Here is a 453,342-nt window from a genome sequence, read left to right as displayed (position 1 = left end):
CGGTACGCGACCCAAGCACCGCAGCTCGTCGCCGTCACGACGGTCGCCGCCTCACTCGCATAGCCGCAAGGGGGCCCGCCGCTTGCCGTTGAGCGGCCTCTTTCGCCGCAGCCGGGACGCTTCAATCGCGGGCATCCGGGACGGCCGCACGGCGTGTACCGTGCGCTCCCATGAGTTACGACCTGGCGTTCGTACGGAAAACCGCGGAGCAGTCATGGGATGAGGCACTGCAAGGCGACGACGACGCCTCCGCCGAGCTGCCGGACCATGAGACGTGGTCAGCCATCGTGGCGGACGCAAGGCGGGTACTGGGTGACGTCGCCATGCACCCGAGCGGCGGTTCTTATGCGATGGAGCACGAGCCCAGTGGCATCGAGCTGCACCTCTACTCCAACATCGCGACCATCACAGTGCCGTACTGGTACAAGGGAGCCGATGCCGAGACGGTCGTCCGCGCGATGTATGACCTTGGCCGCATCGTGGAGCGTCATACCGGGCTGACGGGCTATGACGTGCAGACCGAGTCCTCTCTGGAGGAGGCCGCGGCCCACCCGGAACTCGCTATGGCCAACTTCGACGACGTCGCTGCCTCCTTCGCTCGACGCGGGATCAGCAGCCCCAGCAACGACCGCCGACCAGCTGCGTAGTCGCACGCCCCGCCCGCTACCGTCCGTGGCCGGCTTTTGTGGTTCCTTTACGGCTTCGGCGCTTGATCACGTTTCCGGATCTGGCGCCCCTCTGTGTCAGGAGACGGCCAAGAGCGGTGTCATAGAGTGGGTTCTAGCAGGTCCGGGAAGTGGCTTGTCCGAAGTGCCGGCTGTCGGGATTGAGCTGGCCGCGCTGGATTGCAGAGTCGCTCCCGTTTGCCCTCCCGGGCCTGTCCTGGCTCGTTGGGCGTCGGTGACCATGCGCTGGTAGACGACGGTCCTGGCGGTGCGCAGGCCGCGCATCGGTCTGAGCCGGTGCTTGAGCTGGCTGTGATCCGCTTCGATGGGGTTGTTGGCGTACTGCTCGACGTGATGCCACGCCGAGGGAATCAACTCGTCGAGGACCGCGGGGTACACCGGCACGGCGTCAGTGATCACCTCGCTCGGGGTCACCTTCAACGTGGCCAACGCTCTCCGGAAGAACCGGCGGGCCGCGGCGGCGTCCCGGCGGGCCGATACCAACACATCGATGACCTGCCGTGTTGGTCGATCGCCCGGTACACGTACCGCCAGACAGCGGCGACCCTGCGTAGGTCTCATCAACGAACCACCGGTCACCGGGCGCATGCCGGCAGAACAGCGAAGTCGGCCAGCAGCGGCATGAACCGCTGCACCCACCGGAAGATCGTGACGTGGTCGACCTCGACACCCCGCTCGAGGAGCAATTCTTCAACGTCGCGGTAGGACAGGTTGAACCGCAGATACCAGCGCACCGCGACCACGATCACGTCTGGCGGAAACCGGAACCCGACGAACGCAGACCGCGGTGGCGACGGCGGCCGCCGGCTTGGGAGCCTCACTGCCCAAGCCTGCCTCGATCTTGCCGAACGACGAATGCAACAGAGCCCGTCGAGGCCCCCGGCGGCGACCTCGACCCGTTCGTGCCGGCTGGCGATGCGCAGTGGCTGGCCTACCTCGACGACGCCGAGGAGCTCTACCAGAGCGGCCCGGCGTTCGCGGGCCGCGACATCACGTACAAGATGGCGGGCGTCCTGCTCAACGACCTGTTCGCCCAGGCCGAGGCCGAGGCCGAGGCGAACGGGACCAGCGACCGGAGCGCGGTCCTGCGCTTCACGCACGCCGAGGAGGTGGAGCCGCTGGCCGTGCTGCTGCAGCTGCCGGGTAGCACGAAGCCGGCCCGCCCGGACCAGCCGTACACCTACCTCAACAACCCCTGGCGCGGCGCGAACGTGGCCCCGATGGCCGCGAACATCCAGTGGGACCTCTACGCCCGGGGCGACGTCTACCTGGTCCGGATGCTCTACAACGAGCGGGAGACGGCCTTCCCGCCGTCGTGCCGCCCGATCGCCCGGGGCAGCTTCTACTACCGGCTGCGCGAGCTGGAGCGCTGCTTCGGCCGCCGACGCCCATCCGTCGCCGCCCGGCCCGTTCCGGGCGGCCGCCGCGGCCGGTCAGACCGCGGTGCAGGTCACCGCGATCGACTGGCGGCCGGGCGGGGTGTCCTGGGCGCGGACCGGCCTCGACCACGACGTCGTGAGCGTGCCGTCGAACGCGAACGCGGCCCGCAGGCCGAGGTCCGTGATCAGGCAGGCCTGGGTGAACGTCACCGCCCGGCCGTCCAGGTCCGGGCCGCTGGCGGTCAGCTCGACCTCGCCCGGCACCGCCACCTGGCCGGCCAGGAGCGGGGTCTCGTCGGGGGCGGCGACGAGGGTGCCGGGCAGGTTCACCACGGGATAGCGGCGCAGCGTCCACGCCGCGGTCTTCACGTCGTGGATGTCGGCGACCGAGTCGCGCAGGCGGTACAGGCCGTCGCCGTTGCTGAAGCGGCAGTCGCCGCCGGGCTGGGCCGCCACGGTCACGCAGTGGTCGACCATGGCGTTCACGGTCTGCTGGAAGGCCGCGGTGCCGCGGCCGGTGACGGTGACCGTCGCCGCCGGCACGCGGGTCGGGCCGGAGCCGGGCCAGGCGACGATCCGGCTCGGCGCCACCGTCGCCAGGTCGCCGGGGTCGTGGTAGAGGGTGTACATGCCCGGAAACGCCAGGTAGGAGGGGCCGCCGTCCTTGTCCGCGCCGGAGCGGTCGACGCGGACGCCGTTGACCTCGAGGTACCTCACGGGGACGGTCACGAAGTGCAGCTCGGCCAGGGGCTGGTCGATCCGCCACCGGCCGTCGCGCTCGGTCAGCGCGAGCCGGAGTGCCCACCGGTCACCGCCCGGCCACACGTCCGGGCCGCCCGGGGCCGCCGTCAGGTTCACGTCGACTTCGGCGGTCGCGTCGTCGCCGAACCGGTCGGTGCCGCCGACGTCGGCCCGCCAGTCGTCGCCGATCGCGGCCGGGGTGAGCAGGACGCCCGCGGCGCCGTCAGGGCGGGTGGCGCCGGCGACGCTCAGCGCGCGGTCGACGTCCTTCGCGCGGATGGCGGCCAGGTAGTTGCGCACGACGTCGGCGGGGCCCTCGGCGCGGGGCCACACTGCGTACACCACGATCCCGGCGACGACCGCGACGGCCGCCCCCGCCGCCCACAACATCCGCCGCCGATTCACGACGCGATGGTACGCCAGCCCGTCCACATCGGACGCTCGACGGGCGTCAGTATGATGCGGGCGACCGGAAGGGGAACCAGGTGCGCTCGCGACCGGCCCGCGAGCGTCCTCGGAGTTGTGTGGGTGTCGTGAAGGGGCCCGGGCGCCCGACCGCCGGGTCCTATATTGGCCCTCGGTCAGCGCGCCGACGTCGGTTCCGAGGATCGCAGCGAGCGAGCGGCGATGGCCGCGGTACGCGCCCTCGAGGACGACGACGGCACGCGGGGTGGCCACGCGCAGCAGGCCGCTGAGCCTTCCGGCTGTCCGCGCCGGGTCCTGGTCCCACCAGCGCAGGACCTCCTCGACCCCGACGATCAAGCGCTCGGCGTTCCCGCGCTGCGCCCATTCGTCGTGTTTCCACCGCATCGTTCTTCCCATCCCGCAGCCGGACGGCGATACGGCTGCCCCTGCTTGCGCAGGATAGCCAGGGACACCAAGCGGCTCTGTTGCATACGCCGTTCGGCATGATCGAGGCAGGCTTGAACAGTGAGCGGTGTCCGGCGGTGCCGGTACCGGGCCGTGGACCAGAACGGCCAGGTCATCGACGTGCTCGTCTCGGCCCACCGCGACGCCGCCACAGCACGGCGGTTCTTCCGCCGGACGTTGGCGACGTTGAAGGTGAGGCCCACCTAGGTGATCACTGACGCAGCATCGGTGTACCCGGCCGTCCTCGACGAGTTGGTCCCGTCGGCGTGGCACCAAGTCGAACGCCATGCCAACAACCGGATCGAAGCCGCCGAAAGCCGCCTGATGCACCGGCTCAGAGCGATGCGCGGACTCCGCACCGACCGGCTGAGCGTGTCGGCGGTTTCGTCGGTGTGCAGCCGCGTCGCCGCACCCAGTTCACGAGTCCCCGAGGGAGGTACCAGACATGGCGTTCAAGGCCGAGTACATCTGGATCGACGGCACCCATCCGACCGCGAAGCTTCGTTCCAAGACGAAGATCGTCGCCGACGGCGCCGAGCTTCCGCTGTGGAGCTTCGACGGGTCGAGCACCAACCAGGCGCCCGGCGACAAGTCCGACTGTGTGCTGAAGGCGGTGTTCACCTGTCCGGACCCCATCCGTGGCGGGGACGACGTGCTGGTCCTGTGCGAGGTGCTCACCATCGACATGGCGCCGCACCCGACGAACACCCGGGCCGCCTGCGCCGAGATCGCGGCGATGTACGCCGACCAGGAGGCGATCTTCGGCATCGAGCAGGAGTACACGTTCTTCAAGGACGGCCGGCCGTACGGCTTCCCGCCCATTGGCTTCCCCGCTCCGCAGGGCGGGTACTACTGCGGCGTCGGCGCGGACGAGGTCCACGGCCGCGAGATCGTCGAGAAGCACATGGACCTGTGCCTGGCCGCCGGCCTGCACCTGTCCGGCATCAACGCCGAGGTCATGCCCGGCCAGTGGGAGTTCCAGATCGGCCCGGTCGGCGTGCCGCGGGTCGCCGATGAGCTGTGGATCGCCCGCTGGCTGCTGTACCGCATCGCCGAGGACTTCGGTGTCGCCGCCACCCTCGACCCGAAGCCGGTCAAGGGCGACTGGAACGGCGCCGGCGCGCACACCAACTTCTCCACCAACGCGATGCGCGACAACTACGACGCGATCATCATCGCCTGCGAGGCGCTCGGCAAGCGCGTCTCGGAGCACATCGCCGGCTACGGCGCTGAGATCGAGCACCGCCTGACCGGCATGCACGAGACCGCCCCGTGGAACGTCTACAGCTACGGTGTCTCCGACCGGGGCGCCTCGGTCCGCATCCCCTGGCAGGTCAAGGTGGATGGCAAGGGGTACATCGAGGACCGCCGTCCGAACGCGAACTGCGACCCGTACGTGACCACCCGCCTCATCATCGAGACCTGCTGCGGCGCGCTGGCCGGCTGACGTACCGCCAACGGAGGGGTGCTGCGCGAGTGGCGTGCACCCCTTCCACCGGCGTGGACGTACACGAACGGCATGGAGCCCGCGAAGGCGGTCACCGCGTCAGCGACACGCAGCTGGAGGCTCGCCAGAAACTCCGGCCGAGCCTTGCCGAGCCCTCAAGCCCTACCCGATCCAGCGCACGGTTGAAGGGGTCGAACTCGGACTTTCGACACAAAACCCAGCACACATGCTGTATCCGGGGGCCGCGTGTTCGAGCGCAATCGAGCACGCGGCTTCGGCGTATCCGCCGCATGTCCCTGACCGCTCCGGCACAGCGCTGGCGTGGTGGTCGCGATGAGCGTGGGCCCGATTCCCGCTGTCGTCCCTTCGATGCTGCCGCAATCGCGTTCCCCGATTGCGGCCGCCTCGATACGACCCCGCGGACCACTCCCCCTCGCCCGACTCACCCAGCGCCCGGCGGGCACGCTGCGGTTCGGACTGGCGACGATCGGCACGAACGGACGGGTGGCAGACGCCGCCCTGACCCGGGCGCTCGAGTGGACGGACACCACCCGGCTGCACATCCAGGCGTACACGGGCCTGATCGTGGTCGCCGCTGACGAGCACGGCATCTTCCGGCTCAGCCGCCTCGGCCACGTCAAGCTGCCGGCAGCGGCGCGGCACTGGTGCAGGCTGGGTGCGGGCGGCCGGGTGCTGCTGACCGCCGATCCGGTCAACAGCCTGCTCATCGTGCACCCGCCGGTCGTGCTCCAGGAACTTGTCACCGGCCTGCACGCGACGCGCTTCCAGGACGGTGCCGCATGACTGCCGCGTCCGTGTCTGGTCGTGATGCCGAGCTGGACGCTGCTCGGCTGCTGCTGTCCCGGCTTGGGGTGTCGCCGGAGGAACTGCTGCAGTCGCCTGCGGAGCGGCCGGAGGTGCCGACCTTCCGAGAGTATTTGCCGGTCGTCCGTGCCGCTGTGGGGGCGGGACACTGCGGGCGTACAGCAGTTATTGGAACCGCGTCGAAGACCAGTGAGGTGAGCGGCGAATGGACGACGTGAAAGCGTCGGACACTAGCGGGCTGGTCGAGTTCGTGAAGGCCAACCGTGAGCTGCGGCGCAACGCCCGTTCCGGCCGCGGAACGGCGGAGAATCTGATCGCGGCGCTGATGCGTGTACAGCCACGCCGTCGCCGATGGCTACCTTACCAAGGACGAGAACCCGGCCCTGAAGGTCCCGAAACCGCGGCGGCTGCCGAGCACCCGCGGTGCCCTCGCCGATGCGAAGCTCGCCGAACTCAACGCGGCCGCGGCGTCGAGCGGCAACGACCCGGAACTTGACGCCCTGTTGCTGCGGCTGTACACGGAGACGGCGTGCCGGCGGGGCGGGGCGCTGGCATTGCGGCCCGTCGACCTAGACGAGGAGCAGTGCCTGGTCCGATTGCGGGAGAAGGGCGAGACGGAACGCTGGCAGCCGGTCTCTCCAACCCTGATGCAGTACCTGCAGCAGCATGCGCACGAGCGAGGCGCCTCCGGGCGGCGCGACGGGCAACTGCTGCGCTACCGCAACGGAACTCCGGTCACCCGCCGGCGGTACGACCATCTCTCCACGCGCATGGGGGACATCCTGACGTGGGTGGCGACGCAGCAGATCAGCATCCACTGGCTGCGGCACACGACGCTGACGTGGGTCGAGCGGAACTTCGGCTACGCAATTGCCCAGGCGTACGCAGGTCACGCCGAGGGCGGCAGCGACGCCGGCACCACCGTCCGGTACGTGCGAGCCAAGCTCAGTGAGGTCGCCGCGGCACTGGCCGCGCTGACCGGCGAACCGCACCCGATGCAGTAGAAGCGGGTGGTGTGGCCGCTCTCCTGGAGCGGCCACACTCCTGCGGTGGCAACACCCGACACCCCTTGACACCTCGCCTACACGCCTGGCCAGCAGCAGCATGGAACGGCCGTGACCGTGGAGTCCGCGGTCGTCACGCTTTGGGAGCCGTGATTCGCGATGACAGGTGCGCCCGCCGCAGACCGTGTGACCCAGTACCCGCGCGTTCCACGTGGGCTGCCGATGCCAGCCGTTCCGGCGTTGCATTCGACCGGCGATGTCTACTGCGCGATCACGACTGTCGACGGCTCCGGGCGGCTGGCAGATCGTTCGGCGGTTCGCGTGCTGGGTTGGGAACCCGGCGATCGGTTCGACATCGCAGTGCATGCTGGCGGCGCCCGGGCGGTGTCCACGGATGTCGGTCGCCTGCGCGTGGCAGCGAATGGCCATCTCCGGCTCCCCTCCCCAACTCGACATCTCCTAGGTATCGCCTGCGGTGATCGTGTACTGGTCGTGGCCAAGTCCGAGCAGAACGCGTTGCTCGTGTACTCGATGGCGACCGTGACCAACCTGCTTACGCAATTCGAGGCACCCGACAACGCATCGGTTTCGCCGTGAACGGCGGCGCGGCGGCGTGTCGGTGGCCCGGGAGCACGTCCAGGCTCGCCTAGCGGCGGCGCTCGCCGCAGGAGGCCGCATCGTCCATCACTGGAACACCCCGGAGGCATGGACGCTCGCCGACCGTGCCGGCAACCGCGTGTGCCTCTGCGCATGGCCCGACGGCGCCGCTGGGCCTCCGACACCGGAGTCGGGTGAGATCCACCTGGCGCACGAAGGCACGTCCCCGCTGCCGGTATTGAGACTCTGAGCACGGCATTCGGATTTGCCGCGATAAGTTCGCTACGGAGGGCACAGTTGCTTGGTCACCCAACTCCCGGACATGCCGAGCGGTGGATGTGCCGCTGCGTGGTTGTCCGGGCCACGCCGAAACGGCCGTTCGGCTGGGGATCATCACCGGGACCACCGCCTAGCATGCACTTCATGAGCGGGGACTACCGGCTTGGCCTCAAGACGCTGGACGATGAGATCGTTGTCGACCGCCTGCCGGTGCGTGGCGAGCTGCCGTCATGGCTGGCGGGTACATTGATCCGTAATGGTCCGGCGATGTTCGACCATGCCGGCAAGTCCTTCCGGCACTGGTTCGACGGCCAGGCGATGCTGCACCGGTTCGAGTTCACCGGCGGCCCGGACGGCGGCGTGTCGTACGCCAACCGGCTGCTGGACACGCTCAACGTTCAATCGCTGCGCGAGCGGGGCCGCATCGGGTACCAGGAGTTCGCTACCGACCCGTGCGCGTCGCTGTTCGGGCGGTTCTTCACCCGGTTCACCCGTGGCACGTCGGCGAACGGGTGCGTGAACGTGACCGAGGTAAACGGCCGATCCCTTGCGGTCAGTGAGACCAACCTCGCGGTGCAGTTCGAGCCCGAGACACTGGCCACCGTCGGCGTGATCAGGTACGGCCCGGAGGCGTCTGGCCTCGTCACCACCGCGCACCCGCACGCCGCGCCCGGTACCAGGGATCTCGTCAACTACATGCTCAAGTTCGGCCGGCACAGCCGCTACGTGGTGTACCGGCAGGGCCCGGCCGACGCCGCGCCCACTGTGGTCGGTGAGATCCCGGCCGACCTGCCCGGGTACGTGCACAGCTTCGCTATCACCGAGCACCACGTGGTCCTCGCGATCTTTCCCCTGGTGGTCAACCCGCTGTCGTTCCTGCTGCGAAACCGGCCGTTCATCGACAACTACCGGTGGCGGCCGGAGCTGGGCCTGCGCATCGTGGTCCTCGACCTGGTCAGCGGAACGTTGCGCGCCGACTGCCGGGCACCGGCGGCGTTCGCATTCCATCACATCAACGCCTACGAGGACGGCAACGCCATCGTCATGGATCTGTGCGCCTACCCCGACGCCGGCATCGTCGACGTATTCCGACTCGAGCGGCTGCGCGACGGCGAAGTGCTGCCGCCTTGCCGACCGACGCGGTACCACATCGACCCGGACGCCGGCACGGTCGAGGTGGCCACACTCGTCGACCAGACGCTGGACCTGGCCCGGATCAACTACGGCCGCCACAACGGACGCCCCTACCGCTACGCGTACGGGTGTGGCGCCGACCAGGCCACCTCGAACTTCTTCGATCGTCTGGTCAAACTCGACGTCACCGACCGCACCGTCACCGTCTGGCGGGAGGACGGCTGCTTCCCCGGCGAGCCGGTGTTCATCGCCGCGCCCGGCTCGTCCGCTGAAGATGAGGGTGTGGTCCTTTCGGTTGTCCTGGACGCCACGGCCGGCCGCTCGTCGCTGCTGGTTCTCGACGCCCGCTCGTTCACCGAATTGGCCCGCGGCGACGTTCCGCACGCCATCCCTTACGGCTTCCACGGCCAATTCACCCGGGCCCGTCCGACGTAGACTGCCCGGTCGTAGGCCATCACCTGCTCGACCTCAACGACGGCACCTGGTCGAATCCGCGCTCGTGCACCTGCGCCACCACTCGGCACATCGAGGGCCCGGACTCCACGTCACCGATCAAGGCGAGCCGGCTGTGGTAAAGGAAATGACCGCTGTCCGCGCCCGCGGCGATTGCACGCCACCCGCCCCTGCACTGCCGGCTAAAGGTCCGGACCCGGCGTCCGAGCTGCTGCGGCCGAGAGGGCCAGCTGCAGCGGTGCGGCCGGGCAGCGCATCGTCACCCTGTCCAGCAAGGTGGCGTCCGACCCGACCCGGACCGGACCGGCGCGCTGGCCGCGTCAAGCCGACTGCCACCATTTGCGCCGCTGCAATTCCGAAGCGCCATGACGGTGCCAGCAATAGCATTCGAATGGCTGGACGCCCCGCACCGGCAGTGACCAATCCGCCACGCCGCCTCAACCACGTCCATGTGCGGAACACGGGGCTAGCCCCGGCCGTCTCCGCTAGTCCAGGCGCCGCCGCCGCCGTGCACCCCGGCCCCTCGCCGAGGTCGACAGGAGCGCCGGGGCGGCACCGGGCAACCGGGCAACCGGGCACCGGACGCGCTGCGAAACGGTTCGAGAGCGAGTCGGGATTGGCGAATGAAAGTTTCAGCCGGCTGGCCCACGCCCGGCTTCTCGGCGGTCCCGCCAGGTCATGAACCAGGCAGCCCGGCCGCGTCAGCCCGGTGCAGGGCGGTTACCGCGATCGGATCGGCCGCCGAACGTTGACGCCTGTCTCTTGAATGAGCGGGAGCGATGTGGCAGCGTCACCAGACGTGATACGTAATACGTAAGCTGCTTTCGGCGGATCACCCCCGGGCTCCCGGCCGTCGACTGTGAGCGCTCACATCCACATGTGATCGACACCGGACCGCCACCGGTCGACCCGCGCACACCCCGGCCTGGGGTAGTCGATCAGCAAGGCCAACGGCAGCTCAAACCAGCTACGAAGCCCGCATCACGGACCGAGACCCCGCCGGCGGTGGTGGCGGTGAGTCCGGCCGTGTCCTGTCTCGAAGGGTCGTGCCATGTCTTCATCCTCATTCCGGATCAGTCGTCGTCGACTGCTCACGACCGCTGGGATCACCGGGGCCGCCGCGGTCACCGGCTTGTCGCGATTCGGCGTCGCCGAGGCCACCGCCGGTCCGGGCAGCTACACCGCGAGCTGGTCGTCGGTCGATCAACATCCGCCGGCGCCGGAGTGGTTTCAGGACGCCAAGTTCGGCATCTACTACCACTGGGGCGTGTTCAGCGTCCCGGCGTTCTCCAACGAGTGGTACCCGCGCAGCATGTACATCAACGGCTCCGTCGAGAACAACCACCACAAGGCGGTTTACGGCGATCCGTCGGTGTGGCCGTACCACAACTTCATCAACGGCGCCTACGACAAGGCCGGCAACTGGGCGCAGTTCGCCCCGAGGCTGAAGTCCGCGGGCGGCAACTTCGACCCGAACGAGTGGGCTCAGCTGTTCGCTGATGCGGGTGCCAAGTTCGCCGGTCCGGTGGCCGAGCACCACGACGGGTTCTCGATGTGGAACAGCACCGTGAACGAGTGGAACTCGGTGGCCCGTGGGCCAAGGCTCGACCTGGTCGGGCTGCACGCGGCCGCGATCCGGGCCAAGGGCCTGAAGTTCATGGTGTCGCTGCACCACGAGTTCAATTTCGGCGGTTACTACAGCGCCGTGCCGCCCCAGTCCACGACGAGTCTGAAGAAGCTGTACGGCCAGCTCGACGCGGCGACGGAGCAGCAGCTGTGGTACGACAAGCTGCGCGAGGTCATCGACGGCTACCAGCCCGACCTCATCTGGCAGGACGGCGGCCTTTCGGCGATCCCGGAGTCGTACCGGCTGAACTTTCTGTCGTATTACTACAACCGCGCGGTGGCCTGGAACAAGGACGTCGTGGCCACCTACAAGGACGGCTTCAACACCAACGGCGAGGTCTTCGACATCGAGCGCGGCGGGCCGGCCGGCATGCTGAACCCGTACTGGCTGACCGACGACAGCGTCTCGAGCTCGAGCTGGTGTTACACGGTCGGTATCGGCTACTACTCGCTGCCGCAGATGCTGCACTCGCTGATCGACCGGGTCAGCAAGAACGGCAACATGCTGCTCAACATCGCCCCGATGGCCGACGGCACGATCCCCGATGGGCAGCGCACGATCCTGCTAGCCATGGGCGACTACCTCAAACGCTTCGGCGAGTCGATCTACGCGACCCGCGCCTGGACCGTCTTCGGCGAGGGCCCGACCCAGATGGGCGGCGGTTCGTTCTCCGGACCGCAGGCGGGCACCAACCGCGACATCCGATTCACCCGCAGCAAGGACAACACCGTGCTGTACGCCACCGTGCTGGGCTGGCCCGGCAGCACCCTCGACGTCGCGACGCTGAACTCCAACCGGATCAACCTCGGCACCCTGACGTCGGCCCGGCTGCTGAACTCCACCGCCGGCAGCTACGTCGACCTGCCCAGGCCGGCTCAGGACGCGTCCGGCCTGCACATCACGATGCCCTCGTCCGGTGCCCCGTTCAACGCGCCGGCGTACGTGGTGAAGCTGACCTTCTCCGGCCAGATCCCCTCCCTGAACGCCGGCCCGGTCCCGACGGGCTGGTCAAAGATCGCCAACGCGACGACCGGCCTTGTCCTGGACGGCGGCGGCAACGTCGGCTACGGCTCGGTGCTCAAGCAGTGGAACTACGACGGCAGCACCAACCTGCAATGGCAGTTCGTCGACCTCGGCGGCGGCTGGTACCGCATCGTCAACCGCACCAACGGCATGGTCGCCGACAGCTGGGGCGACACCACCAACGGCGCCAACGGCAGGCAAGCCCCCTGGAACGGCGGCAACAACCAGCAATGGCGTCTCAACAACGTCGGCAATGGCCGCTACCAGATCATCAACCGCGGCACCGGCACCGCCCTGGACGGCATGGGCAACAGCACCGCCGGCTCCACCTGCTGCATGTGGGTGCCGAACAACAGCACCAACAACCAGTGGACCATCACGGCGATCTGACCGGGCCTGGATCCGCTCGTGTAGCGCGGCTCACGCCCGCGCTATCGACCCGTGCGGCGCGCGGTCGCCTCGCACCGCGCGCCGCCACCCGCCCCAAGCCGAGACGCCGGGCCTTCCGGAGACTCCGGCGTGTCACGCCTGGAGGCCTCGATGCACCGCAGATGTTCCTCCGCTGGCAGCGCTTGCCGTACCGGCGGGCGTCACCGCGATGAGCCCCCACGTCACGTCGCAGCCGAATCCGTCCGACCCGCGTTGTGCCCGTCAGACCTGGCCCTGAGCGATGGCTGACGCGGACGCCATGCTGTGATCAAAGGGCTTATCGCAGCAGCTCTGGAAGGCGGCGACCCTCACACCGATCCGCGGAAACGCAGCCGGGTGTAGGGCCGGGAGGTGAGACCCTCCGGCTCCTCACCCAGGAGATCGACGGGTGTCGGCGTGTCCGGCTGTGCCGGACACGCCCGCGCCGCAAACTACCGTGTAGCCAGCGCCTCGGTCGGCGCCAGCCGGGCTGCCCGGATCGCCGGGTACAAGCCGGCCACCGCGCCGACCAGCAGCGTGGCCGCAACCCCGCCGCCGCTCGCCCAGGCGGGTACCACCGGTGACCACGACTGGATCGTGGCATACCCGGCGGTGAAGGCGAGGCCGAGTGCCACTCCGCCGATCCCGCCCAGCGCCGACAGCAGCAGCGACTCGGCGAGAAACTGCACCCGGATCTGCCTGCGGGTCGCGCCGAGCGAGCGGCGCAGGCCGATCTCGGCGCGGCGTTCGAGCACCGAGATGACCATCGTGTTCGCCACGCCGACGCCGCCGACGAGCAGGGCCACCGTGCCGAGGCCGAGCAGCAGCCCCGTGAACGCCTTGTTCGTGGCCTGCCGCGCGGTCAGCGCGTCGGACGGGCGGGACACCTTCACTTCGTTGGGCGCCTGCGGGTTGGCGGTCGCGGCAAGCACCTCGCGGACCGCCTCGACCTCGGAGTCCCGGAACCGCGTGTACACGGTCGTCGGATGCCCGTTGACACCACCATCGGCGCCAAACGGCTGATCCGCCTCGCCTCCCCCATCTCCACCAGCCGGGTACGGCTGCGCGTCACCGGCTCCCGCGCCGCACCTGCAGTCGCCGAACTCGGCCTGTACCGCCGGCCCGGCGGCGCCAGCCAGAGCAACGTCATGATCGTCGGTGGCCAGTCCGGCCGCTGCGTCGACATCAACGGCGCCGCCACCACCAACGGCATCCAGGCCCAGCTTTGGGACTGCAACGGCGGCACCAACCAACGCTTCACCTACACCACCGGCAAACAATTGCAGGTGTACGGCAACAAGTGCCTCGACGCCTACGGCCAGGGCACCAGCAACGGCACCGCCGTCGTGACCTGGGACTGCAACGGCGGCACCAACCAGCAATGGAGCCAGCGCACCTGACGCCAGATCGCCGTTGTACGCGGGCGGCCCGACCGGCCGCCCGCCGTCGACCCCGCACATCGGACGCCGACGAGCTGCCTCGCCGCCAACGGCGGCAACACCGTCACCTTCGGCTTCATCGGCAACCAGACCGGCGCCAACCCGCCACCGACATCGTCACCTCAACGGCGCGGTCGGCACCCACGACCTACTCGCCCTGAAGTTCTCCGTGTGGCGAGCAACCTTTCCGGTCTGCCAGACCACTGAAGATCGTCGGGACGACTGGCGTGGTTGAAGGAGAACATTGATATGGCCCCTCTGCATCCGCGTGGCCGGTGGCGCTGTGCGTTCGTGAGCGCCGTGTCGGCGGGCATCCTGGCGGCGGCGGCCGGGTGCGGCCAGCCGACCCAGGCCGGGCACGCCGCGCCCGCGTCCGCCGACAGCATGCAGGCGAGCGTCCCGCCCGGGGCCGAATCCGCAACCGGGGCGCAATCCCCGGCCGGGGCGGCGTCGCCGAGCGCCGCGTCCCGTTCGACCGCCGCGGCGGCACGGCCGTCGGCCACGGGCACCCCGCCGCCGAAGCCGGGCAACGCCCAGCTGGCCGGACGCATCCGACCCGACGTCACGTACCGCGGAAAAGCCACCTTCTACGACGCCGGCGACGGCAACGGCGCCTGCCTCTTCGGCCCCGCCGGCGACCTCATGATCGGGGCGATGAACGAGACCGACTACGAGTCGTCCAAGGCGTGCGGGGCGTACGTGCAGGTGCGCGTGGCCAGTGGGGCCTCGGTCACCGTCCGGATCACCAACCTGTGCCCGCTGCCCTGCGCGCCCGGGCAGATCGACCTGAGCCCGCAGGCGTTCGCCAAGCTCGCCGACCCCAAGCTCGGCGAGGTACCGATCACGTGGAAGCTGCTCAGTCCCGGCATGTCCGATTCGATCTCGATCCGGTACAAGGCCGGGTCCTCCCAATGGTGGTGCGGGATCCAGGTGATCAACCACCGCAATCCGGTGGCGCGGCTGGAGATCCGCAGCGGCGGTGGCTGGCGCCAACTCACCCGTGCCGACTACAACTACTTCCTTTCCCCGAACGGTGACGGGTGTGGCGGCGCGATCAGGGTCACCGACATCTACGGAGAACAGCTGACCGTCAACGGGATCGCCCTGTCGGCGGATGTCATGGAACCGACCCGGGTCCAGTTCGCCCAGCACTGACCCACCCCGCATACCGCGCGGCCGCTGCCGGGCGGCCGCTGCCGGGAGCAGGAACTGCAACCCAACACCCCAACCTGACGATGAACCGGCTGGTCGCCTCGGTACGCTTCACCGGGAAGATCGGCAATGTCGGCGTCTTCGTCCCCAGGACCCCGGCGGCAACGACGATCGCCCAACCGGCGGGCCAGCGCCCACTGACACACCGTTGTGCAACCACCGGCGCAACGCGGATCCCGACAGCCGCTGCCGCAGCCGGTCTTCGCAACTCCGCGACCTGGTACTGCGGATGGCCGCGGAGAACCCGACCGCCTACACCCCGTTGCCGACGTCATCTCGGCGGCTCCGGCCGGAAGGCGTGGATCACGTCCTGTCCGTCCGCGATCACGCTGCACGTCGATTCCGGCATCTCGTTCCAGACGCCCGGCAGGTCGACCAATGGTTCGGAGACGATCAGCCGGGACCCGTCCGATACCAGCCGGAGCGTGGGAATTTCCGGGTGGAGCATGCGCAGGCACCGGGTCTCGGTGCTGTAGAACAGCGACCGGGATTCGTGCCGCGTGGAGTACCGGAACGCCCAGACCGTCGATCCGTCGGACGTGGCGACGGTCATCTGTACCGGGTCCGCGACGTTGTGCCGGCGCGCGACGGCCTCGACCAACCCGACCATGCGGGCCACCGCGCCGGGTGGGTCGTCGCGCAGGCCGAAGGTGAGCGCCAGGAGAAACATCAGCTCGGAGTCGGTGGACCCTTCGATCGCGGGGAAGAACTCGGGGTCGACGGCCAGCATGAGGTCGCGTCTCAACGTGGCGAACCGGGCGATGGAGCCGTTGTGCATCCAGAGCCACCGCTCGTACCGGAACGGGTGGCAGTTGGTCTGCTGGACCGCCGTTCCGGTCGAGGAGCGCACGTGCGCCAGGAACAGCGGCGAGCTGACATGGGCGGCCAGCTCGCGGAGGTTACGGTCGCTCCACGCCGGGCTGACGGACCTAAGCAGCCCGGGGACATCGCCCACGCCGTACCAGCCGACGCCGAACCCGTCGCCGTTGGTGGTGTCCACGCCGAGGCGGGCGTGGCGGCTCTGGTCGATCAGCGAATGTTCCGGCTTGTAGAGCATCTCCTCGAGCAGAAGTGGCGAGCCCGAGTACGCGAGCCACCGACACATCGCCGCCTCCGCCCATCACCGTCCGTACGACACGAGTCTGTCTCGGCACCGCACCGCCCCGTCCCGCCCGGCGGAGGATTCGTGGGATGAGACGGCTGTGGGACGTTGATGCGGTTCGACCCTGTGGATCGCAACGATACGCCGGCGTAGTCCGACCTCGAGAACGTTGATCCGCGAGGCCGGGCGGCCGCTGGTGGTCATCCGCGATCGGTGAGGCGGCCGGCGCCGTGCGCGAACGACACCGACTCCGGGCCGTGGACCGGGGCGGCCTGCCGTTCCAGCCGGCTCAGCGCCCGGCGCAGGTCGCTCAGCAGCAGGCCGGCCAGATCATGGCTGAACCCGTTGCGCACCACGATACGCAGCACCGCCAGGTCGGTGCGGTGCTCGGGGAACGTGTACGCCGGGACGATCCAGCCGCTCTTGCGAAGCTCCAACGAGACGTCGAACACGCTGTACGCGGTGATGTCCTCGCGCAGCGTGACCGCCAGCACCGGCAACTCGTCGCCCCTGGTGAGCACCCGGAACGGCCCCAGTTCGGCGATCTGGTCCGCCAGGGCCTGCGCGACCTCCCGGCTGTAGAGCTGCACCCTGCGATACCCGTCGAAGCCGAGGCGCAGGAAGTTGTAGTACTGCGCGACGACCTGCGAGCCAGGACGGGAGAACGTAAGCGCGAACGTCGGCATCTCGCCACCCAGGTAGTTGACCCGGAACACCAGATCCTCCGGCAATGCGGCGGCGGCGCGCCAGACCACCCAGCCGAGGCCCGGGCAAACGAGGCCGTACTTGTGCCCGGACGCGTTGATCGAGGCGACCCTGGGCAGCCGGAAATCCCAGTCCAGGTCCGGGTCGCAGAACGGCGCGATCATCCCGCCGGACGCCGCGTCGACATGTACGGGGATGTCCCATCCGGTGCGCCCGTGCAACTCGTCCAAGGCGGCGCAGATGTCCGCGACCGGCTCGTAGCTGCCGTCGAACGTGGAACCCAGAATGGCCACCACGCCGATCGTGTTCTCGTCACAGTGCTCCACCGTCGCAGGCCCCGACAGATGGAACCGTTCCCCCTCCATCGGTACCAGCCGAGCTTCCACATCCCAGTAGTTGGCGAACTTCTGCCAGCAGACCTGGGTGTTGATCCCCATGACGATGTTCGGCCGCTCGGTCGGCAGTCCCGCGGCCTGGCGCGCGTGCTGCCAGCGGCGCTTCAAGGCCAGCCCACCGAGCATGCACGCCTCGCTCGAACCGGACGTCGAGCACCCGGGCGCCTGCCCGGCGTCAGGGGCGTGCCAAAGCCCGGCCAGCATCCGCACGCAACGGGTCTCGAGGTCGGCGGTACGCGGGTACTCGTCCCGGTCGATCATGTTCTTGGTGAGGCTTTCGGTCGCCAGCCGAGTCGCCTCAGGCTCCATCCAGGTGGTGACGAACGTGGCGAGATTGAGCCGCGGGTTGCCGTCGAGCAGCAGTTCGTCGTGGACCAACTGGTAGGCGACCTGCGGATCGAGCTCGGTGCGCGGGAACCGGTCCCGCGGGATCCGGACCGGCTCCCTGGTGAACAGCGGGTTCACCGAGAGCTCCGGCCGCGGGGCCTCCCGGTCATACTCGGGGCGTGACGACATGCCCTGACCTCCTGTCCGCTGCTGCGCTCTCGCTTCAGTGCCACGTCGATCGCGTCGCGCAGCGCCCTCGGGTTGTCGTACACACCGACGGCGCCCACATGCGGTGCGCGGCGCGGATACCGTCGTCGTCGTCGCGGCGGTCGCGGTCCGGCCCGAGCAGGTGGTCCATAATCCGGCCGGCACCCATCCCGATGGCCCGGTGGATCGCGTGCGTCGCCGCGTCCCACTTGTACTGCCGCAACGCCTGCCACCACGACACCGTGTGTAGGTAGGTCGTATCGACAAGCCTGCCGTCGAGGTCGTCGAGCAGTCCATTGGTCACGGCGGCGGCCTACCCGCGCACGCGGTGATCATGCCCAGTGCCCGCCTCATCCTGGCGAGAGGGTACGGATCGGCTCGGGCCGGGCCGGGCCGGGCCGGGCCGGGCAACGCTTGCAGGATGTGCGCGTCTTCGTTCCCGCCGATCGAGTCGTACGGGTTCCTGTCCGACTGTCGAAACGACAGCACTCGTCGCGCCCGGCGGAAATGTGGAGTGGCTGTGCCTGCCGCGGCTCGACTCGCCCAGCGTCTTCGGCGCGGTCCTCGATCGGGGCGCCGGGCGGTGAGGGCGTAGGCGGTGTGCCGGCTTCGCCGCCGAGGGTCACCGAGCCTTTGGGCTGGCCGCGGGTTCCGGTGAGGATGCAGTGGGTCAGTGTCCGGGCTGGACGAGTCCGCACTCGTAGGCGAAGACGACGGCCTGGACCCGGTCACGCAGGCCCAGCTTGGCAAGGATGCGGGTGACGTGGGTCTTGACCGTCGGCTCGCTCAGGTAGAGCTCTGCGCCGATCTCGGCGTTGGAGCGACCGCGGGCGATGAGCCCCAGCACCTCAAGTTCGCGCCGGGTCAGCGTCTCGAGCTCGGCCGGCCGGCCGGAGCCCGGCCGCGGGCGCCGGACGTACTCCTCGATCATCCGCCGGGTGATCTCCGATGCCAGCAGTGCCTCGCCCGCGGCGACGGTACGGACGGCCCCGGCCAACTCGCGCGGCGGCGCGCTTTTGAGCAGGAAGCCGCTCGCCCCGGCACGCAGCGCCTGATAGACGTACTCGTCCTCATCGAACGTCGTGAGGATGAGTACGCGCGCCGGGCAGCGGCCGCCGTCGAGTAGGCGGCGCGTCGCCTCGATGCCGTCCAGGCGCGGCATGCGGATGTCCATGAGGATCACGTCGGGCAGTAGCGTAAGCGTCCGGTCGATGGCCTCCGCGCCGTCAGCCGCCTCGCCAACCACCTCGATATCGTCCTGACCGTCCAGAATGGAGCGGAAGCCACCGCGCACGAGGGCCTGGTCGTCGACAAGCAGGACCCGGATCATCGCTGATCCGCCTCGAGCGGCAGCCGCGCCGTCACGGTGAAGCCACCCCCGGGCGCGCCCGCTGTCTCAAGCGAGCCGCCGTAGAGCCCGACCCGTTCGTGCATCCCGATGAGGCCGTGCCCGACCCGGTTCGCATCGGCTCCGCCCGACCCGCCCGTCCGCCCGGCGTCGCGAACACTCACCCGTACGGACTGATCGTCGTAGTACAACCTGACGTGCGCGACGGTCGGCGCCGCGTGCTTGAGCGCGTTGGTGAGCGCCTCCTGCACGACCCGGTAGACGGTCAGATCCACGCCGGGTGGCAGCGGGCGGCCCGGACCCTCCACGGTGAGCTCGACCGGCAGACCGATCTCGGCCATGTGGCCGACCAGTTCGGCCAGGTCCGCCGTGCCCGGCTGCGGCTTGAGTGCGAGCTGAGCCCGTTGCCCGCGCAGCAGGCCGAGCATCCGCCCGAGCTCGCCAACTGCCTGGCGTCCGGTTTCCTGGACTGACTGCAGCGGCGCGCGCGCCTTCTGCGGGTCGCGGTCGAGCAGATCCTCGGCGGCGCCGGCCTGGACCACCATGACGCTGACGCAGTGGGCCACGATGTCGTGCAACTCGCGCGCGATGCGGGCGCGCTCCTCGGCCAGCGCGGCCCGGATCGCCTCCTCGCGCTCGGCCTCGAGTTGCTGGGCCCGGGCGCGGTCGTCGGACTGGCTGCGGGCGCGGGCGCGCAGCACCCGACCGGCGACCAGGCAGGCCGCCACCGGCACCGCTACGAACGGGAAGTTGCCGGCGGTGGCGGACTCCGGGTTGCGCAGGAACACGACGACCAAGCCGGCCACGACCGCCGCCACGCCGATGAAGGCCCGCGCGCGCTCGCTGTGCCGGGCCACCGAATAGGTGGCGACCAGGATCGGCAGGAAGTCGCCCCACAGCGTGACCGTCAGCGGCGTTGCCAGCATCGGGCCGGCGATCGCGACCGCGACGATCACGGCGGTGGCCAGCGGCGTCACCCGGCGCAGCGCCAACACCGATGTCGCCACCAGCGTGGAAGCGACCACGGCCGGCAGCGGGCCGTACGGGGTCGAGTTGTCGAGCTGGAACACGAGATTGACCTGGGCGAAGGCGGCGACCGCAACCGCGAACAGCGCGTCTGGCAGCAGGCCCGCCGGCCGGCGCCGCAGCCAGGCACGCGTCTCCGACTCCACCCGCACCCGCGATCGGCCCCGCGCCTGCGCCTGATCCGGTGCCGTCAACTGCATCACACCCGCAAGTTACCGGCGGGCGCACCTGCGCGGCGTCATCCGCAGGTCGCAATTCCGGCAGCCCTGTTCGCGACCCGGGCACGAGCCGGTGCCGACCCCAGCATGACGACGCCACGGGTCCGACGGGCCAATGCTGAAGGCACGCCGCCGACGGGCGGTACCACTCACAGCGCATGACGCTGCAACCCATGGAGGAGACCATGACCGTGAACGTGACGCGCCTTGCCGGATGGGCGCTCATCGTCGGCACGATCGTCGCGACGGTCGGCTACCTCGCCGCCAATCTGCTCGCGCCGGGCAGCGGCGACGAGGTGTTCCGCTACCAGCTCTGGCCCCTGTTCGAGGGAATCGCGCTGGTCGGGAACGTCATCATCGCGCTGGGGCTGCCGGTGATCCTGACCTTCGCGGGGCGCGCGCCGAGGCTGCACATCGTCGGCTATGTCGGCATATTGGCGGCGCTGGTGATGCTCAACGTCGGCGAGGGCACGACCGAGGCGTTCATCAAGCCGTACCTGGTCGACCACGGCGGCATCCCCGCACAGGGACCGTCGGGCTTCGCGGCCTTCGAGGGTGTCGCGCTCCTGGCGCTGGTCGTCGGCTCGATCTGCCTCGGCGTCGCCGTGCTCAGGGCCCGGACGCTGCCGTGGTGGATCGGTGTCGCGTTGATCGCCTCGTGCCTTGTCGGCGCTGCCGGGCTCCCGGGGGCCTGGTTCCTCCTGCCCGACAGCCTCTTCTTCGCGACGCTGTTCGCGATCGGCACCTTCGCCGTGCGGGGTCGGCCGGAACGTACCCCCACCAGGGTCGAGCAGGCGGCGGTCAGCGCCGCGGGATGATTTGCCCCCCGTTACCTTTCCTTGTCCCCGACCTGGGGATGCCCGGTCGCCTGGCCTGGTATGACTTACCGCCCCTGTCGTGTGCATGATCCGGGGGCTGTTGTCGCCGGGCCGGGTGGCGCCGACGGACCGCTGATAGGGACACGACCACCTGATGTGCGCGGGTAGGTCTCTTCGTAACGTGGCTGCCGCCGGTGTTCGTGTTCGTGAGATCGGGCACCTGTTGATCACGCTGCGAGGCGCCGGCCCAGCCTGAGCCAGGACGTCAGGTCGCTGTCCGTCGCCGTCGACCGTCATGACGAGCGGTGCGACTCGCGCACAAGATGCCGATGAGGCCGAGCGCGTACGCGACGTCCTCTACGGTGTCCGTCGAGGTGTGCGTCCAGGTCTCAGCCCACGCCGGGAAGCCGACGGCTGGCAGCGCAGATCCCCGACGTCTTCGTCACAATCAGCTGGATTGGTCAGATGTCCGCATCTAGCCGATGAGCGCGACGTCCTATGGGACGGCGCGCGTCGGCGCCGCCATCGTCTCCGCGGTGTCGCTGCCGGTCTCTATCAGGTCGTTCGCCGCTCGTAACACACAACTCGCACGAGAAAGGGACCGGTCGTTGACCGGTCCCTTTGGTCTTGTTCTCATGGCTTGCTGCGGCAGCGCCGAAGTACGTTGCGGTAATTCACGTCGCGCCCTTGACCTGCACAAACACCGCGTCATGATCGGACGATGGGCGTCGTACTCCACGTGGGCGGCTGGCGGGTCGAGGAGACCGTCGGCGATCACGACGGCACCGGCGCCCGGACCTGGTTTGAGGCCGTTGACCCGTGGGGCGCTGTCAGCTTCGTGACTGTCGGCGGGCTGCAGCAGCTCCTACACCGGCACGGCCTCGACGTCGGTGACCTGCGGATGGTGCCACCGGACCGGCTCAGCCAGTTCGACGATGGCTGCGAGTAGCCGTTACGGCTGCCCCTGGAACTCGACGCCCATGACAGAGGCAACCTGCTTCGTCCGCACCTCCGGCCCGGCGATCGTTCATTCCCCGAGCGCCATGTATACCGGGTAGATGCCCTTCAGGGTGCCGCCTCCAAATGCCCATCGCTGCTCGACGTCGCTGCCGCTGCGCGAGCTGACCAAGACGCGCCGGCGGCGGTGGCGCTACACCTGGGGTTTGCCCGAAGACGCCTACGACCAACTGGTCGCTGCCGCACAACGCACCGAAGCGCTGGCGCTGGACCTGATCGAAGCCGGCACGGCGTGGCACAGCACCGGCAACCCGCACCTCGCCGCTCCGCTCCCCGGCATCGAGGTGGCCGGACACCAGGCCGAGGTCGAGGCCGAGATCGCGGCTATGCAATCGCCGATGTTCAACGTCGAAGCCCTCTTCGAGGCGCACCGCCAATTCAGCACCGTCTACAACTCCCGCGCTGCCTACGGCGAATACACCGTCCGATCGCTGCCTATGCCGATGCGCGATGTCCTCAATCACATCCCGCACACGGCCAAGACCGCAACGCCAGCCGCCGACGCACAGGACGCGCCAGAGCAGCCGCCGACTGCCGATCACCACCTGGAAGATGCCGCACGACCGGCCTGACCGTTCACGCACCACCACGGTGCCCTGCGGCCGCACCATTTCGCTGGCGCAGGGCACCGCTCGATGCCGCACCCCTGCTCAACACTCCCCGCCGCGAGATGCGCGTCCGCCGCCGAACACCTCACCGTGCAGCGCTGACGCCGCCGGCAATCGTCAGGAGCCCGCAAGGCATCACCTGCGGCGGACCGCTCCTACCCACCAGCATTCCCAGCATTCCGCTTCGCCGCGCCCGGCGGCGCCTCGCCGTGCGTGCCGTTCGTCATGCCTGTGTTCACCCTCCGAACCTCCACGACGCCAGCAGAGGACACCATGAACGACGAGTCCGCCGAAACCGGAACCCGAGCCATGTGCAGCAGCCGAAACACCGACGGGGACACGGCTGCGCCGTTCCGCCGCGACCTGGTGGCTTCCGGCGCGAACCCTGCTCGAGATCTGGGCGTGGGCCACACCATCCGAATGGCAACGCATCGCAACGATCTGCCTGATCGGGGCCGGTGACGTCGCCGCCGCCACCCTGGGCCGTTGACGTTCTCCGCGTTCCGGGCGCCGAGTCAGAACCCGGCGCTCAGGGTCACTTGTACAGTCGGAGCTTGTTAGCACAAGCGTTCTAGCCTGAGGGTGGTCCCTCGAAAGCCATCGGGTCGTTGAGAACGCGGTTGATCCGGATGCGCAATTGGTTGGCTTTGGCCTGTACCTGCAGATTCAACATCATTCGCTCCGAAATAAGGCCATAGATTGGCCTAATCTTGGAATCATCGTCAATCTCGTGCAGTTCGCGCCAAACATCCTCGACTATTGCGGTAACGTTTAGCTCAACCGCTAGCCGTTTGTACTCTTCGTAAGCGGTAAGTAGGTCAACGCTGGGCTGGATAAACGGCTCTCGCCCCAGGACGATATGCAGCGAAGCAACCGCCGCTAGCAGGTATCGCCTTGCCGCGAGGCGCCCAACATACAGGCGTGAGGCAAGCGTGTCGTCCCCCTGCGCACGCATTCGAAGGTGAGTCAAGAGTAGTTCGTCCTCCGCTGCTCGCGCCTGTCGTTCCGCATGTTGCGCAGACGCCTTCGCATTCTTGGCCTGCCGCCCCGCATAGGCGGCGCTAACCGTTGCGATCACCGTGGCGGCCCAGGCGGCGGCTGACACAGAGTCCATAAACCCGATTTTTGCGCACGCGGACAAGCCGGCCACCTTCCCGGCGGGGGGCATGGCTGCCGCAACCAAACCTCAAAGCGTAACGATTGATCAAATCGACGCCTTGGAACCCACCTATATCGGTCCAACGTGGCAGCGAGGCCCGCTGGGGGCGTTCCTAGAGCCCCGATACACGATTGGCTGGGACGTCATTCTTCTGGTGCGAACAGCAGCGAACCGCCGCCGATGCCCGCTGGGCGGACGACGAGTGGTGCGAGCGCGTCGCAGCAGCCCTGTGGCGGTTACCGCGGCCAGGCCGCGCTACCTTGAGGTTCTCGACCGTCCTGGGTACCAACGCGGTCCTGGTCACCGTTAAAAGGCACGGCAACCGTTTGCCATGAACTTGCCAACTCGATCTCTACGCGGTTTCCGCCGGCCCGGAGTCGGTCGCGACCGGCAGGCTTAGCGACGACTTGACGGTGAAGGTAGCGTCGGCCGGCGACGAGCACAGGTACGCACCCTCCTGCGGGGCGAAGGCCAGGTTGAACGTCACTTCCAGCGCCCCCACCCGCGCAGGTGCCGACGGCCCCTGGTCAGCGGCCCGGGCCATCGTGGCGAGCACGGTGCCGATGGCGGCGTGCAGGTCGACCTCCCGTTCCGTCAGCGACGCGGTGCCGTAGCGCCGCGCAGCGATCTGCCGTCCGCCGTCGTGGGACAGCTCGCACGTCTCGATACGGACACGAGCGGGGGTGATGCTGAGCTCCTTGGTTCAGTAGGCGCCGGATCCGCGGATGATGGCGGCCGGGGTGCGCAGCAGGATGCGGACGTCGAGCGCGGCCGACCACGCGGCAACGTATGTCAGGTCGAACTGCACCGACTGCTCCCAGCTCAGGTCCGACCGGCCGTTGATCTGCCAGAGGCCGGTGATGCCGGGCTTGACATGGGTTCGGGCGCTCATTGTCTCGGCGAGCGCTATCCGCTCGGCGGGGGCGTTGAGGTTCTCGCCGTAGACGTCGGGGTCGAGCTCGCGGTAGGCAAAGCGCTGGCCGGTACCGTCCAGCCGGTCCACGGCGGCCGCCAGTAACGGGTCGCGGTCGCCGGTGATGCCGGTGCCGCTGAACAGCACCAGACCCACCCGGCGCGAGCCGGTGCACCGCCGTGTCGAGCACAGCCATGGGCAGGTCGTGCCCGTACCGGCCGCCGCCGTGGCGGTAGGCGCGGCGCTCCGGGTCGATCATGAACGGCGGGTTGGAGACGATGAGGTCGAAGCCGCCGGGCACATCGCCGAGCAGGTCGCTGCGGCGGACCTCGACATTCGCGACGCCGGCCAGCGCGGCGTTGACCCGGGCATAGCGCAACGCAGTCGCGTTGATGTCGACGGCGACCACCTCGCCTGCGGCACGCGCTTGGCCACGGCCACCGCCCCGCTGCCGGTGCCGACGTCGGCGACCCGCCCTGGGGGGGTTGCGCGCCCAGCCAGATGCGCCAGCGCGGCGTCGACGGTGCGTTGGGTGTCCGGGCCGGAGAACACCGCGTCGGGCGCGGCCGGGAACGCCGAGTGTACGAACAACTCGCCGTCGTAGCCGGAGACCCGGATGAGGCTGCGCCAGAGATCGCCGTCGCGGCGCAGCGCGCCCGCCTCATCGAGCAGCGTCACGACGTCGTCGGGCAGCGCGCCGGTGCGGAACGGCCGGCTCCAGCCCAGAACGTCGGTCAGGCTGCGACCGAGCTCGTTGCCTGGCCGGCGGTTGACCCGCTCGTGGGTGGCGGGCGTCACGGTCGTGAACCGGTAGCCGGCCGCCTTGAGCGTCGAACCGAGCCGCAGCAGCGCGGCATCCTGCCGCGGCGGTGCTCCGGTAGTCGAGGTCATACGTTTGAATTTCCCCGGGAATTTCCCGCTTAACCGGTGCGTGGGCGGGACGACTACCTCCCCGCCCGTGATTCGACCATCACACCAAGGGATAGCTGCCGCCGGGCTCACCGTCGACCGGCAGGCCGGCGTCTCATCGGCTTTCCACTCGTACCGCGCGTCAGTCGTTTGGTTCCGCCGGGACGGGGAAGCGGATCGACGTCGGACCGGCCGGTTTGACAGCAATCGTCGCTTTACCGGGGGGACACCACATGTTACAGACGCTGGAGTCGGACAATCAGGCGATCGCCCAGGCCGTACACGACGTCGGTTCGGCGCTGTGGTTCGGCGGCACCGTCATGGGCGTCACCGGCGTGAACAAGTCCGGCAGTGACCTGGAGCAGGGCATCGACCGGATCAGGGTGGCGGAGTCGGCGTGGGGCCGATTCAGCCCGCTGCAGTGGGCCGGCGTGACGGCCACCACGCTGGCCGGGCTGCAACTGACCCGTACCGGTCGCAGGCGAATAGCACTGCAGAAGGGCTTTGGCTCGATCGGGGCGTTGAAGGCCGGGATCACCGTGCTCGGCGCGGCGGCCACGGCGTACTCGGCCTACTGCGGCATGCGGATCGGCCGGGCGGCCGAGCAGGCCGCGGCGAGGGGCGACCGGATCGAGGTGCAGGACGCCACGGTGCCGACCCCGGATACACCACCGGAAATCGCGAAGTGGCAAGGCCGCCAGCGCCTGACGCAGATCGCGGTGCCCGTGCTGGCCGGCGCCAACATCATCTGCGGTTCGTACCTGTCGCAGTCGTACCGTACCGGGCCGACCGTGAAGGGCGTGCTGCGCCGGCTGCTGCCCGACCGCTGGGCGCGGTAAGTACTGCGCCCCTGCTTCCCCAAGGGCACGCCATGGTTCGGTGGGCTCGCCGCCGTCCACCGAACCGGGCGGATGGCGACTCCGCACACCGTGGATATCTGCCGCCCGACGGTCGCCACCACCGGCGTCGTGTTGTTGTGGTCCCATGGGGTAGCTGGCCAAACATGAGGAGCATGCTAAAGCAGGCGGTCTGCAAGGGTTGGTCGCCGGTGCGGCGGTGATGGCGGTCGCGGAGAAGATCGAGCAGCGGCCGCCCGGACTCATACGTGCCAGCTCGGGTCCTGGCCCGGCTCACGGGCCTGCCGGAGCGACCGGAGGAACGGTTGCGAACGCTGAACGTGGCCATGCACTACGGCCAGAGAGCCCTCGTCGGTATAGTGCGCAGCGTCATGGCGCACGCGGGGCTGCGTGGCCCCCTCGCGTCGACGATGTTCACCGCAGTCTGCCTGACCAACGACCAGCTCCTGGAGAACGCGACCGGCGTGGGCGCGCCGCCGCAGTCGTGGCCCCGCCACGAGCTCGCCGTCGATGTGCTCAACCTGTTCGGCGTTGGCCTGGAACGATGTCAGGTCGGGCTCGGGCGGCGTAAAGGATGATCATGCCGACCGCGGCCCCATGTGAGCACGTCGCTGTGCACTGGCGACTCTACCGCCGCAATCGTGACGGACGTGCACTGCATGGTTCCGGCGCTTGCGTGCGAGAGGTCAGTAAGAGGATCCCTGGTTTACTCGTGACGTCCGGCCCAGCCGCGCATTGAAGCCCTCGCAGTGACGCCATGGCGTCTCTGGTACATCAGCAAGTGAGGCCGAGGATGGGGATGTCTATCGAAACCCGTGACGTTGCTGACGGCGCCGTGGTGAGCATCGCCGGGGAGCTGGACGTTTCGGTCGCGGATGCGATCCAGCAGACCCTCGATGCGGCGCTCACGCGCCGCCCGGAGGTGCTGCGGGTCGACCTGGCGAAGGTGCGGTTGCTCGATTCACAGGTGATGGCCGTGCTGTGGCGGACATATAAAGCCGCGGCCGCACAGAACACCGCTTTGGTCCTGTGTAACCCGACCGAGTTTGTCACGCTCGTGTTGGACGTGGCCGGATTGCTCAAAATGCTGCCGGTGGAACGGGATCACGGCGGTGGAACGACCATCGGTTGAGCTGCGCCGACGACTCCGCGACCTGGTACGACGCAACGCCGGCCACCTGCCGGTGGACGTTCTGACACCCCGCGGCGCTTCAGGCAGCCTCGGCGACGGCGCGTTCGAGCTCGTCTCGGGTCATGGTCGAGCGGCCCTTGACGTGCATGTCGGCGGTGCGCTTGGCGAGTTCGGCCTTGGTCATGTCTGCAGATCGTCGCGCGCCGGCTTCGACGATGGTGCGGCCTTCGATTTCCCGGGGCGGGGGCTCGCCGCGGCGCTCGCGCGCGGCATCGACACTGCGGCACAGAACCTCCATGAGGTCGGTTACGTTCGTCGCCTCCGGCGCCTCCTCGGCGTGGGTGATCTCGTTGCCAGTACTGCATCGCCCGGCAGGCCCAGCATCTGCGCGACAACCGGCTGGCCCTCGATATCCTGTCACGCGCGCTCGAGCAGCTTCCGCGCGACGCGACGCCCGGTGCCGCCGCCACGCTCCTCGGCGCGCAAGCGGCGTAGCAGGCTGCGGTCGGCGACGGCCGTATCGCCCTCAACACGGTCGACCGCGCCTTCCAAGCGTTCGGTAACCGCGACGAGACCCGCGAACCGGACTGGCTCCGCTTCTACGACCACGGCGAACTGCTCGCCCAGTACGGCCGCGTATACCGCGACCTCGCTCGGCTCGACCGCCGGCACGGCCCCATCGCCGTCGACCGTTCCCGCGAAGCAATCGCCGCACTGGGGGCGCCCAACGTCCGCAGTACCGTCCTCAACGAAACTGGCCTTGCCAGCGCGCTGTTTCTCGCCGGGGAGCCCGACCAGGCCGTGGTCATCGGCCGTCGGGAATGTTGCCCAGCTTCTTCACGTCAACGTGGACCAGGTCGCCTGGCGCGGCATGTTCGTAGCGGCGGATCGGCTTGGCGGTGGCCCGGTCCAGATGTGCCAGACGGGCGACGCCGGCGCAGCGCAGGATCGCGTGACAGGTCGACGCGGGCACTCCCAGGCGCCAGCCGATCCGGACCGGTCCCAGCCGTTTCGTGCGTCGTAGGTGCAGCACCCGTCGTTCGACCGGCCGCGGTGTGCGCGCCGGGCTGCGATGCGGACGGCTTGACCGGTCACGCATGCCCGCGGCGCCATCCGCCCGGTACGGCCGGCCCACCGTTTCGCGGTCGTCACGGCGACCTGGAAGCGGTCAGCGGCCCGGCGTAGCGGCCAGCCGTCATCGACGACACAACGAGCAAGCCGCAATCGGCCGAGTTCGGTCAACGGGGCGTTAGCGTGGGGCACGAGGACCTCCTGGGTGGTGCGGAACCTTCGACAAGCTCCACCTCACCCGGAGGTCCTCACCTATTGCAGGAACTTCGCACTGTTACCAACGTCCGTGGGCAGAACACCTAGGGCCGGTAGCAATGGCAGAACCGGGGCAGCTGCGCACTCTGGATCACCTTGCGGGACTCTCGGATGCCCACCGGATCGTGGCTCCGCACGACGGGGCCGGCGCGGTGCGCCGAGTCGGCCATGCAGGCGTCGCGATGCCGAGGGCAATGTACGTCGCCAGCCCGATGCGCCTTCTCGGCCGCAGGGTTGTTGCTCGCCCAGTCCCAGCGGTAGCGGGTCTCGGCTGCCGCTCGGCACGAAGGTCAGTTGCGTTCGGCCCTGCGGGGTCCGATGTTGGGCAGGGCCCGGTCGCGTCGTTGTCCGTCTTGCGAACCGGTCCCCGGTAGCGACTGAGGCTGCGAGTGACGGCCGAGAAAATCTGTGCCCAAAGCGCTAGACATCCTGGGCGGGTTCGGTTAACGTTTTCGGGGTTGGCAGCAGAGATCAGCAAAAGACGCAGACGATCAGACCGAGCGTTAAGCAGGGCCCGGATGTTTCGCGGCTCCCTCGGCATAGCGGTGATCCGTGTCACCGCCGCAGTAGGCAAGGGTAAGTGCACGACAAGACCCTGACGTAAGTCCAGGTCAGGGCACATCAGGTGGGCCCGCGGTTAGATCAGGGTTCCGTCTGGAAGAACCGTCCGCCATACGTACGAGGTCATGAAGTCGCGTGGGCTTCGACACCGGCGGGCAGCACGACAGCAGTGCAGATGTGGAAGCAGAGGAAAGGGAGGGCCGAACACCGTTGGATCGCCCACCACCAGCAAGGTACTTCAACGCTGAGGTGGACACCGCAGTCTCCATCGAACGAGAGGTGGTCTCCGGTCACGCTTATGCGATCCTCGCACCCGACGCCGTCACCGACGGTAGGTGCGGATACGAGAACCCGACGTGTCTGTCGGTAAATGGTGTTGTTGACCCGTAAACCCTTGGGCCCCGGTGCTTTCGCGCCGGGGCCCTCGTCATGGAGGTGTGCATGGCCCAACCCGATGACATGTTCGGCGACGAGGACTACCCCGCCTACACGATGGGCCGCGCCGCGGAGATCGTCGGCGCCTCGCAGGACTTCCTGCGCCGCCTCGACGAGGCGAAGCTGTTCACCCCGTTCCGCTCGGCCGGCGGACACCGCCGCTACTCCCGCTACCAGTTGCGCCTCGCCGCCCGGGCCCGGGACATGGTCGACCACGGGACCGCTCTGGAAGCCGCCTGCCGGATCATCATCCTCGAAGACCAACTCGAAGAAGCCCTGCACCACAACGAACACCATCAGCAGCGAACAGACGCCGCCTGAACCGAGCGCCTCCCGGTCCGCCACCACCCGGCGGAGGGACCGTCCGTCGTACCCGCGGCCGGGCTGGCGCCCGAGGACTGATCAACGGCATTGGGTCGTATCGAGCTCCGCAGGAAGCTCGCCGCCCGGTCTGTAGTGGGACTCTGAGCTGGTGAGCGGTTATGAGTGAGCTGGTGAGCGGTTATGAGCCTGATGGGGACCTCAACTGGAGACCGCACGCGGCCCGGCCGACATCGCGACGGTCTCGGCGGCACAGGTTGACCACGAGTGACTCCATTGATCGTGCTACGGCGTCACAGTATGGTGACGGCTCACGATCGTCGTACCCGGCTCCGGCAACTGGAGGTGGCGTCATGATCAACCTGTCCGATCGAATTCCCGCCCACTACTCGCAGCGGGCCCGCACCGAACTGTCGGCAGCCTGGGAGCATCTGTTGACCGCCGCTCAGGACACCGCCCGACAGGTCGCAGACACCTCTCGCGCGCGGGGGTCGGTGGCCCGGGAGCGGGCCGTGCTGGCCCGGCTGGCCCTCCGCGGCGAGTTGCCGACCTCGCGGTGGCGGTGGGCCGCCGGCGGCCTGGCCGCCGGATTGGTCATCGGCGTCGTCGCAGCGACGGCGGTAAACCGGCGGCTACACCCGGCCGGCCCGGATGCAGCCCAGCAGCCGAACGAGCCGCCCTCAGCGGTGTTGGACAAGGCCCGCGCCGCCGCCGCGGCAGTGGGAGAACGGGCCAGCACGGCCGTGCACACCGCTGCGGCAGCCGCCCGGGACGCCGCAGACAAGGCCCGGAACACGGTCACCCGCCGCGAACCAGAAGCCGAATTCCCGCCATCGACCGTGCCCGCCACCGATCGCGACGACTAGCCGGGACCCAAACCGGGAGCCGTCTACGCGTCGACGAGGGTTGCCCGCTACCTGTGTGCCCCGCATCGGCAGCCGTGATGTGCGCTGCGGTCACGGCTGCCGCCACCTACCGTGGTAAGTGACGGGGTGCGACGTCCCGGAGTGTGAGGCCTGCGGCGCAGTATTCCAGCGGTGTGAGCCATCCCCCTTGCATGGAGTCGGCGCGAAGCGGGGCGGGCGCCCCTTCACCCAGCGCATTCATCGAGGAACGGTCGCGCTCATCGAGGTAGTCGCCTACGGTGTGCTTGTGGACGCGGCTTCAGATGTCGTGTGTGGGCGGTGTGGCGGCACCATGGTTGTGGCCACTGAGGCGCCCCATCCATGCGGAGTGTCCGTACAGCATGGCCGCTGCATTGATTGCGGGTTCAGGTCGTGGCGACTGCTCGACGAGCAGCTGGTGCCGTTACCAAACCCTCGGGGCCGCTGGACGATCACGGCTGGCGGCGATGCTCACAGGCTCTACCACGAGGTCACACCGCGACAGCGACTGATCCGCCCCGAGAACGGTTCAGCCCGGCGCGGGGATCGCACACGCCCGTGAAGGTTGTTGTCCCGGACCATGTCGGGTCGATGGCGACCAGGCCCCGTGGCCGCCTCGTTGAATTCGCGGTCCACGCCGCGGTGCCGCCCGGTCCGTACGGATGCTCATCATGCTCGTCACACCCTGTCACGTCCGACTCTCGCGACGACCTGAACTGACGACCTCGGGGCCGCCTCTGCCGGCGGTCGGTACAGGAGAAACCGGCATGGCTGGTGGCGACGACGAGCAGGGCCGTCCGCTCTGCCGTGCGAGACGCTGATCAGCATCGCCGCTCCGCGCAGCGGGCGGACCTTACCGACAGAGTCGAGGATGACAGCGACGTCGACGGAGGAACCGTCGAGCCCTTCTTGCAGATCCGCTACGCTGCGACGGACCCCCGTCGCAGCTCGTCTTATGGGACTCCCGCCGGCCCAACCCACCAACGCGGAAACCGTCAGGTCCAGCAAGCATGGACACTCGCTGCGGCATGAAGCACGAAGGTCGAGAGGTGATCAGCCTCCCGGTAAGCCGGTGTCGGTGCCCGAGTCACTGTTGGGGTCGGCTGGGCCCTTCCAGCGGTACAAGTGCTCGGGCCGGCCGTTGGTGCCGTAGCGCAGGCTCACGGTCGCGGCGCCCTCCTGTTCGAGTGCGGCGAGGTAGCGCTGTGCGGTGGCGCGTGCGATGCCGAGTTCGGTCGCGATCTCGGCGGCGGTGCGTGCTGTCCGCGGCAGGGTGGCGAGCCGTTCTGCCACGAGCCGTGCGGTGACGCCCGACTGGCCTTTGGGCGCGGTTGGGCGGTCGCCGGCGCGCAGCTGGCGCACGGCACGATCGATGTCGTCCTGGCTGAGCTGGCTGCCGGCCGCCGTGGCGAGCGCGGTGCGATAGCGGCTGTACGCGGTGAGGCGATCCACGAACTGCTCGGCCGTGAAGGGCTTCAGGAGGTAGTTGAGCGCTCCGTGCGCGAGGGCTGCGCGCACCGCGGCTGAATCGGATGCTGCCGTGAGCATGATCGTGTCCACGTCGGTCTCGGCGAGTACCGCGAGTCCCGAGTCGTCGGGCAGGTAGGTGTCGAGCAGCATCAGGTCGGGCTGCTCGTCGCCGAGCATCCGGCGGGCGTCGGCCGCGGTCAGGGCCGTCCCGATGACCTGGAAGCCGGGTATGCGGCGGGTGAAGGCGACGTGGACCTTGGCGACCCGGAAGTCGTCCTCCACGACCAGTACGCGGATCATTTGTCGGCCTCCGCCGCGACGGCTAGCACGGCGGGCAGGCGTGCGGCGAAGACGGCGCCGTGGCCGTCGCCGCCGGGCTGAGCCAGCCACACCTCGCCGCCGAGACTGCGGGCCGCCTGCCGGGAGAGGGCCAGGCCGAGCCCTCGGCTGTCGCCGGCTCGGGTTGACACGCCCTGCACGAAGAGGCGGTCCACCACCGACGCGGCGACACCGTCGCCGGAGTCCGCCACACTCAGGTGCAGCGTGTCCCGTTCGGCGGCGAGCACGATCTCCACCGACGCGGGCCGCGCCGCCCCGAGCCGGGCGGCGTCGATCGCGTTGTCCAGCAGGTTTCCCACGATGGTGATCACGTCGACCGGGGCGGTCACGCGTGCGTCCACCCAACTCTCCTCACCGATGTCCAAGCGGACACCCTTCTCCGTGGCGATGGCCATCTTCGCCGCCAGGAACGCCCGCAGGTACGGGTCGCGGATGGCGTCGTGGTCGGTATCGGTCGCGGCGGCTGACGGAGCCGACAACATGTGCAGGTACTCCATCGCCTCGGCGTGGTGCCCGGTTTCGAGCAGTCCGGCGATCAAGTGCAGCCGGTTGGAGAACTCGTGTCGCTGGGCTCGCAGGCTCTCAGTCAGCGCACGGACCGCGTCGAGTTCGTTGGTCAACACCTCGAGATCCGTGCGGTCGCGCAGGGTGAGCACGCGGCCGAGGTTACGCCCGTCGCGGCGTACCTGCCGACGGTTGGCGATCAGCACCCGGTCACCGGCAACGGTGACGAGGTTGTTGGCGTCGCCGGAGCCGGACAGTGCTGAGCGCACACCCGCGGGCAGGTCGATCTCGTCGAGCGGAGCTCCGGCCGCCGGTTCGTTGCCCAGAAGCCGGATGGCTTCTCCGTTGTAGACGGAGATCCGGTCGGCGGCGTCCACGGCGAGCACGCCCTCGCTGATGCCGTGCAGTACCGCCTCCCGCTCCTGCACGAGCTCGGCCAGCTCGTGCGGCTCCAGGCCCAGGGTCAGCCGCCGCAGCCGCCGGGTCAGCATGGCCGTCCCGGCCACGCCGAGGATGAGCGCGCCGCCGGCGAACGGGGCCGCCACACCCACCATCCCCCGCCAGCGCGTGTGGATGTCATCCAGGCTGATACCCACGCTGACGATGCCGACGACGTGACCGCCCAGGTCGCGCAGCGGCACCTTGGCCCGGGCCGAGTCGCCGAGGGTGCCGTGCTGGACGATCACCACCTCCCGCCCGGCCAGCGCCTCGGACGGGTCGGTACTGACCGGGTGCCGGAGCTCGGCGGGGTTCGGGTGCGACAGGCGCACGCCATCACGGTCGGTGACGACGACGAAGAGCACGCCGGTGCTTTGGCGCACGGCCTCCGCTCGTGCCTGGACCACCCCGTCCGGGTCGTACTGGCCGGTGCGCAGGTCGTACCGCGTCGCGGCCGCGACGATGGCCGGGTCGGCCGCGACCGAGCGGGCGACGCCGCGGGCCCGCTCGCCGTACTGCGTGATCAGCTCGCGATCGAGCAGCCAGCCGAACAGCAACAGTCCGATGCCGACCACGATCGTGATCACGATGCTCTGCAGGACGAGTGCCTGACGGGTGAAGCTCATGCGCGGGCGAAGCATGGCACGACGGTACGACGGCGCGCCGCTGACGTCACGATCCGTCGCGAGCAAAACGCGCAGAACCTCCAGAACGTCACTTGCGCGCATAACGACTTCAAGGCTAGGAGCCCTCCGGCGGTTGCCCTACCGTCCTCGCAACACCGGGCGATAACCGTCCCGAAATGGCCCGGCAACATGAGGAGGAGACGTGACCCAACCCGTGATCGAGCTGCGGGGAGCGACCAAGCGCTTCCGCGGCTCGTCCGGCATCATGACGGCCGTCCACGACCTCACCATCAGTATCCGCCCAGGTGAGTTCGTGGCGGTGGTCGGCCCGACCGGGTGCGGCAAGTCCACCACCCTGTCGCTGGTGTCCGGCCTGGAACCCCCGTCCTCGGGCGAGGTTCTGGTGGACGGTGCGCCGGTGCGGGGCATCCCGGCCGGTGTCGGCTACATGTTCCAGCAGGACGCGATCCTGCCGTGGAAGAACGTACTGGACAACGTCGCCGCCGGGCCGCGCTTCCGCGGCGTGCCCAAGGCCCGCGCGCGGGCCGACGCGGCAACGTGGGTCGAGCGGGTCGGCCTTGCCGGTTTCGAAGCGTACTACCCGCACCAGCTCTCCGGCGGTATGCGCAAACGGGTGGCCCTCGCGCAGACCCTCGTCAACGAGCCGAAGATCATCTTGATGGACGAGCCCTTCAGCGCCCTGGACGTGCAGACGCGCGGGTTGATGCAGGACGAGCTGCTGCGGCTGTGGGCCGGGACCGCCGCCGTGATCTTCGTGACCCACGACCTGGAAGAGGCGATCGCGCTCGCCGACCGGGTGATCGTGCTGACCGCCGTGCCCGCCACGGTGAAGGCCGACTTCACGATCAACCTGCCCCGCCCCCGCGACGTCGAGGAGATCCGCCTCACCACGGCATTCCTCGACATCTATCGCGAGATCTGGAACTCCCTGCGCGAAGAGGTGGCCCGAGCCAGGAAGGGGGCAACCCTCAGTGCTGCCTGACACCGAAACACCACAGCGCCCGAAGCAGGCGCGGCTGGCCGACGCCGACCGCGCGGCGATCCGGGCGGCAACCAGGGCGCAACGTCGCCGCCGCGCGCTGGTCTGGGGTGTGCGGACTCTGCTCGTCGTGATCGGCCTGTCGGCGTGGGAGTTCGCTGCCCGATACTGGGTCGACTTCGACGGGAACACCCACTTCAGCAAGCCGCTGGACTGGAAGGAACACGCCCAGCGCTGGGGCATCGACCAGTTCTTCTACTCCCAGCCCTCGCAGATCTGGCAGCGCCTGTACGACTGGTTCACCACCGGGCCGAGCAGCGGCCCGATCTGGGAACACATCGGCGTCACCCTGTGGGAGGCGGCGTCGGGCTTCGTCATCGGCTCGCTCGGCGGGGTGGTCCTCGGCGTCCTGCTGGGGCGGGCCCGCTTCGTCGCCGAGGTGCTCGCGCCCTTCATCAAGGCGGCCAATGCCATCCCGCGGATCGTGCTGGCGTCGCTGTTCGTGATCTGGTTCGGACTCGGTCTGAGCTCGAAGATCGCCACCGCCGTGGTGCTGGTCTTCTTCGCGGTCTTCTTCAACGCCTTCCAGGGCGCCCGCGAGGTGGACCGCAACCTGGTCAACAATGCCCGCATTCTCGGGGCGAGCCGGATGAAGGTCCTCACCTCCATCGTCATCCCGAGCGCCACGTCCTGGATCCTCGCCTCGCTGCACGTCGCCTTCGGCTTTGCGCTGATCGGCGCGGTCGTCGGCGAGGTCATCGGCGCCAAGCGCGGCCTCGGCCTGCTGATCGCCCATTCCCAAGGAACATTCGACGCGGCCGGCATCTACGCCGGAATGATCATCATCACGGTGATCGCACTCGGCGCGGAGTGGCTCCTCACCGCGCTGGAGAAGCGCCTGCTGCGCTGGCGTCCCCCCTCGGCCAGCGAAGCCGTCCAAATTTGACACCCCCCAAAGGAGAGAGCTGACCATGCGACGCGTCTTGAAGGCGTTCCTTGCCGCCAGTATGGCGGTCGGTCTGACCGCCTGCGCCACGGCCAAGCCGCCGGCCGCCCCGAACACCGAAGGTCCGCTGTCGAAGGTCCGGATCGGCGTCGGCGGCATCAACAAAGTGATCTACATGCCGGCCATGCTCACCGAGAGGCTGGACTACTTCAAGGCCGAGGGCCTGGAGGTCGAGCTCTCCGACGAGCAGAACGGCGTCAACCAGGAGAACGAGATGCTCGCCGGCCAGCTCGAGGGGGTGGTCGGGTTCATGGACCACGCCTACACCCTGCAGCTCAAGGGCAAATGCGTCCAGAGCGTCGTGCAGTTCGCCAACACGCCGCTGGAGAAGGTCATGCTGTCGTCGAAAGAGGCGTCGACGGTAAAGACGATGGCAGACCTGAAGGGCAAGAAGGTCGGGTTCACCAGCAAGGGCTCGTCCACCAACGCCCTGATCAACTCGCTGATGGCGAAGGGCGGTGTCAAGGAGAGCGAGTTCACCGGCGTCGCGGCCGGCGCGGGCTCCACGTTCATCGCCTCGATCGAGAACGGCGGCATCACCGCCGGCATTACGACGCCACCCACGTCGACCACGCTGCTGGACAAGAAGACCGCGACCACGCTGGTCGATCTGTCCACGGTGGACAGCACGAAGCAGGCGCTCGGCGGGCTCTACCCGGCAAGCTCGCTGTACATGCCCTGCGAGTGGGTGAAGGCCCACCCGCGGGAGTCGCAGAAACTGGCCAACGCGTTCGTCAAGACGCTGCAGTTCATCGCCGGGCACTCGGCGGACGACATCGCGGCCAAGATGCCGGCAGACTACGCCGGCGGAAACCAGCAGCTGTACGTCGCGTCGATCAAGGAGACCAAGGCCGGGTTCACCACGGACGGGGTGATCGACGCCGACGGCGCCCGCAACGTCGTCGAGGTCCTCGCCGCCGGTAACCCGGATGTCGCGAGCAGCAAGGCCCAGATCGACGTCGCCAAGGGGTACACGACCGAGTTCGTGACCAAGGTGCCCAAGGCCTGACCGACGTCCAGTCAGCACGGATGACCCGCGCCCGCCGTGATGTACCGTCACGGCCGGCGCGGGCACATCGCTGAGGTGGATCTGCCAGCCGGTCGGGTCCGGGCGCCCGGTATCGACCTCGGAGTTAGTGCCCGATTTTGTCTCTCCTCGGTAGCCGGCGAGCGGGAAAGCCGCTGACGACCATCCATAGATCGCCGGGGGGCCGGAATCCAGGTCGTCAACATCAACCCAGGCCTGGATCGGCGGCAACTCCAGTGTGGCGAGCGCCTGATGAACGCGCTCGTCGACGACCAGCCGCGCCGGTGCGCCACCGCCGTGACCGGGGTGCGCTCGGCCAGCAGGACCAGCGCGTGGTACAGCCGCAGCTGGGTCCGCGACTGCGGAAACGTCATGCCCGGGTCCGCCTGGAACAGCCGCGTCAGGGTGCGGCCGCTCGCCCCCACCGCGGCGCCCAGCGCGGCCAGGGCCCGGTCGTCGGTCGGGTCGGCGCGCAGGATCGCGCACACCGCCCGCAGCCGCGGATCGCTGGGCGCCGGCAGGTGCACCGGCTGCTGCGGCGCGGCCCGCAACCGGTCGAGCAGCACGGCCCGCAACCGGCGCCGCGGCGGCGTCTCATCGTGCGGCAAGCGCAGGGCCAACGCGTCTCAGATCCCACAACGCGTCGGCGCCGCCCTGGATCGTCACCCGTCGCCGAGTCCGGCCTTGCGGGCTCGGATGATGGCGTGCCCGCGGTCGGCCACCTGCAGCTTGGTGAAAATGCTCGACACGTAGTTGCGCACGGTGTTCGGGCTCAGCACCAACCTCCGGGCGATGTCGGCGTTGCGATGGCCCCGCGCGATCAGCTCGAGGATCTCGCCCTCGCGCTCGGTCAGTTCCGGGAACTCGGCCGCGGCCACCGTCCGGGCGGGGGTGGCGAAGTATTCCAGTACGCGGGAGGCGATGGAGGGGGCGAAGATCGCCTCGCCTTGGCCGACCGCCCGGATGGCGCGCAGGATGTCGGCCCGGTCGGCGTCTTTGAGAATGTAGCCGCGGGCCCCGGCTCGCATGGCGGTGAAGATCGACGCGTCGTCCTCGAACATGCTCACGATCAGCACCCGTACGGCCGGAGTCGCTGCGAGGATGCGTCGGGTGGCCTCGATCCCACTGCACCCGGGCATCTGGATGTCCATCAGGATCAGGTCGGGCATCAGCGCCGCGGACAGCTCAACCGCCTCGTCGCCGGTACGGGCCTCGCCGACCGCGACCAGATCAGGTGTGGCGGCGAGCAGCGCCAGGATGCCGTCGCGGAACATCGGATGGTCGTCAGCGATCAGCACGCTCAACGATGTCACGGGCCTCCTCCTCATCAGCTGGTAGCGGGATCCGCACCCGCACGGTCGTCCCGGTGGGGCCGCTACGTCCGATGTGGACGGACCCGCCGAGTTCGGCGGCCCGCTCGTTGATGGCGAGCAGTCCGACGCCAGCTGGTCGGGTGGCCGCAATCCCCACCCCGTCATCGCTGATTTCCAGGATGAGGTCGGACTCGCGGGCCATGCGCACCGTGCAGGCGCCGGCACCGGCATGCCGGTCCACGTTGGTCAGCGCCTCGTGAATGATGCGGTAGGCCGCCACCTCCACCGCGGCCGGCAGGGCGGAAAGGTCGCCTTCGACGACGATGGTCGGCCCGGGTGGCCGGCACGCCAGGGCGGCCTCGCGGACGGCACCGACCAGGCCGAGCTCGTCCAGACTCGGGGGGCGTAGTCCGTAGACGAGCCGTCGGACGTCGGCGATGGTGGCGCGGATCTCGTTGCTCAGACGGTTTGCGCCCTCCTGTGCAGCTCGCGGGTCGGTGGGAATCAGGTCGGCCACAATGCCGGCCTTCAGCGCCAGGCCGGCCAACGTGGGGCCGAGTCCGTCGTGCAGGTCCCGTCGAAGGCGTCGCCGCTCCTCCTCCCGCGCGGTGACCAGGCGCTCCCGTGAGCGCTGCAGATCGCCGCCGAGCGCCACCGCGTGCGCCGCTGGTCCGAGGTGGACAGCGAGGTCCTGCAGGAGGCTCACGTCGCGCGGAGTCAACGATTCCCCGGGGCGTCGGGAAGCCACCAGCAACTGGCCGACGACCTCGGACTGGTAGGTCAGCGGCAGCATGACCGGGGCCGGCACCGGGTCCCCGTGCTGGGCCGCCACAACGGCGCCGCCGGCCGCATAGACAACGATCGCGGCGTACGGCAGCTTGAGCGCACCGGCGAACGACTCGACGACGCTGGCCAGCGGTCGGGGGCCCAGCGAGGTGGCAAGGCGCCGCCCCAGCTCGGTCACGACCGCGTACGGCTCGTCGCGCTGCCCGTACGTCACCCGGTTGATGCCGCGCTGCAGCAGGCCGCGCAGCGGCTGGATGACCACGGCCACCACTCCGGTCGCCACCAGCGACATCCATAGCGTCGTTTCGGTGCGCAACGCCCGGCCGAGGTACCCGATGACGAGCACGTACACACCGACGACCGCCGCGGTGAGGGCGGCGTACAACAGGGTCCGGTTGATGACGAGGTCAACATCCCAGAGCCGGAATCTCAGCATGGCCACCGCGATGCCGACCACGATCACGGTGAAGACGAGCTGCCAGGTGAGCGCGCCGTCGAGGTTCTGCACCACCGGCGAGCGCGCCACCCGGGCCGGCAGGGCGAGCATGACCATCTGGTTGGCGGCGACCAGCACGACGCCGCAGGCCAGGCCGAGCAGCACCCACTTGGTCTGCTGACGGGCGGCCGGCGACGAGACCCGTCGGTACCGGTAGACCTGGGCGCCGGTGTCGACAAGCAACAGGCCGAGGCCGCTGAGCTGGAAGACATTGCTGGCCAGGTTCACCTGCCCGGCCAGCCCCAGGGCCACGCCGCCGACCAGGGCAGCCCCGGCCCCGATCACCGCCCAGCGCAGTGGCCGGGGCACGAACCGCCCGGACGGGAAGACCGCGAAGAACACGCCGAATGCGTAGAGCCCGATCGGGGTGGCGAGCTGCCCCATCGACGTCAGCGCCGGGCTGCCGAGCAGCGTCGCCGGGCCGCCGAAGACCACCCACGGCACCGGGCTGACCACGCCGCAGCCGAAGAGGACGAGCATGTACGCGCAGACCAGTGCCATCGAATCGGGCGACGCGCGGTACCGCACGATCAGCGCCACCCCGAAGTAGACGATCGTCGGCACCATCGTCAGCACGATCAACGTGATGATTACTGCTGGCAGTCCAAGATGGACAGTGCGCAGCTCGGCCAGGGCCGCCGGCCCGGCCTGGGACCGGTAGTACTCGGGCATGGCCACCAGGGCACCGAGCACGAGCGCCAGGCCGGCCAGGGCGACGACGACCCAGGCCGGCCGGGCGATCCGTACGATCAACGACGTCATCGGGGCACCTGAGGTGGGGTCCGGTGTGGAGTCCAACGCAGGCATCGTACGCTGAACCACCCCGGACTGCCTCAGATCGCCGGCTGCGGTTGCGGCTGCGATCGCGGGCCGAGCACCCGGGCCGGAGCCAGACCGAGCCAGGCCACGGCGATGCCGAAAGCGACCATGGCGAACGGTACGACGGGCAGTGCGGCCGCGAGTGCGCCGAGGAGCAGCAGCACCAACGGTGGCCGCGCGAGCACGCCGGTCCGGAGCAGGACGATCGCGTAGGCCAACCAGGACAGCCCGAACCAGGCGACGGACCCGAAATAGCCGATCACCAGGATCCCCGGCGGCGTGTTGTCCACGAACCCGGGTGCGACCGCGGCCGCTGCCGGGTCGACAAAGGCCGTACTCCAGGTCAGGCAGGCGAGCAGCATCACGCCGAAACCCGCCGACATAGCCACCGCCAGCCCGCCCCGACCGACCCGGTCGGCCTGCCGGACGTGCAGGTCGGTCAGCGCGAGAGCGAGGGCGAACGCCGCGACCAAACCGATCAGGGCACCGGCCCGGAACGTCGGCGTAACGACGTGCTCACTGAACCGGGCGCCCGGCGACACCTCTTCGAGCACGTCGCTGATGGCGAGGAGAATGCCGGCGGCCACCACCGCGGGCTTGAACGGGGACATGTACCAACCTCCTGACTGGCCGGGCTGTCCGGCCAACTGCCACGGTGCCGGTACCCCTGTCACGTCCGCACCTGACCAAAGTCACGGATACCGTCATGACTGCGCGGGTATGCATGCCGGCGCAGCACGTGGGACGGCTGCACGGCCGATGCGGTCGCGCATGGGCGGCTGTCGACAGCGGTAGCTCGAGTCGGCCGCTCGTGCCATAGGCGATCGCCGCGACATGATGATCGACCGTGTTGCTGCGACTGGCCTACCTGGGCGTGACGAACGCGTTTGCCGTGCTGCGCCTACCGCGCCGGGCATGTCATCGGACGGGCGGATGCGAGTAGCGACCTACTCCTACTCCGCTTCCTCTTGGCGCGGGTCTTCAATCTGCTCGCGAAGGCGTCGCACGATCACCTCCCATTCGGCGGCGTCGGCGTGTCGGCGTGGGGCGGCTTCGAGGCGTTCTTGCACTCCGGGCGACTGGACGTCACCGACGACGAGCTCGCCCCGCTGCTCGCCCTGGCCGGCACGCTACCCACGGTGGTCGACGTCATGCTCGATCGGCCCGCGGTCCTGACCCGCTCGCCGCCACCGCGGCCGCGCTCATCGGCACCTTCGGCGTCAGCGACGAAGCCCTGCTCGGCGTCCTGCTCGGTCGGTCACCGGCCCGCGGGACGCTCCCGTTCGAACTGCCGTCGTCCATGCACGCTGTTACAGCATCCCGAGAAGACGTCCCCAACGACACCGCCGACCCGCTGTTCCCTACGGCCACGGCCTGCACCTCCCCGTTTATCTCCAGCTTGGCGTCATCGTGACGCCTGACATCGTGCCACCGCGTCGTGGACATGTCCGACACCGATCGGTGAGAACAACAGTCCTGACGCGCTCGAGCCGCAATGGCGTGGCCGGTTGCACGTCTCGGCTGGTTAAGCTGTGCGCATGGTGGCCGGGGCGGAGTGCGTCACCGTCCGGTCCGTGCTGTTCGATCTGGCGGTGGCGGGCGGCGTGGCGATGCTGACGGTGCCCTACGTGTACCGTCCGCATGTCCTGTTCGGGGTGGCGATGGCGATCGCCGTGGGCTTCCGTCGCTTTCGCCCGCTGACGGTGATGCTGGTCGTCTCGGCCCTCGCGCTGGGTCATCTGGTGATCCTCGGGCGGCCCGACCCGACCAGCTTCGACATTGCCGTGCTGATCGCGATGTACTCGGTGGTCAAGTACGCGCCGGTGCTGTGGCACGGGTTTGTGGCCGCGGGCATCGTCGCCGTCGGGCTGGTCATCGAGCAGGTCCGGCACCTCACGTTCCGGTGGTGGTACTCGGCCCTGCTGCTGTTCGGCTTCTGCACGGCGGTGTGGCTGGTCGCATACACGTTGCGCACCCGCCGGCGGTATCTGCGCAGTCTTGAGGAGCGGGCGGCGACGGCGGAGCGGGAGCGTGACCACCTGGCGCAGCTGGCTTTGGCCGGCGAGCGGGCGGGGATTGCGCGGGAGCTGCACGACGTTGTCGCCCACACCCTCGCCGTGATGGTCGTGCAGGCCGAGGGGGCCAGGTACGCGCTCGCGGACGACCCGGCCCAGGTCGAGGAGGCGCTGCGGACCATCGCGGCGACGGGCCGGGACGCGGTGGGCGACATGCATCGCATCGTCGGGGTGCTGCGCGGCGACGGGCCGGCGGTCGACCCGGATCGGGGCGTGGCGACGATCGGGCAGGTGCTCGTGCTGGTCGAGCGGGCGCGCTCGACGGGGCTGGCGGTCACGTACGAGAGTGTCGGCGACCCGCCGGACATGTCGGCGGCGGAGGAGCTCACGGTGTTCCGGGTGGTGCAGGAGGCGCTGACGAATGCGATCCGCCATGCCGGCGCGGAGGCCAAGGTGACGATCCGGTTGGAGTACAGTCCGCGGCTGGTGAGGATCAGCGTGATCGACGACGGGGGCGGCCGGCTCTCGAGCTCCCCCGGCGCGGCCGGGCACGGGCTGATCGGGATGCGGGAGCGGATCGCGGTGCACGACGGGCAGTTCAGCGCCGGTCCTCGGTTCGGCGGCGGCTGGCAGGTGGACGCCACGCTGCCGGTGCAGGAGGCGACATGAACGCGGCCAGGACCACGATCCGGGTGATGGTGGTGGACGATCAGCCGCTGGTGCGGGCCGGGTTCCGGATGGTGCTCAAGGCACAGCCGGACATGACGCTCACGGCCGAGGCCGGCGACGGGGCAGAAGCGCTGCGGCTGTTGCAGGGGAAGCCAGCCGACGTGGTGGTGATGGACATCCGGATGCCGGTGATGAACGGCATCGAGGCGACCCGGCGGCTGTGCGCCGGGCCGGGCGGCCCGCGGGTGCTGGTGCTGACCACGTTCGATACGGACGCGGAGGCGTTCGCGGCGCTGCAGGCCGGTGCGAGCGCGTTTCTGCTCAAGACCGGGCCGCCGGAGGAGCTGCTGGCCGCGATCCGGATCGTGGCCGCCGGTGACGCGGTGGTCGCGCCGCGGATGACGCGCCGGCTCCTAGACCGCTTCGCCGGCCAGTTCGCGCCGCCCCGGCCGGCTGGAACGGCGCTGGCCGGGCTGACCGAGCGCGAGCAGGAGGTGCTGCTGCTGGTGGCCCAGGGACTGTCCAACGCCGAGATCGCGGTCCGGCTGCACATCGTCGACACGACGGTCAAGACGCACGTTGGCCGGATCCTGACCAAACTTGACCTACGGGACCGGGTGCAGCTGGTGGTCCTCGCGTACGAGACGGGCATGGTCCGCCCCGGGGCGCCGGGCTGAGCGGAAATGCCGCCCAGCCCGGGTGACGGACTGCCTACGTCTCGGCCATCGCGGCCACGATCGATGCGCTCGCCGCTCGGCGGGCCGGCAGGACCGCGGCCACGATCGCCGCCAGGGCGGCCACGGCGAGCAGCACGATCAGCTGCCCGTACGGAACCCGGATCAGCGGCTGGATGGTGGCGAACATGATCCGGGCGGTCAGCCATCCGTAGGTGACCCCGAACGCGATCCCGACGAGCGCGCCGACCAGCGCCATCAGGCATGCCTCGTACAGCAGGGTGGCCCGCAGCTGGCCCCGGGTCAGCCCGAGCGCGCGGGCGAGCGCGGACTCTCGAGTGCGTTCGAACACCGACAACGACATGGTGTTCATGATCCCGACGAGCGCGATGAGCATGGCGAACGCGAGCAGCGCGGCGACCACCCCGATGAGCTGGTCGACGGTGCCGGTGATCTCGTCGCGCCAGCCGGCGATGCTGTTCACCGCGACGTCCGGGTAGTCGGCCAGGTCGGCTTCGACGGCGTTGCGGGAGGCGTCCGGTTGGACCCCGGCGGCCGCCTTGACGAGCACCATGTCGTCGCCGCCGGTCGGCCGCACGGTGGTGAAGTCGTCCCACGAGATGAGCGTGTCGCCGGTGCGCGCGGTCCCGGCGATCAGCCCCACGACGGTCAGGTCCAGCCGCTTGCCGGCCGAGCTGACCACGGCGATGTGGTCGCCGAGCCGGTGGGTCCGGTTCTCGGGCGCGCCGGTGAACAGGATCGCGGTGCCCGGCCGAAGGTCGTCGAGGGAGCCGGCGGTCATCGGGAAGGTCGCCAGTGTGCGCAGCGCGGCCGGGTCGAAGCTGCCCAGTTGGGTGCGGCTGCCGTTGCTGGTCGCCGTGTCGAGGCGCACCTCGCCGACGGCGCCGAGGAGACGGTCGGCGCGGAGCCTGGCCACGGCGCTGGGCGGCACGCTGACGCCATGCTGGCCGGTGTCGGCCGGTTGCAGGATGAAGTCGACCGGATAGTGCGAGACGAGCTGGGCGGTCGCCGTGGCCTGGATGGTCGCGGTGAGCACGACCGCGCCGGCCATCAGCCCGATGCCGATCATCAGCGCCGCGGTCGTGGCGGCGGTCCGGCCCGGGCTGCGGCGGGCATTCGCGGCGGCGAGCCGGGCCGGGGTACCGAGGATCCGGCCGGGCAGCCAGCCCAGCGCGGCGATCACCGGCCCGACGTACAGCGGCGACAGCAGCACGACCGCCAGGAACGCGACGACCCCACCGGCCACCACTTGCAGCGTGCCGGTCTTCGGATCGGTGCTCTGCTCGCCCCGGACGGTCAGCGCGACACCGGCCGCCGCGGTCAGCACGACCACCACGGTCAGCAGGATCCGATTCCCGCGCGACCCGATCCGCGCCGACGGAACCGCCCGCAAGGCGGCCAGCGGCGACACCCGCCCGGCCCGGACCGCCGGCACGAGCGCGGCGGCGACGGTGACGACCAGGCCGACGACGACGGCGACGACGACCGGGGTAGCCGTGAGCACCAGGGCATGGCTGGGCAGGGCGGCGCCGAGCGCGTTGGCCCCGCTGAACATGCCGTACGCCACCGCGAGGCCCAAGGCGAGTCCGGCGATGCCGCCGACGAGCCCGACCGCGGCGGCCTCGAGCAACACCGAGGCGAGCACCTGGCCGCGCGAACCGCCGATGCAGCGCAGCAGCGCCAGCTCCCGCATCCGCTGGGCGATGAGGATGTTGAAGGTATTCCCGATCACAAACGCCGCCACCACCACGGCGATCCCGGCGAAGATCTGCAGCACCGTCAGGAACGTGTCGACCTCGTGCACGGCATTGGTGGCGATGTCGTGGCGGCGCTCGTCGCCGCTCTGCACCACCGCGTCGGACGGCAGCACCGCCCGGGCCCGGCGGAGCAGGTCAGCCGGGGTGGCGCCGGAGACGGTCGCGACCACCTCACGGTAGCCCCGGGCCCCAGCGATCGCGGCCATGTCCGCCTCGGTGAGCACGATGACCGAGCGGTCGGCGTACTCCTTGGCCGCGCCGAACCCGACCACTCCCACCAGCCGCAGCTCGTGGCGCTGCTGCGCGGTGTCGAGCACGACGATCCGGTCGCCGACGGCGAACCGCAGACGCCGCGCGCTCGCCTCGTCCAGCGCCGCCTCGCCGACCGCGGCCGGGGCCCGGCCGGTGGTCACGTCGTATCCGCGCAGCCCCGGGTCGTCACCCCCCGACATTGCCACGCCCGACTGCCCGAAGTTGGTGACAAGCCGCCCGTTGCGGTCCAGCAGCGGCAGCGGCTCACTCATCCGGCCGATGACGACGCCGATCCCAGCGACCGACCGCAGACGGTCCACTGTGGACGTCGGCAGTACCGGTTCCACCCTGGACTTCTCGCCGCCGTGCGCCGGCGGCGGCTGCACGCTCAGGTCGATGCGCTGCGCCGTCCGCGCGTACTCGTCGTACAGCGCGGCCTTGGCCGTGTCGCCGAACACCAGCGCGCCGGCGACAAAGCCGACACCGAGCACGATCGCCAGCGCAGTCGCGATCATCCGCCAGCGCCGGGCCCGCAGGCCCGCCAGGGTGGTCCGCAACATCTCAGCCCCCCAGCTGCTTGAGCCGGTCCAGCACCGCGTCCGCGGTCGGGCCGGCCAGGTCGGCCGCGACCCGCCCGTCGGCCAGCAGCAGCGCCCGGTCGGCATGCCCGGCCGCGACCGGGTCGTGCGTCACCATGACGACAGTCTGCCCCAGCTCGTGCACGCTGCGGCGCAGCAGGTCCAGCAGCTCGGCGCCGCTGCGCGAGTCCAGGTTGCCGGTCGGCTCGTCGGCGAACACCACCTCCGGCCGGGGCAGCAGCGCCCGCGCGCAGGCGACCCGCTGCTGCTGGCCGCCGGACAGCTGCGACGGCGTGTGACGCAACCGGTCGGCCAGCCCCAGCACCTCCACGATGTGCGCGAACCAGGCTGTGTCGGCCCGGACCCCGGCCAGGTCGAGCGGTAGCCGGATATTCTGCTCGGCGGTCAGCGTCGGCAGCAGGTTGAACGACTGGAACACGAACCCGACGCTCACCCGCCGCAGCCGGGTCAGCGCCCGGTCGGACAGCCCGCCGAGCTCGGTGTCGCCGATGTGTACCGCACCGGCGGTGACGGCGTCGAGGCCGGCCGCGCAATGCATCAGGGTCGATTTGCCCGACCCTGACGGTCCCATGATCGCGGTGAACCGGCCGCGCTCGAACCGGACGCTCACCCCGTCCAACGCCCGGACCTCGGTGTCCCCGGAGCCGTACACCTTCAGCAGATCGGTCGTCCGCACCGCCCACCGGCGCGGCGGATCCTCTGTTGTCAACGTCATGACGCACCCCTCGTGATCAGGCCAATGCCTCCTGACGCTAGGCGCGGGGCGGCCGCCGGACATTGACGCCAAGCACTCATCCGGCCGTACTGCTGAGGTAGTACATCGGCGGCGCCGTACCGCTAGGGTCGGACGTCGCGGCGCGGTGTCAGCGCACCGGTGAGGGCGAGGTAGCCGTCCTCGATGGTCGGCTCGACCGGCCGGGCGCCCTCGGCCGGTGCAGTGCGCGACAGCACGCGGTAGCGGGTCCGGGCACCCTCGGGCAGCGCCGACACGACGGTGGTGCCCGGCGGTGGGTCGGTCGCGGTGACGCTCCATACGACACCGTTCGCGAGAGCGGTCAGCGTCTTGGTGCCGGTGAACCGGAGCCGGCCGGCACCAAGCACGCCGACCTGAGGGCCGGTTTGCGCGATGTCCTCGACGATATGCGTGCTGAGTAGCACGGTCCGTTCGCCTGCGAGCCGGACAGCAGGATGCGGAAGCGGACGCGCCTCCTGGGGGTCGAGCCCGGCGGTCGGCTCGTCGACGATGACAGCCGCGGGTCGCCGAGCAGGGCCTCGGCGATGCCGACGCGGCGGCGCATCCCGCCCGAGTACGTGCGAAGCTTGTCGTCGGCGGGCCGCTGAGATCGACTAGTTCGAGCAGCGCGCCGATGTGGCAGCGACGCTCGGCGGTACGGTCGACGCCCTTGAGTAACGCCAGGTAGTCGAGGAACTCCCGGGCGGTCAGGTCGGGATAGACGCCGAAGTCCTGCGGGAGATATCCCAGTGCGCGCCGCACGGCACGGCGCCCGGCGCGCGTGGACAGCGGGTGCCCGCCGACCTCGACCCGGCCTTCGGTCGGATGCAGCAGTCCGGCCAGCAGGCGCAGCAGCGTCGTCTTGCCGCCCCGTTGGCGCCCAGCAGGCCGAACATGCCGCCCGGGACCTCGAGGTCCAGGCCGTCGAGGGCGCGCTTGCCCCGCCGGTAGCGCATCGTCACGCCGCGCACGGCGATGTCCATCATCGTTGGCTCCTAACGGTTGCGTCGGCGCAATGCGACGGCGGTGAGGACCGCGGCCGCGACGGCGAGCATCAGCGCGATCTGCAGCGCGGCGGTCGCGGGTGAGGGCGCCGGCGGATGGCGTTCCACGCGGCCCGGGGACCGGCCAGGCGAAGCCGACCACGCCGCCGTGCGGTCCGCGATAGCCCAGGAAGACGTCGATGGCGTAGCCGCCGGTGGCCGACAGCACGCTCTCGGCCGGCCCCGGCACGGCCTTCGGCGGCAACAGCCAGCCCAGCCACAGCCACAGCCCGACGAGCAGCACGCGGGACAGCGTCACGGGCAGGACGAGCGGCAGGCACAGCACGACCGCCCCGAGCATCGCCAGCCCCGGCACCAGGACGGTTCCGGCGCCGATCAAGGCCCAGAGCACGGCGGCCGGCGCGCCGTGCATCGCCGCGTAGGCGACGGCGCCGCCGAGGTACAGCAGCCCGATCGGGGCCGCCGCGGCCGGGCAGCTGCCCGCGTACTTGCCGGCGAACCGCGCTCCCCCGCCGGCCGGGCCGGCGTCGAGCACCTCGCCGACCTGCAGGACGGTGTCGCGCGACGCCCGGTCGGAGACGAGGAGGGCGTAGACGACCGGCGGCACGATCACGCACGTGACCGCCACGCGGGCCATCGCCGCGCGCGGGTCGGATTCGCTCCACGCCACGCCGTACCCGCTGATCGTGAACGTCATCGCGGCGCCCAGCGCGGAGGCGATCCACAGCGCGGGGCGGGCCGCTATCCGCAACGCCGGTTGGCGGCACCGGCGTTGGGTAGCCGATCGTGGACGGCCCAGGTTGTGCCGAGTCGCTCCACTCGTTCGTTTTCGGTCCCCAGCTTGGGAGAGCGCGATGAGACGCCTGTCGGCCCGACTGGTGGCGTTGGTGGTCCCTGTGATCCTCGCGCTGCCGGCCTGCGTGGCGTCCACGTCCATCGCTGTCGGCGGCGCCGGTAGGTGCGCGCACACAGGCTGGCCGCAGGTTTCCGGTGTCCGCATCCTGTCCGTGACCGCGGTCGGCCACCCGGGCGGGTTCGCTTACCTGGACGGTGGGACGCGACATGTGGTCACTGGACTTCCGCCCTTCTGCGACGTCAGCGTCGCGCTCACCCACCTGGGGGTTGGCGACCGGGTGGGGTTGCGAGTCTGGCTGCCGCGCAGGAGTTGGAACGGGCGCTTCCAGGCGACCGGAGGCGGTGGGTTCTCCGCCGGCGGATCCGAGCGTGCGCTCGTCCCGGCGGTTCGCGAGGGCTACGCGGTGGCCACGACCGACGCTGGTGCCCGGACCCGCCGCCTGGGGCGGCCGGACTGGGCCCTCAACCGTGACGGAACCGTCAACGAGGCACTGCTGGAGAACTTTGCGCACCGCTCGGTGCACGAGATGAGCGTGATCGGCAAGCAGTTGACGGCCAGCTTCTACGGCCGACCCGCCGCATACTCGTACTGGACCGGCTGCTCGACCGGCGGTCGGCAGGGCCTGATGGAAGCCCAGCGCTACCCCACTGACTTCAACGGCATCCTTGCCGCGGCACCCGCCATCAACTGGGACCGGCTCACCGTCGCCCAGTTCTGGCCGCAGGTGGTCATGAACGAGGCTCACGTGTACCCCACCGCGTGCGAGTTTGACGCCTTCAACCGCGCGGCGGTCGCCGCCTGCGACGGCGACGACGGCGTCACCGATGGCATCGTCAGCCGGCCGGAGCGGTGCGGCTTCGACCCGAACACGCTCGTCGGCAGCAGCGTCGTCTGCCATGGCAGGACCGTGCGCGTCAGCCAGACGGACGCCGACATCGTCCGCAAGATCTGGGACGGTCCCACGAGCACGTCCGGCAGGCAGCTGTGGTACGGCCTGCTGCGCGGCACGCCGTTCACCCCGCTGGCCGCCACCGCGAAGCCCCCGTTCGGGTCCCGGCACGGTGCACCGTTCCCGATCGCCGAGAACTGGATCAGGTACTTCCTCTTGCAGCAGCCTGACTACGCCACTTCAAACATCGACCACGTCGAGTTCGAGCGGCTGGTGCAATGGTCCCGAGCCCGCTACAACGCCGTCATCGGTACCGACAACCCCGACCTGTCCGCGTTCCGCGCCGCCGGCGGCAAACTGATCACCTGGCACGGCCTGGCCGACCGGATCGTCTTCCCGCAGGGGACGATCGACTACCGTCGACGGGTCGAGGGGCACATGGGCGACGCACGGGCCATCGACCGGTTCTATCGCGTCTTCCTCGCCCCGGGCGTGGGCCACTGCTACGGTGGGCACGGACCCGTCCCGACCGATCCGCTCACGGCCCTCACCGCGTGGGTCGAACACGGCCACGCACCCGACACGCTGCCCGCAGCTACGACCGGCACCGGAGGCCGGAAGATCACCACCAGCCTCTGCCGCTACCCGCAGATCACCCACCGCAGCAATGGAACTACCGACGGCGCGGCTGGCGCCGACTGCCGCTGAATGCCTCGCGGCTGCGACCGACGCCCCACGGTATCGATGACCGGCGACGCGTAGGCCACGCCAGCACGGCGACCCACCCAGCCGGATTCAGGCTGGCAGCCTGCGGTCGGCACGAACACCCCGCAGTACACACTCCCGTACGATTTTCCTCGTTGGTGGGACTGTAAAACGAACGGTGTAACTCCTGATCAAGGAGTAGCACCTGATGTCTGATGTGGTGATCGCCGAGGCTGATACTGGCCTGGTGGCGAAGCGGAAGCCGGCCCAGCCGGAGGTGTACGGTGTCGACGAGCCGCTCGTGGCCCAGCTGGTGGAGCAGGCGCGCACTGCTGGGCTGCAGCTGACCGGCGAAGGTGGCCTACACAGGCCGCGCAGACCAGAACCCGATTTACGAGCTCTACAGGCTGCTCGTCGGCATCGGCCAGTAAGGCGGCGGCCGGCGCGACCAGCGTGTTACGCTCGGCGCGCACCGGCGGCCCACAGCGCTTGCCACGCAGCTGTCGCATCAGTCCGAACGCAGGTGGGTTCACGCGCGGACGACGGCTCGTCGGTGCTCTGCGAAGCCTCGCCACAGTCGAGTGCCGCATTCCGCTGTTGCTGTACCGGCGTGGACAGCCGATCCGCCGCCGGTGACGACTGCGACGGCCCCGACCGGAGACATCTGCCATGACGATCGATGCCGACGACGCGCAACTGCGTCGCCACCTTCGCGACGCCGAGGTGCCCGCCCTCCTGATGACGGTGGCGCACCTGACCGGCGACACCTCGATCCTTCGCGACGACCTGCGCCCGCCCGGCTGGCTGTTCCTGCCACAGGGCGGCCTGACCGCCCGGCAGCGGGAGGAGGCCCGAGCGCTCGGGGCCGCGGTGCTGGCCGGGCTGCGAGGGGGAGCGCCGGCACCGGCGCCGGACGCGCCGACGCTGCACCGGATCAGCAGCTGGGCATTGGGCATGGACACGGCGGACCTGGTACCGCTGCTGGCCGAGGAGATCGCGCTGCCCGGCGCCGACCTCAAGGCGCCCGGCTGGAGCCGTGACGACCTGCCTGGCGCACGGGACGTCGAGGTGGCCATCGTGGGCGCCGGGATGAGCGGCCTACTCGCCGCGTATCGGCTCAAGCAGGCCGGCGTGCCGGTCGTCGTCTACGAAAAGAACAGCGACGTCGGCGGCACCTGGTTGGAGAACACCTACCCGGGGTGCCGGGTCGATGTGCCCAGCCACCTGTACAGCTACTCGTTCGCGCGGCGCGCCGACTGGGAGTACCACTTCAGCACCCAGGACGACCTGCTGCGGTACTTCATGGACTTCGCGAAGCAGCACGGCCTGTACGAACACATCTGCTTGGACACCGAGGTGCGCGCTGCCACGTGGGACGAGCCGGCGGGCCGGTGGCGGCTCACCCTGGACGGGCCCGACGGTGAACGCACGGTCACCAGCACCGTGCTGGTGACCGCCGTCGGGCAGCTCAACCGGCCGCACGTGCCCGGCATCCCGGGCCGCGACGAGTTCACCGGCCCGGCGTTCCACTCTGCCCGCTGGGACCACTCGGTTCGGCTCGCCGGACAGCGGGTCGCGGTCGTCGGCACCGGCGCGAGCGCCATCCAGTTCGTCCCCGAGATCGCGAAGACGGCCGGCGAGCTGCGGATCTTCCAGCGTACGCCCCCCTGGCTGCGGCCAACCCCGAACTACCACCAGCCGGTCGCCGACGGGCTGCGCTGGCTGCACGAGCACCTGCCGTACTACTCCGCCTGGTACCGCTTCTGGCTGCTGGCGCCCGGGCTGCACCAAGTGCTGGAGGGCTGGGTCGTCGACCGGGACTACCCGCCGAGCGAGCGGGCGGTCTCGGCGGTCAACGACACCCTCCGCGCGACCCTGACCGGCTACACGAGGGGCCAGCTCGCCGGGCGGCCCGACCTTGAACGGCTGGTGATACCGGCCTACCCGGTCGGCGCCAAGCGGATCCTGCGCGACAACGGCACCTGGATTGCCACGCTGAAGCGCAGCAATGTCCGGCTCGTGAGCGAGCGGATCGAGCGGATCACGCCGGAAGGGATCCGGACCGCGGACGGCGCGGAGCATCCGGCCGACGTCATCATCTACGGCACCGGCTTCGCCGCGTCGCAGTTCCTCGCCCCGATGACGGTCACCGGCCGTGGCGGCATCGACCTGCACCGGTCCTGGAACGGCGACGCCCGCGCGTATCTCGGCCTCACCGTGCCCGGCTTCCCCAACCTCTTCTGCCTCTACGGGCCCAACACCAATCTGGCCGGGCACGGCGGCAGCATCATCTTCCTGTCGGAGTGCGGCGTCACCTACCTGCTCGACGCGGTCCGGCATCTGCTCGATGCGCCGCACCGGGCGGTCGAGGTGCGCCGCGACGTCTGCGACGCCTTCAATGCCGAAGTGGACGCGGCCAATGCAGAGCGCGCCTGGGGCTTCTCGAAGGCCGGCGGTTGGTTCGTCAACCAGGCGGGCCGCTCGGCGCAGAACTGGCCGTTCCCGGCGCAGGAGTACCGGCGGCGCACCCGCCGGTTCGACTCCGCGCAGTACCTGCACCTGCCGTGACGGTCCGGGCGACCTGACCGGCATCGTGCAGGGCGCGGACTCCCTCCGGCAGGATCGGGTGGTACCACTGCCAGACGTGGAACATGTGCGGCCAGTGGTGCAGGATCGCCTGTCCACCGGCGGTGCGGATGCCCTCGACGAGCATCAGGGCGTCGTCGAGCAGCACCTCCTGGCCGCCGACCTGGACCAGCACCGGTGGTAGGCCGGCGAGGTCGCCAAAGATGGGCGAGATCTCGGGATGCCGCCGATCGGCGCTGCCGGCGTACAGCTCAGCCATCGCCAGGAGATCCTCGGTGGCCAGCACCGGGTCCGCCGACGCCAGCTCCTGATGGCTGCGCAACGAGCAGGTCAGGTCCGTCCACGGCGAGAACAGCATCAGCAGGTCCGGTGCTCGGGCCCCGTCGTCGCGCAGGCGCATCGCCACCGACACGGCCAGGCCCGCTCCCGCCGAGTCGCCGGCGATGACGACCGGCCCGGCCGGCGCCACGGCCCGGATCGTCTCCATAGCGGCGACGGCGTCGGCGACGGCCGCGGGGAACGGGTGCTCGGGACCTCTGCGGTAGTCCAGAATCAGGCAGGCGGCCTCGGTGAGGTCCGCCAGCCGGCCCGCCAGGTGCCGATGTGACCGGGCCGATCCCATGCAGTAGAAGCCGCCGTGCAGATAGAGCAGGACGGGCCGGCCTGCGGCGGGGCGACGGATCCAGGTCCCGGACGCCGCCCCGATCGGTACCGCCTCACCGCCGGCCGGCGGCGCCGTGAACACCTCGGCCGCCCGTTCGTACGCGATCCGCCGTTGATCAAGGGCGGCCGGACGGCGCAGCGCCGCGTGCTGCAGCATCTGCCGCACCAGCGCCGCGTTCGCCGACGGTCGATCGGACACGGTCAGGTCGGAGACCGTCAGGTCGGAGTACGTCATCGATGCTATTGCGCCGTGTAGCCGCCGTCGGTGACGAAGTACGACCCGGTGGTGTTGGACGCGCGGTCGGAGGCGAGGAACGCGACCAGCTCGGCGACCTCCTCGGCGCGGCCCAGCCGGCACGTGGGGTGCAGGTAGGCCACGCCGGCGGCGCCCTCCTGGGACAGCATGGGCGCCTGGATGAAGCCCGGTCCGACGCTGTTCACCCGGATCCCGTGCCTGGCGTACTCGAGGGCGGCGCTCTTGGTCATGCCGACGACGCCGTGCTTCGCCGACACGTAGGCCACCGACCGCGCGAATCCGACCGTTCCCATGATCGATGCCATGTTGACGATGCTCCCGCCGCCGTTGTCCAGCATGGCGGGGATCTCCGCCCGCATGGAGTAGAACACGCCGTTGAGGTTGACCGCGATCACGGCGGCCCAGCCGTCGAGGGGGTACTCCCCCGTGAGCGCCCGCGGCCCGCCGACGCCCGCGTTGTTCACCGCGACGTCGAGCCGGCCGAACGTCTCCAATGCGGTGGCGACCATCGCCTCGCACGCGTGCGGGTCGGTCACGTCGACCTGATAGGGCTGGGCCGACTTGCCGATGGCCTCGGCGGCACGTGTCGCCGCGTACAGGTCGAGATCGGCGACGAGGACGCTGGCGCCGCGGCTGGCCAGTAGTCCGGCGCAGGCCTCACCGATGCCCGAGCCCGCGCCCGTGACCAGCGCCACCTTGTCCGCGAAGTCATTCATGCCAGCGCCGCCGTCGCGCGCGCGGCCGGGCGGGCCACGACAGATCCGGCCACCCGGTCCGCCCACTGCTGCCAGTCCTCCAACCCCAGGAACCGACCCAGCTGGCCGAGCTGCGCCGGCGGGTCGTCGACCAGGTCCTCGTACGCCATCGTCAGCAGGTGCCGTGGGCGCGCGTCGGCGATCGCCTGCTCGGCCTGGCCGGCGAGAAACGCGCACAGTCCCCGGTAACGCCTGACGTCCCGGCCGCGTTCGCGGAGCGTCTCGGCGGTCAGGCGGCCGGGCAGGTAGCGCTCCACCTCCGCCGGCACCAGCTGGCCGGGGGTGATCTCGAACGGGTCGACGCCGTACCGGCCGGCGCACTCTACTCGCAGCTGCATGAGCTGGAAGCAGGAGTGCCGGCTCATCGACTCGGCGGTATCCGTCCAGTTCCGGGTCAGATAAACGATCTTCGCGTCCGGGAAGTTCTGCAGCAGGCACGGGGCGATGTTGCTGGAGCCGCCGGACCGCTCGACCCAGCGCCGCCGGCCGGTGAGCGAGGTGAGCAGGTCCAGGAACATCCGGTGGTGCCGCGCCAGCGGCTGGGCCGGAAACCCGGGCACGAGCTCGGCGAGCGTGTCGTAGAGGCCATCCGGGTCGGCCGAGATTTTCGGCAGTGTGGTCGCGAGGATCTGCGGCAGCTCGGTGAGGTTGCCGGCCCAGCGACCGTGCGCCGGGTAGCGCACCTCGGGCGGCGTGAGCCCGATCCTGAACAGGGTGGCGAGCTGCGTGCTGGGGCTGCTCAATGTCAACCAGTACGCCTCGCCGGTGAGCACCTCCGCACCGGCGGTCCACGGCACCCACATGAGGAACTCCTGGACCGACAGGGTGTCGGGCTGCTCGGCGATCAGGTCGGACAGCAGTGTCGATCCGCACCGGCCGGTGTTGATGATGATGGCGTGGTCATGGCTTGCTGGGTCCATCGCAATGTCCTATTGGTCGATGCGTGCCAGTTGGTGATCGTCGCAGTGCTGCCCGCCGGCTTCGCGCAGCCAGGGCAGGATGATGTCGCGGATGTTGTTCGGCTGGTCGACGAGGACGGAGTGCCTTTGGCCGGGCACGGTGACGATTCGTGCCCGCGGAAGCAGCCGGCGTATGTCGGTGGTCGCCTCGTCCACGGCTGACTCGCCGCCGAAGATGCACAGGACCGGGCACCGGATCGCGGCGATGCGCTCCTCCGCCGGCAGCCGGCTGGCCGGCACGTCGCGGGCGAGTGTCGTCGCCGCGAGCACTTCGCCAATGGTCTTGGCCCACCGGCTGGCGCGCTCTCCGCGTCCGGGGTTGTTCCCGGCGAGCGCGTGCTCACGCTGCAGGTAGGCGGCGGCGTTGCCGATCCACCGGGGCACGAGCCTGAGCCAGACCGCGGTGGGCGGCATGGCCTCGATCGTCGCGATGGTGGCGACCCGTTCGGGGTGGCGCGCCGCGTAGCCGAACGCGATCGTGCCGCCGAATGAGTTGCCGAACAGGTGGACCGGGCCGGTGACGTCCAGCGTAGCCAGCAGCGCCGCCAGGTCGTCGACGAAGTCGTCCAGCGCGTAGCCCTCCGGCGGGCGTTGCGTGCGTCCGTGGCCGCGTAGGTCGTACATGACCACGTCGAAACCGGCGGCGGCGAGCGGGTGGGACAGGGTGAGGTACCAGCTGGCCAAGGTGTCCAGGGCCAGACCGTGAATCAGCACGGCGGTCGGGGCGGTGCTCCGCGCGCCGGACGCCGGTTCGGGCGGGGCGAGCTGTTCCACGTGCATGGACAGGCCATTGGCCAGCACCATGCTCATGCTGGCGTACCCACCTTGCCGACGCCGGTGTGCGCGTCGCTCACGCTGCCGAGGCCTGCCTTCGTGTTGCCGGTGCCGGCCTCCGCCTTGTCGAGCGAGGCGGCGACATACTCGACGAGCTGGCCGACCGTCAGGTCCCGCAGCGAGTCAAGGTCGAGGCTGGCCACGAAGTGGGCGAAGTTGACCGTGTCGCCGTACCGGCCCTGCAGGCGGCCGGCGACGGAGACCATGTCGATGCTCTCCATCTCCAGGTCGTCGGAGAATCTGGTCGACATCGTGATCTCGCCGTCGACTCCGGCGTGGTCGCGGACCGCGTGCAGCAGCGCGGCGACCTCGGCAAGGATCGTGGTCCGGTCAGCAGACATGAGATGTCCCTTCTGTTGGTTCGTGGTTGGCGCCGCTACGGCGACCGGTTGGGTGGACGGGCTCTGGTCCCCATGTCCAGCCGACGACGTAGCATCGTGGCGGCAGGCCCTCGGGGTTGGAGACTTCTCGATGGGCGACCAGGTAGATGCGGTCGGCGACCTGCACGGTCAGCGCAGCCGGCGTGGCGGCCACGAGCTTGAACCGCCGGGGGTCGCCGTCCAGGCCGGTGCCATCCGCTTTGGCGGCGGCCTCCTTCGCGGCCCAGAAGCGGGCGAACCATAGGCGCCGGTCTTCGCCGGAGGTCACCTTTGAGTCGAGCAACCGCCGTTCGGCGTCGGACAGCGCGAACGCGATCGTGCTGTCCGCATAGTCGGTGATCTCGGCAACGTCGATGCCGACGCCGGGGGCGTCGATCGGTGCTCCGGGTGTGCGTGGCTTCGCGATCGCGACGGCGACGTCGGCGATGTGGGCGAGTGAGACGTCACAGTCGCGATAGCCACGGCCGGAGCGCGCGCGCACCCGGGGCCGCCCGTTCGGGTCGTTGCTGACCGTCAGCTCGATCGGGTATACGTCGGTGTGGCCGTCGTCCCACAGTCCGAAGCGCACAGCGTCCTTGACCGCGATCCGGCCCAGCAGCCATTGCTTGCGCGCCTTGAGCGGCTGCCGCTCGTACTCGGCGACGCCCTCGGCGCCGAGGATGCCGCGCGCGGCCAGGCCACGGGTGACCAGGTCGGGCCAGCGGTCGAACGCTATGGTCCACCCCTCCGGCTGGCGCACCGACAGTGGATGGCGCCCCGGGAAGCGCTCGGCGGGCCGGATTGCGGGGTGGCTGACGAACGGCCGGTGGACGCATCCGTCGAGCTGCACCCATACCCGGCCGTCGGCGGCGAGCTGCGTGTCGAAGACGAGTTGGGCATCGTCGACCGAGCGCACCCGGACGACGCAGTCGACCGGCGCATCCGGCGCCGGTGCCGGTCCGAAGAACCGTGCACGTCCGATCCCGACCGGCAACGCGATGAACGGCTGCGTCGTGAAGAGCCAGTTGCCCATGAGTTGGGACGCGTTGTCGAGCAGTGCGCCGGGCGGGGTCAGGGCGGTCAGGACGCCGCGGACGTGCATGTCGCCCAGGGCATCGACAGCGGCCAAGCCTTGGAACCGGGGTCCGTGGAACACGATCCGTTCGGCGTACATCTGCTCGGCACTGAAACGCGGTGGCCGTTCCGTGGCCGGGTCGTGTCGCCACACCTCCGGACGCTCGGCCGGGTAATCCGGCGCCACCTCGATCGTGGACCGGGCGTAGGCACCGAAGGTCACCGCGAGCCGGCCGGGTGCGGTGGCCTTGACGGTGATCTCGACGTCCTGTGCCGGCGCGGCGACACACCAGCGGTTGAACCGGGCGTCGTGTACGCCGACCACCCGCATGCCGGGGACCGCCTGCTGGGCGGCGTCCATCATGTGTTGTACGACTGTGGTGGCCGGCACGACGGGCCAGCGGTCCTCCGGATGGGGCCAGTCGTCGGGCTGGGCGAAGAAGCAGTGGTCGTGCAGGTACGGCATCGTGTCGAGGGCGACCCGCAGGACCGTGCGGTGGACATCCGGCGGCAGCGGCCGCGGGGCGTGGCCGGCTCCGCCGCCGGGTACCGGGTCGCCGATGGCCACGCCGTGCGTTGCGCCATCCGCTGCGCCGTCCAGCAGGGATGCGAGCTCGGCGGCGGCGCTCGACCGCCCCGCGAGCTTGCGCAGCGTGGCCAGGGCCGGCGATCGCGGCGCCGGCACCGCGGCATGCGTCCGCACCGCAGGCGCCGCGGCGTGCGTCGCCACGGCGGCCGGCCCCGCGCCCCGATCGCCGGCCGGCTCGGCGGCGCGGGCCGGCATGCCGAGCAGATCCTCGGCTCCCTCGCCGAGGTGGATCAGCGGGACGCCCAGGTCGAGCCGCGTGATCGGGCCGCGGCGGGCGGGTGGCCGGGCGGCGGGCGCCGCGGCCCGTACGGAAGCCGTGCCTCGTGGATACAGAGCCCGCGGATCAGGTGCGGCGCCTTCGACCCACAGTGCCGTGGCGACCCGGCGCAGCTGGTTCAGGCCGGCGCGGTGGGCGACGTTGACGGGCACGGCGAGGTGGTCGCGGCCGCGCAGGTTGTCGTCGATGACCGAGGCCAGCTGCCCGACGCCGACCTGCAGGAACACCCGGAACCCGGCGTCGTACATCGCCTGGACGGTTTCGCGGAACCAGACCGGTTCGAGCATGTGCCGTATGGACATCTCGCGCACGCCGGCCGGATCGCTGGGCGACGGTGCCTTGAGGGTGGCCGACCAGACGGGTACTCGTGCCGGGTGGACCTGCCAGCGGCGCAGCGCGGCGCCGATCGACTCCAGCCCGGAGGCGAACAGCGGGGTGTGGAAGGCGGAGCGGAACGGCAGCTTCTGGCAGACGAGGCCGTCGCCGCGCAGCGCTTCGACCAGCCGGTCGATCTCGCTCTCCGGACCGTTGACGATGCACTGCGTGGGCGCGTTGTCGTGTGAGAGGACCACCCCCTGGTAGCGCTCCAGCCGCGGGATGATCTGCTCGGCCGCGCACCCGACGACGGCGAATGCGCGGCCGGGCACCTCGACCGACGCCGGGTTGAGCGCGGCGATGACCTCGTCGATGGAGGAGACACTGACCTGCCCGCTCGTCACCGCGGCGGTCCACTCCCCGATGCTGTACCCGGCGACCGCGTCCGGGGTGATCCCGATGCGATGCAGGGCGTCGTTGAGCAGCCGGCCCAGCTCGACCAGGCCGCCGCTGTGCCGGCCCAGGTCGGCGGCGGACCACTGCCGGTCGGCCAGGCCGAAGTGTGCCGCAATGTCGGCGGTGCGGGGGCGGAACTCCGCCTCCGGCCCGGGGAACACGAAGGCGAGGCGGCCGGGGGCCGCGCCGGCCAGCAGCGGTGCCGGGCTGAACCAGATGTCACGGGCGCCGCGCCAGGACTGCCCTCTCGCGACGGCGAGACGGGCGGTGGCCAGGCGCTTGGCGTCCGGGTTGACGATGCCGATCCGGCAGCTCTCGGCGCCGGCCTCGACGCGGGCGCCAGCGGCAGGACCGGCCTGCCGGGCCCTGTCGGCGCCACAGGCGCGAACGGTGGTGTCGTCCGCGTCGAGCAGGCGGGCCAGCGCGGCCGGGTCCGGTGCGGCGAGCCACAGCATCTCGTCCGGCTCCTCGACGCCGACCGGCGCGGCGCGCAACGGCACGGGCCCGGTCGTGCCCGTGCCGCCGCGACGGGCCGCCACCGCGTCCGGCGCTTCCTCCAGGATGACGTGGGCGTTGATGCCGCCGAAGCCGAAGGCGTTGACGCCCGCGCGACGCGGTCCCTCGCTCTCCCACGGCCGAGCCGAACCGATCGGGGCGAACCGGGTCCGCGCCAGCTCCGGCCGCGGATCGTCGCAGTGCAGGGTGGGCAGCAGCACGCCGCGGTACACGGCCAGGGCCGCCTTGATCAGCCCCGCGATGCCGGCCGCGGGCATGGCGTGCCCGATCATCGACTTGACCGAGCCGAGCACCGGCTTCGGGCCTCCGGCGTGGGCACCGAACACCTCGGCGATCGTGTCGAGTTCCGCGGCGTCGCCGATCGGCGTGGCGGTCCCGTGCGCCTCCAGCAGGCCCAGCGCGTCCGGCGCGGTGGGGTCGAGGCCGGCGGCCGCCCAGGCCCGCCCGATCGCGAGCGCCTGCCCGGCGGTGGCCGGATTGACCATGCTAGCGGCGCGACCGTCGCTGGACACCCCGCTGCCCCGGATCACCGCATAGATCCGATCGCCGTCGCGCAGCGCGTCGGCCAGTCGCTTGAGTACGACGATTCCGGTGCCCTCGCCCATCAGCAGCCCGTCCGCCGCGCGGTCGAACGGTCGGATCTCGCCGCGCCGGGACAGCGCGCCGAGCTGGCCGAAGACCGACCAGAGGGCGACGTCGTGCACGTGGTGGACACCGCCGGCGAGCACCGCGTCGAGCCGGCCTCTGCTCAGTTCGGAGATCGCGTGATCGACCGCGACCAGCGACGAGGCGCAGGCGGCGTCCAACACGTATGCGGGGCCGCGCAGGTTGAGCCGGTTGGCAACCCTGGACGCGGCGAGATTCGGCACCACCCCGACCGGGCCCTCCGGCTGGTGCTTGCCGAGCCGCTCGTCGAGCCTCTGCCGTACCGCCTCGAGCCGGCTCTCCGGCAGGTCGGGAAGTAGCTCCCGGAGCACCTGGATCACCTGGCTGGGCATCCGGACCCGCTGATTGTGCCGGACCTGGCCCGGGCTGAAGAAGCCGCCCCGGCCGATGATCACACCGACCCGGTCGCCGTCGGGCAGCCGGTCCGCACCACCCGCATCCTCGATGGCAGCCGCAGCCACCCGCAGCGTGATGAGCTGATCCGGGTCGATGTCGGCGATCGAAGCGGGCATGATGCCGAACTGCAGCGGCTCGAACGTGGCCAACTCGTCGACGAACCCGCCGCGCCGGCAGTACACGCGGTCCGGACGGTGCGCCTGCGCCGGGTCGTAGAACTCGGCATCCCACCTGGCCGACGGCACCTCGCTGATCGCGTCGACACCCTCGACCAGATTGCGCCAGTAGCCGTCCAGGTCACCCGCGCCGGGCAGCAACGCCGCCATACCAACGATGGCTGTCTGGTCGCCGTGCAACGCGGTCACCAGCCCGACGCGGTGTAGACGACGGAGGTGATCGCCGGATCACCCCAGGCCAGCTCGCCCAGCAGGCTCAGCGCGCCTTCCTCGGGGTCGATGAGCGCTATGCCGCGCCGGGCATACTCCCGGCTCAGTTCCGCGGTGACCATGCCGCTGTGGCCTTCGACCGGCGCCCATGGTCCCCAGTGGACGGTCAGGCAGCGGTTGCCCGAGCCGGCCGCCCAGCGTGCTCCCATCGCGTCCAGGGCATCGTTGGCGGCGGCGTAGTCGGCCTGGCCGCGGTTGCCGTGCGTCGCCGCGACGCTGCCGAAGAACACCACGAATTTCGGCGTGCCGCTGAGCCCGTCCAGCGCGCCCAGGACGGCCCGGGCGCCCGCCACCTTGGTGTCGAAGACCCGGGCGAACGACTCCGGCTCCTTGTCGGCGATCAGCTTGTCGTCGATCACACCGGCGGCGTACACCAGCCCGTCGATGCGGCCGTACTCGCCATGGATCGCAGTGATGAGCCGGTCGGTCGCCTGTGCGTCGCGGACGTCGAGGCTGTGGTAGCGCACCTGGGCGCCCGCATCGCGCAGCTCCCGCAGGGTGGCCTCGACCTCTCGCCCGGCCAGGATCGCCTGAGCCCGGCGGGCGATCTCCGCCGGCGGGGCGATGCCCTGGCGCGCGAGCGCCGCCCGCAACGCAATTGCGTCCGTGGCCGCCGTGAACGCCGGATCCTCCGGTCCGTCCGGCATCGGGGTCCGGCCGACCAACTCGATGCGGCACCCGGCGGCCGACGCGAGCGCCCGGGCGAACCAGGAGGTGATGCCCCGTGCGCCGCCTACCAGCACCACCACGGCGTTGCGGTCCAGACCGATCGCGCGGGCTTCGGCCGCACCGTCTCCCGCCGGGCCGGCGCCACCGGCCGCGAGCGGCCCGAGGATCGCCGGCACCAGCTCGTACGCGCTGCGCGCGCCACCGCCGCGGTGCACCACCGGGACGTCGTCCTCGGCGAGCAACTCGTCGACGATGTGCTGAGCAAGCCGGTCCGCGGGTTCCGTGGCGTCCACGGCGACCAGCCGCACGGCGGTCGACGGATACTCCCGGGCGATGGTGCGGAACAGGCCGCGCAGCCCGTCCGCGACGGCACCGGCGTTCGCGTCGGCGGCCGCCAGCACGTAGCGCGGCCCGCCGGCCAGGACCTGCTTGATCAACCCGAACACCTCCGGCAGCAGCGGCGCCGGTGCACCTGCCAGCCCGTTGAGCAGGACGAGCCCGTCCACCATGTCGACGCTGCCCGGCTCGGCCACCGTGCCGGTGTGTACGGTCGCCCCGTGCCGGCGCAGCAGCTCGACCACGGGTTCGGCCACCGGACCGGCCCCGGTGACCAGCAGCGTCGCCCCCGCGAGCGCCGCCGCCGGTTGGACCTGCGGATCCGGGACGAGAACAAGGGCGGGAAGCATGCGCGTCGGCGCGACGCCCGGCCGCGCGTCACCGCCGGCCGGTGCCTCGGTTCGATCCTGCGTGGGGATGGACAGCGTCTCCGCCGCCGGTGCCGGCAGCGCGCCGTTCACCCGGGTGGTGAGCCAGCCGACCATGGTGCGCACGGTCCGGGCCTTGACCAGCTCCTCCAGCTGCGAGTCGTCGCCCTCGGCCGAGAGCCCCAGCCGGGCCGCCACGTCCCCGGCCACCTCCGCCCGCTTGATGGAGTCGATGCTGAGGTCGGCCTCCAGGTCCAGATCGAGATCGATCAAGTCGACCGGGTACCCGGTCCGCTCGCTCAGCACCGCCAGCACCGCACCCTGGAAGTCCGACGCGGCCGGCACGGCGACGACAGGTGCCGGCGTGTCGGTCCGGGGAAGGGGTACGCCGGGCGCCGGGCGGACGACGGTGTCCGCGGCCGGTGCCGGCAGCGCGCCGTTCACCCGGGTGGTGAGCCAGCCGACCATGGTGCGCACGGTCCGGGCCTTGACCAGCTCCTCCAGCTGCGAGTCGTCGCCCTCGGCCGACAGCCCCAGCCGGGCCGCCACGTCCCCGGCCACCTCCGCCCGCTTGATGGAGTCGATGCTGAGGTCGGCCTCCAGGTCCAGATCGAGATCGATCAAGTCGACCGGGTACCCGGTCCGCTCGCTCAGCACCGCCAGCACCGCACCCTGGAAGTCGAGCTTCGGTGCCTGCGCCACCAGCGAGGCCGTCGCGCTGCCATTGCTGGACGCGGTGAACACCGGCGCCCGCACGGCGGACACGGGCGGGCCGGCCGGGGCGGGCACGGGCGAGACCGGCCTGTGCGGACTCGCCGCAACCGGTGCCGGCGTCGACGGTGGCGGCGGGGGCAGCGGCGGTGCCGCGACGGTGTCCGCCGGGCCGTATCCATCGCTGATGTCGGTGCCAAGGTAGGCGAGCATGACGTCGCGCTGGGAGGCGATCAGCTCGCGATACGTCCGGAGGAACTCGGCGAGCAGCTCGTCCGGGCCTCGTCGCCCGGCCCGGTTGTCGGGGTCGCCGGCGGCGGGCTTGGTCGTTGCGGTCATAGACAGCTCCTTGATGCGTCGTGGGGGCCTCAACCCGCCGGGGATGCAGTTGCCGTCGCGGTCGCGGACCAGGTGGCCGTCCACCGTCCAGAAGGGACGGTCATCGGGTCCGGTCGGGGCGGCCTCGACGTTGTCGCGGCCGTGGAACAGCCAGCCGCTCTGCACCGGTACGCCGGCGCAGGCCAGTTGCGCCACCGCGGTGAGCACGTCGCGGAGCCCTTCGCCGGTGTTCCGGTCGCACGCGATCGCGAGGTGTGGCCGATCGGTGAGAATGGCCTGCACCAGGCGGGTGAGTACCTGCCCCGGGCCGGTTTCGACGAACGTCCGGACGCCGGCGGCGTACATGGCCTCGATCTGTTCGGCGAACCGAACCGGCGCGCCGACCTGGGCGGCGAGCTCGTCCCGGACCTCCTCGGCCTTCGCGGGGTAGGCCCCGGCGGTGCGGTTCGACCACACGGGGATGGCCGGTGGTGCGAGCGGTTGGTCGGCGAGCACCGCTGCGAAGCGCTCCACGGCGCCGGCAACGACCGGGCTGTGGAAGGCGCAGGCAACGCTGAGACGATGTGTCGTCAGGCCGGCCGCCTGCAACGCGGTGATCGCCGCCTGTACCGCGGCGGTGGGGCCGGAGATCACCTGCTGGGTCGGGGAGTTCTGGTTGGCCAGGACGACCTGGTCGGTAAGGTCGGCGTCGTCGAGGACCGTGGCGATCTGCCTGGCGGTGGCGCTGACCGCGGCCATGGTGCCCGGATCGTCACCGGCGGCGCCGAGGATCGCTTCGGCCCGCCGCCGGCTGAGCTGTAGCAACGTCGGCGGGTCGTAGGCGCCGGCCACGCAGAGCGCGACGAGCTCGCCGTAGCTGTGTCCGGCGACGACGTCCGGACAGATGTCCAGCCGGCGCAGCAGATGGCCGACGGCGAGTCCTTCGATACCGAGCACGGGTTGGGCCACCCGGGTGTCGCGGAGGCGCTGCTGCTGGTCGCGTTCGGTGGTCGCATCGAACGCGGCGGGCGGGAACAGCAGATCCGCGTACTCGGGCCCGAGCTCGAGGTACTCGCGGAGCTCGGGAAAGGCGACGAACAGCTCGGCCAGGGCGCCCGGGCGTTGGCTACCCTGCCCGGGGAACAGGAACGCCAGTTGACCGCTGGCCGTGCCCGGTGGTGGCTGGATCAGCCCCTGCCCGGGGTCGTGCTCGCCGGCGAGCGCGCGGCGCACCAGCTGGTCGAGCTCGGCGACGTCGCGTGCGACGATCGCGACCTGGACGGAGCCGGACCGCGGGTCGGACTGCGCGGCGGCTGTGGCCGCCAAGTCACGCAGCCGCCATGGCCGGCCGTACCGGTCGGTGCCGCGCATCAGGTCGGCGAGTCTGCCGACCGCCTGGTGCGCGGCCGTCCGGTCCCGGCCGCGGAAACAGAACAGCTCGGCCGGCCATTCGTCATGAGCGTGGCGCGGCTCGGGCGTGCGCGGGTCGGCGGCGAGCACCACGTGGTAGTTGGTGCCGCCGAAGCCGAACGCACTGACCCCGGCGATGCGCTGCTCGGCCGGAGCCGGCCAGGGGCGGGCCGAGGTGGAGAACGCGAATGGGCTGGACTGAGCGTCCCAGGCTGGATTCGGACGGGTCAGGTTGATCGTCGGCGGCCTCACCCCGGTGTGCAGCGCCAGCGCGGCTTTGATCACCCCGGCGAGACCGGCGGCGCACTTGGTGTGCCCGATCTGCGACTTGACCGATCCCAGCGCGCAGCTGCCCGGCTGCGCACCGGCCTCGACGAACAGCCGCGTCAACGTCTGTAGCTCGGTGCGGTCACCGACCACCGTGCCGGTGCCGTGCGCCTCGACCAGACCCACCTGCCGCGGCGAGACGCCGCTCTGCGCGTACGCCCGGTCCAGTGCCCGGCGCTGCCCCTCGGCCCGCGGGGCGGTCAGCCCCAGCGCCCGCCCGTCGCTGGCGGCACCCACCCCCTTGATCACCGCGTAGACGCGGTCACCGTCGCGCCGGGCGTCGGCCAGCCGCTTGAGCACGACGCACGCGACCCCCTCGCCCAACGCGATCCCGTCGCCGGTGGCGTCGAACGTGCGGCACCGCCCGGTCGGCGACAGGGCATGCGCCGAGCTGAACATGAGGTAGTCATGGATGCCGTTGTGCAGATCCACCGCGCCGCAGATCATGAGGTCGCTGCCGCCGGTGGTCAGTTCCTTGCAGGCGGCATCCATCGCCGCCAGCGAGGACGCGCAGGCGGCATCCACGGCGAAGTTCGGTCCGCCCAGATCCAGCCGGTTGGCCACCCTCCCCGAGATCACGTTCGTCAGGATGCCGGGAAACGAGTCCTCGGTGACGACGGGCAGCCCGTCCGCCAACTCTGCCGGCACCTCACCCAGGTAGGCGGGCAGGGTCGTGCGTACCACCGTCGCGTTGCTCAGGTCGCTGCCCGCCTCCGCGCCGAACACGACCCCGGTCCGCGAATGGTCGGCCCCGGCCGAGCCGGAGTGGTACCCGGCGTCGGCCAGCGCCCGCCGCGCCACCTCCAGGGCCAGCAGCTGGGCCGGGTCGATGCTGGCCAAGGCCGCCGGCGGGATGCCCAGCCCGATCGCGTCGAACGGCACCGGCGCGATGAAGCCGCCCCACTTCGACACGCTGATCCGGCCCGCCCGCCCCGGCTCCACCTCGGGCGCGTAGTAGATGTCCGGCGCCCAGCGCTGGGCCGGCACCTCGGTGACCGCGTCGCGGGCGCCGAGGATCGTCTGCCAGAAGGCGGGCAGGTCCGGTGAGCCGGGAAAGACGCACGACATGCCGATGATGGCGACATCCAGGGGTGCCGCCGGCTCGGGCTCGGCCGCCGCGGCGTCCGGTCCGAGCATCGCCGTCAGGGCCGCGATCCGTCCGGCGTGGAAGCGCTGCGCCCCCACGGTCACTTCGGCATGCAGGGCGGCCACAGTGGTCTGTGCGTCGCGCAGCACGGCAACCTGGCCCGCCATGAACATTCCCTCGGCGTGCTGGGCCGCCTCGTCCACATCGACCAGCGCGTCGCCCTCCCGCCGTTTGCCCTTGCTGGCGATCCGGAGCCGGCCGACGTTGAGCATCTCCAGCTGCTCCCACACCTGCCGGCCGGCCACCCCCGCCGCGTCCAGCTCCTCGCGCATCCGGTGGAAGTCGTCGACGTACGGCGTGTGCAGGCACCGCGTCACGTGCCCGGGCGCCGTCTCCAGCAGCGCCGTGACCGTCGCCCCCAGCACCTCGCGCTGGAACAGCGGCTGGATCGCCCCGCACTCGACCGCCTCGCGGGTGAACAGGTACGCGGTGCCCATCAACACCCCCACCTGCACGCCGCGACGGGTCAGCGGCCCCGCCATCGCCGCCACCATGGCCGCCGAACGCGCATCGTGGATGCCACCGGCGAAGAACACCTGCACCTGGGCGGCGGTCCCGGGCGGCGCGTCGTCGAGGAACTCCTCCAGCGCCAGCGCCTGCGCCTCCCACAACGGAAAGCTCGTGCGCGGCCCGACATGCCCGCCGCATTCGCCACCCTCGAACACGAACCGCCGCGCGCCGGCCCGCAGGAACTGCCGCAGCAACCCGGGCGACGGTACGTGCAGGAACGCGTTGAGGCCGTCGGCCTCGAGGGCCTTCGCCTGCGCCGGCCGGCCACCCGCGATGATCACGACCGGCGGCCGGACCTCCATCACCGCCGCGAGCTGCGCCGCCCGCACCTCCTCCGGCGCGAAGCCGAGCACGCCCACCCCCCACGGGCGCTGACCCAGCTGCCGCGCGGCCTCCCGCAGCATCCGCCGGGACTGTTCGCCGGTGGCCAGGGCGAGCGCGATGAACGGCAGCGCGCCGTCATCGGCCACCGCGCCCGCGAACCCGGCCACATCACTAACCCGTGTCATCGGACCCTGCGCCACCGGGATCCGCACACCCAACGCCTGCGCCAATGGTGCGTCCGGCGCCAGCACGTCACCCGCCGCGGCGCCCGTGGCCGCAGCCTCGATCGCCGCGCGGATGCCGCGCACCGCCTGCGTCGTACTCCCCCACCGCTGCCGGAACACCGCGGCCATCCAGCCGTCCTGACCGACCGGCAGCAACTCGCCGCTGCCGTCGGATCGGCTGTCGCGGCGCAGGCCCCGGACGCCGTCGCGTAGCACCGTCTCCGAGCCGTCCATCCGTCCGATCACGGCCCGCACGTCCTCTGGCAGATCGGACTCGGGCATCAGCGCCAACTGGCTGTCCAGGACCACGCCGGCCGCCCCGCCGACCACGCACGCGGCGGCGGTACGCGGCCCGATGCCACCCGCCACCCACACCGGCAGACCCAGCGCCTCATCGGCCAGCAGCTGCTGCAGCAACACGAACGAGCTCAGCTCACCGGATCTTCCTCCGGCCTCCGAGCCACGCGCGATCAACCCGTGCGCACCGGCCGCCGCCGCCGCGCGCGCCTCCGCACGACTGTTCACCTCCACCAGCACCCGGTACCGTTCAGCCGCCTCACGCACCGGCCACCCGCCGTCGGCCGGCAAGACCACCAGGGTGACGTTGTCGTTCGCGGCGCGCCGGACGTCGGCCGGCGTGGCGATGCAACCCGCCGGCACCCGCACCCCGATCGGCCCGGCCGACCACGACGCCGCCCTTTCCAGCGCTCGCAGCGTCCTGCGGTCACCTTCGGCCAGGTCGAAGACCCCCAGCGCGCCGCCGGCAACCGCGGCCGCCACGATCCGCGGACCCGGCTCCACCGCCCCACACGGATTGATGGCGATGACCAGATCGTTGCCGCCGAATGCAGTACTCATCAAGCTCCTGTCGATTGGGCCAGTTGTGCAGCAAGCGCTGGGATGACGCAGGTGCACACCGGCCCGACGGCGCAGTCTCGTGCGCCAAGTCCGTTGACTGTTCCGCCAAAAGCTCACGTTTGGCGTGCGCGCCGCCGGCGTCCGTAGCCGGCTCGGCCCGGCGCTTTCCAGCGCGCTGCGGCCGCGGCACATCATTCGTATAACACGGCGGTCGCGTTTGTCCCCGGTTACTCAGAACGGTCTTGCTCTCTTTGCGGATCGTCCTGCCCACGCATCGGCCGTCTGGTACAAACCAGGTTGTAGATACCTTGGGCTGAGACGCGCATAACGCAGGGCGTCCGGTTCGCTGGTGGTCCCAGCCGGACTCGCAACGCTGTGTATGCGGATGTGGCAGGCTTCGCCGCCGCCCAGCCCGGGTTGCGAGCATCGCTGTATTTCGCGGTGCCCCGTCATCCGCACGAAACGGCAGCCGCCCCTGCCCGTCCAGAGATCCCTTGTCTCGACAGCAAGCGTTCTCGACGTCCGCGGCGACTGCCGCCGACGGACCTGTACCTGATGAAAGGAAAAGCATGCACAGGATCAGGTTCATCGCCCGATCTCTGCTCCCCGCCGCCATCCTCGCGGCCATACCGGTGCTCGCTGTCGGCCAAGCGGCCGACGGCGCCGTCAGAACCCAGACGACGAGGGTGTCGTCGGGGCCGGAACTGCTCGCCAAAGCCCAACCGGACGAGTGCTTCGCCGGGATCGGTCAGCCGTACCCGGCCGGGCCGCCGTGCAAGGACGGCAAGCCGAAAGTGAACCAGTCGTACGTGTGGGGCCTGACCAAGACGGGCGACCGGGTCTGGTTCGGAACGGGCGCCAACGTCCAGTGCCTGACCCTGGGTACGAGCCTTTCGCAGACCACGCCGACGCAGAACGACGACTACGTGTGCGAGTACGGCTCCAGCCAGATGAGCAAGAAGGCCGGCAGCCTGGGGGGTTCAGTGGGTGACCTGGCGGCGGGACTGGGTGACTGGCGCGCGCCGAAGGTGTACCTCTACCAGACGTCGTCGCGGAAGCTGACCGACAAAACCGGCGACATCACCAAGGCGTCCAGGGCCGACAACCTGCGCATCAACACGACCGTCGGTATCCGTGCCGCCGGCTCGAACAACGGCGTGGTGCTGCTGGGCGGACCGGGCCTGCTGGGCAGCAACCTCTTCGCCTTCGACAGCGACTCGGGCCGGTACCTCGGGTCGACCAGCCTCAACGCGTACGGCAACATCCGGCACTTCGTCGTGGCCGACGGCGCGCTCTACGTCGGTGTCGGCCTGGGCCCGGAGGGCCAGGGCGGGGGCGCGGTGCTGCGCTTCACCGGCGACAAGTCCAACCCGTTCAAGTACACGGTGGTGGCCAACCTGCCGGCGCAGGTCGCGGACCTCGCCGTGCACCAGGGCCGGATCTTCGTCACCACCTGGCCCAGCGCCGGTGGGTACACCAAGTCGACCGCGGCCGGCGTGTGGATGAGCGCGCGGCTGGCGGACGGCAAGCCCGGCCTGACCAAGGACGACGCCAACACCTGGAAGCAGGTGTGGAACGTGTACCAGTACGAGCCTGACCCCATCGTGGCCAGGACGTACGGTCTCGGCTCACTCGCCTCCTACGGCGGATACCTGTACTGGGGAACCATGCACGTGCCGCTGCAGGCCACCGCGGCAATGGTGAAGCAGTACAAGCCCGCCAACGACCAGCAGGGCGCGCTCGCGGTCAAGAACACGCAGCGCACGGTGAGCATCTTCCGCGCCGGAAGCTTCGACAAGAGCCGCCCGTCGGTCGACCTGTTGTACGGGGCGTCGCAACTGCCCACCTACGACCCGAAGGCGAACAGCGGGTCGGGCGCCTGGAAGCTCGCCTCGACCGGGTACCAGCCCAAGTACGGCGCGGCCGGATTCGGCAACGCCTACAACACCTACACCTGGTCGATGGTGGTCACCGGCGGCTCGCTGTACGTCGGCACCATGGACTGGGGCTACATCAGCAAGTACTCGCCGCCGGCGGCGCTCGGCGGGGTCCGGGCCGCAATGGGCACGCCCGATCCGAAGTCGTACGGTGGCGACCTGTGGGCGTTCGACAGCCCGCAAGGACCGGCCAAGCCGGTGAACACCACCGGACTCGGCAACTACCTCAGTTACGGGGTCCGCAACATGGTGGCGGACGGATCGGCCATCTACCTCGGCATGGCCAACCCGATGAACCTGCGCACCGACAAGGGTGACAACGTGCCCGAGGGCGGTTGGGAGCTGGTCCGGCTCAAGACCACCGCCGGGCACCTCGGCTAGGTCTCGTCCGGTCGCCGGCCGGTCGGCGCAGGTCGCCGACCGGCCGGCGCTCCGGCGAGCAACTGCGAGCTGCCATGAGAGGTGGGAAGTTCATGTTCCGCAGAACCAACACAGCGGCGTCCGTCCGGCGTACCGCGTTGACGGTGGCAGCCGTGAGCGTGTTCATCGTGCTGATCGCCTGCGATGCGGCCCAGCCGTCCGGGCAGGGCACGCCCACGCCGAAGGCTCCGACCAGGTCCGCGGCGGTGACGGCCAAGCCCGGGAGCCCGTCCGTTGCCGCCGGGTCGTCCGACCACAGCATCACCGTCGCCGGCACGAAGCGCACGTTCCGTCTCTACCGGCCGGCCAACCTGTCGATGTCGAAGCCGGTACCGCTGGTGGTCATGCTGCACGGCGCCCTCGGTGACGGCCGCCAGGCGGAGCTGGCGTACGGCTGGAACGCCGAGGCGGACCGTAAAGGGTTCGTGGTCGCATACCCGGACGGGCTCCTGCGATCCTGGGTCGTAAGCGCCGACTGCTGCGGGCCGTCGGCCCACGGCGGCGTCGACGACGTGGCATTCATCCGTGACATGGTGGCCAACGTCTCGAACCAACTGCCGATCGATCCGGCCAGGATCTACGCCACCGGAATATCCAACGGCGGGATGCTCGCCTACCGGTTGGCCTGCGACACCACCACGTTCGCCGCGATCGGGGTGGTGGCCGGCAAGCAGCTCGGGCAATGCCCGGCGCCGGCACCGATCTCCGTGATCCATGTCCACGGCACCGGCGACGATGTGGTGCCGTACGACGGCAAGGCGGGAAAAATGAACAACGACGGCCAAGGACTGATCCCGGTCAAGATCGACGGCGGATCGGTGCCCGACCAGATCGGCAAGTGGCGGACGATCGACCGGTGCGGCGCCCCGCAGACACGGACCGCGGGAGAGGTCACCACGGTGCTGGCGCACTGCCCGGACGGGCGCGACGTCGAGCTCATCACCATCGCCGGCGCCGGCCACCAGTGGCCGGGCGGCACGCCGATGCCGGCGGTGGAGCAACTGCTCGGGCTGCCGCCACCGTCACAGGCGTTGAACGCCACCGACTCGATCTGGCAGTTCTTCAGCACCCACCCGCGCAAGAGGTGAGTCCCGGCCCGTCGCGGTGCCTTGGGGGGCGGAAGGTCGCCCTCCAAGGCACACGGCCTGACCGTGAGCGCCGCACCGACGAGGCCGGCCCTGCTCGGCGGCCGGCCGTCGACCTTGCGCTTGCCGAGAATGCCATCCGGCCTGGTGAGGAGCCTTCTCGCCGAGGATCGCGTGATCTTGATTCTGACGGCCATGGTGGGTGGGGCGATCACCAAAGTGGGGGGTGGCTCACTGGTCCTCGACCACCTGCACCTGGGATGGGGGCTGGCTTGACCCGCTCGGGCAGAATGGCCCGCATGTCGAAGCCGCGCGTCTCCGACCTGGGCATGCTGGTGGATCTCCTGGCCGGCGTCGACACCGGTCGACGAGTGTTCGGTGCGGTCATGCACGACTATCAGCGTGGGCCGGCGCTGAAGGACGCTGAGGTGCGGACGGTTGAGGAGGACCTCGGAATCACCCTGCCGGACGCCTTCCGCGTCTTCGTGACGACGGTCGGCGCGGACGGTGCCGGGCCCTACTACGGACTGCTCGGCATCACGCCGACGGACGAAGTCCACGAGGACAAGCCTGCGCCGCGGCCGGACCGGCCGTTCCCGTGGACGAAGCAGAGCCCCTACACGGAGCCGTGCGCGCCCGGCGGGCACCGGCTCGACGGCACGCTGGTGCTGGCCGACCAGGGTTGCGGCGAGCGGTCGCTCCTGGTCGTCACCGGGCCGGCGGCGGGCACGGTGTGGACGGACCACAGCTCCCACGAGGGTCCGCTGGTGCCCGAGGCGGCCGACTTCCTGACCTGGTACCGGCGTTGGCTGGACCATGCCTTCATGGAGTGGGCGCTCAAGGCCATGCCGATGGTGGTGTGGTCTGCGGCGCTGGCGAGCCCGGCCGGCGGTGCGGAGATCCCGGCCGCGGTACGCGCGCTCGTGCGGCCGTTGTTGGCGGCGAGCAAGGACGCCGAGGCCCAGCTGTCGTTGGGGTATCTCGAACTGCTCGACGGGGCGGACGCCGCGGCGGACGCGGCGTTCATGGCTGCCGCCGACGCCGTGAACCTCGGTCTTGGCCTCGGCCATAGGGTCGACACCATCGAGGCGCAGGCCCGCCTGCACCTCGCGCGGGCCTGCGCGCGGTTCCTGCGCGGTGATCTCGACGCGGCGCTGGCCGAGGTCGACGCCGGGCTCGCCCTGCCGAAGATCTGGGCCAGCACCACGCATGAGTTGCGGATCGCGCGGGAGCGGCTGTTGCGGGACGTGGGCCGGCACGAGGATGCGCTGGTCGAGCTGGATGAGATCACCGCCGGGTCCCACTTCGACCCGGCACCCCATCATCGGCTGGCGCGGATCCACCTGGCCGCCGGGGACATCGCCGCAGCGATCCGCGTCCTGGAACGGGGTGCCCGGTACGACAACGTTCTCAAACGTGTGAGCACGCTGCCGGAGCGCGTCGAGGCGCTGTTCACGCCAGTCATTGCCAGCCTGGGTGCAGGTGAGGCCGCCGACCAGCTCGCGGCCCACGCGGCACAGCTGCGGGGCGGCGGCGTCACGAAGGACGCCAACGGCCGCCTGTGGCACAACCCGCACACCTCTGTCGGGATCTCCGGTTTCGGCTGGCACCCGGATACCGGCGAGCTGAAGGTGTACTACCGCGAGGCCGACACCTTCGAACCCGTCCTGCTCAACGACGTCTCGGCCGAGCAGTGGCAACAACTGATCTCCGGCGAGGAGTCAGTGGGACAGCTGGTGACGCAGATGACCCTCGACCCGGCCCACGCTCCGCCAGTGTAGGAGCGTCGGCCATCCGGCTGCATGCGCCGCGGCACGTCCTCCACAGCGACGACAGCGACTTCGAACCGGCGTTTCTCACGACCGCTTCCCACTGAGCCTACCGCCCGCGGACGGACACATCCCGCTGTCGACGCTGTGGCGGATGCTTCCGGCGGTCACCCAATCATGCCCATCACCCGGCTACGCCGGAATGGTGGGTGGAGATGTTCTCCAGCGAGATCACCGAACTCTTCGAGTGCAACAACGAGCGTTGGGTGGGCCTGCTCGGCTGGGCGGCTGGGCCGGCCGGCCGGCACGGGTTCGCGCGGGTCGTCAGTCCGTCTTGATGCTGTCCAGGACGTTCAGCCGCGCGGCCCGTCGGGCCGGCCACAGTGCCGCCAGCAGACCGACCAGGGCTGCACCGGCAACGTATGCGGCGAATTGTCCGAGCGGGTAGACGGTGGTGAGTCCGGTCATCGCATTCCTGAGCAGCCGGACGCAGGCCCAGGCCAGGAAGCCGCCGACGGCGATGCCCAGCATGGCGCCGAAGGACGCGATCAGGACCGACTCCAGCTTGACCATCCGCTTCACCGCGTTGCGGGAAAGCCCGACCGCTCTCAGCATGCCGATTTCGCGCCTCCGCTCAAGGATCGACATGGCGAGCGTGTTGACGACGCCCAGGGCCGCGATGATCACGGCCATGGCGAGGAGGGCGTACATGGCGTACAGCGTTAGGTTGATCTGTTTGCTGAAGTGGTCCCGCATCTGCTGTTTCGTGCGGACGTTGATCAGCGGATTGTTGCCGGTGGAAGCCTTGAGTGCCTGCTGAAGCGACGCCGTGGCGCCGGTGGCACCTTTGACGAGGACGGTGCTGTAGAACGGTGTGGTCGTGTGTGGGCTCAGCACCGACTCGCTCATCAGTACGGATCCGAGGACCGCGCTGTTGCGGTAGGTCCCGCCGATCGTCAACCGGCTGCCGCTGCCGTCCGGGTAGGTCACCGGGACCGTATCGCCGACGCTCCAGTGGTTGTTGGCCGCGCGGTCCTGGTCCACCAGGATCTGGCCCTGCTGGAGAGTGCCGGTGGAGCCGCTGACCATTGTCGGGGCGATGAGTTGGTCGAAGCTCGTCGCGTCGACGCCGGTGACGGGCAGCTCCTTGCCATCCGTACGGAGCTGCTGGTCGTCCAGCGCGCTGTACGCGGCCACGCCCGGGGTCCTGGCGATCGCGGGCAGCAGCGTCGGCGCGATCGGCAGGCTGAGCAGCGCGCTGACCGCATAGTCGGCCCGCATGTTCTGGGTGACCTGCTCGTCGATCGCGTGGGTGACGGACCCGCCGATGACCGTCAACGCGCTGATCAAGGTGACACCGACGGTGAGTGCCGAGGCGGTTGCGGCGGTACGGCGTGGGTTGCGCACCGCGTTCTGCCGGGCCAAGGTGCCCGAGATCCCGAACAGCCGGGTGTACAGCGGACCGACCAGCGCGATCGCCGGCCGGGACAGCGCGGGGGTGAGCACGAACACGCCGACGAGCGTGCCCACCGCGCCTGCCGCGACCAGCAGGTTTCCGGCCGAGCCGCCCCGGCCGGCCCCCCACAGGACGAGCGTCAGACCGATTCCGGCGAGGGTACCGCCGATGCTGTTGCGCACGACGAGGCTCTTGCGGGTGGCCGGGGTGTCGTCGCTGCGCAGCGCGGCGACCGGGGCCACGCGGGAGGCACGCAGACCGGGCAGCAGCGCCGCCAGGACAGTGACCGTGACCCCGGTGAGCAGGGTAATCAGGACGGTCGCGGGCGAGACGACCAGCGTGCTGGTGGAGATCTGGCTGCCCATGGAGCCGGTGAGGCCCTGGAGTGCGGCACCGATCCCGATGCCCGCGACCAGCCCGGCCGCCGAGGCGGTGATACCCACCAGCAGACCTTCCAGCAGTACCGCGTTGGTGATCTGGCGGCGGGTCGCGCCGATGGCGCGCAGCAGCGCCAGCTCGCGGGTGCGCTGTGCGATCAGCATGGTGAAGGTGTTGGAGATCAGGAAGACGCCGACGAACAGGGCGATCCCGGCGAAGGCCAGCAGCACGTTCCTGACCCCGGACATGCTGCTCCGGGACTGTGCGGCCCGGTCCGCGTCGAGCTGCGCTCCGGTCTTCACCGTGATGTTCCCGCTGTCCGGGACGACCTTCAGGACCTCGCCGCGCAATTCGTCCTGGCTGGTGCCGGACGCGGCGACGACCTGGATGCTGTTGTACCGGCCCGTTTGAAGGTAGAGGCGTTGCGCGGTGGCGGTGTCGAACAGCACGAGCGAGCCGCCCGCTTTGACGTGCGGGTCGTCGGTGGTGAAGATGCCGGTGACCGTCATCTGCAGCACGGGCCCGTTGACGGCCACCCGCACGGTGTTGCCGATCTTGAAGTTGTTGTCGCGCGCGGTCCTGCTGTCGACGGCGATCGTGCCCGCCGAGGTCGGTCCGGTGCCCTGCGCCATCGGGAACTCGGGGTCCTCCCCGTTCGCCGACGGTACCCAGTTGGCGCCCTGGGTGTTGCCGAGGCTACCGATCAGGTCGCCGTGCGGGTCCGAGAGCCCGGCGAAGCCGGTGACGGTGCCACGCACCGAGCGCGTTCCCGGCAGAGCGGCGATCCTCCGCACCGTCGACTCGGTCAGGGGGCTCAGGGCACCGCTGTTGTTTCCGGCCCTGGAGCTCGGGTCCGCAGTGGTGTCGGTGATCTGGACCGAGATCCTCGAGTGGCTGCCGGACATGCTGTCGTCGAGGGACTGGCGGATCGAGTCGGAGAAAATCAGGGTTCCGGCGACGAAGGCGGTGCCGAGGAGCACCGCCAGCATCGTCATCAGCAGGCGGCCCTTGTGGGCCCACACATTACGAAACGCGGTCCGGTACACGGTGTCGGCTCCTCTTCAGTTGGTGCGCGACTGTGTGTCGAGACGCCGCATGCGGTCCAGGACGGTGGCCGCGGTCGGGGCTCGCAGGTCGTCGACGATGTGGCCGTCCGCGAGGAACACCACGCGGTCCGCGTACGAGGCGGCGACCGGGTCGTGGGTGACCATCACCACGGTCTGTCCGAGGTCACGCACGCAGTCGCGGAGGAAGGCGAGGATCTCCGAGCCGGACCGCGAGTCCAGGTTGCCGGTGGGCTCGTCCGCGAAAATGATCTCCGGCTTGGATGCCAGAGCGCGGGCGCAGGCCACACGCTGCTGCTGGCCGCCCGATAGCTGGGATGGACGGTGGCCGAGGCGGTCGGCCAGGCCGACGGTCGCCACCACCCGGTCCAGCCACGCCCGGTCGGGCCCGCGCCCGGCAATCGCCGTGGGGAGCGTGATGTTCTCCAGCGCGGTGAGCGTCGCCAGCAGGTTGAACGACTGGAAGACGAACCCGATCCGATCCCGGCGCACCCTGGTGAGCTGCTTGTCGTTGAGGCGTCCCAGTTCGGTGTCGCCGATCCAGGCCGAGCCCGCGGTTATCGAGTCCAGACCGGCCATGCAGTGCATCAGGGTGGATTTGCCGGAGCCGGACGGACCCATGATGGCGGTGAACTGCCCGCGTGCGAACTCGACACCGACGTTGTTCAGGGCGATGACGCGGGTGTCGCCCTCACCGTAGACCTTGCTGAGACCGACAGCGCTTGCCGCGGCGGTTTGCGGATCGGCGGTCACCCGGGCTTGTGCAGACATCTGGTCTCCTTGACCATGGCGGCGTTCACGTCGCGGTCCACGGTGCCGGGCCGGCAGGTCCGAAGTCATTGCTCCGCAGGCAGATTTCCGCGCTCTGCCCGCGGGCATGCGCCACCGGTGAACGGGCCTGGTGTATGCCTGCGGAGGTATGCCGCGAGGCTGACGGGGCACCGCCCGGAGCGCCGGCTGACCGGGCTCCGGTCGCTTGCTGTCCGGCCGATCATTGGTACTTCCGCTATGCCCGTGGGCATATGCCGTTCGGCGGAGGCCGGACCGTCTGGCAGCGCCCTACGCTGTGGCTATGCACACCGAGCCGCGCCCACCGCTGATCAGACGGCTGCGGCCCGCCCATTGGCTGATCTTGGATTGCCTCATCGCTACCGGAAACGCCGCGATCGCCGGCGCGATGGTGGTGCGGCACCCGTCCGGAACGCCGATGGCGCTGGAACTGGCCGCCGTGACGGTGCTCAGCGTCGCGATGGGGCTGCGCCGCCGGCAGCCGGTGCTCGCGTTGGCGGTGGTGCTCTTGGTGCTGGTGACGCTCGACTTGCCGTACCAAAGTCTGCTGCCGGCGTGGAGCGCCCTCTATCTGGTGGCGGTCACCGGCCGGCGGCGGACCGCGCTAGCCGCCCTCGCTGCCGTGATCGTCGCGCCGGCTCTGGCGGTGGGGGTTTTCGACCGCGGTGTGCTGCTCGGCCTGATCTCCAGCCTGGTCTGGACCACCGGCTACGCGGTCGGGCGGCACCGGGCCTCCGAGCAGGAGCTGCGGCTGTACCAAGCCCGGCAAGTCGAGGCCGAGCTGGAGAAGGCGCGTCGTGGCGTCACCGAGGAGCGGATGCGCATCGCCAGGGAGTTGCACGACGTGGTCGCGCACAGCATGAGCGTGATCACGGTGCAGGCCGGTTTCGGCAACCTCGTGATCGACGACCAGCCGGCCAAGGCCCGGGCCGCACTCAGTGCCATCGAAACCACCAGCCGGGAAGCGCTCGCGGAAATGCGCAGGCTCCTCGGCATGCTGCGCGAGGACGGCCCGGCGGCGCTTGCGCCGGCGCCCGGTCTCGGGGAGCTCGACCATCTGGTGGCGCAGACCGCGAAAGCCGGCGTCAGCGTCGAGGTAAAGATCACCGGCGTGCCTCGGCAGCTGCCGCCCGGGATCGACCTGTCGGCGTTTCGGATCGTGCAGGAGGCGCTCACCAACGTCGTCAAGCACGCCGAGACCGCCAGTTGCCGGGTCGCCATCGCCTACGCGGAGCACGAGCTGTCCATCGAGGTCACCGATGACGGCCGCGGCGGCCCACCGGTCAACGGGCACGGCCACGGCCTCATCGGCATGCGGGAGCGGGTGCACCTCTACGGCGGAACCGTGCAGGCCGCGCCGCTGCCCGGACGGGGATTCCGGGTCGCCGCGTCGCTGCCGGTCGCGAAGGCCGCGGTATGACCATCCGCGTACTTGTCGCCGACGATCAGCACCTCATGCGCGCCGGCCTGCGCGGTATCGTCGACACCGCCGCCGACCTGACCGTCATCGCTGAAGCGAACACTGGCCTGCAGGCGGTCGACCTGGCCCGGCGGGAACGGCCGGACGTCGTCCTGATGGACATCAGGATGCCCGACATGGACGGCCTCGAGGCCACCCGGCTCATCACCGCGTCGACCGACGTGCGGGTGCTCATCCTGACGACCTTCGACCTTGACGACTACGTGTATCAAGCGCTGCGTGGCGGAGCCAGTGGCTTCCTGCTCAAAGACACCCCGCCGGCGGACCTCCTCGCCGCCATCCGGGTCATCGCGTCCGGCGACGCGCTGCTCGCCCCGAGCATCACGCGCCGGCTCATCGCCGAATTCGCCGCCCGCCCCGAGCCGGCCCCACCGGCCGCCGGCTCCGGCACCGCCGGCTCCGGCACCGCTGGCCCCGATCCGCTGGCGTCGATCACGGACCGGGAGCGCCAAGTGCTCGCCCTCGTCGCCGAAGGCCTGTCCAACGCGGAGATCGCCCGGCGGCTGCACATCGCACCCGGCACGGCGAAAACCCACGTCGGCAACCTGCTGACCAAGCTGAACGCCCGCGACCGGGTCCACCTGGTCATTTACGCCTACCGCGCGATGGGCGCGCCTCACCAGGGACAGGTGCCGCGACCGGGCGACTCATCGTGACCGGCTAGGTGAGGTATGCGGTCAGGTGCATTGGCGGCCATTGAGTTGGAAAGCGGCCGGGCGGGTGTTCGTGCCCGAGTACGTCGCCTGGAAACCGAAGCTCACGGTGCCGCCGGCCGGCACTGTCGCGTTCCAGGCCGCGTTGCGGGCCGTCACGGCGGCGCCCGACTGGGTCACCTGGCCGTTCCAGGAGTTCGTGATCTGCTGGTTGCCCGGGAAGGTCCACGTCAGCGTCCAGCCGTTCAGCGCCGCGCCGCGGTTGGTGATCGTCACCGTGGCGGTGAAGCCCGTGTCCCACTGGTTGACATCCCACTGCACCGAGCAGGCCCCGCCGCCGCTGGGAGACGCCGACGCAGAGGCCGACGCAGAGGCCGACGCAGAGGCCGACGCGGAGGCCGACGCGGAAGGAGACGCCGAGCGGGACGCCGAGGGAGACACCGACGCCGACGGGGACGTGGTGGTCGACGGCGGGAAGCGGACCACGCGGTCGTCGGTGGCGGTCGGGGTACCGCGGCCGTCGCGGTTGCTCGTGGTGATCCACAGCCAGCCGTCCGGGCCGACGACGACGGTGCGCAGGCGGCCGTAGGTGCCCTGGAGTTCCGCCGTCGGGGTGCCCACGCCGCCGTTGCCGTTGAGCGGCACCGTCCACAGGCGCCGACCGGCCAGCGCCGCGGCGAAGAGGGTGTTGTTCGCGATGGCGGCGCCGCTGGGCGAGGCCTCCGACGTGCTCCACACCAGCAGCGGGTTGCGGAACCGGGTGTCGTTGCCCATGCCCTCGACCGTCGGCCAGCCGTAGTTTCCGCCGGCCACGATCAGGTTGACCTCGTCCCACGTGTTCTGGCCGAACTCGGTGGCGTAGAGCCGGCCCGCGCTGTCCCACGCCAGGCCCTGCACGTTGCGGTGCCCCAGGCTGTACACCAGCGAGCCGGCGAACGGGTTGCCGCTCGGCGGGACGCCGCCGTCGGGGCGCATGCGCAGGATCTTGCCGTTGAGGCTCTGCACGTTCTGCGCGTTCGCGGTCTGGCCGGCGTCGCCGACACCCGCGTACAACATGCCGTCCGGGCCGAAAGCGATCCGGCCGCCGTTGTGGATACTTGCCTTGGCCAGGCCGCTCAGCACCACCTCTTGCGTCTGCGGGCTGGCCAGCCGGAAGCGCACGATGCGGTTGTCCGCGCTCGCGGTGAAGTACGCGTAGACGTAGCTGTCCTGCGCGTAGGTCGGCGACACGGCGAGGCCGAGCAGCCCGCCCTCGCCGCTCGGCGCCACGCCGGGCACCTGCGCCACCGGTACCGCGGCCGAGCCGGGCCGCAACTGCAGGATCCGGCCGCTCATCCGCTCGGCGACCAGAGCGCTGCCGTCGGGCAGGAAGGCCAGGCCCCACGGCACCTCCAGACCGCTGGCGACGAGGTCGGGCCGGGTGAAGTCGAAGCCGCCGCTCGCCTGGAGGGCGGCGCCGGTCTGGTCCTGCGCGGCCGCCGCGTAGGCGCCGCCGCCGAAGACGAGCACCACGGCCGCGCAGGCGAGAACGAGTCGCGTTCGCATGCCGTTACCCCTTTTGCCGGGGACGTGATCTACATGCGTCAATCTAACGGCCGGTGTGTCCGGGCGCTCGTTTTCACGCTACTTTCACGGCCGGGTGCCCGCGAGCGAGATGCGAAACGGCAGCGGGTCGTTCACGGGCCGGTGCGGAACAGCGACACTGTGAGCGGGTTCTTCTGGTTGCGCCCGCCCATGCAGTGCACCACCTTGTCGGCCCCGGCCGCGACCGGCATCGCCTCCCAGACCCAGCCACCGTTGCCGGTCGGCGTGCGCAGCCGCGAGACCAGCACCGAGACGTCGCACAGCGCCTTGATGTCGGGGCGCTGCTGCAGTTTCGAGTACGACACGCCTACGGCGTCCGGGGGCAGGTACGCGGCGATGTAGGTTTCGGAGCAGTGCGACTCGCCGCAGTCGCGCTGCTCGGCCGTGGCGTTGCCCGCGATGATGACCGGCCCGCCCCAGCAGATCGGGGTGGTCGGGCAGAGCTTGCCCTGGCCGCACGGGACGGAACCGGTCGGCGTGCTCGGCCCGGGCGCGCTGCGGTTGGTGCCCGGGCCGCCCTGCGTGGCGCCGGGCGAGTCACGCGCCGCGCCGGTGTTGCCACCGCCGGCCGGGCGCTGCGCGACGTACCACCAGATGAGCCCGCCGCCGAGCAACGCCACGGCGGCGAGAACCCCGGCGAGGATGCGTACCCGGTTGGATCTTCCCGCGGGGGTACGACGTGCGCCTGCCTCGACCGCACCGCCGTTCGCCGTCGCGCCCGGCCAGTCCGCGGATCGGGGCGCCCAGCCGTCCCCGCCGGGCGGCGCCGGTCGGGGCGGGCCGTCCCCGCCGGGCGGCGCCGGTCGGGGCGGGCCGTCGGCGGCGGGCGGCGCCGGTCGGGGCGGGCCGTCGGCGGCGGGCGGCGCCGGTCGGGGCGGGCCGTCGGCGGCGGCGGCCAGCGCGCCGAACGAGACCGGCAGTTCCGGCTGCTCCGGCACCGCGGGTGCGACGCCCAGCCGCTCGTGCAGCTTGGTCGCCACCAGTGGCATCCGGCTGCTGCCGCCGACGAGGAAGATGCCGGCGAGCTCGTCCGGGCCGATCCGGGCGTCGCGCAGCAGCCGCCGGGTCTCGTCGACCGCCCGGTCGACCAGCGGGCCGGCGACGCGCTGCAGTTCGTCCCGGGTCAGGTGCAGGGCGCCGGCGTCGCCGGGCAGCGGTACCGGCGCGGCCACGGTCCGCGAGAGCATCTCCTTCGCGGACCGTGGCCGCGCCCAGAACGCGCGCCGGTCGCGCAGCGCGGCCGGGTCGGCCGGGTTGCTCAGCCGCGCCCAGAGCGCGGGGTCGCGGGCGTCGACCGCCTGGCCGAGGTGGCCGACGAGCGCCGCGTCCACGTCGAGCCCGCCGAGGTTGTCCAGGCCGCCGGTGCCGAGCACGCGCAGCTCGGCGGGCTCGCGGCGGACCGCCGCCACATCGAGCGTGCCGCTGCCGAAGTCGAACACGACCAGCGAGCGCCCGACCGCCACGTCGAGGGTCTCGGCAGCGGCGAACCGTCGAACAGCAGCACCCGCGGCTGCTGCCCTGCGCGGCGGACCACGGCGACCGTGTGCGAGGTCCCGAAGTCGATGGCGAGCCGGACCGGTGCGTTTTGTACCCGTACGTCGACCACGCGGCAATCTGCCGCGCTGCCGGGCCGGTCGCCCTACCGCCCCGCCCACGCGGTGCAGGCCAAGGCCGGGCCGGCCGCCCGTAGACTGCCGTCATGCCACTTGTCCGTGCGGTCGGGGCCGCCGAGGTCGTCGCCCTGGAGGACGGGGCCGGGCCGTTCTTCAAGCCGCGGGAAGAGGCCTTTCCCGCCGCCACGCGCGAGCAGTGGCACCGCGCCGATGCCTTCGATCCGGCCACCGTCGGGCCGGGCGGGGAGTGGCTGCTGCGGTTTCGCTGCTTCGCGGTGCGCGTGGCCGGGCGGGTGGTGCTCGTGGACGCCGGCATCGGCCCGGCGGACGCTCCGGCCGCCGCGTGGGCACCGGTGCCCGGCCGGCTGCCCGAGGAGCTGGCCGCCGCCGGCATCGCGCCCGCCGACGTCGACACCGTCGTGCTCACCCACCTGCACACCGACCACATCGGGTGGGCCGTCGTGGGGGCCGGAACCGCCTACTTTCCCAACGCCGCGTACCTGCTGCAGCGCGCCGAGCACGACGCCGTGATGTCGATCAACCCGGCACTCCGCGAGCGGCTGCTCGACCCGCTGCGCGCGGCCGGGCGGCTGCGGCTGCTCGACGGCGACACGCCGCTGGCGCCCGGAGTGGCGGCGCTGGCGACCCCGGGTCACACGCCCGGGCACCAGTCGGTGCTGGTCACCGCCGGCGACGAGGCCGTGCTGGTCACCGGCGACCTGCTGGTCCATCCGGTGCAGCTGGTGGCGCCCGGTGTGCCGTACGCGCTGGAGGTGGACCCGGACACGGCCCGCGAGTCGCGGACGGCCCGGCTGCGCGACCTGGCCGACCGGCCCGCGGCCGCCCTGGCGACCTCGCACCTCGGCTCGGCATTCACGGCACTGCCCGGGGAAGGACGCTCCTGAATGTGAAGCGCCGCAAGTGAAGCAGTGCCGTAATGTGTCGGCACGATGCTGGGAGGCGCTGTATGTCCACTGCGGATGGTCCGGACTGGCCCGATGTGACCGACGAGCTCGCCGGCACGCTGGAGCGGCTGCGGAACGAGGACGCGGTCTCGCTGGACGCCGGCGACGCGTTCGTACAGGTCATCCGGTTCAGACGGGGCACAGTGCTGAGCGGGCCGGTGGTGTACGTGCACACCAGCCCCGGCGCGGCGGGCCTGGCCGAGCTGGGCTGGGCGCCTCGCGACGAAGACGAGACCGTCGGCCAGCCGGAGGTGCCGGCGCCGGTGGAGCCGGCCACCGCCCGGCGGCTCGCGAACCTGATCGTGCGGACGCTGCGCGAGGTGCACGGCGTCGCGAACCCGGCCGCGCTGCGGTACAGCTCCTTCAACAACAACGGGTTGCGGGCGCCGCAGCTGCGCACCGTCGCGCCCGAAGACGGCCAGGAGCGGCCCGCCCCCGACCCGGTCACCGTCCTGCCGCCGCCGGCACCGCGTTGGCAGCAGTGGTGCGAGATCCTCGCCGGCGGTCTCGGCGACTGGTCCGCCGCGGCACTGGACCGGCTGGCCGCCGCCCAGGACTGGCAGCCGCAGGATCGGGCGCACACGTTCACCGCCGCCGGCGGTGAGTCGGTCAGCGGCCACACGCGGGACGCGGGGCACTACGGCCACGGCGAGATCAGCTCGTTGACCGTGACGCTGCCGGCCGCGAACACCGGCGTCGTCATGGACTTCCGGCACGCGCTCGCCGGCGCGGTCGCCGCGCTCGGCCACCCGCCGCTGGTCGGCGACACGGGAGACCGGCCGTTCGCGCGCTGGCGCGGCACCGGTACCACCGTGACCCTGGCCGCGCACCTCAGCCCGCGCGGCGACCGGCTACAGCTCGAGGTCGAGCCGACCGAGGCGCGGGAGAACCTCATCCACAACCGCCAGAAGTGGATGATGACCCCCGACGAGTGGAGTCCGGACGAGCTGTGGACCACCCAGCCGGACGTCGAGGACCCGTCGGCGAAGGCCCTGGACGGGATGTTGTTCTACCGCCACTCGCCGTCGGCCACCCTCGACGAGACCCTGGACGAGCTGCGGTCGCTCTTCCGCTCCTGGAGTCACGCGTTGCCGCTGCTGCACCCGTACGCCAGCAGCGCCCGCTGGTGGCTGCGCCGGCCGGGTGGCGACATGATCGCCGAGGGCGCGTTCACGCCGCGCCGGATGACCGCCAAGTTCGGCTGGTCCGACCAGTACGGCACCCCGGTCTCCACCGGCCCGGGCGCCGGCGCCGCCGACGCGCTCGTCGAACGCGTCCGGCAGGCTCTGTCCCAGGCGCAGATCACCGCCCCGGACCAGCTGCGGGCGGCCGCCTGGTCCGGCACCCCCGCCGAACGCCTCGACGCGAGCCGCCTCACGCTGCAGCGCGGCTGACCTTCGCCGTGCGTCGGTCGTTGACTACCCCTGCCCCTGGTTTTATCCTTTTACTATGGAAGTAGATAAAGACGGAGTTTCGCGACTCCAGTTCGTCCTCGACCCGGGCTCCGGGGTGCCCACATACCTGCAGCTCGTCCACCAGGTTGAGCAGGCGATGCGGCTGGATCTGCTGCGTGACGGCGACCGGTTGCCCCGGATCAAGGACGTCGTCGAGGCGCTCGCGATCAACCCCAACACGGTGCAGAAGGCATACCGCGAACTGACCACCCGCGGCCTCGTCACCGCCCAGCAGGGCGTCGGCACATTCGTGCGCGGCGCGCTGCCCGTGGTCGGCCTGGCCGGGCAGGCGGCCCTGCGGCGCCGGCTCGTCGCCTGGGTGCGCTCCGCGCGGGCCGCGGGCCTCGACCACGGCGGCATCAGCGCCCTCGTCGCGAGCGTCCTGCACGAGGACTCCGCGACCGCCGCGGCCGCCGCGGAGTCCCCAGGGCCCGGGCGCGAAGGGACAGGTGCGGCGTGAACGCGGTCGAGACGTTCGGGCTGACCCAGCGCTACGGGCGCACCGTCGCGCTGCGCGAGTGCACCCTCGCCGTCCCCGCCGGTCGCGTCGTGGCGCTGGTCGGGCCCAACGGCGCCGGCAAGACCACGTTGCTGGAGCTCGCGATCGGGCTGCGCCGGCCGACGGCGGGCCGCATCGAGGTGCTCGGCGCGGAGCCTGGTGCCCGCCGCGACCGGGTCGGGTTCGTCGACCAGCACGCCGCCCTGTACCCGTCGTTGACCGTGCGCGAGCTGCTGCGCCTGGGCGAACACCTCAACTCCCGGTGGGACGCCACGGCCGCGTGGGGGCGAATCGAGGCGCTCGGTCTGCCGCCGGAGCGCAGGTTCGGCCGGCTCTCCGGCGGCCAGCAGGCCCAGGTGGCGCTCGCCCTGGCACTGGGCAAACGCCCGGAGCTGCTGCTGCTCGACGAGCCGCTGGCCCGGCTCGACCCCCTGGCCCGCCACGACTTCCTGGCCGCGCTGCTGTCCGTCGTCGCCGAACAGGAGATCTCCGTGCTGTTCTCCTCACACAACCTCGCCGAGTTGGAACGGGCCTGCGACTACCTCGTGGTTCTCGCCGATGGCGCGGTCCAGCTGGCCGGGGACGTCGACGACCTCCTCGAGCACCACCAGCTACTGACCGGGCCGCCGGAGCGCACCGGCGAGGTCACCGCCGCCCACGCCGTCGTGTCACGGGTACAGGCGGCCGCCCAGGCGCACCTGCTCATCCGCACCCGCACTCCGCGGCCGGAGCCCCCGACCGGCTGGCAGCGGCGCCCGGTCACCCTGGACGAACTGGTACTGGCGTACCTGCGCTCCGGCGCGTCCGCGCTGTCCGGCCCGCAGGCACTGGTGACCGGATGAGCCGCCCGCGCACCCTGTGGCCCACGTGGCGGCTGCACCGCACCGCGCTGCTCACGACCGCGGCCGTGCTGCTCGCCCTCGTCGCCATGCTGCTGTTCACCGGGGCCAGGATCCGGCAGTCGTACCGCGAGCTGGGCCTCGACGCCTGCCTCTCCACATGCACCGCGCCGCAACTCAACGCCTTCGCGGAACAGGCGCAGCGCTGGGGCCTGTGGTCGCAGTTCCTGGCCCTGCTGCCCGGGCTGCTCGGCATGTTCGTCGGCGCGCCGCTGCTCGCCCGGGAGTACGAGGCCGGAACGTTCCGCTTCGCCTTCACCCAGGGTGTCACGCCCCGCCGGCTGCTGCTGAGCAAGGTCGCACTGCTCGGCGTCACGCTGCTCGGCGTCACGCTCGCCTTCAGCGCCCTCTTCCACTGGTGGTACACGCCGATCGCCGTCATCAAGGACCGGCTCGCGCCGTGGCCGTACCACGCCGATGGCATCTACCTCGCCGCGGCGACCCTGTTCTGCTTCGCCTTCGGCATGCTCGCCGGCGCGGTACTGCGACGCACCGTCGTGGCCATGTTCGTCACGGGTGCCGTGTGGGTCGCGGTGTTCTTCGCCGACTGGTACGTGCTGCGCCCGCACTTCGCCCCGCCCCTGCTCGCCCGCAGCGCCACCGGCGGCCTCGGGCACGGCGGCCGGCCCTGGGTCGTGGACAGCTGGGTCGTCGACGCCTCGGGCCACCGCCTGTCCGACGCCGACTGGAACGCGATCGTCGCCCTGCACGCCGGGGACCGAACGTGGAACCAGGCGGACTACACGACCTGGATGCTGTACGAACCGGGCTCGCGCTTCTGGTCCTTCCAGGCCATCGACGCGACCTGGCTGACCGCCCTCGCGGCCGCCTTCATCCTGACCACACTCTGGTGGCTTCGCCGCCGGCCCACGTGAGGCGCTCCGTCCACCGCCCACCGCACAGGCAAGCCCGACGAGGCCGAAGGCGGGCTAATCCGGCCTGATCCCGGGCCGGATCAGGCCGCCCTCGTACGCCGCGATCGTCGCCTGGACCCGGTCGCGCACCCCGAGCTTGCCGAGGATGACCGCGACGTGGTCCTTGACCGTCGACGGGCTGATGCCCAGTGCCGTCGCGATCTCGGCGTTGGAAAGCCCACGCGCCACCTGCTGCAGCACCTGCGTCTCGCGCGCGGTCAGCCCGCGCAGGCGCTCGGCGTCGTCCGGGCCGGGGCCGCTGGCGAAGCGGTCGATGAGCCGGCGGGTGACGCCGGGGTCGAGCATCGCCTCGCCGGCGGCGAGGACCCGCACGGCCTCGATGACCCGCTCCGGCTCGGCGTCCTTGAGCAGGAACCCGGCGGCACCGGCGCGCAGCGCCGCGAACACGTACTCGTCGAGCCCGAACGTCGTGAGCATGACGATGCCGACCCGCGGATGCCGCCGGGCGATCAGGGCGGCGGCCGCGAGCCCGTCGGTGCCGGGCATGCGGATGTCCAGGATGGCCACGTCGGGCCGCGCGGAGCCGGCGAGCGCGACAGCCGAGTCGCCGTCGGCGCACTGCCCGACGACCGTGATGTCCGGCTCGGCGTCGAGGATCGCGGCGATGCCGGCGCGCACCACCGCCTGGTCGTCGGCGACGGTCACCCGGATCATCGCAGCGCCTCCGGCAGCCAGACACGGATCGTGGTCCGGTCGGCGTCGAGCGTCACCGAACCGCCGACGGCGTCGGCCAGGCGACGCAACGGCCGCACCACGTCGGCGCCGGCCGGCGGGCGCCGGCGGATCTCCATCCCGATGCCCGTGCCGGCGTAGGACACCGTCACCGTGGCGCCGTCGGTGATGAGCGCCTCGCCCACGCGGTGCGCGGCCACGTCCACCGGCGCCGGCAACGCGCGCGGCACACCGATGTAGCGCAGCGACGACCGGCGCCGCGCCGCCAGATCGGCCAGGGCCGCCACGGCCGGCGGCGGGTCCGGCCGCTCCTGCGGCAGACCCTGCAGCAGTTCCCGCAAGGCGTGCAGGCCGGCGCGGGCCTGCGCCGCGACGTCGTCCAGCCGGCCCGCCTCGGCCGCGGCGACCGCCGACACGGCATGCTCGCGCGCGCTGCGGCGTACACCGTCGGCGATACGGGACCGCTCGGCGCGCGCGGCACCCTCCGCGCGGCGGCGCAGCGCCTGCCGTTCGCCGGCCACAGTGGCGGCCCGCCGCGACCGCCGGGCCGCCACCAGCCTTCCCACGACCCAGGTGGCGGCCAGTGGTACTGCGAGCATGGCCGCCAGCACCGCGCCGGCCGCGAACCGGTCGCCCGTGATGCCCGTCCCGGCACCCAGCGCCGCCCCGCCGACCGCGGCCACCGCGAGCGGTGCGGCGAACCCGGAACGGCTCGCGGGCCGGTAGGCGGCCACCGCGTACACCAGAGCGATCTCTATCCACCAGCACCACAGGAACGTCTCGGCCGGATCGAGCCGCGTCCAGCGCGCGGCGGTGCAGCCCAGCCAGGCGAGCAGGATCGCCAGCGCCGCGGCCAGCGCCGGGCCGGGCGCGAGCCGGCGCCAGGCCAGCGGCAACGCGTGCAGCGTCAGCAGAGCGACGAGCAGCACCGCCGGCCCCGGCGCGGCCAGCAGGTCCGGGTCGTCCCGGTCCGGCAGCAGCACGGCGCCCATCGACAGGCCGAGCGCCAGAACGACCAGTGCCCGGTCCCGCATGGCCGCGCCGGCCACGTTCGTCGCGGGCGGGTCCGGTGCGGCGGCGGGTGGTGCCGGCAGCCGCGCGTGGACCCGCCAGCCCCGTCCGTCGGGCCCGGCCCGGAGGCTTCCGCCAGCCGCCTCGACGCGGGCGCGCAGCCCGTCGAGGCCTCGTCCGGCACCCAGGTCACCGCCGGCGGGAGCGCCGCCGCCGTCGAGCACCTCGACGTCGAGCCAGCCGTCGCCGTCCCCGATCCGTACCGTCACGGCGGCACCCTCGGCGTACCGCATGACGTTGGTCAGTGCCTCGCGAACGATCCGGTACACCAGGCCGGCGGCGGCCGGCGGCGACGCGTTCGCCGTGCGCTCGTACCGTACCGACGGGTGACCGGCGACCAGCTCGTCGACCGCATCCAGATCCTCGAAGGCCTCGTGGTCGGGCTCCGCCATCGCCACGAGCCGGTCCAGGTCCTCGACCGCCTGCCGGCCGGTGTCCACCGCGTGCCCGACCGCCGCCGCCCGCAGCGCCGGATCGCCCAGCCGCAGTGCCGCACCGGCGGACACGACGATCGCGGTCAGGCGGTGCGCGGCCACGTCGTGCAGCTCGGCCGCGAGACGGCGACGCTCCTGCGCGGCCGCGAACGGTGCCAGCCCGGTCGATGCCGCCCGGAACGCCGCGACCGCGTCCCGGTCGGCGTGGACCCGCCGGCGCAGCCGCCCGACCGCCCACACCGTGGCGCCCACGGCGCCGAACAGCAGCGCCGCGCCGGCCGCCGCGCGAATCGAGGCGCCGTGGAAGGCCGTCGCCGCGGCGAGCCCGAGCGCCGCCGTCGTGGCGCCGATCGCCGAGACCGCCGCGGTACGGTGCACCGCCAGCGAGTACGCCGTCAGCACCACCGCGACCGGACCGGCGATCGCCACCGTGGCGAGGTCCGCACCGAACGCCGTGGCGAGGGTGGCGCTCACCAGCGCCGGCCCGGGCCAGCGCCGCCGATGCAGCAGCGCGCCTCCCGCGACCACGCCGACCGCGCACGCTCCGGGCAGCAGCCGGGGGTCGATCCCCGCATCGGACCACAGGGCCGGCAGCGGCCACCACAGCACCTGGGCCGCCAGCACCACCGCCGGCACCCAGACGTCGCGCCATGACGACGCCGGCTCCCCCATGGGCCGAGCCTACGGGAGCCTCGCGGGGGGTGCCGGACCCCGCCGCGAGACGGGGTTGCGACCCGGGTGCGACCATCCGCGGGCACGACGAGACCGCCCGCCCGGCCGATCACGATGATTCCCATGGTTCGTACCTTGCTTCGTCGCGGCGCCGGCGCCGCGCTGCTGGCCATCGCCCTTCCCACCGCGATGGCCACCGGCGCCGCCGCGTTCTTCGCGACCGCCGCCGCCACGGCGTGGATCCCGCTGCTCTGCGCGGCCGGGCTCCTCGTGTTCACGGCCACGGCCTACGTGCTGGCCCGGCCGGGGTTCGCGCTGCTCGGCCTGCGGCACCGGCGGCGTGCGGCGGCGGTGCTCGCGGCCGGCCTGGCCGTCGCGGCCGGCGGGCTCGCCGCCGTGACGGTGTTGCGGCCCGGCCCGCACCCGGCCGCCGCGGCCCCGCCCCCCGCCGTCCGGTTCTGGGAGCTGCCCACCGGATCGCGGATCGCCTACGTCCACGCCGCCGCGGCCGGCACGCCCCGGCCGGCGCCGGTCGTCTTCGTGCACGGCGGCCCCGGCACGCCCGGCGAGGGCATGCCCGAGGCCGGCACGAGGCTCGCGGCCGACGGCTTCGAGGTGTACGCCTACGACCAGCTCGGCGCCGGTCGCTCCACCCGGCTCCCGGACGTGACCGGCTACACCGTCGCCCGCCAGGTCGCCGACCTCGACGCGATCCGCGTGACGCTCGGCGCCGACCAGATCATCCTCATCGGACAGTCGTGGGGCGGCTCGCTGACCGCCCAGTACCTGGTGGCGCACCCGCAGCACGTCGCCCGGGCCGTCTTCACCTCACCGGGTCCGATCTGGCCGGGCGCGTATCCCGACGGCGGAGGCGGCGACCCGTGGGCGCGCCTGACCACCGAGCAGCGTGCGCGCCGCGACGAACTGGTCGGCTCGCCCCGGATCCTCGTGCAGTCGATCCTGCAGGGCATCAACCCGAACGCGGCGCACGCGTTGGTCGGCGACGACGAGGCGGACGCGCTCCTGCACACCATTGCGGTGCTGGGCAAGGACAGTGCGGCCTGCCCGGGCGCGCCGCCCGTGTCGGTGCACGACAACCATCAGGGCTTCTACGTCAACCAGCTCACGGTCGATGACTTCGCGCATGTCCCGGACCCCCGGCCCGCGCTCCGGCAGCTACGAGTGCCGGCGCTCATCATGCGCGGAGAGTGCGACTTCGTGCCGTGGCCGGAGACGTACGAGTACCGGCGCACGCTGCAGCAGTCGACGCTGGTGTACCTGCCGCACACCGGACACGACATCTCGAGCGGGCAGCCGGAGGCATACGTCGCGCTGCTCCGTGCGTTCCTGCGCGAAGAGCCGCTGCCGCTGCCCGCCTACACCTCCGCCGCTCCACCCTCCTGACCTGGGACCGCACCGGATTCAACGTTGCAACCAGCGTGCGACCTGCCCGGCGTTCGCAATCAACCGGTCGTGCTCTCCCGGACGATGAGCGAGAAGTCCGCGGACAGCTCCACGGGCGGGGTGGTGTCGCCGTCCAGCCGGCGCAGCAGGAGATCCACGGCCAGGCGCGCGATCTGGGCCTTGTCGGGGGCGATGGTGGTCAGGCTGGGGGTGGCGTACCGCCCGTCCTCGATGTCGTCGAAGCCGACCAGCGCGATGTCCTGCGGTACCCTCAGCCCACGGCGCAGGATCTCCCGCAGCGCGCCCAGCGCGAGCAGATCGTTGTAGCAGAACACGGCGTCCGGCGGCGCGTCGAGCGCGAGCAGCCCGGCCATGGCCGCGGCCCCGTCGGCGCGGTGGAAGAACTGCACCCCGCGCATGAGCCGCTCCTCGGGGGCCAGCCCGGCGGCGGCGAGCGCCTCGAGGTAGCCGCGGGTGCGCAGCCGGGCCGTCTGGTGCATCTCGTCCGGCTGGTGGCCGATGGCCGCGATCCGCCGCCGGCCGATGCTGGCCAGGTGCTGCGTGGCCAGGCGGGCCGCGGCCACGTTGTCGATGACGACGTGGTCGAGGCTGCGGCCGATTTCCCGCTCGCCGAGCAGCACCACCGGCGTCTTGGACGGCCGGTCGGCCAGGTCCGCCTCGCCCAGGCCGATCGGGCTGAAGATGAGCCCGTCGAACAGGGCGGCCCGGCTGCCGCGGGTGACCAGGTCGCGCTCGCGCTGCGGGTCGCCGTCGGTCTGGTCGATGACGACGGTGTACCCGGAGCGGGCCGCCCGTTCGATGACGGCGCGGGTGAGCTCGGCGAAGTACGGCACGTCGAGCTCCGGCAGCACCAGCGCGATGAGCCCGGAGCGGCCGTTGCGCAGCGTGCGGGCGACGTGGTTGGGCTGGTAGCCCATCTCGTCGAGGAGCTCCTGCACCCGGCGGCGGGTCTCGGTGGAGACCTTGGGCGAGCCGGTGACGACGTTGGAGACCGTACGGATCGACACCCCGGCCCGGGCGGCGACCTCTCGCAGTGTGGCTGACAACGGACTCCCTCGAAGGCGTGGACCCTTGACAGGTTCAACGTTGCACCTCTACGTTTCGGAACACAACGGTGCAACGTTGAAAACGTACGTTAGCAGACACCCCATCCTGCGAAGGATCCTCACCATGACCCGCATTGCCCGTCGGACCTTCCTGCGCGGCGTCGGTGCCGCGGGTGGCGCGCTCGCGTTAGGCGCCTGCGCGCCCGGCGCCGCCACCGACGACAACCCCCTCACCGCCTCCAGCTCCGGTGCCGAACTGGCCGGCGAGATCACCATCTGGGACCGCACCGGCGACCTGTACAAGGTCTTCGACGCCGCCATCGCCTCGTTCACCGCCAGGCACCCCAAGGTCAAGGTGAACCACCAGGCGGTCGACGTGAACGCCAAGCTGCCCTCGACCCTCATCAGCGGCGCCGACGTGCCCGACGGCGCCTTCTACGACGACGCGCTCGTCACCGGCATCGCCCCGCACCTGCACGACCTCACCGACCTCACCGCGCCGTACAAGAAGGACATCGCCCCGGTCAAGCTCGGCGTGGCCACCGTCGACGGCAAGGTCGTCGCCGTGCCGTGGGACCTCGACCCGGGCCTGCTGTTCTACCGCGAGGACGTGCTCCAGGGCGCCGGCGTCGACTCGGCCGGCATCACGACCTACGACCAGCTGCTCGCCGCCGCCCACAAGATCAAGGAGAAGAATCCCGGCGCCCGGCCGATCCACCTGGAGAACGACCAGTTCCTGGCCCAGCTGTGGGTGGACATGTTCGTCAGCCAGCAGGGCGGGGCGATGACCGACGCCGACGGGAAGCTGACGCTGGACTCCGCGCCGTACCGCACCGTGCTGACCTGGCTCGACCGGGTGCGCGGCGAGGGCGTGGGCACCCTGGCCAAGTACACCCAGCCGACCGACCTGGCCACGCTCGAGGACGGCACGCAGTCGCTGGTGCCGTGGGCGCAGTGGTTCTCCTTCGCGCCCCAGTCGCTGCTGAAGACCTCCAGGGGCAAATGGAAGGCGACGCCGCTGCCGGCGTGGACGGCCGGCGGCCCGCGCTCCGGCGTGATGGGCGGCTCGTCGTTCGTGATCCCCGCGAAGGCGAAGAACCCGCAGCTGGCCTGGGCACTGTACGAGCACATGACGTTCAAGTCCGAGGGGTACTCCACGGTGTACGGGGCCAACAGCACCTACCCGGGCGGCCTGAACACCTCGGTACCGTCGTACCTGCCCGCGCTCGACCCGGCCAAGCCGCTCTTCCAGCCGATCGAGGCCATGGGCGGGCAGGACCTGTGGAAGGTCGCCACCGAGGCCGGCCGGTCCATCCCCGGCGGGTACCGCATCCCGGTCTGGTGGGGCAAGGCCGTGGACTACTTCGGGGTCAACCTGCAGAAGCTGCTCGCCGGCCAGATGAGCGTCGACGACGTGCTCAAGCAGTCCGCCGCGGCGATCCAGAAGAACCTGATCGACGCGCAGTGACCACCAAGCGCGACCGGCAGGCGACACAGGCCTCGTCGGCGAAGGCGCAGTCGGCCGGCGGCGGGTCGCGGCGCCGGTCGGCGGTGCCGTACCTGTTCATCGCCCCGTTCCTCGTCATCTTCGCCGCCTTCGGCGTCTACCCGATGGGCTTTGCGCTGCAGCTGTCCTTCACCAACTGGCACGGCGCCGGGGCGCTCAAGTTCACCGGCCTGCGCAACTACAGGTACCTGCTCACGAGCCCGGACTTCTGGGGCTCGCTGGCCAACTCGGGCATCGTGTGGCTGCTCGTCGTGCCGGTCCAGGTGATCGTCGCGCTAGCCGTCGCGGTCGTGCTCATGAACTCCCGGTTCAAGGGCGCGTTCAGCGCGGCGCTCATCGCCCCGTTCGTCACGCCGCTGGTCGCCATGGCCCAGGTGTGGATCATCATGTTCGACACCGACTTCGGCGCGGTGAACCACGTGCTGGGAGCGGTCGGGCTGCCGCCGGTGGGCTGGCTGACCACGGTGGCATGGGCGCGGCCGACGGTCGCACTGCTCGTGCTGTGGCGGACCACCGGCTACGCGGTCGTGCTGCTCATGGCCGGGCTGCAGTCGATCCCGCCGCAGGTGTACGAGGCGGCGAAGCTCGACGGCGCGAGCGCCTGGCGGCAGTTCTGGTCCATCACGCTGCCCCTGGCCATGCGCACCGTCAGCTTCGTCGTCGTGATCGGCACGCTGACCGTGTTCCAGCTCTTCGCCGAGCCCTACGTGCTCACCCGCGGCGCCCCGTTCAACTCGACGCGGACGGCCGGGCTGTACCTGTACAACCACATCACCAACTCCGATCTGGGCCTCGGCGCGGCGAACTCCTTCCTGCTCGTGCTGATGGTCTTCGCGCTGTCACTGGCGTCGGTCCGGCTGCTGCGCCCCCGGGAGGGCACATGATCACGCTCGGCCGCATCGGCCGCTACGGCTTCCTGCTGCTGGTCGCCGCGGTCTCGCTGTTCCCGCTGATGTGGATGGTGCTGTCGGCGTTCAAGCCCGGCGGGGACGTCATCGCCCGCCCCTTCGCGTTCGATTTCGACCAGCTGAGCTGGACGAACTTCCGCGAGATGGTGCACACCATCCCGATCGGCACCGGCCTGCGCAACACGATGATCGTGGTGCTGGTCAAGGGCGCGCTGACCCTGCTGTGCTGCCCGATGGCCGGCTACGCGTTCGCCAAATTCGACTTCGCGTTCAAGCGGGCGCTGTTCGGCACCGTGCTCACCACGCTCATGCTGCCGACCCTCGTGCTGCTCATCCCGCTGCTGCTGGAGATGAGCGAGCTCGGCTGGGTCAACACGTTTCCGGCGCTGATCCTGCCCGGGGCCGTGGACGCGTTCGGGGTGTTCTGGATGCGCCAGATCATCGCCGAGATCCCCGACGAGCTGCTCGACGCGGCCCGCGTCGACGGCGCCGGGGAACTGCGCATCTTCCGCAGCGTCGTGCTGCCGGTCATCCGGCCCGGGCTCGCCGCGCTCGGCGTGCTCACGTTCATCAACGTCTACAACGACTTCGTCTGGCCCGTCGTCGCCGTCAACGACACCGGCCATCAGACCCTGCAGGTCATGCTGTCCGGCCTCGCCCGGGCCGCCGTCGTCGGCCAGCTCGGCGACGCGGCGAGCGCCTGGGGCCAGCTCCTCGCGGCCAGCACCGTGGCCGCGGTGCCGGTCCTCATCGTCTTCGTTCTCCTCCAGCGCCACCTGATCCGCGGGGTCATGGCCGGCAGTGTGAAAGGTTAAGGGGTTTCATCGTGCTTGAGTCCGTTCCGCGTCCGGAGTACCCGCGGCCGCACTTCGACCGCTCGGCCGCCTGGCTGCCGCTCAACGGCGCGTGGGACTTCTCCCGCAACGGCGAGACGTTCGCCGAGACCATCATGGTGCCGTTCCCCTGGGAGCACCCGGCATCCGGGATCGAGGCGCACTGGCTGGGCACCGCATGGTACCGCCGCCGGATCCAGCGTCCGCCGGACTGGGCGGGGCAGCGCACGATCCTGCACTTCGGCGCCGTGCACCACACCGCGACCATCTCGATCGGCGGCACGGTGGTGACCACGCACACGGGCGGCTATCTGCCCTTCGAGGCCGACATCACCGCTTTTCTGGACTCCGACGGCGCGGCCGAGGTCGTGGTCCGCGTCGACGCGCCCGCCGACAAGCGGTTCATCCCGCACGGCAAGCAGCGCAGCCTGCCCCGCGACGACTACGACGGCTGCGCGTTCACTCCTTCCAGCGGCATCTGGCAGAGCGTGTGGCTGGAACCGCGTCCCGCCGCCTTCGTGGAAAGCTTGCAGCTTCGGCCTTCGGTGAACCTGGACGCCATCGAGGCCGTCGCCACGATCGCCGGCGAGGGCACCGTGGTGTTCACTGTGGACGGTGTCTCGGTCGAGGGCCCGGTGGCGACGCTGCCGATCCCGGACCCGCGGCTGTGGAGCCCCGAGGACCCGCACCTCTACGCGGTGACGGCTGTGCTGACGTCGGCCGCCGGCGTCGACACCGTGACCGGGTACACGGGCCTGCGCCGCGTCGAGTGGCACGACGCCGGGCTGCGCCTCAACGGCCGCCCGATCTTCCTGCGCGGCGTGCTCGACCAGGGCTTCTGGCCCGAGGGCGGGCACGCCGCCCCGACCGACGAGGCGCTACGCCGCGACCTCGAGCTCGCCCGCGCGGCCGGCTTCAACCTCGTGCGCAAGCACCTCAAGCTCGAAGACCCGCGCTGGCTGCACTGGGCGGACCGGCTGGGCATCCTCGTGTGGGCCGAGCCGCCGTCGACCGGCCGCTTCACGCCCGAGGCCGTGGCCCCGTTCGAGGACGTGCTCGGCGGGATGGTCGCTCGCGACGGGAACCACCCGAGCATCATCATCTGGGGCGCGTACAACGAGGAGTGGGGCCTGGACTGGGACGTGCCCGGCGACCCGGCCAAGCAGGACGCGGTGCGCCGCGCCTACCGGCTGCTGCGTTCGCTCGACGTCTCACGCCCGGTCATGGACAACTCGGGCTGGGCGCACGTGGAGAGCGACCTGGTGGACTGGCACTACTACGACGACGACGCGGCGTCCTGGGCCCGGGTCACCGACCGGCTCACGAACACCGCCGACGACGGCTTCCCGGTCAAGCTCGGCCCCGACCTCACGGTCCGCAAGGAGATCGCCGCGCCCGGCTTCGACGTCACCGGCAAGCCGTTCCTCAACGGCGAATACGGCGGCGGCTGGACGAGCGTGGAGCGCGGCTGGCACCAGCGGTGGCAGACGCAGGAGCTGCGCCGGCATGCCCGCACCGCCGGATACATCTACACCGAGCTGTACGACATCGAGCACGAGACGGTGGGCGTCTACACATACGACCGGCGCACCAAGGATCTCGGGGGAACGGTGCCGTCCGACGTGCACGCGGAGACGACGCTCATCGTCGACGTCACCCCGCAGTCACCCGGCTGCGACGTCGCCGTTGCTCCGGGCGCCGCGTTGACGCTGCCGGTGCGCATCTCCCACCACGGCTCCGTTGCGGTTTCGGGGACGCTGCACTGGTCGCTTCGATCCGGCGGCGGTACCTCCGGTGCCTCCGTCGAGGCCAAGCCTTTCCTGGTGACCGAGCCCGTCGCGGTGACCGTGACCCCTTCGGCCGCGGTCGACCGCCTCGACCTGTGGCTGACCGACGCGTCGGGCGCCACGCTCGCGCGCGCCTTCGTCGACCTGGCCTCGTAGACCTTCCACCACATCGAGCGTTCCGCCCGGCACGTGAGCGCGTGCCGGGTGGCCTCGTATCTCGCCCGACCGTCTACGGGTGACCAGCGGCCGAGCCGTTCACGGGCGAAAGCCGAGCGGCGAGGAGCAGTGCGTCCAGGGCCGGGGCGTCGAAGCCTTCACCGATGAACGGTGTCGTACCGATGACCAGGACGCCGTCGCCGGCCCTCGCCCCGGCGAGGCGGCGAGCGTTCCGGGCCGGCCGGGCGTGATGGTGTGCCGGACCGGTCCGAGCTGCCAGGTGACGGCGCTACAAGACTTGTTCGTCACGACCGCTGGGTGAGGAGCCGGGCGACGGCCCTGGCCATGAAGGCTTGCAAGGGTTCCGGTTCGCTGTGCTGGTCGGCCGCGACATCGCCGTGAGGTGCATCGCGGAAGGCGGCGACCCCCGCGTGGTGACGGCGCGTGATCTCGCCCAGGAGAGGTTGTCCTGCGTCGAAGCCACGGCCACGTCCGCGAGGTGCTGCGTGTGATGGAGAACCACCAGGTCAAGCGGTTGCCAGTGATCGAAAACCGCCGCCTGGTCGGCATCATCAGTGAGTCGGACCTGGCCCGCAACCTCGACGATCACCGGCTCGCCGAGTTCGTCGAGCGGGTCTACGCGACGTCGTAACCGCGGAGGTTCGATGGTGGCCGGGCCACGCTCCGGCCTGGCCACCACCCTCCGGGCCACGTAGCCGCGGACAGCAATGCCGGAAACCTCCAGGTCGTACGCAGCACGGCAGCTGAGTCCCCGCGACATTCCGCTGTCGTGCCGGAGCCCGTGACGTCGCTACTCTGCGTAAACCTGCTCTGCGTAAACTCGGAATCGTGATCGTGGACCTGTCGCACAAGATCGCCGCCGGAATACTCACCCGCTCGGTTGAAATCGAGTCGCTGGGCCTGCTCGGCAATACCGGCACCTACCTCGACGCGCCGTACCACTACCACTCCGACCGGGCCGACCTCGCACACCTGCCACTCGAACGGCTGGTCAACGTATCGATCACGATCGTGCGTGCCTTCGGCCGAACCTCAGTGACCGCAGCCGACCTCGGCAACCCCGACCTGCTGTGGGGACGCGCTGTCCTGGTGCACACCGGCTGGGCCTATCACTGGGCCACATCCCGCTACCTCGACCTGGACTGCCCGCACCTGGCCGCTGACGCCGTCGACAAACTCGTTGACGCCAACGCCGCGCTCGTCGGCATCGACTCGCTCAGCATCGACGACCCGACCGACCCGAAACGGCCCGCCCACCAGCGGCTGCTCGGCGCCGACATCCCGATCATCGAACACCTAACCAACCTCGAATCAGTACCCGATACCGGGGCCCGCCTGACCGCCCTCCCCGCGCCGGTACGCGCGATGGCGTCGTTCCCTGTGCGCGCCGTCGCGGTCTACAACGGCTAGGTTTTGGGTTTTCCACCCGGGCGGAGCGAGGCGCTGCACGACGCTGCGGCGCATCGAAGCGCATCGCGTACGCCGCGTTATTGTGACTGTGGGACTCCAATTCGTACGGATGGTGGCGATATGCCATGGTTCCATTACTCATAACGGTGCTGCTCCTGGCGATCGCCGGGTTTGCGGCCACTGTCCGGATCGTCCGGCAGTTCGAGCGTGGTCTGATCTTCCGGCTCGGCCGTCTGCAGGACGAGACGCGTGGGCCCGGCATGGTCCTGATCGTGCCCGGGGTGGACCGGCTGCAGAAGGTCAACCTGCAGATCGTCACCATGCCGGTGCCGGCACAGGACGGCATCACCCGGGACAACGTGACCGTCAAAGTCGACGCGGTGGTGTACTTCCGGGTCTTCGACCCGGTCCGGGCCGCCATCAACGTGCAGGACTACATGTTCGCGGTCCTCCAGGTGGCACAGACGTCGTTGCGCTCGATCATCGGCAAGAGCGACCTCGACCAGCTCCTGACCAACCGCGAACGACTGAACCAGGGCCTAGAGGTCATGATCGACAGCCCGGCGATTGAGTGGGGCATCCACATCGACCGCGTGGAAATCAAGGATGTCTCGCTGCCGGAGTCGATGAAACGTTCGATGTCCCGGCAAGCCGAGGCGGAGCGCGAACGGCGCGCGCGGATCATCACCGCGGACGGTGAGCTGCAGGCGTCGCACAAGCTCGCCGACGCCGCGGCCACGATGGCGCGGACACCGACCGCGCTGCAACTGCGGCTGTTGGAGACGGTGGTCGAGGTGGCGGCCGAGAAGAACTCGACGCTGGTCCTGCCGTTCCCAGTCGAACTGCTGCGCTTTCTGGACAGGCCGGAGTCGGCGCGATCCCCGGTCCCGGCATCAGAGACGGAGCATGCCACTGAGTTGTCCGAGTCCCCGCCGCGCGCCAGCCTGCGCGGCCGCGAAAACGGGCAACCCGAGTTTCGACGCCACACACAGCGCAAGTACGTAGAGCGGTAGGGAACGGTTCGACTCGACGAGGTCGGCCGCCGGCGGTCCCGCGGCGCCGCGGCGGCGTTCGCCAGTTCGTCAGTGGACGCCGTGCATCAGTCGGCGGATCAGCGGACTTAGCGCTGCGATGACGACGCCGAGCGCGATTGCGGCGACGCCGAGCACCAGGAAGTACGGCACCTCGTGGGCCGGGTCGTAGCGGGATGCGAGTGCGCCCGCGGCGGCCGTGCCGAGCGGCACGGACAGGACGAACAACGCCACCATCTGGGTCTGGAACGCGGTCGGTGCGAGCTTCGTCGGCGCTGTTGCGTTGTGCGTTGGCAAAATCCATGCAGAGTTGAGCAGTGAGGTCATCGATCCGCTCACGCCCGTGGCTGCCGCCGAAGTCAGCGTTCGCCGGCTTCCGGTTCCCGGCCGAGGTGATCGTCGTCGCGGTTCGGTGGTACCTGCGCTACAGCCTCTCGTACCGCGACGTGGAGGAGCTGCTGGTCGAGCGTGGCGTCGAGGTCGACCACGTCACCGTCTACCGGTGGGTGCAGCGATTCGCACCACTGCTGGCCGACGCCGGCAACGCCCGCAGCACCCCCGCACCTCCTCGGCCAGTCGAGCCGCCGGGACCGCCTGGATCTCGGTGTGGATACGGGCGTTGACCTCCGCGCACCACGCCCGGGCGGCGTCGTTGGCGGCGGCCAGGTCCCCGCCGCAGTCTCCGGCGGGCACCACCAGATCCGACTTCGCGATCCGGACCAGGGCCTCGACCGCGCCCTTGGACTCCGGTCCCTCGCTTCGCAGGAGTCGGGCCGGAACCCGGTAGTGCGCGGCGAACCGCGCGTACTGCGCGGTGGGCACGACCACGTTGGCGACCACCTTTCAGACATCCCATCCGGTCGGCGAGGACCTCGGCTGGCACCCCACCCGTAGCCTCAAAACACTCCGCGAGCAGCCGCAAGGTCGAGTCCAACGTCTCATCACGGGTGAAGCGCACGAACCGCCACCGCGACCACGGCAGCACCGCGGTGAACAGCTTCAACCCGCGGTTCGGGCCCTGGGTGACGGTGCCGTAGTCGATGAGCAGATGTCCACCCGGCTCTGGCGTCCACGGCCGGTAGACCCGCCGGGTCCGCTTCCAGGCGGCTTTCTGCACCGCGACCGCCCGCCGCAACGTGCGCGCCGACCCCGTGTATCCGGCCGCGCGGACCACCGGCAGCAGCCGCTTCGCGGTGATTCCGCCCGTCCGTGTCTTTCACCTTCGCGAAGATCAGATCAGTGAACGGGTCGGCCAGACCCGCCTCCGGTGTCCGCCGCCGACCCGGCCGCTGCCGGGCCGTTCGGCGCTCCAGCACCCGCTTGACCGTCTTGTGGGTCGTGCCACACAAGGCCGCCGCAGCCCGCAGGCTACCGGTCTTCTCGTAGGCGTTGATGATGTCCAACTCCTGCCTCGCAGTCTTCAATAGTGGGGTTCTTCGGGGCTTGCAGACGTGCTGGTTGGCGCCGCAAGTCTCGGCCCCGAAGGACCCCAAAGATCAGCTAATCCCCTGCGAGGTGGGGACTTTCACTGGCCACGAGCGGAGACTTTGCCATGGCCAGGGACATGCGCCGGCGCGGGTGTGAAAGTTTCGACGCCGCCTTCGCTCCGTGAGTTGCGGCTGTTCAGCGCTATCACGCATACGTGCGCACCAGCTGAACCTGGTCAAGGTGGCAGGTCCGGGCAGCGTAGAAACGCGCACTGGCAGCACCGGGGCCGGGCGGCGTCGAGTGGGCCGGCGCCGGGAAGCTGGGTGTCGCCGGGATCGCCGGCGCGACGGCGGCGGTCGATGGGTCCGGAACTGCTGGAGTCGAAGCCGGCGAACGCCCCCCTCGCGCATTGACACTGATCAACGGCTGCCCTTAGGATGCCGCCGAATCGATTCGACAGCCCGCCGATGCCCGCCGCGTCGGTGATGCGGGGCCATTCCGGAAGGTTGCGCCGGGCAACGAACCGACGTCCGTCCTGATCGGACACCGGTGTTGATCGCGGCCGACCCTGCCGATCGTTGACGAGGTCGAGTGGAGGCACGCTTGTGTCGGATTTCGTGACTGACAGCGGGTTTGGCGCATGAGCCTTCCCGGACGTCCCATCAAGCGGAGGCGGCTGCTCGCGACCGCGGCGCTGTCGGCCGGCGCTGCCGCGTTGTCCGACGGGTTGGTGCCCGCACGGGCGGGCGCGGCCGTCCCGGCGCAGGTCACGCTGCCCGAGCGGGGCGTCTACGACACGGCGGCGGCGACTGCGTGGACCGATGGTTTCCTGACAGGCAACGGCGAGTACGGTGCGGTGCTCTACGGTACGCCGACGCTGGAGAAGGTGATCTTCAACTATCACCGGTTCGTGTTGCCGAACGGCTCCCGCGGCGTGCTGCCGCCGGTGAACTCCGGGCAGCTTTCGCGCGCCCGGGACCAGGCCCTGTCCGGAGACTACGGCGGGGCCACGGCCACCTTCGTCAACGGCTGGGCGCTGCGCTGGACGCAGACCTACCACCCCGGCCATGAGCTGCAGATCAGCACGCCGGCGATGACGACGGTCGACAACTACGCCCGGATCACCGACTTCCGCACCGGCGAGGTCAGCCACACCTGGACCGACGGGTCGGGCACCTGGCTGCGCCACGCCTTCGCCTCGCGCGCCGACCGGGTCGTCGTGCATGAGCTGCTGCCGGCCGCCGGGCAGACGCTGGACGCGACCCTGCGCGTCAACACCGCGTTGGACGGCGTACCGGGCAACGTGGGCTACACGGTCTCCGCGACGGTGGCCGGCGGTTCCGGGTACCTGGACGTGCGTGGCACCTACCCGTCCGGCGGCGCGTACGGATTCGAAGGGGTCACCCGCGTCGTGGCCGGCGGTAGCCAGGCGTCGATCACGGTGAACGGTTCGGCCCTCGTGGTGTCCCGGGCGGCCAGGATTCTGCTGCTGACCAAGCTCGACCGGTACGAGACGGCCGGGGACTGGAACGGGCAGCCGTTGCAGGCCGCACTGGCCGCGCTGACCGCCGACTACGCCACGCTGCTGGGCCGGCACGCCCCGCAGCATCAGGCGATGTACGACCGCTCCGGCATCGACCTGGGCGTCTCCGCCGCCGACCGGCAACTGTCCACCAGCCAGCTGGTCGCGCGGCAGAACGCCAACACCTCCGCCATCGACGTCGCGCTGCTGGAGCGCCTGTACGACTCGGGCCGGTACGTGTTCGTCAGCGCCAGTGGGATCCTGCCGCCGCGGCTGACCGGGATCTGGACCGGTACCTGGAACGGGTCCTGGGCCGACGACTTCACCACCGACGCCAACGTCAACCTGCAGGTCGCCGGCGGGAACATCCTCAACCTCGGTGACGCCATGCAGGGGTACCGCACCCTGATCCTCGGGCAGCTCGCCCAGTGGCGGGAGAACGCCCGCCGACTCTACGGCGCCCGCGGCTTCCTGGCCCCGAGCCGCACCGACGGCGAGTACGGCTACATGCTGCATTTCGACACGGGTTTCCCCGGGCACTGCTGGACGGGAGGCGCGGACTGGCTGCTGTACCCGCTGTTGGAGTACTACCAGACGACCGGGGACACGACGTTCCTGCGCAACCAGCTCGGCCCCGCCCTGATCGAGCTCGCCCTGTTCTACGAGGACTTCCTCACCCGTACCGATTCGGCCGGCAAGGTGGTCTTCGTCCCGTCCTTCTCCATGGAGAACCGGCCGGCCAGCACGGGCCAGCTCCTGGCGATCAACGCCACCGGCGACATCATGGCCGGCCGGCACGCGTTGACGGCCGCCGTGGACGCGGCCAACACGCTCGGCCTCGAGCAGGGCAGCGGACAGGGTGTGCAACGCTGGACCGCGCTGCTGGCCAGGCTTCCCGACTATGCCGTCAACGGTGACGGCGCGCTGGCCGAGTGGTCCTGGCGTGGCCTGACCGACAACTACAACCACCGGCACGTACAGCACCTGTACGGTGCCTGGCCGCTGCACGAGATCAACCCGGAGGACCGACCCGATCTGGTCCGCACCGCCCGCCGGGCGCTCGACCTGCGCGGGGACGAGAACCTCTCGGCCCATGGCAGCCTGCACCGCGCCCTGGCCCGGGCCCGGCTCAAGGACGGCGCCGGCGTGTACGGCAACCTGCTGAAAATCCTCGGCCGGAACATGGTGTGGCGGTCCCTGATGACGTCCCACAACCCGAATCTGAGCATTTTCAACGCCGACGCCGCCAACGCCATCCCCGCGGTGCTCGCCGAGGCGCTGGTGTACACCCGGCCGGGCATCCTGGAACTACTGCCCGCGCTGCCCGACCAAATTCCCCGGGGAACGATCACCGGAGTCCGCGGCCGCAACCGCATCCTGATCCAGAGCCTCACCTGGGACACCGGTGCCCACACCACCACCGTCACCGTGACCTCTGCGATCGCACAGGACATCACCCTGATCTGCCGCCGCGGCATCGCCTCCATCAGCACCACCGCCACCGTCGCCGCGTCCCCGCTCGGCAACCACGCGCGCGTCGTCACGCTGCCCGCCGCGACCACGGTCCAGATCACCGTCGGCCTCACCGCGACCACGCCCACCGGAAACTACCGGCTGGTGAACCGCAACAGCGGCAAGGTGCTCGACGTCAACGGCGCGTCGACCGCCGACGGCGCACGCGTCATCCAGTGGACGTGGAGCGGCGCCACCAACCAGCAGTGGACACTGCTGCCCAACTCCGACGGCTCCTACCGCCTTCGCAGCGTCAGCAGCGGCAAGGTGCTGGACAGCCCGGGCGGGTCCAGCCAGGGCGCGGCGCTGGACCAGTGGACCGACAACAACACCGACAACCAGTGGTGGAAGCTCGTCCCCGCCAGCACCAGCGGCTACTACCGGCTCGTCAACGTCCACAACGGATGGTGCGCCGACGTGTCCGGCGCGTCGAGCACCGACGGAGCAAGCGTCATCCAATGGCCGGCCAACACCGGAGCCAACCAGGAATGGCAACTCATCGGCCTGTAGGCCACCCACCCGCAGCTCCACATTCCACACCCGCCCGCCCGACCGTGGAGACACCGTGAAGAGAAGTGCGTTCGTCCTCATCCTCCTGCTGGTGAGCATCGCCGGGCTGGCGGGAACGCCGGCCGCGGTCCATGCCGGCACGAGGGCGCCGAGCGGCCAGCTGAGCGCCTCCAACCCGCGGCAGAAAGTCAACTTCAACCGGGGTTGGACGTTCATCCGTTCGGATGTGACAGCAGCCCAGAATCCCGACTTCGACGACTCGAAGTGGGTCCCGGTCGCGTTGCCCCACGACTTCGACGCCCCGTACGACGTGGGCGGCGCCAACGGCGGGCGGTCCTTCTACGTGGGTGCGGGCTGGTACCGCAAGCACTTCAGCGTCCCGTCGTCCTGGAACGGCAGGCACGTCGAGCTCGAGTTCGAGGGCTCGTTCTCGGTGACCGACGTCTGGGTCAACGGGACGAAGGTCGGTACCCACCGGGGCGGCTACACCGGGTTCACCTTCGACATCACCAGCGCGCTCCGAGCCGGTGACAACGAGATGTCGGTACGGGTGGACAACAGCTGGCGGGCCGACCTCGCGCCCCGGACCGGCGACCACCAGTTCAGCGGCGGGATCTACCGCGACGTGTACGTGAACGTCACCGACAACGTCCACGTCGCGTGGTACGGCACGTTCGTCAGCACGCCCGCGCTGACGAATCCGATCTGGGACACCAGCAACCCCGCCTACTACCGCAGCATCGACCTGTCGCAGTACCCGAGCGACGCGGACCTGCGCGCCAACGTCGCCGCCCGCAGGTCCAACGTGCGGGTGCAGACGGAGGTGCGCAACGACAGCGCCGCGCCGGTCGACGTCTCCGCCCGGCAGGAGGTGCGCCGGCAGGGGTCGGCGACGGTACTGGCGACGTTCGACTCGCCGGCGCGGACGCTCGCCGCGGCGAGCACGACAACGCTCGACGCCGTGAGTGGCTCCCTGTCGAACACCGCCGCCATGCTGCAGGGGCTGGACCTGTGGGCGCCGAACAACCCCGCGCTGTACACCGTGACCACCGCGCTGCTGGTCGGCGGCACGATCGTCGACACGTACGACACGACGTTCGGATTCCGCAGTGCACAGTGGAAGGTGGACGGCTTCTACCTCAACGGGGCCAAGACGCTCCTGGTCGGGGCGGACGCCCATCAGGACCACGGCGGCTGGAGCAACGCGGTCACCAACTCGGGGTTCCAGCGCGACGTGCGCTACATCCGCGAGGCCGGGATGAACTTCATCCGCGGGTCGCACTATCCCCACGACCCGGCCTTCGCCGACGCCACGGACAGCCTCGGCGTGATGTTCTGGTCGGAGACCGACTTCTGGGCGACCGCGACCGCGGGCCGTGAGCCCACCCCGACCGGCAGTCCCAACGACTACCAGGCCGACGGGTACCCGCAGAAGGCCGCCGACCAGCCGGGCTTCGAACAGAGCGCCATGGACACGCTGCGCGACATGATCCGGGTCAACCGCAACCACCCCTCGATCATCAACTGGTCCATGGGCAACGAGGTGTTCTTCACCTCCTCCGCCACCCTCGACAAGGCCAAGGCATTGGCGAGCAAGCTGCGCGACTACTCGCACCAGCTCGACCCGACCCGCAAGGCGGCGCTGGGCGGCGTGCAACGCAACTCGCTCGACCAGCTCTCGGTCTGCGACGTCGCCGGCTACAACGGCGACGGCGGAAAGATCGCCAACACGTGGATGCCGAACGTCGTCTCGGAGTACGGGTCCTACACCTCCGACCGGCCCGGCACCTACGACCCGACGTACGCCGACGTCAAGGACCCGAACGATCCGAGCAGGTTCAAACTCACCACCGGCAGCGCCGGGCTGGCCATCTGGGCCGGCTTCGACCACGGCACCATCATGGACCCGAGCTTCGCCCGCATGGGCATGATCGACTACTATCGGCTGCCGAAGAACCAGTGGTACTGGTACCGGGCCAACAAGGCGAAGTGGTCAGGCACCACCAACCTCGCCGATCCCACTCCCGTCGCCCGGGAACAGTCCACGAGCGCGACCGCGACCGCGATGACGCTGGAGACCGGGCGGTACTCGTCGACGACGGTCACCGACGACGGCATGATCGACACCCAGCTCGTGGTGACGATGCGCAACGCCTCCGGGGCCTGGGTCAACGACACCCGCGCCATCACGCTGAGCGTCACCAGCGGACCCGGCGTCCTGCCCGGCGGTAAGTCGTACACCTTCACCCCCGGCGCCAATGCGTTCGACGGGAAGGCGGCCATCGAGTTCCGCTCCTACTACGCCGGCACGACGACCATCACGGCGAAGTCGGCCGGCCTGCCCGACGCCACCATCACCGTCACCACCACCGACACCATCGGCGCGGCGGGCGAAACAGAACCGGCCAACTTCGACAACGCGGCCCTCTGGCGCTCGCCCACCGGATCCGGCTCGCAGCTCGTCGGCGGCCAGTCCGGCCGATGCGCGGATGTGCCGAACTCGAGCACCACCAACGGGACGCAGGTCCAGTTGTGGGACTGCGGCGGTGGCAGCAACCAGCGCTGGACCCTCACCTCCGGCAAGCAGCTGCAGGTGTACGGCAACAAGTGCCTGGACGCCAACGCCCAGGGCACCAGCAACGGCACCCAGGTAATCATCTGGGACTGCAACAACCAGCCCAACCAGCAATGGAACATCAACGCCAACGGCACCATCACCGGCGTCCAGTCCGGGCTCTGCCTCGACGCCAACGCCGCCGGAACCGCGAACGGCACAAAGATCATCCTCTGGTCGTGCAACGGCGGCGCGAACCAGCAATGGAGCCTCCGGAACTGACCCGGAGGCACCGACCGCGGCCTGACCACATGACCGGCCGCACTACGGATCAGCAGGGTCAGCGGCTCGAGCCCCATCGGCAGCCGGACACAGAAGCCCTGGCCAGCGGAAACGCTGACCAGGGCTTCATGTTTGTCGAAGATCGCGGCGCCCGGGATCCGTGGGTCGTCCGGCCTCCGCCCAACTTTTCGCGGATGTCCGAACGGTTGGGGGCGGCCGGCGGGCTGCTCGATGCGGTGCTGCTTCGTGACGTGCTCGGTGGTGTGTCCGAGTGGGCTGCTCCTGCCGAAAACTTGGTCCGTGCTGGTGGGAGGCGGTGTATGAAGCGCTGTGACCTTGGTCGGGTCTGTTGCTGCGGAGTGCTCGCGGACCCCGTGATCGATGCGGCAGGATGGTCGTTCGTGTTGCTGCGACTGGCGTACCTGGGTGTGACGAACATGTTCGCGGTGCTGCGCCTACTGCCCATGACCAACAGGGGACAAGGACTCGGAGATCCTCGCGCTGCGACATCAGATCATGGTGTTGCAGCGTCAACTGAGCACGCCGAAGGTGCGGTTCGCCCCGGCCGACCGGGCGTTGCTGGCGGCCCTGTCGCACCGGCTCCCGCGTGATGTACTGCACCGGTTGCGGCTGCTGGTGCGCCCCGAGACGGTGCTGCGCTGGCGGCGGTCACCGAGCCGTCGGCCGTCACACCGGCAAACGCAACCGCTCCGCCATGCCCGGCGTCACCCGCGTCCGACGCGGCGAACCGATCCTGGGCTACAGCTACCTGCACAACGCCGTAGACGACCACTCCCGCCAGCGCCGCTGGCAAGCCGCGCTCATCCCGTCGCGTGTGAGCGTCCGACGAAAGCGCCCGCCTCAGTCCCCTTCGGAATCGGGCCGGGGCTCGTTTCGCCGTGTCAGAGGACCGGCCGGACGTAAATCTCGGCGTCGGTCGAGAAGACGACCTTCACCCCGGGCTGGTCCCCGGCGCCCGGCCCGACGACGCGGACCGCGCCCGGCAGCATGACGGCGGCGAGCACATCCCGCATCAGCGTGGAGATCTTCGCCGCTGCGGCGTCCATGCCCTTCGCGCTGGGTTCGACCTTCCCGGCGCCGGCCCGGGCCACGTAGGCGTCGTGGGCGGCTTGCTCTTCCTCGGTGGGTTTCGGGTCGCCGGTCCCGGACCCTTTCGTGATCCGGAACGCGACGGTGCCGTCGTGCGTCTTGACCACCAGGCCGTACAGCCACCGCGCGTTGAGCTCGTGGTAGCTCTTGACCTCGCCTTGGCCGCTGCCGTTGAGCCGGCCGACCAGGGCCTGTTCGAACGTCACCAACTGCATATGCCGCACCCCCGGGCGTCGACGCTATCCGGTGGTCAGCCACAGCGCTGTGCACGCCACCGTGACGGCGGCCACGGCGAGCTCCCGATCCCTCCGGCGCCGAAGCCGGCGGGCAGGCTCGATCGCGACGGTGAGCAGCCCACCGATCGGATAGGTGCGGCCGGGTAGGTCAACCGCCGTCTGGCTCGGTCCGTGAGAACTGGGCCCGGATGTGCGTGACCTCCGGGCCCATGCGCGTCACGTCCCCTTGATCGTTTGTCGGTGAGTTTGGGACCCGCCTAGCAGGAGGTCGCGGCGCTGGACGCGGTCAGGGCGGCGGATCGAACGTTGCTCTGCCGTCGCTACGTTGGGTAGCGGAAGCTCGTGAAGGAACGGCTACCGGAAGCCGATGTGCGTGCACGTGACCATCGGCCTCAGCAGCCTGCGGTACGTGCTCGTCGCCGTCGACTGGTTGGACTGGTCAGGGGCAGACCATTGCAGAATGGCCTACCGCCGCCCCGCCCAGCCCGGCCCGCCGAGACGGCGTCAGTCGATGACAGCGACAACGGCGAGACACCAGGAGTCTGGCCGGTCGACGCCTATGCGGCTCACGCAACGGGTGGACGGACATTGGGGAACAACTCCTCGAACACCTCGATGAGGTCGTCGGCGTTCTCGGAGCGCTGCAGTGCGAATGGACCATGACGGCCCTCGCTGAGCTCGGCGCCGCCGGCGGGCCGAGTGGTCTGGCACTTGCGCAGCGACTGCTACCGCTGGTCGTTGAGGTATACCCCCGGCGCGAACGCCCTCAGCGCTGCGCCGAGCCGCTCGGAGTCCAGCCGCCAGCCCTGCACCGTCTTGCTCACCGGCTCCCGTTGGCCGTGCGGCACGGCAGTGATGACGGGCAGGGACGGGCCTTCCGGTTGGCGGGTCAGGCGCACCGTGCGCATCTCGGGCCAGGGCACGATGGTGGTGGTCGACGCATACTGCATCGGCGATCCGCCGAGCGTGATGCCGTTCTCGTCTACCCGCAGCGCGACCAGCCTGGTGGCCCGGAGGCCAAGGAACGTCAGCACGAGGCCCCCGCCGCCGAAAATGACCAGCTCGACCATCCGCGTGGCGACCGGCAGCGCCACGAAGATCCCGCCGAAGGCGAACGCGACGCAGATGAACAGCAGCCGCGCGTAGCTGGCTGGAAAGCTGTACTTCTCCTGATACGCATCCGTGCTCGCCATGGCGGTGATCGTGCCAGACAACACCAGCCCAAACCCTGGTGGGGTCATGCAGCACACGCCGGCCGGCGGGCCGAGACATCCAACGGGTCGCGTCGAAGCCGATTTCCGAGCGCAGCGTCGCATCGCCGTCGCTGAAGCACCGCCGGAACCGGGAGTTCACCACGCAGCGAGCGCCCCTCGTGCCCACCAAATGTCGCCTCTGCAGCGCTGCGGTTCTCGCGCGTCGGCCGACCGAAGATCGTCACGCTGCGTGGCGCCGTCTTGGCGCCGCTGGTGCGGACTCGTGGCGCCCCTCTGTGTCAAGAGGCCGCCAGAGTTGGTGTTTTAGAGTGGGTCGTGGCGGGTCCGGGAAGTGGCTTGTCCGAAGTGCTGGCTGTCGGGATTGAGCTGGCCGCGCTGGATTGCAGAGTCGCTCCCATGTGCCCTCCCGGGCCTGTCTCAGCGTGTTGAGCGTCGTTGATCATGCGCTGGTAGACCACGTTGGACAGGCGGCGTTTCAGAGCGCGCGTGGCTTCCATCGGGCTCTTGCCCGCGGCGAGCTTCCTGCGGTAGTAGGTGCGGCCTTCGGTGTCGTTGCGCAGTTGGACGATGGCCATGATGTGCAGGACCCGGTTGATGCGCCGGGTGCCGGCTCGGGACAGCCGGTGGCGGCAGTGGTGGTCGCCGGAGGAAGCGTCGATCGGTGCGGTGCCGTTCCAGGACGCGAAGTGGTCCCGGCTGGCGAACCGGCCGACGTCGCCGATATCGCCCAGGAGCCGGGCAGCGCCGGACGGGCCGATGCCGTTGAGCTGCTGCAGCGTGCTGCCGGTCGAGGCGATCAGCTCGGTGAGCTGGGTATTGGCGGTCTTGATCTTCTTGTCGATGACCGCGACTTCGGTGATCAGTTCCGAGGCCAGCTGCCGGCAGGTGCGACCGACGATGTCACGGGGCCGCACCGTGTTGAGCAGGGCCCGGGCCTGCGGCGCGGACAGGAACTGCTTCGCGCCGCCGGGCACGAGCTCGAGCAGCAACTGGTGCAGCCGGCTCAGCACCTCGCTGCGCGCCCGGCCCAACTCGTCGCGGCGGTCGACGAGCACCTGCAACGCGACCGTGACGTCATCCACCACGACCTGCCGCAGGCCGCTGGCCCGTAGCGCGGCGACGGCGATGCAGTGCGCGTCGCCCGGGTCCGTCTTGCGGCCCTGCGACGTGTCGAACAGCCGCGCGCGTGCGGACAACTTGGCGGGCACGTCCAGGACGGTTTCGCCGTCGGCGACCAGACGCTGGGCGATGTGCTGGCCGCCGTTGCAGCCTTCGACGGCCCAGACGCGGTCTTCGTGCTGCCGGCCGAGTCTGAGCATCGCGGTGTAACCGTCACGGTCGGTGCCGAACCGGCCCTGCCCGAGGACCTTCTCCCGCTCGTTGATGATCTCGATGGTGGCGGACCGCTTGTGCGGGTCCATGCCGATGATGACGCGCGCCATACGCTGCTCCCGCTGCAACTCGACGACCGGATGTCGACGGGAGGGCAGCGCATCTTCGAGCTATGCAGACCCCTCTGGAGCCACTCCACGCCGCGGTGACCGGCAGGACGCACGCCACGAGAGAGCCACACCAAACCACAGCGGGCAGCCGATGAGAGAGCGACCCTGCCGATCACCTCGACCCAGCCTGGCCGGGCTGCGGTCGTACCGCCAGTCAACAAGATGCCGATGAGCGCGCAGGTATCCGGCGCCGACGCGGGCGGTCGGTAAACGTCTCGATCGTGAGGTTGAAGATGGCTAGCGTTGGCGAGGTGACTGGGACGCTGCTGTTCATCGTCGGACCGCCAGCCGTGGGGAAGATGACCGTGGGCGAGCAGATCGCCGCCCGGACCGGCCTGCGGCTGTTCCACAACCACATGGCGATTGAGCCGGTGCTTCGGTTCTTCCCGTTCGGTAGTCCGCCGTTCGGGCGGCTGGTTGACCGGTTCCGTCGCGACCTGATCGAAGAGGTGGCGGCCAGCGATCTGCCCGGACTGATCTTCACCTTTGTCTGGGCGTTCGACCTTCCCGACGATGAGTTGGCGGTGGATGGCTTCTCGGAGCCGTTCAGACGGCGCGGCGGCCGGGTCCTCTTCCTTGAGCTCGAGGCCAGTCAGGAGGAACGGCTCCGGCGGAATCGCGGCGTGTCACGCCTGGCGGAGAAGCCGTCCAAGCGGGATGTCGCCTTCTCGGAGCGCAACCTGCTCGAACTGGATCAGCAGTACCGCCTCGGCTCGGGAGGCCGGTTCGACGACCGTACCGACTACCTGCGCATCGACAACACCAGGCGGAATCCCGCTGACGTGGCCGACATGACCATCACACATTTCGGCATCGCTCCGCAGCCGGGCTCGCAGGGCTGCCAGACACAAGACTGAACGAAGGTGCCGCAGCTTCCTGTTCTGCCCACGAGGCGGGTCGGCCGGAAGTCCATCAAGGCAAGATGATCTTGGCATCCGGACATGCCGCTGATCCTGCGCGGCGGCAGGACGGTGAGGCCACAGTGAGTGACGGGAGTGGCGACCGCCGAGGCCTCCTGTCCTGCCGAGTTTCAGTTCGCTCGCTCATGCCTTCTCGAGACCGATGCGGGGCTCCGATCTGATCGGGACGTTGCAGGTGGTGATGGCTGCCGTCCTCTCATCCGTGCTGCGGATCAGCTGTTCAGCGGAGGGGCGACTCGGGTGACGAGGAACTTCGGGGCCATCTCGCAGTAGCTGTCGGTGATCAGTTCGGCGATCTCTGTCCAGTCGGTGTGGTCGCCGAGGATGGCAGCGGCGACGTTGCGGCCCCATGGGGCGCGAAAGAACGGGAAGCCGCGGGCGGTCAGGCCGAGCAGGTCGTCGATCGGTACGCGAAACGTCATCACGGTCGGTGCCTCACCGGCGATCAGATGCTGGGCGTAGAGCGGAAAACGTTCCGGGTCCGGCGTGTAGACGTGGGCGAATGTCCGCCTGCGGATCCGCCAGCGGACGCCGATCCAGGCCGGTTCCTCGTATGTATCGGGCAACCGTCGGCAGATCGGTCGCAGCCGGTCCAAGATTCCCGGTGGCACGTCTCCAGGGCCGGACATAGGCAGACAATAACGGTCGGCAACGGGCCATGGTGCAGCGCTGTCGACGCCTGCACCACCCAGACGGCGAGCTGGACGACGCATCGTCGGGTTCTACGAGGACCTTTGCGCCCGCTACCCGGACTTCCCGCCCTACGACCACCAAGGCCCGTGGATGTCGATCGATGGCTCCCAACGTCGGCATCGACCACGTCAGCATGCTGCTGACTCACGGCCACCGCAGCCAACCTGCGCTGCAACTCGTCGACGAACTCACCCGACGCTATGAGCTGACCATCTACGACCCGCAGGGCGACGAGGTCATCCGGCCCGCGGACGTACCCACACCGATGGACCCGGCAGCCCTGGCGATGATCGAGGAACTACGGCCACCGGACCGGCAGAAATCTTGACCACTCAGTCTCCGTGACCGCGGGCGACTAGCTGATCTTGGCGTCCGCTCATAGCCGCGATCCGCGCAGGCGGTCATCATGGGGCTTGCGCTCAGCAGTAGTCAGAGGCGCAGTACTGCCGGCCGCGCGTCGAGTCGCCCCGTACGTCAAGATCCGTGCCAAGTACTCCCGGAAAGTCGCGAGCGTCTGCGTATCCGCTGCCAGTTCGACGACGATCTCGGCGTCTTCCAGGTGGAGGTCGGCGAGGGCGTCTTCGCCGACGACAACGCGCATACGGTCGCCGTCGATGCTCAATTCGCGAACGCACCCGTATGCGGTTCCGTGGGGCTCGGTGACCAGACAGTAGGTGTCCATGCCCAACTGGATGTCCTGAGCGTCGGGAGGCTCATCGCCGGCTTGGAAGATCAGGGCGCGACCGGTGCCGTCGTCTCGTTCCCCGACGGCGGCGACCATGCAGTACTCGTCATCGACGCCGGCCACACACGCGACGAACTCGATCGGCATGGCGCCGTTCCTATCACAGCTGGGCCGAGGCGCGTACCACGAGATGAGCAGGATATCCGCTATGCCGCGCGGCGTGCGGTGGGCCGATCCCGATGGTGGATGCTGATGCCACGCTGAGTGTGATCCGACGTCTCTACGGTCATCCGTCTACTTTGGCCGGCGTGTCGAGCGGGGAGGGCGCGTGGTGATGATCCGAGTTGCCCGGATCTTCGACGGCGACCGGCTGCACCGTGAGGGCGGTGTGGTGGTCGTGGCCGGGGGCCGGATTACCGAGGTACGTCTCGGCGATCATCCGAGTACCGTAGAAGTGATTGATGGCACGCTGTTGCCCGGCCTCGTCGACTGCCACGTCCACCTGTGTGCCGATGCCGGCCAGGCCGCTCCCGACCGCCTGGCGCAGGCCACGCCGGACGACTTGACCGCCACGATCGAGAACTCACTGCGCGCGCACCTGGAGGCCGGCGTGACCACGGTCCGCGACCTGGGCGACCCTCACAGCGCCGTGCTGAACAGTCGTGCCCGCACCCCGAACGTCATCGCCTCGGGCACGCCGCTGACCATCCCGGGCGGTCATTGCTGGTTCCTCGGCGGCGAGGTCCGCGGCCCGGACGCGGTCCGCCGAGCGGTGCGCGACCGGGTGGCCGAGGGAGCCCGCGTCGTGAAGGTCATGGCCAGCGGCGGCGTGTTTACCCCCGGTACCGACACGGCCGGCACCCAGTTCACCGACGAGGAGCTGGCGGCGGCCGTCGACGAGGCGCATGCGCACGGCCTTCCGGTCACTGCCCACGCCCACGCACACGCCGCCGTCTGGCAGTCGCTGCGCGCCGGTGTAGACGGCATCGAGCACTGCACCTCGGTGACCCGGTCTGGCGCGCACATCGACGGCGAGTTAGCCACCGCACTGGCCGCGGCCGGCGTCGCGGTCTGCCCGACGCTCGGGTCCGATCCTGCCGTTGTCGTACCACCCGAGGTGCTCGCCATGGCCGAGCGCGCCGGTCTCACCCAGGCCATTCTGCAGGACGGGGTGGCCCGGCTCTTCAAGGCCGGCGCGCGGATCGTCGCCGGTTCCGATGCCGGGATCGGCCCGGCCAAGCCACACGGTGTCCTGCCGCGCACCCTCGAGGAATACGTGGCCAGTGGCATGGACCCGGCCTCCGCGCTCGCCGCCGCCACCGTGCAGGCGGCAGATGCCTGCGGTGTACCGGAGCGCAAGGGCCGCATCCGACCCGGCTTCGACGCCGATCTGCTGGTCGTCGAAGGAGATCCGCTCGCCGACATCACCGCCCTGCGCAGGCCGGTGAACGTCTACCTCGGCGGGGAACCGATCACGATCGCCGCGCGGTCCTGACGGCGCGAACACTCGTCCACCGACCTACGGCTCGACCATGAACGGGACAGCCGAAACGCCGCCAAGAGCGGTAGGACGCGCCTGCACTCTGCTGTCGCGACGCGCGCTATCGCGCCCGGTTCCACAACGGTGATGCAGCCAGCGCGTCGAGAACCGCTCGCTCAAGAACCGCAGCCATCGGCCGGTCTGGGGTGACAGCCCATCGTATGTGCAGGTCGGCATGCCGCAAAGCATCTTGGGCCCACGCTGCGGCCCGCTTCGGCCGGCCGGCAAGGAGTTCGTCGAGATGGGCTCGTACGAACGCCGGATCGGCCAGCGCACGATCCAGTACCGCCTCGCCCAGCCCGCTGACGGCAGCCTTGCCACGGCGGTACACGGTGAGCCGACCGCGTAGGCCCTGACCACGGCGTTCACCGGCCATGCCGACGTAGGCGAGTTCACCTCCCGCTCCTTCTCGGGCGAGATACACGCCCGGAAGGCGAGGTGCGCGTAGGGCCGCATCATTGAAGGGCAGCCACGGCGACCACGCTGCCAGGGGCGCGATGATGTCGTCGGCTTGCATCGAATCAGCATGCCGGACGCGGCGAACAGCACCAAGGGGTGCACACATCTGCCGCTGCGTGAGTGCGGCGATCGGCCTGCGTTCGTCACCGACGGTGCGTGGCCAGCGAGGCCGATGCTTCCGATCGTGCCGACGTGAGAGCGACGGCCACGGTGTTGCCCTGCCGTTGCTGACCCGGGCAACTACCGGACCCAGCCTTCTGTGATCATGAGGCTCGTGGCACAGGCTGCTGGGGAGTTCCGTCGTACGGCGACCGTATGGCTGGCTATCGGCGGGTTCTCGAGGCGCGTTCATCACGAACGACCACGGAGCGCTTGCGGCAGTTGGCCGACGATCCCATCCGCCCGGTTCGGCTGTGGGCGGCCCGGAACCCGAGGACGCCACCCGACGCGCTCGACCGGCTGCTGCAGGATCCGGACAGCTGGGTTTAGTGGAACGCGTTGCTGCACCTGGACACCACAGGGACTGCGCTGGAGCGCCTGGCGGATGAGGAAGCAGCGAAACACGGCAGCGGCTGGTTTCATCACCGCAGCCTCATCGCCCACCATCCGAACGCCTCCGCCGCTCTGCGGCACCGTCTCGTGCGCCAGAGCGCGTGCAGTTGCCCAGACCGGTGCGCCGGTGCCACTCCGTTCGGGCAGACCAAACCACGACTCTGACACCCCACCGCGGCCCGCACATGCCGCGGAGGTTGAGGCAGGCTCTACCACGTCCGTCACGCCACGTGACGAGGTCGCGGTGCCAAGCGACGCACTGAACTGGCCGATGTGAGTCCGTAGCCACCTGCTGGGCTCGCATCGACATGGTCACGCGGTGGGACTGCCGTCGGTACGGTTCGCCCATGCGTTCCACTCCTCCACCGTGGCGATCTGAACACCCTCAGGCAGCAGGAACGGCCTCGCTGTCGTGGCGGCTACCGTGAACGGCTCGAAGCCATGATCTGTGAGCATGTGGTGGATGAACTCCGACATGCTCATGTCATATCGGTGCCAAGGTTCGATGCCGTCCTTGCGAGCGACCACCGGCCACGCCGCCGGATCGACCTCCGCGTCGGCGAGCCAGTAGTAGTCACCCTCGGTCTGATCGGAACCCCAGCCGAGCAGACCCGGCTGGCCGGGACCGCCGTACAGGTCGTACGGCGCGTAGAGCCCTGCATACTCCGGATGGCGCCGGTTCCACCGGAAGGAATAGAGCAGGCCGTCCGTCGCCGCCGCCTCACCGCGCGGCTGCAGGAGCCGCAGGAATCCCGAGTAGTAACCGTCACCGAGCAGCGAGCACAGCTCGCGGTAGTCGGGAGGCAGTGTCGTACCCAGTTCGGCCTCGACCGGCGTCCAGTCGATGTCACGCGGCTCCGGTCGCGCGCCGGTCACCTCTATGATCCGCTGCCTCCAAGACATGATCGTCATCATGCCAAATCGTTGGGAGCCGTCCCGAGCGTCCGCTCATGGCCGCTGATAATGCGCGCGCCAGGAGACGGGGAACAGCCTGAGAGTGCCCTGCCGGCCCACGAAGCACTTCTCTGCCGTCTCGTCGCTCCCGCCCGGACTGCGGAACCCGGGTCAGGCATTCGCCTTGCGGGCATCGGCCGCCGCAAGCCCGGCTCGCATCGCCTCCTGCGCCCCGGGCTCCCAAGGCCCGGAGCCAGCCAGGGGGATCTCGGTCATGAACCGGCGCTCGGCTTCCGGGATCAGCGCGACGATGCGATCGGGGACCGTGGCCGCGGTTGCGTAGAGGTTCGGGCCGTCGGCGTAGAACAGGTCGGCGACGACGAGTCGCCCGTCCGCGGCGCGCATGACATTGGCCGGGTTGTTGTCCAGCGGTCCGCACCAGGGCAGCTCTCGCCGGGCTCGTTCGTGGACACGGCGCACGACATCAACGAGATCGGCGACTTCCGGGGCCCGCATGGCGATCGCCCGGTGAAAAGCGAGGGCCTCGTCCTTGGGGACGGGTCGGAGCCACTCCAGCACCTGGAGGTCACCGCCGCCGGTCAGACGACGGTACGCGAACAGTTCCGGGACCTGGCGGGTGTGCACGGCCTCCCGGTACAGCGCCGCGGAATACGGGCCGGTCGGGTCGAACGGGCTGATCCGCGCGGCCGCCGTGCCGTCCGGCGAGCGAAGCGCGATCGCCCAGTCGCCGGCGCCGCACGGGGTCCACCCCGCCGCCAGAAGTGCCTGTTCCGCGTCTCGGTGATCGGCCTGCTGGCCCAGCCGGTCAAGCGCGTCACGATGCGGGCTTGCTTTCTCCGACCTCATGGCATACAGCGTAGGCGACCGTCGGTGACCGCCGCCCACGGCGAGGATCGGGCTCAGCCGTGCGGACGGCGGAACGGCACGCTGCCAGGACGCCGTCCCGCATAGACATCTGGCCTGTGAGCAAGGCCAGAAGGCGCTGGCCGTCGTCATCACCGCCGGGCAGCGCGGCGACAGCCCGCAGTTCACCGCGGTGCTCGAGGCCAACAGCCCCGTCGCGAACACCCAGCCAGACCTCAACGAGCGTGTTTGATATGAGTGTCGGACGGGGTGCCGGCTTCGTCCTGCTTGGACAGTCGATGTACACGTGTGGAACGGCAGCGACGGTATGGAGCGTCATCCGCGACGCTCTATTGTGGACGCGATCCTGTACGTCGTTCGTAGCGGTCGTGCGGGGCGGCACGCGCGGAACTTGGTGAACACGTCTTATCGCGGCCGACCCGCCACCCGCCAACGCCGCTGGCAACTACCGGACCCGCCGACGTAGTCACTATCTCAAACACACGCTCAGACCGAGTTGGGGTCGAGGCGGTCCGTCGGCACCCCGTTGACGTAAGTGCCTGCGCCGTTGCCCATGGAGAAGTCCGGCGGGTCGACGGTCATGAGGTTGAAAAAGACATCCTCCGGTCGTACCTGCAGCTTGTCGTGTAGCTGGTCAACAACAGCCTTGTAGAAAGCGACCTTCTGTTCGGGGCTTGCGACATCGAGGAAGATCAGCTGAATGAAGATGCAGTTTTCGGACCGATAGAGACTGAGGTAGTCGGCGTCGAAGAGAAAGTTTTCGGCCTTGTGCTCGGTAATGGTTTGGAACCGGTCCTCCGGCACACCCAGGCATTCGATCATCTTGTCGTATACGACGTCGGCGATCGTGCGGCGATATTCGGCCGACTTTCCTTCGATGAGGTCGATCCGAGCCAGTGGCATGACATGTCCTTTCCCGAGAGTTGACGCGTCCCGACGGCGGGACACCCATCCCGCCGTCGCCGCGACGATGCCGCGTTTCGCGAATGGTCAGATACCGAACGTTAACAGTTGGCAGCCGCGCGACAGTCATAGTCGCGGAATCTGTCTGGTGCTAACGAGTTGCCATCATGAAGGTAGAGGTCGTCGCAGCCTCCCGACAGAAGCAAAGTCGCAGCCTCCCGGCAGAAGAAATCAGCACAGCGCCGCTGCAGATCTGCATACACGGTTAAAGGCTCGATCGGCGTCAGCCCCGCCGCGACGCCCGGAATGCACGCCACCGGCCTGCGGATCGTCACGACCGCGGCGGGCCAGCACGACCTGGATCAGGACCGAGCCGAGGATCAGCACGGCGAACGCGGCCCACAACCAGGCCCGCTGCCCGCTGACGACGCCCACGTTGAGCAGCACGAAGAAGACGACGAAGGGGCCGCCCACGTCGATCATCGCCTGCACCAGGCGCCTCGGCACGACCCCCTCCAACCGATGCACCCCGCGACGGTAGCTTGTTCGGGGGGCGAGCCGCACAGAACGTCGAATCGGAAACCGTCAACCATTGACGTACGACGTAATCCGCTCGCCGCCGATGACGCCGGGCATCGGCCCTATGGACGAAGGCGGCCGTCCTGAAGATCCAGGGTCGAGCAGGTGGCCGCCGGACCGAGTGCAGCCCGCCAGTCGGGTTCGGTGAACCAGCGCCAGAACATATTCCGCTCCCAGCCGGACCGACCGGCGAAGGAGCCGAACAAGGCGACGTGTAGCTCGTTCTGCACCAGCACGGAGCCGAGATCATCGGTGATGAACGCCGGGCACAGCGCGTCCATCGCCGCAAGGACCGACCGCAGCCCCTCGTCTGCTTCCACCGCGTCGCCCGACCACGGCGGACAAGGGCCTGCTCTCGCGAACCAACTCGATCAGATCAATCCCGGGACCGGCGCGGTCGCCACCTCGTCGGTGAAGACCGCCTGCACCTGGGCCAGGTGGTCGGCCGGCTTGAGGGTGCCCTCGGCGAGCGGCCGGACCTGGGTGGTGACCAGATGCTCGGTACGTGGCGGCAGGTAGGTCCAGTCGGCGTACCCGAAGCGGTCGGCGGCGACGGCCGCAAGACCCTTGCAGTAGTGATTACCGCCGGTCAGCGGGGTGACAGTCCGCAGTTCGTCCCGGTCCTGGAACGGATCAGGGTGTGCCGGGTTGGTGTGGGCCGGCCGCGGACCCGTCCGGATCGGGTCCGGGCGGACAAGGCGTACACCAGCAAGGGCAACCGCAGCTACGCGCGCCGTCGCGGGATCAGGGTGTGCATCCCGAGCAAGGCCGACCAGGACGCTCACCGCAAAGCGAAGGGGTCCAAAGGCGGGCGTCCGCCCGCCTTCGACCCGACCCTCTACCGGCTGCGTCATGCCGTGGAGTGCGGCATCAACCAGCTCAAACAGCATCGCGCCATGGCCACCAGGTACGACAAGCTCGCCGTTCGCTTCGAGGCCACGGTGGCCATCGCGGCCATCAGCCAGTGGCTCCGCGCGTTATGAAACACCGCCTAGAACGACTCGCCCGACCGCGCCCAGAGGGTGCATACGACAGTCGCGCCGACTGCCGATGGTTGGTTTCCGCATCTGCCGCTGGTCGCGCGCTACGCAATGTAACCGGCAACGAGTCAAGCCGCCGCACGTCGCGCCGTAACGGGCACGTCGCCCGACTTAACCGCGGGCGGCGTAGCGGCGCAGCCAGGCGACGTACTCGGCGGAGTAAGGGTCTGCGGCCAGTTCTGCCACCAGCGCGTCCAGTTCCGGCCCGGGCCCTTCCTCGGCCAGGAACGCGGCTCGCAGGGCCGGGTTGTCCGGACCACGGGCCGACAACTCGGCCCGCAGCCGGTCCCGGTCGAGCAGCCCGCGCAGCCGTTCGACCGGCCCGGCGAGCAGCGCCTCGGCCAACAGCGCCCCGGTCGCGGCGGCGGTTGGTTCGGAGGCGGTCCAGCCCATGCTCGGCAGATCGGTCCCGGGCGGCTTGACACGGCTGAACAACAGCCCGTCGGCGGTGGTCGGCAACGCCTTCTCTCGCGACTCGGTGGCGCGGTGGACCTGCGGTGCGACGACGATGGCCGTGTTGACGTGGAAGCGGGTCTGGCTGGGCTGAATGCTCGGGACCGGCTGGAGTTCGATGAGGGCGTGGTCGCCGAGGGCGTTGGTGCGGTACCACGTGTGTGTCCGCCGCCGGAAGCCCTCCGCCGCCAACCGTGCATCGGCGGCGGCGGCGACGTTTTTGAGCGGTGATCTGCGTGCCACGGCCAAACGCTCCCAATGTCGGGTCCTCGTGTCACTGACGCAGGCCTGGGAGTGCGGCGATCGCGCTCCCGGGCCATTCCGTCACTCGCCTCCGGGGTACGCGATGGCGTGCCCGATGAACGCGACAACCATCATGACGCCGGCCAGGATGATCGTGCCGGCCGGGAAGCACTCGGTCGTCTGCCCGCAGATGCCGGGTGGCAGCTGCGAGAGTGGGTTCTGCATCGGATGCCAGAGGTCCCCCGTGGCGGGCTGCTGGCCGAGGGCCGGGGCGATAACCGGTACCGGATCGGCACGCTGCTCCACCACGCGACCATCATTTGTCCCATCGCCCGGCCGCCGACCGGCGACGAGCAGCAGTGCTGGTAGCGGTCGAATCACGATCGCGACTGTCACTCAACATCAACTGCACGGACATGCCGCCGGTCGTGCGTGCCGTCTCCGCCGAGGTTGGATACGCCGGGTAACGGACGTCGGTGCCTGGCCTATGCGCTGAACTGCTTGATGAGAGTGCACTCACGACATAAACTGCCGCTCCTACCACGGCCACGCTTCCGGCAGATGCGGAGCCGAGGACGTCCGTTACGTCACCGGCTTCCTGGGCGGACGGACGACCATACTGCTTCCAGGCCGGGGTCGGTGGCGTACTGCACGTACGGCCGCAACTCGGGAGCGTGCTCCAGGTCGCGACGCAGCGCGCCCAGATGAGCTGACCTCACCGCCAGGAACGGTTGGGCGGCGAGCAGGCCCCGAAGGTCCCCGAACCGCCAGTCCACACCCAACAGCTTCCTGACTCGTACCAGCAGCTGAACGGCATCGACCGGAACGTTGTCCACATAGACGTCGGCGGTTGGCGGCAGCTCCGGCTCCGGGTCGGGTGGCAGGGCGAAGCGGGAATGCAGCCACACCTCGAACACGGGAGCAACAACATCGAGGTCGACTTCGCCGAGACCACCCAGGTCGGCCCAGAACACCGGACCGCCGCCACCGTCGCACCTGAGGAACAATCCCCGATCGCCTTCTTGGCCGATCATGAGATAGCCCGTGAGCCACTCGCCGATCCCGTAGGTCGTGTGGCGCTCCACCAGGGATTCAGGCAGAACATGACCACCCCGTCAGAGACGACGTCATCGGTGATCGACGCCAACCACCGCTGGTAGACGGCATCCGTCCGGGAAAGCAGCTGCTCGACCATCTCCACCGCCCCCTCCTACCCGTCGTCACCCGGCGTGGGCACACCTGCCCCGGCTGGCCCGACCCGACACCCCGGAAGCCACACCGTAGCCCGGCCCCGCTGCATCCTGTCGTCGCGCTCGCTTCCGGATCTGCCGCGGGGTGCGCCGATGCTGTTCATGGCGGCGGCCGCCTTACCGTTGACCGCGCCACGTAGTGCCGACCAACGATTAACCACTCGACATACCAGTTCATGGCGATGCACTCTGCCCGCTGGTGTGCTGGACCTCGTCGTCCTCCCCGCCACGCCGACGCGAACCGCAGGCGCCGAATCGTAGTTCGTCGGCACACCGGTGTTGGCGTTCGTGGGTCGAAAAGGGAGGGATGAGGGTTGGCCGGTCTGAGCATCGTCGTGTGCCTTCCACCGGACTCGGCGGCGGACGTCGTCGCCGCGCTCGACAGGCTGATGGCGCCGTTCGAGGCGTACCAGGGCTTCGCCCCGGAGCGGGACCAGTGGGAACAGTGGTCCATCCGGGGTGGCTCCGACGGCTCCGGGTTCCGGGTCCTGCCGGGTATGGAGGACGATCCGCGCCTCATCCACGATCAGCCCCACGGGGAGCAGGGACCCCAGCCCAGCCTGGCCGATATGTGTGCGGGCGGCCCGAGAGGACTGCTCGACCTGGCCGGCCCTGTCGCCGAAGCGAAGATCGCGGCCGGGCGGCTCTGGGAGCTGTTCCACCAGCTCCGCGACGAAATGCCGGCCGTCCCGCCGCTAGAACACTTCAGGACGCTGCCGGAACACCATGTTCGGTACATGCCAGTCGGCGCAGACCCCAACGACTACCCTCTGGTGCCGAACCACAACCTGACGCCCGCGCTGGAACAGTACCGAGCGCAACCACTGATCCAACGACTCCGCGCCGCACCCTTCTTCACCGCGGGCGTGGTCCACGAGCTCCCGACATGCTGCCGTGGTTCGCGCTGACCCGCGAGGAGTACGTGGCGCAGCGGGCTGAGGATGCGGCGACAACACTGAACATCCGCAGACCGACGTAACTCACGATCGCAGACCGTACCGGAACGTCCGACCGGCCGGCCGGCTCCGAACAGCCCGTTCCACCGGGCACGCGCGTGATCGTGGCGTGGCACGGCGAGGACCCGTCGCGGCAGGTCGTCGACGAACGCCTCGACAAGATCATGGACGACCTGGTCGCCCGCTACCGCGTCGGGTAGCACGGCGATCCTAGAGCCACGGGGTCAGCTCCGCTTCGCCGTCGCGGCGCCCTCGCCCTGTCTCACCGGGCGCCTCACTGGATGACGAGCGTGCGGGTCAGCTTCCGCTCGGCCTCCTCGAAGTTCACCCCGTTCGGGTGGAGGTTCACGGTGAGCCGCTGGCCGCGCGCGCACGTGGCGTCGGAGACGACCCACGGGCTGTTCAGGATCGTCGACTCGTAGGACAGCTTGGCCACCTGGATGACGGTGAACTCCCCTGTCACCGCCAGCTTCCCCGCGGGCCCAGTGATCGTGAACAGCTGCTCGACGGTCCACGACGGCGGCTTGGGCTTGAACTGCCCCTGGTAGCTGTAGTTGGTGCGGATCCGCAGCCAGCAGTGGCCCTGCGGCGCCTGCCCGCGGCCGTCCAGATACGGCACCAGCTCGGCGTCCACGCCTGCGTTGAGCATGACGTCGCTGCCCACGAATCCGACGAAGCCGACCGAGCCCTTCGCCACTGGCTGATACTCGGCGACGGTGCCGCCGGCCTTCGCCGTGCGCAGGTCCAGCGTCTGCGTCTGCCCGGCGTCGGTGACCTCGAGCACTACGCCGGCGCCCCGGTCGACGAGCACGACCAGCAGCTCGCTCGGGTCGAGCACCTCGCGGTCGACGGAGAACGCGCGCCCGCCCAGGCGCAGCATGGTGGAGTCCGGCGCGCCGGATGTCGTTTCCCCGCCGCAGGAGGTGAAGACCGAGTGGACGACGACGAACTCCTTGCCGTCCGGGGCCCGCACCGGATAGTCGAGCTCGCGCAGCGCGGTGCGCAGGTGGATGCCGATCGTGTGGTCCGCGTCGAACTGCGGCATCGCCCCGGTCCGGTCGATCTGCAGACCGTAGTGCGGGCCGCAGATGGCGCCGGTGCCCTGCGGCACCGGCTGCAGCGGCAGGCGGAGCTGGTCGACGGTGAAGCTGCTCTGGACCGTGAAGACCCGCAGCGGCACGACGTCCGGCGCGGCCGGCGATGCGGCGGCCGGCGAGCCGGAGCCGTCCCGCGAGGCGCCGCCGTCCGGCGCGGCGCCGGACCCCGAACCGCACGCGGACAGCCCGAAGAGCACCAGCACGGCCCCGGCCAGGGCACGGTCCCAGCGACGCACGTCGTTTCCTCTCCCCCGTCGCAGGGAGTTGTAGCACATCCGCGCGGCGTCGTGAGGACCCGGAGCCGCGGTATCCGGTCGTGCCGTAGTCCGGGCGCCGCCGACAAGCCCGGGACCAGCCACGACCGTCGCCGACGTCTCGTCAAACCGGCGGCGCCTGCAGCGGAGTCGGGCGTATCACGGCGACCGGCCAACCGCAGTGCAGTCCGGCGATCCCGGCAACCGCGCGGCCGGCGCGTCAGGTTGGCAGCGCGACGAGCGTGAAGTACCGCTTGAGGAACGGCACCAGTGTCTGATACGCCACGATGGTGTCCGGCTGCACGTTGTCGTGCGACAGGATGATCGATCCCTGCCGCACCTGCTGCTTCACCTCGGCGATCACCCGCGCGATGTGGGCGGCGTCGCTGGCGTCGTTCTTGTGGTTCCAGTCCTGCGGGTCGACGTCCCAATAGATCGGGGCCATGCCCATCGACTGTGCCTTCGCCACGAGATCGGCCGTGAAGTTGCCGCCCGGAGCGCGGAAATACTTGATCGGCACGTCGTTGCCGACCGCGGCGTGGATCATCTCGTTGGTGTGCTGGAGGTCCCAGTCGACATAGGTCTCGTCCCGCTGAGCGAGGTCCGTCAGATGCTGCCATGTCCGCCCAACCGCACACCGCAGGACCCCGGATCACGTGTCCCGCAGACCCAATAGCCGCCAACCGGCCGAGCGCCATCAGCGGCTACTTGCGCGCACCCATCGTCACCACGATGACGGCCAGCGCCTTGTCCAGCGGCGCCTCGCCGTGCGGCGGGGTGGTTCCCTGGTCTCCAGCACGACGGTCCGGGGCAGCCGGCTCGTCCAGTCCGCCAGCGTCGCCGGCAGCTGCGACGCGGCGCAGCCGCCCGGGCAGACCTCCACGCCGCTGGGCAGCGGATCGGGATTCGGCGCCGGGGCGCGCCGCGTCGGCGGCCTCCCGTTCGGCGGTCGTCCGGTTGGCCGAGCGCAGGTCGAGGCCGATGTAGACGGCCGCGCCGACGAGCACCGCCGCGGCCACGGCGGCCGAGACGATCAGGATTCGTCACGACCGGCGGCTCCGGCAGCGGGTCGTCGTCGTCGTCCTCGATTACATCCCCGTGAATGTCAGACATGGCGGTGTTGTTACCACAATCCGACCGGCGGTGCCCGCACGAGGATGCGGGCGCCGCCGGGCCGGGATCGTCAGTTGTTGAAGAAGCCGTACACGGTGGCCGGCGCCTCGATCACGGCGTTGCCCGTGGGCTTGGCCGGCACCGTGGCGGAGCCGTACTGAGTCACGGTCAGCTTCAGCTGGTGCGCCTTCTTGTCGCCCGCGGCCGGCACGTCGATGAGCAGTTCGGCGAGGCGCCCCTGCGCGTCGAGGGTCGCGGTGAACGGCACGCTGGCCGCCTTGTTCGCCAGCGCCTTGATGACGTCCTCGTCGGTCATCGGCGAACCCGCACCCTTGGCGAGGTCGAGCGTGCCCTTGTACTTGCGGTCGCCGGCCGCCTGCACCGACTGCGCGCTCTGCAGCAGCGCCTTGAGGTCGAGCATATCGGTCTCGTCGGCCGACAGGCCCAGGCTCTCGGCGTCCTTGACCTTCGAGCGGTCGAGGTGCATCCACGTCTTGCCGTTCCCCTGCGCCACGCCATAGATCTCGGCCATCGCGCCCAGGTCCAGCTTCACGTAGGCGTCCGGCTCGATCAGCAGCACCTCCATCGTGATACTGAAGCCCTGACCGGAGCCGCCGATCTTCAGGTACGCCTGCTTCTTGGGCGTGTCGATCGCGGCCTGCCCGGTGCTGTCCAGGCCGGCGAAGTCCACCGAGTACACGCCCTTCTCGTACTCCGCCAGCGCGCCGGCCAGCACGTCCTTGGGCTCGGGGGCCTTGGAGCTGGCCGCGGCGGCGCCGGGCGTGGCGGCGCCGTCGTTCTTGTCGGCGCAGGCGCCGGCCCCGAAAATCACGGAGGCCGCGACGATCAGCGTCGCGGCCCGTCCGAATGCATGCTTCATTGAGTTGTTCCTCCTTCATTGAGTTCTTCCTCGAAGGGGATTTGGCCAGCAGATCGTACTGCGCCGGCGGGCATCGCCGCCGCCCCGCTGCCGACCCCCCACACCCTGGACGCCGGCGCGGCCCGATTCCTCGGCTACGAGATCACCACGCAGCACAACGGCCTCAGCGACCTGAACGAGGCAATCGAGAACAACTAAGGGATCTCCGGGCCGGCCGCCCGGCGGCTCATCGACGCAGCAGCCCGCGAGCACCACCGCTACGGCGGCATCATCACCACCCACCGCCAAGCCCGAGCCCTGCTCGACGACCCCGGGCTCACCGTCTTCGAGAACAAGCGGGCCTTCCTGCTCTGCAACTACGCCCGCGACAAGGCGCTCTGCCACACCGGCCGAGCCAAGACCGACACCCCGATCCTGGACCGCTGCCAGTCCCACTGCGCCAACATCGCCCGCACCGACCACCATGCCGCCCAAATGCTCCAGCACGCCAAACAGCAACAAGCCCACGCGTGCGCCATCCCGACCCCGCTGGCCGACCGCCTCCGCGCCGAAGCTGACGCGCTCACCGCTCGAGCCCAACAGCACTTCGATGACCGGATCAACGACAGGACAGCCCCATGACGAGCGAGCACATCGACGAACGCAACGCGATCAAGGCCGCAGCCTCCAGGCTCCTGGCAGGCACACCACTTCGGTCGAACGGTGCGCTGACGGTCGTCGCCCTCGCCGACGAGGCCGGCGTCAAGAGGCACGTTCTCACTCGTCGCCACACCGACCTCAAAGGGCGCTGTTGCATTGAGCGATCGTGTTGATCGAGCACCGGAAATTCTTCGCCTCGAGGTCCGCCTGGAGGCTGGCGGTCGCCGGGTAGGACCCCTGCAGCTGTCCGTTATGCGCCGTTTCGTAATCGAGACGGCCAGCATCAAGGAACACGAGCGTGGACCCCTACCGAAGTTCTTGCGGCAGGGAATCTTGACGATGGCTCAATGCAACAGCGCCCTCTGGACCGTGGCTCCCTGGCCTGCATCGTCCGCGGGTAGTTGCGGTCTTGCCTCCGGTGGGACCTCTGGCTCCGGGGGTCGCTGCGCTCCGGTGGGCGGGCATGCTGAGCAAGTTCGTGGGCGCGGAAAGCCGCCCCGCATGGAAACCGGCTCCGGCGCTGACGCGCCGGAGCCGCAAGCCATGCGAGCGGCACACCGCGCCGGGGGATGTGCCAGCAGCGGCGCCGAGCACGGCACAGCCGCCGCCCGGCCTGGCTTATGAGCCCAAGGCTGCGTGCAGATTGGCTGACACTTTCTGGGTCAGGTGGTGCTGCTCACCCAGCACCCGCCGGCAGTCGGTGAGGGCCTGCTCGTACAGCGGGATCGCCCGGCCCAGGTCCCCGGCCGACTTGTAGGCGCCGGCGAGGTTGTTCACCGAGATCAGCGTGGACGGGTGCTCGTCGCCCAGCACCCGCCGCCGATCGGTCAGGGCCTGCTCGAACAGCGGGATCGCCCGGCCCAGGTCCCCGGCCGCCAGGTATGCGCTGGCGAGGTTGTGCACCGAGTCCAGCGTGGACGGGTGCTCGTCGCCCAGCACCCGCCGCCGATCGGCGAGGGCCTGCTCGTGCAGCGGGATCGCGCGGTCCGGATCCCCGGCCGACTGGTAGGCGTTGGCGAGGTTGTGCACCGAGTCCAGCGTGGACGGGTGATCGTCGCCCAGCACCCGCCGACGGTCGGTCAGGGTCTGCTCGAACAGCGGGATCGCCCGGCCCAGGTCCCCGGCCGACTCGTAGGCGCCGGCGAGGTTGTTCACCGAGTCCAGCGTGTCCGGGTGCTCTTCGCCCAGCACCCGCCGCCGATCGGTCAGGGCCTGCTCGAACAGTGGGATCGCCCTGTCCAGGTCCCTGGCCGCCAGGTATGCGCTGGCGAGGTTGTTCACGGAGGTCAGGGTGTCCGGGTGCTCGTCGCTCAGCACTCGCCGCCGATCGGTGAGGGCCTGCTCGAACAGCGGGGTCGCCCGGCCCAGATCCCCGGCCGCCAGGTATGCGTAGGCGAGGTTGTTCACCGAGATCAGCGTGGACGGGTGCTCGTCGCCCAGCACCCGCCGCCGATCGGCGAGGGCCTGCTCGAACAGCGGGGTCGCCCGGCCCAGATCCCCGGCCGACTGGTAGGAGTAGGCGAGGTTGTGCACCGAGTCCAGCGTGTCCGGGTGCTCGTCGCCCAGCACCCGCCGCCGATCGGTGAGGGCCTGCTCGAACAGCGGGATCGCCCGGCCCAGGTCCCCGGCCGACTTGTAGGCGCTGGCGAGGTTGTTCACCGAGATCAGCGTGGACGGGTGCTCGTCGCCCAGCACCCGCCGCTGATCGGTCAGGGCCTGCTCGAACAGCGGGATCGCCCGGCCCAGATCCCCGGCCGATTCGTAGGCGCTGGCGAGGTTGTTCACCGAGATCAGCGTGGACGGGTGCTCGTCGCCCAGCACCCGCCGCTGATCGGTCAGGGCCTGCTCGAACAGCGGGATCGCCCGGCCCAGATCCCCGGCCGACTGGTAGGCGTAGGCGAGGTTGTTCACCGAGATCAGCGTGGACGGGTGCTCGTCGCCCAGCACCCGCCGACAGTCGGCGAGGCCCTGCTCGTGCAGCGGGATCGCCCGGCCCAGGTCCCCGGCCGACTGGTAGGCGCTGGCGAGGTTGTTCACCGAGATCAGCGTGTCCGGGTGCTCATCGCCCAGCACCCGCCGCCGATCGGTCAGGGCCTGCTCGAACAGCGGGATCGCCCGGCCCAGGTCCCCGGCCGACCGGTAGGCGCCGGCGAGGCTGTTCACCGCGGCCAGCGTAGACGGGTGCTCATCGCCCAGCACCCGCCGACAGTCGGCGAGAGCCTGCTCATACAGCGGGATCGCCCGGCCCAGGTCCCCGGCCGACTCGTAGGCGCCGGCGAGGCTGTGCACCGAGATCAGCGTGTCCGGGTGCTCATCGCCCAGCACCCGCCGCCGACCGGTGAGAGCCTGCTCGAACAGCGGGATCGCCCGGCCCAGGTCCCCGGCCGACTCGTAGGCGTAGGCGAGGTTGTTCACCGCGGCCAGCGTGGACGGGTGATCGTCGCCCAGCACCCGCCGACAGTCGGTGAGAGCCTGCTCGAACAGCGGGATCGCCCGGCCCGGATCCCCGGCCGCCCGGTAGGCGTAGGCGAGGTTGTTCACCTCGGTCAGCGTGTCCGGGTCATCGTCGCCCAGCACCCGCCGCCGATCGGTGAGAGCCTGCTCGAACAGCGGGATCGCCCGACCAAGATCCCCGGCCGCCAGGTAGACCCTGGCGAGATTGTGCACCGAGGTCAGCGTTTCCGGGTGATCGTCGCCCACCACCCGCCGGCAGCCGGTCATAACCTGCTCGAACAGCGGGATCGCCCGGCCCAGATCCCCGGCCTCCAGGTAGGCGCCGGCGAGATTGTTCACCGCGATCAGCGTTTCCGGGTGATCGTCGCCCAGCACCCGCCGCCGGTCGGTCAGGGCCTGCTCGTACAGCGGGATCGCCCGGCCCGGATCCCCGTCCGGCACCGCCACCAACGACTCCGACCCAGCCGGCCGCCCTGAACGTTGCCGATCACGCCGCTGCGACCACCAACTCATCGACGCTGAACATTCGTCGCGTCGTCATCCAGCACAGCCGCGACCACCAACCCCACGGCCACGATCCCACCGACCCCAGTGACTATCCCCCGTCGTACTCGCATAACTGCATCATCGACCACACCAGCAGCCATCGACATCCACCGAACCACCACCAGCCGACGACAATCAACCCAGCCGTTCCGGCACGCAACCGCCACAGCCGGCCTCATCGACCTCATCACGCGCGACGAGAACATCCGATGGCTCTTCTCCACTGACATCGACAACACTCAGGGGGGCACGCTTGCCGCCGTGCTCGCGGAGTCGATGACCATCCCGGACGTCGAACGCGAAGCGCTTCAACGTCGGAGCCACGCCGTCATCGGAGCGAGCAGCAAGGGCGAAATCACCGGCACGACACCTACGAAGCCGACTGGATCCGAGGCGACGACAGGCATTGCCGAGTAGGCCTCGAACCCCATTGACTAGGAGCTGCCCCGACTGCACGTACCGCGCCTGGTGACGTGCAGGCGGGCATGCTCGACACGCTGACCGTCTCCGACAAGATCACGGTGGTGGCGGCGTTGGGCGACGCCCATGGTGGCCGGGGACCCGCCGCGCTGCGCAGTCTTCTCGCAGTGCTACAGCGCTCCGTCGACCTGCGGTGCGCCGCACTGCTGGCGCTGGCCAAGCGGGAAGGAGCGGCGGCATCCGACGTGCTTGCCGCCCACCTGACCCAGGTCCCAGCGAGGGTGCGTGACTACGCGGTCATTGCCCTCGCCGGCGTCGGCGACGGCCGGGCCTGGGCCCAGGTCCGCACGATCCTGCGCCGCCAAACGACCGGCCTCCTCCTACCTCTCAGCCCCGGCACCTGACGCCTGGACTCAAACAGTTCGAGGTGTTGGTCACCGTGACGTACCTGGTCCGCCAGATCCGGGCCTCGCCTACGGACCGACTCCCGGAGTTGGCCGGCACCCTCGACGCCGCACGCCCCGCCCACGGAGCGTGGCGATTGTCAGCGATCATCGGTTACCCACCGCGCATGCTCTGCGGCAGAAGCGGGCATGTGACCTTGGTGGCCCGGCGCGCTGATGGTGCCGGCTTCTTCCCGCTGACCCTGCGGTTCCGAGTGCCGGGGTGAGGCGGACGTCGCTATGGACCGAGCGCTGCAGGCCGTTCAGGACGGCGATTGTCGGTGTAGTCCATGCAGAAGTTGATGAACGTGGCCGACAGCGTCGACCGGATCGATAGGCGCGTGCCGGACCAGCAGCCGATACCAGAAGGGGCCAAAGATCAGGTCGATCGCGTGAGTGACATCTACGTCGGGGGCGAGTTCGCCATGGTCAATTGCGCGGGTGAACACGGTGGCCAGGATGTCGCGGCGAGTTTGTACCCAGGCTTGGAACGCCTCGGCGAAGACGGGGTCCAGTTGGGCTTCAGCCATCAGTCCGCGCAGTGCCCGCATGCGGGTGGGGTACTCCGCAACGCCGTACAGCGCGGTGACGAAAGCGGTCAGGTCGCGGGTCAGGTCGCCCGTGTCGGGGGCGGGCATTCGCTCGGCGACGAGGTGTCCGTATGCCTCCATCACTAGGTGCGCCTTGTTCGACCACCACCGGTAGATGGTGCTCTTAGCCACTCCGGATTGAGCGGCGACCCCTTCGACGGTGACGGCGGCGTATCCGCGTTCTTCCAGGATCTGCACGGCTGCGCGCAGTGCGGCGTCGTGCGCGTCCTGGCTACGCACGGGGCCCCCGCCGCGCCGTGGACGGTCAGCGCTGGTTGTCGAAGGGCGCCTGGGCATGGACGTCACCGTAGCAGTCTGTTACGGTCGCGCTAATCGAAACGATACGTAGCGTTTGAATCGGGGTTAGGTGAGTACCGTCGTCATCTCGCACGGCTATGGAGCCGACTACAACAGCGTCTGGTTCCCGTACGCCCGCAAGGCGCTGGAAGCGAAAGGCCACCGCGTCCACATCCCCAACCTGCCGGACAGCAACGCACCGGAACTCGGCCCGTGGCGCGCGGCCCTCCGTAAGCTGACAACCGACACCAACCCGGCCGACACGGTCCTGGTCGGACACAGCGTCGGCGGCATCAATGTCCTGCGCCTGCTACAAGGCCACGACGTCGGCGCCTCCGGCCCCTTCGCCGGCGCAGTCCTGGTGGCAACCCCCGCGCGGATACCGGCCGGGTACGAATCTCTTGCCGGATTCTTCGCGGAGCCATTCGACTGGCCCCGCCTTCGGCGGGCCGCCCGCGAATACCGCATCCTCACCGCCGCGGACGACCCGGTCCTACAGCCGGATCCCGCCCAGCACGTCAAGGAACTCGTCGTCGGATTGCAAGCAACCGCCACCCTCACGGCCACAGGTGCGCACTATGGCGCGACACCCGACGATCACATCGACCTGCCCGAGGCCATACGACTCGTACTCGACTGCCTCCCAGCAGCCCGGTGAGCCGGCATCATGAACACGCCGACGACAAGACGACAGACGACACTAGGGCAATCAACGCCGCGACCGGCTGGAAGACCTGGGTGCTCACCAGCTTCGCCATCTACCCAGTCATCACCACACTCGCGCTCGGCACCTCCCCCGGTTCTGGGCCGCTTACCCTTGCCGGCCAGACTGGCGCTCTTGATCCCCACCACCGTCGCGATCACACAATGCCTACTCATGCCCTACCTACGCCGGCGGCTCGAGCACTGGCTGACCCGGCCTTAACGCGCCCGCGCCCCGGCCGAACAGACACGTCCATGGGCCGACAGCGACCTCTCTCATCGCTGTCGGTCCAGGACCGAACGATCTGAGATTCCCCTACTGGGCATCCGCACATCGGCAGATCAGGATGCTGAGCGGCCGCCGAGTAGCGGCGTTGCCGTTACTCGGCGTTACCGCCAACCGATAACCGGTGATCTGGCCATCCTCCGAGGCTGGAGGGGACCGGACCCGGTCGTGGGTGTCGAGGGCCTGGCTCTGTGCCTCGAGTGTTCGGCCGGTGCGATGAGCCGATCGCCTCGCTCGGCGGGTTCCCTGGGCTGGCGCGGCACCGTTGACCCCAAACATGGCAAGATCACCGGGCGTGCGGCGGGAAATGATCTTCTCGTCGAGGCATGGAATCCGACCGAGGTCAGAAGCCCGGACAACGCTGCTGAAGAGCGGTTCGACCGCCCGCGTCGCCGTCCAAGATCCAGACCAGTCGGCACGGGCCAGCGCTCACCGGCACGGGCCGGTCTGGACCCATCCGAAACAGCCGATCACTTTCGGAACACATCAGGTCCACAGTGGACAAACGAAGAGAGGCGGTTGATCTACGTTTCCGCAGCTCAACCGCCTCTTGATGTTGCGCGCCCGAAGGGACTCGAACCCCTAACCTTCTGATCCGTAGTCAGATGCCTTCGAAAAGTTATAACCCCTGGTAAACACGGGTCCCAGCGTGTCGTTACGGACGGTTTTGTGCTCCGGAAGTGCACATCCGTAGCCGCTGGTCTACGCGAGGCGCGGCGGCGAAGCATCATTCCTGACGGTGATGGCCAAGACAGACGTGCCGGTTCTGTTCGGTTGATGCTCGCGGCGTGCGCGACATCCGATCACCGCAGGAACACATTGCGATCACGGTGGACGCCCGCGCCGGCGGCGAACTGCAGACCGTCGTCGGTGATCGTGGCCCAACGCTCGCCCATGGCAAACCGGACCGCCTGCGCGGCAAGGACCAACCCGCCACGCTGGTCATCCAGGGCTGCGATCTCGGGGCCGGCACGGCGCCTCCGTCGACAACGCGGTCCAATGCCCGCACGGACGGTAGTAGCACAGAACGATGGGCAAGCCGTGGCGGATGCCGTGGCGACGTGCGCGGACCCATCTCCGGGCCAAGCAACCGGAGCGAAGCTACCACCCGGTATTCACCCGAAGGCGCTGTTGCATTGAGCCATCGTCAAGATCCCCTGCGCAAGAACTTCGGTAGGGGTCCACGCTCGTGTTCCTTGATGCTGGCCGTCGCGATAACGAAACGGCGCATAACCGGACAGCTGCAGGGGTGCTACCCGGCGAGCGCCAGCCTCCAGGCGGACCTCGCGGCGAAGAATTTCCGATGCTCGATCAACACGATCGCTCAATGCAACAGCGCCCTGCAGCAGGTGTCCGCGGCGGAGCATCTATGGGTAGGGGTGCTGGCGTCGTCGAGCAGACCCCGTTGCTGGTGCCCGTCGCCCTGGCCGGGTCCGTGCCACGATCAAGGAACGAGGGCCACGAACCCGAGGCCCGTCGTCCGCTCCGCGAGCTCGAGCGCGGCGGCCGGGTCGTCGAGGCCGGCCGCCACCAGCTCGACCGAGGAGAGGTCCAGCAGCCCGGAGCGGACCAGGTTCCAGACCGTGCCGACCGTCGCCTGGTCGCTCATCCAGGAGCCGCGCACGGTGAGCCGGCGGCGCATCAGGTCGCCGTACGGGACGGTGAGTTCCTGCCGTACGCCACCGATGAGCACGAGGGTGCCGCGCCCGCGCAAGGCGTCGTAGGCGGCCATGGTCGCGTCCGCCGTCGGCGTGGCCCCGAGGGCGTCCAGGGCCACGTCCACCGGGCCGATGCCCGCGGCATCCGTCGCCCGGTCGCCGGTCAGCCGGTGTGTGCGCACCCGGAGCCCGAGCCCCGCCAACCGATCGAGGGTTTCCTGGTTGCGCCCCACCGCCGTCACCGAAGCCGCGCCTTCGGCCAGCGCCACCAGGACCGCCGCGCCGCCCAGCTGGCCCGTCGCCCCGATCACGGCGACGTCGCGGCCCGCGAGCGGGCCCGCGGTGTGCAGGCCGGCGGCGGCGATGCAAAGCCACGGCAGGAACGCCAGCCGGGCCGGGTCCGGATAGGTGTCTGCCCCGGGCAGCTTGACGATGGTCTCCTTGGCGCAGAGCGCCCGCTCGGCGAAGACGCCGTTGCGCCAGACCCCGCGCATCCGATCGGTACGCCCGCTGCCGGCGCCGGAGCCGCCCAGGCCGACCCACCCAACCAGGATCTCGTCGCCGTCGCCCGCGTCGAGCAGCGCGGTGTCCACCACGATGTCGCCCGGGGCGACGTGGAATACGTCGGCCGCGACCTCGGTCACGCGCCCGACACAGGAGGGGCCCAGGATCAGGGGCACGGGCAGGGCGCCGCGATTACCGGTCACGACCATTCGTGTGTACCCCGGCAGATGCGCGGCGAGCACCTCCACGATCACGCCACCGCCCTGCAGCGCCGGCGGAGGAATATCGCGGAGCCGCACGCCATCGTCTGGTGAGGCAACAGTCCAAGCACGCATGCGGCAACCCTTTCGCGCCGATAGCCTGGTATCCAGAGCCGGTTTATTCTGGTACTGGAGGTGCTAGGTGAGCACGGAGCTGGGCGCGTTCCTGCGCAGCCGGCGGGAGCGGATCACCCCGGCCGACGCGGGCCTGCCGGCTACCGGGCGCCGCCGCACACCGGGCCTGCGCCGCGAGGAGCTGGCCCTGCTGACCGGGATCAGCGCCACCTGGCTCACTTACCTCGAGCAGGGCCGCGACGTCAACCCGTCCGGCCAGGTGCTCGACGCCCTAGCCCGGGCGCTGCGGCTGACCGATGCCGAGCACGAGCACCTGCGCCGCCTCGCCGGTGCGAGTGCGACGCCGGACCAGGACGACGCTGAGGAGGTCGCGGCCGAGGTTGCGGGTGTACCGGCATTGCTGGGCGACAATCCCGCGTACGTCACCGGCATCTGTTACGACGTCCTGGTGGCGAACGACGCCGCGGCGGAACTGTTCCGCGGCATCGCACCGGGCGGCAACGTCGTGCGCTGGATGCTGACCGAGCCCGCCGCTCGCGAGGTGCTGGTCGACTGGGAGCAGGAGGCGCGCAACCTCCTGGCCCGGCTGCGGGCGATCGCCGGACGGCATCCCGGCCACCCGCGCGTGACCCGGCTCGTGGCCGACCTGACCGAGGCCAGCCCCGAGGTCCGCGCGTGGTGGCCCCGGTACGACATCCAGTTCAGCCACGCCGGCCGCAAGCGGCTCCGGCATCCGCGGCTGGGCACGATCACCGTGTCGCACGCGGCGTTCCACGTCGCCGAACGCCCCGGGCAGACGCTGGTGGTCTATCACCTGCCAACGGCCGGCGCGTAATGTCTCCGCCCCGGCTCGTGCGGACGATCAGGCGTCCAGAGGCAGGCAAACACAGCTCAGCCGGCTGCGGGGCGGGGGAACAGCCGCAGGAACGTCGCCGCCGCGGACGGGTCGCCGCCGACCTCGCCGTCGTCGAGTGCGGCGCCGGTGAAGAGCGCCGCCCGCAGCCGTGACGCTGTAGTGCTGATCGTCGCGTCGGCCTCCGCGGCGCTACGCCGGGCAATGTCCAGCCGCCCGGCGCGCACCACGGCGGTGAGCTCGTCGCCGTCGACCGTGAGGGCGATCGTGAGCTCGCCGTCGTGGCCGGAGTACGTGCTGCGCATCGCCATGACGAGGGCGTCGACGCTGAGCTGCTCGGCGGACGTGAGCGGGCGGCGGCTGCCCCAGTTCGACAGGGCCAGCAGGACCGGGTCCAGCGCCCGGCCCTGCTCGGTCAGCTCGTAGACGGCCGCGCCCACCGGCGGGCCGAGCCGCCGCCGGGCCAGCACGCCGGCGTCCTCGAGCTCACCGAGGCGCTGGGTGAGCACGCTCTGGCTGGCCCCGGGCAGGCCGCGGCGCAGGTCGCTGAAGCGCTTCGGGCCGAGCATCAGCTCGCGCACGATGAGCAGCGCCCAGCGCTCCCCCACCAGGTTGAGCGCGCGGGCGATGCCGCACGGATCGTCGTAGGCGCGTCGCATCCGGCCATCATACGGTACACATCTCGCACTGTCCGGTGCTAGATTCGCACCATGACCACCTACGCCCTGATCCCCGGCGCCGGCGGCGACGCCTGGTACTGGCACCGCGTCCAGCCCATCCTCGAGGCCGCCGGACACCGGGCCGTCGCGGCCGAGATCCCCGGCGACGACCCGGCGGCCGGCTGGGAGGAGTACGCGAAGGCCGTGACCGACGCGATCCCCCCGAGCCCGGGGGACCTGGTGGTCGTCGGGCAGTCAATGGGGGGTTTCACCGCTCCGGTCGTGGCCGAGCGCCTCGGCGCCCGGCACATCGTGCTGCTCAACGCGATGATCCCGCGGCCCGGCGAGACCGGCGGCGCCTGGTGGGACAACGTCGGCCAGGGCGACGCGGCCCGCGCCTACGCCGTCGAACAGGGCCGCGACCCCGACGCCGAGTTCGATCTGCGGACAGCGTTCTTCCACGACGTACCCGAGGACGTCACCGAGCAGGCCATGACCGGCGGCAAGCAGCAGGCCGACACACCGTTCGGCCAGCCCTGGCTGCTGGACGCGTGGCCGGACGTCCCGACCACGGTGCTCGCCGGCGCCGACGACCGCCTGTTCCCCGCGGGCTTCCAGGCGCGGGTGGCCCGCGAGCGGCTGGAACTGCCGGCGACGGTACTGCCGGGCGGGCACCTGATCGCGCTGAGCCGCCCTGACGCCGTGGCCTCCGCGCTACTCGCGGTCTAGCGAAGGCCGTTTTCTTTGACATGTCACCAAAATCGCGACTACGCTCGTTGACATGTCAACGAGGCCGCTCCGGGTGTTGGTTCTGACGTGCAACACCCGGAGGGCCGAAGCGCTTGCCGGACGTGCAGCACAGCTCGGCGTCGAACTCGTACCGGCAAGGCCCACCTCGTCCGCCGTCGACCGGAGTGCGCTCGCCGGCACAGCTGACGGGTTCCTCGCCGTCATGCCGGAGGGCTACTGCGACCTGACGGCGATGTTGCAGCGGGCACTGGACGACGGCGACCGCGAGTGGGCGTGGAAGCCGATCGGCTTCCTCAGCCACGACACCCGCGCCAACCAGCCCACCGAGCAGGTGGCGACCGCCCTGGGCCTGGTGCCGTTGCGCGCCCCGGCCGCGATCCCCACCGGCGAAGCGCGGCACTCGTCCAGCACGGCGGATATCGCCGTGCTGGACGAGCTGGTCCGGGTGGCCCACGCCCTGCGGCCACTGCGCGAACGGACACAGCCGGGCTCGGTTACCGGCCCGGTGCCCGGGTCCTGTACGCGCCGGCTGACCCCCGACGACGCCGCCGAGGTCACCGTGCTGCAACGGTGCTGCTGGGTAGAGGAGGCCATCGCCAACGACACGCTGGCCATCCCGGCACTGCACGAATCGCTCGACGACGTCCGCCGATGGCTGGCGGACTGGCACACGACCGGCCTCTGGCTCGACGGCCGCCTGCTGGGCATGGTCCGCGGCCGCCGCGTCGACGCCGACTGGCACCTCGGCCGGCTCGCCGTCGTACCCGACCTGCGCGGCCACGGCGTCGGCCGGTGGCTGCTGCGCACGGGGGAAGCCGCCGCCGCCCCCGGCTGCCGCCGCGTCGTGCTGTTCACCGGCGCCCAGAGCCTGGCCAACATCGCTCTCTACCGCAGCACCGGATACCGGGCGCTCGAAGCAGGCGAACCGGGAATCGTCAGCCTCGCCAAAGCGCTGCGTCACCACCTGCCGGCCCACGTTCCCGGTCGCACCGGCCACCAGGATGCTCACGTTGCGCGAAGCCACGGCCAATGATGCGGCGGTGTCGCCCAGCAGGATGGACCGGATTTCGGCGCCCGCACATCGAGCATCTGTGCGGTCCTACGCGGATTCCCGATGAGGGTCGAGCGGAAGCCGGGCCGGGGCCACCGGGCCTTCGACACGAACCTTCGTACATGATCGCCGCAGGCTTTGCCTCGGCGATCACTTTGGCGCTGTTGCGTTTGCCGATCGGAGGGCGCGTTTGGGCGAGTGTGTGGCCAGTCGTCAGATGGCGGTGGCGAGCTCGGCGAACGCCGCAGCGACGCGAAGCCCGGGTGGGGCGTCATGGCCGAGTTCGTAGTGGCCACGGCGGAGGGTTCTGCATGAAGGCATGTCCGGCGATGATCGTCTGCGCGGTCCGGTCGGTGCGCAGTCCGCGCATCGGTCTGAGCCGGTGTTTCAGTTGACTGTGGTCGGCTTCGACCCGGTTGTTGGCATGGCGTTCGACGTGGTGCCACGCCGACGGGATCAGCTCGTCGAGGACGCCCGGGTACACCGGTGCCGCGTCGGTGACGACCTCGGCGGGTGTCACCTTCAATGTGGCCAGCGCCAGGTCGAAGAACCGGCGCGCCGCGGCAGCGTCCCGGCGGGTGGAGACGAGGACGTCGATGATTTGGCCATGCTGATCCACGGCCCGATAGACGTACCGCCAGACGCCACCGACCTTGACGTAGGTCTCGTCGACGAACCACCTGTCACCAGGCGAATGCCGGCAGAATCTGGCGACGTCAGCGAGCATCGGCGTGAATCGTTGTACCCACGGAAGATTGTGACGTGGTCGACCTCGACACCGCGCTCGAGCAGCAGTTCCTCGACGTCGCGGTAGGAGAGCCCGTACCGCAGGTACAGCCGGACGGCGACCACGATGACGTCCGGCGGGAACCGGAACGCAGCGAACGCTGACTGCGGCGGAGACCCACCGACGGCATGGAGACTTCACTGCTCAAGCCTGCCTCGATCATGCCGAACGGCGAATGCAACAGAGCCCGAGACGAGCGGCCGTACGGCGCGCCGGGACGCAGGAGGCGGTGTGGCGGCGCAACGCCAACCTCCGCGGCCTCGCGCACCTGCCGATCGCCCTGCACACCACGGGACCGTCGCCATTTCGGTAGGTCCCGTGGTGGTTCCACGTCAGCTGCGCAGCGACCAGCGCTGGTTGGCGCCGCCGTTGCACGTCCAGATCACGAGTTTGGTGCCGTTCGCGGTACCGGCGCCGTAGCCGTCCAGGCACTTGCCCGACTGCACACCGGTGATCGTCCCGTCGGAGTTGACGTTCCACTGCTGGTTCGGCTGGCCGTTGCAGTCCCAGATGATCGCCGCCGTGCCGTCGGCGGTGCTGCGGCCCGACGCGTCCAGGCACTTGTTGCCGTACACCAGCAACTGCTTGTTCGAGGTGTACGTCCAGCGCTGGTTCGCGTTGCCCGTACAGTCGTAGAGCTGTACCTGGGTGCCGTTGGTGGTCGTGCTGTTGGTCACGTCCACACACCGGCCCGACTGACTGCCGACGATCGTGTTACCCGATGAACCGCCGGTGCCGCTGACCGTCCACGTGAACGCGGCCGATCCGGACGCGCCGGTGCCGTCCGTGGCGGTCACGGTGACGAAGAACGACCCGCCCGCGGTCGGGGTGCCGGAGATCAGCCCGGAGGAGCTGATCGACAGCCCGGACGGCAGGCCGGTGGCCGAGTAGGTGAGGGTCTGCCCGGACGCCGAGTCGGTGGCCTGCATCTGGACGCCGCTGATGGCGGTGCCCACGCTGCCGGTCTGGGAACCCGGGTTCGCGACCGTGACCGTGTTGCCCGAGGGTGCGGGCAGGCTGTTGCCGCCCAGTCCGATGGAGACGTTGCCCAGCGCCCGGCTGGTCCGCGCCGCGGCCCCGGTGACCTGGGCGAAGGGCAGCGACGTGGTCGGCGCCGAGGGTCGCTGCACCAGGTACGTACCACCGGCGGTCACCGGCACGCGCAGCGTCGCGGCGCTGGTTGCGGCGACCACGCTCGCCCCGGTGGAGCCGTCGACCACCTCGGCCGACTGACCCGGCCACGGGTTGCGCACGGTCATCGTCTGCGTGCTGCCGGCCCGGATCGCGGCGGTGGCCAGGGTGCCGCCCTCGATCTGGACGTACACCTTGGAACCGCCGTGGATATAGACCGTTCCCGCCACGTCCCAGCCCGACGGCCAGGCCGGGGCGAAGCGCAGGGTGTCGTCGTAGTCGGTGGCGAGCGCCTCGTACAGGGTGGCGGCGACGTTGGAGACGTGTTCGATGTACGGCTCGTCCAGCGAGCCGGGGTTCCAGGCGGCCAGCCCGGATGGGTACACCTGGTAGGACTTCGTGCTGTTCACCAGGTCAACGGCAACCTCGGAGGGCAGACCCAGGCGGGCGGCCTGGACCGAGTCGTAGGTCCAGTCGGGGTTGTTGATGTACTGCCGGTGACTGTAGGTCCGTCGGGCCAGCGCGGTGAGGTCGTGCCCGTTGATCACGGTGTTGTCACCGATCACGCCGAACGGCCACACGGGTTCCAGCCCGAGGTTCTCCACATTGTGCGTCGCCGCCGTCGGTTGGTAGGAGTTGCCGATCACGTCGGTGCCGGAGGCGTCGGCCGACTGGTCGAGCAACTGGCTGTGTGAGGACTGATCGGTGCGTGCGTACGGGCGGATCTGCCCCAGCGCGGTGCGCAGCCGCGAGACCAGCGAGGAGTCGGTGCCCAGCAGGGTCGCCGCGTTGATTGTGGCGGTGAACAGCGCCTGGTCGGCCGCGAGGTCGGTGGTCGGGTCCTGGACGGCCCACTGCGTCTCGTGGGCGTTGTCCACCGAGTGCAGGTATCCGTCGGAGCCGACCGTCTGCCAGGCCAGCAGGAACGTGGCGGTCTTCTGGAGCAGCGGGTAGTACTTCTGCAGGAACGTGAGGTTGCCGGTGTCCTGGTACTGCTGCCAGATCCAGAGCGCGATCTCGGCGCCGCTGGTGATGGTCTCGGCGTTGAAGCTCGGGCTGGAGGCCACCGCGCAGGAGGCGTTGGAGTTGACGCCGCCGCCGTTGTAGTAGCCGTTGCCGTTGAACCGCATCGTCTCCGGCACGCAGGCACCCGGCTTGCCGTTCATGTTGGCGCTGGTCCACGACTCGATGGCGGGCAGGTCGTTGAGGTACATGTCGAAGATCGGCAGGTTCAGCGCGAAGTTGCCGGAGTCGAGGTTGGCCGTGATCTGGCCGCGGAGATTCCACAGCCAGTACCCCGCCGGGTACCACGCCTGATGGTCCTGGTTGAAGTTGTACAGGTCGGCCAGCCCGGCCTGGCTGCCCGGGTACTGGCCGCTGTGCATGATGCCGGCCTCGAAGTACAGATACAGGGTGTTGAGGGTCTCCATGTACTGGGCCGTGCCGTCCGACGAGCTGGCCTCGATCAGGCCGCTGTTGGCCCAGTAGCTGTTCCACCAGGCCGACTGGGACGCCAGCAGGCTCGGCGTCGAGGCGGTGGTGTCGCTGCCGATCACGGCGCTGGCGGTGGTTGTCGCGTTGCCGCCGGTCCACGACGGCGAGGCGACCACGATCCGGTAGGTGCCGTTGCTGTTCGGGTTGAGGCTGACCTGTACCTGCGTCGAGTTGACCACCGAAGCCGTGACGTTCTGCCCCCCGCCGGTGATCGCGGCCATTGCCCCGAAGTTCTGGTTGGAGTGCCCGGACTGCGAGTTGTCCGACCACGCCTGGGCCAGCGAGGCGATCGCGCCGGAGGCCGCGGCCGTCGGCGAGCGGCCGCCCCACAGGTTCAGGTTGGCCGAGATCCGGTTGCCCGGGTTGGCCCCGGTCACGTCGACGATCAGCTCGTCCTTGCCCGCGGGTACCCAGGCCTGCAAGGTCATGCCGCCCCCGGACTCGTGCAGGACGCCGTTGTACAGGTCGAGATAGCCGACGAAGTTCGAGGCCGAGGTCATCGCCGACAGCCCGCCGATGGTCACCTGGCCCGGGGAGAGCCGGTACGGCATGGTGTCGCTGCGGTTGAGCTGCGCGGAGAAGCCGTTGGCGGCCCAGGTCGCGACCCCCAACGAGCCGTTGCCCAGCGGCAGGAACTGCGTCGCGGCGGTGTTGGGCCGGCCGATCACCACGTTCGCCCGCGACACGATGCCGCCGACGTCGGTCGAGAAACCTTCGTTCTGCCAGGCGGTCGTCACCGCGGCGGCGCTCGCCGGCTGGTCGGCGTCCAGCGCCACCGCCAGCACCGGGGCGAGGCCGACGGCGACGATGGCGGCGCTGACTCTCAACAGCTTCGAACGACGGAACACAGTTCCTCCCCGGAAAGGAGCAGGCAGGGCGGGCCGATTGCGGTCAGGCGCGCAGACTCCACTGCTGGTTGGCACCGCCGTTGCACGACCACAGGATGAGCGGCGTGCCGTTGGCCGTGGCTGCGCCGTTGGCGTCCAGACACAGCCCGGACTGCACGCCGGTGATGGTGCCGTTGGAGTTGAGGTTCCACTGCTGGTTGGTCTGGCTGTTGCAGTCGTAGATGATCACCTGAGTGCCGTTGCTGGTGCCCCGGCCGTTGGCGTCCAGGCACTTGGAACCATTGGTGATCTGCTTGCCCGAGGTGTAGGACCAGCGCTGCGGTGCGCCGCCCCAGCAGTCGTAGAGCTGCACCTGCGTGCCGTTGGTGGTGGTGCCGTTGGGCACGTCCACGCACCGGCCGGACTGGCCACCCACGATCTCGACGTTGCTCTGCGGACCATCGGTGCCGCCGGACGAGGTGGCGTAGCCGGCCGCGACGATGTTCGCCTGGACATTGCTCTCGGTGGTGTCGCTCGGGTAGCCGGAGGTCATGACACCCTCGTAGAACGTGCCGGCCGAACCCTTGCTGTTGTCGCCGCCGATGCCGAGGATGATGGCGCCCTCTTTGTGCATGGGGTTGTAACCGGACACGTTCGGCCGGACTCCACTGTAGAAGGTGGACAGGCCGCCGGACTGGGCGTTGCCGCCGCGGATGGCCCACTGGTTGGCGCCGCCCTTGACCATGGCGGTGAGATAGCGGTAGTTCACCGTGGGGTCATTGGCGTTGTAGTGCTGATTGACCCCGGAGAACAGGCCGTTCTCCAGGTCGGCCATGATCCACGGGCCGTTGCCGGCGCCGTAGCCCCACACCTTGATGTTGCCGAAGTAGATGGCCTCCATGTGGCCGTTGCCGGTGTCGTTGCTACTGGTTTCGGCGTTGCCGTAGTCGAAGCAGCAGCCGCCGTTGTAATGCGTGCCGTCGAAGATGGCGTACATGCCCTCGGCGGCGTCGCCGGTGGCGATGCCGTTGGTGTGGTTGTTGCGGTAGCCGGTGCCGGGCGCGACGTAGACGCCATATGCCTTGTGGCCACCGACGATGGTGGGGGCGGCGGTGGCCACGGCCAGGTTGTCGGGGCCGCCGGCGGCGCCACCGCCGGGCGCCTGGGTGAGGTGGTTGCCGCGCCCGGACTGGTCATAGATGATCGTGATGAGGCAGGTGGCACCGGAGCAGAACGAGTCCTGCGCGGACGCGTCGGCGTAGCCGCCCGCGCTGAGCAAGCCGATGTCGCGGGTGGCGTTGTCCGATGAGCGCCGCACCTGGTACAGCGCGCCGCTGTAGCTGGCGTACAACGCGCGGGTGGTGCTGTGGGCCGCCACGCACGGGGTGCCTCCCGCGGCGTACAGGTCACACGGGCCCGACGTGGCCGCCTGGGCGGCGGTCGACGCCACGAGCGGGAGGGTCGTGCCGGCGACGACCGCGGCCACGAAGCTCAGGATCACGACGGCGCGGCGGGCGGACTTCGGTCTGATCTTCACGGGCACCTCCGTTTGGGGCGTGGTTCCGGAGCGTCGACCGCCGCCGGAATGAGAGCGCTAACATTCGCGCCAGGTACCGGTTCTGCCATGCCGGCGCCGAAAACACAAGGGCTCGGCCGCGCACAGGTCACGGCACCCTGAGAGCCGTCCAACCCATCCATGCTGGTCACAGTCGATGTCGGCCGGCCGCGGGTCGAACCGGCCAGGTCGGCGGCTTGCGAAACTTTCTGCGGGCGACACCTCGGACCGGCGGGCGAGCGGGTGATCGACGCCTGCCGCTTGACTGACGCCGCATTGCGGGCCACTCTGAAATCGCCCCCTCGAATCGATTCGAGTGAGCGCTCACACGCACGCGCGCCGCGATCGGCGAGGCCGCGGACAAACCGATGGACCGGGGTTACCCGCGTGCGGTCGACGTTCCGATGGCGCGCGGGCGCCGATGTAGGTCGGGTGGCCGGGCCGGTGGTGTCGGTGTGGCCGGCGTAGGCGCGGTCGGCGGCGGCGGGGTACTCGTAAGGCGCCTCGGCCGGGCGACGGTCGAGGACAGGTGCGGCGCTTGCGCTGCGGTCGTACTCTGCGGCGTCGTGAACTACACACCGTTGGGTATGGCATGTTTGACGGCATCGATGGGCCGGACGGCCGACGCGGAGGCGATGATGACGGCGGCGATCGATTCCGTCGTCGCCGAATATGGGCAGGGCGGTCCGGAATGGGCGTCGGCCCAGTCCGACTTCGGCGAACTGCTGTTCACCGCCGGCGCGGTGGAGCGGGCGATCGACTACTTCCGCCGAGCGGCGGAGGTGCCGGGGCGGGACGACGAAACGCGCAGGGACCAGCTGACGTACCGGACGAATGTGAGTCTTGCCCTGCGCCGCCTCGGCCGGCTCGACGAGGCGGAGGTGGAGCTGCGCAGGGGCCTCGAGGAGCGGCGCGCCTTCTATGGCCGTGAGCATCCGGGATACGCCTTCGGCCTGGAGCCCCTCGCCGGATTGCTGCTGGAGCGCGGTGACGCCCGCCAGGCCGCCACGGTCGCCGGCGAGGCGGTGGACATCCTCCGCCGCACCGAGCACCCTCGCCTCAAGGACGTGCTGGTGATGCGGGCGGTAGCTCTCCACAGAGCGGGCGAAGCGCCGTTCCCCGACTTCGACGAACTGCCGGACGAGACCGTCGAGGAGGTCGCGGAACTCATGATCGGCCAGAACCTTGACCCGGCACTTGTCTCGGCGTTGGCGGAAGCCCTCGGGGCGCGGCTCGGCCCCGATCACCGCGTCACGCTGGAGGCGAGCCGAACCCAGCCGCCTCTTTGTCACATCCGCGGTCGCGGGCCCACTACGACCGCGAACGAGCCGCCGGCAAACGCCATAACGCCGCCCTCATCTGCCTCGCCCGCCGCCGCTGCGACGTCCGCTTCGCGATGCTCCGAGACTGAGTGCCCTACCAGCCCCGCCCAGCTGCCGCTTGACCAAACCCATAGGGACACCCCCACTCGGCAGGTCACCGGGGCGGGCGAACACGCTTAGACAGCAGCCTGTCGACCGCCATCGGGAGCGTGTTCACCCGCCCCTCCGTGGGCCGGGGGCCTTGGATGCCATGACGCCCGCGGTGTTGACATGGGACCGGACCTCATCCGGCTGAATGCTCGGCACCCGATCGATCTCGATGAGGGCGTGGTCGCCCAGGGCGTTGCTGGGACGTCACTCCCGGGCCGGCGTCGGTCAGTCGCCCTAAGTATGCGCAACGGCGTACCTGCCAACCACCGCTGCTGGTGGCCGGCTGCATGCCTGCGGCCGGGACAGTGACCGGTACCGGGGCGGCCACCCGCACGCGAACCCGGATCGGCACCTTGCCCTCTTTCCGGCGGGTGGTCGTGTACGTGATGGCACCCGGGATCGCGCTGCCGTTGACCGTGATCAGTTCTTCGCCGTCCACGACGTTCGGCTTCCTCAGCTTCGGCACGCCTTCGACGCCGACGCTGTCCTGCACGAGCCCGTAGCCCGGCGGTCGACTGCATTGTCGAGTCCGACGTGGTTTGCAGCTGCTCGCCGCGACCGAGCTGACCTGCCGCCGGCCATGGCCTCCCGGTCATGGTCGGCGGCGACGAACGTCAGGCCGCGGTGCGCGTCCACTGCTGGTTGTTGCCGGTACCGCAGGTCCATTGCTGGATGTCGGCGCCGTCGCCGGTGCCGGACTGGTAGACATCGAGGCACTTGCCGCTGTGCCGGGCCACCAGGCGGAAGTAGCTGCCCTGGGCCTGCCACCGCCACTGCTGGTTCGTGCCGGTGCCGCAGGTGTACTGCACGATGTTCGCGCCGTCGGCGGTGGAGGCGGACGCTACGTCGAGACACTTGCCGCTGTTCTGGTTGACGATGCGGAAGTAGTCGCCGCCCGCGTCGTCGAAGCGCCACTTCTGGTTGGCGCCGCCCCACCAGGTCCACTGCTTGACCTCGGCGTTGTTGGCCGTGGACTGCCCCGAGACGTCGATGACCTTGCCGCTGTTGCGGTTGGTGACCCGGTAGTACGAGCCCGATGGTGGCGGCGTCGTGGGGCCGCCGCCGACGGTGTCACCCCACGCGTAGCGGACCTGGTCGGCGCCGGAGGTGTTGCGGACGGTCAGGTGGAGGTCGGTGCCGCTGCCGCTCAGCGCGAACATCGAGTACCAGTCGTGGTCGGGGCTGCTGGTCTTGCCGCCCAGAGCGGGCCAGTAGGTGCCGCCCATCTGGTTGTCCCGCATGACCTGGGCCATGGCGCGGATGTAGCGCACGAAGTTGTCCGTGCTGTTCGCGTCGCCGTAGTTGAGGCCGTTGTCCATGGGCGCGCCGAACTCGGTGGCGACCGCGCGCGCGGCGCAGTTGCCTAGGCGGGTCTGGATGTGGCCGCGGAACTCGTCGTAGGTCATCGCGCCGTAGAAGAACGCATAGTAGTGAAACGACAGCAGCGTGGCGTTGAAGCGGCTGTCATTGCAGACGTCCCGGAGGTCCTGGCTGAAGCCGGTGCCGCCGATGAGCACCCGGCCGGGCGCGGCGGAGGGGTGGGAGCTGAGCCAGTTGGCGGCCACGTCGCGCCACTCGGCCGAACTGTATCCGTGCGGCTCGTTCATCGGCTCGAAGTACACGTTGGCGTTGGAGCCGTACGTGCCCGTGACGGTGGACCACATCGAGTTCCACGCGCCGAGGTTCGTGATCCGGCCGCCCGAGGCGGAGGCGGCGTCCTCCCAGTAGGCGAGGATGACCTTGAACCCGCGCTCCGTGGCGGCGTCGATGGCTCCCCGGTAGGCGTTCCACCAGGTCGTGTTGGACACGGTGTAGGTGTTGACCGGCAGCCGGACGGTGTTGACCCCCATGGTGGCGGCCATGTCGTCGTAGAGAGCGTTGGCCTTGGCCCGCACGGTCGCGTTGCTGTCGGACTGGCTCAGGCCCTGCGGGACGAGCGGGTTCTTGTTGAAGTTGTCGCCGAGCACCGCCCAGTTCATGCCCCTGAACTGGGCGGTGGCGGCATGGGCAGACGGACCGGCCAGGACGACCGAAATGCCGGTGGCGACCAGCACCGTTACCGCGGCCAGCCCGGCGGCCCTCATCCGCGTGCCGATGCTCATGCGTTTCTCCTCTCAGCCGGTGGTCCGGGACCACTACCGGAGGCCGGCGCCGTGCCCGGGCCGGACCCCCGGACATTGAGGCGCCGCTCCCGCCGGCCCGGACGGTGCCCGCCTCGGACCGGAGGCCGTGAACCCCCGGCAACACGTTGATAATCCGGCTTGACCGGCCGCACCATCATTCGAACATATTCGTTCAAAATCATGCACAGACAAACAGCCGGCCACCCTCGCGACACCGGCCACCATCCGAACGACCGCCCAAGGCGGATTCGCGGGCTCTTCGCGAACGGGACGCCCGTTATGCGGGTCATGGCGCTGGGCCTATGAGCGGTGACCCGTCGTTGGCGGATGCGGCGTCCCTCGCGGAGGGAATCACCAAGCCGGGCACGCGCACCGAGCAGTTCGAGGCCCGACGCCTCGCCGAGCGGTTGTGGGAACGCTTCTCCGGTCCGGAACGAGCCATGCTGCGCACCGCTAGACGAGCAACACCGATCGCCAAGAGCAGCCGACGTGCCACGATGGCACGACGATCCTCGCCAAACCCGTTGGCTCCGGACGATGGACTCGCCCACCGCGCATCCCAACGTCCCGTGTCGACAGCCGCTGCGTGCCTCCAACGACGCTACGACCGGCACGGACGGGACAACGTCACCACCGCCTTTCGCGTGATTGCCGCTTCGTCACAAGGGCGGCCACTCGGACGGCCGGACGGACCTGGGCGGCGATCTTGGTTTCCACTGTGGCGCAACGCGCGCACACCATGGCCGGACAGTCACCGGTGGTCGGTGTGGGCTGCCGCGGGCGGCAATGCCGATCGATTGTGGTGGTCGCGACGCCAGCCGGCGTGCATCTCGCGCGGGGTGCGATCGACCCTCGACCCGGCGAGGATGCGGCGGATGGTGCTGGCGCCGACCCGATGGCCGAGACCGACGAGCTCGCCCTGGGTACGCCGCGGGTGTCCATCGGTAAACCGCCCGACCGTACGGGTCCGGCGCGACTATTCGGCAGTGGTAGGCATGCCCGTGGACGGGCGCCGGTGGAAGTTTCACGGCACCGGGCGTGCGGGTCGCCCGCAGACATTCACCGCCGTCTTGACGCGCCTCCCGGGAGAGAGCATCCTGGCGCAACGCGCGTCCGAATCGGTTCGCTTTTGTGCGATCCCGTCCAACCGTGAGTCGTCCTGTCGCACCCCGTCGATCGGTCCAGCTCCGATTGTTAGCGCTCACATAAGGCGCTCTCCGCACAAATGCCGCCCAGGCGTACGAAGGAGACACCCCATGACACTGCACAGACCGCGGTTGCGGCGACTCGCCGCGGCCGGTGCCGCACTCGGGCTGGCCGTCGCTGGCCTGGTCGGCGTCCAGCTCGGCACGGCGGCGCCGGCGAGCGCCGCGACCTCCCAGTTCCACGGCGTGAACTGGGCCGACCCCGACGACAACTTCATCACCCGACCCAACACCCCGGTCGGGTTGTCTACATCGGACAGTTATGCCACCGTCTACGCCAAGGCCACGAACGTCCTCAAGGGATTCAAGGGTCTGGGCGCCAACACCGTACGGTTCGGCATCAACACCTGGACGACCTCGTCGAGCTGGTGGAACAGCCTCGTCGGCGCCTACGACGCGGCTAACGCGCTCGGCATGAACGTCATCATCACGCCGTGGCTGCAGGGCGGCAAGATCAGCGACACCAACGCGTTCAACTCCATGTGGGACACCGTGGTCGCCAAATACGGCGGGAACAGCAACGTCTACTTCGACATGATGAACGAGCCGTACGGCTACAGCGCCAGCGATCTGACCAACACCGAAGCGGCCTGGGTCAACCGCTACTCCAGCATCCCCCGCAGCCGCATGATCCTGCCTGGCCAGTACTCCGACAACAACCTGTGCGCCGTCGGCGGCGACTCCCGGCTGTCCGGCACGCTGCTGTCGCTGCACATCTACAGCATGTTCGGCGACTCCCACTCCACCGAGTCGGGCTGGGTCAGCGACCTGCAGGGCAACCTCTGCGGCTACGGCAGCCGGGCCGTCATCACCGAGTTCGGCGTGCCGATGACCACCGGCGTGAACTACAACGGCCCCCGCGACGGCACCAACAACATCTCCTACCTGTACGCCGTCACGGACACCGCCCGCAGCCAGGGCATCGGCACCGTGTTGTGGACCGGGGTCAAGACGCTCAGCCAGACCCAGGGTCCCGGGCCGTGCGACAACGCCTCCTGCGCCATCACCACCGTCAACGGCAGCGGCACCAACCTCTCGCTGTCGCTGAACAACCAGTCCGGACTGGACCGGCTGCAGTACGGATGGAACCAGACCAACAACTCCGGCGGCAGCGGCGGCCCCGGCGGTGGCACCTCCTTCGCGCTGCGCGGCAACGGCTCGAACCGGTGTCTCGACGTGACCGGGCGCGCCACCGCCAACGGCACCGCCGTGGAGATCTGGGACTGCAACGGCGGCACCAACCAGCAGTGGACGCAGCTGTCCAACGGCGCGCTGCAGGTATACGGCAACAAGTGCCTCGACGTGCCCGGGCACGCCACCGCCACCGGCACCAAGGTGGAGATCTGGGACTGCAACGGCGGCGCCAACCAGCAGTGGACGCTCAACAGCGACGGCACCGTCGTCGGCCGCGAGTCCGGACTGTGCCTGGACGTGACCGGTTCCGGCACCGCCAACGGCACCGCGGTGCAGCTGTGGACCTGCTCTGGCGCGGCCAACCAGAAGTGGACACGCCAGTGAGGGCGGCATCGCGACGGCGCACCGTCGGTGTGTTCGCCGCCGCGGCCGCTCTCGTCGCCGCCGCCGTCGGCATCGTCGTGGGCGCCCCCGGCTCGGCCCTGCCGTCCGCGTACGCCGCGACGGCCGGGTGCGGTCACGCGCCCACCCTGGCCAGCGGCACGCACACGATCAGCAGCAGCGGCCAGAACCGCAGCTACATCTTGCGGGTCCCGGCGAACTACGACAGCAACCACGCGTACCGGCTGATCTTCGGTTTCCACTGGAACGGTGGCACGGCGAACGGCGTCGACTCCGGCGGCACCGACGGTTACAACTGGTCCTATTACGGGCTGCGGCGGCTGTCCGACAACGCCGGCAACGGCACCGTCTTCGTCGCGCCGCAGGGCCTCAACAACGGATGGGCGAACTCCGGCGGCCAGGACGTGACGTTCGTGGACGACATGCTCCGGCAGCTGGAGTCCGGCCTGTGCATCGACACGACCCTGGTGTTCTCCAGCGGATTCAGCTACGGCGGGGCGATGTCCTACGCGCTGGCCTGCGCGCGCCCGACGGTGTTCCGGGCGGTTGCGGTCTACTCGGGTGCCAACCTGAGCGGCTGCGCCGGTGGTACCCAACCGGTGGCGTACATCGGGATGCACGGGCTGCGCGACAACGTCCTCAACATCGCGTCGGGCCGCTCGCTGCGCGACACGTTCGTGCGCAACAACGGTTGCACCCCGCAGAACCCGCCGGAGCCGGCCAGCGGCAGCCTCACCCACGTCGTCACGGCCTACTCCGGATGCCGCGCCGGCTACCCGGTCGTGTGGGCCGCGTTCGACGGCGCCGGTCACGATCCCGGCCCGATCGACGGCTGCACCTGCGACGGCTGGATGACCTGGACCAAGGACCTGGTGTGGAGCTTCTTCACCCAGTTCGGCGGCGGACCGGCACCCAGCACGCCACCGGCCAGCAGCCCACCGCCGGGCGGCCAGCAGAGCGGCGCAATCGTCGGCAACCAGTCGGGCCGCTGTCTGGACATCCCCAACGCCGGCACCGCCAACGGCACCCAGGCCCAGCTGTACGACTGCAACGGCCAGACGAACCAGCATTTCACCTACACGGCCGGCAAGCAGTTGCAGGTGTACGGCAGCAAGTGCCTGGACGCGAACGGTCAGGGCACCAGCAACGGCACGGCGGTCATCATCTGGGACTGTAACGCCCAGGCCAACCAGCAGTGGAACGTCAACGGCAACGGCACCATCACCGGCGTGCAGTCCGGGCTGTGCCTCGACGCCAGCGGGGCCGGCACCGCCAACGGCACGAAGATCATCCTTTGGTCCTGTAACGGCCAGGCCAACCAGCGCTGGAGCCTTCGCTAGCACCCTGCCCGCATATGTTCACCGCCTCGCCGGTCCCCGGAGCGGTCCGGCCCGGCGACCTCCACGCCAGCCGGTAGTTGACGGTCGTGACCTCATGCCGGCTCCGACCTGACAGGAGATCGTTCAGATGGGCGCACAGCCACCCGCAGTCCAACGGTCGGGACGACCACTGAGGCGTACCGTCTCGCTGGCCGCGGTCGTTCTCGCCATGGTCTTGGGGATCGTCACTGTTCGGATCGCGTCAGCGGCGACAGCCGCCGCCCAGGACGCCACGATCGTGGGCGGCCAGTCCGGGCGCTGCCTGGACGTGCCGAACTCCACAACCACCAACGGCACCCAGGTCCAGTTGTTCGACTGTGGCAGCGCGACCGGACAGCGCTGGACGTATTCCGCGAGCAAGCAGCTGACCGTGTACAACGGGAGCAAGTGCCTGGACGCGAACGGGCGGGGCACGTCCAACGGGACCCAGGTGATCATCTGGGACTGCAACGGCCAGACGAACCAGCAGTGGAACTTCAACTCGAACGGAACGATCACCGGGGTGCAGTCCGGGCTGTGCGTGGATGCGTACGGTGCCGGCACGGCCAACGGTACAAAGATCATTCTGTGGTCCTGCAACGGTCAGGGCAACCAGCAGTGGATCGTCTCCGGTGGATCGACGCCCCCACCGTCGAGCAGCCCGCCGGTGAGCAGCAGCCCGCCGCCGCCCGGGAGCCGGCCGTGTGATCTCTATGCGGCCGGCGGAACCCCGTGCATCGCGGCGCACAGCACCACCCGGGCGTTGTTCGCCGCGTACAACGGGCCGCTGTACCAGGTGCAGCGCGCGTCCGACAAGCAGTACCTGGACGTCGGGGTGCAGTCTGCCGGTGGCGTGACCAATGCCGTCGCACAGGACACGTTCTGCGCGAACAGCGCCTGCACGATCACGAAGATCTACGACCAGACGGCCAACCACAACGATCTGCCCGTCTCTTGGGGTGGCCTGTGGAAGGGTCCGGGGCCGAACGGCGCCGACGTGCCTGCGGACGCCAAGGCGCTGCCGGTGACCGTCGGTGGTCAAAAGGCGTACGGCGTCAAGGTCACCTCCGGCGTGGGGTACCGGATCGACAACGCGAAGAATGCGCCGACCGGGTCCCAGCCTGAGGGCATCTACATGGTCACCTCATCGAACTACGTGAACGACCAGTGCTGCTTCGACTACGGCAGCGGCGAGAACTCGCACACTGACACGGGCAACGCGACGATGAACGCGATCGAATGGGGTACCGCGTGCTGGTTCGGCACCTGGGCGAACAACCCGTGCGTTGGCACCGGCCCGTGGGTGGAGGCCGATCTCGAGAACGGCATGTACCACACCAACACCGGCTCCAACAAAGACCCGAACAACTCCGGCGTGCACTTCCCGTTCGTGTCCGCATGGGAGAAGAACAACGGCACCAGCAACTTCACCCTCAAGTACGGCAATGCCACCAGCGGTGGGTTGACCCGGCCATACTCCGGCCCTCTGCCCAACGGGTACTCGCCGATGAAGCTGGACAGTTCCATCCTGCTGGGTACCGGCGGGGACAACAGTCACGCCGGTATCGGCGAGTTCTTCGAGGGCGCGGTCACGGCCGGCTACCCGAACGACACGACCGAGGACGCCGTACAGGCGAGCATCGTCGCCGCCGGATACCACTGACACCGACCGGAACGGCGGCCTGATCGGGGCACCGTCCTCCCGCTCCGGAGGACGGTGCCAGGGTCCCGCGCTCCTCGCACGCAACGACTTTCTTCATGAATTCGATCGGGTTGATGGCGCCGTTCTTGCTGTGGTCGCTGTTGATGTGGATCTCGTAGTGCACGTGGGGTCCGGAGGAGTGGCCGGTGGAGCCACTGATCCCGATCGGCTGCCCGGCCGCCACAGTCAGCCCGGCGGTGACCTTGGATTTCTCCCGCATGTGGCAGTAGCGGGTCATGATCCCGCCGGCGTGCTGCAGTACCGCAGCAAGCGCGACCTGACGGCGGTGTGCCGCCCACCATCGGTGCGGCAGGTGACCAGCTAACAAGTCCTAACAGAATGATCTAGGGACTTCCGTCCTTTGTGGACGATGATCTATAGTGTCGACCGTGCGGAAGGGCGAGCAGCCACCATGGATGGTGCCGGACGGGTTGTGGGAGCGGATCGAGCCGCTGTTGCCCCGGCACCCGCGGCGGTTGCGTAACCCCGGGCGGAAACGGGTGCCGGACCGGCAGGTGCTGTGCGGGATTCTGTTCGTGCTGTACACGGCGATCCCGTGGGAGTTCCTGCCGCAGGAGTTGGGCTTCGGGTCTGGGATGACCTGCTGGCGGCGGCTGGCCGAGTGGCACGAGGCCGGGGTCTGGCAACGTCTGCACGAGCTCCTGCTGGCCGAGCTACGCGCCGCGGACAAGCTCGACTGGTCCAAGGCGGTGATCGACGGCTCGCATGTGCGGGCCCTGAAGGGCGGCCCAAAACCGGACCGAGCCCGGTCGACCGCGCCAAGACCGGCTCGAAACACCACGTCATCACCGACGGCGCGGGCATCCCACTCGCCGTCAGCCTGACCGGCGGCAACCGCCACGACGTCACGCAGCTCCTGCCGTTGATCGACGCCATCCCGCCGATACGTGGCAAACGCGGCCGGCCCCGCCGACGCCCCGACAGCCTGTACGCCGACCGGGCCTACGACTTCGACATCTACCGCGACCGGGTCCGCGATCAGGGCATCACCCCCTACTTCGCCCGCCGCGGCGTCGAGCACGGCTCCGGGCTGGGCGTTCACCGCTGGGTGGTCGAGCAGACGGTCGCGCTGCTGCACTGGTTCCGCCGCCTCCGCATCCGCTGGGAGATCCGCGACGACATCCACGAAGCGTTCATGAGCCTCGCCTGCTCCATCATCTGCTACCGCCGACTCATCAAGTGATCATTCTGTTAGGACTTGTAAATCTGCCGGCGGCCTGACGACCTCGCCGACCGCGACACCGAGCAGCTGCAGGCGATCTTCGGGCGTTGTCCGGAACTGCGTGCCGCAGCCGAGTTGGTGCGGTCGTTCGCCGAGATGCTCACCCGCCTGCGCGGGCAGCGGCTCGGCGCTTGGATCACCACAGGGAAGCAGCGGCACTGCCCGGCATCACGAAGTTCGCCAAGGGCGTCACCGCCGACCTCGACGCCGTGACCGCCGGGCTTACCCTGCCCCTCTACGTTTCCTACGAATCCAACTGGGTCTGCACCCCGGTGGTGCCCAGACGATTGGCGAGCAGGAGCACTTCGGCTCGGGTACCTTTACGCCGCCGGACGGGGCGCACTGCGGCCGGGTCCGCTGGCACCGCTTTGCCGGCGAACCATTCCGACAGCGACTGCGGAGTCAAGACCACGGGCGGCCGCTGCTGGCTGGCCTGATACACGAGCTGGCCGTAGGTCGGGGAGCTGGCTGCGGAACGCAGGGCGCGCAGTTCGGCGGCGAACTCCTCCGGCACCGATCGTTCCGTCATCGCGTGCCCTGCCCGGATCGGTTGTGCCCTCCGGTCCGGATCAGGACCGGACACCTCCTCACAGGCCGTGGCCTACGCATACCCGGACGGTAGCCGATGGCTGCTTGCTACAAACCCCTCGGACCGGCAGACCGGAGGGCACCGAACGACCGACGAGGAGTCCCCTTCGATGCCGACACTCTCCGGACTGATCCACGACGGCGCCGTCCTCACCGGCGCCGCTAGTACCCTGTACACGCTCATCGTCACCACCGCAGCGCTGACCGCGCTGCTCGCCCGCACCCCGGCCCGCCGCCGCGACGCCCAACAGGTCCTCAAGATCCTGCTCCGCCGCCGGGACGGGAATCACGACCATCGAACCTGATGTTCCCCGCGCCGCCCGGCTTCCACGAATGCGCCGTGCCCGACCCGATGCCGGTCGCGGTGGCGACGTTGGGCAGCACGACCGCACGGGCGCGGCCAGCGGCGTAGGTGTGCGGGGCGGCGCCAGTGTCGTGGAGCCGCCTGCTCGACGAACTCACCATCGATGATCATCGCCGTCGAGTCGCAAGATCGACCCTACCCGATGGACGACGCAGTGCTCACACATTGTCGCCCTGGCTTTCCCTTCTGTCCCTCGTGTCCCTGGAATGGCCATTTACCAACATAGATGCCGGGGACACTTTGATCGCGACTGTCCCTGAACCTCAGGAGGGACGGCTGAAACAGAGGGGGTGGGAGCCGCGTCGCGCCCCCTCTGTTCCAGCCGTGGCCGCCATCGTCCAGATCAACACGCGCCGTGCGGAGGATGCACGGAGGCATCGCCCCGACATGCCGGACTCATCGCTGGTCACGCCCAGTTAGACGCATGGGCTGCAGATCCGTCATCAGGCCCGTCCATCGCCTCACGCGCAGCGGCGAGGCCATCGCGGACGGCGGCCGTGTCGGGGTGGTCGTTGCCGAGCACCCGCCGGCGGTCGGGGAGCAGCTGCTCGAACGCCGCGACCGCCTCAGTGACATGACCCGCATCCCGGTAGGCGCCGGCCAGGTTGTTGCGGGCGGCCAGGGTGTCGGGGTGGTCCTCGCCGAATACCCGCCCGCAGTCGGTGAGCAGCTGCTCGAACGCCGCAACCGCCTCGGCGATTTGACCTTGGGATTCGCGGTAGGTTGCCGCGCGGTCGCCGATGTACAACGCGGCAGCGTTGTCGTGGGCGCGGGGCAGGTGGGCCAGCACCGTATCGATGTGCGGCAGCAGTTCGTTCCACCGGGGCCAGCCGGCGACGTTGTGGGACGGATCGTCCGGCAACGCTGCGTAAAGTAGCCGCACGGCTTCGTCCAGGCCGTCCGGTGTTGTCTCGGCGCGGGTAACGGCTTGGACCAGCCGGTGCACGCTCACGGTCCCGTCGCTGCGGCCGATCATGCTGTACGACACCAGCAGGGCAAGCGCGTCGCCGAGGTCGGTGGGGTTGTCGGCCAGTGGTAGCAGCACGTCGTCGGGCAGCGCCTCCGGCGCCAGCCACCCCAGCACTCGCATCACCCGGTCCGCCAGCGCCGACCTGGCCCGGACCGTGTTCATGGTGACGTTCATGGTGACCTGCCAGACCGACGCAACGGTGGGCTGCGCGGCGCCACCCTCCCCACCCTCGGCCGCGTACCGGGCGAACTGCGAGGCCAGCAGCGCCCGATACTCGTCGCAGCCCAGCCCCTCATGCTGGCTGATGTACGCCCCTGCCTGCTCCAAGGCCAGCGGAAGATCACCCAGGTCGGCGGCGAGCCGATCCGCCGCCGCAGCATCCGGCAGCCCGGTCAGCTCCGTGAGTAGTGTGACGCTGGCAGCCCGATCCAGCACGCCGAGGCGCAGCGGGGACAACCGCAGCCGGGCCCACCGCGCCCGGCCCAGATCACGGCGGGTCGTCACCACCACGTGACCCCGCCCCATCACCTGCCCCAGCAAGCTGGCGATGTCCTCGACCCGCTCGACGTTGTCCAGCACCAGCAGCCAGCCCCGGTTCGACTGCAACCAGCCCACCGCCCAAGCCTGCGCATCGGCCAGCGTCGCCACCGGATGCAGCCGACGGGTCAGCGCCGCCAAACCGAGGCCGACATTCTCTACGGTGTCCGCGGTCACCCACCACACCAGCCGATACCGGCCGGCGTACTCCCGCGCGTAGTGCAGCACCAGCTCCGTCTTGCCGATACCGCCCAGACCGTGCACCGCCGCCTGCCCAACCACCACCCCACCCTCATCACCGGACAGCAGGCCGGCCATAGGTGGGCGGCGTTGCCGGATAGCTCGCCGAGAGCTGTGCCCAACGTCGCCCGGTTCTGGGCTGCGAGATTGGGCTGGATCAGCGGGCATGCGAGCTCCTCCACGGCGCGGATCGACTCGTTGAATACCTTGTCCGGGTCGGGATCGCGGCCGTACGCGGCCTGCCAGGCGGTTCGAAGGTGCTCGGCCGCCTGCGCGGGAGCTGCTCGCGCGCTTTCGCTGACGGCCGCGGTCACGGTTGCGTCGATGCGGCGCTCCAGGCCGAGCCGGCCGTCCGTCTGCTTCGCCACCCTCCAGACAGAGTTCGCGGCGGTCAGGATGTCGGCGAGCGGCCACGGGCTCCCCCCATCCGACCCGACCCACGATCGCATCCCCAGGGTTGCGTCGACGGCGTCCAGGATCAGCTCCGGCGGAAGCTGCCACGGCGGGACATCGACGCCGAGGCGCAGCATGATCTGCCGGACCTCCGAGCCGTAGTCGGCGCTGGGCCGCACGACCCGATCGGGTGCAACCCCCACGAGGACCTGCTGGAGCCAGCCCTGCAACGCGTGGTGCAGCTGCGGGGAGACGCCCTCCGCCGGCTCAGCCGGCGCCAGCCCAGCGAGGCGACGGCTCAACGGTGCCCGGTCAGCACTACTCACGGCGCGGAAGCCTACGCGCACGCGGCCAGCAATTCATGGGTGTGATTCCCTTATCCGCCGATGTTGGCCGGCGGGCCCGCGTACGTCTTGACGATGTTCGGTACGTCGGCGGCCGCATCGAGGGTAGAAGCCGTGCGGGTCGAACGCCGAGCCGGACGTGTCGCTCCTGCCGGTGCAGCTCACGAGGATGCTCCCGCTCTGCTTCAGCTGCGCGGTGCTGTCCGGGTAGTACGGGTTGTTGACGTGGTCGAGGTAGCTGTTCTCCAGCACCATCTTGGTCGAGCCGCGGGAGTAGTTGCCGTAGCTGGTGATGTTCTGCAGGTAGTTGTTGTACAAGTGCGCGTAGGCGAGGTTGTCGGCGCCGGGGGTTGCGCTGGGTGGTGTCGTGGATCCAGTTGTGGTGGATCGTGGCGCGGGCCGTGACGTTGTCGGTCCAGCCGATGCCGAAGGTCTTGTTGTGGTTGCCCATCACGTTCCAGGACACGGTGAGGTAGCTGGTGTCCTTGCGGGAGTCGATGTAGCCGTCGTTGATGTTCGTGAACGTGTCGTGGTCGATCCACACGTGATCGGCTTTGTCCATCTGGATGCCGTCGTAGTCGAAGTCCTTGTCGTCGGGGTCGTCCGACGCGACGGCGGTGTCCCCGATCGTCAGGTTGCAGATGATGACGTTGTGCACGCCGGCGCCGAGGAAGAAGCCGCCGTTCTTGATCCGGCCGGACTTGCCAGCGCCGATGATCGTCTTGTTCGACGTCACCGGGATCTCGTAGCCGTAGGTCGGCACCGGGATGGTCGTGCCGACCTTGATGACGTACGCCGAGCTCGACGTGGCGTACTTGAGCAGGTCCGCGTACGTGGTGACGGTGACCGTCGACCGCCTCGCGCCGCCCGTGGTGCCGCCGGTGGAGGCGAACCCGTCGGCCGTGTTCGACCAGGTGCGGCCGCTGCCGCCGATGGTCGGCCCGGAGGTGGCGCCGGACGTCCCGGCCTTGCGCGGCGCGCACGAGCGAGATCGTGTCGTGGACCGGCACGGTCTCACCCTGCGTCACCGTGGTTTCCCTTCACGCTGAGGAAGCTCTAGCGGTGGTTTCCGTCGGCGAGGTGGTGGGCCAGGGCGTACCGCGTGGCCGCGCTGCGGTTGGCGACGCCGATCTTGCGGTAGACGGCGCGCAGGTGCGCGGCCACGGTGCGCTCGCTGACGTGCAGCCGCCGGGCCATCTGCGCGTTGGTGAGGCCCTCGGCGAGGACGCGAAGCACCGCAACCTCCCGCTCGGTGAGCCCGGCGACGGCCGGGACGCGCTTGAGGGCCGAGTGCGACACGATCAGCCGGCCCGGGTCCCGGCAGCGGCTGAGGATGCGCCGGGCTTCGGTGCGCAGGCTGGAGGCGTCCTCCGGGCGGCCGAGCCGCTCGTGGGTCTCGGCCAGGGCGTCGAGCACCTCCGCCTGTTCGATCCGGTACGGGCCGCGCCTGACCAGTTCCAGCGCCCGAAGCAGGCGCGGCTCGGCGGCTTCGGGCCGGCCGTCGGCCAGGTCGAGACGGCCGCCGACGAAGTGCCGCGCGTACGTCAGGCAGTGCTCGTCGAGCTTCTGCCACCGCTCGTCGCGCTCGACCCGGCCGGTCCACTCGCGCGCCGGCTCGAGCTCGCCGCGGGCGTAGTAGACGCGGGCGATGCCGCCCATCGAGTGCACCGCGAGCAGGTGGTCGCCGGACGCCTCGGCCCGGGCCAGGCACCGGCGGAACGCGTGCAGGGCCGCATCGTCGTCATCGAGGCGCATGTCCGCGCAGGCGGCGTGGGAGAGGGCGGCGCCGTACCACACGTCGTCGCGGCCGATCTTCTCGAGCGCGTCGCGGGACAGCCGGCACGCCGCGCCGGTGTCGCCGTCGCAGTAGGCGTGGATCTGGCGTACCAGCGCGGTCTTCGCCTCGACCGAGCCGCGCAACCGCGGATCGTCCCCCGCCGCGCCGGCCGCCTCCTCCAGCCAGCCGAGCGCGTCATCGAGGTCGCTGTTGAACAAAGCGGCCATGGCCCGCGCGACGAGCAACTCGCCGTCGGCGTGCAGGATCGAGTCGCGGATGGCCTCGAACCAGCCGACCACCGTCGAGACGCGCCCGGAGCTGGCGACGCGGAAGTAGTCGTCGCAGATCAGCCGTCTGGTCATGCCCGAGTCACCGGCCGCGACCGCGTGCCGGACTGCGTCGGTGTGCATCCCGACGTCCTGGAACCACTCCGCGGCCCGCCGGTGCAGGGCGGGAACCAGTTCCGGCTCGGTCCGGTCCAGCTCGCGCCGCAGGATGTCGCGCAGCAGGCGCTCGAAGCGAAACCACGTGCCGCGGTTGTCCAGGGCGACGAGGAACAGCTGGTCGCACTCGGCCCGGAGCAGTTGCCCGGCGGCGTCGCCGCTGCCGGTGAGGTGGTCGCACAGCGGAGCGCAGATCCGCTCGAGGATCGAGGTGCGGCGCAGGAAGGTACGCGTCGCGGCGGGCTCGCGGTCGAGCAGCTCGGACATCAGGTAGTCGGCGATGTGGCGGTCCGTGCCCGAGAACGACGCGATGTGCTCGTGGACGTCGTCGCGCCCGCGCAGCGACAGCGCGGCGAGGTGGATGCCGGCGCACCAGCCCTCGGTGCGGTCGTAGAGCAGGTCGACATCGGCGTCCGGCAGCGGGGCGCCCATCTCCCGGGCCAGCAGCCCGGCGGCCTCGGCGCGGGTGAGGCGCATGTCCTTGGGGCCGAGCTCCTGCAACAGGTTGCGGCCGCGCAGCCGGCCGATCCGCCATTCGGCGGGCGGCCGGTGGCGACTGCTGACGATGAGGCTGAGGGTGGGCGGCAGGTGCTGGACGAGGAAGCCGACTGTGCGGTGGATGCGCGGGTCGGTGATCACGTCGTAGTCGTCGATGACCAGCGCGACCGGGTGCGAGAGGGTGGTCAGATCGTTGATCAGCGCCGGCAGCACGTCGTCGAGAACGGTCGTGCCCGGCGCGGCGAGCACCCGGGCTGCGCGCCCGGCCGCCTCGCCGGCCGCGTCCACCAGCGCGGCGAGCACGTACGCCCAGAAGGACAGCACCGAGTTGTCCGCCGGGTCGGCCATGTACCAGCCCCACGGCGCCGGGGCGACGACGGTCCGCGTCAGCAGCGCCAGCAGGGTCGTCTTGCCGCAGCCGACGGGCGCCCCGACGAAGGTGAGCCGGCCGGGGCCGGCGCCGGCCGCCACCCGGCCCACGAGCTCCGGTCGTTCCAGGCAGCCCGGCCACAGCCGCGGCGCCACGAGCTTGTTGCGCAGCAGCGGGGCGTACGTCCCCGGCACGGGCGGCGACCCGGCCAGGGCCTCCCGATGGTCCAGCACAAATACCAGGTACCCGGCCCGGCGCCGGGTAGGCGTTACCGCCTACATGTGCGGGCGAAACGTTCGGCAGTTGTGCCGATGGTGGCCCCCGGGCGCGCCCGTAGCTTCGAGTGCAGTACCTGACCGCTCAACGACGAGAAGCAGGAGACACTCGGATGCGAGTCCTGATGATCGCGCCGCCGGGCGCCGGCAAGGGCACCCAGGGAGCGCTGATCGCCAAGCACTTCTCCATCCCCCACATCGCCTCGGGCGACATCCTTCGCGACCACGTGGCTCGCGACACCGACATCGGCCGGGCCGCCGCCGGCTACCTGGACCGCGGCGAGCTGGTGCCCGACGGGCTGCTGTACGACGCGCTCCGGCGGGTCATGGCGGCCCACGGCCACTACGTTCTGGACGGGATGCCCCGCACCGTCGAACAGGCCCGCGAACTGCGCCGGCTGGCCTCCGAGGCCGGCCCGGAGGCCGGCCCGGACGCTCACGTGGTACTGCACCTGCGCGCCGACGACGAAGAGGTGACCCGGCGCCTACTGGCCCGCGGTGCGCACAGCCGCCGTTCCGACGACACCGAGCCCGTCATCCGAGAGCGGCTGCATCGGTACCACCGGATGACCGCGCCGGTGACCGCCTGGTACAAGTTGCGCGGCATCCTGCTCTCCGTGGACGCGATGCGCCCCGCCCACCTGGTCGGCCGCGAGATCATCGCCGCGCTGGAGGCGCTGCACCCGGCGCCGAAGCTCGCCGTCGATTGAGACAGCGATCCTGACCGGCCGGCGCCGGCCCCGGGGACGGTCCCGGGCGCCGGCGTCGGCGTCCGGTTCACTCCGGCAGGGCGGCGTCCGAACTGGCGGCGTGGCGCGGGATGAACAGCGCCAGCAGGGCGCCCACGACCGCGGCGCCGGCGCAGATGGCGAACAGGGTCACGCAGCGCCCGCTGCCCGCCGTTCGCCACCCTGCCCGCCTACTCCGCTGCGATGCGCCACAGCGATGGGATCTGGCCCCAAATCCGGGGAGTCGTGACGCAGCGCAACGGCCGGTCATGATCTCGCAGTGATCGATGCGAAGCTGATCGAAGTCTTGTTCCCAGGGCTGGCGGCAGTGCGGGTGGTAGCCGTTGTCGAGGACGGCGGCGTGGTGTGGGTCGACGCCCAGGCCAAGGCCCACTCGGGGAACTGCCCAGCGTGCGGAAAGGCGGCCGGCCGGGTCCATGACAGGTATGTGCGGCGGTTGCTGATCTCGCGGTCGGCGGCCGGTCGGTCGTGGTCCGGCTGCTGGTACGCCGGTTCTTGTGCATGATCGTGGCCTGTGCCCGGCGGACGTTCGTCGAGCAGGTACCGGGGCTCACCATCCGGTATGGGCGGATGAGCGTTCTGCTGCGTGGAGTGCTGGAGACAATCGCACGCGCGTTGGCGGGTCGGCCCGGCGCACGGTTGGCGGCGCGGACAGCGATCAAGACCAGTAGATCAACGCTGCTGCGGTTGCTGCGGGCGGTACCTGTGCCCCAGGTCAGGGCCGGCCAACGGGTGTTAGGCGTCGACGACTTCGCGATCCGCCGCGGCGCGACGTACGCAACAATCCTGCTGGACATGGACACGCATCGGCCGATTGACGTGCTGGAAGGCCGTGGTGCTGATACGTTCGCCGACTGGCTGCGTCATCCAGGGGCGGAGATCATCTGCCGGGACCGTGGCGGCAACTACGCCGAGGGCGCCAGGTCGGCAGCTCCAGCGGTGAGGCGCACGTCAGTCTCCACGTAGCAAGGTTATACATCTGACAGGCGTGCTTCGAGCCGACCATCAAGGCCATCAAGCTGACCACCTCGAGCTCGCGCCATCCACAACAAGCTTCTGCGCGAGCGCCCAGAAGCTGGCGCGACCCTTCTCGTCCGCGACGACAACACCGCCGCCCAGATCGCATACGCAAAATGGGCTGGACCACGTTCGGCAAGCTCCAGCCGTATCCCGACTCGCCGAACTGCGACGCGTTACTGCTACCCCTCAGCCCGCAGGCTAGCCCGTCGCGAGAGGCCGCGCCTGGCCGGTCGCCCTCCGCGCTGTCGCGCTGTGCGCCGCTCGCCGCGCGCTACGAGGTGGAGATCCACCGGAAGGCGGACTACAGCAGCGACAGCATCGGCTTCAGCCAGCCGGCCGAACGTCCATCCGTGCACCTTCGGCGTTGAAAGCCTGACCTCGTCGCTGGGGACCGACTTACCGACGGCCACGACACCCGTCCCGTTCCAGATCAGCCTCGCCATCGCCCGCCATCGCTGCGAGCAGCCAGGCTTCCAACGCCTGCAGCGCCCGTCTGCGGAGCTTCACCGTTACCGACTTCGACTCTGCGGGTGCCGAGAAACCCCATCCATGGGTTGTGACCTGCCGGTTCTCGGATATGGCTGAAGTCTGCGAGACGGGGTAGGCCAGGATGGTCCATCGTGCTGCTGCGACTGCCCTACCTGGCGCTCACGAGCGTGTTCACCCTCATACGGCTCACACCAATGACCGATTCGGACAAGAACGTCGAGATTCTGGCGCTACGCCACCAGCTCGCCATCCTGCAGCGCCAGATCGACAAGCCCCGCCTCACCCCGCCCGACCGGGCGTTCCTCGCCACCCTCCTCCACCGGCTACCCGGGCCGAAGCTGCGTCAGTTGCACCTGATCGTCTCCCCCGACACCGTCCTGCGCTGGCACCGCGACCTGCTCCGACGTCACCACGCCAAACAATCCCGGCCGAAACAGCCAGGACGGCCACCCACCATCCGCAGCATCCAGACCCTCGTCCTGCGCCTGGCCCGCGAGCACCCGAGCTGGGCTACCGGCGAGTCCACGGCGAACTGGCCGGCCTCGGCATCAAGGTCGCCGCCTTCACGCCGGCTCGACCGCGAGCTACGTACGCGCATCCATCTTCGAGGTCACGGCCGCGGTGGCCGCCATGACCGGCGAGCAGCACCCGCTCGCCACGTAGCGACCAGGCTGGTGGCGGCCGGGTACGCCGGTCGCCACCAGCCGTCGCCCCGACGGCGTCGCACGCGATGACACGTCCCCGCCTTGCTACAGACCCCGCACGATGAAGAAACCGACGAGCAGCTGCGCGCCGAGCAGCCGCCCCGTGGTGCGGTAGCCGGTGATGCGGACGTCGACCGGCGTGGCGCCCGGTAGTACGCCTTGTGGTCGTCGACGGTGACCGCGACCGTGACCGTGACCGGGTCGAACCCGGCCCCGCGGGCGGTGATGTCGCGCAGGCCCGTGCCCGCCAATACCCGGTCGAACACCTTCACGGCCTGCGTCCCGAGCGAGCCGGCGAAGACGGCGTCGCCACCGGCGGCGTTGGTCCCGGCGACCCGGCCCTGTTTATGGGCGGTGCTGCCGAGGGGCAGGTAGACGTCCTTGTCGAGGAGGCGGTGGTAGGTGTGGACGCAGTCGCCGGCCGCGTAGACGTCGGGCAGGTTGGTGCGCATGCCGCGATCGCGCCCCGCACGCCGAGCGTGGCGCCGGCGTTGGCGGCGAGCTCGATGTCGGGCCGGACCCCGGTGACGACGAGGACGAGGTCGCCGTGGTGGTCGCCGCGATCGGTGCCGACGACAAGCCCGGTCGCGGCCCGCCCGACCGTGAGGACTGTGGTGCCGGTGTGCACGGCGACCCCGCGCTCGCGCAGATGCTCGGCCAGAGGTTCGGCGAGCTGCGGGTCGACGGTCGGCATGACCTGGCTGACCTGTTCCAGGAGGGTGACGGTGAGGCCGCGGGTGGTCAGGGCTTCGGCCATCTCGAGGCCGATGTAGCCGGCCCCGACGATGACCGCGGTGGCGGCCTGGCGGGTGGTGATGGTGTGCAGCCTTCGTGCCCACCGAGCTCACCGTCGAGTACTTCCGCCTCGCCATGTTCGGCATCGACGTCGCCACCAACGCCGATGTGACCGGCGACCGCGTCTCCACCCAACGGATCCGCCAGGCGTAAACGGCCGCGAGGCCATACCAGACCTCCGACTCGAACCGGCGCGAGCGACGAGCCGGTACCGCACGCCACCGTTACGCAGCATCGCCAACGGCGAGCATGGTCAATACCATCGCGGCTACGACGCCGCAGCCGACCAGCCGGTCCTCGACTTCGCCGTCGAGGTGGGCCTCGACCCCGACAGCGCCGCCGAGGCGCTACGCAGCCGCCGATACCGGGCCCGTGTGGCGGCCGACCAGCGTGAGGCACAGCGCCTCGGCGCCCACGGCGCGCCGTTCCTCGTGCTCGACGGCCGCTACGCCATCCCCGGCGCTGTCGGCGCCGATGACCTGCTCTCGGCCAGCGCCAAGGCGTGGGACGAAAGCCACCCGTGCCGCGGCCGCTGCGGGTCGTCGCCGGTGTCGATGGGCACCGCCTGACGACCCGCCACACCCGCTGCTGTGCCCGCCCTGCCTCTGGTGGGTTGAGGATGGTCAGCCGTCGGCGCCGCCGGCGAGGAGCTGGTCGCCCAGCGCCGTCCGGGAGAACAGGACGTGCCGCCCTTCCCGGCGCGAGGCCAGGATTCGAGCGGCGCGTAACGCGTGCAGGTGGACGTTGAGTGTCGGTGCCGAGAGGCTGAGCTGCGCGGACATCTGGGTGGTCGACATGGGCAGGTCGAGCTGCGCCAGAAGGGCTGCTCTGGTACGTCCGAGGATGTCGGCCAGTGCCGAACGGTGCGGTGTCGGGTGCTGCTCCCACAGCCGGCCGAGCCCGCGGGGTGAGTAGGAGACGGTCGGCACGCTCGGATGGGCGGTGAGCACGATGACGTCCGGCCAGGCGAATGCGCAGGGGACGAGCAGCAGGCCGCGGCCGGCTAGGTCGGCATGGCCCTCGTAGTACTTCACCACCCGCAACGTGTCGCGGTCGAAGCTGACCGACGGGTGCAGCGTGCGGAACAGTTGGTTCGCTCCGCCGTCCGCAAGCTCTTCGAGCCGGTGCGCAAGGTCGGCGCGGAGCAGGGCGTGGATGCGCGGCCAGAACGGCGCTATCGCGGCGCCCCAGTAGCGGTCGAGCTCGCGCACGATGGCGGTGAGGCTCTCGGCGGGTGCGTCGGCGAGCCGGTGCAGCAGCCGGATCCGCGCGGCGCGGCCGGGGCCTTGCTGGGCGACGTGGTGCCCGGCGAGATGCCGTAATTGCCTGGCCACCTCGGCCGGGTCCCCGGCGGCGACCTGCGCCAGGGCGGTGGCGAACCCAACCGAACGGCGGTGCGGTGAGGGCACCAGAAAGTCGGGGATGTAGCCCGCCGGGCGCACCAGCGCCGTCAGCAGGTCCATGTCCACCTCGGCCAGGCGCCGCTCGACCCGGCGGCGCCAGGGCGTGTGCAGCTGTGCGCCGGTGTCGGGCCCGGTCAGTGCTCGCAGACTCATCACCGTCTCCCACAACGGCGACGAGGCGAACCTGATCCGGCTGAGGTCCTCAGCCACGAAGTGCAGGTGGAGCACAGTGACAGATTAGGCCATGGCCGAATCGTGGCGACGCTGCGCCGGCCGCTGCGATCCTGATCAGGTGCTGATCCGGCCGCCCGGCCGGGTCCCTGCCGCACCCATGGAGGAGTACTCCGATGTCTGTCAATCCTTGGTCCGACGGCACGGGCTACCGTCGCGCCGCACAGGAACAGTTGCTCGAGGCATATGCCCGCCTCCACCGGTACGGGCCGGAGTTCGGCGGCGACGAGGAAGGCAACCACGGCCTGACGAACCACGGGCCGATGGCGGTCGAGGTGCTGCTTCGCCGCGGTCTCGACGTCGACGTTGAGCGCTGGCTCGACCGCTACGTCGGCCGCCTCGCCGAACTGCCCCGCGCTTGCAACCCGATCGCCGCGGACACCTGGACGCTCGCGCTCGGCGACCACCACCGGCTTCCCGACTGGGCGGTGTGGTTCAGCGGCCAGCTCCGCAACCGGCCGTGGACCGACGTCCTGACCGAATGGTGGCCGAGGTTGTTGCCGGGAATCGTGGCCGGCTCCACCCACGGCGTCATCCGGGTCGGACACGCCGTCCGCGCCCTGCGCTCCGCCGGTACACCGGACGCTCCCGCGCCGGCTCTCGAGGAACTGGCCCACGGCCTGGCTTTCTGGGCCGCGCGGTACCGGTCGCTCCCCGGATTCAGCCGGCCTGCCGGCCGGCTGACCGTGAACGACGCGCTCGACGGCGTTGCGCGCATCGAGACCCAGAGCGGCCTGATCGCCCACCGCCTCGACCGGCTGTCGGCCACCCCCGGCTGGCCGGCGAGCCTCCGCGCCCTTCGGCCGGTGCACACCGCGGACGTACCCGAGCGCCTCGCCGATCTCGTCGACGCCGCGACCCGCGGTTATCTGGTCCGCGGCCACGGTTCCCCGGTGCTGCTGGTCCACGCCGCCACCGCGCCGAACGCCGTACTGCACACGCTGCCGGCGCTCCCGGAGTCGCTCTGGCCGGCGAGCTTCGACGCGGCATGGGCGGCAGCGGCGGCGATCACCGCGACCTACGCTCCGGCCGAGTCGGCGCCACGGTCCGAGGTAACGCCGGCGCCGCGCGACGACGACCCGGTGACCGAAGTCCTGCACCGTGCCGCCGACCACGGCGACGAACACGTCATCAAGTTCACCGACACCGCGGCCGAGGCCTACGGCCGCTCCCACGACCCTGACCTGCTCGCCGCGGCTCTCCGCGCCAGCGAACTCATCGGCCGATGATGACCGTCACCGGCGACCGGACCCGCCAGTTGCGCACTTTTCGGACCGTGAGCGACGGCATATTGCTGCGGGTCACGCGCGGTGCGTTGCCTGCGGCATCCTCGAAAAGGTGATCCCCGACGATCTGCACCCCAGTTGGCGGCACGTGCCCGCCCTCGCCTGGCTTGCCACAGACCGGTTCCAGCCACCGGTGCTGGATGTGCCGGTGCTACGCCGGGCCGGTCAGGTCATGACCTGGCCGGCGTTCCTGCTGGAGTTCAGCCGTGCCGTCGCCGACGGCAACGCCGGCCGATGGGAAGGCCGGGCCGTGATCACGGTGCAGGAACTGCACGCCGAGCAGCACCGGACGTGGCGGACGAAGGCCACGACGGTAGCTTGCGCGCTGGGGATCGGGGCCGTGTACCTCGCACCCACCGCGCTGCTGTACGCCGCCGCCGGGCACTTCGATGACGCCGCCGACGGCTGGGTGGCAGCCGGGCTCCTGCTCGCTGCGGTCGGTGTCCTCAGTGCGCAGATACTTCCGGGATCCGCGCAGGTCCTACCCTCCGCGGTGGCGGGCCTGCAGAGGCAACGGCACCGCGCGCAGGGGTGGGCGCTGCAGCCCTTCGACCGGGTCGCGGAAGCATCCAACCTCGTCGCGGACCCGGCAGACCGGCGCGCCGTCAGCCCCCTGGTCCTTGGCCCCCTGCGCGTCGCCGACCGCGACCAGATCACGGTCCTGGCCCAGCCTCCCACCGCCGCACTCGCCAAGCTCTACGAACGGTTCGGCTTCTCGATCTCCTTGGACCGCTCGCCACGCAACCCGAGGATCACCAGATGCAGGACCTGGCGCAGCACGAGATACCCAAACGACAGGATCATGGCCCCCACCATGCCGCACTGTGCATGGGGATCAGACGCACAAAGGCGCACGTCAGCACCCTTGACCGAGTTGTCGAACGGTACAGGCTGCCGGAGCTCAATGACGGTCAACGAGACGGAAACGGCCTCCCACCTGTACCGGGAGGCCGTTTCCGTGCTGCGCGCCCGAAGGGGCTCGTACCCCTGACCTTCTGATCTACAGCCGAGAGCGCGTCTGGGTTTTCTACGGCGCGGTGCACATCATCGGGCTGCCGGGTCCGCTGACATGCCAGCAGTACATCGAGTCGCCGTCGGCAGGTGGCATCGCCGTGGAGCGGGGCTGCCCCGTGCCGGTCGCCGTCACCATGCCGACAGTCAACGCCAGCAGGGCGGTGACCATCAGTGCCCGCAGTGCCTTGCGCATCGCAATCCTCCTTGGAGTGCCGTTCACGAGTAGGTCGGGCCGAAGCCGGTGCCAGTGGAGACTGTGCAGCGGTAGGTACCGGACTCCCATCGGCACACGTCGGCCTTGCCGTCGGCGTTGAAGTCGGCAAAGCCGAACATCAATTGCGAGGCGACCGGGGCACTGTAGGTGAGGCCGAAGCTGGTGCCGTTCGAGACGGTGCAGGTCCCGGCGTACGTGCCCAAACTTTTGCGGCAGTAGTCGTCCTTTCCGTCGCCGTTGAAGTCCGCCCAGACACCCGAGCCGCCGGTGCCGGCGTCCATCCTGTCCGAGGTGAAGGTGGTGCCGAAGCCGCTGCCCATCGACAGCGTGCACTGCACGGTCGTCGAGGCGTAGTTCACCGAGCCGACGATCCGGCAGTAGTCGGCGTTGCCGTCGCCGTTGACATCGGCCCAGCGACGGCTGTCGTCATAGCCTGGGTCAAGTGCGGTGGACGTGATCGTCGTGCCGAATCCGACGCCGGTGCTGAGCGTGCAGGCCAGATACATGGGCCCGTTACCGACGATGCGGCAGTAGTCGGCCCGGTTGTCGCCATTGACGTCCACCCAGCTGCGGCCCTGGTTGTAGCCGGGGTCGAGGTTGCCGGAGGTGAAGGTGTTGGCGAAGCCGGTGCCGTTGGAGGTCGTACACGAGATCTGGTACGACCACAGGCCCACCACGCGGCAGTAGTCGGCGCGGCCGTCGGCGTTGCCGTCGACCCAGGCCCGTCCCTCGTCGTACCCGGCGTCCACGGCCGCGGAGATATACGTCGAAGCGAAACCGGACCCATTGGAGACGGTGCAGTCCAGCATCTTGTAGCTCCCGCCGATCACCCGGCAGTAGTCGGCCTTCCGATCGCCGTTGAAGTCCGCCCAGGCGCGTCCGGCGCTATACCCGGGGTCGGCCCCGGAAGCCTGGTACTGCATGCCGAACCCGGTGCCGGTGGACACGAGGCACGTCGGAATATCGGCGTTGCTGTAGAGATAGCAGATGTCGGCTTTGCGGTCGCCGTTGAAGTCGACCCAGCCCTGCGAGCCCTGCACCGCCCTGAACCCGGTCATCGTGGCGCTAGCAGGCGTCACGGCGCCGAAGGCGACCGCCGCCACGGTGATGGCGAATATGAGGGTCCGACCCGCGATCCGTATGGGAGCGATGGGAATCACGACCTTTCGGTTTGGGGATGTCCCGACGGTAGAAAGGGGGCTGCGGGCCGGGCATCGGTGTTAACACGTAGGCGAAGTCGGTTAGGCGACTCCCCGAAGCGTCAGCCGCCGAGCCCGATCAGCACGACCGCCACCAGGTCGGGCGGAAACAGGCCCTGGTCTACCACCCCTCGGGGTGGCGCAGAGGCGAGCCGTGAGCCATGCGGATCGTCGACCACGCGAGCGCCTCGACCGGCTTGGTGGAGTCCGGTGGTCAACGCCGTCGATGGTCACGTCGAACCAGCTGATCGTGCCGAACGGCTCGACGGACAGGCCCAACTCCCGGGCGGCGCGCTCGGCACGGGGCGACGACGCCACGCACCGGATTCAGACCACGAACCCTGATTCCGCACCGTGGCCCGACAAACCCCAGACACAGCAGTGAGACTGCAGCGGACCGCTCGTTCGGCGGGCAGGCGCCAGATCGCCAGCCGTTCGTGTGCTTCGATTGAATCGCCGGGTTCAACCCGCTACGCTCAATCGCATGCATCCCTGTTTCATGCAGGGATGCTATGGGTGGGGGTTCATCCCCCCTTCGACACAGATCTTGGTGGAAATTCACCAAGATAGCATCCTTGCAGCATCGCCAGCGGGCACGCCGGCCGACCCGAGCGGGTAAGAACCCGGTCGGGTATCTGCACTCCAGAGCCCTGATCGGGCAACGACAATGACCGGCGGGAGCCGCGGCATCCCGGCCGCAGCCGAGCAGATGATCGCGGCGCTGATGCCCGCTCCGCTCCCCCGCTCCAGGCCGCAACCTCCACCGCTGCCGAGCCTGCCGTTCCCGTGCACCTCGCCCGCGCAGACTCTTCCACAGCTCGACATCGCCCGGCTGGACCAGTCCGGGCGGGTGTCGGCCCGGCTGCTGCTCGAGCAGCTCGGCTGGCGTCCCGGCCAGCGGCTGCGCACCGATGACGCTAATCGGGCGGTTTTGATCTGGCCCGATGACGCAGGTGCCCCGCTGGTCGGCGCCCGCGGCGATCTGACCCTGCCGGCCGCGGTCCGGCAGATGTGCGCCATCGAGACCGGCGGCCTCGTCGTCCTCGCCGCTGACCTCGATCGCGGTCTGCTCGTCGTCCACCCCGCAGAAACTGTGGCGCGGCTCCTCTCGCACCTGCACATCCGACTGATGGCAGACGGCCATGGCCGTTGACCCGGCGAAACTCGCAGCCGCCTGGGCCTGCCTGGCCGAGCTCGGCGTCACCCTCGCCGACCTGCAACACGACGCCCGACCAGCACTGCCGACATTCGACGACTACCTCCCCCAGGTCCTCGCCGCAGCCGGTCCCAGCGCCTTACGCGCCTACCGCAGCTACTGGCAGCGCATGACCAGAGCCTGGGGAAACCAGGCGATCGACAGCGTCACCGCCAGCGACCTGCAGGCGATGCGGCAACACCTCACCGACAGCGCCCAGGCCCGCCGCAACAGCCGCGGCGGCCGCCACGCCGGCGAACTGTTCATCGCCGCCGCGCGAGCGTTCTACAACGGGGCCATCGCCGACGGACTCATCCAGGCCACAGACAGCCCCGCGCACCGGGTCGGCAAGCCACGACGGCTGCCGAGCACCCGACGGGCCCTTACACCTGACGAACTGACCGAGATCAACCTGGTCGCTCGCACCACCGGCAACGACACTGTCCTCGACGCGCTGCTGCTGCACCTGCACACCGAAACCGCCGCCGGCGTGCCGGCGGCTTGGGCCTGCGGCTGCAGGACCTCGACGCCGAACGGGCCTGCTCCTGCTGCGCGAGAAGGGCGGCACCGTCCGCTGGCAACCGATCAGCCTCGACCTCGCCACCAGCCTCGCCCAGCACGCCGCCGTCCGCGGCGCGACCCTGCCCACCGATTCCCTGTTGCGGTACCGCAACGGCAAAGCGCTGACCAGCCGCCGCTACGACCACCTCTGGCACCGCATCGGCGGACACCTCGCCGCTGCGACCCGGCTGCCCGTCCCGTCGGTCGTCCGGGCCATGTGCAACCAGATCTCGCCGCGGCGCCGGCGTCGTCGAAGCGCTGGGCCAGCCAGGCCCGGGCGGCGGCCCCGCCCGTGCTGCCGACCCGCCGCCCGGCGAACGCCGCCCCGGCCAGAGCCGCGACGGCAGCCGCCATCCGCTCGCCGGACACCTGCCCGAGCGCCGCCTGGAGCCGGTCGAGGACGGGCCGGGCGACGGGTGCCGGTGACGGCTGGGTGGGGCGCTCATCCGCAGCAGCCCTGACCGGCGCCGACCGAGTCGGCCTTCGGTGCGCTGCCGCAGCAGGAGGCTTCCGCGGTCGCTTCCGTCAGCGGTATGTGCGTTGGCGGGGCCCTCCGGCTTGTCGCCAGAGGGCCCCGAGGGCGATCACGCGGGACGGCGGCGGCCCAGTCGGAAGCCGCAGGCGACGGTAACGGCGATCGCGAGCGGCAGGTAGCGGAACGGCGCGGGCGAGATCGCGATGACCGATGTCAGGATGAGGAACCAGCCGCTGACGCCGATCAGCTTGGCCCGCAACAGCGCTATCGCGATCAGCGCCCACCCCAGACCCATCACCATGTACGACACCACGAAACCGGCCGTGACGCTGGCAATGCCGTCGCTGACCGCATGCGGATCGACGTGCGCGAGCCCGGGCTGGACGAACACGCTGGACCAATAGCCTCCCGCGACCAGGATCGTGCCCAGCTCCCCGACGATCCAGGCGAGCCGGCCGAAGCCCTGCCGCAGCGGCTCTACCTGCGCCGGAAGAGCGGCCAGCCCCACGGCCATCGCGATCAGCGCAGCCAGCGCGGCGACGTTGGACGCGATGCCCAGGCCGTTCGTCACCATCTTCACCGCGTCACCGCCGGTCGCGGCGGCGGCCACTAACACCAGCACGATCGAAACGGCGGCAATCGGACCGGCGAGCAGCAATGCCGGCCGGCGCGCATCGGTCGCCGGCGCAAGCTCGGCCTGCACGGTCGGTACGTCCAACATTAGAACCTCCTTGAGGGTGGTGTCGTTGGCGACAACCATGGGTCATCCGCCGCCACCGGGACCTCCGTCTCGATGCACCGACCGGGTCGCCGCGGGAACGGGTTCGTCTCATCCGCCAGGAGGATGGAACTCGTCCGTACGAGCGCAGCGGCACCCGCCGCCACCCCGGTACGGTGCGCCAATGCGATCCAAGCGCGCCTGGGTCTACCCCGGCCTCGGCATCCTTGCCGCCTGTCTCGGCGTCGTGCAGCAGCTCGGGTCGCCCGGCGACGAGCACCTCGCCCTGGCCTTGTGCGCATGCCTCATCGGCGGTGGCGCGGTCGCTGTGCTACCGGCCGTACCGTTGGGCGCGCTGGGGGTCCTGCTCGTTCTCGACGCCGGTTACCAGGTCGCGGTCGGCGACCCCCCGTTCGCGACGTTCCTGGCCACGATGATTGCGATGTTCCACCTCGCCCGCAGCGGGACCCGACGCACGATGCTGCTCGGGTACGCCGCAACGCTGGTCGCGCTCATCATCATGGACGTGGTGGTGAGCATCCGTGGCCTGGACAGCCCGGCCGGCGTCATCATTCCGATCGTGTACTTCGGGGCGGCCGGAGGCCTCGGCGGACTCGTCCGGCACACCGCGAACTACGCTCGGATCGCGCGGGAGCGTACCGAGGCGCTCGAACGCGAACAGGCCCACCTCACCGAACTGGCCGCGGCGGCCGAACGCGCACGGATCGCCCGTGAACTGCACGATGTCATCTCACACAGCGTCAGCCTCATGGTGCTGCAGGCCGAAGCCGCCCGTGAAGTGCTCGACACCCAACCGGACCGGACCGCGCAGACCCTTGATGCGATCGGCGATACCGGCCGGCGCGCCATCGGCGACCTGCGCAACCTGCTCGGCGTGCTCCGCTCGAACGACGACGCCGTACCGGCCGACCTGAGCGCGCTGGTCGAACCCGTCCGCCGCACAGGCCTGAACGTCGACCTGATCGAGTCGGGGGAACCGATCCCGATCCCGCTGCGGCCGGCCGTGTACCGCATCGTGCAGGAGGCCCTCACCAACGCCTTGAAACACGCGGCCGCGTCGAAGGTCGTCGTCACCGTCAGACACGACGCAGCCGGCGTGACCCTGGAGGTGCTCGACGACGGTCCCGGCGTGCCAGAGCCGGCCGGCGGCAGCGGCCGAGGCATCGCCGGCATGACCGAACGGGCACAGGCGCTCGGCGGCACCCTGTCCGCCCAGCACCTCACACCGGCCGGATTCCGGGTACTCGCGCAACTGCCGGTGCGGCCATGATCCGCGTACTCATCGCCGACGACCAGGAACTCGTCCGCGCCGGGCTGCGGATGATCCTCGAAGCACAAGCGGACATCGAGGTCGTCGCCGACGTCAGCGACGGCGCGGCGGCCACGCGCGAGGCGATGCACCTATGCCCCGACGTGGCGCTGCTCGACATCCAGATGCCCGGCGGCGACGGCATCGCAGCGGCACGCCAGATCCTCGCCAACCCACGGCTGAACACCCGCGTGGTCATGCTGACCACCTTCGACCTCGACGAATACCTGTACGCCGCGATGGCCGCCGGCGCCAGCGGCTTCCTGCTCAAGTCGTCGCCCCGCGCCCACCTGCTGCACGCAATCCGCACCGCCACCTCAGGAGACGCGCTCCTCGATCCCGTCCTCACCCGACGCCTCATCGAAACGTATGTGAGGCGACCCCCCGCACCATCCGACGCAGCGGCCACACTGACCGCCCGGGAACGCGAAGTGCTGGAGGAGCTGGTCCGGGGCCGCTCCAACGCCGAGATCGGAACGAGGTTGTACCTCGCCGAGACGACGGTCAAGACGCACGTCGCCGCGATCCTGCGCAAACTCGGCCTGCGCGACCGGCTCCAAACCGTCATCTACGGATACGAGCATGGAATCGTCCACCCCGGCGATACGACTCAGCCGCCGGTGTGAGACCAGGCGCTGCTGTCGGTGCCGGCCTCGACGGCCTTCTAATCCGTAGGTTCAGAGTTCGAGTCCCTGGCGGCCCACCACTTGACCTGCGTTTCAACCTGCCTACCGATCCGATGTGGACCGTGGATGCTTGCAGGCTGCTCGTTGCCGCTTACGCCGTTTCGGCCGTTTGACACCGTCTGCGTCGGGTTTGATGCGGTTTCGGGCCGGGTCCAGTCGGAACGGTGGTGGACTGCTGCGCGGGTCGGAGCGATCGGAGCTGGCCGCCGGGACCGACACGCAGGGATGGCCGGGTGGGGCGCGTCACCGCCGGCCATCCCTGGCCCTAGCTGGCGACGGCTATCCGTGACGTCCGCTGCGCCGCGGTTGCCTCGGTACCGTTGCCGCGCCACAGCCGGTGGGCGAATGCGACCAGGACGACGGCGAGTGGCGCGTGCCCGAGGGCGCCGGCGACGCCGCCGCCCGGGGCGCCGAAAGCCGCGATCGCCGCGACGATGAGCAGGATGGACTGCCACAGCGGAACCGCCCGGGTCCGGATCAGCGCCACGGCGAGCACCAGCATCCCCACGTTGAACAGCGGTGCCAGATAGAACGGGATACTGATGAAGGCGTCGTTCGAAGCGAGGTCGAAGACCTTCTGGGCCAGCGTCGCATCGTGCGCGGTCAGCATGCCCATCGTGAACCCGATGATGGAGACGCCGATGGCGAGGCCGGCCGCGCCCACCGCGGCGATTGCCGTTGCTCGGCCGAGGTTCTGGCGGAGGTACGGAGCCGCTTCCGCTATCGGCTGGTGCGCTTGATGGGAAGCCAGCTTGTGAGCACCGGGACCAGGGTGGATACCAGTGGCTCGCCGAAGACGCAGAGTGTCTGTTCCCAGGGATGGCCGAATGTGCCATTGCTCATGTCCTCGGTGAGGAAGGTGTAGTAGTCCCCGTTCGGGAAGACGTCCGTCGGCCACTGCGGATTGGGTTGGCAGGCGAATCGGTGAGGCCAGAAGCGGTAGGTTTGGTGCTGCCAGTCGAGCACTATCAGGCTGGTGCCGGGTTCGAGCACGCGGACCAGCGCGAGCAGGGTGAGGCTGTTGACGGCGTCCGCTCCGGCGGCGAACTGTGGGTGGCCGCTGGCGAAGATGGGGCCGAGGTCGACGGTGACTGACGGTGTGGGCTCTGTAATCGCAGGCCAGGAGTGCATGCTGGGCCGGAAGCCGAATCGCTGGTAGAACGGCGTCCGGTACTCATCGTCGGCGTCCATGGCGATCGGCTCCCAGGCTTGCTGGGCCGGTGGCTCGGATCCGGTGACGCGGTCGTCGGCGCCGTTAAAGATCTTTCGGTATTGAGGTGAGTCGTTGCGGGCTGATCGTGTTGCCGGGTACGAGAATCGGTGGCATGTCGGTCTCTGCACAGCCGGCGGGTCGGCGTGGTGCCGCTCGTCTGGATGTTGATGTGTTGCGGCAGCGCCGGATTCGGGCGGCGGAGTTGTTCGAGGACGGCGCGCGGCAGGCCGATGTGGTGACGCAACTGGGGGTCTCTGCGCAGACCGCGTCGCGGTGGCATCGGGCGTGGCGGGCCGGCGGCCGGGAGGCCCTGACCGGCGCGCAGCGACTGGGGCGTACGCCGCGGCTGTCGGACGAGCAACTGTCCGAAGTGGAGTCGGCACTGCTGGCCGGGCCGAAGGCCAGCGGGTTCGGCACCGACCTGTGGACCCTCGCCCGGGTGGCGGACGTGATCGAACGGGTCACCAGCGTGCGGTACGGGCCGACGCAGACCTGGACAATCCTGCGGCAGCGCCTCGGCTGGACCCGGCAGCGCCCGGCCCGGCGGGCCGTCGAACGGGACGACGCAGCGATCGAAGCGTGGGTCAAGCAGGACTGGCCCAGGATCAAAAGGGGGCCCGGCGACGGGGAGCGTGGATCTGTTTCCAGGACGAGAGCGGCTTCTCGCTCCTGCCCGTAGTCCGCGGCACCTGGGCACCGCGCGGGCAGACACCCGTGTTGCGGCACCGGTTCTCCTGGTCGCGGATGTCCATGGCCGGTGTGCTGGCCTACCGGCCCGACCGCTCCCGGGCCAAGCTGATCTTCCAGACCAAACCCGGCAGCTACAACACCGAAAGCCTCATCACGTTCCTCACCCAGCTGCGCCGGCACCTGCGCGGCAAGCCGATCGTGCTGATCTGGGACGGGCTGTCCGCGCACCGGTCCAAGGACATGAAGGCTTGGCTTGCCACCCAGCAGCACTGGCTGACCGTCGAAGCACTGCCCGGCTACGCCCACGACCTCAACCCCATGGAACTGGTCTGGGGCAACCTCAAAGCCACCGAACTGGCCAACCTGTGCCCCGACATCCTCAACGACGCCGACACCGCCGCCCACACCGGCCTGCACCGCATCGGCAGCAGCTACCAACTGTGCTTCAACTTCCTCGACCACACCGGCCTACGTCTCTGACCATCACTCAAATACCGAAAGATCTTTAATGATGCCGGCCAACTTCTCCTGGATGCCGCGCAGCACCGTGATGGTGTCGCGGTCGGTAAAGCCAGTGTCGGCCGACCAGTCACGCGACCATCCCAAGGTTTCGCTGGCGAATGCCAACTCGGTGGCGAGCAGCAGGCGTCGACAGTCACGGCGCGACATCGGGCTACCAGAGCCGATCGAAGCGGCGAGCCGCTGGACGTCCGATCGCAGTGCCGAACGGTCGTCGAACTCAAGCAGCCGAGCAACCACGTCCCTGTTGCCTTCCGACCGTTCCCACTCCAGCACCCCGAGCCGAAGTAGCTCCCGCTCCAGCGGGGAGAGTCCGTCGAGGTCGACCTGCGCATCCATGTTCACCCGTTGATCATCCAACATTGCGACAGGCCGGCCGTACGAAGATCGGGCCACGCGGGTCAGACTTCCTGATTGGCGATCAGCTTGCCGCGGAGCGTTGCGGCGACTCGGCTGCCGGATTTGGCGGACGTGATGTGGCGATGCCGGTGCGTTCAATCGTGATCGCGGCGGCGGGCGGGTCACGCCGCCACGGCCGTCGGCAGAGGTCAACGTGCGACACTGCCAGCGTAGATCATGATCTAACGCCGGCGGCTCGAGCTCTGCTGGACCACCTCCAGGAGCGATTCCCGGGCTGCCATGTTGCCACCCTCGCACCGGCTCCCGGCCCCATCCGGAGCCGAGTGACCCTGCACATCCTGACCCTGACCCCGAACGATGGCGGCCGGCTCTACGTGACCGCCGGCCTCTGGGACGCCACCCAACACCACGGCCACGGCCTGGAATTCCTGCTGTACGCCCCGACGGCCGACGACGAGGTACACGTCGAAACCCTGACGATGATCGCGTACTACCACGCCACCGGCGGCGACTACGCGCTCGACCACGGCCACACCGTGCCGATCGGGCAGCCCTGGCTCCCCGGGTCCACGTGCGACCACCTCCTCGTCAGTCTGCCGTACCCCTGGGGCCCGAAGCTCGAAACCTGCCCCGTGCCAGGCGGGCATGTCCGCCTGCTGTGGCTGCTGCCCATCACGGAGGCCGAAAAGACGTTCCGGCACAAGCACGACCTCGAGGCCCTTGAACAACGCTTCGAGACCGCCGGTATCAGCCCCACCGACCCGCGCCGGTCGTCGGTTGTGCCCTGAGCGTGGATTCCTCCACGCCGAGGGAAGCACCACGATCTGCTGCGCGGATCTGCCGCCGATCGGGTGCTTCGGCTGACTGAAGATCGTCACGCTCCGCAGGTCGCCCCGTTACGCCGCTCGGGCTCGCCCGGCCTTCGGCCGGCGCACGCTCGCAGCCGATGAGCGCGCACACGGTCATGGCCGCGATCCGCGTGCGGCGCAGGGTGACGAACCGGACCGACGCTGCGCACTCGCAGCTCGACGAGCGGATGTGGCGTCACAGCGTCCGGCCGGCAACACCGTCAGGCGTTCTGTGCAATGTCGGTCGAGAAGGTCAGATCGCGGCCGTTCTCGATGTCGGCGGCGAGGGCATCGAGGCGGGCCTTGGCCAGCCCGTAGGAGTCGGAGCCGAGCAGCTGGTGTAGCGGGGCCTTTCCGTCGGCGGCGACGCTGATGATGGCGGTCGCGGCCTTGACGGGGTCGCCGAGTTGGGTGCCGGGCATCTTCAGGTGGGCGTCGGTCATCTCGCGGATGGCCTCGTAGCCGGCGATCGTGTTCGACGGCAGGCCGAGCGAGGTGGTGCGCAGGAAGTCGGTGCGGGTGTAGCCCGGCTCGACGAGGTGGACGTCGATGCCGAAGCCGGACACCTCGGCGGCGAGCGATTCGGTGAGGCCTTCGAGGGCGTACTTGCCGGCGCAGTAGAGACCCCAGCCGGGGAAGGCGGTCAGGCCGAGGATCGAGGAGATGTTGATGATGTGCCCGCCGCGGCGTTCGCGCATGGCCGGCAGCACCGCGCGCAGCACGTTCCAGACCCCGAAGACTTGTACGTCGAACATCTGCCGGGCCTCGGCGTCGGTGACTTCCTCGACGGCGCCGAGGAAGCCGTACCCGGCGTTGTTCACGACCACGTCGATCGTGCCGAACCGCTGGGTGGCCGCCTCGACGGCCACCGCAACGGCAGCCTCGTCGGTCAGATCGACCTGGGCGGTCATCAACCGGGACCGGTCGACGTCCTGCAGGGCCTCGTCGAGGCGCTGTACCGATCGGGTGGTCGCGGCCACGTTGTCACCGCGGCGCAGCAGCTGGGTGACCAGCTCCAGGCCCAGGCCGCGGGAGGTGCCGGTGACGAACCAGGTGGCGGGGTACGACATGAGGTTCTCCTCGTGGTGGTTGTGTCTCGACGGCTTCCATCGTGCGAGCGGCAGCGCCGGCACGACAGGGCCGGGCCAGCCCAGCGCTACCTGGGAACGCCATGCCTACCCAGCCTCTTTCCGCAGGCCACGACGTCGCGAGACAATCTGTTGCATGGTGAACCTGGCCCTGGGTGAGTTCCTGCGGACCTGCCGGGCGAGCACGACGCCCGAGACGGCCGGGGTCGCACGGCCGGACGCGGCGGCCGGGCGGCGCGTCCGCGGGCTGCGGCGCGAGGAGGTGGCGCAGCTTGCCGGGGTGAGCGTCGACTACTACACCCGGCTCGAGCAGGGTCGCCACAGCACCCCGTCGGACGCGGTCGTCGATGCCCTGGCTCGGGTGTTCCGGCTGGAGCCGGCCGGCCGCGCGCACCTGGCCGACCTGGCCCGGCCCACCCGGCGGCGTGCCACGCAGCAACCGCCACAGCGTGTGCGCCCAGCCATGCGGCAGATGATCGCCTCGATGACTGAGCATCCGGCGCTGATCCTGGGTCGGCGCACCGACGTGCTCGCCGCCAACCCCTTGGCCTGTGCTCTGCTCACCGACTGGACACGGCTGCCGCCCCGCGAGCGCAACTACACGCGGTGGATGTTTCTCGACCCCGATGCGCGCGCCGCGTTCCTCGACTGGCCGGCCGTGGCGGCCGACGTCGCTGGCACCCTGCGCCTGTACGCCGGCCGCAACGCTGACGACACCCGGCTCAGCGAACTGGTCGGCGAGCTCACCATCAAAAGCTCGGAGTTCCGTACGTGGTGGAACAGCCACAAGGTTCACGAGCGCACCCACGGCACCAAGCGCATGACGCACCCCGCCGTCGGGCCGATCACGCTGCGCTACGAGGCCCTCGCGTTGCCCGGCGACGAGGAGCAGACGCTGTTCCTGTACACCGCCGACCCCGGCAGCCCGTCGCAGGACAACCTGCGCCTGCTCGGACTCTGGGCCGATGGCGACCGCCGGCCCACGGCCTGACGCGGCTCGCACACGGCCTGCAGCAAACGCAACGGCAAGCGCCAGCCGCGCACGTCGATGTCACGGATTCCCAGAGCCGGCGTCCGAGGATGCCAAAACAGTGACGTCGGATAACCCGAAAGATCGGTAAGACAGATCGCCCCCCAACACCTCCTCGGGGTCCGAGCCACTTGATCAGCCGAGCACTCATGCCGCTGTGTGCTCGCCATCGGACATCGATAGTCGGTCCCGTGCGGCTGGTAGGTCGGAGTCGGTGCGGGGACCCGGACGGACGTCCTCGATGATGACGGGCATGGACGTGGAAGGTCGGCGTGCCGTGGTTGTGGCGTTGCTGAGGCTGGCCGGCAGCGGCGCCTACCAGGACCGTGCGGATGCCGGCCGGGCCCTGGCGGGTTTTGTGCGGAGATGCCGGAGGCGGTACAGCCGCTGCGGCGGCTCCTGCTTGATGCCGACGACACGTTCGTCACCCTCGTGACCGCGGATGCGCTGCTTCGTCGACGGGACCGGGCCGGTCTGGCGCTGGTCGCGCAAGCGCTGACGGACGCCGACGACAACCATGCAGACTGGATCGTTACCGCCGTCCAGAACGTGTACATGATCTACGCCGGCGAACGTGAGGCCGCGGTGCGGACGTGCGACGCGTTGCTGGAAGAGCCGGATCCAGGCATTCGTCAAGGTGCCGCTCGTCTGTCGGGCACCCTTGCCGCGATCAACCCGGTGCTGTACCCGGTGGACAGCAGTGGAGATTGACGGCGCAGGCTCGCGGCATCCTCATCTGCCGCCGCGGGTGCGCTACCGGTGGATCACCCGGGCCACGGTCGCCGACTCGTCGGGGATGAAGTCGTCGTAGCGGTCCAGCCAGTCGCCCACACCGAAGGCGGCGCGAGCGGCGTCCGCCACCATGGCCGGGGAGCACTGCGTGCGGGTCTTCAGGGTCCGGGCCTCATCCGGGCTCGCCTCGCGGAAGTGGTTGCCGAAGTGGTCCTCGACGAACGTGCCCACCGACGTGATGCTCGCCTTGCAGACCGGCCAGGGTACGTCGGCGCGGACGGGGCGGCGCTCGACGATCGGCCAGTCGCCGTCGACCAGGCAGTCGTCGAAGGTGTTGGCGATGAGCAGGATGTCGGCGGTGTCGACAGCGTCCAGGCTGAGCGCGTCGAAGACCACGACAAGGAGTGCATCGCCGAAGGTCAGGTCGACGTCTTCCTTGGCCGCGACCTGGCCGAAGACCGAGCGGGTGTCATCGAGCGGGATCCGGAAAACGTCGCCCTCCACCGCGACCTGCGTGCGCGGGCCGGGTGCGGGCCGGGCGGGCGGCGGGCCGACCAAGCCGACGTCGAGGTCGACGCCGCGGCGTACCGACGTGGGGTCACCCGCGCCGCCGTAGCGCAGGGTCGCCCGGGCGGGCCGGGTCGGGAACGCCCGCAGCAGCGCCTCGACCGCCGTGTACAGCCGGTCGGCGTCCGGGCCGTCGAGGAACAGCGCGACCTCGTCGCCGCCGAACTCGTTGCCCGAGACCTCACCGGCATCCAGCCCGGCAAGCGCCTCCCGGAGCCGCTCCTGCAGGGCATAGACCGCGGCACGCTCGTCGGCTGCGCCGAACGTGCCACCCGTCAACGTGTAGCGGACAATCACCGCGTCAGACACCCGCCCGCCACCTCCACCGCGCATCCTACGGCCCGGACAGGAACACGCCTCCATACGCAGGTCGCACCGGCGCCGACCCGACGGAGCCACCCGATCAGCCACACCACCCACAGCGCGCCGCCCGCGACAAGACGGACAACCAGCGTGTCCACCGCTGAGTCCAGAGCAGACACGGAACCAAACCGACCACGCGACTCTCGAACCACTCCGACGGTGATCTTGACGTCCGCATCTGCCGCGAGTGTTGCGCGGCGGTAGGACCGGGTCCTTACGATCAGTGACAGGCCCAACGCGTGTTCGCGCCTCTGGGATCAAAAAGTGACCGACTGTTCTGCGCGGTCTCCGGATCGGCTATGGTTCCGATCTTGTGTCGATGCCCTGCATGATCTGCGGTGAGCCTGGCTTGACCACCGGCGACGGGTGCCTGTGCCCCGAGCATAACGGCGGCCCACCGGCTCCGGGCTTAGGCCCGCAACCGCCGCTGATCTGGCATGTATTGACCTGGTTGTTCGTGGCCGTCACCGTTGTCTACTTCGGGCTGCTGGTCGCCGACGTTGCGGCGCTGGTTGCCGCGGACGCGATCCTCGCCGATCCGGCGTCGATCTTCAGCGCGGCGTCCCGGGCCGTGTTCGACCGTGCCGCGCTGCTGGGCACCGTCACGCAGGTCTGGATCTGGGTGTACCTGGCCGGGTTCGTCGCCTGGTCGGCCGGCAACCGGCGCAGCCTGCAGCAGTCCGGCCGTGCCGGCATCCTGGAGCACTGGACCTACACGATCTGGCGGATCGCCCTCGGGCTGGTCGTTGTCCTCGCCCTCGTGCTCGCCAGCCGGCACCTGCCCGGTACCGATGACCCGACGGCGTTCCGGGACGCCTTCATCAGCCGAAGCTACGCGCTGATGGGCTACACGGCCTTACGGATCGTCATGCTGGCGCTGCTGTCGGCGTATGCCATCGTCGTCTGGCGCCGCGTCACCCGCACACCGGACGCATCACACGTCACCGACCAGCCCAACGCCCGCCGTCACGGGCCGGCGGCCGCCGTCGTCGCCGCCGGTCTGGCCGGGATCACGATCGTGACGATCGTCGTGAGCGACCCCGGACGGTCGGCGACCGTACCGCGCGCGGCCGGCACGGCATCGGCAACCCGTGCCGCGGCGACACCGGGTCCGGGCATCCTCCAGCCGACCGGCACCCTGGCGGCGCCCGACGCCATCATCGAGTACCGGAAAGCGGCCGACCAGACACCCGCGACCACGATGCTCACCACACACCCGTTCCCGGGCGTCGAGCATCCGTTCGATGCGTACTACCGCGACCCGGCCGGGCACACCGCCACGATCTGGGGCGGCACAGGCAAGGCGTTCGACCGCGACTTCGACATCGAGGGCCTGGACGCACTCCTGAACAGCCTCGGTCCGCTCGGCGGCATGACCGCGGACCACTTCCGCACCTGCGAGGACCTCGCCCGCACGATCCGGTGCTCACAATTCAACAGCCAGAGCCAGCGCGGTACGACATGCATCTGGGCCGGCCACGGCGCCATCCTGGCGTTCGTCTTCACCGACCTCGACGCTCCGGGCGCCTCAGACATCCTTTGGCCCATGGTCCACGCGGTCATCTTGCTTTGACCAACAGAACACCCGCATCTGCCGCCGCGCCGAGGCAGCTCAGCCCGCCATCCGCTCGATCAGCCAGCTGCGCGCTCATGGCCGCGTTGGTGCGCGCCGGCAGGTCCGACCTCGTGACCGGCTCGGCGTGGCCATGGCTTCCAGCCGTGCCGATGATGGCACGCGGTATCTCGGCTGAGGAAGCTCAAGGCGAACCCGCCACCCGACAGCCACGCTGGCGGGGCCCGATGAATCGGGCCTCCTCTTGAACACGCTCTTTCTGGCGAATCGGTATGTGCCTTCGAAGGGCAACGGGTTCCGGCAACCGCAGCTGGTTGCCGGGACTCGGCGTGTTCGTCGGTCCAACGGCAGTGTCAACGACCTCAAGGAGTCGTTGGCGCCGGAACGAATTTGATGGATTTCACGTCGCTGTTGTAGGCGATCGTTCGCCCGTCCGGCGAGAACGCCGGGTCGGTGACGTTGCGGTCCCCGACCGTGAGCCGTTCGATCCCCCCGCCGGCCACGTTCAGCACCGCCAGGTCGGTGCCGAGAATCCCGGCCAGCACGACCCGCGACCCGTCGGCCGATACCGCCAGGCGACTGGGCGTGACGAGGTCGGGGCCCACCAGCCGGATCGCCATCGTGGCGTTGTCGAGGACGGCGACGCGCCAGTTGAACCGCGACAGCAGCGAGTTTCCGCCTGGTTCGGGCGACGTCGAGACCAGCATCGCCGTCACCCGGCCGTCGGCGCTCGTGGCCGGCCCCACCGCGCGGCCGACGCCGGGGCAGCCCTGTCCACCGGGCGGGCGTGCCTGCGCCCGGTACGCCTCCGACAGCCCCCAGCCACCGTCCGCCGTCGTCACGCGCACGTCGAGCACGCGGACCGCACCGTCGCTGAACGCCGCCACCGAGAAACAATCCCGAACGCCCTGCTCGACGTAGCCACGCGTTCCGCCGGGATCGACCGCGACGTCGAACAGGTCGGGCGCGTCGAACAGCCGGGTACCGCTGCGATCCTGCAGATCGATCGACTCCACCCGCGCTGGACGGTCCGGACAGTCCAGCGCGACTGCGAGCCCGTTGCCGCCGAACGCCCGCACCACGTCCACGGCCGGCTCGTCCTGTGCGCACCGGCCCGGCCACGTCTGCACGAACGCCACGGGCTGCCCGCCCGGCCGCACCCGCCACACCTCGCTGACGCCCCGTTCGCTGAAGTGGTGCGTGAAGTAGACGTACCCGTCGCCGGCCCAGGTCACCGAACCGATGCCCCAGGTGTCCTCCGGTACGAAGTCACACCCTTGAACCAGTGCGGACGTCACCAGCACGGCCGCCGCGACACGCAGCGGCCGCCACCGTGCCAACCAGCGTTCGACCACGCCCGATACCTTATGCCTGACCGCGAAAGTCCAGGCGAGGGTCCAGCGCGGGCGACGGAGTTCGAGCGATACGTGGGTCCGATCGACCGGTTGAGCCGACCGCTCGGATCGTTAGGAAGGGTCGCAGATGGACGCAGCGATCGGCCGTAGGCTCGTGAAGGTCGTACGGCTGGCCTGGCATTGGGCGGCCGAACCCGACGATCTCAGTGTTGGGCCGGTGCATCTTGTGTTCGATGACCGGTCAAGGTCTCTTCCTCGCCGGCCAGAGCGACTGGACCCTCAACCTCGCGGAGACCTGCCCGGGCGATGACAGATGGCTCGACCCCTACGACTACGACGGTGGACGTAGGTTGCCGCGGGACGCCTCGACTGAGCCGCCGTTCGCCTCAGTCAGCGCGAGGCCCCTCACTGAACTGGCGTCGATTCGCAACGAGATCAACGAAGTGATCGGCCTCAGACTGGACTTCGACGGCCAAATACTGACGCTCAAAACGTGGCAGGGAAAGGTCAAAACCTAACCACCGGGGTATCCGCTCATGCCGCCGACGGTCCGCGCCAGCTTTTCCTCACTGGCTACGGACGGTGACCAGCTGGGCCGAGTGCCACGGAGGTTTGTTGATCTGCTTGAGATCAGGCATTTTGTTTATGGCTTGAGGTCTGGGAGTCACCACAGCGACGCCTGATCACGATGCAGGACGATCCGGCGCCGCGCGGCCGCCTCGGCTTGGTCCCGGCTCCACGACTCGGGACCCAACCTGAGCGCCGGCCTTGCCCAGACGTCATAGGAGTCGCCCGCCAGCCAGGCGTTGAACCACTCCTGCAGGGTGAGGTGCAGCTTGCACTGCTCGCACTCGTCCAACCACCACATCTGACCGCTCGGATGCCAGCAGTCCAGCAACGCCCACATGGCACATCCGAAGTCGCAGAAGAACACGACACCAGGCGGTGGCGGTGGACGCTCGCCGGGGCCGGACCCGGCATCCAGTATTTCCAGGTATCCATCGATCATGGGGATGTTCGACGAGCTGTGCCTCAAGCCTCGATCCCGCCGCCGGGCCCGATCCCGCCGTCGGCAAGCTCACGGTAGATCCGGCGGAGCAGCGGGGGTAGCAGATAGCCGATCACCGACTCGGCGTCGCTGATGACCTGCTCGGTGGCCGGCGGAGGCACGGAAACACTCGACCTCAGATCCGTCGGGCGGTCGAGCCAAGTTCCGCACGCAGGAACCGTCCGACGTCCACACTCTTGGGTACGGTCACCGCTTGATCCCTCCTTCGGTACTTTCGTCAGTTCGAAGGATCAAGCGGTACCCGTCTCCATCTCCCCAACCATCGCAAAGGTGGGCGATTCGTACACCACTCCCGTGGACGTAACCTGGGCGGGCATCCTGAGGATCGCAACTACGGCAGGAGCGAGGCTTTCCCTATTCGGCAAATTCCGCCAGTTGCTGTACCCGCACGGGCAGGGTCATCCCGCCTCGCGTCGAGCGACCTCCGTCGATGTCGTGGGATCAGCGGCCGGTGCAGCAGTCATGCCTTTGCGCACGGCTTCCAGCAGCATGGTTCCCTGCGCGGCGAGTGAGGCCACGACGCTGTTGAGCCCCTCGGCCCCGTCCAGCACGGTGAGGTTGGCTCCCTGCAGACCCTCCGCGGCGGCGCGGAGCAGGTCCGGCAACTGCTCGATCATCATCTGATCGAGGGCGATGCGACCCTGCGCGGCGGCGGCCTCCGCGGACAGTTTGGTGGCGTCGGCGTCGGCCCGGGCGAGGGTGACGATCCGTTCCGCCTCCGCCTGGGCAGGGCGGATGACTTCGGCGATGAGCTGGGCCTGGCGTAGCTCGGCGTTTTTCTGCGCGACGAGAGCCTGCTCGGCCAGCACGTGCTGCTGCGCCTGAGCGGCTGCCAGAGGGCCGGCCTGCGCCGCGGTCTGCTGAGCCTGGTCGATCTCGGCCTGGTAGCGGGCCTGGGCGATGGCCGTCTGGCGGGCGTACTCGGCCTGGTTGCGCGTGCTCTCCTGCCGGGCCATCGCGCTGGCCTGGTCCGCGATCGCCTGGGCCACGTTGGCCTCCTGGTTGACCCGGGCCTGGTGCGGGGCCGCGAGAGCCTTGATGTAGCCGACGCCCTTGTCGTGGATGCTGCTGATCTGCAGCGAGTCGATCTCCAGCCCGATGCGGGCCATCTCAGTCTTGCTCGCGTCGACGATCGCGTCGGCGAGGGTCTGCTGCTCGCGGATGATCGCCTCCACCGTCATGCTGCCGATGATGCTGCGTAGGTGCCCGCTGAAGATCCGGCCGACCAGCACCGGCATCTGCGATTGGTCACCCTGGAATCGGCGGGCCGCGGCAGCGATCGACTCGTGGTCATCGCCTACCTTGAACGCGATCACGGCCTGGACGTGCAGGGTCAGACCCTGCTGCGTGTAGCAGTCCTCCTCGACCTCGGCCTCCTGCATGGCCAGGGTCAGCCGGGACGCCTTGGAGAAGATCGGGACGACGAACGTGCCGTGCCCGGTGACGATCTTGAACGGCAGGGCATCGGCTCCGCGCTGCTTCCTGCCGCTGATCAGCAGGGCTTCGTTCGGGGCGGGTACACGGTAACCGAACATCGGGTTGGCCTCTCTCAGCCAGTAGTGGTGTGGTCCGCCGGCATCGGCGGCCACGGTTCGACGTCGACCTGACGCGTGCCGCGGAAGTGGATGACGAGTACCTGGGCGCCAGCCGGCAGCGGCTCGACGGCATAGGCGAGGTAGTGGTGCGGGATGCCCTGGACCACGACACGGATCTCGCCGGGCAGGTCACCCCCACGCACCGCGGTGACCACCAGGCCGACCTTGCCGACCAGCGACTGACCGCGCACAGGCTGCTCCAAACCCCGTGGCCCGCCCTGCACGAACCCCAGAGCGACCACGCATCGTTGACGTGTGCGATCCAGATTGTGCACCCGCCACGCCACTCCGTGTGTCCCCGCGCTCGCACGGATGGCGTGGTGGTGGTCACGTGCCGACGTGGATGCCCAGGCGGCGCTGCAGATCGGGTTCCTACTCCCGGATGATCTCGCGGGTGACGGGGGGTGTCGCCGCGGCCGAGCAGGAAGTAGCGAACCATGTGCACCAGCGGGCTGCCCTCGGCCCACGCGAAGTAGCAGTGCGGCCGCATGCCGGTGGATCGCATAGGGCGAGCAGGATCGAGGCGATGGCGTCGAGCTCGGCCAGGCCGGCTAGGCCGAGGTACCGTGCGGCGTCGACGACGCGGTCCGGCCGGATCTCCGCGTTACCTCGACGGCGAATCCCAAGGCGCCGCTCGTCGCAGCGTTGTAGATACGCAGCAGGTACGAAAGGTAAACACAAGCGCCAAGGCCCGCCGGAGGTCTCCCAAGTGGACCAGGGCTTCATCGGTCATGAACCAAAGTGTGTCCGATGACGCATCGGCCTGTCAGACACGCGCTCATGCCGCGATCCGTAGCCTTGCGCCGACTGCGCCAGGCCGCCTTCGTCACGCGGCATAGTCGGCTACGACAAGTTGAACCTAGCGCAGCGACATCGCTGGCGACTCGACCGCGTTGGGCTCACCGACCGCCATTCCATCCACATGGGTGGGTCTTGAACTCACGAACACAAGAATCGGGCGTCGGCTGGTGCGCCCCGAGCTCGCCGACAAACGGGTCCCGAAGTCGGCTCTGGCGCATATTCCGTGACGCCGACCAGCCGGGCCGTTCGACGGTGCCTCGCGTCCGTAGGCGGACCTGCACAGACTTCGCACTCATCTACCGCTCGGTCGGCGCCGGGGAGATCATTCACGGAATGTGCGCCAGAACCCCGAAGTCACGGACGAAGCCACCACCGCCAGACGGCCCCGCCGTCGTCCGATCGGACGCCACGCAAAACGCCGCAACCGGTGGCCCGAACACCAACACGAACAACGCCAGCCAAAGTCCGGGCCGGCGCCGCAGCAGCAAAGGTGTCCATGGTGGGCAGACGATAGAAGTCGAAGGCGGCACCTCATACGACGCAATCCATGGCCCCGACGACGACCATGCGACGTCAGGCCTTCGGCCAGCCGCGCAGCTGCGCAGCGGTGTGGACCTCGCGCCCGACCTGGTGCCGCTCCTACCGGCGGCCCGAGCAGCCCGGGATCAACTACTCCGCGAGGGCGTCACCATCAGCCGCGACGCCCTCGCCCAGCGGCTCCGACGCGACGGCAACGCCATCCGGAACAACCGCGTATCGGAACTCCTCGCCGCGCTGAAATTCGAAACCCTCCACTCTCCCCGACTGCACTCGTAAGCTCCCAGTGGCTACGACGTACCAATTCGGGCGCCCTTGACAAACGTCGGCAACTTTGCCTGCCGCGCGCCACAGCATGAGCGACAAGCCTCGCCTGGGCCCTTCGCGAGGCCTCCCTGCCCCGGCGCCTGGTCTTCGCGAAGCTGGCCGTGTCTCTGGTGCTGCACGGCCGCGGCACGCCGTAACGCGGCGCGGCCGCGCTCCGCCCTTTATACGGTTGGTATGCGTCGGCGCGAGTCCGGCGCGGCCGACGCAGATGTTCCCCAACAGTTAGGTCAACGGTGTCGAGGTCGGATGAGTCGGGCCGGCGTGTGCCCGCGTCGGTGTGGACCGCTGGGATGCGCGTGCATGACCGGTTCACGCTGCGTGAGCGGATCGGCGCGGGCGGAATGTCGGAGGTGTGGCGGGCCGAGGACGAGGTGCTGGGCCGCGCGGTGGCGGTGAAGATGCTTACCGCCCCGCTGGCCGTGGACCCGCTGCTGCGCGCCGCGACCTGGACGGAGGCGCGCGCCGCGGCCCGCCTGGCCCATCCGCATGTGACCCAGGTGTACGACTACGGCGAGGCCGCGCTGCCGGGCGGCACCACAGTGGCGTATCTGGTGATGGAGCTCGTCGAGGGGCAGAGCCTCGCCGATCGGCTGCGGCAGGGGCCGCTGCCGTGGCCGGAGGCGACCGCGATGGCGGCTGAGGTCGCCACGGCGCTGGCGGCCGCCCATCGCGTCGGCGTGGTGCACCGTGACATCAAGCCCGGCAACGTGATGCTGACCGGCGCGGGCGCCAAGATCCTCGACTTCGGTATCGCCGCGCTGGGCGGAGGCGAGCCGGCCGCCGACGGCGACCGGCTGGTCGGCACCCCCGCTTACGCGGCACCGGAGCGGCTCCAGTCCGGCGCGGCGGCGCCCGAGAGCGACGTCTACGAACTGGGCGTGCTGCTGTACGAGGCGCTGACCGGGCGCCGGCCCGTCAAGGCGCTGACCTGGAAGGAGGCGGCCGAGGCGCACCGGGCGGCGGCCCTGGGGGCACCGGTGCCGCCGCCCGACGTGCCGGGCCTGCCCCGGCAGGTGCGGCGGCTGTGCATGGACTGCATGTCTGCCGATCCGGCCCGCCGGCCGACCGCGGAGGAGGCGGCGCGGGGACTGGCCGCGGCGGCCGGCCGGCGGCCACCGGTCACGACGGCCCTGCCCACCGTCGTGGGCGCCCCGCCGCCGGCAACACACGCCCCGCCGCCGGCGGCGCAGGGCCCGCGGGCCGGCTATGCCGTCGGGTCCGCGCCGCTGCCGCACCCGGCCACCACGGTCGCGCCCCCGGAGCCCGACTTCGATGTCGGGCCGGACACCGAGCCGGGCGGCGCGGCGGGGAGGCGCCTGCCTCGGCCGGTGCTGGGCGCGCTGGTCGGCGCCGTGGTGGTGCTCGGCCTCGCCCTGGCCGTGGTGACCGCGATGCTGCTGTCCCGTCCCGCGGACCAGACCGCCCAGCCGGCCAGGTCCGGCGGGCCCGGTCAGCCGAGCCAGATGACCCAGACGACCCAGGCCGACCCGACGGGGCCGCCCACCACGACGGCGTCCCCGCTGCCGGCCGCCACCACCCCGCAGGAAATCGCGGACCGCATCGAGGCCGCGGTCGCCGACGCGGTCGCCGCGGGCACGATCGACGCCGAGGCGGCGGACAAGCTGCGCGAGAAAGTCGACGACCTGCGCCAGAACGCCGGCCGCGGCAAGGCGCGCAAGTCCGCGCAGGAGCTGCAGCGCACGATCAACCAGCTGCGCGAGGACGGGCAGGTCGCCGAGCAGACGGCGACGCAGCTCACCGGCCTGCTGCGGCCCCTGTTGGGCGGCGACTGAGCGACCGGCGGCGCCCGTGCCCGCCGGTCGCCCTCGGGCGGATCAGCAGAAGAGGCTGAACCAGGAGACGCAGCCGGTCGTCGCGCTCGGGCGTGGCGCTGGCCAGGAGCGGTCCGATCAGCGGACCTGCAGTGCCGGACCCGGCCGCCCAGGCCCGGCAGCTGGGGTCGTGTTGTCGACGGTCAGCGCCTGTGGTGCGGCGGAGCGCCGCGTGCCCGCTTCGGGTAGTCCCCGGCTGCCAGCCGGGAACAGCTGCGCGGCGACGAAATGCACCAGCGGGAGCAGATACACATCCCGAGCCCGACACTTCGGTCAGCCGAGAGCGAGCGGTCGACGCCGCTTGATCAAGTGTCCGCTCACGCCGCGATTCTCGCGCGGTGGCCAACCCGGAGTTCGCACGCTCCGTGGCAGCGGCTCGGCGCCGCCGGCGCACACTCGTAGCCGATATCAGTACAGCCGATCATGTCGTCGCGCCTTCTGTTCTTATCGCTGCCGCCGTGCGTCGTTGGGGAGGCTACGCCTTCAACCACCGTGCCACCTGGATGTGATCGGAGACGGGGCTGGAACCTGTGAGCGCACTGGACTGGATTGACAGATCCGTGCTCAGCGTGGCGGATCGACATGTATCAGGGAGGCAAGCTTCTCCGCAAAGCCATCCTCAATAGGGAGTTGGCGCAGCACGACGCGGACCCAGACCGCGCCCGCGAGCGCATCCACGACCAGCATCGGATCGATCTCGGTAGCCAGTTCGCCGCGTTCTGCAGCCCGCGTGAACATCGCCAGCTCGCTGGTGAGGCGGTCGGCGAAGAAGGCCCGCGCGTATCCGGCCAACTCCGGGTTTTGCGCAGCAGCACCGAGCGCGGGGACCACGAGGGCCGCCGATGGTGGCTCGGTGAGCAGTTCGATCAATGCCCGGACGAGGGCCACCAAATCACCGTGCAAGCTGCCGGTGTCCGGCACCGTGAGCCGCAGCAACGGCGCATCGATCAGTGCTGTGCCCACAAGCGCGGCTTTGGACGGCCACCAGCGATAGATGGTCGTCTTGTTGACGCCGGCGTGCTCGGCGACACCCTCGATCGTGAGCCCTTCGTAGCCGTGTTCGGCAAGTAGGTGCAAGGTCGCGTCAAGGATCTCGGCGGTGCGACGGGGGCCACTTCCCTGAACCATGGTGGGAGTCTACCGTCGTATGCAACGCAACGTTGCGTTGTGTCCCATCCTTCCGAGGAGGCGTCATGGTCCCGACGGTGTTCGTCCACGGCATCCGGCTCAGCGGCAGCATGTGGGGGCCGGTCGCCGCCCTGATCCACGGCCGCACCGTCGCGCCGGATCTGCCCGGCCACGGGGCGCGGCACGCCGAGCCGTTCACCGTCGACGATGCCGTCAACACGATCGTCGCCGCCATCGACAGCGTCGGTGGCCACGCTGTGCTCGTCGGGCACTCGCTCGGCGGTTTCATGGCGATCGCCGCCGCCGGCCGACACCCGGACCGGGTCGCAGCCCTTGTCGCAGGCGGCTGTACCGTGCGGCCACAGGGCGCATTCCGTATCCCGTATCGCCTCATGGCCCGGCTCGCGGCGAGCCGTCCGGGTACCGCAGATCGGCTCACTGTAAGCGGCTTCCGCCGGGCGCTGCCGGCTCCGATCGCCGAGGCAATGGTCGCCGGAGGCGTGCGATGCGCGGTGATGCCTGAGGTGGTAGCAGCAGTGTCCACGTTGGACGTGATCGGGGAGCTTCGTCGCTATCCGGGACCGACGCTGCTGTTCAACGGTGCCCGTGACCCGTTCCGCGCGGACGAACGCAGGTTCTTGGCGGCAGCGGCCAACGCCCACCTCCTGCTCGTGCCACGCCGCGGCCATATCGGTGTGATGGCCGAAGCCGCCACGCTCGCCGGGCTGGTCACCACTGCCGCCGCATTGGCAATGCCGCCAGCGGATTGCGGCCGCGCCATCCGTCCACCGACATCCGACCTTGCCCCATCCAGATAGTCGACCACGCGCACACATCCGCCGCGATCCGGGCGGCCTCCTCGCTGTCCACGCAGGAGCTCGGGTACGACAACGCCGGGCGCCTCACGTCGGTCCAGGACATCGGGAGCGGTTCGTGCACGACCCGGGTGTACGGCTTCAACGCCGGGTACGACCGGATCTCGCTGGCCGCCTATGACCCTGGCACCGGCGGTGTGTGCCAGAGCACGATCGCCGCGACGACCGCCACGTGGTCGTACGACACCGCGGATCGCGTCACGAATGCCGGGTACACCTATGACGTCCTCGGCCGCACCGCCAACGTGCCGGCCGCGGACGGCGGCGGGTCCGGGGCGATCACCGCGGCCTACCACGTCAACGACCTGGTCCGCAGCATCACCCAGGGCAGCCGGACCACGACCTACACGCTGGACACCGAGCTCGACCGCATCCGCTCCTACAGCGACACCGACGGCAGCGTCGTCACCAACCACGTCCATCACTACAGCGGCGACGGCGACAGTCCGGTCTGGACCGACGAGTCCGCAGGCACGTGGACCCGGCCGGTGGCGGGCCTCGGCTCCCTGGCGGCGATGACGACGACGAACGGGACGACGGCCCTCGCGTGGCAACTCGTCGACCTGCACGGCGACGTGGTGGCGACCATCAACGACGGCGACGTGGGCCTGTCGTCGGCCGGCGGCTACACCGAATACGGCGTCGCCCGCAACGCGGCCGACCGCGGTGCGCGGCGCTACGGATGGCTGGGCGCCAACCAGCGGGCGGCGGACGCGCCGGGCGGCCTCGTGCTCATGGGCGTGCGCCTCTACAACCCGAACACCGGCCGGTTCCTCCAGGTCGACCCGGTTGCCGGCGGCGGATGCAACGCCTATGAATACGCCTGCGCCGATCCGGTCAACAAGTTCGACCTAGACGGACGGATCCCGCTGTGGCTGATTCAGCTGGGGCTCGACGGGATGAGCCAGATCCTGACCGGCCCGGTGGCCGCGGCGGCCTGCAGTCCGTTGATGCAGCCGATCTGCGGTGCGCTGATCGGGGCCGCCTCGGGAGCGCTGAGCTTCTACATCATCTACCGGTTGACCAAGGGCAAGAACCCGCCGTGGGGCCAGGTCGCCACCCACGCCCTGACGGCGGGCTTCCTGGGCGCACTCGGGTGCCTCGGCCGTGAGGTGCGGGAGGCCTGGGCGATACTCATCGGCCGGTTCTTCCGGAGGATGGTGGACTTCCTGGCGCCCCGGCTGGCGCGCCTCGGCTGGAGCTTTGCCGTCACCGTCATATCGATGATCGGCGGACTGATGGCCAACCACGGGCCGAAGAAGTCCAACAGCAGCCCGCGGCGCGCGGCCAAGATGCCGCCCGGCATCCGCGGTCACTCCCGGGACCGCGACTAGTACCGTCTGGGAGGCTGACGCGTCGGGCGCCGGCCTCCCGGCGGTCCATTGAGGAGCGATGGTGTCAACTGTGTACCGTGCGCGGCCGTACGTCTGGCTCGGGCCCCTGTTCGCCGGGGTCTCGCTGCTCGTGTTCGGCGTGCTGGCCGGCTACCCCGCTCGTGACCGCTGGGCCATCCTTGCCTTCGAGGGGCCCGTCTGTCTGCTCATCGTGCTCGGGTCGGTGCGGGTGCGGACGGTCGCGACGGACGAGGGGCTCTGGCTGCACCGCACCTTCTCCCGGCGCTTCGTGCCGTGGCGCGCCGTGGAGGAGATCGACACCAAACGCGCAAGCTGGGCCGGCAACGAGCTGATCACCGTGGCGGTTGAGGGCCGGGCGGTCACACTGCCCGGCCCCACGATCGGCGTGTTCGCCCGGCGGTACGGCCGGGCCGTGTTGGCGGAGGTGCGGAGGCTCTGCGAGCAGGGGCGGGGCCGGCCGGTCACGTGATGGTCAGGCTGTATCGTCGGCGGTCCATCGGCTGCTTTACCGGCATGCCACGGCAGTGAGGAGCAGCATGCGGCTCGCGGAGGGTTTGTTGTACCTGGCCTTGGTGAGCGTCGGTGGCGGCCTGTTCGGCTTCGCGGTGGTGTCGGTCGGGCTGCTGCGCCGGCCGACGGCGCAGCGGATGTGGGGCAGGCTCGGCACCCTGCCGAGAGGCCGTTTCGCGGCGTACTTCGGGTTGCTCGGCCTCGCGTGGGCCGGCGCCGTGTGGCTGCTGTGGTTCTTGCGGGGCGAGCGGTACACGGTGCCGCTCGCCGGGATCGCGGTCCTGCTCACCGTCGGCTGGGTCATTGGGATCCTGCGCAACCGGGGAGGAGCTGCGGGGGCCGCATGAGTCAGCGTGAGAGGCAGCGCGATGACGGACGATGCGGCCCCGCCCCCGGCCGCCGGGTGTACCGCTCCCGGCCGATGGTCTGGGTCGGCCCGCTCCTGGTCGGCGCGCTCTGGCTGGCGTTCGCCCCGACGGTCCGCCCGGCGTCGGCCCTGCTGGTGCTCGCGGCGGTGACCGCGCTGCCCTGCCTCGCGCTGCTGCTGATTTCGTGGCGGGCCCGGACGGTCATCGGCCCGGACGGGGTGCGGTTGTATCCCTGGGCGGGCCGCAGCCGGTTCATTGCGTGGTCCGAGGTCGAGGAGGTCGGCATCAGGCCGTACGGCCGGACTCAGGCCGCCGCGATCGTGCTGCGGGCAGGGGGCCGGGACACGGTGGTGCCGGCACCGACACCGAGCCGATACACGACCCGCTACGCCAACCAGGCCGTCGCCGACCTGACCGCGGCATGGCAGGCATCCTGAGCGTGCCCGGGTGACGACTGTACCGTGCGCGGCCGTACGTCTGGCTCGGGCCGCTGTTCGCCGGGGTCTCGCTCCTCGTGTTCGGCGTGCTGGCGGGCTACCCCGCCCGCGACCGCTGGGCCATTCTCGCCTTCGAGGGCCCCATCTGCCTGCTCATCGTGCTGGGGTCGGTGCGGGTGCGGACGGTCGCCACGCCCGAGGGGCTGTGGCTACACCGCACCTTCTCCCGGCGGTTCGTGCCGTGGCGCGCCGTGGAGGCGGTCGGCACCAGGCGCGCGAGCTGGGCCGGCAACCAGCTGATCACCGTTGCCGTCGGCGGCCGGACAGTGCCGCTGCCCGGCCCCACGATCGGCGTGTTCGCCCGGCGCTACGGCCGGTCCGTCCTGGCGGACGTGCGGCGGCGCCGGGAACAGGAGCGGGCCCGGCCGGTCACGTGACGGTCAGGCTGTCGATGTTCGCGCCGTTCGCACCGGTGGTGGTCGCTCGGACCAGGACCTGGCTGCCGGCCGGCAGTGCGGCGGCGAACGACGTGGTGGCCCAGGTGTGCCAGCTGCCCGTCGGGTTGAACGGCAGGGCGGCGTTGACCGTCGTGCCGTTGACCGTGACGGCCAGCGGCCGGCCGGTGGTCACCCCGTTGGCGTAGCGGAACGTCAGGGTCCGGGTGCCCGCGGCCGGCACGGGCACCGTCCACTGGACGAAGGCACCGGTGTTCTCGGTGAAGTCGACGTAGCCCGTGCCGGTGTAGTCCGGGTGGCGGGTGTCGATGACGGCGCCGCTGAGCGTGGCCCGCTCGGCCGGGTAGGCGGTGCCGCCCGTGACGGCCCTTATCATCGCCGCCGCGGCGCCGGAACTCGGCACCTACCTGCCGGTCCTGCACGCCACGCCGGACAGCCTCATCCAGGACTGGTCCGAGCCCGCCGCTGCGGCACCACACGGGCAGCGACCCACGCCGGCCACGACCGAAGCCGGCACAGCGCCGCCGACCCGAGCACCGTCGGCGAGAACGGTGATGACCCCGCGCGTGCGCGGACAACATTGCGCCGTCGGCAGGCGTGGTCCGCCATGCGAACGGATGCCCCCCGCGCGCGGGGAGGTGTGCCGGTACCCATCTCGCGTGTAGAAATCCCATGGATGTCGGCGCCCGCCTCCTGGGAAGACTTCCCCGACCTGATGCCGCTACGGCTGCAGCACGGCCAGAGTCATGTGACCGAGGTTCCCTACGACGAGCGCGGAACCTGATGTTCTCCGTCGACAGACGGCTATTCGATCTGGACGGGCACCTAGGTACACCAGGTCCCCGTCCAACGCCGTGTTCACGGCGACGTTCACCTCAACTCGATCCGGTCCCGGACGATCCGCGAAGTGCCCGCTGTGGCCGGACGCCCTCGACCATCACTACCCGTGGTTCATCTCGGATCCGACTGCCACGCTGCCGCTCGCGGCCGGTTCGGCGCAGCCGGACACGCCGACAACCGTCGATCTACTTTTCAGGTCGAAGTAGCTAGCTGCACCGTGATTCGGCGCGATGTCCGGCAGGGCGGCGCGCCGAAGTCCTTCATGTAACACTCTCGCTGCGTGATCCTACGATCGCGCACCAAGTCCGATATGGACTGAATCACGGGAGGAAAGCATGAAGAGAGTCATCGCGGCGGTGGCCGCGGCCGTCGCCTGCGCGGCGGTACTGGTGCCGGCGAGCCCAGCCGCCGCGGCCACGCCGACCTGCACCGGTTCGGTGCTGAAGGCGACTAAGGGCATCGATCCCTTCACCGGGGAGCAGCTGTACGCGAGCGTGCCCGCGTTCAGCGGCAACGTCGACTGCCACCTGCAATCCGGGGTCGCGAACCCGGCGGTCAAGGTGCTGCAGCGGGATCTGAACGACTGCTACCAAACTGGTCTGACCGTCGACGGGATCTACGGTCCGGCGACCAAGTCGAAGATCGTCAGCATTCAGAATGCGTGGGGCCTGACCGCCGACGGCATCTACGGTCCGGGGACCCGCAAAGTCATGTCCTGGGCCACTCGCAACGACTACAACCAGTTGCGCTGCTACCAGCTGCTCTGATCGCCTGACCCCGCGTCGGCGGCGGCGGTGGGCCGGTTTCTCCACCGGCTCGCCGTCGCCACACGTCATCGTCTCCTGACCTTCCGTCACGTCAAGGTCAGGACTTGATTGCGATCGTCTGCCCGCCTTCGTCCTCGCCTTACCCCTACCGCCAGCGCACACCCTGCACTGGTCAACCTGGCGACGAACATCCCAAGCCCGAGCCCGCCGATCCCACTACCGGCGAAGACTCGAACGCCCAGGCAGCCGGTCAGCCAAGTGACGTTGGAGCGCTAGCCCTGGTCTTTCGCTAGCTGTTGATCAAGCTGGTCTGGTCGTGGGTTGACCTTTTCCGGATAGCTCGGCTAGGCGTGGGCATGGTGCCGGCCCGGCTCTGGCCGGGCTGCTGTCCGTCCACTCTTTCCTGTCGTCGGTGTCACAGCGATGATGTGACCATGATGATGGTCGATCTCGGCGGCTATCGTGTTGCCGCACATGTCCAGCCCGGCAGCGACCCGACTGTCGTCTTTGTTGCCCAGATGGGTACCGCCGGCGCGACGTGGCGACCGGTCATCGACCTACTCACCACTACACCGGCCGTCGTCACCTATGACCGGCCTGGCATCGGAGCCAGCGACGCACGCCCCGAGCCGGGCAAACCGATTCCGTACAGCGCGCCCGCCGCCGAACTCGCCACGATGCTCGACGGCCTCGGCGTCACCGGCCCGCTCCTCCTCGCCGGGCACTCCGTCGGCAGCCTGTTCATCCGCATGTACGCCGCCAACCATCCAGACCGGATTGCCGGTGTCGTTCACGTCGACGGATCGATTCCGGCGCTGCGGTTGTGGCCCGGTGCCCCGGCGTCTGTCGACGGCGACCGTCCCGACTCGTCGCCTGTCGATTCCGTCGCCGGCGAGCGGGAGATGGCGGGTATCGAGACGCCGACGGTGCCGGGTGTCGTGCTGTGTAGAACGCCCGGGCGCTGGGCCGTCGCTCTGCCGGACCCGGCGATCGACGGGCGATGGCAGCAGGCTCAAGCGGATCTTGCCGAGCAGATCGGGGCAACGCTCGTCGTGGCCACCGACGCAGGACATCAGTTGCCGCGGGAGGCGCCGGCGCTTGTTGCGTGGGCGGTCGATGCCGTGGTGCGGGCAGCCCGCGACGGCCGCGACGTTGTAGACCCGCCGCCCTGCTAACAGCGTGAAGGCCAGCCGGCGCGATTCAGCTCGGCAGCCGGGCCAGGATCGCGTCGAGCTTCGCGTTGAGGCTTCCGTCGAGGGTCGCGACCTGCTCGCGGAGTTCCGCAACGGCGGTCTTGACCTCGGCAACGTCGGCCTGGACGAGGCTGATGCCGTAGGCGGTGGCACGCAGCCCGGCCTCAACCTGGGCGTCAAGCCGTTCCGCGGCCTACTGCTCCAGTCGGGCGACGCGCTCCTCGATCGTGGCCATGGCCCTGATGGTAGCCGTCAGCGGGGCACCATGTCGTCGGTGACTTCGAGCGGCGACGCGGCGGACACCCGCACGACCCGGTTGTCGTGCTTGTCCCACACTTCGACTTCGTACAGGTCGAGGTCCTTACGCGGGTCGACGCCGGCGCGGCGCACGGCGGCGATGAGCCACCAGAGCAGGATGCGGTCGGCTTCCAGGATTTGATCAAAGTCGACGCCGCGGGAGAAGCGTTGGATGCGGTCGACGTCGCGGTTGGCAGGACACGGCAACGCCGCGCGTGCTGTACGTCTGGCGGTGGATCGGTTCGCGAATCCCACTCGCGCAATTCGCTCCGCACCCTTGACCTGCGGAAACGCCGAGCGATCATGGCTGCATGGGTCTTGTGCTGCACGCGGGCGGATGGCGAGTCGAAGAAACCGTCGGCGACTTCGACGACACCGGCCGGCGGACCTGGTTCGAGGCTGTCGCCCCCGAGGGCGGCGTCCACTTCGTCACCGTCGGCCAGTTGCAGCAGCTCCTGCACCAGGCACGGCCTCGACATCGGCGACCTGCAAATGGTGCCGCCGGACCGGCTCAGCGAGTTCGACGACGGCTGCGAATGATCAAGGCTTGATGAGCGCCGGGACCACGTGCACGCCAACGTAGATTGCGATCCCGGACACCGGCGCGGCAGCCAGCAACAGCAGACACAGTCGCAGGGTTCGGCGGGTGTCGTCAACAACGCGGGCGATGAGCAGGACGATCGCGAGACGGAAATCCATGCCATACGCGCAGTGACGAGACACACAAGGAACCACAGAACTCGTCGACCTTGCTGACCTGCCGAAACAGCGCAGGGGCCGCCGCGCTCGTGCATCTTTCAGTCACTCACGATGCGCTCATCCGTCGCACGTCGTACGCGGAGAGGTCCGCGCGAACACGCAGGAATCGGGCTCGGTGCCGCCACTGGCCGGCGTCCTCGTCGAACGCCGCATCAACCTCGACCTCGACCACGACGGTCGGCTGCACCGCGATGCACTGCAGGGGCGCCGCTCCCCCAACTGGCCGGACCACGCCGGCGGCAGAGGCTGCGGTCACGGCGTCTGGACGTCGACGCCACGCCGCTGCGCCACATACCGCACCAGGGCCTGGCCGAGCTCGCGGCCGGCCTCCCCGATCGGCATCGTCTGCCCGACGTACCGGAGCCGACCCGCGGCGTCGTACCGGCCGAGGAGTAGCACCCCGGGTGCGGACAGGCTGCCGGTGACGCCGACGACGATCGCCTCGGCCGTCGACCTGGTCTTGACTTTGACCCAGCCGGGCCGGCCCGGCTCGTACCGCCCGTCCGGGTTCTTGGCGATGACGCCTTCGACTCCGGCCGCCTCCAGTCGGCAGCCCACCGGCGCGCCTCGTCCACGTCCGTGGTCTGCGGTCACAGTGGCAGCGGGCTCCGGCGCACTGGCGAGCAACGTCTCGAGCCGAACCCAGCGGGCGCGCAACGACCGAGGTTAGTACGCGCCGCTCCCCCGGACGACGGCCCATGCGGTGCGCAGCAAGATTCTTACATCTAGGACGAAGGTTGCGTTCTCTACGTAGTTGAGGTCGAGCCGCACCGACTCCTGCCAGGACAGCTCCGAGCGGCCGCTGACCTGCCACAGCCCGGTCATGCCCGGCTTGACCAGCAGCCGGCGGCGTACGTCCTCGTCATAGGCGGCGACCTCCGACATCAGCGGCGGGCGGGGGCCGACCATCGACATCGTGCCGTTGATGACGTTGAGCAGCTGCGGCAGCTCGTCCAGCGAGGTGCGGCGCAGGATCGAGCCGACCTTGGTCACGCGCGGGTCCCGCTTCATCTTGAACAGCAGGCCCTCGGTGTGCTGGTTGAGGTGCTCGATGTCCTGCCGCAGCTTGTCCGCATCCTTGACCATGGTGCGGAACTTGAAGCAGGTGAACTCCTTGCCGTTGATCCCCGCACGGCGCTGGCGTAAGAGAGCGGGGCCAGGGCTCTCGGTGGCGATAAGCACACTGACGACAACCATGAACGGCCCTGCGATGAACAGCAACGCCGCAGCTACACAGCGGTCGAAGACCGGCTTCAGGTATGTCCACACAACCGACTTGGGGCGCGGGGGCTTCCGCACCTACTTGCCGACCTTGAGCAGCGCGCAGCTTCGGCGGTCGGGAAGGTTGAACAGCTGGGAGCGACCCTCGATGCTGCCGCTACTACTCAGTTGCGCCGACTCGTCGAAGCGCTGCCGACGTCGCTCGCCACCGAACAGGCGGCAACACAAGACTCCCGGCCGCCGGTCAGGACGTGGCGGCAGTCCTGGGAAGCCCTGCAAGCGGCCGTCTGGACACTGACTCCCCCAGCGGGAGCCGAGCGTAGTGGCGCAGCAGATCGTATCCACCGCGAGTTCAACGCACTCGCGGAACTGTGCGCCGCCGCCATCTCAACGCTCGACGAAGACTGGCCGGCCTACACAGCGCCGGCGATGTTGCTGTGGGGTAATGCCGGCAGCGGCAAGACTCACCTGCTGTGCGACACCGCACGGCTCGCCCTCGACCGCGGTCAGCCAGCGGTGCTGGTGCTCGGCCAACAGCTCGGCGTCGGCAACCCATGGGCCGAAGGTATGAAAGCATCACGACCGTGTTTCTGCTCGTCGGCCTATTCGTGGGGAGCACGCCCGCGTTCGCCGGGAGCTTCACGAACAACTACGACGGTCAGGACTCGTACATTGGCAGCGGCTCGACCACGCTGAACTACTCCAACGGTCACGCCGCGTTCAACGAGAACATCTGGACCGACGCTGGAACGAACGTGGGCTCGCGGCCGAACTGGCCGTACACGATCCGCATGTACGACGTGTCCGGCACGCAGGTGTGGAGCGCCTCGAACCAGACATCCCGCACGTACTACACCGGCAGCAACGCCACGAAGATCGTGATCGTGCCCAATAGCGGCTACGTCGGAGTGGCCGTTAACTGGCACAGGGCGTAAGACCGCCCGGCCAGCGGCTGGCAGATCAACACGTCCCGGCGTCGACCGCGTTTCATTCAGTTTCGTCGACTCGGCGTCCGGGCGGACGTTACGGTGCCCCGTGGTGAGGTGGTTCATCGGCAAGGCGGTCGTGGAGCCGGGTGTGGCGGAACTGGTATTGGGCACCAGTCTGGCGCAGTACGCCGCGGCGGTGGGCGTCCTGGAGGAACCGGTTCAACTGCAGGGGTGTCTGCCCGTGGAGGGCCAGCCAAGCTCGACTGAGCTGGTAGACGCCCCACGACCTGGACAGTGCCGCAGTCAGTCCGATGGCCAGTCCGAAGATCGCCCCTGCCGTGAGGCCGAGGCTCAAGGGGATGTGGTGGGCCATCGCTTGACCGCCGACGACAAAGCCGGCAAGCCCATATCCCACGGCGCCGACGTACCGGAATGCGAACCAGCCGAACAACGCTGACACGAGTCCGGCTGGCAACGCTCGGGCGAGGTGAAAGGGATCCGCGACCGCGCCGAGGTGGGAGTGCGGCTGGCTGACGGAGATCGCGAACGCGTAGAACAGCCCGATCGGCACGGCCACCGACAGCGCGAAAGCGAGCGTTGCGACACGGTCCTGCGCGTAGGTCGTCGCCGGACTGGACGCGCGGTTCGCCTCTGTCGGCACCTCTAGCCAGACGTGCAGTCCCATACCGAACCCGAAGGCCGACGCGAGTATGACCACCGGCCCGGTCTGAAGTGACCAGACCAGCCCGATCACGACGCTGATGGCCACCCCGATCACGAACCGGCTGAGGAACGGCAGCGCAGTGCCCCGGAAACGAACCTCGACTCGCGACGGTCCTGAGCGCGCTCCCCAGCCCTGGGCGGCGCAACCGCCCACTGCGGTGGACAGCCCGTAGACCCAGGCCGCGGAGGGCCCCCTGGCCACGAGGCCGGCGAACGCGAACAGTGCTGCTGTCGGCAGGCTGAAAACAAGTCCTCTCACGGGCCGAGGTATTGCGCGGACCAGGTGCCACCAGGCGAAGTCGCGGGTCTGCAGGTGCCGTAGGTGGCGAGCAAGGAACGTCAGCCATCGTCGGGCCTGATCTGGACCGTGGCTTCGGACCGTCTCGGGGGACAATCCCGGTGGTTGGGGACGTTGGGCGTACACGGCGGGGAGGAACGCGTCGAGTAGATGGCGCTCGATCGTAGCTCGATCGGTGAACCGTTGCGGATCAAGGAGTTCTGTCGGGTCGCTCGCGGAGTCGTGGTAGGTCGTCCGGGCGAGGTCGACCATCAGCGGGGTCGTCAGCGCCCGCGCGAGCGGACCGTCGCGGTGGCCGCGCAGGTGATCGATGACGGGTTGCCAGCGGGTGTCGCCGGGGTGGTGGCGGGCGGTGAGGAAGCTGATGGCGTCGTCGAGTTCGACGGGTTCGATCTCCACCACCGCGGCGCTGGCGAGGATGCCGCCGCGGTGGACTGCGTTCTCGTATTCGTCGGCACGGCAGGTCACCACGAGTGGACGGCCGCCCGCTATCGCCCGGTCGAGGGCATCGATCGCGGCGGCGTGCAGCGCGGGTGGTGTCTCGTCGAGGCCGTCGAGGATCGGCAGTACCCGGCCCTCGGTCACCAGCCGGGTCGCCGCGCTCGGCCCGTACGCGGCCGTGTTGCCGAGGCCCGGGTAGTCCTCCAGCAACCGGTACGCCAGCCAGGTGTGCACGTGCTCACGGTGCGGGTTCCACGACGACAGGGACAGCAGCACCGGTACCGGATCGTGCGGCGCCCGGTCCGCCGACAACCCGAGGGTCAGCAGGATCGCCAGTACCGTCTTGCCCGCTCCCGGCTCGCCGAGGACGACCAGTTGGGGCACCGTCAATGTCGTGAACTTCGCGGCCACGTCGCTGATGTCGCCACTCGGGATCCGTTGCGGTGCCGCGACGGCGACCGGTCGGCCGGTGGCCGCCCACCGCACCTGTAGCGGTGCCGGTCGCCGTACCGACCGCGTCTCTGCTTCGGCCGTCCACTGGACGGTGACCGCCGTGGCCAGGTCCCCCGCCGCCCGGTCGAGCCCCACGGCCGACGACGCGGACGCGACGGTGGCGGGCTCGGCGGCCGGCGGCACGGCCACCAGAGGCTCGGGTGCCGCGAGCACCGGATCGGCCGTCAGCACCTGGTGGTGCAGCCGCCGCAGCTCAGGCCCCGGGTCGACGCCTAGCTCCTCGGCCAGCCGGCGGCGTACCGTCTCGAAGTGGCGCAGCGCCTCGGCCTGCCGACCGCAACGGTACGCGGCCAGCATCAGCTGACCGATCAGGCGCTCGTCGTACGGCTGCCGCTCACCCAGGTCGGTCAACTCGGCCAGCAGCTCCGCGTGCCGGCCCCGGGCCAGCTCCACCTCGTTGCGGTCGATCACCGCGGCCAGCCAGCGCTGGTGCAGCGTGTCCCGCATCTGATCCAGCCATGGGCTGCTGAGGTCCTCGTACGGGTCGCCCCGCCACAGCTGCAGCGCGGCGGTCCACGTCGCGGCCGCCTGGCCGGTGTCCTCGGTGGTACGAGCCTGCTCCACGAGCCGATCGAAGCGGTGCAGGTCCACGGCGTCCGGATCGACCTCCAGCAGGTACCCACCTGAGCTGCGGGTCAGCCGTACCTTCCCGCCGTCGGCGGCCATCCGGTCCAGGACGGCCCTGATGCGGGTCAGGTAACTGTATAGGGCGCTGCGGGCCGAGGCCGGCGGCTGCTCGCCCCACACGCGCTCGACCAGGCTGCCGGCCGAGACGACCCGGTCGGCCTCGGTCAGCAACACCGCCGCGACCGAGCGCTGCCGCCGCTCGCCCAACCCGACCCGCTGACCGCCGCTCCACGCCTCAACCGGTCCCAGCAACCGAAACTCCACCCGCGCCTCCACGACCGAAAGTCCGCCGAGCATCGGCCGGACGCGTACAGCTTCATCGATGCTCGCGATCGGTGCTGTCACTGGTCACCGACTTAACACAAGGTTTTCCTTGGACTTCCTCAACACCGGGCCCAGACGATCAATGCCGTCAGGAGGGTCACGCGGCGGCGCACGCCGCCGTCGTGATGCCCGCAACGGGGCCAAGGTGTCGGCAACGGGTCCGAGCCCCGCGAAGAACCCTCGGCCTTGAGGGACGCGGCGACGGCGCCGGCACATACGCCCGCACCTTCAGTGAAAGGACTCATGGATATGCAAGTAAGGCGACTCGCCGGCCTCCGGCGGCTGCTGATCGTGCCGCTCGCCCTGGCGACGGTGGGGGCCCTCGGCCTGTTCGCGCCGTCCGCCTTCGCCGACGACCCGGCTGATCCCGCCGTGGCGGCCGCCCTGGCCAGGATCAATGACGGCACCTATACGCAGGACGACATCGATCTGATCAAGACGGATCCGGTGCTGGCCGACGAGGTCCCCGACCCCTCGACGAATCTGTCCGCCACGGATGTGTTGGCCGAGGACACCGGCCCGCTCATCACCATCGATTCCACATCGTGCTGGTACGTCACGGTCACCGTCCGGCGGCGTAGCCTTCTCGGCCACACACTGTACAAGTGGCATCACTACGTCGAGTGGTGTGGAACGAGCTCCGGCAAGAAAGTCACCAAGTGGCGGCAGCGTAGCGACTACGTGAGCGACGCGTCGAGCGTCGTCTACGTCCGCGAACTGACCGCGGAATCGCACAGCTCCACGCCGATCTACAACGTCGCGACCTCGTTCCGCGAACGGCACATCGAGTACTGCGTCGCCAAGTACGGCTGCTACACGAGCCACTACCCGCACAGCAAGATCTGGGTCTACTGGTGGGGCGGCTACACCTACACCGCATCCAACGCGTAGACGTCCGACCGGGGCGTCCCCAGAGCCTCGGCACTGTACCAGTTTGAGGTAGTTCGCCCAATTGAACGAGAGCGCGGCGTATGCCGGGTCCGTCGAGCGGCTCGGGGCACTGACCATCCTCGGCGGCATACACCGACTCGGCACGGCCGTTACCTGTCAGGCTGATGCCACGCCACGGCCTAGGGCCGTAAGGTGTGGGCGTGACGGCCGTTGCCGAAGTCGAGCGCGCGCTCGCGGCGGCGCACGCGCGTTTGGCCGAGGCGGTGGCTGCGATGTGCGGCGGCCATGAGCGGTACCTCGGCGACTTCGAGTCCGTCTATCGACGCCGGCTGCTCGAGCTCCACCGCGACGGCGCCAGCCGACTCGTCCCGACCGACGTCACGTTCGCCGGCCTGGTGACCGGCCTGTCCGCCGACCACCCGTGGGCGTTCGCCAGCTACGACGACAACGTGTGGCGCGGCTACGCCCCGGACGGCGCCGCCGGCGTGCCCACTGACCTACGTATCGGCAGCCTCGCGCTGCCCGGCGTGCTCGGGCTGCCCGACGTGCCCGCGCTGGTGCCCCTGGTGGGATCCGGGCACGTCGTCATCTCGGCCGGTCCCGGCGCCCAGGACCTGGCCCGTTCAGTGCTGGAGTCCTTACTCGTGCGGCTCGTGACGGCGACCGCACCCGGTTCCGTCCGTCTTGCCCTCGCAGACCCGCACGGCAACGGGCGGTACCTGGCTGCGTTCCTCCGCCTGCCGGCGCCGCTGCGGTTCGGCGACCGGGTGGCGGCGGACCACGCGGACGTGGATGTGCTGCTGCAGGGCCTGGCCGAGCCGATGACCGCAGCCGACGCGCTGGTCCGGTGCCTGGCCGCGCTCGGGATACCCAACGCCGAGATCCCGGTGGACCTGGACGACTGTGCGTCGCGGTACCGCACCGAGATCGCCGGCCGCCGCATGCTGATCGTGCTGGACAACGCCTCGTCCGTCGAGCAGGTGCGGCCGCTGCTGCCCGGCACCGGCTCCTGCGCGGTACTGGTCACCAGCCGTGATAGCCTCGCCGGCCTCGTCGCCGTGCATGGCGCCCGCCGGCTCGACCTGGAGCTGCTGCCGCACTCCGACGCGATCGCCCTACTCCGGTGCCTGATCGGGGCTCGTGTCGACGCGGCCCCGTCGGCGGCCGCCGTACTCGCGGACCAGTGCGTCCGGCTGCCGCTCGCCCTACGCATCGCCGCCGAACTCGCCGTCTCGCACTCCGCCACACCACTGGCCGACCTTGTCGCCGAGCTGGCGGACCGGCAGCAGCGCCTGGACCTGTTGGACGCCGGCGGCGACCCGCGCGCTGCGGTGGCTGCGGTCTTCTCCTGGTCGTTCCAGCATCTGCCGCCAGCAGCGGCCCGCGCCTTCCCGCTGCTGGGCCTGCATCCCGGCCCTGACCTCGATGTCTACGCAGCGGCCGCCCTCGCCGACACGACCCTGGCGCAGGCACGCCGTATCCTCGGCGTGCTGGCCCGTGCCAACCTCGTGCGTACCACCAACGCCGGCCGGTACGGCATGCACGACCTGTTGCGCGCCTACGCCACCAGCCTGGCCACCGGGGACGCCGCCGACGACGAGCCGCAGAGGTCGCTCGGCCGACTGTTCGACTACTACCTCGCCACGGCGGCGTCCGCGATGGACGTGCTCAACCCCGCCGAAACGCGTCGCCGCCCCCGAATTCCACCGCCCGCTACGCCCACCCCCGAGTTCGCCGATTCGGACATGGCCCGCAAGTGGCTGGACGGCGAGCGGTTCACCCTCGCCTCGGTCACGGCCTACACCGCTGCCCACGGGTGGCCGGACCATACCGTACGGCTGTCCAACACCCTGTTCCGCTATCTCGACAACGGCTACTACACCGATGCGCTAGTCATCCACCGCACGCCAACGGCGTGGCGGAGCGCAACGGCGATCACGTCGCGCAGGCCCAGGCGCTGCTCAATCTCGGCGTGACGGAGGCACGGCTGGCTCGCTATGCAGCGGCGGCCGACCACTTCAGACGATCGATACTGCTGCACCGTCAGGCCGGCGATCTGATCGGAGAGGGCCGGGCGTTGAGCAATCTCGGCAGTGTCGAGCAACGGCTTGGTCGCTACCAGGTGGCCGTCGAGCACAACGAACAGGCTCTGGCGCTGTTCCGAAAAGCCGGCGACGTGATCGGCGAAGCTCGCGCGCTCGACAACCTGGGCTTCACCGAACGACTGCTGGGCCGCTACGAGGAAGCCAGCGCGTACCACGGCCGTGCCTTGGCGCTGTTTCGCGAGGTCGGCGACGTGATCGGCGAAGCCGCCTCACGGGACAACCTCGGCACCGCGCAGCAGCTCCTAGGCCGCTACGAAGCCGCCGAGGAACAGTTCAGTCACACACTTGCGCTGTATCGCGGACTGAACAACCCCCGCGGCCAGGCATGGGCAAAGCACAGCCTCGGCGATCTCCATACCCGCCTGGGCCGGGCCGATGAGGCCGCCGAGCATCACCGGCAGGCCCTGGCCCTCTTCCGTGAGATCGGTGAACGGGACGGCGAGGTGTGGGCGCTCAACGGCCTCGGGCTCGGCACCGCGCAGCAGCTCCTAGGCCGCTACGAAGCCGCCGAGGAACAGTTCAGTCACACACTTGCGCTGTATCGCGGACTGAACAACCCCCGCGGCCAGGCATGGGCAAAGCACAGCCTCGGCGATCTCCATACCCGCCTGGGCCGGGCCGATGAGGCCGCCGAGCATCACCGGCAGGCCCTGGCCCTCTTCCGTGAGATCGGTGAACGGGACGGCGAGGTGTGGGCGCTCAACGGCCTCGGGGAGGCCGTCCACAACGCCGGCCGACCGTCCGAGGCCCTCGTTCACCACCGCAACGCCCTGTCCATCTCGACCGAGACCGGCGCGCGGGACCAGCAGGCCCGAGCCCACCGCGGTCTCGCCCGCGCCCACCACACACTCATCGACACCACCCGTGCACAGGAACACTTTGCAGCGGCTCTCGCCCTCTACACCGATCTCGACATGCCCGAAGCAGACAACGTACGCACAGATCTCGCCGCCCTGGCAGCGCGTAGCCCCTTGACGCGTCCGTCCGGAGCAGCTCCGCTGCGTCGTCCGGTCGCATGACCGCGATCTTGCCGCTGCCGCGATCGACCACGAGCCAGTGCTGCGCGCCGCCGCCGCGATCGCCGATGTCGTATGGCGCGATCAGCCGCTGGGTCATGGCGTGGTCCCGGAACAGCTGCCAGCCGTACGGTTCGGCGTCGACCGCATCAACACCGTCGGTGGCTCTCCCCACCCGTCCGTCCTGATACAAGGCGACGAATTGCGCATCGCCCGGATAGTCCAGAGTCCGCAGCAGTGAAGGCGGCGTGCGCATCGGCAGCTCGATGCCCTCCCCAGGCGGTGGCGTCTCCGGCCAGGACGCCGCCACTACGATCCCGCCGTTGCAGGTCACCGCAGCACCGATCAGATTCGGCGCGTTGCAGGCAGGCTTCGGGGCACGATGCCTCCACCCGCCCCACAAGCGCAGCCCCTTGCCGGTTGCGCCGAGCCCGGTCACTAACATGTAGGTTCTCGGCGAAGTTGGCGGCGCTCAGAGTGGCACTGTTGCATTTGCCGATCGGAGGGCGCGTTCGAGCGAGTGCCGGCCCGGTCTTCAGATGGCGGTGGCGAGTTCGGTGAATGCCGCGGCGACGCGGAGTCCGCGCGGGGCGTCGTGTCCGAGTTCGTAGTGTCCGCGGCGGAGGTTCTGCATGAAGGCGTGCCCGGCGATGATCGTCTGTGCTGTCCGGTCGGTCCGTAAACCGCGCATCGGTCTGAGCCGGTGCTTGAGCTGACTATGGTCGGCCTCGACCCGGTTGTTGGCATGCCGTTCGACGTGATGCCAGGCCCACGGGACCAGTTCATCGAGGACGGCCGGGTACATCGGCGCCGCGTCGGTGACGACTTCGGTGGGTCGCACCTTCAGGGTGTCCATCGCCCGGCGGAAGAACCGGCGTGCCGTGGCGGGGTCGCGGCGGGCGGAGACGAGCACGTCGATGACCTGCCCGTCCTGTTCGACGGCCCGGTAGACGTACCGCCAGACACCGTTGACCTTCACACAGGTCTCGTCCGTGAACCACCTGTCACCGGGTGCATGCCGGCAGAACAGCGAAGATTATTGTGGTGCCGGTCCGATGCCTGACCTACGGCAGAACTGACCCGCTTGGTGTCCTTGCCCGGACGCGTCGGCTGCGGACCGGCACCATAGCCACGAAGCCTTGTGGCGACCGGTCCGGGCGGATGTGACCTGATAGGAACCTGCCGCGAACAGTTGCCCCATCGCTGTTGTGTCCGCCCGTCCCGGCACCTGGTCGCCTGTTCGGAGAAGGGCAACCTATGTCTAGCGTGACCGCCCGCAAACCGGATGTCATCGGCGGGGTCGACTGCCATGCCGACACCCACGAATCCGCCGTCCTCAACGCGCAGGGCCGGTTGCTGGCCACCGCACGGTTCGCGACCACCGTAGAGGGCTACCAGCACCTGCTGGAATGGATGAGCAGCCACGGCCACGTCCTGGAAGTCGGGGTCGAGGGATCGGGTTCCTACGGCGCCGGCCTGACCCGCCACCTACGCGCCGCGGGCATCAAAGTCGTGGAGGTCAACCGCCCGCACCCCCACACTCGCGCCCGGCGAGGCAACAACGATGCCATTGACGCTGAGGCCGCCGCTCGGAAAGTCCTCGCCGGGGAATGCACCGCGGTCCCGAAGGACACGACCGGCATCGTGGAGGCGATCCGCCAGCTGCACCTGGCCCGCGCCAGCGCCGTGCAGGCTCGCACCGCCGCGCTCAACCAACTCGACGACCTTATCGTCACCGCGCCCGCCGACGTGCGCCAAGCACTGACCGCCAAAACGTTGCCCGGTAAAGCCGGCCAGTGCGCCAGATGGCGCCCCGATCGGGCTCGTCTGGCCGAACCCGCACAGGCGGCACGCACAGCGCTGCGTAGCATCGCTCGACGCATCCACGCCCTCGGTGAGAAGATCGCAACACTCGATGCACAACTGTCCACATCGGTCAAACGCGCAGCCCCGAAAACCCTGGCGTTGCTAGGCGTCGGCCCGGTCCACGCCGCTCAGATGCTTATCACCGCCGGCCAGAACATCACCCGCCTGCGCACCGAGACCGCCTTCGCCCACCTGTGCGGTGCAGACCCGATCCCGGCCCCGTCCGGCAAGACCGAACGCCACCGACTCAACCCCGGCGGCGACCGCCACGCCAACCGCACCCTCTACATGATCGCTATCGTTCGGTTGCGATATTGCCAACGCACTCGGGACTACACCACCCGCCGCATCACAGACGGCAAGTCCAAGAAAGAGATCATTCGCTGCCTCAAACGCTACATCTCCCGCGAGATCTACTACACCCTTGTGGCCGACCTACAGAATCTTGCCCCAGCCACTAGACGGTCTATAGGAACGCCCTGGCCACGTCGGCCAGCAGCGGCGTGAACCGCTGCACCCACCGGAACATCGTCACGTGGTCGACCTCGACACCCCGCTCGAGGAGCAACTCTTCAACGTCGCGGTAGGACAGGTTGAACCGCAGATACCAGCGCACCGCGACCACGATCACGTCTGGCGGAAACCGGAACCCGACGAACGCAGACCGCGGTGGCGACGGCGGCCGCCGGCTTGGGAGCCTCACTGCCCAAGCCTGCCTGGATGTTGTCGAGCGACGAATGCAACAGAGCCCGGCAAGTGCCTCGCCGGGCAATCGGCGCGCCTCGGGCCTTCGGCCGACGGCGCGCCGAACCCGGTGGCGCGCAAACCGCGCCACATCGGCAGGAGCTGCAGCGATCCGTCCCGTGCCGCTGCAGCGCGTGTTCCAAACGCAATAACTGGTACCTCGCGTGTCGGACGAGCTACGAGATCGGACGGTCCGTCCCCTACAGCATGTCGGCTGACGCCCGTGCACGGCCGTCGTACCATGCGCCTGTGACCCGGACACAGCGCATCATCCGAGTGACGGTTGTCCTGGGCCTGGTCGTGACGGCAGCGCTGGGATGGAAGCAATACCAGGAGAACAACCGGGAAGCCGAGTTCAAGAACGAGATGGCCCGGCACGGGATGCTCGTGGTCGGCCAAATCTCGCGGCAGAACAGGGTCGGATACGACAACAAGGGCCACCGCATAGGCATACCGGTGGCGGTGGTCAACTACGAGGTCCGTGGTAACCCGTACAGCTTCGAGATGGATTGCAGGGTCGATCCGTGCCCGCTGCCGGTGGCGAAGTCCACCATGAACCTCTGGGTGAACCCGGACGCCCCGAATGCGCTGGTCACGGAGGACGGCTATACGAACCACCGGTTCGACGACACCAGCTACGCCTACCTTCTCGGGGCCGTTGGGGTGCTGCTCATCGGCGCCGGCATCGTCTTCATCCTGGTAGTCACCGACCAGGCGTTCCGGGGCGGCCAGCCCAAAGGTCCCGTGGTGTAGTCCGCGCAGCAGCTCGGCCTGACCGGACGTACTGCTGAGCGCAACCGGACCCAGATCCGCGAGGCGCCTTGGTTCGGGGCCGCCGGTGGGCAACTCGCCGACCCGGCGTTGCTCGGAGCGGCGTCCCGGCTCGATCCGGACATGGTGACGGTGGCGGTCGGCGACGGAATCGGCGTGGCCTGCTATGACGTCTCTCGGCGTCGGTGGCACTCCCGACGCGCTGACAAGGCGGCCGGGTGGCCAAGCCCGGCCGACGAAACCGCCGATTGGCCGACCCTATGCGTCGGAGCGGGCCGGCGTCTTCTGGCTCAGTGCGCAGCGCCAGCCGTCGCCTGCCCGGACGTAGACCTCGGTGATCCATTCATCGGCGGTGTACAGGCTGCCGTCCCAGGTGCCGGCGCTGGTCTTGCGCGCCGTCAGAACGATGGTGTCGCCGGCATGTACCACGTGCTCTGGGCCTACCGAGGTCATGCGGTCGTGCCGCAGACGACCAGAGGCGATCCAGCCGATGATGTCGGACTTGGGGGTCACGCCGTCCGGGCCGACGTAGACCCAGTCGTCGTTCAGAAGGACGCGACCCGTTCCGGGTGGTTGGCAAGCAGCGCTTCGTCCCACCGCGCCGACAGCGCACGAACCTCATCCTCAGCACCCATTGTGTGATCGTATCGACCCGGATCGCGCCACTCCGGTCTCGGCTCCCGTGGCGGAGCCGCCGGCAGCCGACGCACGCACCCCAAGTTGCGGACTCAACTCTGTGTTGCCAGCACTGATCTTGGCGTACGAATCTGGCGCCGATCGCGAGTGCACAGGCGGTGGTTCGGTCACCCCGTGTGATGGACGCCCGCGCCGGCCGGCGCGCTGTCCTGCCGATGAGCGCAAACTGCTCCAGCTGCCGACATGGCCGGTAACGTGCCCATTCAGCAGGAAGGGTCGCCGATGGACGCATTGATCGGTCGTAAGCTCGTGAAGGTCGTGCGGCTGGCCTGGCATTGGGCGGGCGAACCCGACGATCTCAGTGTTGGGCCGGTGCATCTTGTGTTCGATGACGGTCGAGGGCTCTTCCTGGCCGGCCAGAGCGACTGGACCCTCAACCTTGTGCAGACCGACCCGGGCGATGACAGATGGCTTGACCCCTACGACTATGACTACGACGGTGGGCGTTGGTTGCCGCGGGACGCCTCGACTGAGTCGCCGTTCGCCTCAGTCAGCGCAAGGCCCCTCACTGAACTGGCGTCGATTCGCAACGAGGTCAACGAGGTGATCGGCCTCAGGCTGGACTTCGATGGCCACATGCTGACGCTCAAAACGTTGCAGGGAGAGGTCAAAACCTACCTGCCGGAGTATCCGCTCATCAGCGAGTCGGTCGCCGCCGGCGGTGGGTTGTCCTGATCGAGTCGCCTCAGGGCGCCGGTAGACAATGAGTGCCTGCCGATCAGTGTCTGGGTCCGCGACGAGAGTCAGCGGCGCTTGGCAGGCCCGCAGGACGTTCTACATCTCGTCCCGCCTCCGCTGCCGCCCGGGTGGTACGACCCCCTGGCCAACCTGCAAGATCGCCATACGTTTCCCATGCTTGCGCACGTCGATCCCTACGGGAACACCATCTTCAACCGGTCCCAGATGACGACGCTACTGGAGGAACTGGCGAGGCTTGAGCCACAAGTTCGGCCGGCGCCCTGCGCGTGCTGATCGGGACCTACGCTGACAAGCCGCACCGCTACCTCTGGTTCGTCGGCGACTGAGCGACCTCTACCCTCGACACCTACGGCCGAAGGTGCGCCGCCTGACCAGTCCCTGCCCGGCATCTGCCGCCGGGCGCACTCGTCGCGTTTCGGCTCATGCCACGATGTACTCGTCTACTGGTGGCCTGAAGCAACCGGCAACGGGTTGAACTGCCAATCTGTTGCCAGCTGCGCCCAGACTGGCAGCAAGCAGCCCGGCGAACGCAAAGCGGGCCTGCGCCGCAACGACGCAGACCCCGCAACCCCCAATAACGCTCAGCCGCGCCGGCGGCGCACCCGCGGAACCAGCCGCAGCAACGCCATCCCACCCACGATCAACGTCGCCGCCAGGACCAGCTGCCAGCCGATCGACAGCCCCGTGACAGGCAGCACCGCCACTCCGGCGCCAGCTCCGCCGACAACACTCGATTCGTACATCGTTCTCCCTCCTCAGGCGTTGATCCATTCGCGGTCCGCGCCGCGGACCGTCTTCCATGCAGCCAGCCAATACACGCCCGACCGCCATTGCTCATATAGCCACTCCGGCACCAGCAAGGCCGCCAGCAAAACATCACCCGGCCGTCCCCGGCGAACCGTCCAAACGCGCTCCAACAGGAACAGCAGCGTCAGCGGCAGCCAGCGCGGATCGAACGGCAGGCCACCCGTCACCGCAGCAAACACGGCCAGAAACGTCACGTAGGCCGGGCCGAGCAGCGACCCGAAATAGATGCCGGCCTGCCGGAGCCAGTTCCCTGCGGTCCGACGATTCCATCCGTATAGGCGAAGGCTGTCGAGCATGCCTCGCTGCCAGCGAATCCGCTGATCTTTCAGCGCCTGCCATGTCGGCATCGAGTCCGTGAGTGCGGTCGCTTTCGCCGGCGCGACCGGTCGATAGCCGAGAGCCTGCACGGCGAACGTGAGCTCGATGTCCTCGGTCGCAGTGTCGCGGTGGTACAGCTCGCCGGGATACCCGGGCAACCGCCCGTCTGCGCGAGCATCGAGGATGTCCCGTATAAGGCGAACGCTGAACAAAGTGGCAACACCGGACAACACGAGAGCCTTGTCCAGGCGGCGGGCGACCTGCCGGGCGAACCTGGCGTACTCGTTGCGTTGTAGCCTGTCGAGAAGGCTCCGCCCGTCGCGCGAGGTATGGAAACTGGCGCAGGCCGCGCCGACCGGGCGACGCCAGCGGTGTCCGCGGCGAGGCCGAGTGAGCGCACGCACGGCGTGCTGGGTGAAGTCAGGATGCAGAATGCTGTCGGCGTCCGTCACCAGCACGAATTCGTCGTCGTTCAAGCCGGGCAGCAGGTGGCTGACCGCCCAGTTGAGTGCGCCAGCCTTCTTGTGCGGGTTCCGACCGGGGAACTCGCGGACTTCAGCGCCGACGGCCGCGGCAACATCAGCAGTGTTGTCCGTGCAGTTATTCGGGACGACGACGATCCGGTCGATGGGCGGCGACCACTGCCGGCGCAGCGCCTTGATCGTAGCGGCGATGGTGGCGGCCTCGTTGTATGCCGGCACGACCGCGACGATGCGGGCCGAGGGCCGAGTCAAGGACTTCCGCTGTTTCGGGATGGCACTGACGATGACGGTCTGGTCATCGTCCACGCGACCAGTGACGACGGTGGCATCACGATCGATGAGGACGGCGGCTTCGTCGGGCATGGTTAAGCGCACGGCGGGGCCGCCCTCCTGATGCTTGTGCGGGCGGCGCCTCGACAGATCGGGCGGCGCCCGCGAATCCGCGTGCCGGCTTAGCCCGCCTCTTTCACGATGGGTTGATCATGTTGAGGTGACGGCCGGCTGGGTCGGGCTGGTGACCTGGGCAGCTTGGGGTGCCCGATGCTGGGATCGGGTCCTCCGCGGCCCTTTCGGTTGGTGGGACTGACTTCCTGGTTCAGGTGATCGGCCGTGGGAGTGCGGCGATCCGGGTGAAGGCGTCGGCCAGATCTGTTGCCCAGGGCCAGTTTTCGGCGATGCGGAGCCGGGTCCGGCGGCCGCTGCGGGTGACCCGTGCGGCGACGTGCAGGAGCCGGTAGCGCAGCTTCTTCGGTTCGGCGGCGGCCAGTTCGTGGTGCAGCAGCAGGGTTTTGGTCCAGGCGAGGAGGTCGATGGCGGTCAGGGCGAGTTCGAGCCAGGCGGCGTTGATGGCGAAGTCGCGGGAGGGGAAGCGGCCCAGACCGGTCTGTTTGCGCAGCGGATGCGGTCTTCGACCCGGGCGTGGGCGCGGTGACGGGCTTCGCGGTATTGGATCGGGCCGTGCCCGTAGGGGGTGTCGGTGATGACGAGTTGGTGGCGCCAGCCGACGATGTGGTCGAACAGCGACAGTTGGGCGCCGGGGTGAGGCAGTTCGCGGCGGACGATGACGCGGGTGCCGTCGGGGTGGGCGGTGGTGTCGATGAGGTCGGTAATCTCGCAGATCTCGGCGTGGTCGCGCGGGTCGGCGTCCTGGTCGAGGGCCGGGATCCACAGGTCCGGCTCGTCGATGATGCGGGCGAGGACGGCGCGGACGGGTTCGGTGATGGCGAGGCCGACGGAGAAGCGGATGTCCAGGCCCTGGTTGCGTAACGCGCGGATGTGGGCCAGGAACTGGCTGCTGGAGCCGGCGGTGTCGGCGCGGACCAGGATCGGCTGGCCGTGGCGGTGCGGGTCGGGGATCTGGGCCAGGCAGGCGTCGAGGACGGCGATGTGGTCCGCGGCGGTGTTGCTGCCGGCGTTGCCGGGCCGCAGGATGCCGGCGAGGGCCTCATTGGTGTTGTCCAGGAACCCGAAGATCGGGTGATAGCCGAACGTGTGCTTGAACGTCGGCGCGGCCTGCTCCTTCTCCGAATGGCAGATCACCACGCTGGCGTCGATGTCGATGACCAGACCGGGGAGGTCGCGGCCGGCGGCCCGTGCGGCCGGGATCACCCGGCCGGTCTCGGTGGCCTGCGCCCAGGCCAGTTCCCGGGCTTGGGCCCGGGCGGCGCGTAGTGCGGCCAGTTGCGCCTCGCCGGTGCCGGCCAGGACCCGCCACGCGGTCGGGGTCGAGGCGACCGGCCCGAACACGGCCGGCTGCTGACGCAGCACGGCCAGATCGCTGATGCTCTGCCCGCCGTCGGCGAGCATCACCGCCACGTCGACAGCGACGCGACCCGGGTCGTGGCCGGTGTCCCGCCGCCGCAACCCTGTCAGGGCGTCGCTGAACGCCTGGGTCAGACCTGTGGCGTCAGCGAGGTCGGCCAGGAGCCGGGTTCCGGCGTGGGAGACCACGCCGGTGCCGTCTGCAGTGACGGTGAGTTTCGGTCGGGTCCGGGTAACCTGCATCCAGAAAGTGCCTTCCGTACGGGCGTGATGAGACCTTCGACAAGCCTCATTGTCCCAGTTCAGAAGGCACTTTCGCGTTTCACGTCCATCTCGTGGATCACCGATCCTGAAACGCCCGGGCTAGGTTCGCTGCACCAGACACCCTGGCGAAGGTCTCCACGGAAATGTTGACCACCTCCAGCGCCCCCAGTGCGATTCCTACCATCGTCGCAGCGCGTAGGACGCGACGCCGCGCGGCGGAGGCGGATCGGGCGGCAGCAAGCACCACGACCGCGTAGACGCTCAGCAACACCGCCGGCTCGGCCAGGTACACCGCGCTGCCGCGCTGATGCAGGAAGGACGGGTAACCGATCAACCCGCCGCGACAAGGGCCACGTCGACGCCGAGCACGGCCAGAAAAGCGCTGCGCATGCCGCCCATCCTCGACGCCACAGTGCTCAACGGCAACCATGCTGCGCAGTAGCACAAGACGTTGAGTCCTCTCAATGGACCCGCCCACGGGGTGATGGCCCCGCCGACCTCTGGATTCCTGCCGGGTTACAGGAGACGGAACATCGTCGTCGACGTACGTGGCTCGCCAACTAACAAGTCCTAACAGAATGATCACTTGATGAGTCGGCGGTAGCAGATGATGGAGCAGGCGAGGCTCATGAACGCTTCGTGGATGTCGTCGCGGATCTCCCAGCGGATGCGGAGGCGGCGGAACCAGTGCAGCAGCGCGACCGTCTGCTCGACCACCCAGCGGTGAACGCCCAGCCCGGAGCCGTGCTCGACGCCGCGGCGGGCGAAGTAGGGGGTGATGCCCTGATCGCGGACCCGGTCGCGGTAGATGTCGAAGTCGTAGGCCCGGTCGGCGTACAGGCTGTCGGGGCGTCGGCGGGGCCGGCCGCGTTTGCCACGTATCGGCGGGATGGCGTCGATCAACGGCAGGAGCTGCGTGACGTCGTGGCGGTTGCCGCCGGTCAGGCTGACGGCGAGTGGGATGCCCGCGCCGTCGGTGATGACGTGGTGTTTCGAGCCGGTCTTGGCGCGGTCGACCGGGCTCGGTCCGGTTTTGGGCCGCCCTTCAGGGCCCGCACATGCGAGCCGTCGATCACCGCCTTGGACCAGTCGAGCTTGTCCGCGGCGCGTAGCTCGGCCAGCAGGAGCTCGTGCAGACGTTGCCAGACCCCGGCCTCGTGCCACTCGGCCAGCCGCCGCCAGCAGGTCATCCCAGACCCGAAGCCCAACTCCTGCGGCAGGAACTCCCACGGGATCGCCGTGTACAGCACGAACAGAATCCCGCACAGCACCTGCCGGTCCGGCACCCGTTTCCGCCCGGGGTTACGCAACCGCCGCGGGTGCCGGGGCAACAGCGGCTCGATCCGCTCCCACAACCCGTCCGGCACCATCCATGGTGGCTGCTCGCCCTTCCGCACGGTCGACACTATAGATCATCGTCCACAAAGGACGGAAGTCCCTAGATCATTCTGTTAGGACTTGTAAGTCCGGACGCCGCCAAGTCATCGCCACCTTCACCCGGACGCCGCCACCTTGACGCGGACGGGACAGTAGCGCTGTCCGTTCCGGCTGAACCCTGCACACGCCGACACGCTGACCAGCGGCTCGTACCGTGAGTCCGTACGGTCGGAGCCCCGTTGTCCAGACCTACCTTGCGTATTCGAGTTCGGTCGACGGACGCGCGGCCGACCAAACTCCCGAGCCCGGCGCGCAGGGCAAGACACGCCGCCCGTCCGCAACGTAGGTCCGGACAGTCAAGATCAGATGCAAGGTACGACCGTCCGGATGAGTTCAGGCCCCGCCAATCGTCCTTTACGACCTACGAATGGAATTGATAAATTGCCATGTGTCGCTTCCTATCACCGTGCCCCGCACGGTCACCCCGAGAAAGGACGGCACATGAGAATCATCCGCGGCGCACTCGCCGCCACCACCGCTATGCTGGCGGCCCTTACCCTGTGGGCGGCGCCTGCCCACGCCGATATCGCACCGCCCCAGCCCTTCTACGCAGACTCCGCGAACCCCTACTTCGACACCTGCCCCCACGGGATCACCAAAGGAACCCTCCTTTGGAACACGCCTGGGCCCGTCGCGCCCATCGCGGTCAAAGTCAGCGGCGAGGTCGTCGACCGGCCAACCCCCGGCAGCACCACACCGAGCTGCGCCCCCGACGACTACTCCAGCACGGCAATCTTCACCGCGTACAACGGCAGCGCCGTCGTCGGCTACAAGACGGTGACGGTCGACAACGGCGTCAAGCAATTCCAGTTCACCCTCGGCGGCAACAGCACCACCTCGGTCCTGACCAAGCTAACGGTTCAGGTATGCCGGGATCCGGTGCACACCCTGCCGCCAAGTTACTGTGGTAAGACCGTCACATACTCGGGATAACGCACTTCGTCGACGCCGCCGGGGCAGGCTCTCCGCCACGGGACTGTAAAACTAACGGCTCTGGCGCAAAGACGGTGGTGGGTCTGTCCTTAGTGGTCGGTTGCGGTAGGGCACACTCCACGCCGGTGTGCCTCCGATGTGATCAAGGTGTTGTTGCCTCAGCTGTCCTCGCTGTTGATCGATGAGGTGGTGGAGCAAGGATCGACGCTGCTCGTACGGGTCCGCACGCCAGCGGTTGCGGTGGCCTGCCCTCAGTGTGCTCAGCCGACCGAACGTTTGCACGCCTACCACGTACGGCGGCTGGCCGATCTGCCCGCCGCTGGCCGTGGCGTGGTCGTTGAGCTGCGGGTGCGGCGTCTGGTGTGCCAGACCGCCGGTTGTGCGCGACGCACGTTCCGAGAACAGGTACCCGCGCTCGCGCACCGGTGGGCGCGACGCACCCGGCAGCTGACCGCGCTGATCGCGGACCTGGCGGTGGTCGTGGCCGGCAGGGCCGGAGCAGCAGTGCTGTCCCGGCTGGGCGTGCGCGTGTCCAGGAGCACAGTGCTGCGGGTGCTCATGGGCATACCGACCCCGGCTGCGCCAGCACCGGCCGTGCTGAGCGTGGACGATTGCGCTCTGCGCCGGGGCCGCCGGTACGCGACCTTGCTCATCGACGCGGTCACGCACCGCCGCATCGACGTGTTACCGGACCGCAAGGCCGTCACCCTGGCAGCTTGGCTGCGCGAGCATCCCGAGGTCGAGATCGTCTGTCGTGATGGGTCCGCGGCATACGCGGAAGCCATCCGCGACGGGGCACCACAGGCGGTGCGGGTCAGTGACCGCTGGCACCTGTGGAACAACCTCGCCAAGACGGTCGAGAAGACCGTGATCGCACACAGCAGCTGCTGGCACACCGGCCTACCCCGGCAGACCACGGCACTCGATGACCGCACCAAGGCCCGGCACGCCGCCGTGCACGCCCTGCTCGAGCAGGGCATCGGTCTGCTGGAATGCGCCCGCAAGCTGGGCTGGGCGCTCAACACTGTCAAGCGCTATGCCCGCGCCGCCACCGCCGACGAGCTGCGGCGGCCACCGAGGTACCGGCAGACGCTCGTCGATCCGTACCGCGATCACCTGCGCCGGCGGCTCGCCGACGAACCCGACGTCGCGGTGACGCGGCTGCTGGCCGAGATCCGCGACCTGGGCTACACCGGCAGCGCCAACCTGCGGATGTCACGCCGCCAAACGACGCTCGTGTTTCCCTTCGCAGCCAGCCGTCCGTGTTGACGTCCTCCGTGTCCTGAGGCGCCGGCGGGTGGGTATCGCACCGCCACAACGCAGCGGAAAGGCCGTCATCGCTGCCGCAAGTGCTCTGACTTCGTCCTCGGGTGCCCCGGTCGGCAGTGTGGCAACCGCCAGCGTGGTGTCGGCTGTCCCGTTGGCCCAGGTGGCGTGCAGATCCGTTCGTTGCACGTCGATGGCATATCGCGTCATGTTCGTCCCCATACTGCTGTTCGTGATGATCAGTGGCCATTGCTGTCGATGGTGCTGGTCGGATCACCGGGCAGGGAGGTGCCATAAGGTGCCACCTTCGGGCGGCGGTGGTGGCGGCGAAGCGAGCGGGTGCGGTTCGCCGGTGAGTGCGGCGGCGGCGCGGGCCACCTCGCGCAGGTCCGCGCGGACGTAGGTGGCAGTCGTGCCGGCGTCGCTGCGGCGTTGTGGCCGGCGAACGCTTTGGCCGCGTTCAAGTCCATCTCCGCCACCGATCAGGAGCCGTCATGACGACCTTCCGCCGCCCCGGCGACGTCCCCACCCGAGTCTTCGACTGGGGCACCATCAAGTGGCTGGTCACCCCGCACCTCGACGCGGGCGGCGGCCTGACCACCGGTGAGGTGATCATCTACCCGGCCCAGGGCCACGCCCCGCACGTGCACCCGCACGAGGAGGAGGTCATCTACGTGATCTCCGGCGAGGGCGAGCAGACCGTCGGCGACGGGCCCGCGTTCCCGATCCGGGAGGGCGACGCCGTCTACATCCCGGCCAGCGACTGCACTCGACGTACAACACCACCTGGCGCCCGCTGCGCCTGGTGGTCGTCTACACCCCGGGCGGGGCCGAGACCGGCCTCGACGCCCTGCCCGACGCCCGCATCATCGACCCCGGCGTCGCACCGGCCTGGAGCCAGGTCTGCTGAGGCCATCCGGCGGACCGTCCGGCGCGACCGGGCGGTCCGCCGTCCGCATCGGTCACCATCAGACCGCCGCACCTTTGGATGTCCGGCGTTCGGGGTATTGTTAGGCAAGGTGGCGCTAGGTCATGTTGGTGTGACGCTCGGTTCCTGCCGCTTCGACGGGTCTCGCTGATCAACTCAAACCGCGTTGCGACCGCCATTTTCCGCGCATGCAACGACATGAGGAGCATCCCGTGTTCATCGACAAGGCTGAAATCGTCGCCGCCCTGCGGTCCAGAGGGCTGGACGCCCGGGCCGACTGGGTCGACCGGGCACTGCCCGAGTTCGTCGACACCTCCGCGAACGCCGCCCTGCTCCAGACGCTCGGCATCTCCGTGGATCACGTCCCCGCGCAGCAGCACTGACACCGGGCCCGGACCGCCTCGTATTGCGTTCGCGGCCGGGCTGGTGCTACACCGTAGTTAGCACTCACCATCAGCGAGTGCTAACCGAAGGGATTGCATCCCGCAGTGCGGACCGGGTTCGACGGTCATCGCTGGTCGGTCCGTACGGTGCCGAATCCCGGCGCGCTGAACAGAGGACACCGACGATGGCCAAGTTGATCGCATTTGGGGAAGAGGCCCGCCGCGGCCTCGAACGGGGCATGAATCTCCTGGCCGACACGGTCAAGGTAACGCTCGGCCCGCGGGGCCGCAATGTCGTGCTGGACGCCCAGTACGGCGTGCCGACCATCACCAACGACGGCGTGAGCATCGCCCGGCAGATCGATCTTCAGGACCCCTACGAACGGCTCGGCGCCGAGCTGGTCAAGGAGGTCGCCAAGAAGACCGACGACGTCGCCGGCGACGGCACCACCACCGCGACGGTGCTGGCGCAGGCGCTCGTGCGCGAGGGGCTGCGCAACGTCGCCGCCGGCGCCGACCCGATCGCGCTCAAGCGGGGCATCACCTGGGCCGTCGAGGCGGTCACCGATGCGCTGCGTGGTCAGGCGCGGGCGGTGGAGACCCGGGCCCAGATCGCCGCGACCGCCGCGATCTCGGCCGGTGACGCGGCCGTCGGCGAGATGATCGCCGACGCGATGGACCAGGTCGGCAAGGACGGCGTCATCACCGTCGAGGACAGCAACACCTTCGGCCTCGAGCTGGAACTCACCGAGGGAATGCGGTTCGACAAGGGCTACATCTCGCCGTACTTCATGACCGACCCCGAGCGGATGGAAGCCAACCTCGAGGACTGTCACATCCTCGTCGTGGACAGCAAGATCTCCCGGCTGCAGGATCTGCTGCCCGTGCTGGAGACGGTCATCAAGAGCGGCCGGCCGCTGCTGATCGTGGCGGAGGACGTCGACGGTGAGGCCCTCGCCGCCCTCGTCGTCAACAAGGTCCGCGGCACGCTGACGGCGGTCGCGGTCAAGGCCCCCGGGTTCGGCGACCGCCGCAAGGCGATGCTGACCGACGTCGCGATCCTGACCGGCGCCCAGGTGGTCACCGACGAGGTCGGCCTCACCCTCGAGCACGCCGGGCCGGAGGGACTGGGTCACGCCCGGACCGTCGTGGTCACCAAGGACGAGACGACGATCGTCGGCGGAGCCGGTGACCCCGCGCTGCTCGCGGGCCGCATCGGCGAGATCCGCGCCGAGATCGAGCGCAGCGACAGCGACTACGACACCGAGCGGCTCCAGGAGCGGCTCGCCAAGCTGGCCGGCGGCGTGGCGGTCATCAAGGTGGGTGCCGCCACCGAGGTCGAGCTGAAGGAGCGCAAGCACCGGATCGAGGACGCGGTGCGCAACGCCCGGGCCGCCGTCGAGGAAGGCCTGCTGCCGGGTGGCGGCGTGGCACTGGTCAACGCGGCCGCGACCGCGTTCGACAAGCTCGGCGACCTCGTCGGCGACGAGGTGACCGGGGCGAACATCGTCCGGGTCGCCCTCGCCGCGCCGCTGCGGCAGATCTCCGTCAACGCGGGCCTGGAAGGCGGCGTGGTCGTCGAGAACGTCCGCGGGCTCCCCCTCGGCCACGGCCTCGACGCCGAGAGCGGCCGTTACGTCGACATGATCGAGGCGGGCATCGTCGAGCCCGCAAAGGTCACCCGGTGCGCACTGGAGAACGCGGCGTCGATCGCTGCGCTGTTCCTGACCACCGAGGTGCTGGTGGTCGACAAGCCCGACAGCTGAGCCGACCGTTGCCGATCGGAGCGGCCCGCATCAGCCGGCCGCTCCGCCGACGGCGCGCCGGAAGGACCGGGCGACCTCCGCCTCCGCCTCCGCGCGGCCCGCCCAGACACCGCGCTCGGCCTCGACGCTCTTATCCGGTTCAAGGGCCTGGTAGATCTCGAAGAAATGCTGGATCTCCAGCCGGTGGAAGGCCTCGAGGTCCGGCAGGTCCACCAGGTACTCCAGCCGCAGGTCGGCGGAGGGGACGCAGAGCACCTTCGCGTCCGGGCCCTTGGCGTCGCGCATCCGGAATATGCCGAAGGCCCGGCAGCGGATCTGGCAACCGGGGAAGGTCGGCTCGCGCACCAGGACGAGCGCGTCGAGCGGATCGGCGTCCTCCCCCAGGGTGTCCTCGATGAAGCCGTAGTCCTCCGGATACTGGGTGGCCGTGAACAGCGTGCGGTCCAACCGGATCCGGCCGGTGCCGCGGTCCAGCTCGTACTTGTTGCGCGTGCCCTTCGGGCTCTCGACCGTCACGTCGAACTCCATGGGCGTCACACTCCTCGGCCCGACGCTGTCGGCCACCGGGGTCTGGAGCGGCGTGCCCACCCTACGCCACGGCCGGCGTTGCAGTCGGTGCCATGGCGGCGAGGAGCGCGGCCAGGGCGATGGTGGCGAAGCCGACGCGAACGTCGCCGGCGCCGTAGGGCAGCCACAGTACGCCGTCGTGGACGAGGCCGCCGCAGGAGTAGACGACGTTGGGCACGTAGCCGTCGCGCTCGGTCTCGTCGGGGGCGAGGAGCGGGTCGACGAGCTCACCGATGACGAGCTCGGGCTGGTGCAGATCGAGCAGCAGCGCCCCGATGGCATACTGCCGCATCGCGCCGACGCCATGGGTGAGCACGAGCCAGCCGGCGTCGGTCTCGATCGGTGAACCGCAGTTGCCGACCTGGATGAGGTCCCAGCCGCGGGACGGTCCGCGCAGCGGCACCGGCAGGCTCCACCGGCTCTTGCCGTCGAGGGTGATGAGGCCGATGGTCTCGCCGTCGGTGCGGCTCAGCGCCAGGTGCCGGCCGCCGACGGTGCGCGGGAAGAGCGCGATGCCCTTGTTCCGGGCGCCCGGGCCACGCATCGGTGTCATGGTGAAGCGGCGCAGGTCCGTGCTGCTGACCATCCGGGTGGCGATGTCGCGGCCGTCGTAGCCGGTATAGGTGGCCTGGTAGACGGGCTCGGCGGCGGCGTCCCGGAACCGGATGAAGCGGGCGTCCTCCATGCCGTTGCTCTCATCGGGGGTGTTCGGCCAGAGCACCCGCTGGTGCAGCTGGCTGTCGGCGGGGAAGGCGGTCGCGTAGCTGGCAGCGTTGGTCCGGCGCAGCTGTTCGAGGGTGCCCTGCGCGGCCACCCGGGAGTGCAGGGCGGACGGCAGGCGCCCGATGGCCCGCTCCAGGGCCGCCTCGTCGAAGGACGCGGGGAGGGTGTCGAGCACGCCGGCGGAGATCTCGTTGTCGCCGCCCTCGTCGGTCATGCCGGCGGCGAGCAGGTCGCGCCGATGGTTCGCGGTGGTCAGCCGGCCCACCACGAGGGGGCCCGAACGGTCGGTGACGGCCAGGCGGGTGGCGGGACCGACCACGGCGCTGGCGAACCCGACGGACGACAGATGCCCCTCGCCGATCTGGCGGAGGCTGATCGCGACGCGCAGCTGGCCGGCGTCGAGCGCGGACTGGTCCGGATGCTCGACGATCGACGGGTTGCACAGCGCCGCGCCCTCCACCGCGTATTCGTGCGTGAAGTAGGCGCCGACGAGCAGCCGGCCCGCGGGCGACAGCGTGTCGGCGCGGGCGACCCGGTGCCGGACGATCTCATAGTGCTGCCGGAAGGTGTACTCCAGGTCGCGGTGCCGCCGGCCGAACCGGGTGAGGGTCTGGCGCAGCTGCCCGTCGGCCTGCTCGTCGCTGAGGTCCGCGATGCGGTCGACCAGTGCGTGGGTGCGCCGGTCGACCAGCACGGCGTCCTCGCCGGGCATGAACAGTTTGACGATCACCCGTCGCGGGTCCGGGGTCAGCGCCAGGTCGCTGCGCGTCACCAGTGCCGGCCCGTTCACGATCGGGACCCGGCAGTCCGCGCCGCGCGGCCGTGACTCGTGGGCGAGGCGGCAATGAGCTCGGCCGCGAGGGCCTCGTACTGCGCGGCGACGGCGGGCCATCGCAGGGTGGGCGCGCGGGGCCGGGACATCCGGGCGGCCATGGCGGGATCGGTGAGGATCCGCCGGATCGCCTTGGCCAGCGCGGCGGGGTCGCGGTGGGGCACGAGTAGTCCGCGGCCGTCATTGAGCAGTTCCACGGCGTGCGGGAAGATGGTGGCGACGACCGGGACGCCCGCGGCGACCGCCTCGGTGAGCACGCCGGATGTGACCGGCTCGATCGAGTCGTACGGCAGGACCACCACGTCCGCCGACCGGATCAGGCCGCTCAGCGTTTCCTCGTCGTGGTACTCCGCCCGGTAGTCCATGGCGTGCGCGACCCCCAGTTGCGCGCCGAGGCGGTGCAGACCGGCCCGGTACGCCTCGCCGTCGTGCGCGACGACCTTGGGGTGGGTCTGCCCGGCGACGGTGAAGCGCGGCGCCGGATCGAGGTCCTGCAGCATCGCGAGGGCGCGCAGCGCCCATTCGATGCCCTTGCCCGGGCCGAGCAGGCCCCAGGTGAGCAGGTGCGGCCCGGCCCGGCGCGGGGCCGTGGGGTCGGCGGGCTCGGCGCTGCCGTGCGGGATGACCGCGACCTTGCCGGGGTCGACGGCGTAGCCGCGCAGCAGGCGGTCGCGGGCGGTGCCGGTCATCGTGACGACCGCGCCGGCCGCGGCCGCTATGGCCTCCAGCAGCGTTCGCTGTCCGGGAGTCGGGGTGCTTAGGACGGTGTGCAGGACCACGATGCTGGGCACCGTGAGCCGCCGCAGCAACGGCAGGACGTCCCCGCCGTCGCGGCCGGGATAGATACCGAATTCGTGCTGCACGACGGCGACGTCGTAGGTGTTGAGGGCGTTCGCCGCAGCCAGCCAGCCGGCGACGCTATCGGCCGCCCAGGTGTGCACGACGCCTAGTCCGGCCCGCGGGTCGTCGCCGGGGCCGGTGACCCGGACGACCCCGCCCGAACGCCCGGCCGTCGTGAGCTGCGCGGCCAGGGCGCCATTGAAGGAGGCCAGCCAGCAACGGGTCGGCGGATGCGTGCTGAGCAGCCCATATGTGGCAACCATGGATCGTGTCCGTTCATTGCCGGTGGCACTGGAAAGGAGAGGCGGACAGCCGACGAGTCATCGGGCACGCGAGAGACGACGTTCGGCGCGGCCCGTCATCGTCATCGTCAGCGTCAGCGTCAGCGCCGAACGATGACCTGTGCGGCCGGATCGCGCTGCGGGCCGGGCGGTGGCGCGGTGGCGCGGCCGAGGCGCAGCAGCAGGTACGGGTAGCCGACGCAGCCGATCATGATCTGGACGGCCTGCCGCGTGGCGACCACCTCGACGGCCGCGCTCAGGGGCAGGACCGAGACGCCGGCCGCGGTGGCGGTCAGCCAGCCGGCCGAGAGCGCCTCGCCCGCGCGCAGCCAGTCCTCCGGCTCGTCGGTGTGGCCGTAGAGCAGCACGAACGTCGCGCCGCCGGAATCGGCCAGGCCCGCCGGTCCGCCTTCGGTGGAGCGGTCCTCGGGCCCGGCCGGACCACCGGAGGCGATCCGGGCGAGGTCGAGGACCTCGTCGGGGTAGAGCACGTGCAGCGACGTCTCCTCGGCCCGCACCGCGGCGGTGATGGTCTTGAGCTGCGCCGCGGCGATCGGCGCACCGGTGACCGGCGACCGGTCGGTGCGGCGCAGGGGGATGCTGTGCACGAGCGGAGCGGCGTCGGCCGGCTCGGCCGGTGAGCGCTCCTCGAGCCGCAGCGAGGCGAGGCGGTCCGGATCGGCGGGGTCCGGCCGGCGGTTCACCGTGAGCCGCCAGCCCTCCGCCGCCAGCGCGATCCGGGCGTGGTGGAGCGCCGCGCCGCAGCTGATGATCGCCAGGCGGCCGTCGACGTCGACGTTGGCGTTGATGCGGCCGCGGTCGAGGTACAGGGACAGGGTGTTGCCGGTCAGCCGCCACCGCCACGGCCGGCTGTCGAGGATCGAGGGCGCATAGCCGGCCACGTTGGCCGCCGCCACCAGCGCATGCACCACGGCCTGGGCCCCGATCGGGTGGATCGTCGCACCGGTCGGCGCCCCGTCGGCCGGTTTCACGTTGTCCGGACCCGTCGAGTCGTGCCGGCTACCGGGCCTGGGCTTGAACTGGACGACCTGCATGTCGGGCGGACCTCCGGACCGGCGCCGCGGAGCGGCGGGTGCAGGCGAGAAGGAGTAGTCGCCCAGGCCACGCGCGGACGCATCAGAACGGGCCGCAGCCTGAGCCTACGCCAGTTCGGCCCGAGGCCCTGTGACGGACATCGCCTCTGCCGGCCAGAGGCGTGCGGTCGCCGCTGCCGACCCGCCCGAAGCGTCCGATCGTCACTGCCGACCGGCCCGAGACGTGCGATCGCTGCTGCCGACCGGCCCGAGGTGTCCGATTGGTGGTGCCGGCCGGCCCGGGGCCGACCGGCAGCGACGTCAACGGCCGGTGGGCGGGATCAGCGAGGTGTTGGTGGAGGCGTGCTTGGCCTTCTTCGCGGCCCGCTTCTCCTTCAGCGTACTGCCCTGCTTCTTGCGGTCTTCCTTGTGCGCGGACTTGCTCGCCATGGTGACCTTCTCTCATTCGTCGAAGGTGCGGCGTGAGCCCAGCCGGTGGCTGAGCCCGGATCGATGGCCGGCGCGTGCACACCGCCGGACGTACCACCGGGAAGCGTCCTGCATCGGAGCTCAACAGTGGATGCGTCCGTCAGCGAGGTGCGGATCGGCCACCGGGGTCCCGAGCGACTGTGGTCATCGTACGCGCCAAATCAACGGATCGGCCCCCAGCGCGCACTGACCGGGTGCGCCGCCTCAGCTGCGGCGGGGTCGGGCCCGGCGGGCAGGCGGGACCGCCAGCGCTGCAGTACCGACGGTGGCAGGAGGGCGGCGCGGAGGCGGGCCCGGCGGGTGGCGTGCGCGGCCAGGCCGGTGCGGACCGCGCGGATCGCGGCGGGCGGGTCTGTTGCGTTGAGCGTGCCCTGGGCAGGCAGGCTTGCGCGGTGAAGGTCCCGAACCGCCGGCGTCCGTCCTTGCCACCACGGTCGGCGTTTGCCGGGTTCCGGTTCCCGCCGGACGTCATCGTGGTCGCCGTACGGCTGTACCTGCGCTACAGCCTGTCTTACCGCGATGTCGAAGAACTGCTGCTCGAGCGTGGCGTTGAGGTCGATCACGTCACCGTCTTCCGGTGGCTGCAACGGTTCACGCCGCTGCTCGCCGACGCGGCCCGGTGCTGTCGGCATTCGCCCGGCGGCAGGTGGTTCGTCGATGAGACATATGTCAAGGTCAGCGGTATCTGGCGGTACGTGTACCGGGCAGTCGACCCAAACAGCCAGGTCATCGACGTGCTCGTTTCCCCGCCGGGACACTGCAGCGGCCCGCCGGTTCTTCCATCGAATGTTAACCGCCTTGCAGGTCACGCCCAGCGAGGTCGTCACCGACGCGACACCGGTGTACCCAGCCGTGCTCGACGAACTGGTCCCGTCGGCGTGGCACCACGTCGAACGGCATGCCAACAACCGGATCGAAGCCGACCACAGCCAACTGCAGCACCGGCTCAGACCGATGCGCGGGCTACCCACCGACCGGACCGCACAGACGATCATCGCCGGACACGCCTTCATGCAGAACCTCCGCCGCGGACACGACGAACTCGGACTCGACGCCCCGCGCGGGATGCACATCGCTGCGGCGTTCGCCGAGCTCGCCACCGCGATCTGAAGACCGGCCGCACTCGCTCAACGCGCCCTCCGACCGGCAAATGCAACAGCGCCGTGAGACGGCCAGTGGGATGCCGGCGCCCTCGGTCAGGATGTGGTGCTTGGAGCCCGGACGGGCGCGGTCGACCGGGCTCGGACCACTTTTGGGCCGCGGCGAGCAGCGCGGACGTGGGAGGAGTCGATGACCGCCCGGGACCAGTCCAACTTCCCGGCGGTGTGCAGTTCGGCGAGGAGCAGTTCGTGCAACTGTTTCCAGACCCCGGCCCGGTTCCATGCCTCCAGGCGCCGCCAGCACGTCATCCCGGATCCGAACCCGAGTTCCTGGGGCAGGAACTCCCATTGGATGCCGGTGTGCAGTACGAACAGGATCCCGGACAGCACCTTGTGGGGCTCGGAAAGTCGTCGCTGCAGGTCAAGCGGCATAGCGGTACTCGTTGATGACGCCGCCGAGGATGCGGGTACGCGGGAGTCGACGGCTTTCGAGTTCGTGTACGGCGATAGGCTGTTGGTCAGTGGCCGGCGGGAGTTGGTCGCGGGCCCGGTGAGGGCGGTGCTCGTTATAGTGCCGCTCGTAGGTGGCCAGGACGTGCCGGGCGTGGGCCTCGTTCAGGATGAGCACATGGTCCAGGGCCTCGCGCCGGATGCTGCCGATGACCCGCTCGCAGTGGGCGTTCATCCGAGGGGCCTGCGGTGCAGACTTGAGGATCTCCATCTCCTCGTCCTCGAAGACGGCGTCGAAGGACTGGCCGTACTTGCCGTCGCGGTCGCGTAGCAGGAAGCGCAAGGACGGCATGCGCGTGCCGAGGTCGGCGGCCAGGTTCCGGGCCTGTTGTACCGCCCACTCCCGGGTGGGGTGGGCGGTGACGCCGGCGATGTGCAGGCGTCGGGTGCCGTGTTCGAGGAACGCCAGCGCGTAGAGGCGCCTGCCGAGGGCGGTGTCGATATGCAGGAAGTCGACGGCAATGATGCCCTGGGCCTGGTTGGTGAGGAACTGGCGCCAGGTCGGGCCGCTACAGCGTGGGGCCGGGTCGATGCCCGCCGCGTGGAAGATCTCCCAGACCGTGGAGGCGGCGATAGGGTGACCGAGTCGGGCCAGCTCGCCTTGGATCCGCCTGCGCCCCCACTTTGCGTTGTCTCGAGCGAGCTGCAGGATCAGCTTCTTGAGTGCCGCCTTGGTCGGCGGGCGTCCGGTGCGGGCGCGCCGGGCGCTGTAGTCCCACTTGGCGGCGATGAACCTGCGGTGCCAGGCCAGCAGGGTCCCAGGCGTGACCGGGAAGACCTCGCGCCAGCGGCAGCGGGGTATCAGGCCGGAGAGGGCGGCCAGCCAGAACCGGTCCGCGGGCTCGTAGCGGACCGAGCCGGCAATCTGACGGCGTAGCACCGCGTTCTCATGCCGGAGTACAAGCAACTCGGCGTCCTTGGCCGTGTCGCGGCGCAGCAGCACCCCGGGGAAGGACAGCAGCCGGCCGGCCATCGTGTAGAGCATGGAGATGATCACGCGGACATGGTCCCAGCCGAGATCTCTCTGCCATCCCGACCTGCGGCGATGACTTTACGAGCCCCACAGGATGCGTTCGGAGCCGGTTCGTGCGCCATCCGGAGACCCGCTGCGCGGGCAGGCATGTGAGCGATCCCAGCCGATAGACGTGGGTCAGGCGCGGCGGCAGGTGCACCTCGCCGAGGGCGTCGCCCACCGCAGCACGGCAGCCGCCGCGCCTACTCGGCACAGCCGTCGACAAACTACGATGAATGCATATCGCATGCCGGAGAAGCAGGACTCCACATCAACATGGCCCAACTCATCGCCAAAGACGCCAGCAATCGACCACCTCGGCATAGGCCGAGCCATGACCGCGACGGTGCTCAGCGACCAGCGACAGTTCCGCGAGCGACCGCACCGGCCCGTCCGCACACAGCACGGCATCGGCCAGCTCGAACACCGCATCCGCACGCGACGTCAAACAGGCGTAGAGCTCTTGCCGGAACCGTCGCAGCTCCCCGACGCCGCCCCACGAACCGGATCATGCACACTGACCACCAGACAGCTCTTCGTTGTTGATCTCTTCCCTAGACAAGAAGAATGACCAACCAAGAGCTGTCGTCACGATCGACCGGGGCCATCGGTCAGCCCGACGGTTCATGCTCGCCCGACTTCTGCTACTTCGCCGTTCCGCTGCCGGCAGCCCATTCCACGGGCGCCGAGGTGTAATGCTGCAGCAGCTCAACCATCTCCACGACCGGCATCGTCCCCCGTGGCATGGCGACGATGGCGATGGGTGAGCCGTACTTCTTAAAGATCTTTCGGTATTGAGGTGAGTCGTTGCGGGCTGATCGTGTTGCCGGGTACGAGAATCGGTGGCATGTCGGTCTCTGCACAGCCGGCGGGTCGGCGTGGTGCCGCTCGTCTGGATGTTGATGTGTTGCGGCAGCGCCGGATTCGGGCGGCGGAGTTGTTCGAGGACGGCGCGCGGCAGGCCGATGTGGTGACGCAACTGGGGGTCTCTGCGCAGACCGCGTCGCGGTGGCATCGGGCGTGGCGGGCCGGCGGCCGGGAGGCCCTGACCGGCGCGCAGCGACTGGGGCGTACGCCGCGGCTGTCGGACGAGCAACTGTCCGAAGTGGAGTCGGCACTGCTGGCCGGGCCGAAGGCCAGCGGGTTCGGCACCGACCTGTGGACCCTCGCCCGGGTGGCGGACGTGATCGAACGGGTCACCAGCGTGCGGTACGGGCCGACGCAGACCTGGACAATCCTGCGGCAGCGCCTCGGCTGGACCCGGCAGCGCCCGGCCCGGCGGGCCGTCGAACGGGACGACGCAGCGATCGAAGCGTGGGTCAAGCAGGACTGGCCCAGGATCAAAAGGGGGCCCGGCGACGGGGAGCGTGGATCTGTTTCCAGGACGAGAGCGGCTTCTCGCTCCTGCCCGTAGTCCGCGGCACCTGGGCACCGCGCGGGCAGACACCCGTGTTGCGGCACCGGTTCTCCTGGTCGCGGATGTCCATGGCCGGTGTGCTGGCCTACCGGCCCGACCGCTCCCGGGCCAAGCTGATCTTCCAGACCAAACCCGGCAGCTACAACACCGAAAGCCTCATCACGTTCCTCACCCAGCTGCGCCGGCACCTGCGCGGCAAGCCGATCGTGCTGATCTGGGACGGGCTGTCCGCGCACCGGTCCAAGGACATGAAGGCATGGCTGGCCACCCAGCAGCACTGGCTGACCGTCGAAGCACTGCCCGGCTACGCCCACGACCTCAACCCCATGGAACTGGTCTGGGGCAACCTCAAAGCCACCGAACTGGCCAACCTGTGCCCCGACATCCTCAACGACGCCGACACCGCCGCCCACACCGGCCTGCACCGCATCGGCAGCAGCTACCAACTCTGCTTCAACTTCCTCGACCACACCGGCCTACGTCTCTGACCATCACTCAAATACCGAAAGATCTTTAATGTTGCTCCGCATCAGCGCCCGACGCATCGCGCTCAGGTGCGCGAGGTGCCGTTCGGGGTCATCGACGATCAGCGTGACCACTCGGGCCCCGGCGGCTTGCGGCGAACCGGCCATTAAGCTGCCATTCGACAGCGGGCGTACCCGGATCGCTCGGACGTCGGCCCACGATCCGCTCGTGCGCTGTGCGGGTATCTCCCACCCATCGGGCGTGAACCGTGCGGCAACCGGCCGGCGCAGGGCCGGACTGGCCGCGTACAGAATGGTGGCGAGCGCGAGGGTGTAGACCACGGCGAGGACCGTGACCAGGGTCGCGAGTATCGGCGGACTCGAACCGTGCCAGACAAGGACGACGAGCAGCCATAACACCAGCGCCATGGCCAGAAGCATGGCGAGGCTGACCAGGACACGACCGCGCCGCAACGTAACCTCACGCACCCCGGTGCCAGCGGGATCCGCCATCGGGCGAGCCAACGGTTCGGGGACCGGAACCTGGGCGTGGTACGGCACGGTGAACCCGGATTCGGCAGCGGCGCTGACCCACGCCGACTGGCCGGGCGTCGGGGCCAGCGACCCGAGCCGGGCAGCCTCCATCCCGAGCAGGCCGCTGGCGTGCAGCCGCTGGTATCGCCGACCCCAGGTGAGCAGGCCCGCGATTCCGCCGAGGGTCGCGACGAGTATCAGAGCCATGACGACGTCGACAGTCCGTGGCGAGGCCCGTGACGCGACCAGTGCCGCGGCGATCGGGATCAAGACGGCGACCAGCGCCACCGGCACCAACAGGCGTACGATGCGCAGTCGCCTCGCTACCGTCCGGCCGTACCCGGCGGCGGCCCAGGCGACCCCGACGTCCGAGGGCGCGACACCGCGGCTTGCGGCCGCGACGGCGTCCTTCCGGGCCTGCACGCTCAACGCTCGCCAGGCCCGGTCTGCGTGCCGGCCACGCGGAATCTCGAGCTCCACCACCACTCCCCGAGGTAGCTGTCACATCGTTCGGTCTACCGCGGCGACGAACCGCCGCAAGGAGGACCGCAACGTAGGCTAGCCCTAGACAGAGGGATGATCGATCAAGGGCTGCGGCCCTGATCAGCCGGGGTCGATATCACCCGGCCCCCAGGTTAAAGATCAAGTTAGGGCGATGTGGGCAAGCGGCCCAGGAAGTCGGTGACGAAGTCAGCGGGTCAGGCGGCCCTCGGCCGGGGCCTCGCACAGCGCGGTCGCGCTGTCGGGCAAGCCCGCGGCGGCGGTCAGGGCAGGCCCTGGACCGAGCGGCACCAGGACTCTGCCTGATGTACCACGGGCACAAGCCAACTAGCAGTCGGCAAACCACGCCTGGACGTGGAGCGTGTCGTTGTACTGTGGGGCCAGGTCCGCACAGCTGGCCCGGGTCCCAGGTCCCGGGGCCCGGGACCACCAGCCGGGAGCCAGGTAACAGAAACCCGGCCTGTGCCCCACCGAGGATGGCGAGGGTGCTGGCGGACGGGGGCGGTTCAGCCGACCACCAACGCCCCGCACGCCCCCTCGGCAAGGGTCTCCCCTTCGCCGATCTGGTTCGCCGGCCACACTTCGGCGACCAGCTCGTAGGTGCCGGGCGTCAGGCCGGGCGGCACCGTGAACGGCCGGGTCTTGACCGTCCCGCCAACGGCGAGCGACGCCTCGTCGACGTCGCCGTCACCGTTGGCATGGTCGCCGCCCGCGGTGTCGTACAACCCCGCCCCGAGCCCGACGACGATCGGGCCGGCCGCATTGAACCCGTACGTCAGCGTGATCGTCTGACCGGGCCGCGCGCTCGTCGGCGCGCCGCATGCCACGCTGACCACCTTGGGACTGACCGGCGGTGGCGGCATCCTGACCGGCGCCGGGCTTGACGGCATCGCGGACGGCGTCGGGTTCGCAGAGCTCGGCGGACTGGGCGATCGCACCGGCTCGGCGGTCAATGCCGGGGTCGAGCTTGGCGTCGGCTCCGGGAAGGCGTAGACGCCAATCTTGTGGCCGGCCCAGCCCCCGAGGAGGCCGACCGCGACCAGCGCCACCACGATCAGCACGATGAGGTTGATCGACAGTAGAACCTTGCGCCGCCCCATGTTCCAGCCCCGCACGACCAGGAGCGTCACCCCCAGGCCAGCTGCGACCACGACCCCGGACGTGACGAGTAGCTGCAGGCCGCTGTGGACGTAGGAGGAGAGGAACTGGGCGGCGCCGGAGAGCAGGCCGACGGGGCCCCCGACGACGACGATGGCCCGCCGGTCCCGACCGCGTAGCTGTTCCCCTGACTGCGGCTCCGTCATGGCGGTCCTCTCGCTCGGCTACCGGCGAAACGGCCCCAATATCGGCAGATATGTATCCGGACTGTGACCGCGCAACGGCTATTCCTGCAATCCGTGCAGGCTGTGCGCGGCGCACGAACGGTCACGCCTTGTCCAACTCGCGCAGAGCGAGGATGCGCCGCCGGCAAGCGGACCCCTACCGTCGCGGGCGTGCATCGCCATCGTCTGGACGGCGTTGGCGGATGTGGAGCGCCGCTGGCGACGGGGACTTCACCTGTTCGGCGACAACTTCACTCTGAGGTTACGGCCATGGGCCGGCGCGTTCCCGCACGACTCCCGGGCCGAATGCACGGTGTGCGCAGCTGCCGCGGCGTCGTCGGCCTGGATCGCGACCGCGAGAATGACCCGCAGCGCCTTGATGGCTTCCGCCCACCGGGCTGCCTCGAGCGAGACCGCCAGTGTCTCCTCCGCCACCGTAAGGCGCTCGGCTGGCCCGAGTGCGGTCTGCCGGGCTAGCTTGTTTAACAGTTCGGGCCGAAGATAGGTCGTGTATCCAGCGGCGATCTCGTCGGCGGACTCCCATCAACCGTGCGTTGACGGTTGCCGCCAGACTGGCAGGACGCGACGTCACGACGCCAGCCGATACGGCCACGGCGCCGCATCGTGCGGTTCCTGCCCGCGCAGGTACGTAAACTCGCGGTCCGGCTGCTGCCCGCCCGGCACGCCGCATCGCACCGTTCGGAACCGACCCCCCACGGGTCAGGTGGCGAAGAAAAGGGCCAACACGAACCAGCCTCCCGCAACAACCCCGCCGATGATCATCGACAGGGTGAGGCTTGCGCCGACCGCGAACGCGATCACACCTACCACCGCGAATATCCCGGGATACATCAGCAGGCCGACCGGGTTGCTCGCAATGTCACGGATGTTGCTGAACGCGGTCTGGAACATGGTCACAACGATTAGGCCCACGATGATCAGGACGGGCACCCCGATGAGGACTGCCAGCACCCACTGGTGAGCATTCCAGTCCGGCACATCCATCACTGACCCCTACCTCATCGACCGACCTTTAGATCGTGTGGTAGAGCGTGCCCGGAACGAGATCGGTCATCCGGCCGGAATTGATCCCGCCGGATCGGACGATCGGGCCGGTGGATAGCCCGGTCATCACCCCGGCCTCCCCGGCCAGCACCCGCGCCTCTTGCCGCCGTCGCGCCCGGCCAGCCTGAGCCGCGGTCGCCTCACCGCAGCCCGGCCCGGAGTGGATCTCGGCAAACATCGCCACCAACGTGGTCCCGGACTCGCCCGGCGACACCCGCCCGCGCATCGAACCGCCACACAGGCAGTACTTGGCGATCGCCGTCATGCCGCAACACCCGGCTTCAGCACGTAGTCCTTCGGTTCGGCCCGGCTGGCGCCGCGGACGTGACCGGCCACCCAGAATTTGCCCGAGTACTTCCCGAACAGCAGGCCGCGGTTGTATTGCTTCCCGTAGTGGCTGAAGTGCCCACGAACCGGGCTCAGGACTGCCTCGGCCGCGTCGGCCTCCGGCCCGCCTCCTGAACCGCACAGCCGCCGCAGCGACCGCCGGACGTCGGACGTCAGTTCCAGTTCGGGGCGGTGCACGCGGTGACGTGGCAGTCCTCGCAGATGTAGAGGCTGCAGAACCCGTCGCCGTACTCGCGGATGTAGTTGGTCGCCGTGGCGACGTGGAACATCAGCCGGCCGCAGGAGCGGCACGACGGGTTGGAGTACACGCCGATCGGCGGCCCGCCGACGGTGCCGTAGACGTTCGGCGTCGAGTGGATGTGGCTGTTGGAGTAGACCAGCGTGTCGTCGTACGGGCGGAGCACGACGGCGCCCCAGGTGTCCGGGTCGTCGTCGCCGATCCAGGTTCGGTGGCGGACGGACGCCCCGGCCTGGACGGTGATGTCGTACCAGCGGCCGTCCTCGCCGACGGCGCCCGCGACCTCCCAGCCGCCGGCGCTGAGCAGGTGCATGCGCTCGGCGGGCCAGGCGGGGACGCCGGGCAGGGCGGCGGCGCGCAGGGACATGAAGTGCCAGTCGATCAGGGTGGCCGCGGGCTCGCGGACGACCCGGTCCGGCGGGAGGCCGACCGGGTGGTCCGCGGCGAGCAGCTCCGCCAGGTCGGCGACCGGGCGCCGCTCCACGGCCAGGCGGTGCGAGGCGAACCGTTGCTGCGCCGGGCCGGCCGGCGGGACCCAGAAGCCGGCGTCCTCCAGCCCGTGCTTCCCGTCGTGACTGCGCACGAGGTCGGCGACCGCCGCGAGCGCCGGCGCGGTGCCGATCGCGGCCAGGGTCTCCAGGTGCGTCTCCGACCAGCGGTCGCGTATTTTCCGCGCCAGGTGCTCCACGCAGCTGTCCGGCGCGCCGTGCAGCAGCGCGCACCGCGTGTCGAACGTGACCTGGAAACCGTCGAGCAGCTCCAGGATCACCCGCTCCTGATGCGGGCGGAACGCGTCGAGGTGCACGCCGGCGACGTAGGCGAACAAGTCACAGAGGGCGTCGCCCAGCCGCGAATTCCTGGCGGCCGGGCCGAGTAGATCGACCAGGGCCGCGACGTCGGCCGGGGTGTCGACCGGGTACCTCAGGTTGTTGATCGATCTGAATGGCATGCCTGACCCTACTCCCGACGATCCAGGGTGCCGTCGACGCGGCGCCGAACGCGGCCGTGCCCGGGGCGTCGCGCAGCTCGTCCGGCAGCAGCTCCTGTGGTACGTCATCGGCATCGACCGGACCGCATGGATCGACCGTTGTCCGTTGCCACCGAAGATGGTCTGGGAAGAACGCGTTGAGCTGGGTAGATCAGATTCGATGGCGGGACGGGTTGGTCCTGTCGGCGCTGGTGCGGGTCGAGCCTGGCTGGTTTGTCATCGAATCTGGTCCAAAGTTGGGTCGGGCCGCGGGGGCGCGGTCGGATGACTCGGGCGGGCTTCTGGTTCAAGATGGCGGCATTCCCGGGTGGCCGGGTCGATCTCGAAAACGACGTCGTGCGGGTGGGATCGGGCAAGGGCGACGTGTGGATCGAGACCGAGTAGGTGTCGTTGCAGCATCCGGCCGATCATTTCGTGAGAGACGATCAGCGGCCGTTTCGCTGGCTTTCGGCTCACCTGGTGCAGGGCTCTGGCCGCGCGAGGATCGGCGTCGGCGTAGCTTTCGCCGTCGGGGAAGCGCCACTGGTACTTGTCAGCGGCCCGGCGTTGTCGGTCGCCGGGGAACTGTGCGTCGATCTGCTCGTCGATCAGGCCGCTGAACTGGCCGTGGTCGAGTTCGGCCAACTCGTCGACAACCTCGATCTCCAGGCGGAGGGCGTCGCTGATGATGCGGGCCGTCGCGAGTGCTCTGCCGAGCGGGCTGACAAAGATGCCGTCGATTCCTCGGTTCCGCAGGGTCGACGCGTGTCGGTGCGCTTGTGCGAGGCCGTCGGAAGTCAGCGGCGAGTCGAGCCGACCCTGCCGCCGCCGCAGGAGGTTCCATTGGGTTTGACCGTGCCGTGCCAGAAATACGGCGTCCCATGAGTTCACCCGGCCAGCCTGGCTGAAGGTTGCGTGGGCGGACAGCGATTTTCAGCCGGCATCGGCCGGGCTCGCCGGCGCAGCCGTCCTGTTGTCCAGCAACGGAACCAGCCGTGGACGCTTGTGGTGCAACGTCTTGTGCACGCGGGCCACGTCCAACTCTGGCGTCGCGATCCCTTGCCGCCACGCCCGGTTCAGGTAACAGCCGGCTCATCAACGAGCGTCACTCCGGCAGCATCCCGCGCCCCGGAGCACCTTCGATGGCACCACGCCGCCAGTCGAGCAGATTCGTTGGCACACGAGCACCTTCGATGGCACGGGACAACCGTCGTCCGATCGGACCCTGGACCCACCCCACCAGCTGCGAAATCCCCGCCCTGCCAGACCTGACCGGCTCGACGCTCGACGGCAGATCGACATTCGACCCACCGTTCTGAGCGCCACCACCGCCGCAGAGTGGGTCCAAGACTCACGGACACTGATCAAGGGAGTCTGACTCACCTGGGCCCGGAAGTCACGCACATCTGGGCCCCGTTCTCGGTTCTGGCGCGAACTGCGTGATTGATCTTGTTGGCTTTCGGGTGGGTGGGGTTCGCCGACTCGCCGACTTCAATCTATTCCGTGAAGGGCTAGACCTCGTCGACGAAGGTCTGGTCCGCGGGCGATGTACATCGGCCCGCCCTGGTGCGGGAGCTGGCCGAGCGGACCGGCCTGGGCGTGTCCGCGGTCGCGATAGCGTATTGCGGCTACCCGTCGGACGATTCGGGCGAGCGCGGGAGCGAGCTGCTGGAAATGCTCATTGACCCGGCGACCGGGGCGCAGGCCCCGCGGGCCTATAGGGGCGGAGCGGTGGCTGCGCCCGCTGCTCATGGGCGACGACCCCGCCGACCTGTGGACGGCGGGGATCGACGTGGAGCGGGTCACGCAGGCATGGCTGAATCGGGAGACGCGGCCGTGACCGCCAGGACGTCCCAGTTCGCCGCGGCGATGCCGACGATGGCGCGGCCGGGCACGGTGACCACGGTCGGGCTCACGATGCCGCTGCCCGCGCCGGTGCCGGCCATGCCGAACTGGTTGCTGCCCCAGACCAGCAGCGAGCCGTCGGCCCGCACCGCGTAGACGATCGGCGAGTTGTCGTTCTCGACGTCGACGATCGCCGGCTCGCCGGCCGGGCGGGGCAGCTCGGTAGGCACGGCGATGCCGCCCGCGACGCCGAGCGGGGTGAGCTGCTGGTGCGTGTTCTCGCCCCACAGGTACACCCGGCCGTCCGCGGTCAGCGCGGTCATCGCCGCCGAGCCGGCCGAGATGTCCACCGCGCGGCGGTCCGGGCCGAACCCGATGACCGGGCCGGGCACGAACGCCGAGACCGACGAGTACGGCCGGCCGAGGGCGCGCGCCTCGCCGCCGCAGGACAGCACCGCGCCGTCGGCCCGCCGGAACAGGGCGACCCCGCCGGAGACCGCGATCTGCCGGATGTCGGCGAGCCCGGCCACCGGCGTCGCGAACGGCGTCGCGCCCGCGACCGCGCCGTCGCACTTCACCGCTCCCCAGGCGGTGACGGTGCCGTCGGCCATCAGGGCGTACGTCACGTCGGTGCCCGACTCGACGTCCACCGCGCCGGTCAGCGGGGCGCCGGGCGCGGTCAGCACCCGCTCCGGATAGGCCCGGACGGCGGCCGTCGAGCCGTCACCGAGCTGCCGGTTCCCGTTCGGGCCCCAGGCGACCACGGTGCCGTCGGCCAGCACCGCGGCGACGGCGGTCTCCATGTGTACCGAGACGTCGACGACGTCCGTGAGCGTGCCCACGCCGCCGATGCCAAGCACCGGCGCGGCGGAGCGGGTGCTCGCGGCCGTCGAGCCGTTGCCGAGCACGGAGTTGAGGTTCAACCCCCAGGACAGCAGCCGCCCGTCGGCCGTCCGGGCGTAGCCGGCCCGCCCCCCGCTCTGCAGCTGCACGACGCCATCCGGCAACACCGTCCTTTGTGGACTGTTGTACTGCCCGGCCGCGCCGGCCGCGGTCTGGCCGAACTGGTTGGCGCCCCAGCCGTACGCGGCACCCGGCTGCGAGTCCTCGGCCGCGTGACCGGGCGTCGCGCCCAAGGCGACCGACGCGCCGGCCGCGGCGACGAGCAACAGCTTGTACCTCATCATGGTTTTCCACTCCCTGTCTGCGATCTCGGACAAGAGGATCGTGCGGGGCGCGTCTTGGGGGTGGCTTGGATCTCGACCACGGACCGACTTGGAATCCGGTGTCGCCTCGGCGACACCTGCGTCACAACGGTTCCCGGCGCACCGGCCCGCCTCACAACGGCGAGCGCGAGCAGCGCGCTGCCCGCGCGCAGATCGGTCAGGTCGCTCACGTCGTGCTCCTATCCGGCTCGTCAAGCTCCAGGTCGGCGAGGAATCCCTCCATCTGCTGGGCGGTGTGCCGGATGCCAGCCCGCCAGCCCGACGCGAACATCTCGTCGTCGCCGGCCGTCAGGAGCACGACCGGCCCGTGCGCGACGACGTCCTCCCACCGCGGCCAGCTCGGAACGGTGCCGGACGGCTGCCGCCACTCGTGCCGACGGCCGAGCTTCTCCAGTTCGTTGCGCGGGTCGTTGACGACCTGCGGACGGATACCGTCGCCGCCGAGCGCGATCCAGTGCCCGTCCATGACCTCCGACTTGAGCCAGATCATCTGCTGGTGGTAGTCGCCGTAGTTGGTGGCCACGACCGCGGCCCGGTCCTGCGGCTCATCGAACAGACCGAGGAGCTTCGCGGTCATCGCGACCACCCCACGCCGATCGCCTGCGCGACGTCGCCGCCATGGGCGGTCGCCACCGTGCACGGCCAGCCCGACACCCAGCCGTCGCCCCAGCAGGCGGTGCAATGCCACATGTTCGGCTTGCCGAGCCCGTCGAACGCCGGCTGGTGGAACTGCGGCGGCAGCAGACCGCATCCTCCCGTCCGTGGGCACCGTGCGGGTCGTCCGCGCGGTCGACCACCGCGACCGGTTTCTGATCACCGTCACCGGATTCGACGCGCCCGAAATCTGGGACCTCGACCCGCACGAGCTGGCGATCCTGCGCTGCCCGACCGCCCCGACGGACGGGTGGGACTACTACGCCGGCCCTCAGCCGGGTTCGGTCCTGGGCTGCTCCTGCGTCTACCGCCGCGACCGGGGCCAGTGGGCGAAGGCGATCACGCTGCCGACGTGCGCGTGGTGCAACCCGAACGAGGAGGACTGACCATGCGTGTAACCTTCAACCCGGGCGACCTGATCCGCGTGAAGGGACGCGACGAGGAGCTGGCCGTCTACACGGTCACCCGAGGTCGAACCCCGTACATCTGCGTCATCGCCGACGGCAAGCAGCAGTGGTTCCGGCCGGACGACGTGACCGAACACCGCCCCGCCGACCCGATTGCCTGGCAGGTCGGTGACCGGTTCGCGCTGCGGTCCGGTGACGGCCGGGTCGTCCGTCACGGCACCCTGCTGGAGTGGCACGAGCGCGAGCAGCACTGGTTCCTGCGCGTCGACGCCGAACCACACCCGACCGCCGGGCACCAGATGGACGGATTCGAGACCTGGCTCCGCGGAGTCGACATCGTGCCCGTGGAGGCCTAATGGGCAGCCCGGTGACCGCAACCCTCGCCTACGGCTATGACCTCGGCAACGGCGACGACCTCCGCGCCGCCGAGCGTGACGAGTTCGGCGGTCCCGCACCGGCCTGGTTCGACGACGAGGGTCCCGAGTTCGCGGTGCAGTTGTACGACGCCCTTCACGCGGCATCCGGTTTGCCGGCCGATTCACGCTCGTTCCGGCGCGGGATCGCGGCGAAGCGGCACTTCGGGGTCGACGTCGCGTTCTGCGGCACCGACAAGTACGAGGGCTGAGTGCTGATCGCCTCCGGGTCGGAGCGCGAGGCCTGCAACGCCGACGTGCTGCTCCTCGACCCGGCCGAACTCGCCGCGGACCGTCCCGACTGGGACGCCGCCCTCGCCGCCGCGCTGGACGCGCTCGGCATCACCCCGAACCAGGGCGGGCCGGCGTGGCTCGTCTTCCCCTCGTACGCCTGAGGAGACCCCCGTGACACTTCGCCCGTACGCCCTTGCCGGCATCGACCAGGAACTCGCCGAGCTGAACGACAAGCTCGACCACATGGTCGACGCGTACCGCCGCACGGCCGCCGAACGCGGCGACACGCAAACCCTCGCCGACATGGCCGTCACCGCCCACGCGACGTTCGAGCCCGAACTGCTCGGCGAACTCCTCGCCGCCGCGGTCCGCCGGCTGGCGGGCGGCGGTGAACGGTGAGCAACAACCTGACCGCGGACCTCGTCGGCGCCATGTTCACCGCGTCCCGCGACACCACCGACCACCTCATCGCCAACCTGCAGGCGACGATTGCCGACGCCGAGGCGCACCGCCAGGCCGTCGAGCACGCCGTCCGGGACCTCCTCGCCGGCGACCACATGCCGTCCCCGGACGCAATCCGGCGGGCCGTGTTCACGCCGCCGGCCGAGCTCGTCGACCACTACCGGCAGGAGCCGCAGCGATGACCCGGACCTTCACCGACCAGGAGATCCGCAACCTCGCGGGCCGGCTCCGCGCCGCGAACTGCGAGCCGGGAACAGACCGCGACGGCTACGACGCGTCGTACGCAATCGAGCAGCTGCTGCGGGAGCGGGGCGCACTGGCCGCCCAGATGGAGCTGGTCCGCGCGAACGCGGACCCAGGCCTGCTGGCAAAGCTGGACGAGGTGCCGTGGTGACCGACGACGAGAAGATCGCCGCCGCCCTGATCGCCGCCGGTTTCAACCCGCCGCCGTACGTCGGCGAGGACTGGGTCGACCGCGGCGCGACCTGGCTCCCCGAGGGCCACCAGTCGATCGTGCAGATCACGCGCCTGGGCAACACCGTGACCGGCTGGCAGGCGCGGGTCGTCCGCCGCCAGGTCGACGCCGACGGGGACGCCGTCCAATCCAGCTGCGGCGAGGGCGTCATCTCCGTCGCGAACCTGTTCGGCGAGTCCCCGGAGATCTTCAACTACGCAAGGGTGCCGCGATGAGCTACTCCCTGACCCCCGCCGACGTCGACGAGCGCGTCGAGGCGCGCCTGGCCGAGATGCGCGCGGGCCGCCCGACGATCGTCTGCCTGTGCGGCTCAACCCGGTTCTACGACGCGTTCCAGCAGGCGAACTACGACCTGACGATGGCCGGGCAGATCGTGCTGTCGGTCGGGTTCTACCCACACGCCAAGGCCGAGCACGGCCACGGTGAGGGCGTCGGTCACGACTCGGCCGAGAAACTCGCCCTCGACGAGCTCCACAAGCGGAAGATCGACCTCGCCGACTACGTGTACGTCCTGAACGTCGACGGCTATATCGGTGAGTCGACCCGTGGCGAGATCGCCTACGCCGAGGCGCTGGGGCGACCGATTCAGTACCTCGTCGAGACCGAGCCGGTGACGTGAGCGCTGAGACCGCCGAGCGCGACCCACGCCGCCCCAAGTCCGACACCGGCCACCTCGTCAACTGGAAGCTGATCGGGGTCCTGGCCGTCAAGCCGCACAAGCATCTCAACATCGTCGAAGGCGCGCGGTACGGCCTGATGACCGCCGACGGGTTCGACACTGGCAACAACGGTGTCGGCGAGGTGATGCAGGAAGCCCGGACCTTCCAGCACCTGTGCGACCTGGCCGGCATCCCAGAGGGCTGGAACTACAGCGCCCACATCGATGCCCGGGTGTTCCTGTTGCTCGCAGAGGTGCTGAAGCATCGGGCGCGTGCGGACCGGATCGTGGCGTGGCACTCCCGGGAGACCGGGCCCGGCGGCATGGTCGGCGACTACTGCACCGAGTGCGGGCACGTCTGGCCGTGCGACACACGGCGGATGGCCGAGGGCACGTACGCGGACGAGGAGGAAACATTATGAGCGCCGCCATCACCGACGAGATCCTGGCGCGTCTCGCCGACGATCCGCTGCTCGAGCTGCGCATGGCTGTGATCAAGGTGTCGGCCCGGGCGACCGCGGCGCAGGCCCGGACGGCGGAGGAGCGCGACGAGCACGGCCTCACCTATGCACAGCTGGCCGACAACTGGCTGGGCGGCCCGGTCGGCGAGTTCGCCGGCCTGTGGACGCCCGAGGCGGCGTTCGAGGTCGCCGGGTGGCTGGAGTCGGTCGTGAAGCGCCTGGAGCGGCAGCAGCCCGGCGCGGAAGGCCGCGGCGAAGGCCCGGTCGCGCTGGCGGACAAGGCGGCGGCGTTCACGATCGCGCGGGCGCTGCTCGGGAGGACGCCGTGACCCCGGAGCAGGCGAACGCCGTCTTTGACGTCCTCGTCGCGCACGCCGGCGTCTACGAGGAGCAGCGGGACGAGCTCGTCTACCACCTCACCCACGGCTGCGAGGAGTTCCGCTTCATGGGTTCGCTCGGGTTCGGCGGGAAGCTGTACGTGGAGCCGCGCCGGTGGCGGGTGTCCTGCTACCGCGAGGACGAGACGCCGGAGCGGGTCGAGGCGATCCGGGTCACGAACGAGGCGCTGGTTGGGTTGCGCGAGCTACTGGAGTAACAGGTGATTTGAGGGGTCGACGCGGGCCAGCCGCTTCTTTGCGGCTTCAAGCTGATCGAGCTCAGGCATCATCCCGATCATGCCGCCGAGTGGTCCCTTCTTTGCTGCGAAGTACGCCCGTTCGCACCGCCGGACTTCCTCCTCGGCATCCGCAATGATCTTTTCGAGAGGCACCGAGTTCCGACGTGCCCATGCCCCGGTGAGTCCTTGCTGGCTCGGTGGCGGTGCTGAACGGCGGCGGCCTGTAGCGCCGGTGATGGTGGGCCGACCAGCGTCATCCCATTCGATGATCGGCTCGGGCGGCTCGGCGTACTGGCCGTACATGTTGTAACCCCACCGGGCGCCGGCTTTCATCGCTGACTCAACCGCCTCGAACAGCTCCTCCTGAGCCCGGATGCTTTCGCGGCTCGGCTCGCCCAGCGGCGGGACCGGCAGAGTGTCGGGTTCTGCTGGCGTCTCCTCGTCCGGCAGAGCGGCGGCGACCTCGCGAACTTCCGCGGCGACCTCGCGGAGGTCCGCTTGGAGCTCAGCGTTCTGCTTCTGCTCGAACTCGGCTTCAGCGAAGCCGCCGAGGCTGAGGCGAATGAGGTACCGCATTCGGTCATTGATCAGTTCACGGAATGCGAGGTAACCGAGGACAACGACGACAGGCCATACGAGCGTCTTCAGGTAGTCGACGCGTCGATTCGGGTCTGCCTTGAGCAGCGCGACCACGGCGCCGACGACGATCACGGCTGGGACGAGCTTCCAGAATGCCGCGGCCCCGCGGCGCATGAGCGTCCAGAGGCGGCTCAACCTACCCGGCATCCACACAGGGTGGCACAGCGAAGCTCATTCGGATTCGCGCGCCTTCATGCTGCCGCCCTGGCCGCCGGCCGAGCGCCCTTCGGCGATCTGCTGGACGCGGTTGCGATGGAGACCGACGACTTTGCCAATGTCGGCGAAGCTCATGTTCTGGGCCCGCATCTCCAGGACGGCCCGCTGTCGCATCTCGCGGAGTCTGGCCTGGTAGTCGGGGATGGCGGCGAGCCGTCGGCCGATTTCCAGGGCACGTTCGGCGGGGGCGGTGATGCGGGAACGGCAGCCGTGACCGCCGAAAGGACGTCTCGCGAGCACACACCGCGCCTGGACTCGGTGTTTCGACGTCAACGGGTGCCGGCCGCTCTCCGGAGAGCGAGTCGAGAAGTTTCAGCAGCCCGCCACACGGCGGTGAACTCGGGCATGTCCGCGGGCTGCTCAAATCGGTCCCCGAGTTGGGTAGCGTGTTTCTCCCGTAGAGCAGAGCGCAGCAGATCTTCTGCTTCGACGAACACGGCCCACGCTCCAAGAACCTCGTTTGGCGCGGTCAGCCGCAGCCTCGCCGTGATGAGATCGAGGTCCCTGCGGTCGGGTGGAAGGTCGTCGGCGGCCCGGGCGCCGAGGTCGAATATCCGAACCAGGTCCGTCTCGGCGTGCTGGATGTACGCCATGGCGTCGGTGTAGGCAGCGATCGCAAGATCGTGGTTCTTGCTATGGCGGGCGTTCCGCGCGGCGATTCGGCCCTGCAGGAACGGGCCGATCAGGCCGAGCGTTGTGGTAGCGGCGAGGCCGGCGACCGCAACGGTGGTTGTGGCGTCCACAGGGCGGAGCCTACTCGGGAAAAGACTCCCGAATGCCGGCCCGGCACCCCTTCTCGGCGAGCTTGCTGAGCACCTTCTCCAGGTCGGCGCGCCCGTCATCGCCGGACAGGGTGAGCGCAATCAGGTCGTCGTCCTTGACCGGCCTGCCCCGGACGCCAGCGGCGGCCATCGCGGTCTTGAAGAACACCATGCCGACGGAGGAATGGGTGGTCAGCGTCCAGCTTCGGCGCGCGGGGTTGCCCAAGCCCATCTCGTCGAGTTTGCGGTACGCGGTGGCGCGCGGGCGTTGGCTGCGTTCGACGAGGTGGGTAACGGGGACTCCCGCGTCGCGTGCTTCGGCGAAGGTCCGCCATGCCTGGGATTCCCGGTTGTCGACGTCTCTGAACTGCGACTCAACGGCGTCAGCGAGTCGGCGTTGGACGTCGTTTTCGGGGGTCCAGGCGGGTCGGATCACGGTGGCCACTCTATCGGTTCCTGTCTCACATTGACACACGATGGTTACTGACTCATACTGAGACAGTAACGCCGAGCCCGTCAAGTTGGGAGCTGGAAGACCCGGGTGCTCCGCGACGCGTTCCTGCGGCGGTACAGCCTGCGGGAGGAGACGTGACCGCTCCGAACCCGCTCGCCTTCCGGTTCGCCCGCATGCTCGCCGACCCGGCGTTCCGGCAGCGGCTCCACGACGTCGGCTGGTCCAACGGCATGGCCGTCTACCCCGCACTGCCGGGCGAGACGTACGCCGAGGTTCGGGCCCGGATGGAACCGGGCCGGCATCTGCTGGTCGCGGAGAACCCGGAGCAGCCGTTCGGGCTCCGGATGATCGTGTGTGAAGTGGATTCCTGAGCGAGGTCGAGCCGGTTCGGTACTGTCCGGCTCATGACCGAGCCCGGCAAGCGACCGCCCCGCAGACGCCGCGGTGCAACCGTGCTGATCATCGCGATCTGCGCACTGATCCTCGTTGGCGTGGTCGGCGTCGTCGCCGGGGTCATTGCCGGCAAGGGTGAGGACGCTCCCCCGATCCCGGCCCCGACCCCGGCCCTGTCCGCGAGCTTGTCCTCCGACCCATTGGCTGGTCAAACGCTCGTCAATCCCATGATCAGGTACGGCATGCTGGGTCCTCGGTCGGCGCGTGGGGTATTGGCCGGCCCACGTGGCTCGGCAGCTTGGTTTCTGGTGCGACCTCGGCACATCGGATGGACTCCGTCGAAAGGCCGTCAGCACCGGTCAGGTCCGCGCCGGTCAGGTCCGCGCCGGTCAGGTACGCGTCGGTCAGGTACGCCTGGGTCAGGTGCGCGCCGGTCAGGTTCGCGTGGGTCAGGTGCGCGTCGGTCAGGTTTGCGCCGTCCAGGTACGCGCGGGTCAGGTTCGCGTCGGTCAGGTTCGCGCGGGTCAGGTTTGCGAGCATCAGGCCCGCCTCGGTCAGATTCGCGCGGGACTGGTACGCGCCGGTCAGGTTCGCGTCGTCCAGGATCGCGCGGGTCAGGTTCGCGTCTTGCAGGTTCGCGTAGGTCAGGTCCGCGCCGTCCAGGTTCGCGTAGGTCAGGTCCGCGCCCTCCAGGTACGCGTCGGTCAGGTGCGTGTGGGTCAGGTCCGCGCCGGTCAGGTCCGTACCGCCCAGTTCCGCGTGGGTCAGGTGCGCGTCGGCCAGGTCGGCCATGGCCAGTTGCGTGCCGGTGAAATCAATGCGCTGGTTTTGGGATTGCTCGGGATCGGGGCGGTGGGCGAGAACGCTCACGGCGGCGGTAACGTCGAGGTGCGCCTTGGGGTGCGAAACTGGGTTTGCCTTTTGTGCATTGCTGGTGGCGGGTGCGGGGGCGTGGGTGCGGACGAACGCACAGAGCACCTGAATGATGGCTGGTTCGTCGTCTGCGGAGTCGCGCATCAGCCGTTGCAGGGCGTAGATCCCGCCGAGCCGGATACTGACCTTGTCGTCGCCCTCTTGGCCCAGCTGGTCGATCGCCTTGCCGAACCGGTCAGTGACCTGGCCGCGCTCGACAAGCTTCTGCTGATCCAGGTTGGCCTTCTGCTGGCGGTCAGCGTTGAGGTTCGTATAGAACAGGCCTGCCGCGACAAGCAGAACAGAGACAATTCCGGCCAGCGCGGTGAGGGTTTGCGGCAAGTCAGGTCGGATCTCCAGCCGGACGGGTTCGGCTACGCCTTCGAGTCGCAGCCGGCTCAGCGTTGCGTGGCGGTCGAGCGGGGCCGCCCGGTGGATGCGCGGCGGTCGGCTGGTTAACCGCGGGCGACTGCCTACTCGGTCCGGTGGCGCGGGGCGGCGTGGTGCGGCACCGGTAAGCCACCCTTGCCGGGCAGCGGCGAGCCGATCACGAAGGGTGGCCATGCTGTCATTGGATCAGGCGCCTGCCACATCGAGACGCCACCGAAGATGCAGACTCTGCTCGATGATCGTCGGGCCGCAAGAACGATCAGGTCCGATGGCGGATACCAACGGGCGGTGGGCTGGTAGTGGCCAAGTGCCTGCCTCAAACCGACCGCATTCAAGCCCCCGTAGCTCAGCGGACAGCGTGCCTGGCTACGAACCAGGAGGCCGCGAGTTCGATTCTCGCCAGGGGTACGCAACGGGACGTGGCGCAGCTTGGTAGCGCGCCAGGCTGGGGGCCAGGAGGTCGCAGGTTCGAACCCTGTCGTCCCGACTCAACGGGTTGTAGCGCAGCTTGGTAGCGCGCCGCTTTCGGGAAGCGGAGGTCGTCGGTTCGAATCCGGCCTGCCCGACGTTTGGAGGTCCGCGTGAACCTGCTCCGCCGTCGCACCACCTGCCCCGTCGCGGGACACGGCACCCGGTGCGAAGTCGCCGGCGAACGGGACACGCGGTACCCGCGGTCGCTCGAAGAACGGCTCGCGCTCCAGCTAGAGCTCGCCGTCGACGTCGACGGCCCAACTTTGGAGGGTGGCGCCCGGTGGTGGGCAACTGGTCTTGAAAACCAGGCCGGGGTAACGCCCGAGGGTTCGACTCCTTCACCTTCCGCAATGCGCCGTTAGCTCAGCCTGGTAGAGCGGCCGACTCTTAATCGGCGACAGCCGGGGTTCGAGCCCCCTACGGCGTACCAACTCCCGCTAGCTCAATGGACAGAGCACCCGTTTCCTAGGCGGGTCGTCCGCGTTCGAGTCGCGGGCGGGAGGCGTTGCGCGCCGCTAGTCTATTGCGCACGCCACGGCGCGAGTCTTTGCACCCGCGCCGTGGCGGCCGATGACGCCTAGCTGTGGATCTTGATGCAGGCGTGCTCGGGGCGTGTCTTGCCGTTCTCGACGATGGCGCCGCAGACCTTCGTGCCGTTCTTGAAGTCCTTGTCCGGGTACCAGTCGACCCAGACCCGGCCCACGCCGCACTGGCCGTGCTTGACGCCGGAGTCGTAGTGGCGGCCGTTCTTCAACGTGCCCCAGGCCCTGAAGTTGCCGTTGCACGTGTAGTGCGCGATGTCGATCGACACCGAGATGTGGTCGACGTGCAGCTTGCTACCCCAGACCGACGTGCACACCCAGGCCGGCCACGCGCCGATCTGAGAGTTGGTACAGCCCTGAGCGCTCGCGTTGGCGGCCGGTGCGACCACCGCCGTCGCGGCGAACAGGGCCATGAAGATGGCCGCCACGGTGGCGACCCGTCGAAGGATGCGCTGTCTCATCGTCCTGCTCCATTCCGGGGACAGACATTGATGGACTTGACGCGGATCCGCTTGCTGCAGCAGAGGGAACATATCGCCGCGTCGATCTCTTACCCGCCGCCGTCCGATGCTCTTGACGCTTTCTTGACCAAGCGGGGTCCGGGTCGGCGATCGGCGCCGGCCTCGGCGGGCCCTGACCCGGCGCGGCTCCTATCCTTAGCTCAACGGGAGAGCGGCCGGCCTTTAACCGGCGTGTTCGGGGTTCGAGTCCCCGGCGGCGTACTTGCGGGTGTAGTGGGGTGGAACCACGCCGGGCCCATAACCCGGAGGCGCCGTTCGAATCGGACACCCGCCACCAAGCCCTGGTAGCTCATGGGGAAGAGCACTGCGTCGAACACCGCAGGGGTGCCTGGTTCGAGTCCAGGTCGGGGTACGTCTGTGGTACTCGCGACAGGTGGAAACCATTAATAAATAGGTTCGGATTACCTAGAATTGATGTATGAACCACAGGCGGAAATACACGGATGAGCAGATTACGTCGACAATTGCCGCCTCCACAAATATGCGAGGAGTTCTGCGAATCCTTGGTGCCCGCCAGGCCGGAGGTAGCTACCAGAACATCCGGCGGCGTGCCGCAGCTCTCGGGCTGGACTTGAGCCACTTTCCTCGCGGGCTGCATCACGCGAAGGGCCTCACCGGCATCCGGCTCAGGCCGGACCAGATCTTGACCAAGAAGGACCCCGGTCGGCTTGGTCGGACTTCAGCGCGCCAGCTCCGAAGGGCACTCACTGAGGTCGGCGTCCCGTACAGGTGCTGCGCCTGCGGGATTCCGCCGGAGTGGAACGGTCAGCCGCTGACGCTCGATGTGGATCACGTGAACGGCGACTGGAACGACGACCGGCAGGAAAACCTGCGGTTCCTGTGCCCGAATTGCCACTCGCAACAGCCGTCGTCTCGGCCGCCGCGCAAGCAGCAGCCGCAGGCCAGCGCGAAGTTGCGAGGTGTCGATAAGCGGGCGAAACTCACCGCTGAAGACGTCGTCGCGATCCGGCAGTCACCGGTTTCCGCGGAGCAGCTCGCGAAGCTCTACCCAGTCGCACCGCAGACCATCAACAAGATCCGGCGTGGCGTTATCTGGAAAGACGTGCCCGCCATGGCGTAGTAGACGAATTGGAAAAGTCGCCGCTCTTTCAAAGCGGACATTGTGCGGGTTCGACCCCCGTCTGCGTCACCATTCCCTCGTAGCTCAACGGCAGAGCAGGCGGCTGTTAACCGCAAGGTTGTTGGTTCGAATCCAGCCGGGGGAGCGTCAAGCCCGCGTCGCTCAACGGGAGAGCGCCTGCCCTACACGCAGGATGTTGGGGGTTCGACTCCCTCCGTGGGCACTTGTGGTCGTAGCGCAGAGGCAGTCGCGCCGGGTTGTGGCCCCGGAACACGCCGGTTCGAGTCCGGTCGATCACCCCAAGGGAGCGCGCCGAAGTTGGAGAGTCGGGCCGGTCTGTAAAACCGGTGCGTCGCTGAGGCGGTTCGAATCCGCCAGCTCCCACGTGAACCGCAAACAGCAGGGCGACCTCGGCGTAGCGATGGCCATCGCTTACTACACCCGCACGGGGTACGCAGTCTCGGTGCCCCTCACGGACAACACGCGGTACGACCTCATCATCGACGGCGGCGAGCGGCTGCTCCGGGTCCAGGTCAAGACGACCGGGTTCCAACGGCTCGGGCGCCACGAGGTCCGGCTTAACAAGTCCTAACAGAATGATCTAGGGACTTCCGTCCTTTGTGGACGATGATCTATAGTGTCGACCGTGCGGAAGGGCGAGCAGCCACCATGGATGGTGCCGGACGGGTTGTGGGAGCGGATCGAGCCGCTGTTGCCCCGGCACCCGCGGCGGTTGCGTAACCCCGGGCGGAAACGGGTGCCGGACCGGCAGGTGCTGTGCGGGATTCTGTTCGTGCTGTACACGGCGATCCCGTGGGAGTTCCTGCCGCAGGAGTTGGGCTTCGGGTCTGGGATGACCTGCTGGCGGCGGCTGGCCGAGTGGCACGAGGCCGGGGTCTGGCAACGTCTGCACGAGCTCCTGCTGGCCGAGCTACGCGCCGCGGACAAGCTCGACTGGTCCAAGGCGGTGATCGACGGCTCGCATGTGCGGGCCCTGAAGGGCGGCCCAAAACCGGACCGAGCCCGGTCGACCGCGCCAAGACCGGCTCGAAACACCACGTCATCACCGACGGCGCGGGCATCCCACTCGCCGTCAGCCTGACCGGCGGCAACCGCCACGACGTCACGCAGCTCCTGCCGTTGATCGACGCCATCCCGCCGATACGTGGCAAACGCGGCCGGCCCCGCCGACGCCCCGACAGCCTGTACGCCGACCGGGCCTACGACTTCGACATCTACCGCGACCGGGTCCGCGATCAGGGCATCACCCCCTACTTCGCCCGCCGCGGCGTCGAGCACGGCTCCGGGCTGGGCGTTCACCGCTGGGTGGTCGAGCAGACGGTCGCGCTGCTGCACTGGTTCCGCCGCCTCCGCATCCGCTGGGAGATCCGCGACGACATCCACGAAGCGTTCATGAGCCTCGCCTGCTCCATCATCTGCTACCGCCGACTCATCAAGTGATCATTCTGTTAGGACTTGTAAGACGGACGGAGGCAACCAGTCCTGGCAGGGGACGGCGCGATACATCTCAGCCGAACACTGCGACGTGGTGTTCATTACCGCGACGTCACGGCGGTGGAACCGTCTGCGGTCATGCGGGCGCAGCGTCCCGTAGGCGCGGCGCCGTGCGTGGCCGCCGCTGCGGAGAGTCTGCCGTTCGAGGACCAGTCCTTTGACGCCGCGATGGCGGTCAGCACCGTCCATCACTGGCCGGACCCGGTCGCCGGGCTGCGTGAGATGCGGCGTGTGGCCCGCCGCGTGGTGGTGTTCACGTACGACGCCGATGACACCGGCTGGCGTCAGCGGTTCTGGCTCACCCGCGACTACTTACCTGAGTTCGCAGACCTCCTCGTCGGCTGGCCGTCCCTGGCCGACCTGACCCGCGCGATCGGAGGACGCGCGGAGCCAGTGCTCGTCCCGTGGGACTGCGCTGACGGCTTCTTCGAGGCATACTGGCGCCGGCCTGAGGCGTACCTGGACGAACACGTACGCCGCGCGGTTTCGGTATGGACCAGAGTCGGACCGCAGGCTGAGCAACGGGCAGTCAGCACACTCCGCGAAGACCTTTCCTCAGGCCGGTGGGCCGAGCGCAACCGCGCCCTCGTCGCCCTCGACACGGCAGAGCTCGGTCTCCGCTTGCTCGTAGCCTGAACCACCGTGCGCGAGAACGCCGCCAGAAAAGCTGCCCGCCGGGATCACTAGACACTGCCGCGGCGACGCTTGGCCTCCGTGGCGCGGTCCAGCTCATGAGCTGCATGAGGGAGCGACGCGCAGAGCCGGTGCACGCTCATGCCGCAGGTCTCGCGCGGCGGCCGACTCGGCGATCGTCACGGCTCGTAGCGGCGAGTCCGGTGCGTCGAGCCGCAGCGGCGGCGCTCGCCCCGTGCCGATGTGCGCGCACCCGAAGGTGCTTGATATGCAGGGAAGGCATCACGAGTCAGGCGGGCAGTGCTGGCCCGGGCCGGACACGAGGAGGGCATGTGGAGCGCGGCGAGGTTTGGTGGGCGCAGATCGACGGGAAGCGGCCCGTCGTGCTGCTCCAGGGAGGTGCGGGGCCGGATTTCCTAGCCATGCAAATCGTCGAACCGGCCACCCCAGAGCAGAAGCTCGGGCTCGTCCTGATGTCTGGCGAGCAGGCGGTAGACGTCGATGAGCGACGCCGGATCGTCGAGGAGGCCGGACCGGACCCACGAGCCATCGGCATCGAGGTCTTCTTCGGAGCCGAGGAGGGCCTAGCGGAGAGCGGCGTGGTCCGAGTGGCGCTGCCTCAGGACGGGAAGATCTTCTGCACCTGGAGCACGACTGTCAGCGAAGAGTCGCTGATCAAGCGGATCGGCACTCTGACCCCAGCCAAGCAGCACGAGTTGGAAGTCGCCCTTGCGCTCACCGGCCGAGAGTGACCACGTCTGAGCTCAGGGCCGCGCGACGGGGACGACGACCCACGCCGGGGGTGCGATCTCGCGTCGCCACTCTAGCGAGGTCGACGTGGCAAGCCCACAGTCACGTGCGCGGATCTGCCGCTGACCGGGCTTGGATTCCCTGGACGTTACGAGCAGTCAATGGATACTGTCGCTCGGTGGGGCATGCCAGGCGGTACAGCTACGTCGGGCCACCTGAGCTGCGCGCTCGGGCGGTGACCGTGGACGCCGTTGCCGTCGATACGGCTGCTGCCCTCGCGCGATGGCTCGCCGGGCGCGACCGCGGTGAGCTCGCCGAGCCCTTCACGTTCGTCGTGGCGCCCAACGGCGAACTCAGGCTGGCACCCCGTCGCTCCGAACACGTCGCGCTGGCCGGCGGGCACGACGTCCTCGCAGCCGGCGAGATCGCGTTCGCGTCCGCTGTTGCCGACTGGCACATCGTCCAGGTCACCAACCAGTCGACCGGGTACTGCCCTGACCCGGACTCCTGGGCGGCTGTCGGTGAAGCGCTGGACCGTATCGGCCTGCGGCATCCAGGCGACTTCACCGACAAGGTCATATTTCGACGCTGCCCGTCCTGCGGGGAGCGCAACGTCGTGCGGGACAACGACTTCACCTGCGTCCTGTGCGGCAGCGCCCTGCCGGCGCAGTGGAACTTCGCGCCCTGATCGACACCGATCCGCAGCAGTACGACCCTTCCGTCGACCTCACGGCGTCCAGCCCTTCGGGACGAATCACTTGATCAGCTGCGCGGACATGCGCGGTTGTCGCGCAGGACCGCGGACGTGAGCGCATCGCTCGAAACGGGTCGCTGCGGCCGCGATGGTGCATCGATGGTTGGCTGCGCTTGAGGGCTGGTCGCCGAGGAGCTCTCCGGCACCAGAGGCCGCTGAGTTTCGCCGCTGCGGCGTTCGACCGCTTCCGCCAGCCCGAGCCATTGTCCAGCCCGCTCAACCTGGCCGAGCATCAGCAGCGCGTCAGCGCTGCGCACGGCGAACCTGCGCGCCACGGTCTCGAGCCGACGAGTGTGGCCGGCGCATAACGGCCGCTGCAACAGCGCGTACGCGTCGGCGAAGCCAAGCGCAGCGCCGGAGGCGACATCAGCCCATGTGGAATCGGCACGGCCATCGCCAACGAGATCGGCGCACCGTTGTTCCAGCTTCTCAACCTCGACGGTTGCATCGACAGGGTCTATCTCGTCGCGCAAGACCTGGTGGAGTTCGTCGAACGCCGCCCAGCGATCCGGCGACCGCACGCTGGCGGCCGCAACGCGCAGCCGGCCTGCCGCAACGGTGATCCGGCTGCGGCGGCGCACGCGACGGCCTTCGACGACCCGCCGGGTAATGCGCTGGCGGTGTCCCTGGACCCGGGCAAACGCGGCCCGGAGTTCCGGCTCGGCATGCAACGCGATGCCGGCCCGTTCAGCGAACGTTGCACTCGGGGTCCGCAGACCACGCTCGACCATCGCCACGTACTCACGGCTGAAGAACGTCGCGGCGCCGAGTTCGCGTTGACTCCACTGCTGTCGATGCCGCGCTTGCCGCAACTGGTTGCCGAACCAGATGACATCGGCCGTCTGACGCGGGTCAGGTTCGACGAGGCCAGACGGCACGAACATCCTCCTCATCAGACGCGATCCACCTGCGGTAGGCGGGCCTGCACCGACCGGGGTTACCACCTGCGGCGCCCAACCAACGCTAGGAGTGGGCGGCGTGACGGGTCCACGTTGTTGCGGAAAGTTGCAGCAACATAGACCGATCTTGGTCCGGCCGGCACTGAAGACGGGGCATACTCGCCGACTGTGCATCGAGAGTAGATGCTGCTGAACAGGCAGACGCGGAATGTTGACGCGCATAAATGCTGGCGTCAGGCTGGCCAATGTGCGCAACATCGTGCACTCTTCGGGACAGGAGGACCCGTGCGGATTAGGTTGATTGCAGCAGACCCGGAGTCTCAGCCGACGAACTCGCCAACTCTGTACAAGACGGACAGGGGCAGCTGGATCGTGCAGGGCTGGGTTGTGACCGATCCCGAGGTGCTCGCGGAGATGGGCATCCCCGCGAGCGAGAGCTGCGTCGAGATCCCAGACAGGATGATTCCGTTCTTCGCGGAAGGAGACTGATGGCCCGGTTAACCGTTGCCGAGTTCGAGGAGGCGATCAAGCACTTCGACAAGGAGTCGGTGCATCTGGAGATGCGCGACGCGTACGGCACTGAGGTCGAGCTGCCGCACATGGCAGCCTGGGCGGCAGGCGAGCCGGATGACCTCGCATTCATGCAACCCTGGTGCGACGACGTCCGTCGCTTCGTCGCCGAGGGCAAGACGCTGCGCCGGGCACATGTGGTCTCCGAACCGCTGTCGGACTACCAGCGCTGGGCATACACCGTCGTCGGAGCCAGCGAGGACGCCGGCGAGGAACACCGCTGGGTGCCGCGCCGGCTGGTGTCCTCGATCGCGTTCCCAGGCAACGACTTCTGGATGCTGGACCGACGGCTGGTCATCTTCCACCACTACGCCGGCAACGGCCGGAACATCGACTTCACGACCAGCACAGATCCCCACGACATCGAGCTGTGCTCCGCCGCCTTCGAAGCCGTATGGAGCATCGGCATTCCGCACCGCAAGTACCAGCCCGACTGACCCACGTCCGTGTCCAGCACCCAGCAGAAGGCCCGCGAAGCGTTCGGCAACCGTCTCCGGGAGATCCGCCTCGACGCGGGACTCTCGGGACGGCAGCTCGCCGGTATCACCGGCTTCCACTACACCAAGATCTCCCGCGTCGAACACGGCGGCCAGAGCCTCTCCGACGCAGACATCCAATCGTGGTGCGCCGCATGCGGCGCCGACGACCAAGCCACCGACCTCATCGCCCAGATGCGTGCCGTCGACACGCTCTACCGCGACTACCGCCACGCAGCGCGGCGAGGGCTGCGCCACCTTCAGGAACCGTGGGTTTCGCTCTACGAGCGCACCACGCTCTTCCGCGTGCACGAACACTGGATCGTCCCAGGCCTCATCCAGACCGAGGCGTACTCGATGGCCGTCATGGCGCACTGGCGCAACGTGATGGCACTGCCCGAGGACGACACCGACGCAGCAAAGGCGATCCGCATGAACCGCCAACGCATCCTTCGCCTCGGGCAGCGCCGATTCATCTTCCTGCTCGCCGAGCAGGTCCTCTACAGCAGGGTCCCTTCAGCGCCGGCCATGCTGGACCAACTGGACCGTCTCGCGGAGGTCATGCGCCTCCCGCGGGTCTCACTGGGCTTGATCCCCGCCACCAGCGGCCTCGACGGACACAGCCAGACCTCATTCTGGATCTTCGACGAGTCCCTCGTCCAAGTCGAGACCCTGACCACCGGCCTGGACATCACCCGCTCAGAGGAGATCGAGCTCTACACGGCAGCCTTCGAGCGAATGCGCAGGACCGCGGTCTTCGGCCGGAAAGCGAAGGCACTCATCGAGCGAGCCCGCGACGAACTGCTGCAACAGACGACAACCTCATGAACCCTGCTCCCGGCGTTCAGCGAGACGCAGACAGCACGTTACGCATTCCGGCCGACGCCGGCCCGATCGTCGTCGCTCTGCGCTGGGCGGCTTTACCGAAACCGTCCTACCCGGCTGCACCGGGCGCGCTGACGGCGGCCACTGCGGCACGGATCGTCGACACCGCCGGCTGGTCACCCGGCGCGACAGCACCGCAGTGGGTCGTCATCGGTACATCACCGTCGCTGACGTCCTGTTCGCGGCCGGCAGCCAGGATGCCGCGACCGGGCTCCTGGAGCGAGCAGTCGATGCCGCTGCCCGGCTGAGATTACCCCACCAGATCCAGCGCGCACTCCGTGTCGCGCTCCCCCGAAACCCAGCCGTGAAGGCCCCCTCCGCCCTGACGAGCGTCGCCCCGTCGACCACGGTCGAGATCGCCCACGACCCGGCCGACGGCATCGTCGTCGAGTGCGTCCAGGAGGGCTCCCGCCTGCGCATCCGCGTGGTGAGCGAGGGCTACCACCGCGACTGGCAGGTCCAGTTCCCGAAGGGTATCCGCGAGCCGGGCGCCCGCTACGTGGTCTCGTCCGTCCGCGAATCCGCCCGAGGCGGCTTCTACCGAGCCTTCGGCGACATCCGCAAGCTGGTCTGACGCCCGACACCGCGGTGCTGGATGACGGCCGCTTCCTCACCCGAGGGGCGGCCGTCCGCGGGCCGGGCAGGGTCGGTGTCCCACGCCCCGCGCCGGGCGGCAACGTTGTAACGGTCGTACAACTCGGCGACGGAGATGGCGCGCGCCTGGAGGCTCTCGGGATCCATCGTGGCAGCCTATGTCGATCGTCGTTTCCCGGGCCGGGGCCGCCCGCTCCCACGGGCGGCCGCCGCGAACCGCCGGCGGATCAGCCGTTGTAGACGCCGCGCCAGGCGGAGCTGCCCTGCGGCTCGCCGCCGACGTAGTAGGCCGCGCGGATGTGGACGATGTTGCCCTCGGTGAAGTCCTTGTTGCACACGGCCCAACGCGTGGCGTCCGCCGTCAGCTTGTGCACGCAGCTGCCGGTGCGGCTGGGGCCGGCGTAGGTGGTGTACCAGTCGGCCGCGACCGCGTTGCCTTCCGCGGAGCGGTCCTTGACGAAAATCAGGTCGCCGGCGGGCTGGAAGCAGACGACGCCGCCGATGATCTCCTGGCAGCTGGAGTTGGAATCGGGTTCGGCCGTCGTCCACACGGCGTAGTTGGTCTCGGAGCCGTAGTAGGCGGCGTACGCGGCGGCGGGGACGGCCAGCGCCAGCAGCGACCCGGCCGCGGTGGCGGCCGCCAGGAACACTCCGCGAGGTTTGCGCACCGTCATTCTCCTCATCTCGGTTGGACAGTGCCGGAAACTCTCAGCCATCAATTTCGACAGCGAAATGGGCGGCACGCCCTCTTGAGCATTTCTTGAGCCGATGCGTGCGCTTTCGTCAATGTTTGGTCAAGGCCGACCCGCTGGCGCCGACGGGTGCGGCGCGGGCCGTAGCGTGCGTTGCCAATGATCTCCATCGCATCGACCGGAAACGGGGTACACATGATCGCAAGACGCATCAAGGCCGCCGCGCTCGCCGCCTGCGCCGCCGTGCCGCTGGCCCTGCTCGCCACGCCGGGGTCCGCGTCGGCCTCGGGCACCGACTACCTCTGGGCGTACTGGCAGAAGCCCGGCGCCACCTCGTCGGGCGGGTACGGGGTCTTCCACGCGTACGGCGAGATCGTCCAGGTGCAGGATTGGCACGCGGACGGCTGGCGGACCTGGGCGCAGATCCAGAAGCTGCTGCCGGACTCCAACGGGGTCATGCACTGGGTCAACCACAGCACGGCCTGCTGGGACGACACGAGCCACGGGGACACCAGCGGCGGCGGCTTCACGACGTGCAACTACTCGCTGCCCGAGGGCACCGTCGTGCGGGTGCACGTCTGGGCGACCAACAGCGGCACGCACGCCTATGACGAGTACAGCCCGTCCGGCACGGCCTGACGACACCGCGGGGCTGTGCCGTCCGCGGCGGCACGGCCCTACGAACCCGGCGACCGTAGGCGCCGCCCTCCGATGAGGCAACCCGCGGTGTGGGCGCTCGCCAACCGGTCCACCGACCTCGCGCTCGGGCCGACTTGAGCTCGCCTTGGCGAGGTGACGCGCTCACGCGCGACAGCCGGTGGTTCCCGCAGCTGCAGGTGGTGCCCCGGCGCCAGCTGACGTCCGGCTCTGCTTGCCCTCAGGCGCCCGATCTCGCGTACGGTCTGCCTCCTGCCGCGTCAGCAGACCTGCGGACCCGGGCCGACCGGGCGCCACGACTGGCGGCCGACCCGCCAGGCCGAACGGCTACGCCTTCACCCAATCTCCGCAGCCCCTCGAGACGAACGTGTCGGCGGCGGACAGCTTGCTCATCGGCGCCACCGCCCGGTTGGCGACGAGCGCGAACAGCACCCGCTCCATGTTGGTGGTGAACCGCCGTGCGTCGGTGGCCGCGCGCACCGCCGCACCGACCTGCAGGCGCTGCCACAGCCCGTCCAGCAGCCAGGTCGCCCCCATCGTGCGGGCGTCGATGACCTCCAGCGCTGCGGCGCCCGCCTCCGCGGCGGCGGACCAGCCGTCGCCGTCGCCGAAGTGCTTGTTGATCGAGGCGGCCAGCCGGCGCAGGCCGGCCACGTCGACCTGGTCGACCCGGCCGAGGTTCATCAGTACATCCGGCTTGATCCGCCCGTCCACCCGGCGGTTGTGCGCCAGGGCCACGTAACGCACCACGCTGCCGTCCGCGTTGGTTCGCGACGTGAACCGCAGGAACATGACTACGACTCAACCCATCGTTGCCCTGCTAGCACAAGGCGCAATCTTCAGGTCGTGTTACTACACATTCCGGCTCTCAGACCCGTTCCGCAGCCCAGCCCAGACCCCTGACCAGCAACAACTCAAAACCGCTCACGCTCGTGTGCCCACGAACTGCGGAACTCGGGTGAGATAGTGGCGCCGCAACCTTCGTCGCCCTCCGCTCCATTCGCTGAGCAACGCTAGAACCCGACCGCCCGCGCCACGTCGTACACCGACAGGTCGGCGCGCACCCCCACGAACCTGGCCTGGTGCCGCCACCGGCCGGCGTCCTCGTCGAACGCCGCATCCACCTCCACCTCGACCACCACGGTCGGCTGCACGGGGACGTACCGCAGCGGACGCCGCTCCCCCAACTGGCCCGACCAGGCCGCCGGGAGCGGCTGCGGCCACGGCGTGCCCACGTACGACGGGTGGCTCACGCCGCGGCTGGAGATGACGTGGCGGAGCAGTGCCACGCCGCTCAGGGCCGACCACACCTTCGAGTCGACCGGTGAGCTCAGCCTGGTGACGATCAACGACGAGCGCGACCAGAGCCGGCCCGGCTGGAGCGTCTCCGGCCCGCTCGGCGACTTCACCGACGGCGTCTACACGTTCAGCGGCAGCTACCTCGGCTGGGCACCGACGGTCACGACGCAGAACCCGGCCCACGATGTGACCGCCGGTCCGGCCCTGCCCTCCGGCACTCCCCCGGGCCTCGCGGTCGGCAGCGTCCTGGCGACCGCGCCGGCCGCGGGAGGCCTGGGCACCAGCACGCTCGGCGCCACCATCGACCTGAAGATTCCGTCGACAACCCAGCCCGGCTTGTACTCCGCCACGCTGACCGTCACCGCGATCACCACGGCCTGATCCGGGGCTCCCGGCGACCCGGCATACGAGCCCGCGCCTCGACGTACGGGGCGAGCAGGATGAGGACGCTGTGGTCGAGCAGGGGTGTGTTCTTGCCGCGCCGCCGGGCCCAGTAGTCGGTCAGGGCGGGGTCGTCCGGAGACGCCCACTTGTAGGTGAGCTGCCGCAGGTGATGATCCAGGGCCGCGAAGGTCCTGGACGACGCTGCTCCCCGATGGTAGTCCGCCCACCCTCGCACGATCGGGTTGATCTTCGCGAGGACGGCCGCCGCGTTGCTGCCGCGCAGCGCACGGATCTCGGCGGCCAGGCGATGTCTGACCCGCTTGATGGCGGCCTTGCTCAGTCTGGTGATCAGCCTTCCTGCGTGCCGCGGACCGTGACCCTAGGATGACGGTGTACAAGCGCGCCAGCGCCCGGCGGGAGGCTTGAACGTTACGGCTACCTTCACGGTATGCGTAAGCTTCTCGCGGTGCTCTGCGGTGCCACGCTCCTCGTCGCCGGCTGCAACGACGCCAGCGGCACCAGCCAGGCCGGCTCATCGACCTCGCCCTCTGCGGCAGCGTCACCGCCGCCTTCCGTCTCACCTTCGGCGTCGCCGTCCTCGCTGCCCGTCGACCCGGCCGTCGTGGCCAACACCCGACAGGTGTGCGACGAGCTCAAAAGGGTGATGGAAGACCAGACGGTCGCCTTCCTCGCAGCAGTCAGCCGATACGGCAATGCAGCCACCATCACCGACCCGGCGAAGAAGGCAGCCGTCGTCGAGACGGCCAAGAAGAGCTTCACAACCTGGGCGAAGGCGGTCCGCGCGCTGTCCACCAAGGCCAAGGACCCGGCTCTGCGCAAGGTCATCGACGATCAGGCCGCCGCCCTGGACGACACCGCCGCGACGCTTACATCGCTCGACCAACTCACCTCCGCCAGCGGCGGCATGAGCTCCCCGCCTATGCAGGTCGCGGCAAGCGAGACCACAGAGGTTTGCGGCTGACATTCGTCGCCCCGGTGATCTGCTGGCAGCCATCGGATGAGGCCGGGCGTGGACAGGGTCGTGCGCAGCGGTGGTGGTGGTGGTGGTGTCTGGGTTCGTGCGGTGGAGGCGTGGCGGCGCGCCGGGCGCAGATCGACGCTTCGTCGAAGTAGCCGGTCCAGATGTTGCCGGTGTGGTCGGTCATCAATTGTGCGATGCCGTCGCCGGCGTGGAACGCGGTGAGGGTTGTACCGTCGGCGCCGATGATGCGCCCGTTGCGCGGGATCTCGGCGTCGAGTTCGGGGAGTAACGCCACGATGCGGCCATCGGCGTCGATCGTGGAGGCAGCCACCTGCCGGTCCTCACCCAGATCCCCGACCACCACCGGCACGGCACCCCGATCCTGATCCGATCGGACTCCGCCGGCTGCACTCAAGGGCTCCTCGCCCACATCCGCGGTCTGCGCGCCACCGGCGTCGACGCCCGCTTCTCCGTCGGCGTCGCGATCACCGAACCGATCCGCCAGGCGATCCTCACCGCCAAACAGCACCTGCAATGGGTGCCGGCCCTCGACGGCGACGGTGAACCCCGCGACGGCGCCGACATCTGCGAACTGACCGGCCTCGTCCCCGACGACGGCTACCCGCCGGGCACCCGGTTCATCGTCCGCCGCGAGGAACCGCACCCCGGCGCGCAACTCTCCCTGTTCGATACCGTCGAAGGCCTCCGCCATCAGGTGTTCGCCACCGACACACCACCCGGCAACGGGTCAGTGCAGTACCTCGAGGCGCGCCACCGCGGCCACGCCCGCGTCGAAGACCGCATCCGCACCGGCAAGGACACCGGCTTCGGCCGGTTCCCGTCCCGCGTCTTCGCGATCAACCAAGCCTGGCTGCAACTCGCCCTGACCGGCATCGACCTACTCGCCTGGACCCAGATACTCCTCCTCAACGGGGCCCTCGCGACCGCCGAACCGAAGAACCTGCGCTACCGACTCCTGCACGTCGCCGCCAGAATCACCCACACCGCCCGCCAAACCCGGCTCCGAATCGCCGAAACCCGGCCCTGGGCAACAGATCTCACCACCGCGTTCACCCGACTCAACGAGCTACCACGCCCGACCGGCTGACACCCGCACCCGATCACGTCGACATCGCACGGAGGAAACCGGCCAACGCGCCGGAACCTCGGCACGCCCGCGCGGCCCACCAACCCGAGCAAAGATCAAAAAGCCGCTCCCAGTCGCCATGATCGACTGATAACGAAAGAGCGAGGCTAGCCGGTCGAGACGCCGTTTACCAGGCTAGGGACTGGAACGACTGGTACGGATCCTCGCTGGGCGCATGGAAGACCCAGCCGTGGTCCCCCACGATCGTCCTGGAGGGCGTCACGTGCACCCGCAGCGAGACGATAGGCCGCCTCGCCTACGCCGTCTGGGTGGAGGCGCCCGCGGACCTGCGACTGGCCCGTGGGATGGCTAGAGCCACAGCCTTCCCCGGCAAGGAAGCACTGTGGCAGCGGTGGATGCGTGAAGAGGACACCTTCTTCACCGCCGACGACACCCGAAACCGCGCCGACATCATCGTCGATACCTCGATGTTCGGCGTGGCCCTCACATGACGGCCGCGCAGCCGTACATCGGTACCTGAGCTTGATGCCGCCGACCCAGCCCGTGGCTGAGTTCGTCCCGTGTGCGCGGGCACTGTCCTGGCCGTGGACAAGACAAGCGACCCAGTTCTGCTTCAACCCTGGCCCCACGAGGCTCGCGTGATCCACATGCTGCATCGCCATGATCGGGTTCCCTGATCTGCCGCTGGTCGAGCGGTGGAGCATCAACGGTGATCGTCACGCTCACCGGCAGGCCCGCAGCGCATTTCGACGCTGCCGATCCGGGCAGCGATCCCCTCGCCTGCAGGTCCTCACGGCCCATCACGGTCCGGGTTTTCCTCCACGGCGTCCGATTGTGTTGTGAGGAGGTGTGGTCGGAGCCCTTGCGGGCCGGTGAGTGAGGTGTTGGGTGGGAGCCACTCCTCGTCGAGGTCGAAAACGATGTGGAAGCCGTTGTCGCGGTCGGTGGGGCCGAGTGTTTCGCGGGGCGCCACCGGTACGCCATCGATGAACCGTTGCCGGTACGCGACGCCGTCGTCCCACTGGTCGACGGTAACCCACAGGCTGAACGCCGCGGCCCAGCGCACGCCGTAGTGGTGCTCAGTGCGAGGAATGGCGCCGGTGACGAGGTCCTCCGCGTCGAACTGTGGCACGTCGGGGCCGCCGGTCACCGCGATCCGCAACGGGCCCTGACTCAGCCCGCAGCCCGCCGCGCTGCAGGCCCTCGAGGACCGCCACGGGGAGGCGGGGGTCGGTGCGCTCCACCCCGACCCACGAGCGCGGGGACCGGCGGACCGCCCGGGTGAAGTTGTCGGTGAGCAGGATCCTCGCCGAATCGTAGACACCGGGTGCATCCTCGGGCATCCGGATCTGTTGCCAGCGGTGGCGGTCGTGGGGCAGGCCGGCCACCAAGAACACCGCTCGCGCCCCCTCGGCCCAAACGTCGTCACGGACCGTGAGCGCCTGCGCGAAACGGTCCTGCTGCAGGGTGGGCTCATCGAAGGCCAGGCCTGCAGGGAACGCGACCCGCAGGTACGGCGCGAACGAGAAGTCGCGCAGCTCGACAGCGGCGAGGGCGGCCTCCAGCAGGCGCGGGAAGTCGCTCACCCGTGCACAGACCGCAGTGATCAGCGCATCGTGCGGCGTGCCCGGATGCGGCCAGCCGCCGGGCGGCGTGCGGCACGCATGGTCGAAAGCGCGCGGGTGCTCGGCAGCACGGATCAGCCGGGCGAGGACCGCTTCGTCGATCACCAGTGCGGCCCAGGCCCGCTCCTCGGGCCGAGGGCCGTTCATCGCCGCGACGAGCGCCGGCAGATCCACCCGTCCATTGTGCGGCACGGCGCCGCGCCGACCGCCCAGCCGAGGCCGCACATCCACTCCACGCCACTCCACGCCACAGCGGGCGACATCGACGGAACCGGCTAGGTGAACGCCAGCTGGCCCATGCACCGCGGCAGCGTCGGCTTCGTCGTCGTGCTGGAGTCGGCAGGACTGCGGGGATGACAGCCGGCGCCTGTCACCGTGGCCGCCGTTTCCGGGCAGAGGGCGGGCGCACTGCCGCCACCGTCCGCGACCGGTTAGTGGACATGCGGGGGTGCGGCCTCGGACAGCGACCGCTTGACCGGGCGCGCTCAAACAGCCGCCGAGCGCCTCGATCACGTTTCCGCACATGCCGCGGAGGTTGAGGCAGGCTCTACCACGTCCGTCACGCCACGTGACGAGGGCGCGGTGCCAAGCGACGCACTGAACTGCCGATGTGCGAGCCCCGCTGATGCGGCCCGCACGCATTGACAGATGGGACCATCATGACGTCGTGAAGGTTTCGTGGGACGTGAAAAGCCGTGATCTCCCGCTGCCGTCCCGCTCGATCGTCGACGGCTCTGCGCACGCTGCCCCGGTCGCGCTGAACGTCCTCGGCTTCGCCGGCCTGCGGATCGTGCGCGTTCGGGTGCCGCTCACCGCCGAGCAGGCCCGCCGCCTGCGCCCCGTCCACGGGCTCATCGTGGGCGCCGTCGTGCTGAAGGCGGCGATCCTGGTGCTCGTCCTGGCCGGCATAGCCTCCGGTATCGCCGGTCGGGCAGGCGTCCTCTACGACCTCGTCCCCGTGTTCCTCGCCCTGGCAGCGACCAACGTTGTGTACCACGTGGTCCTGATGGCCGCGAGCCCGCGGGTGTACCCGCGGGTCCCGTTCGAGATGTCCGCCAAGCACGGCTGGTCGGGCCGGATTGAGTTGCGCGACGTCGACCCGGACACCGCTGCGGAGTGGCAGCGGCTGAGCGCGGGCGCGGTGCAGGTCTACGAGTAGCGATAGATGGACCGTGTACCGGTCGCCCTCAGCGGAGATGAAGGTGTGCCGCGCATGCGGCACGGGTTGGTGACGGACCGGGCGATCTGCTAGCTGCCCGGCACCCGGGCCCGGCGTCGCCCGGCACCGACTTGATCAGCGCCGGCACCACGCGGACGTCCGGCAGGCGCAGCCATGATCAGATGCCCTGTCATGCCGCCGACAGCGCTCTGCGGCTCGCCAGGCAACGTGACAGTCTGTAGGCGGCCGGACAGACCGGGACCTGCCGGTCGTGCGCACGACCATGGCCGAATACAGCGCGCCTGATGGTGCCAAGACGCTGCTTTGTGTCCATCCCGACGAGATGAACAGCGCCTGATCGGCCTCGGCGCCCTCCGTTTGCCGGCGGGGCGTACGTTGTGCGGCGTGAAGCGCCCCCCAGGCGGGCCCGGGATCTGGTGGTCCCTGCTGCTCGTCATGCTCATGTGCCTGGGCTGTCCCGCCTATTTCGTCTACGGCACCTGGAGTGACCGCAGGGACGAGGCCGCCATGACACCGGTCGCCGCGGCCTACCTGGATGCACTGATCGCCCACGACCAGGCGAAGGGGTACGCGTTGCTCTGCCGCAGCAGCCGGGCGCAGACACCGGTCGAGCGCTGGCACGCCGACCGAAACATGCCGCCTTCCGTCGTCGGGTATCGGATCGTCCAGGCTCGGATAGACCCCGGCAACGAAGCGCCGGACAGCTACTTCGTGGACATCGAACTGCACTACTCCGACGCCACCAACCGGACGATCGCGCTGCCGATGGCGTCGGAGGACGGCGGCTGGAAGGTCTGCACCCAGTCAGGCTACTGAGCCCGTCCGCGGCCACCAGCGGCCGGCGTGCGGATGCCTCGGATGCCTCCTCACATGCTCCGCCACACGTTTGTCACGACCATGCTCGACGCGGGGTCAGCCTCCGCCACGTCCAGATCGCCGCCCGCCACGCCGACCCCCGCACCACCATGCGCTACGACCGAGCCCGCCACCCCAACTACATCCTTGCCGCCTACATGGCCTCCGGAACATGACCAAGACTCACGCCTTTGCCGAATTGAGTGCGCCGGATCTTGCTGACGACCCGTGCTGCTCGCCGCAGGGCAGGTGCTCGTCTCGCCGATCCCGGCAAACAACGTTGCCGGAAACCCTGACGCTGCGGATCTGTCACGTGGCGATTGGGTGGGTTCGGCACGTCATGACTGGACATTCCGGCCGGTTGGATCGCTACGTATGCTCAGTCGAAACGGACGGTTTCGTAGCGGGTTAGTCGGTTGACGAGGGGGAGCGGTAGTGCGGTCACCGTGAGGGCGATGAGTAGCTCGACGAGGAGCGTGAGCAGGTAGTCGCGGCCGGGCGGTGTCCAGACCTGATCGCCGGCTCGGGCGATGGCGGCACCCGCTGCGAGACCGGTCGCGGCTCCGGCGAACAGTGTCGCGACGAGGGGTACTGCTGTCTCCAGTGCGATTGTTGTGCGCAGTTCGGCCGCTCGGACGCCGGTCGCGCGCAGCAGTGCGAACGGTCGGCGCCGTTCGGTGATGCCGGCGACGGCGGCGACGGTGAGGCTGCTGGCGGCGACCACGAGGACGAACAGCAACGCGAGGCGTAGCCCCTGGTCCAGCTCCTGCAGCTGCCGGGTGTCCAGTTCGACCTGGTCCGTGCGGGTGCTGGTGACCGCGCCCGGCAGCGTCGCGGCAACCATGGTGCGGACCTGGTCCTCGGCCGGTCGACCGGTCGTCTCGGCGTAGACGGCGTGCACCGGACCGTCGGCGCTGGTGGGAACCAGTCCGGTCACCCCGTGCAGGCCGGGCGGCGGTAGCCCGGCGAACGACGGGCGGCTCGTGCAGGCCACGTTGAGCACCGTGGCCAGTTGCGGGCAGTCGACGGCGAGCGTGCCGGGCACGGCGCCACTGTGGACGATCACGACCCGCCGGACCGTCGCCGAGTCGGCCGACAGGCGAGCGATGAGCAGAGCGGTCCGGTCGGCCGGCTGCGCTTCGGTGACGACCTCGAGGATGCCGGGCCGCAGCTGCGCACCCTCGAGGCTCTTGGCCCCAGGGTCGTGCGCGACGCCGGTGAACATGCTCGTCACGAACGCGGCGAGCACGACCCCGGCGATCGCGCGGAACGTCGTGCTCGGGTCGGCGGCCATCCGGCGCGCGGCCAGCAACGGCGGGGCGTGCGTGCTGAGCCGCGCCAGCAGCCGGGCGGCGAGCATGCACGCCCATGCCCCGGCCACGACGATCCCGAGCAGGGTCAGCAGGAGGGACGCACCGGCCAGCAGCAGGACTGCCTTACCGTTGACCGAAATCGCATCGGTGGCCCGCAGTACGGCGAGGAGCGCTAAGCCGAGCAGGCCAAGCAGCGGTGTCGTCGCGGGCGGTGACGAACTGGTCCGGCAGCAGCAGGTGCGGGCCGTCGAGACGGTTGCGGAACTCGACAGGGCGGCGCAGCACCTCGTAGTCGATGCCGCCCAGCCGCAGGACGTCCTCGACGTTGCTGGTGCCGCCGGGCACGATGGTGCCGAGCTGGTGCCAGGCGGGCACGCTGCTGTAGAGGGCAGCTTGGCCGCGGCTGGTGTCCAGGCCATGCTGCGGCAGGATCTGCCCGTCGGTCTGCCGGAGCAGGATCTCACCGTTGTCCCAGCTGTCCGGGTCGTTGACCCGGAACCGGCCGTCGCCGAGCGGGACGAGTGTGCCGTCGGCGAGGCGGGTGTCGAAGTCGGCGCGCCGGGCGGCCGCCGCCTGGAGTTGATCGGCCCGTTCGGCGGCGAACGCCGCGTTGACATCGAAGGGTTGCGCGGAGGTCGACATCGGGTGGTACTCCCCTTTCCGGGTATGCGAAACCCGGGCGCCCTGCGGCGTCCCGGGTGTGGTGCTGAACCGGTACGCCGTTGGGCGTGGCGCGAGACCGCAAGCCGAGCGCCGCCACCACGCAGCGGCGGCGCTGCGCGTGGGTCGGCCGTGCGCCGCGCGATGGCCGCGCAGTGAGCCGGGTGCCGACCGGGGACGGACTCGTCTGCGGCGGTCGCCGCGGGGCCGATGTCGCCGGGCGGCGGCATCGGCCGAGGGCCGTGTCTCAGTCCTGAGTCACGGCGGGCAGGGTTGCCGCCAGCGAGGCAGTTTTGGTCGCGGTGCGGAACATGGCCACAGCGTTCTCCGCGACACGGGCGACGCCGTCGGCCCGCTCCTGCGGGGTGAACGGCAGCCGGGCGTGAGGTCCGACACGAAACGCCGGCAGGTTGATGTGCCGGCGGGCGACGATATCTCCGGTCGTCGGGATGTCGTACGCGACGAAGTCGTTGAAGTCGAGCCCGTCGAGGGCCGTCTCCCGGTTGCCGGTGCAGACGACCACCAGATCGTAGGTGCGGCCGTCGATGAGTCCCGCGTCCGGCAACGCGACCGGCTGAGCCTGCCGGGCCGCGACGGTCAGGCGCCGTGTCCCGTACCGGTCGGGCCGCAGGTAGCGACCGATGGCCTGGTACCGGCCACGGATCTCCTTGCGCCACTGCTTGCAGCCCGACGGCAGGCCGAAGCCGTACCAGTCGATGCGCTCCACGCTGTCCAGGGCCGCAGCGGCCATGAGCGGCTGCGGCCCGATGCCCAGCAACGACTCGACGGCGCATTTGGCTGAGTCACCACCGCCGATCACCGCGGCGCGGCGCACGCCACGCAGCGGCGACATGGTGGCCATCCGCTGCATGAACTGGACGAAGGTGAGGATCGTGGTGCCGTTGGCCAGGTCCTGACCCACCGGGTCGCCCAGCCCTCGCGCGTCGATGACCCGCCCGGCGGCCAGCCGGACCCCGCCCGCGATGCCGATGTCGACGCTGCTGGTGTCCCCGGTCACGGCCCGCACGGTGGCGTTGGTCACCACGTCGGCGTACTGCGCCAACGTCAGCCGGATCACGAACGCGAGGTCGGTGTTCGTCTGGTATTCGGCCATGGACACATTCGCCGGTTGGATCGGTGCGCCGGGCAGGTAGTTCAGCGCGGCCCCTCGGTCGCCGGCCAAGCCGATGCCGCCGGCCCGGTTGCGGGAGTTGAGGTAGAACGTCGGCCGGCTGGTCATGGCGAAGACGCCACCGACCCGGTCGCCGCGTTCCAGGACCAACGGTTTCGGGTATCCGTTGCGGACCCGGGTGGCGGCATACACCGCGGCGTGGAATCCGCTGCCGATGATGACCTCACGGTCGCGGCGGCTGGTCCCGAGGATGCCCTGTCGGCGTTGCTCGTTCGACCAGTAGGTGTCCAGGATTTCGTCGGCGTATCCGCGGCCGGCCGGGTCGAGGGCAACGCCGGTCAGCTTCGCCGCCAACGCGGTAGGAAACTCGGACTCGCGTTGCATCATGACCCGCATCCCCTCGGATGCAGCGGTCTGCAACGCGACGGCGTTCAACAGGGACACGATCGGCGCGGATGGTTCGACGGCGTCGGCGAGCGGTGATGACGTGTCAGGCACGGTTGGTTCCTCCCTCAGTCAGGGGTTGACCGGGAGGCCGCGCCGGGCGCCGTACCCCATCCCGGGCAGCCCGGGGATGGCGGCACGCGGCCGGCGCGGTCCCGGAAGGGGTCACAGGGTGGTTGCTGCGGGCTGGCGGCTGCCAGGCCCCGCAGGAGGATCAGCGACTTGCATCGGCGTCGCATGGTGTCGCCGCCGTAAGCGCCGGATCGTCGGCGCGTCGGGCGGCCGGCCGCCGAATGGACGGGGCGGCGAAGGCGTGGCCAACTCAGCCCGGGAGGGCGGTCACCAAGTCGCGGCTGATGCTCTGGGCCAGGCCGGTGCCCAGGCCGAGCCGGGCGGCGATGATGGGCCCCTGCCGAACCGCCTCGAGGGCGGTCAGGAGGTGGCGGCGGCGCCAGCCGGTCAGGGCACCGGTCAGGTCAGCGCCGTGCCGGGTGTGCTGGCGCAGGGCGGTGACGAGCCCGTCGGCTTGTTCGATGCCGTTGTTGGCGCCGCGGGCGGTGTGCGCCCGGACCGGGGCGAGGGCGTCGCCGAGCAGGACCGCGTGGCCGTCACCGACCGGCCAGGCCATCGTCGTGGGCGGGTCGATGTCCAGCACCGGCACCGCCATCCGGGGACCGGTGGCGTGCACCAGGTCGGCCAGGTGCGCCGGCAGGTGCGCGGCGGCGTGCGCGTCGACGTGTGCCCGCGCGGCGGGGTTGACGTGGTGCGGCAGGACGAAGGTTCGCTGCTCGGGTCGGGCACCGAACCAGGTGGTGTACTGCTCGGTGGTGGCGTTGAGAGCGAAGATCCAGTCGCTGCCGGCGGGGACCGGGGCGATGGTGAACTGCAGGCCGGGGCGCGGCTCCCAGCGTTGGAAGTCGGCCAGGTCGGCGGGTCGGGTGGTGGCGGTGCCGCGGTGCGCGACGTACCCGGCGTAGTGCAGCCGCCGGTCGGGGTCCAGCAGCCGCCGGCCGATCGAGGCGCGACCGTCGCAGAACGCGACCAGGTCGGCCCATGCCCGGCGGCCGTCCGTGAAGTGCAGCACCGGCCGGCGGTGCTCGGCGCTGATGCCGGTAACCCGCCGCCCGGCGTGCACCAGACCGTCGGGCAGCCGGCGGGCCAGGGCCTGGTGCAGCAGCGTCCAGGTGGTGAACCGGCCCGGGTACTGCCGCTGCACGAACCGGTCGTCGGCCGGGCCGTAGCCACGGAACTGGGTGATGGTTTCGAAGCCGAACTGCACGTATTCGTGCCGTGCAATGCCGAGGCGGTCCAGCACGTCCAGCGCCGGGTGCTCCAAGGACAGGATCCCGCCGGTCGCGGTGGCCAGGTCCGGGTTGGCCTCGTACACGGCGATCTGCTCGAAGCCGGCCTGCAACAGCAGCAGGGCCAGCACCGGTCCGGTCAGCGAACCGCCGACCACGGCGATGCGCAGCTGCCGCGCACGCAACGGCGGGGCGACGATGGTGTCGGCGGTGGCCGGGTCAGCCGACGGGTCGGCGGCCACTGCGGTGTGGTGCTGCGGGTGGGTCATGACTGGGCTCCTTCGACGGACGATGCGGAGCCCGGACGCGGCCATGGTGGCCGTGCCCGGGCTGGTGCGCGAAGGTGCGCGGTGGTGCAGCGGCCGGGCAACGGCCGTGAACACGTGCAGCTGCGAGCCGGTGACCGCCACCGCGGTGGCGGGGAACCGGCGAGGTGGGTCACCGTCGCTGCGGTGCACCGGTGGATCGGTGACGGGTGCTCAACCGCGCCGCGGCGACTGGGCCGTCAGATGGCGCCCTCGGGGCCGGCATGTTCGGCGGCCGGGACAGGGTGGTGCGGCCGGTGCTGTGCCACCGGGCAACGCGACGGCTCAACCGCCTGCCACGACGCTTCGCCGGACCGCGACGGCCACCGGCGGCAGCAGCAGCCGGTTGGGGGTCGAGACAGGTCAGGTGCTGTGATGGCGGCACCCGGGTCGGCGGCGCCGTCGGCGGTGGTGATGCCAGTCGCTCCTCCCGTGTAGACAGTCGGTGCCACGCCGGTGTCAGGGTGTGGCCTGGGGATGTCAGGAGTTGCGGTGCTCGTGATCGCCGGTCGGCGCGTGCTGCGCCGGGTCGAGGGCGACCACCGGGAACAGCTCGCCGGGCGAGGCGCAGCCCTGCAGGATGCTGCCGGATAGGCGATGAAACACTCGCCGCCGCGGCTGTCGCAGCCGGCGCACTGAACCAGCTGCAGAGTGCGGGGATCGATGAGCAGCGCACCCTCGTCGATGTCGCGGATGGGCCGGATGGCGATCACGACGGCCGGGCCGGTGTAGCCGCCGGTGAGGGCGAGGACGTCGCCGACCGCCACGACCCGGTCACCGAGCCACAGCCGGTTCACGGCAGGTGGTCCTGCCGACGGCCGGCCGCGACGTCGTTGCCGACCTGCTCGACCCACCGGCGCAGCCCGTCGCCGTCGACCAGGTCATGGGGTTCGCCGGTGTGCTGGCGGCGTCGCCGGGACACGCGGACGTGGAACCGGCCGATCGCCAGGATCCGGCCGACCCGGATCAGGTGACCGGCGTAGTCGGTGTCGTCCGGGTGGCCTTCCGTCCGGGCGAGCCGCTCGAGACCACGCTCGATCCGGCCGAAGACGGTAGCCATCGCGCGGGCCTGCTCGGCGCTGCGCACGTCGAACGGGGCGTAGCGCACCAGGATGCCCCAGATTCCGGTGGCCGGCAGGCCGGGGTTCCCGGCCACGTAGGCGGCCACCTCGAGGCCGTAGAACGGGGCGCCGTTGGCAATCCCCCGCTCCCCCGCGGTGATGGCGCGGAGGTCACCGCCGGGCGGGTCGATCACCACGGTGGCGACCAGCCGGGCCTGCCCGTATGCCTCGGTCAGCTGCACGTACCAGGCCAGCGGTGGCTGTCTCGGTGTGGCCACGTCGTCCTCCGCTGCTTTCCGCGCGGTCATCGCCGCTGTCCCAGTTCGGTCACTGCGGCGGCGTGATCGCCGCAGTCGATCGTGCAGCGGCTCGCCGCGGCTGACGTGCAGTGGCGGGCGGCGGGCGGGGCGCCCGACACTGATGGGTGCTGCGCGACGGTGATCATGCGGGCCGGTTCCGGTCGCAGCTGGACGTCGAGCATGAACATCCATCGCCGCTGGCCGCGCAGGACGCTCAGCCGCAGCTCGTCGCGGTGCAGGTCCGGGTCGGCCACGGCGTCGGTGGTCGCGTCGGCCCGCCAGTGCAGCCGCACGACGTCGTCCGGCCGCAGCAGGCTGGTGATCGTCCGCCATACCTCGTGCAGCCCGCACGCGTCGATGACGGTGACCGCGGCGGCGCCGGGCAGGTGGTGTTCATGCCACCGGTGGTCGGTGCCGAAGCCGGCGATGTCGGCGGCCACGCTGATCCGCCGGCGCCGGTCCAGGCGGTCGCCGTCCGGGAACAGCCGCTGCTGACGGGTCGTGTAGATGCGCGGCTCGGTGAACGCGGCGCTGCTCAGGCACGCATCGATGCACGCCCCGGCGCCGCTGGTGTGGAAGATGACGGTGTCCGCGGCCCGCAGCGCATACACGTCGCTGCGGTACAGCAGACCGATCGGGTCGATGGCGCCGGTCGGGTCGTCGTCGGGTTGGAAGTGTCGGTCCTCGGCCATGATGGCTTGCCTCCAGGTGCGGTAGGGGTCGGCCGGCGCGCGTGTGCCGCACTCGCGCACGGCGCCGTGTGGGTCTGGGCGCGGGTTCAGGCGCCGACGGTGACGAGCACGTCGTCGGGGGCCGCCTCGGCCAGCTGCGCGGTGGCCCGCTCGACGTGGTCGAGCAGCGCCTGCGGGCTGGCGGCGGCCGGGTACAGCGAGGCGCCGGTGCGCATGATGACCAGCACGTCGCCGACCACCCGGCGCAGACTGTGGTACATGACGTAGCTCGGCCGGCCGGCCCGCAGCAGCGCAGACTCGACGCGGCCGGGTCGCCGTGCCCCGACGCGGGCGGTGGCCGACCAGACGTCGTGGCGGGCGGCGGCCGCACGGGCGGCGACGGCGCCGGTCGCGGCGATGTCCAGCAGGCGCAGCGGCCCGCCGGCGCAGCGGACCGGGTCGGCGTCGTACGGCGCGGCGAGGAGGGCACGGGTGCCCGGCGAGGTGGGCATGGCCAGCAGCCGCCGCTCGGGCCGCAGGTCGTCGTCGAACAGGCAGCGCAGGGTGGTGGCCCAGTCGGTGATGCCGAGGTGGTCGGCCGGGTACCAGAACGTGACGGTGCGCAGGGTGGTGCCGTTGGGCAGGTTGATGGGCATCGTGATGCACTCCCGTTCCGAGGGGTTGGGTTGTTGGTGCGGCCGGCATCCGGCCGCCTGGGGTTGGTGCCGCGAGTGGTGACGCCAGGGCCACCTGCGCGTGGGTCATCCGCGGAGCTCGCCGCCGGGTCTACGGCCAGGGCCGAGACCACGCACACCGGTCGGCGCCGCAGCTGGACGCATCGGCCGGCTCGCCGTGATGGTCGGCTCGGGGTGGTACCAGTCGAGGGATACGGTGCCGGCTGGCCGCCTGGATCGGCGATGGTGCAAGGCCGCCGCTGCGCCACAGCCGCACGAGCCCCCACGGATACGCCGGGGCCGGTGCGGTCGTGGCCTATTGGCCGGTGGCGGGCGTTGCTGCGCGATGCCGGCTCAGCGTCATGGTCCAGTCGCTGCGGGCGAGCTCGGCAGCCTCGTACGCGCCCAGGCTCTGCAGTTCATCGCTGATCGTCCGGGCCTCGTCGCGGATGGCGGCGGTGCGGGCGAGGTACTCGTCGCGGTGGGCGAGGACCCCGAAGCCGACGAGGGTCAGATCCGCGTTGTGGAGCCGGGCGTTGGCCGCGCGCAGCGACTCGACGCGCGTCATGAGCTCGCTGATCCGCGAGTACTGGGGCAGCGGCCGATACCCACGGCGCAGATCGTGCCAGTCGGGGTGCTGCCGACCGACCGGCGTCGCGGTGGCCGTCCGGTCCCCCCGGTCAGCCGGCGGGGTGCGTCCGGCGGCGGGCCGCACACGGCGTCGCCCGACCGCGACGGCAACCCCGGTACCGGACAACAGGACCGTGACCGTGGTCGCGCCGGCTCGGGAGGCGGCGCGCAGCTGGTCCAGCAGGGGGTGGTCGGCTGGGCTGTCCAACGGCAGCTCGTGTGTCAGCGGGATCGGCTCGACGCGCAGCAGCGTCGCTTGGTCCAGCCAGGAGCTTCCGGGTGGGCATTCCGCGGCGAACGCCGCCCGGCGGTCCAGCGTGCCGGCCTGGTGTGCGGGCGCGGGCTGGCGGTGTGCGGCGTTGCTGACCAGCCAGATGCCGTTGCTGCCGGAGCGCAGCAGCAGCGCAGGCCCCGGATGTGCGGTGCCGGTGTGGTTGGTGTCGGTGACCGCGGCGGCGTGCTCGGCGAGTTGGCAGACGGTGTCGAGGTCGAACGTGAGCCGGGTGGTCGTCATGGTGGTGCGCCTCCTGCAAGGGTCTCGTTGGACGGGTGCGCGATCAACGCCCGCGCGGTGTGGGCGCGTGCGTGGGTGTGCGTTGGATGGTCAGGCGGGGCTGGCCAGGGCGACGAGGTGGGCGTCACGGGGCACCTGGGTCAGGCGGGCGTTGGCGGTGGTGAGGTAGTCCAGGACGTCGGCCAGGCGTTGGCTGCGGGTGGTCAGCCAGCCGCCGGGCTGTGGGGCGAGCCCGTCACCGGGAACCGCGGCCAGCCAGGCCAGGTTGACGTAGGTCCCGTAGCCGGCCTGGAAGGCTTCCAGCGCTGAGGGCGGCAGCGGGATAGCGTGGCCGGGCATGGCGTTGTAGGCCCGCATGGCCAGGACCCGCGGTTGGGACAGGTAGTCGGCTTGCGCCCTGGCGAGGGGGTAGCGGTGCGGGTCGCTCGCGGAGCGGTCGGCGAATGCCCAGAACGGTTGGGCCGGTCGGGTGCCGGCGACGACCTGCTGCCACAGCAGCCATGCGGCGGCGGCGTCGACGGCGGCGCGGGTGCGCATGCCGTGCAGGTCGAGGAGGTTGATGGGGCCGCCTGAGGTCAGGCCGTTCCAGTAGTCGAGGAGCTTGCCGGTGCGGCGGGTGTGGGTGTCGAAATGCGGCAGCACGCCCGTGGTGGCCTGGCCCCGGGCTGTCAGGGTGGCGGTGGCCAGTGCCGCGAGGGCGTCGGGTGGGGTGCCGGCGGGTAGGCAGACGACGGCGGTGGCCATGGTGCGGGTGGGCAGGTGCAGTCGACGGCTGGTGCCGGTGGACGTGGTACCGGAGACGCGCATGACGGTTCCTCCTTGGTCGTGGCGGGGCGTTGGGGCCGCGCGTGGGGCGCGCGGAACCGCGACCCCGGATACGGGGCCGGGCTGCGATGCGCGGGGTACGCGCGGTGATGACCCTTGCCGGGTCGGTCTTCGGGACGTGGCAACCCGGGCGACCGCACAGTGCGGTCGGATCGCGGCGGTGCGCCGCAAGGGCAACGGGTCAGCCCGTGGGCCGGCGGCGTTGCTGGTCGGCAAACAGCCGAGGATGGATCTGTTCGGCTGAGCGCCGAGGATGGTGCGTGCCGGCTTGGCCAGGTGATGGTGCGGTGGAGCATGGTGGGCGTGGTGGCCTGGAGGGTTGGTCGCGGCCGACCGGCCATCGTGGCGGGTGGGCGGGTGCGGTGTCCCTGCCGTGGCGAGCGTGCGCCCGGGTGGTGCAGTGGAGCTTGCGTGGATTCTTGGAAAGAAGCTCTCACCGTAGGACGGCGACCCAACTGGTCCTGATCCTCCAGTGTGGATCACCCTGACGTCTGTGAGCTGGGTGGTTGGGCGCCAGCGGGGTGCAGCTGGTGCTGGCCGGCCACCGGCCAGTTGGGTCGGTTGGCCCGGTTGGGTCGCCGGCCGGTTGCCCGGTGATGCCCGGCCCCGGTGGGCGGTCCGGCGGCGGGTGGCTGGCGTACGCCACGGTTGGTGGGCGCGGCCGGCGGCGGGGGTGCACTGCGGCGGTGGCGGCGGGCGGCCCGCTCGGCGTCGACGGCGTGCTGCCATTGGCTGAAGCGCCGGCCGTGCAGGCGGCGCAGGAAGTGCGGGATGCGGTTGGCGGGGATGCCGACCAGTCGCGGCCCAAGCACGGCGAGCAGGTCCGAGGTTTCCTGCGAGGGCCAGCCGGCCGCGGCGATGGCGTCCTCGTCGGGGAAGACGTCGGCGACCCGGTCGGTGTCGGGGTGCAGGAGATGGTCCTGGGTACCGCCGGAGGAGGAGACCCACCGGAAGTTCGCCGGCAGGTCGGGTTCGACGAGGCGGCGGAACCGTTCGACTTCCTTGGTGTAGGCGTAGCAGGTGACGTCCGGCCGGCTGCGGCAGATCCGCAGCCAGGCGTGCAGGTAGTCGTCGGTGAAGAAGTCGCCGGCGTCGTGGATACGGACCCAGGCGCCGCGGAACGTGCCGGGGGGCGAGCTCGGCGGTCATCGCCGTCTCCCAGCCGGGCAGCTCGTCCAGGACGAAGGCCAGGTTGGCCTGATGCCGGCCGCGGACGACCGGCCACCGGTAGGTGCCGTTGCGGGCGTAGCAGACCTGGGCACAGATCCCGGCGGCCGGGCAGGTGTTGTAGGTGCGGCCGTCGGGAAGCCGGCCGGCCCAGGCCGGCAGGGTCCAGTTCCACACGCCGATCGCTTTCCTCTCGCGGTTCTGGGTCAGCAGCCGCTTCGGATGCGGCACACCGCCCTGCGGTGATGCAGGCCGAGCCGTCGTCATACAGGTTTTCCCCTTGGCGTGGAAGGCGATGGAGGCCGGGAGCGCGACGCGGCAGGCGTGCTCGCCGCGACGGCCGGATGCGTGCGGTCCGGCCGGGCAGTCCCGGCCGGAAACGCGAAACGGCCCCCACACCAGCGCCGGGTAAGGCGTCCGGTGTGGGGGCCGTATGGGTTGGTTGGGTAGGCGTGGCGCGCCGGTTGGGTGCCGTGGAGTCCGTGATCGCGCGGTGCCGGGCAGGCGACGGCTAGCCGGTCGCCAGCCAGTGCGCGGCCCGCTCGCAGCAGCGTTCGTCGGTCTCGATGAGCACCGCGCGGCGGCCCGCCGCGCGGGCGGCGATACCGGTGGAGCCCGACCCGGCGAAGGGATCGATGACCGTGCCGCCCGACGGGCAGGCGTACCGGATGAGCAGATCGAGGACCGCGACCGGCTTCTGGGTGCGGTGGATGCCGGTGCGGTGCGCAGAGCGGGCGTAGACCACGGACCGGGCCAGCCGGGTCTGCCCATAGGGGTAGCCGACCGACCCGATGGGCCCGGTGTGGGTGGGCCGCCGCCGGCGGGCGATGCCGGCGGTGGGCCGTGGTTGGCCGGCGACGTGGGGCACATCGTGGTGGACCGCCGACCAATGGCCGCGGTACCAGTGGGTCATGGTTTCGTGGACGCGCCGGAACCGGTCAGTACAGCGTCACCGTCTCGTCGGTGTAGTACGGCTCAGGTTGGACCGAACGGTCTCCCTGGTGCAGTGGTGTCGGTGAAATCCGTGCGGTGCGCTGCGCGAGCTAGCGGATGCAGCGGTCAGACCGCGGTGGGCGGTGTGTCGTCGCGCAGCAGGTACAGCGGGTCTTCGTCGGGCTGCGGCGGGCCGGGGTGGAAGGGTCCTTCCGCGCCTGGCCGGCCGGGCAGCTCGGCCAGCCGGAGCCGGCGGCGGCCGCCGCCGACCACCGTCCATACCGGCCCGGCCGGGCCGCCGTGTGCGGCGGCGTGGTCGCGGGCCGCCGTGGCGATGAGGACGCCGAGGGTGCCGCCGGCCGGGCCGCTGAGGTGCCGGTGCAGGTTCGCCTCGATGGTGGTGCTGGGCAGCCAGAACAGCACCGGCCACGCGGGACCCTTGTCCTGCAGCGTGCGGTAGCCGGTCAGCTTCTCGGCCCGCGCCGGATGCGACTCGCTGCCGGTGTCGTGCTCCAGGAAGAACGCGACCACGCGCCCGTCCTCAGTCCAGACGCCGTGCGCGTCCGGGCGGGTGTTGTGGTCGACCTTGGCGTAGGTGCGCCCGGCCGACCACCACCGGGTCAGCCGCGCCGTGGGGTGGTGGCGGCTGTGGGCGAGCAGGTCGATGAAGAACTGGTTGACGCCGTCGGCGTGGGCGAGGTGCCCGACCCGGGTCGCCGCGGACGGATGTCCGTCGCGGGTTTCGCGCAGCGCCCGGCTGCTGGGTGCCGGGCGGCCGTGGTACAGCGCGACGTACCGGGCGGAGAGCCGGCCGGGGACCCAGTGCACCGGCAGCCGCCCGGCGCTCGGGTGGACCGGCATGAACCAGTCGATGAACCCGATCTGGCGCAGCACGTTGAGCCGTTTGCGGCAGGTGCGGGGCGAGGTGAACAGGACCGCGGCGATCTGGTCGGTGGTGAGGAAGCGGTGCTGGTCGAGCAGGTGGGCCAGGACGCAGTCGCGGGGTTCCAGACGCCAGGAAACGGCGAGGAGGTCGTCGGGGGTGGTGGACCGGCGGGGGGTAGCCACCGGCCGGGAACGGGTCACCCCCGGTCGGCGGATATCCCCCGTAGGGATATTTCGGGGTTGGCGCGGGTCGTCGGTCACGGGGTCCTGCCAGGGTGGTTGGGTGCCGTTGGGCACGGTTGATCACTGCTGCGGCGGTGCGGGGTTCGCCCGGGGGTCCGCCCGGGGTGCCGGTCTTGGCTCCTGCGCGCTGCGGTCTGTCCGTCTGCGGCGTGGCTGGATGTCGAGGGGTTGCGGTTGCTGGTGTGTCAGTCGGCACGCCGCTGGGCTCGTTTGCCGCGCGGTCGGCGGGCAAGTTGCTCCACGCCGGTCGGCTCGGCGGTGTCGGTGCGGGCGACGGCCTGGCGCAGTGCGGTGGTTTCGCCGAGGATCGGCAGCGGCGGGCGGGTCAGCATGGTAAACGCCGCGGTCTCGCGGTTGGCCACGACGAGCCGGCTGGCTGTGGTGTACGCGTCGAGGTGGGACAGGTCGTGCTCGTCGAGCTCCGGCAGGGTGTGCCGGGCCAGTTGATGCGCGTCCTCCGGGCTGCAGTTGAAGTACACCTTGTTGCGGGCGTTCGCCGAGAGCGCCAGTTGGGTTTCCCGGGGCAGCTGGCTGAGGTTCTGGTGGGCCAGGATCAGCGACAGGTGGTAGCCGCGGGCCTCGGCCAGCATGTCCCCGACCGAGCCGGCCAGGTTCAGCACGTTGTGCGCCTCGTCGATATACACGGAGGCGTCGCGGCGTTGGTCTTCCGGAATGCGGGCGCGGGCGGTGGCGGCCTGCCACACGGAGGCGAGGATGAGGCTGCCCATCAGCTTCGCGGTCTCCTCACCAATCTGGCCTTTGGGTAGGCGGGCGATGAGGATGCCGCCGTCGAGGACCTTGGCCATGTCGAAGCTCGAGGTGGCCACGCCGATGGTGTCGCGGACGAAGTCGCGCAACAAAAAGGCCCGGAGCCTCGCCAGCACTGGGCCGATGACCTGCGCACGCAGGGGTGGTGGAGTGGCCTCGTACCACTCCCAGAAGCCCTTCAAGCCTTCCGGGTCGTCGAGGTCGACGGTGAACGCCGCCCGGAACTGCTTGTCGTTGAGCAACGGCGGCACCAGGGTCAGGGTGGCGTTAGCCTTGCGCATCAAGGTCAGGCACGCCACGCGCAACACGTCGTCGATCCGCGGGCCCCAATGCCGCTGGAAGATCTTGGAGAAGATCGACACGATGTTGTCGACGACGAGGTCGTCGTCGAAGCCGGCGAGGGGGTTGAGGGTGGCGCCGCGGTCCTGGCCCGGGTCGATGAGCACGAGCCGGTCGGCGACGGAGGCGGGCAGCCGGTCCAGGATGTCCTGGGCGAGGTCGCCTTTGGGGTCGATGACGACGACCCCGCGGCGGGCGGTGATGTCGTCGATGACCATGTGGGTCATCTCGGTGGACTTGCCGGAGCCGGTGGCGCCGAGCATGTGGATGTGTTGGCGGGCATCCACGACGCGCAGCGCCACGGCGTGGCCGCCGACCTCGGCCCGGCCGAGGACTTTGGTGCCCCGCCCGCCGGCAGGGACCGTCACGGGTGCGGGGACGGCTTTGGCGCGGGCCCGGTCGAGGCCAGCGACGGCGATGTCGGTGGGCAGCGCGGCCAGGACGGTGAGCTCGCCGGCGGAGAGCAGGAAGCCGCGGGTGAAGCGCCGCTGCGCGAGGACGGCGGCCGGGTGGGCCAGTTTGAGGCGGCGCAGCCGGTTACGGCCGGTGTAGATGCCGTACGCGGAGGCGATGGCGTGGGCGACGGTGACCAGCCGCCGGCGGACCAGCTCGGAGGCTGCCGTCGCCTGGGAGTTGTTATTGCGGCGGCTGCCGCGGCTGGGTTCGACGGCGACCGCGTAGCGGATACCGGTCTGCCACTGGGGCATGAGGGTCTTGTCCAGTCCCGGCCGGGCGTCGTGGTCGCGGATCGGGTCCGCGACCACCGACCGCGCGGACCCGCCCGCGCGTGCGGTGCTCCGGGCAGGGGTGATGAGTTCGGTGAGCAGGTTCAGGCCGCCGCGCAGCCACGCGGCCGGGTCCAGCACACCGCCGGGCGGTCGGCCGGTGCGCAGGGCGGCGGCGGCCCGCCGGGCCTGCTGCACCCGGCGGGGCGCGGCCGGGCGGGCCAAGATCTGCACGCAGGCGCGTTCGCCGCCGGACAGCCCGGCGCCGGCCGCGACGAGGGCCCGGGTGGGGTCGGTGTCGTGGTCGGTCTGCAGGGGGTACCAGGTGGGCAGCGCCGGCGCGAGCGCACCGTCCACCTCGAGGACCCGGTTGTCCTCGGTAGGCACGGGAACCGGGTCGGTGGCCTCGGCGATGGTCGCCGAGGCGCCCGGCCAGGCGGCGCGGGCCGCGGCGGCGACCGGCCCGGCCGGGACGGTGCCGGGCAGCCACACCTGAATGGTGAGGGCCCGGCCGGCCCACCGGTACTCCATCGCCAGGTGTGGGGTGCCGTAGCGGAGGCGCCGCCACCGCGACGGGGCGAGCAGCAGTTCGTACAGGTTGGCCCACCAGGCAGTCGCACCCGCCGGGTCGACCTGCGGCGGCGGGGTGATCAGCACCTGCTGGGCGTGCCGGGTGAGGCGGCGGTGCCGCAGGGGTGCGTACCCGCGCGGTGGTGATGACGGCCGCCACGATGAGCGCGGCAGCCACCACGGCGAGCCACGGCCGGTGCGCGGCCCAGCCGGCGGCGGCCGCGATCAGGTCGAGCAGATGGGAGTGCGGGACGGCGGGGACCATGATGGGGTCCACCGACCGCGATGGTGACGGTGTTGGGGGCATAGCTGCTCCGAGAAAGGGTCCGATGTGGACAGACGATGTCGCCGCGCGCTCGGCGTTACAGGTCGGGGTCGTCGATGAGGTCAGCCAGCCCTACCGGAACCCCCCACAGTTCGGTGAGTGCCAGCTGCGGCCTGAGGGTCTTTGGGCCTGGCCAGGTGCGACACGCGGAGGAGCCGGCGGTGTTTGACAGGCGATCGGGATTTCTGACGGGTTCACGGTATTGACGGCCGGCTGTCGGGTTCGGCGAGCTGGGGTGGTCGTGAGACTGGCCGTGGTCCGGTCGCTGGATGCCCCGCGGCGTTCGGCGACCGGCCAGGAACGTGAGGACTTCGAACAGGAGCTGTTGGATCAGTACCTGCTCGCGGCGGTCGATGGCGGTTGCGCGGATAGTACGGTGGCGCACGACCGGTCGGCGCTGTTCGAGTTTGTCCGGTTCCTGCAGCGTGCAGTGTGGACAGCGCAGCCGCAGGATGCGGACCGGGTTGTTGCCTGTCAGCGCAAGCAGTTGGGGTTGTCCCGGCTGACGGTGCAGCACAAGGGGTGGGCGTTGGGCCATTTCTTCGATTTTCTCCTTGCTGGGGATCAAGGCGAACCGGTTGACCGGGCTGCCTGGTGAAGCAGGTTTGTGGACGAGTTCAACCGGCCGGCACAGGCTGACGACGGAGCGGTGCGGTTGCCTCCCAGCGAGGATGAGGTGGAGGCATGGTTCGCAGCGGGTGGCGGCCGTGGTTGCCGCACGCGCGAAGTTCGCGCCGGCGGCGCGGGCCTATCTGGGGGTGTCGCCGTGGCGTCGAGCGGGCTCAGGATCGTGGATGCCTACCTGCTGGACATCCGGGACTGACGGCGGGATCTGGGCCAGCGCGGCACCGTGCAGGGTGCGGTTCGGCAAGGGCAGGCGTCTGGCCGGGGCCGACGACGCGGATGGTGCCGGCGATCAACCGGGCTGGGATGTGCTGGACTGGCGGATGAGCGACGTACGGCACCAGTTCGTTGCGGACTACGCGTGCGGGGACGGGCCGATGCTGCCCCGGAACGGACACCGGATGGTGTCGCCGGGTGAGTCAGACCCAAGAAACTGTTGACAAGCCGGGGCTACGACAGCCGGGCGGTACAGACAGCGGTGGTGAGGAGAACGCGCCGGCGGTTCGGTGGAGACGCTGATCGCCGAGGTGTGCGCGCATCGCTGCTTCCGAGATAATGACGAGATGCGATCGAATGGTCCTGGCGGCCGGACGCGATGGCCGGTCGCGGCGATCGTTTTCGCCGTCGTGGCTGGCGCTGCAGTCGTGGCGTTGGCCAGGTTCTTCTGGCTGCGGGGGCTGAGCAGATCCGCCGATTGGGCGAACCTTCTCCAGCCGTTCCTGGAGGTCGTCGGGCTCGCCGTACCGGTGCTCGTGTGGCTGATCCGTAGGAGCCGGGCCCCCGATACGTCTGATGCAGAGGCACTGGGGCGCCTGCGTCAAGAGGTTGGCGTCACGTTGTCGCAAGAGATCGCCCGCCGGAATCTGCACCTGCCCCTGCAGCTGCGGTGGGAACCGACCGGCCGTCCGAGGGTCCAGGCTGACCGCGTCCGGGCCGTCGATCACGCGCCGCGCGGCGCGTTGCTGGACGACGACGGCCGGCTGTCCGCCGTCGCGGTGACCGAGGTATTCAACGACGCGAGCGTGCGCCAGCTGGTGATACTGGGCGAGCCGGGAGCTGGCAAGACCACCCTGGCGCTGCTGTATGTCGTGGAGGCGACCGCATCGGCCGGCCCGGGCGATCCCGTACCCGTGCCACTGACCGTGGCGGCGTGGGATCCGGCCGCGCCGGGCGGCATCGAAGCATGGGTCATCGATAGCATTTGCCGGGAGTACCCGCAGGTTATGGAGGGCGACGTCCGGCAACTGCTCCGGCATCACAAGATCGTTCCGGTCCTGGACGGCTTCGACGAGATGCCTGCGGCGCTGCGCGGTGGCGCGCTGGCGCAGTTGAGGGAAGCGGCCGGCACGGGTCTACGCATGATCCTGACATGCCGCGGCGAGGAGTACGCCCGGGTTACGTCCGAGGTCGGCGTCCTGCCCCAAGCGGTCGTGGTGGAGGTCGCGCCGGTCGAGGCCGGCGACGCCATCGCCTACCTGACCGGTCTTGAAGCGGCCGGCAGTACCCGATGGAATCCGGTGATCGCGGCGATGACCGGGGATCCCCAAGGCCCCGTCGCCTCGGCGCTGTCCACCCCACTGATGATCGGCCTGGCGCGGCGTGTGTACGAGCGCCCTGCCAGCGACCCGGCCGAGTTGGCCACCGCAGCAACCGCGGGGGCAGTCAGGAACCAGTTGCTCGCCGGTTTCCTGCCGGCCGCGTTCGGCTCGCAGCAGGAGGCCGACAGGGCCGGCCGATGGCTGGCTTTCCTGGTCGGACATCTGCCGACGCACCCGGGCGACCCTGACCTGCGATGGTGGCGGCTGGGTCTCGCGGTACCGAGGCTCGTCATCACCTCGCTGATCGCCGGGGCGGCGACGGTTCTCGGCGCTTTCGTCGGGGTGATCTCGGCATGGCTGGCCCGGGGCAGCGGATGGCAGGGCGCCGCGACCGGCGCTGTCGTGGGTCTGGCAATCGGTCTGACCGCAGGCAGGAACACCGCGCGAGCGTCGCGCGTGCCGGAGTCCGCTCCCCGCCGGGCGGCGTGGCTGTCGGCAATCGTCAGCGGCCTCACCGACATGCTTTTCGCGGCCGCGACGCTGTCGGCAGTCGGCGCCGCAGTCCTTGTTGGCCTGCGGCTCGTGGCGGCTGCGTCAGCGCTGACGTTCAGCACCACCGTCAACGATGAGGTGGCGAGCCTCATGGCCCGAGACATCAGCACGTCGACGGTGCTCGTGGTACTTCTCGCCGTGGTACCCGCCGTGGTAGCCAACGGGCTCGGCGCCGGACGCGTCGGACTCCCCCGGCGAACTCGCCTGTTGCTGCGCAGGCTTCCGCGGCATCTGCTGATCGGCCTCGGGACGGGGTTATTGATGGGAGCCCCCTGGCTGATCTTGGGCCTGTTGGGCGTCTCCGGACTGGACGAAGGCGTCGGGTACGGCCTGGCAGCGACAACTGCCGGATTTCTGACGGTTACGTTGGGGCTGGGGCGCTGGCTCAGCTCTCCGGTCTCAGAGCCGGAGGGCGGCCACTCGCCGGTGTCGGTCCTGCGCAGCGACCGGAGAGCGCTGCTGACCACCGGGCTCGCCGTCGCGGGAGTGACGGGTGGCACGGTCGCCGGTCTGGGGGGATGGCCCCCGGACCGCGAGACCGTGACGGCCGGCCTCGTCGTGGCCGTCGCCTCGCTGAGTCTGCTCGTTCTCGGCTCCGGCAGCGCATGGGTGTCTTACTCCGTCGCACGCAACTGGCTCGCCATGCGCGGCAAGCTGCCGTGGCGACTGACGACATTCCTCTCCCGTGCACAGGACAGAGGTGTACTGAGGCAGGCCGGGGCCGCCTATCAGGTGCGCCACGACGTGGTCCGTCGATACCTTGCTGAACATTGGCCGGTCGACCGGCGCCGCCGGCCGCAGTCGGCCCGTGCCCAGCCCGCCGGCAACCGGGCGAGGTTTACCGTCTTCGTGGGCTGGCTGCTCGCCGCCGCTGCGGCCGTCTCCATGCTTACGGCACTGCCATTGACGGCCAGTGCCATCGACCCGCGGCCGCCTATCAAGGGGACGATCAAAGGCTACAACGCGGTGTTCAGTCCCGACGGGCGTCTGGTCGTCACCACCCTCGATTCCGAAGGCCACTCGTTGAACTATCAGGACCAGGTGACGGAACTGGCCACTGGTCGAGCCGTCGCCAGAATCGACCACGTCCCGTTCCTCAGTGACCTGTGGTTCAGCCCCGACGGGCGGAGCCTGGCGATTGCCGATGGGCCCTCCGGCTCCGAGAAGATTCAGATGCTGGACACGTCCACCGGCCAGAGGACCGCCGCGCTCGACCCACCAGTCCGACCTGCTCCCGATCTCGGTGGCGGCAGCGGGCTGGTCTTCAGCCCTGACGGCCGCACGGTGGCCATCGCAGATGACGCTGATTCGGTGTGGCTCTACGACACGGCCACCGGCAAAGCGACGGCCACCCTCAGCAACCCGCCGGAGTCGAGCTTCGGGGGTCCCAGCCTCGCGTTCAGTCCGGACGGGCGAACCCTGGCGACCGTCCTGGACCGAGCTCTGCTGACCCAGCAGGCTACGGGGGATGGCCAACAGGCCGGCACGGTACGCCTGTGGGACGTCGCCACCGGCCGTCTCGCCGCCGCATTCGGCAACGGCGACTCGCCGTCCGCCGTCCGGTTCAGTCCGGACGGCGGAACGATCATCACCTACCCCCAGGTGGGGAATGTCGACCTATGGTCCGCTACCGGGGAACACATCGCCACCGTGGATCACGGCTTCCCCTCAATTGTCTCCTTGGGCACCACGCCGTTCAGCGCAGATGGCCGGACCATGGCGGTCGTCGATGTCGATGACCGAGTAGAGCTGTGGGACACCACCACCCGCCGACGGACCGCGATCATCGGCCCGGTCCCTTCCGACTCTGTGGTACAGCTCAGCCCGGACGCGCAGACCCTGGCCGTAATCCCAGGAGACCGGTCGGGCAGAAGCGATCGCGTACCGGGCCCTGGCGTTCCTCGCACCGCCGTCCAGCTGTGGAACGTCTCCACCGATCGAGTCGTCGCCACCCTGGACACCGTGCGGAACACCTCCGGTCTGACCTTCAGTCCCGACAGCCGCACGTTGGCCACCATCGCCGCGGACGATGGCCGGGTACGCCTCTGGCGTACATCCACCGGCCAGCAGACGGCCTTTCTCGACAGGGTTCAGTTGGCCACGTCGATCTGCTTCACCGCCGACGGCCGCACCGTCGCGATTGACGACGGGGCGATCCGGCTGTGGAGTGTGCCGCGGTAGCATCGGCCAGCCACACGGGCCAGCACGGGACAGCGTTCACATCAGACAGGACGGCGCGACCCCTGCGGGGAAAACCGATGTCGCCGAACAGCGTTCCAACGACGACACCATCCACAGTTCGCCGAACCCCGGACAGCCTTTGCACTGATTCCGGTACTCCACACCAGAGCTCCGTCAGAAATCCTCCAGACTTGCGACGAACTCTGGGAAAGTGGCGCAGAGCTGGTGCTCGCGGCTGGAAGCGACGATGGTGAAAGCGACCCGGTGCGAGCCAGCGAGCAGGAGGGCTTCGCCGCGGCCGGCGGCCAGGAGCATGCGGGCCTCGCCGCCGGTGAGCGCGAACGTCTCGGCGATCAGATCGATGGCCTGCGGGGCCTGGCGCATCAGGATCTGGGTGGCGGCGTTGGCGATGACCGCCCGGCCCAGGTCGGAGCCGAGCAGGTCGGCGGCGTCCTGGGTGATGACGGCCACCCCGGCCCGACGTTTGCGGGCGGCCTTGGCCAGACGGTACAGGAACTTCGCGCCTTCACCGTCGCGCAGCAGGGTCCAGGCTTCGTCGACGACGACGAGCCGGCGCGCCTGCAGCGGGCGTCGAGCGCGGTGGTCCGCAGTGACTCCGGGAAGATCGACATCCCGCCAGATCGCGTCCAGCGCGAGGAGCATGCCGGGGGCGCGCAGTTCGTCGGCCAACTGCCGGGTGGACCAGACGACGAGGTGGCCGCGCGGGTGGAAGGTCGTCGGCCCGTCGAACAGTGCCTTGAAGCTGCCCTCGGTCCACGGGGAGAGCCGGGCGGCGAGGGTCTGCGCCCCGGGGACGTCGGTGGTGCGCAGGGTGGCGGCCAGGTCGCGCAGCAGCGGCGCCGGCCGCGTCCACGTGGTGGGGTCGTTGCTGATCCCGGCCTGCGCGTAGGTCGCCATGATGGCCTTGTCCAGGGCCGCCCGTTCCTGCGGCGGGGGCTGCTGGCCCAACAGGACGGCGATGAGGGTGTGCAGGAACAGCGCCGGCCGGGTCAACGCGTCCGGCCGCCGGTCGCCGGCCGGGATGTCCAGGGGGTTGATGCGGATGCCAGGCGCGCCGAGCTGGATGGCGGTGCCGCCGACGGCGTCGCACAGCCGCAGGTACTCGTCCTCGGGATCGATGATGGCGACCTGGACGCCGTCGTACAGCGAGCGCAGCGTCTCCAGCTTCACCAGGTACGACTTGCCGGCCCCGGAACGGGCCAGGACGACGGAGTTGTGGTTGTCGCAGGACCAGCGGTCCCACCACACGACACCGTTGGAGGCGGTGTTGAGCCCGTACAGCACCCCACCGGCCGGGACCCCGTCGCCGGGCAGCGGCGCCGGTAGGTCGGCGCTGGCGAGGGGGAAGGCTGCGGCGAGGGCGTCGGTGTCGAACACCCGCCGCATCCGCAGCGCGTCGACGCCGAGGGGCAGGGTGCTGAGCCAGCCCTGCAGCTGCCGCCAGGTCGCCGGTTGGGTGTCCAGCATGACCGAGGCGGCGGCGGCCCGGACTTCGGCGACCGCCTCCACCAGATCGTCCTCGGCCGGGGCGTGGACGCACAGGTAGTGCCCGACCCGAAACAGCCGGGCGGCGCCGCGGGCGAGGCGGTCGGCGAGGTCGGCGGCGTCTTCGGCGGCGGCGTCGGTGACCGGGTCGCCGAGGCGGCCCTTGTCGAAGTCGAGGCGCCGGTTGGACTCGAGGCGGGCCCGTTGCCGCCGCAGCCGGGTGGCGGCGGTGGCGGCCGGGATCGGTTCGATGTGTTGGACGACATCGATCCGGCCCGGCCACGCCAGGAGGGTGTCCAGCCAGGCCAGGCCGACCTCGGGCGGGTACCCGGTGATGATCAGGACGGCGGTGTAGCCGTCCCCGACCCGCAGCCAGCGGGGGGTGGACTCGACCGCGGCCGGGCCGATGGTCGCAGTCAGCACGGCGGCGTCGTCGCCGTCCGACGAAGCACGGCGCCCCCGGTTGGGGGCGCCGTTGGCGGCGGCTGTGGTGGTCTTCTGCCTGCGTTTCATGCGCCGAGCTCCTCGTGGAGGCTGGGGGCGGTGACCGGGCTGTTGGCGGGTGTGCGCGGCCAGGACGCGTCGGTGTACTGGTAGGGGTCGACCGCGGCGGTCAGGACCGCGGTGGCGGTGCCGCCGTCCAGGACCCGCGTCTGGGCGCCGAGGGTGGCCAGAGTGGTCGCGGTGTGCTCTGCTCGGCGCATCGCCTCGGTGGCGGCGCTACGCTCGCCGGTGGCGGTGTGCGCGACGGTGACGGTGCGCCACAGCGAGTCCCGGCGGGCGGCCACGTCGAGCAGGAAGTCGCTGTAGTCCAGCGCAGCATCGGCGAGGGCCGGGTGGGGCAGGGCCTCGGCGGCGTCGGCGACGCGCATGGCGTGGCTGGTCAGGTCGACGCGCTGGGCGGAGACCACCACCTGCACCGGGCCGGTCAGGGCGTTGAGCCAGCGGGCGTACGAGCCGACCAGGGCGGCCTGCTCGGCGGCGGTGCGCAGGCCGACGTTGACGGTGGTCGCGGCGACCAGCGCGGTCGCGGTGCCGTCGCCGAGGTCGATGACCCCGTTGTCGCCGATGGCGTGCGCCGGCAGCCGCAGCACGGCCGGCGCTGGCCCGTCCGCCTCAACCTGTGGTGCCCACGCCGGCGCGGGCACCACACCGGCGGGGGCGGGCGCGGCTCGGCGGGGTGTGCGCCGGTTGACGATCGCCGCCCACAGCCACGCATCCAGGGGCAGGCCGTCGCGGCGGCCCACGGCGAGGGCCACGGCGACGCCGGCGAGCGGGATGAGCATGATCGCCACGACCGGCAGCGGCAGGAGACTGCCGACGGTGCGCAGGATCAGGTAGCCCAGCGCCGCGGCGGCGGCGATGATGGCGACCTGCCGGGCGGTCAGACCCCAGACGATCCGGTCAGGCGCCTCGATGTCTGCGGGTACCCGGGCATGAACGTCTTCAGCGTCCACAGTGGACTCCTATGGGACAGTGCGTTCGACTGGTGCCGCTCGCGGCGGCTGGAGCGCACCCGGCACGGGGCGACGGTCGATGCCGTCGCCCCGCTTCCGGGTGGTGATGGCGATCAGGTGCGGGTGGGGCGGTGCCACTGGCTGGGGACCCGGCGGCGGGGCACCGGCCGGACCGGCTGCCGGACCGGCTGGGTCTGCGGCATCGCCGTGGCCGGGTTGACCCCGGCCGGAAGCACCGGCCGGGGTCCGGCCGGCGGCGGGGTGGGCACCACACCGGCCGCCCGGATCGGCGGACGCGACGAACGCGCCGGCGCCGGCCCGGACGCCGGTGTGGGCGTCGACCGTTTGGGCGCGCTCCGCCAGGCTGCATCGACGCCGGACGCGACTTGCTGCGTGGTGTACGGCCGGACCGGCCGCCCGGTCGGCCACGCCACACCCACGCGCCCCGGTCCCGCACCGGCCGGCGACGGCAACGAGCGGCCACCAGCACCGCCGCTGCCGGCGCGGCCGCCGGACAGTGCGCCGCCGCCGAGGGTGGAGGGCATCCACGTCCGGCCGCCACCGCCGCGGGATCCGCCGCCCGGACGGCCACCCCGGCCGGCGCCACCGGCACCGGCCGCTGCCCGGCCACCGCCGCGTCGCAGCGGCAGCCGCAGCACGCTGGTCAGCTGCTGGATCAGCACCATCCGCAAGATCATCCCGGCGGCGTTTCGGGCTCCGCCGCTGGCCACGAACCGGCGCATCAGGCCGGGAATCTTGACGACGGCCCACAACAGGCACAGGACGATGAGCAGGTTGCCGGTGCCCGTCGGGTCGTGCGGCAGGCCCAGCTGCGGCGCGTTGGCGTCCGGGTTGAGGAACACCGACAGGGCGGTGTGCAGCGCGAGGGCCTGCAGCACGACCGTGGCGACGGTGGCCAGGATGGAACGCCACCACAGTCGCGCGGCGCCGTCGGTGAACGGGGTGGCGTGGCAGGCCAGCGCGAGCGGGCTGATGCCGACCAGGATGATCAGCACGCCCAGCCGCACGATCCAGGTGATCAGCAGCATCCCGGTCAGCACGGCGACGATCAGGCCGATGATGACGGCGAGCAGCGCGCTGGGCGGGTTGTTCAGCGCATCGAAGGTGATCTGCTGCACCCGGAGCATCGAACTCTGGGAGGTCACGGTGTCGCCGGTGAGCGCCTCGGTCAGCGCGTTGGCGACCTGGACGAGGTTGCGGCAGATCGGGACGGCGAAGTTCGCCGCGATCCAGCCGATCACCAACCGGGGCAGCAGTTCCCCAACGCCGTAGCGGGACTGCACGGTGCCGTTGGTCATCGTCACGATCCCGGCGGTGACGATCGCCAGGATGAAGCAGGCGTTGACCACCATCATCGATTTGCCGGCGACGGCGGTGACCTGCGGCAGCGTGCTGACGTCCGGGGTGGTGAACGCGGTGCCGGACAGCAGTCCCCACAACACGTTGAGGACCGCCAGGACGGCCTCGGCCGCCACGGCGAGCGCTCCGTTGAACAGCGAGGCGACCATATCAGCCGCCCAGGATCTGCTGCAGGATGGTCAGCAGGATCGGCGCGAGGACGGCGAGGGCGTAGCCGATCCCCGCGCTCTTCAGTGAGCCCTTGGCCCGTTCGACCTGGGCGGGGTCGCCGCCGGCCATCAGGTACTGGGCGCCGCCGATCGTCAGGAACAGGGTGGCGACCACGGCGATGATGCTGGTGATGAAGGCGGTGATGTTGCCCACGACCGTGGGCAGGTCGTAGACGGCAAAGGGGATGCTGTCGGCGGCCCACGCCGGGGTGGCAGCGACCAGCAGCGCCGGGACGGCGGTTACGGCGATGGTCACGGTACGCCGGATGATGTTGCGGACGTTGGGATTGCGGTGCATGGGTGCCTCACACCTCCCGCCCCAGCGGGCTGGGGCGTTCGCGTCGAGCGGATGGGAGGCGTCACCGCAGGGGCGGCAGGGGCGAGCCGTGGGAGCCTTGCTTCTGCACGGGGTGCGATGAGCGACGGGTGGTACACACGGCCGTCTGGCCGGCCGGTCCCGGGCACGCCCTGTGGTGGCGCAGGGAACCGCGGGACCCGCGCGGAACTGTCCGCGGGTCGGTGGCGATTCCTTGCCCACCAAGGGCTGCGGTTGGGTACCCAACACAGCACCCGCGCCGACCCGGCCACCCAACCGGCACCCAACCGGCACGCAACTGGCCCAACTGGATCTTCACCCGGGGGCCCGTCGGCGCCGGCCGGTCGTGTCGCGAGGGCGTCAGCCGCGATGCCGGTGGGGCCCGTGTCGGGGCGTAACCGCGTGGTGCGCGCCGTCCGGCGCCCGGCCGCGGGCGCCCAGTACAGCAGCGGGGCGACGGCTCCTCCCGGAGTCGTCGCCCCGCTGGCCTGGCGCGACCGCAGCGATCCTGCGAGCGGCCGGGCCGGGGGCGGGCCGGTGTCAGCCGGTGCCGCCGGTCAGGATCCGATACACGTCGCGGGTCATCTCGTCCCAGTCGACGCTGAGCTCGCGCCCACCGTGCAAGCGCAACGCGCAGGGGTCGGCGACGCCGAGGAACACCCACGCCGCCGGATCCGGGTGCCCACGGCGCAGGACCAGGCTCCAGTGCGGCCCGTGCAGCAGCACCACGACGGGGCGGCCCTGCAGGTCCCGGCCGATCCGCACGGTGCCGGGTGGCGGTGCGGCCGCCACCACCGGAGCCTGCCGGATGAGGTCCTCCACGACCTGCCGGTCGGGCAGGAACAGCAGGCAGCGGCGCGGGTCGTCGAGGTCAAGCCAGATGTCGTCGTCGAGGCTGGGCCCGGCCTTGAGCACGGCGCGGCACTGTTCGGTCAGGGCAGCGGCCAGCTGGTTGGCGCCGCGCCGGCACCCCCGGTGCCGGCGCAGGTAGGCCGGAATCGTGGCGGTGGCCGGTCGCACGACGATGACCGGGAAGGGACCCGGCTGCCCGCGCTGCGGTACCCCGGATGTGGACGCGACGTTGCTCGTGGATGTCGAGGTCATGACGCGTCCCCGCTCGCCGCACCGGCGGCCAGCGACCCACGGCCGTCATCACCGAGGGACGGGTCGATCCGTGACGTCTCGCCGAGGGCCTGCGGGTCAGGGCTGCCGTGCATCAACGCCACCAGGGGAACCCAGTCGAGTTCGCCGGCGCGGATCGCGTCGGCCAGACGTCGTTCGGCCTTGCGCCGCCACGCCGCCGCCAACGGCACGCTGAGGCCGAGTTTGTCGGCCACCGTGCCGAGCGCGACCTGGTCCAGGCGGGTGGCGGCGATCAGCAGGTACTCGTCCGGGTCGATGACCGCCTGGGCCACCGCCCGGGTCAGCACCCAGTCCGGGTGATCCCACGGCTGCTGCGGGGGCATCGACCAGGTGGTCCGCACCCGGATCGCGTCGGACTCCGCTTCCCGGTCCCGGGCGGCCTTGACCGCCCGGGCGCCGGCGTCGATGAGTTTCCCGGCGATGCGGGTGTCGCGCAGGTCGATGCTGCGCAGCCGGTCCACGAACCCGGTCAGCAGTTCGCTGTCGCGGTCGCTGGAGTCCGCGGGCCAGCCTTTGCCGAGGCTGCCGGCCGTGCGGCGCAGCCCCGGCATCGCTATACCGACCGCGGCGATCACCCACGCCGGGCCGTCCCGGCGGGCTCGCACCACCAGTTCCCGCCACACCTCGTCACGCACCGAGCGGGGCGTCGCGTCGTCGATGAGCAGCTTCTTCAACTCGTCGAGGGGCAAGATCCGGTTGGGCAGGCCGGGAAAGGCACGCCCGTCGAAGGCGAGCGGCGCAGGCAGACAGACCAGCAGATCGAACGCGCGCTGCGCGGCGTCGAGGGCGGTGCTCGGCCAGGACCGGCGCTGCGTCCGACGGGCCGGATGGGACTGCGGCGGGGACGCCGGTCGGGACGTTTGCGTGGGCATTCGGGTGCTCCCGTGTCAGACGAGACGCCCGCCCGGCCGCAGGATCGGGCCCAGGTCGAGCGCGGGGACGCCGTCCATGGGCGCACGGCCACCCAACGCGTTGGCCAACCCGCGGACACCCAACCGGATCATGCCGAGGGCAGCCGTGCCCGCCCGCGGTTGGGCGGTTGGGCCCAGCTCAACGCCCCCATCGCCGGGCCGACCCCCGCCGTGCGGCAGGCACTCCATCAGGGCCCGCCCGTTGGGCGCAGCGCTGGATGTCCTCGCAGCTCAGCGAGGTGGGTTGGGTCCGTTAGGCAGGCCCGACCCAACCGGGGCCGCGCGCGGCCGACCACGCCGACGAGCCCCTACAGACGCCGGCCACGACACGCAGCAGAACCAGCGGCGCCACCGCACTGCGGCCCTCACCCCGGGCACCACCCGCGCTCGGCGACGCGCAGCCGCCCCAGGTCCGCGCTGCCGGGCTCGCGAGCTACGCCAGCACGACACCAGCCCGTCCGCCGCGTGGCGCCGCGGTCGTCCCGGCACCCGGTACAGCGGTGAGGTGCCGCTTCCGGTCACCGGTCGTCCCGACCCGGTACCGGTACGGCGGGTCAGCGCAACCGGGCGGTACCGGGGCGCCCGCCATCGGCACGTGTCCCTGCCCGGTGGCGCGGGTGACCGGTGCGGTACGCCGGGCGCTACCGGGTCCGGCGGGAACCGGTCAGGCCGGCGGCGGTCACCGATGCGTCAGGCGAGTACCGGCCGAGGTCCGACTGCTCCGCAGACCCGCCCATCTGCGCCTTCAGCGAGGCACAGCGACGGTCGCGAGGACGGCCGAGCGTGGTGTCCGGCGCCGCGCGGCACGTCGACGCCACCGCCCGCATCGCAGCGCCGACCACGCCGTCTGCCCTGTTCAACACCAGGCGGCTGCAGCGCGGCAGTGCCACGACCGACCCAGGCTGCCGCGTCTGGTCGACCGGCAGCCCACCGCCGAACGGCCGATGACCGGCTGACGGTGGCAACGGAACGTGACCCTTCTCGGGTCGGTGTGACCGCTATCGGGCAGCCGGTTCGATCACCAACCGGTCCGGTACCAACTGCTGCGAACGTGCTGGCGCCCGGTACCGGTGCCGGGCGCACGCCCGGCCACCAGGTGGCATCCGGTACCGGTCACCGGTACCGGGTGGTGCGCGCCGGCACCGGTCCAGGCGCGGGAACCGGTGACCGGGCTCGTGACCGGTACCGGTGCGGGGCGGGGGCCGTCGCAGGTCGTCGACATCGAACGCGGCACCGGTACCGGATGGTGCGCCCGAGCCCGGGTCTCGGGTCGCACCGCTGCTTGTATACGCGCCCCGTGTCGCTGCGCTCGATCAGCCAGCCGCCGACCGGACGGCCGGACTCGGGGTCGATGTCCGCCGCGCACGGGCTGCCGGGCCGCTCGCCATCCAGACCGCCGCGAGCACGGACGCGGCCCAACTGGCCCCACGCCGGTGGGTAGTCCGGGACGCGCCGGAGGTTCGGCGTCTGCGCATCCGGTGCCGTCTGGTTGGGTGCCGCGACCTCACGCAGGTAGGCGGCCCGCACGCCAGTTGGGTGCCCAACCAACGTCCGGCGAACTGGTACCCAACCGGCTGGGCCGGGGTCGCCAGCCCACGCCCAACCGGGTTGGGTGCCGCCACCCTGACACGGTTCGACGGCCGGAGGGCCAGTTGGGTGCCGGTTGGGTGGGCCCGCCCGGGCGAGGGCTGCGGGCAGGGGACCAGTTGGGCCTTGGGTGGGCGTGAACACGAGCCGCCCGGCGCGGGAACCGCACCCGCCCATGACAGACATCCACGACCACGCCGACCGCGACCCCGACGGTCGCGCCCCGAACATCACGCACCACCCCACCACCGCGCACCACCATGACCTGCAAAACCCCGCAGATGCCCCGGTCGCCGCCGGGCCGGCGGGTGACGAGGACGACCCACTGGCATTGTCCAACCTGATCGCCAGCGGCGACATCGACGTCGTCCCCGGTGACCCGCCGGTGCCAATCGCGGTGTGGCGCGTCGCCGACGTCGACGGCGGCTGGGGCCACCGCCGCGCCGACGCGTTGAGCCCACGGCTGGCGGCGCTGCTCGTCGGTGTCCACACCCGTCCCGGCGACACCATCGTGTCGATCGGCGACGACCCGGCCCTCGCCGGCGCCGCCGGCGCCGGCGGCCGCGTCTACCGCAGCGTGACGCACCCGGACCGGCTCGCCGACCTCGAGCACGCCGCCGGCACCGTCGCGTTGATCGTGCTCCCCTGGCCCCCAGCAGCCCGGCCGGACGGGATCCACCGCGACAGCCTGATCGCCATGTTCGCCACCTGCCGGCGGCTGATGGGCCCGGGCGGCTGCACCATCGTCGCCCTGGCCGAGCTGCCGCCGCAGCAGACGTACGCGCAGCACAGCAGCGCGCTCATCCCAGCCGCGCAGCACGCCGGTCTGGGCTGGCTGCAACACATCGTCGCGATCACCGCGCCGATCGTCGGGCACAAGATCACCTGGCGGGCCCGCCCGGCCGACCCGGGGATGCTGCGTGCCGCCGCCCATCTCAAGGTCCACCTGGACCTGTTCGTGTTTGTCGTTCGGGGTGGCCGCCGCGGCTGAACGCACCCCTGCCCAGGCCGCCGGTCCCACCATGATCGGCGGCGGTGTGTCGCCCAGCTGCGGCGACACACCACCGCAGCCGATGCCGTCGGTGATCCTCGTCGGGCAGCGCAGCCTCGCCCAGCAGCGCCGCAGCCGGCACGTGGCCGGTTCCGGGGCGCACCCGGCTCGGATGGCGCCGGACCTGGCCGCCGCCCTCATCGACGACTACACCCAGCCCGGCGACCTGGTCTTCGACCCCCTCGCCGGAACCGGCACCACCCTGGTCGAGGCCATCCACGCCGGGCGCAACGCCCTAGGCATGGAGTACGAGCCCGGCTGGGTGGCCCTCACCCGGGCCAACATCGACCTCGCCCGCCCCCAGGGCGGCACCGGCCATGGCCGGGTCCTGCGCGGCGACGCCACCGCACTACCCCGCGGCGTGCCGACGAGCTCCGCGGCCAGATCAGCCTGGTACTCACCTCCACGCCGTACGGCAAGACCATGCACGGACGGGTCGAGCACCGCCGCGGGCCGCTGACCCGCTTCCACAACATCGAGTTTGTGGGCGAGCGAACGATAGCCCGTGAGCGAGAACGCCTGGAGAAGGTGAGGACGTTCACGGGCCTGCGACGTTGGCGGGACGCACTTGTCGCGCACAATGCCCTGCAAGACGGCCGGTACGGGTGCCCATTGGGGTCCCTGGCCAACGAGGTCTCCGATCAGGACTCGGCCGCACGCAGGAAACTCCACGACCTGTTCATGGGGTGATCGATGGGTGTTCGTGTTGCAGCAGCCGCCCGTACTCCGGTTCTGCCTTGAGGGTGACGATGCGTTCGTCCGGGTCGTCCGTGACGATCGGGAAGACCTTGCCCGCCACCTTGTAGACGTCCAGCTGCTCGGTGAACGGGCGCCCGTGGCTGACCCCGGGCAGCGCCGGTGCCGTGTCGCGCGTTCTGTCCTGGAGCTTTTCGCCGCTGATGGGCATGACGAAGGTCAGGCGCGGCGGCCGTAGGTGCGCGGATCCACGGGCTGCTCGGATTTGGGAAGCCCGCCGACTACGAGACGGTAGGAGTCGATCACGAGCTCCTTCACTAGCTTCTCGTCGATGGTGCCCCCGCCTTCCACCGTGATCCAGTGCCTCTTGTTCATGTGATAGCCGGGGGTAATGTCTGCGTGCTGCTCACGGAGGGCTGCGGCGTCGTCCGGATCAGCTTTCAGGATCACGACGGGGCGCCCCGGCATGTCGGTCATGAGCATGAAGACCTTGCCGCGCACCTTGTAGAGCTCCCATTCGGGGCCGAAACGATGCTCGAGGTCGGCGCCGGGTAGTTCCACAGTGCAGTCGCCCGCGATCTTCTGCAGCTCCTGTCCGTCCAAGGTGATCAACTCCTCTATCAATCCGAGCGCCCTGACCGCCCGGCCAAGGCCCAAAGCGGCGTCTCCGCATGGCCGCCGCGAACGGCGGCGCCCGAACGCCGGCAACAGCGACGGAAGCCGACGGGGGTACAGAGACAGTTACGCGGGCGGCGCGACGCGGGCGGCCAAATCCGAGAACACCGACATGGCGGCATGGCATCCGCACCGGTGACATCAGGTCCCCCGCCACAGCGTGCCGACCTGCTGACGGCTCGTAGGCGGCGGCCGGTCGCGGCCGCAGCCGAACCCGGCATCCCGCCGGACCCGGACCTGCCCGATGATCTACGCCATGGTCATCGGCCACCGACCGGCGCAAGCACCCGAACCGCCACGCACACCAGGCCCATGACCTGCGAATTCACGACGCACGCGGCTCATTTGGGCAGCGTTTGACGGCCCCGACGACGGCCCAGGGACGGCCCAGAAGCCACCCCAGTTCGGAATGCCGATCACTGATCAACGGCAGCCCCAGCCGCACAACACGACGCCCAGGTCCTTCGCGTCAACCTTAACCGCCAGCGACGGGCGGCCATGGGCCGCATCGCCCATCCGGGGACCAGAACGCGGTATAGCGACCCCCAGGCGTAGGACCCCTGGGACGCGTCGGGAGCGGGCTGGCGCCTAGCATCGGAACGAAGAGTCGCGTTAGGCAAGCATCTTGCTTGATGTCGGCGCTGACTCTTCGTTCCGATGCCGATCTCAGCTTTAGTGCGCCACAGTCGTTCCCGATGCCGTGGATGTTTAGACGAAGGTGAACAGCTGGTCGGCTTCGAAGCGCGAAATCGGGGTGGAGTACACCTTCGCCGGGTCGGGGTAGCCGAGGGCCAGTAGCACTGTCGTGGTGTGTCCGGTTTCGCGGATCTTGAACGCCTTGTCGACGCTGGTCGGGTCGAACCCTTCGAGCGGCATGGCCTCGACGCCGAGCTCAGCGGCCGCCATCATGGTCATGCCCAGCGCCATGTAGGTCTGCTTTTCCATCCAGTGGTTCAGGTCCTTGTAGCCGTAGTTGCGCAGGTTGAGGAAGTCGCGGGTCATTGACTGCCACAGCGCGTTCTTTGCCGGGTCGGGGAACCGACCGTCGGCGGTCTCCTTGTTGAACACCTTTTCGAGGTGGCTCTCGGACAGATCTGCCCGGGTGGTGAGGATGATGGCGTGCGACGCCTTCAGGATCTTCTCGCTGTTGTCCTGGAATCGTTCGCCCAGGTTGGCCACGAGGTGCTCTTTGCCTTCGGCCGTGGCGAGTACGTAGAAGTGGTTGGGCTGTATGTTACATGATGTCGGCGTGGACCGTAGAAAACTCAACAGTTGTTGAAGGGTTTCTTCTGAGATGGTCTTACTGGGGTCGAAAGCCCTGGTGAGGTGCTTGTTCATGAGCTTGTCGAGGTTCATGTCAATCTGCCTTCTTCTTGTAATCAGTAGGTGGGAGCAGCGGTTCGTAGGGTTTGGGCTAGTTCTTACCGCGGGCAAGTAGTTCGCCAATGCGCTCGAAGCTGATGCCTGTCGTCGCCGAGGCGAGGTTGCCCGCAACGAGCGCCTTGGTGGCCTGTTCGAGTGCCTCCATCGCGTGGGTGTAGAGCGCTGGACCCAAGCTGATGCGTTTGACCCCGGCCTTCTGTAGTTCAACGACGGTCAGCACCTTGTCCGACGGTGACACGAGGACGTTGACCGGTTTCGGCGCGACCGCGGTGACGATCGCGTCAAGCGCGTCGAGGTCGGGTGGGTACGGGGCGTAGAGCACATCCGCGCCGACCTCAGCGAAGGCCGTCAGACGCCGGATGGTGTCGTCGAGATCGGGCTGCCCCTGGATGAAGTTGTCGGTGCGGCCGGTGACGACGATGCGCCTCTTGGCTGCGTCGACGGCGCAACGTATGCGATTGACTGCCTCGTCGAAGTCGCGGATCGGTTGATCGGGATTGCCCGAGGTGTCCTCAACCCCGATACCGGCCAAACCGAACTCGACGGCGGCTTCGACGGTCGCCGCGACGTCTTCAGGCGAGTCGCCGTAACCGTCCTCGAAGTCTCCGTTGACGGGCAGCCCGGTGAGTCGGCCGAGTAGCCGCGCATGTTCGAGATGCTCGTCGCGGGTGACTTCGTGACATCCGTCGGACCGACCGAGCGTGGCAGCGAGCGCCGCTGACGATGTCGCGATCGCCTCGAAGCCGGCATCGGCCAGCATCAACGCCGAGAGACCGTCCCAGGCGTTCGGCATGACGAGGCCACCGTCGCGGGTGTGCAGCGCCATGAATTTCTCATAGAGTTCGGAGCCCGGCATATCGCATCCTTCCTGAATGATCGTTTGGGGCAGTGAGGGGTTTATCGGGTTGTGTGCGCGGCCTCGACGGGGGTTCCGGCGATCAACCGGGCGTACCGGCCGATTTGACGGCGGGGATGTCGATGTCGGTCTGGTTGACGTTGTTGATGAAGTTGGTGAGCAGGACCTGCACCGCGACCGTGACGATCGCCAAGATCTGCGGGTCGGTGTATCCGGCGCCTCGCACCGCCTCGAGGTCGGCGTCGCTGACCTGTCCGCGGCGCTCCACCACCTGTTGAACGAAGCGAGCGACCGCGGCGCGCTTGGGATCGACCGAGCTCCCGGCGCGGCTGAGGTTGATGTCGTCGCTCGACATACCGCCGAATTCGGACGATACGTATGTGTGCATTGCCAGGCAGTAACTGCAGCCGTTGGCTTGCGACACGGCCAGCGCGATGCTGTGCCGGGTCTTCGCGTCCACAACCCGGTTCAAGGTGCTTTGCAGGGTCGTGACGGCCTCAAGCACGGTCGGGTTCGACGCGATGGTCTTGAACATGTTCGGGACGAAGCCGAGCTGCGCGCCAACGTTGTCGAGGATCCGCTGCGTGCCAGCGGGGACGTCATCTAGAGAGGGAACGTTCAGTCGTGACACAGCGAATCAACCTCCGGTGGATCGCTCAAGCAGCGACGCGACGACGCCTTCGGGTTCAGTGGGGAGTGAATAGGACTCGGACATTTCGGCACCCTGTTCGTGTTGGTTGAACGGTCCGGCCGCAACTGGACGGCCTCGTCCAGTGTAGCTCGGCTCCCCGTTTGTATTGGCAGAACGGCCGGTCTAACTGGACGGATTCGTCCAGTATAGCTCGGATCCCTGTTCGGATTGGCTGAACGGTCCTGCCTAACAGGACGGATTCGTCCAGCATAGCGCGGAGTCGTGCAGCGGGCGCCTGGCAGTGAGGTCGCAGAGGCCGGTGCGCCTGCGGGCGGGGAATGCGTACGATGGCCGATGTGACGCCTCAAGGGACGTCGACGGTTGACCAAACGAGACGAGATCGTCCAGATGTAGCTAGATGTCTGCACACGTCCACGTTCACCTTCACCGGTGCCCCTGCCGCGGCCGCGCCGGGCGCTGATGCCTTGACCTGGTTCGTGCGGCGGTCCTGTCAGTACCATGGCTGTGTGGAGGAGAGCTCGCAGACGGCCGCAGCCGCGCGGTTGACGGCGCGTGGCGCGAAGACGAAGTCTCAAATCGTCACCACTGCCGCCGAGTTGATGCGCGTGCGAGGAGTCGGCGGAACGACTCTGGACGACGTCGTCTCTGCGAGCAACGTCAGTAAATCGCAGCTGTACCGACACTTTGAAGACAAGCCAGCGCTGGTACGGGCAGTGATCGAGCTTGTGGGCGAGCGAACGATAGCCCGTGAGCGAGAACGCCTGGAGAAGGTGAGGACGTTCACGGGCCTGCGACGTTGGCGGGATGCACTTGTCGCGCACAATGCCCTGCAAGACGGCCGGTACGGGTGCCCTTTGGGCTCCCTGGCGAACGAGGTTTCCGATCAGGACTCGGCCGCACGCAGGAAGCTCCACGACCTGTTCATGGCCTGGCAGGAACTCTTCGAAGATCTCCTTCGCCGGTTTCAGCAGGAAGGTGTCATTCCGCGGGACGCCGACGTGGCCCAACTTGCGACGGGGTTCGTGGCGGCTGTCCAGGGCGGCTACCTGTTGGCGCAGACCTCCCGCGACGTCACGCCGATGGCTTCCGCGATCGACATGGCCATAACACATCTAAATCTGCTCGCCCGCGAGCAGGATGAAGCATCGTAGCGGGCATACGCGGGAAGTATGTGTTCGCTCATGCTGTCGTGCCGCCGAGGATCACGGCCGGTGTGCGAGCACGCTGTCCAGAAGGAACTAGACGAGTAAGTCCTAACCGACCCCGGAGTGCGGGTATGGGTGAAGGGTGTTGAAGATCCGTTTGTGACGACAGACCTCAACACCCTTCTGACCGCACTGTACGTGAGGATCGACGGACTGGCTCGGACGGCCACGCAGGACCGGACGGCCACCGAAGTTGTCCGACGCCGAACTGCTCACCCTCGCGGTGGCCCAAGCGCTGCTCGGGATCCGGTCCGAGGCCCGCTGGCTGCGGTTCGTGCCAGGGCGCCTGCCCGGGGCATTTCCGTACCTGCCCGGGCAGTCCGGCTACAACAAGCGGCTACGGGCGGCGTTGCCGCTGCTGAAACGGGCGATCCGGGTGATCGCCGCGGACACCGACCTGTGGCACGACACCACCTGGGTCGTGGACTCAACGCCCGTGGAATGCGGCCGGTCCCGGCCGACGGTACAACGCTCGGACCTGGCCGGGTGGGCCGGCTACGGCTACTGCCTCGCATTCCCGGTTCTTCTGGGGGCTGCGCCTGCATCTGATCTGCACCCCCGCCGGGCTCCCGGTCAGTTGGGCCCTCGCGACCCCGAAGATCGACGAACGGCAGGTCCTGACCGCGGTCCTGGAGCACGACCCGAACCTGATGACCGATCGGCCCGGGCTGCTGATCATCGCCGACAAAGGCTACGTCTCAGCAGAACTGGACCGGTGGCTGGCCGAACACAGCGCCCGCCCACTCCGCCCGTCGTACCGCAACCGCACCCCACGACCCGGCGAACATCTCCTCAAACCGATCCGCCAGCTGATCGAGTCGGTCAACGACACCCTCAAAGGCCAACTCGACCTCGAACTGCACGGCGGACGCAGCATCGAAGGCGTCACCGCCCGCGTCGCCCAGCGTCTCCTCGCCATGACCGCCGCCATCTGGCACAACCGCGCCACCGGCCGACCCAAAACCCGGTCACTGATCGCCTACGACCACTGACCGGGCTTAGGACTTACTCATCTAGTCTAGTGTCCTGAGTCATTGATTCGTTGGTAGATTGACGGTATGGGTGACGGTCGTGGTCCGAAGCTGGCGGTGCTGGCGCTGACCGCTGAGGAGCGGGACGTGTTGCAGGGCTGGGCCCGTCGGGCCAAGACGGCGCAGGCGTTGGCGCTGCGAGCGCGGATCGTGTTGGCGTGCGCGAATGGCTTGTCCAACAGCGAGGTGTCGCGGAAGCTCGGAGCCTCGCTTCCGACGGTCGGCAAGTGGCGCAAGCGGTTCGTCACCCAGCGGCTTGCGGGGTTGCAGGATGAGCCTCGCCCCGGGGCGCCACGGAAGATCACCGACGCGCAGGTCGAAGCGGTCATCGTCAAGACCCTCGAATCTGCACCATCCAATCAGGACAGTCACTGGTCGACCCGGTCGATGGCGCAGGCGACCGGGCTCAATCAGACGGCCGTATCGCGGATCTGGCGAGCGTTCGGGCTCAAGCCACACCTGGTTGACACCTGGAAACTGTCCACCGACCCGTTGTTCATCGACAAGGTCCGCGACGTGGTCGGGTTGTATCTCGACCCGCCGGACAAGGCGATGGTCCTCGCGGTCGACGAGAAGTCCCAGATGCAGGCCCTCGACCGCACCGCGCCGATGCTGCCGATGATGCCGGGTGTGCCCGAGCGCCGCACGCACGACTACGTCCGGCACGGTACGACGAGCCTGTTCGCCGCGTTGGACATCGCCACCGGCAAGGTGATCGGCCAGCATCAGCGCCGGCACCGCCATCAGGAGTTCCTGCGGTTCCTGCGCACCATCGACGCCAACACCCCACCCGAGCTGGACCTGCACCTGGTCTGCGACAACGCCACCCACAAAACCCCGGCGATCCGCACCTGGCTCGCCGCGCACCCCCGCTTCCACCTGCACTTCACCCCGACCTCCGGCAGCTGGCTCAACCTGGTCGAACGCTGGTTCGCCGAACTGACCAACCGCAAGCTACGCCGCTCCACCCACCGCAGCGTCAAAGCCCTCGAAGACGACGTCAACGCCTGGATCGCGGCCTGGAACGACAACCCGAAACCCTTTGTTTGGACCAAAACCGCCGATCAGATCCTCGACAACCTCACCAACTACTGCATCCGGATCAATAAACTTCTAACGACTACACTCGGCCTCGGCAAGGGGATCTTCCCAGTACCGCCGGATCGTCATCAAGGGCCCGCTCGCCTGGCTCACGCACCGCGGTTACCACGTGCCGGCGATCCCGACGTGGGAGCGCAAGGTGCGGGCGGCACTCGTCCGGGCGGCGGCGCTGTTCTACGGTCGCGACGTCGTGTCGCTGCTGTCGGTGCAGCACCCGCGAGCCGCCTTCGTCGCCGCCAGCCTCGGCGCCCGTCAGCGGCGGGAGGCCGGCGAGCCCGCCGAGCCCGCGCCCGCCACAGCCGGCCGCCGCGTATTCGGCATACCGCGCGGGAAGGGCCGGGTGATTGCCCCGCCGCGTGTGCCCCGCCGAGGTACTGACCCGCATTAGCTGACCGGCGACCACATCGCCGGCTCTCGGAGGACTCCGGAGCTTCCCATGAAAGGGCTCTAGGGTCCAGTTTCTTCGTGGCCTCAGCGTCGGTCGTGCAGTCTTCCGTTGAACACGCGGATGATCGGTGGACCGGCACCGATTATCCAGGCCGGTAGAGTTGCCTTTGTGACCAGGTCAGAGAGCGCCGGAGAGGAGTCGAGGCTGACACCTCGCGGCGCGGCGACGAGGCGGCGCATCATCGAGGCCGCGGCCGAGCTCATGTACGTGAAGGGGGTCAGCTCGACCACTCTGGACGAGGTCCGCGCCGCGAGCGGCACGAGCAAATCTCAGCTCTACAACCACTTCGCCGACAAGGAGCAGCTGGTCCGTGCCGTGGTCCTGCTCCGCGCGGAACAGATCATGGAGCGCGAGCATGCTGCGCTTCAACGCCTCAGATCGTTCAACGGTCTGGTTCGGTGGAGGGACGCACTCGTCCAGCGCAACTCACTGCAAAAGGGCGCATACGGCTGCGTCCTCGGCTCGATCGCCGGAGAGGTCTCCGACCAGGACGAGGTCGCCCGCATGGCCCTGGCGGAGACCTTCGACGAGTGGGAAAACCTCATCGAGGCCGGCCTGCGTCGCATGCAGGATGCCAGGACACTCGCTGCCGACGCCGACCCTCGGAAGCTCGCGATCGGGCTGATGGCAGCGCTGCAAGGGGGCTACCTGTTGGCCCAGTCCGCTCATGACGTCACACCCATGGAGATCGCGCTCGACATGGCGCTCGATCATGTCAGGATGTTTCTCTCGGCCTGATAAGTGCAGTGCTCATCCGGCGGAATGCGAGCGAAGACAGTTCCGCGCCGCGTCGAGCGCGGCTTCCAGCGGGGCGATGTCACGGGTTGTTTTCGCCAGCAGCGATCCGCCCTGCAACGCGGCTGTCAACCCCGTCGCCAGTCTGGCCGGATCTGCGTCGACCGCCAGTTCGCCGTTCTCCCGCATTCGGTCGATGCCGGCCGCCAACAACGCCTCCAGTGTGGCGGTCGCGACGGGACGCGCCACTCGAGACCCGGCGCCGTTGCACGCGCAGCTGGCAACATCGGGCGCAGCGGAGGTGCCGAGGATCACTTGCCGGTGCAGGTTGATGACCTCATCGCGCCAGCGCGCCAGGTCATCGAGTGAGTCCAGGCTGCACAGTAGCTCTCCCAAGGCCAAGGCATCGCTGGGCGGGTCAGCGATAGCCCCTACGCGCGAGCGTCCGCCGCGGTCCATCGGTGAACCCTCACGGTGGTGGTCTGTAGCATCCATTCGCAATCTCCGTTTTGGGCTCCCTGACTGTTGTGGACGATGCGGTCCAGCAGATCGTCGGCGTCCAGCCGCCTGGCGAGCGAGGAGAAGTCGACATCTGCCCGGCTGGGCATGCGCTCCGCGCCGTTCGCGAGCCACTCATCGGACTATGTAGTCCAAATCACGCCAGTTGCGTCAACTCCTTGGGCGAGGCCTGGGTGCGCGGCGGCGCGCTTATACGCCCACGTCAAGCTGCATCCTGTGACCCGCTAACGGCGTTTGCGAGCGAAGGCCTCGTTACTCGAGAGCCCCCAGATGGCCCTTGGTGTGGACGAGATAGTCCATGTACGTTGGACTCCTAGCGCGTCTGGACGGCTAGGTTCCACCTGACGATCAAGGGAGGTGCCCGATGAAGGCGATTGTGGTGACAGATGAGGCCGCGGGAACGGCCGGGATGACGCTGGTGGAGCGGCCTGAGCCGGAACCGGCGACAAACGACGTCGTTGTTCAGGTTCATGCGTCGGGATTCACCCCCGGCGAGCTGACGTGGCCCGGAACCTGGACCGATCGCCTCGGCCGCGACCGCACACCGTCGATCCCTGGCCACGAGGTGGCCGGAGTGGTCACCGCGCTCGGCTACGGCACGAAAGGACTGTCGGTGGGACAACGGGTGTTCGGGCTCGCGGACTGGGCTCGCGACGGCACTCTGGCCGAGTACGTGGCGATCGAGGCGCGTAACGTCGCGCCGCTGCCGGGTGATGTCGACTTCACGGTGGGCGCGAGCCTGCCGATCTCGGGTCTGACCGCGTGGCAGGGACTGTTCGTGCACGGCCGCTCCGAGGTGGGCCAGAGCGTTCTCGTGCATGGTGCGGCCGGTGGAGTCGGCTCGATGGTGACGCAACTCGCACGTGAGGCCGGCGCCTACGTCATCGGCACCGGACGTACCGCCGACCGGCAGATCGCACTCGACTTCGGTGCACAGGAGTTCGTCGACCTTGAGAACGACGCGCTGGAAGACGTCGGCGGCGTCGACCTGGTCTTCGACGTGATCGGTGGCGACATTGGCAAGCGGTCTGCGGGTTTGGTTCGAGCTGGCGGAATGCTGGTGACCATCGCCGGCCCGCCCGAAGCGCAGCCCGCGGACGGCCTGGCAGTCGATTTCGTCGTCGAGGCCGATCGCGCGCAGTTGGGTGAGATCGTCCAGCGGGTCCGGGACGGACGACTGCGGGCCAACATCGGCAACATCGCAACCCTCGACGACGCCGTCGCCGCATTCAACCCGACCGAGCGGATCAAGGGGAAGACGATCATCCGCGTTCGCCCCTAAAGGACTCGGCACACCTAAGAAACAAGAACGAGCGTCCTCGGCCGGCGAACGAACTATCAACGAAGGGACACCCCCCATGACCGACCCGACTGATCCAGCCCGATACGCCTTCGAGTACCCCGATGAGGCCGGATACCCCGGTGAGAAGGGCACCCTCAGTCAGGATCAGATCGTCCTCATCGACGAGGTAACCGACGATCCCCACGCTCCCGCGTTCGACTTCGCAGTCGTCAACGACGAGAAAACCGGCATCTACGAGGCCATCGTGGGCGACCGCGAGATTGCCGGCCTGCCATACAACGTCGCCGGCGACGACCGACTCGTGTTGCTGGCCACCTCAGTGCTCCCCGAGTTCCGCAAACAGGGCATCGCCACAGAGCTGATCAGACGCGTCCTCGACGACGTGCGGACGCAAGGCAAGACGGTCACCGTCATGTGCCCGATCGTGCACACCTTCATCGAGCACAACCCCGAGTACGCCGATCTCATCGACCCGAAGCACCCGGGAGTAACCAAAGGCCACCGATGACCTTTGGTACTCCGCACCTGCCGGTGGTCGGCGGGAAGGCGTCGAGGAACGAGCGAAATCGTGACGTTGTAAGTAAGACGGCGCGACGAAATCGACACAAATCGGGTCACGGAGGACACCATTCGGTGCGCCTTCTCGCTTACCGATGTTGCGTGGGTCGCCATTTGGCCTATTCGCGGCCGACCTAATTCAGAACAAGAGAAAGGCACCGCTCGATGCAAAACGTAGCACCAGTGATCAACAAGGTCAGCCGGGACGGGTCGCTGCGGCTGGCCTTCGTATCTGCGGTGGGCTCCCTGGTGGCCGCGTTTGCCGCGGTAGGCTCGACGATCCCGCTTTTCAACATCTACCGGGCCGAGGACGGGTTCACCAACGCCGGCATCGCGATGACCGTCGTCGCCTATTCCGCTGTCACTCTCACCACACTGTTGATGATGGGGCGGCTGTCCAATCATCTCGGCCGCCGGCCCACCTCGATCGCGAGCCTCGGCCTACTTGTGCTGGGCTGTCTGCTGCTGCTGAACGTGCACGACATCGGCATACTGATCGCCGGTCGGCTCCTGATGGGCCTCGGTGCCGGGCTGGCCAGCACCAGCCTTACCTCCTACATCGTCGATGCCGCACCGGCCAGGCCGGCCTGGTTGGCCTCCGTCGCGTCCAGCCAGACGGTCATGCTCGGCCTCGCCGTCGGCGCCATCGCCTCCGGCGCCCTGGTCCAGTTCGGCCCCTGGCCACGCGAGCTCATCTACCTGGTCGCCGTCGGCCTCCTCCTCCTGTCTGCCGCACTCGTCGCTGTCAGCCCGGAGACTGCAACTCCGTCGCCGGGCGCTTGGTTGTCACTGCGACCCCAGGTTCGCGTACCGGCCCCGGTCAGGCATCTGCTCCCCGTCGCGGCAGCGGTGTTCCTCGCCACCTGGGCGACCGGGGCCTTCTATCAGGCCTTCGTGCCAGCGCTCGTCGAAGATCAACTCCACACGCGCAGCCCGCTCGTCCTCGGGCTGGTGTTCGCCGCCTACATGGCCCCCAGCGCTCTGGGCGCTCCCCTCGGCGGCCGGTTCACACCCGCGACAGCCCAACGCCTCGGCATGATCATCTTCCTGGCTGGATGGATCGGCATCATCACAGCAATCGCCACCGGCACACTCGTACTGTTCATCGCCGCAACCATCGTCGCCGGCGCCAGTCAAGGCATCGCCATCAGCGCCGCCACCCGCGGCCTGCTGCACGGCGGCACCCTGGCCGACCGCGCACCGATGTTCAGCATCATCTACCTCATCTGCTACAGCGCGGCCGCCTTCCCCAGCCTCATCTCCGGCCAACTCTCCAACATCTTCTCGCTACCGCAGATCGCCCTCGGATACGGCGCACTTGCCCTCATCGCCACCCTGTTCACTGTCCTCGCTGCACGCCACCCGGACACCGACACGACCGGGAACAGCCAGCCCGGCGAGTAATCATGACGAACCTCACCGTCATCCAGACCCGCGCGCACCTTCCGCCAGTCACCCAACACCGAGTACGCCCGAGCCTCCGTGAACAGCCGCGAATCCATCTCGATTAACGAGCGCCTCCAGCCCGCCTACGCCCCGTACGTCATCCTTCCGCTGTTCGCCCTCGCCAACGCCGGCGTCATGCTGAGCCCCGAGATCCTCGCCGCGGCCGGCTCCACTCTGACGCAGGGCATCGTCATGGGCCTGGTCGTCGGCAAGCTCCTCGGCGTCTTCGGTTCGAGTGAGCTCCTCCGGCGTCTGGGGCTCGGCGAGTTCGGAGCGGGACTCACCCTCGATCGCATCCTCGGCGGTGCAGCGCTGTGCGGGATCGGATTCACCATCTCGCTGTTCATCGTCGACATCACGATCGACGACGAGCTTGCGCAGAACGAAGCGCGAGTGGGTGTGCTCGCGGCATCCGTCATCGCCTTCGTGCTCGCGACGATCATCGTCCGAATCTCGGATGCCGGCATCCTCCGTTCGCCGAGAGCTGCCGTGGCGCACACGTGTCAGGCGGGCTGTCGCACCGCCGTCCCAAGACGATTGTCGATCAGGTACCGCCAGCGTCCATCCGCGCCGCGGCGCGCGACATCGCTTGCCGTGCCTTCGACGTGCACGTGCTTGCCCTCGGGACCTGTGCCATCAATTGACCAGTCCACCACGATCTCGGCGATGTCGCCGGCAACGAACACATGGCGCGCCTTGGCCTCCAGCGGCAGGCCGAGGCTGAGATCGCGCTCGAGTTCGGCAGCGATCTCGGCGCGGTCAGTGACGGTTCGCCCGTCGTCCGGGCCCCGGCGACGCCGGAGCGGTGGGAGCACCAGGTAGGGGCGAGGTGGTCGACGACCGCCGGCAACACGACCCGACACGCCGACTACGGGACGACCTTTAGCTGGCTACATCTTGGCGACGAGCTTGGTCTCCACCAGTTGCTCAGGGAATGCCAGCCTGGTTGCGCCGAGCTACCGCCCGACGATCACGTCCCCGAGTGCTCACGGACGAACTCGGATGATCGTCTTCCCCTTGAGTCGCTCGGTCGGGTTGAGGGCGGCGACGGCATCGTCAAGGGTTGCGACGGTGCCGATGTTCGTCCGCAGCCGTCCGTCCCGCACCCGCTGGACGATCTCACCCAGTTGGACGCGATCGGACTCGACAACGAAGTCGATCGCCAGGCCGTCCGCGGGCCGCGCCTCGGGCGGCCCGACGACGGACACCAGTGTTCCTCCGGCGCGAATCAGGCCTGCGGACCGATTCTGGATGTCGCCGCCGATGACATCGAACACCAGATCGACGCCGCCGACGTCCTCCAGGGCGTCGTTGTCCAGGTCGACGAACTCCTGCGCGCCGAAGTCGAGCGCCTTCTGACGGTCGGCAGCGCGCCCCGTACCGATGACATACGCGCCGGCCTCGCGCGCGAGTTGCGTCACCATCGTCCCGACTGCGCCGGCCGCACCGTGCGCGAGGACAGTCTGCCCCGCCTGAAGGCGGCCGTGCTGGAAGAGCCCTTGCCACGCGGTCAGGCCCGAGATTGGCAGGCTCGCGCCCACCGTGAAGTCGACGTCGCCCGGCAGCGGCGCAAGGTTGCGTGCCTCGACGGCCACATACTCCGCCAGGGTGCCGTCGCGATGCCAGTCCGTGAGGCCGAACACCCGCTGTCCCACCGACAGACCAGTCGTGCCGTACCCGAGAGCGGTCACCGTTCCGGCCATCTCGTGCCCGGGGATCGACGGTGTCCGGTCACGGCCGCGGCGATCGGTCCAGGTCGAGGGCCACGCCATCTCAGTCGGCACGAATCCCGAAGCATGACCCTGAACAACGACGTCGTTGATCGCCGGTTGTGGCTCGGGCCGCTCCACCAGCGTCATCCCGGCCGTTCCCGCAGCCTGGTCCGTCACCACGATCGCTTTCATGGGAATTGCCTCCTCGGGCATTTGTCTCTTTGGTGCATTGATGGACGTGTGTCGATCACGGACGAACACGGATGATCGTCTGCCCGCTGATCCCGCTCGGTCGGGTTGAGGGCGGCGACGGCATCGTCAAGGGTTGCGACGGTGCCGATGTTCGTCCGCAGTCGTCCGTCCCGCACGCGCTGGACGATCTCACCCAGTTGGGTGCGATCGGACTCGACAACGAAGTCGATCGCCAAGCTGTCGGCGGGCCGCGCCTCGGGCGGCCCGCCGATGCTCACCAGTGTTCCTCCGGCCCGGATGAGGCGTGCGGACCGCTGCTGGATGTCGCCGCCGATGACATCGAACACCAGGTCGACGCCGCCGACGTCGTCCAGGGCGTCGTTGTCGAGGTCGACGAAGTCCTGCGCGCCGAAGTCGAGCGCCTTCTGACGGTCGGCAGCGCGTCCGGTGCCGATGACGTAGGCGCCGAACTCACGTGCGAGCTGAGCCACCATCGACCCGACCGAACCGGCCGCGCCGTGCACGAGGACACTCTGCCCCGCCTGAAGACGGCCATGCTCGAACAGCGCTTGCCACGCAGTCAGACCCGGCATCGGCAGGCTCGCGCCCACCGTGAAGTCGACGTCGCCAGGCAGCGGCGCGAGGTTGCGTGCCTCGATCGCCACAAACTCCGCCAGCCCGCCGCCGCGATACGAGTCCGTGAGACCGAACACCCGCTGTCCCACCGACAGCCCCGTCGTGCCATAGCCGGGACCGGTGACCACTCCGGCCAGCTCCTGCCCGGGAATCGTCGGTGTCCGGTCACGGCCGAAGCGGTCAATCCAGGTCGAGGGCCACGTCAGCTCACCCGAGGTGAAACCCGACGCATGAACCTGAACAACGACGTCGTTGATCGCCGGTTCCGGCTCCGGCCGTTCCACCAGGGTCATCCCGGCCGTTCCCGCGGCCTGGTCCGTCACCGCAATCGCCTTCATCAGGCACCTCCCTTCACCCAGTCCCGCCTACACGGCATTTCGGTTCACCAGTGTTAAAGATCTTTCGGTATTTGAGTGATGGTCAGAGACGTAGGCCGGTGTGGTCGAGGAAGTTGAAGCACAGTTGGTAGCTGCTGCCGATGCGGTGCAGGCCGGTGTGGGCGGCGGTGTCGGCGTCGTTGAGGATGTCGGGGCACAGGTTGGCCAGTTCGGTGGCTTTGAGGTTGCCCCAGACCAGTTCCATGGGGTTGAGGTCGTGGGCGTAGCCGGGCAGTGCTTCGACGGTCAGCCAGTGCTGCTGGGTGGCCAGCCATGCCTTCATGTCCTTGGACCGGTGCGCGGACAGCCCGTCCCAGATCAGCACGATCGGCTTGCCGCGCAGGTGCCGGCGCAGCTGGGTGAGGAACGTGATGAGGCTTTCGGTGTTGTAGCTGCCGGGTTTGGTCTGGAAGATCAGCTTGGCCCGGGAGCGGTCGGGCCGGTAGGCCAGCACACCGGCCATGGACATCCGCGACCAGGAGAACCGGTGCCGCAACACGGGTGTCTGCCCGCGCGGTGCCCAGGTGCCGCGGACTACGGGCAGGAGCGAGAAGCCGCTCTCGTCCTGGAAACAGATCCACGCTCCCCGTCGCCGGGCCCCCTTTTGATCCTGGGCCAGTCCTGCTTGACCCACGCTTCGATCGCTGCGTCGTCCCGTTCGACGGCCCGCCGGGCCGGGCGCTGCCGGGTCCAGCCGAGGCGCTGCCGCAGGATTGTCCAGGTCTGCGTCGGCCCGTACCGCACGCTGGTGACCCGTTCGATCACGTCCGCCACCCGGGCGAGGGTCCACAGGTCGGTGCCGAACCCGCTGGCCTTCGGCCCGGCCAGCAGTGCCGACTCCACTTCGGACAGTTGCTCGTCCGACAGCCGCGGCGTACGCCCCAGTCGCTGCGCGCCGGTCAGGGCCTCCCGGCCGCCGGCCCGCCACGCCCGATGCCACCGCGACGCGGTCTGCGCAGAGACCCCCAGTTGCGTCACCACATCGGCCTGCCGCGCGCCGTCCTCGAACAACTCCGCCGCCCGAATCCGGCGCTGCCGCAACACATCAACATCCAGACGAGCGGCACCACGCCGACCCGCCGGCTGTGCAGAGACCGACATGCCACCGATTCTCGTACCCGGCAACACGATCAGCCCGCTACGACTCACCTCAATATCGAAAGATCTTTAATGGCGTTAGCGGCACCAGACCTCAGTGTCCTCCCACGCTGATCGGTAGGGGTTGCGGTGCGAGGGCGTCGTTGCCGAGCGGCGCTTCGAAGCGGCCCAGCACTTCCCCGGGCGTTGGCGTACGTCTGCCGCATCTGCTCCGCCATGGCAGCAAGTCGATGATCGCGTTGTCCGTGTCGGCTCGCGTTGTCCGTGTCGGCTGGCGCGGGCGCGTGGAACTGTGCGTTTCGATGTGCGAACTGTCCGGACACGTCAATCGTGTCACCCACGGTCCGATGGCCCCGCAGACCACACACTCACGGCTACGTGCCCGGTTGGTTTCGTGAGACGCTCACCGGCCCGTTGGAACGCACGCGGCTGTTCGACGCACTACCGGCACCACGATCTGCGATAGAACAGCACCACACCGAAGCTCCCGGCGCGAGCATCCGGAAGGGCGAGCGTCTGACGCCGACTGTCGGTCCGTCGAGCACCGCTGCGGCAGCACCACGACTGCCCAACGCCGCAGCCGTCCTGACAGACAGCGACGCCGACCGCAGGTCAGGCGGCAGGATCGGTCTCGACCAGTGCGCCGAGGTCGACGCCGGTGCACCGCCCGCCGGACACCCCGAACCGCTCGGCCACCTCGGTCTCGGTCACCGGACGCGCGACTCCACTTCCAGCACCGCGCGATACCTGTGTTCCATCATGGTCAACTCCACCAGCGCTCGGCGGACTGTCGCGCATCAGCGCGCGTGAAGTCAACCTGTAACGGATCTTGGAACGACAAGACTGCAGTACACGTGATCTTCGCCACAGGCCGTTGATCTCCGAGAACACCGAGTGATGCTGGCCTCGTGGAGGTGACGCTGCAGCCGGAGGCTGGCGGGTCGAACCGACGTGCTGCGACCTGGCAGCGCACATCTCTGAGCCGGGCCACCATCGCGCGCTTGGCCGGCTTCCTGCTCGGCGCGACGATCACCTCCGGGCATGAACGTGATGGTGGCGGGCACGCTGCCCTCAGCGGTCGCGTCGCGCACGAGAGCGGCCGCGTTGCTGAAGCCGCGGGTCGTCGATGATGCGTGACCAGAGTCTGCGCAGCAGCTGCGCGTGTCGCGGACAGCGTGACAATCGTGCGGTCCAGGTGAGTCCGTCGGGGGCCTGGGGACATTTGGTTGGTACGGAAGGGCTTGCGACTACGGCTTGGGACGCTGGCGCGCCACGCCAGGCTCCACGATCCATGGAGGTCATGTTGACGACCACGAGCATCGATCTGGACACGCTGTCGGTCAACACGATCCGTGGCCTGTGCATGGATGCGGTCCAGCGGGCGGAGTCGGGGCATCCGGGTACGCCGATGGGGATGGCGCCGGTCGCGTACACGCTGTGGCAGCGGTTCCTGCGGTTCGATCCGGCTGATCCGATCTGGCCGAGCCGAGACCGGTTCGTGCTGTCCGAGGGGCACGCCTCGGCGCTGCTCTGGTCGCTGTTGCACCTGAGCGGGGTGCGGGCGGTCGATCCGGATTATGAGGTGCTCGGCCGTCCCTCGGTCACCCTCGAGGACCTCAAGACGTTCCGGCAGCTGGACTCGCGCTGCCCGGGCCACCCCGAATACCGGTGGACCAGCGGGGTCGAGACGACTACCGGGCCGCTCGGTCAAGGCGTGGCGACCTCGGTGGGGATGGCCGTCGCCGGCCAGTGGCTGGCCGCGCGGTACAACCGCGACGGCTTCCGGCTCTTCGACTTCGACGTGTACGCCATCGCCGGGGACGGCGACATGATGGAAGGCATCTCCTCCGAGGCCGCCTCGTTCGCCGGCCACCAGCGGTTGTCGAACCTGTGCTGGATCTACGACTCGAACCGGGTGACCATCGAGGGCCACACCGACCTCGCGTTCACCGAGGACGTGGCCGAGCGGTTCCTGGCGTACGGCTGGAACGTGACGACCGTCGCGGACGCCAACGACCTTGACGCGGTGGAGCGGGCGCTGCACACGTTCCGGGCCGAAGATGAGCGCCCGACGCTGATCGTGGTGCACAGCCACATCGGGTACGGCTCGCCGGTGGAAGATACCGCGCAAGCGCACGGCGAGCCGCTCGGCGCGCAGGCCGTACGGGAGACCAAGCGGTTCCTCGGTCTGCCTGAGGACGTCGACTTCCACGTTCCGGACGAGGTGTACGACGGGTTCGCCCGCGGTATCCGTGCGCGCGGCAGCGCGGCGCGCGACGCGTGGCGGTCGAGGTTCGAGGAGTACCGCAGCAAGTATCCGCAGTTGGCCGACGAGATCGAGCGGATGCAGCGGCGGGAGCTGCCGGACGGCTGGCAGGACGCGCTGCCGGCGGTCCCGGCCGATGCGAAGGGGCTCGCCACCCGCGACTCGTCGGGGCAGGTACTCAACGCGCTGGCGCAGGCGGTGCCCTGGCTGCTGGGCGGATCGGCCGACCTCGCCCCGTCGACCAAGACGCGTCTGACGTTCCCGGGCGCCGGGGACTTCCAGCCCGACGACCGGCTCGGACGCAACTTCCATTTCGGTATCCGCGAGCACGCGGCGGCGGCGATCGCCAACGGGATGGCGCTGACGAAGCTCCGCTCGTACTGGTCGGGCTTTCTGATCTTCTCCGACTACGCCCGGGCCGCGATCCGGCTGTCGGCGTTGATGGAGATCCCGACGGTGCACATCTTCAGCCACGACTCGATCGGGGTCGGCGAGGACGGGCCGACTCATCAGCCCGTTGAGCAGCTCGCCTCGCTGCGGGCCATGCCGGGGCTGCTGGTGTTCCGCCCCGCCGACGCCAACGAGGTGGTCGAGACCTGGCGGGTCGTCGCCGGGCTGCGGCACGAGCCCGCGGCGCTGGTGCTCTCCCGGCAGCCGCTGCCCACCCTGGACCGCAGCAAGCTGGCCGCCGCGGCCGGGGTCGCGCGGGGCGGGTACGTGCTGGCCGACCCGCCGTCCGGCGAACCGGACGTGATTCTGCTGGCCACCGGCTCGGAAGTCGCGCTCGCGCTCACGGCACGCGACGACCTCGCTGCCGACGGGATCGGGGCCCGGGTCGTGAGCATGCCGTGCTGGGAGCTGTTCGACCGGCAGCCGCGGCAGTACCGCCACGAGGTGCTCCCGCCGGCGGTGCGGGCCCGGGTCGCGATCGAACAGGCATCCACGCTCGGCTGGGAACGGTACGTGGGCGACACCGGGGCGGTCGTCGGCATGCATACGTTCGGCGCCTCCGCGCCGCTCAAACAGCTCTTGAGCAAGTTCGGGTTCACGCCCGAACACGTATCGCAGGCCGCCCGTGACCAGGTAGCCGTCAGCACCTGACCGCCACGGCGGCCCGCAGACCACCGAGGAGGCGACATGAAGGCGACCCAGACCCTGCACGAGCACGGACAGAGCCTGTGGCTGGACAACATCACTCGCGGCATGCTCGACGCCGGCCAGATCCAGCACTACATCGACAAGTACGCAGTCACCGGGCTCACCTCGAACCCGTCAATCTTCGACAAGGCCGTCGAGTCCGGCGGCTACGACGACGCGATCCGCGCGAAGGGCACGACCGGGCTCTCCGCCGAGGAGCTGTTCTTCGACCTGGCGATCGAAGACCTGCGGCGGGCCGCGGACGAGTTTCTGCGTGTGCACGAGCAGACCGACGGCGTGGATGGCTGGGTGTCGCTGGAGGTCTCGCCGCTGCTCGCCTACGACACACAGGCGACCATCGAGGCCGCCAAGACGCTGCACGCGCGAGCCGCACGACCCAACCTGCTGATCAAGATTCCCGGTACCGCAGAGGGCCTGCCCGCGATCACCGAGTGCGTCGCGTCCGGCGTACCGGTGAACGTCACGCTGCTGTTCTCGCCCGAGCAGTACGAGGCGGCCGCGGACGCCTACCTGACCGGCGTCGAACGCCGACTCGAGCAGCAGCTCGATCCCGCGGTCGGGTCGGTCGCCTCGGTCTTCATGTCCCGCTGGGACGCCGCCGTCGCCACCCGCGTGCCCGAGGAGCTGAAGGAGCAGCTCGGCCTCGCGGTCGGCCTCGCCACCTACCGGGCGTACCGCCGGCTCATGGACTCCGACCGGGTGCAGCGCGTGCAGAACTCCGGCGGGCGCGTCCAACGGCTGCTGTGGGCCAGCACCAGGACCAAGGACCCCGCGGCCTCCGACACGCTCTACGTGCACGGGCTCGCCGCCCCGTTCACGATCAACACCATGCCCGACGTGACGTTGCAGGCGTTCTACGACCACGGCGAGGTCGGGGAGCCGATGGCCGCCGACGGCGACGACTGCGACGCGATGCTGGCCCGCTTCGGCGACGCCGGCGTCGACGTGGCCGAACTCGCCGCAAAGCTGCAGGCCGACGGAGCGAAGTCGTTCGTCGCCGCCTGGAACGACCTGATCGAACGGATCTCCACACAGCGCGCCGCGGTCACCTGATGCGTGGACAACCCGCCGAGGAAAACGAACTCCGGACCACGACGACCCGGTTATCACACTGGAGGACGGTTCGATGACGGCCATACCCCTGCGGGAGCGCCCTTCGTGGAAGGCGCTGGAAAGCCACTACGCCGAGTTGGGCGAACGGCACCTGCGGGACCTGTTCGCTGAGGACCCGCAACGCGGGGACCGGCTGTGCGCCGAGGCTGCCGGGCTGTACCTCGACTACTCGAAGAATCGCATCACCGACGCGACACTCCAGCTACTGATCCGGCTTGCCCAGGAGTGCCAGCTGGAACAACGCCGGGACATGATGTTCGTCGGCAAGCCGATCAACACCTCCGAGCACCGCTCCGTGCTGCACGTGGCGCTACGGATGCCGAAGGAACGTTCCCTCGTCATCGACGGCGTCGATGTGGTCGCCCGGGTCCATGAGGTACTCGACCGGATGGCGGGCTTCGTACAGCGGGTCCGTTCCGGCCAATGGAAGGGCCACACCGGCAAACCGATCCGTAACATCATCAATGTCGGCATCGGCGGCTCCGACCTCGGCCCGGTGATGGCCTATGAGGCGCTGCGCCACTACACCCGGCGGGACCTGACATTCCGATTCGTGTCTAACGTCGACTCCACCGACTTCTTTGAAGCCACCCGCGACCTGTCCGCGGACGAGACCCTGTTCATCATCTCGTCCAAGACCTTCGGCACCCTGGAGACGCTCACCAACGCGCACTCCGCGCGCGACTGGGTGGTCAGCCAACTCGGCGACGAGGCCGCGATCGCAAAACACTTCGTCGCGGTATCCACCAACGCCGACCGGGTCGCGAAGTTCGGCATCGACACCGCGAACATGTTCGGGTTCTGGGACTGGGTGGGCGGCCGGTACTCGATGGACTCCGCCATCGGTCTGTCCATTATGCTGGCGATCGGCCCGGCGCACTTCGCCGAGATGCTGGCCGGGTTCCACGAGATGGACGAGCACTTCCGCACCACCCCGCTTGCGGCGAACCTTCCGGCACTGATGGGCCTGCTCACCGTGTGGTACGTGAACTTCTTCGGCGCGCAGAGCGTCGGTGTGATGCCGTACGAGCAGTACCTGAAACGGTTCCCGGCGTACCTGCAGCAGCTCACCATGGAGTCCAACGGCAAACACGTCACTCGCGACGGGAATCGAGTCGACTACGACACCGGCCCGGTGTACTGGGGAGAGCCCGGCACGAACGGCCAGCACAGCTTCTACCAACTGATCCACCAGGGCACCCGACTCATCCCGGTCGACCTGATCGGATTCGGCAAGACCCTCAACCCGCTGGGCGACCACCACGACATCCTGTCCTCCAACGTGTTCGCCCAGGCTCAGGCGCTGGCGTTCGGCAAGACCGAAGAACAGGTACGGGCCGAGGGCAGCGCACCGGACGTGGTGCCCCACCGGGTGATGGAGGGCAACCGGCCCACCAACGTGCTCCTGGCCGAGGAACTCACTCCCCGGCTGCTCGGCGCGATGGTCGCACTCTACGAACACAGCGTGTTCACGCAGGGGACAATTTGGGGAGTCGACTCCTTCGACCAGTGGGGGGTCGAGCTCGGCAAGGCACTCGCCCTGCAGATCGTTCCCGAACTGACCAGCGACATCGAACCCGAACTCGGCCACGACTCGTCCACCAACGCGCTGATCCGCCGGTACCGCAGTCTGAAGAGCTGAGCGTGAGGCGCCGCTTGAGGGGGAATCGCAATGACGACGCAGACACCCATGCAGGTCGGCATGGTCGGCCTGGGGCGGATGGGCGCAAACCTGGTCCGCCGACTCATACAGGACGGCCACCGGTGCGTCGGGTACGCCCTCACTGAGAGCACCGTGCAGCAGCTCTCCAACGAGGGCATGACCGGCGCGACCTCGCTCGCGGATCTGGTGGCCAAACTCGACAGGCCGCGCGCGGTCTGGCTGATGGTGCCGGCCGCGGCCGTGCAGTCCACGCTTGACCAGCTGATCACGCTGCTCGACCCGGACGACGTGGTGATCGACGGCGGCAACTCGTACTACCGCGACGACATCACTCGCGCCCGGCAGCTCGCCGAGCACCGGATCCACTATCTGGACTGCGGTACGTCGGGCGGGGTGTGGGGTCTGGAACGCGGCTACTGCCTGATGATCGGCGGCGAGGAGGCGCCGGTCAGGCGGCTCGACCCGATCTTCAAAACCATCGCCCCGGGCCGTGGCAGCGCGGAGCTCACGCCGAACCGGACCCGTGACGGGACCGCCCCCGAGGGGTACCTGCACTGCGGTCCCAGCGGCGCCGGTCACTTCGTGAAGATGGTCCACAACGGCGTCGAGTACGGGATGATGGCCGCCATCGGCGAGGGCCTTTCGATCGTCAGGCACGCGAACGCGGGCAAGACCACCCGTCTCGCCGACGCCGAGACCGCGCCGCTGCGCGACCCGGAGGCCTACCAGTACGACATCGACATCGCCGAGGTCGCCGAGCTGTGGCGGCGTGGGTCCGTCGTCGGATCGTGGCTGGTCGACCTCACCGCCGACGCACTGGCCCGCTCACCCGAGCTGGACGACTTCACTGGGCGGGTGTCGGACTCCGGCGAGGGCCGCTGGACCGTCCAGGCCGCGATCGACGAGAGCGTGCCCGCTCCGGTCATCACCACGGCGCTCGTCGAGCGGTTCGAGTCACGCGGGCTCGGCGAGTTCACCGACAAGGTGCTTTCCGCGATGCGCAGCGAGTTCGGCGGCCACGCGGAAAAGCACGGCTGACGAGAGTCCGACGTGCGGGAAGTTGGGCATGGCGTCCGCGGCCCAGGGCAGATGAGGACTATCCACGGGTTAGTGGTCGTCCATCATCGCCGGACCCGGGCGCCCGCCGACCCGCGACCGGGCGACGGCGGTCAGACCGAGACGTTCGTCGCCGGGCAGATGAGCGACGTCATGCCGCCCGGCTGCGCGCCAGCTCGGGCGGCGAAACGCGACGGTTTACCTGGCCGTATGGACCGGCAGCCCGGCTCGTCAGCCTAGGGCGCGGTCGAGGTTGAACGCGGCGCTGATCAGCGCGAAGTGGGTGAAGGCCTGCGGGAAGTTGCCCTGCTGTTCGCCGGTGCGGCTGATCTGCTCGGCGTACAGGCCCAGATGGTTGGCGTAGGCGAGCATCTTCTCGAAGGCCGGCCGTGCCTCGTCGAGTCGCCCCCGGCGCGGGTGAGCGCCTCGGCGTACCAGAACGAGCAGATCGAGAAGGTGCCCTCCTCCCCACGCAAGCCGTCCGGGCTGGCGAGGGGGTCGTAGCGGTAGACCAGCGAGTCCGAGACCAGCTCTGCGGCGAGCGCGTCGAGGGTGGCCAGCCATTTCGCGTCAGTCGGGGCGATGAACTTGGTCAGGGGCATCATCAGGAGCGCGGCATCGAGGACGTCGTTGTCCTCCTGTTGAACGAACGCCCGCCGGGTGGGCGACCAGCCGCGACGCATGATATGCCGATAGATCGCAATGTGGGATGTTGGCAGGCAGGCCGCGATGGCTTGCCATTCGCATGGCCCGTTCGATCGCGACCCAGCACATCAGCCTCGAGTACAGGAAGTTCTTGCGGCCGCCGCGGGTTTCCCAGATGCCTTCGTCAGGTTGGTCCCAGTGGTCGCAAACCCAGTCCATCAGAGCGGAGACCGCTTCCCAGTGGTCGCTGGAGATCGGCTGTCCCCACTTGTCGTAGAGGTAGACCGAGTCGATCAGCGCTCCGTAGATGTCGAGCTGGAGTTGGTCGGCGGCGGCGTTTCCGATGCGTACCGGGGCGGCGCCGCGGTATCCGTCCAGGTTCGGCAGTTCGCGTTCGGGCAGGTCGATTCGCTCATCGATACCCTACATGATCTGCAGCGGCCCTTCCGCGCCGTCGCCGCGTAGGCCGACGCGCCCGAGCAGGAACCTCATGAAGGGTTCGGCTTCGCGGGTAAAGCCCAGCCGCAGCAACGCGTAGACGCTAGACGCAGAAGGCGGCGTCGCGGATCCACACATACCGGTAGTCCCAGTTGCGCTCGCCGCCGATCCGCTCGGGCAGGCTGGTCGTCGGTGCGGCCACGATCGCGCCGGTCGGGCGCGTAGCTGAGCAGTTTGAGGGTCAATGCCGAGCGGTGCACCGTCTCGCGCCACCGGCCGCGGTAGCGGGAGGCGGACAGCCACCGTCGCCAGAACGCCACCGTTGCGGCGAACTCGTGGTCGGCCTCGGCGTGAACACACCCGCGGGGCGCGATGTCGTCGCCTACCCGGTCGAGCGCGAACACTGCAGACTCGCCCTCGAGGAGCTTGAACGACGCGGTCGCGTCCTGGGCGTCGTGTTCGACCGGCACCGTGGCGGTCGCGGGCCGCCGCCGTCGCAGACGGCTGGCTGTACGCCGTCGGCGACCTCGACGGCCGCAACCTGCTCACCCATATGGGCAAGTATCAGGCCCGGGTGTGCGGCGACGTGATCGCCGCCCGCGCCAAAGGCGAACCCGACGACGCGCCGGGGGTGCGCGACTCCGCCGACGATCGGGGCGCCCCCAGGTCGTGCGGCAGCCGGCGGCCAGCGCGGTGGGGTAGGCCCGTGCGGTGGTACTTGGTGGTGGTGAGCTCGTCGCCATTCGTCTACGGCCGGTCGGCGTTGGTGCCAGGATCGGGGCATGGACCAGGAGCAAGGGTCAAAGATCGGGTACGGCCGTGGTTTCCTCGCCGCGCTGGACCAGAGTGGTGGCAGCACCCCGAAGGCGCTGGCGCAGTACGGGGTGCCGGAGTCGGGCTACGCGACCGAGGACGAGATGTTCGACCACATGCACGCTTTCCGGTCGCGGATCATCACCGCGCCGGCCTTCAACGGCGACCGGATCCTCGGCGCGATCCTGTTCGAGCAGACCATGGACCGCGACGTGGCCGGCACGGCCACCCCCGCCTACCTGTGGGACCGGAAACAGGTCGTACCGTTCGTCAAGGTGGACGAGGGACTCGCCGACGAGACGGATGGCGTACGGCTGATGAAGCCGTTCACCAAGCTGGACGACGTGCTTGCGCGGGCCAACCGCCGCCGCGTGTTCGGCACCAAGATGCGCTCGTTCATCGCCAGGTCCAACTCGGCGGGTGTCGCCGCCGTGCTCGATCAACAGTTCGCCTACGCCGAGCGGATCCTCGACGCCGACCTCATGCCGATCATCGAGCCTGAGGTCGACATCCACAGCGACGAGAAGCAGTCGGCCGAGGAACTGCTGCGGCAGGGCATCCTCGACCGCCTGTCGGCACTGCCGGACGGGCGACAGGTGATGCTTAAGCTGTCCATTCCGACGCAGGACGACTTCTACGCCGAGCTGATCGAGCACCCGAAGATCCTGCGGGTGGTCGCCCTGTCCGGCGGCTACTCCCAGCACGATGCCGACGCCCGGCTGGCTCGCAACCACGGCCTGATCGCCAGCTTCTCGCGAGCGCTGACGGAGGGTCTTCGGTACCAGCAAACCGACGACGAGTTCAACCGGACGCTCGACACCTCCATCGCCGCCATCGACCGCGCCTCGACCACATGAGGGACCGGGACCGACCCGCGTAGCCGGCCACCTCACCGATCGTGCACGATCGGGCGCACGCTCACGGCAAAGCGAGCGCGCGGGCGATCAGCGCATGCCACTGTCCGCGCAAGCCTGCCGGAGCCTGTACCGTTCGAAAACGCGGCTTGGCTACGCTGCCTGGGCATACTCGTTGACGAGTCCATTGAGAACTTTCCGGCGACGGATCCGGACCGTGGCGAGATCAGTAACCGGCGCCTCCAAGGACTCGATAGCTGGAGGGCAAATGCCCCGCCGTTGAGCTGGACGACCGCCGGATCTCCGAACTGCTGGTGCGCGGCCGAGGAGGCCGCAGCCACCGTGTCGTGGTCGTCGCTCACGCCGACAATTTTTGCGATGTCCTCGGTGAGGTCGTCGTAGTCGTTCATCACGGTCGGCCGGAACTGTACGGTCCACGCTTCGCGGTCCACGTGCGGCCCATGCAGGTCGCGGCGATCGGGTGCTCAGGTGCAGCGGCTCGATCAGCACGGACATGCCGCGTGGCGGCCGGCCACTGGTGATCGCGACCAGGATGCCGGCGGCGTGCAACGCGCGTACTGCTTCGATGGCACGGTGGGTGAGCACCTTGTCGCGGGTCACCAGGGTTCCGTCGACGTCGGCGAGCATCAGGCGGATGGGCGGTGTGGTCATGGGCTGTCCGGCAGGTACCAGTGGTGCGGCGCGATGAGCCGGTCGATGGAGTCCGGGCCCCACGATCCCGGCGCGTACGCCTCTACGGGTGGTGGACTGTCCAGCAGCGGCGCGGACACCTCCCAGAGCCGCTCGATGCCGTCGGCGCGGGTGAACAGCGACTGGTCGCCCAGCAGGGCTTCGAGGATGAGTCGCTCGTACCCCGCCAGCGCGTACTGCGTGCAGAACGAGTCGGCGTACCGGAACGTCATGGTCGCCTCGCCGAGTCGCAGGGCGGCGCCGGGCTCCTTGGCCTGGAAACGGGCCGCGATCCAGCCCGGGTCGTCGAACTCGATCACCAGCTTGTTGCTGGGCGTCGCATCGCGCGTATCCCGATCCAGCGGGAACATCCGCAGGGGCGGCTCCTTGAACCCGAGCGTGACCACTTGTCGCTTCTGCCGGAGCGCCTTGCCGGAGCGCAGGTAGAACGGCACCCCTGACCAGCGCCAGTTGTCCACCTCGACGCGCGCGGCGAGAAACGTCTCGGTCTGCGACTGCGGGTCGACGCCGGGCTCGTCGCGGTAGCCGCGGAACTGGCCGCGTACTACCCGGTCGGGGTCCAGCAGTGGCATCGCCTCGAAGACCTTGGTCGTCTCGTCGCGCAGGTGCTTGGCCGTCAGTGACGTGGGCGGCTCCATCGCCACGAACCCCAGCACCTGGAACAGGTGGGTGACGATCATGTCGCGGAACGTGCCGGTCTGTTCGAAGAACGCGGCCCGGCCCTCGATCCCGAGCGTTTCCGGCACATCGATCTGTACATAGCTGATGTGGTCGCGGTTCCAGATCGGTTCGAACAGCCCGTTGGCGAACCGCAGGGCGAGGATGTTGTCGACCGACTCCTTGCCGAGGAAATGGTCGATGCGGAACACCTGGGACTCGTCGAAGGTGGCGTGGATGGTGTCGTTGAGCGCACGTGCCGACGCCAGATCCGTGCCGAACGGCTTCTCGACGATGATCCGGGCGTTTTTGGCGAGATCCGTCTCGGCGAGCATGCCGATCGTGGGCGCGAAGGCGGTCGGCGGCACGGCCAGGTGATACAAACGGCGCGGGTGACCGCCGAGCGCCTTCTCGGCCGCGTCCACCGCGTCGAGCAGCGGTTGCGGCTGCGCCGGCGTCGCGGCGCCGTAGGACAGCGAGTCGGCGAACGCACGCCACTCCTCGTCGGTCGGCTCCACCTTCCCGAACTCGACCACAGCGCGCCTGGCGCGCTCGCGGAACTCGTCGTCGGTCAGCGTGGACCTCGCCGAGCCGACGATGCGATACCTGGTCGGCAGCAGGCCCGCCTTTGCCAGGCGGAACAGCCCGGGGAGTAACTCGCGTCCGGCGAGATCCCCCGTGGCGCCGAACAGCACGATCACGTGATCGTCGCAGGGCGAGCCGTTACCCTCCCACCGCGGCGTAACGGATTCCCTGGTACCGGAGCCGGGCGCTCCGTGCCGAACGCTCATGATTTCTGGTCACTCCAACCGTTCCAGGTGTTACCTGTGTCACCTGGCCGGTACCCGGCTCGGCGGGTAGTACACCGAACACGCGCGACTCGTGGCCGCATCGGGAGACCATGTAGCTGTGAGCATCGAGCGAGAGAAGCAGGCCGCGGCCGAGGCGGCCGCCGAGTATGTGGTCGACGGTATGACGGTCGGCCTTGGTATCGGTTCGACCGTGACGTACCCTGCTGCCGGTACTTGCCCGTCGTCGGCATGCGATCCGGTGCGTCGCGTCGTCACCCCGTACCGAACATGCCGCCCGCGAGTTGGGCCTGTCCGTACAGCCCTTCAGCACGATCAGCCAGCTCGATGTGACCATCGACGGCGCCGACCAGATCGCCCCCGATGGTTGGCTGATCAAGGGTGGGGGCGCGGCGCATACCCGGGAAAAGATCGTCGCCGCCGCGGCCAGCCAGTTCGTGGTCATCGCGGACTCCACCAAGCCGGTCGGGGCGCTGCGTGCGCCGATACCGCTGGAGTTGCTCGCATTCGGCCTGTCCGCCACGCTGCGCCGGCTGCATCCGGTGGCGCTGCGGGACCTGCCGAGGAGCCCGGACGGCGGCGTCATCGCCGACTACCAGGGCCGGTGGGCGATCCGGCCGGGCTTGCGGCTCGCCTGTCTGCGACCCCGGGGCTGGTAGACCATGGCTTGTTTCCGCCCGAACTGGTGACGGTTGTCCTGATCGGGCACGACGATGAGGTCGAGCGCCGCGTGCTGCGGAGCGCAGCCCGCTGAGCGTGGCCGCGGGCCCGAGCCGATCGGCTCAGACGGACGCCGCGCCGTCGGCAAGTACCAGCGAATGTGGGGCCTGGACCCGCCCCGCCGGTATCGACCGGTCACAGGCGAGGAGCTTGGCCAGCGGCGCCTTCTTGTCGGCGCCGGTGACCAGCCAGAGGATCTGGTCGGCGCGGGCGAGAGCCGGATAGGTGAGCGTCATACGGTGGCGGCCCTGGTACGTCCCGGTGATCGCGGCGAGGTGATCGGTCACGTCCAGCACCGGATCGCCGGGTACCAGGGAGGCGGTGTGCCCATCTGGGCCGAGGCCGAGATGAACCAGATCGAAGCGCTTCGGCAGCCGAGCACCATATCGCGCCGCGGCGCCGGTTGGGTCGGGGTCGCTGACCGGCATCTCGATCACCTCGGCCGACGCCTCGCCGAGGCTCTCCCGCAGGTGCCTGAGATTGCGGTCGGGGTCCCCGGCCGGCGCGATGCGCTCATCCACCTGGTACAGCACCACCCGTTCCCATGGCATGTCCTCCTCGGCGAGCCGGCCGAACATCGCCCACGGGGTATGCCCGCCGCTCACGGCGAAGGTGAACCGGCCGTGCCTGGTCACGGCCGCCCGCGCCCGCTCTGCCACGTACCCCGCCGCGCTGCGGGCCACCGCCTCCGGGGTCGGCAGGATCTCGATCTCGTGGCGCATCGTCGTCAGCCCTGCCTTTCCATCGGCCTCTGCGTTGCCATCATGGTTTCCTCCAAGCGGCATCCGACGGGTCCGGCACATGTTCCGGTTCCCCATTCGAACCGGATCTACCGGTAACCACAGAACCATCAAGTCACGTGGGCATCCGTTCAGCCTGGTTGCCGCCTGATCATCACAGGTAGCGTGAGATAGGTGCTCAGCCTGCCCACAGGCGTCCGCGCATGCCTGCTCGATCTCGACGGCGTCCTGACCCCGACGGCGGCGGCGTGGAAGGAGACCGTCGACCAGTTCCTGCGGCGGCGTGCGCAGCGCGGCGGGGAGGCGTTCAGGCCGTTCGACCCGGTATCGGATTATGACGAGTAGGTGGACGGCAAGCCCCGCGGGGACGGCACGCGATCGTTCCTGGCTTCCCGCCGCATTGCCCTGTCGGAGGGCCAACCGGATGACCCGCCCACCGGGAATCGATCCACGGGCTGAGCATGCGCAAGGATGCGGCGTTCTCGCGGCGGCTATGCAGCGGGGCCACGCCATTCGAGGGATCGGTGCGCTATCTGCGGCCGGCGCGCGACGCCGGGCTGCGGCGCACGATGGTGTCGTCGAGCAAGCACTACGCAGAGATCCTGGCGGCTGCCGGCATCGACGACCTCGTCGGGGTCGGGGTCGTCGCCGAGCGGGAGGGGCTGTGCGGCAAGCCGGCCCCCCGACACGTCCCTGTGCGCGGCCCGCGTGCTCGGGGTCGAGCCGGAAGCGGCGGCGGTGTTCGAGGACGCGCTGGCCGGCCGTCGCCGCCGGCCGGACCGGCGGGGTCGGGTACGTCGTGCGTGTCGACCGAGCGAGCCAGGCCGACGAGCTACGTCGTGCCCACGGTGCCGACACCGTGATGCAGGATCTCGCCGAACTGTTGGACCGACCTGAATCGGAGACGAGCGATGATCACACATACGGCGTTTCCGCCCGAGCCGTGGAACATCCGCGAAACCAGTCTTGACCTGGAGGTGCTGGCGCAGTCGGAATCGGTGTTCGCGCTGTCCAACGGCCATGTCGGGCTGCGCGGCAACCTCGATGAGGGCGAGCCGCACGGGCTTCCGGGGACCTATTTGAACTCGGTGTTCGAGTTCCGGCCTCTGCCGTACGCCGAGGCCGGCTACGGCTTTCCCGAAACAGGCCAAACCGTCATCGACGTCACCAACGGCAAGCCGATCCGGCTGCTGGTCGAGGATGAACCGTTCGACGTGCGTTACGGCGAGCTGCGCTCGCACGAGCGGGTGCTGTCGCTGCGCGACGGGGTGCTGCGGAGAACCGCGGACTGGGTCTCTCCGGCGGGTCACCGCATGCAGATCTCCTCGGCCCGGCTAGTGTCGTTCACCCAGCGAGCGACCGCCGCGATCGCGTACGAGGTGCGGCCGGTCGACGGGCCGCTGCACATCGTGCTGCAGTCCGAGCTCGTGGCCAACGAGCAGTTGCCGGCGATGTCGGCCGACCCGCGGGCGGCGGCCGCCCTCGAGGCGCCGCTGCGATCGGAGCAGCACAGCTCGCACGACGCGCACGCACGACTGGTGCACAGCACCCGGGCCAGCGGGCGCCGGGTCGGCGCGGCGATGGACCACGTGGTGGAGTGCCCGGCGGACGTGAGGACGGGTATCGAGTGCTGGCCGGACACCGCCCGGTTGACGCTCACCGCCCGGCTGGCGCAAGGGCAGCCGCTGCGGGTGGTGAAGTTCCTGGCATACGGCTGGTCCAGTCTGCGGTCGGTCCCGGCGATCTCGGCCCAGGTGGAGGCGGCGCTGACGCTGGCGCAGGAGAGCGGCTGGGAGGGCCTGCTGGCCGAGCAGCGGCAGTACCTCGACGACTACTGGGCCCGCGCCGACGTCGACCTCGACGGTGACGCGGAGGTACAGCAGGCCGTCCGGTTCGCCCTGTTCCAGGTCCTGCAGGCCAGCGCCCGGGCCGAGCGCCGGCCGATCCCCGCCAAGGGGCTGACCGGTCCCGGCTATGACGGGCACGCGTTCTGGGACACCGAGTCGTACGTGCTGCCGACGTTGACCTACACCACCCCCCACGCCGCCGCCGACGCGCTGCGATGGCGGCACCTGACGATACCCGCCGCCCGGCAGCAGGCCCGGCAGCTGACACTCGAGGGAGCGGCCTTCGCGTGGCGCACGATCAACGGCGACGAAAGCTCCGGCTACTGGCCGGCCGGCACGGCCGCGCTCCACATCAACGCCGACATCGCCGACGCGGCGATCCGGCTGGTGCAGGCGACCGGCGACGAGGCGTTCGAGCGGGAGGCCGGATTGCCGCTGCTCGTGGAGACCGCCCGGCTGTGGGCCTCGCTCGGCTGCCACCACCCCGACGGCGCTTTCCGGATCGACGGGGTCACCGGCCCCGACGAGTACAGCGCCCTGGCCAACAACAACGTCTACACGAATCTGATGGCGCAGCGGAACCTGCGTGGCGCGGCCGAGGCCGCGAAGCGCCACCCGGACGAGGCGGCCGGTCTGCGGGTGAGCGACGACGAGATCGCCGCCTGGACCCGCGCCGCCGACGCGATGTTCGTGCCCTACGACGACAAGCACGGCGTACATCCACAGGCGGAGCAGTTCACCGACCTCCCGGTGTGGGACTTCGCCAACACCGGCCCCGACCAGTACCCGCTGCTGCTGCACTTCCCATACCTGCAGCTGTACCGCAAGCAGGTGGTCAAGCAGGCCGACCTGGTGATGGCGCTGTACAAGCGCGGCGACGCGTTCACCGCCGACGAGAAGGCCCGCGACTTCGCATACTACGAGCCGCTGACCGTCCGCGACTCGTCGCTGTCGGCCAGCATCCAGGCGGTGATCGCCGCCGAGGTCGGCCATCTCGATCTCGCCTACGACTACCTGGGCGAAGCCGCCCGGATGGACCTTGACGACCTCGAACACAACACGCGCGATGGGCTGCACATCGCATCGCTGGCCGGCGCCTGGATCGCGCTCGTGGCCGGCTTCGGCGGCATGCGCGACAGCGGTGGGTCGCTGACGTTCGCGCCGCGCCTGCCCGGGCCGCTTGCCCGGCTCACCTTCAGCGTGCTGTGGCACGGGCAGCGGCTGTGCGTGAACGTCACCCGCACCGAGGCGACGTACTCGCTGGAGGGTGGCGACCCGGTCGAGCTGGCACACCACGGTGAGACCTTCCGGTTGACGGCCGGCCAGCCGGTCACACAGCCGATCCCATCGGCCGAACCCGGTCCACGACCGAGCCAAGCGCCCGGGCGTGAACCCGTCCGACGCCGGCCCGGCCGCGCGTAGAGAGAGAGGAGCACACCACGGGCGACCGACCGCATCGTTCGTTGAAGCCGGCGCGCCGATGCCCCATGCGATTCATGACAGGTCACGCAGGAGTTCGGTGTCGGTGGTGGCGCTACGCCGTACGACCGACACCTGGCCTCGCTGTTCGAACACGACGAACCGTATCGAGGCGAGGTCGTCGACGCCGTGCTCGCGCAACAGGCCGTACAGGTCCCGGCGGGTCAGGCCGCTGCGGCGAAGCTCGTCGTCGAGTACCTTGCCGTCGGCGACCAGCAGCCGCGGCGGGTGGTCGATCAGCTTGGCGAACAGCGGCCGGTAGCGCAGCCGGGCGGTGATCCGGTGGGCGAGCAGGATCGTGATCAGGGTCGCCGCGCCGGCCAGGTAGCCGGCGTCGTGCGCGTTGGGCACCCGGCCGACGACAGCTCCGGCGGCGACGGCCGCGATGAAGTCGAACGCCGACATCTCGGCCAGGGTCCGGCGTTCACCGATGCGGAAACAGGCCACGGCGGTGGCGTAGAGCAGCAGGGCCTTCACCGCGACCCACCACACGTCGTGGGCAGATCCGAACACTATCGACACGGCCGTCGCTACCCGATCCGAGCCCGGGACAAACGCCGCACGGGAGACTGCAGATAGCTCGGCTGGCCGAGGACGACGGATCCGGCGGGCAGGGCGGTGATCCTGTCGCGAATGCTCGCGCAGATCCGGTCGTGGTCCGGGTCGCTCTTGGCGATGAGTCGTGGTCGGGACCAGCGGGCCTGTTCACGGATGCGCCGGTGCACGGTGCGCAGGCTCAGGGGTGGACGTCCCAGGGGCCGCCAGATCCGGGCGGTGGTCCACGCCTTCGGGTGAGCAGCAGCTGGCGGATCCGTTCGGTGAGTCCTGTGCTGTCAAGCCGGTGCCGGCCGGGAGCGGGGTCGGTCTAGTAGCCCAGCTAGGCCCTCGATATCGCGCCGGGCGATCCATCGCCGCGCGGTACGGGGGTCGTAGTGCAGCTGGTCGGCGATCTCGCCGGCGATCATCGCGCTCGCGGACAGCAAGGAGATTGCCGCGGGCGGCGACCCGCCGTTGCCGGTGAAAGGCGTTGACGAGCTGGTCGTGCTGCTCGCCGGACACGTTGGCGTACACGTGCGCAGGGCGCATGCTGGCGTCGGCCTCGTCGTGGTCTGGTTCTTGGTGTGGTAGCCGAATCCAAACCCCGACGAGGTCAACTCATTGCGACGCCTACCAACCCGGGCGAGTTACGGACACAACTTTCGGTCAGGCGCTAGTGGGCCGCCACAGCGACCTTCTGGGGTCCGGCGTGCAGTGCGATCCGCTGGAAGACCTCGGCCTGGGTCGGGTAGCAGTGGACGGTGTCGGCCAGCGCCGCCATGGGCAGCTGGTTCGTGATTGCCAGCGTGAGCTCGCTGATCATCTCGCCGGCGTGCGCGGCCACGAGCGTCGCTCCGGCGATCGTGCCGCTGTCGCTGCGCGTGTAGATCACCCCGAATCCCTCCTCCTCGCCGTCGATGAACGCCCGCTCCACCTTGGCCAGGTCGAGCCGGTACGCGTCGACGGCGACACCCTCGTCGCGGGCCCGGCGCGGGGTCAGGCCCACCTCGGCCACCTCGGGATCGGTGTAGGTGCAGTGGGGAATGACGAGCTCCCGGGCCGGGCGGTGTGCTCCGTCCAGCGCGTTCGCGATCGAGAGTCGCGCTGTCGCAATGGCCGCGTGCGTGTACTTCTCCGGGAAGGTCGCATCACCGGCGGCGTAGATGTCGGGGTTGCTGGTGCGCAGGTATGCATCGACCTCCACGCCGTCTCTGGCGACGTGTACCCCGGCCGCGTCCAGGTCCAGGTGCTCCACGTTCGCCTTGCGGCCGGTGCCGAGCAGCAGCGCATCGTAGGGCAGCTCGCGTGTCTCGTCGGCGCCCTGCACCAGCAAACGGCCGGCGCCCGCCCGGACCGCCTTGAGTCCCAGATGGACCCTTATCCCCTCCTGCTCGAACCGGCGACGGATGAGCTCACTGACCTCCGGCTCATCATGGGCCAGCAGGGTCCCGGGGTGGCTGACCAGGTCGACCTCGCTGCCGAGCCGGCGGAAGGCCTGAGCCAGCTCGCATCCCAGGGGGCCGCTGCCGATGACGACCAGCCTGGCCGGCAGCTCGGTCAGGGAGAAGACGGTCTCGTTGGTCAGGTAGTCGCCGGCCCGCAGCCCCTCGATGGGGGGCACCACGGGGTCCGATCCGGTGGCGATCACGGCCTTGCGAAATCGCAGCATCCGGCCCTCGACCTCCACGGCGTTCGGCGCGGTGAAGCGCGTGTGCCCGAGGTAGACCTCGACCCCCGCCTGCTCGGCGACCTCGACCGCATCGCCGGAGCTGCTCAGGGAACGCATCCGGCGGACCCGATCCATGACCGTGCCGAAATCGGTTCGGGGTGGGGCGTCGAGGCGAAATCCGAACTCGGCCCCGCGGCTCGCATCGTGTACCGCGCGTGCGCAGCGAATCAGGGCCTTGCTCGGCGTACAGCCGAAATTGACACAGGTACCCCCGGTCAGTCGCTGCTCAGTCATCGCGACGCGGTGCCCACCGGCAGCAGCGGTCGTGGCGGCGGTGAGACCGCCCGGCCCGCCGCCGAGCACCACCAGGTCGTAGTCACCACCTTCGCGGTTGACCCAGTCGGGTGGGTGGCCCTGGCGGATTGTCCGCCGGTTGAAAACGTCGTCGGGGTACAGCTCGATAGTCGTCATGGCGCAGTCTCCGTTCGCCGAGCGTTGCCGTTGCGCACGCCTGTCAGGCGGGCTGTCGCACCGCCGTCCCAAGGCGATTGTCGATCAGGTACCGCCAGTGCCCGTCCGCGCCGCAGCACGCGACATCGCTTGCCGTGCCTTCGACATGCGCGTGCTTGCCGTCGGGACCTGTGCCATCAATTGACCAGTCCACGACGATCTCGGCGATATCGCCGGCGACGAACACGTGGCGCGCCTTCGCCTCCAGCGGCAGACCGAGGCTGAGATCGCGCTCGAGTTCGGCAGCGATCTCGGCGCGATCGGTGACGGTTCGCCCGTCGTCCGCGACGAGCACGGCTCCTTCGTACAAAGTCATCATTTCGCTGACCTTGCCGGAGTTGAATCGCTCAACCAGGGACGGGATGACGCCTTCGGGCCCGGTGGGGAGTGCATGGGACTCGGACATCGCGGTCTCCTGTTCGTGTTGGTTGAACTGCGATGCGTCCAACGCTATTACGCGGCGAATGGCCTGGCTGGAGGAGAATCCGCAGGTCATCATTCATTTCACGCGGTTGAAACGGGGTCCCCGAGTCCTCACGTCCGAATGCGGATGACCGTCTTCCCGTTGATCCGCTCGGTCGGGTTGAGGGCGGCGACGGCACCCTCGAGGGTTGCGATGGTGCCGATGTTCGTCCGCAGCCGTCCGTCCCGCACGCGCTGGACGATCTCGCCCAACTGGGTGCGATCGGACTCGACAACGAAGTCGACCGCGACATCCCCCGCGCCGCCGGCGGCACCCTGCCCGAGGTGTGGCGCTGATCGCTGAATGGCCACCCGACGCTCCCCGAGCCGGTCAAGTATTGGCTATCCAAGCCCGATGCCCGTACTTCGCTGAAGGCTCTGGTTCGTCTTGCGACCCTGCGGTGGCGGGTCGAACACGACTACCTCGAACTAAAGACCGGTCTCGGGATGAGGGTGTGGCGGTATTGCTACCTGCGGCCGTGACCGACAGTAGGACGTTCAGCCTTGTGTCGCGTTGTCGGTGTCGGCGAGGCCGAAGGCGGCGTCGAGGCCGGTGAGGTCGACCGGCTGGCGTAAGTGTTCGGGAACGTAGTCGACCAGTGGGCGCATCGCCGCAAGCGCAACGATGATCTCCCGGCCGACCCTCGAGGCGGGGCGCATCGCGTCTACCGACACCAGGATGCCGCGCTCGGCGTACCACGTGAGGATCGGGTGTGTCACTTGGTGGTACAACTCCAGCCGCTGCCGGATGACGTCCTCGGTGTCGTCGGCGCGGCGCTCGACGACCGCCCGCGCCAACAGCCGTCGCGTCACCTCCTTGTCGTCGGCCGCCAGATGCAGCGCAATGTTCGCGGTCATCTTCAGATCCACGCCGATCACGTACATCGCCCGGGCCTGGGCCAGCGTGCGCGGCACCCCGTCGACCACACACTCGCCGCCAGCCGACTTGGCAGCGATATACCCCTCGCGGACCAAGTCCATCACGATCTCGTCGGGTACCAGCTCCCCACGTTCGAGGTGACTCTGAACGGTCTGGCCGAGCTCCGTCTGCCGGGCGACGTGATCGCGCAGCTTCTCGCCTACCACAATGCAGGGGATGTCGAAATGAGCGGCGATCAGCGCGCCCTGCGTTCCCTTGCCCCCACCGGGGGGCGCGATCATCAGAATCCGCATAACCTCGCCTCCTCGCCCTCTTACCTCCCTCGGTTCAATCGTGCCAAGCCAGCCGCATCGGTGCCAGGCGCCACCGACACCAACCCAGTTCGCCGACTGTCGGTCCGTCGAGCACCGCTGCGGCAGCACCACGACTGCCCAACGCCGCAGCCGTCCTGACAGACAGCGACGCCGACCGCAGGTCAGGCGGCAGGATCGGTCTCAACCAGTGCGCCGAGGTCGCCGTGGGCCTGGACATCGGCGCTGACGCGCAGGTGAGACCGCTGCCCGCGGCCGGTGGACCGGTGCTGTTCGACGTCCTCACGTCGGAACGCGACGGCCTGGATGTGTCCGGCCAGCGGGGGCCTGGCGTTGGACGGTCACGACTCACCGCATGCGCGACTTGCGGCCGCGATCGGTCTGTTGTCCGGCCGCAGTTTGATCGAGACGCGGCGGAACGGGTACGAGGCGGGGCTCATCGCGGAATGGCTGCGATAGCTCAGCACGGATCTCGACCGGGCCGGCGCGGCCGCGCTCGGTGAACAGTTGCGGCAGTTGGTCATCGCTGCGCGAACCGCCGCTGCGGCCGGCGACCGGGCAGTCGAGCCGGCCGATGCCGCGCGCATCGCCGCAACGATACTCAAGGCCGTTGGCTGCGGCGCCTGACCGCTCTGGTCAGGGAGCCCGGCGCAGTCCGGACAGGCGGCGCTCCCATGCCGCGAACCCACTGCTGGACACGGCCACGCGGCGGATCGCCGGGCAGCGTCCAACGGTGTGCGGATCGTGCCGCCGGCGCCCTGGTAGCCCTTGCCGGCCAGCACCATCACGCCGTGGGCGGTGAGCGCGTCGACCAGGCCGTGGACGTGGGCCGCGGTGAGGTCGTGGACCGAGCCGGGCAACGCGGGTGAGGCCCAGACGAGCCGGCCGGCGGGGTCGGCGAGCAGTTGCACGTTGACGCCGTGGCGCTTCTGTTTGCCCGAGTAGTACGGGCGCTGGTTGGCCACGCGGTCGATCGGGATGAGGGTGCCGTCGAGGATGGCGTAGGCCAGCCGGGCCGCGCGGCGTACTGCCGCGGTGACGTCGTCGGCTTGGGCGGTGAGCAGGTGGATGCCTTCTTGGACGTAGCGCCAGGCGGTGCTGGTGCTGATGGCGAAGCCGGCGGCGAGCCGGGCGTAGGTGTCGCCGTTGCGCAGGTGGGCCAGGACCAGCAGCGCCTGGTCACCGGGCTGCAGCCGCCGCCATCGGCTGCGGCACTCGCGACGCTGCCGGCGGATCAGGTTCGCGAGCTGGTTGAGGGTGCGGGTGGACAGCGTGATCGTGGCAGGGTAGGACAGCAACGAGGCTCCTGGTCGGGGCATCGAGTCTTGGTCGACAGCTGTCTTACCGGGAGCCTCGTCTTGCCTCGTTCCCGGCCCACCACATCATCGATGACCAGCAGCGCTCTGACAGGACCAGTTGCGAAGCCGTCCAAAGCAGGCGGAGGAACATGCGCACCAGGATCGAGTTCTTACCGGCTGTCGGACCGGTTCGTGGGCCTGTGCCGAAGTTGGGAGGGCAGCCGGTATGGCTGCAAGCACCACAGTGGCCGCTCTCGCGTGACAGGGGTACCCCGATGTGGTTCATCGGGCAGTTCCCGTTGCCGGCCGACGTTGGGCGCAGCGGCGCCCTGGCGTATGTGTTCATGACTGATGCCGCACGTGGTGCCGACTACTCCGCCGAGCCCGAAGGCGGCGAGAACGCGGTAATCGTCCAGCCTGGCGGTCGGCTGCCTCAAGTCCAGCGTGCCTACCGTGACACACCCACACGGATCCGGGTCTGCTCGGACGCCGATGGCCCGACAATCGGTCCAGACCACGTCATGGTCGAGCAGCCGTCCGCGGATGCCGAGCGCGCGATGCAGTTCCTGGGGGGCCAGCCGGAGTGGCTGCACGCCGAGGAGCTACCTGCGCCCGGCTGGCGGCTGGTGGTGCAACTTGACGCGATGGTCCTGCCGTTACAGGTCAGCTTCGGCGATGCCGGCGTTGGTTATGTCTTCGTCGATCCGACTGGCATCGAAGGACGCCTCCTCTGGCAGGGCCACTGACCATGTCTCTGGCGCCCCTGACCCGCACCGTCACGATGAAAATCGCTCTTTGACGGAGATTCGGTGGTGTGGGCCGCCGGCACCCGGGAGCGCGTTGACGCGGTGATCCTGGCGACCGGGTACCGGCCGAACGTCGGCTACCTCGCCGGTATCGGCGCGCTCGACGCCGCGGGGGTGCCGCTGCATGTGGGTGGGGTGAGCCGGACGGTGGCTGGGCTGGCGTTTGTGGGGCTGGAGCGGCAGCCCAGTCTGGCTTCGGCGACGCTGCGCGGCGTGGGCCGCGACGCCGTGCACGTCCTGAACGCCCTCGCCCGAGCGGGCGCCGGGGCGCTCCAGCCGATCCGCTGACCCGGCCGGTGCGGGTTCAGCGCGCGCCTGGATGTCATTGGCGGCCAGGCGCGGGAATGCCGGCGCGGGTCAGGATACCGACGGCGCCGAGGGCGCAGGCCCCGCCGACGGCGAGGAACGCGGCGTTGTACCCGGCCGCCGCGGAGAGGGCGGCAGCGGCGAGCGGGGCGGCAGCTTTGGCGAGAGTGACCGGGGTGGCGAGGGTGCCGGCGATGGTGGCGTAGCCGGTCGTGCCATACCGGTCGGCGAGCAGCGCCGGGGAGGCGAGGGACGCCACACCGAAACCGATGCCGAACGCGACCACCCCGGCCACCGCACCGGCCCGGCTGCCGGCGAGCAGCGGCAGCGTGGCCGCCGCGGCGGCCTGGGTGGCGAACACCGCAGCCACGATCGTGGTCAGGCGGAGGCGTCGGCGGGCGCCGGTGAGCAGCAGCCGGCCGGTGACGGACAGCACGCCGAGCAGGCCGGCGACGGTGGCGGCGAAGGTGGCCGGGTGGCCCTTGCTGATCAGGAATCCGACGAGGTGGACGGTCATGGCGCTCATGGCGGCGCTGTGCGCGACGAACGCGACGGCCAGCCACCAGAACCGGCTGTCCCGGCGGGCCGCCCGGACCACCGCAGCCCGGTTGGCAGCGCTCGGCCGGTTGGCGCCGTCGGCCCGTCCAGCCGGGCGGCGCACGAGGAGGGCGTGCAGCGGTACTGCGACCGCCGCGTACAGCGCGGCGAGGACCAGCAGTGTCGTGCGCCAGCCGTGGCGGTGTTCGAGGAGTCCGGTGAGCGGCATGAAGATGGTGGAGGCGAACCCGGCCACGACGATCATCGCCAGGATCGCCCGCGGCCGCTGCTCGGCGTCGAACCACGAGACGATGACCGCGGTTGCCGCGTCGTAGAGGGCCATGGCCATGGCGACGCCGAGGCCCGCGAAGACCAGGTACAGCTGCCACACCGCCTCGACCCGAGACCAGGCCACCAGCAGCCCGGCCCCGAGGGCGGATCCGATGGTCATGAGCGCCCGGCCGCCGTGCCGGTCCAGCCACCGCCCGACCGGGATCGCTGCGGCGGCCCAGGCGAGGACGGCGACGGTCAGCGCGCCGGTGACCGCGGCGGGGCTGGTGTGCAGGTCGGCGGCGATCGGGTGCAGCAGGACGGCGAAGGCGTAATACAGGCAGCCGTACCCGACGGTCTGGGTGACGGCGAACGCGGCGACGATCCACCAGCCGTGGAAGATCGGCCGGTGGCCGCGATCCGTGGAGGTCGCGGCCACCCGCGTGTCGGTGCTCATCCGGGCGAAGGTCAGCCGCAGCAGGCGTCGCCGGTCTGCTCGCCGCCGGAGCCGGCGACGGGCAGCAGGGTCAGCGGCGCCGCGAGGAGCCCGCCGTTGATGCCCGTGGCCAGGCCTCGGCTGGCGGGCGCGGCGATCGGGGTGGGCCCGCAGCACCCGCCACCGGCGGCGTCGATGGTGGTGTCGCCCACGACCGGGTTGCTGTTGCAGACCCCGGTTTCGGGCAGGTCGAGCTGGACGTCGCGGGCGGCGGCCCAGTCGCCGGCGAGGGCGGCGACGACGGAGCGGACCTGCTCGTAGCCGGTGGCGAGCAGGAACGTCGGCGCCCGCCCGTAGCTCTTGACGCCGACGGCGTAGAACCCGGACTCGGGGTGGGCGAGCTCGTCGACGCCGTGCGGCGGGACGGTGCCGCAGGAGTGCTCATTCGGGTCGATCAGCGGCGCCAGGGCCCGGGTGGAGCCGAGGACCGGGTCCAGGTCCAGGCGCAGCTCGGCGGCGATGGCGTGGTCGGGCCGGAACCCGGTCGCCGACACGATCCGGTCCGCGGTGATCTCGCGGGTACCGTCGGACGCGGTTACCCGGCCGTTTTCGATGCCGGTCAGGGCCTGGACCGAGTAACCCGCGACGAGTTCGATGTTGCCGGCCTCGACGTGTTCGCGCAGCCGGGTGCCGATCGCCCCGCGAGCCGGCAGCGCGTCGGCGGCCTCGCCGCCGTACGTGCGCGCCGCGCTGGCCGAGCGGATCGCCCAGACCACGGACGTGCCCGGCACGTGCCCGGCGAGCTCGGCGAGGGACAGCAGGGTGTTCGCGGCGGAGTGCCCGGCGCCGACGACGAGCGTGCGCTTGCCGGCGAACCGGTCGCGGTCGGCGCCGAGCACGTCCGGCAGCGCCTGCTCGATGAAGGCAGTCACGGTGTCCTCGCCGCGGGCGGCGATGCCGGAGGCACCCAGGACGTTCGGGGTGGTCCAGGTGCCGGAGGCGTCGATGACCGCTCGGGCGAGCACGTCGCCGTCGGCGAGCCGGACGAGGAACGGCGCGGCGTCCCGGTCCGCGGTTCGCAGCCGGTCCACGCCGAGCCGGGTCACGGCCTGGACCCGGGCACCGTAGCGGACATGTGGCTTGAGCGCGGGCAGGTCGGCCAAGGGCTGCAGGTACTCGCCGGCGAGCTGCGCGCCCGTCGGCAGCACCTCGGGGTCGGGTTCGATCCAGCCCGCGTCGGCCAGCAGCCGCCGGGCGGCGGCATCGATGTTGTACCGCCACGGCGAGAACAAGCGGACGTGGCCCCACTGCCGCACGGCGGCGGCGGGCCCGTCGCCGGCCTCGAGGACGGTGAACGCGATCCCGCGCTCGGCCAGGTGCGCGGCGGCGGCCAGGCCGACCGGGCCGGCGCCGATGACGACGACCGGCAGGTCGTCGAGCTGGCTGGTCATATCAGGAGACCCTTCAGTTGCGTTGACAGAGGTCGAATCAGCGGGGCGGACTGTGCCCCGGGCCGAGCGTGAGCGGGGTGGGCTAGCTGATGTGCGGGCTGCGGCGTTCGATAAAGACCACGTCGCGCCAGCGGTTGCCCTGGCTGGTGTGGCGGCCGACGCGCTCGCGGACGCCGACGGTGCGGAACCCGGCGGCCTGGTGCGGTGCGAGGCTCGCGGTGTTCTCCGGGACCGCCCCGGACTGGATGGTCCAGACCCCGTCCGCCTCGGTCGAGGCGATCAGCACGTCGAGCAGCGCCCGGCCGACGCCGCGCCCCTGAGCGGGGTCGACGTAGACGGAGTGCTCGACCACCCCGGCGTACACCGCACGGGCCGACACCCGGGACGCCGCCACCCAGCCGAGCACCGTCTCGGCGCGGTAGGCGACGAAGCGGTGCTGGGGCAGCTTGGAGGCGTCGAACGCGGCCCAGTCCGGGGCGGCGTGCTCGAAGCTGGCGTTGCCACCGTCCATCCCCGCCTGGTAGATCGCCAGGACGGCCTCGGCGTCGTCGGCCGTCATCGGCCGGATCAGCGCCGCGGCGTGGGTGGGCGTGGTGGTCATGCGCAGCCTCCGGTCGGGTTCGGGGCCGGGCGGCCCATGACGACGTCGGCGGCGGACGGGAAGCACGCGATGCACGTCTCGTTGATCCGGTAATGGCGAGCCGTGCCGACCGCCTCCACCAGGACGAACCGGACCTCGGTGAGGATCTTCAGGTGCTGCGACACGGTCGACTGCGCCAGCCCCACGGCGGCGACGAGCTCGCCGACGCTCATCGGCCTGGCCTGCCGCGCGAGGTACTCCACGATCTGCACCCGCGACGGGTCGGCCAGGGCCCGAAACCACGACGCGTAGGTCGCCGCGGTCGCCCGGTCGAGCAGTTCGGTCACCATCCGCCAACTTCATCGTCTATCGCCGATCTACGATGAAACTGTAGCCGGGTCGGCGGTGACGAGCAACGCCGTCGCGACGACGAGCCGGGCGACCGCGGTCAGCGTGGCCGTCTCGACCCGGTCCGGCGTGTCGGCCGGGCTGTGATAGCCCGCCATCCCTGCGCCGATGCCCACCGCAGCCAGGCCGGCCGCACCGTAGCGGCGATTGTCCGACGCGACGGGGCCGGCGACCAGCGGCAGGCCGGTGTGCCGGCCGGCCTGGTCGAGCGCGGCGAGGAGCGCGTGCGCGGGCCCGCCGGCCTCGACCGCGGCGGCCTCGTTGAGGTGCCCGGCGCCGTCGACGTTGATCACGAGCGGTGCCGCGCCGGCCGCGCGTAGCTGTGCGGCGTGGTGGGCGGAGCCGAGCGCCCCGGCCTCCTCGCCGTCCAGCAGCGCCACCGACAGGCCGATGGCGTCCGGGAGGACGTCGGCGAGGATGCGGAACGCCTCCAGGATCACGGCGACGCCGCTGCCGTTGTCCGCCGCCGCCGGTTGACGTAGTCCCGGGTGGTCGCCGACGCCGTCGTAGTGCGCCGTCAGCAGCAGTTGCGGACCGCCCGCGTCGGTGCGCCACCGGCCGTGGACGTTCGTCGCGGGGACGTCGAGCCGGCGGATCGGCGTGTTGCCCGCGAGCGAGCCGGCGCCCGCCTCGGCGGCGCGCAGGACGGCCGCGTGGGTGGTGGTGTCGAGGGTGAGGATCGGCAGTGGCCCGGGGTTAGGCCCCGCGAGCATGGTGTAGTGCCAGCCGTCCGCGTCGACGCCGCGGCCGATGAGCAGGCCGAGCGCGCCATGGGCGTGGCCGTAGGCGTCGAACAGCGTCATCCCGGCCGGCACCACCAGCCACCGCCCGGCTGGATCGCCCGCCCCCGCGACGACGAGCCCGCCACGGCGGATGAGCGGCTGGTCGGCGGAGGCCAGGTGCACGGCCACTTCCCGGCCGAAGCCGAGCCGCTGCTCGGTGTCGCCGTCGGACCAACTGACGGTGGGTGGGGTGTAGACCTCGGGAACGTGCGGCACGGTGAACGCCGCTCCGGCCAGGGCTGCGACGGTCGCCGCCATCCGCTCGCCGGACACCTGCCCGAGCGCCGCATGGAGCCGGTCGAGGACCGACCCGGCGGCGAACGTCGGTGACGGCTGGGTGGGGGTGCTCATCCGCAGCAGCCCTGGCCGGCGGCGACGGCGTCGGCCTTCGCCGCGCTGCCGCAGCAGGAGGCTTCCGCGCTCGCCTCGGCCGTCGTGCCGCAGCACGGCGCGCCCGTGGCGGCCGGCTCGGGCAGGTCGAGGGTGGCGGTGGGCGGGTTGCCGCAACAGCCGCTGGTCCCGGCGACGTTCAGCGCGGCGGTCGGGTCGCCGCCGAACCCGCCGGTCGTGGTGGTGGTCTGGGGGTCGCTCATGATCATGATCCTTCCCTGAGGTGAGTCGTCGAGGTCCGTGACGTGGGCGGGGGTGTGGACGGTCAGCGCGGGCCGGTGATGGCGGTGAGGTGCGTGCGGGTGCGCTCGATCCGGGCGCTGACGCGCTGGTCAGACGTGGACACCGTGGCGCAGCCGTCGCAGAACCGGACTTCGGTCTGCCGGCTGGCACGGCGCAGTGTGCGGAACATGACTGCCTCCTGATCCGGACGCCAAACCTGTCTCGACGTCCGTCGAATCAAACAGTTGCACGCTGATTTGAGATCTGTCAACCTAGAGGCATGTCGAAACAGCCGGCGGTGCTCACCCTCACCGACCTCAACGCGGCCGAGCCGTGCTGCACCCCCATCGCCGAGCAGCGCATCCCGGCGGAGACCGCCGCGGTCCTCGCGCCGGCGTTCAAGGCCCTCGGTGACCCGGTCCGGCTGCAGCTGATGTCGATGATCGCCTCGGCCCCGGACGGGGAGATCTGCGTGTGCGACCTGACGCCGGCCTTCGGGCTGTCCGGGCCGACGATCTCGCACCACCTCAAGACGCTGCGGGAGGCGGGTCTGGTCGATGCCGACCGGCGTGGCACCTGGGTGTACTACCGAGCGCGGACCGGCGTGCTGCGCCAGCTGGCCGGTCTGCTGACGGTCGCGGAGTCCACGGTCGCATAGTCGCCGCGGCGCCCGGGGCGCTGCGATGCCCCCGGCTGGTGCCGCGCGGGCGTCTCAGACGCCGGCGTCGCGGTACCGCACCGTCGTCCGCCCATCGGGGCTCGGCGTGAGGTGGCGGTGGATGGCAGTGGTGTGCCGCACGGTGATCCCGCTGCAGGCGATCCGGATCAGGCTGGCCGCGACCGCGACGACCGCGAGCAGTGGCACCGCCGTGGCCGACCATGCCCAGACGCCGATCACGGCCGTGTCGCCGGTGACGGCGAGCGCGGCGACCGCCATGGTCGCGGCAACCGCCTGGCGGGGGCCGGCTTCGGGGATCCAGCGGATCAGCCGGCCGGTGGCGGCCAGGGTGGCGACGGCGGCTACCACGGCGACCGCGACCAATGGGATGACGGGGATGGCGGCCAGCAGCCCGGCCGGGCCGGTGCGCCAGGCGTGCGGCTGCAGCAGGAGCAGCCACGAGATGCCGACCAGCGGGCCGGTGGCGATGAACCAGGCGAGGGCGTGCCGGGCGTAGCCGGTGGCGAGTTCGGGGGCGAACGCGTCGGCGATGGCGGTCGGGCTGCCGAACTGCTCGATCCCCGCCGTGACGGCTCGGTCGGGCGGCAGCCCGGCTGCGGTGTCCTCGGCGATGGCCTGCTCCAGCCCGTCGCGCAGCTCGTCGAGGATGCCGGCCCGGCGGCGGCGCGGCCCGCGCAGCCCGGCAGCGATCTCGGCCAGGTACGTCGTGAGCCGGGCCTCGGCGGATGCCGCGGGCTGGGCGGCGTTCATGCCGTCGCCGGGCCTGGCCGCCGGGTCAGCACAGCGGTGACGGCGGCGGAGAACTGGTCCCAGACGGCGCGCTGCTCGCCGAGCGCGGCGGAACCGGTGGGGGTGAGGTGGTACGCGCGGCGGCGGCGTCCACCCACGCTGTGCCAGTCGCTGGCGATCAGCCCGGCCCGTTCCAGCCGGTGCAGCGCCGGATAGACCGTCCCGGTCGGCAGGTCCAGCGCGCCGTCACTGCCGCCGCGGAGTGTCTCGATGACGGCATAGCCGTGCTGCGGGCCGGCTTCCAGGACCGCGAGCAGCAGCGCGTCGAGATGGCCTTTGAGCAGTTCCGGTCGCATCGGCAGCACGAACGCCTGCTGACTTGCCCGGTCGCGGCGATGGCGGTCCTGGTCCAGGTCATGATCGACGCCGCCACAGCCGGAGTGGCATTCACCGCTAACCCGGTCACCGGCGACCGGGACCAGACGATCATCACCGACGTCCGTAGGCTCGGTGAGCCGCTCGTGTCCGGGGAGGCCACCGGCGAGGAATGGACCACCACCGGCATGACCGCAAGGCTGACCCGGTCTGGCCCGGACGGCGCACCGGTGCTGACCGCCGCACAGGCCCGAGCGGTCGCCGCCCTGGCCCGGCAGGTCGCCGACCGGTACGGGCAGCCGCAGGACGTCGAGTGGGCCATCGACCAGCGCGACCGGCTGTGGCTGCTGCAGGCCCGGCCGATGACCGCAGTGCCCGAGCCCGCGTCGTGGACACCGCCCGGGCCGGGGCTGTAGATGCGCAACTTCCGGCTCGGCGAATGGCTGCCCGAGGCGGTCGCCCCGCTGTTTGGCACCTGGCTGCTGCCCATGCTGGAGGGCGGCTACCTCGACCGGATGCACGCCAGCATCGGGGTCCGGGTGCCGTTCCGATACGCGCTGGTCAACGGCTGGTACTACAACGCCACCCCGATCCGGTCCCCGACGCTGCTCGCCCGCGTGCTGGGGCAGGGCCGCGTCCGGGCGGTGCAGACTCTCTACCACGCACTCTGGAACGTGGGCCGTGATCCGGCCGCGGCCGACCACGCCGTGCTCGCCACCCTGCACCGACGGTGGCGCGACGAGCAGCTGCCCCGCTACCGGCACCTGGTCGCCGCTGCCGAGGCCGAGGCCGGTACTGCCGAGCCGCATCGCGTTGCCGCGTTGGTGGAGCAACTCGGCCGGGAAGCAGGGGTCGGCCTGTGGTACCTCGCGATCGTCGGTGGGTCGGCGTGGAAGATGGAAGCTGCCTCACCCGGTTCACCCGCCGGTACCTCGCCGACGTGCTCCCCGACGCGGACGGCGGCGCCCAGCCGCTGCTGCGGGGCCTGCCCGGCGCCCGATACGGTCTGCCGCCGCACGCAGTGCAGAGCGTCGACTGGTACCATCCTCTCGCTGGCGACCTGCCCACCACCGTCTCGACCGCCGGCGAGGACCGGCACGCCGAACTGGCAGCGCAGCGGGTGGCCGCGGAGGAGCGGTGCACGGCGGCGCTGGCCGACCGCCCGATCCTGGCGGCCCGGTTCGTGCGGCTGCTGCGGGTCAATCAGCGCTACGCCGGGATCCGGGAGGCGCAGGCCCGTGAGCTCACTCTCGCTTGGCCGGTCCTGCGCGCCTGCGTGCACCGTCTCGGCCGGCACTTCACCGACATCGGCGCCATCGGTGAGCCGGACGACGTCTACTTCTGCACCTGCGATGAGCTGCACGCGGCCCTCGACGCATCGGGCGGGTCGCTGGCCACCGCCGTGGCCGAACGGCGTGCGGTGTGGCAACGGCAGCGACGGCTCGCCGCGCCGCTGACTCTCGGCCGGCCGCCACGGCTGATCGGCGACGTCATCGCCCGTGCCGTCGCCCAGGCCCGCGGCCCAGTCACCACCGGCGACGGCGTGATCGTCGGGCACCCCGCCTCCGCCGGCCGGGCGAGCGGCCCCGTCCGCATCGTCGACGGCCCGCAGGACTTCGCTGCCTTCACCGACGGCGAGGTGCTGGTCGCCAAGGCCACTGCCCCCGCGTGGACGCCGCTGTTCGGCCGGGCCGTCGCGGTCGTCACCGACGGCGGCACCCTCGCCGCCCACGCCTCCCTCATCGCCCGCGAATACGGCATCCCCGCCGTCGTCGGCGCCGGCGACGCCACCCACCAGCTCCACACAGGTCAGCTCGTCACCGTCGACGGCACCACCGGCACCGTCACCATGCACCCGGCCGACCCCGCACCCGCGCCGACCCCATGAACGTTCCCGCGCGGCCCTAACCAGCCGAGGCTATCGGTGGCCCTCGACACAACGAGAGAAGCGAATCAGAACTGGTGAGGCGATCAGATCGAGGGAGGAGAGATCAGCTCCACTGAGAACCCACACCATCCCCGGCAGGCCGCCCTTGACCACGACAGAAGAGTCAGTAATCATTGAGTCAATGACTGACGATCTTTCTTCGCTGGAGGTACGGGCCAGGGTCCACGCCGCGCTCGGCGACCCCGCCCGCCTCGCCATCGTCGACGCGCTTACCCTCGGCGACGCCTCACCCGGGGAGATCGGCCATGACCTCGGCCTGCCGACCAATCTGGTCGCGCACCACGTCAAGGTGCTGCAGGACGCCGGCCTGCTCACCCGGACCCGCTCCGAGGGCGACCGGCGCCGCGTCTATCTGCGGCTCGTGCCGGAGGTGCTCACCTCACTCGCCCCACCGCCGCTCGCGGGCGCGGAGCGGGTGGTGTTCGTGTGTACGCACAACTCGGCCCGCTCGCAGCTGGCCGCCGCACTCTGGCGCGACCGCATCGGCGGCCCCGTCGCCTCCGCCGGCACCCACCCCGCCGCTCGCGTCCACCCGCGCGCGGTCAAGGTCGCGCACCGCCACGGGCTGGCCCTCGACCCGGCCGGCACCGCACACGTCGGCGACATCGTCCGCGACGGCGACCTGGTCATCGCCGTCTGCGACAACGCCCACGAAGACCTCGCCGACCCTGACGCCCCGGTCCACCCGCGGCTGCACTGGTCGGTACCGGACCCGGTCCGAGTCGACACCGACACCGCGTTCGAGGCCGCCTACATCGACCTCGCGGACCGGATCAACCGCCTGGGGCCCGCCGTCCATCCTGCCCCACGCCGTTCCCAGTAGCACCTGGAGCCCGTCATGACCGACGCGATCGCCCACTTCTACCACCCAGCCCTCTCCGTCGATCAGCAACTCGCTCTGCGCACCGCGGCTCAGCGCCTCGCGCGCGAGTTCGACGGCACCTACGGCACCGAGACCATCGAACGGTTCCTGCACACCAGCTACGACCAGTTCGCCAGCATCTCCAGCGTGCCGAACTACCTGCCGCTGCTCGCCGAACGCTTCGCCCGCCAGCGGCTGCACGCCCTCGCCCGGGTCGAAGGGCATCACTACGACGGCAAGCCGGTCGTGCTGTTCCTGTGCACCCACAACGCCGGCCGCTCCCAGATGGCGCTGGGCTTCTTCACCCACCTCGCCGGCGACCGCGCGGTGGCCTGGTCCGGCGGATCCGAGCCGGGCTTCGAGATCAACCCATCGGCGATCGCGGCGATGGCGGAACGCGGCATCGACATCACTGACGAGTACCCGAAGCCGTGGACCGATGAGATCGTCCGCGCCGCCAATGTCGTGGTCACCATGGGCTGCGGCGACGCCTGCCCCGTGTTCCCCGGCACCAGCTACGAGAACTGGGACGTCGACGACCCCGCCGGCCTCACCGTCGCCGACGTCCGGCCGATCCGCGACGAGCTTGAACGCCGCGTCCGCCGCCTGATGGACCATCTCGCCATCACCACCGGCTGAACCCTGTCCACCCGACCGCCCCGATCCCAGACTGGACCACATCCGCGTGAACCCCACCCTGTGGCGGCGCCTGCTTGCCGAGCTCGTCGGCACCGCGCTGCTCGTCGCCGCCGTCGTCGGCTCCGGCATCATGGCCACCACCCTCAGCCCGAACGACGTCGGCCTGCAGCTGCTGGAGAACTCCGTCGCCACCGCGTTCGCCCTCGGCGCGCTCATCCTCACCTTCGGCCCGGTGTCCGGGGCGCATTTCAACCCCGTCGTCTCCGCCGCTGACTGGTTCCTCGGCCGCCGCAGCGGCACCGGCCTGCCGGTCAGGGATCTCGCCGGATACGCCGTCGCCCAGGTCCTCGGCGCGATCGGCGGGGCGATCCTGGCCGACCTGATGTTCAAGTTGCCCGCCGTCGACTTCTCCACCAAGCACCGCACGGGCGGGAACCTGTGGCTGGGTGAGGTGGTCGCCACCGCCGGCCTGCTCCTGCTGATCTTCGCCCTGGCCCGGTCCGGCCGTGCCGCGGTCGCCCCCGCGGCCGTGGGCGCGTACATCGGCGCCGCCTACTGGTTCACCTCCTCCACCAGCTTCGCCAACCCGGCCGTGACGATCGGCCGCGCGTTCACCGACACGTTCGCCGGGATTGCCCCGAGCTCGGTGTCCGGGTTCATCGCCGCCCAGGGGATCGGACTCGCGGTCGGCGTGGGGCTACTGCTGGCGTTGTATCCGTCCGTCGGCAGTGCCGCCGGTGACGTCGTCGTCGCTCACCCCGACGACGAGTCCGTCCGCTCCTGAGCACCGCCTCCGCTAACCACCGACCGACTGACTGACCGCCTGTTCCTCGGAGGAACCACCAGATGAGCACCAAGCCCACCGTCCTGTTCGTGTGCATCCACAACGCCGGCCGCTCCCAGATGGCCGCCGGCTGGCTGCGCCACCTCGCCGGCGACACCGTCGAGGTCCGCTCCGCCGGCTCCGAACCGGCCGACCAAATCAACCCCGTCGCCGTCGAGGCCATGCGCGAGGTCGGCATCGACATCACCGCCAACACCCCGCGCAAGCTGGACTGGGACACCGCCGAGTCCTCCGACGTACTGATCACCATGGGCTGCGGCGACGTCTGCCCGGTCTTCCCCGGCAAGCGCTACCTGGACTGGAAACTGGACGACCCGGCCGGACAGGGCATCGAGGCCGTCCGCCCGATCCGGGACGAAATCAAGCGCCGCGTCGAACAGCTGCTCACCGAACTGCCCGTCACCACCGGCTGACCGCAGCCCAAGCTCCACCGTTGTGCTCCGCCGCCGGCCAGGTCAGGACCGGCGGCGGCCCCTGCCGTGAAGGGCCAACGACATGCGTCTGCTCGTCATCGGCGGCAGCGACGCTGGGATCAGCGCCGGCCTGCGCGCCCGCGAGCTCGACCCCACCGCCGACGTCACCCTCCTCGTCGCCGACCGCTACCCGAACTTCTCCATCTGCGGCATCCCGTACCACGTGTCCGGCGACGTCCCCGACTGGCAAAGCCTCGCCCACCGCAGCCTCACCGACCTCGAAACCGCCGGCCTGCAGCTACGCCTCCAGCACCGCGCCACAACGATCGACCCCGACGCCCACACCGTCACCGCCGACGGCGGCAACGTCACGTTCGAGTACGACCGACTCGTCATCGGCACCGGCGCCGTCCCGGCCCGCCCGCCCATCAACGGGCTCGACCGGTTCGGCCCAGCCGACGGCGTCCACCTGCTGCACACCATGGACGACACCTTCACGCTCCTGCGCACCATCACGGACCGCCACGCGCGCAGCGCGGTCATCGTCGGCGCCGGGTACATCGGCCTGGAGATGGCCGAAGCTTTAACCACCCGCGGCCTGACCGTCACCCTGCTCGAACAGGTCCCCCAGGTCATGCCCACCATCGACCCCGACCTGGCCGAACCCCTCGCCGCCCACCTGCGCGACCGCGGCGTGACCGTGCACACCGGCACCAAGGTCCACACAATCCACCGCATCCCCGGCGGACTCGTCGTCGACACCGACAGCGGCGACCACACCGGCGACCTGGTACTCGTCGTCACCGGCGTCCGGCCCGACGTCCAGCTCGCCGCCGACGCCGGCGCCACCCTCGGCATCCGCGGCGCGATCGCCGTCGACCGCGGCATGCGCACCAACCTGCCCGACATCTACGCCGCCGGCGACTGCGTTCACACCTACCACCGGCTACTCGGGCAGCACGTCTATCTGCCGCTGGGCAGCACCGCCCACAAACAGGGCCGCGTCGCCGGCACCAACGCCGCCGGCGGAAACGCGCAGTTCGCCGGATCGCTCGGCACACAGGCCGTCAAGGTCTTCGACCACGTCGTGGCCGGCACCGGGCTACGCGACCACACCGCCCGCGCCGCCGGATACGACCCGGTGACCGTCGCCGCCACCGCCGACGACCACAAGGCGTACTACCCGGGAGCCACCCCCATCCGCATCCACAGGTGCTGGCGCAGGTCGGCGCTGGACAGGCCGTGGACTGCGGCGAGGCGGTGCAGCCAAGAGGCGACGGTTTCGTGGTGCGCGGGCGGGAGCAGAATCGGCAGCCGCCGCCATCCGGTCACGGCTTCGCCTTGGCCTTGCTGCGGCTGCCGGGTCGCTGGCTGGTGGCGCGTTGCGCGGCGTGGTCGACCGGGACCAGGTCCAGCAGTGTCTTGGTGATCTGCTCGGTGCCGTCCTGGATGGCCAGGATCACCGCCCCGCGCACCAGCTGCGACAGGCTGCCGATCATGCCGCTGGTCCGGGCGAAGAGATACTCGTCCAGTCCAGTCAGCGCGCCGGGCCGGTGCTGGTGCAGCCGCAGGCTGGCCTCCATTGTGGACACCAGGCCGCGCCAGGACTCGCGCTGCTCATTCGTGCCGTAGTCGAACGCCCGCGCCGGGATCAGCGTGAACCGGCCGGCGATCTGCCGACCCCGGGTGCCGGCGAACAACCCGATCTCGTCCACGTCCAGGCCCGCGTAGATGAACGTGGCGGGCAGCCAACGATTATCTTGTGCCGAGAGAAAGATCGTGGGTTTGACCTGCGGTTTTGCGTGATGAACGGTGTCATCGACAGGGCCTTTCAGCAGGGTCCGATGATGGGCCTGGATTTCTTTCTCGGCGTGTCGCGGGTGTTGCCGAGGACTGTGGCCGCTCGTTGTTCGCCGAGGGCCAAGGCGAGGGCGTCGCGCAGTTGCCGGTTCTCAGTTTCTAGACGTCTGATGCGTTCCGTGGCGGACTCGAGGCGTCGGAGCAGCGAGGCGTCGGAGGCGCGTTGCCGGTCAGGAACCGCGCGGCTCGCGGCCGCGGTCTGGTGGCGGCTGCGGAGCCGCTCGATCTCGGCTCGAAGATCCGGCTGGTTGTAGAGCCAGGACCGGGAGACGCGAGCCTGCTTGGCAACGGCGTCGACGGTGATCGGCGTCCCGGTGGCGTCCATCCGGCGCAGGGCGGCGACGGCGCGTAATCCCCAGGGCAGAACAACTTCGCGGGGCTGTCGACCCACAGGTTGCAGGCTGGCGGGCCTGAACCACGAACCCCGGCCCCAGCAACCGAAAGGCCACGGAGGAACCCGATCCAGCATCGGGCACCGCAGCCTGCCCACGGCAACCAACCGACCCAAACCGTCCGTCACACCGACATGATCAACTCATCGTGAAAGAGGCGGGCTAGCGCCCACCTCGGATCGTCGGGGTGCACTGTCAGCGTGATGCCCCGGTGGCCGGCGGTGGCCGCGACACCGTTCGCCCTGCGGCCTTGTCGCTGGTCGTCTCGATGCCGTCGAGGATCAGGTCGAGTCCGAACTCGAACTCGAAGTCGTAGTCGTAGCCGGGCTGCAGGACGTGCTGGGTCGCCAGCTCGGCCAGGTGCGGGTACCCGCCGGCGGGTACCCGCATCTGGATGTCCGGCGCCAGTTCGGCGGTTTCCTGCGGGGTGCGGAACGGCAGGCTGCGCTCCTGCAGCGCGAACCCATAGATGTAACTGTCGAGGATCCAGAAGGCGTGCGCGGTCAGCTCGATCGAGAAGCCGGCATCCCGAAGGCACCCGATGACGGCGTCGTGGTGGCGCAGTGTTTCCGGGCCCGGGGAGCTGCGCGACTCCATGAAAGCGATCGCCCAGCCATGGCGGGACAAGACCCGCCGCGCGGAAATTGCCCGCTGACGCATCGCGGTCTTCCAGTCCTGCCCACCGGCGGGGAGGCCGATCTCGCCGAAGACCAAGTCGATCATGCCGTCGAGGAGGTCTTCCTTGTTGGCCACGTGACGGTACAGCGACATCGCCTCGACCCCGACCGCCTCGCCGAGCTTGCGCATGCTCAGCGAGGCGGACCCGCTCTTGTCGGCGAGGGCGACCGCGGCGTGCAAGACCCGTTCCCGGGTGAGCGGGGTGCGGGGCGTCCGACCTCCAGGGGTCGACGGGTTCATCCACATGCTCCTTCCATCCCACACTTGACAAGCTTACGGTGTAAGCCTACCCTTCCAACTGGAGCTTACGCCGTAAGTTCTTGACTGCATGGAGGCAGAATGAAGACGACAGAGCCCGGCAGGCTGAGGGCACCGCCCCGGCCGACCGCCGGGGGAACGACGATGACGGCGGTCGTGCAGGACCGCTACAGCTCCGCCCCCGAGGATCTCTTCCGGGTCGCGGAGATAGACCGTCCGGTCCCCGGAGACGACGAGGTCCTGGTACGGGTGCGTGCGGCCAGCGTGGACCGGGGTACCTGGCACATCATGTCCGGCCTCCCGTATCCCATCCGGCTGGCAGGTTTCGGTCTGCGCCGGCCCAAGTACGCCAACCCGGGCCGGAATCTGGCCGGAACGGTCGAGGCCGTCGGGGCCGGCGTTACCGGCTTCGCGCCCGGCGATGAGGTGTTCGGGATGTCCACCAGCACCTTCGCGGAGTACGCAGCCGCCCGGACGAGCAAGCTTGCCTCGAAGCCCGCAAATCTCTCCTTCGACCAGGCGGCAGCCGTCCCTGTTTCCGGGGGCACCGCCCTGCAGGCCGTCCGCAACCACGGGCGCGTCCAGGCCGGCGAGAAGGTGCTGATCATCGGCGCGTCGGGAGGCGTGGGCAGCTTCGCGGTGCAGATCGCGAAGGCGTCCGGCGCCGAAGTCACCGGGGTGTGCAGCACGGCGAAGGTCGACATGGTCCGCGCCCTGGGCGCCGACTCCGTCATCGACTACACCCGCGAGGACTTCGCCGACGGCGGTCCCCGCTACGACGTCATCCTCGACATCGGGGGCAATGCCCGGCTGTCCCGCCTTCGGCGTGCCCTCACCCCTCAGGGACGGTTGGTCATCGTTGGCGGCGAGACCGATGGACGGTTCCTTGGCGGCAGCGGCCGCCAGATCCGGGCCCAGATCATGTCCCCGTTCATCGGCCAGAAGCTGGGCACGTTCGTCGCGTCGGAGAACGCCGCCGACCTGATCGCCCTGCGCGACCTCATCGAGGCCGGCGATCTGACCCCCGCGATCGACCGGGCCTACCCGCTCGCCGACACCCCAGCGGCCATCCGTCACCTGATGGACGGGCAGGCCCGCGGCAAGATCGTCATCTCCGTCTCAGCCCGCAGCGCGCAGATCCCAGACCCGGGGAGCACCCCGTGAACAGGAACCCAACCCCCTACCCCGTCCGCGTCGACGCGTCCCCGGATCCCTCAGCCTCCCGTTGGCTGTGGCTGGTCAAGTGGCTGCTGCTGATCCCGCACTTCGTCGTGCTTGCGTTCCTCTGGCTGGCGTTCTGCGCGGTCAGCGTTGTGGCGTTCTTCGCGATCCTGTTCACCGCGCGCTATCCGCGGGCGCTGTTCACGTTCAATGTCGGCGTGCTGCGCTGGTCCTGGCGGGTGAGCTACTACGGCTACAGCGCTCTGGGCACCGACCGGTATCCGCCGTTCAGCCTGACTGAGGTGCCGGACTACCCGGCCCAGCTCCACGTGCCATACCCCGAAAGGCTGTCCCGTGGCCTTGTGCTGGTGAAGTGGTGGCTGCTGGCCCTGCCGCATTACATCGTGCTCTCGATCTTCGTCGGCGGAGGACTGTGGGCGACCTCCCGCGGCACGACCGGCAGCGGATGGGACAACGGATGGGGGGACGGCGGTCTCGTCGGGCTGCTCGTGCTGATCGCCGCGATCGTGCTGCTGTTCACCGGCCACTACCCCGGCTCCCTCTACCGCTTCATCCTCGGCATGGACCGCTGGGCGCTGCGGGTCGCTGCCTACGCCGCGCTGATGACCGACGCCTATCCGCCCTTCCGGCTCGACCAGGGCGGCACCGACCCCGGCTCGCAGCCCGCCCGGCCCACTGCGCCGCCACCGTCCCCAGCACCGACCGCGGCCCCGCCGACTCTGACCACCCCGGTGGGATGAACCCTTCGCCGGTGTCAGGTTCACCACCAGCGCCAGCACCTTCCGCAGCCGCCGGGTCAGCGTGCCAGGCCCGAATCCAGGCATTGGCCGACCCGGGTCTGGCCACCCGCTCGGCCGCCGTCGGGCCGGCAGCCCGAATGCGGCCGTACGCACTGGCCCGGAGACCCACCATCGAGCGTCGATGGCTACTTCATCACCTCAGTTAGGACACGGACATGACGATCGGCAGGCAAACCGCAGCAACCACGAGGGGAGACCCGATGAGTGCACTGCGCAAGACCGCGCTCGTCGCGGGCATCTTCTACCTGATCACGTTCATCTCGATCCCCACACTGTTCCTGTACGGCAACCTCAAGACCGACCGGAACTTCATCACCAGCTCGGGCAGCAGCACCGCCGTGCTGTGGGGCGCCTTCCTCGAGGTGATCGTCGCCCTGGCTGGCATCGGCACCGCCGTCACGCTGTTCCCGGTGATCAAGCGGCTGAACGAAGCCATGGCGCTCGGTTTCGCAGCCGTGCGCACCCTCGAGGCTGCCATGATCTTCACCGGTGTCCTCAGCCTCCTCACGCTCGTGCACCTGCGAGAGGGCCTCGGCACAGCAGCAGGGGCGGACCATGCCTCGCTGCTCACCACCGGCGCGTCGCTCGTCTCCACCTACAACGGGACACTCCTGCTCGGGCAGACCCTGATGCCGTGCATGAGCGCGCTCCTGCTCGGCACCTTGATGTACCGGTCAGGACTCGTGCCGCGCGCCATCCCCCTGATCGGGCTCATCGGAGCCCCCCTGCTCATCACCTCCACCATCGCGGCGTTCTTCGGCGTCATCGCGCAACTCTCCGCATGGTCGGCGATCGCGACCCTCCCGGTAGCCGTGTGGGAGCTCTCGTTGGGCTTGTGGCTGACCTTCAAGGGCTTCAAGCCCTCCGCCATCACCGCCGGGATGGCCGCAGCCGACACCCGGCCTGCCCGCCCCGTCGTCCCCGTCTGACCGAGCACCAAGCGCGGAACCTCGTCGTGAAGACCTCGGCATCGAGGGCGAGCGCGCGGCAGGCGCGAACAGCGGTGCGTACTCGACGGTCGACAGTAGCCGAGGGTCAGCCGGCAGCCCGGCCAAGCGTGCCCCGGCCGGTGACCGGGTCTTGCTGCCGCCGTCGTTGTACAGCGTCGCGACGGGGCGCCCCCACTCGTCGTACTGTGTGGCCGTCACGTACGTGTTCAGCCCGGTCAGGGTCGTCGGATTGCCGAGCCCGTCGTAGCCGTACGTCAGCGTTTCTTCCGGCTGCGGACCGGCGCCGATCCCGCCGACCCGCGGCAGCTTCACCGTCGCGATGCTGCCGGCGGGGTTGTACGACGTCTCGGTCGTGTACGTGCCGGCCAGGGGCGTGCCCTCCGCTGCCGGGATGACGACCGACGTCTTCGTCGGCCGGTAGGTGCCGGTCTGGTACTCGCTGATGGTGCTGGCGTACTGCCGCCCGTCGGGCGTGTAGCGGGTGACGGTCGAGGCCTGGCCCTTGAGCAGGGCGTCGAAGTCGGTGTGCACCAGCAGGGTGCCGGTCCCGGCCGCGCCCTGGTACAGGTCGGTGACCCGCCCGAGCTCGTCGTAGACGCTGCTGCGGGTGATCCCGCGGCCGTCCTTGACGGTCAGTTGCTCGTCGGCGTCGTCGTAGGTGAAGTCGGTGGTACCGCGGTCGGGGTCCTTGGTCTGCAGGGTGCGGCCCCGCACGTCGAAGGTGAAAGACCAGACGCTGCCGGCCGGGTCGGTGACCTTCTCGGTTCCGCGACGGCTGGCGGGTCGGCTCGCCGCTGACCCATCGAGCAGGTGCGCGCCGCCGCCGCGGAGCACGGCCTGACCCTGGACGACGAGCGGGACCTGACCCCGTACCTGGACCTGCGCCGCCCGCGCGACCGGTTCATCGCGGCCCTGGTCGGGGCGGGCCGCCCGCTACCCCTGCGCGGCGAGTACTGGCGCATGCTCCGCGGCGGCGACGCCCTGCAGTGGTGTCTGCTCAACGGCCTGCTGAACTACCGCGTCCTGTACTTCCGGCCCGCCGCCGGCTGACCTCTGCGCCGCCCGGCGTTCAGAGGCGCGGGTCGCGGGTGGCGAGGCGGGTGATGGCCTCGTCGATCGAGTGCGGCTGGTCGCCGGGGCCGGATCGAGTGCGCAGGCGGCTGCGGTACCCGGCCACCTTGGCCCGGTTGCCGCACACCGCCATGTCGCACCAGCGCCCAGCGGCGTTGCGGCCGTGGTCGTAGAAGGCCCGCCCGCATGCCGGGTTGGCGCAGAGCTTCAACCGCTGGAACGTGCCGGCGTGCACCGCGTCGAGCAGGATGGCGGCCAGCCGGCCGAGCGCGGGGCGGACCCCGCCGGCGGCCGTGGTGATGCCCGTCCGCCGGGCCGAGAGCAGCCTCGGCGCCGCGCCGAGCCAGTCCAGCGCGGCGTTGAACTCGCGCAGCGGCGCGGCGGGCTCGCCCAGCTCGGCGTTGGCGGCAAGCAGCCCGCGCACCGCGCGGCGGAACGCGTCGGCGCGCTCGACGTCGGCCACCGTGAGCCCGGCTCCGGCCAGGTCGTGCTCGGACAACCACCGCTGCAGGGCGGCCGGCGAGCCGGCCTCGACCGCGTTGGCGAAGTCGCGCAGCAGGTCCAGGTCGTCGGGGGCGTGCGCGGGGCGTCGGGCGGTCGGCACCCGACCAGTATCCCTCATCGCCATGTAACCAGTATTGCACGACATAGGTTACGATGCGGCCCATGAGAACCGCGCTATCGGCCGGCGTCGCATTGACGCTCCTGCTCGGGGCGTGTTCCGGCGGGCCGGCCCCGGCCACCGCCGGCTCCTCCCCCTCGCCGTCGCCGTCCCGGCTCGACGGCTGCGTGAACCCGGGCGACGGCGTGCCCGCCCAGATCCGGGAAAGCGAGATCACCACGGTGACCGCGATCGTGCTCGGGACCGGCGAGCGGGGCGTGGTGCTGACCCCGGAGCACGGCGGCACCATCTGCCAGTGGCTGCCGTTCGGGCGGACCCTCGCCAGCCAGGGGTACCACGTGCTGATCTGGGATCCGGGCTTCGACCCGGTCGCCGAGATCGGCCACTTCGCGGGGGTGCTGCGCGAGGCCGGCGCGAAGCACGTCGTGCTGGTCGGCGCCTCCAACGGCGCGAACATCTCCACCTTCGGCGCCGCCCGGACCAGCCCGCCGGTGGATGGGCTGGCCTGGCTGTCCGGCGAGGACATGCTGTACGTGGCCGGCCAGTCGGGCCGGCCGGTCAAGGAGGCGGCCGCCCAGGTCGTGGTGCCGGTGCTGCTCATCGCCGCCCAGGACGACCCGATGCACTGCGCCCAGACCGCGGACGACCTCGCCAAGCTCATGCCGGCCACGCAGAAGCAGGTGCTCGTCGTCCCGGGCACCGAGCACGGCGTGCAACTGCTCGGTGGCACCTCCGCGCCCGCCGTGGTGCCGGCTGTGATGGACTTCCTCGATGCCCACACTGCCTAGGGCGACGACGCTCGCCGTGGACTTCGGCACCACGCACACCGTCGCGGTCCTCGCCGGACCGGACGCGCCGGACCGGCAGCTGCTCTTCGACGGCACGCCGCCGGTGCCGTCCAACGTCTTCGCCCATCCGTCCGGCATCGTCTACACCGGCGCCGACGCCGCCCGGCTCGCGCGGGCCGCGCCGCAGCGCCTGGAGCCCGCGCCGAAGCTGCGCATCGACGACGGCGCGGTCCTGCTCGAGGACCGGGAATGGCCGATCGCCCAGCTCATCGCGGCGGTGTTCGCCCGGGTCGCGCAGGAGGCGATCCGGGTGGCCGGGCACCTGCCGCCAGTCGTGCTGACCCTGCGGGTGCCGATAAATCATCCGGCCAGGTCACGGCCTTGATCGGCAATCTCTGGCATGGCCGCCGACCGGCCCCTGCTGGCTTCACTTGGACAGGGGTGGACGGCATCATGATCTGTCGTGCTGCGGCGGATGGCCTACCTCGCCGCGAGCAACGCCTTCGCCCTGCAGCGCGTGCTGCCGATGAGCGACCGGGACCAAGACATCGAGATCCCTGCCCTGCGGCATCAACTGCTCGTCCTACAGCGCCAAGTCGGCAAGCCCACGTTCACGAACGCCGATCGCGCTGTCCTCGCCGGCCTGCTCCACCGCCTCCCGATGAAGAAGCTGCGGCAGCTTCTACCGCTGGTCCGCCCGGACACGATCCTGCGCTGGCACCGCGACCTGCCCAGGCGGCGCCACGCTGCGACCTGCGCGCCGAAGCGACGTGGCCGCCCAGCCACCGTCCGCTCGATCCGCACCCTGGTCCTGCGCCTGGCCAGTGAGAATGCCCCGCAGGGCCACCGCCGCATCCACGGCGAACTCGCCGCCCTGGACATCAAGATCGCCGCCTCCACCGTCTGGGAGATCCTCAACGAGCACGGCATCCCACCTGCACCCGAACGACAGAGCACCACCTGGGCCGACTTCCTGCGCAGCGAAACGGCAGCGCTGCTCGCCTGCGATCTCTTCGAGACCCGCACCCTGACCGGAACGCGCCGGTACGTCTTCGCCGTCAACGAGCACGCAACGAGGCACATACGGATCCCGGCCGCGACCACTTACCCCACCGCGGACTGGATCGTTCAGCTCGGCCGCAATATCGTCACGGACCTGAAGGACGTGGGAAGCAGCGCCATGTTCTTGATCCAGGACCGAGACTCGAAGTTCACGGCCACCTTCGACGCCCTGCTGACCGACGCCGGACTGACGGTCATCACCACCGGCATACAGATACCCCGAATGAACTCCATCATGGAACGCTGGATCCTGACCTGCCGCACGGAGCTCCTGGACCGCACGTTGATCTGGAACCAGCGCCACCTCCTGCACGCACTCCGCGAGTTCGAGACCTTCTACACCTGCCATCGCCCACATCGGACCCTGGGCCAAGCCGCGCCACTACGCCCAGTACCCGAACCGACCAGCGTGCCAGCGCAGATCAGGCACCTGGAACTCCGCCGACGAGACCGACCCGGCGGAGCCCTCCACGAGCACCAACGTGCCACCTGACCAGGCCGGATGGTTAATCGGCACCCGCAAAGGCCGCGAGTCCAGCCCGGGCTGAGACCAGGTGCACTCTCATCGGCTAATCCGGAAGCGTCGGCGATGGCCGCAGACCGAAGGACAACTACGCATAGTGACGACGTTCGGTGCATCGCTGAATCTCTCGCGTCAGGTCAATTGAAGCTCCTGACGCAGGACGATCATGTAGTTGGGGTTCAACTCGGACCTTCGACACCAACCTCGCGTCGGCACCGCATGACCACTCAAGCCGCGCCGCCGGACCCGATGCCGATGGTCGTCGCCCGACAACTGCTCCGCGACGCCGGTGCTTTGGCCGACGACACAGACCTCCTCCGTGCCGCTGTCGACGGCCTCAAACGCGACGTCCGTGCAGCCCACGACCGCCTTCGCACACGACTGATCGCCGAACAGCTCGCGACGATGCAGGTGACAGGCCTGCGCTCTCCGGCTGGCAAAGCGCTCCGCAACATCGGCAAACTGCCGCAGCACGGATACCGCAGTGTCTTGGACGTGCTGGAGACGTCACCGACGTCGCTGCAGGGGATACGTGACATCGGCGCGACGACTGCCGTGGCGATCCACGCTGCGGCTCAGGCCGCCGCGGCAGCGGTTGAGCACGACACCGGCATCCGATTCGACGCCGACCAGGCGCCGGAAAGCCACGTCGAACTGCTCCGCCTCCTGCACACTCTCGCCACGGTCATCCGGATACACGCCGTCACCGCTGACCCGTGCGGAAACCTTCGCCGTCAATCTGGACCGTGCGCTGTCGATTGCGTCGCCAGCAGGATTGTTACGGCACCGGCTTTTCGCATGGCCCGCCAGCCGCCGCCGAGCCCAGCAGGCGCTCGTCGAGCTGCAAAGCCTGCTGGGGACTGTCGACGCCGTCATCGTCTGGGCGGCACTGCGAGACATCGCCAACGCCATCGACAGGGCCGACCGCACCTCAGCGGCGACACTCTGGGCGGACTTCATCGGCGGTGCCGCCCTGTATTAGACGCTGCTGGCCGAGGCCCGCGGCGTACCGGTGGCCGAGTCGAGTGCCTCAACCGGTTTCGTGTCCGGCCACATTGGGGACGAGGCGCGAAAGGTCGACCTCGACACCACCTACCTGCGGGTACGGCTGCGCACCTATCAGGTGTTCGGCGCTCAGTACGCGATCGACCGCAAGCGGGTGATCCTCGGCGATGAGATGGGCCTGGGCAAGACGATTGAAGCAATCGCTGTCATGGCGCACCTGTCAGCCCGCGGTCAGCGGCACTTCCTCGTCGTCTCTCCGGCAAGCGTGCTCTACAACTGGATCCAGGAGATCGAGGAGCACAGCGCGCTGAAAGTTCTGAAAGCGCACGGGGACGGGCGGCAGGACGCCGTCGCCGAGTGGTCCAGGTCGGGCGGCGTTGTGATCACCACGCTACAGACGTTGCGTGTGCTGGCCTTCCCGCAAGGCGTCCGGCTGGATCTGCTGGTCGTCGACGAAGCGCACCTCGTCAAGAACCGGACCACGCTGCGTTCGCAGGCCGTAGCGGTCCACGCCGGCAGCGCGCAGCGGGTACTGCTGATGACCGGAACGCCGATGGAGAACCGGGTCGAGGAGTTCCACAGCCTCGTCCGATACATCGACGAAGGCCTCGCGGCCCGGCTGCTGCCCAACAACCAGGTGCTGAGCCCGTGAGCCTTCCGGGTCAAGGTGGCCGAGGTCTACCTCCGCCGTACGCAGGAGGACGACCTCAAAGAACTGCCAGAACGTCTGGACGTGGACGACTGGGTGGAGCTGGGTACAGCAGAGCGGCAGCGGTACCTTCAAGCCGTCCGCCAACGCCAGTTCGCGGACATGCGGCGAGCCGCCTACCTCATCGGCACTGACGAGCCCACCGCCAAGCTTGAACGGATCAAACAGATCGTCGACGAGTCGGCCGCCAACGGCTGGAAAGTCGTCGTCTTCTCCTACTTCCGTGAAGTCCTCGACCGCGTGCACGCCACGCTCGCCGCATCGACCCGCTTCCACCTCACCGGCAGCACCCCGACGAGCCGGCGGCAGCAGATCATCACCGCCTTCCAGCAGCATGCCGGACCCGCGGTCCTCATCGGCCAAATCGAGGCGGCCGGCATCGGGCTCAACCTCCAGGCCGCCTCGGTCGTCGTAGTCACCGAACCACAGCTCAAGCCGAGCACCGAGGATCAGGCCATCATGCGCAGCTACCGCATGGGCCAGCCACGCATGGTCCGGGTGCACCGGCTGCTCGCCAAGGACTCGGTCGACGAGCGCATCCTGCAGCTGCTCAAGACCAAACGCAGCCTATTTTACGCGTACGCCCACGAGTCCGAGGCCAAGCACACCGACGCGGCTGCAGTCGACACGTCGTACACGGTCGACCTCTCGAGCGCCGACGAGACACGCATCATCGGCAAGGAACGCGCCCGGCTCCTGCCGTAGGACGATTGAACGGCGCCCGAGACTGCTGCGGTGGCGGCTCAGGACCCTCGGTCGTCCGGGCGACCCCGTTTGGGGAATGGCGCGTTCGCCGTTCGCCGCGGAATCCTGTCCCCACGATCGCCCGGTTCGCGACAAGGGCGAACAGGACCCGTTCCATGTTCATGGTGAACCGCCGCACGTCGGTGGCCGCGCGGACGGCGGCGGCGACGCCGAGGCATTGCCACAACTGGTCCAGGAGCCACACCGACCCGGTCGTGCGGGCGTCGATCACTTCCTGCGGTGCAGCGCCCGTGACCGTGCCAGCAGCCACAACGATTCCGGACGACATTTATCCACATCGGTCACAGCCATCGACTGAACACCTTACCCCGGCCTGGCCCCCAAATGAGACGGCACCGAGCGAAGTTCGACGATCACCGTTCCAGTCTGGCACCTGCGCCTCTACATGCGGTCGGCCTGCTCCCCACGCCAAACGGGTGAGCCTGCCGAGCCTTCGCCATCGTCGCCTTGCTGACGCCCTGAGACCGACCAGTTCGCCGCCGCGTTGCCGCGAAAGGGCGTTGAGCTGGTCTCGGGCGACGAGCCTGAGGACTGGACCGACCACGAGTTCGAGTTCTACGACATCCCACCTGCCTGTGTGGATGGAGCACGAGACGGCCACGAATCGCGGGTGACCTTCAGGGCACCGAACGCAGCGGGCCGAGATCGGGCGGCCGGAGCCGGCCGCCCGACCGTTCGAGCTCAGCCGCGGTCGTCGACCAGCGACACGACGGTGGGCAGGGTGGACCAGTCGCTGGAGGCGACGCTTGCGTGCGCGGCGGCCATCGCGGCGACGCGGGACTGCGCGGCGGCGGCGTCACCGGCCGGCACGGCCGGGGGGACGTTCTGCACGTCGGTCATGATCAGCAGATAGTGGTTGGTGTCGTACCACGAGGTGTCGATGCCGCCCGTGACGTACGCGGTGGCGTCGCCGTCGAACGCCACGAACCAGGGCCAGAGGCTCGCGTCGGCGTAGCGGGTGCGCGGGTCGCCGGCCTGGGCGTTGTGCACCGACGGGAAGATGTTGGCGCGGGACAGGGTGCCGGCGGCGGCGAGGCCGTTGAGGTACTGGGCGTATTCCACGTCGGTCCACAGCGTGTCGGTCGGGTTGTCCTCCTCGACCGTGCCGGGAATGATCTCGATGATCACCTTGTCGGCCAGCAGGGTCCGGGTCGGCCATGCGTTGGCGCGGGCCGCGGCGTCCAGCGACGGGTAGGCGCCGAGCAGGTCGGCCGGCTTGAACACGGCCGCGCCGAGGTGTGCGGTGATCGTCGCGTCCAGCTGGGCGGCGCCGAGCCCCGTCCGGCTGCTGAAGCCGGCCTTCAGCTCCAGCTTGAGGATGAGCGGCCCGGTGCCGGGGTGGGCGGCCAGCCAGATCCGGATGTCGTCCAGGCAGTACTCGAGGTTCTTGTTGGCGCCGCCCGCGTACAGCTGGCTTGCACTGGTCGCGGCGACACAGTTGTTGGCGTTGCCGAACGGGTTGCTGTGGCTGACCTTCCACTCGCGGGTGAAGATGTCGTCCCACACGTCGAGCTCGATGAGGCCGGGGTGTTCGTCGAGCGCCTGGGCCAGGTACGGGAAGGTGGCCGGGTCGTAGGTGTTGTGCAGCCCCACCGTGGTCGTCTGGGACACCCGGCTGGTCGGACCGGCGGCCCACGCTGCCGGGCCGGCGGCGGCGACCGCGCCGGCGGCGAGAGTCACGGCCGCCAGACCGGCGACGACAGATCGCAATGCGTGCATGGAAATCTCCTGACCGGCCGACCGTCGCGCCGGCCACGAGACCCTATCCAAATCGATACAAGTGAACGTAAAGCGGCGCCGCCGCGACAGCCGCCCAGCCGCTGCGCAGCCGCCGGGTGGTCGACCCTCCGACATATTGCGAAGCGGCAACGTGTCGGCCCGACGTCGCGGCGATCATGCTGCGTTCAGAGACTCGTCACCACGACGTCTCCGGGACGGGCGTAGCGTCCTCTCGACACCTTTCGATTGGGAGGCACCGGTGAACGTTTCCGCACGTTTCCGCCGTCGTGTGCTGCTGCCCGGCGCCGTGGTCGCGCTATGCGTGTCGGTGGCGGCCGTCCCGGCCGTGGCCGACGCTGGGGTCAGCGGCGACCACGGTTCCGACGGCATCAAGCACATCGTGGTGATCTACGAGGAGAACCACAGCTTCGACAACCTGTTCGGCGGCTGGGAGGGCGTCGACGGGCTGGACCGCGCCAAGTACTCGGGCCACGTGACGCAGAAGGCGGCGGACGGCACCGTGCTGCCCTGCCTGCCGCAGAACGACGTGAACCTCGCCTCGCCGGCGCCGCTGCCGGTGAGCTGCACCGGTACGGTCAACGGCACCGTGGTCGACTCGGCCTTCGCCAACCGGCCGTTCGAGATCGACCACTACATCGCCGGCGATGACAAGACCTGCCCGGCGCCCGGCGTGTTCGCGGCGCACGGCGTGCTCAAGGACTCCGCCGGCGCGCTGCCCGGCGGCTGCACCGAGGACCTGGTGCACCGCTACTACCAGGAGCAGTACCAGATCGACGGCGGCCGCCAGGACCGCTATGTGGCCGGCAGCGACGCGATCGGCCTGACGATGGGCTACTACGACACCCGGACGCTGCCGGTCTACCAGTACCTGCACGGCCGCAACGCCCCGCGGTACGTCATCGCGGACAACTTCTTCCAGGGCGCGTTCGGCGGCTCGTTCCTCAACCACCAGTGGCTGGTCGCGGCGAACGCACCGGTGTGGCCCGGCGCGGTCGCCGACGGCGGCGCCAACGACCTGCACTCGATCGTCGGCGCCGACGGCAGCCCGGCCAACTACCCGTTGCACCCGGCGACCGGCCTGAAGGACACGGCGCTCACCCAGGCCGCGAACCCGGACGGCTCCTGCAAGGTCAGCGCCGGCGCGCCGACCCCGCCGGCCGGCACGGTGTGCGGCGACTACGCGGTGAACACGATCCAGCCGTTCTACCAGCCGTATTCGCCGGGCACCGCCGACGCGAAGCGGCTGCCCCCGCTGACCGCCCCGACCATCGGCGACCGGCTCTCCGGCGCCGGCGTGGACTGGGCCTGGTACTCGGGCGGCTGGGACGACGCCGCCGGCAATGTCGGCGGCCCCGGCTGGACGAACGGCACCACGCCCGGCACGTGCTCCAACCCCCGCACGGTAAGCGGAGCGGTGTACCCGAACTGCCCCGACAAGACCTTCCAGTTCCACCACCAGGCGTTCACGTACTACGCCAACTACGCCCCGGGCACCGCGGCGCGGGCGGCGCACCTGCGCGACGAGACGGACTTCATCGCCGCTGCGAAGCAGGGCAAGCTCAAACCGGTCAGCTTCGTCAAGCCGATCGGTGAGAACAACGAGCACCCCGGCTACGCCAGCGAGCGCACCGGCAGCAACCACCTCGTCGAGCTGCTCAAGGCCATCGAGACCGGCCCGGACGCGAAGTCCACGGCGGTCGTCGTGACCTACGACGAGTTCGGCGGCCAGTGGGACCACGTCTCGCCGCCCACCGGCGCCGGCGTGTCCGACAAGTTCGGCCCCGGCACGCGCATCCCGGCCCTGATCATCTCGCCGAAGCTGGAGCGCCGCTTCACCGTCGACCACACCTCGCACGACACCACGTCGATCATCGCGACGATCGAGCACAAGTACGGCCTGGCCCCGCTCAGCACCCGCGACGCCGCGGTGGCGGACCTGTCCAAGGACATCGCGCCGGGCGAGCACACCCCGCACTGCTGGTTCTGGTGGTTCTGCTTCTGACCCGCAACCGCACGACGACGGCGGGGCCGGGCACCGCCCGGCCCCGCCACCGTTGACCCGAGTTTGTCGCGCGTCACTGCTGCGCCAGCGCCACCATCTTCCGGTACACCCTGGGCCAGCGCGGCGAAGCTCAGGCTTGCAGCGGTCGCCTCGAACTGCACCAGCGCCTTCCATGGTGGACCGACACCCTGCACATCGGGCCGGGAACGCTACGAGGTCGCCTTCCGCGCGGACATTCCCTGCAGGCCGGCACCACGCGGCACCCCTCTCGTCCCCGGCCCGCTTCAGACCAGCAGCGCGTGGGGACCGGCGTTCACCGGCCCGGCCATAGCCGCCATCCTCAACAGCAACCACATCCGCATCGCGAGCAAGGCGACGACATCGCCGACGCCGCCGCGCGGCTCATCGCGTAAGGGCACGTGGTTGGCTGGATCCAAGGACCCACCGAGACCGGCCCCCGCGCGGTCGGACACCGCAGCATCCTCGCCGACTCCCGCACCATCACGTCCCGCGACCGGATCAACCGCAACATCAAAAGCCGCGAGCTGTGGCGGGCCGCTCGCTCCGAGCATCGATCCATTGCGCTGGCCGTGACGTCGCGGCGAATCACTCGATTTAGGGTTCCCTCGATGGTGTGGCCCGTCGTTGCAATCCGTGCCGGGCAGCAGTCCCATGAAGAGGAAGCCCATCTCAAGGCATAGTCCGCGTAAGCGACGGAGGTTCTCATGGCCGATGTCGATGTAATCGCGCGGGACCCGGAAAACGGTCTTTTCGGATTCCGGGTCGAACTCGGTCGCGACCGCTCCGGGGCACGGATGCAGGCCAGGCGGAGCGGATTCGTCACGGAACAAGCTGCCCTGGTCGAGTACCGTCGGCTGAGCCGGCAGCGCGACGCACAACAACCTCGACCGCGGCTGTCCGATACCGTGCAGACGCTCTGCGAGGACTGGCTCGACGCCCGGGAGCAGGAGTTACAGCCGAACACGGTCTGCAACTATCACTGCCTGCTCAACCTGATCTACCGGTACGTCGGCCGGGTCCGCGCATCGCGGCTCAGCGCCCGGATGACCGAACACGCCTACCAGCAACTCGGGGCCGTCGGCTACTCCCGCACCACCCTCCGAACCCTGCACCTGGTCCTGGCCAAAGCGTTCGGCGAACAGACCGGCCGCACCCTCGGCGCGCACAAGCCGCGGGAAACCGATGCCCTGCGACCGGTCTGGACCCTGGCCGAAGCCCGCAGCTTCCTCGACCACGTTGCCGGCGACCGGCTGTACCCGCTCTGGCGGCTGCTGCTGACCACGGGGCTGCGCCGCGGCGAACTCCGCGGCCTGAAATGGTGCGACCTGGAACCGGACCTGGCCACGCTCACGATCCGCCGGCAACGCGTCGTGGAAGACCCCACCAGCCTGGTGCGGGACAAGCCCCCCAAGTCCCACAACGGCACCCGCACCCTGCTCCTCGACCCGACCACCCTCGCCGCACTGACCACCATCAGACCGCGCGCGAAGGCGGCGCTCGTCTCCGGCTACATGTTCACCGGCCGCCACGGCCAACCCCTCCGACCAGACAACCTCAGCAACCGCTTCAACCAACTCGCCACCGCCGCCGGCGTCCGACCCCTCGGCCCCCACCAAGTCCGCCACCTCCTCGCCTCCAACCTCCTCGACCTCGGCTACGGCATCCCCGAAGTCGCCGAACGCCTCGGCCACGACCCCGCTACCCTCATGCGCCGCTGGACGACGCCCTGGCCGACATGGTCGGCAGAATGCCGGGTCCGGCGTAGCCCCGGTCCCGGCACCCCACACCCGCGTCAGGGCCGCAGGAAGCGGGCCACCTCGCCGGCGATCGTCTCGGGCGCCTGGAGGTAGAGCAGGTGGTTGGCGCCCGGGATGTCGGCGTCAGCGCAGTGCGGGAACCGCTGATGGATGAGTTCGCGGCCTTCCTCGAAGAAGGCGCCGCTGCGGGTGCCCAGCACTGACAGGACGGGCGCCCGCACCGCGGCAGCGCGCTGCGCGCTGAACGTCCAGTCCTCCAGCGACGGCCGCTCCGCCCGGTAGAAGAACTCGCCGTCGCGCACGGCCTGGTCGAACGCGTCCGGGCCGATGGTCGCGAGAGGCTCCCGCCAGTGCTCGGCGTCGAGCGCGGTGAGGCTCGCGGTGACCGCGCCGGCCATGTCCCCGGCGCCGTAGCGGTCCATGACGGGGGCAATCTCCTGCATGAACAGACTCGCGGCGGGAACCTCCCGTAGCGTCGGCTCCACGAGGATCAGGCTGCGGACACGGCCGGGTGCCGCGAGCGCGGCCTCGATTGCGACCGTCCCGCCGTAGGAGTAGCCCACGATGTGGGCGGACGGCAGGCCGAGCGCGTCGAGGAGCGCAAGGGCGTCGGCCGCATGCCGCTCGACGCTGACCGGCTCACCCTGCCAGGGTTTGCCGTCGCGGCCGGTGCTGCCGCCCATCCCACGCCGGTGGTACCGCACCGGCGTCAGCCAGGGCGCGTGCCGGCGCAGGGCGCTCGCCAGTGGCCTGAGCCCATCGGCGAGGTTCGAGCCGTGGATGAGCAGCATCGGCTCGCCGTCACCGGTCACGTCGAACTGGATGTCGGTGTCGTCGACGCGCATAGTCGGCATGGTCACTCGCCCGGGATCAGGCTGGCGACGACGTCGATGTGCTCGACGGCAGGCGGGCCGGTGAACAACTGCTCGCCGGCCTTGCGCAGCGCCTCGAAGTTGGCGTCCAGGTGCGCCTGGCGGTCCTCCTCGGTGGCGAACGCGTCGTAGATGGCGAACGTCGTCGGCCCCAGCCGGAGCCCGAACCAGACGACCGCCTTGCCTTCGGCGCGGACGATGTCCACCACCGACTTCAGGCGGGCCTCGACCTCGGCCACCTTGTCCGGCTTGGCCTCAATGCGGATCAGCAGCCCTACGTTGACCATGCGTACTCCCCACACTTCTGTAGCGATCACTTCAGAATGCAAGCTACCAGAGCTCTGTAGCGATCGCTATACAATGCGAGCATGGCAATGGGACGCCCCCGGTCGTTCGACCGCGACGAGGCCCTCGAGCGGGCGATGACCGTCTTCTGGGAGCACGGCTACGACGCGACGTCGGTCGCCCAGCTCACGGCGGCACTCGGCATCGGCGCGCCCAGCCTCTACGCCGCCTTCGGCGACAAGCGGTCCCTGTTCCTCGATGCCCTCGACCGCTACCTGCACACCCACGCCGCCTTCACCCAACGCGTGCTGGTCGAGGAACCCCACGCACGCGACGCCGTCGAACGCCTGCTGCACGAGGCCGCGGCCGCCTACACCCGGCCGGACCGCCCCCGCGGCTGCCTGCTCATCACCGCCGCCACTAACTGCTCGCCGCAGTCGGCCGACATCGCGGCCCACCTGCGCGACCAGCGCGCCGTCGGCGCCCACGCCCTCGAAGCCAAGATCGCCGACACCGTGCGCGCCGGAGAGCTCCCGCCCGACACGAACCCTCGGGACCTGGCGAGCTTCTACGGCGCCGTCCTGCAGGGCATGTCGGCCCGGGCCCGCGACGGCGCCAGCCCGGACGACCTGCACCGCATCGCCGACCACGCACTGCGCGCGTGGCCCGGACCGGCGCGATAGCACCTCGGATCACATGACGCCGGCGTCATGCGGGTCGGTCAGCGTGGTATGGAATCCGTAATATACGGAACTCATCCTATGTGCTCCACGAGAGGCCGGTCATGATCGTCGTAACCGGAGCGACCGGCACCATCGGCCGCCCGCTCCTCGGCATCCTCGTCCGCGAGAGCGTCCCGGTCCGCGCCGTCAGCCGCGACCTGCAGGCCGCCGGCCTTCCCGCCGGCGTCGAGAACGTCGCCGGCGATCCTTCGCGGCCCGGCACAATCGCCGGATACCTCGACGGCGTCACCACCGTGTTCCTGCACCCGAGAGCGGTCGGCGAAGCCGCCGAGGAGCTTCTGGCACTGGCCAAGGAGCGCAGCGTGGCCCGTGTGGTCGCGCTTTCGGCCATCAACCTCGACGACGACACCACCCAGCAGCCGTCGCGTTTCCCGGGCGATCGCAACAAAGAGGCAGAGGAGGCCGCCGTCGCCGGCGGACTGGACTGGACTGGGTCAGCCTCCGGCCGGCCTCCTTCCGACGACGTGGAACAGGTGCTCGGCCGTCCCGCACGCACCTACGCCGAATGGGTCACCGACCACACCGCCGCGTTCCAGCACTGACCGCATCGAGGAGGCACCGAGGAGCAGAGCAATGGCTGAGGGCATGAAGGTGCTGCGAACTCCGCCGAAGCGGTTCGCCGACCTGCCGGAGTATCCGTTCGCGCAGCACTACGTGGAGATCGACGCCGGCGACGGCGCCGGCACCCAACAAGCCGCCCACGACCTCGCAGACCTCATGACACCGACAGCAACCCTCGTCCAGGTCACCACAGCACGCCACCTGAACCCCAAATAGCCGCTCCGACCAGCGCATCATCGATACACAGCGCCACCAAATCACAGACCCCTTTACTCGGCCGGTTTATGCTTACAGCGACCTGGGAGAACGTTGCTGAGCACGTCGCTGGGGCCTCCGACGACCCTGGGGGTCAAGGGGTCGTGGGTTCGAATCCCGCTGTCCCGACGTTGCGAAAGGCCAGCGTAGCTGGCCTTTTTTGTTGACCAATACCAATGCCTGCGACGTGTCATGACACGAGTTTTTGCACGTACGGGCGTACTGCTACCCGCCGCGGCACGGCGTGAGCTGTGGCTTTGCCACCAAAGCCAGGGCATCTCGTACACCCGGCCTGCGGCGCTCGGCTCACCCCGGGAGCCACGTTGAGCTGCGGTTTCGCGACCGGGGCACCTCGCACGCCACTCAGCGACCCCGAAACTCGGCCCCGCACCACCGCGACTGATGTCCGGTGTGGACGACCACGACACACCGTCGACACGTACGCACGTACGGTGATCATCTGCAATCGTTGGGTGCGGTCGCCCGGCTTTGCAGGTGGCGCGGCGCCTACCCACGCCGGGTCCCCTCGTTTACTAGCGGCGATGGCGAGGTGCGATGACCAGGCGTCGGGCCCGCCGGGACACGGCGATCACCGCGGGCAGGGTGGTCAGATCGTCGCGGACCAGGACCACGTCGACGCTGTGCAGGCCGAGGTCGGAGCCGTGCCGGCCCGTCGCCACGGCATCGTGAGCCGCGGCAAGCGCGGGAGCTCGCTGGCTTCGGCGCGGGAGGGCCGTGCGGCGACGGAGCGGCAGCTGGCCGGGGCGGCCGGCGAGGAGGACATCGGGTTCGGCCCGGCCGGCTGGGAGGCGCCGCAGTCCGACTGGGCCTGGTTCGACCGGATCGTGCCGACCGCCCTCGTCATGGGCCCCGCCGGGCTCATCGACGACGACCTGGCCACGCCGGCCCATGGGGCTTCGACCTGGCCGCCGTCGCCTGCCCCGTGCTGCTCGCGCACGGCAGCGCCGACCGGATGGTGCCCAGCTCGCACAGCGCCTGGCTGGCCGGGCAGCTGCCGTCGGCGGACCTGAGCATCATCTCCGACGAGGGCCACATCACGGTCACGCGGCACGCCGCCGAGACCCTGCGGTGGCTGCAGGCACGTCACTGACCTCACCCGCGCTACGCGGGGTCGTGCGTCCGCAGGCCGGTGAGGGTGGTCCGGACGAGCCGGTGGATCGCCGCCGGGTCGTGCAGGCTCGTGGCCGCGGCCAGGGCGTGCAGGCAGTAGAGCGTGAGTTCGCCGGCGGGGACGTCCTGGCGCGTGGCTCCGGCCGCGGCGGCGTCGGCGATGAGGTCCTGGACGAACGCACGCAGGTGCTGGTGGGCGGCGGCGACGTGCTCGCCGTGGTGGAGCTTGTCGGCGATGTCGGTGTCGTGCGCGCGCCGGTGTGAGATCGCCATCGCGTATGCGGTCAGCACCGACTCCAGGCGTTCGGCGGCGCCGGCGGTCCGGTCGCGGACCTGGAGCAGCTCCTGCAGGTGCTGGTCGATCTGGCGCTCGTGCCAGGCGCGCAGGATCGACTCGACGTCGGGGAAGTACTTGTAGAGCGTCGCGCGCCCGATGCCGGTCTCCTTCGCGATCTGCGACATGGTCACGCCGGTCAGCCCGTGTTCGGCGACCAATGCGGCGGTGGCATTGATGGTGGCCTCCCGCACGGCGTCGCGGTGCGCCTCGATCGTCTGGCTCCAGATCTTCGGCATGTCGCCCATCGTACGCGATGACCGGCCACGATACACATGACTTGACAGCGACACTATGTATTGAAAAACTACATCCGCTTCGGCCCGTCCGGGTCGGGGCGCCGAGCGGATCGAAGGAGTCTCGCCATGCCCGAGTTGCCGTCCCATCAGGACACCGACCCCGCGGTGCCGGACGCCGCGATCGGCGGGGTGTCACGGCGCCGGAAGGTGCTGGTCGCCGTCGTCGTGGTCGCACTGGTGGTGCTCGCCGCGGTACTGCATCTGACCGGTGTGCTCGGCGGGGAGAGCCACTGATGATCGAGGCGGTTGGGCTGGTCAAGCGGTACGGGAACGTAGCGGCGGTGGATGGGCTGTCGTTCACGGTGCCGGCCGGGTCGGTGACGGGGTTCCTCGGGCCGAACGGGTCGGGCAAGTCCACGACGATGCGGATGATCCTGGGGCTCGACGCGCCCGACGCGGGGGCGGTCACGGTGAACGGCCGGCCGTACGCCGGCTACCGCCGCCCGCTGTACGAGGTCGGGGCGCTGCTGGACGCCAAGGCGGTGGCCCCCGGGCGGTCGGCGTTCCAGCACCTGCGGTGGCTGGCGCTCAGCAACGGCATCCCGCGCTCCCGCGTCGATGAGGTGCTGCGCCAGGTCGGGCTGGCCTCGGCCGCCCGCAAGCAGGTCGGCCGGTTCTCCCTCGGCATGGCGCAGCGGCTCGGCATCGCCGCGGCACTGCTCGGTGATCCGCCGGTGCTGATGTTCGACGAGCCGGTCAACGGGCTCGACCCCGACGGCGTGGCGTGGATCCGCAGCGTCCTGAAGTCGCTGGCCGCGCAGGGCCGCACCGTGTTCCTGTCCAGCCATCTGATGAGCGAGATGGCGGTGACAGCCGATCGGCTGGTCATCATCGGCCGTGGCCGGCTGATCGCCGAGACCGGCGTCGAAGAGTTCCTGGCCTCCGGGGGCGAGAACTACATCCGGGTCCGCTGCACCGAGGCCGATGCCCTGGCCGCCCTGCTCGCCGAGCGGGGCGCGACCGTCGGCCACGACCCGGACGGTGCGTTGCGGGTCATCGATGCGACGGCCGACGAGATCGGCGAGGCGGCACGCGTCCGCGGGCTTGGCCTGCTGGAGCTGTCGCCGCAGCAGATGTCGCTTGAGCAGCGCTACATGGAGCTGACCCGCGACACCACCGACTACCACGCCACCCAACCGATGCCGGTGCCGACGCCGGCCGCGCGCTGAAGGGCCTTCGCCATGATTGCTACCACAACATCGCCGGCCACCACAGCGTCGCCGGCCGTCGGGCGCCGCGGCGGGGAGTTCACCAACGTGCTGCGCGCGGAGCTGGCCAAGCTGGCGAGCATCCGGTCGACGTATTGGGCGCTGCTCGTCGCCTTCGCCGGCAACATCGGCTTTGCCGTGCTCGCCGCCGCCCTGCTGGCCCCGCGGCTCAAGCCCGCCGACCTGGCCCATGTGGACGTCGTCCAGCTCGCGCTGGCCGGGCTGCACCTGTCGCAGGTCGCCTTCGGGGTGCTCGGCGCCATGGCCATCACGGGCGAATACGGCAGCGGGATGATCCGTACAACCTTCGCCGCCGTGCCGCGCCGCCGGACCGTCCTGGCCGCCAAGGGCCTGGCCTTCGCCGGGACGGCGCTGGTCACCTCAACCGTTTCCACGCTCGCCGCCTACCTGGCGTTCCTGGCGGCGCTGCCCGCCGGCACGCTATCCGGCACCGCGTGGAGCGACCCCGGCGTCACCCGGGCCGTCCTGGGCGGCGGCCTGTACCTCACCGTCTACGGGCTCCTGGGATTCGGGCTCGGCGCCCTGCTGCGCTCCTCGGCCGCGACGATCGCGACCCTGCTCGGCGTGCTGTTCGTGCCTCCGCTGCTGCTGGACCTGCTTCCCGGGTCGTGGAAGACCACCGTCGGGCCCTACATTCCGATGCAGTCGGGCAGCCAGATCTTCGTCGCCGCCCATCGCGAGGCGGCCAGCCTCGCCCCGTGGACCGGCTTCGGCGTGTTCAGCCTGTACGCGGCCGTGGCCCTGCTGGCCGGGCTCGTCATGATCAACCGGCGGGACGCGTGACCGGCCCGGCGCAAGCATCGCCGATCTCCCACGGCGGGGGCCCGCCGTGGGAGATCGGCGCCCCGCAGCCGGCCCTGCTCGCCCTGGCCGACAGCGGCGCCCTGCGCGGCCGGGTGCTGGACATCGGCTGCGGCACCGGGGAACACACCCTCATGGCCGCCGCCGCGGGACTGGACGCCACCGGGATCGACCGCGCCGCCGACGCCCTGGCAGTCGCCGGGCGCAAGGCACGCGACCGCGGCCTGACCGCACGGTTCATCCAGCACGACGCGCTCGAACTTGCGGAGCTGGGTGAGGTGTTCGACACGGCGGTGGACTGCCTGCTCCTGCACGCGTTGACCCCCACGGACCGGTCCCGCTACCTCGATGGCCTGCACGCGGTCCTGCGACCGGGAGGCCGGCTGTTCGTGCTCTGCTACAGCAACCGGCACACCACCGAACCGATCCCGCCCCACACCATGTCCCGAGGCGAACTGGAATCCTGCTGCACCGACGGATGGACCGTGGACCGGGTCCAGGCCACCACCAGTACTTCGACCATGCATGCCGGCGGCGTCGCCGCCTGGCTGGCCGCCTGCACCAGGCGCTAGGAGCAAACCCCTCATGCCTTCCGCCGAAGCCCGCATCCGTACCGATCGCGCCGGCCATTACCTCACCCAGCTGTGCGCGCACCTCGCCCGGATCAGCGACCTGCACCCCGATCGTGAGCACGACCACGGCCACCCGCACCCCGAGGACGCCGCGATGCTGAGGCCACGCCGCACGGAGTACGCCGACACCAATGGGCTCATCGAGTTCGACCGCGCACGCTGCACCCTGCAGGCCTCCGCGGGCGAACTCGTCCTGATCGCCGAGGCCGACGACGAACGGCAGCTACGACTCGTCTGCGACGCCATCACCGCACGCCTGCACAGCATCGGCCGCCGCGAGCAGCTGAGCCTCACCTGGCGGCCGGGCCGAGGTGGGCGCGACGCCGCGGCGCTCGTCCAGCAGATGATGACACCGGCTGGGCGCTCCGATCCCTTCCCGCTCTACACCGCGGCGCACGAGCTGGGACCGGTGTCCGAACTCCCCGACGGCTCCCTGCTCGTCTGCGGCTACGCGGCGGTCAACCAGGTGCTGCGAGAGCCGGGATTCGGACTGCCCGAACCGGTCTCACCCGACGCCGGCAAGGACGCGTTGCAGCTGATGAACCAGTCCATCCTGCGCGCCAACCCACCCGACCACGGCCGTATGCGCTCACTGATCGCCAAGGTGTTCACGCCACGGCGGGTCGCCGACCTGCGGCCGGCGATCGAGGCGGCCGTCGACGACGTGCTCGACCGGCTCGGTGAGGCCGGCGGCGGTGAGCCGGCCGATTTCATGGACCTCGTCGCCTTCCCGCTGCCGGTCACCGTCATCGGCGAGCTGCTCGGCGTGCCCCCCAGCGACCGCCGCCCGTTCCGGCCGCTGGCCGCTGACCTCACCGAGGCGCTGGAACTCTCCGGCGCCACGTTCGCGTCCGCTGACGCCGCCGCCCGCGAGCTGGCCGGATACTTCACCCCCCTGATCGGCGAACGCCGCACGGCGCCCGGTGACGACCTGGTCAGCGCCCTGGTCGCGGCCCGCGACGCCGAAGACGGCCGGCTCAGCGACCAGGAACTGCTGGCCAACCTCATCCTGCTGCTCGTCGCCGGCTTCGAGACCACCACCAACCTGCTCGGCAACGGCCTCACCATCCTGCTGGACCGCCCCGCCCTGGCCGGCGAGCTGCGCACCGGGCAGATCCCGATCGCCGGATTCATCGAGGAGGTCCTCCGTTACGACGCCCCGGTCCAGGCCGTCACGCGCCAGGCCCGCACCGACGGCCTGGCCATCGAGGGCATCCCGGTCCCCGAGGGCCGCAACGTCATCCTGCTCATCGGCGCCGCCAACCGCGACCCCGCCCGCTACCGCGACCCCGACCGCTTCGATCCCACCCGCCTCGACATCCGGCCGCTCAGCTTCGGCGCCGGCCCACACATCTGCATCGGCAACAACCTCGCCCGGCTCGAGGCAACCGTCGCCTTCCCCAAGCTGCTGACCCGATTCCCGCAGCTGTCGGCCCCACCGGACCGCCCTCCCCTGCGCCGCGACCGGCTCGTCCTACGCGGATTGCAAACACTCCCCGTCCGCATCACCCCACCCGGCGATCGCCGCTGACCGGACGCCGACCCCGGCTGCCTGCGCCGACGGCTGTCTGAGCGAGGGCATGGTCGCGGAGCTGACCAGGTGCATCCGCACCAACATGGACTGCGCGGACATCTGCGCGACCATGGTGCGGGTGCTGTCACGGCACACCGGGTACGACGCCAACATCAGCCGCACGCTGCTGTAGGCGTGCCAGGATCTCCTGGCAAGCATGAGCCGCTGACACCGCCCACCGGCGGGCCCGCGGTGGTCGCTCGGACCACCGCGGGCGGGAAGTACGGATCGCGCAGCGCATCGTGCGGGCGAGCCTGCCAGAGCAGCAGCCATTCATCCAACAGATCTTGCAGATCCCGCACCGTCCACGCAGCCTGCGCGTCCACCCGATCCCCGCGAAGCTGCGTGTTCGAGCCGGTGTAGGCCGCCACGTGCTGACAGAACAGGGTATTGATGGCATCAAATGTCGCCTCGACGATGCCCTTGTCCGTCGGAGTTCCTGGCCGACAGTTCTGCACCGAGACACCCAACCGGGCGCAGGCCCGGGTGAACGTGTCGGACACGAACACCTGCCCGCCGTCGATCACGATTGTGTCCGGCACAATCACCGGCTTCGCCGCCGCCGACTCCATCCGTGCGTCCACGTCCAGCAGCCGGGCGTGCGGCAGCCGCGACACGGACATCCGCAAGGCCGACGACCAGCCCGGCCGCATCGGCTCCGGCACCAGCATCCGGGCCAGCAGCAACGCCGCGTCCACAGCCTTCGTGCCCACCGGGCGCAGCACCGCCGCGCAGATCGTCCTGGTCGCCACATCGACCGCGATCGTCAGGTCCGCACGCACCGGCATCCCGGAATCCAACAGCACCATCACGTCGATCGGGGTCGAATCAATCTGCACCTGCTCACCCGGCCGAGCGGCGAACGTCACCGTGAACGGACCATCCGGCCGGTTCGCCGTCTGCCGGCGGGTCACCGCCGAGGAGAACGTGTGCCGCCCGGTCGACAGGGCGTCGACCAGCTTGTAGAACGCCGAACGACCAGGGACCGGCACCACACCCGGCCCATAGGCATCCTCCACCGCCTTGACCACCCGGCGGATCAACCGGCCCCGGGTACCCGTCGACGCATGCGTCTCCGCCTCGATCACCTGCCGGGCCACCGCCACCAGCCGCGAATCCGCCCGCCCGGTGGCCTCCCGCGCCCGCACCGCCCGTCGGTCCACCAACCCCCACAAGCCCTGCTGCGCGTACCGGGCACGCATCCGCTCCACCGTCCGAGCGCTCACCCCCAGCTCGCCGGCCTTGACCTCGGTGCGCTGCGCCACGGTGAACACTGCCGGGTCGTGCCCCGGCCGCGGCGTGGCACCCGGTCCAGCGCCCGGCGCCAGGCCGGTCTCCACCTCTACCACATGCCGTTCCCAGCCCTGCGCCTCCGCGAGGACATCCTCCGGCAGACCGTCCAACAACCCGAATGGCTCCAGCTGCGGCACCGACGTCCCGTCAACCACGGCGAAGTCCGCCGCACCCATCAGATACGAGGCCAGCACCACCTGCTCCGCGCCATCCACCGACCGCAGCCGCACCGACGTACCCGCCATGGCCAGCACCTGGTGCTCGCCGCCGTCGAAGCTCACCCAGTCGCCCGGACGCAGCACCGCCCGCGCCTGCCCGCCCATCAGACCGCCACCAGACCGGCGACAGCGGTGGTAACGCTCGAGCATGGATGCAGAGGCACCGACAGATCGGCGGTCAGGTCGTGGCGCCACAGCAGGTGGAACAGCACCGGCAACACCGCTATCGGGTCACCCACCGCCTCGGCGCCGGCCAGCAGCGGCACCGGCTCGGCGAACGCTGCCCGAAACGCCACCGCCAACCCCGGCAGCTCATGGCGCGGATGCCGGTACCCGGAAAGCCAACGCAGGTTCGCCGTCACGATCGGGTCCGGCGCGCCGACCAGCCGGTACTCCCAGCCCACGAACTCGCAGGCGCGCCGCGTCGCGTCGAACGCGGCCAGGTCCCGCGCCGGCGACGCTCCGCCGGCCGGCAGTCGACGACCACCGCCGAGCCATCCGCCCGGCGGGCGAAGTAGTCCGGCGCATGCGAACGAACCCGCCCTTCCTACCCGGTCCAGGACAGCCAGAACGGCTGCGAGGCGATCCCCACCACGGACGGGTCGAAATCCAACGCCATCACATGATCGCGTTCCAGCCACGACTCGTAGCCGACATGCCCGACATCGGTAGCCGACCACCAACGCCCCGAAAGATGCCGCTGACCCTTCCGCGGCATGAACCGCCGCACCGGCGCCATCGCCTCGAACCGCACCGCCCAGACGTCCGCCAACGGCAGCCGGTACTGCGTACCGTCCCCACCGACATAGCCGACCTCGAAGCCATCCACCGACCCCTCGCCGACCACATCCTGCACACCCGGCAGCATCGTCACACCAAGCATTCTCGACGCAACGAACTTCATCAGCTGTCCGGTCTCATTTGAGTTGGCGAGTGATCAAGGCGTGAGCTGCGGCAGGACAGTTTGATTGAGACACCAGGGTCCGGGCTGTCTCACTGAACGTGGGCGGCGACGGCCGAAAGTGTCGAGTTGTCTCAATGAACTTGGCGTTCGCGACCGGTTTGCCTGTTCGGGCGGTGTGATGCGCGATTTCGTACTGTCCCTTGACAAGCCTGTTCGCGCGTCGGCGAACGGTGCGGAAGCCGGCGGCCCACAGCGAAAGAGGACGGGTCGTCAAGCAGACAGGATGCGCAGCAGTGGCGCTCCCGCCTCACCGAGCCACCGCGCGATGGCGATGAGCGGACCGGTCAGTGCGGCGCCGGCCGTCGCCAGTGCGCCGGTGCTCGACAGCACACCGGTGAGCCGCTCCAGCCGGCCCGCCACCCGGGCGCGTTCGGGCTGTTGGGCGCCTAGTTCCCGTTCGACCTCCAGCGCCTCGACGCGAACCGGGCCCGGCAGTTCCAGACGCTCAATCACGGCCCGTAAATCCCGCGCGGCGGACCTCGCCTCCGCGACCGACGCAATGCCGTGCTGACCACCGGAGACGTATTGATCGCCAGCGACGTTGTTGACCACTCCGCCAGTCTGATTGCCTATGTTGAAGACCATTGCTCCTCCGTCGAAGGTCACCGGTCGAGGAACGGCGCCAGCGGATACCGCTGGTCGATCTGCTTGCGCTTGCGGCCCACCAGACCGCCGACGACCATCGCGAAGATGCATACCGCGAAGCCAAGGAGCGCCACGCCCATGGCTATCGCGAACAACGGCACACCGGCCACCACGATCGGTTCACTGTCGTTGGTGACCGATAGGGCCACGACGGACCCGATGAAGCCGATCACGCCGAACCCCGCCAGAGCGAATCCAAGAAGGAACAGCACGCTGACGAAGCGGTTCATCGGTTCCAGCCGCCGGTAGGCGTCCTCGCGGTCGACGACGATCTGCTGGAAGTACTGGTTTCCCCCGACGTTGTTGATCGCGCCGTCTACGATCTGGCCGGCGATGTCGAAACGGGGCGCCGCGGGAGCCTCGGCGGAATACTGCAGTTCGATGTTGGCCAGGCGAACGAGGTCGCCGTGGCGCAGCGGATGACGGCCGGAGACGCGCCGATCGTTGACCCAAGTCCCCGACGCGGAGCGCAAGTCCTCGATTTCGTCGACGTCGGCGGCCGGCCGGATCACGGCATGGTGCCGGCTCACCTGCGGATCCGGCAGCGACCAATCGGCGTCCGGCGACCGGCCGAGCACCACAGGAGCGCGGCGAATCTCACGCACCTGTCCGGCGAGCGACGAAGGTGAACGAATCTGCAACCATGACATCCCGCCATCACCTCCGCCCATAGCGTGACGAGCGAGCGCTCATGAGTGTGCTGACCAGAAACATCGCAGTCAATCAACGAGTCGGATGGCGGACCGCCGACCGTTGCGCATCTCACCGCCCTCAGCTGAAAAGGCGACAAAGTCCTGATAATGACGGCGGCCGAACGATCGAGGCATCCATGCCAGGTTCAATGGGACCCAGCACCGAATCGAGCCGGCTACGGCGAGGCAGAGGCCACATCAATTGATCCACTGAGAATCGCAAGGTTGCCTGAGACGCTCTTCCCTTCATAGGGGTACAAAACGGGCCGCGAGTGCCACGCTGTACGGGAATCTGCGCCGAAGGCTGCGCGTCTGCTTGAGAATCCGCCAACCTCGCCGAGACCGGACATCAGCGCGCGTGACACGCCAACTAAACGTGGACACCGACAAGTCACCCGACATGATCACATGGACAGCGACAAGTTCATGCGGAAAGGACAATTGTCGCGTACAGGTCAAGGTGGCGGACGCCAAGCACGCGACGTGCAGCTCGCCAAGTAGATCTGGACAGTTGAGCCGCGGATCATCCAGCCTTACATGGCGGATTCCGTGTACGTCGACGGCGGCCCGCTCTACGGCCGGCGATCGGCCAGCCGACGTGCGTCGCGTAGTCCCGTCAGATCCGCACGTGCGACCTCCGGAAGATCCTCTCGGATCAGCTTGCTGTAGGCACGCCGTGCCTGCTTCGCTCCGTCATCGACGTGATTCTCGAAACGAATCTGGTGCACGTAAGTCCGCCTCACCTCGTATTCCACTGGTGCGTAGGTCTCGGTGAGCCACCGGTACAGGCGTGGCGACGACAGCAGCAGAAGCCGCCGGTAGGCCTGGTCTCGTTGGAGCACACGCCGGTCCATCTCGTTGATCCGATCGCTGTCGTTCTGCGTCCAGCCAAGCTCTCCGACGAGAACCAAAAAGTCGTGCCAGGCGTGTGTGGCGAGGAGGAACGCCTCGATGCTTGCCAGCTGTCGCTCCTGCGCCTTCTCTCGCAGCGCTGCATGCGCACGGAACCGCTCAACCGAGTACGTCCCTGCGGAGGCCAACAACGCGCCGAGGAGGCCGGCGCTCGCCGCGATCACCGCAGCGACGGTTGCGCTGGACATGGCGCTCCTTCCATGAGAATCCCGGCATAGGCAGGACAGCGTAGCCACAGTCCACCGGGACCCAACATCGACGCATGACACGCCAACTAAATCTGGACGCCGCCAGCTCATCCGCCAACTTGACTTGGACGCCGCCACTTTGGCCTGGACACGACAGTAGCGCTGTCCGATCCAGTCGAACCTTGCGGACGCCGACGCGCTGACCAGCGACTCGCAGGGTAGACCTGACCAACGCGCCGCGTGATCTGGTCAGACTTACCCTGCGGATTCCGTCGATCTTGGCTCGGTCATGGTTGGGTGGCGCTGGCTGAGCTGCGTCCGTCGGCCTATGTGGCTTCGAGTAGCGCCAGGATGTGGGGTCGATGGTGGTACCGGGCCGCGCCGGCGGCGGTGCTGTGCCATACCGGCTCGGTGATGCTCAGATCGGGGCTCTCGGCGAGCAGGAGTTCGACAACAGCGCGGCGGCCGAGCCCGGCGCTGTAGATGAGCGCGTATTCGATCAGATGGTCGGGGTCGAGCATGGGCCCGCGCGCTCCGATGCGCGTAGCGCTGCGGGGCCGACCGTGGCTGAGTCGGTCGCCGTCGCGCAGGTAGGTTCTGACCCTCGGTAGATCACCCGCTGCGGCGGCGAACACGAGGTTGTCCAGCCGGGCGCTGCAGCGAATGCCGCCCCATCGCGGTGAGGCGTCCGCCGCGGGCATGCAGGTCCCGAAGCCGCTCCAACGCCTGCTGATCCCCGGCCCGCCACGCCGCCAGCAGCGATTTGGCCTGCTTCTTCAGATTGGTGAGGTTCGGATGGTCCGGCAAAGGCCGCATGACCGACATGACGGTCTCCTTCCGTTGGCTGCCTGCGCCCGTCGACATCAGGCCGAAAGAAGACTGAGAACCGTTGGATTTCTCGCGGGTGGGCTTCGCCCTGTCCACGGGCTGGCGGCGCCCCGCAACGCACCAAGCCAGCGTAGCAACGGCGACCCTCCTCGCCGCCCACTCGCAGGATCATTCTGACGCTCGCAAGATCACTCGCAGCCTTGGTCCGACGCTCCCAGGCTGTCGCGCTACGGGGACAAATGGTGTCCAGTACGGCTTGACTTGGCACGGGCGCGGCACGCTGAGCTGTGACGGGACAAGTATGTCTGGACGCAATGCCAGCGAAGGGTCCGGATCTACTTGGCACTTTCTTCGGATTCCGGTCGGGGCAGCAGCGGCTGGCGGCCATCGGGGTCTTAGCTACTGATCTACTGGGCCTGGCCGGCGCGTCAGCTGCTACCAGGGCCGATCGCCTCCGACGGCTTCGTATTTGGCGTCCTTCGCCAGGCCCGAGGCAGTGTGAGTGCCCTTTTGGCCTCGTTGATGAAGTCTTGGCGGAGCATCCACAGCTTGTTTCGCATATAAGCGTCCTGTTCGACGGCAACCGCGTGGTCTTCGTCGAGCAACTTCACGTACTCCGCATTCGCTTCTCGAAGAATTTGGGCTGCGTCGAGTATCTCGGGTGTCGACAGCAGGCGCAGCCGCGACTGCATCGTCCGCATCTGGCTCTTGGCAGCCTGTGCATCAATCCGACACTGAGCGTCAGGAGCGGGCGGCCAGGCATTGGGCTTGCCGTCGCGGATGCCGTACTTGACAGCGTCCTTGCCCTCGAAACTGGCATCCACGAAAGTGACCATGACCTCGACCAGCGCTTCACGCGCCCACTTGGTGTGATCGCGGCGACCCGTGATGTACAGGTTGACGGCGGTAAGTATCGCCGCAATCGAGGCAGCGATGGCGGAGATGACGGCAGCTCCCGTACCCATGGTCCGAGTATGGCTGCCATCAACTCTTGCAGCACAGTTGCGCCCGGTCGTGACCTGCAAGGTAAGTCTGAACGGTGTAAGTCATGTGCAATCTAAGTGCGGACGGTGCAATCTCGGTCCGTACAGGACAAATGGTGTCCGTTCCAATCTACGACTGCGAGGGTCGGCGTCTCGACGTGCGGCTCGCAGAGTGGATCTGGCCGATGGCGCGCGAAGTTGTCAGACTTATGTTTCGGATTCGATGGATCTTGGATGTTCGCCACTGGGGATAGTGTGCCGATCGGGGATACTGGTGCGGGTGCCGTATGACCCCACCATCTTCTTCGGCTCTGCTGTCCACTATCGCTAGGTCGCCCCACGTACTCGCCGGAGCTCGAGGCCCTCCTGACGCGGTAGATAGGTCTGGACGGGAGCGGTCGGCTTCTGGATGTCGGCCGCGGCGCAGGCGTGCTTGCCGTCCGCCTTGCTCGCCTTTCGACCAGGTGGTCGGTCTGGACGGGACGCGGAGATGCGTGTCGACGATCTGGGTCACGGTGTACGTCGGGACGGAGGGCTGCCGCGCGGCCGAGGAAAGACTGTGCGAACATCCGGTGGGTCCAAGGTCTGGCCGAGGATCTGCTCGCGGTCGCGCCGGGGGCCGTACCGGCTGGCGACATTCGGCCAGGCCTTTCCGCTGGACCGACGAACGCCTGGCGGCGGAGACCGTCGACGACATGCTGGAGCCCGGGATGCGCTGGCGCTCGTCGTGCACACAGATGACCGAGCGTCCCCAGCAACCAAGCCCAGGGGGTGCCTGCGATTCCTCACGAAGACGAGCAGGCCCTGCCGTCCGGTGTTCCTGGCCGAGCGTATCCGCGCCCCGACGCCCGGCCTACGTCTGGAGCTGGGGTGCGGGCGCCTCGGCGGTTCGGCGCAGCGGTCCGTTGCGGAACGGGAAGTCGTGCGGATATTTGGCCCTGAGGATGAACCACGACACCACGCTCAACGCCAGGATGCTGGCCGTCCCGCCCCACTCGGTGACGGTCTTGACGACCTCGGAGACCCCTTGCAGGCCGTCGTCGCCCTGTGCCCCCATGATCGCGCTGGCTGACGCCGCGATGACCGGCGCGGCGAAGACAGCGAGCAGCGGGTGCCCATCGTCGGCCCGGAAGAGCCCCGTGGCGCACAGGTACAGCGTCTTCACCAACCACACCAGCACGATGACGGCGACGGCAAGCGTGAACAGGTACGCGCCGATTTTCGCGACCACGCTGAGCTTCGAGACCTGCGCCGCGAGAGCGCTGACGCCCGCGAGCGTTGGCGGCAGGGCCGCGAGCAGGCCGAAGAATGCCCCGGCGGTGATCACAGGCCACCGCAGCTGGTAGAGCGTCGCCTTCCGCGCCCCGGACCGCGCCCATGCAACCAGCCCGAGCGACACGAGCGGGATCAGGAACGCGGTCACGACGATCGTCACAATGACCCCGACGAACCAGCGCGCCTCGGGATTGTCCAATTGGAGGTTGTACGTGCGCTGCCCGGTCGCATCCGTCGTGGGCGTCCCGAGGTGGCTGAGCCCGTCGTAGTACACAATCATTCCGGCGACGATGAGGGTCCCGATCACCGATCGGATCCTATTCAGGACGTCGATCGCACCGACCCGTTCCCCGAGAAAGCTGCCGCGCGGCTCGAACAGGAAGTTGGGGATGCGGAAAATGCTGAACGAACCGCCCTTGCCGCGAATACTTCCTGGTCGCATCGGTGGCCCCGCACACTTGTCGGTTTCGGTAAGAGCTGCCGGCTCATTGTCATGACAGCCAGCGACACGCGGCAATCGGTCGTACAGCGGTTCCATTCCGGGTTTCGGGCGGCGTACCGGTCGTGACTCAACTGCTCGGCAGCGCCGGGCTGCCGTCCACCACGGATTTCTGAACGGCTACCCGGTGTCCAGAGGCGCGCGGAGCGGCGGCACCGTCGCGCTGCATGCTCGCCGGCAGGCCCGCGGCAGCAAAGCCAGACCTGCCCGATCCAGCTCAAGGCTGCGAATAACTTGCTGCCTGACCTGCGCCTCGCAGGGAAATCTGGTCAGCAGACCGGGATCTGGTCAGATGCACGTTGCGAACTGTCCGGTCTCAGAAATCATGTCGGATGACCATCCGGTGACCTGGCTCGCGACAAGTAGATGGAGACGAACGAGACCGTCCCGGCTCGGGCCGTCGCGTCAACAAGACGCGACGTAGCTCGATGTCCTAAGGATCATGTCATCGGTCGGCGCCCGCGAGCTGCACCTCGACAGGAACAAACGAGACTGGGCAGTCAGGATTCTCGGTAATGTTGGCGGATTCGACGGATCACCAGTGCCGGTGGAACCCCATAACCTGTCCTAATCGCAGCTCACCCGCCGGCGAAATCGTCACCGTGAGTCACCACTTGGGGCCGCATACCGGCTTATGACCGGAGCTCCGGGCACGGCGGATGCGGCAGCGCCCGACCGCAGGCCGGCGGCGCAACGCGGCGGACCGCACCCGGACGCTGCGGCGGCCCAACCATCTGACCAGTCCGTCCTCCTGGCCCGGTGTGGCACCGTGCGGCAAGCCCACAGACCGCGGCGATCGTCGCCACCTCCGTCCGCGGCTGGCAGCTGATCCGCGCGGTCGCCGCCACCTCGGCCTGTCCTATGGCGAAGCCCGGGCCCGGCTCGCCGTCAGGACCGCGACGGCGGCGAGTACGGTCGCGGCCGCGCCGTGGCGGGAGACTGATGCGCGCGTGACCGCAGCCTACGGGCGGCGCGGATCGTCGCCGACGAATAGCGCACCGGCGTCCGGTTGATCTGGGCGGCGGAAAATCCGCACACCAGTCCGGTGCCGATTAGCCTTGCGGTCGGTGCCGGACGGGTGCCGGGCCTTCGTAGAGTCGTCGCGTGGCCGCCGACGCGCACCGCCTGACGATCGATTTCGGCACCTCCACCACCGTGGCGATGATCGCCGGGCCGGACGGGCGGGCGCGGCCCCTGCTGTTCGACGCGTCGCCGCTGCTCGCCTCGGCGGTCTTCGCCGGCGCTGGCCCCGACCTGCTGACCGGCGCCGACGCCGAACGGGCCGCCGTCGCGGCGCCGGCCGCGTTCGTCGCCAGCCCGAAGCGGTGCGTCGATGACGGCACGGTCTGGCTCGGCGAGCGCGAGATCCCGGTCGTCGAACTCTTCGCGGCGGTGCTGCGACGGGTCGCGGACGAGGCGGCCCGGGCCCTCGGCGGCCCGCCGGCCGCGACGCTGCTGACCCACCCGGCCGGCTGGCACAGCGCCCGGCTCGCCGTACTCACCGACGCCGCCGCCCGGGCCGGCCTGGACCAGATCGAGCTGGTCGCGGAGCCGGTCGCCGCCGCGGCGTACTTCGCGTCCGTGCTGCGCCGCAGCCTGCCCGCCGGGCGCTGTCTCGTCGTGTACGACCTGGGTGCCGGAACGTTCGACGTGAGCGTCGTGCGGGCCCGCACCGACGGATTCGACGTGCGCGCCGCGGCCGGCCTCGACGACGTCGGCGGCCTGGACCTCGACGCCACGGTCGTCGCGCACGCCCGGGCGCACACGGCCGCCGCCGGCACCGCCTGGGGCCGGCTGGACTGGCCCGAGACCTCCGCCGACCGGCAGGCCCGCCAGGCGCTGTGGCAGGGCGCCCGGGCCGCCAAGGAGCAGCTGTCCCGGCACGCCACGGCCGCGCTGCACGTGCCGCTGGCCGACGTCGACCTGCACCTCACCCGCGCCGAGTTCGAACGGCACGCCCGGCCGCACCTGGACCGCACGGTGGCCTGCACCCGGCAGGCGCTGCGGGACGCGGGCGTCGCGCCGGAGGACGTCGCCGCCGTGCTCCTCGTCGGCGGCGCCAGCCGGACCCCGCTGGCCGCCACCCTGCTGCATCGGGCGCTCGGCATCGCGCCGACCGCCCTCGACCAGCCGGAACTCGTCGTCGCCGAGGGCGGACTGCACGCCCGGCCGGCCCCGCCGCCACTGCCTCCGCCGCCACTGCCTCCGCCGCCGCTGCCTCCGCCCCCACTGCCTCCGACACCGCTGAAGGCGCCGATGGCGGTTCGGCGGCCCCGGATCGTGCGGGCAGTCGTCATCCTGGCGGTCGCTGCGGTCGCCACGCTGATCCCGTCCGCGGGCGCGGGATCCGCCGTCGGACCGGTCGTGATCAGCAGCCAACCCCGGCTCGTGGCCTCGCTGCTCGGACACACCGGCACCGTGCAGTCCATCGCGTTCAGCCCGGACGGCAGGACCCTGGCCACGGGCGGCACCGACAACACAGCGCGCCTGTGGGACATCGCCACCGGCTCCAGCCGGGAGCTCACCGGCCACGGGTACCACGTCGAGAGCGTCGCCTTCAGCCCCGACGGCAAAATCGTGGCCACCGCCAGCTACGACAAGACCGTGCGGCTGTGGGACGTCGCCAGCGCCACGCTCATACGGACCCTGACGGGCCACACCGACTACGTCTGCTGCGCAGTGTTCAACCGCGACGGCACGATCCTCGCCACCGGCAGCGGCGACAAGACGGTCCGCCTCTGGAACGTCGCCAGCGGCGAGACCGTCGCGACGCTGCGCACCAGTTCGACCACCGGTTTGGGCAACGTCGCCATCAGCCCGGACGGCACCACGCTCGCCGCCGCCGGCTGGGACGACATCCATCTGCCGGCCGACCAGGACCCCAAGGCCGAGCTGTGGAACGTGCCGTACGGCACGTACATCGGCGAGCTCCATGACAAGGATGGCGGGGAGCCCAGCAACATCGACAGCATGGCGTTCAGCCCGGACGGCCGGACCCTCGCCATCAACGCGCAGGACCGCACGGTGCGGTTCTGGGACGTGGCCACGCGCTCGTGGACCGGCCGGCGCTGCGACGTCGAGACCGCCACCGCGACCGACATGGGCTACAGCCCGGACGGTCGGACGCTCGCCGTGGCCGTCGAGGACACCGCCCTGCTGTGCGACACGACCACCGGGCGCATCCTCGCCAAGGTCACCGGGCAATACCACTGGACGTACGCCCTGGCCTTCAGCCGCGACGGCCGGATGCTGGCCGTCGGCGGCAACCGCCCCGACCACGCCGTGCAACTGTGGCTCGTCGGCCGCTGACCGGCGCCAGAGGCGCAGCAGCACCCCCTCACCCGGCGCCAGGGCCGCAGGAGCACCGCTGATCGCCGTCAGGGGCGCAGCTGCGTCACGAAGGCGGCCGCCATCCGAATCACGCTGATCCATTGAGACTCGCCAGATTGCCTGGGACGCCTTCTACGCGTAGTTGCACATATCGGGCCCCAGCCACCGCCGAGCACGAGAATCCGTCGCGAGAACCGCCAACTGTCCGAGAATCCGCCAAGCCCAAGGAGATCGGACAAGAACTCTGATGATCTTCGCCATCGATCATGGAACTCGGGCAGCGACTCGCAGAGTATTTCTGACCTTCGCAAGATCACTCGCAACCTAGTCCGACATTCGCGACCTTCGGCGATACAGGACAAGTGTCCGTTCCAGCTGAGCCTTGCGAATCCCGACGCCCTGACCAGCAGTTCGCAAGGTAGTTCTGGCCGGCGCGGCAGGGATCTGGTCAGACTTACCTTGCGGATTCTTGCCGCGGCCAGCTGCGGGCATCGTGTTGCGCGCCAGGTAATTCGGGTGGGAGCCGGCCTCGCACAGAGCGCGGCACTGCCAGGTGCGAACCAAGACCGGTGGTCGTTGCTCAAACCCGCAGCGGCGCGTAGGCGAATTCGGCGATGCCCTCCTCGAAGCCGACCATCGCGTTGAAGCCGAGCTCCCGACGGGCCCGTTCGGGTGAGGCGACCACGTGCCGCACGTCGCCGGCCCGGAACTCGCCGGTCAGCACCGGCGGTGGACCGCCGCAGGCCGTCGCCAGCGCCGCGGCCAGCTCACCCACCGTGTGTGGCCGGCCGGAGGCGATGTTGTATGCCCGGAACCCGCCAGGCGTCCCGCTGGTGGCGTCCAGCGCGGCCGCGTTCGCCGTTGCCACGTCGCGGACGTGGACGAAGTCGCGGCGCTGCCCGCCGTCCTCGAACACTCGCGGTGCCACGCCGCGCTCCAGCGCGGAGCGGAAGATCGCCGCGACTCCGCTGTACGGGGTGTCGCGCGGCATCCGCGGCCCGTACACGTTGTGGTAGCGCAGCGCCACCGCATTCGCCCCGACGGTACCCGCCCACGCCGCGGTCAGGTGCTCCTGGGCCAGTTTGGTCGACGCGTAGACGCTGCGCGGCTCCAGCGCCGCATCCTCGTCGACCAGCCCTGGGACCAGCGGCACGGCGCAGCGCGGGCATGTCGGCTCGAAGCGGCCGGCCGCCAGGTCATCCACCGCACGCGGGGCCGGCCGGACCGCGCCGTGCACCGGGCAGGCGTACGCCCCCTCGCCGTAGACCACCATCGAGCTGGCCAGCACCAGCCGCCGCAGGCCGGCGCGGGCCAGCTCGGCCAGCAGCACCGCGGTGCCCAGGTCGTTGCAGCCGACGTACTCAGGCAGGTCAGCCATGTCCGCGCCCGTACCGACCATCGCGGCCTGGTGCACCACCACGTCGACCCCGCGCAGCGCGGCGGCCACCGCTGCGGCGTCGCGGACATCGCCACGCACCAGCGGAACATGCACATCGCGAGCCGCGTCATGCCGGTGCGCGGCCGGGTGCAGCACGTCGAACGCGACCACGTCATGCCCGGCCGCCATCAGCAGCTCCACCACGTGCGCACCGATGAACCCGGCACCGCCGGTGACCAGTACCCGCATCCGCCGATCCCTCCCCCCGGGTGGGCGGTTGCCGCGAGCAGCCGCTCACCGGGACTTTATCCGCGAAGCGTCCGTCGGTGGCCGCGTTCGGACTTCGTAGCATCTTCGGTTCGCCCAACCGTGGTTCGGCCTGCCGCAGCGCCGGGTACCGTCCGATCGTGACGGATGTAGTGCTGCCCTGTCTCAACGAGGCACCCGCGCTGCCGTGGCTGCTGTCCCACATGCCCGCCGGATACCGGCCGATCGTCGCCGACAACGGCTCCACCGACGGCTCACCCGAGGTCGCCGCCGCCCACGGCGCCACCGTCGTGCACGTGCCGCAACGCGGGTTCGGTGCGGCCGCGCACGCCGGGCTGCTGTCCGCCGCCGCCGACATCGTGTGCTTCTGCGACGCCGACGGTTCGTTCGACCCGCAACAGCTCTCGCGGGTGACCGACCCCGTCCGCGCCGGCACCGCTGACCTGGTGCTCGGCCGGCGCCGCCCGACAACCCGCCGGGCCTGGCCGGTGCACGCCCGGCTCGCCAACGCACTGCTCGCGTGGCGGCTTCGCCGCGGGATCGGCGTTGCGCTGCACGACCTCGGCCCGATGCGCGCCGCCCGCCGCGCGGACCTGCTCGCCCTGGACTTGCGCGACCGGCGTTCCGGCTACCCCCTCGAAATGGTGGTCGCGGCGGCTCGAGCCGGCTGGCGCATCCACGAGACCGACGTCGACTACGCCCCCCGCACGGCCGGAACCCGATCCAAGGTGACCGGCACCGTCCGGGGCACCGCACAGGCCATCCACGACATGGCCAAGGTCCTGGCCAAGTGAACATTCAACTCCTGCTGTTCGCCAAGGCACCGGTGCCCGGGCGGGTCAAGACCCGGCTCTGTCCACCCGCCACCGGCCGGCAGGCGGCCGCGATCGCCGCGGCCGCACTGGCCGACACCATCGACGTCCTCGACACCACGCCCGCAAGCCGCCGCACCATCGTGCTCAACGGGCGTTGCCCCGCGCCGGCCGGTTGGCATACCGTGGCCCAACGCGGCACCGGCCTCGCCCAGCGGCTGGTCCATGCCTACGCCGACACCGCCCTACCGGATACCGCCACACTCCTGCTCGGCATGGACACCCCACAGCTGACCCCAGCACTGCTGGCAACCGCCGTGCAGGCGCTCCACGACGGCGCCGACGCCGTGCTCGGACCCGCCTACGACGGCGGCTGGTGGACCCTGGGGCTGCCCAACCCGGCGTACGCTGCCGTGCTGCGCGGGGTACCGATGTCCACCCCCGACACCGGCCGGCACACTCTCGCCGCGCTGGCCGGACGGGGCCTCACGGTCACCCTGCTGCCCGCGCTCCGCGACGTCGACACGGTCGCCGACGCCTACGCCGTCGCCGCGCAGTGCCCTGACAGCCGCTTCGCCGCGGCCGTACGCGCGCACCTGCAAACCCCGGACCCGGCCGCGCCGCCGACCGGGCCCGGCCCTCGGTAACCGCCCCCCAGCCGCCCGCCGCACCCGATATGGCCATCGACAACGCGCCGCCGAACCCGCGCCCGCGGTGGCGCCGGCCAGTCGGACACGGCCTCGCCGTTGCCGGCGCTCTCGCAACCGGGGCGGCCCTCGCCGTGCTGGTAGCCCAGCCCGATGCGGTCGCGCCGGGCCTTACCGGCCCGACCCGGGCGGTCGTCTTCGTCGGCGCCGCCTGGCTGGTCTTCGCCGCCGGGGGGTGGCTGGTGCGCCGGCTCCCGGTGCGCACGGCCACGGTGCTCATCGTGCTCGGCGGTGCCGTGCTGCCGTTGGCGGCCGCCAGCGCGCCGCCCCGCAGCAGCGACGACATGTACCGCTACATCTGGGACGGCCGGGTACAGGCCGCGGGCATCGACCCCTACCGCTACGTCCCGGCCGCACCCGAGTTGACCGGCCTGCGTAACGACTTTCTGTGGCCCCGGCAGGCGAACTGGTGCGTCCCGGCTGGCGCCGTCGATCCCGACAAGGGCCGTCCGCTCGCGCCGGGCTGCACGGTGATCAATCGTCCGACCGTACACACGATCTACCCGCCGGTCGCGCAGGCGCTCTTCGCGGCCGTGCACGTCGTGTCGCCGCCGCGCAGCCGGCAGGTGCCACTGCAGCTGGTGATGGCCGGGTTCGCGCTGGCCACCACGATCCTGCTGCTGATGGGGCTGCGGGCGACGGGGGCCGACCCCCGGCTGGCGGTGTTGTGGGCGTGGTGTCCCACGGTCGCGCTGGAAGCGGGCAACAACGCCCACGTCGACGTCGTCGCCGCGTTCCTCACCGGCCTGGCCCTGCTCGTCCTCGCCCTGGGGGGCACCCGCCGCGCCAGCGCTCTCGGCGGCGTCCTGCTCGGGCTCGCCGTCGCCACCAAGCTCACCCCGCTGCTGATCACCCCCGCCGTGCTGCGCCGGCGCCCGGTTCTCGTCGTCACGGCCACGGCCGCCGCGGTAGTAGCGGTCTACCTGCCCCACCTGCTCGCCGTCGGCACCCAGGTGATCGGCTACATCCCCGGGTACCTCACCGAAGAGGGCTACGCCACCGGCTACCGGTTCCCCCTGCTGACCCTGTTCATGCCGACGACCTGGGCCGGGCCGGTCGCGGTCGCGATTCTCACCGTGGTGGCATTGCGTTCGGTTCGCACCGCCGACCCGGACCGGCCATGGCTGGCCGCTACCACCATGACCGGCACGGCACTGCTCGTCGCTGCGCCCAGCTACCCTTGGTACGCACTGCTGCTCGTCCTGCTTGTCGCCCTCGGCGGCCGGACCGAATGGCTGGCCGTCGCGGCGGCCGCCTACCTCGCCCAGTATGCCCCCAACCTGCACCTCACCACGGTGTCCGCGCAGCGGATCGGCTATTGCGCCGCGCTCGCGCTCGTGCTCGTCGCCGCGCTCCACCGACGCCGGTCGAGGACAGCGCCTTCGCCGCAGACACGCGGCGTCGATACGTGAGTACCGCGCCGGCACCCCAGCACTATGAGCTCAGATAATTCCCATGAGCTGTGGATGCAAGAAGGTGACCGTCGCGGCGACAACAGCGTCGGTGAATGCGCTGGTCCTGTCGATCGCACCGTTCGACAGGAGCCCGAAAATTCCACCGTGCTGCTTCGTGTTCCGAGCCTTGAACGGAAACCGATCAGTGTGGCCGTGATCGTCACCGACCGGCCCGGCCGCCTGCCGGTCCTCGTGCCGGGTTCAGGTTTGCCACATGGACCGGCGGGTAGCTGGCCGGCTCTGGATGGCACGTGTTCGAGAGGCAACGGTGCGGTGGCGGACGATCAGGCGAGTCCGGGCGCAGCGTCACCAGGCCGCCGGCCGGCTGGGCCACCGGGACCGCTGCGTCGCGAATTCTGGCGCAGCCCGATCCGCGGTCCCTGGCTGACGTCGGTGTTCGGCCTGGTGCTACTGGCCGGGGTCACCGTGCTGTTCGTAACGGGCCTGTTGTCCTACGCCGCCTACAACCCGGACCTGGGCAACGACACCACCCCGGACAAAGGGCTGCTGGGCTTCTACCTGTTCGACTGGCCGACGCACCCGGCCTGGCTGTACCGGCTCACCCAGGGCCTGCACGTCACGCTCGGCGTCGTGCTCATTCCGGTCCTGCTGGCCAAGCTCTGGTCGGTGATCCCGAAGCTGTTCGACTGGCCGCCCGTGCGCAGCCCCGCACAGGCCCTGGAACGGCTGTCGCTGCTGCTGCTGGTCGGCGGGGCGATCTTCGAGTTCGTCACGGGCCTGCTCAACATCCAGCTGTTCTACGTCTTCCCCGGCTCCTTCTACAGCCTGCACTTCTACGGCGCCTGGGTCTTCGTCGCTGCGTTCGCCGCCCACGTCGCCCTGAAACTCGGCACGATGACGCGGGCCTTGCGCTCGCGGCGACTCCGCGACGAGCTACGCACCGACCTGGCGCACACCCGGCCCGAGCCCGCCGACCCGGACGGCCTGGTGCCACCCGCACCGGCCGCGCCGACGATCTCGCGGCGCGGTGCGGTAGGGCTGGTCGGCGCCGGCTCCCTGCTGCTGCTCGCGGTGACGGTCGGGCAGAGCCTTGGCGGCTGGGCGCGGTACACGGCGCTGCTGGCCCCCCGCAACCGCAACCCCGGCGACGGACCCAACGGCTTCCAGATCAACAAGACGGCCGCGTCCGTCGGCATCACCGCGACCGACGTCGGCGATGCGTGGCGGCTGATCGTACGGGGCGGCGACCGTGAACTCACCCTGACCCGGGAGCAACTACTCAAGCTGCCGCAGCACACCGCCGCACTGCCGATCGCCTGCGTCGAAGGGTGGTCCACCGAGGACCAGCACTGGAGCGGGGTGCGCCTCGCCGACCTCGCCGACCTCGCCGGTCTGCCCGGCGCGGCGAACGTCCTGGTGGACTCCGTGCAGCAGACCGGGTCCTTCCGCTCCGCCGTCCTGAGCGACAACCAGATCCGCGACCCGGGGTCGATGCTCGCCCTGCGGGTCAACGGCGCGGACCTCTCGCTCGACCACGGCTATCCCGCTCGTGTGATCGTGCCGGCCAACCCCGGTGTGAACAACACCAAGTGGGTGGGCGCGCTCACCTTCCGGGCGTGACGATGGCCCGCTTCATCCGCTGGTACGGCGCGAACCCGTTGCACCTGCTCGTCCTCATCTGCGCATTCGCGGTGGCCGGCTATGCGGCCGTGCGACTGTTCGCGGTCCAGCCTATCGGCGTGGCCGTGTGGCTGGTCGGCGCGGCGATCGCGCACGACCTGATCCTGTTCCCGCTGTACGCGGTCGCCGACCGATCGGCCCGGTCGGTGTTGCACCGCCGCGCCGCCGACCTGCGCACGATCCCCTGGATCAACTACCTGCGCGTACCGACAGTGCTGTCCGGCCTACTGCTGCTGGTGTGGTTCCCGCTGATCTTCAGGATGGTGCCCGGCTTCGAAGCCGCCACCGCGCTGTCACAAGACGTCTACCTCGGCCGCTGGTTAGCGATCACTGCCGTGCTGTACGGCGGGGCAGCCCTCGCCTTCGCCCTGTCAGTACGCCGGACCCGCGCGGCCGGCGGCGAATCGCGCGTATGAAAGGCTCACCCCGGCGTGCAGGGCCGCCGGGTCAGTTGGGTACGGATGCCCGCACCAGGGCCGCCACCGACTGCCCGTCGCCGCGCACCCGGCCCACCACCTCGTACTTGACCTGGACCAAGTCCTGGCCGTCTAACTAATTAACCCGGGGAGTCGGTGGAACTTGGCGGTCCGAGCCGGCGATGGATGCGGGAGATGGCGCCGTCGAGGTCGGCCAGCGTGTCGGTGGCGCGGGCGATCGTTTTGTCCATATCATCTTTCGTAGCTCGGCTGTCGTTGCGGGTGCGTCCGAGCTCGGCGCGGAACTGGTTGAGCGTGATGCGGGTTTGCAGCAGCTCGGCTTGCAGGTTGCCCAGGGCCTCACGTTCCATCCGCTCGGCGGTGTTGGTGTGCAAGTCGCGGGCTGCGTCGAGGGCGGCTTGGGCGCAGAACCCGGTTGCCAGGTGCGCTTGAGCTTGGGCAGGGTCAGATCGATTGCCAGGCTCGCGCCGCTGTACCAGATCGTGTCCCCGGCGGCATTGTGGTCGTCGGGCAGCGCGACCGCGTAGCCGCTGGTCTCGGTCAGGTTGACGGTGCTGGTGCAGGGCCGCACGAGCAGGCCCGATGCGCGGAGGCGGTCCAGGAAGTCCCGTTCGTCGCGGGCACTGTCGGCGGCGGCGCGGACCATGCGGCGCAGTCGGTGGCGGGGCACCTCATCGCGCTGGTGGCGGGTGGCCTTGTGCAGCTCCGCGGGCGTTGGGTGGTGCTTGGCGGTGCGCCGTCCGTCGACGCGGTGCAGCCCCACCTAAGTCTGACATTCGCAACCTTCGGCGATACAGGACAGTAGCGCAATTCCGCGATGCCGAATGCTTCATCAGATGCAACTTCGCCCGTTTCTCGCCGGTGCGTACGCCGGACAGCTAGGCAGTGACCAGGAAGCAGGCGGTGATGACCTGGCGCACCAGGCCGACGAGTTCGGTCGCGGCGACCGGCCCCGCGTGCCACGGGCGGTCGTCGACGGGCGAGATCCGGGTGACCCGTAGGAGGTTCGCCTTGATCGGTAGGTCGCTGGCGGTGACGGCTGTCGGTGCGGATGCGCCACTGGGTGACCTGCGGCCGAAACGGGCCCGTATCAGCAGGCGCGACGCGTGAGCCGTCGAGCGCCGGCGGAGCCGGACTGGCCTGGCCTGATCGATGTGGTGCGTCGCCTCGATCCGACTGCCCCCTCCTCGCAGGTTGAAGGCGTGCGGGAGTCCGCCGGCCGCGGGTGGGGCGGTCGTGGTCAGGCGGTGACCGTCACGTGGATGACCCAGGTCATGATCGGTGCCGGGCACGGTGTGGGGTCATGGTTGCACGCGTAGTCGGTGTACGAGGAGACGTCGGCCTGGCCGGGTGCGGTGGCGACGTAGTGCGCGACCAGCGGCTGGTTCGTCGGGTAGCCGCCGGCGACGTCGCGCGCGGCCAGCACCCCGGCCGGGCTGACCCGGGGCGGCACGTACATGTTGGGCAGGTTCACTGCGAGCGTGTCGCCGACGTGCAGGCTGACCGCGTGGTTGTTGTCGGCGGTGGTGACGGTGACGGTCTGTCCGCCGCTGGAGAGTACCTGTACGTGGACGACCCACAGCTGCACCGGGATCGTGCACGGCGGCGAGGTGTGCAGGCAGGGGTCGTCGCTCACCGACGTGACGTCGACGGTGCCGGGCGCGGCGGCGCGGTACAGCGCGGCGAGCGGCTGGCCGGTGGGGTAGCCCCCGCTCGTCGAGACCGGCGACAGCGCCGGCCCGGTGACCGTGGTCGGGGTGAAGCGGCTCGGCAGCGACACCCCGAGCGTCTGGCCCACGAGGAGGGTGACCCTCTGCGTGCTGTCGCCGAGTGCCACCGTGACGTCGGCGCCTGACGACGACGATGAGCTGGGTGAGATCGACGTCGGCGGTGCCGCGTCGCTGGCGCAGCTCATGACCGGCGCCGGCGCCGTGCCGGTCAGCTGCATGCCGAAGGTCGTCGAGGCGGCGGGGGCGAGGCGTCCGTTGTAGGAGGCGTTGACCGCGGTGGCGGTGCCGCCCGACGTGGTGACGGTGGCGTTCCAGGCCGACAGCACCTGGCCGGTTGCCGTCCAGGTCACCGACCAGGTGGTGCTCGGCTGCGGCGAGACGTTGGTGACGGTGACGGCGACGATCTCGCCGCCGCTCGCGCCGCTGCCCCACTGGGACTGGATGGTCGCGGTCGCGGTACACCCGCCGACGGCCGCCGACGCGGTGCCGCCCATCATCGGCAGCAGCACCGGCGCCGCCAGCAGCGTGGCGGCCGCCGCCACCCCGACCGACGCGAGCCTCACCCGTCTCGACACGGACATGATCGACACCCTCCGCTCACCGCGGTACAGACCTGGCGGAGCATCTCATAGGCTTACATCAATGGCGAGACGGCCGTGGTGCGGCGCTGGCGAAACCGGGAGATCCGACGACCGGCGCGTGAAACTTACCGGCGTGTTCCGGGGCGTAGCGCCGAAAGCCATCGCCGGCGACGGACCGACGGCCGCGGACCGAACGCGACGTCGGCGAGGACGACGAGGTACCCGTGAAACAGCGGGCCGCCGGCCACCGAGGCGGTGCCTTCCGTGCTCGAAGAGACCGGCGCGAAGGTGGCGGATCCGGGCACACGTGACCTGCAGCGCCATCGTCACCGACAACGACCGGCAGGTGCTCCTCATCATCAAGAAGGCGACCGGGAAACTGCTGGCACCCGGAGGGCACATCGAACCAGGAGACCGCGACCTTCGCGCCGCGGCGCTGCGCGAACTACACGAAGAGGTGGGTGTACCCGCCACCGCCGTCGTTCCGTTACCGGGCTACGAGAATGTTCCACTCGACATCGACGTGCACACCATCGACGCGAACCCCTCGAAGGTCGAGCCAGCCCACCACCACATCGACTTCCGCTGGGGATTCCTTCTCCCCGCGACCTACGCGGTGACGCTCGAGAGAGAGGAGGTCGACGGCTACAAATGGCTACCGTTCTCGAGCACAGCCTCACTGACCGTCCGCTCCAAGCTCGCCTTGCTGCCCTGAACATCGGCCGCCCGACCATCAAGAGGACGCCATGGCCCCCACCACGGCCGGATCCACCGAAGCGACAACGCACCGGCACATGGCCGTCATACCCTGCCGCTCGGGCGCCTCACGCTTCGCCGGCAAACCGAGGAACTGGCCATCGCCGCCCAGCTGCACCCGCTCACCCCGGACGGCGGCCCACGGTTCCTGACCGTCACCCAGACGGTCGGCCCGGGCCAGCACACCGATTGCACGTTGTGGTTCCTGCTCGACGTGCACCGCGATGCCCGCCTCACCCCAGACCCGGTCGAGTTCAGCGGCTTCGGCCTGTTCCCCCGGATCACGGTGGCCAGCTGGCCCGCCGAGCGGACGGACCCGCAGATGGCGAGGGCTCTCGCCAAGCTCGACGCCCACCTCCAGGCTGCGCGCGGCGCCGGGATCCCTGATGCCGGCCGGTGACGGGCCGCGCCTGACGGCTCCACCTGCCGGACCTGAGCCGCTGGAGCATACGGCCGGCGTATACCTGGTGCCGGTCGATGTGTTGCTGCTCTACACCCGCTCCGGCGAACGCGGGACGGAGTTGCTGGTTGGGCTGCGCCGGGGCGGGTTCGTCGCCGGCGAATGGGACTCGCCCAGCGGGAAACTCGAGCCCGGCGAGCCGGCCGAGGCCGGCATGGCCCGGGAGGCGTTCGAGGAGACCGGGCTGCGGCTGCAGCCCGACGAGCTGCAGCTGGCGGCGGCGACGCATTGGCACCCGCCGGACGGCACCCCTCGGATCGGGCTGTTCTTCCACCGCACCGCCCACCCCGACCGGCACGGCCAGCCCACGGTCCGCGAGCCGGAGAAATGCCCGCAGTTGCAGTGGGCGCCGCTGGACGACCTCCCGCAGCCGGTACTGCGCTACACCGAGATCGGCGTCGAGCTGTTCCGGACCGGCCGCCGATACACCGGGCCGCTTGCCCGCGGTCTGGCCGTAGCCGCCGCGGTGACGGTGCCGGTCAGCTGGGCGCTGATCGCCGCGGACCGCGATTGCCCAGTCTGGGGGTGCTGGCGCGCGCGGAAGCGGCACTGCCGGTCCTGGTCCTCGTCGGCGTCGGGTCGCTGCTGGTGCGGTACCGGCGCAGCGTTGCGACGACCCGGCTGCAGCTGCAGTGGATCCTCGCGGCGCTGAGCGTGTGTGGGGCGGGGTCGCCTCGACCCACGAAGCATCAGAGTGCTCGGCCGACCATGATCGGGTGCGCACTCATAGCCGAGATCAGTGCACCCGATCTCCACGGCCTCCCGGCTTCGGTAGGTGATTGAAGATCCAGAGCCACAGCGGGTTCCCCCTCCGGGCGGTCTGCGTCTCCGCCTGCCGGGAGGCTTCGACCGCGGCGAAGCCGTAGTCGCGCATCCTCGCCTCGTACTCGCCGATCGCAGCGAAGACGTCGGTGCCGCCGGCGGTGAGCGCGGCGCACAGATTCACCGCGTCCAGTAACGCCGTGTTCGCGCCGGAGCCGCGGGCCGGGCTCATCGCGTGGATCGCATCGCCGAGCAGGGTGACCCGGCTTGGCGTCCACGCCGGGACGCGTTCGGAGCTGCGGACCCGGACGAAGAACGTCTCCTCGACCGCGGCTTTGGCCAGCAGCGCGCGCAGGTTGGTGTGCCAGGACTGGATCGCCGTGGACGCCACAGCGTGCAGCGCCGCGGCGCCCATCTGGGCCATCGTCGCGTCCGGCTCCGGGAATCTGTCGTGCTGCGCGGACACGCCCCACATCAGGTAGTCACTGACCGGGCTCAGCCGCACTCCCGGGGCGATCGCGGCGGCGGCGTCCGGCGGCGGCTGGCGGAACTCGACGAGCCCGGCCGCCATGCCGACGCGGCCGCCGATGATGGCTGTGAACCCGTCGCGCACGGCCGACGGGAGGAGCCGCCGTGTCTCGTCGTCGAGCGGCGTCTTGCCATAGATGATGCGCGAGCCGGTGTCCACGATCGTTGCCGCGGGCAGCATCGTGCGGCTGACCGCCGAGTTCACGCCGTCCGCGCCGACGAGCACGTCGGCGCGCTCGGTCAAACCGTCCACGAAACGCAGCGTCACACCGTGCGCGTCCTGCTCGTACCCGACGAGTTCACGGCCCTGGTGGATCCGATCGCGCAGGCCGGCGCCGAGGATCTCGCGGAGCGTGCCACGGTTGACCGACGTGCTGAGCGTCTCCGGCTTGTCCAGATCCCGGTTTGGGTCCCCCAGCGTCTCGTGCATGACGCGCAGTTGAGCGGACAGCACCGTGAACTTCCGGCTCGGCCGGCTCGCCGTCGCGAGGAACAGCCGGAACAGCTCCGGCGGCAGGCACGTGTGGAGTGCGAGGCCAGCGCGCCCATCCATGTGTAGCCGGTAGCCCTGGCTGCGGATGTCGGGCGCGGCGTCACGCTCGTAGATCTGGACGTCGACACCGGCCCGCACGAGCCCTTGAGCGAGGCACAGTCCCCCGAGGCCGGCACCGGCCACCGCCACTCGCAAACCGCTCATCAACCGTGCCATCTCCCGTCCCCGTCGACCCCGGCGTCCACCGCCAGCGACCACCGTTGTCAGCCCGTACACCGGCACCGAAGCGAAGACCAACAATAGCCACCGTCGTCACGCGTACGCTTCTGCCGCGATCCGCTCGATCTGTGCAGTCGACAAGGCTGTCCGAGGAGCGATCCGTCGACCCATCTGGCCGCCGATCGGGTGCTGCAGCGCGGCGACCATCATCACGCTTCGTGTGCCGTCCTGCGGCACTGCCGCGCTTTCGCGCCAGTGCAAGCGTTCAGCTTCCGGTCCGGCTGCGTCGTTCGCGGTAGGACGTCACGATGGTGACGGGCACGACGGCAGCCAGAGCAATGAACGCCGCCGCGAACAGGGCCACTGACGCTGGCGGCCACGATTCCAGCTCCCGGCTGGCCTTCTCGGCCTGTTCGACCATAGCGCCGATTATCATCAACCCGCCGCAGCACAGCAGTCCGGACAGGACAAGCCCTGAGCCAAGCACGATCACCCACTTGCGTGGGCCATCATGGCGGACCCTCCGACCTCTGGCGTTCACGGTGACGGCAGATCCTCGCACGATGGCGACGCCATGCCAACTCTGGTAGGGGTGGTCATTTACAAGTCCTAACAGAATGATCACTTGATGAGTCGGCGGTAGCAGATGATGGAGCAGGCGAGGCTCATGAACGCTTCGTGGATGTCGTCGCGGATCTCCCAGCGGATGCGGAGGCGGCGGAACCAGTGCAGCAGCGCGACCGTCTGCTCGACCACCCAGCGGTGAACGCCCAGCCCGGAGCCGTGCTCGACGCCGCGGCGGGCGAAGTAGGGGGTGATGCCCTGATCGCGGACCCGGTCGCGGTAGATGTCGAAGTCGTAGGCCCGGTCGGCGTACAGGCTGTCGGGGCGTCGGCGGGGCCGGCCGCGTTTGCCACGTATCGGCGGGATGGCGTCGATCAACGGCAGGAGCTGCGTGACGTCGTGGCGGTTGCCGCCGGTCAGGCTGACGGCGAGTGGGATGCCCGCGCCGTCGGTGATGACGTGGTGTTTCGAGCCGGTCTTGGCGCGGTCGACCGGGCTCGGTCCGGTTTTGGGCCGCCCTTCAGGGCCCGCACATGCGAGCCGTCGATCACCGCCTTGGACCAGTCGAGCTTGTCCGCGGCGCGTAGCTCGGCCAGCAGGAGCTCGTGCAGACGTTGCCAGACCCCGGCCTCGTGCCACTCGGCCAGCCGCCGCCAGCAGGTCATCCCAGACCCGAAGCCCAACTCCTGCGGCAGGAACTCCCACGGGATCGCCGTGTACAGCACGAACAGAATCCCGCACAGCACCTGCCGGTCCGGCACCCGTTTCCGCCCGGGGTTACGCAACCGCCGCGGGTGCCGGGGCAACAGCGGCTCGATCCGCTCCCACAACCCGTCCGGCACCATCCATGGTGGCTGCTCGCCCTTCCGCACGGTCGACACTATAGATCATCGTCCACAAAGGACGGAAGTCCCTAGATCATTCTGTTAGGACTTGTTAGCTGGCAACGGACTAATCCGCCATCGCTACCGCAGCGCACCCATCTGCCGCGGACAAAGCGCGTCCGGCCTTCCAGCGCCGTCACAGAGCGTAGGTGGGGGGCCTGGCTGCGGGCGTGAGATGCCAGCCGGGCTGATGCCCAACTCGCGAACATCCACAGCGGTGAGCTCTCGCTGGTACCCGAAACTCGGGAGCATCCGGTGCCGCACTCACCGTGCCAGCGGACACAGCATGGATGCCGCAGCCGATCTGTTCGCGGTTCCGCGCCGGGGGCGACGCATTTTCACCACGACCTGGCCGCGACCGGTACAGGCGCCAATCGCCGTACGCCTGGGCATGGTCGCGCGGACTCCGTGCGACGACGCCCTGGACTGCGACGTTGACGTTCGCGCCGCCGAAGCCCTCATTGCGTCCCTGCTCGCCATATTGCCCGCCTGACTTACCGTGGGCCCGTGAGGCGGTGGACCTGGGCGGCGGTTGCGGTTGTCCTGCTGCTCTGCGCCGGCTGCTGCGGCGTCGCTGGGCGGTACTACGGCGAGGCGGGCGAGCGGCTCGACCGGGTCGGCCGCACGACAGAGGCGGTCGTCGTGGAGCGCGGCGAGCGCGGCCGGTTCGGCCATGGCCCGGCGGTCACTTTTCTGACGTGGGCCGGGGAGCGGCCGCAGGTCCGGTGCGTTAACTGCGACCAAGGGCTCGCACCTGGCGAGCGGGTCGACATCCGCTACGACCCCGAGGACCCCTACGCCGACGTCGAGGATGCCGGGCGCCCCATGGAGCCGCGCGACGCCCAAGTCGCCTGGTCCGGCGCCGCGCTCTGCCTCGCGCTGCTGCTGCTCCTGGTCTGGCAATGGGTCAAAGCCGTCAGGGGCACACGACGGCGTACAACATGACGAGGCCGCCGCCATGCCGCCCAAGCATCACGATCATCGCTCTCGGCGCCGTGCAGCTCGACGTCAGGCAGTAGTCAACGTCAGGTGCTGCATGGCGATCTGTCTGCAGACGGCGCTCAACGGCTGCCCCTGATCCTCATCCACCAGGACGGCGGCGACCGTCAGCAAGGGCTGCGACTTCCGCTCGATCGGATCGGCATATTGTCCGGCCGGTGGACAGGCGAACGGCACGATTACCACGAGGGCGCAGTCCTCGTCCTGACCGACCCGAAGGACAACGAGTTCTGCACCATGCAGTACTACCGGGTGTGATCCCGTCAGGCCTTTTGACCGGGCAGATGAGACCTGCTGATGGTGTCAGACGCATAGTCGTCGTTGCATGCTTGATCACCAACGGCCGCCGGAGTCCGGAGGCCGTCGACACACACTCATCTGCCGCTGTTCGGCGCGATCCGTAGCGGCCACGCTGCACCGCTTCCGTGCAACCCTACGCGGGGATGCGCCGTCTCAAGCATAATCCAGGAAAGTGTGCTCTTACATCTGCCCCAGCTCGGCGAGGAGTTGTCGTAGGTACAGGTCGACCTGGTCCTGCCGATAGCCGCGCGGCGCGGTCGGCAGCTCGGCCCGCCGCAGCGCGGCTATGGCAGCGGTACGGCCGGAACCTTCGGGATCGTCGTGGATAGCACGGTGGACGCGGTTGAGCAGCCGGTCCACGATGTCGGCCCGGTACCCGGGCATGGCGTAGCAGAATTCAAGTGGCGGCTCCGGCCGTGCGGCGACAGCGGCTTCCGCTGCGGGAAAGGGGACAGCGGGCGCACGCCGGCGCAGCCGCGGCCCGGCGATGCCCATCACCACGACGCCGACGGTCACCATGACCGGCGGCAAGAGCTCGTGGCGGTAATCGCTGACCAGGCCAGTGCCGGTGACGACGCTCTCGGGATCGTCGCGGTCCACGTACACCGTGATGGTCTCACCCTTGGCCACGCCGGCGTCGCCGGACGTCGATCCCAGCCCGACCCGGTGCGTCACGCCGTCGATCTGGTACCTGACCTGGACCCACGCCCCGCCGGTCTTCGCGCTGCCCCAAGTGCCGACCCACTCGACGACGGCGACGACAGGCACACCCTCGCGCACCCGCCGCTCGGAGCCGGTGTACCGGTCGACGGCGGCCGCAATCCCGAGCACGACCAGCGCGGCCCCAGCGATCAGGAAGCCGAGTGCCACTCGCCGCATCGCCCGCCTCCGCACCACATCGTCCTCGCCGCCGACCGGCTCCCAGAGACCGTGGTGGTCGTGCTCGCCCGGCACTAGCTGAGAGGCGGCATCCAAAATTGTCCCACCCGCAGGCCGCGGCGCAGACGGCCGCGGCGAGCGCGGCGCCACCCGCGGTCAGGGCGAGCACTTGGCGGCCGATGGCGCGGCGCTGCGGGAGTGCGGCGGCGGGTTCCAGGGCGGTGACGGTCCGCGACGTGGGGATGGAGATGGCGTTGCGCGGGGCGTAGAAGCCCATGACGGCGAAGTACAGCAGCCGCAACCCGATGCCGTAGGCGGCAACGACGGCCACGCCGGAGCGGCTCACCTCGGCGATGAGAACGAGGGCGCCGGTCCTGCGGACGAGGAAGCCCCCGGCGGGTCGGGGCGCCGGCGCGGGTGACGACGATGCCGACGGTTGCTGCCGCTGACCGGCCACCCGCGCCACGGCTGGGTCGAGGGCACGTTCGACAAGCTGCAGGAGCGCTGCCGGCAATCCCGCCAGCAGCGCACTTTCACGCCGGCGTAAGACCAGGACGACATCCGGACGGTGTTCGGTGGCTGACCGCTACACCGTGCGTAACCGGCGGTCCCCCGGAGATGCGCGCGGACGCGGACCGAACGTCGGAGCGATCACGGTTCGGCCTCTGCCGGATCGGCCCGAAACCGGCGACAGCAGCGATCGCCCGTGCCCGGGCGGCACCAACCCGATCACTTGCGATTGGAACCCCGGTGTTCCCGTCCTGCCTCGCCAGCAAAACGCATTCCAGGTGCTACCTGTGCAAGAGGGGATTGCATGCGCACATCTGCCGCCGATCGCGCACCGACCGGCTGAGGGGCCTACCGATGCCGCCTATGCCGAAGGTTGATCTTTACTCGGCGATGGTCGAGGCTGGCCGGACTCTTACCGGCTCGCCCGGACCCAGGCCATGCAGGCATCGATCAGCTCGCGGACCGGCTGAACCGTCACGACGGCGGTTGCAGATCCACCACGACGACCTGCTCTGACTGGTAGGCGTTCAGATCCGCCAGCACCCAGTCTTCCCCGGCGCGGATCCGGTGGAACCGGAACGTGCCGTTACTTCGGTTGGTCGCCACCACGCACCGCACTGGAACCGGACCTTGCTTGCAAGCCGGCCGCCAGCCGGCAGACCTCAAACGCGAACGCCACACCGTGCCGCAACAGCACCACCTGATCGGCATCCGAGATCAAGGGCAGAGGGCCGCTCCCCAACGACGTTGACCGTGACGACGTCGAGGACCTTCTCACGGCGGTGCTTGGTGCGGACGGCGAAGTGACCGGGGCCGGAGTCGGCATGGGGGGCTGGAACCTCGATGTCGAACTGACGGTCGGCGATGGTGCTGCCGCAGGCGTGGTGTTGCGGTTGGCGGTCGCACTGGTAGAGCAGGGGCTCGGTTCGGTCGAGCTTCGCCCGGAGGGCAAGGAAGCTGGGATGTCGGCTCTGAGCTTCGTCGAGTGACCCGACCGCGGCGCGGCGGTATTCGCCTGGCTGCCGCAGTCCCGGATTGGACGCCCGCATCTGGCGCCCCTCTTTGTCAAGCGGCGTCGGCGTTTAGTGTTCTAGGGTGGTGGTCGGCGGGTCCGGGAAGTGACTGTTCCGAAGTGCTGGCCTCGGGGTTTGGGTCAGCCGCGCTGGATTGCAGAGTCGCTCCCGGTTGTCCTCCCCGGCCCGTCTCCAGCTGCTGGATATCGCGGAGCATGTGCCGGTAGACCACGTCGGACAGCCGTCGTTTCAATGCCCGGATGGCTTCCATCGCTGTCTTGCCTTGGGCGAGGCGGCGTCGGTAGTAGGCACGGCCTGGGGTGTCGTGGCGGAGTTGGACGATGGCCATGATGTGCAGGACGCGGTTGATGCGCCGGTTCCCGGCCCTGGACAGGCGGTGGCGTTGCTGGTCGCCGGAGGAGGCGTCCAGGGGTGCGGTGCCGTTCCAGGAGGCGAAGTGTCCGCGGCTGGTGAAGCGGCGGATGTCGCCGATGTCGCCGATCAGGCGGGCGGCGCCGGATGGTCCGATGCCGTTGAGCTCGAGCAGGCTGCTGCCGCTGTCTTTGACCAGGTCGGTCAGTTCCTGCTTCGCCGCTTTGATCTTCTTGTCGATCTGGACCAGCTCGCCGACGAGTTCGGACGCCAGCCGGCGGCGGGTCCGCCCGACGAGGTCACGCGGTCGGATGGTGGCCAGCAGTGCGCGGGCCTGGTCGGCGGACAGGAACGTCTTGGCTCCGCCGGGCAGCAGTTCCAGCAGGAGCTTGTGGATGCGGTTGACCAGGTCGGTGCGTGCCCGGCCGAGCTCGTCGCGGCGGTCGACGAGCAGCCGCAACACCACCGTTTCGTCGTCGGCGACGATGTGCCGCAATCCCTTGGCGCGCAACGCTGCAACGGCCACGCTGTGCGCGTCGACGGGGTCGGTCTTGCGGCCATGGCCGGTGGCGAACACCCGGGCCCGGGCGGACAGTTTCGGGGGCACGTCCACGACGGTTTCGCCGTCGGCGACCAGGCGCTGCGCGATGTGCCGGCCGATGCCGTTGCAGCCTTCCACTGCCCAGATCCGCTCCGGGTGACGTCGGCCGGCGGCGAGCATCGCCCGGTAGCCGTCCCGGTCAGTGCCGAACCGGCCACCCGCCAGGACCGTTTCCCGGTCGTCGATGATCTCGATCGTTGCCGACCGTTTGTGCGGATCCATCCCGATGATGACGCGCCCCACATGTTCCTCCTCGCTGTGACCGAACCGGGTTCAGCGAGGAGGGCAACGCTACTTTGAGCTGGGCAGTCCCCTCTGGAGCCACTCCACGCCGCGGTGACCGGCAGGGTGCATGCCAGATGAGAGCCACGCCCCAACCACAGACGGGCAGCCGCTGAATGAGAGCGACCCCACCGATCACCTCGACCAAGCCTGGCCGGGCTGCGGTCGTAGATCTAGTAAATAAGTAGCCGCTGACGGTGCGGTGATGTCGTAGCGGCATAACCCACGAGGAGCGGTACAGGGCGCCCATGGCGCTAGCTGTGGTAGGGACCGCCAGGCTGTGTCTGGGCGTGGGCCACGAAGTCGCGGACCCTACGAATGTCGGGAACGTCCCACAGGACCGGGGTCAGGGACGGCTCGCTGGACCAGGCGCGCCACCCCTGCCGGCGCCCACCGGTGAAGACGTCTGCGACGCCCGGAAACCCACCGAACGCCAGGCTTCCGGATCCGTCCGGCTCCTGCGTGATGACCGGTGGCGGCAATGCGTGCAGGTACTCTGTACGCAGCCGGCTGCCCGACCATCCGCTGTGGACCAGGACCCGGCGGTCGGTGATCGTGTACCGCGTGCGCCGGGACGAGACGGCCCGCACGACGAACCGTCCGGCCACCACATAGAGGCCGACCAGCACGAAAGCCGCACCCCACAGCACGAAGAAGAACGGTGCGCCGCTGAACAGCACGCCGCTCTCCCAGAACACCGCCAACCCGCACCACAGGAGACTGATCGGCACGAGCAGGACGTCGGCACGCCGGAACACCCGGTGCCGCACCGGACGGCCATCCCAAACGATGCGCTCACCCGGCAGCAAAGAGGTCTCCACGCCCTGCATCATGCTCCCCCCGCGCAAAACTGTTGACGGTTGACCGACGAGCAGCCGTGGCCCACTCCACCGGCTCCCGAGCAGCGATCTTGGCTACCGCATCTGCCGCCGATCGTTCGCGCTCGGTCGTGCGCGATCGTCGCATTGCGTGAGGCTCCCGAAAATCGATGGTGGCGTAGGCCCCGGGCTCGAGGATGGCGAAGGGGCGGGCCGAGGCCGGCTCGGATGGCTGGGAGCCCGTAGACCGCTCGGCTCGCAGATATAACGACTCGCGGGCGGAGCGCCGTCAATCTCTTCACGCTCGTCGCGGCCGAGGAATTCGGCCGCGGCTGGACGTGAGGGTTTGTGGTGGTCGGCAGGTGGCCGGCCGGTGCATGGCAAGCTGTGCGCCATGAGGACGGCAGCGGTATCGGCGGTGGCGCGGGGCCGGTGTCGCGAGCGTGGCGGCGGCCCTCGGGGTCGGGTGGGCGATCGTGGCGCCGGCGCCGGCGCCGTGCGACAGCGATCTCGTGTGCTTTCCGGAGCTGGGGCCGTTGATCCACGCCGTGCTGGCGTTCCCGGTCGTCGTCGCGGTCGTGGGGCCGCTTGCGGGCCGCCTGCTTCGCGTGCCGCGACCATGGTGGCTTGCGGCGCCGGCGGTGTGGGCGGTGTGCTGGCGTGCGCCGGGCTCGGGCCGCCCGATGGGCTGCGGTTCTGGCCGTTCAACAGCGTCCTCAGCTGCTTCGCGATCCTACTGGTGCCGTACGGGTTGATCGCGTGGTGGACGTCGCGGCCGGTGCCGGCCGTGTCGGTGGCCCCCGCGCCGCTCTACAAGATCCTGTTGCTGGCGGAGTGGGCGGAGCTGGGCGAGTCGGGTCGCTTCGAGGGCTCGCCGCTGGACCGCGCGAGCGGGTACATCCACCTCTGCACTCGCGCTCAGGCCGCGGCGGTCGCCAAGCGCCGCTTCGCCGGCGCCGGGCCGCTGATGGTCGTGGCCGTGCGCGCGGACGCGTTCGGCGAGCGGCTGCGGTGGGAGATGCTGCCCGGCGGGCGGCAGTACCCGTACCTGGACGGACCGCTCACCGCCGACGCCATCGTGGGCCTCTACCAGGTTGAGGGCGCAGAGGCCGTCGACGCCATGCTTGCCGCAGCACGGCGCCGAGGCCCCGGACGGTCGGGCGGTGGCCTCGCGGAGCACCGATCAATAGGCCGACGTCGGTCGGGCCTCATCGGCGAGGCCGGGTTTGCGGTGACCTTCATGATCGCCGTCGCCGCCCAGACCATCTCCGACGCCATCGTCGGCAAACTCCAAGGCTGCTGACCCTTCACCGTACGGTCGGTCACCGTACAGCCGGGCGGCTCACCCGGACCGCCCGGCCCGTGCAGGAGTAGCCGTCGTGTACCTCGATCACGTTTCTATGCCGCCGGTCGGGCTTGGCTGGCTGTGTGGCTGTCACACTTGGTAGGCCATGCACGCCGATAGTCCCCGGTCGGACATCATCGCGGATCACTCTCGCCGGCGGACGACTGGAACGACGGTTCCTTGGTCCAGGGCTCGTCCGGCCCGGCCCGGTAGGCGCTCTCGCCGGGCTCGAGGTCGAGCACGTCGAGCAACGTGAGGTCGTGCTCCACGGCGTGGTGAAGGTGACTGAGCTTGCCCGTTGCGGGGTCGGCGTCGCTCGGGCCGATAAGTTGCCAGACTCCGTCGTCGGAGTCGTGGCTGACATACAAGATCGGCTCTGTCCGTGCGAAGACCTCACCGGTCTAAATGCTGGTCGTACCCAGCAGCCAGTGCTTCGCGTGGAAGCTGGCGCCGCCGGGGTTCCCGGCCCCGATCCCTACAGTGAGCCGTGCGACGTGGTGCTCGGACCCGGTCGTCCAGCCGAACGCGTACGACGCGAGCTCACCGTGCGGCCCGACGAATTCACCGAGGGCTCGCCGCTCTATACCTATTGCGACTTGCGTCTCGGTTAGCCTGCCCTCGATCACCTTCACGTTCACGCGGCCAACCTACAACAGAGCCCAGCCCCAGGCTGTGAACGTAGCCGCGATCGGCTTGCCCTGGACCGGCGCTTAACGGGCCGGCGGGTAGGACGGCACCGCCTATGATCGATCGGTGTTCATCGAGGTAATCGGCAGACGGTCGCTCCCCGACGACGTTGACCGCGACGACGTCGAGGACCTTCTCACGGCGGTGCTTGGCGCGGACGGTGAAGTGACCGGGGCCGGGGTCGGCATCGGGGGTTGGAACCTCGATGTCGAACTGGCGGTCGACGATGGTGCTGCCACAGGCGTGGTTCCGCGGTTGGCAGTCGCACTGGTGGAGCAGGGGCTCGGTTGGGTCGAGCTTCGCCCGGAGGGCGAAGGAACTGGGATGCCGGCTCGGAGCCTCGTCGAGTGACCCGACTGCGTCGCGGCGGTACTCGCTTGGCTGCCGCAGGCCCGGATTGGACGCCCGCTTCTGGCGCCCCTCTGTGTCAAGAGACGGCCAGGAGCGGTGTTCTAGCGTGGGTTGTGGCGGGTCCGGGAAGTGGCTTCTCCGAAGTGCCGGCTGTCGGGATTGAGCCGGCCGCGCTGGATTGTAGAGTTGCTCCCGCTTGCCCTCCCGGGCCCGTCCTGACGCGTTTCGCGTCGTGGAGCATCTGCTGGTATACCACATTGGACAGTCGGCGTTTCAGGGCGCGGATGGCTTCCATCGGGCTCTTGCCCGCGGCCGAGTTTGCGCCGGTAGTAGGCGCGGCCTTCGGTGTCGTTGCGGAGCTGGACGATGGCCATGATGTGCAGGACCCGGTTGATGCGCCGGTTCCCGGCTCGGGACAGGCGGTGGCGGCGCTGGTCGCCGGAGGATGCGTCGATGGGTGCGGTGCCGTTCCAGGACGCGAAGTGATCCCGGCTGGCGAAGCGGCTGACGTCGCCGATGTCGCCCAGCAGCCGGGCGGCGCCGGACGGCCCGATCCCGTTGAGCTGCTGCAACGTGCTGCCAGCTGACTCGACCAGCTCGGCCAGTTGGGCGTTCGCGGCTTTGATCTTCTTGTCGATGACGGCGACCTCGGTGATCAGCTCGGAGGCCAGCTGCCGGCGGGTGCGACCCACGATGTCGCGCGGCCGGACCGTTGCGACGGTGTTGACCGACCGTGCATCTTCTTCGGCGCGAGACTTCCGGAGGGCGGGGCCTCTGCCATCATGGTCGGGATGTTCGAACCGGGCTCGCGTTCCAAGCAGATAAGCACCTTCATGCTGCCCGAGGACGAGGCGGTGTTCGGTGAAGCGCTGGCGCCCGCGATCGCCGACCTCGGGCAGTGGCAGACCCACGACCAGCGGGCTCGGACCATCACGTTGCACGGCTCGCTGCCGGACGCGATGCGCCACGACCGAACGCAGGCGTTCCTACGGCTGTTTGGCCGCGACGGTGACACCGAGGGCCCCATAATCCAGTACCTGCACACCACCGTGGTGACCACGGACGAGGCCGTCCTCACCGACACCGGCGGCCGATACCGGGCGACGACGGAGCGGCCGGAGTCGATGGCGCCGGGTCGGCTGGCGTTCAAGTGGTTTCCTGAGGACGAAGCCGATTGCGTACGGCGGGACTTCGCCGCGATGGCCAGTACGGCCTGGAAGGCGCTGCGGGCGGTCACTTCGCCGCACATTGAGACCTTCGAGGGCAAGCCACTCCGGCGGTACCGAATCGGCCCGGCCGCAAAGGCGTGGGCACTCGACCGCCCGAACCTGCTTCTGCATGACTACGCGTTACGTCTGAGGATTCGCCCGGTCCGCCGTACCTCAGACGTCCTCGGCGCTGGCTAATCCGGCACGGCCGCCACCCGGCCGGTGGGCGTCCACCAGCGGTCAAGGTCCAAAACGGGCCTGGAACTGCTGGGCCCAAGGTCAGGTGCGTGGTCATGCCGCCGGCGGTGCGTGACGCCTTATCAAGTTGGCTGCAGGTGCTCGGCGGCGCGGTCGAGCGGTGCGACGGTGCACTGATCTGGGATGAACGCTGTGGTCATGGTCGTTCACCACAGTGCCGCCTGATCGGGGTGCAAGACGATGCGGTGCCGCTCGGCGGCGTCGGCCTGCTCGCGGCTCCACGACTCGGGCCCCCACCTGAGCGCCGGCCTTGCCCACACGTCAGAGGAATCGCCCGTCAGCCAGGCGCTGAACCACTCCGACAGGGTCAAGTGCAGTTTGCAGTGCTCCTCCTGGTCCGACCACCACATCTGACCGTGCGGGTGACGGCAGTCCAGCAACGCCCACATCGCGCAGCCGAAGTCGCAGAAGAACACCACACCACGCGGTGGCGGTGGACGCTCACCCGGCTCGAACCCGGCGGCCAGAAACTCCAAATATCCGTCGATCATGGGGATGCAGGACGTGCCGTGCGTCAAGCCTTCGATCCCGCTGCCGGGTCCGATCCCACCGTCGGCGAGCTCGCGGTCTGCCGGACGATCACGTCAACCGCGTTGCCCGTGCGGCGTACTTTCGCGCACCGTACTCATGCCGATGTATCAAGATGGCCCCGTTGGGCTCCGTAGGAAATGAAGCTTCGTTTCACCGCCCGATTTCTGATCGGGGTCGCCACCGCCATCGCGGTCACCGTAGCGGCCTCGGCCGCCGCGACGGCCGCCCCGACCTCGCCGGGGCCAGCCCCGATCACCACCACGCCGGCCGCTGGGTTCTCGACATCCGTGCCGGGCGGGTTCCGGTCCTGGGGACAGGTCATGGAGATGCAGCACCGGATGAACGCCGCCGCCAGCCAGATCGCCGCGGCCCACAGCGACGGGTACGCCGGGATCATCGCCGCTCCGGAAAACCACGAACTGCGCGTGTACTGGAAGGGCCAGCCGCCGGCCGCGATCGATGGCCTGTTCGCCACGTTACGAGCAACAGTGCCGATCCGGGTCCTGCCAGCCGCGTACAGCCAGAAGGAGATGCTGGCCGAAGCGAACCGGCTAGCCGTCGAGCCAGGCGTCTCCTCGGTCGCGCCGAACGCCGACGGCACCGGCCTGAGCATATCGCTCCGAAGCACCGCCCTGGTCGCCTCGGCCCAGCTGAACACCACGATGAAGGTCGACCGCACGTACGCCGACCCGACCTCGATGTCGTATTCGCGGGAGAACGACATCGCGCCCTACTACGGCGGTGGTGACGTCTCGATCGTGGGCGGGGACTGCTCGACCGGCTTCGCAATATGGCATGCCGGCGTCACCAGCATGCTGACCGCCGGCCACTGCGCGAACAACGGCGACGCCGCCTACGACGGCGCGTTCCGCTTCATGGGCGTCGTCAGCGGCGTCGACAAGGCTCATGACACGGCCGTGATCAACACGCCCTCCGCCGGTCGGGTATGGGACGGCGGCGCCGCCGGCCGCGGGCCAACCGAATTCACCAAACCGGTATGGGGCGTGGAGAGCAGCTGGGTCGGCAACTGGGAATGCATGTCCGGCGCACGCTCCGGCGCGGTCTGCAGCATTCAGATCCGGGCAATCAACGTGACAGTCAGCTTCGCCGACCTGGGCGGCTACCCCATCTATCAGCAGGTCATCGCCGAGCAGACCGGCCACTCCGGCGCCGCCGGCAACGGCGACAGCGGCGGCCCGGTCTTCGACCTGTCAGCCGACTGGACCGGCGACTACGCGATGGGCACCATCACCGGCGGCGACTCACTCAGCGCCCCGGCGACCTGCCAAGGCCAGCCAGGCAGCATCTACGTTCCGAGACGCGCCTGCTCATGGCGGGTGTACTACGCCGACATCACCTACACCCTGCCGCGCTACAACTCCGAAATCCGCTACGGCTGACCCCTGGAAGGCCGTCGCCGGCGGACCCGCCGTCGAGGTCGACGAGCCGGGCGCGCAGCACCGCGTCCGGGGGTGAGCCGGCGCAGCCGGCCAGGTGTGCAGCCAGCCGAACACCCTCACCGCACTCAAGTACGAAGTGCAAGACGGCTGACCACGTCAACAGTCGTCTTTGTAGCCAGTTGGGGAAAGCAAGGGTGTGGTTCGCGATGTGAGGTACCTGGGCCAGCCGCCGTCACGGACGACTGAGGACCGGCCGTCAGGCAGCCGATAGGTGGGCATGGACACACTGGCGGGCGGGGCGGGGGTTGAACGTGGTCGATGGCGGTGCCGTGGAGAGGGGTGGAACGGCACCCTCCGACCCGAAGGACGCATCATGTCCAGCACGACCGCCCGGCTACCCCGGGCCCTGCCCCTCCTCGGCCACGCCGTGTCGCTCATGCGCGACCCCCTGGCGTTCGTGTCCACCGCCCGTTCGCTCGGCCCGATCGTGCCGATCCGGCTCGGCCCGTCCGCCGCCTACCTGGTCAACGACCCCGCGCTGGTGCGGCAGGTGCTGGTCGGCGACGCCAAGCGCTACGCCAAGGGCGTGCAGTTCGACAAGCTCCGGCCCATCCTCGGCAACGGGCTTGTGACCGTCCCGAGCGGTGAGGAGCACCGGCGCAACCGGCGGCTCGTGCAGTCCGCGTTCCACCACAGCCGCATCGCCGGCTACGCGATGACGATGCGCGATCTCGCCGAGGCGAAAGCGGCGTCATGGCGCGACGGGCAGCAGCTGGCCATGGACCGGGAGCTGACCGAGCTGACCATGCGGGTCGTCGGGCGGACGCTCTTCAGCACCGAGCTCGGCGACGAGGTCGTGGAAGAGGTCCTGCGCTCGATGCCGACGGTGCTCGGCGGGCTCACCCGTCGCTCGCTCGGCCCGGCAGTGCTCGACCGTCTGCCGACGGCCAGCAACCGCCGGTTCGATCAGGCCAACCGGCGCCTCCGCGACGTCGTCGACCGCATCATCGGCGACTACCGCCGGCTCGCCGCCGACCACGGTGACATGGTGTCGATGCTGATGCTGGCCCGCGACGCCGACACCGGTGAGGGGCTCAGCGACGCGCAGATCCGCGACGAGATCATCACCATGCTGATCGCCGGTACCGAGACCACCGCCCTGGTCCTGTCCTGGGTGCTGTACGAGCTGGGCCGCCGGCCCGACCTCGAGACCCTCCTGCACGCCGAGGTGGAAACCGTCCTGGGCGCCGACGAGCTGAGCTTCGAGAGCATCGGCCGGCTTGCGTTCACCCGGCGGCTGGTCAGTGAGACCCTGCGGCTGTACCCGCCGGGCTGGCTCAACACCCGCCGGACCACCGAGCGGGTCACCCTGGGCGGCGTCGAGCTGCCCGCGGGTACCTCCATCCTGATCTCGCCGTACTCGATGCAGCGGGACCCGGCGATCTACGCCGACCCCGACCGCTTCGACCCCGACCGCTGGCTCCCGGAGCGGGTCGCCGACATCCCGCGGCCGGCCTTCATTCCGTTCAGTGCCGGCGCGCGCCAGTGCATCGGCGAGGGCTTCGCCTGGACCGAGGCGGTCGTGGTCCTCGCGACGATCGCGCGGCACTGGCGACTGCTTCCTCTGCCGGGTACCGAGATCCGGACCAAGGCCGGCGCGACGCTGGCCCCGAGCGAGCTGCCGATGGTCACCCTGGCCCGCCGGCCCCTCGTGGGCGGCGTCACTGCCTCGGCGGCGGAGCGGCGAACCGGCGCTCGATCGTGACGGTGGTGCCGGTCGCCGTGGGCACCATCCGGATATCACCCGCGGCCGACATCAGCGTCGAGCCGCGGCCGTAGCCGCCGACCGGTATGCCTGGGCTGCGTCACGCAGGACGTGCATCTCATCAAGCATCAGGAGTTCCAAGCGACAAGTGATTCCGGACTACAGGCCGAGGGATGCGCGGACGGCGAAGACGGCCAGGTTTGCGCACCCGCGCCGGGGGCCGGCAACGGTAGTACGGGAGAGGAAGGGGAAGCGTCATGGCGTCACGGGCGCAGGAGCAGACCCACCCGGTGGCCGTTCCCACGGGCTGGCCCACGCGGCTGGATTGGCAGCGGGCGGACGACCGCAGTCCGGACGACTTTGACCCGGACGAGGAGGGCACGCCGATGATCAATCCGGCCACCGGCCTGGAGTACGGGGAGGTCGACAACTCGCCGCGGGTGCGCCGCAGCTGAACATTCCGGGCGAGCGGATCAGACGACCATTTCCGGCGGGCGCGCACTTGGCAAGACTGCGCAGCATCGTGGGGCGGCGATGTCTCTTCCGTGGTCGCACAGCTGCACTTCAGACCATCGTTGCTTGGCTCACATCGGCGGAGAGCCCGGGGAGCCGCTGGTAATTACCGCCCAGCCCGGCGGCGGGAAGTCGGCGGTACTCTCTCGCATCGCGATGACATTCGGGACGGTGCCGGAAAGCCGGGTTATTGCACTGCGGACTTCCGATGGCCGGCCGGCTGGCCTCGTGCACCTGGCCGATCTCGCTCGCGTCCCCGAACGTCGGCGTGCCGAGCTGCCGGTGCACCGCATCGCAATCCCGTCAGCCGCGACGACGGTCGTCGAGTCGTCGCGGCCGGTCGCCGACGTCGCCGACGCGGTCTCGCGGGTCGGGAGCGCGCTGGTCGTCGACCACGGTGTTCTCGTGGGCCTGCTCTGCGGTGGCGACGTGGCTCGCGCGGTCGAGCGACGCGGCCTGCAACCGGATCGTCCCGATGCTCGCCTTTCATGAGACCGGCACCGGATCAGCCTTACCCGTCGATGACATCGGCAGGCGGGAGGTGCGGGCTCGTCGGCGCCGCGGGCGGTTCGTCGCAACCGACCCGTAGGGCGAGCTGTGGACAGGCGGGAGACTCCAGGAGGCTGCGTAGCCGCGCCCGTGCTCCGGCGGCCTCGACGACCTCGCTCATCGGTGAGGCCGTGTCCCCTCACCGACGGCCGCAAGCCACGCGGCGCTGACCGCTTCGCCGGCCCTGAGCCGGTCGGCGCGGTCATCGCCATCGGTGGCTAGCACGACAAACTCCGCTCCCCCGTCATCGCCGGTGCCGGGATCGAGCATCACCTCGTTGCCGAGGGTGAAAGTCACGCGACGGCACCCGTTCGGCCCGTTGGGGCCGCGACGGGCACATTGTCAGTGTGCTCCGGGCCGCGATGCGTCCACTCGCGTTGCTCGGCACCGTAGAGGTTCATCCCTTGGCCCCGACGCCATGGCCCCCTGAGCGGCGTACCTGGGGAAGCCGAGCTTGGACAGTGCGATGCGGTGCAGGCCTACCCGTTCGGTCTCCGCGACCGTCCGCCGTACGGCAGGGCTGCTCGTCAGTGGCCGTCATTCCGGCCTTCTTACCGCTGCGACGCCCTGGCTGACGGGCGAGGACACTACCCGAGGGCGGGATGCGTTCTTCCCGCCTCGCGGCAGAGGAAACTCGACGACCTCACCCGGGCCGAGCAGGACCGTCTCGCCGCGGCAGCAGACCCGGATCGGCGGCTGTCGGCTCGTGCCGGCCTCAACACGGATGCCCGCGGCGCTGACCCGCAGCGTCAGCGGGTGTTGGCGGTAGCGGATGTCGAACTCGAGGGTGCCGAGGTGGCGGGGCCAGTACGGGTTGAGCAGCAGTGTGTCGTCGCGGGTTTCCAGGCCGGTGAAGCAGCGTTGCAGGAGGTCCACCGATCCCGCCATAGCGGCAAGGTGTACACCTTCGGCGGTTGTTCCGCCCTGGATGTCGGCGAGGTCGCTGTCGAGTACCTCGACGAAGTAGCGCAGTGCTTGGGCGCGGTGGTTGCGGGCCAGCACCCAGGCGTGGACGACGGCGCTGAGGGTCGAACCGTGCGAGGTGCGGGCCAGGTAGTACTCGATGTTCTTCGGGATGGCGTCGGATGGCAGCCGATAGCCGAGCCGGTCGAGTACCTCCGCGAGCTCGTCGGCGGAGAACAGGTAGAAGAGCATCAGCACGTCGGCCTGTTTAGAGGCGGCGTACCGGTTGGGGCTGTCGCCCTCGGACTCCAGGATGCGGTCCAGGCGCCGGATATCGGCGTACCGCCGGCGATAGCCGTCCCAGTCGAGCTCGGAAAGGTCCGCGTATCCTTCGAACTGGTCGATGATCCCGTCCGGCCGGATCGGCACGTACATGCGGCGGGAGATGTCCTCCCATCGCCGTGGCTCGCCCGCGCCGATGTCGATCGTCTCGGCAAGCTCGGCCCGCCGGTCCGGTCGCAGCGTTTCGAGCACGTCGAGTGCGCGGCGCATCAGCCACGCCGTCAGCAGGTTGGTGTAGGCGTTGTTGTCGACTCCCTGCCGTTCGGTGTCCGGATAGCCGGTGTGGAATTCGTCCGGGCCCATCACGCCGCGGATGACGTACCGGTCCCGGCCGTGGTCGTATTCGGCGAGGTCTGCAAAGAAGCGGGTGATCTCGAGTATGAGCTCAGCGCCGTAGCGGCTGAGGAACTCCCGGTCGCCAGTGGCCTGGAAGTGGTGCCAGGCGTTGTACGCCACGGCCAGCCCGACGTGCCGCTGCAGCCGGGTGGTGTCCGTGGTCCACCGGCCGGAGAGCGGGTTGAGATGCAAATGTTGGCTCTCCTCGCGTCCGTCGCTGCCGGACTGCCACGGGTACATCGCACCGCGATGGCCGCCCGCCCGCGCCGCCGCCCGCGCCCACGGCAACCGCCGGTGGCGGTAGCGCAGCAGCGCCCGGCTGAGCGCCGGCATGCGCAGGTTCAGGACCGGAAACACGAACAGCTCGTCCCACAGGACGTGTCCGCGGTACGCCTCGCCGTGCAGTCCACGGGCCGGAATGCCGGCGTCGACGTCGACAGTGTTCTCCGACACGGTTTGCAGAATGTGGAACAGGTGCAGCCGAAGGGCCGGCAAGACCTGTCGCTCCGGCCCTTGCAGTGTGATGCGGAAGCGCCGCCACAGCTGCGCCCACACCTGGGTGTGCTCGTTCAGCACATCGTCGAAGTCAGGCAGCCAGTCGAGCCGCTCCACCGCCGCACCGGCCGGATCGCCGACCGCATTGTCTCGCGACGTGTGGACCGTGACGAGCTTGTCGACGATCACCTGCTGCCCGCGGGACACGTCGACGGTGAAGGTCTGCCCGACCCGGCCGGGAGCCGCGCGGTACACCTCACCCTTCTCGCCGGTGGAACGGCCAGCGGCGCGTACCCGGGTACGGCCCGCCTGAGCAATGCGTATCTGCGACTGCGTCGTCTCCACGAGGCACAGCACGCCCTCCGCCCCGACCGGCTCGGTCCGCAACACGGTCAGATGTTGCTCGGACAGCCCTCGGTACCGCGCGACGCCACGGTTGGCGACCGCGGCGTCGAGATCCGAGCGAACGGTCAGTCTGCCCACCCAGTTTTGCGGGGTCAGCGTGGTCTGCAGTCCACAGACGTGGTTGTGGCGTACGTGTACGAATCGGCGCTGCACCATTGCGGTGATCCGCCCCGCACGGTCACGTATCCGGGCCGTTCGGATCAACAGGCCACGACGTAGATCGAGCTCGTGTCGCTGGTCGACGATCTCCGTTCCGGGCCGGCCCAGCCACGGACCGTCGTCGGCGCGGAACGTCAGCGGCAGCCAGTTCGGCAGGTTCACCAGGCTTTCGTTCTCCACGGTCGAACCGCCCGCACAGTCGGTCAGACGGTTGTAGCAGCCGGCCGCATAGGTGCCGGGATAGTGCACACCACCTGCGTCGTACTCCGGCAGCGCGCCCCTGGTGGCGACGTAACCGTTGCCCAGGGTGCACAGGGCCTCGCGCAGTCCCTCGCGGTCGGGATCGAGCCCGTCGAACCGCACCGTCCACGAGTCGGCCACGCTCGCACCTCTTCCCGCGGTCATCGCCGGCCACCGAACAGCCGGCTTGTTCGCCGTTGACGGTCGTGCCTCCTGCGTCCCGGTACCGGTGAGGCGACCAGACAGGTTGCGCGCCGGACGCGGACCGCCCACGCTGACGCTCTCCTACACGCCTGACCGCTTCGGCGGACCATGCTCCGACCAGGGTCTGTACGGCCCGCCTCCTCGTAGCGTCCAGCGAAGTCCGCCTGCGCGCCGAGCGCGCCTTTGGCCCGGCTGCCCCGGAAATGGCGAACCATGCTGGCATTGCGTACACCGATTGCCCCATGGCGGGCAGGCGGCAGCGGCAGGCCCCGAACGGTGTCATTGGAACATCGCCGGGTGATCCCCGGTGCCCGGCTCACCCAGATCGTTCCGGCCTTTGTGGCCTGGCTGTGTCAGTTGTGGTCTGGGTATGCGCCCTCGTCGTGGAGAGTCGGTATGCCAGCCACGCAGCGGATTTCGATCTCGATCCGGGTATGACCGGCTGCGTTGCGGAAGACGACCTCGACCTCGGCTGCGGGCCCGCGTTCGACGTGCGCCACCTGGTAGCCCTGGGCCGGGCTCCAGGACACAAGGTAGGCACTGCCGCCGGTGCACCGGGCGACCACCGTGCCGCCGCTCGAGGCCAGTGACCGCTGGACACTGCCGGCGCTCGCGGCGGGACGGGCCGGGGTTTCGGTCGGCGGCACTGGTGCGCTCGAGGTGGCCACCAGGCCGTCCGGTGATACGGGGGCGCTGGAGGCCGCTACTGCGTGGGTGAGCGAGTCCGGGGCCAGCTGCTGGGGCGGCCCGGAGGCATTGTCGGGGTTGATCGAGGAGAGCGCAATGAGACTGACGGTGACCGCTGCCGTCGCGCCTGCGCTCCACGCCAGGGCGCTGACGGCGACACGGCGTGCGGTCGGTATCACGAAGCCACCCTGTCACGGCGTTAGATAAGCGGACGCTAAGCAGGGTATAGGTTTTGGCCGCGGCGGCCGACCGGTACCGTGGCGCTGTGGCCCGGATTCTGCTCGTCGAGGACGACGCGGAGATCCGGCGCGCCCTGATCCATGCGCTCGGCGATCTCGGGCACAGCGTGACGACCGCCGGCGAGGGCCTGCGCGGACTGCAGCTGGCGCTGGAGAGCGAACCCGAGCTCGTCGTGCTGGATCTTGGACTGCCCGACGTGGATGGCCGCGACGTGCTGCGGATGCTGCGCACGGTGAGCCAGGTGCCGGTGATCGTGGCGACCGCCCGCGACCAGGAGAGCACGATCGTCGAGGCGCTGAACCGCGGCGCGGACGACTACCTCAGCAAGCCGTTCGGGGCGGCCCAGCTCGACGCGCGGATCCGGGCGGTGCTGCGGCGCAGCGCCGGCGGTCGCGGTGACGCCAGCCAGCCGCTGGTCCTCGGCGGGCTGCGGATCGACCCGGCAGCCCGGGAGGCGCAGCTGGACGGCGCGACGCTGGAATTGACGGCCCGGGAGTTCGACCTGCTCAGCTATCTGGCGACCCGGGCCGGCACGGTGGTGACCAAGCGGGAGCTGATCAACGAGGTGTGGCGGCAACCATACAGCGGCACGGACAAGACCGTCGACGTGCACCTGTCGTGGCTGCGCCGCAAGCTCGGGGAGAACGCCCGAGAGCCGCGTTTCCTGCACACTGTGCGGGGCATCGGGGTGAAGTTCGCGGCCGGTGCGCAACCGCCGACCCGATGAGGCTGCGGCTGGTGCTGGTCGCGGTGGCCACCACGTCACTGGTGCTGGTCGCGTTCCTGGTGCCGCTGGCGATGATGATGCGCTCCGCCGCGGCGGATCGGGCGGTGAACGCCGCGGTGGTCCAGGCCCAGACGGTGGCGCAGCTGGTGACCGGCCTCGACGAGGCGGCGCTGATGGCGACGCTGGATCAGGCGAACGGCGTCGGGCGGTACCGCTTCACCGTCTTCCTGCCCAACGGCCACGTCCTCGGCGTGCCGGCCGCCCGGGATTCGGCGGTCGCACAGGCGGCCGACGGCAGCAGCCTCACCGCGCCGGCCCTCGGCGGGCGGGAGGTGCTGGTCGCGGTCGCGGGCCTGCCCGACGGTACGGCGGTGGTACGCACGTTCGTCAGTAACGCGGACATGCGGCGCGGCGTCGCCCGGGCGTGGCTGGTGCTGGGCGCGCTCGGCTTCGTCCTGCTGGTGGTGAGCGTGCTGGTCGCCAACAACCTGGCGCGGAGCCTGACCCGGCCGTTGTCGGCAGTCGCCGCGGTCGCGCACCGGCTGGCCGGCGGGGACCTCGACGCCCGGGCCGCGGATGCGGGCGCGCCCGAGGTCCGCGAGGTCGGCAGCGGGCTGAACCTGCTGGCCGACCGGATCAGCGCCCTGCTGGCGCGGGAGCGGGAGGCGGCCGCCGACCTGTCCCACCGGCTACGCACGCCGCTGACGGCGCTGCGCATCGACGCCGAGTCGCTGCGTGCCCCGGCCGAGCAGGCCCGGATCACCGCCGGGCTGGACGCGTTGGAACGCACCGTGAACGAGGTGATCCGCGCGGCCCGGCGCCCGGTCGGCCCGCACGACCTGCCGATCTGCGATGCGGCCCAGGTCGTCGCCGAGCGGCTGGAGTTCTGGTCGCCGCTGGCGGACGAGGAGCTGCGGCGGGTCGAGGCGCACCTGGCTGCCGGCCCGATGCCGGTCCAGCTGCGCCGCGACGACCTCTCGGCGTTGGTGGACGCGCTGCTCGGCAACGTCTTCGCGCACACGCCTGAGGGCACAGCCTTCGAGGTACGCCTCGATGCCCGCGTCGGCGGCGGCGCCCGGCTGGTGGTCGCCGACGAGGGGCCTGGGTTCCCCGCGACCGTGCTGCGCCGGCGCGGGCACAGCGGGGCCGACTCGACCGGGCTGGGGCTGGACATCGTCGAGCGCACCGCGGCAACTTCAGGTGGCATGGTCGCGCCCGGGCGGGCGCCCGGCGGCGGCGCCGTGATCGTCATCGAACTCGGCCCGCCCCCGGGCGCAACGCTAACTGCTCGCTAAGCGGCCCATAAGTCTGCGTTAGTCGCCGGATTTGTCCGCTTGGCCGGGCTGTCGGCCTGGTAAGAATCTCGGCGATGGAACCGACAAGGGCGTGGACCACTGCCGACCGGAGCGACGAGCGACCGACCGACCGGCACGGGCCGGGCCGGTACCGCACCGGCGACCGGCTGTTCTTCTACACGCTCTTCTACTTCGCTCTCGCGGTCAGCATCGAGGTGTGGTGGCTCAACACGCCGGGCGGCTCGCTGACCACGCCGGCCGACGCGCTGATCGCGGCGGGCCGCATCACGGGCATGGCCGGCGGGTTCGTCCTGCTGGTCCAGGTACTCATGATGAGCCGGGCGGCCTGGCTGGAGGCCTGGGTCGGCGCCCACGAGCTGCTCATCTGGCACCGTGCGCTCGGCGGCGCGGTGGTCGTCGTGGTGCTCGCGCACACCGGGCTCATCATCGTCGGCTACGCCGCGGCCGCCGGCACATCGCTGGTGTCGGAGACATGGAGCATGCTCAGCGCGTACCGCGACATGCTCAGCGCCTTCGCCGCCACCGGTCTGCTCGTTGCCATCGGGGTACTGGCCATCCGGGCCGTGCGCCGCCGGATCCGCTATGAGATCTGGTACTACCTGCATCTGGCCAGCTATCTCGTGCTGCTGCTCGGGTACGGCCACCAGTTCAGCGACGGCGCCGACCTGCAGTCGGGCTTTGCGCGGTGGTATTGGATCAGCCTGTACTGCTTCGTACTCGCCGCCCTCGTCTGGGGCCGGGTGGTGGAGCCACTCTGGCTGAACCTGCGCCACCGGTTCCGGGTGCTCGATGTCGTGCCCGAGGGCGCTGACATGATCTCGATCTACGTCGGCGGCCGCCGGCTGGACCGGCTCGACGCGCAGGCCGGGCAGTACTTCCGCTGGCGGTTCCTGACCCGCGGCGCCTGGTGGCAGGCGCACCCGTTCTCGCTGTCGGCGGCGCCGAACGCTGCGTGGCTACGCATCACGGTGAAGGTGGTCGGCGACCACACCGGCGACCTGCGCACCTTGGCGCCGGGCGTGCGCGTGTTCGCCGAGGGCCCTTCGGGCGCGTTCACCGCCGAGCGCCGGCTACGCCACGGCGCCCTGCTCATCGCCGGTGGCAGCGGCATCGCCCCGATCCGGGCCCTGCTGGACGACCTGCCGGCCGACACGGTGCTGCTCTTCCGGGCGCGCAGCCCGCAGGAACTGACGTTCCGGGCCGAGCTGGACGCCCTGGCGGCCGAACGCGGCATCGAGGTCTGGTACGTCCTCGGCGCCCGCGACGACCCCGGCCCTCGGCATGCGTTCACCCCCCGGGGGCTGCGCGAGCTGGTGCCGGACGTACGCCGCCGGGACGTGTACATGTGCGGCCCGGCCGGGCTGATCTCCACGTCCCGCCGGGCGCTTCGCCGGCTCCGGGTGCCCGGCCGGCAGATCCACCTGGATCCGTTCGAATTCTGAAGGAGACTGTTGTGCGTAGACCCGCCGCCGCGCTACTGGGCACCCTAGTCGGCACGGTGCTACTCGTCGGCGCGAAGTACGGCAGCGCGGCGCCGCCCGCGAACGCCGGCGATCCGGTCGCCGCGGACGACGCCAGTGCGTCCGGCGCCGGCCCTGACACTTCGGCCAGCCCCTCGTTCGGCCCGGGCGCGACGCCGGGCAAGGCCCCGACGACCGGGAACACGCTCGCGTCCGGCAAGGCCGCCTCCCCGACGCCGGGGCGCACCGCCGGCGGGCCCCCCACCACCGCGGCGACCGCCTGCACCACGAAGTCCGGCGCCGCGGCGACCGTCGCCGAGCCCGGTGTCGGTACGGTCACGGTCACGGTCCAGGTCTGCGGCGGCGCCCTGAAGACCGCCTCCGCCGCCCAGAGCCGCTCCAACTGGAGCAAGAACACCGCGGCGATCCCGGCGCTGAATACCCTCGCCGTGCAGAACTACAAGACCAACTTCTCCGCGATCCACTACTCGGGGGCGACGCTGACCAGCAACGCATACCAGAACTCGCTGCGCTCGGCGCTGAACCAGGCAGGCATCTGACGTGACCGGGCTGCGCCGCCACGAGCTGGTGATGGGCACCATGGTGGCGATCGAAATCGCCGATCCGCTGCCCCCGGCCACCCTGGGCGGCCTCGCGGAGGACTTCTTCGCCTGGATGCGGGAGGTCGACGCACGCTTCAGCACCTACCGGGACGACAGCGAGGTCAACCGGGTGGAGCGGGGCGAGCTGCGCCCCGCCGACGGCACCCCGCACCTGCGCGCCGTGCTCTCCACATGCGCGGAACTGTGGCGGACTACCGACGCCTACTTCGACGTGTACGCGACCGGCCGCCTCGACCCGTCGGGCTACGTCAAGGGCTGGGCTGCGGAGATCGCCTCTGCCCGCCTCGCCGCGGCAGGCAGCACGAACCACTTCATCAACGCCGGCGGCGACGTCCGCGTACGCGGCCACTACGCGCCCGGCCGCCCCTGGTCAATCCCCTTGCGCCATCCCTGGGACCCCGACGGAGCGTTCCTGGTCCTGACCGGTACGGACCTCGCGGTGGCGACGTCGGGCACGTACGCCCGTGGTTTCCACGTGATCAACCCGCGCACCGGCCACCCGGCGCGGGACCTGCGCTCGGTCACCGTGGCCGGCCCGGACCTCGGCCTGGCCGACGCCTACGCCACCGCAGCAGTGGCGATGGGCCGGCCCGGCCTGCGCTGGCTGGCCGAGCTGCCCGGGTACGAGATCGCCGTCGTCACCGAGGACGGCGAGGGTTTCACCTCTCCCGGTCTGCCGGTCGCCCCGGCCGACGTGGTCGCCGCGGCTACGCCGCCGTCACCCTGACGGCGGCACCGGGCCGGTGGTCTGTTCGAGGATGCCGTCTCATCCCCGGCATCTTCGCGGCTTCGGCGAGATCACCACGGCCCCGCCATTGCCGCAGTTGCCCACCACTCCCGGATGTCCACCGCGCTGCTGACCCGTGGAATCCCTCTCACGATCGCGGCCTCTGGTGCAGCACGACTGCGCTGCGCGGCCCGCCGCAAGATCGCGAAGCTCAGCCAGCCATGGCACATGGACACCCAAGGCACCCGTCTATGGCGCCCTTGAAAGCGGAGTTCACAAACTCACGAATACAGGCATCAGCGCACCCGGGATGGGTCCCAAGGAGGCTCATAGCTAGGGCTTCAAACCCACGGACATAGCCACGCCGGCTCACCGTGAACACTCCTCCGTCCAGCATGCCCGCGAGAGAGCTGCGCAGACCCGGGCTCCCCGCCTGTCAACGCCGGCCTGTCCGGCCCGGACGGCGCGCAGCAGGCGGCCGGAGCCGGTATCGAGGTCGTCGGTCCTGCGCACCGGGACTATCGGCCCTGCACATCGACGCACTCTGGTCCCAGCATGGGTACAGGCCAACGACGGCAGCGGGAGGATCCGATGTGGTCGGCACTTCGAGACATGCTCAACAGCGCGAAGGAAGCCCTGGGTGTCGAGGTTCCCGCGGTTTCCGACCCGGCAGCGGTCGCTGAGGTGGTGAGCGGCGCGACTGATCAGGCGAGCCAAGCAGCTACCGACGCTTCCGGCGCCGCAGCGGGCGCCGCGACCGAGACGATCAGCGCTGCGGGCGAGGCAGCTATCACGGCAGGCGAGCAGCTGACCAGCAGACTGTCGGACCTGCTCGGCCGCATAGGCGGCTGAACGACGGCGTATCCGGAGGGGCCAACGGTGCGCACCCTCCTGCAACACCTCTGAGCATGCATCGACAGCCCGCGGGGCAAGCGCCTGGTCGCCGACCACCGGCGACAACGTACTGAACCGGCGAACCGGCAGAAGGGCCAGACGGCTGCTCGATAAGCTATGCGCAGGGTGGCACCCGAAGCCGGTGGCGCCGGGCCTGCTCAACCGTCGGGGGCGCCGTTCCAGGGCGGGCACCGGGGGCGGTTGCAGCTGTCATCGTCCGGCCGCGCCGCACGGTCCGGAGACGGCCGGCCGGGCGGTGCTCGGCCGTGACAGAACCGCTATGTACGCAAGGAGCCGTCGTGGTCACGCACCCCGGGGAACCGCACGACGCCGCCGTGTCAGGCCGGCTGAACTGGCTGCGGGCCGGGGTGCTGGGGGCCAACGACGGTATCGTGTCGACCGCCGGTCTGGTCGTCGGCGTGGCAGGCGCGACGACCTCCACAGCGCCGATCTTGACCGCGGGTGTCGCCGGGCTGGTGGCGGGTGCGGTCTCCATGGCGTTGGGCGAGTACGTGTCGGTCAGCAGTCAGCGTGACACCGAACGGGCGCTGCTGGACAAGGAGCGCGGCGAGCTGGCCGCATCCCCCGAGCGCGAGTTCGAGGAGCTCGTCTCGCTCTATGCGGCCAAGGGACTCAGTGAGGGGACCGCCCGCCAGGTGGCGCGAGAGCTGACCGACAGGGACGCGTTCGCGGCCCACGCCGACATCGAACTGCGCCTCGACCCCGAGGAACTCACGAATCCGTGGCACGCAGCGGTCGCGTCCGCGACGGCCTTCACGATCGGATCGCTGCTGCCGCTGACCGCCATCGTGCTGCCCCCGGCCGAGATCCGAGTCGGGGCCACCTTCAGCGTGGTCGTCGCCGCGCTGGCCGCGACCGGCTACCTCAGTGCACGGCTCGGCGGCGCCCGGCCGGGACGCGCGGTGCTGCGTCTGGTCCTGGGCGGCGCGGCCGGCATGGCCATCACCTACGGCATCGGGGCACTGGTCGGAACCGCTATCGGATGACCAGCGCCCCCGGTGCGCCGACGTTGCTGCCCGTCCAAGGCGTGCGGATGCGATGCCCGCCTTGTGCTCGAGGCGCGGCTGAAGGCCGGCGACTCACCCACGTTCGACGCAGTTCCACGCCGGCCGTAAACCGAGTCGCTGTGCTGCGGCTAGAGCCGGTCCGGCGGTCACGGCATTTGGACGGCGGATTCGCTGTCGGCGGCTTGAAACGCCGATGACGTGCCGCGCGCCCGACGCACGCCGTCGACCGACCACGGCCCGGCCCCCACGACGGCGATGGCCAGGAACGCCCAGCAGAACAGGGCCGGAGCATCACCGCCGTTCTCCAGCGGCAGCAGCCCGTGCGGCTGGTGCACCGTGAAGTACGCGTAGGCCATGGACCCGGAGGCGAGGATGGCCGCCGGTACCGTCAGCAGGCCGAGCAGCACGAGCAGGCCGCATACCAGCTGAATGACGCCGGCGTACCACCCGGGCCAGGTGCCCACCGCCGCAGCGTGACCGCTGCCTCGGTTGCCGCCGAAGACGCCGAACACCGTCGATGCGCCGTGCAGGGCGAACAGCAGTCCGATCACGATCCGGAACAGCGCCCAGACGGCTTCCGTGAAGTGATTTCCGCGCATGCCTGGTCCTCTCACTCCGCAATCAACATACAAGTCGATTGTTTTCCTAAACGACCAGGCCATAGATGTCAATCAATTCGATGCGGATCGTCGTCCATGCCGGACCGGATGGCGACTCCAGACGCGGCGGTTGTACCGACTGGGCGCTCTGGAGCTGCCGCTCGCGGAAACCTGGGAGGGTGAACGTTGCCGATCAGCCCACCGGCCGGGGTGAAAGATTCGGGCTGCCGCCGGTGCGGCTGCTGGGTCCGCTCAATGTCGCGGTGCCGGCCATCGCGTTCGCGATGCTCTGGCTGCTGGTGGGCCCGCCAGCCGGTGAAGGCTGGGTGTCCTTCGCCGGGCAGCCGGCCGGCGCCGAGGCGGGACTGCTCGTGTCCGTCGGGATAGCGCTGATCTCACTGCTGCCGGTGGTCGAAGTGTGGTTCGACGGCATCGACCGGGCCGCGATCTGGCATCGCCGCCTGTCGGTGGCCGGCCTGGTCCTGACGCAGATCTGTAGAACCCGACGACGACCGACAGTCGGCGCGACACGGTGGACGGCTGGTAGTAGCGCACATCCTGCGGCCAGCGCACATAGCGTTCGATGTCGATCCAAACCGCGGCGAGCGGGCCGAGGTCCTGGTCGACGCTCACCGCCGGGGCGGGATTCGTGTTCCAGTACGCCGAAACCACGCCGGCCGCTGACCTGGACCGTTCGTTGCGGGCTGCCCACATGGTGGGTCGAGAAGGAACAGATGCCTGACCCTCTGACGGCGCAGGTCCCGGCAGCGCGCGGGTCCCGCGCCGGTGTGGCGCGGGACCCGGCTGGCTGTTCGTGTGGTCAGTCTGGTCGTGTGGTCAGTCGAGGAGGGTGAAGACGTTCCAGCCGGAGCCGATCTGGACGGCGGGGTCCCAGGAGGTGCCGTCGATGGCGGTGACCCCGCTCTTGTGGGGGTAGGCCTTGAGCAGGCCGTTGCCGGCGGTGGTCCGGCCGATGATTTCGGGCAGGCCGTCGTTGGTCAGATCGCCGTAGAGGACGGCGTCGTAGATGTTCCAGCCCGATCCGATCTGCAGCGCCGCGTCCCAGGAGGTGCCGGCGATGGCGGGGGTGTTCGCCTTGTGCGGGTAGGCCTTCAGCAGCCCGTTCCCGGCGGTGGTGACACCGAGCAGCTCCGGGTACCCGTCACGGTTGAGGTCAGCCAGGGCGATGGTGGCGTAGATGTCCCACCCGGACCCGATCTGCACCGCCGGGTCCCAGGAGGTGCCCTGGATCGCGGTCACCCCGGCCTTGTGCGGGTAGGCCATCAGCAGCCCGTTCCCGGCGGTGGTCCGGCCCAGCAGCTCCGGCAGTCCGTCGTGGTTGAGGTCAGCCACGAACACCTGGTCGTAGACGTTCCACCCCGACCCGATCTGATACGGGGCGTCCCAGGAGGTGCCCGCGATCGCGGTCACCCCGTGCTTGTGCGGGTACACCATCAGGATGCCGTTCCCGGTCGGATTCACCGCCACGATCTCTGGCAGGCCGTCATTGTCCAGATCCGCGAACAGGAACTGGTTGAAGATGTTCCACCCCGAACCGATCTGGATCGGGTTGTCCCACGCCGTCCCCGCCACCGACGTCACACCCGCCTTGTGCGGATACGCATGCAGGCTCCCATCAGCCTTGCGACCGATCAGCTCCGGCAGACCGTCACCGTTGAGATCGGCGAGCTGCCGCCCCGGCTGCACCTGCACTTCCGGGGTGTCGTCGACGATCTTCTTGTACCGGCGCGCGACGTAGTCCGACATCGGGTGGCTGCCGATCGTGTCGTCGCTGAAGGACTTTCCGGTGTACTTCACGATCGGGGTGCCGCCGAAGCTGTAGATCCAGAAGTGCGTCTTCGCCGCGTCCTCCCAGCCGCCGAAGATGACGACGTGGTCCGACGACTCGTCCGAGTGGCGCACCACGTCGTCGAGGATGTCGCCGGGCAGGAGCTGGCTCCGGCTGATGGCGACGGTGACGTCGGAGTCCATGAGGCCTGTCGTGTTCGGGTCCGAGCCCAGGTGCCAGGCCATGTCCACGTAGCCGGAGCAGTCCCGGCGGTATTCGCGCGAGTGCGTGCCGTCCCAGGTCTTGAGTCCCTGGTCGTACGTCAGGTCCGAGTCGTTGCGGCGGTTGTACCAATTGGTGGCCCGGCTGATCACCTCGGAGCGGGTGATCGTGCCACCGATGCTGCTGGCCGCGGCGGCCGGCTGGGCATCGATCGTGAACTGCACCACGACGGCGGCGAGGCTCGCCACCACCAGGGCGGTCGTCGACGCGAGCACACGCCGTGCGCGCCGGGGACCGGGGTTGTTCATGTCGTCTCCCTTCGACAGAGAGACGATGTTCGATACCACTGCAGTTCCGCTGTAACGGCGCTGCAGCGGCATCGCACCTACGCCAGGGCGGCGCCGATCGACGCCTCGGCGGTGGCCTTGTCGAGGCCGAGGGCGGTGAGGATGCCGGTACCGTCCTCGAGCTCCAGCAGCCCGAGCAGGATGTGTTCGGTGCCCACGTGCTGGTGGCTCAGCCGCAGCGCCTCCCGGAACGTCAGCTCCAGCGCCTTCTTCGCCTGAGCGTCGAACGGGATGAGCGCGGGCAGGGACTCGGCGGCCGGCGGCAGCGTCGCGGTCGCCGCCTGCCGGACGGCGTCGAGCGACACGCCCTGCGCGACGATGGCCCGCGCGCCGAGCGCGGCCGGGTCCGCCGCCAGGCCGAGGATCAGGTGCCCGACGCCGATGTGGTCGCTGCCCCGGGTGCGGGCCTCCTCCTGGGACGCCACGACGACCTTGCGGGCCCGGTCGGTGTACCGGCTGAACTGCTGGGCGGCGTCCTCACCCTTGGCCACGAACCGCTTCTGGGCCGCCTGCTTGGTGACGCCCATGCTGCGGCCGATCTCCGTCCACGAGGCGCCGGAGCGGCGGGCCTGGTCCACGAAGTGGCCGATGAGGTGGTCGGCCACGTCGCCGAGGTGGTCGGCGGTGAGCACGGCGTCGGAGAGCTGGTCGAGGACGGCGGGGTGGGTCTTCTTGATGGCCTCGATCAGGTCGTCGAGCCGGATCGCGTTGGTGACGGGTTCGGTGGGCGTCATGCGTCAACCATAGGTTGACGCATGTGTGACGTCAACCCGAGGTTGACGCAGTGATGATCGATATCGAGGGTGCCGACACGTCGGTCGGCGCCGACTTTCCCGGCGTGTCTGGCCGCACCCCGACCATCCTTGGACGATGCATGCACGGCCCCGCCGACCACGTGTCGGTGCCGTGTCGCCACCGTGTCGGCCGGACCGTGCACGGTTCCCGCATGAACACACCAGTCACGATCGTCGGCGCCGGGCTCGGCGGCCTCACTCTGGCCCGCGTCCTGCACCTGCACGGCATTCCCGCCACCGTGTACGAGGCCGAGGCCTCCCCCACGTCCCGCGCCCAGGGCGGCATGCTCGACATCCATGACTACAACGGCCAGGTCGCGCTCGCCGCGGCCGGACTGACGGCACAGTTCCACCGCCTTGTGCTGCACGGCCGTGAGTCGTACCGTGTCGTCGACCGGGACGGCACGGTGTTGTACGACAAGCCCGACGACGGCTCCGGTGACAGCCCCGAGGTCCAGCGGGCCGCGCTGCGCGGGCTGCTGCTCGACTCGCTTCCGGCCGGTACCGTCCGCTGGGGCCACAAGGTCATCGCCGTGAACGCTCCCAGCGACAGCGGCGCCGCCGTGAACGCTCCCGGTGACCCGGGACTCGCCGTGAACGCTCCCAGCGAAGGGCGCCACGAGGTGCACTTCGCCGACGGCACGTCCGTCGTCACGGCCATGCTCGTCGGCGCGGACGGAACCTGGTCCCGGGTGCGGCCCCTGCTCAGCGACGCCGTGCCGCAGTACGGTGGCGGCTCGGCGATCGAGACCTTCCTGTTCGACGGCGACAACCGCCATCCGGCCACGGCGAAGGCGGTCGGCGGCGGGTCGCTGTTCGGGTTCGACCAGGCCGCGAGCGGCAAGCTGTTCCTGGTGCACCGGGAGAGCGACGGGAACCTGCACGCGTACCTGTGGCTGGCCCGGCCGCTGGAATGGTTCGCCGCCATCGACTTCACCGATCCCGCCGCGGCGACCGCCCGGATCGCGCAGGAGGTCGACGGCTGGGCCCCCGAGCTGACCGCGCTGATCACGGCGAGCGACACGGCCCCCGTCCACCGGCCCCACTTCGGGCTGCCGGTCGACCACCGGTGGGAGCGGCAGGCGGGGGTGACCCTGCTCGGCGACGCCGCCCACGTGCAGCCGCCGAACGGCGAGGGGGCCAACCTGGCCATGCTCGACGGGGCCGAGCTCGGCGCGGCCATCGCCGCGGGCTCCGAGGCGGCGCTCGCGGCGTACGAGGAGGCGATGTTCGCCCGCAGCGCCGCGGCCGCCGCCGAGGGCGTCGCCATGAACGCCGTGCTCCTGGGCGACGACGCCGCCCGGAACCTGATCAGCCTGCTGCGATGATGGGAGCGTGCGGATCACGACGCTCGGCCCCCTCGCGGTGGACGGCCGCCCCGTGCGGGGCGACCGGCTCGCCGCCGTGATCCGCGAGCTCCTCGAGGCCCGGGGCCGCGCCGTCTCGACCGGTCCGCTGGTGGCCGCGGTCTGGCTCGGCGAACCGCCCGACGACGCCGCCGGCGCGGTGCAGGCCCTGGTCGGCCGGGTGCGGCGGCTCGGCCTGCCGGTGCTCACCGCGCCCGGCGGGTACCGCATCCCGGCCGACGAGGTGCAGATCGACGCCGTCACGGCCCGCGGGCTGGCCGACCGGGGACGGCGGGCGCTGGCGGAGGGCGACGCGGCCCGGGCGCAGGGTTGGGCCGACGAGGCGCGGGCGCTGTTCCCGGACGTACCGGAGCTGGACGACGGCGGCACCGCCCGGCTCTTCGGCGACGTCGTGACGCTGCGGGCCGAGGCCGCACTGGCCGCCGGCGGCCCGTTCGAGGAGGCGGACCTGCGCCGGCTGGCCGCCCGGGTGCCGCCCGACGAGCCGGCCGCCGCGGTACTCGTGCGGGTGCTCGCGGCCCAGGGGCGCGACGCCGAGGCCCTCGACCTGGTCGAGCGGGTGCGCGCGGAGCTGGCCGAGCGGTACGGGGCCGACCCGTCGCCCGCGCTCGCCGAGGCGCACCTGGCGCTGCTGCGCGGCAGGCTGACGCCCGCACGGCCGCACCTCCCGGCCGCCTGGCGCCGGGCCATGACCCCGCTGGTGGGCCGCGACACCGATCTCGCCGCCGTCCGCCGGGCGCTGCTCGCGGCGCCGCTGGTGACCGTCGTCGCGACCGGCGGGGCCGGCAAGACCCGGCTCGCCGCCGAGATCGCCCGCACCGTCGGCGGGTCCCGGCCCGTGCGCGTCGTCGAGCTGGCCGGCCTGCGCTCCCCCGCCGAGGTACGGCCCGCCGTCCTCGCGGTCCTGCCCGACCCCCGCGGGCCCGGCGATCTCGACGGGCTCCTCGTGCTCGACAACTGCGAACACGTCCTCGACGCCGCCGCGGCCGTCGTGGCCGACCTGCTGGCCGCGGCGCCGCCCGAGTTCGGGGTGCTCGCCACCAGCCGGGCGCCGCTGGGCCTGATCGGGGAGGTCGTCCACCGGCTGCCCGCGCTGCCCGACGACGAGGCGCTCGCCCTCCTCGACGCCCGGGTACGGGCCGGGGGCGCGACGCCGGCCTGGCGGCGCGACCGGGCGCTGGCCCTCTGCCACCGGCTCGACAACCTGCCGCTCGCCCTCGAACTGGCCGCGGCCCGGCTGCGGCACATGCCGATCGAGGACGTACTGGCGGGGCTCGGCGACCGGTTCGCGCTGCTCGACGACGCGCTGCGCGGACTGCCCGACCGGCACACCAGCCTGTGGGCGATGGTCGACTGGAGCCGCGAGCTGCTCGAGCCCGCCGAGCGGGACCTGCTGGAGCGGCTGGCCGTCATCCCGGCCCCGTTCACCACGGAGCTCGCCCTCGCCGTTACGGACGCTTCCGGTGTACCGCGGGGGCTGGCGATCCTGGCCGAGCAGTCCCTGCTGCGCCTCGAAGGGGACCGGTACCGGATGCTGGAGACGGTCCGCGAGTACGGCGAGGCCCGGCTCGACGCCGCCGGCGGCCGCGAGGACGCCTTGGCCGGGCTCGCCGGGTGGGGCGTGCGGCGGGCCGTGGCGCTGGCCGCCGACCTCATCGGCCCCGCGCAGATCGAGGCGCTGCAAGGCTGCGCGGCCGACCAGGACAACCTGGTGGCCGCCCTGCGATGGGCGTTGGAGCACGACGACGAACCGGCCGCGGTCGACATCGCCCATGCCCTGTTCCACCTGTGGACGGTGCGCGGCCAGCACCTCGAGGCCAGCGCCTGGGCGCGCTCCCTGCTGCACCTCGACGACCCGGCCGCACGGCGGCGCTCGGCGATCCGGCACGGCGCGGCCGCCGGGCGTCCGCTGCCGCACGCCGACCGGCTCGCATGGCTGTGTGTGCTGATCGGCGTCAACGCCGGCAACACCGGCCCGCTGCGGCTCAGCGCGCTGACCCGCCGCGCCCTGCGCGTCGTGCTCGCCGAGCGCCCCGGCGACATCTCACCCCGCACCGCCGCGCTGGCGTCGACGCTGCCGGGGCTGGAGCAGGCGGACCCCGACAAGAGCCTGGCCGACGCCGCGGCCCTCATCGGCCACCCCGACCCGTACGTGCAGGGCATGGGTCACTTCATCCGCGCCGTCCTCATCGAGAACACCGGCCCCCGCCTGGACGCGGCCGGCGACGCCGAGCAGGCCTACCGCCGCTTCGAGGCCGTCGGCGACCACTGGGCGATGGGGATGGCCGCCCAGGCCGCCGGGCACGCGACGAGCGCCGGCCCCGACCCGCGCACCGACGAGTGGCTGCGGCGCAGCCAGCGGCACCTGGAACTGGTCGGCGCGGCCGAGGACGCCCGCTGGGCCCGGGTGCTGCGCGACACCCAGCTGGCCCTCGCGGGCGACACCGAGGCCGAACGCCGGCTGCTGTCGATCGCCGGCGCGGAACCGCTCGACGAGGTCGACGCCTGCCAGGCCGGGCTCGGCCTGGCCCAGCTGGCCTGGCAACGCGGCCGGTACGACGAGGCGCTGGCCCGGGCCGACGCGCTGCTGCGAGCGACCGCGGGCGTGGGCGCGGCCGACCCGGCGCTGCCCCGAACCGTGCTCCGGGTCGCGGCCGCCGTCATCCACCTGTGGGTCGCCGACGCCCGCCCGAGGCAGGGGCCGACCGCAGACGCCGACGCGCCCAACACAAGCGGCGCGACCGCGGACACCGACGCCGACGCGCACGCCACCGACGCGCGCAACACAAGCGGCGCGACCGCGGACGCCGACGCGCCCAACACAAGCGGCGCGAACGCGGACACCGACGCACGCGCCACCGACGCCCTGCGCCGCTGCCGCGCCGAAGTCCTCGCCGCCCACGACCGCCCGCTGCTCGGAGCGTGGGCGATGGGCGGCGCCGAGCTCGCCGCCTTCCGCGGCGACGACACCGCCGCCCGCGAGCTGTGGGCGATGGCGACCCGCGTCGGCGCGAACGTCAGCCTGTTCTTCCCGCTGGGCCGCGGCGCACGCCTCGCGGCCGCCCTGGGCGACGAGACGAGCCGCGAGCCCCTGCTGGCCGCGGCCAGCGGCGTGACCGGCGCCGTCGCCTACGGCCGCATCGGCGCGCTCATGGCTCACCTGCTCGCGTAAGCCGGCTTGACACACGCCCCCGCCCCCGTCCATCCTGATTTCACTAGTAACCTAGTGGAACAGGATTACGGGTGATCGACTTCCACCTCGACGCGCGCTCGGGGATCGCCCCCTACCTGCAGCTCGTCCGGCAGGTGCGGCAGGCGCTGCTCCTGGGGCTGCTCACCGAGGGCGACCAGCTGCCCACGGTCAAGGAAGTGGTCGCGAAGGTGGCGATCAACCCGAACACCGTGAGCAAGGCGTACCGCGAGCTCGAGCACCAGGGCCTGGCCGCGGCCAAGCCCGGCGTCGGCACCTTCATCACCCGATCGCTCGGCCACGCATCGCTCACCGAGCACGGCCCGCTGCAGCAGGAGCTGCGCGCCTGGATGGACAAGGCCCGCGCGGCCGGGCTGACCGAGCCGGGCATCGAGGCGATGTTCCAGAACACCCTGCGCGAGAGCGCCGAAGAGGAGACATGAACGCGATCCTGCAAGCCCATGCGCTGGGCAAGCGCTACCGTCAGCGCCAGGCGCTGGCCGACTGTACCCTCGAGCTCCCGCCGGGGCACGTGGTCGGTCTCGTCGGGCCCAACGGCGCGGGCAAGACCACGCTGCTGAAGATCGCCTGCGGCATGCTCGCGCCGACCACGGGGCGGATCGAGGTGCTGGGCGAACAGCCCACCGGCGGCACGGCGCAGCTGGCCCGGGTCGGGTACGTCGCCCAGGACACCCCCACCTACCCGGGCCTGTCCGTCGCCGACCACCTGAAGTTCGGCGCCAAGATGAACCCGGGCTGGGACGCGAGGCTCGCCCAGGACCGCGTCGAGCAGCTCGGCCTCAACCTGAAGCAGAAGGCGGGCAAGCTCTCCGGCGGGCAGCGCGCCCAGCTGGCCCTGACCGTCGCGGTGGCCAAGCGGCCCGAGCTGCTCATCCTCGACGAGCCGGTCGCGAGCCTGGACCCGTTGGCCCGCCGCGGTTTCCTGCGCCACCTGATGGAGTCGGTCGCCGAGCACGGCACCAGCGTCATCCTCTCCTCGCACCTGGTCTCCGACCTCGAGCGCGTCTGCGACTACCTGGTCGTGCTGGTCTCCTCCCGCGTCCAGCTCGCCGGCGAGACCGACGACCTGCTCGCGCAGCACCACCGGATCGTGTGCTCGCGGCGCGAGGCGTCCGAGCTGCCGGCCGGGGTCGAGGTCATCTCGGCGGAGCACACGGACCGGCAGTCGCGGTTCGTCGTACGCAGTGAGCGCGAGCTACCCGCCGGGGACTGGTCCGCCGAACACCTCGAGCTGGAGGACCTCGTGCTGACGTACATGGAGCGGTCGCAACCGACGGGAGCAGCACGATGATCTGGGTGACCTGGCGGCAGTTCCGGGCCCCGGCCCTCACCGGCGCGGCCCTGGTCGCCGCGGCCGCGATCGGCTTCCTGATCACCGGGCTGCGGATGCACCACACCTACGCCGCGGACCTGGCCGCGTGCGCCCCCCTGCACGCCTGCGACGGCACCACCCCGGCCGCGCGGGCGCTGGGGGCCCAGTTCTCCCACCTGCAGCGCGGTTACGAGCCCATGTTCGAGCTCCTGCAGCTCCTCGTGGTCGCGGTACCGGCCCTCCTCGGCCTGTTCTGGGGCGCGCCCCTGGTCGGCCGGGAGCTGGAGACCGGTACCCACCAGCTCGCCTGGGGCCAGACCGTCACCCGCACCCGCTGGCTCGCGGTCAAGGTCGCCGTCGTCGGCGCCGCCGCGGTCGCGACCGCCGGGGTCTTCAGCTGGCTGCTGACGTGGTGGGCCGGGCCGCTGGACGAGCTCAACGGGGGCCGGTGGGCGGCGATGACCTTCGCGTCGCGTGGCATCGTCCCGCTCGGCTACGCCGCGTTCGCCTTTGCCCTCGGTACCACCGCGGGCCTATTGCTGCGCCGGACCATCCCGGCCATGGCCGTCACCCTCGCGGCGTTCGTCGTCATCCAGATCTTCTTCCCGGCCGTCGTCCGGCCGCACCTGCTGCCGCCGACCACCGTCAGCTACCCGATCAACCAGGACCTCGTGAGCCGGGCCCAGGGCATCGACTTCCGCAACGACACGGCGGACATCGCCCTCCTCAACCTGCCCGTCCCGCCGGGCACGTGGGTGACCGACGCCCCGCCGATCGAGGACTCCTCCGGTCACGCGGTCGCCGCGGCCGCGCACCCCGAGTGCTTCCCGGGCCTGGGCTCCGACGAGGTGACGACCGACTTCGCCGACAGCGGCACCTGCCTCGCCCGGTACGACCTGCACCAGACCGTCTCGTACCAGCCGGCGAGCCACTACTGGCCCATGCAGTGGGTGGAGACCGGGATCTTCCTCGTCCTCGGCGCGGCCCTGGTCGGCTTCTCCTTCTGGTGGATCCGCCGCCGGCAGAACTGAGGTGGCCGGCGGCCCCCGTCGTCGATGCGGATGCATCGGCTGGAGAGGCTGACTTCCGCGGCACGTCATGTATCTTGTGGCGTGCCCAAACGCCTGACCCCTGCGGCCATGTCCCTTGTGGTGGCGGCACCCTTCGTGTACCTGGTCCAAGCCGTGGTCCGGCGGTGGGTCAACGTGCCGTTCAATGACGACTGGGACTTCTACTGGATCGTGAAGGCCCAGCACGACGGACGGCTCGACTTCGCGGCCTTCTACGCCCAGCACAACGAGCATCGAATCCTGTGGCCCAACCTGGTCATGTTCGCGCTGGCGTCGATCAGCAACTGGGACATCCGGCTCCAGCTGGCGTTCAGCCTGTTCGTCGCGGCGCTGACCTTCGTCCTGCTCGCCCTGATGATCCGGCACACGATGACCGGCCCGGACGGCACCGGGCGGGAGCGGGGACTGCACTGGTGGCAGTTCACCGCCATGTTCCTGACCAGCGTCATCGTCTTCGCCCCGACCGCGGTGCAGAACTGGCTGTGGGGCTGGCAGATCGAGTGGTTCATGAGCGTCGCCGGGATCGTCCTGGCCGTCTGGGCGCTGGGCTCCTGGCGGACCGCGCAGCCGTGGAAGCAGGTCCTGGTCGCGGTGCTCGGCGCCACCCTGGCCACGTTCTCCCTCGGCGGCGGAATGCTGGTCTGGATCGCCGGCCTGCCGCTCTTCGCGTTCGCCCGCCGGCTGTGGCGCTGGTCCCTGGTGTGGGTCGCCGCCGCCGCGATCGAGATCAAGCTCTACTACACGGACTACTTCGACATGGGCGGCGAGTCGCCCCTCCACGTGATCGTGACGCAGCCGGTGGGACTGGCCCGGTACGGCGCCGTGTACCTGACGCGCGTGCTGATGGGCCCGTTCGACCAGCACCGCTCGAACGTGCTGGCCCTCGGGCTGGTGCTGCTGCTGATGGTCAGCGTCGGGTACGTGCTCCTGCGGCACCGTTCGCAGTTCGTCACCCTGGTCCCGTGGCTGTGCCTCGGCCTGGTCGCGATCGGCTCGGCCGTCGTCACCGGAGCCGCCCGGCTGGTCTACGGGTACCACCAGGCGTTCTCCAGCCGCTACACCACGATCTCGCTGCTGTTTGTCGTGGCCATCCTGGTGATCTCGACCAAGGCGGCCCAGCTCGCCTGGACACCGGCTCCATCCGATCAAGCCGATGCGCCGGAGCCGGGCGCCGACGCCGAGCCGGCCCCCGCAGGTGCGGGGGTGGCAATGGCCGTGGCCACCGCCGTGCCGGTCAAGGCCCGCCCGAGCGTCGTCACCCGGACCGCGCAGGTGGTGCCGGCCCTCGGCATCCTGACGATGATGCTCGCGTACGCGCAGTGCCACGGCGCGGTGATGCGGGATATGGACGGGTTCTCCTCCTACCAGCATCGCGCCCAGGACTGCGCGAGGACCGCCTCCAGCCCCGCCGACGGATGCCTCCTGCTCCTCTATCCGGTCCAGGACATGGCCTGGGAACGGCTGGAGTTCATGCGTTCGATCGGCTGGGTGGTACCGAGGAGCCGGTAACAAAGCGCGGCGATTGTGGCGGCGGCCTGGAACGAGGCTGTGGTTTGAGCCGGCTGAGGCCGCGCGGCGCTCAACCCCGCCGCAACGCGGTGGCGGGTCTGCGCCGTGGCGGGTTTCCGCCACGGCGCACGCGTTCCTCCGGGGCGTACGCGGCCGGTAGACACCGTGCATGTTCATCGACGTCGGCCACCGCCGGCACCTCCCCCGTGCCGCGGTCGCCACGCTCGCCGTCGCGGCGCTGCTGACCGGACCGGTCACGCCCGCCGCCGCCGGCCCCCCGTCCGGTCAGACCGCGCACCCGGCCGCCGGGCGCAGCACCACCGTCACGCTCATCACCGGCGACGTCGTGCGGCTCGTCGACGCCGGGGGCGGGCGGCAGATCGCCGACGTCCGGCGGCCGGCGCGCGCGCCCGGCGGCGTGCGGACCGAGACCATCGGCGGGGATCTGTACGTCTGGCCGGACGAGGCGCTGCCCCTGCTCGCCGCGGACCGGCTCGACCGCCGCCTCTTCGACGTGTCGCTGCTGGTGCGCAGCGGCTACGACGACGCGAAGCAGGCCGACCTGCCGCTCATCGCGACCACGGCCGCGCCGCCGCCCAACACGGCGAAGGTGCGCGACCTGCCGAGCGTGCACGGTTCGGCGCTGCGGGCCACGAAGCAGCGGATCCGCCAGACGTGGGAAGGCCTGCGGCAGAACACGAAGGGCAAGGTCTGGCTCGACGGTACCGTCAAGGCCGACCTGGCCGAGAGCACCGCGCAGATCGGGGCGCCCGAGGCGTGGGCGGCCGGGCTGACCGGCACGGGCGTGAAGGTCGCCGTGCTCGACACCGGCGTCGACCTGAGCCACCCGGACCTGGCCGGACGGGTCAGCGCGACCGCGAGCTTCGTGCCGGGCGAGACCGCCGACGACGGCAACGGCCACGGTACGCACACCATCTCAACCGTCGGCGGCAGCGGCGCGGCGTCGGGCGGGGCCGAGCGGGGCGTGGCGCCCGGCGCGGACCTCATCGCCGGGAAGGTCCTCGGCGACGACGGCAGCGGCGCCGACTCGTGGGTGATCGCCGGCATGGAGTGGGCGGTCGCGCAGCACGCCAAGGTCGTCAGCATGAGCCTCGGCGACTCGGTGCCCAGCGACGGCAGCGACCCCGTCAGCGCGGCGCTGAACAGCCTCAGCGAACAGAGCGGCACCCTGTTCGTCGTCGCGGCCGGCAACACCGGCGCGGAGGCGGCGATGGGCGCGCCCGGCGTGGCCGACGCGGCGCTGACCGTCGCCGCCGTCGACCGCGACGACCAGCTGGCGTACTTCTCCAGCCGCGGCCCCCGCTACGGCGACTACGGACTCAAGCCCGACATCGCCGCGCCCGGCGTGGACATCCTGGCCGCCAAGGCGACGCGGACCGGCGGGAACGCGAGCGACGGCTGGTACACCACGATGTCCGGCACGTCGATGGCCACGCCGCACGTCGCCGGCGCCGCGGCGATCCTCGCCCAGCGGCACCCGGACTGGTCCGGTGCCCGGCTCAAGGACGCGCTGATGTCCAGCAGCACGGCGCTGCCGGGCCTGGACGCCTACGCCGTCGGCGCCGGGCGGGTCGACGTGCCGGCGAGCGTCGACGCTTCGGTCACCGCGACCGGGTCGCTGTGGTTCGGCTTCTTCGGCTGGCCGCACGACGCCCCGGCGCCGGTGGAGCGGACCGTCACCTACCGCAACGACGGCGACGCGGCGGTGACGCTGAGCCTCGCGCAGCACGCCGCGATCGCCGGCGGGCCCTACGACGTCGACCCGGCCGCCGACGCCGGCACCCCCGCGCCCGCGGGCATGTTCACACTGTCCGCCGGCACGGTCACCGTCCCGGCGCACGGCACGGCGAGCGTCACCGTCACCGCGAAACCGAACCTTGCCAAAACGGCGCGGCGGTACCTCGGTGAGGTCGTCGCCACCGCCGCCGGCCGGGCCGTGCGCACCCAGTTCGGCCTGTACACCGAGGACGAGCGGCACAACCTGCACGTCTCGGTCCGCGACCGGTCCGGCCGCCCGGCCCAGGGCTACCTGGAGGTGCAGGCGTTCGGCCAGGTGGACCCGTTTCTGTTCGCCGTTGACGGCGACCTGGACGTCCGGCTGCTGAAGGGCACCTACAGCGCGCTGACCCTCATCCCGGTGACCGGCGACCACGGGCCCGACTCGCAGGCCGTGGCGCTGCTGGGCGACCCCGAGATCGTGCTGGACCGCGACCGCAGCGTCACTCTCGACGCCCGCCAGGCCAAGGAGGTGACCGCGCGGCTGCCCGGCTCGCCGCGCACGGAGGACCGGGTCATCCAGCTCAACTGGTACCGCAGCGACGGCGGCGACTCGACCGTCGACGAGCAGATCCTGCTGGGCGCCCAGTACGACGAGGCGTTCGTGCTGCCGACCCGGAAGGTCACGGCCGGCGCGTTCGAGTACGAGACCCGCTGGCGCAAGGCGTACCCGCTGCTGGCCCTCGGCGACGGCCTGTCCTTCCTGGGCCAGCCCGGCTCGGCGTTCTACGACGGCCGCGACAACCTCGACGTGGTCCGGGCCGGCCTCGGCGCCGAGGCCGACTACGCGGGCCGCAACGTGCGCGGCAAGGCCGTCGTGGTGACCCGCTCCGACACCGTGAGCCCGTCGCAGCGGGCCGCGAACGCCGTCGCCGCGGGCGCCCGGCTCCTCATCGTCGTCAACGACGGGCCCGGCAAGCTCCTGGAGTGGGTCGGCGCCGACGACGGTACGACGAGCCCGATCCCGGTTGTGTCGGTGACCGCGCGGACCGGCGCCACGCTGCCCGGGCGGCTGCGGGTCGAGGGCGTGCCCGACTCGCCGTACGTGTACGACCTCGTCGACCAGCACGCCGGGCGCATCCCGGCCGACCTGACCTACCGGCCGCGCGCCCAGGATCTGGCCCGGGTCGACATGCGCTTCTACGGCACCGCCGCCACCCCCAGCGGCGAGTACCGGTGGGCGTACCGGCCGTACCGGCAGTTCGGGGTCGGCTTCCTGCAGGCGGCCACGATGCCGGGCACCCGCACCGACTACGTGTCCGCCCCGCCCGGCACCACCTGGGCCGAGGACGCGCTCACCGGGCCGGGCCTGGCCGTGGAGTCGCGCTCCGGGCTGCACGCCTACGCCGCCGGGAGCCGCACGGCGAGCGACTGGTTCGCGCCGGTCGCCCATCCGCGCAACGGTTCCGGCTTCTGGTGGTCCGAGCGGCAGCCCGGCTTCGCGGAGTTCAACGTGCAGCCGTGGACGGACAGCGGCGTGGACCACGGCGGGTACATGCAGGACGGCACCGACCAGCGCACGTTCACGGTCCGCGAGGACGGGCAACTGGTCGCCACCTCCGAGTGGCCGTCGGCCTCGATCAGCACGGCCACCGACGGCCCGGAGACGTTCACGCTCGACCTGCGCGCCTCGCGGGACCCCGCGCTGTACACCTTGAGCACCAGCAGCCACACCAGCTGGACGGTCAAGGCCCGGCCGCCCACCGGCGGGATGGACGTGCTGCCCCTGATGCAGCTCGACTACACCGTCGACACGGACCTGTCGGGCACGGCCCGAGGGGGCCGCAACGCGGTCGGCGTCCGCGCCGGTCATCTTCCGGGAGCCATCGGCGGCGGTACCGTCACCGCCGTCACGTTCGCCGTCTCGTTCGACGACGGCGGGCACTGGCAGCCGGTCGCCCTCGACCGCGGCGTGGCCCGCTTCAACCCGCCCCGCGGCGCCGCCTACGTGTCGCTGAAGGCGACCGCGCGCGACGACCGGGGCAACACCATCGAGCAGGAGGTGATCCGGGCGTACGCGCTGCCCGACCGCCACCACGGCGACTGAGGCACTGTTCGGGGCGCGGTACAGCCCCTACCATCGTCGGATGCTCGGCGTCCTGGGCCTCGACCCCGACGAGGAACGGCTGTACCGCTGCCTGGTCGCGGGCGGCGGCACGCCCGACGACATCGCCGCCCGCAGCGGCGTGCCCCGCGCCACCGAGCTGCTCGACGCGCTCGTGGCGCGGGGCCTCGCCGTCGCCGGCCCGCACGGCACGCTCACCGCGGCGCCGCCCGCGATCGCGCTCGGCGCACTGCTGCGCCGCCAGCGCGACCACCTGCACGCCGCCGAGCTCGCGCTCCTGGCCCTGGCCGAGGAGCACGCGCGCACCGGCCCCGGCCCCGGCAGCGTGGTCGAGGTGCTCACCGACGTGGCCGCGGTCCGGCACCGCTTCGCCCAGGTCCAGCTGGCCGCCCGGCATGACGTTCGCTCGCTCGTCGTGCCGGGCCTGGCCGTGGTACCGCACAAGGACAACTCGGCCGGCGACGACGGCCTGCGGCGGGGCGTGCGCTACCGCGTCATCGTCGACCGCGCGTCGCTGGCCGAGCCGGGCCTGGTCCAGCTGGCCGCGGCGAGCATCGCCGAGGGCGAACAGATCCGGGTCGTCGACCGGACCCCGGTAAAGATGATCATCGCCGACGGCCGGGTGGCGATGCTGCCCCTGCTGTCCGGCCGCCACACCGAACCAGCATCGCTCCTGGTCCACCCGAGCGGCCTGCTCGACGCGCTCATCGCCCTGTTCGAATCCCTGTGGGAGCACGCCTATCCACTGTGGACGGACGAGGGCGCCGAGCTGGAACCGCTCGACCGGCGGGTGCTGACCCTGCTGCTGGCCGGCCTGACCGACCAGGCCATCGCCGGGCAGCTCGACACCAGCCTGCGCACGGTACAGCGGCGCATCCACGCCCTCATGCAACGGGCCGGCGCCGAGACCCGCATCCAGCTGGGCTGGCACGCGGCGCGCAAGGGCTGGGCCTGAAACTACGAGTGCCAGCCGCCCGGCCCCCCGGACCCGGGCCAGTCGGTCGGCGCGGGCGAGATGGGCGGGAAGCTCGGCGCGGGAGAGCCCGGCGGGAAACTCGGCATCGCGGACCCGGGCGGGAAACTCGGCATCGCGGACCCGGGCGGGAAACTCGGCATCCCGGACCCGGACGGGAAACTGGGCATCGTGGACCCGGACGGGAAGCTGGGCAGGCTGGAACCCGGCGGGAAGCTCGACGGCACGGACGGCGAGGTGACCGGCGGCGCCGACGAAGGTCCGCCGGCCCCGTCGATAGGGTCACAGGCCGCGGCGAGCAACAGCAGCGGCGCGAGCACCAGAACAGCAGCACGTTTGGGCATCGGAGTTTCTCCCTGCGTCGATGTACTTCGGACGCCTCTTACGACGCGGAGGGACGGGCCCGCGGTTGACAGCTGTCGAGTTACCGACCGATCACTCGACGTCGACTTTTTACGAGAAGAGGTCTTCGAGGGAGCGCGGCGCGCCACCGGTCAGCGCGCGGACCCCGTCACCGACAACGGCGAATGACCTTCGCGGATGGCCCGGCCCGTGGCCGTGAACAGCTCGAACGTTGGCGCGTTGGCCGCGTCGGCCACGAACGCGGCCCGGTGCACACCCACGGTGTCGGCCGTGCCTCGGCGGGCCGATACGGCGCGAGGGCGAACAGCGCCATGGCACGCCACTGGTCACGGCGCAGAGCACGGACGCCGGTCAGCGCCTGCTGCAGTGCCGTGTCGCGCTGCTCGTCCGGCAGGCACGGCAGGAGACCGGCGGGCTGCTTGCACGGGCCGTCGAGCCTGCCGATGTTGCGGTGCAGTCAGGCGTCTTCGGCGGGGCCGGCCGGCGAGGTCTGGGCGAACCTCTGCGACGAGGAAGGCTTGCTCGCCACCGGCCGATTCACCGACGTCGAACAAGGATCCGCCGGTGGATACGTCCTCAAACCAGTTCCCGCGTGCACGACCTGCTGACCGCAACCGACCCGGACACCGCTTTCGGCTGGTGGGCGTCACTGGGGCGTGAACCAGCACAGTAAGCGCTGGGTCATGATGGCGTTCATGGGCATCGGCAGTCCGTACACGACAGTCACCGAGCCGACGTTCGTCGCGCGGTTCCTCCTCGGCCCGGAGGCGGACGCCGAGCAGACGATCGCCAACGTCGACGCGTTCGTCGACCTTCCAGATGGCTCCACCTGGGCGCTGACAATCTTCACCGTCGAGGAGGTCGGCCGCCTGCTGGCGCGGTGGAAGGCGACCGGTGAAGTGGCGAACGGCAGCTACTTCTGGGCCGTCGACCAGCTGATTGTACCGAAAGCGGGTGTGGCGGCGATGACCGCGGCGATCCGGGAACTGGTGCGCAGCGGAGAAATTACGAGCGTCGGCATCCGATGCGACGACCGCGACACCTCGGATGCCACCAAGGATTGAACGGCTCTGCCACCTGCACCTGGATCGGCCCCGGCGTCCTGATCGCGTTTCTGGTGCAGAACAGCGACACCGAAAGCGCCGGCCGAGAGGTCGAGCCTCTGGTCGGCGACTTCCTCACCATCCGGTAACTCAACCCGAACGCCGGTCATTAAGGTCATCGCCGTGAACGTGGCGGACTTCTGGCGGTTCCTGGAGCTCTCGGCCCGGGAGACAACCGATCTGAGGCACAGAGCGGCCTGGCTGGAGTACCGGCTCAGCCGTATCGCCACGGAGCACATCGTCGACTTTCAAATCCACCTCGACACCGCGCGGCGCCCGATTGACACCTGGGACATGCTGGGAGCCGGCAACCTCATCATGGACGGGCTGTGCGGCGGCGACTCGTTCTGGTACTTCCAGCCGTGGCTCATCGGGCAGGGGCACCACTGGTGGCAGCACGCCGTTCGGAACCCCGACAACCTCGCCGACCTGCCGGCCGTACAAGCCCTCGCCGGTCGCCGCCCGCGGCAATGGCCCGACGCGGAATGGCCCCAGTTCGAAGACCTCGCCTACGTGGCGTCCAGTGCCTATGACATGCGCACCGGCGAGGGAGAAGGCATCGACGACGCGCTGGGCGAGCGCGGTCACCACCGCCCGTCAGACCCGGTGATGAACGGCAAGCCCTGGGATCTCGACAGCCTCGCCGAAATCCAGCGGCGCATGCCAAAGCTCAGTCGGATTTTTCCCCGACACCACCACTTGAATCCCTGACCGCCGGCCCTCCTCCGCGGGCCAGCGCCGACAGCTGCGAATGGTCGATGGTGTGCACCAGGGCGTCGGCGTGCCGGTGCACCAGCCGCCACTCGCCGTCGTCGCGGCGGAAGACCAGCGTGACCCGCAGCGACCAGTCCTGCGCCGGGAGACCGCCGACCACGCCGTGCTGCCGTTCGATCGCCACGATCACCGCGATTTCCCCCGCACGGTACGTCTGCACGACCTCGAGCTCCGCCTCGCCACCCTGGAACCAGGCCGCGGTCGCGTCGAGGGACGCGTCGGAGTGGTCGAAGCCGTGCGCGACGCCGCCGTACGGTGACATGAGCGTGTAGTCATCCGCGTGTGGCAACAGGGCCACATAGATACGCATGTCGCCGCGGATAAAGGCAGAGGAAGCGTCTGCGGTACGTCGAACCAGCGCCGCGAGTTCCCCGTCGTCTTCCATCGTCATGCCCAGACCAACGCGCGCGACTCCTCAAGCGTTCAACGACAGCAGGGGCGCGTGACTGCCGGGCGGCGCGATGAGGGATCATAGGGGCATGGAATTCGTCCAGATCGTCCGTTCGTACGCCGGGCAACAACGATGAACGCCCGCGGACGGAGCGGCGACGAACCGGTCAACTGGGTGCCGATCGCCGGGCTCACCGAGCTCGGCCGCGCGCTGCTGGGCGACCGGCGTGGTGATCGGGACGTGATTCCGGAGCATGTCCGCGACCGGGTCACCGCCCTCGCCGAGCAGTGGGCCGCGCACGGGTTCACCGCCGAAACGGTGCACGCCTGGAAGGACCTGAACCCGGCGGCCGCGGCGCACCTCAAGGCCCACGGCATCAGCCCGGCCGCTCTGCAGCGGCACACGGTCGTCACCCCGACGGGCCGCCTCACCCTGTGGCAGGCCGTCAACTCCGGCGCGCTGTCGGCCGCCGAAGCCGTCAACGAGCTGCAGGCCGCAGGGCCTCCCGAGCCGGCCGCTCGGCCGTCAACGCCCGCACCGGCCGCGCCGCGACCGGCGCCGGCGCTGTTCTCCCACCCGGAGGCCGCCCTCGACCCCGACACCGGCGACCGTCGCGAAAGGTCGACGCCGCATCACACGCCGTTTCAGACCTGACGCCGGGCGGCGCCGACCCAAGCTTGCGATCTGAGAAAGCCCGCCGTGCGCTGGTGCACGGCGCTGGCCGCGACGACGGTGAGCGCGCACGTCGTGCACATCGCGAGCAGGGCCGGCAGTACCTTGGGCGCGTCGGCGGAGAACCAGGGCGGATCCGCGATTCCACTGGCGCTGACGGGCCACACGCTGTACAGCGAGACCCAGTCCGCGGCGACCAGCCGACCGGCGATCGCGTAGAGCACGGACGTCAACTCGAGCGCGGCGAGGCCACCGACCACGAGGACCACCACGGCGACGCCCGTGCGCCCTCGCCGGATGAGCACGGTGATCGCGCCCCCCAGCGCGAGCATCGCCGCGCACCAGCACAGCGCGGCCAGTAGCGTGGCCGACCGTGTCTCCCCGAGTACGTTCGCGATGGCCAGTATTCCCACCGTCAACGACGCCGGCACGGTCAGCACCGGAGCCGCGAGGTAGTGCTGCCGGGGCATCAGCGCCACCGCGGCGATCGCCCCGCACACCGCCAGCACGCTCAGCGCGTCCGGCGCGGTGAGGACCGCCGGAGTGACGTCGTACCCGGCGTCCTTCGCGTACGTGGTGGCGAGGGCGAGCCCACAGACCGCCAGGAGCAGCGCGGTGAGCACGAATCCCAGCGGCGCGGCGGCGAGCCACGCCATCCGGCGAAGCTGCGGGTGGGTACGCGCCCACGTCCACGTCGCCGCCTGCTCGGACAGTGCGGATCGACCGACATCGGCGATGTCGCGCCACGGCCGGGTCGAATGCGCGAGCAGGTCGGTGATCTCGACGCCGTAGCGGTCGCGGACCGGCGCCGGGTAGATCGCCATCGCGAGGCGGATCAACGTCGCACGCATCAGGCGGTCGCCAATCGACGCAGGCCGGTGCTGGCCATCGTACGGATCCGCAGGAGCTCGGCCTGCAACGCCGTGGCGCCCAGACCGGTCAGGCGGTACGGCTTCCGGCGTTCCTCCTCCGGCAATTGCTCGATCAACCGCTGCTCCTCCAGACGCCGGATGGCACCGTAAAGCGTGCCCGGCCCCGGTCGCTCGCCGGTCAACGCGGCAATGTCTTCCTGCATCGCATAGCCGTGCTTCGCGCCCTCGGCCAGGCTGATCAGGACCAACAACGCCGGCTCGGAGAACCGGCCGAGCTGCGACAGTCCGGTCACATTTCC

439 protein-coding genes, 13 tRNA genes and 39 pseudogenes are annotated in these 453,342 nt (G+C 70.0%); 254 read left to right on the top strand and 237 right to left on the bottom strand.

Translation table 11 applies throughout. The features are described from left to right. The first annotated feature begins 170 nt into the window (after nt 1-170). A complete protein-coding gene (locus ACPPVO_RS23685; protein ID WP_426513348.1) occupies nt 171-647 on the top strand; it encodes a hypothetical protein in 477 nt (158 codons plus the stop codon). A 273-nt stretch (nt 648-920) separates the two neighbouring features. On the opposite strand, the pseudogene ACPPVO_RS23680 reads toward ACPPVO_RS23685, so the two are convergent. Beyond that, nucleotides 921-1,507: pseudogene (locus ACPPVO_RS23680) on the bottom strand (IS6 family transposase); the annotation flags it as partial. An 81-nt stretch (nt 1,508-1,588) separates the two neighbouring features. Between ACPPVO_RS23680 and ACPPVO_RS23675 the strand changes: the two are divergent. Then, a pseudogene (locus ACPPVO_RS23675) lies at nt 1,589-1,915 on the top strand (histidine-type phosphatase); the annotation flags it as partial. Between the two features lie 204 nt (nt 1,916-2,119). Here the strand turns inward: ACPPVO_RS23675 and ACPPVO_RS23670 are convergent. Further along, on the bottom strand, nt 2,120-3,211 hold the full coding sequence (locus ACPPVO_RS23670) for a hypothetical protein (RefSeq protein ID WP_426513347.1): 1,092 nt from the start codon (nt 3,209-3,211) through the stop codon (nt 2,120-2,122). A gap of 525 nt (nt 3,212-3,736) precedes the next feature. Between ACPPVO_RS23670 and ACPPVO_RS23665 the strand changes: the two are divergent. From ACPPVO_RS23665 to ACPPVO_RS23630, 8 genes and pseudogenes are all read left to right on the top strand, one after another. Continuing rightward, nucleotides 3,737-4,006: pseudogene (locus ACPPVO_RS23665) on the top strand (DDE-type integrase/transposase/recombinase); the annotation flags it as partial. A 115-nt stretch (nt 4,007-4,121) separates the two neighbouring features. Beyond that, nucleotides 4,122-5,123 (top strand): glutamine synthetase, encoded by a 1,002-nt coding sequence (gene glnII / locus ACPPVO_RS23660; protein ID WP_426504473.1) that lies wholly within the window; start codon nt 4,122-4,124, stop codon nt 5,121-5,123. 504 nt (nt 5,124-5,627) lie between these two features. Next, complete coding sequence (locus ACPPVO_RS23655; RefSeq protein ID WP_426513346.1) at nt 5,628-5,927, top strand: AbrB/MazE/SpoVT family DNA-binding domain-containing protein; 300 nt, start codon at nt 5,628-5,630, stop codon at nt 5,925-5,927. 350 nt (nt 5,928-6,277) lie between these two features. After that, a complete protein-coding gene (locus tag ACPPVO_RS23650; RefSeq protein WP_426513345.1) occupies nt 6,278-6,952 on the top strand; it encodes a tyrosine-type recombinase/integrase in 675 nt (224 codons plus the stop codon). A gap of 186 nt (nt 6,953-7,138) precedes the next feature. Continuing rightward, complete coding sequence (locus ACPPVO_RS23645; RefSeq protein WP_426513344.1) at nt 7,139-7,549, top strand: hypothetical protein; 411 nt, start codon at nt 7,139-7,141, stop codon at nt 7,547-7,549. A gap of 16 nt (nt 7,550-7,565) precedes the next feature. Continuing rightward, a complete protein-coding gene (locus ACPPVO_RS23640; RefSeq protein WP_426513343.1) occupies nt 7,566-7,799 on the top strand; it encodes a VOC family protein in 234 nt (77 codons plus the stop codon). A gap of 173 nt (nt 7,800-7,972) precedes the next feature. Then, nucleotides 7,973-9,397 (top strand): carotenoid oxygenase family protein, encoded by a 1,425-nt coding sequence (locus ACPPVO_RS23635; RefSeq protein ID WP_426513342.1) that lies wholly within the window; start codon nt 7,973-7,975, stop codon nt 9,395-9,397. A gap of 1,069 nt (nt 9,398-10,466) precedes the next feature. After that, nucleotides 10,467-12,455 carry an alpha-L-fucosidase gene (locus ACPPVO_RS23630; protein ID WP_426513341.1) on the top strand — a complete coding sequence of 663 codons (1,989 nt, stop codon included), beginning with the start codon at nt 10,467-10,469 and terminating at the stop codon, nt 12,453-12,455. A 470-nt stretch (nt 12,456-12,925) separates the two neighbouring features. On the opposite strand, the pseudogene ACPPVO_RS23625 reads toward ACPPVO_RS23630, so the two are convergent. After that, a pseudogene (locus ACPPVO_RS23625) lies at nt 12,926-13,474 on the bottom strand (ABC transporter permease); the annotation flags it as partial. A 144-nt stretch (nt 13,475-13,618) separates the two neighbouring features. Between ACPPVO_RS23625 and ACPPVO_RS23620 the strand changes: the two are divergent. After that, nucleotides 13,619-13,861, top strand: a pseudogene (locus ACPPVO_RS23620) (ricin-type beta-trefoil lectin domain protein); the annotation flags it as partial. A gap of 342 nt (nt 13,862-14,203) precedes the next feature. Then, nucleotides 14,204-15,067 carry an expansin EXLX1 family cellulose-binding protein gene (locus ACPPVO_RS23615; RefSeq protein WP_426513340.1) on the top strand — a complete coding sequence of 288 codons (864 nt, stop codon included), beginning with the start codon at nt 14,204-14,206 and terminating at the stop codon, nt 15,065-15,067. A gap of 328 nt (nt 15,068-15,395) precedes the next feature. Here the strand turns inward: ACPPVO_RS23615 and ACPPVO_RS23610 are convergent, their stop codons facing one another. From ACPPVO_RS23610 to ACPPVO_RS23600, 3 genes are all read right to left on the bottom strand, one after another. Beyond that, entirely contained in the window at nt 15,396-16,229 is an 834-nt protein-coding gene (locus ACPPVO_RS23610; RefSeq protein WP_426513339.1) for a class II glutamine amidotransferase, read from the bottom strand. A gap of 197 nt (nt 16,230-16,426) precedes the next feature. Continuing rightward, entirely contained in the window at nt 16,427-17,842 is a 1,416-nt protein-coding gene (locus ACPPVO_RS23605; RefSeq protein WP_426513338.1) for a glutamate decarboxylase, read from the bottom strand. Between the two features lie 34 nt (nt 17,843-17,876). Beyond that, nucleotides 17,877-18,164 carry a hypothetical protein gene (locus ACPPVO_RS23600; RefSeq protein WP_426513337.1) on the bottom strand — a complete coding sequence of 96 codons (288 nt, stop codon included), beginning with the start codon at nt 18,162-18,164 and terminating at the stop codon, nt 17,877-17,879. A gap of 37 nt (nt 18,165-18,201) precedes the next feature. On the opposite strand from ACPPVO_RS23600, the gene ACPPVO_RS23595 reads away from it, so the two are divergent. Then, complete coding sequence (locus ACPPVO_RS23595; RefSeq protein WP_426513336.1) at nt 18,202-18,447, top strand: trehalase-like domain-containing protein; 246 nt, start codon at nt 18,202-18,204, stop codon at nt 18,445-18,447. An 83-nt stretch (nt 18,448-18,530) separates the two neighbouring features. On the opposite strand, the gene ACPPVO_RS23590 is transcribed toward ACPPVO_RS23595, so the two are convergent. Further along, on the bottom strand, nt 18,531-19,190 hold the full coding sequence (locus ACPPVO_RS23590) for a response regulator (RefSeq protein ID WP_426513335.1): 660 nt from the start codon (nt 19,188-19,190) through the stop codon (nt 18,531-18,533). Beyond that, entirely contained in the window at nt 19,187-20,434 is a 1,248-nt protein-coding gene (locus tag ACPPVO_RS23585; RefSeq protein WP_426514679.1) for a sensor histidine kinase, read from the bottom strand. Before ACPPVO_RS23585 ends, ACPPVO_RS23590 begins: the two co-directional genes overlap by 4 nt. Nucleotides 20,435-20,625: 191 nt before the next feature. On the opposite strand from ACPPVO_RS23585, the gene ACPPVO_RS23580 reads away from it, so the two are divergent. From ACPPVO_RS23580 to ACPPVO_RS23565, 4 genes are all read left to right on the top strand, one after another. Next, complete coding sequence (locus ACPPVO_RS23580) at nt 20,626-21,270, top strand: hypothetical protein (protein WP_426513334.1); 645 nt, start codon at nt 20,626-20,628, stop codon at nt 21,268-21,270. A gap of 721 nt (nt 21,271-21,991) precedes the next feature. After that, on the top strand, nt 21,992-22,219 hold the full coding sequence (locus tag ACPPVO_RS23575; protein WP_426513333.1) for a hypothetical protein: 228 nt from the start codon (nt 21,992-21,994) through the stop codon (nt 22,217-22,219). 109 nt (nt 22,220-22,328) lie between these two features. Continuing rightward, nucleotides 22,329-22,859 carry a hypothetical protein gene (locus ACPPVO_RS23570; RefSeq protein WP_426513332.1) on the top strand — a complete coding sequence of 177 codons (531 nt, stop codon included), beginning with the start codon at nt 22,329-22,331 and terminating at the stop codon, nt 22,857-22,859. 309 nt (nt 22,860-23,168) lie between these two features. After that, nucleotides 23,169-23,357 (top strand): hypothetical protein, encoded by a 189-nt coding sequence (locus ACPPVO_RS23565; RefSeq protein WP_426513331.1) that lies wholly within the window; start codon nt 23,169-23,171, stop codon nt 23,355-23,357. Between the two features lie 109 nt (nt 23,358-23,466). Here ACPPVO_RS23565 and ACPPVO_RS23560 read toward each other — a convergent pair whose 3' ends face one another. From ACPPVO_RS23560 to ACPPVO_RS23545, 4 genes and pseudogenes are all read right to left on the bottom strand, one after another. Further along, nucleotides 23,467-24,009 carry a hypothetical protein gene (locus ACPPVO_RS23560; protein WP_426513330.1) on the bottom strand — a complete coding sequence of 181 codons (543 nt, stop codon included), beginning with the start codon at nt 24,007-24,009 and terminating at the stop codon, nt 23,467-23,469. A 397-nt stretch (nt 24,010-24,406) separates the two neighbouring features. Continuing rightward, nucleotides 24,407-24,610 (bottom strand): hypothetical protein, encoded by a 204-nt coding sequence (locus ACPPVO_RS23555; RefSeq protein WP_426513329.1) that lies wholly within the window; start codon nt 24,608-24,610, stop codon nt 24,407-24,409. Between the two features lie 147 nt (nt 24,611-24,757). Continuing rightward, nucleotides 24,758-25,114 (bottom strand): sugar transferase, encoded by a 357-nt coding sequence (locus ACPPVO_RS23550; RefSeq protein ID WP_426513328.1) that lies wholly within the window; start codon nt 25,112-25,114, stop codon nt 24,758-24,760. 163 nt (nt 25,115-25,277) lie between these two features. Further along, a pseudogene (locus ACPPVO_RS23545) lies at nt 25,278-25,376 on the bottom strand (SAM-dependent methyltransferase); the annotation flags it as partial. 733 nt (nt 25,377-26,109) lie between these two features. Here ACPPVO_RS23545 and ACPPVO_RS23540 point away from each other — a divergent pair. From ACPPVO_RS23540 to ACPPVO_RS23530, 3 genes are all read left to right on the top strand, one after another. Further along, nucleotides 26,110-26,715 carry a hypothetical protein gene (locus ACPPVO_RS23540; protein ID WP_426513327.1) on the top strand — a complete coding sequence of 202 codons (606 nt, stop codon included), beginning with the start codon at nt 26,110-26,112 and terminating at the stop codon, nt 26,713-26,715. A gap of 389 nt (nt 26,716-27,104) precedes the next feature. Further along, nucleotides 27,105-27,311, top strand: coding sequence for a hypothetical protein (locus tag ACPPVO_RS23535; RefSeq protein ID WP_426513326.1), 207 nt, complete (start codon nt 27,105-27,107; stop codon nt 27,309-27,311). A gap of 221 nt (nt 27,312-27,532) precedes the next feature. Then, a complete protein-coding gene (locus ACPPVO_RS23530; protein WP_426513325.1) occupies nt 27,533-27,865 on the top strand; it encodes an STAS domain-containing protein in 333 nt (110 codons plus the stop codon). A 79-nt stretch (nt 27,866-27,944) separates the two neighbouring features. Here ACPPVO_RS23530 and ACPPVO_RS23525 read toward each other — a convergent pair whose 3' ends face one another. The 3 genes and pseudogenes from ACPPVO_RS23525 to ACPPVO_RS23515 all read right to left on the bottom strand — a co-directional run. After that, entirely contained in the window at nt 27,945-28,163 is a 219-nt protein-coding gene (locus ACPPVO_RS23525; RefSeq protein WP_426513324.1) for a hypothetical protein, read from the bottom strand. Between the two features lie 119 nt (nt 28,164-28,282). Beyond that, nucleotides 28,283-28,537, bottom strand: a complete 255-nt coding sequence (locus tag ACPPVO_RS23520; RefSeq protein WP_426513323.1) for a hypothetical protein — start codon at nt 28,535-28,537, stop codon at nt 28,283-28,285. A gap of 139 nt (nt 28,538-28,676) precedes the next feature. Further along, nucleotides 28,677-29,128, bottom strand: a pseudogene (locus ACPPVO_RS23515) (leucine zipper domain-containing protein); the annotation flags it as partial. Nucleotides 29,129-30,193: 1,065 nt separating this feature from the next. Here ACPPVO_RS23515 and ACPPVO_RS23510 point away from each other — a divergent pair. Together ACPPVO_RS23510 and ACPPVO_RS23505 are read left to right on the top strand one after the other, a co-directional pair. Beyond that, on the top strand, nt 30,194-30,508 hold the full coding sequence (locus tag ACPPVO_RS23510) for a MerR family transcriptional regulator (protein ID WP_426513322.1): 315 nt from the start codon (nt 30,194-30,196) through the stop codon (nt 30,506-30,508). 353 nt (nt 30,509-30,861) lie between these two features. Then, nucleotides 30,862-31,374: a hypothetical protein gene (locus ACPPVO_RS23505; protein WP_426513321.1), complete on the top strand. Its 513-nt coding sequence runs from the start codon at nt 30,862-30,864 to the stop codon at nt 31,372-31,374. A gap of 1,071 nt (nt 31,375-32,445) precedes the next feature. On the opposite strand, the gene ACPPVO_RS23500 is transcribed toward ACPPVO_RS23505, so the two are convergent. After that, nucleotides 32,446-33,162 carry a response regulator gene (locus ACPPVO_RS23500; protein WP_426513320.1) on the bottom strand — a complete coding sequence of 239 codons (717 nt, stop codon included), beginning with the start codon at nt 33,160-33,162 and terminating at the stop codon, nt 32,446-32,448. Continuing rightward, nucleotides 33,159-34,769 carry an ATP-binding protein gene (locus tag ACPPVO_RS23495; RefSeq protein ID WP_426513319.1) on the bottom strand — a complete coding sequence of 537 codons (1,611 nt, stop codon included), beginning with the start codon at nt 34,767-34,769 and terminating at the stop codon, nt 33,159-33,161. The genes ACPPVO_RS23500 and ACPPVO_RS23495 overlap by 4 nt, the downstream gene beginning before the upstream one ends. Before the next feature lie 214 nt (nt 34,770-34,983). On the opposite strand from ACPPVO_RS23495, the gene ACPPVO_RS23490 reads away from it, so the two are divergent. Genes ACPPVO_RS23490 through ACPPVO_RS23480 form a run of 3 tightly spaced genes read left to right on the top strand, consistent with a single transcriptional unit; the run spans nt 34,984 to nt 37,784 of the window. Next, nucleotides 34,984-35,772 carry an ABC transporter ATP-binding protein gene (locus ACPPVO_RS23490; protein WP_426513318.1) on the top strand — a complete coding sequence of 263 codons (789 nt, stop codon included), beginning with the start codon at nt 34,984-34,986 and terminating at the stop codon, nt 35,770-35,772. Then, nucleotides 35,762-36,715, top strand: coding sequence for an ABC transporter permease (locus tag ACPPVO_RS23485; RefSeq protein ID WP_426513317.1), 954 nt, complete (start codon nt 35,762-35,764; stop codon nt 36,713-36,715). The genes ACPPVO_RS23490 and ACPPVO_RS23485 overlap by 11 nt, the downstream gene beginning before the upstream one ends. A gap of 25 nt (nt 36,716-36,740) precedes the next feature. Next, entirely contained in the window at nt 36,741-37,784 is a 1,044-nt protein-coding gene (locus ACPPVO_RS23480) for an ABC transporter substrate-binding protein (RefSeq protein WP_426513316.1), read from the top strand. Nucleotides 37,785-37,831: 47 nt separating this feature from the next. Here ACPPVO_RS23480 and ACPPVO_RS23475 read toward each other — a convergent pair whose 3' ends face one another. The 4 genes from ACPPVO_RS23475 to ACPPVO_RS23460 all read right to left on the bottom strand — a co-directional run bounded on the left by ACPPVO_RS23475 (nt 37,832) and on the right by ACPPVO_RS23460 (nt 41,803). Continuing rightward, the gene (locus ACPPVO_RS23475) at nt 37,832-38,422 is read right to left on the bottom strand and encodes a helix-turn-helix domain-containing protein (RefSeq protein WP_426513315.1); all 591 of its coding nucleotides are present in this window, start codon (nt 38,420-38,422) and stop codon (nt 37,832-37,834) included. A gap of 42 nt (nt 38,423-38,464) precedes the next feature. Continuing rightward, complete coding sequence (locus tag ACPPVO_RS23470; RefSeq protein WP_426514678.1) at nt 38,465-39,100, bottom strand: response regulator; 636 nt, start codon at nt 39,098-39,100, stop codon at nt 38,465-38,467. Next, complete coding sequence (locus ACPPVO_RS23465; RefSeq protein WP_426513314.1) at nt 39,087-41,159, bottom strand: histidine kinase; 2,073 nt, start codon at nt 41,157-41,159, stop codon at nt 39,087-39,089. Before ACPPVO_RS23465 ends, ACPPVO_RS23470 begins: the two co-directional genes overlap by 14 nt. A 71-nt stretch (nt 41,160-41,230) precedes the next feature. Next, complete coding sequence (locus ACPPVO_RS23460) at nt 41,231-41,803, bottom strand: hypothetical protein (RefSeq protein ID WP_426513313.1); 573 nt, start codon at nt 41,801-41,803, stop codon at nt 41,231-41,233. A 951-nt stretch (nt 41,804-42,754) separates the two neighbouring features. On the opposite strand from ACPPVO_RS23460, the gene ACPPVO_RS23455 reads away from it, so the two are divergent. Together ACPPVO_RS23455 and ACPPVO_RS23450 are read left to right on the top strand one after the other, a co-directional pair. Continuing rightward, nucleotides 42,755-43,900, top strand: coding sequence for a sensor histidine kinase (locus ACPPVO_RS23455; RefSeq protein ID WP_426513312.1), 1,146 nt, complete (start codon nt 42,755-42,757; stop codon nt 43,898-43,900). Further along, a complete protein-coding gene (locus ACPPVO_RS23450; RefSeq protein WP_426513311.1) occupies nt 43,897-44,577 on the top strand; it encodes a response regulator in 681 nt (226 codons plus the stop codon). Before ACPPVO_RS23455 ends, ACPPVO_RS23450 begins: the two co-directional genes overlap by 4 nt. 34 nt (nt 44,578-44,611) lie before the next feature. Here ACPPVO_RS23450 and ACPPVO_RS23445 read toward each other — a convergent pair whose 3' ends face one another. The 4 genes and pseudogenes from ACPPVO_RS23445 to ACPPVO_RS23430 form a co-directional block, all read right to left on the bottom strand. Beyond that, nucleotides 44,612-47,164, bottom strand: coding sequence for an ABC transporter permease (locus tag ACPPVO_RS23445; protein ID WP_426513310.1), 2,553 nt, complete (start codon nt 47,162-47,164; stop codon nt 44,612-44,614). Between the two features lies 1 nt (nt 47,165). Continuing rightward, nucleotides 47,166-47,918, bottom strand: coding sequence for an ABC transporter ATP-binding protein (locus ACPPVO_RS23440; RefSeq protein WP_426514677.1), 753 nt, complete (start codon nt 47,916-47,918; stop codon nt 47,166-47,168). A 122-nt stretch (nt 47,919-48,040) separates the two neighbouring features. Next, nucleotides 48,041-48,361, bottom strand: a complete 321-nt coding sequence (locus tag ACPPVO_RS23435; RefSeq protein WP_426514967.1) for a hypothetical protein — start codon at nt 48,359-48,361, stop codon at nt 48,041-48,043. A 235-nt stretch (nt 48,362-48,596) separates the two neighbouring features. After that, a pseudogene (locus tag ACPPVO_RS23430) lies at nt 48,597-48,767 on the bottom strand (ABC transporter ATP-binding protein); the annotation flags it as partial. Nucleotides 48,768-49,134: 367 nt separating this feature from the next. On the opposite strand from ACPPVO_RS23430, the gene ACPPVO_RS23425 reads away from it, so the two are divergent. The 4 genes and pseudogenes from ACPPVO_RS23425 to ACPPVO_RS23410 all read left to right on the top strand — a co-directional run bounded on the left by ACPPVO_RS23425 (nt 49,135) and on the right by ACPPVO_RS23410 (nt 53,958). After that, complete coding sequence (locus ACPPVO_RS23425; RefSeq protein WP_426514966.1) at nt 49,135-49,362, top strand: hypothetical protein; 228 nt, start codon at nt 49,135-49,137, stop codon at nt 49,360-49,362. A 195-nt stretch (nt 49,363-49,557) separates the two neighbouring features. Further along, nucleotides 49,558-51,393 (top strand): tannase/feruloyl esterase family alpha/beta hydrolase, encoded by a 1,836-nt coding sequence (locus ACPPVO_RS23420; protein WP_426513309.1) that lies wholly within the window; start codon nt 49,558-49,560, stop codon nt 51,391-51,393. A 205-nt stretch (nt 51,394-51,598) separates the two neighbouring features. Next, nucleotides 51,599-51,754: pseudogene (locus tag ACPPVO_RS23415) on the top strand (IS256 family transposase); the annotation flags it as partial. A 305-nt stretch (nt 51,755-52,059) separates the two neighbouring features. Further along, the gene (locus ACPPVO_RS23410) at nt 52,060-53,958 is read left to right on the top strand and encodes a flavin-containing monooxygenase (RefSeq protein ID WP_426513308.1); all 1,899 of its coding nucleotides are present in this window, start codon (nt 52,060-52,062) and stop codon (nt 53,956-53,958) included. On the opposite strand, the gene ACPPVO_RS23405 is transcribed toward ACPPVO_RS23410, so the two are convergent. From ACPPVO_RS23405 to ACPPVO_RS23375, 7 genes are read right to left on the bottom strand one after another with little or no spacing between them, the layout of a single operon-like run. Next, entirely contained in the window at nt 53,855-54,874 is a 1,020-nt protein-coding gene (locus ACPPVO_RS23405) for an alpha/beta hydrolase (RefSeq protein ID WP_426513307.1), read from the bottom strand. The two genes, ACPPVO_RS23410 and ACPPVO_RS23405, sit on opposite strands and share 104 nt — an antisense overlap. Nucleotides 54,875-54,879: 5 nt before the next feature. Next, nucleotides 54,880-55,611, bottom strand: a complete 732-nt coding sequence (locus ACPPVO_RS23400) for an SDR family NAD(P)-dependent oxidoreductase (RefSeq protein WP_426513306.1) — start codon at nt 55,609-55,611, stop codon at nt 54,880-54,882. Then, complete coding sequence (locus ACPPVO_RS23395; RefSeq protein ID WP_426513305.1) at nt 55,608-56,570, bottom strand: sulfotransferase domain-containing protein; 963 nt, start codon at nt 56,568-56,570, stop codon at nt 55,608-55,610. The genes ACPPVO_RS23400 and ACPPVO_RS23395 overlap by 4 nt, the downstream gene beginning before the upstream one ends. Nucleotides 56,571-56,579: 9 nt before the next feature. Beyond that, nucleotides 56,580-57,419, bottom strand: coding sequence for an alpha/beta fold hydrolase (locus tag ACPPVO_RS23390; RefSeq protein ID WP_426513304.1), 840 nt, complete (start codon nt 57,417-57,419; stop codon nt 56,580-56,582). Further along, nucleotides 57,416-57,784, bottom strand: coding sequence for an acyl carrier protein (locus ACPPVO_RS23385; protein ID WP_426513303.1), 369 nt, complete (start codon nt 57,782-57,784; stop codon nt 57,416-57,418). The genes ACPPVO_RS23390 and ACPPVO_RS23385 overlap by 4 nt, the downstream gene beginning before the upstream one ends. Further along, on the bottom strand, nt 57,774-62,417 hold the full coding sequence (locus ACPPVO_RS23380; protein ID WP_426513302.1) for a beta-ketoacyl synthase N-terminal-like domain-containing protein: 4,644 nt from the start codon (nt 62,415-62,417) through the stop codon (nt 57,774-57,776). Before ACPPVO_RS23380 ends, ACPPVO_RS23385 begins: the two co-directional genes overlap by 11 nt. Nucleotides 62,418-62,452: 35 nt before the next feature. Further along, nucleotides 62,453-69,739: an SDR family NAD(P)-dependent oxidoreductase gene (locus ACPPVO_RS23375; protein WP_426513301.1), complete on the bottom strand. Its 7,287-nt coding sequence runs from the start codon at nt 69,737-69,739 to the stop codon at nt 62,453-62,455. A gap of 569 nt (nt 69,740-70,308) precedes the next feature. Here ACPPVO_RS23375 and ACPPVO_RS23370 point away from each other — a divergent pair. The 4 genes from ACPPVO_RS23370 (at nt 70,309) to ACPPVO_RS23355 (ending at nt 75,288) form a co-directional block, all read left to right on the top strand. Then, complete coding sequence (locus tag ACPPVO_RS23370) at nt 70,309-72,057, top strand: hypothetical protein (RefSeq protein WP_426513300.1); 1,749 nt, start codon at nt 70,309-70,311, stop codon at nt 72,055-72,057. A gap of 152 nt (nt 72,058-72,209) precedes the next feature. Next, nucleotides 72,210-73,184, top strand: a complete 975-nt coding sequence (locus ACPPVO_RS23365) for an extracellular catalytic domain type 1 short-chain-length polyhydroxyalkanoate depolymerase (RefSeq protein ID WP_426513299.1) — start codon at nt 72,210-72,212, stop codon at nt 73,182-73,184. Nucleotides 73,185-73,480: 296 nt separating this feature from the next. After that, entirely contained in the window at nt 73,481-74,962 is a 1,482-nt protein-coding gene (locus tag ACPPVO_RS23360; RefSeq protein WP_426513298.1) for a hypothetical protein, read from the top strand. A gap of 203 nt (nt 74,963-75,165) precedes the next feature. Next, nucleotides 75,166-75,288, top strand: coding sequence for a hypothetical protein (locus tag ACPPVO_RS23355; protein WP_426513297.1), 123 nt, complete (start codon nt 75,166-75,168; stop codon nt 75,286-75,288). Here the strand turns inward: ACPPVO_RS23355 and ACPPVO_RS23350 are convergent. Both ACPPVO_RS23350 and ACPPVO_RS23345 read right to left on the bottom strand, forming a co-directional pair. After that, the gene (locus tag ACPPVO_RS23350) at nt 75,275-77,830 is read right to left on the bottom strand and encodes an ABC transporter permease (protein ID WP_426513296.1); all 2,556 of its coding nucleotides are present in this window, start codon (nt 77,828-77,830) and stop codon (nt 75,275-75,277) included. The genes ACPPVO_RS23355 and ACPPVO_RS23350 overlap by 14 nt on opposite strands. 15 nt (nt 77,831-77,845) lie before the next feature. Continuing rightward, nucleotides 77,846-78,619 carry an ABC transporter ATP-binding protein gene (locus ACPPVO_RS23345; RefSeq protein WP_426513295.1) on the bottom strand — a complete coding sequence of 258 codons (774 nt, stop codon included), beginning with the start codon at nt 78,617-78,619 and terminating at the stop codon, nt 77,846-77,848. A gap of 301 nt (nt 78,620-78,920) precedes the next feature. Between ACPPVO_RS23345 and ACPPVO_RS23340 the strand changes: the two genes are divergently transcribed. After that, nucleotides 78,921-80,057 carry a sensor histidine kinase gene (locus ACPPVO_RS23340; protein ID WP_426513294.1) on the top strand — a complete coding sequence of 379 codons (1,137 nt, stop codon included), beginning with the start codon at nt 78,921-78,923 and terminating at the stop codon, nt 80,055-80,057. Next, nucleotides 80,054-80,773, top strand: a complete 720-nt coding sequence (locus tag ACPPVO_RS23335; protein WP_426513293.1) for a response regulator — start codon at nt 80,054-80,056, stop codon at nt 80,771-80,773. Before ACPPVO_RS23340 ends, ACPPVO_RS23335 begins: the two co-directional genes overlap by 4 nt. Before the next feature lie 21 nt (nt 80,774-80,794). On the opposite strand, the gene ACPPVO_RS23330 is transcribed toward ACPPVO_RS23335, so the two are convergent. From ACPPVO_RS23330 to ACPPVO_RS23320, 3 genes and pseudogenes are all read right to left on the bottom strand, one after another. After that, nucleotides 80,795-81,046 (bottom strand): cellulose binding domain-containing protein, encoded by a 252-nt coding sequence (locus tag ACPPVO_RS23330; RefSeq protein ID WP_426514676.1) that lies wholly within the window; start codon nt 81,044-81,046, stop codon nt 80,795-80,797. A 195-nt stretch (nt 81,047-81,241) separates the two neighbouring features. Then, a pseudogene (locus ACPPVO_RS23325) lies at nt 81,242-82,315 on the bottom strand (PQQ-dependent sugar dehydrogenase); the annotation flags it as partial. 131 nt (nt 82,316-82,446) lie between these two features. Next, nucleotides 82,447-83,817: an Hsp70 family protein gene (locus ACPPVO_RS23320; RefSeq protein WP_426513292.1), complete on the bottom strand. Its 1,371-nt coding sequence runs from the start codon at nt 83,815-83,817 to the stop codon at nt 82,447-82,449. 236 nt (nt 83,818-84,053) lie between these two features. Between ACPPVO_RS23320 and ACPPVO_RS23315 the strand changes: the two genes are divergently transcribed. The 5 genes from ACPPVO_RS23315 (at nt 84,054) to ACPPVO_RS23295 (ending at nt 88,659) form a co-directional block, all read left to right on the top strand. After that, nucleotides 84,054-84,872, top strand: coding sequence for an MBL fold metallo-hydrolase (locus tag ACPPVO_RS23315; protein ID WP_426513291.1), 819 nt, complete (start codon nt 84,054-84,056; stop codon nt 84,870-84,872). 62 nt (nt 84,873-84,934) lie between these two features. Further along, the gene (locus ACPPVO_RS23310) at nt 84,935-86,326 is read left to right on the top strand and encodes a TY-Chap domain-containing protein (protein ID WP_426513290.1); all 1,392 of its coding nucleotides are present in this window, start codon (nt 84,935-84,937) and stop codon (nt 86,324-86,326) included. Nucleotides 86,327-86,381: 55 nt separating this feature from the next. Beyond that, nucleotides 86,382-86,846 (top strand): GntR family transcriptional regulator, encoded by a 465-nt coding sequence (locus ACPPVO_RS23305; RefSeq protein WP_426513289.1) that lies wholly within the window; start codon nt 86,382-86,384, stop codon nt 86,844-86,846. Beyond that, a complete protein-coding gene (locus tag ACPPVO_RS23300; RefSeq protein ID WP_426513288.1) occupies nt 86,843-87,727 on the top strand; it encodes an ABC transporter ATP-binding protein in 885 nt (294 codons plus the stop codon). The genes ACPPVO_RS23305 and ACPPVO_RS23300 overlap by 4 nt, the downstream gene beginning before the upstream one ends. Further along, on the top strand, nt 87,724-88,659 hold the full coding sequence (locus ACPPVO_RS23295; protein ID WP_426513287.1) for an ABC transporter permease: 936 nt from the start codon (nt 87,724-87,726) through the stop codon (nt 88,657-88,659). The genes ACPPVO_RS23300 and ACPPVO_RS23295 overlap by 4 nt, the downstream gene beginning before the upstream one ends. A gap of 54 nt (nt 88,660-88,713) precedes the next feature. Here the strand turns inward: ACPPVO_RS23295 and ACPPVO_RS23290 are convergent, their stop codons facing one another. Then, a complete protein-coding gene (locus ACPPVO_RS23290; RefSeq protein ID WP_426513286.1) occupies nt 88,714-89,373 on the bottom strand; it encodes a response regulator in 660 nt (219 codons plus the stop codon). Then, entirely contained in the window at nt 89,370-91,568 is a 2,199-nt protein-coding gene (locus ACPPVO_RS23285; RefSeq protein WP_426513285.1) for a sensor histidine kinase, read from the bottom strand. The genes ACPPVO_RS23290 and ACPPVO_RS23285 overlap by 4 nt, the downstream gene beginning before the upstream one ends. A gap of 123 nt (nt 91,569-91,691) precedes the next feature. Here ACPPVO_RS23285 and ACPPVO_RS23280 point away from each other — a divergent pair, with 123 nt between their 5' ends. Continuing rightward, nucleotides 91,692-92,972, top strand: a complete 1,281-nt coding sequence (locus ACPPVO_RS23280; RefSeq protein WP_426513284.1) for an alpha/beta fold hydrolase — start codon at nt 91,692-91,694, stop codon at nt 92,970-92,972. A gap of 59 nt (nt 92,973-93,031) precedes the next feature. Here ACPPVO_RS23280 and ACPPVO_RS23275 read toward each other — a convergent pair whose 3' ends face one another. Further along, the gene (locus ACPPVO_RS23275; RefSeq protein WP_426513283.1) at nt 93,032-94,039 is read right to left on the bottom strand and encodes a LacI family DNA-binding transcriptional regulator; all 1,008 of its coding nucleotides are present in this window, start codon (nt 94,037-94,039) and stop codon (nt 93,032-93,034) included. Nucleotides 94,040-94,163: 124 nt separating this feature from the next. On the opposite strand from ACPPVO_RS23275, the gene ACPPVO_RS23270 reads away from it, so the two are divergent. From ACPPVO_RS23270 to ACPPVO_RS23240, 7 genes are all read left to right on the top strand, one after another. Continuing rightward, nucleotides 94,164-95,507, top strand: coding sequence for an ABC transporter substrate-binding protein (locus tag ACPPVO_RS23270; RefSeq protein ID WP_426513282.1), 1,344 nt, complete (start codon nt 94,164-94,166; stop codon nt 95,505-95,507). After that, complete coding sequence (locus ACPPVO_RS23265) at nt 95,504-96,430, top strand: carbohydrate ABC transporter permease (protein WP_426513281.1); 927 nt, start codon at nt 95,504-95,506, stop codon at nt 96,428-96,430. Before ACPPVO_RS23270 ends, ACPPVO_RS23265 begins: the two co-directional genes overlap by 4 nt. Further along, a complete protein-coding gene (locus ACPPVO_RS23260; RefSeq protein WP_426513280.1) occupies nt 96,427-97,269 on the top strand; it encodes a carbohydrate ABC transporter permease in 843 nt (280 codons plus the stop codon). The genes ACPPVO_RS23265 and ACPPVO_RS23260 overlap by 4 nt, the downstream gene beginning before the upstream one ends. A gap of 11 nt (nt 97,270-97,280) precedes the next feature. After that, nucleotides 97,281-99,230 carry a glycoside hydrolase family 2 protein gene (locus ACPPVO_RS23255; protein WP_426513279.1) on the top strand — a complete coding sequence of 650 codons (1,950 nt, stop codon included), beginning with the start codon at nt 97,281-97,283 and terminating at the stop codon, nt 99,228-99,230. A gap of 511 nt (nt 99,231-99,741) precedes the next feature. Beyond that, nucleotides 99,742-99,882, top strand: coding sequence for a CBS domain-containing protein (locus ACPPVO_RS23250; protein ID WP_426514675.1), 141 nt, complete (start codon nt 99,742-99,744; stop codon nt 99,880-99,882). Between the two features lie 197 nt (nt 99,883-100,079). Continuing rightward, nucleotides 100,080-100,661 (top strand): cyclase family protein, encoded by a 582-nt coding sequence (locus ACPPVO_RS23245; RefSeq protein ID WP_426513278.1) that lies wholly within the window; start codon nt 100,080-100,082, stop codon nt 100,659-100,661. A 125-nt stretch (nt 100,662-100,786) separates the two neighbouring features. Next, the gene (locus tag ACPPVO_RS23240) at nt 100,787-101,674 is read left to right on the top strand and encodes a slipin family protein (protein ID WP_426513277.1); all 888 of its coding nucleotides are present in this window, start codon (nt 100,787-100,789) and stop codon (nt 101,672-101,674) included. A 69-nt stretch (nt 101,675-101,743) separates the two neighbouring features. Here the strand turns inward: ACPPVO_RS23240 and ACPPVO_RS23235 are convergent, their stop codons facing one another. Next, nucleotides 101,744-102,019: a hypothetical protein gene (locus ACPPVO_RS23235; protein WP_426513276.1), complete on the bottom strand. Its 276-nt coding sequence runs from the start codon at nt 102,017-102,019 to the stop codon at nt 101,744-101,746. Nucleotides 102,020-102,039: 20 nt separating this feature from the next. Between ACPPVO_RS23235 and ACPPVO_RS23230 the strand changes: the two are divergent. The 3 genes and pseudogenes from ACPPVO_RS23230 to ACPPVO_RS23220 form a co-directional block, all read left to right on the top strand. Next, a pseudogene (locus tag ACPPVO_RS23230) lies at nt 102,040-102,222 on the top strand (IS6 family transposase); the annotation flags it as partial. 1,538 nt (nt 102,223-103,760) lie between these two features. Then, nucleotides 103,761-106,664, top strand: coding sequence for a glycosyl hydrolase family 95 catalytic domain-containing protein (locus tag ACPPVO_RS23225; RefSeq protein ID WP_426513275.1), 2,904 nt, complete (start codon nt 103,761-103,763; stop codon nt 106,662-106,664). Between the two features lie 55 nt (nt 106,665-106,719). Beyond that, nucleotides 106,720-109,500, top strand: coding sequence for an RICIN domain-containing protein (locus ACPPVO_RS23220; protein WP_426513274.1), 2,781 nt, complete (start codon nt 106,720-106,722; stop codon nt 109,498-109,500). Between the two features lie 902 nt (nt 109,501-110,402). On the opposite strand, the gene ACPPVO_RS23215 is transcribed toward ACPPVO_RS23220, so the two are convergent. The 3 genes from ACPPVO_RS23215 to ACPPVO_RS23205 all read right to left on the bottom strand — a co-directional run bounded on the left by ACPPVO_RS23215 (nt 110,403) and on the right by ACPPVO_RS23205 (nt 113,502). Beyond that, nucleotides 110,403-110,825, bottom strand: coding sequence for a hypothetical protein (locus ACPPVO_RS23215; RefSeq protein ID WP_426513273.1), 423 nt, complete (start codon nt 110,823-110,825; stop codon nt 110,403-110,405). 746 nt (nt 110,826-111,571) lie between these two features. Beyond that, nucleotides 111,572-112,087: a hypothetical protein gene (locus ACPPVO_RS23210; RefSeq protein ID WP_426513272.1), complete on the bottom strand. Its 516-nt coding sequence runs from the start codon at nt 112,085-112,087 to the stop codon at nt 111,572-111,574. A 251-nt stretch (nt 112,088-112,338) separates the two neighbouring features. Beyond that, nucleotides 112,339-113,502 (bottom strand): IS110 family transposase, encoded by a 1,164-nt coding sequence (locus ACPPVO_RS23205; RefSeq protein WP_426513271.1) that lies wholly within the window; start codon nt 113,500-113,502, stop codon nt 112,339-112,341. Nucleotides 113,503-113,813: 311 nt separating this feature from the next. On the opposite strand from ACPPVO_RS23205, the gene ACPPVO_RS23200 reads away from it, so the two are divergent. Beyond that, the gene (locus tag ACPPVO_RS23200) at nt 113,814-114,419 is read left to right on the top strand and encodes an AAA family ATPase (RefSeq protein ID WP_426513270.1); all 606 of its coding nucleotides are present in this window, start codon (nt 113,814-113,816) and stop codon (nt 114,417-114,419) included. Nucleotides 114,420-114,694: 275 nt separating this feature from the next. Here the strand turns inward: ACPPVO_RS23200 and ACPPVO_RS23195 are convergent, their stop codons facing one another. After that, nucleotides 114,695-115,111 carry an MmcQ/YjbR family DNA-binding protein gene (locus ACPPVO_RS23195; RefSeq protein WP_426513269.1) on the bottom strand — a complete coding sequence of 139 codons (417 nt, stop codon included), beginning with the start codon at nt 115,109-115,111 and terminating at the stop codon, nt 114,695-114,697. 164 nt (nt 115,112-115,275) lie between these two features. On the opposite strand from ACPPVO_RS23195, the gene ACPPVO_RS23190 reads away from it, so the two are divergent. Further along, nucleotides 115,276-115,503 (top strand): hypothetical protein, encoded by a 228-nt coding sequence (locus ACPPVO_RS23190; protein ID WP_426513268.1) that lies wholly within the window; start codon nt 115,276-115,278, stop codon nt 115,501-115,503. A gap of 48 nt (nt 115,504-115,551) precedes the next feature. On the opposite strand, the gene ACPPVO_RS23185 is transcribed toward ACPPVO_RS23190, so the two are convergent. Beyond that, nucleotides 115,552-116,007, bottom strand: a complete 456-nt coding sequence (locus ACPPVO_RS23185; RefSeq protein WP_426513267.1) for an Imm10 family immunity protein — start codon at nt 116,005-116,007, stop codon at nt 115,552-115,554. A gap of 241 nt (nt 116,008-116,248) precedes the next feature. On the opposite strand from ACPPVO_RS23185, the gene ACPPVO_RS23180 reads away from it, so the two are divergent. After that, nucleotides 116,249-117,355, top strand: a complete 1,107-nt coding sequence (locus ACPPVO_RS23180) for an amidohydrolase family protein (protein ID WP_426513266.1) — start codon at nt 116,249-116,251, stop codon at nt 117,353-117,355. Nucleotides 117,356-117,461: 106 nt separating this feature from the next. On the opposite strand, the gene ACPPVO_RS23175 is transcribed toward ACPPVO_RS23180, so the two are convergent. After that, nucleotides 117,462-117,917: a hypothetical protein gene (locus ACPPVO_RS23175; RefSeq protein WP_426513265.1), complete on the bottom strand. Its 456-nt coding sequence runs from the start codon at nt 117,915-117,917 to the stop codon at nt 117,462-117,464. Between the two features lie 257 nt (nt 117,918-118,174). On the opposite strand from ACPPVO_RS23175, the gene ACPPVO_RS23170 reads away from it, so the two are divergent. Continuing rightward, on the top strand, nt 118,175-118,348 hold the full coding sequence (locus ACPPVO_RS23170; RefSeq protein WP_426513264.1) for a hypothetical protein: 174 nt from the start codon (nt 118,175-118,177) through the stop codon (nt 118,346-118,348). Between the two features lie 375 nt (nt 118,349-118,723). Here ACPPVO_RS23170 and ACPPVO_RS23165 read toward each other — a convergent pair whose 3' ends face one another. Both ACPPVO_RS23165 and ACPPVO_RS23160 read right to left on the bottom strand, forming a co-directional pair. Beyond that, nucleotides 118,724-119,326, bottom strand: coding sequence for an SMI1/KNR4 family protein (locus ACPPVO_RS23165; RefSeq protein WP_426513263.1), 603 nt, complete (start codon nt 119,324-119,326; stop codon nt 118,724-118,726). A gap of 150 nt (nt 119,327-119,476) precedes the next feature. Continuing rightward, a complete protein-coding gene (locus tag ACPPVO_RS23160) occupies nt 119,477-120,172 on the bottom strand; it encodes a hypothetical protein (RefSeq protein ID WP_426513262.1) in 696 nt (231 codons plus the stop codon). Nucleotides 120,173-120,278: 106 nt separating this feature from the next. Here ACPPVO_RS23160 and ACPPVO_RS23155 point away from each other — a divergent pair. Further along, nucleotides 120,279-120,368: pseudogene (locus ACPPVO_RS23155) on the top strand (IS5 family transposase); the annotation flags it as partial. Nucleotides 120,369-120,676: 308 nt separating this feature from the next. On the opposite strand, the gene ACPPVO_RS23150 reads toward ACPPVO_RS23155, so the two are convergent. The 3 genes from ACPPVO_RS23150 to ACPPVO_RS23140 all read right to left on the bottom strand — a co-directional run bounded on the left by ACPPVO_RS23150 (nt 120,677) and on the right by ACPPVO_RS23140 (nt 121,992). Next, a complete protein-coding gene (locus ACPPVO_RS23150; RefSeq protein ID WP_426513261.1) occupies nt 120,677-121,093 on the bottom strand; it encodes a tautomerase family protein in 417 nt (138 codons plus the stop codon). A 231-nt stretch (nt 121,094-121,324) separates the two neighbouring features. Continuing rightward, on the bottom strand, nt 121,325-121,621 hold the full coding sequence (locus ACPPVO_RS23145; protein WP_426513260.1) for a hypothetical protein: 297 nt from the start codon (nt 121,619-121,621) through the stop codon (nt 121,325-121,327). Between the two features lie 113 nt (nt 121,622-121,734). Next, nucleotides 121,735-121,992 (bottom strand): hypothetical protein, encoded by a 258-nt coding sequence (locus ACPPVO_RS23140; protein ID WP_426513259.1) that lies wholly within the window; start codon nt 121,990-121,992, stop codon nt 121,735-121,737. Between the two features lie 234 nt (nt 121,993-122,226). Between ACPPVO_RS23140 and ACPPVO_RS23135 the strand changes: the two are divergent. Further along, nucleotides 122,227-122,655 (top strand): annotated as a pseudogene (locus tag ACPPVO_RS23135) (transposase); the annotation flags it as partial. 168 nt (nt 122,656-122,823) lie between these two features. On the opposite strand, the gene ACPPVO_RS23130 reads toward ACPPVO_RS23135, so the two are convergent. The 3 genes from ACPPVO_RS23130 to ACPPVO_RS23120 all read right to left on the bottom strand — a co-directional run bounded on the left by ACPPVO_RS23130 (nt 122,824) and on the right by ACPPVO_RS23120 (nt 124,493). Beyond that, the gene (locus ACPPVO_RS23130; protein WP_426513258.1) at nt 122,824-123,408 is read right to left on the bottom strand and encodes a hypothetical protein; all 585 of its coding nucleotides are present in this window, start codon (nt 123,406-123,408) and stop codon (nt 122,824-122,826) included. A gap of 81 nt (nt 123,409-123,489) precedes the next feature. After that, the gene (locus ACPPVO_RS23125; RefSeq protein ID WP_426513257.1) at nt 123,490-123,717 is read right to left on the bottom strand and encodes a hypothetical protein; all 228 of its coding nucleotides are present in this window, start codon (nt 123,715-123,717) and stop codon (nt 123,490-123,492) included. 278 nt (nt 123,718-123,995) lie between these two features. Continuing rightward, complete coding sequence (locus ACPPVO_RS23120; protein ID WP_426513256.1) at nt 123,996-124,493, bottom strand: hypothetical protein; 498 nt, start codon at nt 124,491-124,493, stop codon at nt 123,996-123,998. A 479-nt stretch (nt 124,494-124,972) separates the two neighbouring features. Between ACPPVO_RS23120 and ACPPVO_RS23115 the strand changes: the two genes are divergently transcribed. After that, entirely contained in the window at nt 124,973-125,566 is a 594-nt protein-coding gene (locus ACPPVO_RS23115; RefSeq protein ID WP_426513255.1) for a hypothetical protein, read from the top strand. Between the two features lie 322 nt (nt 125,567-125,888). On the opposite strand, the gene ACPPVO_RS23110 is transcribed toward ACPPVO_RS23115, so the two are convergent. From ACPPVO_RS23110 to ACPPVO_RS23090, 5 genes are all read right to left on the bottom strand, one after another. Then, nucleotides 125,889-126,947, bottom strand: a complete 1,059-nt coding sequence (locus tag ACPPVO_RS23110) for a hypothetical protein (RefSeq protein WP_426513254.1) — start codon at nt 126,945-126,947, stop codon at nt 125,889-125,891. 238 nt (nt 126,948-127,185) lie between these two features. Then, nucleotides 127,186-127,575 carry a polysaccharide deacetylase family protein gene (locus ACPPVO_RS23105; protein WP_426514674.1) on the bottom strand — a complete coding sequence of 130 codons (390 nt, stop codon included), beginning with the start codon at nt 127,573-127,575 and terminating at the stop codon, nt 127,186-127,188. Nucleotides 127,576-127,669: 94 nt separating this feature from the next. Continuing rightward, entirely contained in the window at nt 127,670-127,984 is a 315-nt protein-coding gene (locus ACPPVO_RS23100; protein WP_426513253.1) for a hypothetical protein, read from the bottom strand. A gap of 164 nt (nt 127,985-128,148) precedes the next feature. Then, entirely contained in the window at nt 128,149-128,958 is an 810-nt protein-coding gene (locus ACPPVO_RS23095; protein WP_426513252.1) for a hypothetical protein, read from the bottom strand. Nucleotides 128,959-128,973: 15 nt separating this feature from the next. Continuing rightward, nucleotides 128,974-129,465 (bottom strand): hypothetical protein, encoded by a 492-nt coding sequence (locus ACPPVO_RS23090; protein WP_426513251.1) that lies wholly within the window; start codon nt 129,463-129,465, stop codon nt 128,974-128,976. Between the two features lie 110 nt (nt 129,466-129,575). On the opposite strand from ACPPVO_RS23090, the gene ACPPVO_RS23085 reads away from it, so the two are divergent. Next, the gene (locus tag ACPPVO_RS23085) at nt 129,576-129,770 is read left to right on the top strand and encodes a hypothetical protein (RefSeq protein WP_426513250.1); all 195 of its coding nucleotides are present in this window, start codon (nt 129,576-129,578) and stop codon (nt 129,768-129,770) included. A gap of 445 nt (nt 129,771-130,215) precedes the next feature. Here the strand turns inward: ACPPVO_RS23085 and ACPPVO_RS23080 are convergent, their stop codons facing one another. Beyond that, on the bottom strand, nt 130,216-132,498 hold the full coding sequence (locus tag ACPPVO_RS23080; RefSeq protein ID WP_426513249.1) for a tetratricopeptide repeat protein: 2,283 nt from the start codon (nt 132,496-132,498) through the stop codon (nt 130,216-130,218). Nucleotides 132,499-132,642: 144 nt separating this feature from the next. Here ACPPVO_RS23080 and ACPPVO_RS23075 point away from each other — a divergent pair, with 144 nt between their 5' ends. Together ACPPVO_RS23075 and ACPPVO_RS23070 are read left to right on the top strand one after the other, a co-directional pair. Then, on the top strand, nt 132,643-133,014 hold the full coding sequence (locus tag ACPPVO_RS23075; RefSeq protein WP_426513248.1) for a hypothetical protein: 372 nt from the start codon (nt 132,643-132,645) through the stop codon (nt 133,012-133,014). A gap of 68 nt (nt 133,015-133,082) precedes the next feature. Beyond that, entirely contained in the window at nt 133,083-133,421 is a 339-nt protein-coding gene (locus tag ACPPVO_RS23070) for a hypothetical protein (protein ID WP_426513247.1), read from the top strand. Between the two features lie 302 nt (nt 133,422-133,723). Here the strand turns inward: ACPPVO_RS23070 and ACPPVO_RS23065 are convergent, their stop codons facing one another. Then, nucleotides 133,724-134,290 carry a TetR/AcrR family transcriptional regulator gene (locus ACPPVO_RS23065; protein WP_426513246.1) on the bottom strand — a complete coding sequence of 189 codons (567 nt, stop codon included), beginning with the start codon at nt 134,288-134,290 and terminating at the stop codon, nt 133,724-133,726. A 127-nt stretch (nt 134,291-134,417) separates the two neighbouring features. Between ACPPVO_RS23065 and ACPPVO_RS23060 the strand changes: the two genes are divergently transcribed. Further along, nucleotides 134,418-135,005 carry an alpha/beta fold hydrolase gene (locus tag ACPPVO_RS23060; RefSeq protein ID WP_426513245.1) on the top strand — a complete coding sequence of 196 codons (588 nt, stop codon included), beginning with the start codon at nt 134,418-134,420 and terminating at the stop codon, nt 135,003-135,005. 1,133 nt (nt 135,006-136,138) lie between these two features. On the opposite strand, the gene ACPPVO_RS23055 is transcribed toward ACPPVO_RS23060, so the two are convergent. Next, nucleotides 136,139-136,264 (bottom strand): hypothetical protein, encoded by a 126-nt coding sequence (locus ACPPVO_RS23055; RefSeq protein WP_426513244.1) that lies wholly within the window; start codon nt 136,262-136,264, stop codon nt 136,139-136,141. Nucleotides 136,265-136,779: 515 nt separating this feature from the next. After that, nucleotides 136,780-137,796 (bottom strand): zinc-binding dehydrogenase, encoded by a 1,017-nt coding sequence (locus ACPPVO_RS23050; protein WP_426513243.1) that lies wholly within the window; start codon nt 137,794-137,796, stop codon nt 136,780-136,782. Between the two features lie 103 nt (nt 137,797-137,899). On the opposite strand from ACPPVO_RS23050, the gene ACPPVO_RS23045 reads away from it, so the two are divergent. Then, nucleotides 137,900-138,667, top strand: coding sequence for a helix-turn-helix transcriptional regulator (locus ACPPVO_RS23045; protein ID WP_426513242.1), 768 nt, complete (start codon nt 137,900-137,902; stop codon nt 138,665-138,667). Between the two features lie 56 nt (nt 138,668-138,723). Here ACPPVO_RS23045 and ACPPVO_RS23040 read toward each other — a convergent pair whose 3' ends face one another. Further along, nucleotides 138,724-139,344, bottom strand: a complete 621-nt coding sequence (locus tag ACPPVO_RS23040) for a winged helix-turn-helix transcriptional regulator (protein ID WP_426513241.1) — start codon at nt 139,342-139,344, stop codon at nt 138,724-138,726. Between the two features lie 51 nt (nt 139,345-139,395). Between ACPPVO_RS23040 and ACPPVO_RS23035 the strand changes: the two genes are divergently transcribed. Together ACPPVO_RS23035 and ACPPVO_RS23030 are read left to right on the top strand one after the other, a co-directional pair. After that, nucleotides 139,396-140,073 (top strand): alpha/beta fold hydrolase, encoded by a 678-nt coding sequence (locus ACPPVO_RS23035; RefSeq protein ID WP_426513240.1) that lies wholly within the window; start codon nt 139,396-139,398, stop codon nt 140,071-140,073. Between the two features lie 52 nt (nt 140,074-140,125). Next, nucleotides 140,126-141,127: a GNAT family N-acetyltransferase gene (locus tag ACPPVO_RS23030; RefSeq protein WP_426513239.1), complete on the top strand. Its 1,002-nt coding sequence runs from the start codon at nt 140,126-140,128 to the stop codon at nt 141,125-141,127. Nucleotides 141,128-141,358: 231 nt separating this feature from the next. On the opposite strand, the pseudogene ACPPVO_RS23025 reads toward ACPPVO_RS23030, so the two are convergent. From ACPPVO_RS23025 to ACPPVO_RS23015, 3 genes and pseudogenes are all read right to left on the bottom strand, one after another. Beyond that, nucleotides 141,359-142,000, bottom strand: a pseudogene (locus ACPPVO_RS23025) (IS6 family transposase). Between the two features lie 264 nt (nt 142,001-142,264). Next, on the bottom strand, nt 142,265-145,405 hold the full coding sequence (locus ACPPVO_RS23020; RefSeq protein ID WP_426513238.1) for a ricin-type beta-trefoil lectin domain protein: 3,141 nt from the start codon (nt 145,403-145,405) through the stop codon (nt 142,265-142,267). Nucleotides 145,406-145,448: 43 nt separating this feature from the next. Beyond that, on the bottom strand, nt 145,449-146,921 hold the full coding sequence (locus ACPPVO_RS23015) for an arabinofuranosidase catalytic domain-containing protein (RefSeq protein WP_426513237.1): 1,473 nt from the start codon (nt 146,919-146,921) through the stop codon (nt 145,449-145,451). 386 nt (nt 146,922-147,307) lie between these two features. Here ACPPVO_RS23015 and ACPPVO_RS23010 point away from each other — a divergent pair. Then, a pseudogene (locus ACPPVO_RS23010) lies at nt 147,308-147,919 on the top strand (tetratricopeptide repeat protein); the annotation flags it as partial. Between the two features lie 1,106 nt (nt 147,920-149,025). Here the strand turns inward: ACPPVO_RS23010 and ACPPVO_RS23005 are convergent. Then, complete coding sequence (locus ACPPVO_RS23005; protein ID WP_426513236.1) at nt 149,026-150,513, bottom strand: RICIN domain-containing protein; 1,488 nt, start codon at nt 150,511-150,513, stop codon at nt 149,026-149,028. A gap of 1,277 nt (nt 150,514-151,790) precedes the next feature. Here ACPPVO_RS23005 and ACPPVO_RS23000 point away from each other — a divergent pair. From ACPPVO_RS23000 to ACPPVO_RS22990, 3 genes are all read left to right on the top strand, one after another. Beyond that, nucleotides 151,791-153,257: an RICIN domain-containing protein gene (locus ACPPVO_RS23000; RefSeq protein ID WP_426513235.1), complete on the top strand. Its 1,467-nt coding sequence runs from the start codon at nt 151,791-151,793 to the stop codon at nt 153,255-153,257. Continuing rightward, the gene (locus ACPPVO_RS22995; RefSeq protein ID WP_426513234.1) at nt 153,254-154,615 is read left to right on the top strand and encodes a lectin; all 1,362 of its coding nucleotides are present in this window, start codon (nt 153,254-153,256) and stop codon (nt 154,613-154,615) included. The genes ACPPVO_RS23000 and ACPPVO_RS22995 overlap by 4 nt, the downstream gene beginning before the upstream one ends. A 208-nt stretch (nt 154,616-154,823) precedes the next feature. Beyond that, entirely contained in the window at nt 154,824-156,296 is a 1,473-nt protein-coding gene (locus ACPPVO_RS22990; protein ID WP_426513233.1) for an arabinofuranosidase catalytic domain-containing protein, read from the top strand. Here ACPPVO_RS22990 and ACPPVO_RS22985 read toward each other — a convergent pair. Further along, nucleotides 156,223-156,555 (bottom strand): M23 family metallopeptidase, encoded by a 333-nt coding sequence (locus ACPPVO_RS22985; protein ID WP_426514673.1) that lies wholly within the window; start codon nt 156,553-156,555, stop codon nt 156,223-156,225. The genes ACPPVO_RS22990 and ACPPVO_RS22985 overlap by 74 nt on opposite strands. A 196-nt stretch (nt 156,556-156,751) precedes the next feature. Here ACPPVO_RS22985 and ACPPVO_RS22980 point away from each other — a divergent pair. Then, nucleotides 156,752-157,539, top strand: a protein-coding gene (locus tag ACPPVO_RS22980) for an IS5 family transposase (protein ID WP_426514666.1) whose coding sequence is annotated in 2 segments (ribosomal slippage) — nt 156,752-157,085 and nt 157,085-157,539 — 789 coding nt in all. Because the reading frame shifts where the segments join, the coding sequence is not laid out codon by codon here. A gap of 283 nt (nt 157,540-157,822) precedes the next feature. Here the strand turns inward: ACPPVO_RS22980 and ACPPVO_RS22975 are convergent. Then, nucleotides 157,823-158,092 (bottom strand): hypothetical protein, encoded by a 270-nt coding sequence (locus ACPPVO_RS22975; RefSeq protein WP_426513232.1) that lies wholly within the window; start codon nt 158,090-158,092, stop codon nt 157,823-157,825. A gap of 184 nt (nt 158,093-158,276) precedes the next feature. Here ACPPVO_RS22975 and ACPPVO_RS22970 point away from each other — a divergent pair, with 184 nt between their 5' ends. Continuing rightward, entirely contained in the window at nt 158,277-158,471 is a 195-nt protein-coding gene (locus tag ACPPVO_RS22970; protein WP_426513231.1) for a hypothetical protein, read from the top strand. 465 nt (nt 158,472-158,936) lie between these two features. Here ACPPVO_RS22970 and ACPPVO_RS22965 read toward each other — a convergent pair whose 3' ends face one another. The 3 genes from ACPPVO_RS22965 to ACPPVO_RS22955 all read right to left on the bottom strand — a co-directional run bounded on the left by ACPPVO_RS22965 (nt 158,937) and on the right by ACPPVO_RS22955 (nt 161,777). After that, entirely contained in the window at nt 158,937-159,506 is a 570-nt protein-coding gene (locus ACPPVO_RS22965) for a tetratricopeptide repeat protein (protein WP_426514672.1), read from the bottom strand. Nucleotides 159,507-160,210: 704 nt separating this feature from the next. After that, nucleotides 160,211-160,996, bottom strand: coding sequence for a hypothetical protein (locus ACPPVO_RS22960; protein ID WP_426513230.1), 786 nt, complete (start codon nt 160,994-160,996; stop codon nt 160,211-160,213). Next, nucleotides 160,989-161,777 carry a hypothetical protein gene (locus ACPPVO_RS22955; RefSeq protein ID WP_426513229.1) on the bottom strand — a complete coding sequence of 263 codons (789 nt, stop codon included), beginning with the start codon at nt 161,775-161,777 and terminating at the stop codon, nt 160,989-160,991. Before ACPPVO_RS22955 ends, ACPPVO_RS22960 begins: the two co-directional genes overlap by 8 nt. A gap of 10 nt (nt 161,778-161,787) precedes the next feature. Between ACPPVO_RS22955 and ACPPVO_RS22950 the strand changes: the two genes are divergently transcribed. Then, nucleotides 161,788-162,063, top strand: coding sequence for a hypothetical protein (locus ACPPVO_RS22950; protein ID WP_426513228.1), 276 nt, complete (start codon nt 161,788-161,790; stop codon nt 162,061-162,063). A gap of 7 nt (nt 162,064-162,070) precedes the next feature. Here the strand turns inward: ACPPVO_RS22950 and ACPPVO_RS22945 are convergent, their stop codons facing one another. Then, on the bottom strand, nt 162,071-164,335 hold the full coding sequence (locus ACPPVO_RS22945) for a LuxR C-terminal-related transcriptional regulator (RefSeq protein ID WP_426513227.1): 2,265 nt from the start codon (nt 164,333-164,335) through the stop codon (nt 162,071-162,073). A 155-nt stretch (nt 164,336-164,490) separates the two neighbouring features. On the opposite strand from ACPPVO_RS22945, the gene ACPPVO_RS22940 reads away from it, so the two are divergent. The 5 genes from ACPPVO_RS22940 to ACPPVO_RS22920 all read left to right on the top strand — a co-directional run bounded on the left by ACPPVO_RS22940 (nt 164,491) and on the right by ACPPVO_RS22920 (nt 167,369). Beyond that, nucleotides 164,491-165,087, top strand: coding sequence for an adenylate kinase family protein (locus ACPPVO_RS22940; RefSeq protein ID WP_426513226.1), 597 nt, complete (start codon nt 164,491-164,493; stop codon nt 165,085-165,087). 298 nt (nt 165,088-165,385) lie between these two features. Then, nucleotides 165,386-165,631, top strand: coding sequence for a hypothetical protein (locus ACPPVO_RS22935; RefSeq protein ID WP_426513225.1), 246 nt, complete (start codon nt 165,386-165,388; stop codon nt 165,629-165,631). 65 nt (nt 165,632-165,696) lie between these two features. Then, nucleotides 165,697-166,092, top strand: a complete 396-nt coding sequence (locus ACPPVO_RS22930; RefSeq protein ID WP_426513224.1) for a transposase — start codon at nt 165,697-165,699, stop codon at nt 166,090-166,092. A 167-nt stretch (nt 166,093-166,259) separates the two neighbouring features. Next, a complete protein-coding gene (locus tag ACPPVO_RS22925) occupies nt 166,260-166,514 on the top strand; it encodes a hypothetical protein (protein ID WP_426513223.1) in 255 nt (84 codons plus the stop codon). Nucleotides 166,515-166,766: 252 nt separating this feature from the next. Beyond that, nucleotides 166,767-167,369, top strand: coding sequence for a hypothetical protein (locus tag ACPPVO_RS22920; RefSeq protein ID WP_426513222.1), 603 nt, complete (start codon nt 166,767-166,769; stop codon nt 167,367-167,369). Nucleotides 167,370-167,607: 238 nt separating this feature from the next. Here the strand turns inward: ACPPVO_RS22920 and ACPPVO_RS22915 are convergent, their stop codons facing one another. Next, on the bottom strand, nt 167,608-168,096 hold the full coding sequence (locus ACPPVO_RS22915; RefSeq protein ID WP_426513221.1) for an NAD(P)/FAD-dependent oxidoreductase: 489 nt from the start codon (nt 168,094-168,096) through the stop codon (nt 167,608-167,610). Between the two features lie 352 nt (nt 168,097-168,448). On the opposite strand from ACPPVO_RS22915, the gene ACPPVO_RS22910 reads away from it, so the two are divergent. Then, entirely contained in the window at nt 168,449-168,703 is a 255-nt protein-coding gene (locus ACPPVO_RS22910) for a DsbA family oxidoreductase (RefSeq protein WP_426513220.1), read from the top strand. A gap of 54 nt (nt 168,704-168,757) precedes the next feature. On the opposite strand, the gene ACPPVO_RS22905 is transcribed toward ACPPVO_RS22910, so the two are convergent. Further along, entirely contained in the window at nt 168,758-169,765 is a 1,008-nt protein-coding gene (locus tag ACPPVO_RS22905) for a DUF5937 family protein (RefSeq protein WP_426513219.1), read from the bottom strand. A gap of 119 nt (nt 169,766-169,884) precedes the next feature. Here ACPPVO_RS22905 and ACPPVO_RS22900 point away from each other — a divergent pair, with 119 nt between their 5' ends. Both ACPPVO_RS22900 and ACPPVO_RS22895 read left to right on the top strand, forming a co-directional pair. Further along, nucleotides 169,885-170,997: a questin oxidase family protein gene (locus tag ACPPVO_RS22900; RefSeq protein WP_426513218.1), complete on the top strand. Its 1,113-nt coding sequence runs from the start codon at nt 169,885-169,887 to the stop codon at nt 170,995-170,997. A 109-nt stretch (nt 170,998-171,106) separates the two neighbouring features. Then, a complete protein-coding gene (locus ACPPVO_RS22895) occupies nt 171,107-172,045 on the top strand; it encodes a hypothetical protein (RefSeq protein ID WP_426513217.1) in 939 nt (312 codons plus the stop codon). Between the two features lie 36 nt (nt 172,046-172,081). Here the strand turns inward: ACPPVO_RS22895 and ACPPVO_RS22890 are convergent, their stop codons facing one another. Both ACPPVO_RS22890 and ACPPVO_RS22885 read right to left on the bottom strand, forming a co-directional pair. After that, nucleotides 172,082-172,261, bottom strand: a complete 180-nt coding sequence (locus tag ACPPVO_RS22890) for a hypothetical protein (protein ID WP_426513216.1) — start codon at nt 172,259-172,261, stop codon at nt 172,082-172,084. Nucleotides 172,262-172,284: 23 nt separating this feature from the next. Further along, on the bottom strand, nt 172,285-173,385 hold the full coding sequence (locus ACPPVO_RS22885) for an FG-GAP repeat domain-containing protein (RefSeq protein ID WP_426513215.1): 1,101 nt from the start codon (nt 173,383-173,385) through the stop codon (nt 172,285-172,287). A 763-nt stretch (nt 173,386-174,148) separates the two neighbouring features. Between ACPPVO_RS22885 and ACPPVO_RS22880 the strand changes: the two genes are divergently transcribed. Beyond that, nucleotides 174,149-174,634, top strand: coding sequence for a hypothetical protein (locus ACPPVO_RS22880; protein WP_426513214.1), 486 nt, complete (start codon nt 174,149-174,151; stop codon nt 174,632-174,634). A 142-nt stretch (nt 174,635-174,776) separates the two neighbouring features. Here the strand turns inward: ACPPVO_RS22880 and ACPPVO_RS22875 are convergent, their stop codons facing one another. Further along, a complete protein-coding gene (locus ACPPVO_RS22875) occupies nt 174,777-175,148 on the bottom strand; it encodes a hypothetical protein (protein WP_426513213.1) in 372 nt (123 codons plus the stop codon). Between the two features lie 673 nt (nt 175,149-175,821). Continuing rightward, entirely contained in the window at nt 175,822-176,472 is a 651-nt protein-coding gene (locus ACPPVO_RS22870; RefSeq protein ID WP_426513212.1) for a hypothetical protein, read from the bottom strand. 436 nt (nt 176,473-176,908) lie between these two features. Between ACPPVO_RS22870 and ACPPVO_RS22865 the strand changes: the two genes are divergently transcribed. Further along, nucleotides 176,909-177,721, top strand: a complete 813-nt coding sequence (locus ACPPVO_RS22865; protein WP_426513211.1) for a sensor histidine kinase — start codon at nt 176,909-176,911, stop codon at nt 177,719-177,721. Next, nucleotides 177,718-178,386 (top strand): response regulator, encoded by a 669-nt coding sequence (locus ACPPVO_RS22860; RefSeq protein ID WP_426513210.1) that lies wholly within the window; start codon nt 177,718-177,720, stop codon nt 178,384-178,386. The genes ACPPVO_RS22865 and ACPPVO_RS22860 overlap by 4 nt, the downstream gene beginning before the upstream one ends. A gap of 325 nt (nt 178,387-178,711) precedes the next feature. Here ACPPVO_RS22860 and ACPPVO_RS22855 read toward each other — a convergent pair whose 3' ends face one another. Both ACPPVO_RS22855 and ACPPVO_RS22850 read right to left on the bottom strand, forming a co-directional pair. Beyond that, nucleotides 178,712-179,110 carry a hypothetical protein gene (locus tag ACPPVO_RS22855; RefSeq protein WP_426513209.1) on the bottom strand — a complete coding sequence of 133 codons (399 nt, stop codon included), beginning with the start codon at nt 179,108-179,110 and terminating at the stop codon, nt 178,712-178,714. A 56-nt stretch (nt 179,111-179,166) separates the two neighbouring features. Then, on the bottom strand, nt 179,167-179,637 hold the full coding sequence (locus tag ACPPVO_RS22850; protein WP_426513208.1) for a DUF2716 domain-containing protein: 471 nt from the start codon (nt 179,635-179,637) through the stop codon (nt 179,167-179,169). Between the two features lie 191 nt (nt 179,638-179,828). Here ACPPVO_RS22850 and ACPPVO_RS22845 point away from each other — a divergent pair, with 191 nt between their 5' ends. Both ACPPVO_RS22845 and ACPPVO_RS22840 read left to right on the top strand, forming a co-directional pair. After that, nucleotides 179,829-180,338 (top strand): winged helix-turn-helix domain-containing protein, encoded by a 510-nt coding sequence (locus tag ACPPVO_RS22845; RefSeq protein WP_426502512.1) that lies wholly within the window; start codon nt 179,829-179,831, stop codon nt 180,336-180,338. Then, nucleotides 180,239-180,829: an IS630 family transposase gene (locus tag ACPPVO_RS22840; protein WP_426502513.1), complete on the top strand. Its 591-nt coding sequence runs from the start codon at nt 180,239-180,241 to the stop codon at nt 180,827-180,829. Before ACPPVO_RS22845 ends, ACPPVO_RS22840 begins: the two co-directional genes overlap by 100 nt. A gap of 3 nt (nt 180,830-180,832) precedes the next feature. Here the strand turns inward: ACPPVO_RS22840 and ACPPVO_RS22835 are convergent, their stop codons facing one another. Further along, nucleotides 180,833-181,213 carry a hypothetical protein gene (locus tag ACPPVO_RS22835; RefSeq protein WP_426513207.1) on the bottom strand — a complete coding sequence of 127 codons (381 nt, stop codon included), beginning with the start codon at nt 181,211-181,213 and terminating at the stop codon, nt 180,833-180,835. A 338-nt stretch (nt 181,214-181,551) separates the two neighbouring features. Here ACPPVO_RS22835 and ACPPVO_RS22830 point away from each other — a divergent pair, with 338 nt between their 5' ends. After that, on the top strand, nt 181,552-182,016 hold the full coding sequence (locus tag ACPPVO_RS22830) for a suppressor of fused domain protein (protein WP_426513206.1): 465 nt from the start codon (nt 181,552-181,554) through the stop codon (nt 182,014-182,016). 281 nt (nt 182,017-182,297) lie between these two features. Here ACPPVO_RS22830 and ACPPVO_RS22825 read toward each other — a convergent pair whose 3' ends face one another. Continuing rightward, entirely contained in the window at nt 182,298-183,146 is an 849-nt protein-coding gene (locus ACPPVO_RS22825; protein WP_426513205.1) for an SDR family NAD(P)-dependent oxidoreductase, read from the bottom strand. A 154-nt stretch (nt 183,147-183,300) separates the two neighbouring features. On the opposite strand from ACPPVO_RS22825, the gene ACPPVO_RS22820 reads away from it, so the two are divergent. Further along, nucleotides 183,301-184,155 (top strand): helix-turn-helix transcriptional regulator, encoded by an 855-nt coding sequence (locus ACPPVO_RS22820; RefSeq protein WP_426513204.1) that lies wholly within the window; start codon nt 183,301-183,303, stop codon nt 184,153-184,155. 405 nt (nt 184,156-184,560) lie between these two features. Continuing rightward, nucleotides 184,561-184,905, top strand: a complete 345-nt coding sequence (locus ACPPVO_RS22815) for a hypothetical protein (RefSeq protein ID WP_426513203.1) — start codon at nt 184,561-184,563, stop codon at nt 184,903-184,905. A 42-nt stretch (nt 184,906-184,947) separates the two neighbouring features. Here the strand turns inward: ACPPVO_RS22815 and ACPPVO_RS22810 are convergent, their stop codons facing one another. Continuing rightward, nucleotides 184,948-185,802 carry an Imm26 family immunity protein gene (locus tag ACPPVO_RS22810; protein ID WP_426513202.1) on the bottom strand — a complete coding sequence of 285 codons (855 nt, stop codon included), beginning with the start codon at nt 185,800-185,802 and terminating at the stop codon, nt 184,948-184,950. A 511-nt stretch (nt 185,803-186,313) separates the two neighbouring features. On the opposite strand from ACPPVO_RS22810, the gene ACPPVO_RS22805 reads away from it, so the two are divergent. Beyond that, the gene (locus ACPPVO_RS22805; protein ID WP_426513201.1) at nt 186,314-187,429 is read left to right on the top strand and encodes a hypothetical protein; all 1,116 of its coding nucleotides are present in this window, start codon (nt 186,314-186,316) and stop codon (nt 187,427-187,429) included. A 362-nt stretch (nt 187,430-187,791) separates the two neighbouring features. Here the strand turns inward: ACPPVO_RS22805 and ACPPVO_RS22800 are convergent, their stop codons facing one another. Further along, nucleotides 187,792-188,784: a TolB family protein gene (locus ACPPVO_RS22800; RefSeq protein WP_426513200.1), complete on the bottom strand. Its 993-nt coding sequence runs from the start codon at nt 188,782-188,784 to the stop codon at nt 187,792-187,794. A 233-nt stretch (nt 188,785-189,017) separates the two neighbouring features. On the opposite strand from ACPPVO_RS22800, the gene ACPPVO_RS22795 reads away from it, so the two are divergent. Further along, entirely contained in the window at nt 189,018-189,302 is a 285-nt protein-coding gene (locus ACPPVO_RS22795) for a hypothetical protein (RefSeq protein ID WP_426513199.1), read from the top strand. Between the two features lie 146 nt (nt 189,303-189,448). Here ACPPVO_RS22795 and ACPPVO_RS22790 read toward each other — a convergent pair whose 3' ends face one another. The 4 genes from ACPPVO_RS22790 to ACPPVO_RS22775 all read right to left on the bottom strand — a co-directional run bounded on the left by ACPPVO_RS22790 (nt 189,449) and on the right by ACPPVO_RS22775 (nt 191,639). Beyond that, nucleotides 189,449-189,793, bottom strand: coding sequence for a hypothetical protein (locus ACPPVO_RS22790; RefSeq protein ID WP_426513198.1), 345 nt, complete (start codon nt 189,791-189,793; stop codon nt 189,449-189,451). A 23-nt stretch (nt 189,794-189,816) separates the two neighbouring features. Beyond that, a complete protein-coding gene (locus ACPPVO_RS22785) occupies nt 189,817-189,954 on the bottom strand; it encodes a hypothetical protein (protein WP_426513197.1) in 138 nt (45 codons plus the stop codon). 297 nt (nt 189,955-190,251) lie between these two features. Beyond that, the gene (locus ACPPVO_RS22780) at nt 190,252-191,442 is read right to left on the bottom strand and encodes an SPFH domain-containing protein (protein ID WP_426513196.1); all 1,191 of its coding nucleotides are present in this window, start codon (nt 191,440-191,442) and stop codon (nt 190,252-190,254) included. Next, the gene (locus tag ACPPVO_RS22775) at nt 191,403-191,639 is read right to left on the bottom strand and encodes a hypothetical protein (protein ID WP_360384866.1); all 237 of its coding nucleotides are present in this window, start codon (nt 191,637-191,639) and stop codon (nt 191,403-191,405) included. The genes ACPPVO_RS22780 and ACPPVO_RS22775 overlap by 40 nt, the downstream gene beginning before the upstream one ends. A 1,156-nt stretch (nt 191,640-192,795) precedes the next feature. On the opposite strand from ACPPVO_RS22775, the pseudogene ACPPVO_RS22770 reads away from it, so the two are divergent. Both ACPPVO_RS22770 and ACPPVO_RS22765 read left to right on the top strand, forming a co-directional pair. Further along, nucleotides 192,796-193,065 (top strand): annotated as a pseudogene (locus ACPPVO_RS22770) (hypothetical protein); the annotation flags it as partial. A gap of 338 nt (nt 193,066-193,403) precedes the next feature. Beyond that, nucleotides 193,404-194,906: a protein kinase domain-containing protein gene (locus tag ACPPVO_RS22765; RefSeq protein ID WP_426513195.1), complete on the top strand. Its 1,503-nt coding sequence runs from the start codon at nt 193,404-193,406 to the stop codon at nt 194,904-194,906. 603 nt (nt 194,907-195,509) lie between these two features. Here the strand turns inward: ACPPVO_RS22765 and ACPPVO_RS22760 are convergent. Further along, the gene (locus ACPPVO_RS22760) at nt 195,510-196,073 is read right to left on the bottom strand and encodes a TetR/AcrR family transcriptional regulator (protein WP_426513194.1); all 564 of its coding nucleotides are present in this window, start codon (nt 196,071-196,073) and stop codon (nt 195,510-195,512) included. Between the two features lie 65 nt (nt 196,074-196,138). Between ACPPVO_RS22760 and ACPPVO_RS22755 the strand changes: the two genes are divergently transcribed. The 6 genes from ACPPVO_RS22755 to ACPPVO_RS22730 all read left to right on the top strand — a co-directional run bounded on the left by ACPPVO_RS22755 (nt 196,139) and on the right by ACPPVO_RS22730 (nt 200,055). Then, the gene (locus ACPPVO_RS22755) at nt 196,139-196,891 is read left to right on the top strand and encodes an alpha/beta fold hydrolase (protein ID WP_426513193.1); all 753 of its coding nucleotides are present in this window, start codon (nt 196,139-196,141) and stop codon (nt 196,889-196,891) included. Then, the gene (locus ACPPVO_RS22750; RefSeq protein WP_426513192.1) at nt 196,840-198,282 is read left to right on the top strand and encodes an RHS repeat-associated core domain-containing protein; all 1,443 of its coding nucleotides are present in this window, start codon (nt 196,840-196,842) and stop codon (nt 198,280-198,282) included. The genes ACPPVO_RS22755 and ACPPVO_RS22750 overlap by 52 nt, the downstream gene beginning before the upstream one ends. Nucleotides 198,283-198,352: 70 nt before the next feature. After that, entirely contained in the window at nt 198,353-198,772 is a 420-nt protein-coding gene (locus ACPPVO_RS22745; RefSeq protein ID WP_426513191.1) for a PH domain-containing protein, read from the top strand. Nucleotides 198,773-198,839: 67 nt separating this feature from the next. Then, nucleotides 198,840-199,160 carry a hypothetical protein gene (locus tag ACPPVO_RS22740; RefSeq protein WP_426513190.1) on the top strand — a complete coding sequence of 107 codons (321 nt, stop codon included), beginning with the start codon at nt 198,840-198,842 and terminating at the stop codon, nt 199,158-199,160. Continuing rightward, a complete protein-coding gene (locus ACPPVO_RS22735) occupies nt 199,157-199,618 on the top strand; it encodes a PH domain-containing protein (protein WP_426513189.1) in 462 nt (153 codons plus the stop codon). Before ACPPVO_RS22740 ends, ACPPVO_RS22735 begins: the two co-directional genes overlap by 4 nt. A gap of 77 nt (nt 199,619-199,695) precedes the next feature. Beyond that, on the top strand, nt 199,696-200,055 hold the full coding sequence (locus ACPPVO_RS22730) for a PH domain-containing protein (protein ID WP_426513188.1): 360 nt from the start codon (nt 199,696-199,698) through the stop codon (nt 200,053-200,055). On the opposite strand, the gene ACPPVO_RS22725 is transcribed toward ACPPVO_RS22730, so the two are convergent. Beyond that, the gene (locus ACPPVO_RS22725; RefSeq protein WP_426513187.1) at nt 200,048-200,476 is read right to left on the bottom strand and encodes a carbohydrate-binding protein; all 429 of its coding nucleotides are present in this window, start codon (nt 200,474-200,476) and stop codon (nt 200,048-200,050) included. The two genes, ACPPVO_RS22730 and ACPPVO_RS22725, sit on opposite strands and share 8 nt — an antisense overlap. Nucleotides 200,477-201,248: 772 nt before the next feature. On the opposite strand from ACPPVO_RS22725, the gene ACPPVO_RS22720 reads away from it, so the two are divergent. Beyond that, on the top strand, nt 201,249-201,680 hold the full coding sequence (locus tag ACPPVO_RS22720) for a peptidoglycan-binding domain-containing protein (protein ID WP_426513186.1): 432 nt from the start codon (nt 201,249-201,251) through the stop codon (nt 201,678-201,680). Between the two features lie 434 nt (nt 201,681-202,114). After that, nucleotides 202,115-202,855: an alpha/beta fold hydrolase gene (locus tag ACPPVO_RS22715; protein WP_426513185.1), complete on the top strand. Its 741-nt coding sequence runs from the start codon at nt 202,115-202,117 to the stop codon at nt 202,853-202,855. A 270-nt stretch (nt 202,856-203,125) separates the two neighbouring features. Here the strand turns inward: ACPPVO_RS22715 and ACPPVO_RS22710 are convergent, their stop codons facing one another. Continuing rightward, the gene (locus ACPPVO_RS22710; RefSeq protein ID WP_426513184.1) at nt 203,126-203,425 is read right to left on the bottom strand and encodes a hypothetical protein; all 300 of its coding nucleotides are present in this window, start codon (nt 203,423-203,425) and stop codon (nt 203,126-203,128) included. A gap of 56 nt (nt 203,426-203,481) precedes the next feature. On the opposite strand from ACPPVO_RS22710, the gene ACPPVO_RS22705 reads away from it, so the two are divergent. Next, complete coding sequence (locus ACPPVO_RS22705; RefSeq protein WP_426513183.1) at nt 203,482-203,721, top strand: hypothetical protein; 240 nt, start codon at nt 203,482-203,484, stop codon at nt 203,719-203,721. On the opposite strand, the gene ACPPVO_RS22700 is transcribed toward ACPPVO_RS22705, so the two are convergent. The 4 genes from ACPPVO_RS22700 to ACPPVO_RS22685 all read right to left on the bottom strand — a co-directional run bounded on the left by ACPPVO_RS22700 (nt 203,711) and on the right by ACPPVO_RS22685 (nt 205,150). Continuing rightward, on the bottom strand, nt 203,711-203,869 hold the full coding sequence (locus ACPPVO_RS22700) for a hypothetical protein (protein ID WP_426513182.1): 159 nt from the start codon (nt 203,867-203,869) through the stop codon (nt 203,711-203,713). The two genes, ACPPVO_RS22705 and ACPPVO_RS22700, sit on opposite strands and share 11 nt — an antisense overlap. Before the next feature lie 106 nt (nt 203,870-203,975). Then, nucleotides 203,976-204,185, bottom strand: coding sequence for a hypothetical protein (locus tag ACPPVO_RS22695; RefSeq protein ID WP_426513181.1), 210 nt, complete (start codon nt 204,183-204,185; stop codon nt 203,976-203,978). After that, nucleotides 204,182-204,487 (bottom strand): hypothetical protein, encoded by a 306-nt coding sequence (locus tag ACPPVO_RS22690; protein WP_426513180.1) that lies wholly within the window; start codon nt 204,485-204,487, stop codon nt 204,182-204,184. Before ACPPVO_RS22690 ends, ACPPVO_RS22695 begins: the two co-directional genes overlap by 4 nt. 108 nt (nt 204,488-204,595) lie before the next feature. Then, nucleotides 204,596-205,150: a sugar transferase gene (locus ACPPVO_RS22685; protein WP_426513179.1), complete on the bottom strand. Its 555-nt coding sequence runs from the start codon at nt 205,148-205,150 to the stop codon at nt 204,596-204,598. Between the two features lie 584 nt (nt 205,151-205,734). Between ACPPVO_RS22685 and ACPPVO_RS22680 the strand changes: the two genes are divergently transcribed. Continuing rightward, nucleotides 205,735-206,085 (top strand): hypothetical protein, encoded by a 351-nt coding sequence (locus ACPPVO_RS22680; RefSeq protein WP_426513178.1) that lies wholly within the window; start codon nt 205,735-205,737, stop codon nt 206,083-206,085. An 88-nt stretch (nt 206,086-206,173) separates the two neighbouring features. On the opposite strand, the gene ACPPVO_RS22675 is transcribed toward ACPPVO_RS22680, so the two are convergent. Continuing rightward, nucleotides 206,174-208,933, bottom strand: coding sequence for a BTAD domain-containing putative transcriptional regulator (locus ACPPVO_RS22675; RefSeq protein WP_426513177.1), 2,760 nt, complete (start codon nt 208,931-208,933; stop codon nt 206,174-206,176). Nucleotides 208,934-209,236: 303 nt separating this feature from the next. Between ACPPVO_RS22675 and ACPPVO_RS22670 the strand changes: the two genes are divergently transcribed. The 4 genes from ACPPVO_RS22670 (at nt 209,237) to ACPPVO_RS22655 (ending at nt 213,258) form a co-directional block, all read left to right on the top strand. Next, nucleotides 209,237-209,896: a hypothetical protein gene (locus ACPPVO_RS22670; RefSeq protein WP_426513176.1), complete on the top strand. Its 660-nt coding sequence runs from the start codon at nt 209,237-209,239 to the stop codon at nt 209,894-209,896. A gap of 200 nt (nt 209,897-210,096) precedes the next feature. Further along, nucleotides 210,097-211,872 (top strand): hypothetical protein, encoded by a 1,776-nt coding sequence (locus ACPPVO_RS22665; protein ID WP_426513175.1) that lies wholly within the window; start codon nt 210,097-210,099, stop codon nt 211,870-211,872. Next, nucleotides 211,812-213,020 carry a tetratricopeptide repeat protein gene (locus ACPPVO_RS22660; protein ID WP_426513174.1) on the top strand — a complete coding sequence of 403 codons (1,209 nt, stop codon included), beginning with the start codon at nt 211,812-211,814 and terminating at the stop codon, nt 213,018-213,020. The genes ACPPVO_RS22665 and ACPPVO_RS22660 overlap by 61 nt, the downstream gene beginning before the upstream one ends. 37 nt (nt 213,021-213,057) lie before the next feature. After that, entirely contained in the window at nt 213,058-213,258 is a 201-nt protein-coding gene (locus tag ACPPVO_RS22655) for a hypothetical protein (protein WP_426513173.1), read from the top strand. Nucleotides 213,259-213,552: 294 nt separating this feature from the next. Here ACPPVO_RS22655 and ACPPVO_RS22650 read toward each other — a convergent pair. Next, nucleotides 213,553-214,041, bottom strand: a pseudogene (locus tag ACPPVO_RS22650) (IS6 family transposase); the annotation flags it as partial. A 242-nt stretch (nt 214,042-214,283) separates the two neighbouring features. Here ACPPVO_RS22650 and ACPPVO_RS22645 point away from each other — a divergent pair. Beyond that, nucleotides 214,284-215,390 carry an IS110 family transposase gene (locus tag ACPPVO_RS22645; RefSeq protein WP_426513172.1) on the top strand — a complete coding sequence of 369 codons (1,107 nt, stop codon included), beginning with the start codon at nt 214,284-214,286 and terminating at the stop codon, nt 215,388-215,390. On the opposite strand, the pseudogene ACPPVO_RS22640 reads toward ACPPVO_RS22645, so the two are convergent. Continuing rightward, nucleotides 215,362-215,586, bottom strand: a pseudogene (locus ACPPVO_RS22640) (hypothetical protein); the annotation flags it as partial. The gene ACPPVO_RS22645 and the pseudogene ACPPVO_RS22640 overlap by 29 nt on opposite strands. A gap of 290 nt (nt 215,587-215,876) precedes the next feature. On the opposite strand from ACPPVO_RS22640, the gene ACPPVO_RS22635 reads away from it, so the two are divergent. After that, nucleotides 215,877-216,380: a hypothetical protein gene (locus ACPPVO_RS22635; protein WP_426513171.1), complete on the top strand. Its 504-nt coding sequence runs from the start codon at nt 215,877-215,879 to the stop codon at nt 216,378-216,380. A 276-nt stretch (nt 216,381-216,656) separates the two neighbouring features. Here ACPPVO_RS22635 and ACPPVO_RS22630 read toward each other — a convergent pair whose 3' ends face one another. Next, nucleotides 216,657-216,911, bottom strand: a complete 255-nt coding sequence (locus tag ACPPVO_RS22630; protein WP_426513170.1) for a hypothetical protein — start codon at nt 216,909-216,911, stop codon at nt 216,657-216,659. Between the two features lie 366 nt (nt 216,912-217,277). Here ACPPVO_RS22630 and ACPPVO_RS22625 point away from each other — a divergent pair, with 366 nt between their 5' ends. Then, on the top strand, nt 217,278-217,769 hold the full coding sequence (locus ACPPVO_RS22625; protein WP_426513169.1) for a hypothetical protein: 492 nt from the start codon (nt 217,278-217,280) through the stop codon (nt 217,767-217,769). A gap of 779 nt (nt 217,770-218,548) precedes the next feature. On the opposite strand, the gene ACPPVO_RS22620 is transcribed toward ACPPVO_RS22625, so the two are convergent. From ACPPVO_RS22620 to ACPPVO_RS22610, 3 genes and pseudogenes are all read right to left on the bottom strand, one after another. Further along, entirely contained in the window at nt 218,549-219,763 is a 1,215-nt protein-coding gene (locus ACPPVO_RS22620) for a glycosyltransferase family 2 protein (protein ID WP_426513168.1), read from the bottom strand. Nucleotides 219,764-219,995: 232 nt separating this feature from the next. Next, nucleotides 219,996-221,404, bottom strand: a pseudogene (locus tag ACPPVO_RS22615) (IS1380 family transposase). Nucleotides 221,405-222,007: 603 nt separating this feature from the next. Further along, nucleotides 222,008-222,795, bottom strand: a protein-coding gene (locus tag ACPPVO_RS22610) for an IS5 family transposase (RefSeq protein WP_426514666.1) whose coding sequence is annotated in 2 segments (ribosomal slippage) — nt 222,008-222,462 and nt 222,462-222,795 — 789 coding nt in all. Because the reading frame shifts where the segments join, the coding sequence is not laid out codon by codon here. A 508-nt stretch (nt 222,796-223,303) separates the two neighbouring features. On the opposite strand from ACPPVO_RS22610, the gene ACPPVO_RS22605 reads away from it, so the two are divergent. The 5 genes from ACPPVO_RS22605 (at nt 223,304) to groL (ending at nt 228,138) form a co-directional block, all read left to right on the top strand. Beyond that, the gene (locus ACPPVO_RS22605; RefSeq protein WP_426513167.1) at nt 223,304-223,795 is read left to right on the top strand and encodes a hypothetical protein; all 492 of its coding nucleotides are present in this window, start codon (nt 223,304-223,306) and stop codon (nt 223,793-223,795) included. 138 nt (nt 223,796-223,933) lie between these two features. Beyond that, nucleotides 223,934-225,064 carry an ISL3 family transposase gene (locus ACPPVO_RS22600; RefSeq protein WP_426513166.1) on the top strand — a complete coding sequence of 377 codons (1,131 nt, stop codon included), beginning with the start codon at nt 223,934-223,936 and terminating at the stop codon, nt 225,062-225,064. A gap of 491 nt (nt 225,065-225,555) precedes the next feature. Next, nucleotides 225,556-226,140: a cupin domain-containing protein gene (locus tag ACPPVO_RS22595; RefSeq protein ID WP_426513165.1), complete on the top strand. Its 585-nt coding sequence runs from the start codon at nt 225,556-225,558 to the stop codon at nt 226,138-226,140. A gap of 61 nt (nt 226,141-226,201) precedes the next feature. Next, entirely contained in the window at nt 226,202-226,372 is a 171-nt protein-coding gene (locus ACPPVO_RS22590; protein WP_426513164.1) for a hypothetical protein, read from the top strand. A 185-nt stretch (nt 226,373-226,557) separates the two neighbouring features. Continuing rightward, nucleotides 226,558-228,138: a chaperonin GroEL gene (gene groL / locus ACPPVO_RS22585; RefSeq protein ID WP_426513163.1), complete on the top strand. Its 1,581-nt coding sequence runs from the start codon at nt 226,558-226,560 to the stop codon at nt 228,136-228,138. 30 nt (nt 228,139-228,168) lie between these two features. Here groL and ACPPVO_RS22580 read toward each other — a convergent pair whose 3' ends face one another. From ACPPVO_RS22580 to ACPPVO_RS22560, 5 genes are all read right to left on the bottom strand, one after another. Next, a complete protein-coding gene (locus tag ACPPVO_RS22580; protein ID WP_426513162.1) occupies nt 228,169-228,666 on the bottom strand; it encodes an inorganic diphosphatase in 498 nt (165 codons plus the stop codon). Nucleotides 228,667-228,727: 61 nt separating this feature from the next. Next, nucleotides 228,728-230,218 carry a glycosylase gene (locus ACPPVO_RS22575; protein ID WP_426513161.1) on the bottom strand — a complete coding sequence of 497 codons (1,491 nt, stop codon included), beginning with the start codon at nt 230,216-230,218 and terminating at the stop codon, nt 228,728-228,730. Continuing rightward, nucleotides 230,215-231,363: a glycosyltransferase gene (locus tag ACPPVO_RS22570; RefSeq protein WP_426513160.1), complete on the bottom strand. Its 1,149-nt coding sequence runs from the start codon at nt 231,361-231,363 to the stop codon at nt 230,215-230,217. Before ACPPVO_RS22570 ends, ACPPVO_RS22575 begins: the two co-directional genes overlap by 4 nt. A 119-nt stretch (nt 231,364-231,482) precedes the next feature. After that, nucleotides 231,483-232,436 carry a nitroreductase gene (locus tag ACPPVO_RS22565; protein ID WP_426513159.1) on the bottom strand — a complete coding sequence of 318 codons (954 nt, stop codon included), beginning with the start codon at nt 232,434-232,436 and terminating at the stop codon, nt 231,483-231,485. 300 nt (nt 232,437-232,736) lie between these two features. After that, nucleotides 232,737-232,865 carry a hypothetical protein gene (locus ACPPVO_RS22560; protein WP_426513158.1) on the bottom strand — a complete coding sequence of 43 codons (129 nt, stop codon included), beginning with the start codon at nt 232,863-232,865 and terminating at the stop codon, nt 232,737-232,739. A gap of 461 nt (nt 232,866-233,326) precedes the next feature. Here ACPPVO_RS22560 and ACPPVO_RS22555 point away from each other — a divergent pair. Next, nucleotides 233,327-234,014, top strand: a pseudogene (locus ACPPVO_RS22555) (IS6 family transposase). A gap of 60 nt (nt 234,015-234,074) precedes the next feature. On the opposite strand, the pseudogene ACPPVO_RS22550 reads toward ACPPVO_RS22555, so the two are convergent. From ACPPVO_RS22550 to ACPPVO_RS22540, 3 genes and pseudogenes are all read right to left on the bottom strand, one after another. After that, nucleotides 234,075-234,391 (bottom strand): annotated as a pseudogene (locus ACPPVO_RS22550) (transposase); the annotation flags it as partial. Between the two features lie 34 nt (nt 234,392-234,425). Further along, a complete protein-coding gene (locus tag ACPPVO_RS22545; RefSeq protein ID WP_426513157.1) occupies nt 234,426-235,511 on the bottom strand; it encodes an integrase core domain-containing protein in 1,086 nt (361 codons plus the stop codon). A 310-nt stretch (nt 235,512-235,821) separates the two neighbouring features. After that, nucleotides 235,822-236,051 (bottom strand): annotated as a pseudogene (locus ACPPVO_RS22540) (transposase); the annotation flags it as partial. 379 nt (nt 236,052-236,430) lie between these two features. On the opposite strand from ACPPVO_RS22540, the gene ACPPVO_RS22535 reads away from it, so the two are divergent. Beyond that, nucleotides 236,431-236,940 (top strand): winged helix-turn-helix domain-containing protein, encoded by a 510-nt coding sequence (locus ACPPVO_RS22535; RefSeq protein ID WP_426502512.1) that lies wholly within the window; start codon nt 236,431-236,433, stop codon nt 236,938-236,940. Next, nucleotides 236,841-237,431 (top strand): IS630 family transposase, encoded by a 591-nt coding sequence (locus ACPPVO_RS22530; protein WP_426502513.1) that lies wholly within the window; start codon nt 236,841-236,843, stop codon nt 237,429-237,431. The genes ACPPVO_RS22535 and ACPPVO_RS22530 overlap by 100 nt, the downstream gene beginning before the upstream one ends. A gap of 3 nt (nt 237,432-237,434) precedes the next feature. Here ACPPVO_RS22530 and ACPPVO_RS22525 read toward each other — a convergent pair whose 3' ends face one another. The 10 genes from ACPPVO_RS22525 to ACPPVO_RS22480 all read right to left on the bottom strand — a co-directional run bounded on the left by ACPPVO_RS22525 (nt 237,435) and on the right by ACPPVO_RS22480 (nt 246,030). Further along, the gene (locus ACPPVO_RS22525) at nt 237,435-238,421 is read right to left on the bottom strand and encodes a hypothetical protein (protein ID WP_426513156.1); all 987 of its coding nucleotides are present in this window, start codon (nt 238,419-238,421) and stop codon (nt 237,435-237,437) included. Nucleotides 238,422-238,948: 527 nt separating this feature from the next. Further along, nucleotides 238,949-239,746, bottom strand: coding sequence for a hypothetical protein (locus ACPPVO_RS22520; RefSeq protein WP_426513155.1), 798 nt, complete (start codon nt 239,744-239,746; stop codon nt 238,949-238,951). A gap of 249 nt (nt 239,747-239,995) precedes the next feature. Continuing rightward, complete coding sequence (locus ACPPVO_RS22515) at nt 239,996-240,199, bottom strand: hypothetical protein (RefSeq protein WP_426513154.1); 204 nt, start codon at nt 240,197-240,199, stop codon at nt 239,996-239,998. 285 nt (nt 240,200-240,484) lie between these two features. After that, on the bottom strand, nt 240,485-240,769 hold the full coding sequence (locus tag ACPPVO_RS22510; RefSeq protein WP_426513153.1) for a hypothetical protein: 285 nt from the start codon (nt 240,767-240,769) through the stop codon (nt 240,485-240,487). A 28-nt stretch (nt 240,770-240,797) separates the two neighbouring features. Beyond that, entirely contained in the window at nt 240,798-241,094 is a 297-nt protein-coding gene (locus ACPPVO_RS22505; protein ID WP_426513152.1) for a hypothetical protein, read from the bottom strand. Beyond that, on the bottom strand, nt 241,091-241,354 hold the full coding sequence (locus ACPPVO_RS22500; RefSeq protein WP_426513151.1) for a hypothetical protein: 264 nt from the start codon (nt 241,352-241,354) through the stop codon (nt 241,091-241,093). The genes ACPPVO_RS22505 and ACPPVO_RS22500 overlap by 4 nt, the downstream gene beginning before the upstream one ends. After that, nucleotides 241,330-242,364 (bottom strand): hypothetical protein, encoded by a 1,035-nt coding sequence (locus tag ACPPVO_RS22495; protein WP_426513150.1) that lies wholly within the window; start codon nt 242,362-242,364, stop codon nt 241,330-241,332. Before ACPPVO_RS22495 ends, ACPPVO_RS22500 begins: the two co-directional genes overlap by 25 nt. Before the next feature lie 255 nt (nt 242,365-242,619). Further along, on the bottom strand, nt 242,620-243,273 hold the full coding sequence (locus tag ACPPVO_RS22490; protein WP_426513149.1) for a histidine phosphatase family protein: 654 nt from the start codon (nt 243,271-243,273) through the stop codon (nt 242,620-242,622). Nucleotides 243,274-244,184: 911 nt separating this feature from the next. Next, the gene (locus ACPPVO_RS22485; protein ID WP_426513148.1) at nt 244,185-245,414 is read right to left on the bottom strand and encodes an RCC1 domain-containing protein; all 1,230 of its coding nucleotides are present in this window, start codon (nt 245,412-245,414) and stop codon (nt 244,185-244,187) included. A 205-nt stretch (nt 245,415-245,619) separates the two neighbouring features. After that, a complete protein-coding gene (locus tag ACPPVO_RS22480; protein ID WP_426513147.1) occupies nt 245,620-246,030 on the bottom strand; it encodes a hypothetical protein in 411 nt (136 codons plus the stop codon). A gap of 184 nt (nt 246,031-246,214) precedes the next feature. On the opposite strand from ACPPVO_RS22480, the gene ACPPVO_RS22475 reads away from it, so the two are divergent. From ACPPVO_RS22475 to ACPPVO_RS22420, 12 genes are read left to right on the top strand one after another with little or no spacing between them, the layout of a single operon-like run. Continuing rightward, complete coding sequence (locus ACPPVO_RS22475) at nt 246,215-246,493, top strand: hypothetical protein (protein ID WP_426513146.1); 279 nt, start codon at nt 246,215-246,217, stop codon at nt 246,491-246,493. A 2-nt stretch (nt 246,494-246,495) separates the two neighbouring features. Then, the gene (locus tag ACPPVO_RS22470; protein WP_426513145.1) at nt 246,496-246,870 is read left to right on the top strand and encodes a hypothetical protein; all 375 of its coding nucleotides are present in this window, start codon (nt 246,496-246,498) and stop codon (nt 246,868-246,870) included. Further along, nucleotides 246,870-247,139 (top strand): hypothetical protein, encoded by a 270-nt coding sequence (locus tag ACPPVO_RS22465; protein ID WP_426513144.1) that lies wholly within the window; start codon nt 246,870-246,872, stop codon nt 247,137-247,139. Before ACPPVO_RS22470 ends, ACPPVO_RS22465 begins: the two co-directional genes overlap by 1 nt. Further along, nucleotides 247,140-247,322: a hypothetical protein gene (locus ACPPVO_RS22460; RefSeq protein WP_426513143.1), complete on the top strand. Its 183-nt coding sequence runs from the start codon at nt 247,140-247,142 to the stop codon at nt 247,320-247,322. Between the two features lie 10 nt (nt 247,323-247,332). Continuing rightward, nucleotides 247,333-247,560 carry a hypothetical protein gene (locus ACPPVO_RS22455; protein ID WP_426513142.1) on the top strand — a complete coding sequence of 76 codons (228 nt, stop codon included), beginning with the start codon at nt 247,333-247,335 and terminating at the stop codon, nt 247,558-247,560. Further along, entirely contained in the window at nt 247,557-247,805 is a 249-nt protein-coding gene (locus tag ACPPVO_RS22450) for a hypothetical protein (protein WP_426513141.1), read from the top strand. The genes ACPPVO_RS22455 and ACPPVO_RS22450 overlap by 4 nt, the downstream gene beginning before the upstream one ends. Then, nucleotides 247,802-248,017, top strand: coding sequence for a hypothetical protein (locus tag ACPPVO_RS22445; RefSeq protein WP_426513140.1), 216 nt, complete (start codon nt 247,802-247,804; stop codon nt 248,015-248,017). Before ACPPVO_RS22450 ends, ACPPVO_RS22445 begins: the two co-directional genes overlap by 4 nt. Further along, a complete protein-coding gene (locus ACPPVO_RS22440) occupies nt 248,014-248,313 on the top strand; it encodes a hypothetical protein (protein WP_426513139.1) in 300 nt (99 codons plus the stop codon). Before ACPPVO_RS22445 ends, ACPPVO_RS22440 begins: the two co-directional genes overlap by 4 nt. Then, nucleotides 248,310-248,717: a hypothetical protein gene (locus ACPPVO_RS22435; RefSeq protein ID WP_426513138.1), complete on the top strand. Its 408-nt coding sequence runs from the start codon at nt 248,310-248,312 to the stop codon at nt 248,715-248,717. The genes ACPPVO_RS22440 and ACPPVO_RS22435 overlap by 4 nt, the downstream gene beginning before the upstream one ends. Continuing rightward, nucleotides 248,714-249,178, top strand: a complete 465-nt coding sequence (locus ACPPVO_RS22430; protein WP_426513137.1) for a hypothetical protein — start codon at nt 248,714-248,716, stop codon at nt 249,176-249,178. The genes ACPPVO_RS22435 and ACPPVO_RS22430 overlap by 4 nt, the downstream gene beginning before the upstream one ends. Then, complete coding sequence (locus tag ACPPVO_RS22425; protein WP_426513136.1) at nt 249,175-249,546, top strand: hypothetical protein; 372 nt, start codon at nt 249,175-249,177, stop codon at nt 249,544-249,546. The genes ACPPVO_RS22430 and ACPPVO_RS22425 overlap by 4 nt, the downstream gene beginning before the upstream one ends. Further along, nucleotides 249,543-249,812 (top strand): hypothetical protein, encoded by a 270-nt coding sequence (locus tag ACPPVO_RS22420; protein ID WP_426513135.1) that lies wholly within the window; start codon nt 249,543-249,545, stop codon nt 249,810-249,812. The genes ACPPVO_RS22425 and ACPPVO_RS22420 overlap by 4 nt, the downstream gene beginning before the upstream one ends. Here the strand turns inward: ACPPVO_RS22420 and ACPPVO_RS22415 are convergent. From ACPPVO_RS22415 to ACPPVO_RS22400, 4 genes are all read right to left on the bottom strand, one after another. Further along, nucleotides 249,801-250,544 (bottom strand): hypothetical protein, encoded by a 744-nt coding sequence (locus ACPPVO_RS22415; RefSeq protein ID WP_426513134.1) that lies wholly within the window; start codon nt 250,542-250,544, stop codon nt 249,801-249,803. The genes ACPPVO_RS22420 and ACPPVO_RS22415 overlap by 12 nt on opposite strands. A 99-nt stretch (nt 250,545-250,643) precedes the next feature. Beyond that, nucleotides 250,644-250,928, bottom strand: a complete 285-nt coding sequence (locus ACPPVO_RS22410; protein ID WP_426513133.1) for a hypothetical protein — start codon at nt 250,926-250,928, stop codon at nt 250,644-250,646. A 29-nt stretch (nt 250,929-250,957) separates the two neighbouring features. Continuing rightward, on the bottom strand, nt 250,958-251,431 hold the full coding sequence (locus ACPPVO_RS22405; RefSeq protein ID WP_426513132.1) for a hypothetical protein: 474 nt from the start codon (nt 251,429-251,431) through the stop codon (nt 250,958-250,960). 10 nt (nt 251,432-251,441) lie between these two features. Then, nucleotides 251,442-251,885 carry a hypothetical protein gene (locus ACPPVO_RS22400; protein ID WP_426513131.1) on the bottom strand — a complete coding sequence of 148 codons (444 nt, stop codon included), beginning with the start codon at nt 251,883-251,885 and terminating at the stop codon, nt 251,442-251,444. Nucleotides 251,886-252,037: 152 nt separating this feature from the next. Between ACPPVO_RS22400 and ACPPVO_RS22395 the strand changes: the two genes are divergently transcribed. Beyond that, complete coding sequence (locus tag ACPPVO_RS22395) at nt 252,038-252,274, top strand: hypothetical protein (RefSeq protein ID WP_426513130.1); 237 nt, start codon at nt 252,038-252,040, stop codon at nt 252,272-252,274. Between the two features lie 253 nt (nt 252,275-252,527). Here the strand turns inward: ACPPVO_RS22395 and ACPPVO_RS22390 are convergent, their stop codons facing one another. Continuing rightward, nucleotides 252,528-253,772, bottom strand: a complete 1,245-nt coding sequence (locus tag ACPPVO_RS22390; protein ID WP_426513129.1) for a pentapeptide repeat-containing protein — start codon at nt 253,770-253,772, stop codon at nt 252,528-252,530. A 161-nt stretch (nt 253,773-253,933) separates the two neighbouring features. Between ACPPVO_RS22390 and ACPPVO_RS22385 the strand changes: the two genes are divergently transcribed. The 5 genes from ACPPVO_RS22385 (at nt 253,934) to ACPPVO_RS22365 (ending at nt 254,499) form a co-directional block, all read left to right on the top strand. After that, nucleotides 253,934-254,006, top strand: a tRNA-Arg gene (locus ACPPVO_RS22385). 5 nt (nt 254,007-254,011) lie between these two features. Next, a tRNA-Pro gene (locus ACPPVO_RS22380) sits at nt 254,012-254,085 on the top strand. Between the two features lie 5 nt (nt 254,086-254,090). Then, a tRNA-Pro gene (locus ACPPVO_RS22375) sits at nt 254,091-254,164 on the top strand. 170 nt (nt 254,165-254,334) lie between these two features. Continuing rightward, nucleotides 254,335-254,417 (top strand) — tRNA-Ser (locus ACPPVO_RS22370). Between the two features lie 4 nt (nt 254,418-254,421). After that, nucleotides 254,422-254,499 (top strand) — tRNA-Lys (locus ACPPVO_RS22365). Between the two features lie 147 nt (nt 254,500-254,646). Here the strand turns inward: ACPPVO_RS22365 and ACPPVO_RS22360 are convergent. Then, nucleotides 254,647-255,072, bottom strand: coding sequence for a hypothetical protein (locus ACPPVO_RS22360; RefSeq protein ID WP_426513128.1), 426 nt, complete (start codon nt 255,070-255,072; stop codon nt 254,647-254,649). A 195-nt stretch (nt 255,073-255,267) separates the two neighbouring features. Between ACPPVO_RS22360 and ACPPVO_RS22355 the strand changes: the two genes are divergently transcribed. From ACPPVO_RS22355 to ACPPVO_RS22290, 14 genes and pseudogenes are all read left to right on the top strand, one after another. Continuing rightward, nucleotides 255,268-255,330, top strand: a tRNA-Lys gene (locus ACPPVO_RS22355). A 6-nt stretch (nt 255,331-255,336) separates the two neighbouring features. After that, nucleotides 255,337-255,405: transfer RNA gene (locus ACPPVO_RS22350), tRNA-Met, on the top strand. A gap of 5 nt (nt 255,406-255,410) precedes the next feature. Beyond that, nucleotides 255,411-255,484: transfer RNA gene (locus ACPPVO_RS22345), tRNA-Phe, on the top strand. A 66-nt stretch (nt 255,485-255,550) separates the two neighbouring features. Continuing rightward, nucleotides 255,551-256,213, top strand: coding sequence for an HNH endonuclease signature motif containing protein (locus ACPPVO_RS22340; RefSeq protein WP_426513127.1), 663 nt, complete (start codon nt 255,551-255,553; stop codon nt 256,211-256,213). Next, nucleotides 256,207-256,285, top strand: a tRNA-Glu gene (locus ACPPVO_RS22335). Before ACPPVO_RS22340 ends, ACPPVO_RS22335 begins: the two co-directional genes overlap by 7 nt. A 1-nt stretch (nt 256,286) precedes the next feature. Continuing rightward, nucleotides 256,287-256,358: transfer RNA gene (locus tag ACPPVO_RS22330), tRNA-Asn, on the top strand. A 6-nt stretch (nt 256,359-256,364) separates the two neighbouring features. Beyond that, nucleotides 256,365-256,436: transfer RNA gene (locus ACPPVO_RS22325), tRNA-Val, on the top strand. 3 nt (nt 256,437-256,439) lie between these two features. After that, nucleotides 256,440-256,515, top strand: a tRNA-His gene (locus ACPPVO_RS22320). A 1-nt stretch (nt 256,516) separates the two neighbouring features. Beyond that, nucleotides 256,517-256,597: transfer RNA gene (locus tag ACPPVO_RS22315), tRNA-Tyr, on the top strand. A gap of 1 nt (nt 256,598) precedes the next feature. Beyond that, nucleotides 256,599-256,805 carry a group I intron-associated PD-(D/E)XK endonuclease gene (locus ACPPVO_RS22310; RefSeq protein ID WP_426513126.1) on the top strand — a complete coding sequence of 69 codons (207 nt, stop codon included), beginning with the start codon at nt 256,599-256,601 and terminating at the stop codon, nt 256,803-256,805. Between the two features lie 81 nt (nt 256,806-256,886). Next, nucleotides 256,887-257,674 (top strand): IS5 family transposase gene (locus ACPPVO_RS22305; protein ID WP_426514666.1). Its coding sequence is split into 2 segments (ribosomal slippage): nt 256,887-257,220 and nt 257,220-257,674, totalling 789 coding nucleotides; the frame shifts between segments, so codons are not numbered across the junction. Nucleotides 257,675-257,767: 93 nt separating this feature from the next. After that, a pseudogene (locus ACPPVO_RS22300) lies at nt 257,768-258,364 on the top strand (methyltransferase domain-containing protein); the annotation flags it as partial. 329 nt (nt 258,365-258,693) lie between these two features. Then, nucleotides 258,694-259,113 (top strand): hypothetical protein, encoded by a 420-nt coding sequence (locus ACPPVO_RS22295; protein ID WP_426513125.1) that lies wholly within the window; start codon nt 258,694-258,696, stop codon nt 259,111-259,113. A gap of 233 nt (nt 259,114-259,346) precedes the next feature. Then, on the top strand, nt 259,347-259,799 hold the full coding sequence (locus tag ACPPVO_RS22290; RefSeq protein WP_426513124.1) for a hypothetical protein: 453 nt from the start codon (nt 259,347-259,349) through the stop codon (nt 259,797-259,799). Nucleotides 259,800-259,873: 74 nt separating this feature from the next. Here ACPPVO_RS22290 and ACPPVO_RS22285 read toward each other — a convergent pair whose 3' ends face one another. Then, nucleotides 259,874-260,749: a helix-turn-helix domain-containing protein gene (locus ACPPVO_RS22285; RefSeq protein ID WP_426513123.1), complete on the bottom strand. Its 876-nt coding sequence runs from the start codon at nt 260,747-260,749 to the stop codon at nt 259,874-259,876. A gap of 503 nt (nt 260,750-261,252) precedes the next feature. Between ACPPVO_RS22285 and ACPPVO_RS22280 the strand changes: the two genes are divergently transcribed. The 3 genes from ACPPVO_RS22280 to ACPPVO_RS22270 all read left to right on the top strand — a co-directional run bounded on the left by ACPPVO_RS22280 (nt 261,253) and on the right by ACPPVO_RS22270 (nt 263,269). Continuing rightward, nucleotides 261,253-261,771, top strand: coding sequence for a DUF6879 family protein (locus tag ACPPVO_RS22280; protein WP_426513122.1), 519 nt, complete (start codon nt 261,253-261,255; stop codon nt 261,769-261,771). 9 nt (nt 261,772-261,780) lie between these two features. Continuing rightward, entirely contained in the window at nt 261,781-262,638 is an 858-nt protein-coding gene (locus ACPPVO_RS22275; protein WP_426513121.1) for a helix-turn-helix domain-containing protein, read from the top strand. A gap of 361 nt (nt 262,639-262,999) precedes the next feature. Beyond that, nucleotides 263,000-263,269 carry a hypothetical protein gene (locus ACPPVO_RS22270; RefSeq protein WP_426513120.1) on the top strand — a complete coding sequence of 90 codons (270 nt, stop codon included), beginning with the start codon at nt 263,000-263,002 and terminating at the stop codon, nt 263,267-263,269. Between the two features lie 247 nt (nt 263,270-263,516). Here ACPPVO_RS22270 and ACPPVO_RS22265 read toward each other — a convergent pair whose 3' ends face one another. After that, nucleotides 263,517-263,957: a hypothetical protein gene (locus ACPPVO_RS22265; RefSeq protein ID WP_360389011.1), complete on the bottom strand. Its 441-nt coding sequence runs from the start codon at nt 263,955-263,957 to the stop codon at nt 263,517-263,519. Nucleotides 263,958-264,176: 219 nt separating this feature from the next. Between ACPPVO_RS22265 and ACPPVO_RS22260 the strand changes: the two genes are divergently transcribed. Then, nucleotides 264,177-264,620, top strand: a complete 444-nt coding sequence (locus ACPPVO_RS22260; protein WP_360389014.1) for a hypothetical protein — start codon at nt 264,177-264,179, stop codon at nt 264,618-264,620. Between the two features lie 387 nt (nt 264,621-265,007). On the opposite strand, the pseudogene ACPPVO_RS22255 reads toward ACPPVO_RS22260, so the two are convergent. Together ACPPVO_RS22255 and ACPPVO_RS22250 are read right to left on the bottom strand one after the other, a co-directional pair. Beyond that, a pseudogene (locus ACPPVO_RS22255) lies at nt 265,008-265,430 on the bottom strand (IS1634 family transposase); the annotation flags it as partial. Between the two features lie 221 nt (nt 265,431-265,651). Next, entirely contained in the window at nt 265,652-265,927 is a 276-nt protein-coding gene (locus tag ACPPVO_RS22250) for a hypothetical protein (RefSeq protein ID WP_426513119.1), read from the bottom strand. A gap of 49 nt (nt 265,928-265,976) precedes the next feature. Between ACPPVO_RS22250 and ACPPVO_RS22245 the strand changes: the two genes are divergently transcribed. Continuing rightward, a complete protein-coding gene (locus ACPPVO_RS22245) occupies nt 265,977-266,318 on the top strand; it encodes a hypothetical protein (protein ID WP_426513118.1) in 342 nt (113 codons plus the stop codon). Here ACPPVO_RS22245 and ACPPVO_RS22240 read toward each other — a convergent pair. Further along, nucleotides 266,305-266,604, bottom strand: a complete 300-nt coding sequence (locus ACPPVO_RS22240; RefSeq protein ID WP_426514671.1) for a group II intron maturase-specific domain-containing protein — start codon at nt 266,602-266,604, stop codon at nt 266,305-266,307. The genes ACPPVO_RS22245 and ACPPVO_RS22240 overlap by 14 nt on opposite strands. 165 nt (nt 266,605-266,769) lie before the next feature. Between ACPPVO_RS22240 and ACPPVO_RS22235 the strand changes: the two genes are divergently transcribed. The 3 genes and pseudogenes from ACPPVO_RS22235 (at nt 266,770) to ACPPVO_RS22225 (ending at nt 268,902) form a co-directional block, all read left to right on the top strand. Beyond that, nucleotides 266,770-267,303, top strand: coding sequence for a hypothetical protein (locus ACPPVO_RS22235; protein WP_426513117.1), 534 nt, complete (start codon nt 266,770-266,772; stop codon nt 267,301-267,303). A 340-nt stretch (nt 267,304-267,643) separates the two neighbouring features. Continuing rightward, a pseudogene (locus ACPPVO_RS22230) lies at nt 267,644-268,411 on the top strand (transposase); the annotation flags it as partial. 308 nt (nt 268,412-268,719) lie between these two features. Continuing rightward, nucleotides 268,720-268,902 (top strand): hypothetical protein, encoded by a 183-nt coding sequence (locus ACPPVO_RS22225; protein WP_426513116.1) that lies wholly within the window; start codon nt 268,720-268,722, stop codon nt 268,900-268,902. Between the two features lie 299 nt (nt 268,903-269,201). Here the strand turns inward: ACPPVO_RS22225 and ACPPVO_RS22220 are convergent, their stop codons facing one another. Next, nucleotides 269,202-269,477 (bottom strand): hypothetical protein, encoded by a 276-nt coding sequence (locus ACPPVO_RS22220; protein ID WP_426513115.1) that lies wholly within the window; start codon nt 269,475-269,477, stop codon nt 269,202-269,204. Between the two features lie 13 nt (nt 269,478-269,490). Beyond that, on the bottom strand, nt 269,491-270,210 hold the full coding sequence (locus ACPPVO_RS22215; protein WP_426513114.1) for a hypothetical protein: 720 nt from the start codon (nt 270,208-270,210) through the stop codon (nt 269,491-269,493). Between the two features lie 493 nt (nt 270,211-270,703). On the opposite strand from ACPPVO_RS22215, the gene ACPPVO_RS22210 reads away from it, so the two are divergent. Beyond that, complete coding sequence (locus ACPPVO_RS22210; RefSeq protein WP_426513113.1) at nt 270,704-271,195, top strand: hypothetical protein; 492 nt, start codon at nt 270,704-270,706, stop codon at nt 271,193-271,195. Between the two features lie 405 nt (nt 271,196-271,600). Further along, nucleotides 271,601-272,032: a hypothetical protein gene (locus ACPPVO_RS22205; RefSeq protein WP_426513112.1), complete on the top strand. Its 432-nt coding sequence runs from the start codon at nt 271,601-271,603 to the stop codon at nt 272,030-272,032. 418 nt (nt 272,033-272,450) lie between these two features. Here ACPPVO_RS22205 and ACPPVO_RS22200 read toward each other — a convergent pair whose 3' ends face one another. The 14 genes and pseudogenes from ACPPVO_RS22200 to ACPPVO_RS22135 all read right to left on the bottom strand — a co-directional run bounded on the left by ACPPVO_RS22200 (nt 272,451) and on the right by ACPPVO_RS22135 (nt 287,837). Then, nucleotides 272,451-273,452 (bottom strand): FtsX-like permease family protein, encoded by a 1,002-nt coding sequence (locus tag ACPPVO_RS22200; protein ID WP_426513111.1) that lies wholly within the window; start codon nt 273,450-273,452, stop codon nt 272,451-272,453. 55 nt (nt 273,453-273,507) lie between these two features. Further along, nucleotides 273,508-274,026: a hypothetical protein gene (locus ACPPVO_RS22195; RefSeq protein WP_426513110.1), complete on the bottom strand. Its 519-nt coding sequence runs from the start codon at nt 274,024-274,026 to the stop codon at nt 273,508-273,510. A 265-nt stretch (nt 274,027-274,291) separates the two neighbouring features. Beyond that, entirely contained in the window at nt 274,292-275,674 is a 1,383-nt protein-coding gene (locus ACPPVO_RS22190) for a hypothetical protein (RefSeq protein WP_426513109.1), read from the bottom strand. A gap of 268 nt (nt 275,675-275,942) precedes the next feature. Beyond that, on the bottom strand, nt 275,943-277,379 hold the full coding sequence (locus ACPPVO_RS22185) for an FAD-dependent monooxygenase (protein WP_426513108.1): 1,437 nt from the start codon (nt 277,377-277,379) through the stop codon (nt 275,943-275,945). A gap of 327 nt (nt 277,380-277,706) precedes the next feature. Further along, entirely contained in the window at nt 277,707-277,832 is a 126-nt protein-coding gene (locus tag ACPPVO_RS22180) for a hypothetical protein (protein ID WP_426513107.1), read from the bottom strand. A gap of 187 nt (nt 277,833-278,019) precedes the next feature. Beyond that, complete coding sequence (locus tag ACPPVO_RS22175; RefSeq protein WP_426513106.1) at nt 278,020-278,565, bottom strand: hypothetical protein; 546 nt, start codon at nt 278,563-278,565, stop codon at nt 278,020-278,022. A 26-nt stretch (nt 278,566-278,591) separates the two neighbouring features. Then, nucleotides 278,592-279,278: a hypothetical protein gene (locus ACPPVO_RS22170; RefSeq protein ID WP_426513105.1), complete on the bottom strand. Its 687-nt coding sequence runs from the start codon at nt 279,276-279,278 to the stop codon at nt 278,592-278,594. A gap of 86 nt (nt 279,279-279,364) precedes the next feature. Beyond that, a complete protein-coding gene (locus ACPPVO_RS22165; RefSeq protein WP_426513104.1) occupies nt 279,365-279,913 on the bottom strand; it encodes a hypothetical protein in 549 nt (182 codons plus the stop codon). A 334-nt stretch (nt 279,914-280,247) separates the two neighbouring features. Next, nucleotides 280,248-281,075, bottom strand: a complete 828-nt coding sequence (locus ACPPVO_RS22160; RefSeq protein WP_426513103.1) for a hypothetical protein — start codon at nt 281,073-281,075, stop codon at nt 280,248-280,250. Nucleotides 281,076-281,165: 90 nt separating this feature from the next. Beyond that, nucleotides 281,166-281,882: a hypothetical protein gene (locus ACPPVO_RS22155; RefSeq protein WP_426513102.1), complete on the bottom strand. Its 717-nt coding sequence runs from the start codon at nt 281,880-281,882 to the stop codon at nt 281,166-281,168. A 686-nt stretch (nt 281,883-282,568) separates the two neighbouring features. Beyond that, nucleotides 282,569-283,334, bottom strand: a pseudogene (locus ACPPVO_RS22150) (GP88 family protein); the annotation flags it as partial. Between the two features lie 244 nt (nt 283,335-283,578). After that, nucleotides 283,579-283,980, bottom strand: a complete 402-nt coding sequence (locus ACPPVO_RS22145; protein ID WP_426513101.1) for a DNA methyltransferase — start codon at nt 283,978-283,980, stop codon at nt 283,579-283,581. A gap of 146 nt (nt 283,981-284,126) precedes the next feature. Beyond that, nucleotides 284,127-285,068, bottom strand: coding sequence for a replication-relaxation family protein (locus ACPPVO_RS22140; protein ID WP_426513100.1), 942 nt, complete (start codon nt 285,066-285,068; stop codon nt 284,127-284,129). Nucleotides 285,069-285,313: 245 nt separating this feature from the next. After that, nucleotides 285,314-287,837: pseudogene (locus ACPPVO_RS22135) on the bottom strand (type IV secretion system DNA-binding domain-containing protein). A 259-nt stretch (nt 287,838-288,096) separates the two neighbouring features. Between ACPPVO_RS22135 and ACPPVO_RS22130 the strand changes: the two are divergent. From ACPPVO_RS22130 to ACPPVO_RS22120, 3 genes are all read left to right on the top strand, one after another. Beyond that, nucleotides 288,097-288,453, top strand: coding sequence for an integrase (locus ACPPVO_RS22130; protein ID WP_426513099.1), 357 nt, complete (start codon nt 288,097-288,099; stop codon nt 288,451-288,453). 9 nt (nt 288,454-288,462) lie between these two features. Beyond that, nucleotides 288,463-288,678: a hypothetical protein gene (locus ACPPVO_RS22125; protein WP_426513098.1), complete on the top strand. Its 216-nt coding sequence runs from the start codon at nt 288,463-288,465 to the stop codon at nt 288,676-288,678. 307 nt (nt 288,679-288,985) lie between these two features. Next, entirely contained in the window at nt 288,986-292,750 is a 3,765-nt protein-coding gene (locus ACPPVO_RS22120) for a hypothetical protein (protein WP_426513097.1), read from the top strand. A gap of 174 nt (nt 292,751-292,924) precedes the next feature. On the opposite strand, the gene ACPPVO_RS22115 is transcribed toward ACPPVO_RS22120, so the two are convergent. From ACPPVO_RS22115 to ACPPVO_RS22090, 6 genes are all read right to left on the bottom strand, one after another. Next, on the bottom strand, nt 292,925-294,769 hold the full coding sequence (locus ACPPVO_RS22115) for a VirB4 family type IV secretion system protein (RefSeq protein WP_426513096.1): 1,845 nt from the start codon (nt 294,767-294,769) through the stop codon (nt 292,925-292,927). After that, on the bottom strand, nt 294,766-295,713 hold the full coding sequence (locus tag ACPPVO_RS22110) for a PrgI family protein (protein ID WP_426513095.1): 948 nt from the start codon (nt 295,711-295,713) through the stop codon (nt 294,766-294,768). The genes ACPPVO_RS22115 and ACPPVO_RS22110 overlap by 4 nt, the downstream gene beginning before the upstream one ends. A gap of 113 nt (nt 295,714-295,826) precedes the next feature. Continuing rightward, entirely contained in the window at nt 295,827-297,242 is a 1,416-nt protein-coding gene (locus tag ACPPVO_RS22105) for a conjugal transfer protein TrbL family protein (protein ID WP_426513094.1), read from the bottom strand. 1 nt (nt 297,243) lies between these two features. Further along, nucleotides 297,244-297,600: a pilin gene (locus tag ACPPVO_RS22100; protein WP_426513093.1), complete on the bottom strand. Its 357-nt coding sequence runs from the start codon at nt 297,598-297,600 to the stop codon at nt 297,244-297,246. Nucleotides 297,601-298,158: 558 nt separating this feature from the next. Next, nucleotides 298,159-298,722 carry a hypothetical protein gene (locus ACPPVO_RS22095; RefSeq protein WP_426513092.1) on the bottom strand — a complete coding sequence of 188 codons (564 nt, stop codon included), beginning with the start codon at nt 298,720-298,722 and terminating at the stop codon, nt 298,159-298,161. Next, nucleotides 298,719-299,633 (bottom strand): hypothetical protein, encoded by a 915-nt coding sequence (locus tag ACPPVO_RS22090; protein ID WP_426513091.1) that lies wholly within the window; start codon nt 299,631-299,633, stop codon nt 298,719-298,721. The genes ACPPVO_RS22095 and ACPPVO_RS22090 overlap by 4 nt, the downstream gene beginning before the upstream one ends. A 1,801-nt stretch (nt 299,634-301,434) precedes the next feature. On the opposite strand from ACPPVO_RS22090, the gene ACPPVO_RS22085 reads away from it, so the two are divergent. Beyond that, nucleotides 301,435-302,250: a hypothetical protein gene (locus tag ACPPVO_RS22085; protein WP_426513090.1), complete on the top strand. Its 816-nt coding sequence runs from the start codon at nt 301,435-301,437 to the stop codon at nt 302,248-302,250. A gap of 82 nt (nt 302,251-302,332) precedes the next feature. Beyond that, on the top strand, nt 302,333-302,770 hold the full coding sequence (locus ACPPVO_RS22080; protein WP_426513089.1) for a TRM11 family SAM-dependent methyltransferase: 438 nt from the start codon (nt 302,333-302,335) through the stop codon (nt 302,768-302,770). Between the two features lie 219 nt (nt 302,771-302,989). Here the strand turns inward: ACPPVO_RS22080 and ACPPVO_RS22075 are convergent, their stop codons facing one another. The 5 genes from ACPPVO_RS22075 to ACPPVO_RS22055 all read right to left on the bottom strand — a co-directional run bounded on the left by ACPPVO_RS22075 (nt 302,990) and on the right by ACPPVO_RS22055 (nt 306,551). After that, entirely contained in the window at nt 302,990-303,217 is a 228-nt protein-coding gene (locus tag ACPPVO_RS22075) for an MmcQ/YjbR family DNA-binding protein (protein ID WP_426513088.1), read from the bottom strand. A gap of 8 nt (nt 303,218-303,225) precedes the next feature. Beyond that, a complete protein-coding gene (locus ACPPVO_RS22070; protein ID WP_426513087.1) occupies nt 303,226-303,609 on the bottom strand; it encodes an MmcQ/YjbR family DNA-binding protein in 384 nt (127 codons plus the stop codon). Nucleotides 303,610-304,389: 780 nt separating this feature from the next. Next, a complete protein-coding gene (locus ACPPVO_RS22065) occupies nt 304,390-305,037 on the bottom strand; it encodes a nitroreductase family protein (RefSeq protein WP_426513086.1) in 648 nt (215 codons plus the stop codon). Between the two features lie 58 nt (nt 305,038-305,095). Continuing rightward, nucleotides 305,096-305,920, bottom strand: a complete 825-nt coding sequence (locus ACPPVO_RS22060) for an isocitrate lyase/PEP mutase family protein (protein ID WP_426513085.1) — start codon at nt 305,918-305,920, stop codon at nt 305,096-305,098. A gap of 82 nt (nt 305,921-306,002) precedes the next feature. Next, nucleotides 306,003-306,551, bottom strand: a complete 549-nt coding sequence (locus tag ACPPVO_RS22055; protein ID WP_426513084.1) for a carboxymuconolactone decarboxylase family protein — start codon at nt 306,549-306,551, stop codon at nt 306,003-306,005. A 527-nt stretch (nt 306,552-307,078) separates the two neighbouring features. Here ACPPVO_RS22055 and ACPPVO_RS22050 point away from each other — a divergent pair. The 4 genes and pseudogenes from ACPPVO_RS22050 (at nt 307,079) to ACPPVO_RS22035 (ending at nt 311,095) form a co-directional block, all read left to right on the top strand. Then, nucleotides 307,079-307,723, top strand: coding sequence for a TetR/AcrR family transcriptional regulator (locus ACPPVO_RS22050; protein ID WP_426513083.1), 645 nt, complete (start codon nt 307,079-307,081; stop codon nt 307,721-307,723). 153 nt (nt 307,724-307,876) lie between these two features. Further along, nucleotides 307,877-308,769, top strand: a pseudogene (locus tag ACPPVO_RS22045) (IS982 family transposase). 66 nt (nt 308,770-308,835) lie between these two features. After that, nucleotides 308,836-309,915, top strand: a pseudogene (locus ACPPVO_RS22040) (IS630 family transposase); the annotation flags it as partial. 550 nt (nt 309,916-310,465) lie between these two features. Continuing rightward, on the top strand, nt 310,466-311,095 hold the full coding sequence (locus ACPPVO_RS22035; RefSeq protein WP_426513082.1) for a TetR/AcrR family transcriptional regulator: 630 nt from the start codon (nt 310,466-310,468) through the stop codon (nt 311,093-311,095). Between the two features lie 12 nt (nt 311,096-311,107). Here ACPPVO_RS22035 and ACPPVO_RS22030 read toward each other — a convergent pair whose 3' ends face one another. Further along, nucleotides 311,108-311,551, bottom strand: a complete 444-nt coding sequence (locus ACPPVO_RS22030; protein ID WP_426513081.1) for a hypothetical protein — start codon at nt 311,549-311,551, stop codon at nt 311,108-311,110. Nucleotides 311,552-311,975: 424 nt separating this feature from the next. Between ACPPVO_RS22030 and ACPPVO_RS22025 the strand changes: the two genes are divergently transcribed. The 4 genes and pseudogenes from ACPPVO_RS22025 to ACPPVO_RS22010 form a co-directional block, all read left to right on the top strand. Further along, nucleotides 311,976-312,893: an NADP-dependent oxidoreductase gene (locus tag ACPPVO_RS22025; protein WP_426513080.1), complete on the top strand. Its 918-nt coding sequence runs from the start codon at nt 311,976-311,978 to the stop codon at nt 312,891-312,893. Nucleotides 312,894-312,969: 76 nt separating this feature from the next. Further along, nucleotides 312,970-313,422: a GNAT family N-acetyltransferase gene (locus tag ACPPVO_RS22020; RefSeq protein WP_426513079.1), complete on the top strand. Its 453-nt coding sequence runs from the start codon at nt 312,970-312,972 to the stop codon at nt 313,420-313,422. A 233-nt stretch (nt 313,423-313,655) separates the two neighbouring features. Then, complete coding sequence (locus tag ACPPVO_RS22015) at nt 313,656-314,876, top strand: MFS transporter (RefSeq protein ID WP_426513078.1); 1,221 nt, start codon at nt 313,656-313,658, stop codon at nt 314,874-314,876. Nucleotides 314,877-314,954: 78 nt separating this feature from the next. Beyond that, nucleotides 314,955-315,302, top strand: a pseudogene (locus ACPPVO_RS22010) (Na+/H+ antiporter NhaA); the annotation flags it as partial. A gap of 119 nt (nt 315,303-315,421) precedes the next feature. Here ACPPVO_RS22010 and ACPPVO_RS22005 read toward each other — a convergent pair. The 5 genes and pseudogenes from ACPPVO_RS22005 to ACPPVO_RS21985 all read right to left on the bottom strand — a co-directional run. Next, nucleotides 315,422-315,694 (bottom strand): annotated as a pseudogene (locus tag ACPPVO_RS22005) (YybH family protein); the annotation flags it as partial. Between the two features lie 210 nt (nt 315,695-315,904). Then, nucleotides 315,905-316,822 (bottom strand): NADP-dependent oxidoreductase, encoded by a 918-nt coding sequence (locus ACPPVO_RS22000; protein WP_426513077.1) that lies wholly within the window; start codon nt 316,820-316,822, stop codon nt 315,905-315,907. Continuing rightward, the gene (locus tag ACPPVO_RS21995; protein WP_426513076.1) at nt 316,819-317,796 is read right to left on the bottom strand and encodes an NADP-dependent oxidoreductase; all 978 of its coding nucleotides are present in this window, start codon (nt 317,794-317,796) and stop codon (nt 316,819-316,821) included. Before ACPPVO_RS21995 ends, ACPPVO_RS22000 begins: the two co-directional genes overlap by 4 nt. 82 nt (nt 317,797-317,878) lie before the next feature. Next, the gene (locus tag ACPPVO_RS21990) at nt 317,879-318,469 is read right to left on the bottom strand and encodes an IS630 family transposase (RefSeq protein WP_426502513.1); all 591 of its coding nucleotides are present in this window, start codon (nt 318,467-318,469) and stop codon (nt 317,879-317,881) included. After that, nucleotides 318,370-318,879: a winged helix-turn-helix domain-containing protein gene (locus tag ACPPVO_RS21985; protein WP_426502512.1), complete on the bottom strand. Its 510-nt coding sequence runs from the start codon at nt 318,877-318,879 to the stop codon at nt 318,370-318,372. The genes ACPPVO_RS21990 and ACPPVO_RS21985 overlap by 100 nt, the downstream gene beginning before the upstream one ends. A gap of 962 nt (nt 318,880-319,841) precedes the next feature. Between ACPPVO_RS21985 and ACPPVO_RS21980 the strand changes: the two genes are divergently transcribed. The 5 genes from ACPPVO_RS21980 to gnd all read left to right on the top strand — a co-directional run bounded on the left by ACPPVO_RS21980 (nt 319,842) and on the right by gnd (nt 326,171). Next, the gene (locus ACPPVO_RS21980; RefSeq protein ID WP_426513075.1) at nt 319,842-320,063 is read left to right on the top strand and encodes a hypothetical protein; all 222 of its coding nucleotides are present in this window, start codon (nt 319,842-319,844) and stop codon (nt 320,061-320,063) included. Between the two features lie 170 nt (nt 320,064-320,233). Beyond that, nucleotides 320,234-322,300: a transketolase gene (gene tkt, locus ACPPVO_RS21975; protein ID WP_426513074.1), complete on the top strand. Its 2,067-nt coding sequence runs from the start codon at nt 320,234-320,236 to the stop codon at nt 322,298-322,300. 36 nt (nt 322,301-322,336) lie between these two features. After that, nucleotides 322,337-323,410 carry a transaldolase gene (gene tal, locus ACPPVO_RS21970; protein ID WP_426513073.1) on the top strand — a complete coding sequence of 358 codons (1,074 nt, stop codon included), beginning with the start codon at nt 322,337-322,339 and terminating at the stop codon, nt 323,408-323,410. Nucleotides 323,411-323,483: 73 nt separating this feature from the next. Further along, the gene (pgi, locus tag ACPPVO_RS21965) at nt 323,484-325,112 is read left to right on the top strand and encodes a glucose-6-phosphate isomerase (protein ID WP_426513072.1); all 1,629 of its coding nucleotides are present in this window, start codon (nt 323,484-323,486) and stop codon (nt 325,110-325,112) included. 30 nt (nt 325,113-325,142) lie between these two features. Next, on the top strand, nt 325,143-326,171 hold the full coding sequence (gene gnd, locus ACPPVO_RS21960; RefSeq protein ID WP_426502526.1) for a phosphogluconate dehydrogenase (NAD(+)-dependent, decarboxylating): 1,029 nt from the start codon (nt 325,143-325,145) through the stop codon (nt 326,169-326,171). 249 nt (nt 326,172-326,420) lie between these two features. Here gnd and ACPPVO_RS21955 read toward each other — a convergent pair whose 3' ends face one another. The 3 genes and pseudogenes from ACPPVO_RS21955 to ACPPVO_RS21945 all read right to left on the bottom strand — a co-directional run bounded on the left by ACPPVO_RS21955 (nt 326,421) and on the right by ACPPVO_RS21945 (nt 327,474). After that, nucleotides 326,421-326,561, bottom strand: a complete 141-nt coding sequence (locus tag ACPPVO_RS21955; protein WP_426513071.1) for a glycoside hydrolase family 15 protein — start codon at nt 326,559-326,561, stop codon at nt 326,421-326,423. A gap of 98 nt (nt 326,562-326,659) precedes the next feature. Continuing rightward, a pseudogene (locus ACPPVO_RS21950) lies at nt 326,660-327,179 on the bottom strand (glycoside hydrolase family 15 protein); the annotation flags it as partial. Nucleotides 327,180-327,375: 196 nt separating this feature from the next. Next, on the bottom strand, nt 327,376-327,474 hold the full coding sequence (locus ACPPVO_RS21945; protein ID WP_426513070.1) for a glycoside hydrolase family 15 protein: 99 nt from the start codon (nt 327,472-327,474) through the stop codon (nt 327,376-327,378). Between the two features lie 580 nt (nt 327,475-328,054). Between ACPPVO_RS21945 and ACPPVO_RS21940 the strand changes: the two genes are divergently transcribed. Then, entirely contained in the window at nt 328,055-328,942 is an 888-nt protein-coding gene (locus ACPPVO_RS21940; protein ID WP_426513069.1) for a fructose bisphosphate aldolase, read from the top strand. Nucleotides 328,943-328,974: 32 nt separating this feature from the next. On the opposite strand, the gene ACPPVO_RS21935 is transcribed toward ACPPVO_RS21940, so the two are convergent. The 3 genes and pseudogenes from ACPPVO_RS21935 to zwf all read right to left on the bottom strand — a co-directional run bounded on the left by ACPPVO_RS21935 (nt 328,975) and on the right by zwf (nt 331,008). Beyond that, the gene (locus ACPPVO_RS21935; protein WP_426514965.1) at nt 328,975-329,349 is read right to left on the bottom strand and encodes a hypothetical protein; all 375 of its coding nucleotides are present in this window, start codon (nt 329,347-329,349) and stop codon (nt 328,975-328,977) included. A 133-nt stretch (nt 329,350-329,482) separates the two neighbouring features. Then, a pseudogene (locus tag ACPPVO_RS21930) lies at nt 329,483-329,587 on the bottom strand (HAD hydrolase family protein); the annotation flags it as partial. Nucleotides 329,588-329,607: 20 nt separating this feature from the next. After that, entirely contained in the window at nt 329,608-331,008 is a 1,401-nt protein-coding gene (gene zwf, locus ACPPVO_RS21925; RefSeq protein WP_426513068.1) for a glucose-6-phosphate dehydrogenase, read from the bottom strand. A 392-nt stretch (nt 331,009-331,400) separates the two neighbouring features. Here zwf and ACPPVO_RS21920 point away from each other — a divergent pair, with 392 nt between their 5' ends. After that, entirely contained in the window at nt 331,401-331,775 is a 375-nt protein-coding gene (locus ACPPVO_RS21920; protein ID WP_426513067.1) for a ribose-5-phosphate isomerase A, read from the top strand. 123 nt (nt 331,776-331,898) lie between these two features. Here the strand turns inward: ACPPVO_RS21920 and pgl are convergent, their stop codons facing one another. Continuing rightward, complete coding sequence (gene pgl / locus ACPPVO_RS21915) at nt 331,899-332,687, bottom strand: 6-phosphogluconolactonase (protein WP_426513066.1); 789 nt, start codon at nt 332,685-332,687, stop codon at nt 331,899-331,901. A gap of 63 nt (nt 332,688-332,750) precedes the next feature. On the opposite strand from pgl, the pseudogene ACPPVO_RS21910 reads away from it, so the two are divergent. Together ACPPVO_RS21910 and ACPPVO_RS21905 are read left to right on the top strand one after the other, a co-directional pair. Next, a pseudogene (locus tag ACPPVO_RS21910) lies at nt 332,751-333,546 on the top strand (HAD family hydrolase). Then, nucleotides 333,488-335,845 (top strand): glycoside hydrolase family 65 protein, encoded by a 2,358-nt coding sequence (locus tag ACPPVO_RS21905; protein WP_426513065.1) that lies wholly within the window; start codon nt 333,488-333,490, stop codon nt 335,843-335,845. The pseudogene ACPPVO_RS21910 and the gene ACPPVO_RS21905 overlap by 59 nt, the downstream one beginning before the upstream one ends. 72 nt (nt 335,846-335,917) lie before the next feature. Here ACPPVO_RS21905 and ACPPVO_RS21900 read toward each other — a convergent pair whose 3' ends face one another. The 4 genes and pseudogenes from ACPPVO_RS21900 to ACPPVO_RS21885 all read right to left on the bottom strand — a co-directional run bounded on the left by ACPPVO_RS21900 (nt 335,918) and on the right by ACPPVO_RS21885 (nt 339,066). Next, nucleotides 335,918-336,415, bottom strand: a complete 498-nt coding sequence (locus ACPPVO_RS21900) for a DUF421 domain-containing protein (protein ID WP_426513064.1) — start codon at nt 336,413-336,415, stop codon at nt 335,918-335,920. Between the two features lie 71 nt (nt 336,416-336,486). Further along, nucleotides 336,487-336,988 (bottom strand): annotated as a pseudogene (locus tag ACPPVO_RS21895) (helix-turn-helix domain-containing protein); the annotation flags it as partial. A gap of 124 nt (nt 336,989-337,112) precedes the next feature. Beyond that, entirely contained in the window at nt 337,113-338,579 is a 1,467-nt protein-coding gene (locus ACPPVO_RS21890) for an FAD-dependent oxidoreductase (protein ID WP_426513063.1), read from the bottom strand. Between the two features lie 43 nt (nt 338,580-338,622). Next, nucleotides 338,623-339,066 carry a YybH family protein gene (locus ACPPVO_RS21885; protein WP_426513062.1) on the bottom strand — a complete coding sequence of 148 codons (444 nt, stop codon included), beginning with the start codon at nt 339,064-339,066 and terminating at the stop codon, nt 338,623-338,625. A gap of 281 nt (nt 339,067-339,347) precedes the next feature. Here ACPPVO_RS21885 and ACPPVO_RS21880 point away from each other — a divergent pair. Next, nucleotides 339,348-339,530 (top strand): annotated as a pseudogene (locus tag ACPPVO_RS21880) (IS701 family transposase); the annotation flags it as partial. A gap of 48 nt (nt 339,531-339,578) precedes the next feature. Here the strand turns inward: ACPPVO_RS21880 and ACPPVO_RS21875 are convergent. Then, nucleotides 339,579-340,253, bottom strand: a complete 675-nt coding sequence (locus ACPPVO_RS21875; RefSeq protein ID WP_426513061.1) for an adenylate kinase family protein — start codon at nt 340,251-340,253, stop codon at nt 339,579-339,581. Nucleotides 340,254-340,987: 734 nt separating this feature from the next. Then, nucleotides 340,988-341,569: pseudogene (locus ACPPVO_RS21870) on the bottom strand (transposase family protein); the annotation flags it as partial. A 275-nt stretch (nt 341,570-341,844) separates the two neighbouring features. Between ACPPVO_RS21870 and ACPPVO_RS21865 the strand changes: the two are divergent. Both ACPPVO_RS21865 and ACPPVO_RS21860 read left to right on the top strand, forming a co-directional pair. Beyond that, on the top strand, nt 341,845-342,315 hold the full coding sequence (locus ACPPVO_RS21865; protein ID WP_426513060.1) for a hypothetical protein: 471 nt from the start codon (nt 341,845-341,847) through the stop codon (nt 342,313-342,315). A 63-nt stretch (nt 342,316-342,378) separates the two neighbouring features. Further along, entirely contained in the window at nt 342,379-342,663 is a 285-nt protein-coding gene (locus tag ACPPVO_RS21860; protein ID WP_426513059.1) for a hypothetical protein, read from the top strand. Between the two features lie 34 nt (nt 342,664-342,697). Here the strand turns inward: ACPPVO_RS21860 and ACPPVO_RS21855 are convergent, their stop codons facing one another. From ACPPVO_RS21855 to ACPPVO_RS21825, 7 genes are all read right to left on the bottom strand, one after another. After that, entirely contained in the window at nt 342,698-343,945 is a 1,248-nt protein-coding gene (locus tag ACPPVO_RS21855) for an MFS transporter (protein ID WP_426513058.1), read from the bottom strand. 11 nt (nt 343,946-343,956) lie between these two features. Next, on the bottom strand, nt 343,957-345,375 hold the full coding sequence (locus ACPPVO_RS21850; protein ID WP_426513057.1) for an FAD-dependent oxidoreductase: 1,419 nt from the start codon (nt 345,373-345,375) through the stop codon (nt 343,957-343,959). An 82-nt stretch (nt 345,376-345,457) separates the two neighbouring features. Continuing rightward, on the bottom strand, nt 345,458-345,976 hold the full coding sequence (locus ACPPVO_RS21845) for an N-acetyltransferase family protein (protein ID WP_426513056.1): 519 nt from the start codon (nt 345,974-345,976) through the stop codon (nt 345,458-345,460). After that, entirely contained in the window at nt 345,973-346,305 is a 333-nt protein-coding gene (locus ACPPVO_RS21840; RefSeq protein ID WP_426513055.1) for an ArsR/SmtB family transcription factor, read from the bottom strand. The genes ACPPVO_RS21845 and ACPPVO_RS21840 overlap by 4 nt, the downstream gene beginning before the upstream one ends. Nucleotides 346,306-346,332: 27 nt before the next feature. Further along, a complete protein-coding gene (locus ACPPVO_RS21835; RefSeq protein ID WP_426513054.1) occupies nt 346,333-347,496 on the bottom strand; it encodes a M28 family peptidase in 1,164 nt (387 codons plus the stop codon). Further along, on the bottom strand, nt 347,493-347,738 hold the full coding sequence (locus ACPPVO_RS21830; protein WP_426513053.1) for a hypothetical protein: 246 nt from the start codon (nt 347,736-347,738) through the stop codon (nt 347,493-347,495). The genes ACPPVO_RS21835 and ACPPVO_RS21830 overlap by 4 nt, the downstream gene beginning before the upstream one ends. 62 nt (nt 347,739-347,800) lie before the next feature. Continuing rightward, complete coding sequence (locus ACPPVO_RS21825) at nt 347,801-347,947, bottom strand: hypothetical protein (protein ID WP_426513052.1); 147 nt, start codon at nt 347,945-347,947, stop codon at nt 347,801-347,803. 90 nt (nt 347,948-348,037) lie between these two features. On the opposite strand from ACPPVO_RS21825, the gene ACPPVO_RS21820 reads away from it, so the two are divergent. Beyond that, nucleotides 348,038-348,415, top strand: a complete 378-nt coding sequence (locus ACPPVO_RS21820) for an ArsR/SmtB family transcription factor (protein ID WP_426513051.1) — start codon at nt 348,038-348,040, stop codon at nt 348,413-348,415. A gap of 54 nt (nt 348,416-348,469) precedes the next feature. Here the strand turns inward: ACPPVO_RS21820 and ACPPVO_RS21815 are convergent, their stop codons facing one another. Then, nucleotides 348,470-349,186, bottom strand: coding sequence for a permease prefix domain 1-containing protein (locus ACPPVO_RS21815; RefSeq protein WP_426513050.1), 717 nt, complete (start codon nt 349,184-349,186; stop codon nt 348,470-348,472). Next, complete coding sequence (locus tag ACPPVO_RS21810; RefSeq protein ID WP_426514670.1) at nt 349,183-349,521, bottom strand: PadR family transcriptional regulator; 339 nt, start codon at nt 349,519-349,521, stop codon at nt 349,183-349,185. Before ACPPVO_RS21810 ends, ACPPVO_RS21815 begins: the two co-directional genes overlap by 4 nt. 39 nt (nt 349,522-349,560) lie before the next feature. On the opposite strand from ACPPVO_RS21810, the gene ACPPVO_RS21805 reads away from it, so the two are divergent. The 7 genes from ACPPVO_RS21805 (at nt 349,561) to ACPPVO_RS21775 (ending at nt 355,675) form a co-directional block, all read left to right on the top strand. Then, a complete protein-coding gene (locus ACPPVO_RS21805) occupies nt 349,561-349,956 on the top strand; it encodes a PEP/pyruvate-binding domain-containing protein (protein ID WP_426513049.1) in 396 nt (131 codons plus the stop codon). Nucleotides 349,957-350,429: 473 nt separating this feature from the next. Further along, the gene (locus ACPPVO_RS21800) at nt 350,430-351,428 is read left to right on the top strand and encodes a PEP-utilizing enzyme (RefSeq protein ID WP_426513048.1); all 999 of its coding nucleotides are present in this window, start codon (nt 350,430-350,432) and stop codon (nt 351,426-351,428) included. A 181-nt stretch (nt 351,429-351,609) separates the two neighbouring features. Continuing rightward, nucleotides 351,610-352,311, top strand: a complete 702-nt coding sequence (locus ACPPVO_RS21795) for a helix-turn-helix domain-containing protein (protein WP_426513047.1) — start codon at nt 351,610-351,612, stop codon at nt 352,309-352,311. Nucleotides 352,312-352,326: 15 nt separating this feature from the next. After that, nucleotides 352,327-352,989: an arsenate reductase ArsC gene (locus tag ACPPVO_RS21790; protein ID WP_426513046.1), complete on the top strand. Its 663-nt coding sequence runs from the start codon at nt 352,327-352,329 to the stop codon at nt 352,987-352,989. Between the two features lie 46 nt (nt 352,990-353,035). Further along, nucleotides 353,036-353,773, top strand: coding sequence for an aquaporin (locus tag ACPPVO_RS21785; RefSeq protein ID WP_426513045.1), 738 nt, complete (start codon nt 353,036-353,038; stop codon nt 353,771-353,773). 62 nt (nt 353,774-353,835) lie between these two features. Further along, nucleotides 353,836-354,246, top strand: a complete 411-nt coding sequence (locus tag ACPPVO_RS21780; RefSeq protein ID WP_426513044.1) for an arsenate reductase ArsC — start codon at nt 353,836-353,838, stop codon at nt 354,244-354,246. 82 nt (nt 354,247-354,328) lie between these two features. After that, nucleotides 354,329-355,675, top strand: a complete 1,347-nt coding sequence (locus ACPPVO_RS21775; protein WP_426513043.1) for an NAD(P)/FAD-dependent oxidoreductase — start codon at nt 354,329-354,331, stop codon at nt 355,673-355,675. Here ACPPVO_RS21775 and ACPPVO_RS21770 read toward each other — a convergent pair. The 3 genes from ACPPVO_RS21770 to ACPPVO_RS21760 form a co-directional block, all read right to left on the bottom strand. After that, nucleotides 355,575-355,961 carry a hypothetical protein gene (locus ACPPVO_RS21770; protein ID WP_426513042.1) on the bottom strand — a complete coding sequence of 129 codons (387 nt, stop codon included), beginning with the start codon at nt 355,959-355,961 and terminating at the stop codon, nt 355,575-355,577. The genes ACPPVO_RS21775 and ACPPVO_RS21770 overlap by 101 nt on opposite strands. Nucleotides 355,962-356,077: 116 nt before the next feature. Next, nucleotides 356,078-356,431 (bottom strand): DUF6262 family protein, encoded by a 354-nt coding sequence (locus tag ACPPVO_RS21765; protein ID WP_426513041.1) that lies wholly within the window; start codon nt 356,429-356,431, stop codon nt 356,078-356,080. Nucleotides 356,432-356,693: 262 nt separating this feature from the next. Then, nucleotides 356,694-357,416, bottom strand: coding sequence for a TetR/AcrR family transcriptional regulator (locus ACPPVO_RS21760; protein ID WP_426513040.1), 723 nt, complete (start codon nt 357,414-357,416; stop codon nt 356,694-356,696). A 162-nt stretch (nt 357,417-357,578) separates the two neighbouring features. Here ACPPVO_RS21760 and ACPPVO_RS21755 point away from each other — a divergent pair, with 162 nt between their 5' ends. The 4 genes from ACPPVO_RS21755 (at nt 357,579) to ACPPVO_RS21740 (ending at nt 361,416) form a co-directional block, all read left to right on the top strand. Beyond that, the gene (locus ACPPVO_RS21755; RefSeq protein ID WP_426513039.1) at nt 357,579-358,598 is read left to right on the top strand and encodes an NAD(P)-dependent alcohol dehydrogenase; all 1,020 of its coding nucleotides are present in this window, start codon (nt 357,579-357,581) and stop codon (nt 358,596-358,598) included. After that, nucleotides 358,595-359,356 carry a DUF4389 domain-containing protein gene (locus tag ACPPVO_RS21750; protein WP_426513038.1) on the top strand — a complete coding sequence of 254 codons (762 nt, stop codon included), beginning with the start codon at nt 358,595-358,597 and terminating at the stop codon, nt 359,354-359,356. Before ACPPVO_RS21755 ends, ACPPVO_RS21750 begins: the two co-directional genes overlap by 4 nt. Before the next feature lie 215 nt (nt 359,357-359,571). Further along, nucleotides 359,572-360,345: a DUF4386 domain-containing protein gene (locus ACPPVO_RS21745; protein ID WP_426513037.1), complete on the top strand. Its 774-nt coding sequence runs from the start codon at nt 359,572-359,574 to the stop codon at nt 360,343-360,345. Between the two features lie 831 nt (nt 360,346-361,176). Then, a complete protein-coding gene (locus tag ACPPVO_RS21740) occupies nt 361,177-361,416 on the top strand; it encodes a hypothetical protein (RefSeq protein ID WP_426513036.1) in 240 nt (79 codons plus the stop codon). Between the two features lie 19 nt (nt 361,417-361,435). On the opposite strand, the gene ACPPVO_RS21735 is transcribed toward ACPPVO_RS21740, so the two are convergent. Beyond that, nucleotides 361,436-362,041: a CGNR zinc finger domain-containing protein gene (locus ACPPVO_RS21735; RefSeq protein ID WP_426513035.1), complete on the bottom strand. Its 606-nt coding sequence runs from the start codon at nt 362,039-362,041 to the stop codon at nt 361,436-361,438. A 62-nt stretch (nt 362,042-362,103) separates the two neighbouring features. Between ACPPVO_RS21735 and ACPPVO_RS21730 the strand changes: the two genes are divergently transcribed. The 3 genes from ACPPVO_RS21730 to ACPPVO_RS21720 all read left to right on the top strand — a co-directional run bounded on the left by ACPPVO_RS21730 (nt 362,104) and on the right by ACPPVO_RS21720 (nt 364,402). Further along, nucleotides 362,104-362,847: an alpha/beta hydrolase gene (locus tag ACPPVO_RS21730; RefSeq protein ID WP_426513034.1), complete on the top strand. Its 744-nt coding sequence runs from the start codon at nt 362,104-362,106 to the stop codon at nt 362,845-362,847. Next, nucleotides 362,831-363,232, top strand: a complete 402-nt coding sequence (locus ACPPVO_RS21725; RefSeq protein WP_426513033.1) for a hypothetical protein — start codon at nt 362,831-362,833, stop codon at nt 363,230-363,232. Before ACPPVO_RS21730 ends, ACPPVO_RS21725 begins: the two co-directional genes overlap by 17 nt. Nucleotides 363,233-363,310: 78 nt before the next feature. Beyond that, entirely contained in the window at nt 363,311-364,402 is a 1,092-nt protein-coding gene (locus ACPPVO_RS21720) for an integrase core domain-containing protein (RefSeq protein WP_426513032.1), read from the top strand. Nucleotides 364,403-364,564: 162 nt separating this feature from the next. Here the strand turns inward: ACPPVO_RS21720 and ACPPVO_RS21715 are convergent, their stop codons facing one another. Together ACPPVO_RS21715 and ACPPVO_RS21710 are read right to left on the bottom strand one after the other, a co-directional pair. Then, complete coding sequence (locus ACPPVO_RS21715) at nt 364,565-364,906, bottom strand: hypothetical protein (protein WP_426513031.1); 342 nt, start codon at nt 364,904-364,906, stop codon at nt 364,565-364,567. A 33-nt stretch (nt 364,907-364,939) separates the two neighbouring features. Beyond that, nucleotides 364,940-365,392, bottom strand: a complete 453-nt coding sequence (locus ACPPVO_RS21710; RefSeq protein WP_426513030.1) for a hypothetical protein — start codon at nt 365,390-365,392, stop codon at nt 364,940-364,942. 52 nt (nt 365,393-365,444) lie between these two features. Between ACPPVO_RS21710 and ACPPVO_RS21705 the strand changes: the two genes are divergently transcribed. Next, nucleotides 365,445-366,089, top strand: a complete 645-nt coding sequence (locus ACPPVO_RS21705; RefSeq protein ID WP_426513029.1) for an SNF2-related protein — start codon at nt 365,445-365,447, stop codon at nt 366,087-366,089. Nucleotides 366,090-366,104: 15 nt separating this feature from the next. After that, the gene (locus tag ACPPVO_RS21700; RefSeq protein ID WP_426513028.1) at nt 366,105-366,851 is read left to right on the top strand and encodes a helicase-related protein; all 747 of its coding nucleotides are present in this window, start codon (nt 366,105-366,107) and stop codon (nt 366,849-366,851) included. Between the two features lie 115 nt (nt 366,852-366,966). Here the strand turns inward: ACPPVO_RS21700 and ACPPVO_RS21695 are convergent. Then, a pseudogene (locus ACPPVO_RS21695) lies at nt 366,967-367,155 on the bottom strand (IS1634 family transposase); the annotation flags it as partial. 437 nt (nt 367,156-367,592) lie between these two features. Beyond that, entirely contained in the window at nt 367,593-368,630 is a 1,038-nt protein-coding gene (locus ACPPVO_RS21690) for a phosphatidylinositol-specific phospholipase C domain-containing protein (RefSeq protein ID WP_426513027.1), read from the bottom strand. Nucleotides 368,631-368,889: 259 nt separating this feature from the next. Here ACPPVO_RS21690 and acpA point away from each other — a divergent pair, with 259 nt between their 5' ends. The 3 genes from acpA (at nt 368,890) to ACPPVO_RS21675 (ending at nt 372,524) form a co-directional block, all read left to right on the top strand. Beyond that, a complete protein-coding gene (gene acpA, locus ACPPVO_RS21685; protein WP_426513026.1) occupies nt 368,890-370,653 on the top strand; it encodes an acid phosphatase in 1,764 nt (587 codons plus the stop codon). Nucleotides 370,654-371,072: 419 nt separating this feature from the next. Continuing rightward, nucleotides 371,073-371,354 (top strand): carbamoyltransferase C-terminal domain-containing protein, encoded by a 282-nt coding sequence (locus ACPPVO_RS21680; protein WP_426513025.1) that lies wholly within the window; start codon nt 371,073-371,075, stop codon nt 371,352-371,354. Between the two features lie 24 nt (nt 371,355-371,378). Next, nucleotides 371,379-372,524, top strand: a complete 1,146-nt coding sequence (locus ACPPVO_RS21675) for a tyrosine-type recombinase/integrase (protein ID WP_426513024.1) — start codon at nt 371,379-371,381, stop codon at nt 372,522-372,524. Here the strand turns inward: ACPPVO_RS21675 and ACPPVO_RS21670 are convergent. Together ACPPVO_RS21670 and ACPPVO_RS21665 are read right to left on the bottom strand one after the other, a co-directional pair. Next, on the bottom strand, nt 372,467-373,276 hold the full coding sequence (locus ACPPVO_RS21670) for an alpha/beta fold hydrolase (RefSeq protein ID WP_426513023.1): 810 nt from the start codon (nt 373,274-373,276) through the stop codon (nt 372,467-372,469). The genes ACPPVO_RS21675 and ACPPVO_RS21670 overlap by 58 nt on opposite strands. Nucleotides 373,277-373,287: 11 nt before the next feature. Then, complete coding sequence (locus ACPPVO_RS21665; RefSeq protein WP_426513022.1) at nt 373,288-373,590, bottom strand: putative quinol monooxygenase; 303 nt, start codon at nt 373,588-373,590, stop codon at nt 373,288-373,290. An 81-nt stretch (nt 373,591-373,671) separates the two neighbouring features. On the opposite strand from ACPPVO_RS21665, the gene ACPPVO_RS21660 reads away from it, so the two are divergent. The 3 genes from ACPPVO_RS21660 to ACPPVO_RS21650 all read left to right on the top strand — a co-directional run bounded on the left by ACPPVO_RS21660 (nt 373,672) and on the right by ACPPVO_RS21650 (nt 375,108). After that, nucleotides 373,672-374,271, top strand: a complete 600-nt coding sequence (locus ACPPVO_RS21660; protein WP_426513021.1) for a TetR/AcrR family transcriptional regulator — start codon at nt 373,672-373,674, stop codon at nt 374,269-374,271. 101 nt (nt 374,272-374,372) lie between these two features. After that, entirely contained in the window at nt 374,373-374,873 is a 501-nt protein-coding gene (locus ACPPVO_RS21655) for an SDR family oxidoreductase (RefSeq protein WP_426513020.1), read from the top strand. 31 nt (nt 374,874-374,904) lie between these two features. Continuing rightward, nucleotides 374,905-375,108: a hypothetical protein gene (locus ACPPVO_RS21650; protein WP_426513019.1), complete on the top strand. Its 204-nt coding sequence runs from the start codon at nt 374,905-374,907 to the stop codon at nt 375,106-375,108. 572 nt (nt 375,109-375,680) lie between these two features. Here ACPPVO_RS21650 and ACPPVO_RS21645 read toward each other — a convergent pair. Next, entirely contained in the window at nt 375,681-375,827 is a 147-nt protein-coding gene (locus ACPPVO_RS21645) for a hypothetical protein (protein WP_426513018.1), read from the bottom strand. Between the two features lie 263 nt (nt 375,828-376,090). On the opposite strand from ACPPVO_RS21645, the gene ACPPVO_RS21640 reads away from it, so the two are divergent. After that, complete coding sequence (locus tag ACPPVO_RS21640) at nt 376,091-376,258, top strand: hypothetical protein (protein ID WP_426513017.1); 168 nt, start codon at nt 376,091-376,093, stop codon at nt 376,256-376,258. An 11-nt stretch (nt 376,259-376,269) separates the two neighbouring features. Here the strand turns inward: ACPPVO_RS21640 and ACPPVO_RS21635 are convergent, their stop codons facing one another. Further along, nucleotides 376,270-376,851: a TetR/AcrR family transcriptional regulator gene (locus ACPPVO_RS21635; RefSeq protein ID WP_426513016.1), complete on the bottom strand. Its 582-nt coding sequence runs from the start codon at nt 376,849-376,851 to the stop codon at nt 376,270-376,272. A 126-nt stretch (nt 376,852-376,977) separates the two neighbouring features. Here ACPPVO_RS21635 and ACPPVO_RS21630 point away from each other — a divergent pair, with 126 nt between their 5' ends. The 7 genes and pseudogenes from ACPPVO_RS21630 (at nt 376,978) to ACPPVO_RS21600 (ending at nt 381,279) form a co-directional block, all read left to right on the top strand. Then, nucleotides 376,978-377,145, top strand: coding sequence for a hypothetical protein (locus tag ACPPVO_RS21630; RefSeq protein WP_426513015.1), 168 nt, complete (start codon nt 376,978-376,980; stop codon nt 377,143-377,145). Further along, on the top strand, nt 377,145-378,080 hold the full coding sequence (locus ACPPVO_RS21625) for an ABC transporter ATP-binding protein (protein ID WP_426513014.1): 936 nt from the start codon (nt 377,145-377,147) through the stop codon (nt 378,078-378,080). The genes ACPPVO_RS21630 and ACPPVO_RS21625 overlap by 1 nt, the downstream gene beginning before the upstream one ends. A gap of 12 nt (nt 378,081-378,092) precedes the next feature. After that, nucleotides 378,093-378,923: an ABC transporter permease subunit gene (locus ACPPVO_RS21620; protein WP_426513013.1), complete on the top strand. Its 831-nt coding sequence runs from the start codon at nt 378,093-378,095 to the stop codon at nt 378,921-378,923. Then, nucleotides 378,920-379,513, top strand: a complete 594-nt coding sequence (locus ACPPVO_RS21615; RefSeq protein ID WP_426513012.1) for a class I SAM-dependent methyltransferase — start codon at nt 378,920-378,922, stop codon at nt 379,511-379,513. Before ACPPVO_RS21620 ends, ACPPVO_RS21615 begins: the two co-directional genes overlap by 4 nt. Then, a pseudogene (locus ACPPVO_RS21610) lies at nt 379,467-379,814 on the top strand (DUF2218 domain-containing protein); the annotation flags it as partial. The gene ACPPVO_RS21615 and the pseudogene ACPPVO_RS21610, both read left to right, overlap by 47 nt. A 102-nt stretch (nt 379,815-379,916) precedes the next feature. Further along, nucleotides 379,917-381,104, top strand: coding sequence for a cytochrome P450 (locus ACPPVO_RS21605; protein ID WP_426514669.1), 1,188 nt, complete (start codon nt 379,917-379,919; stop codon nt 381,102-381,104). Between the two features lie 49 nt (nt 381,105-381,153). After that, the gene (locus tag ACPPVO_RS21600; protein ID WP_426513011.1) at nt 381,154-381,279 is read left to right on the top strand and encodes a hypothetical protein; all 126 of its coding nucleotides are present in this window, start codon (nt 381,154-381,156) and stop codon (nt 381,277-381,279) included. Here the strand turns inward: ACPPVO_RS21600 and ACPPVO_RS21595 are convergent. The 10 genes from ACPPVO_RS21595 to ACPPVO_RS21550 all read right to left on the bottom strand — a co-directional run bounded on the left by ACPPVO_RS21595 (nt 381,260) and on the right by ACPPVO_RS21550 (nt 389,586). Continuing rightward, nucleotides 381,260-382,762, bottom strand: coding sequence for a hypothetical protein (locus tag ACPPVO_RS21595; RefSeq protein WP_426513010.1), 1,503 nt, complete (start codon nt 382,760-382,762; stop codon nt 381,260-381,262). The genes ACPPVO_RS21600 and ACPPVO_RS21595 overlap by 20 nt on opposite strands. Beyond that, the gene (locus ACPPVO_RS21590; RefSeq protein WP_426513009.1) at nt 382,762-383,061 is read right to left on the bottom strand and encodes a TnsA-like heteromeric transposase endonuclease subunit; all 300 of its coding nucleotides are present in this window, start codon (nt 383,059-383,061) and stop codon (nt 382,762-382,764) included. Before ACPPVO_RS21590 ends, ACPPVO_RS21595 begins: the two co-directional genes overlap by 1 nt. Before the next feature lie 143 nt (nt 383,062-383,204). Further along, nucleotides 383,205-383,525 carry a TnsA-like heteromeric transposase endonuclease subunit gene (locus tag ACPPVO_RS21585; protein WP_426514668.1) on the bottom strand — a complete coding sequence of 107 codons (321 nt, stop codon included), beginning with the start codon at nt 383,523-383,525 and terminating at the stop codon, nt 383,205-383,207. Nucleotides 383,526-383,831: 306 nt separating this feature from the next. Continuing rightward, entirely contained in the window at nt 383,832-384,206 is a 375-nt protein-coding gene (locus tag ACPPVO_RS21580; protein ID WP_426513008.1) for a hypothetical protein, read from the bottom strand. A gap of 17 nt (nt 384,207-384,223) precedes the next feature. Next, the gene (locus ACPPVO_RS21575) at nt 384,224-384,916 is read right to left on the bottom strand and encodes an FHA domain-containing protein (RefSeq protein ID WP_426513007.1); all 693 of its coding nucleotides are present in this window, start codon (nt 384,914-384,916) and stop codon (nt 384,224-384,226) included. 614 nt (nt 384,917-385,530) lie between these two features. Next, on the bottom strand, nt 385,531-386,058 hold the full coding sequence (locus tag ACPPVO_RS21570) for a hypothetical protein (protein ID WP_426513006.1): 528 nt from the start codon (nt 386,056-386,058) through the stop codon (nt 385,531-385,533). 326 nt (nt 386,059-386,384) lie between these two features. Next, nucleotides 386,385-386,579 carry a hypothetical protein gene (locus ACPPVO_RS21565; protein ID WP_426513005.1) on the bottom strand — a complete coding sequence of 65 codons (195 nt, stop codon included), beginning with the start codon at nt 386,577-386,579 and terminating at the stop codon, nt 386,385-386,387. A gap of 91 nt (nt 386,580-386,670) precedes the next feature. After that, on the bottom strand, nt 386,671-386,883 hold the full coding sequence (locus ACPPVO_RS21560) for a hypothetical protein (RefSeq protein WP_426513004.1): 213 nt from the start codon (nt 386,881-386,883) through the stop codon (nt 386,671-386,673). Nucleotides 386,884-387,314: 431 nt separating this feature from the next. Then, on the bottom strand, nt 387,315-387,851 hold the full coding sequence (locus ACPPVO_RS21555) for a hypothetical protein (RefSeq protein WP_426513003.1): 537 nt from the start codon (nt 387,849-387,851) through the stop codon (nt 387,315-387,317). Between the two features lie 871 nt (nt 387,852-388,722). Further along, nucleotides 388,723-389,586, bottom strand: a complete 864-nt coding sequence (locus ACPPVO_RS21550; RefSeq protein ID WP_426513002.1) for a hypothetical protein — start codon at nt 389,584-389,586, stop codon at nt 388,723-388,725. Nucleotides 389,587-390,747: 1,161 nt separating this feature from the next. Here ACPPVO_RS21550 and ACPPVO_RS21545 point away from each other — a divergent pair. Continuing rightward, nucleotides 390,748-392,952: an Hsp70 family protein gene (locus ACPPVO_RS21545; protein ID WP_426513001.1), complete on the top strand. Its 2,205-nt coding sequence runs from the start codon at nt 390,748-390,750 to the stop codon at nt 392,950-392,952. A gap of 601 nt (nt 392,953-393,553) precedes the next feature. Here ACPPVO_RS21545 and ACPPVO_RS21540 read toward each other — a convergent pair. After that, nucleotides 393,554-394,600 carry an NAD-dependent epimerase/dehydratase family protein gene (locus ACPPVO_RS21540; RefSeq protein ID WP_426513000.1) on the bottom strand — a complete coding sequence of 349 codons (1,047 nt, stop codon included), beginning with the start codon at nt 394,598-394,600 and terminating at the stop codon, nt 393,554-393,556. Between the two features lie 158 nt (nt 394,601-394,758). On the opposite strand from ACPPVO_RS21540, the gene ACPPVO_RS21535 reads away from it, so the two are divergent. From ACPPVO_RS21535 to ACPPVO_RS21525, 3 genes are all read left to right on the top strand, one after another. Continuing rightward, the gene (locus ACPPVO_RS21535; protein WP_426512999.1) at nt 394,759-395,412 is read left to right on the top strand and encodes a glycosyltransferase family 2 protein; all 654 of its coding nucleotides are present in this window, start codon (nt 394,759-394,761) and stop codon (nt 395,410-395,412) included. Further along, nucleotides 395,409-396,077 (top strand): TIGR04282 family arsenosugar biosynthesis glycosyltransferase, encoded by a 669-nt coding sequence (locus ACPPVO_RS21530; protein ID WP_426512998.1) that lies wholly within the window; start codon nt 395,409-395,411, stop codon nt 396,075-396,077. Before ACPPVO_RS21535 ends, ACPPVO_RS21530 begins: the two co-directional genes overlap by 4 nt. A gap of 134 nt (nt 396,078-396,211) precedes the next feature. Beyond that, nucleotides 396,212-397,549: a glycosyltransferase 87 family protein gene (locus tag ACPPVO_RS21525; RefSeq protein WP_426512997.1), complete on the top strand. Its 1,338-nt coding sequence runs from the start codon at nt 396,212-396,214 to the stop codon at nt 397,547-397,549. A 30-nt stretch (nt 397,550-397,579) separates the two neighbouring features. Here the strand turns inward: ACPPVO_RS21525 and ACPPVO_RS21520 are convergent, their stop codons facing one another. Next, nucleotides 397,580-397,678 carry a hypothetical protein gene (locus ACPPVO_RS21520; RefSeq protein ID WP_426514667.1) on the bottom strand — a complete coding sequence of 33 codons (99 nt, stop codon included), beginning with the start codon at nt 397,676-397,678 and terminating at the stop codon, nt 397,580-397,582. Between the two features lie 306 nt (nt 397,679-397,984). Between ACPPVO_RS21520 and ACPPVO_RS21515 the strand changes: the two genes are divergently transcribed. Together ACPPVO_RS21515 and ACPPVO_RS21510 are read left to right on the top strand one after the other, a co-directional pair. Continuing rightward, the gene (locus tag ACPPVO_RS21515) at nt 397,985-399,172 is read left to right on the top strand and encodes a molybdopterin-dependent oxidoreductase (protein ID WP_426512996.1); all 1,188 of its coding nucleotides are present in this window, start codon (nt 397,985-397,987) and stop codon (nt 399,170-399,172) included. Then, a complete protein-coding gene (locus ACPPVO_RS21510; protein ID WP_426512995.1) occupies nt 399,169-399,648 on the top strand; it encodes a hypothetical protein in 480 nt (159 codons plus the stop codon). Before ACPPVO_RS21515 ends, ACPPVO_RS21510 begins: the two co-directional genes overlap by 4 nt. A 140-nt stretch (nt 399,649-399,788) precedes the next feature. Here ACPPVO_RS21510 and ACPPVO_RS21505 read toward each other — a convergent pair whose 3' ends face one another. Together ACPPVO_RS21505 and ACPPVO_RS21500 are read right to left on the bottom strand one after the other, a co-directional pair. Next, entirely contained in the window at nt 399,789-400,043 is a 255-nt protein-coding gene (locus tag ACPPVO_RS21505; protein ID WP_426512994.1) for a hypothetical protein, read from the bottom strand. Between the two features lie 866 nt (nt 400,044-400,909). Continuing rightward, the gene (locus tag ACPPVO_RS21500) at nt 400,910-401,980 is read right to left on the bottom strand and encodes a cellulose binding domain-containing protein (protein WP_426512993.1); all 1,071 of its coding nucleotides are present in this window, start codon (nt 401,978-401,980) and stop codon (nt 400,910-400,912) included. A 307-nt stretch (nt 401,981-402,287) separates the two neighbouring features. On the opposite strand from ACPPVO_RS21500, the gene ACPPVO_RS21495 reads away from it, so the two are divergent. Then, a complete protein-coding gene (locus ACPPVO_RS21495) occupies nt 402,288-402,695 on the top strand; it encodes an NUDIX hydrolase (RefSeq protein ID WP_426512992.1) in 408 nt (135 codons plus the stop codon). An 18-nt stretch (nt 402,696-402,713) separates the two neighbouring features. Here the strand turns inward: ACPPVO_RS21495 and ACPPVO_RS21490 are convergent, their stop codons facing one another. Further along, nucleotides 402,714-403,091 carry a hypothetical protein gene (locus ACPPVO_RS21490; RefSeq protein WP_426512991.1) on the bottom strand — a complete coding sequence of 126 codons (378 nt, stop codon included), beginning with the start codon at nt 403,089-403,091 and terminating at the stop codon, nt 402,714-402,716. Nucleotides 403,092-403,203: 112 nt separating this feature from the next. Here ACPPVO_RS21490 and ACPPVO_RS21485 point away from each other — a divergent pair, with 112 nt between their 5' ends. After that, nucleotides 403,204-403,848, top strand: coding sequence for an NUDIX domain-containing protein (locus tag ACPPVO_RS21485; protein ID WP_426512990.1), 645 nt, complete (start codon nt 403,204-403,206; stop codon nt 403,846-403,848). A gap of 84 nt (nt 403,849-403,932) precedes the next feature. On the opposite strand, the gene ACPPVO_RS21480 is transcribed toward ACPPVO_RS21485, so the two are convergent. The 4 genes from ACPPVO_RS21480 to ACPPVO_RS21465 all read right to left on the bottom strand — a co-directional run bounded on the left by ACPPVO_RS21480 (nt 403,933) and on the right by ACPPVO_RS21465 (nt 406,607). Continuing rightward, nucleotides 403,933-405,183, bottom strand: a complete 1,251-nt coding sequence (locus tag ACPPVO_RS21480) for an FAD-dependent oxidoreductase (RefSeq protein WP_426512989.1) — start codon at nt 405,181-405,183, stop codon at nt 403,933-403,935. A gap of 108 nt (nt 405,184-405,291) precedes the next feature. After that, nucleotides 405,292-405,459 carry a hypothetical protein gene (locus ACPPVO_RS21475; protein ID WP_426512988.1) on the bottom strand — a complete coding sequence of 56 codons (168 nt, stop codon included), beginning with the start codon at nt 405,457-405,459 and terminating at the stop codon, nt 405,292-405,294. 4 nt (nt 405,460-405,463) lie between these two features. Beyond that, entirely contained in the window at nt 405,464-405,619 is a 156-nt protein-coding gene (locus tag ACPPVO_RS21470) for a hypothetical protein (RefSeq protein WP_426512987.1), read from the bottom strand. Between the two features lie 200 nt (nt 405,620-405,819). Continuing rightward, nucleotides 405,820-406,607, bottom strand: a protein-coding gene (locus tag ACPPVO_RS21465) for an IS5 family transposase (protein ID WP_426514666.1) whose coding sequence is annotated in 2 segments (ribosomal slippage) — nt 405,820-406,274 and nt 406,274-406,607 — 789 coding nt in all. Because the reading frame shifts where the segments join, the coding sequence is not laid out codon by codon here. Nucleotides 406,608-407,153: 546 nt separating this feature from the next. Here ACPPVO_RS21465 and ACPPVO_RS21460 point away from each other — a divergent pair. Both ACPPVO_RS21460 and ACPPVO_RS21455 read left to right on the top strand, forming a co-directional pair. Then, on the top strand, nt 407,154-407,591 hold the full coding sequence (locus tag ACPPVO_RS21460) for a hypothetical protein (protein WP_426512986.1): 438 nt from the start codon (nt 407,154-407,156) through the stop codon (nt 407,589-407,591). 84 nt (nt 407,592-407,675) lie between these two features. Further along, nucleotides 407,676-407,903, top strand: coding sequence for a hypothetical protein (locus ACPPVO_RS21455; protein WP_426512985.1), 228 nt, complete (start codon nt 407,676-407,678; stop codon nt 407,901-407,903). A gap of 222 nt (nt 407,904-408,125) precedes the next feature. On the opposite strand, the gene ACPPVO_RS21450 is transcribed toward ACPPVO_RS21455, so the two are convergent. After that, entirely contained in the window at nt 408,126-408,824 is a 699-nt protein-coding gene (locus ACPPVO_RS21450) for a DivIVA domain-containing protein (protein ID WP_426512984.1), read from the bottom strand. 984 nt (nt 408,825-409,808) lie between these two features. After that, the gene (locus tag ACPPVO_RS21445; RefSeq protein ID WP_426512983.1) at nt 409,809-409,943 is read right to left on the bottom strand and encodes a hypothetical protein; all 135 of its coding nucleotides are present in this window, start codon (nt 409,941-409,943) and stop codon (nt 409,809-409,811) included. Between the two features lie 215 nt (nt 409,944-410,158). Here ACPPVO_RS21445 and ACPPVO_RS21440 point away from each other — a divergent pair, with 215 nt between their 5' ends. Next, nucleotides 410,159-410,323, top strand: a complete 165-nt coding sequence (locus ACPPVO_RS21440) for a hypothetical protein (RefSeq protein ID WP_426512982.1) — start codon at nt 410,159-410,161, stop codon at nt 410,321-410,323. Between the two features lie 76 nt (nt 410,324-410,399). Here ACPPVO_RS21440 and ACPPVO_RS21435 read toward each other — a convergent pair whose 3' ends face one another. Then, on the bottom strand, nt 410,400-411,563 hold the full coding sequence (locus ACPPVO_RS21435) for an IS110 family transposase (protein WP_426512981.1): 1,164 nt from the start codon (nt 411,561-411,563) through the stop codon (nt 410,400-410,402). Between the two features lie 293 nt (nt 411,564-411,856). After that, on the bottom strand, nt 411,857-412,435 hold the full coding sequence (locus ACPPVO_RS21430; protein WP_426512980.1) for a hypothetical protein: 579 nt from the start codon (nt 412,433-412,435) through the stop codon (nt 411,857-411,859). 628 nt (nt 412,436-413,063) lie between these two features. Between ACPPVO_RS21430 and ACPPVO_RS21425 the strand changes: the two genes are divergently transcribed. Further along, complete coding sequence (locus tag ACPPVO_RS21425) at nt 413,064-413,723, top strand: DUF952 domain-containing protein (protein ID WP_426512979.1); 660 nt, start codon at nt 413,064-413,066, stop codon at nt 413,721-413,723. A 176-nt stretch (nt 413,724-413,899) separates the two neighbouring features. On the opposite strand, the gene ACPPVO_RS21420 is transcribed toward ACPPVO_RS21425, so the two are convergent. Both ACPPVO_RS21420 and ACPPVO_RS21415 read right to left on the bottom strand, forming a co-directional pair. Next, nucleotides 413,900-414,034: a hypothetical protein gene (locus tag ACPPVO_RS21420; protein WP_426512978.1), complete on the bottom strand. Its 135-nt coding sequence runs from the start codon at nt 414,032-414,034 to the stop codon at nt 413,900-413,902. Nucleotides 414,035-414,166: 132 nt separating this feature from the next. Next, complete coding sequence (locus ACPPVO_RS21415) at nt 414,167-414,403, bottom strand: hypothetical protein (protein WP_426512977.1); 237 nt, start codon at nt 414,401-414,403, stop codon at nt 414,167-414,169. Nucleotides 414,404-414,518: 115 nt separating this feature from the next. Here ACPPVO_RS21415 and ACPPVO_RS21410 point away from each other — a divergent pair, with 115 nt between their 5' ends. Next, nucleotides 414,519-414,803 (top strand): hypothetical protein, encoded by a 285-nt coding sequence (locus ACPPVO_RS21410; RefSeq protein WP_426512976.1) that lies wholly within the window; start codon nt 414,519-414,521, stop codon nt 414,801-414,803. A gap of 101 nt (nt 414,804-414,904) precedes the next feature. On the opposite strand, the gene ACPPVO_RS21405 is transcribed toward ACPPVO_RS21410, so the two are convergent. After that, a complete protein-coding gene (locus tag ACPPVO_RS21405) occupies nt 414,905-415,495 on the bottom strand; it encodes a transposase (protein WP_426512975.1) in 591 nt (196 codons plus the stop codon). Between the two features lie 99 nt (nt 415,496-415,594). Between ACPPVO_RS21405 and ACPPVO_RS21400 the strand changes: the two genes are divergently transcribed. Next, nucleotides 415,595-416,209, top strand: a complete 615-nt coding sequence (locus ACPPVO_RS21400; RefSeq protein WP_426512974.1) for a hypothetical protein — start codon at nt 415,595-415,597, stop codon at nt 416,207-416,209. 206 nt (nt 416,210-416,415) lie between these two features. Here ACPPVO_RS21400 and ACPPVO_RS21395 read toward each other — a convergent pair whose 3' ends face one another. Next, complete coding sequence (locus tag ACPPVO_RS21395) at nt 416,416-416,760, bottom strand: hypothetical protein (RefSeq protein WP_426512973.1); 345 nt, start codon at nt 416,758-416,760, stop codon at nt 416,416-416,418. Between the two features lie 177 nt (nt 416,761-416,937). Here ACPPVO_RS21395 and ACPPVO_RS21390 point away from each other — a divergent pair, with 177 nt between their 5' ends. The 4 genes from ACPPVO_RS21390 (at nt 416,938) to ACPPVO_RS21375 (ending at nt 420,970) form a co-directional block, all read left to right on the top strand. Beyond that, the gene (locus ACPPVO_RS21390) at nt 416,938-418,200 is read left to right on the top strand and encodes a hypothetical protein (protein WP_426512972.1); all 1,263 of its coding nucleotides are present in this window, start codon (nt 416,938-416,940) and stop codon (nt 418,198-418,200) included. Between the two features lie 373 nt (nt 418,201-418,573). Then, a complete protein-coding gene (locus tag ACPPVO_RS21385; RefSeq protein WP_426512971.1) occupies nt 418,574-419,965 on the top strand; it encodes a cytochrome P450 in 1,392 nt (463 codons plus the stop codon). 257 nt (nt 419,966-420,222) lie between these two features. Then, nucleotides 420,223-420,420, top strand: a complete 198-nt coding sequence (locus tag ACPPVO_RS21380; RefSeq protein WP_426512970.1) for a hypothetical protein — start codon at nt 420,223-420,225, stop codon at nt 420,418-420,420. Nucleotides 420,421-420,544: 124 nt separating this feature from the next. After that, complete coding sequence (locus ACPPVO_RS21375; protein WP_426512969.1) at nt 420,545-420,970, top strand: hypothetical protein; 426 nt, start codon at nt 420,545-420,547, stop codon at nt 420,968-420,970. 174 nt (nt 420,971-421,144) lie between these two features. On the opposite strand, the gene ACPPVO_RS21370 is transcribed toward ACPPVO_RS21375, so the two are convergent. From ACPPVO_RS21370 to ACPPVO_RS21360, 3 genes are all read right to left on the bottom strand, one after another. Beyond that, a complete protein-coding gene (locus ACPPVO_RS21370) occupies nt 421,145-421,324 on the bottom strand; it encodes a hypothetical protein (protein WP_426512968.1) in 180 nt (59 codons plus the stop codon). 240 nt (nt 421,325-421,564) lie between these two features. Further along, nucleotides 421,565-424,048 carry a glycoside hydrolase family 65 protein gene (locus tag ACPPVO_RS21365; RefSeq protein WP_426512967.1) on the bottom strand — a complete coding sequence of 828 codons (2,484 nt, stop codon included), beginning with the start codon at nt 424,046-424,048 and terminating at the stop codon, nt 421,565-421,567. 416 nt (nt 424,049-424,464) lie between these two features. Next, complete coding sequence (locus tag ACPPVO_RS21360) at nt 424,465-424,977, bottom strand: hypothetical protein (RefSeq protein WP_426512966.1); 513 nt, start codon at nt 424,975-424,977, stop codon at nt 424,465-424,467. Between the two features lie 86 nt (nt 424,978-425,063). Here ACPPVO_RS21360 and ACPPVO_RS21355 point away from each other — a divergent pair, with 86 nt between their 5' ends. The 7 genes from ACPPVO_RS21355 (at nt 425,064) to ACPPVO_RS21325 (ending at nt 431,792) form a co-directional block, all read left to right on the top strand. Continuing rightward, on the top strand, nt 425,064-425,765 hold the full coding sequence (locus tag ACPPVO_RS21355; protein ID WP_426512965.1) for a response regulator transcription factor: 702 nt from the start codon (nt 425,064-425,066) through the stop codon (nt 425,763-425,765). Next, entirely contained in the window at nt 425,762-427,060 is a 1,299-nt protein-coding gene (locus tag ACPPVO_RS21350; protein ID WP_426512964.1) for a sensor histidine kinase, read from the top strand. The genes ACPPVO_RS21355 and ACPPVO_RS21350 overlap by 4 nt, the downstream gene beginning before the upstream one ends. Nucleotides 427,061-427,134: 74 nt before the next feature. Continuing rightward, nucleotides 427,135-428,523 carry a ferredoxin reductase family protein gene (locus ACPPVO_RS21345; protein WP_426512963.1) on the top strand — a complete coding sequence of 463 codons (1,389 nt, stop codon included), beginning with the start codon at nt 427,135-427,137 and terminating at the stop codon, nt 428,521-428,523. 11 nt (nt 428,524-428,534) lie between these two features. Beyond that, the gene (locus tag ACPPVO_RS21340) at nt 428,535-429,101 is read left to right on the top strand and encodes a hypothetical protein (RefSeq protein WP_426512962.1); all 567 of its coding nucleotides are present in this window, start codon (nt 428,535-428,537) and stop codon (nt 429,099-429,101) included. A 31-nt stretch (nt 429,102-429,132) separates the two neighbouring features. Further along, nucleotides 429,133-429,891, top strand: a complete 759-nt coding sequence (locus tag ACPPVO_RS21335) for an FAD:protein FMN transferase (protein WP_426514665.1) — start codon at nt 429,133-429,135, stop codon at nt 429,889-429,891. Between the two features lie 612 nt (nt 429,892-430,503). Next, complete coding sequence (locus tag ACPPVO_RS21330) at nt 430,504-430,743, top strand: hypothetical protein (protein WP_426512961.1); 240 nt, start codon at nt 430,504-430,506, stop codon at nt 430,741-430,743. 341 nt (nt 430,744-431,084) lie between these two features. Next, nucleotides 431,085-431,792: a VIT1/CCC1 transporter family protein gene (locus tag ACPPVO_RS21325; RefSeq protein ID WP_426512960.1), complete on the top strand. Its 708-nt coding sequence runs from the start codon at nt 431,085-431,087 to the stop codon at nt 431,790-431,792. A gap of 167 nt (nt 431,793-431,959) precedes the next feature. Here the strand turns inward: ACPPVO_RS21325 and ACPPVO_RS21320 are convergent, their stop codons facing one another. From ACPPVO_RS21320 to ACPPVO_RS21310, 3 genes are all read right to left on the bottom strand, one after another. Further along, a complete protein-coding gene (locus ACPPVO_RS21320; protein WP_426512959.1) occupies nt 431,960-432,412 on the bottom strand; it encodes a DoxX family protein in 453 nt (150 codons plus the stop codon). 837 nt (nt 432,413-433,249) lie between these two features. Then, on the bottom strand, nt 433,250-434,731 hold the full coding sequence (locus ACPPVO_RS21315; RefSeq protein WP_426512958.1) for an FG-GAP repeat domain-containing protein: 1,482 nt from the start codon (nt 434,729-434,731) through the stop codon (nt 433,250-433,252). Nucleotides 434,732-434,808: 77 nt separating this feature from the next. Further along, nucleotides 434,809-435,504: a Clp protease N-terminal domain-containing protein gene (locus ACPPVO_RS21310; RefSeq protein ID WP_426512957.1), complete on the bottom strand. Its 696-nt coding sequence runs from the start codon at nt 435,502-435,504 to the stop codon at nt 434,809-434,811. A 212-nt stretch (nt 435,505-435,716) separates the two neighbouring features. Here ACPPVO_RS21310 and ACPPVO_RS21305 point away from each other — a divergent pair, with 212 nt between their 5' ends. The 11 genes from ACPPVO_RS21305 to ACPPVO_RS21255 all read left to right on the top strand — a co-directional run bounded on the left by ACPPVO_RS21305 (nt 435,717) and on the right by ACPPVO_RS21255 (nt 451,045). Beyond that, a complete protein-coding gene (locus ACPPVO_RS21305; protein ID WP_426512956.1) occupies nt 435,717-436,892 on the top strand; it encodes an FAD-dependent oxidoreductase in 1,176 nt (391 codons plus the stop codon). Between the two features lie 7 nt (nt 436,893-436,899). Further along, complete coding sequence (locus tag ACPPVO_RS21300; RefSeq protein ID WP_426512955.1) at nt 436,900-440,103, top strand: BTAD domain-containing putative transcriptional regulator; 3,204 nt, start codon at nt 436,900-436,902, stop codon at nt 440,101-440,103. Nucleotides 440,104-440,174: 71 nt separating this feature from the next. Beyond that, entirely contained in the window at nt 440,175-440,564 is a 390-nt protein-coding gene (locus ACPPVO_RS21295; protein ID WP_426512954.1) for a GntR family transcriptional regulator, read from the top strand. Then, nucleotides 440,561-441,433 (top strand): ABC transporter ATP-binding protein, encoded by an 873-nt coding sequence (locus ACPPVO_RS21290; protein ID WP_426512953.1) that lies wholly within the window; start codon nt 440,561-440,563, stop codon nt 441,431-441,433. The genes ACPPVO_RS21295 and ACPPVO_RS21290 overlap by 4 nt, the downstream gene beginning before the upstream one ends. A gap of 5 nt (nt 441,434-441,438) precedes the next feature. Next, nucleotides 441,439-442,485: an ABC transporter permease subunit gene (locus tag ACPPVO_RS21285; protein WP_426512952.1), complete on the top strand. Its 1,047-nt coding sequence runs from the start codon at nt 441,439-441,441 to the stop codon at nt 442,483-442,485. Between the two features lie 108 nt (nt 442,486-442,593). Continuing rightward, on the top strand, nt 442,594-444,033 hold the full coding sequence (locus tag ACPPVO_RS21280) for a hypothetical protein (protein WP_426512951.1): 1,440 nt from the start codon (nt 442,594-442,596) through the stop codon (nt 444,031-444,033). 169 nt (nt 444,034-444,202) lie between these two features. After that, entirely contained in the window at nt 444,203-447,877 is a 3,675-nt protein-coding gene (locus ACPPVO_RS21275) for a S8 family serine peptidase (protein ID WP_426512950.1), read from the top strand. A gap of 40 nt (nt 447,878-447,917) precedes the next feature. Then, a complete protein-coding gene (locus ACPPVO_RS21270) occupies nt 447,918-448,850 on the top strand; it encodes a transcriptional regulator TrmB (protein WP_426512949.1) in 933 nt (310 codons plus the stop codon). Nucleotides 448,851-448,910: 60 nt separating this feature from the next. Next, nucleotides 448,911-449,399, top strand: coding sequence for a hypothetical protein (locus tag ACPPVO_RS21265; protein ID WP_426512948.1), 489 nt, complete (start codon nt 448,911-448,913; stop codon nt 449,397-449,399). A gap of 527 nt (nt 449,400-449,926) precedes the next feature. After that, nucleotides 449,927-450,295, top strand: a complete 369-nt coding sequence (locus tag ACPPVO_RS21260; protein ID WP_426512947.1) for a hypothetical protein — start codon at nt 449,927-449,929, stop codon at nt 450,293-450,295. Nucleotides 450,296-450,457: 162 nt separating this feature from the next. Then, nucleotides 450,458-451,045 (top strand): DUF4240 domain-containing protein, encoded by a 588-nt coding sequence (locus tag ACPPVO_RS21255; protein ID WP_426512946.1) that lies wholly within the window; start codon nt 450,458-450,460, stop codon nt 451,043-451,045. Here ACPPVO_RS21255 and ACPPVO_RS21250 read toward each other — a convergent pair. After that, the gene (locus ACPPVO_RS21250; protein ID WP_426514664.1) at nt 451,005-451,493 is read right to left on the bottom strand and encodes a nuclear transport factor 2 family protein; all 489 of its coding nucleotides are present in this window, start codon (nt 451,491-451,493) and stop codon (nt 451,005-451,007) included. The genes ACPPVO_RS21255 and ACPPVO_RS21250 overlap by 41 nt on opposite strands. A gap of 138 nt (nt 451,494-451,631) precedes the next feature. On the opposite strand from ACPPVO_RS21250, the gene ACPPVO_RS21245 reads away from it, so the two are divergent. Further along, the gene (locus ACPPVO_RS21245) at nt 451,632-452,153 is read left to right on the top strand and encodes a hypothetical protein (protein ID WP_426512945.1); all 522 of its coding nucleotides are present in this window, start codon (nt 451,632-451,634) and stop codon (nt 452,151-452,153) included. On the opposite strand, the gene ACPPVO_RS21240 is transcribed toward ACPPVO_RS21245, so the two are convergent. Both ACPPVO_RS21240 and ACPPVO_RS21235 read right to left on the bottom strand, forming a co-directional pair. Beyond that, nucleotides 452,144-453,022, bottom strand: a complete 879-nt coding sequence (locus ACPPVO_RS21240; RefSeq protein WP_426512944.1) for a hypothetical protein — start codon at nt 453,020-453,022, stop codon at nt 452,144-452,146. The genes ACPPVO_RS21245 and ACPPVO_RS21240 overlap by 10 nt on opposite strands. Next, a complete protein-coding gene (locus ACPPVO_RS21235) occupies nt 453,022-453,336 on the bottom strand; it encodes a PadR family transcriptional regulator (protein ID WP_426512943.1) in 315 nt (104 codons plus the stop codon). Before ACPPVO_RS21235 ends, ACPPVO_RS21240 begins: the two co-directional genes overlap by 1 nt. Between the last annotated feature and the right edge of the window lie 6 nt (nt 453,337-453,342).

It is taken from the genome of Dactylosporangium sp. McL0621, from assembly GCF_049995355.1.
In the GTDB taxonomy this organism is placed as follows: domain Bacteria; phylum Actinomycetota; class Actinomycetes; order Mycobacteriales; family Micromonosporaceae; genus Dactylosporangium.
This window is presented reverse-complemented; position numbering and strand designations above follow the sequence as displayed.

Bases quoted from the DNA above. Each gene is read 5' to 3' on its own strand.
- ACPPVO_RS23685 (WP_426513348.1), top strand. From the start codon at position 171: ATGAGTTACGACCTGGCGTTCGTACGGAAAACCGCGGAGCAGTCATGG.
- glnII (WP_426504473.1), top strand. From the start codon at position 4,122: ATGGCGTTCAAGGCCGAGTACATCTGGATCGACGGCACCCATCCGACC.
- ACPPVO_RS23635 (WP_426513342.1), top strand. From the start codon at position 7,973: ATGAGCGGGGACTACCGGCTTGGCCTCAAGACGCTGGACGATGAGATC.
- ACPPVO_RS23630 (WP_426513341.1), top strand. From the start codon at position 10,467: ATGTCTTCATCCTCATTCCGGATCAGTCGTCGTCGACTGCTCACGACC.
- ACPPVO_RS23610 (WP_426513339.1), bottom strand. From the start codon at position 16,229: ATGTGTCGGTGGCTCGCGTACTCGGGCTCGCCACTTCTGCTCGAGGAG.
- ACPPVO_RS23605 (WP_426513338.1), bottom strand. From the start codon at position 17,842: ATGTCGTCACGCCCCGAGTATGACCGGGAGGCCCCGCGGCCGGAGCTC.
- ACPPVO_RS23590 (WP_426513335.1), bottom strand. From the start codon at position 19,190: ATGATCCGGGTCCTGCTTGTCGACGACCAGGCCCTCGTGCGCGGTGGC.
- ACPPVO_RS23585 (WP_426514679.1), bottom strand. From the start codon at position 20,434: ATGCAGTTGACGGCACCGGATCAGGCGCAGGCGCGGGGCCGATCGCGG.
- ACPPVO_RS23580 (WP_426513334.1), top strand. From the start codon at position 20,626: ATGGAGGAGACCATGACCGTGAACGTGACGCGCCTTGCCGGATGGGCG.
- ACPPVO_RS23575 (WP_426513333.1), top strand. From the start codon at position 21,992: ATGGGCGTCGTACTCCACGTGGGCGGCTGGCGGGTCGAGGAGACCGTC.
- ACPPVO_RS23570 (WP_426513332.1), top strand. From the start codon at position 22,329: ATGCCCTTCAGGGTGCCGCCTCCAAATGCCCATCGCTGCTCGACGTCG.
- ACPPVO_RS23565 (WP_426513331.1), top strand. From the start codon at position 23,169: ATGAACGACGAGTCCGCCGAAACCGGAACCCGAGCCATGTGCAGCAGC.
- ACPPVO_RS23560 (WP_426513330.1), bottom strand. From the start codon at position 24,009: ATGGACTCTGTGTCAGCCGCCGCCTGGGCCGCCACGGTGATCGCAACG.
- ACPPVO_RS23540 (WP_426513327.1), top strand. From the start codon at position 26,110: ATGTTACAGACGCTGGAGTCGGACAATCAGGCGATCGCCCAGGCCGTA.
- ACPPVO_RS23535 (WP_426513326.1), top strand. From the start codon at position 27,105: ATGGCGCACGCGGGGCTGCGTGGCCCCCTCGCGTCGACGATGTTCACC.
- ACPPVO_RS23530 (WP_426513325.1), top strand. From the start codon at position 27,533: ATGTCTATCGAAACCCGTGACGTTGCTGACGGCGCCGTGGTGAGCATC.
- ACPPVO_RS23525 (WP_426513324.1), bottom strand. From the start codon at position 28,163: ATGGAGGTTCTGTGCCGCAGTGTCGATGCCGCGCGCGAGCGCCGCGGC.
- ACPPVO_RS23510 (WP_426513322.1), top strand. From the start codon at position 30,194: ATGGCCCAACCCGATGACATGTTCGGCGACGAGGACTACCCCGCCTAC.
- ACPPVO_RS23505 (WP_426513321.1), top strand. From the start codon at position 30,862: ATGATCAACCTGTCCGATCGAATTCCCGCCCACTACTCGCAGCGGGCC.
- ACPPVO_RS23500 (WP_426513320.1), bottom strand. From the start codon at position 33,162: ATGATCCGCGTACTGGTCGTGGAGGACGACTTCCGGGTCGCCAAGGTC.
- ACPPVO_RS23495 (WP_426513319.1), bottom strand. From the start codon at position 34,769: ATGAGCTTCACCCGTCAGGCACTCGTCCTGCAGAGCATCGTGATCACG.
- ACPPVO_RS23480 (WP_426513316.1), top strand. From the start codon at position 36,741: ATGCGACGCGTCTTGAAGGCGTTCCTTGCCGCCAGTATGGCGGTCGGT.
- ACPPVO_RS23465 (WP_426513314.1), bottom strand. From the start codon at position 41,159: ATGACGTCGTTGATCGTACGGATCGCCCGGCCGGCCTGGGTCGTCGTC.
- ACPPVO_RS23455 (WP_426513312.1), top strand. From the start codon at position 42,755: ATGGTGGCCGGGGCGGAGTGCGTCACCGTCCGGTCCGTGCTGTTCGAT.
- ACPPVO_RS23450 (WP_426513311.1), top strand. From the start codon at position 43,897: ATGAACGCGGCCAGGACCACGATCCGGGTGATGGTGGTGGACGATCAG.
- ACPPVO_RS23445 (WP_426513310.1), bottom strand. From the start codon at position 47,164: ATGTTGCGGACCACCCTGGCGGGCCTGCGGGCCCGGCGCTGGCGGATG.
- ACPPVO_RS23440 (WP_426514677.1), bottom strand. From the start codon at position 47,918: ATGACGTTGACAACAGAGGATCCGCCGCGCCGGTGGGCGGTGCGGACG.
- ACPPVO_RS23410 (WP_426513308.1), top strand. From the start codon at position 52,060: ATGACGATCGATGCCGACGACGCGCAACTGCGTCGCCACCTTCGCGAC.
- ACPPVO_RS23405 (WP_426513307.1), bottom strand. From the start codon at position 54,874: ATGACGTACTCCGACCTGACGGTCTCCGACCTGACCGTGTCCGATCGA.
- ACPPVO_RS23400 (WP_426513306.1), bottom strand. From the start codon at position 55,611: ATGAATGACTTCGCGGACAAGGTGGCGCTGGTCACGGGCGCGGGCTCG.
- ACPPVO_RS23395 (WP_426513305.1), bottom strand. From the start codon at position 56,570: ATGGACCCAGCAAGCCATGACCACGCCATCATCATCAACACCGGCCGG.
- ACPPVO_RS23390 (WP_426513304.1), bottom strand. From the start codon at position 57,419: ATGAGCATGGTGCTGGCCAATGGCCTGTCCATGCACGTGGAACAGCTC.
- ACPPVO_RS23385 (WP_426513303.1), bottom strand. From the start codon at position 57,784: ATGTCTGCTGACCGGACCACGATCCTTGCCGAGGTCGCCGCGCTGCTG.
- ACPPVO_RS23380 (WP_426513302.1), bottom strand. From the start codon at position 62,417: ATGGCGGCGTTGCTGCCCGGCGCGGGTGACCTGGACGGCTACTGGCGC.
- ACPPVO_RS23375 (WP_426513301.1), bottom strand. From the start codon at position 69,739: ATGAGTACTGCATTCGGCGGCAACGATCTGGTCATCGCCATCAATCCG.
- ACPPVO_RS23370 (WP_426513300.1), top strand. From the start codon at position 70,309: ATGCACAGGATCAGGTTCATCGCCCGATCTCTGCTCCCCGCCGCCATC.
- ACPPVO_RS23360 (WP_426513298.1), top strand. From the start codon at position 73,481: ATGTCGAAGCCGCGCGTCTCCGACCTGGGCATGCTGGTGGATCTCCTG.
- ACPPVO_RS23355 (WP_426513297.1), top strand. From the start codon at position 75,166: ATGTTCTCCAGCGAGATCACCGAACTCTTCGAGTGCAACAACGAGCGT.
- ACPPVO_RS23345 (WP_426513295.1), bottom strand. From the start codon at position 78,619: ATGTCTGCACAAGCCCGGGTGACCGCCGATCCGCAAACCGCCGCGGCA.
- ACPPVO_RS23340 (WP_426513294.1), top strand. From the start codon at position 78,921: ATGCACACCGAGCCGCGCCCACCGCTGATCAGACGGCTGCGGCCCGCC.
- ACPPVO_RS23335 (WP_426513293.1), top strand. From the start codon at position 80,054: ATGACCATCCGCGTACTTGTCGCCGACGATCAGCACCTCATGCGCGCC.
- ACPPVO_RS23315 (WP_426513291.1), top strand. From the start codon at position 84,054: ATGCCACTTGTCCGTGCGGTCGGGGCCGCCGAGGTCGTCGCCCTGGAG.
- ACPPVO_RS23310 (WP_426513290.1), top strand. From the start codon at position 84,935: ATGTCCACTGCGGATGGTCCGGACTGGCCCGATGTGACCGACGAGCTC.
- ACPPVO_RS23305 (WP_426513289.1), top strand. From the start codon at position 86,382: ATGGAAGTAGATAAAGACGGAGTTTCGCGACTCCAGTTCGTCCTCGAC.
- ACPPVO_RS23295 (WP_426513287.1), top strand. From the start codon at position 87,724: ATGAGCCGCCCGCGCACCCTGTGGCCCACGTGGCGGCTGCACCGCACC.
- ACPPVO_RS23290 (WP_426513286.1), bottom strand. From the start codon at position 89,373: ATGATCCGGGTGACCGTCGCCGACGACCAGGCGGTGGTGCGCGCCGGC.
- ACPPVO_RS23285 (WP_426513285.1), bottom strand. From the start codon at position 91,568: ATGGGGGAGCCGGCGTCGTCATGGCGCGACGTCTGGGTGCCGGCGGTG.
- ACPPVO_RS23280 (WP_426513284.1), top strand. From the start codon at position 91,692: ATGGTTCGTACCTTGCTTCGTCGCGGCGCCGGCGCCGCGCTGCTGGCC.
- ACPPVO_RS23270 (WP_426513282.1), top strand. From the start codon at position 94,164: ATGACCCGCATTGCCCGTCGGACCTTCCTGCGCGGCGTCGGTGCCGCG.
- ACPPVO_RS23260 (WP_426513280.1), top strand. From the start codon at position 96,427: ATGATCACGCTCGGCCGCATCGGCCGCTACGGCTTCCTGCTGCTGGTC.
- ACPPVO_RS23250 (WP_426514675.1), top strand. From the start codon at position 99,742: ATGGAGAACCACCAGGTCAAGCGGTTGCCAGTGATCGAAAACCGCCGC.
- ACPPVO_RS23240 (WP_426513277.1), top strand. From the start codon at position 100,787: ATGGTTCCATTACTCATAACGGTGCTGCTCCTGGCGATCGCCGGGTTT.
- ACPPVO_RS23235 (WP_426513276.1), bottom strand. From the start codon at position 102,019: ATGACCTCACTGCTCAACTCTGCATGGATTTTGCCAACGCACAACGCA.
- ACPPVO_RS23225 (WP_426513275.1), top strand. From the start codon at position 103,761: ATGAGCCTTCCCGGACGTCCCATCAAGCGGAGGCGGCTGCTCGCGACC.
- ACPPVO_RS23215 (WP_426513273.1), bottom strand. From the start codon at position 110,825: ATGCAGTTGGTGACGTTCGAACAGGCCCTGGTCGGCCGGCTCAACGGC.
- ACPPVO_RS23210 (WP_426513272.1), bottom strand. From the start codon at position 112,087: ATGACCCCACCAGGGTTTGGGCTGGTGTTGTCTGGCACGATCACCGCC.
- ACPPVO_RS23205 (WP_426513271.1), bottom strand. From the start codon at position 113,502: ATGGCGCGCGTCATCATCGGCATGGACCCGCACAAGCGGTCCGCCACC.
- ACPPVO_RS23195 (WP_426513269.1), bottom strand. From the start codon at position 115,111: ATGTCCGGCCCTGGAGACGTGCCACCGGGAATCTTGGACCGGCTGCGA.
- ACPPVO_RS23190 (WP_426513268.1), top strand. From the start codon at position 115,276: ATGGCTCCCAACGTCGGCATCGACCACGTCAGCATGCTGCTGACTCAC.
- ACPPVO_RS23185 (WP_426513267.1), bottom strand. From the start codon at position 116,007: ATGCCGATCGAGTTCGTCGCGTGTGTGGCCGGCGTCGATGACGAGTAC.
- ACPPVO_RS23175 (WP_426513265.1), bottom strand. From the start codon at position 117,917: ATGCAAGCCGACGACATCATCGCGCCCCTGGCAGCGTGGTCGCCGTGG.
- ACPPVO_RS23170 (WP_426513264.1), top strand. From the start codon at position 118,175: ATGGCTGGCTATCGGCGGGTTCTCGAGGCGCGTTCATCACGAACGACC.
- ACPPVO_RS23165 (WP_426513263.1), bottom strand. From the start codon at position 119,326: ATGATGACGATCATGTCTTGGAGGCAGCGGATCATAGAGGTGACCGGC.
- ACPPVO_RS23160 (WP_426513262.1), bottom strand. From the start codon at position 120,172: ATGAGGTCGGAGAAAGCAAGCCCGCATCGTGACGCGCTTGACCGGCTG.
- ACPPVO_RS23150 (WP_426513261.1), bottom strand. From the start codon at position 121,093: ATGCCACTGGCTCGGATCGACCTCATCGAAGGAAAGTCGGCCGAATAT.
- ACPPVO_RS23095 (WP_426513252.1), bottom strand. From the start codon at position 128,958: ATGAAGCATGCATTCGGACGGGCCGCGACGCTGATCGTCGCGGCCTCC.
- ACPPVO_RS23085 (WP_426513250.1), top strand. From the start codon at position 129,576: ATGACGAGCGAGCACATCGACGAACGCAACGCGATCAAGGCCGCAGCC.
- ACPPVO_RS23070 (WP_426513247.1), top strand. From the start codon at position 133,083: ATGCTCGACACGCTGACCGTCTCCGACAAGATCACGGTGGTGGCGGCG.
- ACPPVO_RS23040 (WP_426513241.1), bottom strand. From the start codon at position 139,344: ATGCGACGCGCCTACGACGATCCGTGCGGCATCGCCCGCGCGCTCAAC.
- ACPPVO_RS23035 (WP_426513240.1), top strand. From the start codon at position 139,396: ATGACCACCTACGCCCTGATCCCCGGCGCCGGCGGCGACGCCTGGTAC.
- ACPPVO_RS23030 (WP_426513239.1), top strand. From the start codon at position 140,126: ATGTCAACGAGGCCGCTCCGGGTGTTGGTTCTGACGTGCAACACCCGG.
- ACPPVO_RS23005 (WP_426513236.1), bottom strand. From the start codon at position 150,513: ATGAGCATCGGCACGCGGATGAGGGCCGCCGGGCTGGCCGCGGTAACG.
- ACPPVO_RS23000 (WP_426513235.1), top strand. From the start codon at position 151,791: ATGACACTGCACAGACCGCGGTTGCGGCGACTCGCCGCGGCCGGTGCC.
- ACPPVO_RS22990 (WP_426513233.1), top strand. From the start codon at position 154,824: ATGGTCTTGGGGATCGTCACTGTTCGGATCGCGTCAGCGGCGACAGCC.
- ACPPVO_RS22985 (WP_426514673.1), bottom strand. From the start codon at position 156,555: ATGCGGGAGAAATCCAAGGTCACCGCCGGGCTGACTGTGGCGGCCGGG.
- ACPPVO_RS22970 (WP_426513231.1), top strand. From the start codon at position 158,277: ATGCCGACACTCTCCGGACTGATCCACGACGGCGCCGTCCTCACCGGC.
- ACPPVO_RS22965 (WP_426514672.1), bottom strand. From the start codon at position 159,506: ATGATCGGCCGCAGCGACGGGACCGTGAGCGTGCACCGGCTGGTCCAA.
- ACPPVO_RS22940 (WP_426513226.1), top strand. From the start codon at position 164,491: ATGCGAGTCCTGATGATCGCGCCGCCGGGCGCCGGCAAGGGCACCCAG.
- ACPPVO_RS22930 (WP_426513224.1), top strand. From the start codon at position 165,697: ATGAGCGTTCTGCTGCGTGGAGTGCTGGAGACAATCGCACGCGCGTTG.
- ACPPVO_RS22925 (WP_426513223.1), top strand. From the start codon at position 166,260: ATGGGCTGGACCACGTTCGGCAAGCTCCAGCCGTATCCCGACTCGCCG.
- ACPPVO_RS22915 (WP_426513221.1), bottom strand. From the start codon at position 168,096: ATGGCCGAAGCCCTGACCACCCGCGGCCTCACCGTCACCCTCCTGGAA.
- ACPPVO_RS22900 (WP_426513218.1), top strand. From the start codon at position 169,885: ATGTCTGTCAATCCTTGGTCCGACGGCACGGGCTACCGTCGCGCCGCA.
- ACPPVO_RS22890 (WP_426513216.1), bottom strand. From the start codon at position 172,261: ATGCGCAAGGCACTGCGGGCACTGATGGTCACCGCCCTGCTGGCGTTG.
- ACPPVO_RS22880 (WP_426513214.1), top strand. From the start codon at position 174,149: ATGACCGGCGGGAGCCGCGGCATCCCGGCCGCAGCCGAGCAGATGATC.
- ACPPVO_RS22870 (WP_426513212.1), bottom strand. From the start codon at position 176,472: ATGGTTGTCGCCAACGACACCACCCTCAAGGAGGTTCTAATGTTGGAC.
- ACPPVO_RS22865 (WP_426513211.1), top strand. From the start codon at position 176,909: ATGCTGCTCGGGTACGCCGCAACGCTGGTCGCGCTCATCATCATGGAC.
- ACPPVO_RS22860 (WP_426513210.1), top strand. From the start codon at position 177,718: ATGATCCGCGTACTCATCGCCGACGACCAGGAACTCGTCCGCGCCGGG.
- ACPPVO_RS22850 (WP_426513208.1), bottom strand. From the start codon at position 179,637: ATGGACGCCGACGATGAGTACCGGACGCCGTTCTACCAGCGATTCGGC.
- ACPPVO_RS22825 (WP_426513205.1), bottom strand. From the start codon at position 183,146: ATGTCGTACCCCGCCACCTGGTTCGTCACCGGCACCTCCCGCGGCCTG.
- ACPPVO_RS22820 (WP_426513204.1), top strand. From the start codon at position 183,301: ATGGTGAACCTGGCCCTGGGTGAGTTCCTGCGGACCTGCCGGGCGAGC.
- ACPPVO_RS22815 (WP_426513203.1), top strand. From the start codon at position 184,561: ATGCCGGAGGCGGTACAGCCGCTGCGGCGGCTCCTGCTTGATGCCGAC.
- ACPPVO_RS22795 (WP_426513199.1), top strand. From the start codon at position 189,018: ATGACCGGTCAAGGTCTCTTCCTCGCCGGCCAGAGCGACTGGACCCTC.
- ACPPVO_RS22790 (WP_426513198.1), bottom strand. From the start codon at position 189,793: ATGATCGATGGATACCTGGAAATACTGGATGCCGGGTCCGGCCCCGGC.
- ACPPVO_RS22765 (WP_426513195.1), top strand. From the start codon at position 193,404: ATGCGCGTGCATGACCGGTTCACGCTGCGTGAGCGGATCGGCGCGGGC.
- ACPPVO_RS22760 (WP_426513194.1), bottom strand. From the start codon at position 196,073: ATGGTTCAGGGAAGTGGCCCCCGTCGCACCGCCGAGATCCTTGACGCG.
- ACPPVO_RS22755 (WP_426513193.1), top strand. From the start codon at position 196,139: ATGGTCCCGACGGTGTTCGTCCACGGCATCCGGCTCAGCGGCAGCATG.
- ACPPVO_RS22740 (WP_426513190.1), top strand. From the start codon at position 198,840: ATGCGGCTCGCGGAGGGTTTGTTGTACCTGGCCTTGGTGAGCGTCGGT.
- ACPPVO_RS22735 (WP_426513189.1), top strand. From the start codon at position 199,157: ATGAGTCAGCGTGAGAGGCAGCGCGATGACGGACGATGCGGCCCCGCC.
- ACPPVO_RS22720 (WP_426513186.1), top strand. From the start codon at position 201,249: ATGAAGAGAGTCATCGCGGCGGTGGCCGCGGCCGTCGCCTGCGCGGCG.
- ACPPVO_RS22715 (WP_426513185.1), top strand. From the start codon at position 202,115: ATGATGATGGTCGATCTCGGCGGCTATCGTGTTGCCGCACATGTCCAG.
- ACPPVO_RS22705 (WP_426513183.1), top strand. From the start codon at position 203,482: ATGGGTCTTGTGCTGCACGCGGGCGGATGGCGAGTCGAAGAAACCGTC.
- ACPPVO_RS22700 (WP_426513182.1), bottom strand. From the start codon at position 203,869: ATGGATTTCCGTCTCGCGATCGTCCTGCTCATCGCCCGCGTTGTTGAC.
- ACPPVO_RS22625 (WP_426513169.1), top strand. From the start codon at position 217,278: ATGGCCGGTAACGTGCCCATTCAGCAGGAAGGGTCGCCGATGGACGCA.
- ACPPVO_RS22620 (WP_426513168.1), bottom strand. From the start codon at position 219,763: ATGCCCGACGAAGCCGCCGTCCTCATCGATCGTGATGCCACCGTCGTC.
- ACPPVO_RS22605 (WP_426513167.1), top strand. From the start codon at position 223,304: ATGAGAATCATCCGCGGCGCACTCGCCGCCACCACCGCTATGCTGGCG.
- ACPPVO_RS22595 (WP_426513165.1), top strand. From the start codon at position 225,556: ATGACGACCTTCCGCCGCCCCGGCGACGTCCCCACCCGAGTCTTCGAC.
- groL (WP_426513163.1), top strand. From the start codon at position 226,558: ATGGCCAAGTTGATCGCATTTGGGGAAGAGGCCCGCCGCGGCCTCGAA.
- ACPPVO_RS22580 (WP_426513162.1), bottom strand. From the start codon at position 228,666: ATGGAGTTCGACGTGACGGTCGAGAGCCCGAAGGGCACGCGCAACAAG.
- ACPPVO_RS22570 (WP_426513160.1), bottom strand. From the start codon at position 231,363: ATGGTTGCCACATATGGGCTGCTCAGCACGCATCCGCCGACCCGTTGC.
- ACPPVO_RS22565 (WP_426513159.1), bottom strand. From the start codon at position 232,436: ATGCAGGTCGTCCAGTTCAAGCCCAGGCCCGGTAGCCGGCACGACTCG.
- ACPPVO_RS22560 (WP_426513158.1), bottom strand. From the start codon at position 232,865: ATGGCGAGCAAGTCCGCGCACAAGGAAGACCGCAAGAAGCAGGGCAGT.
- ACPPVO_RS22520 (WP_426513155.1), bottom strand. From the start codon at position 239,746: ATGACGGAGCCGCAGTCAGGGGAACAGCTACGCGGTCGGGACCGGCGG.
- ACPPVO_RS22510 (WP_426513153.1), bottom strand. From the start codon at position 240,769: ATGGATGTGCCGGACTGGAATGCTCACCAGTGGGTGCTGGCAGTCCTC.
- ACPPVO_RS22505 (WP_426513152.1), bottom strand. From the start codon at position 241,094: ATGACGGCGATCGCCAAGTACTGCCTGTGTGGCGGTTCGATGCGCGGG.
- ACPPVO_RS22495 (WP_426513150.1), bottom strand. From the start codon at position 242,364: ATGCCATTCAGATCGATCAACAACCTGAGGTACCCGGTCGACACCCCG.
- ACPPVO_RS22485 (WP_426513148.1), bottom strand. From the start codon at position 245,414: ATGATGAGGTACAAGCTGTTGCTCGTCGCCGCGGCCGGCGCGTCGGTC.
- ACPPVO_RS22480 (WP_426513147.1), bottom strand. From the start codon at position 246,030: ATGACCGCGAAGCTCCTCGGTCTGTTCGATGAGCCGCAGGACCGGGCC.
- ACPPVO_RS22470 (WP_426513145.1), top strand. From the start codon at position 246,496: ATGCGTGTAACCTTCAACCCGGGCGACCTGATCCGCGTGAAGGGACGC.
- ACPPVO_RS22465 (WP_426513144.1), top strand. From the start codon at position 246,870: ATGGGCAGCCCGGTGACCGCAACCCTCGCCTACGGCTATGACCTCGGC.
- ACPPVO_RS22445 (WP_426513140.1), top strand. From the start codon at position 247,802: ATGACCCGGACCTTCACCGACCAGGAGATCCGCAACCTCGCGGGCCGG.
- ACPPVO_RS22435 (WP_426513138.1), top strand. From the start codon at position 248,310: ATGAGCTACTCCCTGACCCCCGCCGACGTCGACGAGCGCGTCGAGGCG.
- ACPPVO_RS22425 (WP_426513136.1), top strand. From the start codon at position 249,175: ATGAGCGCCGCCATCACCGACGAGATCCTGGCGCGTCTCGCCGACGAT.
- ACPPVO_RS22390 (WP_426513129.1), bottom strand. From the start codon at position 253,772: ATGGCCACCCTTCGTGATCGGCTCGCCGCTGCCCGGCAAGGGTGGCTT.
- ACPPVO_RS22360 (WP_426513128.1), bottom strand. From the start codon at position 255,072: ATGAGACAGCGCATCCTTCGACGGGTCGCCACCGTGGCGGCCATCTTC.
- ACPPVO_RS22340 (WP_426513127.1), top strand. From the start codon at position 255,551: ATGAACCACAGGCGGAAATACACGGATGAGCAGATTACGTCGACAATT.
- ACPPVO_RS22285 (WP_426513123.1), bottom strand. From the start codon at position 260,749: ATGTTCGTGCCGTCTGGCCTCGTCGAACCTGACCCGCGTCAGACGGCC.
- ACPPVO_RS22280 (WP_426513122.1), top strand. From the start codon at position 261,253: ATGGCCCGGTTAACCGTTGCCGAGTTCGAGGAGGCGATCAAGCACTTC.
- ACPPVO_RS22260 (WP_360389014.1), top strand. From the start codon at position 264,177: ATGATCGCAAGACGCATCAAGGCCGCCGCGCTCGCCGCCTGCGCCGCC.
- ACPPVO_RS22235 (WP_426513117.1), top strand. From the start codon at position 266,770: ATGCGTAAGCTTCTCGCGGTGCTCTGCGGTGCCACGCTCCTCGTCGCC.
- ACPPVO_RS22195 (WP_426513110.1), bottom strand. From the start codon at position 274,026: ATGTCGACCTCCGCGCAACCCTTCGATGTCAACGCGGCGTTCGCCGCC.
- ACPPVO_RS22170 (WP_426513105.1), bottom strand. From the start codon at position 279,278: ATGGCCGAGGACCGACACTTCCAACCCGACGACGACCCGACCGGCGCC.
- ACPPVO_RS22165 (WP_426513104.1), bottom strand. From the start codon at position 279,913: ATGCCCATCAACCTGCCCAACGGCACCACCCTGCGCACCGTCACGTTC.
- ACPPVO_RS22160 (WP_426513103.1), bottom strand. From the start codon at position 281,075: ATGACGACCACCCGGCTCACGTTCGACCTCGACACCGTCTGCCAACTC.
- ACPPVO_RS22155 (WP_426513102.1), bottom strand. From the start codon at position 281,882: ATGCGCGTCTCCGGTACCACGTCCACCGGCACCAGCCGTCGACTGCAC.
- ACPPVO_RS22145 (WP_426513101.1), bottom strand. From the start codon at position 283,980: ATGACCCACTGGTACCGCGGCCATTGGTCGGCGGTCCACCACGATGTG.
- ACPPVO_RS22115 (WP_426513096.1), bottom strand. From the start codon at position 294,769: ATGAAACGCAGGCAGAAGACCACCACAGCCGCCGCCAACGGCGCCCCC.
- ACPPVO_RS22105 (WP_426513094.1), bottom strand. From the start codon at position 297,242: ATGGTCGCCTCGCTGTTCAACGGAGCGCTCGCCGTGGCGGCCGAGGCC.
- ACPPVO_RS22100 (WP_426513093.1), bottom strand. From the start codon at position 297,600: ATGCACCGCAATCCCAACGTCCGCAACATCATCCGGCGTACCGTGACC.
- ACPPVO_RS22095 (WP_426513092.1), bottom strand. From the start codon at position 298,722: ATGACCTCGACATCCACGAGCAACGTCGCGTCCACATCCGGGGTACCG.
- ACPPVO_RS22090 (WP_426513091.1), bottom strand. From the start codon at position 299,633: ATGCCCACGCAAACGTCCCGACCGGCGTCCCCGCCGCAGTCCCATCCG.
- ACPPVO_RS22085 (WP_426513090.1), top strand. From the start codon at position 301,435: ATGACAGACATCCACGACCACGCCGACCGCGACCCCGACGGTCGCGCC.
- ACPPVO_RS22080 (WP_426513089.1), top strand. From the start codon at position 302,333: ATGCCGTCGGTGATCCTCGTCGGGCAGCGCAGCCTCGCCCAGCAGCGC.
- ACPPVO_RS22075 (WP_426513088.1), bottom strand. From the start codon at position 303,217: ATGCCCATCAGCGGCGAAAAGCTCCAGGACAGAACGCGCGACACGGCA.
- ACPPVO_RS22065 (WP_426513086.1), bottom strand. From the start codon at position 305,037: ATGAACCTCGACAAGCTCATGAACAAGCACCTCACCAGGGCTTTCGAC.
- ACPPVO_RS22060 (WP_426513085.1), bottom strand. From the start codon at position 305,920: ATGCCGGGCTCCGAACTCTATGAGAAATTCATGGCGCTGCACACCCGC.
- ACPPVO_RS22030 (WP_426513081.1), bottom strand. From the start codon at position 311,551: ATGGACCGCGGCGGACGCTCGCGCGTAGGGGCTATCGCTGACCCGCCC.
- ACPPVO_RS22025 (WP_426513080.1), top strand. From the start codon at position 311,976: ATGAAGGCGATTGTGGTGACAGATGAGGCCGCGGGAACGGCCGGGATG.
- ACPPVO_RS22020 (WP_426513079.1), top strand. From the start codon at position 312,970: ATGACCGACCCGACTGATCCAGCCCGATACGCCTTCGAGTACCCCGAT.
- ACPPVO_RS22000 (WP_426513077.1), bottom strand. From the start codon at position 316,822: ATGAAAGCGATCGTGGTGACGGACCAGGCTGCGGGAACGGCCGGGATG.
- ACPPVO_RS21995 (WP_426513076.1), bottom strand. From the start codon at position 317,796: ATGAAGGCGATTGCGGTGACGGACCAGGCCGCGGGAACGGCCGGGATG.
- tkt (WP_426513074.1), top strand. From the start codon at position 320,234: ATGTTGACGACCACGAGCATCGATCTGGACACGCTGTCGGTCAACACG.
- tal (WP_426513073.1), top strand. From the start codon at position 322,337: ATGAAGGCGACCCAGACCCTGCACGAGCACGGACAGAGCCTGTGGCTG.
- pgi (WP_426513072.1), top strand. From the start codon at position 323,484: ATGACGGCCATACCCCTGCGGGAGCGCCCTTCGTGGAAGGCGCTGGAA.
- gnd (WP_426502526.1), top strand. From the start codon at position 325,143: ATGACGACGCAGACACCCATGCAGGTCGGCATGGTCGGCCTGGGGCGG.
- ACPPVO_RS21955 (WP_426513071.1), bottom strand. From the start codon at position 326,561: ATGCTCGCCTACGCCAACCATCTGGGCCTGTACGCCGAGCAGATCAGC.
- ACPPVO_RS21940 (WP_426513069.1), top strand. From the start codon at position 328,055: ATGGACCAGGAGCAAGGGTCAAAGATCGGGTACGGCCGTGGTTTCCTC.
- ACPPVO_RS21935 (WP_426514965.1), bottom strand. From the start codon at position 329,349: ATGAACGACTACGACGACCTCACCGAGGACATCGCAAAAATTGTCGGC.
- pgl (WP_426513066.1), bottom strand. From the start codon at position 332,687: ATGGTTCTGTGGTTACCGGTAGATCCGGTTCGAATGGGGAACCGGAAC.
- ACPPVO_RS21905 (WP_426513065.1), top strand. From the start codon at position 333,488: ATGATCACACATACGGCGTTTCCGCCCGAGCCGTGGAACATCCGCGAA.
- ACPPVO_RS21890 (WP_426513063.1), bottom strand. From the start codon at position 338,579: ATGACGACTATCGAGCTGTACCCCGACGACGTTTTCAACCGGCGGACA.
- ACPPVO_RS21875 (WP_426513061.1), bottom strand. From the start codon at position 340,253: ATGCGGATTCTGATGATCGCGCCCCCCGGTGGGGGCAAGGGAACGCAG.
- ACPPVO_RS21865 (WP_426513060.1), top strand. From the start codon at position 341,845: ATGTGGTTCATCGGGCAGTTCCCGTTGCCGGCCGACGTTGGGCGCAGC.
- ACPPVO_RS21855 (WP_426513058.1), bottom strand. From the start codon at position 343,945: ATGAGCACCGACACGCGGGTGGCCGCGACCTCCACGGATCGCGGCCAC.
- ACPPVO_RS21850 (WP_426513057.1), bottom strand. From the start codon at position 345,375: ATGACCAGCCAGCTCGACGACCTGCCGGTCGTCGTCATCGGCGCCGGC.
- ACPPVO_RS21845 (WP_426513056.1), bottom strand. From the start codon at position 345,976: ATGACCACCACGCCCACCCACGCCGCGGCGCTGATCCGGCCGATGACG.
- ACPPVO_RS21840 (WP_426513055.1), bottom strand. From the start codon at position 346,305: ATGGTGACCGAACTGCTCGACCGGGCGACCGCGGCGACCTACGCGTCG.
- ACPPVO_RS21835 (WP_426513054.1), bottom strand. From the start codon at position 347,496: ATGAGCACCCCCACCCAGCCGTCACCGACGTTCGCCGCCGGGTCGGTC.
- ACPPVO_RS21830 (WP_426513053.1), bottom strand. From the start codon at position 347,738: ATGAGCGACCCCCAGACCACCACCACGACCGGCGGGTTCGGCGGCGAC.
- ACPPVO_RS21825 (WP_426513052.1), bottom strand. From the start codon at position 347,947: ATGTTCCGCACACTGCGCCGTGCCAGCCGGCAGACCGAAGTCCGGTTC.
- ACPPVO_RS21820 (WP_426513051.1), top strand. From the start codon at position 348,038: ATGTCGAAACAGCCGGCGGTGCTCACCCTCACCGACCTCAACGCGGCC.
- ACPPVO_RS21815 (WP_426513050.1), bottom strand. From the start codon at position 349,186: ATGAACGCCGCCCAGCCCGCGGCATCCGCCGAGGCCCGGCTCACGACG.
- ACPPVO_RS21810 (WP_426514670.1), bottom strand. From the start codon at position 349,521: ATGCGACCGGAACTGCTCAAAGGCCATCTCGACGCGCTGCTGCTCGCG.
- ACPPVO_RS21805 (WP_426513049.1), top strand. From the start codon at position 349,561: ATGGCGGTCCTGGTCCAGGTCATGATCGACGCCGCCACAGCCGGAGTG.
- ACPPVO_RS21795 (WP_426513047.1), top strand. From the start codon at position 351,610: ATGACTGACGATCTTTCTTCGCTGGAGGTACGGGCCAGGGTCCACGCC.
- ACPPVO_RS21790 (WP_426513046.1), top strand. From the start codon at position 352,327: ATGACCGACGCGATCGCCCACTTCTACCACCCAGCCCTCTCCGTCGAT.
- ACPPVO_RS21780 (WP_426513044.1), top strand. From the start codon at position 353,836: ATGAGCACCAAGCCCACCGTCCTGTTCGTGTGCATCCACAACGCCGGC.
- ACPPVO_RS21775 (WP_426513043.1), top strand. From the start codon at position 354,329: ATGCGTCTGCTCGTCATCGGCGGCAGCGACGCTGGGATCAGCGCCGGC.
- ACPPVO_RS21765 (WP_426513041.1), bottom strand. From the start codon at position 356,431: ATGGACGCCACCGGGACGCCGATCACCGTCGACGCCGTTGCCAAGCAG.
- ACPPVO_RS21760 (WP_426513040.1), bottom strand. From the start codon at position 357,416: ATGAACCCGTCGACCCCTGGAGGTCGGACGCCCCGCACCCCGCTCACC.
- ACPPVO_RS21755 (WP_426513039.1), top strand. From the start codon at position 357,579: ATGACGGCGGTCGTGCAGGACCGCTACAGCTCCGCCCCCGAGGATCTC.
- ACPPVO_RS21745 (WP_426513037.1), top strand. From the start codon at position 359,572: ATGACGATCGGCAGGCAAACCGCAGCAACCACGAGGGGAGACCCGATG.
- ACPPVO_RS21730 (WP_426513034.1), top strand. From the start codon at position 362,104: ATGAGAACCGCGCTATCGGCCGGCGTCGCATTGACGCTCCTGCTCGGG.
- ACPPVO_RS21725 (WP_426513033.1), top strand. From the start codon at position 362,831: ATGCCCACACTGCCTAGGGCGACGACGCTCGCCGTGGACTTCGGCACC.
- ACPPVO_RS21710 (WP_426513030.1), bottom strand. From the start codon at position 365,392: ATGAAGTCCGCCCAGAGTGTCGCCGCTGAGGTGCGGTCGGCCCTGTCG.
- ACPPVO_RS21690 (WP_426513027.1), bottom strand. From the start codon at position 368,630: ATGCACGCATTGCGATCTGTCGTCGCCGGTCTGGCGGCCGTGACTCTC.
- ACPPVO_RS21675 (WP_426513024.1), top strand. From the start codon at position 371,379: ATGGCCGATGTCGATGTAATCGCGCGGGACCCGGAAAACGGTCTTTTC.
- ACPPVO_RS21670 (WP_426513023.1), bottom strand. From the start codon at position 373,276: ATGCGCGTCGACGACACCGACATCCAGTTCGACGTGACCGGTGACGGC.
- ACPPVO_RS21665 (WP_426513022.1), bottom strand. From the start codon at position 373,590: ATGGTCAACGTAGGGCTGCTGATCCGCATTGAGGCCAAGCCGGACAAG.
- ACPPVO_RS21660 (WP_426513021.1), top strand. From the start codon at position 373,672: ATGGCAATGGGACGCCCCCGGTCGTTCGACCGCGACGAGGCCCTCGAG.
- ACPPVO_RS21655 (WP_426513020.1), top strand. From the start codon at position 374,373: ATGATCGTCGTAACCGGAGCGACCGGCACCATCGGCCGCCCGCTCCTC.
- ACPPVO_RS21650 (WP_426513019.1), top strand. From the start codon at position 374,905: ATGGCTGAGGGCATGAAGGTGCTGCGAACTCCGCCGAAGCGGTTCGCC.
- ACPPVO_RS21635 (WP_426513016.1), bottom strand. From the start codon at position 376,851: ATGCCGAAGATCTGGAGCCAGACGATCGAGGCGCACCGCGACGCCGTG.
- ACPPVO_RS21630 (WP_426513015.1), top strand. From the start codon at position 376,978: ATGCCCGAGTTGCCGTCCCATCAGGACACCGACCCCGCGGTGCCGGAC.
- ACPPVO_RS21625 (WP_426513014.1), top strand. From the start codon at position 377,145: ATGATCGAGGCGGTTGGGCTGGTCAAGCGGTACGGGAACGTAGCGGCG.
- ACPPVO_RS21620 (WP_426513013.1), top strand. From the start codon at position 378,093: ATGATTGCTACCACAACATCGCCGGCCACCACAGCGTCGCCGGCCGTC.
- ACPPVO_RS21605 (WP_426514669.1), top strand. From the start codon at position 379,917: ATGATGACACCGGCTGGGCGCTCCGATCCCTTCCCGCTCTACACCGCG.
- ACPPVO_RS21600 (WP_426513011.1), top strand. From the start codon at position 381,154: ATGGTCGCGGAGCTGACCAGGTGCATCCGCACCAACATGGACTGCGCG.
- ACPPVO_RS21595 (WP_426513010.1), bottom strand. From the start codon at position 382,762: ATGGGCGGGCAGGCGCGGGCGGTGCTGCGTCCGGGCGACTGGGTGAGC.
- ACPPVO_RS21585 (WP_426514668.1), bottom strand. From the start codon at position 383,525: ATGCTGCCGGGTGTGCAGGATGTGGTCGGCGAGGGGTCGGTGGATGGC.
- ACPPVO_RS21580 (WP_426513008.1), bottom strand. From the start codon at position 384,206: ATGGTCTTCAACATAGGCAATCAGACTGGCGGAGTGGTCAACAACGTC.
- ACPPVO_RS21575 (WP_426513007.1), bottom strand. From the start codon at position 384,916: ATGTCATGGTTGCAGATTCGTTCACCTTCGTCGCTCGCCGGACAGGTG.
- ACPPVO_RS21570 (WP_426513006.1), bottom strand. From the start codon at position 386,058: ATGTCCAGCGCAACCGTCGCTGCGGTGATCGCGGCGAGCGCCGGCCTC.
- ACPPVO_RS21565 (WP_426513005.1), bottom strand. From the start codon at position 386,579: ATGCTCGACCCCGACCATCTGATCGAATACGCGCTCATCTACAGCGCC.
- ACPPVO_RS21560 (WP_426513004.1), bottom strand. From the start codon at position 386,883: ATGTCGGTCATGCGGCCTTTGCCGGACCATCCGAACCTCACCAATCTG.
- ACPPVO_RS21555 (WP_426513003.1), bottom strand. From the start codon at position 387,851: ATGGGTACGGGAGCTGCCGTCATCTCCGCCATCGCTGCCTCGATTGCG.
- ACPPVO_RS21550 (WP_426513002.1), bottom strand. From the start codon at position 389,586: ATGCGACCAGGAAGTATTCGCGGCAAGGGCGGTTCGTTCAGCATTTTC.
- ACPPVO_RS21540 (WP_426513000.1), bottom strand. From the start codon at position 394,600: ATGCGGGTACTGGTCACCGGCGGTGCCGGGTTCATCGGTGCGCACGTG.
- ACPPVO_RS21500 (WP_426512993.1), bottom strand. From the start codon at position 401,980: ATGTCCGTGTCGAGACGGGTGAGGCTCGCGTCGGTCGGGGTGGCGGCG.
- ACPPVO_RS21480 (WP_426512989.1), bottom strand. From the start codon at position 405,183: ATGAGCGGTTTGCGAGTGGCGGTGGCCGGTGCCGGCCTCGGGGGACTG.
- ACPPVO_RS21470 (WP_426512987.1), bottom strand. From the start codon at position 405,619: ATGGTCGAACAGGCCGAGAAGGCCAGCCGGGAGCTGGAATCGTGGCCG.
- ACPPVO_RS21450 (WP_426512984.1), bottom strand. From the start codon at position 408,824: ATGCGGCGAGTGGCACTCGGCTTCCTGATCGCTGGGGCCGCGCTGGTC.
- ACPPVO_RS21440 (WP_426512982.1), top strand. From the start codon at position 410,159: ATGGGGGGCTGGAACCTCGATGTCGAACTGACGGTCGGCGATGGTGCT.
- ACPPVO_RS21430 (WP_426512980.1), bottom strand. From the start codon at position 412,435: ATGATGCAGGGCGTGGAGACCTCTTTGCTGCCGGGTGAGCGCATCGTT.
- ACPPVO_RS21400 (WP_426512974.1), top strand. From the start codon at position 415,595: ATGTTCGAACCGGGCTCGCGTTCCAAGCAGATAAGCACCTTCATGCTG.
- ACPPVO_RS21395 (WP_426512973.1), bottom strand. From the start codon at position 416,760: ATGATCGACGGATATTTGGAGTTTCTGGCCGCCGGGTTCGAGCCGGGT.
- ACPPVO_RS21390 (WP_426512972.1), top strand. From the start codon at position 416,938: ATGAAGCTTCGTTTCACCGCCCGATTTCTGATCGGGGTCGCCACCGCC.
- ACPPVO_RS21385 (WP_426512971.1), top strand. From the start codon at position 418,574: ATGTCCAGCACGACCGCCCGGCTACCCCGGGCCCTGCCCCTCCTCGGC.
- ACPPVO_RS21380 (WP_426512970.1), top strand. From the start codon at position 420,223: ATGGCGTCACGGGCGCAGGAGCAGACCCACCCGGTGGCCGTTCCCACG.
- ACPPVO_RS21350 (WP_426512964.1), top strand. From the start codon at position 425,762: ATGAGGCTGCGGCTGGTGCTGGTCGCGGTGGCCACCACGTCACTGGTG.
- ACPPVO_RS21345 (WP_426512963.1), top strand. From the start codon at position 427,135: ATGGAACCGACAAGGGCGTGGACCACTGCCGACCGGAGCGACGAGCGA.
- ACPPVO_RS21335 (WP_426514665.1), top strand. From the start codon at position 429,133: ATGGGCACCATGGTGGCGATCGAAATCGCCGATCCGCTGCCCCCGGCC.
- ACPPVO_RS21330 (WP_426512961.1), top strand. From the start codon at position 430,504: ATGCTCAACAGCGCGAAGGAAGCCCTGGGTGTCGAGGTTCCCGCGGTT.
- ACPPVO_RS21320 (WP_426512959.1), bottom strand. From the start codon at position 432,412: ATGCGCGGAAATCACTTCACGGAAGCCGTCTGGGCGCTGTTCCGGATC.
- ACPPVO_RS21315 (WP_426512958.1), bottom strand. From the start codon at position 434,731: ATGAACAACCCCGGTCCCCGGCGCGCACGGCGTGTGCTCGCGTCGACG.
- ACPPVO_RS21310 (WP_426512957.1), bottom strand. From the start codon at position 435,504: ATGACGCCCACCGAACCCGTCACCAACGCGATCCGGCTCGACGACCTG.
- ACPPVO_RS21305 (WP_426512956.1), top strand. From the start codon at position 435,717: ATGAACACACCAGTCACGATCGTCGGCGCCGGGCTCGGCGGCCTCACT.
- ACPPVO_RS21290 (WP_426512953.1), top strand. From the start codon at position 440,561: ATGAACGCGATCCTGCAAGCCCATGCGCTGGGCAAGCGCTACCGTCAG.
- ACPPVO_RS21280 (WP_426512951.1), top strand. From the start codon at position 442,594: ATGTCCCTTGTGGTGGCGGCACCCTTCGTGTACCTGGTCCAAGCCGTG.
- ACPPVO_RS21275 (WP_426512950.1), top strand. From the start codon at position 444,203: ATGTTCATCGACGTCGGCCACCGCCGGCACCTCCCCCGTGCCGCGGTC.
- ACPPVO_RS21270 (WP_426512949.1), top strand. From the start codon at position 447,918: ATGCTCGGCGTCCTGGGCCTCGACCCCGACGAGGAACGGCTGTACCGC.
- ACPPVO_RS21265 (WP_426512948.1), top strand. From the start codon at position 448,911: ATGGGCGGGAAGCTCGGCGCGGGAGAGCCCGGCGGGAAACTCGGCATC.
- ACPPVO_RS21260 (WP_426512947.1), top strand. From the start codon at position 449,927: ATGGGCATCGGCAGTCCGTACACGACAGTCACCGAGCCGACGTTCGTC.
- ACPPVO_RS21250 (WP_426514664.1), bottom strand. From the start codon at position 451,493: ATGGAAGACGACGGGGAACTCGCGGCGCTGGTTCGACGTACCGCAGAC.
- ACPPVO_RS21245 (WP_426512945.1), top strand. From the start codon at position 451,632: ATGAACGCCCGCGGACGGAGCGGCGACGAACCGGTCAACTGGGTGCCG.
- ACPPVO_RS21240 (WP_426512944.1), bottom strand. From the start codon at position 453,022: ATGCGTGCGACGTTGATCCGCCTCGCGATGGCGATCTACCCGGCGCCG.